The 461,373-nt window shown below is 61.5% G+C and carries 362 protein-coding genes, 1 tRNA gene and 6 pseudogenes (2 of these 369 cut by a window edge); 190 read left to right on the top strand and 179 right to left on the bottom strand.

The window, feature by feature from the left end:
* Together CJ178_RS14780 and CJ178_RS14775 are read left to right on the top strand one after the other, a co-directional pair.
* Positions 1–426 carry the final stretch of an SDR family NAD(P)-dependent oxidoreductase gene (locus CJ178_RS14780; protein WP_095887021.1) on the top strand. Its footprint begins 435 nt before the window's first position, so the window shows 426 of its 861 coding nt (coding positions 436–861); its start codon lies beyond the left edge, outside the window; its stop codon occupies positions 424–426.
* 45 nt (positions 427–471) lie between these two features.
* Entirely contained in the window at positions 472–1,209 is a 738-nt protein-coding gene (locus tag CJ178_RS14775; RefSeq protein WP_033231729.1) for a sulfite exporter TauE/SafE family protein, read from the top strand.
* A gap of 22 nt (positions 1,210–1,231) precedes the next feature.
* On the opposite strand, the gene CJ178_RS14770 is transcribed toward CJ178_RS14775, so the two are convergent.
* The 4 genes from CJ178_RS14770 to CJ178_RS14755 all read right to left on the bottom strand — a co-directional run bounded on the left by CJ178_RS14770 (position 1,232) and on the right by CJ178_RS14755 (position 5,590).
* The gene (locus tag CJ178_RS14770; RefSeq protein WP_033231728.1) at positions 1,232–2,704 is read right to left on the bottom strand and encodes a peptide MFS transporter; all 1,473 of its coding nucleotides are present in this window, start codon (positions 2,702–2,704) and stop codon (positions 1,232–1,234) included.
* 57 nt (positions 2,705–2,761) lie between these two features.
* The gene (locus CJ178_RS14765; RefSeq protein WP_033231727.1) at positions 2,762–3,139 is read right to left on the bottom strand and encodes a DUF3054 domain-containing protein; all 378 of its coding nucleotides are present in this window, start codon (positions 3,137–3,139) and stop codon (positions 2,762–2,764) included.
* A gap of 71 nt (positions 3,140–3,210) precedes the next feature.
* Positions 3,211–3,765 carry a YceI family protein gene (locus CJ178_RS14760; protein ID WP_033231726.1) on the bottom strand — a complete coding sequence of 185 codons (555 nt, stop codon included), beginning with the start codon at positions 3,763–3,765 and terminating at the stop codon, positions 3,211–3,213.
* Positions 3,766–3,793: 28 nt separating this feature from the next.
* Positions 3,794–5,590 (bottom strand): 2-isopropylmalate synthase, encoded by a 1,797-nt coding sequence (locus tag CJ178_RS14755; RefSeq protein ID WP_095887020.1) that lies wholly within the window; start codon positions 5,588–5,590, stop codon positions 3,794–3,796.
* Positions 5,591–5,755: 165 nt separating this feature from the next.
* Here CJ178_RS14755 and CJ178_RS14750 point away from each other — a divergent pair, with 165 nt between their 5' ends.
* Positions 5,756–6,436, top strand: a complete 681-nt coding sequence (locus CJ178_RS14750; RefSeq protein ID WP_080711612.1) for a FadR/GntR family transcriptional regulator — start codon at positions 5,756–5,758, stop codon at positions 6,434–6,436.
* On the opposite strand, the gene CJ178_RS14745 is transcribed toward CJ178_RS14750, so the two are convergent.
* Both CJ178_RS14745 and CJ178_RS14740 read right to left on the bottom strand, forming a co-directional pair.
* Positions 6,433–7,539: a TIGR00374 family protein gene (locus CJ178_RS14745; protein WP_051730285.1), complete on the bottom strand. Its 1,107-nt coding sequence runs from the start codon at positions 7,537–7,539 to the stop codon at positions 6,433–6,435. The genes CJ178_RS14750 and CJ178_RS14745 overlap by 4 nt on opposite strands.
* 9 nt (positions 7,540–7,548) lie before the next feature.
* Positions 7,549–9,027: an adenylate/guanylate cyclase domain-containing protein gene (locus CJ178_RS14740; RefSeq protein WP_033231724.1), complete on the bottom strand. Its 1,479-nt coding sequence runs from the start codon at positions 9,025–9,027 to the stop codon at positions 7,549–7,551.
* A gap of 224 nt (positions 9,028–9,251) precedes the next feature.
* On the opposite strand from CJ178_RS14740, the gene CJ178_RS14735 reads away from it, so the two are divergent.
* The 5 genes from CJ178_RS14735 to CJ178_RS14715 all read left to right on the top strand — a co-directional run bounded on the left by CJ178_RS14735 (position 9,252) and on the right by CJ178_RS14715 (position 15,057).
* Positions 9,252–10,445, top strand: a complete 1,194-nt coding sequence (locus tag CJ178_RS14735) for an AI-2E family transporter (RefSeq protein ID WP_033231723.1) — start codon at positions 9,252–9,254, stop codon at positions 10,443–10,445.
* Positions 10,438–11,643, top strand: coding sequence for a MacS family sensor histidine kinase (gene macS, locus CJ178_RS14730; protein WP_033231722.1), 1,206 nt, complete (start codon positions 10,438–10,440; stop codon positions 11,641–11,643). The genes CJ178_RS14735 and macS overlap by 8 nt, the downstream gene beginning before the upstream one ends.
* Positions 11,644–11,671: 28 nt before the next feature.
* Positions 11,672–12,304 (top strand): response regulator, encoded by a 633-nt coding sequence (locus tag CJ178_RS14725; protein WP_095887991.1) that lies wholly within the window; start codon positions 11,672–11,674, stop codon positions 12,302–12,304.
* 39 nt (positions 12,305–12,343) lie between these two features.
* Positions 12,344–13,075, top strand: a complete 732-nt coding sequence (locus CJ178_RS14720) for a DUF1707 SHOCT-like domain-containing protein (protein ID WP_092803191.1) — start codon at positions 12,344–12,346, stop codon at positions 13,073–13,075.
* Between the two features lie 86 nt (positions 13,076–13,161).
* The gene (locus CJ178_RS14715; RefSeq protein WP_095887019.1) at positions 13,162–15,057 is read left to right on the top strand and encodes a DUF2339 domain-containing protein; all 1,896 of its coding nucleotides are present in this window, start codon (positions 13,162–13,164) and stop codon (positions 15,055–15,057) included.
* On the opposite strand, the gene CJ178_RS14710 is transcribed toward CJ178_RS14715, so the two are convergent.
* From CJ178_RS14710 to trmB, 3 genes are read right to left on the bottom strand one after another with little or no spacing between them, the layout of a single operon-like run.
* Entirely contained in the window at positions 15,032–17,908 is a 2,877-nt protein-coding gene (locus tag CJ178_RS14710; RefSeq protein WP_095887018.1) for an MMPL family transporter, read from the bottom strand. The two genes, CJ178_RS14715 and CJ178_RS14710, sit on opposite strands and share 26 nt — an antisense overlap.
* Before the next feature lie 10 nt (positions 17,909–17,918).
* Complete coding sequence (locus tag CJ178_RS14705) at positions 17,919–18,626, bottom strand: NYN domain-containing protein (RefSeq protein ID WP_033231717.1); 708 nt, start codon at positions 18,624–18,626, stop codon at positions 17,919–17,921.
* Entirely contained in the window at positions 18,623–19,381 is a 759-nt protein-coding gene (gene trmB / locus CJ178_RS14700) for a tRNA (guanosine(46)-N7)-methyltransferase TrmB (protein ID WP_095887017.1), read from the bottom strand. Before trmB ends, CJ178_RS14705 begins: the two co-directional genes overlap by 4 nt.
* 172 nt (positions 19,382–19,553) lie before the next feature.
* On the opposite strand from trmB, the gene CJ178_RS14695 reads away from it, so the two are divergent.
* The 6 genes from CJ178_RS14695 (at position 19,554) to epsC (ending at position 26,237) form a co-directional block, all read left to right on the top strand.
* Positions 19,554–20,498: a hypothetical protein gene (locus CJ178_RS14695; RefSeq protein ID WP_257013169.1), complete on the top strand. Its 945-nt coding sequence runs from the start codon at positions 19,554–19,556 to the stop codon at positions 20,496–20,498.
* 164 nt (positions 20,499–20,662) lie between these two features.
* Positions 20,663–21,850, top strand: coding sequence for a hypothetical protein (locus tag CJ178_RS14690; RefSeq protein WP_095887016.1), 1,188 nt, complete (start codon positions 20,663–20,665; stop codon positions 21,848–21,850).
* A 122-nt stretch (positions 21,851–21,972) separates the two neighbouring features.
* Positions 21,973–22,338, top strand: coding sequence for a DUF6802 family protein (locus CJ178_RS14685; protein ID WP_051730283.1), 366 nt, complete (start codon positions 21,973–21,975; stop codon positions 22,336–22,338).
* A gap of 352 nt (positions 22,339–22,690) precedes the next feature.
* The gene (locus tag CJ178_RS14680) at positions 22,691–24,520 is read left to right on the top strand and encodes a phosphoenolpyruvate carboxykinase (GTP) (protein WP_033231714.1); all 1,830 of its coding nucleotides are present in this window, start codon (positions 22,691–22,693) and stop codon (positions 24,518–24,520) included.
* A 197-nt stretch (positions 24,521–24,717) separates the two neighbouring features.
* Positions 24,718–25,653, top strand: a complete 936-nt coding sequence (gene cysK, locus CJ178_RS14675) for a cysteine synthase A (protein ID WP_045064648.1) — start codon at positions 24,718–24,720, stop codon at positions 25,651–25,653.
* Positions 25,654–25,658: 5 nt separating this feature from the next.
* Positions 25,659–26,237 (top strand): serine O-acetyltransferase EpsC, encoded by a 579-nt coding sequence (epsC, locus tag CJ178_RS14670; protein ID WP_095887015.1) that lies wholly within the window; start codon positions 25,659–25,661, stop codon positions 26,235–26,237.
* A 58-nt stretch (positions 26,238–26,295) separates the two neighbouring features.
* Here the strand turns inward: epsC and CJ178_RS14665 are convergent, their stop codons facing one another.
* From CJ178_RS14665 to CJ178_RS14635, 7 genes are all read right to left on the bottom strand, one after another.
* The gene (locus tag CJ178_RS14665) at positions 26,296–26,604 is read right to left on the bottom strand and encodes a hypothetical protein (RefSeq protein WP_095887014.1); all 309 of its coding nucleotides are present in this window, start codon (positions 26,602–26,604) and stop codon (positions 26,296–26,298) included.
* Positions 26,605–26,620: 16 nt separating this feature from the next.
* Entirely contained in the window at positions 26,621–27,568 is a 948-nt protein-coding gene (locus CJ178_RS14660) for a cation diffusion facilitator family transporter (RefSeq protein WP_095887013.1), read from the bottom strand.
* A 119-nt stretch (positions 27,569–27,687) separates the two neighbouring features.
* Positions 27,688–29,136, bottom strand: a complete 1,449-nt coding sequence (locus CJ178_RS14655; protein WP_095887012.1) for an aldehyde dehydrogenase — start codon at positions 29,134–29,136, stop codon at positions 27,688–27,690.
* Positions 29,136–30,293, bottom strand: coding sequence for a hypothetical protein (locus CJ178_RS14650; RefSeq protein ID WP_033231708.1), 1,158 nt, complete (start codon positions 30,291–30,293; stop codon positions 29,136–29,138). The genes CJ178_RS14655 and CJ178_RS14650 overlap by 1 nt, the downstream gene beginning before the upstream one ends.
* A gap of 2 nt (positions 30,294–30,295) precedes the next feature.
* Positions 30,296–31,459, bottom strand: a complete 1,164-nt coding sequence (locus tag CJ178_RS14645) for a phosphotransferase family protein (RefSeq protein ID WP_045064638.1) — start codon at positions 31,457–31,459, stop codon at positions 30,296–30,298.
* A 133-nt stretch (positions 31,460–31,592) separates the two neighbouring features.
* On the bottom strand, positions 31,593–32,483 hold the full coding sequence (locus tag CJ178_RS14640) for an ROK family protein (RefSeq protein WP_095887011.1): 891 nt from the start codon (positions 32,481–32,483) through the stop codon (positions 31,593–31,595).
* Position 32,484: 1 nt separating this feature from the next.
* The gene (locus CJ178_RS14635) at positions 32,485–33,291 is read right to left on the bottom strand and encodes a class I SAM-dependent methyltransferase (RefSeq protein ID WP_095887989.1); all 807 of its coding nucleotides are present in this window, start codon (positions 33,289–33,291) and stop codon (positions 32,485–32,487) included.
* Positions 33,292–33,444: 153 nt separating this feature from the next.
* On the opposite strand from CJ178_RS14635, the gene CJ178_RS14630 reads away from it, so the two are divergent.
* Positions 33,445–34,665, top strand: coding sequence for a glycosyltransferase family 4 protein (locus tag CJ178_RS14630; RefSeq protein ID WP_033231706.1), 1,221 nt, complete (start codon positions 33,445–33,447; stop codon positions 34,663–34,665).
* Here the strand turns inward: CJ178_RS14630 and CJ178_RS14625 are convergent.
* On the bottom strand, positions 34,606–36,339 hold the full coding sequence (locus tag CJ178_RS14625; protein ID WP_095887010.1) for a hypothetical protein: 1,734 nt from the start codon (positions 36,337–36,339) through the stop codon (positions 34,606–34,608). The two genes, CJ178_RS14630 and CJ178_RS14625, sit on opposite strands and share 60 nt — an antisense overlap.
* A 33-nt stretch (positions 36,340–36,372) precedes the next feature.
* Here CJ178_RS14625 and CJ178_RS14620 point away from each other — a divergent pair, with 33 nt between their 5' ends.
* Entirely contained in the window at positions 36,373–37,569 is a 1,197-nt protein-coding gene (locus tag CJ178_RS14620; RefSeq protein ID WP_095887009.1) for a lipopolysaccharide biosynthesis protein, read from the top strand.
* A gap of 134 nt (positions 37,570–37,703) precedes the next feature.
* On the opposite strand, the gene CJ178_RS14615 is transcribed toward CJ178_RS14620, so the two are convergent.
* Positions 37,704–38,828, bottom strand: coding sequence for a DUF3068 domain-containing protein (locus CJ178_RS14615; RefSeq protein WP_095887008.1), 1,125 nt, complete (start codon positions 38,826–38,828; stop codon positions 37,704–37,706).
* A gap of 216 nt (positions 38,829–39,044) precedes the next feature.
* On the opposite strand from CJ178_RS14615, the pseudogene CJ178_RS14610 reads away from it, so the two are divergent.
* Positions 39,045–40,094, top strand: a pseudogene (locus CJ178_RS14610) (acyltransferase family protein); the annotation flags it as partial.
* A 23-nt stretch (positions 40,095–40,117) separates the two neighbouring features.
* Here the strand turns inward: CJ178_RS14610 and CJ178_RS33650 are convergent.
* The 4 genes from CJ178_RS33650 to CJ178_RS14590 form a co-directional block, all read right to left on the bottom strand.
* Positions 40,118–44,416: an alpha-(1->3)-arabinofuranosyltransferase gene (locus tag CJ178_RS33650; protein ID WP_306453186.1), complete on the bottom strand. Its 4,299-nt coding sequence runs from the start codon at positions 44,414–44,416 to the stop codon at positions 40,118–40,120.
* Positions 44,417–44,462: 46 nt separating this feature from the next.
* Positions 44,463–44,636, bottom strand: a complete 174-nt coding sequence (locus CJ178_RS14600; protein ID WP_072782243.1) for a DUF2613 domain-containing protein — start codon at positions 44,634–44,636, stop codon at positions 44,463–44,465.
* Positions 44,637–44,754: 118 nt separating this feature from the next.
* Positions 44,755–45,843, bottom strand: a complete 1,089-nt coding sequence (locus CJ178_RS14595; RefSeq protein ID WP_095887006.1) for an isochorismate synthase — start codon at positions 45,841–45,843, stop codon at positions 44,755–44,757.
* 34 nt (positions 45,844–45,877) lie between these two features.
* Positions 45,878–46,345 carry a universal stress protein gene (locus tag CJ178_RS14590; protein WP_033231847.1) on the bottom strand — a complete coding sequence of 156 codons (468 nt, stop codon included), beginning with the start codon at positions 46,343–46,345 and terminating at the stop codon, positions 45,878–45,880.
* A 102-nt stretch (positions 46,346–46,447) separates the two neighbouring features.
* On the opposite strand from CJ178_RS14590, the gene CJ178_RS14585 reads away from it, so the two are divergent.
* Both CJ178_RS14585 and CJ178_RS14580 read left to right on the top strand, forming a co-directional pair.
* Positions 46,448–47,629, top strand: a complete 1,182-nt coding sequence (locus CJ178_RS14585; RefSeq protein WP_045066676.1) for a glycoside hydrolase family 3 N-terminal domain-containing protein — start codon at positions 46,448–46,450, stop codon at positions 47,627–47,629.
* 71 nt (positions 47,630–47,700) lie between these two features.
* Complete coding sequence (locus CJ178_RS14580; protein ID WP_033231699.1) at positions 47,701–48,300, top strand: TetR/AcrR family transcriptional regulator; 600 nt, start codon at positions 47,701–47,703, stop codon at positions 48,298–48,300.
* Positions 48,301–48,390: 90 nt separating this feature from the next.
* On the opposite strand, the gene CJ178_RS14575 is transcribed toward CJ178_RS14580, so the two are convergent.
* Both CJ178_RS14575 and CJ178_RS14570 read right to left on the bottom strand, forming a co-directional pair.
* Positions 48,391–49,254, bottom strand: a complete 864-nt coding sequence (locus CJ178_RS14575; protein WP_095887005.1) for a MaoC/PaaZ C-terminal domain-containing protein — start codon at positions 49,252–49,254, stop codon at positions 48,391–48,393.
* The gene (locus CJ178_RS14570; RefSeq protein ID WP_033231697.1) at positions 49,254–50,600 is read right to left on the bottom strand and encodes a 3-oxoacyl-ACP reductase; all 1,347 of its coding nucleotides are present in this window, start codon (positions 50,598–50,600) and stop codon (positions 49,254–49,256) included. Before CJ178_RS14570 ends, CJ178_RS14575 begins: the two co-directional genes overlap by 1 nt.
* 131 nt (positions 50,601–50,731) lie before the next feature.
* On the opposite strand from CJ178_RS14570, the gene CJ178_RS14565 reads away from it, so the two are divergent.
* Positions 50,732–52,075 (top strand): acetyl-CoA C-acetyltransferase, encoded by a 1,344-nt coding sequence (locus CJ178_RS14565; RefSeq protein WP_095887004.1) that lies wholly within the window; start codon positions 50,732–50,734, stop codon positions 52,073–52,075.
* Between the two features lie 284 nt (positions 52,076–52,359).
* Positions 52,360–54,447, top strand: coding sequence for a VanW family protein (locus CJ178_RS14560; RefSeq protein ID WP_257013160.1), 2,088 nt, complete (start codon positions 52,360–52,362; stop codon positions 54,445–54,447).
* Positions 54,448–54,454: 7 nt separating this feature from the next.
* Here CJ178_RS14560 and CJ178_RS14555 read toward each other — a convergent pair whose 3' ends face one another.
* Positions 54,455–55,438 carry an LLM class F420-dependent oxidoreductase gene (locus CJ178_RS14555; RefSeq protein ID WP_033231695.1) on the bottom strand — a complete coding sequence of 328 codons (984 nt, stop codon included), beginning with the start codon at positions 55,436–55,438 and terminating at the stop codon, positions 54,455–54,457.
* 78 nt (positions 55,439–55,516) lie between these two features.
* On the opposite strand from CJ178_RS14555, the gene CJ178_RS14550 reads away from it, so the two are divergent.
* From CJ178_RS14550 to CJ178_RS33265, 3 genes are read left to right on the top strand one after another with little or no spacing between them, the layout of a single operon-like run.
* Positions 55,517–58,090 carry an AMP-binding protein gene (locus CJ178_RS14550; protein WP_143547520.1) on the top strand — a complete coding sequence of 858 codons (2,574 nt, stop codon included), beginning with the start codon at positions 55,517–55,519 and terminating at the stop codon, positions 58,088–58,090.
* A complete protein-coding gene (locus CJ178_RS33270) occupies positions 58,087–59,019 on the top strand; it encodes a glycosyltransferase (protein ID WP_257013159.1) in 933 nt (310 codons plus the stop codon). The genes CJ178_RS14550 and CJ178_RS33270 overlap by 4 nt, the downstream gene beginning before the upstream one ends.
* Positions 59,016–59,909, top strand: coding sequence for a glycosyltransferase (locus tag CJ178_RS33265; RefSeq protein WP_257013157.1), 894 nt, complete (start codon positions 59,016–59,018; stop codon positions 59,907–59,909). The genes CJ178_RS33270 and CJ178_RS33265 overlap by 4 nt, the downstream gene beginning before the upstream one ends.
* 1 nt (position 59,910) lies before the next feature.
* On the opposite strand, the gene CJ178_RS14540 is transcribed toward CJ178_RS33265, so the two are convergent.
* From CJ178_RS14540 to CJ178_RS14530, 3 genes are read right to left on the bottom strand one after another with little or no spacing between them, the layout of a single operon-like run.
* Entirely contained in the window at positions 59,911–60,786 is an 876-nt protein-coding gene (locus CJ178_RS14540) for an ABC transporter permease (protein ID WP_033231844.1), read from the bottom strand.
* Positions 60,783–61,598: an ABC transporter permease gene (locus CJ178_RS14535; protein ID WP_373557455.1), complete on the bottom strand. Its 816-nt coding sequence runs from the start codon at positions 61,596–61,598 to the stop codon at positions 60,783–60,785. Before CJ178_RS14535 ends, CJ178_RS14540 begins: the two co-directional genes overlap by 4 nt.
* Entirely contained in the window at positions 61,591–62,556 is a 966-nt protein-coding gene (locus CJ178_RS14530; RefSeq protein ID WP_045064598.1) for a daunorubicin resistance protein DrrA family ABC transporter ATP-binding protein, read from the bottom strand. The genes CJ178_RS14535 and CJ178_RS14530 overlap by 8 nt, the downstream gene beginning before the upstream one ends.
* Before the next feature lie 258 nt (positions 62,557–62,814).
* Here CJ178_RS14530 and CJ178_RS14525 point away from each other — a divergent pair, with 258 nt between their 5' ends.
* Both CJ178_RS14525 and CJ178_RS14520 read left to right on the top strand, forming a co-directional pair.
* The gene (locus CJ178_RS14525; protein WP_095887001.1) at positions 62,815–80,082 is read left to right on the top strand and encodes a non-ribosomal peptide synthetase; all 17,268 of its coding nucleotides are present in this window, start codon (positions 62,815–62,817) and stop codon (positions 80,080–80,082) included.
* Complete coding sequence (locus CJ178_RS14520) at positions 80,079–80,990, top strand: glycosyltransferase family 2 protein (protein ID WP_095887000.1); 912 nt, start codon at positions 80,079–80,081, stop codon at positions 80,988–80,990. Before CJ178_RS14525 ends, CJ178_RS14520 begins: the two co-directional genes overlap by 4 nt.
* 3 nt (positions 80,991–80,993) lie before the next feature.
* Here the strand turns inward: CJ178_RS14520 and CJ178_RS14515 are convergent, their stop codons facing one another.
* The 9 genes from CJ178_RS14515 to CJ178_RS14475 all read right to left on the bottom strand — a co-directional run bounded on the left by CJ178_RS14515 (position 80,994) and on the right by CJ178_RS14475 (position 91,508).
* The gene (locus CJ178_RS14515; RefSeq protein ID WP_095886999.1) at positions 80,994–81,884 is read right to left on the bottom strand and encodes a glycosyltransferase; all 891 of its coding nucleotides are present in this window, start codon (positions 81,882–81,884) and stop codon (positions 80,994–80,996) included.
* 116 nt (positions 81,885–82,000) lie between these two features.
* Complete coding sequence (locus CJ178_RS14510; protein WP_095886998.1) at positions 82,001–82,489, bottom strand: hypothetical protein; 489 nt, start codon at positions 82,487–82,489, stop codon at positions 82,001–82,003.
* Positions 82,486–82,713 carry a helix-turn-helix transcriptional regulator gene (locus CJ178_RS14505; protein WP_095886997.1) on the bottom strand — a complete coding sequence of 76 codons (228 nt, stop codon included), beginning with the start codon at positions 82,711–82,713 and terminating at the stop codon, positions 82,486–82,488. The genes CJ178_RS14510 and CJ178_RS14505 overlap by 4 nt, the downstream gene beginning before the upstream one ends.
* Before the next feature lie 52 nt (positions 82,714–82,765).
* Positions 82,766–84,778, bottom strand: a complete 2,013-nt coding sequence (locus tag CJ178_RS14500; protein ID WP_095886996.1) for a YhgE/Pip domain-containing protein — start codon at positions 84,776–84,778, stop codon at positions 82,766–82,768.
* 5 nt (positions 84,779–84,783) lie between these two features.
* Positions 84,784–85,515, bottom strand: coding sequence for an ATP-binding cassette domain-containing protein (locus tag CJ178_RS14495; RefSeq protein WP_373557454.1), 732 nt, complete (start codon positions 85,513–85,515; stop codon positions 84,784–84,786).
* A 187-nt stretch (positions 85,516–85,702) separates the two neighbouring features.
* The gene (locus tag CJ178_RS14490) at positions 85,703–87,538 is read right to left on the bottom strand and encodes an acyl-CoA dehydrogenase (RefSeq protein ID WP_045066672.1); all 1,836 of its coding nucleotides are present in this window, start codon (positions 87,536–87,538) and stop codon (positions 85,703–85,705) included.
* A 98-nt stretch (positions 87,539–87,636) separates the two neighbouring features.
* Complete coding sequence (locus CJ178_RS14485; protein WP_033231683.1) at positions 87,637–88,245, bottom strand: class I SAM-dependent methyltransferase; 609 nt, start codon at positions 88,243–88,245, stop codon at positions 87,637–87,639.
* A 21-nt stretch (positions 88,246–88,266) separates the two neighbouring features.
* The gene (locus CJ178_RS14480) at positions 88,267–90,723 is read right to left on the bottom strand and encodes an FtsX-like permease family protein (protein WP_257013154.1); all 2,457 of its coding nucleotides are present in this window, start codon (positions 90,721–90,723) and stop codon (positions 88,267–88,269) included.
* Between the two features lie 2 nt (positions 90,724–90,725).
* Positions 90,726–91,508, bottom strand: coding sequence for an ABC transporter ATP-binding protein (locus CJ178_RS14475; protein ID WP_095886994.1), 783 nt, complete (start codon positions 91,506–91,508; stop codon positions 90,726–90,728).
* Between the two features lie 109 nt (positions 91,509–91,617).
* Between CJ178_RS14475 and CJ178_RS14470 the strand changes: the two genes are divergently transcribed.
* The 3 genes from CJ178_RS14470 (at position 91,618) to CJ178_RS14460 (ending at position 94,663) form a co-directional block, all read left to right on the top strand.
* Positions 91,618–92,844 (top strand): sensor histidine kinase, encoded by a 1,227-nt coding sequence (locus CJ178_RS14470; RefSeq protein ID WP_095887987.1) that lies wholly within the window; start codon positions 91,618–91,620, stop codon positions 92,842–92,844.
* Positions 92,832–93,473, top strand: a complete 642-nt coding sequence (locus tag CJ178_RS14465) for a response regulator transcription factor (RefSeq protein WP_033231679.1) — start codon at positions 92,832–92,834, stop codon at positions 93,471–93,473. The genes CJ178_RS14470 and CJ178_RS14465 overlap by 13 nt, the downstream gene beginning before the upstream one ends.
* A 161-nt stretch (positions 93,474–93,634) precedes the next feature.
* Positions 93,635–94,663: a beta-ketoacyl-ACP synthase III gene (locus CJ178_RS14460; protein WP_033231678.1), complete on the top strand. Its 1,029-nt coding sequence runs from the start codon at positions 93,635–93,637 to the stop codon at positions 94,661–94,663.
* Between the two features lie 66 nt (positions 94,664–94,729).
* Here the strand turns inward: CJ178_RS14460 and CJ178_RS14455 are convergent, their stop codons facing one another.
* The 3 genes from CJ178_RS14455 to CJ178_RS14445 all read right to left on the bottom strand — a co-directional run bounded on the left by CJ178_RS14455 (position 94,730) and on the right by CJ178_RS14445 (position 97,974).
* Positions 94,730–95,884: an alkaline phosphatase family protein gene (locus CJ178_RS14455; RefSeq protein WP_095886993.1), complete on the bottom strand. Its 1,155-nt coding sequence runs from the start codon at positions 95,882–95,884 to the stop codon at positions 94,730–94,732.
* Between the two features lie 129 nt (positions 95,885–96,013).
* Positions 96,014–96,772, bottom strand: coding sequence for a VOC family protein (locus CJ178_RS14450; RefSeq protein WP_095887986.1), 759 nt, complete (start codon positions 96,770–96,772; stop codon positions 96,014–96,016).
* A 47-nt stretch (positions 96,773–96,819) separates the two neighbouring features.
* A complete protein-coding gene (locus tag CJ178_RS14445) occupies positions 96,820–97,974 on the bottom strand; it encodes a M20 family metallopeptidase (RefSeq protein ID WP_033231676.1) in 1,155 nt (384 codons plus the stop codon).
* A gap of 70 nt (positions 97,975–98,044) precedes the next feature.
* Between CJ178_RS14445 and CJ178_RS14440 the strand changes: the two genes are divergently transcribed.
* A complete protein-coding gene (locus CJ178_RS14440) occupies positions 98,045–99,055 on the top strand; it encodes an Lrp/AsnC family transcriptional regulator (protein WP_095886992.1) in 1,011 nt (336 codons plus the stop codon).
* Here CJ178_RS14440 and CJ178_RS14435 read toward each other — a convergent pair.
* Together CJ178_RS14435 and CJ178_RS14425 are read right to left on the bottom strand one after the other, a co-directional pair.
* Entirely contained in the window at positions 99,045–99,989 is a 945-nt protein-coding gene (locus tag CJ178_RS14435) for an alpha/beta fold hydrolase (protein WP_045064577.1), read from the bottom strand. The two genes, CJ178_RS14440 and CJ178_RS14435, sit on opposite strands and share 11 nt — an antisense overlap.
* Positions 99,990–100,354: 365 nt before the next feature.
* Positions 100,355–101,116, bottom strand: coding sequence for an SDR family NAD(P)-dependent oxidoreductase (locus tag CJ178_RS14425; protein WP_045064572.1), 762 nt, complete (start codon positions 101,114–101,116; stop codon positions 100,355–100,357).
* Between the two features lie 205 nt (positions 101,117–101,321).
* Here CJ178_RS14425 and CJ178_RS32800 point away from each other — a divergent pair, with 205 nt between their 5' ends.
* Positions 101,322–101,468 (top strand): hypothetical protein, encoded by a 147-nt coding sequence (locus CJ178_RS32800; protein WP_155276676.1) that lies wholly within the window; start codon positions 101,322–101,324, stop codon positions 101,466–101,468.
* Between the two features lie 96 nt (positions 101,469–101,564).
* Here the strand turns inward: CJ178_RS32800 and CJ178_RS14420 are convergent, their stop codons facing one another.
* Complete coding sequence (locus CJ178_RS14420) at positions 101,565–102,386, bottom strand: glycosyltransferase family 92 protein (protein WP_033231838.1); 822 nt, start codon at positions 102,384–102,386, stop codon at positions 101,565–101,567.
* A gap of 93 nt (positions 102,387–102,479) precedes the next feature.
* Here CJ178_RS14420 and CJ178_RS14415 point away from each other — a divergent pair, with 93 nt between their 5' ends.
* Positions 102,480–103,712 carry a cytochrome P450 gene (locus tag CJ178_RS14415; RefSeq protein WP_033231673.1) on the top strand — a complete coding sequence of 411 codons (1,233 nt, stop codon included), beginning with the start codon at positions 102,480–102,482 and terminating at the stop codon, positions 103,710–103,712.
* Complete coding sequence (locus CJ178_RS14410) at positions 103,709–104,257, top strand: TetR/AcrR family transcriptional regulator (RefSeq protein WP_095886991.1); 549 nt, start codon at positions 103,709–103,711, stop codon at positions 104,255–104,257. The genes CJ178_RS14415 and CJ178_RS14410 overlap by 4 nt, the downstream gene beginning before the upstream one ends.
* Before the next feature lie 10 nt (positions 104,258–104,267).
* Here the strand turns inward: CJ178_RS14410 and CJ178_RS14405 are convergent, their stop codons facing one another.
* From CJ178_RS14405 to CJ178_RS14390, 4 genes are read right to left on the bottom strand one after another with little or no spacing between them, the layout of a single operon-like run.
* Positions 104,268–104,648, bottom strand: coding sequence for an SdpI family protein (locus tag CJ178_RS14405; RefSeq protein ID WP_033231671.1), 381 nt, complete (start codon positions 104,646–104,648; stop codon positions 104,268–104,270).
* Between the two features lie 13 nt (positions 104,649–104,661).
* Positions 104,662–105,282 (bottom strand): L-threonylcarbamoyladenylate synthase, encoded by a 621-nt coding sequence (locus CJ178_RS14400; RefSeq protein WP_033231670.1) that lies wholly within the window; start codon positions 105,280–105,282, stop codon positions 104,662–104,664.
* Positions 105,283–105,296: 14 nt separating this feature from the next.
* Entirely contained in the window at positions 105,297–105,695 is a 399-nt protein-coding gene (locus tag CJ178_RS14395) for a MerR family transcriptional regulator (protein WP_033231837.1), read from the bottom strand.
* A gap of 16 nt (positions 105,696–105,711) precedes the next feature.
* Positions 105,712–107,214, bottom strand: a complete 1,503-nt coding sequence (locus CJ178_RS14390) for a SulP family inorganic anion transporter (protein WP_095886989.1) — start codon at positions 107,212–107,214, stop codon at positions 105,712–105,714.
* A 100-nt stretch (positions 107,215–107,314) separates the two neighbouring features.
* Here CJ178_RS14390 and CJ178_RS14385 point away from each other — a divergent pair, with 100 nt between their 5' ends.
* The gene (locus CJ178_RS14385) at positions 107,315–107,611 is read left to right on the top strand and encodes a hypothetical protein (protein ID WP_051730275.1); all 297 of its coding nucleotides are present in this window, start codon (positions 107,315–107,317) and stop codon (positions 107,609–107,611) included.
* 20 nt (positions 107,612–107,631) lie between these two features.
* Here the strand turns inward: CJ178_RS14385 and CJ178_RS14380 are convergent, their stop codons facing one another.
* Both CJ178_RS14380 and CJ178_RS33260 read right to left on the bottom strand, forming a co-directional pair.
* Complete coding sequence (locus tag CJ178_RS14380; RefSeq protein ID WP_033231668.1) at positions 107,632–108,582, bottom strand: GmrSD restriction endonuclease domain-containing protein; 951 nt, start codon at positions 108,580–108,582, stop codon at positions 107,632–107,634.
* Between the two features lie 228 nt (positions 108,583–108,810).
* Entirely contained in the window at positions 108,811–109,179 is a 369-nt protein-coding gene (locus CJ178_RS33260) for a hypothetical protein (RefSeq protein WP_204368951.1), read from the bottom strand.
* A 636-nt stretch (positions 109,180–109,815) separates the two neighbouring features.
* Between CJ178_RS33260 and CJ178_RS14370 the strand changes: the two genes are divergently transcribed.
* Positions 109,816–110,205 carry a hypothetical protein gene (locus tag CJ178_RS14370; RefSeq protein ID WP_095886986.1) on the top strand — a complete coding sequence of 130 codons (390 nt, stop codon included), beginning with the start codon at positions 109,816–109,818 and terminating at the stop codon, positions 110,203–110,205.
* A 20-nt stretch (positions 110,206–110,225) separates the two neighbouring features.
* Here the strand turns inward: CJ178_RS14370 and CJ178_RS14365 are convergent, their stop codons facing one another.
* A complete protein-coding gene (locus tag CJ178_RS14365) occupies positions 110,226–111,149 on the bottom strand; it encodes a DUF2797 domain-containing protein (protein WP_092803060.1) in 924 nt (307 codons plus the stop codon).
* Between the two features lie 71 nt (positions 111,150–111,220).
* Positions 111,221–111,985 (bottom strand): SDR family NAD(P)-dependent oxidoreductase, encoded by a 765-nt coding sequence (locus CJ178_RS14360; protein ID WP_095886985.1) that lies wholly within the window; start codon positions 111,983–111,985, stop codon positions 111,221–111,223.
* Between the two features lie 115 nt (positions 111,986–112,100).
* Here CJ178_RS14360 and CJ178_RS14355 point away from each other — a divergent pair, with 115 nt between their 5' ends.
* The gene (locus CJ178_RS14355) at positions 112,101–113,228 is read left to right on the top strand and encodes a GIY-YIG nuclease family protein (protein ID WP_095886984.1); all 1,128 of its coding nucleotides are present in this window, start codon (positions 112,101–112,103) and stop codon (positions 113,226–113,228) included.
* A 58-nt stretch (positions 113,229–113,286) separates the two neighbouring features.
* Here the strand turns inward: CJ178_RS14355 and CJ178_RS14350 are convergent, their stop codons facing one another.
* The 4 genes from CJ178_RS14350 to CJ178_RS14335 form a co-directional block, all read right to left on the bottom strand.
* Positions 113,287–114,489: a Dyp-type peroxidase gene (locus tag CJ178_RS14350; protein WP_045064553.1), complete on the bottom strand. Its 1,203-nt coding sequence runs from the start codon at positions 114,487–114,489 to the stop codon at positions 113,287–113,289.
* Complete coding sequence (locus tag CJ178_RS14345) at positions 114,482–114,982, bottom strand: copper chaperone PCu(A)C (RefSeq protein ID WP_033231661.1); 501 nt, start codon at positions 114,980–114,982, stop codon at positions 114,482–114,484. The genes CJ178_RS14350 and CJ178_RS14345 overlap by 8 nt, the downstream gene beginning before the upstream one ends.
* Positions 114,983–115,004: 22 nt before the next feature.
* Entirely contained in the window at positions 115,005–116,435 is a 1,431-nt protein-coding gene (locus CJ178_RS14340) for a PepSY-associated TM helix domain-containing protein (protein WP_033231660.1), read from the bottom strand.
* Positions 116,436–116,551: 116 nt separating this feature from the next.
* A complete protein-coding gene (locus tag CJ178_RS14335; protein ID WP_033231659.1) occupies positions 116,552–117,082 on the bottom strand; it encodes a hypothetical protein in 531 nt (176 codons plus the stop codon).
* A gap of 322 nt (positions 117,083–117,404) precedes the next feature.
* Between CJ178_RS14335 and CJ178_RS14330 the strand changes: the two genes are divergently transcribed.
* The gene (locus tag CJ178_RS14330; RefSeq protein WP_033231658.1) at positions 117,405–118,586 is read left to right on the top strand and encodes a MinD/ParA family ATP-binding protein; all 1,182 of its coding nucleotides are present in this window, start codon (positions 117,405–117,407) and stop codon (positions 118,584–118,586) included.
* 9 nt (positions 118,587–118,595) lie between these two features.
* Here CJ178_RS14330 and CJ178_RS14325 read toward each other — a convergent pair whose 3' ends face one another.
* Entirely contained in the window at positions 118,596–119,630 is a 1,035-nt protein-coding gene (locus CJ178_RS14325; RefSeq protein ID WP_033231657.1) for a baeRF2 domain-containing protein, read from the bottom strand.
* Between the two features lie 147 nt (positions 119,631–119,777).
* Between CJ178_RS14325 and CJ178_RS14320 the strand changes: the two genes are divergently transcribed.
* A complete protein-coding gene (locus tag CJ178_RS14320; RefSeq protein ID WP_052683353.1) occupies positions 119,778–120,119 on the top strand; it encodes a hypothetical protein in 342 nt (113 codons plus the stop codon).
* 174 nt (positions 120,120–120,293) lie between these two features.
* Here CJ178_RS14320 and CJ178_RS14315 read toward each other — a convergent pair whose 3' ends face one another.
* Positions 120,294–120,497 (bottom strand): hypothetical protein, encoded by a 204-nt coding sequence (locus tag CJ178_RS14315; RefSeq protein ID WP_033231655.1) that lies wholly within the window; start codon positions 120,495–120,497, stop codon positions 120,294–120,296.
* Between the two features lie 149 nt (positions 120,498–120,646).
* Here CJ178_RS14315 and CJ178_RS32795 point away from each other — a divergent pair, with 149 nt between their 5' ends.
* Together CJ178_RS32795 and CJ178_RS14305 are read left to right on the top strand one after the other, a co-directional pair.
* Positions 120,647–120,802 carry a DUF6131 family protein gene (locus CJ178_RS32795; protein WP_092803415.1) on the top strand — a complete coding sequence of 52 codons (156 nt, stop codon included), beginning with the start codon at positions 120,647–120,649 and terminating at the stop codon, positions 120,800–120,802.
* Between the two features lie 350 nt (positions 120,803–121,152).
* Positions 121,153–121,935, top strand: a complete 783-nt coding sequence (locus CJ178_RS14305; protein WP_033231653.1) for an SDR family NAD(P)-dependent oxidoreductase — start codon at positions 121,153–121,155, stop codon at positions 121,933–121,935.
* Between the two features lie 7 nt (positions 121,936–121,942).
* Here the strand turns inward: CJ178_RS14305 and CJ178_RS14300 are convergent, their stop codons facing one another.
* Positions 121,943–122,839 carry a class I SAM-dependent methyltransferase gene (locus tag CJ178_RS14300; protein ID WP_033231652.1) on the bottom strand — a complete coding sequence of 299 codons (897 nt, stop codon included), beginning with the start codon at positions 122,837–122,839 and terminating at the stop codon, positions 121,943–121,945.
* Between the two features lie 202 nt (positions 122,840–123,041).
* Here CJ178_RS14300 and CJ178_RS14295 point away from each other — a divergent pair, with 202 nt between their 5' ends.
* Entirely contained in the window at positions 123,042–123,512 is a 471-nt protein-coding gene (locus tag CJ178_RS14295) for a sigma factor-like helix-turn-helix DNA-binding protein (protein ID WP_095886983.1), read from the top strand.
* A gap of 6 nt (positions 123,513–123,518) precedes the next feature.
* Here the strand turns inward: CJ178_RS14295 and CJ178_RS14290 are convergent, their stop codons facing one another.
* Complete coding sequence (locus CJ178_RS14290) at positions 123,519–125,162, bottom strand: (2,3-dihydroxybenzoyl)adenylate synthase (protein WP_095887985.1); 1,644 nt, start codon at positions 125,160–125,162, stop codon at positions 123,519–123,521.
* A gap of 62 nt (positions 125,163–125,224) precedes the next feature.
* Between CJ178_RS14290 and CJ178_RS14285 the strand changes: the two genes are divergently transcribed.
* The 3 genes from CJ178_RS14285 to panD are packed head-to-tail and all read left to right on the top strand — an operon-like array spanning position 125,225 to position 127,099.
* Entirely contained in the window at positions 125,225–125,980 is a 756-nt protein-coding gene (locus CJ178_RS14285; RefSeq protein ID WP_095886982.1) for an SDR family oxidoreductase, read from the top strand.
* A gap of 41 nt (positions 125,981–126,021) precedes the next feature.
* The gene (locus tag CJ178_RS14280; RefSeq protein WP_092803024.1) at positions 126,022–126,687 is read left to right on the top strand and encodes an isochorismatase family protein; all 666 of its coding nucleotides are present in this window, start codon (positions 126,022–126,024) and stop codon (positions 126,685–126,687) included.
* Positions 126,688–126,691: 4 nt separating this feature from the next.
* Positions 126,692–127,099 (top strand): aspartate 1-decarboxylase, encoded by a 408-nt coding sequence (gene panD / locus CJ178_RS14275; protein ID WP_033231649.1) that lies wholly within the window; start codon positions 126,692–126,694, stop codon positions 127,097–127,099.
* A gap of 13 nt (positions 127,100–127,112) precedes the next feature.
* On the opposite strand, the gene CJ178_RS14270 is transcribed toward panD, so the two are convergent.
* On the bottom strand, positions 127,113–127,988 hold the full coding sequence (locus tag CJ178_RS14270) for a siderophore-interacting protein (protein WP_095886981.1): 876 nt from the start codon (positions 127,986–127,988) through the stop codon (positions 127,113–127,115).
* 144 nt (positions 127,989–128,132) lie between these two features.
* Here CJ178_RS14270 and CJ178_RS14265 point away from each other — a divergent pair, with 144 nt between their 5' ends.
* The 8 genes from CJ178_RS14265 to CJ178_RS14230 all read left to right on the top strand — a co-directional run bounded on the left by CJ178_RS14265 (position 128,133) and on the right by CJ178_RS14230 (position 156,486).
* The gene (locus CJ178_RS14265) at positions 128,133–138,797 is read left to right on the top strand and encodes a non-ribosomal peptide synthetase (RefSeq protein ID WP_143547519.1); all 10,665 of its coding nucleotides are present in this window, start codon (positions 128,133–128,135) and stop codon (positions 138,795–138,797) included.
* A gap of 74 nt (positions 138,798–138,871) precedes the next feature.
* Entirely contained in the window at positions 138,872–150,961 is a 12,090-nt protein-coding gene (locus CJ178_RS14260) for a non-ribosomal peptide synthetase (protein WP_095886979.1), read from the top strand.
* Positions 150,958–152,010, top strand: a complete 1,053-nt coding sequence (locus tag CJ178_RS14255) for an ABC transporter substrate-binding protein (protein ID WP_045064530.1) — start codon at positions 150,958–150,960, stop codon at positions 152,008–152,010. Before CJ178_RS14260 ends, CJ178_RS14255 begins: the two co-directional genes overlap by 4 nt.
* 2 nt (positions 152,011–152,012) lie before the next feature.
* Positions 152,013–153,296, top strand: coding sequence for an enterobactin transporter EntS (gene entS / locus CJ178_RS14250; RefSeq protein WP_095886978.1), 1,284 nt, complete (start codon positions 152,013–152,015; stop codon positions 153,294–153,296).
* Positions 153,293–153,523: a phosphopantetheine-binding protein gene (locus CJ178_RS14245; RefSeq protein ID WP_095886977.1), complete on the top strand. Its 231-nt coding sequence runs from the start codon at positions 153,293–153,295 to the stop codon at positions 153,521–153,523. The genes entS and CJ178_RS14245 overlap by 4 nt, the downstream gene beginning before the upstream one ends.
* Positions 153,513–154,535, top strand: coding sequence for an endonuclease/exonuclease/phosphatase family protein (locus CJ178_RS14240; protein WP_245006109.1), 1,023 nt, complete (start codon positions 153,513–153,515; stop codon positions 154,533–154,535). Before CJ178_RS14245 ends, CJ178_RS14240 begins: the two co-directional genes overlap by 11 nt.
* A 71-nt stretch (positions 154,536–154,606) precedes the next feature.
* Positions 154,607–155,581, top strand: a complete 975-nt coding sequence (locus CJ178_RS14235) for a glycosyltransferase family 2 protein (RefSeq protein WP_095887983.1) — start codon at positions 154,607–154,609, stop codon at positions 155,579–155,581.
* Between the two features lie 8 nt (positions 155,582–155,589).
* Positions 155,590–156,486 (top strand): glycosyltransferase family 2 protein, encoded by an 897-nt coding sequence (locus CJ178_RS14230; protein ID WP_095886976.1) that lies wholly within the window; start codon positions 155,590–155,592, stop codon positions 156,484–156,486.
* On the opposite strand, the gene CJ178_RS14225 is transcribed toward CJ178_RS14230, so the two are convergent.
* The 6 genes from CJ178_RS14225 to CJ178_RS14200 all read right to left on the bottom strand — a co-directional run bounded on the left by CJ178_RS14225 (position 156,483) and on the right by CJ178_RS14200 (position 164,463).
* Positions 156,483–157,823 (bottom strand): lipopolysaccharide biosynthesis protein, encoded by a 1,341-nt coding sequence (locus CJ178_RS14225; RefSeq protein ID WP_179300757.1) that lies wholly within the window; start codon positions 157,821–157,823, stop codon positions 156,483–156,485. The two genes, CJ178_RS14230 and CJ178_RS14225, sit on opposite strands and share 4 nt — an antisense overlap.
* Entirely contained in the window at positions 157,820–158,710 is an 891-nt protein-coding gene (locus CJ178_RS14220; RefSeq protein WP_179300756.1) for a beta-1,6-N-acetylglucosaminyltransferase, read from the bottom strand. The genes CJ178_RS14225 and CJ178_RS14220 overlap by 4 nt, the downstream gene beginning before the upstream one ends.
* The gene (locus tag CJ178_RS14215) at positions 158,707–161,235 is read right to left on the bottom strand and encodes a non-ribosomal peptide synthetase (RefSeq protein ID WP_095886975.1); all 2,529 of its coding nucleotides are present in this window, start codon (positions 161,233–161,235) and stop codon (positions 158,707–158,709) included. Before CJ178_RS14215 ends, CJ178_RS14220 begins: the two co-directional genes overlap by 4 nt.
* Positions 161,228–162,370, bottom strand: a complete 1,143-nt coding sequence (locus tag CJ178_RS14210) for an LLM class flavin-dependent oxidoreductase (protein WP_095886974.1) — start codon at positions 162,368–162,370, stop codon at positions 161,228–161,230. Before CJ178_RS14210 ends, CJ178_RS14215 begins: the two co-directional genes overlap by 8 nt.
* 5 nt (positions 162,371–162,375) lie before the next feature.
* Complete coding sequence (locus tag CJ178_RS14205) at positions 162,376–163,560, bottom strand: 3-dehydroquinate synthase II family protein (RefSeq protein WP_033231641.1); 1,185 nt, start codon at positions 163,558–163,560, stop codon at positions 162,376–162,378.
* A 66-nt stretch (positions 163,561–163,626) separates the two neighbouring features.
* Positions 163,627–164,463: a 2-amino-3,7-dideoxy-D-threo-hept-6-ulosonate synthase gene (locus CJ178_RS14200; protein ID WP_257013151.1), complete on the bottom strand. Its 837-nt coding sequence runs from the start codon at positions 164,461–164,463 to the stop codon at positions 163,627–163,629.
* 77 nt (positions 164,464–164,540) lie between these two features.
* Between CJ178_RS14200 and CJ178_RS14195 the strand changes: the two genes are divergently transcribed.
* Positions 164,541–165,383 carry an arylamine N-acetyltransferase family protein gene (locus tag CJ178_RS14195; RefSeq protein ID WP_095886973.1) on the top strand — a complete coding sequence of 281 codons (843 nt, stop codon included), beginning with the start codon at positions 164,541–164,543 and terminating at the stop codon, positions 165,381–165,383.
* 15 nt (positions 165,384–165,398) lie between these two features.
* Here the strand turns inward: CJ178_RS14195 and CJ178_RS14190 are convergent, their stop codons facing one another.
* Entirely contained in the window at positions 165,399–166,586 is a 1,188-nt protein-coding gene (locus CJ178_RS14190; RefSeq protein WP_095886972.1) for a 4-hydroxybenzoate 3-monooxygenase, read from the bottom strand.
* A 309-nt stretch (positions 166,587–166,895) separates the two neighbouring features.
* Here CJ178_RS14190 and CJ178_RS14185 point away from each other — a divergent pair, with 309 nt between their 5' ends.
* A complete protein-coding gene (locus tag CJ178_RS14185) occupies positions 166,896–167,702 on the top strand; it encodes a glycosyltransferase family 2 protein (protein WP_230590013.1) in 807 nt (268 codons plus the stop codon).
* Positions 167,699–169,042 (top strand): lipopolysaccharide biosynthesis protein, encoded by a 1,344-nt coding sequence (locus CJ178_RS14180; protein ID WP_257013150.1) that lies wholly within the window; start codon positions 167,699–167,701, stop codon positions 169,040–169,042. The genes CJ178_RS14185 and CJ178_RS14180 overlap by 4 nt, the downstream gene beginning before the upstream one ends.
* Here CJ178_RS14180 and CJ178_RS14175 read toward each other — a convergent pair.
* From CJ178_RS14175 to CJ178_RS14140, 8 genes are all read right to left on the bottom strand, one after another.
* A complete protein-coding gene (locus tag CJ178_RS14175) occupies positions 169,027–169,932 on the bottom strand; it encodes a glycoside hydrolase family 16 protein (RefSeq protein ID WP_095886971.1) in 906 nt (301 codons plus the stop codon). The two genes, CJ178_RS14180 and CJ178_RS14175, sit on opposite strands and share 16 nt — an antisense overlap.
* Positions 169,929–170,126 carry a hypothetical protein gene (locus CJ178_RS14170; RefSeq protein ID WP_033231638.1) on the bottom strand — a complete coding sequence of 66 codons (198 nt, stop codon included), beginning with the start codon at positions 170,124–170,126 and terminating at the stop codon, positions 169,929–169,931. Before CJ178_RS14170 ends, CJ178_RS14175 begins: the two co-directional genes overlap by 4 nt.
* Positions 170,123–172,408, bottom strand: a complete 2,286-nt coding sequence (locus CJ178_RS14165; protein WP_257013149.1) for a hypothetical protein — start codon at positions 172,406–172,408, stop codon at positions 170,123–170,125. The genes CJ178_RS14170 and CJ178_RS14165 overlap by 4 nt, the downstream gene beginning before the upstream one ends.
* Positions 172,405–174,420 (bottom strand): glycosyltransferase family 2 protein, encoded by a 2,016-nt coding sequence (locus CJ178_RS14160; protein WP_257013148.1) that lies wholly within the window; start codon positions 174,418–174,420, stop codon positions 172,405–172,407. The genes CJ178_RS14165 and CJ178_RS14160 overlap by 4 nt, the downstream gene beginning before the upstream one ends.
* 98 nt (positions 174,421–174,518) lie before the next feature.
* Entirely contained in the window at positions 174,519–175,760 is a 1,242-nt protein-coding gene (locus tag CJ178_RS14155) for a hypothetical protein (protein ID WP_095886970.1), read from the bottom strand.
* A 3-nt stretch (positions 175,761–175,763) separates the two neighbouring features.
* Positions 175,764–176,774 (bottom strand): NAD-dependent epimerase/dehydratase family protein, encoded by a 1,011-nt coding sequence (locus CJ178_RS14150; RefSeq protein WP_095886969.1) that lies wholly within the window; start codon positions 176,772–176,774, stop codon positions 175,764–175,766.
* A gap of 126 nt (positions 176,775–176,900) precedes the next feature.
* On the bottom strand, positions 176,901–177,797 hold the full coding sequence (locus CJ178_RS14145) for a glycoside hydrolase family 16 protein (protein ID WP_080711608.1): 897 nt from the start codon (positions 177,795–177,797) through the stop codon (positions 176,901–176,903).
* A 321-nt stretch (positions 177,798–178,118) separates the two neighbouring features.
* Positions 178,119–179,579 carry an MFS transporter gene (locus tag CJ178_RS14140; protein WP_095886968.1) on the bottom strand — a complete coding sequence of 487 codons (1,461 nt, stop codon included), beginning with the start codon at positions 179,577–179,579 and terminating at the stop codon, positions 178,119–178,121.
* A 160-nt stretch (positions 179,580–179,739) separates the two neighbouring features.
* Between CJ178_RS14140 and CJ178_RS14135 the strand changes: the two genes are divergently transcribed.
* The 3 genes from CJ178_RS14135 (at position 179,740) to CJ178_RS14125 (ending at position 182,904) form a co-directional block, all read left to right on the top strand.
* Positions 179,740–180,414, top strand: coding sequence for a TetR/AcrR family transcriptional regulator (locus tag CJ178_RS14135; protein ID WP_095887978.1), 675 nt, complete (start codon positions 179,740–179,742; stop codon positions 180,412–180,414).
* A 164-nt stretch (positions 180,415–180,578) separates the two neighbouring features.
* Complete coding sequence (locus CJ178_RS14130) at positions 180,579–181,967, top strand: HNH endonuclease signature motif containing protein (RefSeq protein ID WP_095886967.1); 1,389 nt, start codon at positions 180,579–180,581, stop codon at positions 181,965–181,967.
* 163 nt (positions 181,968–182,130) lie between these two features.
* A complete protein-coding gene (locus CJ178_RS14125; protein ID WP_095886966.1) occupies positions 182,131–182,904 on the top strand; it encodes a class I SAM-dependent methyltransferase in 774 nt (257 codons plus the stop codon).
* 4 nt (positions 182,905–182,908) lie between these two features.
* Here CJ178_RS14125 and CJ178_RS14120 read toward each other — a convergent pair whose 3' ends face one another.
* Positions 182,909–183,235 (bottom strand): gas vesicle protein K, encoded by a 327-nt coding sequence (locus CJ178_RS14120; RefSeq protein WP_095886965.1) that lies wholly within the window; start codon positions 183,233–183,235, stop codon positions 182,909–182,911.
* 119 nt (positions 183,236–183,354) lie between these two features.
* Here CJ178_RS14120 and CJ178_RS14115 point away from each other — a divergent pair, with 119 nt between their 5' ends.
* Positions 183,355–184,968 (top strand): amidohydrolase, encoded by a 1,614-nt coding sequence (locus CJ178_RS14115; protein WP_095886964.1) that lies wholly within the window; start codon positions 183,355–183,357, stop codon positions 184,966–184,968.
* 42 nt (positions 184,969–185,010) lie between these two features.
* Here CJ178_RS14115 and CJ178_RS14110 read toward each other — a convergent pair whose 3' ends face one another.
* On the bottom strand, positions 185,011–185,658 hold the full coding sequence (locus CJ178_RS14110) for a TetR/AcrR family transcriptional regulator (RefSeq protein ID WP_095886963.1): 648 nt from the start codon (positions 185,656–185,658) through the stop codon (positions 185,011–185,013).
* Positions 185,659–185,816: 158 nt separating this feature from the next.
* Between CJ178_RS14110 and CJ178_RS14105 the strand changes: the two genes are divergently transcribed.
* The 5 genes from CJ178_RS14105 (at position 185,817) to CJ178_RS14085 (ending at position 190,450) form a co-directional block, all read left to right on the top strand.
* Positions 185,817–187,316 carry an APC family permease gene (locus CJ178_RS14105; RefSeq protein WP_095886962.1) on the top strand — a complete coding sequence of 500 codons (1,500 nt, stop codon included), beginning with the start codon at positions 185,817–185,819 and terminating at the stop codon, positions 187,314–187,316.
* 122 nt (positions 187,317–187,438) lie between these two features.
* Positions 187,439–187,948 (top strand): putative immunity protein, encoded by a 510-nt coding sequence (locus CJ178_RS14100; RefSeq protein WP_033231629.1) that lies wholly within the window; start codon positions 187,439–187,441, stop codon positions 187,946–187,948.
* An 85-nt stretch (positions 187,949–188,033) separates the two neighbouring features.
* A complete protein-coding gene (locus CJ178_RS14095) occupies positions 188,034–189,230 on the top strand; it encodes a DUF6745 domain-containing protein (RefSeq protein ID WP_095886961.1) in 1,197 nt (398 codons plus the stop codon).
* Between the two features lie 56 nt (positions 189,231–189,286).
* Positions 189,287–189,742, top strand: coding sequence for a hypothetical protein (locus CJ178_RS14090; protein ID WP_095886960.1), 456 nt, complete (start codon positions 189,287–189,289; stop codon positions 189,740–189,742).
* Positions 189,743–189,775: 33 nt separating this feature from the next.
* Positions 189,776–190,450, top strand: coding sequence for a dihydrofolate reductase family protein (locus CJ178_RS14085; RefSeq protein ID WP_257013147.1), 675 nt, complete (start codon positions 189,776–189,778; stop codon positions 190,448–190,450).
* 25 nt (positions 190,451–190,475) lie between these two features.
* On the opposite strand, the gene CJ178_RS14080 is transcribed toward CJ178_RS14085, so the two are convergent.
* The 4 genes from CJ178_RS14080 to CJ178_RS14065 all read right to left on the bottom strand — a co-directional run bounded on the left by CJ178_RS14080 (position 190,476) and on the right by CJ178_RS14065 (position 194,067).
* Positions 190,476–191,093 carry a maleylpyruvate isomerase family mycothiol-dependent enzyme gene (locus tag CJ178_RS14080; protein ID WP_033231627.1) on the bottom strand — a complete coding sequence of 206 codons (618 nt, stop codon included), beginning with the start codon at positions 191,091–191,093 and terminating at the stop codon, positions 190,476–190,478.
* A gap of 136 nt (positions 191,094–191,229) precedes the next feature.
* On the bottom strand, positions 191,230–192,600 hold the full coding sequence (locus tag CJ178_RS14075; RefSeq protein WP_095886959.1) for an HNH endonuclease signature motif containing protein: 1,371 nt from the start codon (positions 192,598–192,600) through the stop codon (positions 191,230–191,232).
* 137 nt (positions 192,601–192,737) lie between these two features.
* A complete protein-coding gene (locus CJ178_RS14070; RefSeq protein ID WP_033231625.1) occupies positions 192,738–193,061 on the bottom strand; it encodes a DUF1330 domain-containing protein in 324 nt (107 codons plus the stop codon).
* A gap of 166 nt (positions 193,062–193,227) precedes the next feature.
* Positions 193,228–194,067, bottom strand: coding sequence for a helix-turn-helix domain-containing protein (locus tag CJ178_RS14065; RefSeq protein ID WP_045064449.1), 840 nt, complete (start codon positions 194,065–194,067; stop codon positions 193,228–193,230).
* A 102-nt stretch (positions 194,068–194,169) separates the two neighbouring features.
* Here CJ178_RS14065 and CJ178_RS14060 point away from each other — a divergent pair, with 102 nt between their 5' ends.
* The gene (locus CJ178_RS14060; protein WP_045066654.1) at positions 194,170–194,850 is read left to right on the top strand and encodes an SDR family NAD(P)-dependent oxidoreductase; all 681 of its coding nucleotides are present in this window, start codon (positions 194,170–194,172) and stop codon (positions 194,848–194,850) included.
* 24 nt (positions 194,851–194,874) lie between these two features.
* Here the strand turns inward: CJ178_RS14060 and CJ178_RS14055 are convergent, their stop codons facing one another.
* From CJ178_RS14055 to CJ178_RS14030, 6 genes are all read right to left on the bottom strand, one after another.
* Positions 194,875–195,849 (bottom strand): HAD family hydrolase, encoded by a 975-nt coding sequence (locus CJ178_RS14055; protein WP_045064448.1) that lies wholly within the window; start codon positions 195,847–195,849, stop codon positions 194,875–194,877.
* Positions 195,850–195,891: 42 nt separating this feature from the next.
* Positions 195,892–198,249: an arylsulfatase gene (locus tag CJ178_RS14050; RefSeq protein WP_045064446.1), complete on the bottom strand. Its 2,358-nt coding sequence runs from the start codon at positions 198,247–198,249 to the stop codon at positions 195,892–195,894.
* 370 nt (positions 198,250–198,619) lie between these two features.
* Positions 198,620–199,540: a DUF6226 family protein gene (locus CJ178_RS14045; protein WP_239654615.1), complete on the bottom strand. Its 921-nt coding sequence runs from the start codon at positions 199,538–199,540 to the stop codon at positions 198,620–198,622.
* Between the two features lie 36 nt (positions 199,541–199,576).
* Positions 199,577–200,062, bottom strand: a complete 486-nt coding sequence (locus CJ178_RS14040; RefSeq protein ID WP_033231622.1) for a nuclear transport factor 2 family protein — start codon at positions 200,060–200,062, stop codon at positions 199,577–199,579.
* Positions 200,063–200,417: 355 nt separating this feature from the next.
* Positions 200,418–201,614 (bottom strand): PrsW family intramembrane metalloprotease, encoded by a 1,197-nt coding sequence (locus CJ178_RS14035; protein WP_045064445.1) that lies wholly within the window; start codon positions 201,612–201,614, stop codon positions 200,418–200,420.
* The gene (locus tag CJ178_RS14030) at positions 201,611–202,171 is read right to left on the bottom strand and encodes a hypothetical protein (protein ID WP_239654614.1); all 561 of its coding nucleotides are present in this window, start codon (positions 202,169–202,171) and stop codon (positions 201,611–201,613) included. The genes CJ178_RS14035 and CJ178_RS14030 overlap by 4 nt, the downstream gene beginning before the upstream one ends.
* Positions 202,172–202,525: 354 nt before the next feature.
* Between CJ178_RS14030 and CJ178_RS14025 the strand changes: the two are divergent.
* A pseudogene (locus tag CJ178_RS14025) lies at positions 202,526–203,441 on the top strand (hypothetical protein).
* A 32-nt stretch (positions 203,442–203,473) separates the two neighbouring features.
* Here the strand turns inward: CJ178_RS14025 and CJ178_RS14020 are convergent.
* Positions 203,474–203,932 (bottom strand): hypothetical protein, encoded by a 459-nt coding sequence (locus CJ178_RS14020; protein WP_052683332.1) that lies wholly within the window; start codon positions 203,930–203,932, stop codon positions 203,474–203,476.
* A gap of 167 nt (positions 203,933–204,099) precedes the next feature.
* Between CJ178_RS14020 and CJ178_RS14015 the strand changes: the two genes are divergently transcribed.
* A complete protein-coding gene (locus CJ178_RS14015; protein ID WP_245006101.1) occupies positions 204,100–206,058 on the top strand; it encodes an ABC1 kinase family protein in 1,959 nt (652 codons plus the stop codon).
* Between the two features lie 62 nt (positions 206,059–206,120).
* On the opposite strand, the gene CJ178_RS14010 is transcribed toward CJ178_RS14015, so the two are convergent.
* Positions 206,121–206,375 (bottom strand): hypothetical protein, encoded by a 255-nt coding sequence (locus tag CJ178_RS14010; protein ID WP_106939700.1) that lies wholly within the window; start codon positions 206,373–206,375, stop codon positions 206,121–206,123.
* Positions 206,376–206,638: 263 nt separating this feature from the next.
* Between CJ178_RS14010 and CJ178_RS14005 the strand changes: the two genes are divergently transcribed.
* The 3 genes from CJ178_RS14005 to CJ178_RS13995 all read left to right on the top strand — a co-directional run bounded on the left by CJ178_RS14005 (position 206,639) and on the right by CJ178_RS13995 (position 210,694).
* On the top strand, positions 206,639–208,075 hold the full coding sequence (locus CJ178_RS14005; RefSeq protein ID WP_095886958.1) for an MFS transporter: 1,437 nt from the start codon (positions 206,639–206,641) through the stop codon (positions 208,073–208,075).
* A 143-nt stretch (positions 208,076–208,218) separates the two neighbouring features.
* The gene (locus tag CJ178_RS14000) at positions 208,219–209,916 is read left to right on the top strand and encodes a 3-ketosteroid-delta-1-dehydrogenase (RefSeq protein ID WP_033231617.1); all 1,698 of its coding nucleotides are present in this window, start codon (positions 208,219–208,221) and stop codon (positions 209,914–209,916) included.
* A 325-nt stretch (positions 209,917–210,241) separates the two neighbouring features.
* A complete protein-coding gene (locus tag CJ178_RS13995; protein ID WP_174557321.1) occupies positions 210,242–210,694 on the top strand; it encodes an SPW repeat protein in 453 nt (150 codons plus the stop codon).
* Between the two features lie 677 nt (positions 210,695–211,371).
* Here CJ178_RS13995 and CJ178_RS13985 read toward each other — a convergent pair.
* Positions 211,372–211,578, bottom strand: a complete 207-nt coding sequence (locus CJ178_RS13985) for a hypothetical protein (RefSeq protein WP_033231614.1) — start codon at positions 211,576–211,578, stop codon at positions 211,372–211,374.
* A gap of 364 nt (positions 211,579–211,942) precedes the next feature.
* Here CJ178_RS13985 and CJ178_RS13980 point away from each other — a divergent pair, with 364 nt between their 5' ends.
* The 3 genes from CJ178_RS13980 to CJ178_RS13960 all read left to right on the top strand — a co-directional run bounded on the left by CJ178_RS13980 (position 211,943) and on the right by CJ178_RS13960 (position 215,844).
* Positions 211,943–212,137 (top strand): CsbD family protein, encoded by a 195-nt coding sequence (locus CJ178_RS13980; RefSeq protein WP_033231811.1) that lies wholly within the window; start codon positions 211,943–211,945, stop codon positions 212,135–212,137.
* Positions 212,138–213,065: 928 nt separating this feature from the next.
* Positions 213,066–213,497, top strand: coding sequence for a MerR family transcriptional regulator (locus CJ178_RS13970; protein WP_371851288.1), 432 nt, complete (start codon positions 213,066–213,068; stop codon positions 213,495–213,497).
* A 1,462-nt stretch (positions 213,498–214,959) separates the two neighbouring features.
* Entirely contained in the window at positions 214,960–215,844 is an 885-nt protein-coding gene (locus tag CJ178_RS13960; protein ID WP_257013143.1) for a M23 family metallopeptidase, read from the top strand.
* Positions 215,845–215,968: 124 nt separating this feature from the next.
* On the opposite strand, the gene CJ178_RS13955 is transcribed toward CJ178_RS13960, so the two are convergent.
* Positions 215,969–216,472 carry a hypothetical protein gene (locus tag CJ178_RS13955; protein WP_033231610.1) on the bottom strand — a complete coding sequence of 168 codons (504 nt, stop codon included), beginning with the start codon at positions 216,470–216,472 and terminating at the stop codon, positions 215,969–215,971.
* 96 nt (positions 216,473–216,568) lie between these two features.
* Between CJ178_RS13955 and CJ178_RS13950 the strand changes: the two genes are divergently transcribed.
* A complete protein-coding gene (locus CJ178_RS13950) occupies positions 216,569–217,789 on the top strand; it encodes a DUF6461 domain-containing protein (protein WP_133637937.1) in 1,221 nt (406 codons plus the stop codon).
* Between the two features lie 147 nt (positions 217,790–217,936).
* Here CJ178_RS13950 and CJ178_RS13945 read toward each other — a convergent pair whose 3' ends face one another.
* On the bottom strand, positions 217,937–218,572 hold the full coding sequence (locus CJ178_RS13945; RefSeq protein WP_033231608.1) for a cysteine hydrolase family protein: 636 nt from the start codon (positions 218,570–218,572) through the stop codon (positions 217,937–217,939).
* A 146-nt stretch (positions 218,573–218,718) separates the two neighbouring features.
* Between CJ178_RS13945 and CJ178_RS13940 the strand changes: the two genes are divergently transcribed.
* Positions 218,719–219,717, top strand: coding sequence for a GlxA family transcriptional regulator (locus CJ178_RS13940; RefSeq protein WP_051730261.1), 999 nt, complete (start codon positions 218,719–218,721; stop codon positions 219,715–219,717).
* 507 nt (positions 219,718–220,224) lie between these two features.
* Here the strand turns inward: CJ178_RS13940 and CJ178_RS13935 are convergent.
* From CJ178_RS13935 to CJ178_RS13920, 4 genes are all read right to left on the bottom strand, one after another.
* Positions 220,225–221,121 (bottom strand): SDR family oxidoreductase, encoded by an 897-nt coding sequence (locus tag CJ178_RS13935; RefSeq protein WP_033231606.1) that lies wholly within the window; start codon positions 221,119–221,121, stop codon positions 220,225–220,227.
* Positions 221,122–221,208: 87 nt separating this feature from the next.
* The gene (locus tag CJ178_RS13930; RefSeq protein WP_095886955.1) at positions 221,209–222,699 is read right to left on the bottom strand and encodes an alpha,alpha-trehalose-phosphate synthase (UDP-forming); all 1,491 of its coding nucleotides are present in this window, start codon (positions 222,697–222,699) and stop codon (positions 221,209–221,211) included.
* The gene (locus CJ178_RS13925; RefSeq protein WP_179300755.1) at positions 222,696–223,208 is read right to left on the bottom strand and encodes an STAS domain-containing protein; all 513 of its coding nucleotides are present in this window, start codon (positions 223,206–223,208) and stop codon (positions 222,696–222,698) included. The genes CJ178_RS13930 and CJ178_RS13925 overlap by 4 nt, the downstream gene beginning before the upstream one ends.
* A 68-nt stretch (positions 223,209–223,276) precedes the next feature.
* Positions 223,277–223,768: a hypothetical protein gene (locus CJ178_RS13920; protein ID WP_051730259.1), complete on the bottom strand. Its 492-nt coding sequence runs from the start codon at positions 223,766–223,768 to the stop codon at positions 223,277–223,279.
* Between the two features lie 442 nt (positions 223,769–224,210).
* Here CJ178_RS13920 and CJ178_RS13915 point away from each other — a divergent pair, with 442 nt between their 5' ends.
* Positions 224,211–225,209 (top strand): DoxX family protein, encoded by a 999-nt coding sequence (locus CJ178_RS13915; RefSeq protein ID WP_045064418.1) that lies wholly within the window; start codon positions 224,211–224,213, stop codon positions 225,207–225,209.
* 64 nt (positions 225,210–225,273) lie between these two features.
* Here CJ178_RS13915 and CJ178_RS13910 read toward each other — a convergent pair whose 3' ends face one another.
* The 4 genes from CJ178_RS13910 to CJ178_RS13895 form a co-directional block, all read right to left on the bottom strand.
* Positions 225,274–226,653, bottom strand: coding sequence for a glutamate decarboxylase (locus CJ178_RS13910; protein WP_033231603.1), 1,380 nt, complete (start codon positions 226,651–226,653; stop codon positions 225,274–225,276).
* 84 nt (positions 226,654–226,737) lie between these two features.
* Positions 226,738–228,723 carry a YhgE/Pip domain-containing protein gene (locus CJ178_RS13905; RefSeq protein ID WP_095886953.1) on the bottom strand — a complete coding sequence of 662 codons (1,986 nt, stop codon included), beginning with the start codon at positions 228,721–228,723 and terminating at the stop codon, positions 226,738–226,740.
* Between the two features lie 3 nt (positions 228,724–228,726).
* Positions 228,727–229,464 carry a hypothetical protein gene (locus tag CJ178_RS13900; RefSeq protein WP_230589996.1) on the bottom strand — a complete coding sequence of 246 codons (738 nt, stop codon included), beginning with the start codon at positions 229,462–229,464 and terminating at the stop codon, positions 228,727–228,729.
* A gap of 100 nt (positions 229,465–229,564) precedes the next feature.
* Complete coding sequence (locus CJ178_RS13895; protein ID WP_033231600.1) at positions 229,565–230,845, bottom strand: metal-dependent hydrolase family protein; 1,281 nt, start codon at positions 230,843–230,845, stop codon at positions 229,565–229,567.
* Positions 230,846–231,023: 178 nt separating this feature from the next.
* Here CJ178_RS13895 and CJ178_RS13890 point away from each other — a divergent pair, with 178 nt between their 5' ends.
* Positions 231,024–231,665: a hypothetical protein gene (locus CJ178_RS13890; protein ID WP_033231599.1), complete on the top strand. Its 642-nt coding sequence runs from the start codon at positions 231,024–231,026 to the stop codon at positions 231,663–231,665.
* A gap of 165 nt (positions 231,666–231,830) precedes the next feature.
* On the opposite strand, the gene CJ178_RS13885 is transcribed toward CJ178_RS13890, so the two are convergent.
* Positions 231,831–232,820 (bottom strand): linear amide C-N hydrolase, encoded by a 990-nt coding sequence (locus CJ178_RS13885; RefSeq protein ID WP_033231598.1) that lies wholly within the window; start codon positions 232,818–232,820, stop codon positions 231,831–231,833.
* An 810-nt stretch (positions 232,821–233,630) separates the two neighbouring features.
* Here CJ178_RS13885 and CJ178_RS13880 point away from each other — a divergent pair.
* The 3 genes from CJ178_RS13880 to CJ178_RS13870 all read left to right on the top strand — a co-directional run bounded on the left by CJ178_RS13880 (position 233,631) and on the right by CJ178_RS13870 (position 236,699).
* Positions 233,631–233,864, top strand: coding sequence for a DUF1049 domain-containing protein (locus tag CJ178_RS13880; RefSeq protein WP_257013142.1), 234 nt, complete (start codon positions 233,631–233,633; stop codon positions 233,862–233,864).
* A 125-nt stretch (positions 233,865–233,989) separates the two neighbouring features.
* Positions 233,990–234,979, top strand: a complete 990-nt coding sequence (locus tag CJ178_RS13875) for a linear amide C-N hydrolase (RefSeq protein WP_095886952.1) — start codon at positions 233,990–233,992, stop codon at positions 234,977–234,979.
* Between the two features lie 91 nt (positions 234,980–235,070).
* On the top strand, positions 235,071–236,699 hold the full coding sequence (locus tag CJ178_RS13870; RefSeq protein ID WP_179300754.1) for an MFS transporter: 1,629 nt from the start codon (positions 235,071–235,073) through the stop codon (positions 236,697–236,699).
* A gap of 290 nt (positions 236,700–236,989) precedes the next feature.
* Here CJ178_RS13870 and CJ178_RS13865 read toward each other — a convergent pair whose 3' ends face one another.
* Complete coding sequence (locus CJ178_RS13865) at positions 236,990–238,279, bottom strand: MFS transporter (RefSeq protein ID WP_095886950.1); 1,290 nt, start codon at positions 238,277–238,279, stop codon at positions 236,990–236,992.
* 39 nt (positions 238,280–238,318) lie between these two features.
* On the opposite strand from CJ178_RS13865, the gene CJ178_RS13860 reads away from it, so the two are divergent.
* The gene (locus CJ178_RS13860) at positions 238,319–238,522 is read left to right on the top strand and encodes a hypothetical protein (protein ID WP_045064406.1); all 204 of its coding nucleotides are present in this window, start codon (positions 238,319–238,321) and stop codon (positions 238,520–238,522) included.
* 202 nt (positions 238,523–238,724) lie between these two features.
* On the opposite strand, the gene CJ178_RS13855 is transcribed toward CJ178_RS13860, so the two are convergent.
* From CJ178_RS13855 to CJ178_RS13840, 4 genes are all read right to left on the bottom strand, one after another.
* The gene (locus CJ178_RS13855) at positions 238,725–239,564 is read right to left on the bottom strand and encodes a MaoC/PaaZ C-terminal domain-containing protein (protein ID WP_095886949.1); all 840 of its coding nucleotides are present in this window, start codon (positions 239,562–239,564) and stop codon (positions 238,725–238,727) included.
* Between the two features lie 896 nt (positions 239,565–240,460).
* Entirely contained in the window at positions 240,461–240,919 is a 459-nt protein-coding gene (locus CJ178_RS13850) for an HtaA domain-containing protein (RefSeq protein ID WP_257013370.1), read from the bottom strand.
* Between the two features lie 282 nt (positions 240,920–241,201).
* Entirely contained in the window at positions 241,202–241,834 is a 633-nt protein-coding gene (locus tag CJ178_RS13845; RefSeq protein ID WP_051730258.1) for a TetR/AcrR family transcriptional regulator, read from the bottom strand.
* A gap of 145 nt (positions 241,835–241,979) precedes the next feature.
* Positions 241,980–243,419 carry an MFS transporter gene (locus CJ178_RS13840; protein WP_179300752.1) on the bottom strand — a complete coding sequence of 480 codons (1,440 nt, stop codon included), beginning with the start codon at positions 243,417–243,419 and terminating at the stop codon, positions 241,980–241,982.
* Between the two features lie 375 nt (positions 243,420–243,794).
* Here CJ178_RS13840 and CJ178_RS13835 point away from each other — a divergent pair, with 375 nt between their 5' ends.
* Positions 243,795–244,559, top strand: a complete 765-nt coding sequence (locus CJ178_RS13835; RefSeq protein ID WP_095886946.1) for a pentapeptide repeat-containing protein — start codon at positions 243,795–243,797, stop codon at positions 244,557–244,559.
* 417 nt (positions 244,560–244,976) lie between these two features.
* Here CJ178_RS13835 and CJ178_RS13830 read toward each other — a convergent pair whose 3' ends face one another.
* Complete coding sequence (locus CJ178_RS13830) at positions 244,977–245,603, bottom strand: NAD(P)-dependent oxidoreductase (protein ID WP_179300751.1); 627 nt, start codon at positions 245,601–245,603, stop codon at positions 244,977–244,979.
* Between the two features lie 112 nt (positions 245,604–245,715).
* Between CJ178_RS13830 and CJ178_RS13825 the strand changes: the two genes are divergently transcribed.
* Positions 245,716–246,084 (top strand): winged helix-turn-helix transcriptional regulator, encoded by a 369-nt coding sequence (locus CJ178_RS13825; RefSeq protein WP_033231804.1) that lies wholly within the window; start codon positions 245,716–245,718, stop codon positions 246,082–246,084.
* Between the two features lie 24 nt (positions 246,085–246,108).
* Here CJ178_RS13825 and CJ178_RS13820 read toward each other — a convergent pair whose 3' ends face one another.
* The 3 genes from CJ178_RS13820 to CJ178_RS13810 all read right to left on the bottom strand — a co-directional run bounded on the left by CJ178_RS13820 (position 246,109) and on the right by CJ178_RS13810 (position 251,118).
* The gene (locus CJ178_RS13820) at positions 246,109–247,773 is read right to left on the bottom strand and encodes a hypothetical protein (RefSeq protein ID WP_257013140.1); all 1,665 of its coding nucleotides are present in this window, start codon (positions 247,771–247,773) and stop codon (positions 246,109–246,111) included.
* Between the two features lie 148 nt (positions 247,774–247,921).
* Positions 247,922–248,533, bottom strand: a complete 612-nt coding sequence (locus tag CJ178_RS13815; protein ID WP_095886945.1) for a TetR/AcrR family transcriptional regulator — start codon at positions 248,531–248,533, stop codon at positions 247,922–247,924.
* Positions 248,534–248,676: 143 nt separating this feature from the next.
* Positions 248,677–251,118: a glycoside hydrolase family 3 protein gene (locus tag CJ178_RS13810; protein ID WP_257013138.1), complete on the bottom strand. Its 2,442-nt coding sequence runs from the start codon at positions 251,116–251,118 to the stop codon at positions 248,677–248,679.
* A gap of 211 nt (positions 251,119–251,329) precedes the next feature.
* On the opposite strand from CJ178_RS13810, the gene CJ178_RS13805 reads away from it, so the two are divergent.
* Complete coding sequence (locus CJ178_RS13805; RefSeq protein WP_095886943.1) at positions 251,330–252,328, top strand: poly(ethylene terephthalate) hydrolase family protein; 999 nt, start codon at positions 251,330–251,332, stop codon at positions 252,326–252,328.
* Between the two features lie 25 nt (positions 252,329–252,353).
* On the opposite strand, the gene CJ178_RS13800 is transcribed toward CJ178_RS13805, so the two are convergent.
* From CJ178_RS13800 to CJ178_RS33255, 5 genes and pseudogenes are all read right to left on the bottom strand, one after another.
* Complete coding sequence (locus CJ178_RS13800; protein ID WP_095887972.1) at positions 252,354–252,758, bottom strand: nuclear transport factor 2 family protein; 405 nt, start codon at positions 252,756–252,758, stop codon at positions 252,354–252,356.
* A gap of 35 nt (positions 252,759–252,793) precedes the next feature.
* Positions 252,794–253,534 (bottom strand): ABC transporter permease, encoded by a 741-nt coding sequence (locus CJ178_RS13795; RefSeq protein ID WP_095886942.1) that lies wholly within the window; start codon positions 253,532–253,534, stop codon positions 252,794–252,796.
* On the bottom strand, positions 253,531–254,466 hold the full coding sequence (locus CJ178_RS13790; protein ID WP_095886941.1) for an ABC transporter ATP-binding protein: 936 nt from the start codon (positions 254,464–254,466) through the stop codon (positions 253,531–253,533). The genes CJ178_RS13795 and CJ178_RS13790 overlap by 4 nt, the downstream gene beginning before the upstream one ends.
* Positions 254,463–254,825 carry a GntR family transcriptional regulator gene (locus tag CJ178_RS13785; protein ID WP_095886940.1) on the bottom strand — a complete coding sequence of 121 codons (363 nt, stop codon included), beginning with the start codon at positions 254,823–254,825 and terminating at the stop codon, positions 254,463–254,465. The genes CJ178_RS13790 and CJ178_RS13785 overlap by 4 nt, the downstream gene beginning before the upstream one ends.
* A gap of 97 nt (positions 254,826–254,922) precedes the next feature.
* Positions 254,923–255,767: pseudogene (locus CJ178_RS33255) on the bottom strand (DUF5984 family protein).
* A gap of 395 nt (positions 255,768–256,162) precedes the next feature.
* On the opposite strand from CJ178_RS33255, the gene CJ178_RS13770 reads away from it, so the two are divergent.
* The 4 genes from CJ178_RS13770 (at position 256,163) to CJ178_RS13755 (ending at position 260,164) form a co-directional block, all read left to right on the top strand.
* Entirely contained in the window at positions 256,163–256,963 is an 801-nt protein-coding gene (locus tag CJ178_RS13770; protein ID WP_095886937.1) for a carboxymuconolactone decarboxylase family protein, read from the top strand.
* Positions 256,964–257,017: 54 nt separating this feature from the next.
* Positions 257,018–257,848 (top strand): mycofactocin-coupled SDR family oxidoreductase, encoded by an 831-nt coding sequence (locus tag CJ178_RS13765; RefSeq protein ID WP_095886936.1) that lies wholly within the window; start codon positions 257,018–257,020, stop codon positions 257,846–257,848.
* Positions 257,849–257,873: 25 nt separating this feature from the next.
* Complete coding sequence (locus tag CJ178_RS13760) at positions 257,874–259,352, top strand: aldehyde dehydrogenase family protein (protein WP_095886935.1); 1,479 nt, start codon at positions 257,874–257,876, stop codon at positions 259,350–259,352.
* 155 nt (positions 259,353–259,507) lie between these two features.
* A complete protein-coding gene (locus CJ178_RS13755; protein WP_045066642.1) occupies positions 259,508–260,164 on the top strand; it encodes a TetR/AcrR family transcriptional regulator in 657 nt (218 codons plus the stop codon).
* A gap of 26 nt (positions 260,165–260,190) precedes the next feature.
* On the opposite strand, the gene CJ178_RS13750 is transcribed toward CJ178_RS13755, so the two are convergent.
* The gene (locus CJ178_RS13750; protein WP_045064387.1) at positions 260,191–260,823 is read right to left on the bottom strand and encodes a TetR family transcriptional regulator; all 633 of its coding nucleotides are present in this window, start codon (positions 260,821–260,823) and stop codon (positions 260,191–260,193) included.
* Positions 260,824–260,987: 164 nt separating this feature from the next.
* On the opposite strand from CJ178_RS13750, the gene CJ178_RS13745 reads away from it, so the two are divergent.
* From CJ178_RS13745 to CJ178_RS13700, 10 genes are all read left to right on the top strand, one after another.
* Positions 260,988–261,230, top strand: a complete 243-nt coding sequence (locus tag CJ178_RS13745; protein WP_033231796.1) for a ferredoxin — start codon at positions 260,988–260,990, stop codon at positions 261,228–261,230.
* Positions 261,227–262,513 carry a cytochrome P450 gene (locus CJ178_RS13740; RefSeq protein ID WP_095886934.1) on the top strand — a complete coding sequence of 429 codons (1,287 nt, stop codon included), beginning with the start codon at positions 261,227–261,229 and terminating at the stop codon, positions 262,511–262,513. The genes CJ178_RS13745 and CJ178_RS13740 overlap by 4 nt, the downstream gene beginning before the upstream one ends.
* Before the next feature lie 58 nt (positions 262,514–262,571).
* On the top strand, positions 262,572–263,411 hold the full coding sequence (locus CJ178_RS13735; RefSeq protein ID WP_033231581.1) for a mycofactocin-coupled SDR family oxidoreductase: 840 nt from the start codon (positions 262,572–262,574) through the stop codon (positions 263,409–263,411).
* Positions 263,412–263,789: 378 nt separating this feature from the next.
* On the top strand, positions 263,790–265,181 hold the full coding sequence (locus CJ178_RS13730) for an ABC transporter substrate-binding protein (RefSeq protein WP_033231580.1): 1,392 nt from the start codon (positions 263,790–263,792) through the stop codon (positions 265,179–265,181).
* Positions 265,181–267,304, top strand: a complete 2,124-nt coding sequence (locus tag CJ178_RS13725; RefSeq protein ID WP_033231579.1) for a branched-chain amino acid ABC transporter permease — start codon at positions 265,181–265,183, stop codon at positions 267,302–267,304. Before CJ178_RS13730 ends, CJ178_RS13725 begins: the two co-directional genes overlap by 1 nt.
* Positions 267,282–267,995, top strand: coding sequence for an ABC transporter ATP-binding protein (locus CJ178_RS13720; protein ID WP_033231578.1), 714 nt, complete (start codon positions 267,282–267,284; stop codon positions 267,993–267,995). Before CJ178_RS13725 ends, CJ178_RS13720 begins: the two co-directional genes overlap by 23 nt.
* Positions 267,992–268,699, top strand: coding sequence for an ABC transporter ATP-binding protein (locus tag CJ178_RS13715; RefSeq protein WP_033231577.1), 708 nt, complete (start codon positions 267,992–267,994; stop codon positions 268,697–268,699). The genes CJ178_RS13720 and CJ178_RS13715 overlap by 4 nt, the downstream gene beginning before the upstream one ends.
* Positions 268,696–269,049 carry a hypothetical protein gene (locus tag CJ178_RS13710; protein ID WP_033231576.1) on the top strand — a complete coding sequence of 118 codons (354 nt, stop codon included), beginning with the start codon at positions 268,696–268,698 and terminating at the stop codon, positions 269,047–269,049. The genes CJ178_RS13715 and CJ178_RS13710 overlap by 4 nt, the downstream gene beginning before the upstream one ends.
* 69 nt (positions 269,050–269,118) lie before the next feature.
* Positions 269,119–269,637, top strand: coding sequence for a hypothetical protein (locus CJ178_RS13705; RefSeq protein WP_033231575.1), 519 nt, complete (start codon positions 269,119–269,121; stop codon positions 269,635–269,637).
* 96 nt (positions 269,638–269,733) lie between these two features.
* Positions 269,734–271,188: an aldehyde dehydrogenase family protein gene (locus CJ178_RS13700; RefSeq protein ID WP_095886933.1), complete on the top strand. Its 1,455-nt coding sequence runs from the start codon at positions 269,734–269,736 to the stop codon at positions 271,186–271,188.
* Between the two features lie 86 nt (positions 271,189–271,274).
* Here the strand turns inward: CJ178_RS13700 and CJ178_RS13695 are convergent, their stop codons facing one another.
* Positions 271,275–271,973 (bottom strand): type 1 glutamine amidotransferase domain-containing protein, encoded by a 699-nt coding sequence (locus tag CJ178_RS13695; RefSeq protein WP_033231573.1) that lies wholly within the window; start codon positions 271,971–271,973, stop codon positions 271,275–271,277.
* A 447-nt stretch (positions 271,974–272,420) separates the two neighbouring features.
* Between CJ178_RS13695 and CJ178_RS13690 the strand changes: the two genes are divergently transcribed.
* Complete coding sequence (locus CJ178_RS13690; protein ID WP_133637938.1) at positions 272,421–272,852, top strand: hypothetical protein; 432 nt, start codon at positions 272,421–272,423, stop codon at positions 272,850–272,852.
* 233 nt (positions 272,853–273,085) lie between these two features.
* Here CJ178_RS13690 and CJ178_RS13685 read toward each other — a convergent pair whose 3' ends face one another.
* Positions 273,086–273,472, bottom strand: a complete 387-nt coding sequence (locus CJ178_RS13685; RefSeq protein ID WP_143547517.1) for a hypothetical protein — start codon at positions 273,470–273,472, stop codon at positions 273,086–273,088.
* A gap of 525 nt (positions 273,473–273,997) precedes the next feature.
* Entirely contained in the window at positions 273,998–274,570 is a 573-nt protein-coding gene (locus CJ178_RS13680) for a hypothetical protein (protein WP_095886931.1), read from the bottom strand.
* Positions 274,571–275,610: 1,040 nt separating this feature from the next.
* Between CJ178_RS13680 and CJ178_RS33250 the strand changes: the two genes are divergently transcribed.
* Positions 275,611–275,745: a hypothetical protein gene (locus CJ178_RS33250; protein ID WP_257013136.1), complete on the top strand. Its 135-nt coding sequence runs from the start codon at positions 275,611–275,613 to the stop codon at positions 275,743–275,745.
* Between the two features lie 59 nt (positions 275,746–275,804).
* Here CJ178_RS33250 and CJ178_RS13665 read toward each other — a convergent pair whose 3' ends face one another.
* Both CJ178_RS13665 and CJ178_RS33245 read right to left on the bottom strand, forming a co-directional pair.
* Positions 275,805–276,530 (bottom strand): hypothetical protein, encoded by a 726-nt coding sequence (locus tag CJ178_RS13665; protein WP_045064371.1) that lies wholly within the window; start codon positions 276,528–276,530, stop codon positions 275,805–275,807.
* Between the two features lie 170 nt (positions 276,531–276,700).
* A pseudogene (locus CJ178_RS33245) lies at positions 276,701–276,871 on the bottom strand (CorA family divalent cation transporter); the annotation flags it as partial.
* 18 nt (positions 276,872–276,889) lie between these two features.
* Here CJ178_RS33245 and CJ178_RS32790 point away from each other — a divergent pair.
* From CJ178_RS32790 to CJ178_RS13640, 4 genes and pseudogenes are all read left to right on the top strand, one after another.
* Positions 276,890–277,030, top strand: a complete 141-nt coding sequence (locus CJ178_RS32790) for a hypothetical protein (protein WP_162487717.1) — start codon at positions 276,890–276,892, stop codon at positions 277,028–277,030.
* Positions 277,031–277,359: 329 nt separating this feature from the next.
* Complete coding sequence (locus tag CJ178_RS13655) at positions 277,360–279,015, top strand: ABC-F family ATP-binding cassette domain-containing protein (RefSeq protein WP_095886928.1); 1,656 nt, start codon at positions 277,360–277,362, stop codon at positions 279,013–279,015.
* Positions 279,016–279,449: 434 nt separating this feature from the next.
* Positions 279,450–279,715: pseudogene (locus CJ178_RS33240) on the top strand (CsbD family protein).
* Between the two features lie 91 nt (positions 279,716–279,806).
* Positions 279,807–281,975, top strand: coding sequence for a catalase (locus CJ178_RS13640; RefSeq protein WP_095886926.1), 2,169 nt, complete (start codon positions 279,807–279,809; stop codon positions 281,973–281,975).
* Positions 281,976–282,736: 761 nt separating this feature from the next.
* Here CJ178_RS13640 and CJ178_RS32785 read toward each other — a convergent pair.
* Positions 282,737–282,895, bottom strand: coding sequence for a hypothetical protein (locus CJ178_RS32785; protein ID WP_155276674.1), 159 nt, complete (start codon positions 282,893–282,895; stop codon positions 282,737–282,739).
* Between the two features lie 68 nt (positions 282,896–282,963).
* Between CJ178_RS32785 and CJ178_RS13635 the strand changes: the two genes are divergently transcribed.
* The 12 genes from CJ178_RS13635 to CJ178_RS13580 all read left to right on the top strand — a co-directional run bounded on the left by CJ178_RS13635 (position 282,964) and on the right by CJ178_RS13580 (position 289,600).
* Positions 282,964–283,158, top strand: coding sequence for a CsbD family protein (locus CJ178_RS13635; protein WP_033231564.1), 195 nt, complete (start codon positions 282,964–282,966; stop codon positions 283,156–283,158).
* A 103-nt stretch (positions 283,159–283,261) separates the two neighbouring features.
* Positions 283,262–284,011, top strand: a complete 750-nt coding sequence (locus tag CJ178_RS33235) for a hypothetical protein (RefSeq protein ID WP_233364666.1) — start codon at positions 283,262–283,264, stop codon at positions 284,009–284,011.
* A gap of 297 nt (positions 284,012–284,308) precedes the next feature.
* Entirely contained in the window at positions 284,309–284,944 is a 636-nt protein-coding gene (locus tag CJ178_RS13625) for a hypothetical protein (RefSeq protein WP_095886925.1), read from the top strand.
* Positions 284,944–286,128 (top strand): SRPBCC family protein, encoded by a 1,185-nt coding sequence (locus CJ178_RS13620; RefSeq protein ID WP_373557480.1) that lies wholly within the window; start codon positions 284,944–284,946, stop codon positions 286,126–286,128. The genes CJ178_RS13625 and CJ178_RS13620 overlap by 1 nt, the downstream gene beginning before the upstream one ends.
* Positions 286,125–286,532 (top strand): gas vesicle protein GvpJ, encoded by a 408-nt coding sequence (gvpJ, locus tag CJ178_RS13615; RefSeq protein ID WP_045064366.1) that lies wholly within the window; start codon positions 286,125–286,127, stop codon positions 286,530–286,532. Before CJ178_RS13620 ends, gvpJ (CJ178_RS13615) begins: the two co-directional genes overlap by 4 nt.
* Before the next feature lie 2 nt (positions 286,533–286,534).
* Complete coding sequence (locus CJ178_RS13610; protein ID WP_045064364.1) at positions 286,535–287,338, top strand: GvpL/GvpF family gas vesicle protein; 804 nt, start codon at positions 286,535–286,537, stop codon at positions 287,336–287,338.
* A 3-nt stretch (positions 287,339–287,341) separates the two neighbouring features.
* Complete coding sequence (locus CJ178_RS13605) at positions 287,342–287,593, top strand: gas vesicle protein GvpG (protein ID WP_095886924.1); 252 nt, start codon at positions 287,342–287,344, stop codon at positions 287,591–287,593.
* Between the two features lie 6 nt (positions 287,594–287,599).
* Positions 287,600–287,890 carry a gas vesicle protein GvpO gene (locus CJ178_RS13600; protein WP_045064361.1) on the top strand — a complete coding sequence of 97 codons (291 nt, stop codon included), beginning with the start codon at positions 287,600–287,602 and terminating at the stop codon, positions 287,888–287,890.
* Positions 287,887–288,294, top strand: coding sequence for a gas vesicle protein (gene gvpJ / locus CJ178_RS13595; protein ID WP_095886923.1), 408 nt, complete (start codon positions 287,887–287,889; stop codon positions 288,292–288,294). Before CJ178_RS13600 ends, gvpJ (CJ178_RS13595) begins: the two co-directional genes overlap by 4 nt.
* Positions 288,281–289,069 carry a GvpL/GvpF family gas vesicle protein gene (locus tag CJ178_RS13590; RefSeq protein WP_095886922.1) on the top strand — a complete coding sequence of 263 codons (789 nt, stop codon included), beginning with the start codon at positions 288,281–288,283 and terminating at the stop codon, positions 289,067–289,069. The genes gvpJ (CJ178_RS13595) and CJ178_RS13590 overlap by 14 nt, the downstream gene beginning before the upstream one ends.
* On the top strand, positions 289,066–289,275 hold the full coding sequence (gene gvpJ / locus CJ178_RS13585; RefSeq protein WP_033231554.1) for a gas vesicle protein GvpJ: 210 nt from the start codon (positions 289,066–289,068) through the stop codon (positions 289,273–289,275). Before CJ178_RS13590 ends, gvpJ (CJ178_RS13585) begins: the two co-directional genes overlap by 4 nt.
* Positions 289,268–289,600 (top strand): gas vesicle protein K, encoded by a 333-nt coding sequence (locus tag CJ178_RS13580; RefSeq protein WP_051730249.1) that lies wholly within the window; start codon positions 289,268–289,270, stop codon positions 289,598–289,600. The genes gvpJ (CJ178_RS13585) and CJ178_RS13580 overlap by 8 nt, the downstream gene beginning before the upstream one ends.
* 78 nt (positions 289,601–289,678) lie before the next feature.
* On the opposite strand, the gene CJ178_RS13575 is transcribed toward CJ178_RS13580, so the two are convergent.
* A complete protein-coding gene (locus CJ178_RS13575; RefSeq protein ID WP_033231553.1) occupies positions 289,679–290,404 on the bottom strand; it encodes a TetR/AcrR family transcriptional regulator C-terminal domain-containing protein in 726 nt (241 codons plus the stop codon).
* A gap of 351 nt (positions 290,405–290,755) precedes the next feature.
* On the opposite strand from CJ178_RS13575, the gene CJ178_RS32780 reads away from it, so the two are divergent.
* Together CJ178_RS32780 and CJ178_RS13565 are read left to right on the top strand one after the other, a co-directional pair.
* Positions 290,756–290,911 (top strand): DUF6131 family protein, encoded by a 156-nt coding sequence (locus CJ178_RS32780; protein ID WP_092802765.1) that lies wholly within the window; start codon positions 290,756–290,758, stop codon positions 290,909–290,911.
* Between the two features lie 66 nt (positions 290,912–290,977).
* Positions 290,978–292,231 (top strand): fatty acid desaturase family protein, encoded by a 1,254-nt coding sequence (locus CJ178_RS13565; protein ID WP_033231552.1) that lies wholly within the window; start codon positions 290,978–290,980, stop codon positions 292,229–292,231.
* 164 nt (positions 292,232–292,395) lie between these two features.
* Here CJ178_RS13565 and CJ178_RS32775 read toward each other — a convergent pair whose 3' ends face one another.
* From CJ178_RS32775 to CJ178_RS32485, 4 genes are all read right to left on the bottom strand, one after another.
* Positions 292,396–292,545, bottom strand: a complete 150-nt coding sequence (locus CJ178_RS32775) for a hypothetical protein (protein ID WP_165826239.1) — start codon at positions 292,543–292,545, stop codon at positions 292,396–292,398.
* Between the two features lie 108 nt (positions 292,546–292,653).
* Positions 292,654–294,000, bottom strand: a complete 1,347-nt coding sequence (locus tag CJ178_RS13560) for an APC family permease (protein WP_373557479.1) — start codon at positions 293,998–294,000, stop codon at positions 292,654–292,656.
* 114 nt (positions 294,001–294,114) lie between these two features.
* Positions 294,115–296,262 carry a catalase gene (locus CJ178_RS13555; protein ID WP_218833726.1) on the bottom strand — a complete coding sequence of 716 codons (2,148 nt, stop codon included), beginning with the start codon at positions 296,260–296,262 and terminating at the stop codon, positions 294,115–294,117.
* A gap of 129 nt (positions 296,263–296,391) precedes the next feature.
* A complete protein-coding gene (locus CJ178_RS32485; RefSeq protein ID WP_092802757.1) occupies positions 296,392–296,745 on the bottom strand; it encodes a hypothetical protein in 354 nt (117 codons plus the stop codon).
* A 403-nt stretch (positions 296,746–297,148) separates the two neighbouring features.
* On the opposite strand from CJ178_RS32485, the gene CJ178_RS13540 reads away from it, so the two are divergent.
* Both CJ178_RS13540 and CJ178_RS13535 read left to right on the top strand, forming a co-directional pair.
* The gene (locus tag CJ178_RS13540) at positions 297,149–297,667 is read left to right on the top strand and encodes a flavin reductase family protein (protein ID WP_095887969.1); all 519 of its coding nucleotides are present in this window, start codon (positions 297,149–297,151) and stop codon (positions 297,665–297,667) included.
* A complete protein-coding gene (locus CJ178_RS13535) occupies positions 297,664–298,416 on the top strand; it encodes a pyrimidine reductase family protein (protein WP_095886918.1) in 753 nt (250 codons plus the stop codon). Before CJ178_RS13540 ends, CJ178_RS13535 begins: the two co-directional genes overlap by 4 nt.
* A 169-nt stretch (positions 298,417–298,585) precedes the next feature.
* Here CJ178_RS13535 and CJ178_RS13530 read toward each other — a convergent pair whose 3' ends face one another.
* Positions 298,586–298,993, bottom strand: a complete 408-nt coding sequence (locus CJ178_RS13530; RefSeq protein WP_095886917.1) for a hypothetical protein — start codon at positions 298,991–298,993, stop codon at positions 298,586–298,588.
* Between the two features lie 170 nt (positions 298,994–299,163).
* Positions 299,164–299,373 carry a glycosyltransferase gene (locus CJ178_RS13525; RefSeq protein ID WP_095886916.1) on the bottom strand — a complete coding sequence of 70 codons (210 nt, stop codon included), beginning with the start codon at positions 299,371–299,373 and terminating at the stop codon, positions 299,164–299,166.
* On the opposite strand from CJ178_RS13525, the gene CJ178_RS32770 reads away from it, so the two are divergent.
* Both CJ178_RS32770 and CJ178_RS13520 read left to right on the top strand, forming a co-directional pair.
* Positions 299,324–299,515, top strand: coding sequence for a hypothetical protein (locus CJ178_RS32770; RefSeq protein WP_373557487.1), 192 nt, complete (start codon positions 299,324–299,326; stop codon positions 299,513–299,515). The two genes, CJ178_RS13525 and CJ178_RS32770, sit on opposite strands and share 50 nt — an antisense overlap.
* A gap of 271 nt (positions 299,516–299,786) precedes the next feature.
* Entirely contained in the window at positions 299,787–301,901 is a 2,115-nt protein-coding gene (locus CJ178_RS13520; RefSeq protein ID WP_095886915.1) for an oxidoreductase, read from the top strand.
* Positions 301,902–302,117: 216 nt separating this feature from the next.
* Here CJ178_RS13520 and CJ178_RS13515 read toward each other — a convergent pair whose 3' ends face one another.
* The gene (locus CJ178_RS13515) at positions 302,118–303,734 is read right to left on the bottom strand and encodes an ABC transporter substrate-binding protein (protein WP_095886914.1); all 1,617 of its coding nucleotides are present in this window, start codon (positions 303,732–303,734) and stop codon (positions 302,118–302,120) included.
* An 837-nt stretch (positions 303,735–304,571) separates the two neighbouring features.
* On the opposite strand from CJ178_RS13515, the gene CJ178_RS13510 reads away from it, so the two are divergent.
* The gene (locus CJ178_RS13510) at positions 304,572–305,165 is read left to right on the top strand and encodes a TetR/AcrR family transcriptional regulator (protein WP_257013130.1); all 594 of its coding nucleotides are present in this window, start codon (positions 304,572–304,574) and stop codon (positions 305,163–305,165) included.
* Between the two features lie 265 nt (positions 305,166–305,430).
* Here CJ178_RS13510 and CJ178_RS13505 read toward each other — a convergent pair whose 3' ends face one another.
* Positions 305,431–306,375: an LLM class flavin-dependent oxidoreductase gene (locus CJ178_RS13505; RefSeq protein WP_095886912.1), complete on the bottom strand. Its 945-nt coding sequence runs from the start codon at positions 306,373–306,375 to the stop codon at positions 305,431–305,433.
* Positions 306,372–307,268: an aldo/keto reductase gene (locus tag CJ178_RS13500; RefSeq protein ID WP_095886911.1), complete on the bottom strand. Its 897-nt coding sequence runs from the start codon at positions 307,266–307,268 to the stop codon at positions 306,372–306,374. Before CJ178_RS13500 ends, CJ178_RS13505 begins: the two co-directional genes overlap by 4 nt.
* A 201-nt stretch (positions 307,269–307,469) precedes the next feature.
* Here CJ178_RS13500 and CJ178_RS13495 point away from each other — a divergent pair, with 201 nt between their 5' ends.
* Genes CJ178_RS13495 through CJ178_RS13485 form a run of 3 tightly spaced genes read left to right on the top strand, consistent with a single transcriptional unit; the run spans position 307,470 to position 309,394 of the window.
* On the top strand, positions 307,470–308,294 hold the full coding sequence (locus CJ178_RS13495; RefSeq protein WP_095887968.1) for a TauD/TfdA dioxygenase family protein: 825 nt from the start codon (positions 307,470–307,472) through the stop codon (positions 308,292–308,294).
* A gap of 22 nt (positions 308,295–308,316) precedes the next feature.
* Positions 308,317–308,964: a PaaI family thioesterase gene (locus CJ178_RS13490; RefSeq protein WP_257013129.1), complete on the top strand. Its 648-nt coding sequence runs from the start codon at positions 308,317–308,319 to the stop codon at positions 308,962–308,964.
* Positions 308,965–309,022: 58 nt separating this feature from the next.
* Positions 309,023–309,394, top strand: coding sequence for a nuclear transport factor 2 family protein (locus CJ178_RS13485; protein WP_095886909.1), 372 nt, complete (start codon positions 309,023–309,025; stop codon positions 309,392–309,394).
* Positions 309,395–309,457: 63 nt separating this feature from the next.
* Here CJ178_RS13485 and CJ178_RS13480 read toward each other — a convergent pair whose 3' ends face one another.
* Both CJ178_RS13480 and CJ178_RS13475 read right to left on the bottom strand, forming a co-directional pair.
* Positions 309,458–311,050: an FAD-dependent oxidoreductase gene (locus CJ178_RS13480; protein ID WP_095886908.1), complete on the bottom strand. Its 1,593-nt coding sequence runs from the start codon at positions 311,048–311,050 to the stop codon at positions 309,458–309,460.
* 153 nt (positions 311,051–311,203) lie between these two features.
* Positions 311,204–312,412, bottom strand: coding sequence for an NADH:flavin oxidoreductase (locus tag CJ178_RS13475; protein ID WP_095886907.1), 1,209 nt, complete (start codon positions 312,410–312,412; stop codon positions 311,204–311,206).
* Positions 312,413–312,683: 271 nt separating this feature from the next.
* Between CJ178_RS13475 and CJ178_RS13470 the strand changes: the two genes are divergently transcribed.
* On the top strand, positions 312,684–313,838 hold the full coding sequence (locus CJ178_RS13470; RefSeq protein WP_095886906.1) for a Rieske 2Fe-2S domain-containing protein: 1,155 nt from the start codon (positions 312,684–312,686) through the stop codon (positions 313,836–313,838).
* A gap of 49 nt (positions 313,839–313,887) precedes the next feature.
* Here the strand turns inward: CJ178_RS13470 and CJ178_RS13465 are convergent, their stop codons facing one another.
* Positions 313,888–314,733 (bottom strand): IclR family transcriptional regulator, encoded by an 846-nt coding sequence (locus tag CJ178_RS13465; RefSeq protein ID WP_245006092.1) that lies wholly within the window; start codon positions 314,731–314,733, stop codon positions 313,888–313,890.
* Between the two features lie 371 nt (positions 314,734–315,104).
* Between CJ178_RS13465 and CJ178_RS13460 the strand changes: the two genes are divergently transcribed.
* Together CJ178_RS13460 and CJ178_RS13455 are read left to right on the top strand one after the other, a co-directional pair.
* A complete protein-coding gene (locus tag CJ178_RS13460) occupies positions 315,105–316,685 on the top strand; it encodes an ABC transporter substrate-binding protein (protein WP_257013127.1) in 1,581 nt (526 codons plus the stop codon).
* A gap of 6 nt (positions 316,686–316,691) precedes the next feature.
* A complete protein-coding gene (locus CJ178_RS13455; protein WP_095886904.1) occupies positions 316,692–316,907 on the top strand; it encodes a hypothetical protein in 216 nt (71 codons plus the stop codon).
* Positions 316,908–317,033: 126 nt separating this feature from the next.
* Here CJ178_RS13455 and CJ178_RS13450 read toward each other — a convergent pair whose 3' ends face one another.
* From CJ178_RS13450 to CJ178_RS13435, 4 genes are all read right to left on the bottom strand, one after another.
* On the bottom strand, positions 317,034–318,152 hold the full coding sequence (locus tag CJ178_RS13450) for a DUF1214 domain-containing protein (RefSeq protein WP_095886903.1): 1,119 nt from the start codon (positions 318,150–318,152) through the stop codon (positions 317,034–317,036).
* An 82-nt stretch (positions 318,153–318,234) separates the two neighbouring features.
* Entirely contained in the window at positions 318,235–319,854 is a 1,620-nt protein-coding gene (locus tag CJ178_RS13445) for an ABC transporter substrate-binding protein (RefSeq protein ID WP_095886902.1), read from the bottom strand.
* A gap of 403 nt (positions 319,855–320,257) precedes the next feature.
* Positions 320,258–321,553, bottom strand: a complete 1,296-nt coding sequence (locus tag CJ178_RS13440; RefSeq protein WP_143547516.1) for a DUF1214 domain-containing protein — start codon at positions 321,551–321,553, stop codon at positions 320,258–320,260.
* A 218-nt stretch (positions 321,554–321,771) separates the two neighbouring features.
* Positions 321,772–322,695 carry a TauD/TfdA dioxygenase family protein gene (locus tag CJ178_RS13435; protein WP_095886900.1) on the bottom strand — a complete coding sequence of 308 codons (924 nt, stop codon included), beginning with the start codon at positions 322,693–322,695 and terminating at the stop codon, positions 321,772–321,774.
* A gap of 403 nt (positions 322,696–323,098) precedes the next feature.
* On the opposite strand from CJ178_RS13435, the gene CJ178_RS13430 reads away from it, so the two are divergent.
* Together CJ178_RS13430 and CJ178_RS13425 are read left to right on the top strand one after the other, a co-directional pair.
* Positions 323,099–323,698, top strand: coding sequence for a TetR family transcriptional regulator (locus CJ178_RS13430; RefSeq protein ID WP_179300747.1), 600 nt, complete (start codon positions 323,099–323,101; stop codon positions 323,696–323,698).
* A 404-nt stretch (positions 323,699–324,102) separates the two neighbouring features.
* The gene (locus CJ178_RS13425; protein ID WP_095886898.1) at positions 324,103–325,749 is read left to right on the top strand and encodes an alpha/beta fold hydrolase; all 1,647 of its coding nucleotides are present in this window, start codon (positions 324,103–324,105) and stop codon (positions 325,747–325,749) included.
* Positions 325,750–325,981: 232 nt separating this feature from the next.
* Here CJ178_RS13425 and CJ178_RS13420 read toward each other — a convergent pair.
* Positions 325,982–326,676 (bottom strand): annotated as a pseudogene (locus CJ178_RS13420) (TIGR00266 family protein).
* Between the two features lie 892 nt (positions 326,677–327,568).
* Here CJ178_RS13420 and CJ178_RS13415 point away from each other — a divergent pair.
* Positions 327,569–328,432, top strand: a complete 864-nt coding sequence (locus tag CJ178_RS13415; protein ID WP_095887967.1) for a phytanoyl-CoA dioxygenase family protein — start codon at positions 327,569–327,571, stop codon at positions 328,430–328,432.
* A gap of 218 nt (positions 328,433–328,650) precedes the next feature.
* On the opposite strand, the gene CJ178_RS13410 is transcribed toward CJ178_RS13415, so the two are convergent.
* Positions 328,651–328,938 carry a hypothetical protein gene (locus CJ178_RS13410; protein WP_257013125.1) on the bottom strand — a complete coding sequence of 96 codons (288 nt, stop codon included), beginning with the start codon at positions 328,936–328,938 and terminating at the stop codon, positions 328,651–328,653.
* A 254-nt stretch (positions 328,939–329,192) separates the two neighbouring features.
* On the opposite strand from CJ178_RS13410, the gene CJ178_RS13405 reads away from it, so the two are divergent.
* The 4 genes from CJ178_RS13405 (at position 329,193) to CJ178_RS13390 (ending at position 332,174) form a co-directional block, all read left to right on the top strand.
* Positions 329,193–329,567, top strand: coding sequence for an MmcQ/YjbR family DNA-binding protein (locus CJ178_RS13405; protein WP_230590280.1), 375 nt, complete (start codon positions 329,193–329,195; stop codon positions 329,565–329,567).
* 59 nt (positions 329,568–329,626) lie between these two features.
* Positions 329,627–330,022: an MmcQ/YjbR family DNA-binding protein gene (locus CJ178_RS13400; RefSeq protein WP_218833723.1), complete on the top strand. Its 396-nt coding sequence runs from the start codon at positions 329,627–329,629 to the stop codon at positions 330,020–330,022.
* Positions 330,006–331,334, top strand: a complete 1,329-nt coding sequence (locus CJ178_RS13395; protein ID WP_095886896.1) for a replication-associated recombination protein A — start codon at positions 330,006–330,008, stop codon at positions 331,332–331,334. Before CJ178_RS13400 ends, CJ178_RS13395 begins: the two co-directional genes overlap by 17 nt.
* A 207-nt stretch (positions 331,335–331,541) precedes the next feature.
* The gene (locus CJ178_RS13390) at positions 331,542–332,174 is read left to right on the top strand and encodes a hypothetical protein (RefSeq protein WP_095886895.1); all 633 of its coding nucleotides are present in this window, start codon (positions 331,542–331,544) and stop codon (positions 332,172–332,174) included.
* A 175-nt stretch (positions 332,175–332,349) separates the two neighbouring features.
* Here the strand turns inward: CJ178_RS13390 and CJ178_RS13385 are convergent, their stop codons facing one another.
* Positions 332,350–333,465: a glycosyltransferase gene (locus CJ178_RS13385; RefSeq protein ID WP_095886894.1), complete on the bottom strand. Its 1,116-nt coding sequence runs from the start codon at positions 333,463–333,465 to the stop codon at positions 332,350–332,352.
* A gap of 250 nt (positions 333,466–333,715) precedes the next feature.
* Between CJ178_RS13385 and CJ178_RS13380 the strand changes: the two genes are divergently transcribed.
* Both CJ178_RS13380 and CJ178_RS13375 read left to right on the top strand, forming a co-directional pair.
* Complete coding sequence (locus tag CJ178_RS13380; protein ID WP_095886893.1) at positions 333,716–334,882, top strand: glycosyltransferase family 4 protein; 1,167 nt, start codon at positions 333,716–333,718, stop codon at positions 334,880–334,882.
* A complete protein-coding gene (locus tag CJ178_RS13375; protein WP_143547515.1) occupies positions 334,875–336,491 on the top strand; it encodes a glycosyl hydrolase family 28-related protein in 1,617 nt (538 codons plus the stop codon). The genes CJ178_RS13380 and CJ178_RS13375 overlap by 8 nt, the downstream gene beginning before the upstream one ends.
* Before the next feature lie 26 nt (positions 336,492–336,517).
* Here CJ178_RS13375 and CJ178_RS13370 read toward each other — a convergent pair whose 3' ends face one another.
* The gene (locus tag CJ178_RS13370) at positions 336,518–337,993 is read right to left on the bottom strand and encodes a polysaccharide biosynthesis tyrosine autokinase (RefSeq protein ID WP_095886891.1); all 1,476 of its coding nucleotides are present in this window, start codon (positions 337,991–337,993) and stop codon (positions 336,518–336,520) included.
* Complete coding sequence (locus CJ178_RS13365; protein WP_143547514.1) at positions 337,986–339,125, bottom strand: hypothetical protein; 1,140 nt, start codon at positions 339,123–339,125, stop codon at positions 337,986–337,988. The genes CJ178_RS13370 and CJ178_RS13365 overlap by 8 nt, the downstream gene beginning before the upstream one ends.
* A 584-nt stretch (positions 339,126–339,709) precedes the next feature.
* Between CJ178_RS13365 and CJ178_RS13360 the strand changes: the two genes are divergently transcribed.
* A complete protein-coding gene (locus CJ178_RS13360; protein WP_245006088.1) occupies positions 339,710–340,879 on the top strand; it encodes a hypothetical protein in 1,170 nt (389 codons plus the stop codon).
* Between the two features lie 15 nt (positions 340,880–340,894).
* Here the strand turns inward: CJ178_RS13360 and CJ178_RS13355 are convergent, their stop codons facing one another.
* The 3 genes from CJ178_RS13355 to CJ178_RS13345 all read right to left on the bottom strand — a co-directional run bounded on the left by CJ178_RS13355 (position 340,895) and on the right by CJ178_RS13345 (position 343,723).
* On the bottom strand, positions 340,895–342,391 hold the full coding sequence (locus tag CJ178_RS13355) for a sugar transferase (protein ID WP_257013124.1): 1,497 nt from the start codon (positions 342,389–342,391) through the stop codon (positions 340,895–340,897).
* 155 nt (positions 342,392–342,546) lie between these two features.
* Positions 342,547–343,239 (bottom strand): GAF domain-containing protein, encoded by a 693-nt coding sequence (locus CJ178_RS13350; RefSeq protein ID WP_095886887.1) that lies wholly within the window; start codon positions 343,237–343,239, stop codon positions 342,547–342,549.
* Between the two features lie 410 nt (positions 343,240–343,649).
* Positions 343,650–343,723 (bottom strand) — tRNA-Gly (locus CJ178_RS13345).
* A gap of 210 nt (positions 343,724–343,933) precedes the next feature.
* Here CJ178_RS13345 and dcd point away from each other — a divergent pair.
* From dcd to CJ178_RS13325, 4 genes are read left to right on the top strand one after another with little or no spacing between them, the layout of a single operon-like run.
* Positions 343,934–344,503, top strand: coding sequence for a dCTP deaminase (dcd, locus tag CJ178_RS13340; protein WP_095886886.1), 570 nt, complete (start codon positions 343,934–343,936; stop codon positions 344,501–344,503).
* 15 nt (positions 344,504–344,518) lie between these two features.
* On the top strand, positions 344,519–344,803 hold the full coding sequence (locus tag CJ178_RS13335) for a hypothetical protein (RefSeq protein ID WP_095886885.1): 285 nt from the start codon (positions 344,519–344,521) through the stop codon (positions 344,801–344,803).
* Positions 344,804–344,861: 58 nt separating this feature from the next.
* Positions 344,862–345,044 carry a hypothetical protein gene (locus CJ178_RS13330; RefSeq protein ID WP_033235757.1) on the top strand — a complete coding sequence of 61 codons (183 nt, stop codon included), beginning with the start codon at positions 344,862–344,864 and terminating at the stop codon, positions 345,042–345,044.
* A 6-nt stretch (positions 345,045–345,050) separates the two neighbouring features.
* Positions 345,051–346,574 (top strand): hypothetical protein, encoded by a 1,524-nt coding sequence (locus CJ178_RS13325; RefSeq protein WP_095886884.1) that lies wholly within the window; start codon positions 345,051–345,053, stop codon positions 346,572–346,574.
* Between the two features lie 3 nt (positions 346,575–346,577).
* Here the strand turns inward: CJ178_RS13325 and CJ178_RS13320 are convergent, their stop codons facing one another.
* Positions 346,578–347,330 carry an IclR family transcriptional regulator gene (locus CJ178_RS13320; protein WP_092802675.1) on the bottom strand — a complete coding sequence of 251 codons (753 nt, stop codon included), beginning with the start codon at positions 347,328–347,330 and terminating at the stop codon, positions 346,578–346,580.
* Entirely contained in the window at positions 347,330–348,838 is a 1,509-nt protein-coding gene (locus tag CJ178_RS13315; protein ID WP_095886883.1) for an APC family permease, read from the bottom strand. The genes CJ178_RS13320 and CJ178_RS13315 overlap by 1 nt, the downstream gene beginning before the upstream one ends.
* A gap of 237 nt (positions 348,839–349,075) precedes the next feature.
* Between CJ178_RS13315 and CJ178_RS13310 the strand changes: the two genes are divergently transcribed.
* Genes CJ178_RS13310 through CJ178_RS13295 form a run of 4 tightly spaced genes read left to right on the top strand, consistent with a single transcriptional unit; the run spans position 349,076 to position 352,455 of the window.
* Positions 349,076–350,656, top strand: a complete 1,581-nt coding sequence (locus tag CJ178_RS13310; RefSeq protein ID WP_033235753.1) for a flavin monoamine oxidase family protein — start codon at positions 349,076–349,078, stop codon at positions 350,654–350,656.
* A gap of 34 nt (positions 350,657–350,690) precedes the next feature.
* Positions 350,691–351,362, top strand: a complete 672-nt coding sequence (locus CJ178_RS13305) for a Rid family hydrolase (RefSeq protein ID WP_033235752.1) — start codon at positions 350,691–350,693, stop codon at positions 351,360–351,362.
* Positions 351,362–351,556: a Sec-independent protein translocase subunit TatA gene (gene tatA, locus CJ178_RS13300; protein ID WP_033235751.1), complete on the top strand. Its 195-nt coding sequence runs from the start codon at positions 351,362–351,364 to the stop codon at positions 351,554–351,556. The genes CJ178_RS13305 and tatA overlap by 1 nt, the downstream gene beginning before the upstream one ends.
* 20 nt (positions 351,557–351,576) lie before the next feature.
* Positions 351,577–352,455: a DMT family transporter gene (locus tag CJ178_RS13295; protein WP_095886882.1), complete on the top strand. Its 879-nt coding sequence runs from the start codon at positions 351,577–351,579 to the stop codon at positions 352,453–352,455.
* 11 nt (positions 352,456–352,466) lie between these two features.
* Here the strand turns inward: CJ178_RS13295 and CJ178_RS13290 are convergent, their stop codons facing one another.
* Genes CJ178_RS13290 through CJ178_RS13275 form a run of 4 tightly spaced genes read right to left on the bottom strand, consistent with a single transcriptional unit; the run spans position 352,467 to position 355,466 of the window.
* Positions 352,467–353,084 (bottom strand): class I SAM-dependent methyltransferase, encoded by a 618-nt coding sequence (locus CJ178_RS13290; RefSeq protein ID WP_095886881.1) that lies wholly within the window; start codon positions 353,082–353,084, stop codon positions 352,467–352,469.
* Positions 353,081–353,839, bottom strand: coding sequence for a PIG-L deacetylase family protein (locus CJ178_RS13285; RefSeq protein WP_095886880.1), 759 nt, complete (start codon positions 353,837–353,839; stop codon positions 353,081–353,083). Before CJ178_RS13285 ends, CJ178_RS13290 begins: the two co-directional genes overlap by 4 nt.
* On the bottom strand, positions 353,833–354,771 hold the full coding sequence (locus tag CJ178_RS13280; protein WP_095886879.1) for an acyl-CoA dehydrogenase: 939 nt from the start codon (positions 354,769–354,771) through the stop codon (positions 353,833–353,835). Before CJ178_RS13280 ends, CJ178_RS13285 begins: the two co-directional genes overlap by 7 nt.
* Complete coding sequence (locus CJ178_RS13275; protein WP_095887966.1) at positions 354,768–355,466, bottom strand: glycosyltransferase; 699 nt, start codon at positions 355,464–355,466, stop codon at positions 354,768–354,770. Before CJ178_RS13275 ends, CJ178_RS13280 begins: the two co-directional genes overlap by 4 nt.
* Before the next feature lie 284 nt (positions 355,467–355,750).
* On the opposite strand from CJ178_RS13275, the gene CJ178_RS13270 reads away from it, so the two are divergent.
* Positions 355,751–356,398, top strand: a complete 648-nt coding sequence (locus CJ178_RS13270) for a HemK2/MTQ2 family protein methyltransferase (RefSeq protein WP_095886878.1) — start codon at positions 355,751–355,753, stop codon at positions 356,396–356,398.
* Between the two features lie 90 nt (positions 356,399–356,488).
* Here CJ178_RS13270 and CJ178_RS13265 read toward each other — a convergent pair whose 3' ends face one another.
* The 3 genes from CJ178_RS13265 to CJ178_RS13255 form a co-directional block, all read right to left on the bottom strand.
* Positions 356,489–356,692 carry a cold-shock protein gene (locus CJ178_RS13265; protein ID WP_003943666.1) on the bottom strand — a complete coding sequence of 68 codons (204 nt, stop codon included), beginning with the start codon at positions 356,690–356,692 and terminating at the stop codon, positions 356,489–356,491.
* Positions 356,693–356,981: 289 nt separating this feature from the next.
* Positions 356,982–357,458, bottom strand: a complete 477-nt coding sequence (locus CJ178_RS13260) for an ATP-binding protein (RefSeq protein ID WP_143547513.1) — start codon at positions 357,456–357,458, stop codon at positions 356,982–356,984.
* Positions 357,459–357,617: 159 nt separating this feature from the next.
* Positions 357,618–358,394 carry a GAF and ANTAR domain-containing protein gene (locus CJ178_RS13255; RefSeq protein WP_095886876.1) on the bottom strand — a complete coding sequence of 259 codons (777 nt, stop codon included), beginning with the start codon at positions 358,392–358,394 and terminating at the stop codon, positions 357,618–357,620.
* Between the two features lie 474 nt (positions 358,395–358,868).
* Between CJ178_RS13255 and CJ178_RS33715 the strand changes: the two genes are divergently transcribed.
* From CJ178_RS33715 to manA, 3 genes are all read left to right on the top strand, one after another.
* Positions 358,869–359,087 (top strand): GAF domain-containing protein, encoded by a 219-nt coding sequence (locus tag CJ178_RS33715; protein ID WP_373557453.1) that lies wholly within the window; start codon positions 358,869–358,871, stop codon positions 359,085–359,087.
* Positions 359,088–359,222: 135 nt separating this feature from the next.
* Positions 359,223–359,351 (top strand): hypothetical protein, encoded by a 129-nt coding sequence (locus CJ178_RS33230; RefSeq protein WP_257013123.1) that lies wholly within the window; start codon positions 359,223–359,225, stop codon positions 359,349–359,351.
* Between the two features lie 190 nt (positions 359,352–359,541).
* On the top strand, positions 359,542–360,765 hold the full coding sequence (manA, locus tag CJ178_RS13240) for a mannose-6-phosphate isomerase, class I (RefSeq protein WP_095886873.1): 1,224 nt from the start codon (positions 359,542–359,544) through the stop codon (positions 360,763–360,765).
* A gap of 7 nt (positions 360,766–360,772) precedes the next feature.
* Here manA and CJ178_RS13235 read toward each other — a convergent pair whose 3' ends face one another.
* On the bottom strand, positions 360,773–361,123 hold the full coding sequence (locus CJ178_RS13235) for a helix-turn-helix domain-containing protein (protein WP_239654603.1): 351 nt from the start codon (positions 361,121–361,123) through the stop codon (positions 360,773–360,775).
* Between the two features lie 849 nt (positions 361,124–361,972).
* Here CJ178_RS13235 and CJ178_RS13225 point away from each other — a divergent pair.
* The 8 genes from CJ178_RS13225 (at position 361,973) to CJ178_RS13190 (ending at position 375,055) form a co-directional block, all read left to right on the top strand.
* Positions 361,973–363,043, top strand: a complete 1,071-nt coding sequence (locus tag CJ178_RS13225; protein ID WP_179300746.1) for a glycosyltransferase — start codon at positions 361,973–361,975, stop codon at positions 363,041–363,043.
* Between the two features lie 873 nt (positions 363,044–363,916).
* Positions 363,917–366,115 (top strand): acyltransferase family protein, encoded by a 2,199-nt coding sequence (locus CJ178_RS13220; protein ID WP_095886870.1) that lies wholly within the window; start codon positions 363,917–363,919, stop codon positions 366,113–366,115.
* 251 nt (positions 366,116–366,366) lie between these two features.
* Positions 366,367–366,561 carry a hypothetical protein gene (locus tag CJ178_RS13215; protein ID WP_095886869.1) on the top strand — a complete coding sequence of 65 codons (195 nt, stop codon included), beginning with the start codon at positions 366,367–366,369 and terminating at the stop codon, positions 366,559–366,561.
* Complete coding sequence (locus CJ178_RS13210) at positions 366,558–367,097, top strand: acyltransferase (protein ID WP_143547512.1); 540 nt, start codon at positions 366,558–366,560, stop codon at positions 367,095–367,097. The genes CJ178_RS13215 and CJ178_RS13210 overlap by 4 nt, the downstream gene beginning before the upstream one ends.
* A 1,857-nt stretch (positions 367,098–368,954) precedes the next feature.
* Complete coding sequence (locus tag CJ178_RS13205; protein WP_095886867.1) at positions 368,955–370,919, top strand: hypothetical protein; 1,965 nt, start codon at positions 368,955–368,957, stop codon at positions 370,917–370,919.
* Positions 370,916–372,652, top strand: coding sequence for a phospholipid carrier-dependent glycosyltransferase (locus CJ178_RS13200; RefSeq protein WP_143547511.1), 1,737 nt, complete (start codon positions 370,916–370,918; stop codon positions 372,650–372,652). The genes CJ178_RS13205 and CJ178_RS13200 overlap by 4 nt, the downstream gene beginning before the upstream one ends.
* 83 nt (positions 372,653–372,735) lie before the next feature.
* On the top strand, positions 372,736–373,869 hold the full coding sequence (locus CJ178_RS13195) for a cellulase family glycosylhydrolase (protein WP_051730636.1): 1,134 nt from the start codon (positions 372,736–372,738) through the stop codon (positions 373,867–373,869).
* A 268-nt stretch (positions 373,870–374,137) separates the two neighbouring features.
* Complete coding sequence (locus tag CJ178_RS13190; protein WP_095887964.1) at positions 374,138–375,055, top strand: UTP--glucose-1-phosphate uridylyltransferase; 918 nt, start codon at positions 374,138–374,140, stop codon at positions 375,053–375,055.
* Between the two features lie 65 nt (positions 375,056–375,120).
* Here CJ178_RS13190 and CJ178_RS13185 read toward each other — a convergent pair whose 3' ends face one another.
* Together CJ178_RS13185 and CJ178_RS13180 are read right to left on the bottom strand one after the other, a co-directional pair.
* On the bottom strand, positions 375,121–376,575 hold the full coding sequence (locus tag CJ178_RS13185) for a glycosyltransferase (protein WP_095886866.1): 1,455 nt from the start codon (positions 376,573–376,575) through the stop codon (positions 375,121–375,123).
* Positions 376,569–378,050 carry a hypothetical protein gene (locus tag CJ178_RS13180; RefSeq protein ID WP_095886865.1) on the bottom strand — a complete coding sequence of 494 codons (1,482 nt, stop codon included), beginning with the start codon at positions 378,048–378,050 and terminating at the stop codon, positions 376,569–376,571. Before CJ178_RS13180 ends, CJ178_RS13185 begins: the two co-directional genes overlap by 7 nt.
* 1,225 nt (positions 378,051–379,275) lie before the next feature.
* On the opposite strand from CJ178_RS13180, the gene CJ178_RS13175 reads away from it, so the two are divergent.
* The 7 genes from CJ178_RS13175 to CJ178_RS13145 all read left to right on the top strand — a co-directional run bounded on the left by CJ178_RS13175 (position 379,276) and on the right by CJ178_RS13145 (position 388,437).
* Positions 379,276–380,763, top strand: coding sequence for a sugar transferase (locus tag CJ178_RS13175; RefSeq protein WP_095886864.1), 1,488 nt, complete (start codon positions 379,276–379,278; stop codon positions 380,761–380,763).
* Between the two features lie 193 nt (positions 380,764–380,956).
* A complete protein-coding gene (locus tag CJ178_RS13170; RefSeq protein WP_095886863.1) occupies positions 380,957–382,093 on the top strand; it encodes a glycosyltransferase in 1,137 nt (378 codons plus the stop codon).
* Positions 382,094–382,102: 9 nt separating this feature from the next.
* The gene (locus CJ178_RS13165) at positions 382,103–383,245 is read left to right on the top strand and encodes a glycosyltransferase (protein WP_095886862.1); all 1,143 of its coding nucleotides are present in this window, start codon (positions 382,103–382,105) and stop codon (positions 383,243–383,245) included.
* On the top strand, positions 383,242–384,552 hold the full coding sequence (locus CJ178_RS13160; protein WP_095886861.1) for an oligosaccharide flippase family protein: 1,311 nt from the start codon (positions 383,242–383,244) through the stop codon (positions 384,550–384,552). The genes CJ178_RS13165 and CJ178_RS13160 overlap by 4 nt, the downstream gene beginning before the upstream one ends.
* A 15-nt stretch (positions 384,553–384,567) precedes the next feature.
* Entirely contained in the window at positions 384,568–385,629 is a 1,062-nt protein-coding gene (locus CJ178_RS13155; protein ID WP_095886860.1) for a glycosyltransferase, read from the top strand.
* A gap of 25 nt (positions 385,630–385,654) precedes the next feature.
* A complete protein-coding gene (locus CJ178_RS13150) occupies positions 385,655–386,953 on the top strand; it encodes a hypothetical protein (protein ID WP_095886859.1) in 1,299 nt (432 codons plus the stop codon).
* 158 nt (positions 386,954–387,111) lie between these two features.
* Positions 387,112–388,437 (top strand): UDP-glucose dehydrogenase family protein, encoded by a 1,326-nt coding sequence (locus CJ178_RS13145; protein ID WP_095887963.1) that lies wholly within the window; start codon positions 387,112–387,114, stop codon positions 388,435–388,437.
* A 443-nt stretch (positions 388,438–388,880) separates the two neighbouring features.
* Here the strand turns inward: CJ178_RS13145 and CJ178_RS13140 are convergent, their stop codons facing one another.
* Entirely contained in the window at positions 388,881–390,731 is a 1,851-nt protein-coding gene (locus CJ178_RS13140; protein ID WP_095886858.1) for a DUF4012 domain-containing protein, read from the bottom strand.
* 173 nt (positions 390,732–390,904) lie between these two features.
* Here CJ178_RS13140 and CJ178_RS13135 point away from each other — a divergent pair, with 173 nt between their 5' ends.
* On the top strand, positions 390,905–406,894 hold the full coding sequence (locus CJ178_RS13135; RefSeq protein WP_257013122.1) for a non-ribosomal peptide synthetase: 15,990 nt from the start codon (positions 390,905–390,907) through the stop codon (positions 406,892–406,894).
* Positions 406,895–407,023: 129 nt separating this feature from the next.
* Entirely contained in the window at positions 407,024–408,643 is a 1,620-nt protein-coding gene (locus CJ178_RS13130; RefSeq protein WP_257013121.1) for a polysaccharide biosynthesis tyrosine autokinase, read from the top strand.
* Positions 408,644–409,001: 358 nt separating this feature from the next.
* Here CJ178_RS13130 and CJ178_RS13125 read toward each other — a convergent pair whose 3' ends face one another.
* Positions 409,002–409,526 (bottom strand): arsenate reductase/protein-tyrosine-phosphatase family protein, encoded by a 525-nt coding sequence (locus CJ178_RS13125; RefSeq protein WP_033235836.1) that lies wholly within the window; start codon positions 409,524–409,526, stop codon positions 409,002–409,004.
* Positions 409,527–409,641: 115 nt separating this feature from the next.
* On the opposite strand from CJ178_RS13125, the gene CJ178_RS13120 reads away from it, so the two are divergent.
* Both CJ178_RS13120 and CJ178_RS13115 read left to right on the top strand, forming a co-directional pair.
* Entirely contained in the window at positions 409,642–410,961 is a 1,320-nt protein-coding gene (locus CJ178_RS13120) for a UDP-glucose dehydrogenase family protein (protein WP_095887961.1), read from the top strand.
* A 146-nt stretch (positions 410,962–411,107) separates the two neighbouring features.
* Complete coding sequence (locus CJ178_RS13115) at positions 411,108–412,706, top strand: Hsp70 family protein (RefSeq protein WP_095886857.1); 1,599 nt, start codon at positions 411,108–411,110, stop codon at positions 412,704–412,706.
* A gap of 1 nt (position 412,707) precedes the next feature.
* On the opposite strand, the gene CJ178_RS13110 is transcribed toward CJ178_RS13115, so the two are convergent.
* The gene (locus CJ178_RS13110; RefSeq protein WP_033235722.1) at positions 412,708–413,973 is read right to left on the bottom strand and encodes a YibE/F family protein; all 1,266 of its coding nucleotides are present in this window, start codon (positions 413,971–413,973) and stop codon (positions 412,708–412,710) included.
* Between the two features lie 454 nt (positions 413,974–414,427).
* Positions 414,428–415,681, bottom strand: coding sequence for a pyridoxal phosphate-dependent aminotransferase (locus tag CJ178_RS13105; RefSeq protein ID WP_033235721.1), 1,254 nt, complete (start codon positions 415,679–415,681; stop codon positions 414,428–414,430).
* Positions 415,682–415,784: 103 nt separating this feature from the next.
* On the opposite strand from CJ178_RS13105, the gene CJ178_RS13100 reads away from it, so the two are divergent.
* The gene (locus CJ178_RS13100) at positions 415,785–417,713 is read left to right on the top strand and encodes a dipeptidyl-peptidase 5 (RefSeq protein WP_095886856.1); all 1,929 of its coding nucleotides are present in this window, start codon (positions 415,785–415,787) and stop codon (positions 417,711–417,713) included.
* Here CJ178_RS13100 and CJ178_RS32765 read toward each other — a convergent pair.
* The 8 genes from CJ178_RS32765 to CJ178_RS13065 all read right to left on the bottom strand — a co-directional run bounded on the left by CJ178_RS32765 (position 417,701) and on the right by CJ178_RS13065 (position 431,057).
* Positions 417,701–417,844, bottom strand: a complete 144-nt coding sequence (locus CJ178_RS32765) for a hypothetical protein (protein ID WP_162487720.1) — start codon at positions 417,842–417,844, stop codon at positions 417,701–417,703. The genes CJ178_RS13100 and CJ178_RS32765 overlap by 13 nt on opposite strands.
* Before the next feature lie 206 nt (positions 417,845–418,050).
* Positions 418,051–418,959, bottom strand: coding sequence for a hypothetical protein (locus CJ178_RS13095; RefSeq protein ID WP_095886855.1), 909 nt, complete (start codon positions 418,957–418,959; stop codon positions 418,051–418,053).
* A 250-nt stretch (positions 418,960–419,209) separates the two neighbouring features.
* Positions 419,210–422,476: a (Fe-S)-binding protein gene (locus tag CJ178_RS13090; RefSeq protein ID WP_095887960.1), complete on the bottom strand. Its 3,267-nt coding sequence runs from the start codon at positions 422,474–422,476 to the stop codon at positions 419,210–419,212.
* A gap of 418 nt (positions 422,477–422,894) precedes the next feature.
* Complete coding sequence (locus CJ178_RS13085) at positions 422,895–424,205, bottom strand: S1 family peptidase (protein ID WP_095886854.1); 1,311 nt, start codon at positions 424,203–424,205, stop codon at positions 422,895–422,897.
* Between the two features lie 150 nt (positions 424,206–424,355).
* The gene (locus tag CJ178_RS13080; protein WP_095886853.1) at positions 424,356–425,705 is read right to left on the bottom strand and encodes a protease; all 1,350 of its coding nucleotides are present in this window, start codon (positions 425,703–425,705) and stop codon (positions 424,356–424,358) included.
* A 110-nt stretch (positions 425,706–425,815) separates the two neighbouring features.
* Positions 425,816–426,889, bottom strand: coding sequence for a hypothetical protein (locus tag CJ178_RS32760; RefSeq protein ID WP_095886852.1), 1,074 nt, complete (start codon positions 426,887–426,889; stop codon positions 425,816–425,818).
* 106 nt (positions 426,890–426,995) lie between these two features.
* The gene (locus CJ178_RS13070) at positions 426,996–429,413 is read right to left on the bottom strand and encodes a helix-turn-helix transcriptional regulator (protein WP_095886851.1); all 2,418 of its coding nucleotides are present in this window, start codon (positions 429,411–429,413) and stop codon (positions 426,996–426,998) included.
* Positions 429,414–429,428: 15 nt separating this feature from the next.
* The gene (locus CJ178_RS13065; protein WP_179300745.1) at positions 429,429–431,057 is read right to left on the bottom strand and encodes an Hsp70 family protein; all 1,629 of its coding nucleotides are present in this window, start codon (positions 431,055–431,057) and stop codon (positions 429,429–429,431) included.
* Between the two features lie 307 nt (positions 431,058–431,364).
* Between CJ178_RS13065 and CJ178_RS13060 the strand changes: the two genes are divergently transcribed.
* The 5 genes from CJ178_RS13060 (at position 431,365) to CJ178_RS13040 (ending at position 439,442) form a co-directional block, all read left to right on the top strand.
* Positions 431,365–433,620 carry an IniB N-terminal domain-containing protein gene (locus tag CJ178_RS13060; protein ID WP_095887958.1) on the top strand — a complete coding sequence of 752 codons (2,256 nt, stop codon included), beginning with the start codon at positions 431,365–431,367 and terminating at the stop codon, positions 433,618–433,620.
* Between the two features lie 106 nt (positions 433,621–433,726).
* A complete protein-coding gene (locus CJ178_RS13055; RefSeq protein ID WP_095886850.1) occupies positions 433,727–435,601 on the top strand; it encodes a dynamin family protein in 1,875 nt (624 codons plus the stop codon).
* Positions 435,598–437,070, top strand: a complete 1,473-nt coding sequence (locus CJ178_RS13050) for a dynamin family protein (RefSeq protein WP_095886849.1) — start codon at positions 435,598–435,600, stop codon at positions 437,068–437,070. Before CJ178_RS13055 ends, CJ178_RS13050 begins: the two co-directional genes overlap by 4 nt.
* 104 nt (positions 437,071–437,174) lie before the next feature.
* Entirely contained in the window at positions 437,175–438,758 is a 1,584-nt protein-coding gene (locus tag CJ178_RS13045) for an MFS transporter (protein WP_095886848.1), read from the top strand.
* 24 nt (positions 438,759–438,782) lie between these two features.
* Positions 438,783–439,442, top strand: a complete 660-nt coding sequence (locus CJ178_RS13040; RefSeq protein WP_095886847.1) for an FMN-dependent NADH-azoreductase — start codon at positions 438,783–438,785, stop codon at positions 439,440–439,442.
* Here the strand turns inward: CJ178_RS13040 and CJ178_RS13035 are convergent, their stop codons facing one another.
* Complete coding sequence (locus tag CJ178_RS13035) at positions 439,443–440,453, bottom strand: TIGR03617 family F420-dependent LLM class oxidoreductase (RefSeq protein ID WP_095886846.1); 1,011 nt, start codon at positions 440,451–440,453, stop codon at positions 439,443–439,445. It abuts the gene before it with no gap.
* The gene (locus tag CJ178_RS13030; RefSeq protein WP_233366111.1) at positions 440,450–440,968 is read right to left on the bottom strand and encodes a hypothetical protein; all 519 of its coding nucleotides are present in this window, start codon (positions 440,966–440,968) and stop codon (positions 440,450–440,452) included. The genes CJ178_RS13035 and CJ178_RS13030 overlap by 4 nt, the downstream gene beginning before the upstream one ends.
* Positions 440,969–441,219: 251 nt before the next feature.
* Between CJ178_RS13030 and dnaK the strand changes: the two genes are divergently transcribed.
* The 9 genes from dnaK to CJ178_RS12985 all read left to right on the top strand — a co-directional run bounded on the left by dnaK (position 441,220) and on the right by CJ178_RS12985 (position 451,573).
* Positions 441,220–443,073: a molecular chaperone DnaK gene (gene dnaK / locus CJ178_RS13025; RefSeq protein WP_033235710.1), complete on the top strand. Its 1,854-nt coding sequence runs from the start codon at positions 441,220–441,222 to the stop codon at positions 443,071–443,073.
* Positions 443,070–443,675: a nucleotide exchange factor GrpE gene (grpE, locus tag CJ178_RS13020; RefSeq protein ID WP_045064147.1), complete on the top strand. Its 606-nt coding sequence runs from the start codon at positions 443,070–443,072 to the stop codon at positions 443,673–443,675. The genes dnaK and grpE overlap by 4 nt, the downstream gene beginning before the upstream one ends.
* A gap of 22 nt (positions 443,676–443,697) precedes the next feature.
* On the top strand, positions 443,698–444,873 hold the full coding sequence (gene dnaJ, locus CJ178_RS13015; RefSeq protein ID WP_033235708.1) for a molecular chaperone DnaJ: 1,176 nt from the start codon (positions 443,698–443,700) through the stop codon (positions 444,871–444,873).
* Complete coding sequence (locus CJ178_RS13010; protein WP_033235707.1) at positions 444,873–445,280, top strand: heat shock protein transcriptional repressor HspR; 408 nt, start codon at positions 444,873–444,875, stop codon at positions 445,278–445,280. Before dnaJ ends, CJ178_RS13010 begins: the two co-directional genes overlap by 1 nt.
* A gap of 343 nt (positions 445,281–445,623) precedes the next feature.
* Positions 445,624–446,841, top strand: a complete 1,218-nt coding sequence (locus CJ178_RS13005) for an ABC transporter substrate-binding protein (protein WP_095886844.1) — start codon at positions 445,624–445,626, stop codon at positions 446,839–446,841.
* The gene (locus CJ178_RS13000) at positions 446,838–447,695 is read left to right on the top strand and encodes a branched-chain amino acid ABC transporter permease (protein ID WP_095886843.1); all 858 of its coding nucleotides are present in this window, start codon (positions 446,838–446,840) and stop codon (positions 447,693–447,695) included. Before CJ178_RS13005 ends, CJ178_RS13000 begins: the two co-directional genes overlap by 4 nt.
* A gap of 1 nt (position 447,696) precedes the next feature.
* Positions 447,697–449,547, top strand: a complete 1,851-nt coding sequence (locus CJ178_RS12995; RefSeq protein ID WP_095886842.1) for a branched-chain amino acid ABC transporter ATP-binding protein/permease — start codon at positions 447,697–447,699, stop codon at positions 449,545–449,547.
* Positions 449,547–450,266 carry an ABC transporter ATP-binding protein gene (locus CJ178_RS12990; protein ID WP_095886841.1) on the top strand — a complete coding sequence of 240 codons (720 nt, stop codon included), beginning with the start codon at positions 449,547–449,549 and terminating at the stop codon, positions 450,264–450,266. Before CJ178_RS12995 ends, CJ178_RS12990 begins: the two co-directional genes overlap by 1 nt.
* A gap of 134 nt (positions 450,267–450,400) precedes the next feature.
* Positions 450,401–451,573 carry an NADH:flavin oxidoreductase gene (locus tag CJ178_RS12985; protein ID WP_033235702.1) on the top strand — a complete coding sequence of 391 codons (1,173 nt, stop codon included), beginning with the start codon at positions 450,401–450,403 and terminating at the stop codon, positions 451,571–451,573.
* A 66-nt stretch (positions 451,574–451,639) separates the two neighbouring features.
* Here the strand turns inward: CJ178_RS12985 and CJ178_RS12980 are convergent, their stop codons facing one another.
* Positions 451,640–452,818, bottom strand: coding sequence for a serine hydrolase domain-containing protein (locus CJ178_RS12980; RefSeq protein ID WP_095886840.1), 1,179 nt, complete (start codon positions 452,816–452,818; stop codon positions 451,640–451,642).
* A 191-nt stretch (positions 452,819–453,009) separates the two neighbouring features.
* On the opposite strand from CJ178_RS12980, the gene CJ178_RS12975 reads away from it, so the two are divergent.
* From CJ178_RS12975 to CJ178_RS12960, 4 genes are read left to right on the top strand one after another with little or no spacing between them, the layout of a single operon-like run.
* A complete protein-coding gene (locus tag CJ178_RS12975) occupies positions 453,010–454,635 on the top strand; it encodes a flavin-containing monooxygenase (RefSeq protein ID WP_095886839.1) in 1,626 nt (541 codons plus the stop codon).
* A complete protein-coding gene (locus CJ178_RS12970) occupies positions 454,632–455,423 on the top strand; it encodes a mycofactocin-coupled SDR family oxidoreductase (protein WP_095886838.1) in 792 nt (263 codons plus the stop codon). The genes CJ178_RS12975 and CJ178_RS12970 overlap by 4 nt, the downstream gene beginning before the upstream one ends.
* 4 nt (positions 455,424–455,427) lie before the next feature.
* Positions 455,428–456,252 (top strand): mycofactocin-coupled SDR family oxidoreductase, encoded by an 825-nt coding sequence (locus CJ178_RS12965; RefSeq protein ID WP_179300744.1) that lies wholly within the window; start codon positions 455,428–455,430, stop codon positions 456,250–456,252.
* Between the two features lie 51 nt (positions 456,253–456,303).
* Complete coding sequence (locus tag CJ178_RS12960; protein ID WP_045064128.1) at positions 456,304–456,606, top strand: hypothetical protein; 303 nt, start codon at positions 456,304–456,306, stop codon at positions 456,604–456,606.
* A 1-nt stretch (position 456,607) separates the two neighbouring features.
* Here CJ178_RS12960 and CJ178_RS12955 read toward each other — a convergent pair whose 3' ends face one another.
* From CJ178_RS12955 to CJ178_RS12935, 5 genes are all read right to left on the bottom strand, one after another.
* Complete coding sequence (locus CJ178_RS12955) at positions 456,608–458,050, bottom strand: FAD-dependent oxidoreductase (RefSeq protein WP_095886836.1); 1,443 nt, start codon at positions 458,048–458,050, stop codon at positions 456,608–456,610.
* Between the two features lie 67 nt (positions 458,051–458,117).
* A complete protein-coding gene (locus CJ178_RS12950) occupies positions 458,118–458,363 on the bottom strand; it encodes a hypothetical protein (protein WP_033235695.1) in 246 nt (81 codons plus the stop codon).
* On the bottom strand, positions 458,363–458,749 hold the full coding sequence (locus tag CJ178_RS12945; RefSeq protein ID WP_033235694.1) for a nuclear transport factor 2 family protein: 387 nt from the start codon (positions 458,747–458,749) through the stop codon (positions 458,363–458,365). The genes CJ178_RS12950 and CJ178_RS12945 overlap by 1 nt, the downstream gene beginning before the upstream one ends.
* A gap of 144 nt (positions 458,750–458,893) precedes the next feature.
* Complete coding sequence (locus tag CJ178_RS12940; RefSeq protein ID WP_033235693.1) at positions 458,894–459,394, bottom strand: flavin reductase family protein; 501 nt, start codon at positions 459,392–459,394, stop codon at positions 458,894–458,896.
* A 168-nt stretch (positions 459,395–459,562) separates the two neighbouring features.
* Positions 459,563–461,164 (bottom strand): outer membrane protein assembly factor BamB family protein, encoded by a 1,602-nt coding sequence (locus CJ178_RS12935; RefSeq protein WP_095886835.1) that lies wholly within the window; start codon positions 461,162–461,164, stop codon positions 459,563–459,565.
* A gap of 44 nt (positions 461,165–461,208) precedes the next feature.
* Between CJ178_RS12935 and CJ178_RS12930 the strand changes: the two genes are divergently transcribed.
* A protein-coding gene (locus CJ178_RS12930) for a TetR/AcrR family transcriptional regulator (RefSeq protein ID WP_095886834.1) crosses the window boundary here: on the top strand, positions 461,209–461,373 show its beginning. Its footprint extends 447 nt past the window's final position; the window shows 165 of its 612 coding nt (coding positions 1–165); its start codon is at positions 461,209–461,211; its stop codon lies off the right edge, out of view.

The raw sequence follows: 461,373 nt of genomic DNA, 5'->3' as shown, positions 1-461,373 counted from the left end.
ATCGTCAACGTGACAACCATCGAAGCGCATCGCGCGGCGCCCGGTTTTGCCGTCTACTCTGCGGCAAAGGCTGCCGTCGAGCAGTTTTCGCGGACACTGGCCGTCGAACTTGCCCCGGACCGGATTCGCGTGAACAACGTTGCACCGGACTTCGTCCCGACGCCAAATCTTGCCCGATTCGGCAGTGGGGACCATTCGATGGCAACCCCGGTGGGGGCTCGGGTGGCCATACCGATGGGACGAGTCGGGCATGTCTCCGATGTCTCGAACAGCGTCGTCTTTCTTGCTTCCGGACTCTCCACCTTCATCACCGGGACAACACTTCATCCCGACGGTGGAACATTGGCGTCGTCCGGGTGGTTCAACTGGCCGGACACGGGTTGGGCGAACTACGCACCGACGCGGTTTCTGGAGGGGCACGCGTAGGCGCGTGGCGCGGGTGAGAATCCGCGCCCGGTAGGTTCATGAGCTGTGAACCTGCTCGATTTCCTCTTTCTTGTCGTAGCGGGATTCTTCAGCGGTCTAGTCGGCTTTGTCACCGGACTGGCGTCCATCGTGTCGTACCCGGCGCTGCTCAGTGTCGGGTTGTCGCCTGTCAGCGCCAATATGACCAACACCGTGGCACTGGTGGCCGTCGGAGTCGGCGCATTGGCGAACTCGTCGCGCGAAGTTGCCGACACGGGACCCAAACTTGTTCGCTGGTCTCTGTATTCGGCTGCGGGCGGCATCATCGGTGCGTTGATTCTGTGGCTCGCACCGGAGGGCTCGTTCGAATCGGTTGTGCCGGCGATGGTTGCGTTTGCAGCGCTGGCACTGCTCCTTCAACCGAAGATTCGTGAACTCTCCGGCGGCGGCGACCGTCCGGGAATCTACTCGGCCGCCCTGTTTGCCGTGGCCGTGTACGGCGGGTATTTCGGCGCGGGCGCCGGCGTCATCTTTCTGGCGGCAACTCTCATCCTCACATCCGAAACGGTGTGGCGGGCCACAATTCTGAAGAGCTTCTTCCTCGGCATTGCGAATCTGGTTGCCGCCCTCATCTTCGCTTTTTCCGGGCAAGTGCACTGGGTGGCCGCGCTGGCCATGGCTCTCGGCGCATTGGTGGGTGGCTGGTGCGGGCCACCCGTCGTGAAGAAAATCCCGCCATCGGTACTGCGGGTGGCAGTAGCGATAGCGGGATTCGCTTTGGCGCTGTGGCTGTGGGTCAAATAGCGGGCTGTGGGTCGAATAGCGTTTACTGCACGCCTTGCATCAGCTTCTTGATCCACGGCGATGCGGCAGCAAGCACCACGCCGATTCCGATCGACGAGAATCCGATGATCAGGAAGAACGGCTTGCTGTCGTCGATGTCGAAATGACCGGCAAGGGTTCCGGCCATCGAGGATCCCAACGCGACGGACAGGAAGAACAACGCGACCATCTGCGTGTGGAAACGCTCCGGCGCCAGTTTGGTTGCGAGTGACAATCCGACGGGGGAGAGGAACAGCTCCGCAAACGTGAACAGCAGAAGGACTCCGGCCAGCCCGAGGAGCGGTGCACTGTTCGGACCGCCGCCGGTGATCGGAATGAAGGCGAGGAAAGCCAAGCCCATGATCCCGGTGCCGATCGCGAACTTGATGGGCGACGACGGCTGCCGTGGGCCGAGTTTGGTCCACATCGCCGCGAACACGCCTGCGAAGACGATGATGAACACGGGGTTGATGGACTGAACCCAGCTCGGCGGGAAGTCCCAGCCGAAGAGGTTGCGGTCCAGAAGCTTGTCCGAGATCAGCGGAACCGTCGTGAATTGCTGCTGGAACAGCGACCAGAAGGCAGCGCTGGCAATGAACATCGGGATGAACGCAAACACACGACTGCGTTCGACCTTCGTGATCTGCTTGCTGGTCAGCATCAGAAGGAAATATCCGACCGATGCAATGACAGTCAGACCGACCACAACGTCGGACATGTTGTCCGCGGTGATCAAACCGGTAATCGATGCGATGGCGACCACAACGATCGCAGCAACACCGATTCCGATGTAGAGGGTGCGCTTATCCGCGGGAAGCGGGTTGCCCGGTGCGGCGCCGATTCCGTGAAGGTGCTTGCGCCCCAACGTGTACTGGATAAGGCCGAGCGCCATGCCGACGGCCGCCAGAGCAAATCCGGCATGGAATCCCCAGGCATCCTGCACTGCGCCGGTCAGCAGCGGACCGACCAAACCGCCGATGTTGATGCCCATGTAGAAGATCGAGAAACCGGCGTCGCGGCGCTCGTCCGTCGGCGAATACAGATCGCCGACCAACGACGTCGCATTTGCCTTGAGTCCACCACTGCCGAAGGCCACCATGACAAGACCGATGCCAACGCCCCACAGACCGGGGAACACTGCCAACGCGATGTGGCCGGCCATGACCAGCGAAGCACTGTAGAAGAGTGTCCGCTCCGAACCGAGAAGGCGGTCGGCCACCCACGCGCCGAGGATCGTGGACAGGTACACGGTGCCGCCGTACGCACCGACAATGCTTGTCGCGGCGGCCTGGCTGATACCGAGACCACCGTCGGCGACGGTGTAATACAAGTAATAGATCAGGATGCCTTGCATCCCGTAGAAGGAGAACCTCTCCCACATCTCCACGCCGAACAGATTGGCCAATGCAAACGGTTGGCCGAAGAAGCCCTTGTCTTCCTTCTCGGTCCGTTCGGCAGGCTCCGTAGTGTTACTCATCCGAAAAGTGTCCTACTTCGTAGCGCAATTCGGGTAGTTCCGGACCGCTCGACACGGTTACGACCTGGCACGGATTTTTGCGATGACCGGAACCAGTGCGCGCCACCCGAGTAGGAAAGCGCCGAGGACAAGCGTGGCGACCACGATGAAACTGAACTGCGTACCTTGACCGCTGAGCACTCGCAGGACCATGCCGATGACGACGGTGGAGAGCCATACGACTATGCCGGTGGGGAGTAGGAGAACGGCGTTGAACTTGTCGCGGTACAGCGCGAACGTGGCAGACCATCCGATTACCAGGCCGGTCAGGAACGGCCAGGATGTCTTCGCCAGTCCGGCGAGCGCATTGGCTTCTTCGTGTGTACGGCGCCCTATCGCGCAAAAGATAATGACAAGAACGGCGTCGATCAGCAGGAATGGTGCGTACTTCTTCACCTGGTCACCATACGACTGTGCGCCTTTCCGGTAGTTGGCACTACCGGAAAGGCGCACGTGGCCGAAGGCCCTTATGCCTGCAGACCAGCCTCGATCTCGAGGGTGATGGTGATCTTGTCGCCGACAACTGCTCCGCCGCCTTCGAGGGGCATCTCGATGGAGATGTCGAAGTCCTTGCGGTTGATGACGGTGGTGGCTTCGAATCCGGCAACCGGGCCGTTGCCCATACCGGGGTTGACGCCGTTGAACTCGAGGTTCAGCTCGACCTCGCGGGTGACACCGTGGAGGGTGAAGTCGCCTGCGAGTACGAAGTCGCTGCCCTTGGCGCGCACTGCGGTGGACTTGAAGGTAGCCGTCGGGTACTTCTCGACGTCGAAGAAGTCAGCGGACTTGATGTGGCCGTCACGCTGCTCGTTCTTGGTGTTGATGGAGGCGACCGAGATTTCGGCTTCGACGGCCGGGGTGCCGTCCTCGGCAACCGTGATGGCGCCCGAGAACTCGTCGAACGTGCCGCGAACCTTGGACACCATGAGGTGGCGAACCGAGAAGCCGACGGTCGAGTGGACCGTGTCGATAACCCAGGTTCCGGCGGTCAATGCGGGCAATGTGGTGGTAGCGGCGGTCATCGAAGCTCCTTGATAAGTAGTTGAATGTTCAATTGCTTGTAGGTTCAACTATGAACCCTCGGGAATTCTTCCGCAAGTTCATGTGACTGTCATCACATGTGTGGGATGCAGTCGCGTAGACGGCATGAAGCGCCGACGCCGTGACGGACTGATGAACAGCCACTCCCCAGTGCTGGACTCCGTTGACCAGGGCTTCTGTGATGGTGACTGCCGAAGTTGCACTGGCCGGAGAATCCGAGTGGCCGGGAAGTGAATGCTGAGTGAGTGACAGAACTTCGACGCCGGTGCCGTTCTCGGTCAGGATCCTGGCCAGCGCCTCGACGGGCCCGGACGCGCTGGCCTCGGCGGTAATTTCCTTGCCGTCGCGATCGAGGACGACAAACAGACGATCGCCATCTGAGCTGTGTTCCACCGAATATCGGCGCATTCCTCCGTTGTATCCGTACTCGCGCAGCAGGAGGTTCCACAGCTGGTCGGCGGTTATCTCGAGTCCGGAGCCATCGGTTTCACGTTGAACGCGCGCCGCAAAATCGATTTGCAGGCGTCGAGGGAGTTCGATGCCGTATTCCGATGCCAGTAAGTAGGCGATGCCTCCCTTGCCGGACTGGCTGTTTACCCGGATCACTGCCTGGTAGTCACGACCGACGTCAGCGGGATCGATCGGCAGGTACGGCACTTCCCACGGTGCCTGCGACGGATCGATGCCAAGGATTTCGGCGCGCTCGTAATGATGGGCAAAGCCCTTCTTGATTGCGTCCTGGTGGGTTCCCGAGAACGCGGTGTACACCAGATCGCCGCCGTACGGGTGGCGCTCGTGCACCGGAATTCTGTTGCAGTACTCCACTGTTCGACGAATTTCGTCGATGTCGGTGAAGTCGATTCGCGGGTCGACGCCCTGCGCGTGGAGGTTCAGTCCGAGCGTCACCAGATCGACATTGCCGGTGCGCTCACCGTTACCGAACAGGCAGCCTTCGACCCGCTGAGCGCCGGCGAGTACTGCCAGTTCGGCGCACGCCACTCCGGTGCCCCGATCGTTGTGTGGATGTACGGACAGGATTACCGAATCGCGTCGAGCGAGATTGTGGTGCATGTATTCGATCTGGTCCGCGTAGATGTTAGGAGTGGCGATTTCCACTGTGGCAGGCAGATTGTGGATGACCGGGCGATCGGGGCTCGCATCCCAGAGTTCGCTGAGGCTGTTGCAGATCTGCAGCACGTAGTCCGGTTCCGTCAGGTTGAAGACCTCGGGTGAGAACTCGAACCGCCACCCGTCGTGAGCGTCACCGCCGCGAGCGACATCCTCGGCGGCGCGAAAGATCATGCCGTGCAGTTCGTCTCGTTCCTTCCCCAGGACCACATCGCGCCATGTCGGTGCGGTAGCGGTGTACATGTGAACTACCGCGTTCGGCAGTCCGGCGATGGATTGGTAGGTTCGCTCGATCAAATCTGTTCGGGCTGCGGTGAATACAACGATCGTGACATCGTCGGGAACCAGGTCGAGGTGGACGAGGTCGCGAACGAAGTCGAAGTCCGTCGCACTGGCGGAAGGGTAGCCGACCTCGATTTCCTTGTAGCCGATCGCCACCATCAGTTCGAACATTCGGCGTTTGCGGGCCGGGTCCATCGGTTCGGCGAGGGCCTGGTTGCCGTCGCGCAGATCCACGGGAACCCACAGGGGTGCTTCGGTGGTGCGATTGGCCGGCCAGGTTCGATCGAATGCCGGAATGTCGACTCGATCCCACGCGGCGCGATAACGCGCGGACGGCATGGGGGAGGGTTTCTGGTTGTTCCAGGTGGTGCCCTGCTTGTTCCAGGTGGTGCTCATCGGGGGTTCTCCTGCGGGTCTTGGTGAGAGACCGGCCATGGCGGAACCCCGCGGAGGGGTGCCGGTCTTTTCAGGCCCCGCCGCGGCAGTCGAGAAGGAGTCCTCGGTAAGCCATGAGGGCTACACTAGAACGAAATCACTTATCAGACAACCTGAGGAGTTTCCGTGCCGCCGATGGTCGAACGCCGTCTACTCACCGATCAAGCCGCTGAGCTTCTTCGTGCTCGTATCATCGGTGGCGAATGGGCAGTCGGTGACAAACTTCCAGGTGAAACCACTCTGGCGGCGGAATTGGGTATCGGTCGTTCCACGATCCGCGAAGCCGTTCGCACCCTCGCCGGACTCGGCATGCTGGAATCGCGTCAGGGCGCCGGAGTGTTCTTGCGCAGTACAACTCCACCCGACCAGTGGCCTCGGGTCCTCGAATCAGAAGCCATCCTGCATGTAGTCGAAGTGCGCAACGCCGTCGAGGTGGAGGCAGCTGGATTGGCAGCCAAACGACGCGACGACACCGATATCGCAGAACTCAGGCGTGCGCTCGGCGGTAGGGCCGCGGCCGCGAATTCCGGTGATGCCGCCTTTGTCGACGCCGACATCGCGGTGCACCGCGCGGTGGTCGAGGCGGCGCACAATCCGGTTCTGTCTGAGTTGTTCGAAACGTTTGTCCCACGACTTCGGACTGCGTTGATCGAGCTGATCGGCGTCCTCGATCTCAATCCGCACAGCCAACCCGATGCCGACGAACACCGAATGTTGGTGGACGCCATCGAAGCCGGTGACGCGGAGGCTGCCGTGCGAATCAGCCGTGCCCATCTGGATGACATGGCAGCAGCGTTGCGACGCTAAACGCCCGGTTGTTCGCCGCGTTCGAAGTCGATGGTCATGTCGGCGTCGTCGCGATGCGTCGCTCGGAACGAAATCAGGAAGACGACCCACCCCACGAGCGCCACGAGTACAAGACTCACCATTCGGTAGACGAAGACCGCCGCGAGAGCTTGTGCGCCGGTCGCTCCGGCGATGGTGAGCGCAGTGATCAGTGCTGTGTCCACGTATCCCAAACCACCGGGCATCAGAGGAATACTCCCGACGGCCTTGGCTGCGGTGAATGCGATCAGCAAACCGGCAAACGAGGGGTGCGCACCCACAGCCCAACAGGCAAACCCGAGACAGGCGACGTCGGCAACACGATGGATCGCAGACCAGCCGAAAGCGATGACGGTATCGGTGCGCCCGAGTTCCACGGAATCGAGTTGAGTGAGAATCTCGGACCAGCGTGACACTCCACGGTCTGGATGATTACCGCGAAAACTGTTGTACCGAGCAAGGACCCAGTGTCCTAGGCGTTCGAGGCTACCGGGGTTCTGGGCGATATATCGCAAGCCGACGAATAGAAGCGCCACGCAGATAATCGAGATGGTCAGCGTAACCGGACTGACCTTGGTGCCGAAAGCCAAAGCGCCGGTTGCGCCGAGAAGTGCCAGCGTTGCTGCGGCGATCACACCGCACATAGCCAATTGCCACGACGCGACAATGGGCGTCGCACCCCACTTGCGGGTCTGCTTGTATGTGAACGCGGTGGAGAACACCTGCCCCGCAGGCAATGTGAGCGCCATCGCGGTACTTGCGTAGATCACGGACAGATTTTTCAGGTGGCCGGCCACCACACCGGCAGCATTGAGAAGCCGCTGCTGAACCGACGCGTATCCGCTGAGTGAGACGGCCTGGGCGGCGATGCAGGCCGCAACCCAACCCCAGTGGATTTCCGTCAGTGCCTGCCATGACTCATTGAGCTTTGGCCACAGCAGTGTCCCCTCGACAACCAGCAGAGTGATCAGCGCCAGCCCGAGAACATACTTCAGCCACCAGAATCGCCCACGAACCCGACCGGGCTCGGCGACGGACGGCGGGGGCCGTCTCAGTCGCCACGGGGTCTTTCCAGGCAGTGCCATCGATTCAGACTAACCAATCTGTTCTGGATCTACCTCGGGATATTTCTGTGGCCAGGCTAGATGAGTGAGCCGTCTGCGCCCACGAAGTTGAACCTGCTCGCCCAGTTCCCACTCGGCCTGCTCCTCCTCGTCCGCAAAATACAGCGCACTCGTCGACGCCAGGACTCTGCTGGGACGGAACTTCGCGAGCTCCGTCAAACGCGAGGCCTCGTTGACCGGGTCGCCGATCACGGTGTACTCGAAACGTTCCGCCGCACCGATATTTCCCGCGACCGCCAAACCTGCGCTCACACCGATACCGATGTCGAGGCCGGTGATCGCGTCGAGCTTGAACCGCAACTCGCGCGCAGCAGCCAGCGCAGCCGTCGGTGCGTCGGGTCGATCGAGGGGAGCGCCAAAGATCGCGAGCGCCGCATCGCCCATGAACTTGTTGACAAAGCCGTGGTGACGGTCGATCACGTCCACGACGATGCGGAAGAATTCGTTGAGCAATTCGACGACCTCGCCGGGCGGACGTTCAGCCGCAGCGCCCGTCGACCCGACCATGTCCACGAACAGAACCGCGACAAAGCGTGTTTCACCGCCCAGTTCCGTACCGAACTGCAAAGCGCGTCGAGCGACGTCCTCGCCGACATGTTGGCCGAACAACTGGCGCAGCAGGCGACGCTCGTCCGACTCCTTCATCATGCGGTTGAACCCGACCTGCAGACGCCCGATCTCACTGCCGTCGAACACCTCGACACGAACGTCCGTCGCACCGCGCTGGACCCGCTCGATGGCGCGTCGAAGTTGGCGGATGGGGTCGGAGATCTGGCTGGCCGTCAGCATCGACAGCGCAAATGCCTGCACGATCGCCATGATCGAGATCAACAAGATCGCCCACGCCAACGAGTTGGGTGAGAACTCGAGATCAGTGGTGAGTTGGGTGGCGCACAGCAAGATGATGCCGGCGACGGGCATGAGCGTGCCCAATCCCCACGTCATTGCCAAACGGGTGCCGACGCCTGGAGCCATGGTCCGATCGAACTCGCCCTCGCTCAATGCGAGTGCAGCGACGGGACGCAGGATTCGCTCGCCGAGCATGTACGTGAACCCGAACGTCGTGGTCGCGGCCATGCAGACGGTGACAATCACCGCGATAGCCAACCCGGGCATCTCGTTGATCGTCAGAATGACGAAGATGATGCCGCCGAGGAACCAGAGAACAAGGTGGACGATCGCTTGGCGCAGCGGCGCATGCAGCGCTGCCATCTGCTCACTGCGCGTCGGGGGACCGCCGCGCAATCTCCACCGGATGACCTTACGGAGCATCATGGCTGCCGCCGTCAGACTGACAACACCGGCAAACGCGAGGTAGATGCCGAACACCGCGAAGTTCCGGACATGATCGGCAACGATCGCGTCGGATTCCTCGATGGGGACGCCGTACCGCACAAAGGCAAATACCAGCACCGCGCCGATCAGGTTGGCTGCGAGCATCGAAACCATATAGATGGGCCATCGACTGCGGATCGTCACCGCTATCGCTCTGTATGAAGCCCGCACAGCGTTCAATTTAGCTGGCCAGGGTCGAAGTACTGGTATGCGCGTCCCATTTGCGTCTGCCCACGGTTGTCGGCTCCGGCGGTTAGGCTCCCGAAGGGAACGCAGGATAAGGGGAATGCGGAGGGGATTCGGCCCATGAATGAGTTCGAGAATGAGTTCGAGCGGGAATGAACAAGCCCATCACGTCCGACGCGAAGTCGGTTCATCCCGGCGTGCGGATCGCAGCCGAGTGGTCGTGGCGCCTGATCGTGATCTTTGCCGGCTTGGCGGTCCTCGGATACGTCGTGCTGCGGCTCGAGACGGTGCTGATTCCCGTCGGCTTGGCGCTCCTGGCTTCGGCGCTGCTCATTCCGTTCGTAGACCGGATGCAAACGTGGGGCGTGCCGCGATCAGCTGCCGTTGTAGTGGTGTTGCTCGGTGCCCTCGGCATCGTTGCCGGAATCATGACGTTTGTGGTCGAGCAGTTCATCGACGGTCTTCCAGAGCTCACCGATCAATTTGCTGCCAGCGTCACACAGATCCAGAACTGGTTGACCAGCGGCCCGTTCCATTTCAGTGAGGACCAGATTCGCCAAGCGGGCGATTCCGTAGTCAAATCGGTGCAGTCCAATCGCGAAGAACTGACTAGTGGCGCGCTGACCACCGCGGCGGTTGTCACCGAGATCTTCACCGGCGCGCTGTTGACCTTCTTCACCCTGATCTTCTTCTTGTACGGCGGAGACCAGATCTGGGAGTTCGTCACCCGGATCGTTCCGCGCGATTCGAGGCGTCGTATCCGGATCGCGGGCGCCGCCGGCTTCGGTTCACTCATCGGATACGTACGTGCAACGGTTGCCGTCGCCGCAGCGGACGCCATCGGTATCGGCGCTGGCCTCGCGATTCTGGGAGTCCCGCTGGCGTTGCCCCTGGCATCGCTGGTGTTCATCGGCGCGTTCATCCCGATCGTCGGTGCTTTTCTCACGGGTTTTCTTGCAGTCCTCGTCGCCCTGGTCACCAAGGGATTCCTGACCGCCCTGATCGTGCTCGGCATCATCATCGGCGTCATGCAGCTCGAAGCGCACGTCATGCAGCCCCTGCTGCTCGGCCGCGCAGTCAGGCTTCACCCGCTGGCCGTGGTTCTCGCGATCACCGCGGGCATCGTCCTTGCCGGGATAGTCGGCGGGCTCCTCGCCGTACCGATCGTCGCGGTCCTCAACACGGCTATCCGCTCACTGCTCGCCGACGATCCCGACGCCGTGTACGCCCAACTGCACGTCGAAGATCCGGAGACACCGCTCTATCCGGCGGAACCCGACGAACCACGAACCGAACCGCGCATCGAAAATCCGATCCCACCCGACCAGGCCACCCACGATGACTGACCCGACCCGCCGACGCCGATTGCACTACCGGCCCACCGTCCGCGAAGCATCCGGAATAGACACCGACCCTGACGCACCACTGTGGCGGGCCGCGCAGGCCTTTCGATTGGTCACTCTGGTGTACGCGATCAGCTACCAGTTCGCTTCGGCGTCGGACTACACCAACGCACGTCTGAGTTGGTTCTTCGTCGCGCTCATGGCGGTGTGGTCCGGTGCCTCCGCAGTCATGTTGGCCGCTGAAACGGTCCCACGAAAATATGTCGTACTGGCAGATCAGCTGATCGTCATCGCGCTCATGGCGTCGACGAGGCTTGTGTCAGATCACGAGTGGTACCAAAATCACCAGACCCTACCGACGACGCTGTGGGCCACCAACGCCGTGATCTCGGCGGCGATCCTCGGCGGGCCGTGGCTCGGAATCGCATCAGGCGTTGTCATCTCCTCGGCCAGCGCGATCATTCGGGACCAGATCAATCTTGATCTCTGGCGCGACGCCACAGCCCCCGTCCTCGTATCAGTCGGCTTGGCGCTGGGCCTCGCCACCACCACCGCACGGCGCGCACATCGCCAACTCGAACAAGCCGTGCGCCTCGCCGCAGCCACCGAAGAACGCGAAAGACTCGCCCGTGAAGTCCACGACGGAGTACTCCAAGTTCTCGCGATGGTCCGAAGACGAGGCGCAGCCCTAGGCGGTGAAGCGGCCGAACTCGCAGAACTGGCCGGAGAGCAGGAAGTGGCACTGCGCATGCTCATCTCCGAACAGGGCTCAGGCGCAACCGCCGACACGGGAGGTCAGAGCGTCGACCTGTGCCCACTGCTCACCACTGGGGCGAGTGCGACGGTATCCGTCTCGACACCAGCCGACCCTGTCATCCTCGACCGAGACCGCGCCATCGAACTGGCCGCCATCGTCGACAACGCCCTGTCCAACGCAGCCCTCCACGCCGGCTCAGGCGCCAAGGTGTTCGTACTGCTCGAAGATCTACCGGGCGAGGTCATCGTCAGCATCCGCGACGACGGAGTCGGTATCCCCGACGGCCGGTTGGCCGAAGCCGAAGCCGAAGGCCGCATGGGAGTATCGAAGTCCATTCTCGGACGCGTCGCGCTGCTCGGCGGTACCGCGAGCCTGCACACCGGACCCGGAGAGGGCACAGAATGGGAAATCACGGTGCCGAAGGAAAGTAGTGGAAGTGACTGAGCAACAGGGTGTAGCAGGGGTGTCCGTCATGGTGGTCGACGATCACCCGATGTGGCGAGACGGAGTGTCCCGCGACCTCGAAGCAGCCGGATTCATCGTCGCAGCCACCGCGGACGGAGTCGAGCGCGCCCGAAACCGCGCCGCTGCAGTGGCACCGGACGTTGTTCTCATGGACATGCACCTCCCCGACGGAAATGGCGCAGACGCAACCGCAGCCGTGCTCGAAGTTTCGCCCCACAGCAAGATCCTTGTGCTGTCGGCGTCGTCGGAACGCGACGACGTACTGGACGCGATCAAGGCGGGAGCGTCCGGTTACCTGGTAAAGAGTGCTTCCGTCGACGAACTCCTGGGAGCCGTACGCGCAACCTACGACGGGCAAGCTGTCTTCACCCCTGGCCTTGCCGGACTGGTACTCGGTGAATACCGACGCATGTCCACCGCCCCTGCCGACGACCGTGCACCCGAGGTCCCGAAGCTCACCGAACGGGAGACCGAAGTGCTGCGACTGGTCGCGAAAGGGCTCAGCGCCAAGCAGATTGCGACCAGGCTCTCGCTGAGCCACCGAACCGTCGAAAACCACGTACAAGCCACGCTACGCAAACTTCAATTGGCCAACCGTGTCGAGTTGACGCGTTACGCAATCGAGCAGGGTCTTGATTGATATCCGGGAAAGTCTCGATTAACGCTTATCCTGGAAACCATGGAGGCCAGGAATCTACGCGTATCGGATGCAGAACGAGAGCACGTCGGCGAATTGCTGCAGAAAGCCGTCGGTCAGGGGATGCTCTCACTCGGTGAGTTCACCGAACGTATGGACACCGCGCTGGCAGCAAAGACCAGGGGCGAACTCAACGTCGTACTTGCCGATCTCCCGGGCATCACCCTGATCTCGGACTACGAGCCTCCCGCGTATCCCGCGTCGGCCGGCCAGTCCGGTTATCAGTATCCGGCGCCGGGTTACCAGCAGCCGCCGGTTCATCAGCAGGTTCAGTATCCGCAGCCGCAGCCGCAGCCCTATGCCGGACAGAGTGGGCCTCCGGCGGCCGGTGCCTACGGCGCAGCCAATGCCGCGATCATCCGCGGACGGATGTCGACAGTGACGCGTAACGGCGCGTGGATCGTCCCGCCGGCCGTTGTGATCGACACTCGAATGTCCAGTGTCACCGTAGATTTCACGCGTGCGGTCATGCAAACACAGATCGTGCATGTCTCGATCAACGACTATGCAAGCTCGATCTCGCTGATCGTCCCCGAAGAAGCCACGGTGGACATGAACGATGTCGAAGCCATCGGTGGCAGCGCTTCCAACAAGGTGCGGTCCGGGCCTCAGATGGGCCCGCTTCACGTAGTGGTGCACGGCAAGGTGCGCTTCGGTAGCGTCACTGCAAAGCATCCCTTCGGAACCACCTTTCGCAAGTTCCTTGGGTCCTAGATCGCCGGCGTGCTCACCGAAAGCCCCTATGCCGGTCGAGTAGTACTACTCATTCAATCGAGGATTGACTGAAGCAAGCTCGGTGTATGACCACACCAAGTTCTCCTGCCGTCGATCCGCGACTGGTGACCGCTCTGTCGGACGAGTGCGAAAGCATCGGACGGCAGTTGCGCCACATGGGGCAGAACCTGTCGATTCTGCAGACGCAGCTGACCACGATGCGGCCTGCAGCGCCGGCTGCGGCGCCCGTTCAGATTCCCGCGTACGTTCCACAGCCGGCCCCGCAGCACGTGGCCTCGCAGCACGTTGCCCCACAATCGCAGTACCTGCGCCCGCCAAGTCCGCCGCAGCAACCCAGTGTGCCGTGGCAACCGAGTCCACCGAAGCAGCCCAGTGTGCCGTGGTGGCAACGTGACGGCGTGATCAGCCGACTCCTCGCGATTGCCGGGGTGGCAGTCACCTTGATCGGTGTTGTCATGCTGTTGGTTCTGGCAGCCCAGGCCGGTTTCTTCGGACCGCCTCTTCGAGTGATCGGCGGAGCAGCCCTGTCCGGTGCCCTGATCTTCGCAGGGTTCCGGGTGTACGGACGCCCGGGCGGCCGGGTGGGAGCAATCGCGCTGGCGGCCACCGGATTTGCCGGTCTCTACCTCGATGTGATGGCAGCGTCGGTCCTGTACGGCTGGATCGTCTCGCCGCTGTCGATGGTGATTGCCTTCGGTATCGCTGCTGCCGGAGTCTCGGTGGCGGTCAGGTGGAACTCCGAACCTCTTGCGCTGCTGATCGTGCTCGGCGCGGCATTGGCAGCCCCCGCCTTGGCCGGCGCACTGACGTTGTCGCTCATCGGTTTTCTTGTTGCTCTCCAAGTGGCAGGGTTCTCCGCTCAACTCGGTCGCGACTGGAAATATCTTGGCATGGCCCGGACGGTGCCGGTTGCGATCGTATTGATCGCAGCAATCGTCGGAGTGTCCCTCTTCGATGGAATGCAGGTTGATTCATCGGCATTGACGATCAGTGCGGTTGTTGTCTCCCTGATCGGACTGAGCGCCGCAGTTGCCTTGCAGTGGAAGGGATCCCCGTCGCGTGACGGTGTTGCCGGCGCCTGGTCGAGTGCGACGTTCACTGTCGCAACGCTCCCACTGCTGGGAGTCGAAGTACTCCTCGGTGATCAGATGGCCTCCCTGCTCTACGGCGTCATGGCCCTGGTGCTCCTGGTCGGTGCTGCAGCAGGCGCGGCATTGTCGACTCACCTGCGCATGGGTATCGCCGGTACCGGTGCAGTGGCTCTGCTGCTGTGCTGTGTTGCCGGGTCGCCGCAGTCGTTGACTGCTGCAGTTCTGCTTGCCGTCGCCACCGTCTTCATCGTGATCGCAGGTTCGACCGGATCACGTTTCGTCTGTGCGCTCGGATCCGTTTTTGCCGCAATCGGATTGATCGGATTCCTGGAATCCGCGTCGCCGTCCATGTTGATGACGTCCCGTGCCGCGTCTGCCCATCTCGATGCGCTGACGGCACTCACGAGCCTGACTGCGATCGGAGTGCTCGTGGCATTCGTGTGGGTCATGAGTCGATTGGCATTGGTCTCGGAGAACAACATTGCCGTCGCCTGGGCCATCAGCGGAATGGGTATCCTCTACGCCGCTACCTGCGCACTGGTTGCTTCGGGCATCGAGATATGGGGCGGCACAACAGGGTTTGTGTTCGGCCACAGTGCAGCAACGGTCGTATGGATGCTGGCCGCCACATCCGCACTCGTATTCGGGCTGAACAATCGCGAGCACGCACACACGATGCTGGGAACCGGCCTGACGCTGACCTGCGCAGCGCTGGCAAAACTCTTCCTGTTCGATCTCGCCACCTTGAGCGGACTGGTTCGCGGTGTCGCGTTCCTGGTGGTCGGGCTACTGCTCCTGCTTGTCGGGACGCGCTATGCACGCGCCTTCGGCAAGGCGGACCAGATCAACTCCGCTTCTGCCGCGCGATGAGCTCGCTGACGCTCACGGCATTACCGTCGTCGGGGCGGTGGCGTCCGCTGACTGCGTTGCCGGACGACGGACCGTTGGGCGTGGATTCAGACGCCGCGCCGGTGGTGGCCGCTCCGTTACTGCCTGCGCCGTTGGTTGAAGCACCATTGGTGCCGGCACCGTTTGTTGCTGCACCGTTTGTGGCTGCACCGTTTGTGGCTGCACCGTTGGTCGGTGCCGAAGTGCGGACGGCCGGCAATGGCCTCGATGCAGGTTGCGCCTCACCCGGGGTGCGCAGGTCCGACAACCAGCTTTCGATCGGTCGTTCAGTGGAAGCCGGTGTAGCGGGGGAGGTGCGGCGAGCGGTCGGAGCCGGTGTCGGTGTTGCCGTTTGTTCCGGCTTGGCCGCCTTGTACGTCGGGTTGGGGATTGGTGCTTCGATCAGGTCCTGCGGCGCACCGGCCGGTCGGTCGGTACTGCGGCGGCGGGGTGTCTCGCCGGGCGCGTATGTCTTGGGCGTTGGCGCCTTGACCGACATCTCGCTGAGGGGGATGGGCTCGGTGAGGGGATCGGGTTCGCGCTTGCCCCCGACCGGTGCTGGGGGCGGGAGTACCCGCGACGGCGCCGCAGCTTTTGCCTGCGCTGACTCGGTGATTTTTGCCTGGCCGGGACCGGCGATCGCGCCGACGGGCGTGAGCTGGGGGACATCGACGAGCGCAAGTTCGTTGTCGAGGATCGGCTCGCCCAGTCCGATCTTCTCCTGGATTCGTTTCATCCAGGCCGGGGCCCACCAGCAGTCGTCGCCGAGCAGTTTCATCGTGGCGGGCACGAGGAACATGCGGATGAGCGTGGCGTCGATGACCAGGGCCGCGATCATGCCGTACGAGATGTACTTCATCATCACCAGTTCGGACAGGCCGAACGCGCCGGTCACCACGATGAGGATCAACGCCGCCGCGGTGATGATGCGGCCGGTGTGCGCTGTTCCGATGCGGATGGATTCGGTGGTGCTCGCACCCTGCGCGCGCGCTTCCACCATTCGTGAGAGTAGGAAGACTTCGTAGTCGGTGGAAAGCCCGTAGACGATCGCGATGATCAACACCAGAACTGGCGACATGATCGGGCCGGGTGTGAAGTTGAGCAGTTCGCTGCCGTGGCCGTCGATGAAGATCCACGTCAAGATGCCCAGCGTCGAACCCAGTCCGAGAGCGCTCATCAGAGCTGCCTTGATCGGCAGGACCAACGATCCGAAGGTCAGGAACATGAGCAGTGTGGTCAGCAAAATGACCGTGACGACCATCAGCGGTAGACGGTCGAGTAGAGCGTCGACGCTGTCCTGCTCGATGGCGGGGGTGCCGCCGACAAGGACCGTCGTGCCTTCCGGCCAGTCCGCGGCGCGGAGGTAGTCGATGGTGGGGCGAGCTTCGTTGCGCTCGGTCAGGCCGGCTTTGAGGACGTTGACGCCGTCCTTGGTGGCCACTTCGGGGGTGAACTTCTCGACCAGGCCCGGTGCGTTGTTGGCGGTCTTCGCTATCTGGCCGAGCGCGGTGTTGTCTGCGCCCTGGATGACCAGACGGACAGGTTCGGTGCGGTTACCCGGGAAGAGTTCGTCGAACTCGGCTTGAGCTACGCGCGTGGGGCTGTCGGGCGGCAGGTACGTCTCGTTGATGCCGCCGAACTTGATGCCGGTGAGCGGAATGATCATCAGGAGCAGTGCGGCCACGATCGGAACGGCAACCTTGAGCGGATGCCGCATCACGAACCTGGTGAGGTTGCCCCAGAAGCCGTTTTCGATTTCCTCGTTGGTCTTGGTCTGGCGAAGCCTCTTGAACGTCAACGCATCGATCCGCTTGCCGAGGATTCCGAGGATGGCAGGCAGGATCGTGACGGACGAAATGGCCGCGAGCATGACGGCCGCGATTGCGCCGTACGCAACGGATTTCAGGAAGCCCTGGGGGAACAGCAGAAGGCCGCCGAGGCTGACGGCAACCATGGTCGCCGAGAACATGACAGTGCGGCCGGCGGTCATGACCGTTCTGCGGACCGCCGTCGGCGTCTCGTGCCCTTCGGCGATTTCTTCACGGAAACGACTGACGATGAACAGCCCGTAGTCGATGGCCAGACCCAGCCCGACCAAGGACACCACGGGCGCGACAAACGCGTTGACCTCGGTGAAATTGGTGATCAGACGGATGATGCCGTTGGCACCGATGACGGTCAGGCCGCCCACGATCAGGGGCAGGGCAGCAGCGACGACGCCACCGAACACGAAGAAGAGCAGCACACCGACAGCAGGAATTGCGAGCATTTCCATGCGCTTGATGTCGTTGGCCATCGTGTCGTTCAACGAGTTCGCGACCGGTTGCAGACCGGCCAACTGCACGTTGACACCGTCGATGTAGAACTCGCTCTCGACATCGCGGAAGTTGTTGGACACCGCGGTGTCGTTGTCGCCGGCAATGGCCACGCTGGCAACGGCATGTTGCTTCGTCGGGTCTGCCAAGGCGGCGACGGAAAGTCCGTCACCGACCTTGAAGTACGAACCGTTGATCTTCATGATCTGATCCGGATGGTCCGAGACCAGTCGTTGCAGGCTGTCGATGACCTTCGCTTGGAACTCCGGGTCGTCGACGGTTTTTCCTTCGGGCGCTGTGTACAGCGCCAGAACGTCGCCGGCGGTGCTACGTCCGAACGTGCCGTCGGCGAGCTTTGCAGCCTCGACCGATTGTGACCCCGGATCGTCCCAGCCGCTCTGGCTGAGATGGTCCTGCAGGCTCATGCCGTACGCGGCAAGCCCGAGGAGTCCCGCCACCATGACAGCGATGACGGTGAAGCGGGCACGATAGACGATGCTTCCCCAGCTGGCGAACACTGATCAACTCCTACTCGGCAACACTTTTTCGCCCGATGAGCAGGGCGGAAAGCGGTCGGAACGGCTGCAACCAGGCGCCCTCGTCGGGCAAAGTATCCAGGCTTACCCGCGGCAGAGGCTCGCGGAAGACACCGGGAATGTCCTCGAGATCGACGAAGTCCAGGATGTCGGACGACACAGCCCAGCTGGCGTGCTCGCGGAATCCGAGTACCTGAACCGGAATGCCGGTCGCTGCGATGTCTTCCAACGGTTCGCGGAATGCTTGACCGTCGGCGGACGCGACCATGATTCCGGCCAGTCCCTCGCCGTACCGCAGAGCGATGTGCTCGAGCATGTCTGAATCGACATCGCTGTCCTCATCGACCTTCGGCTTGGCGAACACCGCAAAACCCACGTTACGCAACGCTTCGACCCATGGGCGCACAACGTCGGCGCTGCCCGTGGCGATGTTGGTGAAGACCGTTGCTTCGGGTTCGAGGTTGCCGGACTCACGCGCGGACAGTTCAGCGGTCCGTGACAGCAACCAACGTCCGAGTGCGTCGAATCGTGGCCGGTAGGCAGCGGTAGGTCGGCCGCCGAGGATGGCGCCGAGGCCCATGTCCAGGTTGGGGGCGTCCCACACCAGGAGAACCCGTTTGGGGTGGCGGGAGTCACGACCGAGGTCGAGGGGAGATCCTGACGACTCGAGGTCGTCGGATAACTGTTCGCTGACGCTCATGCTCTGATCTTCCCCCATATAAGCTCGGTAATTGCGCTTCCGACCTTATGGGCCTTGTCTTCGAACTTCGTGACTGGGCGCTCGTGGGTCATCGGTGATTCCCAGTCGAGAGCGCTCAAGAGCGGTTCGGCGTTTCCGGTTTCCTCGATCCACTCCGCGTATTCGGCGTGGTCGGTGGCAACGTGGAGGACTCCGCCTGGCTTGAGGCGATTGGCGATCAACGAGAACGTCGGGGCCTGCAACAGGCGACGCTTGTGATGGCGAGCCTTGGGCCACGGATCCGGGAAGAACACCCGAACACCCGTCAGCGACTCCGGGGCAATCATGTTTTCCAGTACGTCCATCGCGTCACCGCGCAGGACGCGGACGTTCGGGATCTCTTCGCGTTCGACCTGCTGGAGGAGTTGCGCGAGCCCGGGGCGGTAGACCTCGATGGCAATGAGATTGACGTGCGGTTCGGCTTTGGCCATCGCAGCGGTCGCGGTTCCGGTGCCCGATCCGATCTCGATGATCAGTGGGGTATCGCGTCCGAACCAGGCGGTCGCGTCGAGGGGAGTGTCGGACACATCGGCGCCGATAAGGGGCCACTGGCGGTCCCAGGACTTCTGCTGTGCGTCGGTCAGCGCACCCCTGCGCGAACGGAAACTTGTCACGCGCGGATGGAGACGGGAACCCTTGGAGTCTTCCGTCTCGCCCGCGTTCGGGGTTGGCAGTGCGTGCTGATCGGCTTCGTTCACGCGTCCATTGTCACGCATGACTGCCGTATAGCGCAGACGGGTCTGAAGTTCGAGTTGAGACTTTCTGGGAAAATTCCGGAGAACAGCCCGCGAAATCGGACAGCTGAACGTGAGATGACCTGCCGGGAACAGCCGTGTCGTCGTAAACCTGACAGAATCTGCCCATCACGAAGGGGAACGTGGGGTGGGGATGAACACAGGGGAAAATGTGAAGGTGTGGGCTCGAATTGTGCCCGCAGTCTCACTCGACGACGCTTGCGCGCCGCCGATGGACGAGTTGCGACGGCTTGCCTACCGGTTGATGTCGATCGATCAGCACGCCGCGGAGGCGGTGCATTCGATAGTCGGATCGTTGACAGCACCGCTGCAGGTACTGGTTGCCGGTCGTAGCGGAGTCGGCCGGTCCGCGGTGACCACGTTGCTCGAGAGTGATGTCTTCGCGAGCCATCGAGTGGGAGGCGCGCCGGTTATTCCGACGGAGACGAGGGCGTTCGACGTGCCCGGTGCGATAGATCCGGATCTGAGTAGTCACTGCGTTGTGGTCGTCGTGGTCGACGCACTCCGAGACGCAGATCGACGCGCGGTCGGTCGCGCGTCCGATCACTGCCTTGCCGTTCTGAACAAAGCCGACCACATCGGTGACGGGTGGGAGGATGCGCTCACGCGTGCAGCCGAGATTTCCGGTGAGCTCTCCGCCGTCACCGTTCCTCTGGTCGCGTTGACCGGACAAGGTCGAGAGGCGTTCTTCGGTGAGTTGTCGCCGCTACTCGAGATGTGGTGGTGGCGCAGAGTCGACGGAATTCGATCGATACTGGAGCGCGTTGCTGCCGGCGCCGAGGCGGCGGAGGTCGCCGGTGCCCGAGATGAGATCGAACAGTATCTACGGACCGATTCCGGTCTGATCTTTGCCGCGACGGGTGCGCTGGTGCGTCCGGAACTGCGTGGGTTTGTGGCAAGCGCACCGCCTGCGCCGACAACGGTCGAGGAAGTACGCAGATGCGCTCAGTGGTGGGGCGGGCCGACGCAACGTGAACATCGCGCATGGGCCGACGCGATATCGCTGGTCCACCGGGCGTACGTCAGGCGGTGGGTGCTTCTCGGCGGTGAGCGAGAGCGGTCGGAGATGAGCGCGTGAGCGATGTAGCTTCCGTGCTGCCGGCGGCGGTCCATCCTGTGGTTCGGAGATGGAACCCAGCTGGGCTCTCTGGTGATGTCGATGTCGCTTGGGCTGATGAATCATCAAGTAATGCAAGTGTTTTCGTTCTCGGCCTGCCGCGATGTGGTCGCGAAGAGGTCGAAATGCTCCTGAGCGTGGCGGGCCGATACACGAGCGTCGATCATGCAAGCGACGCCATCATCGTGCTGCTGGTGGTCGACGCGGCAAGTGTGATCGGGCGGGAAGAGTTGGAACTGCTCGACGAGTCCGGAGTGGGAGGCTTGCCGTTTGTGGTTGTGATGACCAAGACGGATGTGAACCCGGACTGGGAAGCGGTTCGTGACCGCGATCAGCGCATTCTTGCAGATCACAGTGATGTTTACGGTGGGGCGGCAATCATCGTCCTGTCCGAGCATGGCGGTGTCGCACCGTTGTTCCACGCCGTCGACGCAGTTCGTCGACGCGCCGTATCTCAGCCTGGCGGCGGTGTGATCGCGGAAACCCGACGGATGATCGACCTCGAGGTTCGAAACCTGCGCGAGAGCGATCCCGGCGGCGAACTGCGTGCGGAGCGCAGCGAATTACTCACCGACCGTGACGGTCGACGTAGTGAACGACTAGCTCAGATGAGGACCAGGCTCCAGCGCGCGCGAGCCGAACTTTCGCAGCAGATCGCGGACACCACTCGAACGACAGTGGCGTCGGCGCGCCTGTGGATCGACGAGTCCACCCGAAGCGAACTCGACAGTTTGCCGGCACGTCTGCAACACGAAGTCGAGAGCAACACAGTGGCTTTCGACGCTGCGATCGCCACAGCAGTCGGAATCGGCGAAACGGGTGTAAGCGTCGCACTCCCACATTTTCCCGACCACCCCGCGACACGGCCGCGTGGTAACGAAGAGCGCATCACCGTGTTGGTCGGTGCCTCGGCGGGGCTCGGTTTGGGGCGGATCGCGGTCATTCCGCTGGAGATGGTGCCGGCCCTGGACATCGCGAGCATTCCGGTAACTCTGGTGCTTGGCGCAACTGCGGCGTGGTGGTTGAGCCGCACGAGAGGCGTGGCGGCAGATCGGACGCACGCGCGTGCGTGGCTGGCGGAAACGATGGCCATCGTCAGAGCGCAATGGGAGCAGCGCGTGCTGAACCGGCTCCTTGACGCGGAAGTGGATCTCGGCAGCGCGATCCTGGCTGAGAGCCGAGAGCTGGTTGCGTCGGCGCAAGCGCGAATTGCGGAGATCGATGTCGAGCTCCGAGCACTGGGACAGGCACGTTCCGGACAATTGGCCGCCTGTGAACGTGACCTGGCAATTCTGAACGGTGCCGGGGCCTGAACGAGTTGTCCACAGGCCCGGATTTTTGTCGGTGACTGTCGACGGAAATCTGGTAGTACTGATGCATCTCGGTAGGGGTTGCCGGGAGAAGACACCAGCAAGATCAAGCACAGGGGGAAGTAATGGACGGATTTCTGATCACCGCCGACGTCGTCGACATGGGACGGTTCGACGTGCCGGCAGATCATCTACCGGCAGAGGGCATCGACCCGGCAACGTTCGGACCGGGTACGGGGACTGTCGACGTCGGTGATCTGACGACGACATTCGACGCATTCGATCTCGATGGCGACGGGATCGTCGACAGTCGCGTCGTGTCGCCGGACAACGATGCAGCTGCCATCGTCGTGGTGTCGGATTTCGATCGTGACGGCGCTGCCGACCGCGTGACGATGGTGGAGTCGGACGGAGACTTCGCGGCGTGGGAATGCCACCGAGACACGCACGGTGCGTTGGTGTGGGATCGCATCGATTCTGGCACTGTGTGACACCGAAAATAGGCACTGCGTGACACGCAAAATAGGCACTGAGTGACGTACCTAGAGGACTGTTCGCCTTGCGATCCGGGACCGTTTGCCTCTATTCGAAGCCGGGTACGCGTTGTGGATACACCATCTGAATCGTTTCTGTGACATTTCTGACCGCACCCGATTACCTGCAGGTGAACAGCCAGCGTTAACCTCAGTACATAGGACACCCGGCGTCCGTGAAATCCACGTGAGTGGATGACGCGGCTGGACCCCGTCGAGAGGGGGACACCGGGATCAACTGGTATCGGGGAGCTGCAGTTTGCATCCGGTGTCACGAGAACCCGGTTCCGGCTCACCCCAGGAGAGTTTGATGACCTCAGCGACCATTCCCGGTCTCAACGGAACTGACGGCACGCCCCCCACGCAGCACAAGGAACTGCTTGCATGGGTGCAAGAGGTTGCCGAACTCACCCAGCCCGCTCGCGTCGTCTTTGCGGACGGCTCGGACGAAGAGTGGGACCGGCTGACCGACAAGCTGGTCGAGGCAGGCACGTTCACGCGCCTCAACGACGAGAAGAAGCCGAACTCGTTCCTCGGTAATTCCGATCCTTCCGATGTGGCTCGCGTCGAATCGCGCACCTACATCTGCTCGAAGGAAGAAATCGACGCAGGCCCCACCAACAACTGGATGGACCCGTCGGAGATGCGCACCCTCATGGGTGACCTGTACCGCGGTTCCATGCGTGGACGCACCATGTACGTCGTGCCGTTCTGCATGGGTCCCCTCGACGCCGAGGATCCGAAGCTGGGTGTCGAGCTCACGGACTCCGAGTACGTCGTCGTCTCCATGCGCGTCATGACCCGCATGGGCAGCAAGGTTCTCGACAAGCTCGGCACCGACGGATTCTTCGTCAAGGCGCTGCACTCGTTGGGCGCTCCGCTCGCCGATGGCGAAGCCGATGTCGCGTGGCCGTGCAACGACACCAAGTACATCACTCACTTCCCCGAGGATCGTGAGATCTGGAGCTTCGGTTCCGGCTACGGCGGAAACGCTCTCCTCGGCAAGAAGTGCTACTCGCTGCGTATCGCTTCGGCAATGGCGCACGACGAGGGCTGGCTGGCCGAGCACATGCTCATCCTCAAGCTGATCTCCCCCGAGGACAAGGCCTACTACATCGCGGCGGCATTCCCGTCCGCATGTGGCAAGACCAACCTCGCGATGATCCAGCCGACCATCCCCGGATGGCGTGCCGAGACTCTCGGTGACGACATCGCGTGGATGCGTTTCGGTGACGACGGACAGCTGTACGCCGTCAACCCCGAATTCGGTTTCTTCGGCGTGGCACCGGGCACCAACTGGTCCTCGAACCCCAACGCGATGCGCACCATCGACCAGGGCAACACGGTGTTCACCAACGTTGCACTGACCGACGACGGCGACGTCTGGTGGGAAGGCCTCGAAGGCGACCCGCAGCACCTGATCGACTGGAAGGGCAACGAGTGGACGCCTGAATCCGGTACGCAGGCCGCTCACCCCAACTCGCGTTACTGCACCCCGATGTCGCAGTGCCCGATCATGGCTCCCGAGTGGGACGACCCGAAGGGCGTGCCGATCTCGGCAATCCTGTTCGGTGGACGTCGTAAGACGACGGTTCCGCTGGTCACCGAGGCCCGCGACTGGCAGCACGGCGTCTTCATGGGTGCCACGGTCGGCTCCGAGCAGACCGCAGCAGCCGAAGGCCAGGTCGGTACGGTTCGCCGCGACCCGATGGCAATGCTTCCGTTCCTCGGCTACAACGTGGGCGACTACTTCCAGCACTGGATCGACCTCGGCAAGTCTGCCGACGAGTCCAAGCTGCCCAAGGTCTTCTACGTGAACTGGTTCCGCCGCGGCGACGACGGACGCTTCCTGTGGCCAGGCTTCGGCGAGAACTCTCGCGTCCTGAAGTGGATCGTCGAGCGTATCGAGCACAAGGCTGCCGGTATCGACACCCCGATCGGCGTCGTTCCCACGGGATCGGCACTCGACATCGACGGCTTGGACGTGTCGGACGCCGACATCACCGAGGCCCTCGCCGTGAACATCGACGAGTGGAAGGCCGAGATCCCGCTGATCGAGGAGTGGTTCGACTTCGTCGGCGAGAAGCTGCCCACCGGTATCCGTGACGAGTTCGAAGCTCTGAAGCAGCGCCTGGGCTGAGTCCCTCGCGATTCTGTTCTGCGTAACCCGAATGCCGCATCTGATCGAACAGATGCGGCATTCGGCATTCGAGGAGATTATTTTGGTAGTTCTCGGGTTTTTACCGGCCCGGTTGAGCTATAGGACACACCGAATGATGCAATAACGTCATTAACGAAACGACCCGGTCGACACTGCGGCCACATGGAGGTACGGAAATGACCGGTATTTACAACAACGTCACCGAATTGGTCGGGCGCACCCCGCTGGTGCGACTCAACCGCCTGACCGAGGGTCTGGACGCACAGGTTGTAGTGAAGCTCGAGTTCTACAATCCGGCCAACAGCGTCAAGGACCGGATCGGTGTTGCGATCATCGACGCTGCCGAGAAGTCCGGAGCACTCAAGCCCGGCGGAACCATCGTCGAGGGCACCAGTGGTAACACCGGTATCGCACTTGCCATGGTCGGCGCTGCTCGTGGCTACAAGGTCATCCTGACCATGCCGGAGACGATGTCCACCGAGCGTCGCGTCATGCTGCGTGCGTACGGCGCCGAGATCGTGCTGACCCCGGGCTCCGAGGGCATGGCCGGCGCAGTCGCCAAGGCCAAGGAAATTGTCGAGCAGACTGAAAACGCTGTCTCGGCCAGCCAGTTCGCAAACCCCGCCAACCCGGCCATCCACGAGGTGACGACCGGTGAAGAGGTCTGGGCCGACACTGACGGCGCCGTCGACATCTTCGTTTCCGGTATCGGCACCGGCGGCACCATCACCGGCGTCGGACGCACTCTCAAGAAGTACAAGCCCGAGGTCAAGATCGTCGGCGTTGAGCCCGTCGATTCGCCGATCCTCAACGGTGGCCAGCCCGGCCCCCACAAGATCCAGGGAATCGGTGCGAACTTCGTACCCGAGATCCTCGATCGTGAAATCTACGACGAGATCATCGACGTCTCGTTCCCCGATTCCATCGAGGTCGCTCGCGCTCTCGGAACTCAGGAAGGCATCCTGGGTGGCATCTCGTCCGGCGCCATCGTGTGGGCCGCCCTCGAGTTGGCAAAGCGCCCCGAGAATGCGGGCAAGCTGATCGTGGCGGTTGTTTGCGACTTCGGTGAGCGTTACATCTCCACCCCACTGTTCGAACACATCCGGGACTGAGATACGTGAGTATCCTCGGCGTCATTCGCGAGGACCTACAGGCTGCGCGCGGTCAGGATCCTGCCGCGCGCAGCAATGTGGAGAATGCCCTCGTTTACTCAGGGCTGCATGCCATCTGGTCGCATCGGATCGCACATAAGCTGTGGGCTGTGCCCGCTCTGCGCGGTCCGGCCCGGGTGTTGTCGCAGCTGACACGTTTTGCCACGGGCATCGAGATTCATCCCGGCGCGACCATCGGTCGACGGTTTTTCATCGACCACGGCATGGGCGTCGTAATCGGTGAGACGGCTGAAATCGGCAACGACGTCATGCTTTATCACGGTGTCACGCTCGGCGGCCGTTCACTCGAGCAGGTCAAGCGCCATCCGACGCTCGGCGATCGGGTCACCGTGGGTGCGGGTGCCAAGATCCTGGGACCTGTTCTCATCGGCGAAGGTAGTGCTATCGGCGCCAATGCTGTTGTGACGCGTGATGTTCCGGCCGATTCCATTGCAACGGGTATTCCGGCAGTGGCTCGGCCGCGGACCGCCAAGGAGAAGTTGGTGGATCCGAACAGCTACATCGATCCTGCGATGTACATCTGACTCTGTTCTGACGGTGGCCGCCCCTCGTTTCGACGGTGGGCGGCCATCGGCGTCTGTTTCAGGCTCGCGTCAGGCGCCATCCGCGGCGCCCTATCAGTGCCGCCGTCAGAGCGCCCAAACCTGCTCCGAGGAACGGGAAGCTGGCGAGGATGAACCAATTCCTCGACGCATTCGATTGAGAATCGAAGTAGAGGTTCAGCGACGATTCGTAATCCCGGCTCATCTGCACATTTGTTAGCGGTGCGTACCCTCCCTGGTACACGATCTCCTTGTCCGAACTGGTCATCACGTCGATCAGGACGCCCAACAAGGGAATTCCCCCGACGACAAATCCGAGGACCATCAGGACAACGACCAGAGCGCGCATCAAATGAGCGTATCGCTCAGGCGGTGATCGACGGTTCTTCCGGTGTCGAGAGCGTCAGGATCGCCCGTACGACGCGTGGGCTCTGCTCGAGTGTGCGCTCGAGTTCGCGCAGTGTGTGGGCTACTCGAGATTCGGCGTAGTCCCCGACGACATCGATGCTGGCAACCAGGTACACCTGCCGTGGCCCGAGGTATTCCATGCGCAGGAACGTGATTCGGTTGACGTCGGGTAGCTGTGTCAGTGCTTCGATGCCGGCGGCGCGCAGGGTCGGTGACGCTTCCTCACCGACCAGAAAACGTCGGTTGCGGTCGATCAGGATAATCGCGATGACGCCGAGCAGGATGCCCACGCAGATGGATCCGAGGGCGTCGGGGATCGGTGAACCAGTGATCTGGTGAAGCAGGACGCCCGCGAACGCGATGATCAAACCGATAAGTGCCGCAGCATCTTCGGCGAACACAGCCCGGGTAGTGGGGTCGGACGTGTTGAGGGCTTGTGTCAGAACGTCGCTGTTGACGGCCGAAGCTTCTGCCCGTAATTGTTTGTAGGCCTGGCGGAACGAGATGCCTTCGAGGATGAAGGAGACGCCGAGGACTGCGTAGGCAACTCCGAAATCGGTGGCCGGTTCCGAATGGAACAGTTCCTGGACTCCGTGGGTGATCGACACTCCGGCACCAAGCGCAAAGAGTCCGAGGGCCGCGAACATCGACCAGATGTAGGCTTCGCGGCCGTAGCCGAGGGGTTGATCGCGATCGGGAACGCGTTTGGATCGCCGGTTTGCGATGAGGAGCAGGATCTCGTTGCCGGTGTCGGCCCACGAGTGGGTGGCCTCGGCAACCATCGACGCCGATCCGGTGACGATCGCGGCCGCTGTTTTTGCTCCGGCGATCAGCGCGTTTGCGGCAAAGGCCAGGACAACGGTGGTGGTGCTCTCGTCAGCCGATGCTTCCGTTTCGGTGGTCACGGAGCTAAGGCTAAGCCCGCTCGGACGGTTATGTCTGGGGAGTGAGCACAGCTTCTATGAAGTGAGCACCCCTTCCGTCGTGCTGGAAGGGGTGCTCACTGTGTGCAACGGGTGCTAACTCAGCTCGTGTATCCGGGCGGCATGAGCACGGACTTGGTTTCGCAGAAGGCTTCGAGGCCCTCAGGTCCGTTCTCGCGGCCGATTCCGGAGTTCTTGTAACCGCCGAACGGTGAACCGGCGTCGAAGGCGTACCAGTTGATCGCGTAGGTGCCCGTACGGATCTGCGCCGCGATTTCGAGGCCGTGATCGATGTCGGTGGTCCAGACGGATCCGGCGAGGCCGTAGTCGGAATCGTTGGCGATCTTGACGGCCTCGTCCTCGGAGTCGTACGGAATCACCGAGAGGACGGGTCCGAAGATCTCTTCGCGGGCGATGGTCATGGAGTTGTCGACGTCGGCGAAGATAGTCGGCTCGACGTACCAGCCCTTGTCGAGTCCGGCGGGACGACCGCCGCCGAGGACCAGTCGAGCGCCCTCTTCCTGCCCCTTGGCGATGTAGCCCTCGACGCGCTCGCGCTGCTTTTCGGAGATCAGCGGGCCCAGCTGCGCGGCCGGATCGGACGGATCGCCGACGGTCATGTAACCGGCCGCGGTCTTGAGTCCCTCGATGACCTCGTCGTAACGTGAACGGGGAGCGAGGATTCGGGTCTGCGCGACGCACGCCTGACCGGTGTTCATCAGGCCGGACATGACAAGCATCGGCATTCCGGCAGCGAGATCGGCGTCCTCGAGGATGATGGCGGCGGACTTGCCACCGAGTTCGAGGGAGCAGCGCTTGAGGTTCTGGGCGGCGATGGCGCCGATCTTGCGCCCGACCGCGCTGGAGCCGGTGAAGGTGATCTTGTCGATGTCAGGATGCGAGACGAGGTATTCGCCGGTCTCGGCGCCGCCGGGGAGCACGGAGATGACGCCGGCGGGAACGCCTGCCTCAGCGAAGATCTCCGCGATCACATGGACCGAGAGCGGTGACTCGGGGGCCGGCTTGAGCAGGACGGTGCAGCCGGCGAGCAGCGCGGGGGCCAGCTTGTTGATCGCGAGGAACAGCGGAACATTCCACGCGAGAACGGCAGCGACAACGCCGACGGGCTCGCGGGTGACCTTGGTCTGCCCGAAGGCGCCGGTGCGCTTCTCTTCCCACGCGAACTTGTCGGCGAGTTCGGAGTAGAAACCGAGCGTCGCCATCGACGGGGTCTGCTGCATCATGCCGACCATGGCGGGTGGCTGGCCCATCTCGTTTGAGATGAGCTGGTTGAGATCTGCGCTGCGCTCTTCGAGGAGCTTGGCTGCCTTCGCGAGGATCGCACCGCGCTCGGAAGGGGTCGTCTTGGCCCACGGTCCGTTGTCGAAAGCGTTGCGCGCAGCGGAGACTGCGGCGTCGATGTCTGCCGGAGCGGCGACGGGACAGCTTCCGACGCGCTCCTCCGTTGCCGGTGAGAACACCTCGAGTACCTGGTCGGTGGCGGGGGCTACCCACTCGCCGCCGATGTAGAGCTTGTCGTAGTTCGTCATCACAATCTTTCCTCGGTGTTGTCGGTCTCGCGCTCTGGTGCCATATCGATGAAACTGGTGAAGCCGTAACGCTCGTGGGGTCCGATGGCAGCGACTTCGAAAAGGCCGGTGCCGTCGAAGGTCTGGTCACCCTCGGTGAGATGGAATTTGCTGAGATTGTCCACGGGGGAGAACATGCGCTGCATGGGTTCGAATTCGTGGACCTTGTGCCGTAGGCCTTGGACAACCAGTTCGCCTTGCCACATGCCGTGGCGCCAGTCCTGTTCGAGGCCGTACCCGGTGCCGATGCCGATGTGGTTGGCCAGCAACAGTTCACAGTCGACGGTCAGAACCTCACCGCTGGGCCGGTGGAAGGTGAGGGTAGCTCCGGTGACGTCGCGGGTGGCGGGGCAGAAGATCAGGTCGTGCTCGGGTCGGCCGAGCCATTCCGGATCGCGTCCTTCTTCTGGCCAGATTCGCATCGCTTCCTCGACGATGCGACGGCCTTGCTCGTCTTCCTGCATGATGACCGAGATGGTGAACTCGTCGAACTGCATGACGGAGTAGATCCAGAAGAAGTTCTGGATACCGTCGACGGCGCGTCGGCCGGGTGGCTCGGCTTCACCGACCGGCCGTACGCCCCAGGAGCGGTCACGATTTCCGCGCCAGGTATCGGGGTCGATCGAGATTTTTTCCCCGTCGACGGTGAGGTTGCCGGTCCACGTTCCGGTCTGCAGGAAACGGGACGTGTCGAAGGTGACGCGTTCGAGTTGGCGTCGAAAGTGCTTGGGCTCGAGCGCTGCCGGGATGGTGGCGTCGAAGGTGATGTCGAAGGAGAGATCGTATTCGCTGCTGGGTTCGAGGACGACACGAAGTTTCTGCAGGCCCTCCAGCACTTCGATGCGCAGTGGTCCGACCGTGGTGTCGGTGCGATCGGCGCCCAGGGCTTTCGACATGCGGGCCACGATGTGGTGATCCCCGTGGCGTAGGACGGCAAAACCGTCCATGACACCGAGATTGGGGTACTGGCCCAGACCGACGATGAGGAAGGTGTCGTTGTTGCCGGTGGGGTAGCAGTTGAAGTAGTAGCGGTCGTAGAAGTTTCGGTCCGAGGTGGCGACGTGGCGGACCGGTTCCGCGATCTGGTGAATGGGGTAATCGTCCATCGGCGACAACATGGTCAGTTCAACCTCTCCCAGTAAGTGCCGTCGAGCATCGCGGTGAGCGATGCGCGGTGCATGATCATGTCGTCGGGGTCTGCGGGTTGCTCAGCTTGACCGAAAGCTATGGCACGGGCCTGAATTCGCCACATGATGACGGCCTGGCGCAGCGCTGCGTACGTAACGTAGAACTCCAGATCGTGTGGTGTGTGACCGGTGATGTCGGCGTAAGTTGCCGCGATGTCCGGCAGTCGCAGGAAGTCGGGAAGACCGGGCAGGTTTGCCAACCCGGCAATGTCCTCGAAGAACCTGTGCAGGAAGGCCATCCAGCCCAGGTCCATCTCACGCGGGCCGAGAGTTGCCATTTCCCAGTCGAGTACGGCAACTGGTGCAAAGTCCTGGTACATGACGTTGCCGATGCGTGAGTCGCCCCAACAGAGCACGGCCGGTGAATCGTCGGCGGGATTGTGTGCTTCGACCCAGTCGAGTGCCCGCTCGATGAGTGGCGATCGGACGCCATCCTTGACGACCCACTCGTAGTATGCGCGCTGCTCGGCGATGTGCGCCGAGAATGCCTCTCGCGCAGTCGGTCCCGAACCAGGCAGTTGGAGGAAATCGAAGCGCTCGATCGGATTGTCGATGGCGTGCAATTGCGCCAGGACGTCGACCGAGTTCTGCTGGAGGGTCTTTCGCTGCGCCGGGGACGCTTCGGTGACCCACGATCCGAAGTTGTACGGCATGACGTCGGGAGGTACGTCACCGGAGATGCGCTCCATGACGAAGAACGGCGCACCCAACGCATCCGGGTCGGATTCGGACCAGTACACCGTCGGCACGGGCACCGCGGAGTGCTCGTGCACCTGCGCCATGGTGCGGAACTGGGATTCGAGGTCGTAGGTCGGAAACACCGGCATGGTGGTCTCTGCCGGGGCGACACGGGCGACCAGCGGATGATGATCGCCGTCCCAGGTCGCGTCGAAGAGGATGGTTTCGCTGGACATGCCGTTGGCTGCGGGCAGGGTGACATCGGCGACGGTCACGGTGGATCCGGCCGGCACCTTCCCGGCCATCCAGCGTTCCAGGCGTTCGCGGAGGTCTTCGGTGTCGCGGAGGGAATCACTTGGTCGGGCGACCTGTGCGTGATGCTCGGCTTCTGTCGAGGAAACATCGGGGCTCACGGTCACCTCCTTCCCGCTTGTGTCACGCGCAATGCCCGTAACGGTGTGAGTCAGAACACTAAAACACGTTACAGAAATTGGGAACAGGTGGCACCCGTTTAGTGGGACTCCCTGCGGATTTCTCGGAGAAGAACGCGTGTCAGATGGCGGCGACGAGCGACAGGAGCCCCGCGCCGGTCAGAGTTCCACGCTCACCCAACTCGGCGGAGACGATTCTTAGGTCCTCGATGAACGACAAACGGGCATGTCGGGCAGCCGATTCGCGGAGAGGTTCCCACAAGGTTGAGCCGGACTGGGAAAATCCGCCGCCCACCACCGCAAGATTTACATCCAGGAGTGCTGCAGCCGACGCGATGGCAACACCCAGCGCGGTTCCGGCACGGTGAAGCGCTGCCCGGGCGAGGGCGTCGCCGCGGTGGGCGTCGTCGGCAAGCTCGAGGCCGGTGGTGCCGGTCCACCCCTGACTGCGAGCCCAACGAACTGCTGCCGGACCACTCGCGACCGTCTCGAGGCAGCCGACGCCACCGCACGAGCAGGGTTCGTCGGCTCCAGGGACAACAAGGTGCCCGATGTGGCCGGCATTTCCCGTACGACCAGGTGCGATGCGACCGCCAAGGACAACTCCGCCGCCGACGCCGGTGGAGACGACCAGACTCAACAGGTCCAGGGTTCCGCGTCCGGCGCCGTGGTGATGTTCGGCCAGTGCGGCGGCAGCCCCGTCCATGGCCAGAGCGGTTCGAGCGCCCGGGAAAACCCTGCGTACCGCGTCCTGCAGGGGGAAGCCGCCAGCCCACTCGGAGATGTTGATGGGTGCCACAACACCGCCGACGGTATCGACCGGGCCGGCGCAGGCGATTCCGACGGCGTCAACCGCGCGTCCGTCGGCAACGTTCTGAAGTAATGCCGCGCAGGCTGCCCACGTATCCGTTTTCGGTGTGGGAACCGTGCGGAATTCGGGAACGCACCCGTCCTCGGAAGCCAAACCGGCAGCCATCTTGGTGCCGCCGATGTCGAGGGCGAGGCGAATCACGTCAACGCTTCTCGAGGACCACAACGAGGTTGCTCACGAGGAATTCGCGAAGGCCGGGAACACGAACCATCCACCACGCCCAGGACGGGTGATATCGGGGGATCGCGGCGAGTAGTTCACCTTGGTCTGTTCCGCGGGCCCAGCGCAAACCGTCGGTGGCACCCACTTTGAACAGGGACTCTCCGTACCTGTTCTTCGGTTCGCGGCCGGTTGTGCGGCGGTACCGCTTGGCTGCGTATTCACCACCGAAAGCGTGCCACGGACCGGTCTCGTGCCCTCCGAACGGACCCCACCACAGGGTGTACGAGAGGACCATCAGTCCGCCGGGTTTGGTGACGCGCAGCATTTCCTCCGCCATGAGCCACGGCTCGCTGACGTGTTCCGCCACGTTCGAGGAGAAGCAGATATCGACCGACGAATCCCGAAAGGGCAACGCCAGGCCTGATCCGCGCACCGCGCCGCCGACGGTCAGGCCCGCGGCATGCATTTCCGACGGATCGGGTTCGACCGGGATGTAGCTGGCACCGGCAGCTTGGAACACTTCCGCGAAGTAGCCCGGTCCGCCGCCGACGTCGAGGACGGTGAGGCCGTCGAGCGTGTGACCGGTGTGACCTTCATGCAGGTCGGAGATCAATTCGACGGAATCGCGAGCGAGCGCGCCGTAGAAGATGTCAGGCGCGGTCTGCTCGTGGCGGAAGTCGCTGAGCAAGCCGACGGATCGTTTGAGGGTTGCCCGTCGGCCGAAAATGCGGGTCACTGCGGGCTTGGTCACGAGAATCAACTTTAGCGACTGCGACTTCTGCTCCATGAACACCGTCAATTTCACTGTGAGGAGCGCGGCACTACGGACGCGGAAACAGTTAGGGTGTTCCGCAGGGTTACCGACCGGTCAGGGTGGGCATCCCCCGCAGGACCACTCGCATCCGCGCCGGTCACCGACGAGCTCTAGGGAGTAACGCACGTGCACGAGGTTCTGTTGCTCTGTTGGCGTGACACCGGGCATCCGCAGGGCGGCGGAAGTGAGCGGTACCTCGAACAGGTCGGAACCCAGTTGGCGGCGCGCGGAATCAAGGTGACTCTGCGGACGGCGTCGTACCCGGGTGCGCCCGCCGCCGAGTATCGAGACGGCATCACCATCAGTCGTTCCGGCGGACGTTTCAGCGTGTACCCGCGGGCACTGGCCGCGATTGCGGCCGGACGCCTCGGGTTCGGTTCCCTGAAAGGCCTTCACCCCGACGCCGTGGTCGACACGCAGAACGGGATTCCCTTCTTCTCGAAGATGGTGGCCGGTGCGCCGGTCACGCTGCTCGTGCACCATTGCCACCGCGAACAGTGGCCGGTGGCAGGCACACTCGTCGGACGGATCGGGTGGTGGGTGGAATCGCGCCTGTCGCCGAAGCGTCACAGCGACAACCAGTATTTGACGGTGTCACTACCCTCGGCAGAGGAACTGGTGGATCTGGGGGTCGACCGCGATCGAATTGCCGTGGTGCGCAACGGAGCTGATCGTCTTCCGATGGGCGTCGACGCGGGTGGTTCGATCACCCGGGCGATCCGGCCTACCATGTCGGTGCTCTCGCGGTTGGTGCCGCACAAGCAGATCGAAGACGCGCTCGAAGCGGTTGCGACACTTCGCCCGACGCAGCCCGAACTTCACCTCGACGTCATCGGCGGCGGTTGGTGGGAGCAGAACCTGCGTGATCGCGCTGCCGAACTCGGGATCGGCGACGCGGTGACATTCCACGGGCACGTCGACGAGTCCCGCAAACACGAACTGTTGGCGCAGTCCTGGATTCACCTCATGCCGTCCCGCAAGGAAGGGTGGGGCCTCGCCGTCATCGAGGCCGCGCAACACGGAGTTCCGACTGTTGGTTACCGCAGTTCCAAGGGGTTGACCGATTCCATCGTCGACGGCGTGACGGGTCTTCTGGTAGGCGGCGAAAGTGTCGGCGACGGCGATGTGGCGGAATTGACGCAGGCTGCAGGCACCCTGTTGCAGGATCACGAACTGCGGACGGTGCTCGGTGAGAAAGCTCGGGTGTGGTCGAGCGAATTCTCGTGGGAACAAACGGGAACCGGTGTTTTCGAGGTTTTGTCGGCGACGACGGTCGGACAGCGTGTTTCAGGTCTTGTCACGTCGCGCGAGTCGAATCCGGTTCTGGTTCAGTCCGAGCACGAGTAGAGCCGCAACGCCCGTCATCACCCAGGCGATGTGGGCGAGCGCGACGATGATCCGGGCAGATGCCGAAGCCTGGTGCAGTGCAACATCTCCGGGCACCCGGTACAGCTCGAGATAGTTGTCTGCGAACACTCTCTCGAGGTTGCGCAGCGCCGCGTCGTCGGATCGGCCAGGAGTGTCGAGTTCCACCAGCACCCAGCCGACGCCAAGGGACGCGAGTTCGGTGTTGCTTCCGCCCGTGAGGAGGAGTTCCTCGACCTGGGCGGCGCGTGTTCCCTCGCCGCCGACAGAGCCACCGGCCACGATCAGTTCGCCGGTCTGCAGTACATCGAGCGGGAGAAATCGCGGAGCCGGATCGAGAACCGGAGCGTCACCGGTGTAGGAGAAGGCTCGAAACATTCCGGTGGGAAGCACTGCCACATCACCGGTTTCGCCTCGCAACTGCTCGGCGACAACGGTCCAGGACTGCGGATACTGCACCGGTTTCAGAGCCCCGCCGACGCCCCACGCGAGGTCGGGCAGAGCCATGACCGTCACGACAACAGTGGCGATCGACCACGTAGGGCGCGGAAGAGTGAAGCGTCGCTGTGCCCACATCACGCCCGCTGCCGCGGACAGTGCGTAGAACGGTGCGGCAAGCGCCACCCATTTCTGGGAATCGCGGAGCAGGCCTGCGCCGGAGAAGTATTCGACCGACCAGCGACCAACACCCAGGCCCCACGGTGTTGCGCCGAGTGCCGGGGCCAGGACCGCGACGAGTGCCAGCCCTGCCAGGGCGGTGATCACAGGATTGCGACGCCGTCGCCAGAGCGCGGGAATGCCGCTGAGCACCACGATCAGGAGTAGTAGCGTCCCTGCCGCCGCGAAGAGTGTTGTGCGAGAGTCCGGGACGGCAGCGGAGTTCCAGACACCGCCCAGCCCGGCGAGGCTGCCGAGCGTTCCGAGGCCCGGTTCCGCGCGGGCGGCAAAGGCTGCCACACCGGCGGGATCGGAACCGTCGGCGGCGCCGCTCGACAGAAGTGTTGCCGCGAGCCACGGCGAGGCAGTGATCAGGAAGAGTGCGAAGACGCCGCTGACGCGTCGTAGAACCGACGTTCGCCCGCCTGGGGAGGCTACGGCCACCAACGCGATTGTCAATCCCAGGAGCGCGCCGGTAGGTGTCAGGCCCGCGAATGCCAGCGATGCGGCCAATGCCCACCAGGCACCGGGCTGAGCGCGTCGAACCCCGATGCCCGCGATCACGATCCACGGCAAAGCGCCGTACCCGGCCAACAGGCTCCAATGTCCTTGCAGCAGACGCTCGGCCACGTACGGGTTCCACAGCATGACCGTTGACGCCACCAACTGCGGCCCGAGCCCGGCTGTCGGCAGCAGGGCTCGGACCAAGCGGGCAGCGCCCCACCCCGCCAGCCACAGTGCGGCGAGGAGCAGCGCCTTCACCACCAACCCACCGTCGACAACCGTGCTCAATGCCGCGATCAGCGCATCCTGCGGCACGGCCCGGGCGGCGGCGTCGGTGAGCCCGAGGGCGGAGTCGGTGAGGTACGACCGGGGAGTGCTGACAGCGTCGCGCAGCAGTAGATAACCGGGACCGAGCAGTGGTCCGAGGATCAACAATGTCAACGCCAGGCTGTACACCGCGGCCACGACGCTGTGGTGTTTCGGCCGCACTGTCATGACGGGCACGATACGTGGTGCATCATTGGTCGCATGGCCCGCCAACCTCTTGATCGTTCCGCTGCGGCCGGGGTCAGTATGGTGTTGGCCGGTTCGATGACGGCAAATGTTGCGTCGTATCTGCTGGCCTGGTTGGCAAGTCGCTGGTTGGGTCCGGCGGGCTACGGAGAATTCGCCAGTCTTCTCGCCGCGCAGTTGGTGCTGGCCGTGCCGGCGTTGGCGCTGCAAACAGTGGTCGCCCGAGAGGCTGTGCGCGGCAAGAGCGCTGACACATTGCGATCGCTCGGGTACAGATGCGCAGCGATCGTGGCTGTTCTGGCGGTGGTGCTGACCCCGGCGATGGCGTGGCTACTCGACACCGGAATAGTTGCAGCGTTCTCGGCTCTGGTGACGGCGCCGATGCTGGTGCTGCTGGCGACGGAGCAGGGATTGTTGCAGGGGCACGGCCGGTTTGGCGTGCTCAGCGCAGTCCTGGCCGGTGCGGGTGTGATGAAAGTTCTTCCCGCAGTGGCAGTCCTGGCGCTGGGCGGATCTGCGGCCGCAGCGTTGGTGGCGAGCGCGGCCGGAACGGCGGTTCTGGTCGCGGTTGTCCGGGTGCTTGACCGCACGGCGCCGGTGAGCGAGAACAAAGCAGTGCGGATCGGTGTTGTATCCGTGCTCGCCGCCTCCCAGGTTCAGCTCGCCCTGATTGCGTTGTCGTCGCTGGACCTGCTTGTCGTGCGCGTGGTTCTGAGCGAATACGACGCGGGTGTGTACGCACTGGGCGCCGTCGCGACCAAAGCCGCGTTCTGGCTGCCACAAGCGGTTGGTGTTGTCCTGTACCCGAAGATGGCCAATCCAGCCCAATCGGCGCAGGCCGTTCGCACAGCTTTGGCTGTGTTGGTGGGAATCGGGGCTGTGCTGGTGCTCGGCGCGGCCCTCGCCGGTCCGTTGGTACCGATCCTGGTGGGCGACGCCTACGCTGCCGTGGCACCGATGCTGTGGGCCTTTGCATTGCACGGTGCCGTCCTTGCAGTGCTGCAGTGCGCCCTGCTGTCCGCAATCGCGTCGGAACGCACGAGAGTCGCCGTGCTGGCCTGGATCGGATTGGCCGTCGAGGCCGTCGTGATGCTCCTGTGGGCAACGACGCCGGGGCAGTTGATCGGGACAGCGGTAGTCGTGGCGTCGGTGACGGCGGTGGCGGTCTCTGTTGCTGCAGTGCGCAGCGCAGACCGGGCAAGCGCGAGCTAGCACCCCTGTATCTAGCACCCCTGTATCTAGCAACCACTGCAGCTAGCAACCCCTGTATGAAGCGAGCACCCCTTCCGACTAGCTGGAAGGGGTGCTCGCTTCACAAAACCTGTGCCAGGTTCACTGGCGACGTGTTATTCCTTGCGCAGATCCGGGCGCGGGATCACCTGGGTGTCGTCGTTGGTCCAGTCGTGCTCGCCGGGAGCGGGGGTACCTGCTCCGCTCGGAGTCTGGCCACCGCCGCCGTGTGCAGGCGCCGGGGTTCCGCCCTTGCCTCCGCGCACACCGAGGAAGATGCCGGCGATCAGAGCGATCACGCCGAGGACGCCGGCGACGATCGGAACGGTGCGGCCGACAAGGTTGAGCGTGTCCATGCCGTCCTGCGCCTGTTGGATCTGGTACTCGATGGTCTCTTCGTCGAACGGCAGCGTGACGTTGAGGACGTCGACGTCGACGGAGTTCTTGTTGCGGCCGTAGTACTGGTGCAGCTGCTCCTGGCCCTTGATGACAACACCGGTCTTGGGCTCGACCCACAGGTCACGGACGTTGGTGTACCAGCGTGTCATCGTGACGGGGGTGGTGCCGCCGGGAACGCCCCAGGTGTCGGCAGGCAAGGTGAGCTTGTTCGTGGGGGAGTTGACGACCTTGGACAGGTCGACGGGCTCGATGGTCTGGTTGAAGTGGTAGACCTTCATGCCGTTGATCTCGGTCTCTTCGACGAAGTTGATGTCGTAGTTCGCGCGAGCGTTGAGATCGAAGTAGGGGTAGGTCTGCTGCTCCGTGTTGAACGGGAACTTGTACTGCAGACCCTCGCGGGAAACTTCTTCCGCCGGCTGATCAGCTGACGTCTGGATCGTTCCGACCGGATCGTTGGTCGGCATCGAGCTGACGCGGTCCAGGGTGACGGTGTCGACGGTTGCCGTCAGCAGGCCGCTCTCACCCTGCTTGTCGGTGCGGATGACAGTCTGGCCGGCCTGGACGGTGATGTCGTCGGCGTTGGACGGTTCCTGCGTCGTGACGTAGCGCTGAGCAACGATCGGGACGTTCTTGTCGACCTGAGCTTTGCCGGCAAGTAGCGCGGCAGAGTTGAGGACGCTGCCGTTGCCCGTGGCGATCGTGGTGACCTCGAGGTCGAGCGGCGTCTTCTCCAACTTGCCGACCATGTAGGTGGGAATGAGAACAGCGATGGCCAAGAGGAAGGCGCCGAGACCTACCAGAATGCAAGGAAGTATCCGGCTCGACCCTGAGCGTTCCGCCATGCTGGGACTCCTACCCGTTAGTAGTTTAGACGTGGTGCAACCTGCACAATATGAGTTGCGCTGGCCGTATGGGGTCACAGTAGAACCCATGTGTGGCAGAACACTAACAGTCCAGCGGCCCGGTTTGTCGCATGAGGTGGCGATTTGGCCTCGCATTTTTTTACAGGGCGTCCGGATGGTTTAAGGCGAACGTGCCCCGGTGCACACTTATCCGTGATGATGAGTCCCGTGAATTCTTCCGCAGCCGTCCCGCCGCAGGCCCGTGGCTTCGTTCCGGCCTTGGACGGTATGCGAGGTTTGGCAGCGCTCGGGGTTCTGGTGACCCACGTCGCGTTCCAGACGGGCGAGGCTCAGTCGGGCGCGATCGGTCGGGCTTTCGGGCGGCTCGACCTGGCCGTTGCAGTGTTCTTTGCGCTGTCCGGGTTTCTGTTGTGGCGTCCGCATGCGGCCGCTGCCCGCGGAATCGGTCGGCCACAGGCCACCGTGCGGTACTGGATATCCCGAGCGACGCGCATTCTTCCCGCGTACTGGGTGGCAGTGACGCTGATTCTCCTGTTCCTGCCAGGTGCCGGCGGTGGTTATCAGGTGTGGCTGGCGAACCTCGGCCTGGTGCAGGTCTTTGTTCCGCTCACCCTCACCGAGGGGCTCACTCAGATGTGGAGCCTGTCGGTCGAGGTGATGTTCTATCTGTTGCTGCCGTTGTTCGCGGTTCTCCTGGTACGCCTGCGCGGGAGCAGTGCCCGGTTCCGGATCCCACTTCTCACCGTTGTCTCGCTGATTGCTCTCAGTTGGGCGTTCCTGCCGATTCCCGCGCCGGATTTCATCCACCACGACAATTGGTTGCCGGGATACCTGCCGTGGTTCGGGGTCGGCATGGTGTTGGCCGAACTCGCCGTCGGAGATTCGACGTGGGTTCACCGTCTGGCGCATCGCCGGCTTCTGCTGACCGGTGTGGCGTTGGTGGCGTTTGTTCTCTCGTGCACCGACCTCGCCGGCCCGGAAGGTCTGGTACGCCCAGAGCCTTGGCAGTTCGCCGTCAAGATCGCGCTCGGAGCAATCATCAGCTTTTCGCTGATCGCACCGTTGGTTCTGCGGGACGAGGCGCAGCACCGATTCCTGGCAAGTCCGTTTGCCTTGGCGATCGGTCGCTGGTCGTACGGAATCTTCATCTGGCATCTGGCGGTGCTCAATGCGGTGTTCCCGGTGTTCGGCATCGCGCCGTTCTCCGGCAGCTTCTTCTACGTGCTTGCCTTGACGCTTGTTCTGAGTGTGGCTGTCGCGTCGGCCAGCTACGCCTTGGTGGAGGAACCTGCTCGTTTGGCAGTCAAGCGCTGGGAGAACCGTCGCCACATCGGTGAACCCGCAAATGGCAACGCCGCCAACCCCGTGACCACCAATGCCAGCAACATCACGAACTGAATCAGGAACGAATCGCCCACGTATCCACCGGGTGCTCGCCATGGTCCTGTGGAAAGAAGCGTGATTCCGGCAATTGCTGCCACGCCGGCGGTGCCGACCAGAATTCGGGCTGTGCGATCCGGGCCGACTGCTCGCACGAGCGCAAGCGCGACGAGTGAGCACGCCACGAAGATCCCGGTTCCCACGACGCCGCCGATCACGGTGGCAGCCACAGCCACACCCAGCCACCCCGCTACGACGCTGTGCCACGGGCGCGGCGGCTCGGTGGGCTTCGGTACACGCCGCACCGGAATCAGGGCAGCGAGGAACAGGGGGATCAGCAGCATCAGGCCGCCGAAGATGCCCAGGCGGTACCAGCGGTCGCTGGGGAAATCGAGGGTGATCGTTCCGGACGTGCCTGCGGGCACTATCCAGCCTTGCTGCCAACCGTTCACCACTACCGGAGTCAGCTCGGAACCGTCGGGCGCGGTAGCGATCCAGCCGATGCTGGTGCTTTCGGGGTTCACGATCAACTGATCGGACGTCGACGCGGTGACGGCAAGTTCGCGATGGTTTTCTGTCCATGCTGTCGAGGTGAGAGCGCTCTGGCTCTGTAGTGGGAGCGGACCGGAGCCAACTGTCGTGAGATCCAGGTTGTCGACGGAGAACGCCGCTCCCGGCTCGACCGAGACCTCCGGCTGACCCGCTGGTAACAGTGCCGTTCCGGTGGGGCCGCACACGCTCACCACGATGGGAGCGCCGGTACGGAGCTCATGCGCCGTGGTCTCGATCGACGTCGGGAACTGTTGCCCGGCAATGGTGATCGTGGGACCGATACCGCACGGGACCGTGATCTGACGGTTATCGAGCCTGTTGTCGGTCTGCACACCGGAATCGGCGACGGCTGTGCCGTCCGCACCGATCACGCCGACTTCCGCAAACCCGGTGGGCTGTACCTGAGCGAAGCCGAGCGCGTTCTGATCGAGAACGGGATCCCAATCGGTGATGCTCAGGACGATCGTGTCGGTGACAAAGGGGGACAGGGGCACTCGCGTGTCGCCCTCCGGCAACTCGCGAACCTGAGGCCCGTTCCCGAGGTTGACGGCAACACTGGTGGGCGGTGACGGCAGGATTCCGACGCTGGGGGTGATATCCAGTGCTGTCACCAGTGTCGGTTCCGGAAGAGTCAGCGTGAGAGTCGGTTTCGGGCCACCCGGCTCGGTGGTGCTCTGCGGCGCCGACCACGTTGTCCGAGCGTCGCCGTCGGTGGCGGCAAAGGCTGAACCACGGGTGTCGCCGATGTCGCTCGAGCCTGATGCGGTGATGCGGCCGGGGACGGTGAGAAGTGAGTCCAGCTCGCTGCCCTGTCGGGCCCGAACCGTCAGTTCGGCTGTGACAGAAGTATTTTCCGGGACACTCAGGGTGCGCTGGAATCGACTCGGCTCCTCGGCAATCGCCATGAAGGCGTTGCTGCAGCGCACGCGATCGGCGCTGTCGGCGCAGGAACCTCGGCCCGGGAACTCCTGCGTCAGATTCCAGGACGTCACCGACGCGTCGTTCGGAACCGCAGGCAGCACGGTGTCGAACGTGATGGGTACGAATGTCGGTGCACTGCGGTCGGAGAAGTCCTCCACGGACAGTTCGCTGATACCGAACTGTGTTCCCGCCGAGCCATTTTCGGTGTGCGTCGCTGTTACTCGCACCCAAGGTGTGGTGCCGCCCGGAATCGATACCGCGACGGGTTCGCCCGGCCGGTCGACCTTGACAGCCTTGGTTCCGTTGGGAGTGGATATCTCGAGCCACTTGACCGGAGCGCCGATCGCAGCTGCACTGGTTGTCAGATGCAGTAGACCGCTCGAGATGGGAGTGTCGAAGTCGATCTGCAGCCACTGCCCCAACGCGCGCTCGATTCCGTTGCTGAACCATCCGGTGCCCGGATCGCCGTCAACCGTTGCGGCAGGGCTACTCGACGGCGAGGTCCCGCCAAGCTGGGTGGCGTCGGAGGCGCTACTGGAGACTGTGATCTCGGCGCCGTTCCAACGGCCTTGCACCAGCGGCGTATCGGTGACGGGGTAGTCGGGAACCAGGTTGTACGTGCGTCGCTCGCTGTCCGGTGTCCGCAGAGCCGAACTGTGATTGTCGACCTGTCCGAAATCGGTTTCACGGTCACGCGGTGTGTCGGTGACGGTGAGCGCATCGACCGGTAGTCCGGCCGCCGCGGCGTCGGCGGCAAAAACGACGGGACCGGTGCCGGGAAGTGTTCCACTTTCATGAAGGCGGAGAACGGCTTCCGGTCCGCCCTGAACCACGGGAACCTGATCGAGATCCACCGAGTACGGGCCGCTGAGCGCAGTGCTTCCGTCAGGCGGCGTGACCGCGAAGATCTCGATCGGTGAGTAGTCGGGTCGCAGGTCGCTGTCGGCCACCAGCCCGTCGATGGGCTCCGGGTGGACGTTCTCACCGAACTCGGCGACCTTCGTGATGCCGGGGGAACCGTCGACGGCTTGGTGAACGAGGAGCGGGCGGGCTGAGCGTGAGGTGTCGCCGTCGAGGTCGTTGCGCATCACGAGGTAGTGGATGCCCTGGCCGAGCAGAGTCTGCGCGAGACCGTCGGAGGGGCGACCGTCGGCGATCAGGCGCTGTACCGAATCGAGGGCGCGGATGGCGCCGGGCGGTGTCAGCGGGACGGAGTCTCGCACGGCCCACGGTGTGGTGGCCAGTGCTTGCAGCGGCTCGTCTCGGGTCAGTCCCCACACCTGGCTGCCGAACGGTGCTCCCGGGATGACAAGGGCGCGCTCGGCTTCGGAGCCGGGTGCGGTGTTGTCCTCGAGCCACTGCGCGGCTTCGGTCCAGTACGACGGCACCTCGGGGTACGCGCCGCGCGGTGCGAGTTTGCCGGTCCACGCCAAGGCGGTCGAGAGGGTGAGAGCAACCAGGATCAGGGACGTCAACGCCACCATCGGTTCGCGCTCGGGATGAGCGAAGGCGCGTCGCCACCGCGGGATCGGAACCGAACCGGGCAAGGGAACTTTTGCCAGGAGATGCGCGAGGCCGAGAACCAACGGCAGACGCACGAGTGGTTCGAGTTTGTGGACGTTGCGCAGCGGTGCGCCCGCGGAGTCCAGGAACAGGCGCACTTGATCGGAGATCGGGGAGCTGAGTTCGCCGACGTATCCCGCAGCCAAACCGGTGATGCCGACAAACAAGATGAGCGTCAGGCGTCCGCGGGCGGGCATCGACCGCATGCAGAGTCCGGCGAGTCCGGCGGCGGCAACCAGTCCGGTGGCGACAACGGCCGCTGGTTGGGTTACGAGGACCGCGCCTGCGATGCGTTCGGGTGAGACGAAGGGCGTCCAACTGTCCGTGCCGCGCAGGATCTCCGCGAGTGACGCCCATTGCGTCGTGACGCCGGCCGATTCGATGTAGTCGAGGAACGGTGGGCTGACCTTGCCGAGCAGCAGGAGCGGGACGATCCACCACAGCGTGCCCAGCGCAACAAACAGGGCCCACCACGCGGTGAAGGTCAGCCACGCCCGGTTGGGTTTGTGCGAGAGCCACCAGATGACGGCGACGAGGCAGGCCGCGGCGGTAGCGATGGCATTGATCGAACCCATGAGCGCAACGGCGAGGCCGGACTGGGCGGCCAATTTCCACTGTGCGCGTTTGTGGTAGTCCGGGCTACCGGAAAGGCGCACAGGGTGGAACGCCCAAATCACCGGCAACAGCACCCACGGCGCCAACATCATCGGCAGGGTTTCCGAGGAAATCGAGCCGAGAGTTGTCAGAACGCGCGGAGAGAGCGCAAACGCAACTGCGGCGATGACACGAGAACTGCGGCTACCGACACCCAGCGCCTCGGCGACGCGGACGATGCCCCAGAACCCGGCAATCAGCAGCAGCGCCCACCAGATGCGCTGCGTGATCCACGGCGGGATGTGGGCGAGTTCGCCCAACGCAAAAAACGGCCCGTGCGGGAAAAAGTAACCGTAGGCCTGATTTTGCACCTGGCCAAGCGGGGCCTGACTACTCCACTGATGCGAAGCACGTTCGAGGAAGCCGAACGGATTCTGCGTCAGGTCGTACTTGGTGTCGGCGGTGATCAGCCCTGGCGACTGGAAAAAGGTGAGAAGAAACGCTACAACGGAGGCGCCGAACAGCCACCGCTTCGACAGAGGCTCTGCCGAAGGCACAATGGTGCCTTCGGCGGAAGAACGGGAACTCGCGAGGCCTGCGCTCTCAGCGGCTGCCGTACTCAACCTGGTTCAGGACGGAAGAATCGGCATTTCCGCTGCGGTCGATGTCGGGACGAGTGTTGTCCGCAGCTACAGCCGTGGCACCGAAGATTGCAGCAGCGCCCAGAACGACGCCGACGACAGCGCTGGCCACACCGGGGACAAGGAACTTCGTCATCGTGGATCTCCCAATAGGTCGTGTCGGTCGGCCGGGACTTACCGGTCCGTACGAACTGTTCGCGTCAAGGTATCACTCGCTGCCGAGAATTCGGACGATTGGCCCCGCAGCGGACTGATTAGTTTGTGTCAGAGACACCCAGTGCTGTGAGCAATGTCCGTAATTTGGTGGTTGTCTCGTCCAATTCATCCTGTGGGTCCGAATCTGCGACGATCCCGCCCCCTGCGCTTGCCCAGGCAGTTCGGCCGTCGGCGCTGATTTCGGCGCAGCGGATCGCGACCACCCAGTCGCCGTCGCCGACGTTGTTGCACCACCCCACTGCGCCGCCGTAGAAGCGCCGCGGCTCCTCGGTGTCGCGGATGACGTTCAAAGCCGCGGTAGTGGGTGTTCCGCACAGCGCGGGTGTCGGGTGGAGCGCGATTGCCAACTCGAGGGCAGTGGTGGGGTCACGCAGAATGCCGCGGATCGGGCTGGCCAGGTGCCAGACCTCATGGGTACTGGTCAATTCTGGCGTCGACGGGATCGACAACTCACTGCACAGCGGGCCGAGGACGTCCCGAATCCAGTCGGTGACAAAGGCATGCTCGGCAAGATTCTTCGTCGAACTCAGAAGGCTGTCGCCGGCAACCCGATCCGCCTCGGTTTCAGCTGTCCGACGCGCGGATCCCGCGAGCGGACGGCAGGTCACGACATTTCCGCGTCGGCTCACCAGAACCTCGGGTGTCGCGCCGACCAGAGAGTGGCCGACGAAATCGGTTCCGGCAGCGCTGAGGTCGACGGCAAATGTATTTGCCGCGGGATTGAGCGTAGCCATCCGAGCCGCGAGTGCTGTTGGTGAGATGGGAGATTCGGCGCGAAGTTCGACGGTCCGAGCCGAGACCACCTTGCCGAGGTCGCCGTCACGCAGACGGGTGACCAGTTTTTCTACTCGTCGAAGATGATCTGCCGGTGACGGAATTTCTCGCACTGCATGCGTGTGCGGCAAGTCCACGGAAGTGTCCGAACGCCACGCGCTGCCGGTAACGGTTACTTCGGCCGGTTCGTACAACGCCGTCGCTCCAGACGGGTCGAAGGGGAGAGCGCCGACGATCAGAGTCGCCGAACCTTCCGACAATGCATGCGTCGCCGCGCCCGCGTCGTCGAAACTGCGTCGTACGCCGCGGGTGAGCACGCTGTGATCAGGCCGAGAGAGAACAAAACCGTCCATGGTGACTAGAACACTAGTCGCCTGGGACCGACGCTCACTTGCCAGGAGGGACGATCAACACCGGCCGATGACTGTGACGCAGAACATGATCCGCCACGCTGCTCTGCAACAACGAACGCAAACCGGTTGTGCCGCGAGTGCCGGTGACGATGATGTCGACGTCCAATTCGTCAGCAGTCTCCACGATCGCGGACCAGATGGCCGACCGGCATTCGGCACTACGGCCTTCGACGGTCAAACCGGCGGCCTCGGCCAATGCGACGCCTTCCGCGAGAGTTGCCTTGGCATCGGTGTACGCGATGTCCTCGACATCGTCGTCGGGAATCCACTCGGGCTGCATGACACCGGAGAGCCCGGACATCCGGGCGGCTTGGCGAACCATCGGCTCCCAGGCGGTGACAAGAATCGCGCGATTGGCGGACAGGAAACGTCCTGCGTACTCGACGGCACGTCGGGCGTTCTCGGAACCGTCGTACGCGATGAGCATCAGTCCTTGTGGCATCACGACCTCCTCGTCAGCGGGGAATCGGTTCACGTCCAGGTTACCTTCCTGCCGTGCCGGTGAGGGGAGTGTATGGGTACGGAGTCCGATACCGTCGTAGGAATGCGGATCAAGTTTGTGAAAACGGCAACCACTCTTGCCCTGTGTGGCGGATTGGTGGCGGGATGCTCGGGCGACGGAGGGGACGTGGCAGCGCCATCGACGTCAGCTGCGGCGAGTGTCACGTCCGACATCACGACAACATCGGAGACGTCCACCGCCCTCCCCGCACCTACCGTCTGCGGCAGTGACCTCCTGGCGTCGTTGTCCACCAGGCAGAAACTTGCCCAGCTCCTCAACGTCGGCGTGACCGGTACCGACGACGCATTGGCCATTGTGGCGAGCGAGCAGATCGGTGGCATCTTCGTCGGCAGCTGGACCGATCAGTCGATGCTGACCAATCGTGAAGTACCACAAGTGGCTTCGGCGTCGAAGATTCCGTTGATGGTGACAATCGACGAGGAGGGTGGCCGGGTGTCCCGTGTCGAGGACATTCTCGGACCCGATCCGTCGGCGCGTGAGACTGCCGAGACGATGACAGTGGAACAGACGTACCAGATGGCGCTCGAGCGGGGCCGGGGTCTGAAGGACCTCGGCATCACGGTCAATTACGCACCGGACGTCGATGTCAGCTCGCAGCCTGATAATTCGGTCATCGGTGACCGCTCGTACTCGGACGATCCCGCAACAGTGATCGCCTATGCCGGTGCGTACGCCCAGGGAATGCGCGACGCCGGAATCTTCCCGGTGATCAAACATTTTCCCGGACACGGTAGCGCGTCCGGAGATTCGCACACCGGCGCGGTGACGACGCCACCTCTGGAAGATCTGATGAACTCGGATCTTGTTCCGTTCCGGGAGTTGGTGAACACCGGTGTCGGCGTCATGATCGGTCACCTCGAGGTTCCTGGCCTGACAGAACCGGGTGTCCCGGCAAGTATCAGTCCGGCCGCGGTGTCGCTGCTTCGCGACGGAGTAGGTTACGGCGCAGCGCCGTTCACGGGGCCGATCTTCACCGACGACCTCAGCGGTATGCAGGCGATTACCGACCGCTACGATATTGCCGACGCGGTGCAGGCTGCACTGGTGGCGGGCGTGGACCAGGCTTTGTGGCTCACAACCGATGACGTACCGCGGGTGCTCGATCAGCTCGAAGGTGCCGTTGCGTCCGGTGCTTTGCCCCAGGCCCGCGTGGACCAGGCTGTAGTGACGGTCGCACAGGCGAAGGGTGCTCTCACCTGCTGAGTCGAAGTGCGATTCGACGCCGGATCTTACCGTAGAGTAAGATAGATACTTACCCTGTGGTTGGAGGATACATGGCCGGTGGCACGAAGAGACTGCCACGCGCGGTACGCGAGCAGCAGATGCTCGACGCGGCCGTGGACGTGTTCTCCGACAGAGGTTTTCACGAAACCTCGATGGACGCCATTGCGGCAAAAGCAGAGATTTCCAAGCCGATGCTGTACCTGTACTACGGCTCCAAGGAAGAACTGTTTGCCGCGTGCATTCATCGTGAAGGTCTGCGTTTTGTCGAAGCCTTGGCTCCTGCAGGCGCACCTGATCTGTCGCCTCGTGAGCAATTGCGTGCTGCTCTGGAAGGTTTCCTCGGATTTGTGGGGGCCAACCGAAAGTCGTGGATGGTGCTCTACCGTCAGGCCGTCGGGCAGCAGGCTTTTGCGGGCACCGTGCAGACAAGTCGCGACAGGTTGATCGAACTGACAGCGCATCTGCTCGAGTCCAGCACCAAGGATCCGGATGCGTCTCACGACTTCGGGATCATCGCAATCGCCTTGGTCGGTGCGGGTGAGGCCGTGGCCGATCGCGTGGCCGGTGGAGAAATCGAAGTGGACGAGGCAGCCGATCTCCTCGAGTCCTTGGCGTGGCGCGGATTGTCGGGCAAGAAGAAGTCGGAATAGTCCCCCAGCCACATCGAGCGAACGTACCTTTCAGCGCCTCGGATGCGCCGAAAGGTACGTTCGCTCAAATGGGGCGGGTGAGAACCAGGCTCAGCGCAGCGTCGCTGTGACGTGCGGGTAGCCCTTCTTCGGGTGCAGTAGCGCCAGATCCCAACCGTCGCCGACGCGATCGGCGTACGCGTTCAGTGTTGCAGGCAGCAGAATCGGCTTACCGAATCGCACGCTGTACGTGACCGTGTCGGCCACATCGCCTTCGACGGTTCGCAGCAGTGCTGCGGCGCTCCACATTCCGTGAGCGATGGTTTTCGGGAATCCGAAAGCCTTGGCGCCCAGTGACGAGACGTGGATGGGGTTGCGGTCCCCGGAGACGGATGCGTACTTGCTGATCGTGGTCTGGTCGACGCGGATGGTGCTCATCGGCATCGGCGGAACCTCGTCGGCTTTCGGTTCCGGTCGGGCTTCGCCGGACAGTGAGGTCTTCTGCTGGTTGAGGAACGACGACGTCTGACGCCACACCAGTTCCCGCCCCACCCGGATTTCGGTGATCACGTCGATCAGCAGACCCTTGCGATGCTCGCGCAGGTTCTCGGCGTGCACCGAGAGATCAAGCGGTTCGCTCACGGAGATGGGGCGCAGTGATTCGATGACGTTCTCGGCGTGCACGGAACCGACTGCGGGGAAGGGAAATTCCTTCGACACCATCAGTTTCATCACCGTCGGGAATGCCAAGGTGAATGGGTAGGTGATCGGCAGTGAATCGCCGAATCTCAGACCCGTGACTCGGCAGTACGCGGCCAGATTGTCGGTGTCGACCTTCAATCCGGTGAGGGTGATTCTCTGCTGCGGCACCGAGCGCGAGTCCGACTTGTTCCACGGCATCAACCCGAGCACTGCGCGGGAGTAGATGTCGAGGGTTTTGGGTTGCTCGGTGAGTGCGACGGTCTTGGCTGCCATCATGCTCCCAGGAGGCTCTGGCCGCACACGCGAACAACCTGTCCCGTAACGGCATTGGATGCCGGGCTGGCGAAGTAGGCGACCGTCTCGGCAACGTCGACGGTTTCGCCGCCTTGCAGCAGGGAGCTCATGCGGCGGCCGGCTTCGCGGGTCGCGAAGGGGATGGCTGCGGTCATGGCGGTTTCGATGAAGCCGGGTGCTACCGCGTTGATGGTGATGTTCTTCTGTGCCAGGACCGGAGCTTCGGCGTGGACGAGGCCGATGACGCCGGCCTTGGAGGTTCCGTAGTTGGTCTGGCCGCGGTTGCCGGCGATACCGGCGATGGAGGACACGTCGACGACGCGTCCGCCTTCCTTGAGTGCGCCCTTCGCGACAAGGTGCTCGGTGATCTTCTGCGGTGCAAGAAGATTGACGCCGATGACCATGTTCCAGCGGCCTTCGTCCATGTTGGCGAGGGTTTTGTCGCGGGTGATTCCGGCGTTGTGGACGATGATGTCGGCGCCGCCGTGACGCTCCAGCAGATGCGCCGCGAGGACCTCGGCTGCGTCGTCTGCCGTGACGTCGAGTGCGAGGGAGGTTCCGCCGACCTTGTTGGCGGTGGCCGAAAGTGCTTCTCCCGCAGCGGGGATGTCGGCGCAGATCACGTGCGCGCCGTCGCGGGCGAGGACCTCGGCGATGGTGGCGCCGATGCCGCGGGCCGCGCCGGTGACAACGGCTACCTTGCCGTCGAGCGGCTTGTCCCAGTTGGCCGGCGCAACGGAATCTTCATCTCCGACGACGATGACCTGGCCGTCGACAAATGCGGACTTGGCCGAAAGCAGAAAGCGCAGAGTCGATTCGACGCCCGAAAGGCCGGTGGATGCCTTGGGGGAGACGTAGACGAGCTGCGCGGTGGAGCCGCGCTTGATCTCCTTGCCGACGCTGCGGGTGAAGCCTTCGAGAGCTCGCTGCGCGACATGCTCGTCGACGCTCGACGTCTCTTCGGGCGTCGTGCCCAGTACAACAACGCGAGCGCATGATGCGAGATTGCGGATCACGGGCTGGAAGAACTCGAACAGCTGCTCGAGTTCGGTGACCTGTGTGATGCCGGTGGCGTCGAATACCAGCGCGCCGAAGGTGGTGTCGTGGGCCTGCGCGGCGGGGTAATCGGAGAGCAAGACGCGCAGAGGTTCTACGAGTCGGCCTTTACCGCCGATGAGGACCGGTCCGGCCAACGGCGGTTCCCCGGCTTTGTAGCGGCGCAGGTTCTCGGGCCTTGGCAGGCCTGCCTTCGACGCGATGAACGCGCCGGGGCCGGACGAGAGGAACTGTGAATAGAGGTCGGGAGCTCCCTTGCTGGCTGCCACGGTCCTACCTTCTGTCGTGTTTCGGTGTGCCTTGCGCCGTGTATCCGAATCGGATGTGGCGATAGACAAGTAACTTACTACTGAGTAAGAATAGTCTTCAACAGGTAATCGCACCATCCTTGGAGACGCAAGTGACCAGCAAAGCCCGTTCGAACGCACAATCCGCAGCCAAAACGACGCCGGCCGCAAAGCCTGCAGGTCAGCGCCGCCGCGTTGCCATCGTCGGTGGCAATCGCATTCCTTTCGCCCGTTCGGACAAGGCCTACGCGCAGGCGTCCAATCAGGACATGTTCACCGCCACGCTCGACGGACTGGTGAGCCGTTTCAACCTGCAGGGTGAGCAACTCGGCATGGTCGTCGGCGGCGCGGTCCTCAAGCACAGCCGTGATTTCAATCTCATCCGTGAGTCGGTTCTCGGGAGTGCGTTGAGCCCGTACACACCCGCGTACGACCTTCAGCAGGCCTGTGGCACCGGCCTGCAGTCGATCGTCGCAGTCGGCGACGCCATCTCGGCCGGGCGTATCGACTCAGGCATCGGCGGCGGTACCGACACCACGTCCGACGCTCCGATCGGCGTCAACGATCAGGCTCGTGAGTTCCTGCTGTCCCTCAACCGCGCGAAGTCGACGGGCGACCGCATCAAGCTTCTCGGCAACGTACGCGCCGGCATGCTCGGTCTCGAGATCCCGCGTAACGGCGAGCCGCGCACCGGAAAGTCGATGGGCGACCACGCTGCCATCACCGCCAAGGAATTCGGCGTAAAGCGCGAGGACCAGGACGAACTGGCCGCCGCCAGCCACAAGAACATGGCAGCCGCATACGACCGCGGATTCTTCGACGACCTTGTCACCCCGTTCCTGGGCCTGACCCGCGACGACAACCTCCGTCCCGGTTCGACCGTCGAGAAGCTGTCGACGCTCAAGCCCGTATTCGGCACCAAGCTCGGCGACGCCACCATGACGGCAGGCAACTCCACGCCGCTCACCGACGGCGCGTCGGCTGTGCTCCTCTCGACCGACGAGTGGGCAACCGAGCGCAACCTCCCCGTCCTCGCACATCTCGTCGACTCGGAGACAGCAGCCGTCGATTACGTCCACGGCAAGGACGGCCTGCTGATGGCGCCGACGTACGCGATCCCGCGACTGTTGGCCCGCAACGGACTCACCTTGCAGGACTTCGACTACTACGAAATCCACGAGGCATTTGCCTCTGTTGTTCTCGCGACCCTGCAGGCTTTCGAGTCCGACGAGTACTGCAAGGAACGCCTGGGCCTCGACGGCGCATTGGGCTCGATCGATCGCAGCAAACTCAACGTCAACGGTTCGTCTTTGGCCGCCGGACACCCGTTTGCTGCGACTGGCGGACGCATTGTGGCGACTCTCGCAAAAATGCTTGCGGAGAAGGGTTCAGGGCGCGGTCTTATCTCGATTTGTGCAGCGGGCGGACAGGGCGTCACCGCAATCATCGAGCGGTAGTCCCGTGACTGGCAATTGCTGCGCTCACCTGCGGTAACAGCCGGTCTGGGGTGGTGGAGAAGGAGATCCGGTCGCGAGGGGTGACCGGATCTCCTTTTCTTTTTCGGACAAATTTCTGTGGCCTTGTAACGCTGACGGATAGCTACCGATATTCAAGACAGCCCCGTGCTGCTGCCTGACCCCCGACCTGGCAGCAACGCGGGGCTCTTGTATGTCCAGATACCCTGTTGAGTAGTGCTGGGTACGCGCCGCAGCCCCGGTCGATGCAGCGAGGAGTCAAACGAGTGAGTGACGCAGACGGTTCACCCCCGGAGAAAAACAACGGTGTGGACGGCTCCGACACTCCCGAGCGCTCCGCGTCGGATTCCGACACTCCCGAGCGCTCCGCGTCGGATTCGGAAGGATCAGCGCCCGACCAAACAGCGCCGGATCAACCAGCTTCGGATCAAGCACCTCAGGATCAGTCGGTTCCAGAGGAGCAAGCCCGGGGCGAGTCGGCTCCGGATGAATCGGCCAACGAGATCACGACCGTCATTCCGGTAGTTCCAGCTAACTCCGAGATTCCGACTGGCCCGGCTGTTCCGCCGACTGTTCCAACCGATACAGCGGTTCCGGCCGGCGCAGTGGAGCCGACCCAACAGTTCGAACCGGTTCTTCCGGCAGTAGCGCCCGAGCCTGTGGCAGTTGATCAGTCGACCGCGTCGAAGAAGTGGGTCAAGCCCGCTCTGATTGTCGGCGGCATTTTTGCGGTCGCAGTTCTTGCATACGGAGTGGACGTGTTCACGTCGTCCGGAAACACGCCTCGGGGAACTCAGGTCGCCGGGATCGACATCGGTAACCGCTCGCCGGCCGACGCGGAGACAGTCCTGCGCGCGGAGTTGGCTCCGAAGCTTGTCGAACCCGTCACGGTGAGGGCGGACGATGTGGAATCCACGATCATTCCCGCGTCAGCCGGTATCGATGTGGACTGGTCGGCGACGTTGGCGGGCGTGAATGAGCAACCGCTCAATCCGATCACCCGGATCACCTCGTTCTTCAGCTCGCGTGAGGTGCCGGTGGTGTCGACGGTAGATCAGGCGGCATTGGATGCGTCGATGACGGTTGTCGCGGCCACCAGTGATCGCGCGCCGGTCGAAGGTGCTGTTGTCATTTCCGGTGGTGAAGCGTCTGGTGTGTCGCCGGTGGTGGGCCGCGCCCTCGATCTGCCCGGTGCGGCAGCAACATTCAGTGACGAGTGGTCCTCGGGCGACGTTGTCGACCTGCCTGTGGAAGACACCCCCGTGACGGTGACGCAGGCCGGTGTCGATCGTGCGTTGCAGGACGTTGCTCAGCCCGCTGTGTCCGGTGAGGTTGTAGTCAACGGCCGCGACGGCAAGGAAGCAACCATCGGCGTCGACCAGATCGGTGAGATTCTGACGTTTGCTCCCGACGGTTCGGGCGGATTGGCGCCGCAGTACAACACAGAAGCTGCAGTGAAGATCTTGGCACCGCAATTGGTGTCGACGGAGGTTCAGCCCAAGGACGCGTCGATCACGTTGGCCGGCGGAACACCGACTGTGGTTCCGGGTGTGGTCGGCGACCTGATCAACTGGCCGGAAACCGTGAAGGAACTGCCGGTTCTGCTGACCAGCACGGGTTCTCGGGCAACTCCGGCGGTGTATGCGCCGGTTCCACCGGCACTCACCACCGAGGGAGCCGAGGCGCTCGGCATCAAGGAAGTGATCGGTGAGTTCACCACCGGCGGCTTCGAGTACGCGTCCGGTGTGAACATCGCGTTGGCGGCGTCGGTGCTCGACGGTGCGATAGTCAAACCGGGAGAAACGTTCTCGTTCAACGAGTACACCGGACCTCGGGGCGCTGCCCAGGGGTATGTGGAATCGGGAATCATCAACAACGGTCGACCGGACAAAGCCGTCGGCGGCGGCATCAGCCAGCTGGCGACGACGCTCTACAACGCAACGTACTTCGCGGGGATGGAAGACGTCGCGCACACCGAGCACAGTTATTACATCTCGCGGTACCCGGAGGCCCGTGAGGCCACGATCTTCGACGGGGCGATCGACCTGCAGTTCCGCAACCCGTCGAAGACCGGTGTGATGATCCAGACGATCACGACGTCATCGAATGTGACAGTGAAGATCTGGGGAACGAAGACCGTCGACGTGGAGTCGATCACCGGTCCGCGTACGTCTCCCACATCGCCCAATACAGTGGTCCTCCCCAAGGGCGACGGATGTATCGCGTCCAGTGGCGCGCCCGGCTTCACGGCGAGTGATACCCGCGTGATCACCGATCACGCCACCGGCGCGCAGGTTTCCTCGAATACTCGCACCGTGAAATACGATCCGGTTCCGATCGTGAAGTGCGAGTAGGAAACTACTACTTACCGACCAGCGGGCCGAGTGTCCGCCCGGCCAGGTCGACGATTCCTGGCTCGTTGCCGTTGGTGATGAGGTTGATGACAACTCCGTCGATCCCGTGGTCGAGGATGCGCGTCTGAACCTGTTCGGCGACGTCGTCGGGGTTGCCGACGAAGTGACGCTCGGTGGCCTTGGCGACCACGTCGTCCGGCGCCGTGGTGATGTCGAGCCCGCGCTCGGCAAGGAATGTTCGCTGATGCGCGCGAGCCTTGTCGCCGTCCTCGTCGATCATCATGAACGTGAGGAAGCTGGTTTCGAGTGTGGTGCGGTCGCGTCCTTCTTCATCGCATCGGGCCGCAATGGCGTCCATCTTGCGCGGCAGTTCGGACGGGTCGCAGATGATGTTGAGGTGGTCGGCGAAGCGCGCGGCGAGGGCAAACGTCTTTTTCTCGCCGCCGCCACCGAGCAGAATCGGCAGGTCGTCGCGGACGCGGGGTTCGTTGATGGCTTCCTTGACGTGGTACCAGGTGCCGTCGAAGGTGGGGCGTTTGCCGCGGAGCATCGGTTCGATGATCTGCAGAGCCTCGTCGAGTTTCTGGAACCGTTCGGTGAAGGTGCCGAACTCGTAGCCGAAGGAATCGTGTTCGAGTTCGAACCAACCCGCTCCGATACCGAGGATGGCGCGACCACCACTCACTACATCGAGTGTGGTGACGGTCTTGGCGAGCATCGGCGGGTTTCGGTACGTATTGCCGGTAACGAGGGCGGACAGCTGAATGGTATCGGTGGCTGTCGCCAGCCCGGAGAGCGCTGAATACGCTTCGAGCATGGGCGCATCGGGGTCTCCGATGCCGGGCAGTTGGTAGAAGTGATCCATCACGAACGCGGTGTCGAAGCCGGCGGCTTCGGCTTCACGAGCTTGCGCGATGACGGTGGGGAAGAGGTCCTTGACCGGGCCACCGTAGCTGAAATTGGGCATTTGGTATCCGAGGCGAGTACTCACTCCTGCGACGCTACTCGCTGGGCCGCCGACATGAACTGCGAAAATGCTGTGAAAATTTCAGTAGGTTAGCCTTGCCTGGTGCATGCCGAGACGATGACTGCCAGATGGAACGCCGTCTGTGGCGATACCCCCGAGGCGGTTGCTGTGCGTACCCGTGATCGTGAGTTCACGTTTGCGCAGGCGCACGCGCTCTCGACAGCATGGGCACGCGCGTTGGTCGATTGTGAACCGGACACATCGCGTGCGATAGCGCTCGAGCCCGGCGCCGGCGCGGAATCTGTTGTCGCTGCGCTAGCGGTCATCGCTTCCGGACACCCGCTGATCATGCTCGATCCTCTACTGCCCGAGCAACGACGCACACATATCCTCTCGCTGACCGGCGCACTGCGCGTTGACGTGCCGATGCTGACCGAACTCCCGCAGGCTTCGCACGTCACACTGCCCGAGCCGAATGCGCAGGACACAGCGATTATCGTGTTCACGTCCGGTTCGACGGGGCAGCCGAAGGGCGTTCTGCACAGTCACGAGAATTGGATAAACCAGGCCTTCGAAGCGAAGGAAGCACTCGAGATCGGACCGGGTGATCGCGTCGGAATGCTGTTGCCGATGAGTTTCGGTGCCGGACTGGACGTGATCGTGATGTCGCTACTCAACGGCGCCGGCCTGTACTACTGGGATCCACGCACCGAGTCGACAACCGGGCTGGCCGAGTGGTTGTCCGAGTGCGGCGTCAGCACCGCACATTGCACTCCGTCGTTCCTGAGATCCTGGCTACCGGAGCTCACCTCCGGAGACACTCCGGCGCTTTCCTCGCTACGGGTTCTGACAACGTGCGGCGAGTCGATTCACAGCTCTGACGTGTCAGCTCTGCGGCCACACTTACGACCGGATGCGTTGTACTGCAGCTGGTCCGGATCTTCCGAGACCGGGCACCTCGCGTTCAATCCGTACCCGAGTGATCGAGAGCTTCCAGGCGGTGTGGTCCCGGTCGGCCGTCCTGCGGCCAACAAGGACGTTCTGATTCTCGATGCGGATCAGAACCCCGTCGAGCTCGGGTGTATTGGCGAAATTTACGTTGTATCAAGGTATTTGGCTAACGGATACTACGGCGAAGACCAGTCTGGGGTGTCGAAATTTGCGGTGCAGGCCGACGGTTCGACGCGCTACCGGATGGGAGATCTCGGACGCTTCGACGAACACGGTGATCTGCATCTGTCCGGTCGCAGCGACGACGCGGTGAAGATCCGTGGCTACCTCGTCGAACCTGCCGAAGTGGAAGCGGCGTTGCGCTCCCTCGAATGGGTGTCCGACGCGGTCGTTGTCGCGGACAAGACTGTGCCACAACCGATTCTGATCGTCTATGTGGCAGTCGGCGGATCGGAGTGGACGCCGTCTGCCGCCGAGGTGCGCAGCGCGCTTGGGCAGCGAATCCCGGCGTGGATGGTGCCACGCGATATCGTTATTCTGGCGGCTTTGCCTCGCAACGAACGGGGAAAGGTGGATCGCTCCGGCCTTCCTCCCGTTCCGGTGCGCGGCGAACCGGTCCCATTGCGCGGCCCCACCGAGACGCTCCTCTCGTTCATCTGGCAACCGATTCTCGGTATCGAAGCGGTTGGACGAGACGAGGATTTCACGGCGCTCGGTGGTGATTCGCTTGCTGCGGCAAAGATGCTCGGCGAAGTGGCTGAACAGTTCTACATTCAGATCTCGTCGGCTGAGTTCTCGCAGGCGCCGACCATCGAGGGTTTGGCAAAACTGGTCGATTCCGCAGGCCGTCGCCGTTCGCCGGTTTCGGATTCCTCGTTGGTGCCGCTGCGAACCGACGGCAGCGAGCCGGCTCTCTTCCTCATTGCCGGTGGTGGAGCACCCGCTGCGGTCTTTGCTCATCTCGTGCGGGAAATGCGCAGTGGCGTACCGGTATACGGAATCCAATCTCACGGACTCGAGCACCGCGGTCGCGCGGATCGGACGATTGCTGCCGCTGCCGCCCGAGCCCTGCGTTCGATTCGGACGGTTCAACCACACGGTCCGTATCGGCTGGGGGGATACTCATTCGGTGGATTTGTCGCTCTCGAAATTGCGTCGTTACTCGAGCGCGCGGGCGAGCGCGTCGAAATAGTGGTGCTGCTGGATGCGGTGCTCGACGGCGACGTGGCAGCGAAGGTGGGAGCACTCGGTAGCGCGCGCCTGCCGATCAGCAAGAGAGCGAAGTCCCGCACTGCGGCCGAACTGCCGCAGCGTGAGACACCGCAGGAGTACTTGCCGCAGAACGTGTTTGCTCGACTGTGGAGCAAGGTGTTGATGAATTCGTTGGTCGCGACTGCAGGCTTGTTCCGACTGCGAGCGTCGGCGCAATGGATCGTCTACTACGAGCTGAGCCGGCGCATGCTGGCGAAATACGAGCCGAGTCGGCACGTGGGCCGCGTTCAGGTGATCACCGCATCCGAACCGGGTGACATCGGGGACAGAGACGTGGCCGCCGAGTCGAAGCTATGGGCAGTCCTCGCGCCGGACGACCTGCACATCGAGAGTGTTCCCGGTGATCATCAGTCAATTCTGCGGCAGCCGTTCGTGATTCGCACGGCGGCAGTAGTGGACGCAGCTGTATCCGGCCGGCAAGGCGCGAGCAATCTGGGGAACGAGAGGTCATGACAACAGCGGCTGTGGTCAGTAGTTTCAATCCGGCGGAAGGTTTGCTCGATACGTGCAGGGCTGTGCGTGAGCAAGTCGATGTTGTTGTCGTCGTGGACGACGGGTCCACAAAGGACGTGTCCGGTGTTCTCGGGCAGTGCCGCGCAGCGGGCTACGAAGTGATCGAGTTTGGCACCAATCGTGGGATTGCGCACGCCCTCAATCGTGGCATCGAGCGGGCTTTGGCCGGTGGCGCCGACCACGTGTTGACGCTGGATCAGGACACCGTTCTTTCGGACGGATATCTGCGTCGCATGTCCGAGCATCTCGAGTTGGCTCGGTCTCTCGGTCTGGATCGAACGATACTGGCTACCAGCACGATCAACGGCGAGGTGGCTCCGTTCTGGCATGCGGAACGGGGACTGACGCTGGCCTTCGAGCCCATCCAGTCCGGCATGCTGTTGCCCCGGGAAGTGCTCGAGCACGTCGGACTGTTCGAAGAAGAACTGTTCATCGATTGTGTCGAGACCGAGTTCTATTTACGGGCGCGCGCAAAGGGCGTCCATTCCTTGATCACGCCGGGCACCGACATCGAGCACGGCTTCGGGTCACCGACCGCATGGGTCCCACCGAGACCACTGCGCTTTGTACTCGGTTCGGGACGTGGCGGGTTTACGTTCACGGAGGATGCGCCTTTCCGGCACTACTACATCGCGCGAAACCGCGCGATCATGTACGCGCGGTACTGGCGAACGGAACCGCTGTGGTGCATGGTTTCTGTGGCCAAGGACGTTCTCAGCCGTGGACGGGCAATGCTGTTCGGTACCGAGAGAATGGCCCGTACGTATCTGACTGTGCGCGGATTCTGGGGCGCCGCTCGCGGTGAACGAGGAAAGGTCCCCGGCGCTGTGTTGCGCCGTGCGGCAGTTCTGTCGAGATCTCGCTCGTGAGTGCACCGAAGAAACCCGAGTCGGTGGCCGTGATCATTCCTGTCCGCAACGGACGCGCGATGATCGACGTTCAACTCGATGCGTTGGCGGCACAGGATTACTCGGGTTCCTTCGAGGTGATCGTTGCCGACAACGGCTCCACCGACGGGCTTGCCGAGTATCTCGCCGGCCATCCGAGAACCCACGAGTTGGCGCTGCGTCGGGTGGATGCCTCGGATCGTCCTGGCGCCGCGCACGCTCGCAATGTCGGCGCTCGTAGTACCTCTGCACAGTTTCTGGCTTTCTGCGACGGCGACGATCGCGTGCATTCGAACTGGCTGTCGGAGTTGATCAGGGTGGCGGCCGATCATGACGCGGTAACCGGCACCGCCGAGATCGAGTCCATCAACAGCGAATTGGTGCAGTCCTGGCGGCAGATGCCGGATCGTCACGAGGGTTATTCGTTGTACCGTTTCCTGCCGGTTGGCCTCAGTGGAAGCTTCGGGATCTGGCGAGAAGCCTTCGAAGAGGTCGGCGGCTGGGATGAGACCTTCACCAGAGGCGGCGAAGACAGCGACATGTGTCTGCGGATCCAGTTGGCGGGCATGTCCTTCGGTCATTCCCCCGACGCGCAGATTGCCTATCGGCAGCGCGACACGTTGGCCGGGATCTGGCAGCAATCGGTGATGTGTGGTGAGGGCGATGTTCGGTTGTACGCCGAGTACCGCGGTTACGGGATGCCCAGGCGCAGTCAGCTCGCGCTGGCAGACACCGTTGCCTATCTGATCCTGCGTAACCCGCTACTGCCACAGTTCATCTCGCGGGTACCCACCGGCCGTTGGCTCTTCCATGCCGGGAATCTGTGGGGGCGGATTGTCGGAAGTGTGCGCCACCGCGTGTACTACCTCTGAACTACTTGCGGGACGCTTTGCGGTAACCGATGACGGCAGGACGCAGAAACACCGCGAGGATGCCGACAGACCACGCACAGGTCAGGAACATCGGGCGGGCGATCTCGCCGTTCAGCGCGAGGCCACGGATGGCATCGACTGCGCAGCTGAGTGGTTGGTACTCGACGACGGGCTGGAGCCACGTCGGGTAGGCGTCCACCGGAACGAATCCCGAGTTGAAGAACATCAGCAGATTGGTCGTGATCGCGATCCATTCGGTGATGGTCGACTTGTTCGTCAGCAGCGTAATCGCGGTGACCATGATCGAGAACGAGATACCGAAGAGCACCGCGACGCCCAGCATTCCGAGCAGACCGGGTATCCCGGTCTCGATTCGGAAGCCGATGAACGTTCCGACGACGAAGATCAGCACCGTAGTGACGAGGATCCGCACGACCTCGGCGCACAGACGCCCGAGCAGTGCCGACGACCGATGTACCGGCATCGTCCAGAACTTGTGGAGCATTCCGCCCGCCAGCTCCCGGCGCAGGCCGATTCCGCTGACGGAGGCGCCGGCCATGGCTCCCACCAACGCAACCATCGGGACCATTCCGTACGAGCTGCTCACCCCGGTTCGTTCGGAGATCGATTCGCCCAGTACGAGTCGGAACATCAACACCATGAGCGCGGGATACAACAGCGACTGTGCCAAGGTGACCGGATCGCGTGACCACTTGATCAGGATTCGCTTGCACTGTTGTCCGCTCTGGACCGACAACGCTCGCAGTGAGGTCTCGTGATGTGCTTGATCGCGCGGGCGAAAACCGAAGGGCGTCGCCGCGGTGTTCGACGGCGGTGCCGGTGGGGTGGATGCTTCCGTCGCTGTGGAATCGGTCATGATCGACGTGCCCCTGCCCATAGTGCCAACGGAACGAATACGGCAGCCAACCCCGCTGCCCACAGCAACGCGGGCGCCAGAGTCGGCCAGGTGAGTGTTCCGGTTGCCATGTCACGCATGGCAGCAGAGAAGTGCGAGATCGGCTGGTTGCGAGCGAATGGTCGGGCCCATTCGGGAAAACCGGATTCGGGGACAAACCCGGTGGACAGCATGCCGAGGATCATCTGTGGCAGAACCAACGCCTGCCCGGATGCCTCCGGACTTTTCGAGAGCAATCCGATGGCGTCGGCTCCGAGCGAGAGAACGAGGCTGAACACCAAGGCAAACGCGCAGAAGTACAGGATATTTGCGCTTGGACCGACAAATCGGAAGCCGAGTACGTAGCCGTAGACGATCGAGGCGAACAGCGAGACTGCCGAGCGCACCAGAGCGACGCTCATTCGTGCCGCCAGGGGGGTAAGAGGTCCGACCGGCATGGTCTGCAGTCGCTTACTCATACCTCGAACTGAGTCCATCGCCGAGCGTTGTGCCGCTGAGAGCGCGGTGAACGTCATTGCCTGCAGAACAATGATCGGCATGAGGAACTGGGCGTAGTCGAGACCGCGGTCCTCCATCACGATCCGCAGGGGCAGGTAGAAACCCAGTGCGAACACCAAAGGCGCGACGACAGCCGAGACGAATTCGCCTTCCGCCACCATCGATCGCAGTGATCGCTCGGTCAGGGTGAGCCATTGGGGGAGAAACGCCGGCCGGATGGGGGTGCGGGCGACGAATTCGGTTTCGGGAACTCGCAGTTCGGATCGGTCAACCACGGCTGCTGTTTTCGTGATCGGTGAGCGTCATGAACACATCGTCGAGTGACGGCTTTCGCAATCCGATGTCGGCGAGTCGTATACCGGCGTGGCGAGTGCGAGCGATGACTTCGGCCATGAGGTCGACTCCGGACTCGGCAGGAATGGACAGCGTGCCGGCAGCCGTCGACGGATCGAACTCGTAAGACGGGGGAAGTAGATCTCCCAGCAGTTCGATGATGGCGGGTATCGCGCCCGGATCGACCGGCACGATTTCGCAATAGCGATCACCGATCTCGGCTTTGAGGCTGTCCGAGGTGCCTTCGGCGATGACGCGTCCCTTGTCGATCACGATGATGTTGTCGCTGAGAACGTCGGCTTCTTCGAGATATTGGGTGGTGAGGAGAGTGGTGATCCCAAGATCTTTGAGTGAGCCGATGAGCGACCACAGACCTTGTCGGCTGCGCGGATCGAGGCCTGTGGTGGGCTCGTCGAGAAAGACCACCAAGGGTTCTACGACAAGTCCGCAGGCGATGTCGAGTCGTCGGCGCATGCCACCCGAGTAGCCGTCGACCGTGCGCACGCCGGCTTCGGTCAGTTCGAATCGCTCGAGTAGATCGTCCGCACGTAGCTTTGCGGTGCGGCGACCGAGCCCCATCATCCTGCCGAAGAACATCAGGTTCTCGCGGCCGGTGAGAGTGGGGTCGATGGCTGCGTATTGGCCGGTCATCATGATCAGCCCCCGCACCTGAGCGGCATCTGCCACGACGTCGAAGCCGGCGACAGTGGCACGTCCGGAATCCGGGGTGAGCAGTGTGGACAGGACGTCGACGGTTGTGGTCTTGCCTGCGCCGTTGGGGCCCAATATCCCGAGGATGCTGCCTCGTTCGACTTCGAAGGAGATTCCACGGAGTGCTTCGACGTCGCCGAATGACTTGGTGATGCCCTCGACGACGACGGCTTTGGGCTCTTCGGGCATTTGCTCTCCATGCGCTGTCGGTGGATCGAACCGACCTAGCACTTTGTCGATATCGGGTAAGTCCGGTGGCGTGCCGGCTCGCCGTGAACGAGCGTACAGACCAGGTTTCGCGCGGGATCCATCGAGTTGAGAGGATGTCACCTGATCTGTGCCGATCGCCACCGGGTCGATTCGCGAACGAAGCTATAGGTTAGCCTAAGCTTTTCTGCTTGCGTGTACAGCGTGGTTCGTGGATGTGTGAATTGGGGATGACGAGCGATGTCGGTAGTTGTTGGTGGCGCTCGGGATTTCTCGAATCTGCCGGCCGGGGCGTTCGAGCTGTCCGCAGCGCAGAAGAGTATCTGGTTCGCACAACATGCGGCCGGCTCCGTTCCGATCACGATTGCTCAGTACGTCGCGATCGACGGGGATCTCGACGCCGATCTGCTCACCGAGGCAGCCAGACACACCGCCCGTGAACTCGGAACGGCGATGATTCGTTTTGTCGCGGCTGAGCCGGTGCCGTATCAAGTCGTCGACGACACTCAGCGTGACGAACTGATCAGACTCGACTTGCGTTCCGAATTCGATCCCGAGGCCGCCGCTCAGGAGTGGATGCAGGACGAGTGCAGCACGCCCATCGACATCGTTCGGGATCGATCGATCGAGGTGGCGCTGATTCGTGTCGCCGATCGCAGGCACTTCCTGTACGCCCGCATCCATCACATCGCGCTCGACGGTTTCGGCGCGAAGACACTTGTCGACAGAGTTGCCGAGCGCTACACAGCGGCGGTGGCCGGTCGTGAACCCAGGCCGAGCAAGGCGGTGCCGTTGCCGGAAATCGTCTCCGATGAACAGAAGTACCGACTGTCGAGCAGATTCCAGCTGGACGCGAAGCACTGGGCGGAGCGGCTACGCGACCTACCCGATCCGATCAGTCTGGCCGATCGAACCGGGACGCTCGACACCCACTCGAAGGTGGTCAGCGGAGCATTGCCCGCGGAGACGGCCACCGCGATCGACAGCGCAGCAGTGCGTCTGAGAGCGACGTTTTCATCGATAGCCGTCGCATCCACAGCGCTCTATTTCGCAAAGATGACCGGCAGCTCCGATGTAGTACTGAGCTTGCCGGTCTCGTCGCGAGTGAATGCTCTGTTGCGCAACTCGGGTGGGATGGTCTCCAACGTCGTTCCGATCCGATTGTCGGTCACCGCAACAACAACGGTTGCCGATCTGGTGGCGGATGCGTCGTTGGAGCTGACAGGCGCACTCCGTCATCAGCGGTATCGATTCGAAGATATGAGGCGGGACGCAGCCGATCGCGGGGAGATTCAATCCTCCGGCCGGCGTGGGCTTTTCGGACCGGCCGTCAACATCATGATGTTCGGCAACGAACTCACTTTCGGATCGATGACCGGACGATTGCACATTCTGTCGACCGGGCCGGTCGAGGACCTGTCGATCAACGTTTATCCCAGCGTCGCTGACCAGGAATCGCGCGTGGACTTCGAGGCCAACCCATCGTTGTACAGCCGCGCTGAGCTCGCGAATCACCACAGTCGCTTCCTGCAGTTACTGGATCGATTTGTCAACGCGCCCAGTGATCGGCGCGTCGCCGAGATTTCGCTTGTCGGAGAAGACGATCGGCGTGACCTGGTACCTGCGTACGGTCGACCCGCCCCGGAACCCACTCTGATGCAGAACGTCCTCACGGGCGCCGTCAGCCGTCATCCGGACAGCCCCGCGATAGTTCACGGGGACGAGGTTCTGACCTACCGCGAAGTCGGCGCCCGCGCGAACAAGCTCACCCGGATGTTGCTGGCCCGCGGTGCCGGACCGGGAAGTTTTGTGCCAGTGGTGCTGCCGAGGGGGCCGCGACTGGTTGTCGCAGAACTGGCAGTGCTCCAGTCCGGAAGCGCATTCGTCCCCATCGATCCGGACCTTCCGACGGCCAGGATCGAAGCGACGATCGCCGATTGTGGCGCTGCCGTGGTGATCGCGGCCGGTCGGAACTGGCCGTATCACCCGATCACTGTGGATTTCGACGACGAGCTCGCGCGATCCGAATTCGCTTCCACCTCTGCGGCTCCGATCACCGACGCTGAGCGTCCTCGCATTCGGATCAGCGATGTGGCATACCTGATCTACACCTCCGGTTCGACCGGAAAGCCCAAAGGTGTGGCGATCACCCATTCCGGGATCGCGTCGTTCGCGGCCGAGCAACAGCATCGCTACGGTGTGAAACCGCACTCTCGCACATTGCAATTCGCGTCTCCCGGATTCGACGCATCCATCCTCGAGCTGATTCTCGCATTTGGAGCCGGGGCGGCAATGGTGATTGCACCCCCGTATCTCTACGGCGGTGAACAGCTCACCGATTTCCTGCGTGCCGAGCGAATCACGCACGCGTTCTTGACGCCTTCCGCGCTGGCCTCGGTGGAGCCCGAACAACTCCCGGACCTTGCTGTGGTCATTGTCGGTGGTGAAGCGTGTCCGCCGGAACTGGCAGCAAAATGGGCGCGCGGGCGCGCGATGTTCAACGCGTACGGACCGACCGAGTCGACAATCATGGCGACGGTTGCCGGACCGTTGGATCCTGGTGCACCCGTTGATATCGGTTATCCGATCACCGGTACGTCGGTGGTGGTGCTCGACAAGTTCCTGCAGCCGGTTCCTCGGGGCGTCACCGGCGAGCTGTATGTCAGTGGCAGGGGACTCGCCCGTGGTTACCATCGGAGACTATCCCTGACTGCCGCAACTTTTGTGGCAAACCCACTGGCGGCCAACGGTTCCCGGATCTATCGGACCGGAGACCTGGTGCAGTGGACACCCGAGGGTACGTTGCGTTATCTCGGGCGCGCCGACTTCCAGGTGAAAATCCGTGGTTTTCGCATCGAGTTGGGTGAGATCGACGCGGCGCTTACCAGTCACCGCGACGTGGAGTCGGCAATCACGATCACCTACGAAGGTGGGCCGTCCGGTGATTCCGCGTCGCTGGTCTCGTATCTGCTTCCCGTCTCCGGTCGGGCGATCGACACTGCCGGTGTCCTCGCACACGTGCAACCGCTCCTGGCGTCGCACATGATTCCCTCTGCGCTGATGGTGATCGATCGGATACCGCTCACCTCCGCCGGCAAGCTCGATCGGACGGCTCTGCCGGCACCGGTGTGGAACCGGGCCCCGTATGTCGAACCCGCACCTGGTTTGGAATCACTGGTTGCTGCAACCTATTCCGGGTCAACCGGAGCAGACACCGTCGGAGCGCACGACGAATTTTTTGCGTTGGGTGGAAACTCACTGACAGCTACTCGGGTGGCGAGTGTGCTCGGGCGAGCGCTCGGCACCACAGTGGCTGTGCGATCGATTTTCGAAGCGCCGTCGGTGCGTGCGCTTGCCGACAAGCTCGCCGGTCTCACGCCGGAGGCCGGCCGACCCGCATTACGGCCCATGCCTCGAACCAGCCCGATCGGTGTTTCGCCCGCACAACACCGCATGTGGTTTCTCAATCAATTCGACACCGGCTCAGCTGCATACAACATTCCGGTGGCAGTTCGACTGTCGGGTGAACTCGATCATGTGGCTCTTGCCGGTGCATTCGGCGACGTGGTCGATCGACACGAGGTGCTGCGCACGAGCTATCCGGATTCACCGGACGGACCGATTCAGCGCATCGCTCCGATCAGCGACCAGGCGACGGGGCTACCGTTGCGGGAGGTCTCACGGGAAGATCTGGCCGGCGAACTCGAACGCTTCGCGCGTCGAGGGTTTGACGTTTCTTCCGAGATTCCCTTTCGCGCCGCCTTGTTCAAGGTTGGGCCGAGCGAACATGTACTGATCCTCGTCATCCACCACATCAGTGCCGACGGGTCCTCGACGGCGCCCCTGGCTCGCGATATCGCTCAGGCGTACCTGGCTCGGCTCGAGAACCGAGATCCAGGCTTCGAGCCCTTGCCGGTTCAGTACGCGGATTACACTCTCTGGCATCGAGAATTGATGGGCAGCGAACTCGATCCGCATTCGTTGTCGCGGACGCAGACCGAGTACTGGTCACGGCAACTGGGCGGCCTTCCGGTTCGGTTGGATCTGCCAAGCGACCGTGCTCGCCCAGCGCTTGTGTCGACCAGCGGGCAGGCGTTCTCCGGCTCGATCGACGCCGATCTGTTCGCACGGGTCTCGGCGCTGGCAGTACGCTCCGGTGCAACGGCTTTCATGGTCATGCACGCGGCGTTGGCCGTGCTGCTTGCCAGACTCAGTGCCACGTCCGACATCTCGGTGGGCACTCCCGTTGCAGGACGCGGCGATCCGGCTCTCGACGATCTTGTCGGCATGTTCGTCGGCACGGTGGTCTTACGTACCAAGGTGCATGCGCACGAGACGTTCTCGGCACTCCTCGACCAGGTTCGAGACGTAGACCTCGGGGCGTTCGCGAATGCCGACATACCGTTCGAGCGTTTGGTGGAACTACTCAACCCGGAGCGTTCGGCCGCACATCATCCACTTTTCCAAGTTGGATTCTCCTATCAGAATCTCAATTCCGGATCGTTGGTGCTCGACGGTCTCGACGCCGAGATCATCGATCTGCCGCTGGGCATTTCGAAGTTCGACCTGCACTTGACGTTGTCCGAGAAGACCAGCCCGACTGCGCCGACCGAGGTGCACATGCAGTGGGACTATGCCGACGCACTCTTCGACGAAGAAACTGTCGCCCGGTTCGCTCACAAGTTTGTGCACATCCTGGAATCCGTAGTCGCGCAGTCGGATCGGGTGATCGGCGATATCGATCTGACCACCGATCGATCGACGACCGTGATCGGTGCGCTCAACAACACGCGCCATGCTCTGCCGCCCACGACCCTTGCCGACCTGCTGTCCACTCAGGCAGGCACCACCCCCGAGGCGATTGCTCTTGTCACGGACACGATGTCGATGTCCTACGGCGAGTTCGCTTGCCAGGTCGAAAACCTGGCCAGGACGCTGATCTCGAAGGGGATCGGAACCGAGGATCGTGTTGCCGTCGCCATCGAGCGTTCGCCGGCCATGATGGTGGCACTCTGCGCGGTACTGCAATCGGGTGCCGCGTACGTACCCGTCGACCCGAGTGCTCCCACCGAACGGATTGCGCGGATTCTGTCCTCCGCGTCGCCCGTCTTGATGCTGACCGTAGAAGCGGTCCGTACCCAGTGTGAGGCTGCGGCCCGAGTCAGCCCGGTCGACGTCTTGGTGGTGGATAGCCAAGGCGTGCCCGCCGAGAGGTCTGGTCCGATCACGGACCGAGTCAGGATTCGCCCCCTGCGACCGGACAACACGGCGTACGTGATCTACACGTCGGGATCGACGGGAATGCCGAAGGGCGTCGCGGTTTCGCATTCGGCGGTAGTGAATCAACTGCTCTGGAAGCAGGATCGGTACCCGCTCGGCGGCACAGACACCGTGCTTCAGAAGACGCCGATCACGTTCGACCTGTCGGTGTGGGAACTGTTCTGGCCGTTGATCAGCGGCGCGCGGTTGGCGCTCGCCCGGCCGGACGGACATCGTGATCCGGAGTATGTCGCCACGGCGATGCGTGACTTCGAGGTCACGACAGCACATTTTGTTCCCTCGCTCCTCGACGCGTTTCTCGAATCCGGTGGCGGAGTGGATCAGCCGTCGCTGCGCCGTGTTCTGTGCATCGGTGAAGCGTTGCGTCCGCACACTGTTGTAGAACTTCGACGCAATCTCGACGTCGAGATTCACAACCTCTACGGACCGACCGAGGCAGCGGTGAGCGTCACTGCGTTCGACTGCGACGACGTGCAGGACGTCACCGTCCCGATCGGCACACCGGTGTGGAATACACAGCTGCTGGTGCTGGATTCGCGTCTGAAGCAGGTCCCGCTCGGCGTTCCCGGCGAGTTGTATCTCGGCGGTGCACAGTTGGCGTCGTGGTACGAGGGGCGGGCGGATCTGACCGCCGAACGATTTGTGGCGGGACCGTGGTCCGGAGAAGGACGACGGATGTACCGCACCGGTGACCTGGTTCGCCATCGTAAGAACGGCGTGCTGGAGTACCTGGGCCGTAATGATTCCCAGATCAAACTGCGGGGCCAGCGCATCGAACTGGGGGAGATCGAAGCGGCGCTCGGCCGAGATCGGCGTGTGCGTGCGTGCGCGGTCATCGTCCACGAGTGGCGGTCGGCTCCGGAATCGGCGTCCTTGGTGGCGTACATAGTTCCCGCAGAGGTCGCCACCTTCGACGGATCAGCCGTTCTTGCTGATCTCAAGGGCGTGCTGCCCGGCTACATGGTGCCCACTGTTCTCGAGGTTCTCGACTCGATCCCACTGAATGCGAACGGCAAAATCGATCGGCGGACTTTGCCGGAACCGACTCCGGTGCTTCGTGAATACCGCTCGCCGCAAGGGCACATCGAACAGCAGGTTGCCGACATCATCGAGGAGATCCTCGGGATCGAGAACGTCGGACGAGCCGACAATTTCTTCGAGATCGGTGGAAACTCACTGGTCGCAACGAGGGTGACACACAAGCTGACGGGAGTGTTCTCCCGGGAGGTTCCGATCCGGGCGCTTTTCGAGGCTCCGACCGTTGCCGAGTTGGCCCATTGGATCGAGAGTGCGCCCCGCAGCTCGGCCGCCTTCGGTGTGCCGCCGCTGCCGCCACCGCCGCGTCCGGACATTGTGCCGCTGTCCGTAGCGCAGGAACGTATGTGGTTTCTCGGCCGGCTCGATCCGCAGTCGCCGGTGTACAACCTTCCGGTTGCCCTCGGTCTGGACGGCGATCTCGACCCGTCGGCCTTGGCGACGGCGATGTCGGACATCGTCGATCGTCACGAGGTGCTGCGGACCTACTACCCGGAGTTCGATGGTGTTGCCCGCCAGCATGTTCTCGACGCACCGTCGTGGATTTTGCAGCCGGCAGTCGACGTCGAACCGGAGAACGTGGGCGAGCTGATCGCGAAACTCGCCGGTCGGGGCTTCGATCTGACCCGCGAGGTACCGCTCCGTGGGGTTCTGCTCCGGATCGGTGACCATGCGCACGTTCTGGTGCTTATGGTGCATCATATTGCGGCGGACGGTCTGTCGATGGGCCCCTTGATCCGTGATCTGATGGTCGCGTACTCGGCACGGGCCAACGGCAACGCGCCGGCGTGGTCGCCACTTCCGTTGCAGTATGCAGATTTTGCACTATGGCAGCGGAGTCTTGTATCCGATACCGCGACCGCTACCGGGCGCTTCGACGGGCAACTCGAATACTGGCAGTCGGCGTTGGCCGACCTACCAGCGGTGCTCGATCTGCCAATAGATCGGCCCCGCGGTCAGGTGCGCTCTGCCGAGGGCGACACAGTGCGGTTCCAGGTGAGCGGCGACGTGCACCAACTGTTGCGAGGGTTCGCTCGTTCGCGCCGCACAACTCTGTTTGCCGTAGTCCACTCTGTCGTCGCGGTTCTGTTGGCACGGTTGTCCGGTCAGGGCGACGTCGCGGTCGGTACGCCCGTTGCCGGACGTACCCATGAGTCGGTGGACAACCTCGTCGGAATGTTTGTCGGCACAGTGGTTCTGCGTACTGCCGTCGATCCGGACCTCTCGTTCGACGACCTCGTGGCGCAGGTGAGTCGCTCGGACATCGAGGCGATGAGTAACAGCGATGTTCCGTTCGAACAGGTTGTGGCCGCACTCGATCCACCGCGCTCGGGTTCATTTCACCCGCTTTTCCAGGTGATGCTGGCTTTTCAGGATGCGGTTCCCACAGAGATCGAATTGGCCGGGGTGAGAGCGCGTCCCATCCCGATCGATCTACCGGTGTCGCGTTTCGATCTACATCTGACTGTTGCGACGGATCCGGATCCGGAGCAGGCGCTCGACGTCCTGCTGACCTACGCCGTTGATATTTTCGACCGGGCGACGGCAGTGTCCATTGCGCAGCGATTCGCCGGGTTGCTTGCGACGTTGGTCGGCGATCCCGCCGCCGGGATCGGCTCGGCGGATATTCTCGGGCGCACCGAGCGAGAGTTGATCCTCGACAATTGGGGCAGTGGGCCGAAAACTGTTGTCGGAGTGCCCTGCACGTACTCCGAGTTGCTCGCAAAGCGAACTGCACCGAGCAGCGACGCCGTGGCGTTGAGATCGGCGGATCAGGTACTGACCGAAGACGAATTCCGATCTCGGGTGAACAGCTTGGCCAGGCTGCTGATCGATCGCGGAATTGGTCCGGAAAAGATAGTGGCACTGGAACTTCCGCGCGGAATCGACCTTGTCGTGTCGGTGCACGCCGTGCTGGCCGCTGGTGGAGCCTATCTACCGGTGGATCCCGGCCTGCCTCGCCCGAGGATCGACGCGATGATGTCAGCTGCCGGTGCGACGCTGACGATCACCGAGGCGGTACTGGCTGAATTCGACACTGCGCATTACTCGTCCGATCCGATCGAGGATTGCGACCGCATGCGCCCGCTGCTCGGTGGACATCCGGCATACGTGATCTTCACGTCTGGTTCCACCGGTGAGCCGAAGGGCGTTGTGGTGTCGCATGAGAGTCTGGTCAACCGTCTGACATGGATGAGAGATGATTACTCCCTCGACCGAGAAGACGTGTTCCTGCTCAAGACACCGGTGACGTTCGACGTCTCGGTGTGGGAGCTGTTACTGCCTGCGGTGATCGGGGCAACGCTGGTGATCGCCTCGCCGGACGGCCACCGCGATCCGCGATATCTGGGGGAGTTGATCGACCGGTCACAGGTGACGGTGGTTCACTTCGTTCCTTCCATGCTGGATGCATTTGTCGGCTCTCATGTCGAGTGCGCACCCATGTTCCGGAGCCTGCGCATCGTATTCACCAGTGGCGAGGCACTGTCACTGACGAGTGCTGCCGCGCTTCACCGTTTGGCGCAGGTCGAGATGCACAACCTCTACGGCCCCACCGAGGCCGCTGTGGACGTCACCGCAGTCGAGGTGCCTCGCTCGGTGGCTCTGGACGGGCGGGAGATCTCGATAGGCTCCCCGGTAAGCGGCACCGCTGTTTACGTCCTGGATTCGCGATTGAATCCCGTCCCTGTCGGCGTGCGTGGAGAGTTGTATCTGGCGGGCGTTCAGTTGGCGCGGGGCTATGTCGGGCGGAGCGATCTGTCGGCCGGTCGCTTCCTCGCGAACCCGTTCGCCCCGGGCACACGGATGTACCGAACAGGCGACGTGGTCGCGTGGCGTGCTGACGGGACACTCGAATATCTGGGGCGCAGTGACTTCCAGGTGAAGCTGCGAGGTCAGCGACTGGAGCTGGGGGACATCGAGGCAGCCTTCGTCGGACTGCCGGGTGTTGCCGGTGCGGTGGCAAGGGTGTACGAAAATCCGGCGACCGGTGCCGAAATCGCTGCCTACGTGATGCTTACGGGTGACATCGTTCCCGACACGGCACAGCTCCTGGCGGATGTGCGGCAGACTTTGCCTGCGTACATGGTGCCCAGCTCGGTCACAGTGCTGAGCGAACTCCCACTCGGTTCTACCGGCAAGCTCGATCGCCGAGCCCTGCCGACGCCGGAACGGCCGATCGACCGAGTGGTTCTCGCACCGCGAAACGCGGCCGAAGCCGAGATCGCCGAGGTGTTCCGCGCGGTGCTGGGCCACGACGAGGTGAGCGTCGACCGGGACTTCTTCGATCTCGGCGGAAATTCGCTGGTGGCCAATCGCATAATCGGTGAGGTCAACGCACGGGTGGGCGCTGACCTCCGATTGCGCGATATTTTCGACAATCCGACAGTGGCCGGGCTGGCAGATGCACTCGCGCAGTTGCCTCGCCGCATCGAGGAGTCCGCGCGTCTGGGGGAGCTGGCTCGGCCGGAGCGGTTGCCGCTCTCGCCGGCTCAGCAGAGAATGTGGGTTCTGAACCGACTCGATCCCTCGTCGGCGGCCTACAACATCGCCGGGGCAGTAACGGTGAACAACGACGTGAATGCCGCGGCACTTGTTGCGGCGGTGGGCGATCTGGTGATCCGGCACGAGGTTTTGCGCACGGTGTATGTCGAGAGCGGCGACGGCGTCGCACAGGTCGTCCAGGAAGCGGCTGCACCAGGTACCGACAGTGCGGCAGTCACTTTCGAGGACCTGAGCGATACCGATTCCGAACAGCGCACCGCGCGGATGCGTGAGTTGATCTCGGGCAGCTTCGATATCACTGCTCGTGGGCCATTGCGGGTGCACTGCCTGCGGGTCGGTGCAGACCGCCACACGCTGGTTCTGGTGCTGCACCATATTGCCGGAGACGGCGCATCGATACCGATCCTGTTGCGGGAACTGGTGCAGGCGTACGTTGCTCGAGTTTCGGGCGGCAGCCCGCAGTGGGCTCCGCTGGTGCATCAGTATGCCGATTACGTGTTGTGGAATCGTGCGGCGATCGGTGACCCACGCGATCCGCAGTCGGTTGCGGGGCAGCAACTTGCATATTGGCGAGAAGAACTTGCCGACGCTCCAGCCCTGCTCGAACTTCCGTTGGACAGGCCACGAACCGATCAGCCCACTCAGCGCGGAGCGCGGGTCAGTTGCCCTCTGACGCCGGCTGTCCGCGAAGGCTTGGCAGATCTCGCCCGAGCACAGCAGGTTTCGATGTTCATGGTCGTGCACGCCGGTGTGGTGGCCTTGCTGTCCCAACTGGGCGGGGGGTCGGACATCGTTGTGGGGACACCTGTTTCGGGCCGAAACGACCCGCGTTTGGCCGATACGATCGGCATGTTCGTGGGAACGGTGGCGTTGCGTACGGCAGTTGATCCCGTTGCCTCGTTCGGCGAGCTTCTTGCCGTGGTGCGCGCACAAGATCTCGCGGCGCTGGCAAACGCAGACGTCGCGTTCGAGCACGTCGTGGAGGCCGTCGGAGTGTTGCCGACACGAAGCCACCACCCGGTGTTCCAGAGCACGGTCACGGTCGCCGAATCGGCTGCAGACCTGGTGCAGATTGCGGCCGGCGATCTCGGCGGCGTCGAGGTGGAACCAATCGACACCGGTTCGGTGCGCTTCGACCTCGAGTGGAGCGCAACGTCAACGCTGGGTGTTTCTGGTGAACCTTCCGGGCTGGATCTGGAATTGGCCTATGCCACAGACCTGTTCGACGAGTCGACGGCTCAGAGCCTGGTAGATCGGCTCGCCCGCGTGTTGAACGTGGTTGCGGCCGATGCAACGATTGCCGTGCGTTCGATCGATCTGCGACTTGCCACGGATCAATTTCCGGAGGCCGTGCCGTTCGATGGAACGCGGCTGACGTTGGCCGAGATCCTGGAGGGTGGTGTTTCGCTCGGCACGACGGCACTGATCGATCCTGACCGTGGCGGACAGTTGTCCTACGTCGAGCTGGACCGAGCGTCGAATATTCTGGCGCGCACATTGATTCGACGCGGTTTCGGTCCGGAATCCGTTGTCGCGATTTGTGTACCCCGCTCGTTCGACTACGTGATTGCGGTGTGGGCAGTAGCAAAGTCCGGGGCCGCGTTCCTTCCCGTCGATCCGAATTACCCGGCCGATCGCATCGTGCACATGCTCGAGGATTCAGGTACGACGCTAGTTATAGGGTCTGACGTGGAACGGGTTTTGCCGGCGAATCTTTCTGCTCGGATCGAGGTGTTGGACCTCGGTGATCTGCGGAGCCGGAGTGAGCCGGATGGTGCCCCGATCGTGGACAGCGACCGACGCTCCCCGATCCGTTTGTCCAACGTCGCATATCTGATCTACACGTCAGGCTCGACCGGCACGCCGAAAGCAGTAGCGGTCACTCACGGCGGCCTGTCCGCATTTGTGGAGGCGCAGAAGCACTACGGAGTCGATGCCCGTTCACGCACTATGCAATTCGCGTCGACGAGCTTCGATGCCTCGGTACTCGAGTTGCTCTTGGCGTTCGGTGTGGGTGCGGCGATGGTTGTCGTCCCCGACGACGTGTACGGCGGCACAGAGCTGACGCAGCTCCTTCGCGAACAGCACGTCACTCACGCTTTTGTAACCCCGTCTGCGTTGGAGTCGATGGATGCGCAACACCTACCGGAACTGTCGGTGGTCATCGTCGGCGGTGACCAATGCTCCGAGGCTCTGGTTCGGACGTGGGGCGCCGGGCGACGGATGTACAACGCGTACGGACCTACCGAATCCACGGTGATGGCAACACAATGCGGTCCGATGGATCCGTCAGTGGCGGTGTCGATCGGCGCTCCCGTAGTGGGTACAACGGCCGTGGTGCGTGGGGACGGGCTTGTGCCGGTTCCACCGGGTATCGAGGGTGAGCTGTATCTGTCCGGCGCTGCGTTGGCCAGGGGTTATCACGGAAAACCAGGCCTGACGGCGTCCCGCTTCGTCGCGGACCCGGACGGCGCTCCGGGTTCTCGCACCTATCGAACGGGCGACCGGGTACGTGTGACGGGTTCGAACGCCGCTACTCGAGAGCTCCGGTATTGCGGGCGCGGCGACGATCAGGTGAAGATCCGGGGTTACCGGATCGAATTGGGTGAGGTGGAGTCGGCCGTAGCGACTTATCCGAATGTCGCTGCTGCGGTGGCGATCGCCTACCGTGGTCCGCAAGCATCCGAACCGGTGCTGGTGGCGTATGTGCTCGCTCACCGAGGTGTCGAGATTGAACGTGCAGGATTGCGCGCACACCTCGCGGCACATCTGCCGACGTACATGCGTCCGGCATCGATTACGTTCATCGATTCGCTGCCTGTGACGCCGGCCGGAAAACTGGATCGAAAAGCCCTGCCTGAACCTGTTTTCGAGCAACGTGTGTACGTGGCGCCGCGAACCGATGACGAAATGGCACTGGCCGGCATCTTCGAAACAGTGACCGGCTCGGCAACCGTGGGTATTCACGACGGATTCTTCGAGATCGGCGGCAATTCCTTGCTTGCCACTCGATTGGTAGCCCGTGCAAACGAGGCATTCGACGCAGGGTTGAGTGTGCGTGATCTTTTCGACGCACCCACAGTGGCGGAGTTGGCACCACGAATCACTCGAGGTGCTTCGACGCGTCCACCGCTGCGCGCGCTTGCACGTCCCGAACGCGTCCCGTTGTCGCTTGCGCAGCAGAGGATGTGGTTCCTCAATCGTTTCGATCCGACGTCGGCTACGGAGAACATTCCGATTGTGCTGCGTGTGACGGGTGACCTTGACGTGGTAGCGCTCGGGTCGGCGATCACGGACGTCGTAACACGGCACGAGGTGCTGCGGACGGTGTACCCGGATGCAGTGGCCGGTCCGTATCAGGACGTGCTGCCGCCGTCATCGCTCGACGCGGAGTTGCAAGCCGAGTGGACTCCGGAAACTTCTCTGCACGAGCGTATTCTGACGTCGGCGAGAACACCCTTCGACGTCACCGCGAGGGTTCCGATCCATGTCGACCTGCTCCGGGTGGGTGGCCGAGATGCGGATGCGGTTCCCGTCCATGTACTGGTGCTGGTGGTTCACCACATCAGTGCCGACGGCTATTCGATGGCGCAGCTGGCGGCAGACACGATGACTGCGTACGCGGCTCGCATCAGCGGATTCGCACCTACGTGGGCGCCACTCGCGATCCAGTACGCCGACTTCGCGATCTGGCAGCGAACGGTGCTCGGTGACGAGAAGGAATCGGGTTCGGTTGCTGCGCAACAACTCGGCTACTGGCGCGGGCAACTGAGCGGTGCCCCGGAAGTGCTCGATCTTCCCTGTGATCGTCCTCGGCCTGCACGGCAGTCGTTTGTGGGTGCCAGATATCAGTTCGAGGTGAACGCAGAACTGCACACTTCGCTGCGCGATCTTGCCGCTGCTCGAGGCGTTACGGTATTCATGCTCATGCACACCGCTTTGGCGGTGCTCCTCGGGCGACTTGCCGGCACCGATGACGTCACGATCGGAACTCCCGTCGCCGGCCGCGGCGAGCAGGCTCTTGATCCGGTGGTCGGTATGTTCGTCAATACCCTTGCGCTGCGGACGGTTTTGCCGCCGTCAACGAGTTTTTCCGATGCGGTCGACATGGTGCGAGAAGTGGATCTCGGTGCATTTGCCAACGCGGATATCCCCTTCGAACGGCTGGTGGAGGTACTGGAGCCGACAAGGACACAGGCTCATCATCCCCTGTTCCAGGTCGCACTCTCGTTCCAGAACCTTGGCGATATGACCTTTGCCTTGCCGGGACTGGAGGTGTCCGTCGTCGATCCGGATATCGAACTGGCGGAATTCGATCTCCATCTGACCCTGGTTCCCGGCGCAGACGGCGAATCGGGACCCATGGCGGCGCAAATTGTCTACGCCACCGACCTTTTCGATTCGGGTACCATCGCCGACTTTGCCGATCGCTACCTCCGGATCATCGATTCCGCAATCGATTCTGTGGACCTCCCTTGTGGAGATATCCCGCTGCTGTCGAGTGCGGATCATCGCCGCATCGACGGGATTGCCAGTGGTGGAACCGGGTTGGTGCACGGAGCTGTGACACTTGCTTCCGAGTTTCACGCACAGGTCAGGATCAGCCCGGACGCACCCGCGATCACCTCTGGCGATGAGACGCTGAGTTACGCGCAGATGCAGCAGCGGGTGTGTGCGCTGGCGCGGTATCTCGTCGAGCTCGGGGTTGGGCCGGAAACTCAGGTGGCAGTTGCTGTTCGGCGTTCGATCGACCAGGTGATCGCGATGTACGCGGTGGTCGAGGCGGGCGGTGCCTTCGTGCCGGTGGAACTCACGCAGCCCACAGAGCGAATTGCGCTCGTGTTGGACACGGCTGCACCCAGCGTGGTGGTGACCGCAGGTGGTGCGGACGGAGTGGGCAGTGGAAGTTGGGTGGAGGTCGACCTTCATACACTCGATCTGAGCGGTCATTCCACAGGTGCGATGACCGATATCGAGCGCCGCGCGCCGCTGCGTGGTGATCACCCGGCATACGTGATTTTCACGTCAGGGTCGACGGGTGTACCCAAGGGCGTCGTGGTACCTCATGCCGCGGTGGTCAATCAGTTGCGCGGGATGCAGCAGGAATTCCCGATGGACGCGTCGAGTGCAGTGCTCGTCAAGACGTCGGCAGGCTTCGATCTGTCGATCTGGGAGTACTGGTGGGCGCTGCACGTGGGTGCCAGACTCGTGCTGGCACCGCAGGACTCGCAATTCGAACCCGAGGTGTTGCTGTCGGTCATCGAGAAGGAGTCGATCACCGACGTACATCTTGTTCCTTCGATGTTGCTGATGTTCACGGCAGCGGCCGACACCGGATTTCCCGAATGCGTGCGGAATGTGCTGTGCATCGGTGAGGAATTGCCGGTATCACTTGCAGCGAGGTTCGGCGCTATATCCACTGCGAGCCTGCATAATCTCTACGGTCCCACCGAGGTAGCGGTCAGCGCCACTCGGCATCGTGTGTCCGGCGCCGACACCCGCGCGATACCTATCGGCCTGCCCGAACCGGGTGTGTCTGCGTACGTTCTGGACTCTCGTCTGCACCACGTTCCGGACGGAGTAGCGGGCGAGCTCTACTTGTCGGGAATTCAGTTGGCACGTGGATACCTGGGTCGTTCGGCGCTCACTGCCGAGCGCTTCGTGGCGGATCCGTTCGGTGCCCCGGGCGGTCGGCTCTACCGCACAGGCGACCTTGTCAGTCGTCGCCGCGACGGCTCGCTGACTTATCTGGGCCGGATCGACCTGCAGCTCAAGCTCCGTGGATTCCGCATCGAGTTGGGAGAGATCGAGTCCGCCCTGGCCGGCTATCCCGGTGTGGGAGAAGCAGTGGTGAGCGTCTACTCGCCGAACGGTGCCGACGCGCGACTCGTCGCCTACGTGAGCGCACCGAGTTCGGATCTGTTCGATCTCGAGGAGCTGGACAAACACCTTCGGTCCCGGCTGCCGGGATACATGGTGCCTTCCGTCGTCGAGGTGCTCGAGCAGTTGCCGCACAATGCAAACGGCAAAATCGACCGCGGCCGTCTGCCCGAGCCTCGAATCCCGCAGCGGGAGTTTGTTGCGCCCACGAATGCAACGGAACGATTGGTTGCCGCCACGGTTGCCGACGTGCTCGAACTCGAGAGCGTCAGCATGAATGACAACTTCTTCCAGGTCGGCGGAAACTCTTTGCTGGCAACACGAGTGGTTGCACGGCTGCGAGAGTCCGGTTCGGCAGAGATCGCGGTCCGGTCTGTCTTCGACGCGCAGACCGTCGCCGAACTGGCGGTTCTCGTCGGCGCCGCGGCGAGCAGTGCCGACCGTGGACCCGATTTGGTGAGGCGTCCGGCGGGCGCGGTAGTACCCCTGGCGCCTGCGCAGGAGCGGATCTGGGCGGCAAATCGCGCCCAGCAGGGCAGTGATTGGAATGTGCCGATTGCGTTGCGTCTACGGGGCAAGATCGACCACACGGTGCTGGCTGCTGCCGCTACCGATCTCTTGACCCGCCACGAATCGCTCCGCACGATCTATCCGCCGACGCCGGACGGACCCGTTCAGGTTGTCGTGCCGGTGGCCGACGTCCCCCGGGATCTGCAACCGAAGCAGGTGTCGGAGGCGGAGTTGGCTGCGGTGCTGCACGGGTTCCTCTGGTCCGACTTCGACGTGACCACCGACCTTCCGTTCCGAATGCAAGTGCTGCAGTTGGGAACCGAGGAGTTTGTTCTCGCCATCGTTGTGCACCACATTTCCGCGGACGGGTATTCAATGGGGCCGCTGACGCGTGATGTTCTGATCGCGTATGCCTCACGTAGCGCCGGCCTCGAACCCTCGTGGCAGGAATTGCCGGTTCAATTCGGTGACTACTCGGTCTGGAAGCACAAGATTCTGGGTTCGGCGCTCGATCCGGACAGTGAACTGAATCGACAGGTTCGTCACTGGCAGAACGTTATCGGCCGGGAACCGCGTCCTATGCTTCGACTCGATCATCCGAGGCCGGCGGTGTGGCAGACGGCAGGCGAGACCGTCGAGTTCGACGTCGATTCGCAGTTGCATGCTGATTTGACGGCGTATGCGCACGACCGGGGCGTCAGTCTGTTCATGATTCTCCAAGCCGCGTTTGCCGTTCAACTGAGCGCCATCGCCGAGAATCCCGACGTTCGGGTAGCGACGGCAAACGCCGGTCGTGGCGATCGGCTTCTCGACGACATGGTGGGTAACTTCGCCGAAGACGTACTCATGCGGATACACGTCGACAAGGGGATCGCGTTCGATGATGTTGTCGAGCAGGTTCGTTCGTCGTTGCTCGACGGTTTGGCTCATCCCGACATCTCGGGCCCGCGGTTGATCGAGGCGCTGGGCTTGCCGGAGTCGGAGTCGATGAATGTGCTCTTCCCTGCGACGCTGATTCTTCAACGTGCCGAAGCCGGAATCGACATCGACGCCCATGGCCTGTCGGTTCGATCCGAGCCCTTCGGGAACTGTGTGGCGAAGCATGAATTGGAATACGCGATTACCGAACACTTCTCGGATAACGTGCCGAGTGGGCTGACCGGAGCGTTGGTCTATCCGGTGGCACTACTGCGTCGCAGTAGTGCCGAACAGATAGTGCGGGACTACATCCGGATAGTGGAGTCGGTACTCTCGGCCGAAGGTCGTACTGTCGAGGAATTGGGGAGACAACTCACATGAGTAGCCATGTGGGGAGAAATTCGGCAAGGTCGGCAGGCTCAGCAGAATCCATCTCGGTGGTGATTGCAGCCTTCCACGCGTTGCCTCTCCTCGACGAGCAGTTGCACGCACTGGCGGGTCAGGACTTCGACGGCCGTTTCGAAGTGGTGATCAGCGACAACGCGGGTGAGTCCGCGCTGCGTACGCATGTGGAGGAGCATCCGTTTCGCGATCAACTGGCACTTCGCTGGGTCGATTCCTCGTCGGTGCCGGGAACGTCGTCCGCGCGTAACGTCGGTACGCGGGCGAGCCGGTATCCGTTTGTGGCGTACTGCGATCAGGACGATCGCGTTCATCCGGGGTGGCTCACCGCTATGGCGTCGGCGTCGGCGTCCTTCGATCTTGTTGGTGGCCCGTTGGAAAAACACACCCTGAACGACCCGGTTGTGGCGCGTTGGCGTGCACTACCGGAACCCGACGAACTTCAAGTGCTCGGTCGTTTCCTACCGATCACCTTCGGCTGCAACCTCGGCATCTGGCGCGAGGTATTCGACGATATCGGGGGCTGGGACGAGAGCTATCCGGCAGCCGGAAGCGATGTCGAGTTCTGTTGGCGCGCACAGATAAAGGGCTACAACTTGGGTAACAGCCCCGAAGCGATTGTCGCCTACCGCTTTCGGACGGGTATGCGCGAGTCGTGGCGTCAGGTGGTGAGTTACGCCGAGGAAGAAGCCAGAGTGGCGCGGCAGTACGACGCTCCTGGCCGCGCCTGGTACTGGCCGCTCGTGCATGCCGGTGTCGTCGTGGCATTGCTGCCGGTGTGGCCTTGGGCATGGTCACGTAGTCGTCGGGGCGAATGGGTATGGACCACCGGTAATCTGGTGGGCCGGATCAAAGGCAGTATCAAGTACCGCATCGTCTATCTCTGACTTTCAGAGGTAGTAGACACGGTTTTCGATGCTGCCACGGATGCGTCCGTAGAGATTGGCGAGGTGGAAGAGCCACATTCCCGTGGTGTTTCTCCGGACCTTCCTCGGAATCAAGGGATTTCGGAAGACAATGTAGGCAATCGTGTCAGCCAGCGCAATGGGCGATCGGCGAGGCATTCCGTGGTCGCGGAAACTCGCGTAGAGCTTGGCATCGGCACGTCCGCCCGCCACGTTCTGTCGCCAGTGTTCGAGGTACGAGTCACGCAGGCGGTAAGCGGTCACGGCGTCGGTGGCCTGTCCGAGAGTGAAGCCCCGCAATTGAAGTCGAACGCAGAACTCGAAGTCTTCACCGGAACCGGTGTATTCCTCGTTCCATCCACCAAGTTCGTCGATGAGCGATCGGGGTGCGGCAAAACTGCAGCTCGGCGTGACCGGGAGGTATCCGTGGATGCTCGGTAATGTGCCGCCTGCCGGAAGTGGCCGCCAGGAGGCAACGTCGGCAGAGTTGATCGACGCCGTTTCGAGGGTGCCGCCCACTGCGTCGTAGCGCGTGCATGCTTCCACCATCGCGCTGAGCCACCCGGAGTGGACGCGGTCGTCGGCGTCCGCGAACGCGATCAGCTCGCCCTTGGACTGTGCCACACCGGCATTGCGGGCGTGCGCCGCGCCGGGCTTGTCGCTGCTGTCGATCAGCCGTAGCGCGAGCGTGGTCGCGTGGGGATAGTTCTCCAGGTGCCGCCGAAGACCGTCGGTAGAACCGTTGTCGCTGACGATCACCTCGAAGCGGCCCGCGTAATCTTGCGCGGCCAGTGCATCCAGCTGTTCGTCGATCAGTTCGGTGGCGTTGTACGCGGGTATGACAACCGACACCAAGTCCGGGAGTGGGCTGGGCATCTGACCTCCGAATAGTGGGGACCCGAGCAGGTAGAGCCCGAGCGCGCCTCCACTCTATTCGGTTGCCGCGAACTTCTGGGCCGTCAGAAAAGATGGGCTGTCAGAAAGATGGGCGTTCAGAGAAGCTCGTCCGCCTCGTCGCGTAGGGCGGCGCGCCTCTGGTGGCGTTTTACACCCAGGACGGCAGCCGTGAGTCCGATGAGCGCACCGACTCCACCGCCGGCCCAGGTCGCGATTCCCTCGCCCGGCCGAGCCATCAGTTGTGCGACGACGCCGATCGGTGCGATCACGTAGACGGACCCGGCAACGAGAACTCGGGGGTCGAGACCCTTCATGCTCGCGTAGACATCGACATCATGGACCTGTGCGTAGCGCAGCACCGCCATCGAACAGACAAACCATCCGATGATCAGTCCGAATGAGATCCACGCGCCGGTTCGTCCGGCAACCCACGGAAGAATTGCCGCCGCGATCAAGGCGATCCAGTACGCCAGTTGGAACCCGACCGCTGAGGCTTCGTTCCACACGTCGCGTTGGCGCTCGTCCTTGTAGAAGTCGTCGTCCAGATCGCCGACGAACCGCAGTGCCTTCATCATCGTGCTCATACTGTCTCCTCGGCATGTTCCGGTAGCGGGAAGAGTGTTTCGACGGTGGTTCCCAGCGCTCCTGCCAGCCGTATTGCCAGGTAGACACTGGGTGCGTAGTCACCGCGTTCGATGGAGACGATGCTCTGCCGGCTCACTTGCCCAGCTGTGGCCAGCTGCGCCTGGGTGAGCCCAATGAGGCGTCGGTGCTCACGCACTCGGTTGTCTCCGGCTCTTTCGACCATAGGAAAAGTAAAGGACACTTGTCATTCAATGTCAAGTAGACTTGTCATAGCGCTACACCTCGATCGGCGGATGCAATCTATCCATCGTCCACTGCCGATTACGCCGGGCGGCAAGCGAACTGGCGGTCAGCGATGCGATCAGCACGCCGCTGAGGATTGCGATGGACACCCAGAGCCTCGAGTCGATTCCGCCTACCGTGAGCTGGCGTAAACCGTTGACGGCGTATGTCATCGGGTCGAACGGATGAATGATCTGGAAGGGTTTGGCCGTGGTTTCCACGGGATAGATTCCGCCGGCCGAAACCAGCTGCAACATCAGGAACGCCAGGGTGACAACGCGTCCGACGGACACACCGAATATCGCGTTGAAGGCTTGGATGAGTGCCATGTAGGTGGCCGTGATGAGAATGAGGAATCCGACGGTGCCCGCGATATGGGTGGCATGAAGTCCCACTCCGAAGTGCACCACCACGTACATGACGATTACCTGGCAGACGCCGATCAGCAGTGCCGGCCAGTACGACGCCAACACAACGCGCAGCGCTCCCAGCCCGTTGGCGATCGGGCGGTTCTGTAGTGGCTTGAGCAACATCCACGTGATGATGCCGCCCACGAACAGGGCGAGAGGCAGGAAGAACGGAGCGAAACCGGTGCCGAAGGTGGCGGCTCGGTTCTTGTAGGTTTCCTGCAGTTCGACCGGGCTGGAGAGCGTTTGCGCTGCCGCGGTGCGCTGCTCGTCAGTCCAACTCGGCACCTGCCCGGAGCCTTCGGTGAGCTTGGTGGCAAGTTCGGACGCGCCGGCCTGCAACTTCGGGGTTCCCTCGGCGAGCTGAGCAGCGCCGTCGGAGAGTTCGATACTGCCGTCGGTGAGCTGAACGAGACCACTGCTCAGCGTTTGGGCGCCGGCATTGACCTGTTGGCCTCCGTCGCGTAGCTGGACGAGTCCGCTGCGCAGTTCGCCGCCGCCGCCGACTGCCGCGCTCAGGCCGGCACGGAAGGTGCTCGACGGATCTCCGAGTTGATACGCGAGTTGCTGTGCGCCGCTTTTGAGCTCGGCCAGTTGCCCCATGGTGGATTCGCCGAACCCTTGGGTGCGCAGGATGTCCTGGGCGGGTGCCAACGCGTTGGCGATCTGCTGCGAAACGGGATCGGGATTCAGGCGCAGTGCTGCTACGGCTTGACCCACCAACTGTGTTGCCTGAGCTTGCGTGTCGCCCAGAACATCGAGGGTGTCGACAACCTGCGTGACGCCGCCGCTGAGTTCTGTTGCGCCGTTGCCCAGTTGACCGGCACCCACATCGAGTTGTCCCAATCCGTCGGTGAGCGCCAGGATTCCACCGGTTGCGGTGTCGATTCCCGCCGAGAGTTGTGCGGTACCGCCGGCAAGGGTGGCGGCGCCGTCGCGGGCGGTCACCATGTTGTCCGCCAAAGTCTTCGAGCCACTGGCAAGTTGGGCTGCGCCGTCGTTTGCGGTTGTCATGCCGGCGGAGAGTTGTTGTGCTCCGTCAGCGGCCTGTTTCAGCCCGGCGCCCGCGTCGGTGAGTCCCAGCAGCACGGTCTCGACGGATTGTGCGCCGATCGTGGCGCCCACCTGGTTGAGAATCTGCTGGGCGGCATTTTGGCCGATGATCGTGGCCAGGTAGTTGTTCACGTCGTTGAAGGCGAACTGCAACTGGGCTTTACGTGGGTTGTCGGACGTGGGCGAGGCGACCGCTTCACTGAAATTCTCGGGCAGTGTCAACGAGAAGTAGTACGTGCCGTCCGAAACGCCCTGCGCTGCTTCGGCGGGGGAGACGAGGTGCAGGTCCAGTTCGCCGGAGTCAAGGAGAGCTTGGCTCACCTGGTCGCCCGCGTTGAGTTCTTTCCCTTGAACCATGGCGCCGCGATCGATGTTGACCAGCGCGACCGGAACCTTGTTGACCTCGCCGAACGGATTCCAGAACGCCCACAAGTACATTGCGCCGTACAACAGTGGCATGAGGATGATGGTGACGAGTGCGATTCGGGGCATGACTCCCCGGGAGAACCGCTTCAGCTCGGTTCCGAGTGACATTCCTGCAAGCATCGCGGCTACCTCGCGCCTTCTTGATCGGGATAGGTGACATCGTCGCGCAGAGTGAGCACGTCGACCGGTGACCCTTCGGGCAGCGGATTCACCGTGGAGCAGATGACGGTCTGATATCGCCCCAGGTCGGCGAGTCGCTCCACGAGGTAGGCGCGCTCGTAATCGCGTCGTACCTGCTCGAGGTCGTCGATGACAAGCACCGCGGTCTTCTTGGTGTTTGCGACGGCGATCCGCAGCAAGGTGGCTTCGAGTTCACCGAGATCGCTGACGTATTGACCCAGACGCGGTAGTGGGTGATCGCCGAACACCGGCCCGCAGACGGCGGCGAGTTGCTCGTCACCGGCGCGGCCGATCAATTTGTACCATGGTGCATCCCAACGGATCTGCTCCGTGACGAGGTCGCGAACGGTGACCGACTGTGCCAGTTCGTCGATGTCCTCGAAACCGGCGATGGAGCAGATGTCGAAGATGTCGCGCGGGCGGGTACGTCCGAATACGCTCAGTGACCCGGAACTGGGCTTCAATCGCCCGCTCAGTGCCAGGAGCAGTGAGGTGCGTCCGGATCCGGCCGAGCCTTCGATGACGGTGACGCCGTCGGCCCCGATGTCGAGGTCTACCGGGCCGAATACCGGGCCCCACGGTCCGTCGAGGCGTAATCCCCGCGCTGTTACTGCTGTCTCGCGCGTGTACTCGGGCTGAGATTCGTACGCCTCGTGCGGAGCGGCCACGGCGATCACCTTTTCGGGTTGGAGTCGGCAGTGCTGGTTCAGCCAACCACAGACAACCCGAACTGGTGCCCCGAGTGGGCGGCCGATCGTGAAGGTTTTTGCTCGCTGCGCGAGTAAAAACCTTCACGATCAGCGAACTGAAACGGGTCCGGCCGCCGAGGGAAAACCCCTCAGCGGCCGGACCCGGTTCAGTCGATCAGAATGCAGCTTCGTCGATCTCCATGATGTCGTTCTCCGTGTTGGCGATGATCTCGCGCGACGCGGTGAGCTCCGGCAGTACGTTCTTGGCGAAGAAGGACGCGATGGCGACCTTGCCCTCGTAGAACGCCTTGTCCTTGTCGGAAGCGCCGTTGTCCAGCGCTGCGATAGCGATCTCCGACTGGCGCAGCAGCTGCCAGCCGATGATCAGGTCGCCGACAGCCATCAGGAAGCGCACCGAGCCGAGTCCGACCTTGTACAGCTCGGAAGGCTGCTCCTGAGCGCCCATGAGGAACCCGGTGAGGGTTGCCGCCATGGTCTGGACGTCTTCGAGGGCGGAAGCGAGCAGTGCGCGTTCCGCCTTGAGGCGACCGTTGCCTGCTTCACTGTCGATGAACGTCTTGATCTGTCCGGCAATGTGAGCGAGGGCGACACCGCGGTCACGAGCGATCTTGCGGAAGAAGAAGTCCTGCGCCTGGATGGCGGTGGTTCCTTCGTACAGCGAGTCGATCTTGGAGTCGCGGATGTACTGCTCGATCGGGTAGTCCTGCAGGAATCCCGAGCCGCCGAGGGTCTGGAGGCTGTCGGTCAGGTACTGGTATGCGCGCTCGGAGCCGACGCCCTTGACGATGGGGAGCATGAGGTCGTTGACGCGGAACGCGGTGTCCTTGTCGGCGCCCGAGACATGCTTGGCGACGATCTCGTCCTGGTGCGCCGCGGTGTAGAGGTACACCGCACGCAGGCCTTCGGCGTATGCCTTCTGCATCGCGAGGCTACGACGCACGTCGGGGTGGTGCGTGATGGTGACGCGCGGTGCGGCCTTGTTGGTCATCTGGGTGAGATCGGCACCCTGGACGCGCTGCTTTGCGTAGTCGAGAGCGTTGAGGTAGCCGGTGGAAAGGGTGGAGATAGCCTTGGTGCCCACCATCATTCGAGCGTGCTCGATGACGTCGAACATCTGCGCGATGCCGTTGTGAACCTCGCCGACCAGCCAGCCCTGGGCGGGGACGCCGTGGCCACCGAAGGTGAGCTCACACGTGGTGGATGCCTTGAGGCCCATCTTGTGCTCGACGTTGGTGACGAAGACGCCGTTGCGCTCGCCGAGTTCGTTGGTCTCGAAGTTGAAGTGCGTCTTCGGGACGAAGAACAGGCTCAGACCCTTGGTGCCGGGGCCGGCGCCTTCGGGGCGAGCGAGGACGAGGTGGAAGATGTTCTCGAACAGATCATCCGAGGTTGCGGACGTGATGAAGCGCTTGACGCCTTCGATGTGCCAGGAGCCGTCGTCCTGCTTGATCGCCTTGGTGCGGCCGGCGCCGACGTCGGAGCCTGCGTCGGGCTCGGTGAGGACCATGGTGGCGCCCCATCCGCGTTCGACAGCAGTGGCTGCCCAACTCTTCTGCTCTTCGGTGCCGTTGTTGAACAGCACGTCGGCGAAGGAGGGGCCGGCCTGGTACATGAATGCGGCCGGCTGCGCGCCGAGGAGCATTTCGGCGATCGCCCACACGACCGTGCGGGGGACGGGTACGCCGCCGACCTCTTCGCTCAGGCCCATGCGGAACCACTCGGCGTCCCACATGGTGCGGAAGGACTTCTTGAAGGATTCGGGAAGCTTCGCCTCGTGGGTCTCCGGGTCGAAGACAGGCGGGTTACGGTCGGCGTCGGCGAAGGACTCGGCGAGAGGTCCCTCAGCCAGTCGTGCGACCTCGGCCAGCATGCTGCGGACGGTGTCGGCATCGAGATCGCCCCAAGCGCCTTCGCTCAGTGGCTTTTCCAGTCCGAGTACCTCGAAGAGGTTGAACTCGAGGTCCCTGACGTTGCTCTTGTAATGGCCCATGTCTGCTTCTCCCAGTGAGGTGGTGCGGTCCAGCACTCCTAGTACCGCCCGAAGTTTATTACTCGTCGGTAACTTAATACATGTTACTAGTCGTTCTTTCAACTGCCAACATCGAATTTCCGTCCGATGACAAGTGCGTCGATCGCGATTCCCGTTTCGGTGTGTCTGTGCGGATTTCCGGCGATCTCGAAACTGAGCCGGTTTCCGAATTCTTCCATCAAATCCTCTGGCGTGTAGAGGATTTCGGGATCCTGTGGTCCGCCGACGCCGTAATCGACGTTGCTTCGGTCGTGACCCAAAATCATGAGGATTCCGTCAGGTTTCAGAGAATTTATGGCACGGTTCACAACCAACGTGCGTTGTGGTGCCGGCAGATGGAGGTACAGAACGAGCGCAAGATCGTAATTGTGGCCGTACTCGACCGTGGTGACGTCACCGCAGCGGTAGTCCAGTCGATCGACCACGGAGCGTGGGGATCGGGAGGCGATCGTGCGGGCCTTGTCGATCGCGACGGCCGAGTAGTCGATGCCGGTCACTTCCCAGCCTCGTGTTGCCAGCCACAACGCGTTGCGGCCCTCGCCGCAGGCCAGGTCCAATGCCTTGCCGTGGGGGAGGGCCGTCGCGTATTCCACCAGAAGCTCGTTCGGGGGAGCGCCCCAGACGAGTTCCGATCGTTCGTACTTCTTGTCCCAGTCGGCCGCGTCCATAAGTGACGACGGTAGTGGCACTCAGTTCTTGCGCAGTGCCCCCCGCGTCGGGACGGCGATCGACAGGAATCCCAAGGCGGCAGTGACGGCAACGATCGATCCGTAGACCGCCGGCGAGACGGTGGGTACCGGCGCGCCGGAGACGGCTATCGCGATCCCCACCAGCGGAGGTATGGCGATCAGCGTCCCGACCACAATGGCGATACCGACCACCATGACGGATTCGATCCGCATCATTGCGCGAACCTGACTGGTTCTGGCGCCCACGAGTTGCAGTAGGGCAAACTCTCGCGCGCGTTCCGCCGTGGCCGCGACCAAGGTGTTCACAACAGCGACAGCCAGATAACCCAGCAGAACCAGGACCGCGAGGATGCTCACCCAGGACTGCATTCGACGCTCGTCGGCGCCGGCGGCCCCGAACTGGTCCTGGTTCATTGCCGAGATAGAGGAGAAGGACTGCAGTGACTGCTGCACCTCATTGATGCGTCCAGGTTCGGCGCGCACCAGAACCGTGTCGATCAGCGCATCGGTGGAGTGTGTCCGCAGCGTGTCGACCGGCAGAGTGACGTCGCCGAAACCGAGTCCACGACCGTACTTCGCGACAACCAACGGATGTATCACCGTGCCGTCGCCGAGATGGAGATCGATGCGACCACCGACGCGGGCACCGAGGGCGAAGGCACCGTCGCTGCTCACGGCAACGGTGTCGTCGGTCAGATCGGCTAAATCTCCCTCGATGACATCGAGGTCGAGAGTGGGCGCGGCGTGAGCGGCGTCGATTCCTTGCGCGGAGATCGGGGTGACCGCTGCGCCTGCCTCGTCACCACTCGTCACCGGCAGGACCTGACTGCGGACGACGGGGTTGGCGGCGCTGACTCCCGGAATTGCCCTGACGGAGTCGAGGAGCGCGGGTGCGATGCCGGCCGGAGCGCCGACGATCAGATCTGCGGTCACTCCCTTGATCGACTGATCGGTTGCCTCGGCGGCGACGGTTGACTGGCTGAAGAACTGCACGGAGCCCAGGGCGATGGCCAGAGCGAGCGGCACGATGGCGGAGGAGAGCCGACGCGAATGAGATTCGGCATTTGCGGCAGCCAGAACTCGCGGCGCTCGGGTGCTACGGCGCAGTGGCCCGCCGACGGCCCGGATGATGGCGCGCACGAGCAGAGGACCAAGCAAGGCGACGGAGAAGATCAGCAACAGCGCGCTGCTGCCCGCTCCGGCAGCTGCAGCCTCGCCGGGCAGGAACGCCGGGAGTACGGACATACTCAGACCGAGGACGCCGAGCACGGCTCCGGTGACAATCCGGGGCCTACTCAATTCGGCTGGGCCGCGCTCGGATTCGCGCAGCGCCTCGGTAGGTTCGAGTTTTGCCGGGCGGCGGGCAGCCACCGCCGCTGCGCCCCGCGCGGTCAGAACGCAGATGACAAACGCGCTCAAAGCGGGAATCGGGCTGTATACCAAGGCAAAATCGGGAGGGATGACGCCGGCGCTCGCGAACTGTGCGCCCAGAACTTTCGCGAGCAGGAAGCCGGGGATCAGCCCGAGGGCGGCTGCGGCGGTAGCGACGAGGAGCACCTCGCGTCCGATCATCGTGTGAATCTGGCGCGTGGTTGCGCCGATTGCGCGCAGCAGAGCAAATTCTCGACGGCGTGCGTTGATCGAGAGAGACAGCGTGCTGGACACGACAAACATGGCGACCATCAAAGCGAGACCCGCAAACGACGCGCAGAGCGCGATCAACTGGGTCCGCGCAGCACCGGCGTCGAGGAATTCGATGCCGCCACGCGCGGTGCCGGCCGAGATCTCAGCGTCGGTGCCGGACAGGGCCTCGCGGGCGAGAGCGGCCGCGTTCACGCCTTCGGGTGCGATTACACCGACGGCGGTGACCGAGCCGTGATGCGGCCACAACCGTTCGGCCTCCTGGTCTTCGAGGAAGACGAGTGCCGGACGGTCCGGTGATGCTTCCGAATCCGAATCGGCTGTGCCGACAACGGTGTACTCGTCCACTATCCCGCCGTGCGCCAGCGTGATTCGCTCACCGACGGCAGCGCCGGTGGTGGAGACAACTTCATTGCTGTTCTGCGGTGCGCGTCCTCCGGTCAGCGAATATGGTGCCAATTGCGCTGTACGCCAAGGATGTGCATCGAGTACGACGCCGTCGGCGGTGCTGACGGGGATGGAGATATCGGGAACGACGGTGGCATCGAGTGCATCGAGCTTGTGAACCACATCGCTATCGAGCAGAACCCGCTCGGCAAAGGGCTGATCGGCGTCTTCCTTGACCGCCAATGCCTGCGGCGCACTGACGACGGCATCGGCTCCGGCGTAGAGGTGCGGCGAGACTCCGCCTCGCACTCCCGATTCCAGCAGAACGCCCAACGCGCAGGTGAGGAGGGCGGCGCAGAACACGGATACGAATACGGCGATGAAGCCGGAGCGATGTGCCTTCAGATGGGCAACGGTATGAGCTTTCACGGTCACCAGTCCCCGAGGTGCGTCATGCGCTCGGCGACCTGCGCCGGAGTGGGCCGGTCGATGTGCCCGACCAGTTTTCCGTCGGCCAGAAACAGCACCCGGTCGGCATACGATGCGGCAACGGGATCGTGGGTGACCATGACAACGGTCTGATCGAACTCGGCAGCGGTGTGGCGCAGAAGTTCCAAAACCTGCTTCGCGCTGCGTGAGTCGAGCGCGCCGGTGGGTTCGTCGGCAAAAAGCGCGTCGGGTCGGGTGATGAGTGCCCTGGCGATGGCAACTCGTTGTTGTTGTCCGCCGGACAGTTCGGCGGGTGCGCGATTGCGCAACGCACCGAGTCCGACGGCCTCCAGAACGAAGGTCAGATAGTTTTTGTCGGCGGTGCGTCCGGCGAGGAGTAGGGGGAGTGTGACGTTCTGTTGCACGGTCAGCGCGCCGAGCAGGTTGTACGCCTGGAAGACAAAACCGACATGATCGCGTCGGAAGATGCTGCGGGCCTTCGGCTTCAGTCGTGATATGTCGGTGCCGCCCAGCCAGGTCGATCCGCTGGTCGGGCTGTCGAGACCGGCAGCGCAGTGCAGGAAGGTGCTCTTGCCCGAACCGGACGGGCCCATGACCGCGGTGAACGTGCTGCGGGGCAGGGTGAGGCTGACATTGTCGAGAGCAGTGACGCCGCCGCCCTTGCCGTAGACCTTGCCGTAGACCTTGCTGACTCCCTCGAGACGAACAGCCGCAGTGGTCGCCGTCGGAGCGGGGGGATTGAGGACCGCGTGTCGATTCTTCATGAATTCAACGCTATGGAGATTCGGCGCGTCCCGACATCCTGCAGAGTCCCGAATCAATGGTGTAGCCAGCTGTAGTGGATCTGCGCGGTGAGTGCGGCATGCTGGGACGGTGAAGCAGAGGTTTCGGGCAGTGCGCTACGTGCTTGTCGAGGGTTGCGCCGGCGTGGTGTCCCTGGCTTTGGTGATAGCGGGCATGGTCCTGCTCTCGTTGTCGGTGCTGATCGTGGGGTGGGCGCTGGTTCCGTCGTACGTGCGTGTGTTGCGGTGGTGGGCGGATCTTGCCCGTGCTCGTTCGTCTCGCTACTCGGGTTCTGCTGTTCCCCATCGCTATCCGCCCATGCCGACCAATCCGGGGATCGGGGATCTGCGTCGGTTGCTCACCGAACGGTCGACGCGACGCGACGGCGGCTGGTTGGTTCTCCATGCGATGGGAGCGCCCGTTGCCGGACTTCTCACCGTCGCGTTGCCGCTGGGCGCGCTCAATACCTTTGTGGTTCCGTTCTATTGGCAGGCGATGCCCGCCGACGAGCCGGTGTCCAATCCTTATCCCGTGACGTCGTGGTTGGGAGCGGCCGGCATGCCCGTCGTGGGCGCTCTGTATTTGTTGTTGGCGTGGTGGCTGATTCCGGCGATGGCGCGGTGGCTCGCTCTGTTGGCGTCGTCTATCCTTGCGGATGATGCCCGGGCGGATTTGTCGCGGCGGGTGAGCGAATTGACCGCAAGTCGTGCGGCGGCGTTGGACGCACACTCGGCAGAACTCAAACGTATCGAGCGGGATCTGCACGACGGTGCCCAGAATCGTCTGGTGGCGGTGGTGATGATGCTGGGAATGGCCGAGCGGGCCCTGTCGAACAATCCGGATCAGGCGCTTCCGCAGGTGCATCGGGCACAGGCAGCGGCCACGGAAGCGCTGAGCGAGCTACGGGCGCTTGTCCACGACATCTACCCGCCGATTCTCGACGAACTCGGTCTGGACGGTGCGGTGTCCGCTCTTGCGGGACGTTCAACCGTGCCCTGTGTGCTCGAGATCGAGAACCTACGACGCGCTCCGGCCGCGGTGGAGGCCGCTGCCTACTTCGTGGTGGCCGAGGCGCTGACCAACGTCGCCAAACACAGTGGAGCACACGCCGTCACTGTGCGAGCGGCCACGAAATCCGATCCTGAGACCATGACAATCGATGTTCTCGACAACGGACACGGCGGCGCGAGCGAGCGCCTCGGGGGCGGTCTCGCCGGCATCAGGCGTCGGGTCGAAGCATTCGAGGGAACTGTGGTCCTGGACAGTCCGGCCGGTGGGCCGACAACGATGAGGGTGGAACTGCCGTGCGGATACTGATTGCCGAGGACGATGCTTTGCTGCGTGAGGGACTGGCGCTGCTGTTGCGCGGGGAGGGCTACGAGGTCGTCGCGGTGCCGGACGCGGACCAGTTCCTGTCGGTGTTCGAGGAAACGGCCCCAGACGCCGGCGTCCTGGACGTGCGGATGCCGCCCACGTTCACCAACGAGGGCCTGCGGGCCGCGATAGAGGTTCGCAAGGCACGGCCAGGCTTCCCCGTTCTGGTCCTCTCGGCGTACGTGGAGGACCGCTACGCCGGTGAGCTGCTCGCGGGTGGCGCAGGCGGTGTGGGATACCTCCTGAAGGAACGTGTCGGCAAGGTCGCCGAATTTGTCGACGCTCTCGAGCGGGTGATCGGCGGCGGAACCGTCATGGATCCCGAGGTGGTATCCCAACTGATGAGCCGTCGTCGCGCCGACGATCCCATTCGCGCACTCACTCCGCGGGAATCGGAAGTGCTCGGTTTAATGGCAGAAGGGTTGGGAAATCAGGAAATCGCGCAGAAACTGGTTGTCAGCGACACTGCTGTGAGCAAGCACATAGGAAATATCTTCGCGAAGCTCGGCCTGTCGACTTCCCAAAGCGGACATCGTCGGGTTCTGGCTGTTCTAGCCCATTTGCGGGCTTGACCGAACATCTGGACGGCGGACGCGCCGCAAGCGTAATGTGAGCCAGCCTCATGTTGTTGTCGTAACCTAACGGTGACCTGAGAGGCGTGGGCGTATGTCCGCTACGTAACGTGTGATCTCGGAAACGAGTCAAGCACCTGAAGCAACGAGGAGATCGATCAATGGGTAAGCCGATTGCCAGTGTGGCCGGAGGTCGGCAGTCCGTCCTTCTCGGGCTCGGCGTTCACCGCCCTGAGCGGGTTGTGACCAACGACGAGATCTGCGAGACGATCGATTCCACGGACGAGTGGATTCAGACCCGCACAGGCATCAAGTCGCGCCGCTTTGCCGGCGACGGCGAAGGCGTCGTCGCGATGTCTCTCGGTGCCGCACGGGGCGCCCTGGCTGCCAGTGGCATCGCTCCCGAGCAGATCGGCGCTGTCATCATCGCCACCTCCACCTACGACCTGCAGACGCCGCAGGCCGCATCGGTGATCGCTCACGAACTCGGTATGAACGGTCCGGCCGCATTCGACCTGGCTGCCGGCTGTGCCGGATTCAGCACCGCACTCGGTGTTGCCAACGACCTGATCCGCGGCGGAACTGCCGACTACGCACTTGTCGTCGGCGTCGACCGTATGAGTGACACCACCGAGCCGACCGACCGCAGTGTGCGCTTCATCTTCGGCGACGGCGCCGGCGCCGTCATCGTCGGTGTCAGTGACACCGTGGGAATCGGCCCCGTCGAGTGGGGTTCGGACGGAAGTCAGTCCGACGCCATCAAGCAGGAGCCGAGCTGGCTCGAGTTCATCGAGAAGCCCGAAGGCGCTCGGCCGTGGATCAAGATGGCCGGCACGGCCGTATTCCGTTGGGCTGCTTTCGAAATGGGCAAGGTTGCCACGCGCACGCTCGAGAAGTCGGGTCTGACCATCGATGACATCGACGCGTTTGTGCCGCACCAGGCCAACCAGCGCATCAACGAGGTCATCGCGCGCAGCATGAAGCTGCCCGAGGGATTCCCGGTCTCCAACGACATTGCCGAGACGGGCAACACGTCCGCCGCTTCGGTGCCGCTGGCCATGGAGCAGATGCTCCGCGACGGCCAGGTCAAGCCGGGCGACAAGGCCCTGTTGGTCGGCTTCGGTGCCGGACTGTCCTACGCCGGCCAGGTCGTCATCCTGCCGCCGCTCGGAACTGATCCGAACGCCTGATCTTCCTCACAGACGAGAGCCCGCGAACCGAACAGGTTCGCGGGCTCTCGTTATGTTTGGTTCGGCTCAGCGGGGCGGCGACGACAGTAGTGGGATCAGTAGTTCGTCCGGTGTGAGGGCGCCGTGCTGACCGGGCAGCCCGGCCAGGCCTGATTCCACCGAGCGGCGCACCACAGCAACATCGTCGGTAGCGATGGCGATGACGTCGCCGATTCGCCCGTGAAACGCGGAATGTACTGAGGGGCCGAATAATCCGGCGACAATGCCCTCGGCCCGTGTGCCGATCCACATCCGGTCGCCGAGTTCGGCTCGCCACCGCGCAGCCACGTCGGCTGCCGCACCTTCTCGGGTGTGGATGTGCCGGCAGCGTGGTTCGCCGGCGAGCGCGAGGACGTCTTTGGACAGGACCGGCGAGTTGTCGTAGTCGATCTTGTTCGCGTCGGTGATCTCGACCATTCCGTGGTCGGCGGTCACGATCAGAGTCACGTCCGGACCGAGAGCAGCGGCGAGTTGTTCGACGACACGATCGACCAGTGACAGTTGCTGGAGCCACGGCTCCGATTCAGGTCCGTACACATGCCCGAGGGCGTCGATCTCGCTGATATAGCAATACGTGAACGTGCGCTCCGCGGATTTTGCGACGGCAACCGTGCGAGCCACCAGATCGCCGTACGCCTGAATGCCGGCAAAAGCTGCCCCGCGCATGCCCGCGCGAGTAAGTCCGCTGCCGTCGAACTTGGACGGGACAACCGTCGTCACAGTGATGCCTGCGGCCTGCGCCCGGTCGAACGTCGTGGCTTCCGGTTGAAGAACCTCGGGGACGATCGAATCGGCGTACGACTCTTTTTTCCCGGTGGGATGCCATCCGAGCCAGTTGAACACCGCATCGGCTTCCTCGACGTACGACTGGTAGCCGGTAATGCCGTGCGCGCCCGACGGGAGGCCGGTTCCCAGGGACACGATGCTGGTGGCCGTCGTCGTGGGAAATCCGGCGCGGATGGGGGAGCCCACCCAAGAGTTCAAGTACGGGGCATGCTCGGCATTGCGCGCCAGGAGATTGGCTCCCATACCGTCGACCAGCAAGATCACCGTTCTCTTGCTGGGTGGCAGATTCAGTCGATTGGCCTCGCCGGCAACTCCCAGCGAGGCGAGAATTGACGGCGCAAGGGTCGACAGTGTCGGTTGTGAGTACACATCGAGGAGAGGTGCGGGGGCGGGCATCCCATGAGATTAGGCGGTGAACGCCGAAAACTGCATACCTTCTGGGCATGCGTTCAAATTGGGGGCGAAGCCCCCGTGCGCCTTTTTGGTAGTCGGCGCTACCGGAAAGGCGCACAGGGCCGCAGGCCCTCAGCCCACGATGGTCGAAATACGGAACGCCGCCCCTAGTGGATCTGCGACACCCGCCAGGCGTCCGAACGGGGTGTCCTCAGGGGCCGCGATGACGCTGCCACCGAACTCGACGACCTTCGCGACTGCGGCATCGGTGTCGTCGGCGCCGAAGTACACCTGCCAGAAGGACGGCACCTCCGTCGGCAGGAACGAACTGGCATCCATGACGCCGGCAATCGCGGGGCCGCCCAGCTTGGCCTGTGAATAGCGGAACTCGTCCGTGTCACCCATCGACTCGAACTGCCAGCCGAACACATCCGCGTAGAACGGCAGATCCGCCGTGTAATTCTTCGACATCGTCTCGTGCCATACCGGAGCGCCGGGAACTCCGACCACACCGAATCCCTCATGCTGATCGGGCTGCCAGATTCCGATCACCGCACCGGCCGGATCGCCGACAATCGCCATGCTCCCCTGCTCGCCGACCTGCATGGACGGCATCATGATCGTGCCGCCGGCAGCCTCCGCTTTGGCGGCCGAGGCAGCCGCGTCGGAGGACGAGATATAGGTGGTCCAGATGTTGCCGTACGGATTGCCCTCCTGCTGGGGGCCGAGACCGGCAATGGGCTGCCCGTCCTTGCTGAAGATGGCGTATCCGCCGTACTGCGGATCGTCGTTGCCGTCGACCTGCCAGCCGAACACATTGGTGTAGAAGTTCTTCGCGACCTCGGTGTCCGAACTGGTGAGGTCGATCCAACAGGGAGTTCCGTCGAGCATGAGTTCCTCCTGGGCGTCGTTGTGGTGGTTGACGCTACCGAAAAGGCTCACGGGGCGGCAGGTCCTTCAAGGAGCCGGGCACGCACCTCCGCATCAGTTGCACAGTCGATCGCCGTCCACGCCAGTCCCAGCGCGCCGTCCAGGACGGCTTTGTCGCCGGTCTCGGAGCGGCAGTACGCAGTGAACTCGGGTTGGTGATTGCCGGCGCCGTTGCATTCGATTCCGATGATGGGATGGATGGTGGGGATGCGGTGCGAGACATTGCCCATGTCCGTCGACCCGGCCGCCGGACCGTTGTAATCGAAGAACGTGCGACCGAGAGCCTCGAGGTTCTCCTGGTAGAGGACGCTCAACTGCTGATCCCACCGTGACTCCGCGTATGCGGGCGACGGTGACGTCATCGCGATGTCGCAACCCGTCGCGATGGCACCGGCGGTGAAGCACTGCTCCACCTTGGGCTGGGCTGCCTCGACGCCGCCCAGCGTTTCGGCTCGGACGGCGTACGTTCCGTGGGAACTACCGGGAATGACATTGGGTGCGACTCCGGCGTCGCTGACGTAGCCGTGAACTTGAACGTCCTTCGGAAGATGCTGTCGCAGTAGACCGATGCTCACCTGGGCGACGGTGAACGCGTCGGCCGCGTTGACGGCGCCGACGGCAAACGACGCGTGCGAGGACACTCCGGTGTACTCGACGTCGAGGTGCGAGATGGCAAGCATGTTGGGGGCGCGCAGGTCTCCCGCGCCGGGGTGCACCATCATGGCGCAGTGCAGTGAATCGAAGATGCCTTCCTCGAGCATGACGACCTTTCCGCCGCCGCCCTCTTCGGCGGGAGTTCCGAAGACGGCCACGGTGATTCCCAATTCGTCGGCCAACGGTGCGAGGAGCAATCCCGCGGTCACGGCGGCCGAGGCGATGATGTTGTGCCCGCAGGCATGTCCGATGTCCGGGAGCGCGTCGTACTCGGCAAACAGTCCGATCACGAGTTCGCCGTTGCCGTACGTAGCGGCGAGTGCGGTCGGGAGTCCGGCAACACCGCGCTCGACCGCAAAACCGGCACCCTCGAGCATGTCCGCGACGGCGGCCGACGCGTTGTATTCGGCAAACGCGAGTTCGGGATCTTCATGGATCTGGTGACTCAGTGCCAGTGCGGCATCGGAGATGGTGTCGAGGTGCTTGGCCGCGCGATCTTTTGTCGTCATCGTCTGAGACTGCGTTCGCGCTGGGATCTGCGGACCAAAATGCAGTATTTGTGTACTAATTTATTTCTTCATGCAGGATTCGATAGTTTTGGACGAGATCGATCTGCGAATCGTCCACGCGATGCAGGTACAGCCGCGCGCACCGTGGGCGTTGATCGGCAGCGTTGTCGGGGTTGATCCGGTGACCGCTGCGCGTCGGTGGAGATCTCTGACCGACTCGGGCACTGCCTGGATAGCGGCGTACCCGGCCGCCGACGCGGGATCGGTGTTGGCATTCCTCGACATCCGGTGCAAACCTCGATCACGCAAACGGATCGTCGACGAACTCGTGGCGCACGCGCATGTGATGAGCGTGAACGTTCACTCGGGTGGTTGTGCAGTCATGGCGGAAGCGTTGTTTGTCGGCACCGATGCGCTGGCTCGATACGTACTCGACGATCTGCAACTTCAGGACGGGGTGACCGACGTCGTGGTGCATCCTGTCACCAGGGTATTCACCGAGGGAAGCCGTTGGCGGCTGGGCACTCTCGAACCGTCCGGTGTTCGGACGCTGCGTGAATCAGGGGTGGCACCACCGCCACTCGGCCGCCGACATCCGTTGGACCGGGCAACGGTCGCCGTGATCGACGTTCTCGGACGCAGACCGCGCGTGTCGGTGACCGAACTGGCTCATGAACTCGAGATCAGCACCTCGACGGCTCGTCGACGGCTGGGCCGCGCCCTGTCGCAGCACACCCTGTTGCGTTGTGAATTGGCGAGATTCGCGACGGGGCGGCCGATCCGGGTACTGTTCACGGCTCGGATTCCAGCGCTCGATGCGGAGCGTGCGGCGCGAATCCTGAGGGCCCGGACGGAGATTCGTCTTGTTGCCTCCGTCGCCGGCTCGAACAACCTCTTCTTTGCCGGGTGGTTTCGTGCACTGCCTGACCTCGCGGCACTCGAAGCGGACTTGGCTGCCCGGGCGCCGACGCTCGAAGTGGTGGACCGGCGAGTTGTTCTGGACACGCCAAAACTGATGGGGCACTTGCTCGATCGGGACGGCCGATCCATCGGTGTGGTTCCGGTGAGTGTCAGGTCGTGATCAGGCTCGTGTGCGAGAGCCAGGCCAGGACATGACGGTTGAACTCGTCGGGTAATTCCAGCTGGGGAGTGTGCCCGGTGTCGCCGAGGATGATCGTGGTCCAGTGCGGATGTGCTGCGGCGGCAGATCGTGCCGCCGCTACCGAGACGAGGCGATCGCGCTCGCCGTGCAGCAGGAGGGTGGGAGCACTGATGTCGCGCAATGCTTTTCGATACTTCTGTGGACGGGCCAACACGGTGAGCAGTGATCGTGCGGCTTGTAGGAACTCTGCGTCCTGAGTGGCAAAGCCACGCCGGATCTTCGACAGGGCCGCGCCTGCTGCAACCACCTCGGAGTCGGCGCGGGTGGGGTCCACGAAGCAGAGGTTGGTCATCTGCGTGGCCAACTGCTCGTCCGTCATCGTCCGTCGGCCAAGGCTCATTGCCTGTTCCCCCACATAGGGCAGCGCGTACACGAGGAATTGGGCAGCGATAACGGGGTCGGGGATCCGAATCGGTAGCGGCAGTGCCGGGTCGACCAATACCAGGCCGGCCACCGAATCAGGGCGGGCGGCGGTAGCGAGGGCAGATACCATTCCGCCCATCGAGTTGCCGAACAGAATTACCGGTTTTCCGACAACCGTGTCGATAAACCGGTTCAGGAGTGCGGCATTTGCCTGAATGTGTGTAGTGCGACCGTGAGCCTGGGTGAGGCCGAAGCCAGGCAGATCCACCGCGTAGACACGGGCGTGATTCGCCAGGGTCGGCGCCACCCGGACCCAGTTCAAATGCGAGCCGCCAAGTCCGTGGACCAGGACGATCGGTGTCGAGTCTTCCGGTCCACCGAAGTCTACCCAGTGCATGTCCCCGTCGAGATCGGCGATGTTGCTGATTCCGCCCCACGGGGCACTGAGCGCAGTGTCGACGGCTTCCACGGCGGAACGGGGCAAAGTCATCCCTCCAGAATGCCCTGTATTTGTTGATCGTGTGAGTACCCTGTGCCGTCGATCACGCAGTGTGTTGTAGCGGCGCCGAACGCCACTGGTCTATTGGACTGTGGCAGAAACGGTTTCGCAGTTGTCCGGTTTGCCCGATCTCATTCGGGTGCTTGTCACCGCAGACACACCGTCCGGCATACTGGCAGCCATGTGGTGGATGGTCGGGTTAATCATTCTGACTGTTCTGAGCCTGTCGTCCGCTTTGGTGGCATTTGTATTTCACCGATCAACGGCTGAGGACAGGACATTGCTGGGTGATCGTAGTAAAAGCACAGTCGAACGGCCCTGAATCGGTAATCGATCCAGGGCCGTCCACAGTTCTGTCACCCCCAGCGGGACTGTCCACCGTCGAGCGGGATTGTGGCACCGGTCAGGTAGCCGGCGTCGGGTCCGACGAGGAACGCGACGGCAGTGCCGATGTCGTTTTCGCAGTCACCGATGCGGCGCATCGGAATGCTGGCAACGAAGGCCGCTGCTTCCTCGGGGCGAGCGTCGGCCCACCGCTGCAAGCCGGGCGACGACGCGTGTGGGGCGACAGCAAGGACACGAATCCCGTCCACACCCCACTCGCAGGCTGCTGCTCGCGTGAGTGCACGCACGGACTCCTTGACGGCCGCGTACCCGCCGTAGCCGCTGGCGTCCCACCGAACGGCCACCGAGCTGACCATGTTGATGATCGCGCCGCCGCCACGGGCCTTCATCGACGGGTAGCACGCCTGCATCGTGCGCAGAGTTGCCACGGGCCCGGACTCGAGTCCGGCAGCCAGCTTCTCGGGCGTCAGATCCAGAATGTTGCCCAAGGGGTTCAGGCTCGCGTTGTTGACGAGGATGTCGACGCCGCCGAACAGTTCGACGGTTCGGTCAACAGCAGCGGTGATTGAGTCTCCGTCGCTGACATCGGCCAGCACCGGCTCGGCGCGGCCACCACGGTCGGCGATTTCCTTGCACGTGTCCACGAGCTTCGATTCGGTGCGACCGACAACTGCAATGGACGCACCTTCCTTGGCCAGGGCAAATGCGACTCCCTGCCCAACACCTTGGCCAGCGCCTGTGATGAGCGCCACTTTTCCGTCCAATTTGCCCACTGTTGTTCTCCTGCTCGTCATTTAGCGGTCCCCGAATGGTTGCCTCCTCCGCGCAGTATTTCTCCTGGCTTCTTACTGGTCGGGATGTGATTTGCATCCCACTCAGTGGAACCGCTTTTAAAATCGGTCGTCTTACAGCTAGTGTGAGCGCCGTTACATACCCGGCGTGGGGCACACGCACACATTCCATGATGAGGAGATTGAAATGCCAACCACAGGTAGCATTGACGCCGATACCGCTAAGTTGCTCGGCGACCTGGCTAAGTACGCTTCGCCCATCGCAGGCCTCATCGGCGGCGTCGGCGCGATCCTCGGCCTCGCCGGACTGATCAACGCCGGCACCGGCTCCTGATCTGTTTCTGATCTGAATCTCCGGCCCGCGAACTGGCAACAGGTCGCGGGCCGGAGGTCTATCTACCGTTCCAATATCTGTGTCTTGCAGACACATTCATTGGAAGCGGGCCTGCGGAACTTCCAGACTTTCGGCAGTGTCCGGCCGGGTGTAATTCTCCTTCGGCGTGAGGTCGAGGACTGCCTCGCTGCCGCGGTAGTGACGGAACCAGAAGAGCGAGCGGTCCGGTGTGATGCGGGTGTCTTCCCCCGTGGTTTTCCAGTACCAGTGAATGTCGGCGTCGAGAACTTCCGACAGGCGAACGATGTTCTTGCAGCCGTACTCTTGCAGCCCTTGGCATGTGAGGCTTCGCAGTTCGCGTGGTTCGCCGCGGCTGGTCCAGCGTGATTCGTAGACCAGTGCGTCGAGTTGGATGCGGTGGCAGTCCTGTTCCGATGCAGCGTGCAGTAGGTCGTCCCAGTTCAATCCCGGTGCGTGCTGGAGGTATTCGTCGGCGTCGATGAAGGCGCTCCAGGCGACAGTAGTGCGAAATCTCGTGATGTAGTCGACGTATGCCTCGACCTGGCCGTGCACTATCCGGCCTTCCGCATTCCGGGGTTGCCATTCGACGACCGTGACCGGGAGGCCCTGCAGTTCGCGGCGAAATGCTGCTTGAACGTCACTGTCGGACAGTGTTTCGGTGTACGCGCCGTAGGAGTTTCCGCGCTTGTCGACGCTTCCTCCGTGCCACCGGTTCAGGCTGAATGCGCTGCTGCGCCGCGACGATCCAACGGAGCCGGTGTTGTCGTACAACACGATGTCCCATCCCTGTTCGATGTGGTGCACGCACCAATCGCGGATGAAGGGCAGGTGTTCGCGGGGGAGGAGGACTGCGACAACGGTGCGGGTCTTGCTGCTGGAACTGTGCTCCGTGCTCATGGCAACACGATAATGCGGCGGATGCATCCCATGAGCACCAAGCATTGAACACCAAGCATTGACATAATCGTGATTCTGTCTCATAGTCGAGGCATGACGTCATCTGTGTCACACTTGCCACGGTTTGTTCCGTCGACCGGGGAATCCTGGCGATCGCCCTGGGCGATGTACGACGCCTTGCGTGAGTACGACCCCGTTCATCATGTGGTCCCCGAGGCGCCCGGTGACGACTATTGGGTTCTCACGCGCCACGAGGATGTCTACAACGCAGCGCGGGATTACCAGACGTACTCGTCCGCCAAGGGTCTGACCACCGTCTACGGCGAGCTGGAACAGATAGGTATGCAGGACAATCCGCCTTTTGTGATGCAGGATCCGCCGGCTCAGTCGGAGTTTCGCCGCATGGTCTCCAAGGGATTCACGCCCCGCCAGGTGTCTGCCGTCGAGCCGATGGTTCGGGAGTTTGTGGTCGAGCGCATCGAGGCACTGAAAGCTCGCGGCGGCGGTGACATCGTCGTCGAACTTTTCAAGCCACTGCCGTCGATGGTTGTTGCGCACTACCTGGGGGTTCCGGAATCCGATCGCGACCAGTTCGACGGGTGGACGGAGGCGATCGTTGCGGCCAATTCTGCCGGGGGTGCGCTCGCCGCAGCAACAACGGCGCAGGCCGCGACCGGTGAGTTGATGATGTACTTCGCGTCGTTGGTCGAGCGACGCAAGGTGGAACCGGGCGACGATACGATCTCACACCTTCTGGCGGCAGGACTCGGCGAGGAGGGGGACATCAGTGGTTTGCTGTCGATCCTGGGATTTGCGTTCACCATGGTGGCAGGCGGAAACGACACCACAACAGGGATGTTGGGCGGTTCGGTGGCGATGCTGACCGAGCGAGTCGACCAGCGTCAGCTTCTGATCGACGATCCGGAACTGATCACCGACGCGGTCGAGGAACTGTTGCGACTCACGTCGCCGGTGCAGGGTCTTGCTCGAACCGTCACCCGCGATGTGAGCTTGGGCGGCAAGACTATTCCGGCCGGGCGCAAGGTGCTGTTGATGTACGGAGCAGCTAATCGTGACCCGTCGAAGTACGGCCCCGATGCCGGTGAACTCGATGTGCTGCGCAAACCGCAGAAGATCTTGACGTTCAGTCACGGAGCACATCACTGTCTGGGTGCGTCGGCTGCTCGTATGCAAGCACGAGTTGCGTTGGAAGAGTTGCTGGCTCGCATTCCCGACTTCCACGTCGACATCGACGCGATGACCTACGCACCGGGAAACTACGTCCGCCGTCCGCTGACGGCTCCGCTGTCGGTGAACGCGTCGTGAGCAGCGACTGGCTGGGGGACGGCCGGGCCATTGCTGCTGCCGAGAAGATTCTCGACAGCGCGGCATTGTTGTTTGTCGAGAAGGGCGTAGGCGCGGTGGGAATGGCTGAGATAGCCTCTGCTGCAGGTTGTTCCCGGGCCACTCTGTACCGCTATTTCGAGAATCGGCAGGCCCTGCACGTTGCGTTTGTTCACCGTGAGGCTCGCACACTGGGTGCTGCCATTTCCGCGACTGTTGCGCCGATCGCCGATCCGCAGGAGCGACTCGAAACGGCGATCCTCGCGGCGGTGTCCGCGGTGCGCGGTACCCCGACCCTGGCGGTGTGGTTTTTGCCGGGCGACGCGAGTCTGGCCGGTGAGCTTGCGAATTCGTCCGAGGTCATCAACGGATTGGGTGCCGCGTTTCTCGGCAGCAGTGCCGACGCGGCTCAGGCGAAGTGGACGGTACGAGTCATTCTCTCGCTCCTCATGGTGCCTGGCGTCGACGCGCGTGACGAGCGGGCTCTGGTGAAGGCGTTTGTTGCCGGTGTCCTGATTCACACCTAGGAGAGCGGATTCAGTTGCGGCACTGAATTTCTCGCGCGACCCTGTTGCCGGTCAGTGCGGCAGCCAGGATCGCGACCGTCACCGCGGCAAACACGACTGCGGCCGCCGTCGCAGAAGCAGCAGTCCCGACGCCGATCGTGATGGCGATGCCAAGCTGAACAGCAAAGCCGGCCAGCGCAATCCATGTTGCCCGCCGCAGCCCTGGGCGGGCGGCTTGATGGGCCTGCTGCCAAGCTTCGGGGCTCGACATGGTTGCTTTGGTGCGTATTCCCATCACGGAGTTCGGCTCGTCGCCGGGAAACTTCGCGATCAGCGATGCAACGGCCACCAGGGTTATGGTGCCGATCGACAATCCGAGTACAGCGCCGACCAGATCCTGAGATTGCGACATGAAATCGAAGCGCTTACTCGAAACGTGACGGGTCGCCGCCGCCGACGCGGACAACCTCCGGTGCACCGGACGAGAAGTCGACGACAGTTGTCGGTTCGGTGCCACAATCGCCCGAGTCGATAACGGCGTCGAGCTGGTTGTCGAGTTCTTCCTTGATCAGCCAACCATCCGTCATGGGTTCTTCTGCACCGGGCAATATCAGGGTGCTCGAGAGCAGCGGTTCGCCGAGTTCGTGCAAAAGGGCACGCACTACCGGATGGTTCGGGATTCGCACGCCGACGGTTTTCTTCTTCGGATGTGCAAGGCGCCGCGGCACTTCCTTGGTTGCGGGCAGGATGAACGTGTATTGCCCTGGCGTGGCAGCTTTTACAGCGCGAAACGCGGCGTTGTTCACATGCACGAAGTGGCCGAGCTGTGAGAAGTCCGCGCACACCAAGGTGAAATGGTGATCGGAGCGCAGCGCCCTGATGTCGCGAATCCGATCAACGCCACCGTGGTTGTCCATCCGGCTGCCCAAGGCGTAGCAGGAATCTGTCGGGTACGCGATGAGGGCATCGTCCCGAAGCATTGCGACGATCTGGCTGATCGCACGCGGCTGCGGGTCGTGCGGGTGGACATCGAAGTATCTGGCCATGTGTCCAGCCTAGTTCAGGGACGCAGTTGTGCCGGGAACTCTGCCGAAATCGGTGCTGCGAGCACTGCCGTCAACTCCTCGGCGTAGGCAAGCTGTTTGCGCAGGTGGTTGCAGCTGTCCTCGGCGCGCGTATGGCAGGCCGAGATGAATTCGGTTGCCGTGGTCCGCGATAGGGGATCAGCGGCGTCGTCGGCCAGGATCGACAAGGATTCGAGCAGCTGTTTCATCTCGTCCAGGGTGAATCCGAGTGGCTTCATCCGCCGAATCACGAGCAGGCGTTCGACGTCGGATTCGGTGTAGAGCCGGAAACCCCCGCCGCTGCGCTCGGATGGCGTCACCAACCCGACATCGTCGTAGTGGCGAATGGTTTTGATCGACAATTCGGTGCGCTCGGCAACCTGGCCGATCCTCATGGGCTTGCTTTCCATGTCAGTGACCTGCTCCCATCCGGCCGGACAAGTGGACGTGACGTTCCGCGGATGCCGCGTCCAGGCCGACGATCTCGACGTTCTTGCCACGAGCTGCATATTTTGTGGTGATCGCGTCCAGCGTAGCGACGGTAGACGCATCCCAGATATGGGCGCCGGAGAGATCGATGATCACGTTCTGCGGGTCGCCGGCGTAGTCGAACTGGTAGATCAGGTCATTGCTCGACGCGAAGAACAGTTCGCCGCGCACCGCGTAGACCCGCGTGTTCTCGTCGGGATGCGCAATGTCGACCACCTCGGTCAGATGAGCGACGCGACGGGCAAATATCACCATGGCTGTGATGACTCCGACGATGACGCCGTACGCGAGGTTTTCCGTCGCTACCGTGACGGCGACGGTCACGAGCATGACGACGGTCTCGCCAAGGGGCATGCGCCGCAGAGTTTTAGGATTGATGCTGTGCCAATCGAGGGTGCCGACGGACACCATGATCATCACTGCGACCAGAACAGCCATGGGGATCAAGGCCACCACATCGCCGAGGCCGACCACCAGGATCAGCAGGAACACTCCGGCCAGAAAGGTGGAAATCCGGGTTCGCGCTCCCGAGACCTTGACGTTGATCATCGTCTGTCCGATCATTGCGCAACCGCCCATGCCGCCGAAGATTCCGGTGACGATGTTGGCAACTCCCTGCCCCCAGCCCTCGCGAGTCTTGTTCGAGTGAGTGTCGGTGATGTCGTCGACAAGCTTTGCAGTCATCAATGATTCGAGAAGTCCGACCAATGCCATGGCCAGAGCAAACGGCGCGATGATCGAGAGCGTGTGCATCGTCAGTGGGACGTCGGGGAACATCAAAGTCGGCAAGCTCGACGGAAGTTCGCCCTCGTCACCGACATTGGGCACGTCGAACGAGAAGACGGCGGTTACCGCGGTCAGCACGACGATGGCCACCAGCGGCGCCGGGACAGCGGTGGTCAGTTTGGGGAGGAATATCAGAATCAGCATGGCGCACACAAGAAGTGGATAGACCAGCCACGGCACACCGATCAGGTGGGGAATTTGGGTGATGAAGATCAGGATCGCGAGTGCGTTGACAAATCCCACCATCACACTGCGCGGGATGAACCGCATCAGTTTTGCCACCCCGAGCAGACTCAGCACGATTTGCAGGACTCCGGCCAGCAGAACAGTGGCAATGAGGTAGTCGATGCCGTAGTCCCGCGTCAGGGGCGCTACAACCAGTGCAACTGCGCCTGTGGCTGCCGAGATCATCGCCGGTCGGCCACCGACAATCGCGATGGTGACGGCCATGGTGAACGACGCGAACAGACCCACCCGCGGATCCACACCGGCGATGATCGAGAACGAAATCGCCTCGGGGATAAGTGCCAGGGCAACAACGAGGCCGCCGAGCACTTCGGTTTTGAGGCGCCGGGGCGAGCGCAGCGCAGACCGTACGGTGCCGTCGTCGGCGGTGGTGTCGAGTGTGGTTGCAGCCATCAGGGTTCCGTCCTTACGAGATCGTCAGACCCTACCCTCCCGGGAGGGGAGAGTGTAAATCTGCTCGTCAGGGGCCAGGCTGCCGTGCGAGTATCGAACGATGAGCAAGGGAACCGTCTCGATCTGGAACGGCGAGCAAGGTTGGGGCGTGATCGAATCCGCTGATACCCCTGGCGGCTGCTGGGCCTTCTTCTCCCATATCTGGGCCGATGCGATGCCTGAACTGAAGCCCGGCCATTCGCGGATGATCCGTGGCGGATACAGGGAACTTTTTGTCGGTGAAACCGTCGACTTCACCTGGGAGATCACGCAGCAGGACGGCTACTCCTACCGCGCGATCAGCGTCACGCCGCAGCGGGAGCACCCTCAGTGGACGATCGAGGACACACCTGGCTGAGCGTTACTTCTCGCAGGCGGTCACTTCTCACAGGCCACGCCGTCGCCGTCGCCGTCGAGGTGGGCACCGTAGCCGGGGTCACCGATGCGTACGGGAGCTGCGCCCGCAGCTTTGGCCGCCGCGCAGTTCTTGAACGGCGCGGTCACCGCCGCTGCCGGAGCCGAGGTGACAATCGGCTTGGACGTGACAAGTGGCGGGGATGTGGCGGGCTGCACCGGAGCAGTTCCCGTGCAGTCCTGGAGGATTCCGGCGATGGTGTCGTGTTCGGCCTGGGTCACCCACAATCTGTACGCGGCTTTTACCTCGACCTGCGCAGCGACGTACTGGCAGCGGTATCCCCGGTTGGGCGGCAGCCACGACGAGGCGTCGGAATCGGATTTTTGTTGGTTGGCGGGACCGTCGACGGCTCGCAGGTTGCGTGGGTCGTTGGCGAGGTTGGTGCGCGTCTGCGTGTCGAGTTGTTGAGCGCCCTTCTGCCAGGCGTCGGACAGCGCTACGACGTGGTCGATCTGGACTGCTGACGACGTGTCCTGACCACGGGTGAAGGCAATCGTGGTGTTGGTGTACTGATCCTCGAGCGTGCCGGTCTGCACCGTGCACCGGTTGCCGTCCTTGTACGTGAGGGCAGTCAGGTCGCGGGCCAGGATGTCGTTACGGGTGTCGCAGCCGTTGTGGCCGAACTCGACGTCGACATCGTCGGTCCAGGCCGTGCCGAACAACGCGCGGTCGTATCCGGTTTTGGGGGCGCGTCCCTTGATCGGAATTTGCGCCAACAGTGTGGAAGCGGCGGATACAGCAGCATTGTCGCTCGTGAGCGCCGACGAGCTGGTGGTGACACCGGATCCGATACCTGAACCGAGACTGCCGGTTTCGGCGGCTGACGAGCTGGAGCACCCGCCGAGGATCAGTGCGGCAACAAAGCCGATCGAAACAGCAGCTGCGCTGCGCCTGCTGATTGCCGTGCGTGACATGTGTCGAGAGCTCATTTCTGTTTAGAGACGAACTACAAGTATGTCATTCGCGACATTTCGGTCTGAAGCGGACGAAGTGGACCGAAACAGACCGAGCGAACGCACCTTTCGTCGCCTTGGATGCGCCGAGAGGTACGTTCGCTCTGAAACAGGGAGTCGGGCGGAGCGCCGAAGCAACACAAAGGCCCGGAAGTCGGTATCGACTTCCGGGCCTGTGGAACGAGTTGCTCAGATCTCGATCTTGGGAGTCTGCTCACCCAGCTTGTGGCGAGCCAGTGCCAGGTTCGCGCGCGTGCGTTCGAGGACGAGGTACACGAAGAGTGTGGACATTCCGGGCGTCTCGATCACGCGGATGAGATGGTACTGGGTGGTCAGGGTGATCAGGATGTCTTCGAGGGTGTCGGTAATTCCCAGGTTACTCATCGTGCGGAGCTTTGCGCGCACAACTTCGGAGTTTCCGGCACCGGCGTATTCGAGGCTGAAGGACGGGTTTCCGGCCATGCCGAGAACCATGCCGCTGTCGGCGTCGACGACGGCTGCACCTGTGGCGCCGTCGATACGCATCAGTTCGCCGAGGACCTTGTCGATGTTGCTCATTGCTTCTCCTTTATGGGGTGCGGGGTAGGGCGCAGGCGAGCGCTGCGACTCGAGTTGATGCTTCGGCGGCGAAGTCATCGGTACATTCTTCGGCGGGGATTGAGGGCGGGTGGGATCCAGCGCGCGAGGGGTTTGTCCTGCTTGTGAGTTTTGCGAAATAGGTCCGTAATGCGCAGATAGAGACACATTTATTGTTTCGTCCTCACCGATACGATCGGCGGTCAGCCACTCGCCGGCGGAACCGGAAAGGGGTGGCGGAACCACTGTCGGTGGGTCGAGCGGGGGCGGCTGAAGTTGCGGATAAACCGGGGACGTCAGTGGCCGTTTGTACGGGATAGGTTGGCCCTCCGAATCGGATACGTTCGAGAACCACACGGCATACCCTGGGTCTTCGCGATCGAGGCTCGCCTCACGATCGTCGTCTTCTTCTCGGGATCCGCGCTTACGAAAGAGTCCCACAAGCCTCTACCCCTTTTGAGACGAATCTCTTCTACGGTACATCCCGCTCGAATCGAGTAGGAGACTGCGGAAACCCGCCCCTAGTTACCTTGCAGCTACGTAAGACTATCACGGTGTCGCGATCGGGGCCGGGGCTCTGCGGCTCGGCTGCCCAGTCAGCTCTGGCATTCTGAAGAGATGAAGAAAACGGTTGTCGGGTTCATCGGAGCCTGTTCATTGATAGCGCTGGTGGCCTGCGGTTCCGACGGCGGGACGCCGACCGAAGTGGGGACTCTGACGTCCACTGCGCCGGCGACCGATACAGATGGCGTTACCGCTACCGAGGGCACCGCGGTAGCGGGGCTTCCGCGCACGTACGAGCAAGCCTGCAACGACGTCCTCAAGTTTCTCGACGGATATCAGCAGGCGATCGACGAATCAGGCGACGACATCGGACTGACCCGTGAGTCGCTGGCGAACGACATGCTGACGTCGATCCAGGCTTACCCGGAATGGTCGACTCTGTCCGCCGACGAGCAGGCCGAGGTAACGCGCGGATTCGACGCAGCGGTCGCCGGAAGCTGCTGAAGGCAACCTTCACACGACCGTCAGAACAGTGATTCCTGAATTGCGACGCCCGGAGAGTCGAAGTTGCCCACCGTGACGGTACGTCCGACCAGTGCCGAGATGTCTGCGACAAAGTGAGGGGATTCCGGGTCGGTATCGGTACGGAACAGTGCCACCGGCCCGGTCAGGCCTTCGAGGTATAGAGAGTGCTCACCCGATTCGAAGGAATGGGGATACATCAGCGCCGGGGTGGCGTCGAAAACGATCTGCGAGCAGGCCGGTGGTGTCCAGACCTCGGGCTGTTCGAAAATCTCGATGCCCTCGATCCCGGATCCGATGTAGGACAACTCTTCTCGGTTCGAGACAATGAACTGTTGCAACTCGTTGCGCAACGCAGCGGTGTCGATTCTGTTTGTCAGTGCCTCGAGTTTGCGGGATGTGCGGATCGCCTGGCTCAGGTGAAACTGCCTCGACACGTCAGCTTCGAGAGTTCGAATGTTGTAACCGTCCGTCGAACCGGCGACGTACAGGGCGGCTGCGGCGCCTTGCTCCGCGACGCGCGGGTACTTGCGGAACTGCGACGCCGTCCCCACCTTCATCCGGCCACCGGCGAAGATGTCGATATACAGCCATTGTGGCTGGGTGAGGTAGGTGCGCACATTCGGGTGAATGTGCGCACCGTTCACGTGAGCCTGGTGAACGCTTGTGAATCCTTCGCGATTTCTGCACCGGTCACATTGGCGTCCGCTGGTCACCTTCGCGCCTCGATCGCACGGGAGGTAACCGGGTCCGTCGGCCGTCATGTCGCGCCACCCGAGGCACCGCCGTCCCCGGCGCTCGTCCACAGAAAACCGGAATACCGACGTGTGCGTGAAGAACGTGGTGTCGCCGGTTGTGTCGTCGACGAGGCGGATACGAGGAGCTGCCGGATCCGACCATTCGATACCGCGCACGAGCAAGGTCATGATGGAAGTGCCGGTTCCTTTTTTCGGATGTACGAGGAACCACTGATGTTAGTGCGTCGGATATCAGTGCGTCAGCTGCCGGGCAACCCAGGGTAGTAGGTGCCTGCCGACCAACCGCCGTCTACGGCCAGCTCGGCTCCTGACATGTAACTTGCGTCGTCGCTGGCAGCGAAGGCCGTTACCCGGGCCACCTCGTCGGGGAGCCCGATTCGCCGTAGCGGAACCTGACCGTACGGCTTCTGCAGGTCGTCGCCCGTGCGGCCCATCGGGTTGCCCAGCTGGGTATCGACGCCACCGGGATGCACCGAGCAGACGCGGATGCCCGACGGTCCGAGTTCGAGTGCCTGAGTTTTGGTGAGTCCACGGACCGCCCATTTGCTGGCGGTGTAGGCGCTCAGGCCGTTCACTCCGCGCAAGCCGTCAACGGACGAAATGTTGACGATCACGCCGCGCGCGGCCTTCTTCATCACGGGAACAACAGCCTTCGCGCCCAACATTGCGCCGATGACGTTGACGGAGAACAACTTTTCGACGGCCGCGACGTCGATGTCCTCGACAGCGGCAAAGGCAAGCATGCCCGCATTGTTGATCAGGACGTCCACAGTGCCGAACTGGGAAGTCGTGTCTTCGACGAGGCGCACCCAATCGGATTCGCTGCTGACATCAAGATGGTGGAAGACGCCGCCGATGTCGGCAGCGACCGCGGCGCCCTTCTCGTCGAGCACGTCGCCGATGACAACCGTCGCGCCTTCTGCTGCGAGGAGTCGGGCGGTTGCTTCTCCCATTCCCTGAGAACCGCCGGTGACGATCGCTACCTTGCCTACAAATCTGTTCATGCACCGATTCTGTGGCGGTAGCGCCGGGTCCGTATCGGGCAGTCCCGCTGGCCGGAAATGTCCCGATGACGTGCGACTGACCTCGGGCCTGCTTGTGATCGCCTAGGCTCGTGGCATGGCTATTGTCTGGACAGTTCCGCGTGGTATCAGCCCCACCCTGCTCGTAGCACCGTTGATCAAGGAGTTTCTCGCCGAGGGCGAAGGCACCCTCGACTCGAGGCTGAGCGCGGTCGGCATTGTGTGTGCCTCGCTCGAGAAGCAGGTCGGTCGCACGTTCACGTCGATCAGTTCGGCGTCGGCAGCCATCTTCTCGGGCGCCGCAGCATCGTCGAGTGTGCCCGATGCGCTCAGGCTCGCGGTGATGCGGACGCTGTCCACCGAGGTGCTCGTCCGTAAGCCGGCTCCGCAACCGTTCTCCGAGAAGGTCGGAAAGCGCTTGGGAGAGTATGTGTTCGCGTTGCGTGACCCGCGTAACAACCAGGTGTTCCATGTCGGCCACGGCACCGGAAACCAGGTATTCGCTTCGGTTTTCGAGGCACTCGGTGAACTCGACAACCTCGAAGGAGCCTCCGGGGCAGCGGATACACCCGGAGTGACCGCTGCAAAAATCTCACGCATTCGTGAGATCTACGACGCCGGTTCGGCAGTCGAGCACTACGTTCTCATCCGCAGCGTATCCGGTGCGGATGCAAGCGGCACGGCAGACGCCGTGGTCAGCGGCATCGTGGAGACGCTGCGGATCAGTGAGGCGGGTGAGAACCTGACCAACCTTGCGGGTGAGGTCACTGACAAGGATCTGCGGGCAACCCGCGTCGAGGAAATCGCCCTCCGCTATTCCGCAGATCCGGCACCGGAATTGCCGACACCCAGTGTGGTGCTGCATGTTCCGGGTTCTGCTCGCGCCGGCGCCACCGCAGAAGAGATCTACGAACTCGCCCGCCAGGAATGGGCGGCCGGCGCCGCAGTGCGTGCCGAAGCCGGGATTCCTGTACTCGTCTTCGCGGACAGCATCATTCGTGGCGCTTTCCGCGCGCAGTCGTGGGAGGTGTCCACTCGTAACGCCGACGGCAGCATGCTGTGGCGCTTCACCGGCGACGTCGACGAGGAGCTGGCGGCCAAGTACGTCGGCACCGAAATCACACCGCACAACGTCGGACTCAAGAAGTGGCCGGTCAGCGGTTGGGTTACCCGACTGACCACCGCTCGCCCCGGTGCGGCGATGCCGGGTCCGCGTAAGAAGTAAGGCCCGCGTAAGAAGTAAGACGAGGTTGGGCTCCGGAGTTTTCGGAGCCCAACTTCGTCTATTTCAGTAGTCCACTGCCGAGGTAGTCGTTTTCCTCGCATCCGGGCGGAATGAGATAGACGGCCGAACCGATCGGCGTTGTCCACTCGTTGAGTGCGTCGAAGTCACTCAGTCGCTGCTGAACGGGCAGATACTGCGCCGCGATGTCCCGCTGGAACGCCGCGAAGATCAGCCCGGAGTTGGACGTTTCCTCGCCTTCCGGTGGGTCGTCGTAGTTGTAGGCACGACGGAAGAACTGCTCTCCCTCGTGCATTCGATGCGAGCGTGCGATGTGTGATCCCGGCGGAATGACCGGGATACCGAACCTGTCGGTAGCGGTGAAATCAGCCTCGTCGAACTCGTCGGTGCCGGTCAACGGAGCGCCGTTCGACAACGTGCGACCCATCGTGAGTTCACGCGCCGGTCGATCGAGTTCGTCCCACGTATCCATTTCCATGCGAATTCTCCGAAGCACCAACGACGTTCCGCCGGCTAACCACGGCTGATCGGCGCCGTCGCTCCATACGAGGGAGTCGAAATCCGTGGTTCCCGGCGCCGGGTTGACGGTACCGTCGACCTGGCCCATGAGGTTACGCATAGTTGTTCCCTCGGGCGCGGTTCCCCGTGCGCTGCGAAACCCTTTCTGCGTCCACCGAATTGAGGTCAGTGAGCGGGCGTTCTTGGTCAGTACCCGTACCGCATGCGCGACGGTGACGGGATCGTCGCTGCAGATCTGAAGGAGAAGATCCGTTGCGCCCCAGCGATCTTCGAGTCGGTCGATCGGGTAGCTCGGTAGCGGAGCGCACCACGCTGGTGCCCGATCCTGTAACCCCAGAGCGGTGAACAGTCCGGGCCCGTAGCCGACGGTGATCGTCAGCCTCGACGGATCAACCGCCAGTTCCTTCTCGGTATCGGCCAGAGCGGGCATTCCCGCAGTGAGGCGAGCAGCGTCGGCTGTCCACATCTTCATGATTCCGATGACGGCGGCCCGGTCGACTCCTGGTCGCAGATCGAAGCCGACAAAGGTGGCGTGTGCTTGCGGCGGGGTGCTGACGCCTCCCTGATGAACGCCATGGAACGGAACGACGGCTTTACCCGGAGACGGTTCATCGGCCTGCGCCAGAGTTGCTGCACCCCACGTTGTTCCCGCGACCGCAAGCGCGGCAGCGCCACCTCCGAGGAGGCGCCGCCGGCTCAGTCGCAGGTTGCTGTTCTCAGCCACCGTGATTGGGGTCGTAGTTCTCCTGGTTACCGGAGAAGTCGCGGATCTGGGCTGTGAAGGTGGAACTGGAACCGTCGTCGTAGATCAGGGTGACGTCGGTTTCGGCGCCGGGGAGGAGCGGGCCGGCGAGTTCCATGAACATCAGATGATCGCCGCCTGGCGCAAGGCTGGCGGAACTGTTCGCGGGAACCCGAAAACCACCGTCCTTGGGGCGCATTGTCATTGTCCCGGCGTCTCCGGTCACAACTTCGTGCAGTTCGACGCGAGCGGACGCCGGGCTGGTGGCCGAGACGACCCGTACGTCTTTGTCGCTGGAATTGACCAGTTCGGCAAAGGCCGCGCTCATACCGCCCGGCGCGGCTTTGACCCATTGATCCTCGATCGTGATGGATTGTGCCGCTTCGGTTTCCTTGCCGGACTCCGATGAACAACCGGTCAGCGTCAGGGCCGCTGCCAACGCGGCAGCGGTGAACAGTGTGGTGCGAACAGACATGTGTATCTCCGTAGTTCGAGTATCAGGTGGTTGCGCGGCGTCGGAGTGCCGCGACAGAAAGGTCGATCAGGAGGAATGCGATCAGGCTGAGGCCGAGCAGCGGAACGAACCAGCCGATCAGGGCGGTGCAGGCGATCAGTGCAACAACGCTGATCGGAGCGAGTTTTCGGATGCCACCGCGTGTGGGTGCTCGGCCTACAGCCCACTCGGATCCTCGGATGGGTCGTCGACGCCACCACATGATGTAGCCGCGAATGACGATGCTCGCCAACGCAACGGCGAGTGCGGCGAGCGCGATCTGATTGGCGAGACCGAAGAGAAGTCCCATGTGCAGCTGGATTCCCCAGGCCGAGAGTTTTGCCGCGATAGGCCAATCCGCGAACCACAGCTCGTCGGTGACCTTCTGTGTTGCTCCGTCGATTGCAATGGTGTTGTTGCTCATAACCCAGGGCTGACGCGTCTGGGCGACGGTGAAAGCGGTGTGTGCATCAGCTGGGATCGACACCTCGACGGGGCCGGTGATGCCGTGATACCTGGCGATGCCGAGGACCGCGTCGACCCGTCCGACGTTCGTGTCCGTCAGAGTCCCGGTGGCGATCGGGGCCATGTCGTGACCGTCGTGTCCGCCGGACGGCTGCGCGGGAGCGCCGCCAAGTGTCTTGACCACCGAAGGGGTGGTCCAACTCAGTGCGGTTCTCATGTTGCTGACGTTCTCACCGGCGTATGTCGACCACGTGAGCCCGGTTGCCGAGAGAAACACCAGTGCCACTGCGATCCAGATGCCGACAACTCCGTGCCAGTTCAGGGTTCGGTTACGCCCGGCGGACGTTCGATCCAGGGTGAGCAGACGGGCGTTGCGAGAGGTTCGGTACCGGCGGAACCACAGGTAGACACCGCCGAGGGCAACCACCCACATCCACGACGCGGCCAGCTCGCTGTACAGGCGTCCCGGTTCGCCGAGATGAAGGTTGCGGTGGAGCTGGGAAATCCAGGTTCGGACCGGCAGCGAGCCGCTACTGCCGTACACGGTCAACTCGCCGACCGGTTGAGCGAGCACCGGGTCGACAAATACCGCGAGTCTCTCGGACTCGCCGAGAGACGGATCGGTGAACAGAACTCGGGTGGTTTCGCCGGCGGCAGGAGACGGGCGGATCGCTGAGACCGTCAAGTCCGGGCGGTACTGCTGAGCGGAGCGGATCTGATCGTTCAGTGATGCGAGCTGTCCGGTGCTGTCGGTTTGTAGGTAGTCGCTGTAGACAAATTTCTCGATGGTGGGTGCCACCGCGTAGAGGCCACCGCTCAACGCCGCGATGAGGATGAACGGTCCGATGAGAATTCCGGCGTAGAAATGCAGGCGCAGGATCAGGGGTCTGGCGCCGCCGGCCTTCTTCTTCGGAGGGGAACTGTCGTTGGAAGCGTGCGGCTGCGCGCGCTCCATTTCGGGTGCGGACATGCGTGTACTCGATCCCGCTGTGCGCCTTTCTTAACCGTCGGCGGTTGGTAAAGGCGCACAGCAATGGGGGCGCACGGGATTTCGTGCGCAGAAAGGAAAGGGAAAGGAAAAGTGAGTTACACGAATGCCGGCGGGCCGCGCGTGCCCAGACCGGAGGTGAGAAGTTGCCGGAGAACAACTTTGGCGCGGTAGCGAGTGCGGACGGTGAGGGGTGAGTGCTGCGGCGCCCAGGGCCGCAGCAGGACTGCAACGATTGTTGCCACCGTGGACGCCGCAACGACGTAGCCGCGTTCGGCGCCGCGGATCGCCGCCGCGCAGACTCCGACCGCAGCGATATGAGCCGCGAGCATCGGGAGCGACGGAACAACGCCGTGCTGGTGGTCCGAGGCAATGGTCAGTGTTGTGTGGCCGATCGCCTGCCCGGCAGCAAGCATGAGAGCCAAGGCCGCGGTGGGCGAGCGACGAGTATCGATGGACGCAACGACGGCGCCGACGCTCGCGCAGGCGAGGAGCAACAAGACCACCGCACTTTGCGACGGCGCCATGCCTCCGCCGCCGAGTGCGTGGGCGGCGAGGGATACCGCTCCGGACGTGCCGCCGACAAATCCGCCGCGCAACTGCGCGACATCAGCGAGGCGGGAGGTCATAGGTGCAAAGGATACAGGCACCTACTACCACGGTTAGTAGGTGCGCCGAAGTTGGACATTTGTTCGGTTGAGTGCCCGTTTTCTTTGCCCACACATTGCGGCAGGCGATTTCGGATGCGTTCTGGCGCAATACGTACCGGACAACTGGTATGCCGGTTGATTTGCTGGCGGATCGGGAGTTTCGAGGACCAAAGTCATCGAACTGTGTTGTGTAACAAATCGGCCCGCATTTGCGGTATCACCGACGGGCCGATGCGGCCCCGCAGTGATAGCGTCCCGACATGTGATGTCCGAATTGATTCGACCTTGACCTAGGAAAACGGTGCACAGCGATAACAACGGTTCGAATGGTGGATTCAAACAGAACGGTTCCGGAACAGCCGACACGGATGATCTGCTGAGCGGCTCTGACGATACCTACGCGAATTCGGTTCGAACCGTTACCTTTACGCCGCAGTTCGATCTACCGCAGAGCGACGAGGTTCCGGTCAAACCGCTTCCGAGTCAACGGATGCGGCAAGTGCGACGCGACGAGCCGGCCGATTTCCGAACCTCGACGCCACAAGCGATGACCTCCGTCGACGACCTGGACATCATCAAGCGCGCCAAACGTCCGCCCGAACACGGTTTCGGTGCTCTGCTGTTCAAGCTTTCGGGTGGGCGGATCAACACCGGGCAGTCGGCGGTGGAACTCGAACATCAGGCGCTGGTCCGTCGTGCTAATCGGACGGTGCGCGGCGTGTACAAGATCGCCTTCATCTCGCTCAAGGGTGGGGTTGGGAAGACGACGGCGGCAAAGACCGTCGGCTCCACGTTTGCGTCGATCCGTGGTGATCGGATTGTTGCGATCGACGCCAATCCTGATCTCGGTACCCTCGCCGATCGAGAACATCGCGAGCATCACTTGACGGTTCGTGATCTGTTGGCAGACAGTAATATTCGTACGTACAGTGATGTGCGGTACTACACGTCGCAAGGTGACAGCCGGTTGGAAATCCTTGCCAGCGAAGCGGATCCGGAAACATCGGAGTCGTTCAACGAGCAGGACTACCTCGACACGCTACGCATCCTCGAAGTGCACTACAACATTCTCATCACCGACTGTGGCACCGGCATCATGCATTCGGCGATGTACGGAATCCTCGACGAGGCTGACGCCTTGGTAGTAGTCAGTCCGACGGCTCAGGACGGAGCGCGCAGCGCAGCCGCCACGTTGAGTTGGCTGACCAAACACGGTTACGGCGACCTCGTGAGCCGGTCGGTGGTTGCGATCAACGCAACGCGGCCTGGATCGTCGTCGCTCGATCTGGACCAGCTCGAGGAAGTGTTTTCCCAGCGCGGAGTTCGGGCGGTCTGCACCCTCCCGTACGACGACCATCTCGGGGAGGGCGGGCCCATAGATCTGAAGTTGTTGAACAAACGCACTGCGCGTGCCTATCTCGAGTTGGTCGCCGCTATCGCCGACGGCTTCCCGGATTCGCAGGGGCGCCACGCGTCACGGTGACGGAGTACTTCACGGATGCCTCAATATCGCTCCGTATCCGTCTGCGAGAGTAAGGCGTTCGTCTACCTGAATCAGTTCGGCCCCGGTTCGGATCGCTAGATAGGGGAGTAGTCGATTCGCGGGTGCAAAGTGTGAATTACTGGATACTTCCTTGTCATCGGGATCGGTGAAGAGCAGAGTCTCGACCTTGCCCTGTTCCAGCGCATCGAGCACACGGGCAGTGCCGTCGACCGACAGTTCGGTGTCGCGGCCCTGACCGGCCATGAAGCGCTCGGTTTCGGTGTCCATACGCCTCAACCGCTCGGTATCGATGAGTTCGCGTATCGCCTTGGCTACTTCGGTCGGAGAAGAACCTGCTGCGCGTGATCCGCGTTCGATCTCCACAGTGCGTAGTGACGCCGGAAGATACTGCGCGAATGCTGTGCGCGACTGAACTTCGCCGATGATCAGCACCAATTGCACCTTGTGTTCGCGGGCCAGTTCGGCGGTGCGAGTTGCGGCTTGGGTCAAGTTCTTTCGCACGTTCTCCTGCGCCAGGGATTGAGTGTCGATATAGCGGTCGGGGCCACCCACTCGAGCTTTGTGTACCGGGAACCCGTCTCCGTCCACGGATTCGCCGTAGACATCTCGCCCGCGCGCATCGCGCACACACAGATCCGCGCCGGTGTGATCGACCTTGGCGAGGACAAACGGCTCGGTGTCGTGTCCATGTGCAACGAGCGGAATCAGGTAGGGCAATGAACCAACCGTCACGACGGTCGACGCCGTGGGTTCGAGCATGATGTCGTCGACCAGAACGGCATCGGGCGTGATCACCAGTGCGCGTCCGGCCCGGCCGGAAATTCCGTGATGATTGTCCTTCACACTGTCGAACTGTTCGATCAATGCATCTGGTGCTCCCTGTTTCGACAATTGATTGTGCATCGAACGCCACTCCAACTCGAAGCGCTCACGTGAGTTTTCACGATTGCGGACGTCCTCGAAGTACACCGAGGCAAACGGTCCTTCGCTCGAACCGACCTTCTTCAGTCGCGCAGCATGCATGGCGACTCCTCTCTGTAGTAGTCGTCGAATCTTGTTGCTCGTCTCTCCGCACGCGTACCCGCTCGAGGTTGATTCGACACGAGAGCTGGGTATCCAATGCGATTGGCCGCAGATTCACACGAGAGATTCCAGTGAAGGGAGCAGGTCATGTCGGCCCGGCGCCGTAACGCAGCGATGGATACCGAGAAACGGTGGTCGGATCCGGAGGAGTTCCGCAGGGCGGCGACCTTCACAGGTGTGGTGATCGGGCTCGCGCTTGCGGTTCTGTGTTCGCTGCTGCTGTTCGACCGGTCGTCAGGGCTCGGCACCCTGGCCTTCGCGCCGGCCGCTGTCTTCCTGATCGGTGGGCTGATTGCCTTTGTCCAGACGTATCGGGTGTGGAAACGGGGTGGGGTGTGGCCCATTTGGCAGGGGGCAGGGTGGGGCCTGATGGTGTTGATGCTGATCAGTTCCGGTTTCGGTGCGGGTGCTTATGGCCCGCCGCAATAAACTCCCCATTGGACTCGCACATTTGTTCGATTCTTGCTAGTGTTGCTCCCCGTGGGGATGGTGCAGTGGGAAGCCTGCATCACCCCCACGCCAGAACCCGGTGCCTGGCGCTGACTGCCTTCAGTGTCAGGCACCGCCTTTGGGTTGGCTGGCTTTGGGCGGGTGCGGCACTCGTCAGGAACTAGGTTGCGGCAGAGTGCAATCCGTAACCTTGGGGTTGACGCCGAAGTAGTTCAGGGGCCCCGCCACTACGGTCACGGCGATGGTGCCCACGCCGGCGCAGTTGGATGGAGAGTTGCTGTAGTAGCCTCGCTGGCCGGCCGCGATGGCACCGACAACAAGCCAGATCAACACGATCAAAGTCACGATCCGTCGCATGGAACCGCTCGATTCCTCAGCTGTGTGGCGCGGGGACTATCGAAATACCCGGTCAGGAGGGGTATGAAACGCAAGTGAGCGGGGTATTCGAAGGTAGAGTGCCGTCACTTCGCGTGTATGTGGCGGGCTTGTCGTCGAAAGAGACTGCCATGATTATTCTCGGAATTATCCTGCTGCTGATCGGATTTCTCTTGAATATTCCGATCTTGTGGACGATCGGTGTTGTCCTCTTGGTGATCGGGCTGATCTTGTTCGTGCTGGGCTCGACGGGGCGCGCGGTCGGTGGCCGACGGCACTGGTACTGAGCTGATTTGATCTGATTTGCGCGACCTGATCGATCTTAGCTGGGATATTCGCCAGATCGAGGACAGGCCCCACACCCTGTGGGAGTGCAGGACCTGCCTCCGATTGGTCTTGCCAACATCTCCATGAGCGTCAACGAGTCCCAGCACGCCGGAGCATGCGTCGAAAACAATACGGCGCATCGGACGTGTTTGCCAACGATTTACGGAGAAAATATTTCTGAGTTCATACTTTGGGATTTTGGTCCCTAAAGTGAGGATTGCACCTTACGGGCGCAAGGTTTATCCCCCGATCGCAGTGGAGACTCTACGGCCGAAGCCGGATTTCGACCGGTCGGACGGGAGCCGGTTCGATGGATCTACTGCTCAAAGGGAAGACCGCGATTGTCACCGGTGCCGGCAAGGGCATCGGTCTCGCGATCACCCAGGCATTGGTCGAAGAAGGAGCCCATGTGATCGCGGGTTCACGAACTCGCACGGCAGAAATCGAGAAACTCGAGACCGGCGACGGTGTCACGTTCCTTGCCGTCGACTTGGCGAGTGCGGACGGTCCGCCGGCATTGGCTGCCGCAGCCGCAGAGCGCGGCAGTATCGACATCCTGATCAACAACGTGGGCGCCGTGACGCCGCGGACCGAGGGATTTCTCAGCGTCACGGACGGCGACTGGGATGCGTCGCTGCGCGTGACGTTCATGTCCGCGGTGAGGATGATCCGGGCTGCCCTGCCGTCGATGGCGGTCGGCGGTGGGAGCATCGTGACGGTCAGTTCGGTGAATGCGTTCCTTCCGGACCCAGCGGTGATCGACTACAGCGCGGCAAAAGCCGCTTTGAGTAACCTGTGCAAATCGTTGTCGAAAGAGTTGGCTCCGCAAGGTATTCGGGTGAACACCGTGAGCCCAGGACCTGTGCGGACGGCGTTGTGGCTCGGGTCGGGCGGGGTAGCGTCGACGCTCGCCGGGGTCTCCGGACTCAGCGCCCAAGACATTGTGGACAGTGCAGCCGCAGGCTCGGAGACGGGCAGATTCACGTACCCGGAAGAAGTCGCGGATCTGGTGGTGTTTCTTGCCGGAGGCCGCGCTGCAAACATCACAGGCGCGGATTTTGTCATAGACGGAGGCTTGATCAAGACGCTCTGAGTTCGAGCTACTTCGTGGCCGTCAGATAGCCTGAGCGTTTCGACAAATCGGCAAGTTCCGGTGGAAGTTCCGGGATCGGTTGGCCGTACTCGTTTGCCAGTTCAAGGGTGTCGCGGCACTGAACCGACCAACCGCGGTCGGTCAACCACTGTTTGGGGTCGGCGCGCTGGTCGTCGTAGAACAATGCGGACAAGTCCAAGCCGCCGAATGGGTCTTTCTTGAAGTACTTTGCTCTGATGTCGGCGAATCGTTTGCCGTCCATTCCGGATGGGAAGTAGTTCAAGGCAAGTCGACTTCCTGGCGAGGAGAGTTCGTCGATTCTTTCGAACAGTGCGTCATGTGCGCTGCCGGGAAGATAGGCCAAAAGTCCCTCTGCCGACCATGCCGATGGCTTGGCGCGATCGAATCCTGACGCTTCGAGAGCGGCGGGCCAGTTTTCTCGCAGATCGACAGCCACCGTGTGACGGTCCGCTTTCGGTTCCGCTCTGTGTTCGGTGAGCACCTGATCTTTGAATTCCAGTACCCGCGGCTGATCGACTTCGAAAACCGCAGTGCCGGTGGGCCAGTTCAGTCGATAGGCCCGTGCATCCAATCCTGCTGCCAGGATGACTGATTGGGCGACTCCTGATCTGGCGGCGTCGAGAAAGAACTCGTCGAAGAATTTACTTCTGATGCCCATGCCAATGCCCATGAATCCGGACAGTGGGAGGTCTTCCAGCGATGACGGGTTGTCCAGTAGCGCGGTGAAGTGTGGTTCGCCCGCGGCCGCGACAAACCACGGCGCGTAGGAATCTTCGATCAGGGCGTGGGGGCGACGTGATTCTATGGCGCGAAATGCGGCCACTCCCAGCGCAGTCAGGCCGACACTGCTGACAATGTCCCAGGTATCGCCGTCGCTGCGCACGTTTTTGATCCTACGCTCGTGGTGGTTCCCAATTCGAGTGTCGGTATTTCTGTTGCAGTTCAAGGGGTTCGGTCTGCTTTGAGATTGCCAGGTGATTGGCAGACTCAGTGGAGGCGGCCGTCAGGGTTCGCGCTTTGACTAGGGAGTGTGGTCCGGGCGCAGTAGACGTAGGCCTAGCGCACAACAATCAGCAAGGAAGGCGATGGCGAAGTTGCAACGCCCTGATGCACTCGATGGTCTGGAGGTTGCCGCACGACACGGTGGCGCCGCGTCGAAGGCGAGGCTGTATTGCGCTGTCCGGCCGTTGGCGGTGCGACGTGCTCGCGTCGAACTCGAGCCTCACGCAGCAGAATTAGTAGCCGACGCCGTGTGCCGTTCCGTCGTGAATTCGGTGCCGGGCCGGGCAGCGTCAGATGGTTCGCTCGTGCGTCTGGTGTACTCGACAACTCGTCGATTGATCGACCGAACGGACTCGAAATCCAGGATAGGACTGCCCGCCGATATCGAGGCTCTTCCTGAGCGGCTGCGAGAGGTGTTGATTTTGAGGTTGATCGTTGGCCTCGATGTCGACGACACCGCAGTTGTGCTCGGGCGAACACGCGCTCAGGTTCTGGTGGAACAACATCGGGCGCTGGCGACGCTGAGCGCCGTTGCCGCGGCCGCAGCGAGTTGAGTTGGATCAGCGAGCGGCGAGCATTCGACGCAGATCCTTACGGCTGGTCTTGCCGACGCCGGTCTCCGGGAATTCTTCAAGCACCTGCACCCGGTCGGGGATCTTCCAACTCGCCAGGCCGCGCTCGCGAACAAAGGCTCGTATCTGGGCTGTTTTCGGCGGACTCGACGGGTCGGCGGCAAGGAGGAAGGCACACGTGCGTTCGCCGAGGTATTCGTCGGGAATGGCAACAACGATCGCGTCGCGTACCGCGGGGTGCGCCAGGAGGTGTTCTTCGAGTTCTTCGGCAGATACCTTCTCGCCGCCGCGGTTGATTCGGTCGACTGCGCGCCCGCAGACGGTGATGTTGCCGTTCGCATCAACTCGAACCACGTCGCCGGTGCGGTACCACCCGTCGGCGGTGAAGGAACGGGCATTGGCTGCGGGATTGTCGAAGTAGCCGCGAATTGTGTACGGGCCCTTGGTGAGCAGCTGACCTTCGGTGCCCGCGGGTACGTCGTTGTCGTTGTCGTCGACCACCCGGATCTGGTCGAAGGGGGACATGGGGCGGCCCTGCGTGGTGAGGACTACGTCGAGAGGATCTTCGTCGCGGGTGTAACACACCAGACCCTCGGCCATCCCGAACACTTGCTGGAGTCGTGCGCCCAACGCGGGGCCGATGCGGGCCGCCAACTCGTCGGGGCAGCGAGCGCCGCCGACCAGTACAGCTGTCAGAGTCGAGAGGTCGTGTGAGTGGCCACGTTCGGCTGTTTCGGTCCACAACCGGGCGAGCGGCGGAACGAGTCCCGTCATGGTCACTCCGGCGCGCTCGATCATCGCGAAGGCCGTGGTGGGACTTGGGGACGGGGTCAACGCCACTGTTCCACCGGCGGCGAGAGCTCCCAGGATTCCCGGCGAGCTCATCGGGAAGTTATGGGCTACCGGCAATGTCGCCAGATAGACCGTCGATGTTGTGACACCACAGATTTCATTGCTGCGCAGCACGCTGTAGAGGTAGTCGTCGTGGGTGCGGGGGATCAGTTTGGGGATGCCGGTGCTGCCGCCGGACAGCTGCAGAAACGCCACGGATCCCGGGTCTGCGGCGGCAAATTCGCGCGGTACGGCGCTCACCGCGTCGAAGTTCACGGTGCCGGCCGGGGCGTCCGATCCGGGATCTGGCAGGCACACAACGGTATTCAAGGTCGGTGTCGAAGCAGCGACCTCGAGTGCCAGAGCGCCGTGGTCGAACCCGTCGATGTGGTGCGAGGTGATGACGGCGACGGCGCGTGAGGCGCCGGCCAGTGCAGTCAATTCCGAGGAACGATGCGCGGGGAGGCAGAACACGGGTACTGCGCCGATCCGGAAAAGCGCGAAGACCACGGCGACGAACTCGGCCTGGTTGGGCAGTTGGACCATCACCGGATGCTGTGCGGTGATGCCGAGGTCCGCGAGTCCGGCAGCGAGGGCGTCCACGCGGGCGTCGAGCTCGGCGTACGTCCATGTCTGCTCGGCGTCGACGACTGCGACGGAGTGGGCATGGGCGGCCACGCTCTCGCGCAGAACCTGGTCGAAAGTCTTTCCGGCCCAGATTCCTTCACTGCGGTATCGGGCGGCGTCGTCTGCAGGCCACGGGGTGAAGGAGAGCTGAGGTGGTGACACTTCGGAAAGCATGTCTTCCTTCACTGGTGGTGGCCCGGCGGCGTGAACAATTTCGATAAGGATAGCCTAGGCTCATGGATGTGAAGGGTGTGACTGGGCGATCTGTCGTGATTACCGGTGCCGGCGGCGGTATCGGCGCGGCAACGGCGGCACTGTTCGAAGAGGCCGGAGCCACGGTCGCTCGGTGGGACCTTGCAGCTCCGACGGTACCCGTTGGCGGATTCGCGCTCGCGGTCGACGTGACGGATCGTCAGTCCGTCGAGCAGGCGTTTGCCGCGACAACCGATGCAATCGGAACGGTGTCGGTGCTGGTGCACACTGCGGGCGTGTTGCGGGCGGGTTCTGCGCTGACCGAGGACAACAACGACTGGGATGCGTGCATGGCCGTCAACGCGACGGGAACCATGAACGTCGCCCGCGAAGCGGCTCGCCGCTTTGTCGCTGCCGGTGCTGGCGTGATCACGGCAGTGGGGTCGAACGCGGCATCGACACCGCGCACGAACATGGCTGCCTACGGTGCGTCGAAGGCTGCGGCAACCGCCTACATGCGGAGCCTGGGTCTCGAGATCGCTCCGCACGGAATCCGCTGCAACATTATTTCTCCGGGATCGACGGACACTCCCATGCTTCGCGGAATGTGGGACGGTACAGACCAATCCGCCGGGGTGATTGCCGGTGACGCCGACGCCTATCGCCTCGGGATTCCGCTCGGCCGACTCGCGCAACCGGGTGACATCGCCGCCACGGCGTTGTTCCTCAGCTCGGACGCGGCCAGGCACATCACGATGCACGACCTCCGCGTCGACGGCGGCGCCACGCTCGACATGTGAAGTCCTCATACACAACCGATCGAACCGAATAGGAGCGCCCGATGGCCATTCCCCCCATTGCCGGCTACGTTCTGCCCCGCCGTGACGAGGTATCCGCGGACCGCGTCGACTGGCAACTCGACCCGTCGCGCTGCGCGCTCTTGATCCACGACATGCAGCGTTACTTCATCGATGCCTACAACGCCGGTGAGGAGCCCATCTCCACCGCGACCGCAAACATGGTGGCGATTCGTGACGCGTGTGTTCGGGCCGGGATTCCGGTTGTCTACACGATGCAGCCGGGTGATCAGCATCCGTCCAGGCGAGGCATCCTGGCCGATTTCTGGGGCGAAGGTATGACAACCGGCCGCGATACGGAGGTGATCGACGCGCTCACGCCCGGAGAGTCCGACATCGAGGTGACGAAGTGGCGATACTCGGCATTCCAGCGCACGGATTTGCGTCAGCTCCTCGCCCGTGTCGGCCGCGATCAGTTGATCGTGACCGGCGTGTACGCGCACATGGGCTGCATGCTCAGCGCGGCCGAGGCGTTCATGAGTGACGTCGAGCCGTTCATGGTCTCGGATGCCACAGCAGACTTCTCGCGCGACGAGCACCTGATGGGATTGGAATACGTCGCCAAACGTTGTGGCCGGGTGTTCACCGCGGCCGACGTACTGGGCGCGATCAGCGTGGACGAATCCGTCGCAGAGCTCAGTGGAGTGTAAGATCGTGAACCGCATCATGCTCTCCGGGAAGATTCACCGTGCCACCGTCACTCAGGCGGACCTGCACTACGTCGGATCCGTGACCATCGACCAGGACCTGATGGAAGCTGCCGATCTGCTCGAAGGTGAGCAGGTGCACATCGTCGACATCGACAACGGTGCACGGCTCGAGACCTACGCCATCACCGGCGAACGAGGTTCCGGGGTGATCGGCATCAACGGCGCTGCGGCACATCTGATCTCGCCCGGGCACTTGGTGATCATCATGTCGTACCGCCACGTCGACGACCGTGAGGCGAAGTCGCTGGTACCGCGGGTCGTCCATGTCGATACGAAGAACATGATTGTGGAACTGGGCTCGGACCCGGCGCAGCCGGTGCCCGGAGCCCGGGACCAGCTCGCCTCACGCTGACCCCGGTAGCGGGTCAGGCGTGCTCGCGCCTGCGGTTTTCGAGCGACTCCACAGCTTTGTCGCGCAGCGTCCGAACTCGGGCGAGGGGGCCGTCGCCGACCTGCACCCGCCAGTAGCCCGATGCGTCGAGGAGATCCTTCGTCACGCCGAGTTGTTTTGCCGTCGCGCGCAATTCGCGCACGATGGATGCCTCACCCGCGATCCACATCCAGCCGGCGCCCGTGCTCGGACCGAGAGTGCGGGCAGCATCGGCCAATAGACGGGCGTCCGAGATGCCGTCGCGGCGGTGCACCCACGTGACGCCGGGGAGTTCGCGCTGTTCCTCGGCGGGACCGTCGACGAGCACGGCAACGTACAGCGGCACCGAACCGTCGTGTTCCTCGACGTAACGTGCGATCGCCGGTAGCGCAGTCTCGTCACCGGCAAGCAGCCACCAGTCGGCGCCGACGGGCGGAATGGTCGACACCTTCGGGCCGGCCAGGTGCAGGGTGTCGCCGGGCTGTGCGTTGCGCGCCCAGTTGCCGGCAATTCCGTGGCCGTGCAGCACGAAGTCGAGATCCAGTTCGCCGGCCTCGGCGTCGAAGCGGCGCACCGTGTAGGAGCGGGCAACCGGTGCCGGGCGCTTCGGCCAGTGCAGATGACCGTCATGCTGCTCGGGCAGCACCGGAGCTGCGGATCCCTCTTCAGGGAGGAAGATCTTCACGTAGTCGTCGGCACCCTCGGTGCGGAACTCGGCGACGGAGAATTCACCGGACTGGAAGGTTCCCAGTTGCTCGCCTCCGACCGTGATTCGGCGCATGCGCGGTGTGACCTCGACAGTTCGGAGGACCGTCAGCTCTCGCAGGACGATCGGCAGGTCGAGCCGTCGGGACGGGGTGGTAACCGGCATGAGCGAATTCCTCTCGCGAATGGACCTATCTATACCCAGGGTGTCAGACGGCGCCAACTCGCTCTCCAGTAGGGTAGGTAACCCTAACCCCTGGTGCGTTCGAGAGAGCGATCAGGGCTTGCAGGACTGCGAGGAGATCCAGTGGTGTCGAAGAAGCGTCTGGCGTTGACGGCTGCGCAGGCAGGGATGTGGTTCGCGCAACAACTCGACCCGCAGAACCCCACTTTTGTCACCGGTCAATGCATCGAGATTGTCGGCCCGCTCGACCCGTCCGTCCTCGCGCGCGCTGTGGATCGTGTGGTCGCGGAAACTCCGTCGCTCATGGCGAGGTTCGCCGTGGACTCCGGCGAGGTGTATCAGGAACTCGGCGCCTGGGAGTACCCCGGAACTGATGTTGTCGCACGTGAGAGCTTTGAGGTCGCGCTCACGGAGATGCGTGAACAGCTCCGGATACCCCTCGATCCGAGCGCCGGACCGGGATGTGTGGTGACCGTTCTTACGTTCGGGCCGTCGCACCACGCATTGTTCTTCCGCGTCCACCACACGTTGATCGACGTCTATGGGTACAGCTTGCTCGGCCGCAGGATCGCCGCCGTTCACAATGCCGTGGCGCAGGGCAAGGAACTGCCGACCAGTCGCTTCGACCCACTCGAGGTGATCCTCGACCAGGACGCCGCTCGCGCCGATTCCGACGCTCAGAGCCTCGATCGGGAATTCTGGTCTTCCGAACTGCTCGGAGCCCAGGAATCGGTAAGCCTGTCCCGGATCGGGGGCCCGCCCGCGTCGTCGGTCGCACAGACGCTTCTGTCCCACACCACACTGATCTCCGCAGCATCGGCAGAGCGCATCACTGCCGCCGGACGCGTTGTCGAGGGAAGTTGGGCCGACGTCGTCACGGCTGCAGTGGCGGCGTACCTGGCACGTTCGAATGGCAGCCTCGACGTGACGGTGGGATTCCCGTCGATGAATCGTATGGGCACCGTCGCCGCCAAAGTTCTGACCACCGCCGTCAACGTCCTGCCACTGCGCGTTGCGGTCGACCCGAATTCGAGTCTCATCGACCTCGCTGCGGGTGTCCGCGCTGCGGTCAAGCGCACGACCCCGCATGCCGCGTATCGCTCCGAGGCAATCCATCGGGACCTGCGACTGCCGGCGAGCAGCGCCGGCCCCGTCGGTCCGACGGTCAACATCAAGCCGTTCGGCGACACCCTGCGTTTCGACGGGGCCGGCGCGACAGTCCACTCTCTTGCCCGTGGTCCTGTCCATGACATCGCCTTCATCGTGCGTCGTCTCGACGAGAGCGGCGAGCTCGAAATCCAGATCGACGCCGACGCTGACCGCTACACGGGTGCGGAGCTCGCGCGCCATGCTTCGGCTCTCACCAAATTGCTCGAATCCGTCACCGCCGAGGGGACTGGCGCCGCGATTGCTCAGGTGTCGCTCCTCGAACCGGAAGCCCTGCAGGTCCTCGCCGAATGGGGCGGACGAGCAGCAGCTTTCGATGACTATTGCCCTGACGTCCTGGACCTGTTCGATGCCCAGGTAGACGAGCGCGGTGACGATCTTGCTCTGGTTGCCGGCGCTGAACGGCTGAGCTATGCCGAATTGGCTGCGCGCGTTGACGCTTTGGCAGCCGAACTGTCCTCTCGCGGCGCCGGCCCGGAGTCGCTGGTCGCGCTGGCTCTGCCACGATCCGCGTCGGCCGTGGTTGCGCTCCTCGCGGTGCTGCGCTGCGGCGGTGCGTACATTCCGCTCGACCCGCAGTTCCCCTCGTCGCGACTCGAGTACATGCTTGACGACGCTCGGCCGGCGATCCTGCTGACCACCGCGGGCTTCACCGATCGGATTTCGGTCCCACAAGGTACTGCCGTCGCAACAATCGCCGGTGGCGAGATCAGTTGGTCGGCAGCAGCATCCAGCGCGGCGAGCGGGGCGCGTGTCGCGCCGGCCAACACCGCCTACGTCATCTACACCTCCGGTTCCACGGGAAACCCCAAGGGAGTGATGCTGGACCGCCGCGCCCTGGCACGGTTTGTCCGCTCGGCCACGGATCTCACGAGTATCGACGCGCACACGCGGTTGCTCGCCCTGACTACTCTGTCCTTCGACATTGCGGTCCTCGAACTGTTTGTCCCGCTCACCGCGGGCGGATCGGTGATCCTCGCCGACGAGAATCAGGCCAAGGAACCGGCAGCCATTGCGGCACTGGTGAGTTCGGAGTCCGTCACGGCGGTGCAGGCGACTCCCTCGCAGTGGGGGACGGTGCTCGAACACGGCGTAACCGATCTGGCTGCAGTCGACGTCCTGGTGGGCGGTGAGGCCTTGCCCACCCGGACGGCGCAGCAGTTGAGTGAGCTGGCCCGTTCGGTGCAGAACATGTACGGACCCACCGAGGCCACGGTGTGGTGCACCAGCACCCCGGTTTTGCCGAACATCGACTGGACAGGCTCGATCGGCCGGCCGTACGTGGGCACTGCCGCAGTGGTCCTGGATCGCTACCTGCAACCGGTCAACGTGGGCGCGATCGGCGAACTGTACGTTGCGGGAACACAACTCGCGCGCGGCTACCGCGGTCGACCTGACCTGACGGCAACCCGATTTGTGGCCGACCCGTTCGGACGCGGCCGGATGTACCGAACCGGCGACCTGGTGCGGTGGACCGAATCCGGTCAGCTCGAATACCTCGGCCGAGGCGACGATCAGGTGAAGGTGCGTGGGCACCGTATCGAACTCGGCGAGATCGAGACCGTGGCAGGGGAGTTCGACACAGTCGGTGCCTGCGTCGCGGTCACTCGAAGCGACGGCAGTGGCACCGTTCATCTGGTCGGCTACGTCACGGCCGTGGAGAGCGCTCACGTCGATCTTCCGGCACTGCGGGCATTCATAGCCGATCGTCTACCCGCGTACATGGTGCCGTCGGCGATTGTCGTCCTGGACGAGTTCCCGCTTACCCCCAACCTCAAGATCGACCGGAAGGCATTGCCGGCGCCGGACTTCGGGGATGCGGACACTGGGCGTTCAGCCGAGACGGCTGCGGAGATCGCACTGTCCGGCATGTTTGCCGACCTGCTGGGGCTCACCGTGGTGGGCGTCGATGCAGACTTCTTCACACTCGGCGGCACGTCGCTCTCCGCTACAAGACTCGTAGCCCGTCTCAAATCCGCACTCGGAGTGGACCTGTCGCTGCGTGACGTCTTCGATACGCCGACGGTGGCCGGACTGGCGCTACGGGTGGAATCCGCTGCGCCGGCTCGTCCCGCCATTGTGGCGCACGAGCGGACCGACATTGTGCCGCTGTCGTCGGCGCAGCAGTCGTTGTGGTTCGTTCACCAGACCCAGGGTCCATCCGCTACCTACAACATTCCGTTTGCGCTGCACCTGAACGGCGCAGTGGACGCGACAGCGCTGAAAAATGCGGTTGCGGCAGTTGTCGCCCGGCATCGGGTACTGCGCACGGTTGTCGTCGACATCGACGGTGTGGGGTTCGGTCGGGTACTCGATGCGGAGCCGGAGTTCACCGACAGTGAGGTCTCCGAGGCGGACGTGCAGTCCGCGCTGCTGACCGCGGCCTGTGTGCCGTTCGATCTCGAACACGACATTCCGGTACGGGCTCACCTGGTGCGGTCCGGCACCGACACCGCAGTCCTGCTGTTGGTCATTCACCACATCGCGGGTGACGAGTGGTCGGCCGGACCGATGCTCACCGATCTTGCAGCGGTCTACAACGGGGAGCAGCTGCCGGCCAAGCAGCCTCGAATTCAATACTCGGACTTCGCGATCTGGCAGGGCGAGTGCGCCGCAGATCCTAACCTGAGCGCGTCCACCGACCGGCAACTCGGGTACTGGCGAGACCTTTTCTCCGGTGCCCCCGAAGAATTGCAACTGCCGTACGACCGTGCTCGCCCAGCAGTTCCGACGTGGCGCGGCGGCGAGGTCTGGACTCACACCGGCGCAGGCGTGGTGCACGGACTGCGATCGGTGACCGAGAAGTCGGGCTCCACGATGTTCATGCTGGCGCAAGCGGCGGTCGCAGTTCTGCTGTCGAAACTCGGTGCCGGTGAGGACATCACGCTCGGTGCCCCGATTGCAGGCCGGGTGGACGGCAGCCTCGAAGATACCGTCGGATTTTTTGTCACTACGGTGGCGCAGCGGGTCGATCTGACCGGGCGCCCCTCGCTGGCCGAGGTGCTCTCACGCGTGCGACGCGGCGCCCTGGACGGGTTTGCGCACCAGGACGTCGCGTTCGAGCAGGTCGTCGACGCGGTGGGCGTGACGCGATCTCTCGCCCGGCATCCCCTGTTCCAGACGATGGTTCAGCATCGCACACCGCACTCCGTACCCAGCTTCACCGGGCTGTCGGTCAGCCCGTCGTACGTTTCCACGGGCACCGCGAAGTTCGACCTGACCTTCGAGTTCGTGGAACTTGCCGACGGACTCGACGTGCGGATCGAGTACGCGGAGGATCTTTTCGATCGGGCGACGGCAGAGACCATTGCGGTTCGCTTGCTCACGGTCCTCGAGCATTTTGCCACGGATACGGGCGCCGGCCTGCAGAGCGTGGACGTGCTGTTGCCGGCCGAACGAAATGCACAGTCGGTCGAAGGTCACACAACCCGTCTGTTGCCCGAACTGCTGGACGACGCTGAACATGAGTTCGCCGATCGCGTGGCCTTGATCTGTGGACCGGACGAGTACACGTACCGGGAGCTGGCTGATCGCTCGAACAGGTTGGCGCGGTTACTGATCCAGCGTGGTATCGGCACCGACGTGGTGGTGGGCATCGCCGTCGGGCGGAGCATCGAGTGTGTAGTTGCGCTCCGCGCCGTGATTGCTGCGGGCGCGGCGTACCTGCCGATCGATCCGTCGTATCCGCGTGCGCGCATCGAGTACATGCTCGCCGACGCCGATCCGGCGCTCGTGATCGTCGACGCCGATACCGTGCAGTGGATTCGGCCGGACTCGGAGGATGCGACCGTCGCAGAACTCGAGGTCGCCGCTGCCGGCCTTCGCGGAGACCGGGTCGGCAGAGTCGTGTCGCCTGCCGCTGCGGCGTACGTCGTCTACACCTCCGGCTCCACCGGTCAGCCCAAGGGTGTGATGGGAACTGCAGGCGCACTGGCTAATCGCTTGGTCTGGCAGCGTGATCTCGTGCACGTCGACGGGTGGGCGGATATTCGGTTGGCAAAGAGTTCGATGAGCTTCATCGACGGCTCCACCGAACTGCTGGCGGGGCTCCTGGCCGGTGCCCGGTTGGTTCTCGCAGATGACGCGGAGTCTCGTGATGCCGGCGCACTCGCAGATCTCATCGACCGGCACGGCGTGCGTCAGCTCACCGCGGTGCCGAGCCTGGCTGCGGCGCTGGCACAGTTCCGAGAAGAATCGGCACACCGGGTCTCGAGTTGGTTCCTCAGTGGTGAACCGCTCACTCGCGCAGTGATCGACTTGTTCGACGAGAAGAACACACGGGTGATCAACTCGTACGGATCCTCGGAGGTTGCCGGTGATGTGACCTTCTGGACGGCAACATCTTCCGCCAACCGAGTGCTGATCGGCGCTCCCGTTCCCGGAGTGGGTGCGCGGATACTCGACGCATACCTGCGCCCGGTGCCGGACGGGGTGACGGGTGAACTGTATGTCGAGGGCATCCAGGTTGCCCGCGGTTACCTCGGCCGACCGGAGTTGACCGCAACTCGGTTTGTCGCGGATCCGATGGGCAGCGGTGGACGGTTGTTCCGCACCGGAGATCTGGTGCGTCGCACTCGGTCCGGCGAACTCGACTTCGTTTCTCGCGCCGACGCTCAGATGAGTCTGCACGGATTCCGGATCGAACCCGGCGAGGTGGAGGCGGCGTTGGCTTCCCATCCGTCCGTCGAACGAGCACTGGTTGTGGTGCGCGCGAGCGCGGCTGGGTCGGATCAGCTTGTCGGGTACGCGGTTCGGGCACCAGGCGCCGCCGTGCCAGATGATTCCCAGTTGCGGGCGCATCTTCGGGACCTGCTGCCCGACTATATGATTCCCGCGGTATTCGTCGTTCTCGACGGCCTTCCCGTGCTACCCAACGGCAAGGTAGACCGCGACGCGCTCCCCGCGCCGGTACGCAGCGAGGGACGGCGCGAGGCGGCAACCGAACTGGAGCGGATCTACTGCGAGCTCCTTGCCGAACTCCTCGGCATCACCACCGTCGGCCCCGACGAGGACTTTTTTGCTCTCGGCGGCAACTCGTTGCTCGCCACTCGATTGGCGTCGGCGATCCGCGCCCGCACCGGTCACGACGTGACGATCCGCGAGGTGTTCGACCTCCGTACCCCCGCCGAACTGGCTCGGGCAGCACAGATCGGGAAGGTCAGGCGGCCTGAACTGGTTCGCCGGGATCACGGGGCAATCGTGCCGATGTCTGCCGCGCAGGGACGCCTGTGGTTCCTGTTCCAGCTCGAGGGCCCCAGCTCCACCTACAACATCCCGTACACCATGCATCTGCAGGGTTCAGTGGATCTGGATGCGTTGCGCGGTGCGCTGGCGCACGTTCTGAGCCAACACGAAACACTGCGCACGGTATTCACCGCCGAGTCCGGTGACAGCGAGGCTGGGCACATCGGGTACCAGGTGGTTCGTCCGATCAGCGAGTGCGAACTGCCGTTGGGCGTTCTCGACGTCCTTCCAGCCGAACTGGAGTCGACACTCGCGCGGGAAGCCGCCTACACCTTCGACATCGCGCACGAACTGCCCGTGCGCGCTGTTCTGTTGCGCACCGGCACCGACGACGCGCACCTGATGGTGCTGGTGCATCACATCGCAGCCGACGAATGGTCTGCGCGTCCATTGGTGTCCGATCTGACCCGGGCGTACTCACACCTCGTGTCCGGCGCAGCGGCGATGCCCGAACCACTGCCGGTGCAGTACCGCGACTTCAGCGCGTGGCAACCCGAAGTCCTCGGCGAGGCAAGCGATCCCGAATCCGTGCTGGCCGGTCAGCTCGAGTATTGGACCGGTGTGCTTGCCGGGCAGCCCGAAGAGCTTGCGCTACCCCGTGATCGGGCGCGCCCTGCAGTGTCGACGTACCGGGGATCAGCGGTCGCGTTCGAACTCGAGCCGGAAGTGCGGGCTTCATTGGCGGCGATCGCCGCGGCCGGTGGGGCAACGATGTTCATGCTCACCCACGCCGCAGTTGCAGTCCTGTTGGCCGAACTCGGTGCCGGGGACGACATCGTTGTCGGTTCACCGGTTGCCGGTCGCTCCGATACCGCGCTCGAAAGGGTGGTGGGCTTTTTTGTCAACACCCTGGTGCTGCGCACCGATTTGTCGGGAGACCCGACCTTCGCGCAGTTCCTGGAGCGTGTTCGCGCTACGGACCTCGATGCCTATGCGCATCAGGATGTTCCGTTCGAGCAGTTGGTCGAGGCGATGGCCCCGGCCCGTTCCCTGTCCCGCCAGCCGCTGTTCCAGATCCTGGTGCAGTACCGCGATGCCGTGGATGGGATCGAGATGGCGGGACTCGACGCGAGTCCGGTATTCCTCGAAACCGGGACGGCCAAATTCGACTTGACGTTCGACCTCGCGGAAACTGCCGACGGCGGGATCCGTGGTCGCATCGAGTACGCCACTGATCTCTTCGATCGGGGCACGGTTGACGCATTTGCCGGGCGATTGGTTCAGGTGCTGCGGCAGTGTGCGGCAAACCCGGAACTGCGGTTGTCCCAGCTTGATTCGATGACACGGACAGACCGGGCGGCGATCGAGTCTGCCGAGTCGGGCCGTATTGTGCCGCTTGACAGTTCGCTGACCTTGCCGGGCATGTTCGCTCGCCAGGTCGCGCTCACACCGGGCGCCGTCGCCATGATCGTCGACGAGAGCGGGGAGTCGCTGACCTACACCGAATTGGATCGGCGAACCGAGCGTCTCGCCGCGACACTTCGTGGTGTGGTCCCGGTCGGTGGCGTTGTCGCCGTCGCGGTACGACGCAGTGCCGCACTGGTAGTGACGCTGCTGGCCATCCACCGCGCCGGTGCCGCCTATCTTCCGCTCGACGACAGCTACCCCGTGGATCGACTCGAGTACATGCTCGCGGACGCACGGCCGTCGTTGCTGGTGGTGGGCCCGGGTAGCGAACCGCTGGACTGCCCAGCTCCGATGCTGGAGGTAGACGAGGGCGGCACTGCAACAACACAATCGGACACGGCTACGGCCGTGGACACGGTTGTACATCCCGACAGCGCCGCGTACCTGCTCTACACGTCCGGATCAACCGGGCGGCCGAAGGGTGTTCTGGTCAGCCATCGTGCCGTGGTCAACCGGCTGTCGTGGATGCAAGACGAGTACCACCTCGGCAGCGACGACCGTGTGTTGCAGAAGACGCCGGCCGGGTTCGACGTGTCCGTGTGGGAGTTCTTCTGGCCCTTGATCACCGGAGCAACATTGGTGGTGGCTGCGCCGGACGGGCATCGCGATCCGCGCTACCTGCGCGACGTCGTCAAGCGACGTTCTGTCACCACAGCACACTTCGTGCCGTCGATGCTGGCTGCTTTCCTCGATCACGTGGCTGTGGAAACGGATCCTCGCCCGAAGTTGTCTCGGGTGCTGTGCAGCGGCGAAGCGCTCACGCCTGATCATCGGGATCGGTTCCACGCGTTGGTCGATGCGGAATTGCACAACTTGTACGGACCCACCGAGGCAGCGGTGGACGTGACGGCGTCGCACATCGTTCCCGCTGTCTACACGAACTGGGTGACAATCGGGCGCCCACTGTGGAATACCCGCGTACTTGTTCTGGACGCCCGGTTGCGGCGCGTTGCACCGGGAGTTGCGGGGGAGTTGTACCTCGGCGGTGCGCAGTTGGCGCGTGGCTACCACGACCGGGCGTCATTGACGTCGGAGCGATTTGTTGCCGATCCGTTCGGAGAGTTCGGCGAAAGGCTGTACCGCACCGGCGATCTGGTGCGGTGGCGTGATTACAACGACGATGGCCTCGCCCTCGAATACCTCGGCCGCACGGACGGTCAGGTCAAGTTGCGTGGGCTGCGTGTCGAACTGGGCGAAATCGAGAACGTGCTCACGTCGCATCCGACGCTGGCTCAATGCGCTGTGGTTGCGCGAGGCGGTCAGATCCACGCGTATGTCGTCCCGGTTCCGGAAGCGACGATTGTCCCGGCCGAACTTGCCGCTTTTGCGTCGACGCTGCTGCCGGACTACATGGTTCCGACGGCCATGGTTGTGCTCGACACGCTGCCGCTGACGCCGAACGGGAAGCTGGATCGTCGGGCTCTCCCGGAACCGGTTGCTCCCGACGAGTCGCAGCGGCGAGCGCCGGAGGGCCCCGAAGAGACCGCAATGTGCGAGTTGTTCGCCGAGGCTCTGCGCGTCGACGCAGTGGGTGCCGATGACGATTTCTTCATGCTCGGCGGCGACAGCATCATCTCGATTCAGGTGGTGAATGCTGCCGGGCGGCGCGGAATTACGTTCGGTCCGAAGGAAATATTCCAATGGCGCACACCCGCGGCGCTGGCCAAGGTCGTGGATTTCGGCGCGCCAGGCGACGCTGAGACCGCCCACAGCGGGCCGGTGGACCCGAGCGACGTGACGGGTTCGTTGGCATTGACACCGTTGGTGCACCGCGCCCGCGAATCCGGAGTCTCGCCCGCAGGGCTTGGTACCGCGCTGTCTGTCTCGACTCCCGTAGGAACTAGGGCGAGCGACGTCGAGCAAGCCATGTCGGCACTACTGCAAGCGCACGATGCGTTGCGGTTACGACTGACGCGGGTTGCGTCGGTTTTGTGGTCCCTCGAGACGGACGCTGATGTGGCTGCAGTCGTGCAGCATGTCGATTGCAGCGACCTCGGCGATTCCGATCTTGCCGTGCGTGCCGCGGCGGAGGCCACGGCGCTGATTGCCGAACTCGACCTGGAAAACGGCCGGACCGTGATGGCACGCTGGCTCGATGCCGGTGAATCCCGCAGTGGAACCCTGGTTGTTGCCGTGCATGCGTTGGCGGCAGATCCGGCGTCGGTGGCGAAGCTGCGAGCGGATCTCGAAACGATATGGCGTGAGGGCGGCGGCGTGATGTCGCTTCGTCGTCCCGCCGCGACCGCGCACGGGTTTGCGGAGCGATTCAACGAGTTGGCGCAGGATCCGGCGTTGATGGGTGAACTGACGCACTGGTCGCAGGTTCTGGCACCGGGAGCTGAGTTGCGCCCCGGAGCGCCCGCGATTCTCACGGGTGGCCCGAGGGGGACATATCGGGCGACGCTGGAGGCGCGACTGGAAGGCGATGTGGAAACGGCTGCGCTGGCTGCCCTCATCTACGGGTTGGCGAGGTGGCGAGCCGCGCCGGCCGAGTTGACCGTCGAACTCGAGCGTGACGCTCGCATTGCCGGTTCGGACGAACCGGATCCGTCGGCGACTGTAGGCCCCTTTGCTGTCGGGGTGCCGGTTCGGTTGCCGGCACTGCCCGTCTCGGTCACTCCAGAAGATGCGATGGCGGCCGCGGCGGCCGCTCTGAGCGTCGTACCAGGCGGTATAGGCACGGGCTACGGCAAGTTGCGGTATCTCAACGCGCAAACCGCGCCCGTCTTTGCGATGTGGGGACGGCCGGAAGTGAGTCTCCGGGTGATCCGAGATGTCGAAAGTCCGGGTGTGGGAAATTTCGGCGACGAGCGCCGCGTCGACCCGCGCGTTCTCGATGTGACGGCTTACGTCACCGGCGACGGGCGACTCGTGGAAATCCGGTTCGACTTCGACGCGACTCTCTTCGGTGAAGACGATGCGCTAGCGGTTGCCGCAGCGTTCGGGCAGGTCGAATTGAGTGCCGTTCCATAGTTTGGATAGGCTAACCAGCAGTTGTCCACGCTGGTGAGCCAACAGTGGATCTTGAAGTCTTGGAGAAAAATACAGTGCAGTCGGAATTCCCGGTGACAGCGGCCCAACGCAGCATCTATTTCGGGCACCAGTTGGACTCGGTGGGTCACCTCTACAACACCGGTATCTACACCGAGACACTTGGTGAGGTCGATATCGATCGAGTGGTCGAGGCCTGTCGCTCTGTGCTGGATCAAGCCGAGACACTGCATGTGAACTTCGACGTGGATGCTCGCGGCGCTCTGGTGCAGATTGCGCGCGAGAGCCGCGACTGGGACTTGCCAGTCATCGACTTCCGCGCCGAGGCCGACCCGCGAGAGGCATCACTGCGGTGGATGCGCGAGCGGATGGAATCGCCGGTGGACCTGGCGACCGACCTGCTGTTCACCTTTGCCGTGCACCTCATCGACGGTGACACGATGCGGCTGTACCAGCAGTACCACCACATCATCAACGACGGCTACGGCATCGCGCTGGTTCTGAACAAGATCATGCGTGCATACGTCGAGGGCACCGCACCGGATTTGAGCGCAGAATGGGCGCTGGCAAGGTTCGTCGAGACCGATGTCGAATACACCTCCGGCACCACGATCGACGACGATCGCGACTACTGGATTGCCGAGTTGGGCGATCTTCCGACGTCGCCACGGTTGATCACCGTCGACCATCCGCCGGCGCCCGGCGTCACGAGTGTGACTCTCACGCTCGACCTCGAACGCCGTCAGCGACTCGAGGAGTACGGCAAGGCACACGGACTGCGCTTGTCCTGGTTGGTGATTGCGCTGCTCGGCGGCTATGTCGCGCGAGCGACCGGCACCACCGACGTAGTGCTGAGCCTGCCAACCACGGCCCGCGGAACGCGTGAATTGCGGGCCGTGCCCGGCATGGTGGCCAGCGTGCTTCCGATGCGTATCGACGTCGGAGAGCAGGCCCGACTCGCGGATATCGCAACGAGCGCCGAGCAGAAGATGTGGAAACTGCTCAAGCACGGCCGTTACCGGGGCGAGGCGATCGGCCGCGAGTTGGCTGCCAAGAACCCGGATTGGCGGCCGCCGGGCATCGGCATCAACATCATGCCCAACTCGACCTCCCGTTTCACCATCGGTCGAGAGTCCAACGTGGAGATGCTTGCGTCCGGGCCGGTCGGTGAACTCGAGTTCATCGTGTTGCTGCACAAGTCGGGCCAACCGATCGAGATCGGGCTTCGCAGTCACCCGGACAATGCGCAGCGCTGCAACGAGATTGCCGACAGTCTCGGAGATTTCATCGACTCGTTCCTCGAGGCAGTCGACGAGTCCGTGTGGTCGTACGACGTCGACGGACTGGACGTCGTGGCTGCGGATCGTCCTCACGACGAGGACGGCGCGGGACCACTGACGTTGCTGCCGAGTCTCGCTGCCCGCCGTGACAACGGACAGCCTGTTGCCGGCACCCTGCGTGAGCACCGTATTACCGCTCCTGCGAATCTGACCCGGGAGCAGTTGGTCGACACGGTCGAGGCGATTGTCACTCATCACCACGGGTTGCGAGCGACTCTTACTGCGCCCGTGCCGGTGTTGTGGATGCTTGCCGTAGCCGAACCCGATGCGGTGAAGGCAGATTCACTGGTCGGTGATGATGTTGTTCCGGACCCCGCAACCGGTCGAGGGCTGTGTGTCTCCTGCTCGGCCGAGGGCGACCTGATCCTCACTGCCGCAGCAGGTTTGATCGACGACGTGTCCTGGAAGGTCGTCACGGAGGACTTTGCCACCGCGCTCCGGGCGGTGTCGAGGGGGCGAAAGGTCATGCTGCCGCCGGTGCCCACGTCGCTGAAGGCGCATGCTCGACGGTTTGCCGAGGAAGCGACATCGCCGAGCCGTCTGGCCGAGTTGGTCACCTGGACGTCGGTGCTGGCGCCGGGTGCAAATCTTGTGATGGCAACCGACACCGCGGGTGCACCGGCAGCCCGGACGGAGCTGCTGACGCCCGCTGAATTTGACACTGCAACAACGCGAGTGCCGGGCCTGGTCAAGGGTGAACCGGCAGATGTGTGGGCTGCCGCCACCGCGCTCGCAGTGTCCCGTTGGACGAAGCGCGTCGCCGGTGCCGGTGAACTCACCGTCGACGTGTGGCGCGACGGCCGTCAACCGTGGGGACCCGGCGACGATGTCGACCTGAGCCGTACCGTCGGGCCGCTGGGTTACACGTCTCCGATTCGGTTGGTGTTGACCGACGATGCGCACAGCGCTCTACGGTCGGCCAAGGAACGAGCAAGGGCGGCAGGAGGTTCCGGTTGGCCGCTGCTGCGCTACGCCAACGTTCAGGCCGGACCTGCGTTGGCCGCCTTGCCGAAGCCTCAGGTACTGGTGCGGACGGGCGGTGACCGTATCGGTCGGTACGCGCTCGACATCGCTGTGCATGCCGACCGATCCGGTGGCGCGAGTGTGGAGTTCGTTTCCGACTTCGGTGTCGACGACGCGGAATTGGCAACCCTGGCGGGCTTGTGGCGAGATGCGCTGCGCGAGTTGGTGGCGCTGGTGGAAGGTGGTGCGACGTTCGGGCTCACCCCGTCCGATCTGCGTCACATCGCACTCACCCAGAGCGAGATCGAACTCGTCGAATCCGTCAGCGACGTGGTGATCGAGGACATCTGGCCGCTCTCGCCGTTGCAGCGGGGATTGTTCTTCCAGTCGGTGTTCGATTCCGGCCAGGACATCTACACGGCACAGTTCTCACTGGACTTCGGCCATCGCATCGACGTGGCCAGGATGCGCGGCGCTGCAGCCTCGCTTCTGGACGAGAACCCCACGGTCCGAGCTGGATTCACCAACGACGGTCTGGGAGACCCGGTCCAGTTCATCGGAACCGGACTCGAAGTTCCTTTTGCCGAAGCCGACCTGTCGATGCTCTCGCCCGCCGAGCAGAAGACCGGTGCCGAGGAGTTGGCAGCCGCCGACCGCGCACGTCCGTTCGACCTCACCGCACCACCGTTGTGGCGCATGCTGCTCATCCACCTGGGCGACGGCATCGACCGTCTGGTGATCAACCGTGAGTTCATCCTGTGGGACGGCTGGTCGGGCGCACTGTTTGTCGACCAATTGCTGGCCCGTTACGCCGGTGATGCCGTACCAGCCGCCGGCGCTCAGTTCACCGACTATCTGACGTGGCTCGACTCCCGCGACCCAGGCGTTGCAGCGCAGGCGTGGCGACGGAACTTCGAGGGTTTCGAGAACCCGACGCTGATCGCAGCCGGCGCCAAGGGCGGCGCCCCGGTGGTGCCGACCCGTATCGAGTCCTACGTGGACGCGGAACTGACTGCGGCACTGCGTGAGCAGGCCAGGCGCAGCGGAGTGACATTGAACGCGTTGATGAATGCGGTCATGGGACTACTGCTGTCTGCGGAATCGGGCCGCACCGACGTGGTATTCGGTTCGACGGTGGCGGGCAGGCCGACCGAGATTGCCGGACTCGAGAGTGTGCTCGGCATGTTCCTCAACACGGTGCCCGTGCGAGTGACGCTGGTGCCAGGGGAAACCGTGTCGCAGCTGCTGCGGCGGATGCAGGACGAGTACGTCGAGCGGATGGAATGCGAGTACCTCGGGCTCGGCGAAATTCAGCGTGCCACCGGGCATGCCGAACTGTTCGACACCTTGTTCGTGTTGCAGAACTTCAAGAACGCGACCGAGATGGCGGCGCAGTCGGCGCGGCACGACATCGTTGCCGAGGACAGCCTCGACCATACGCATTACCCGCTGGCCGTGGTGGTCTCGCCCGGTGAGCAACTGCACGTCAAGATCGACTACCGTCACGACATCGTGGATGCCACCCGCGCTCACGCCTTGCACGATCGGTTCATTACGCTGCTGGAAACTGTTGCACACGATGGTGATCGGTTGGTCGCAGCCGTTCCTGCGCTTACCCCGACCGAATTGGGGCGTGCCGCGTTGTCCTGGGACGCGCCGCTACCCGCTGTCGAAGACGTCACGATCGCCGAGATGCTCATCGAGCGGGCCGCAACCATTCCGGACGAGGTTGCACTGGTATTCGGTGACGAGCGGGTCACCTATCAGGAACTCGCCGGCCGAGTCGAAGCACTTGCCCGCCAACTGATCATTCGCGGCGGCGGTCCGGAAGCGGTAGTAGCGCTTGGCCTCCCGCGCACCGTCGACATGGTGGTTGCACTGTTTGCGGTACTCCGCGCGGGTGCGGCGTACCTCCCGCTCGAACTCGACCAGCCGGACGACCGCCTCGCGGCGGTGATCGAAGACGCCGAGCCGGTCCTGTTCGTGACCAATGCAGCTGCGGCGGCGCGATTGGGTCTCCCCGCTGATCGGTCGATTCTGCTTGGTGGAAGCGATGATTGGGATACCAGCCCGCTGACTGCGGCGGAGCTCGGTGCGTTTGCGCCGGGTCGCGTCGGGCGTCTCGATCACCCCGCCTACGTCATCTACACCTCCGGGTCGACCGGCAAGCCCAAGGGCGTTCTCACCCCGTACCGCGGCCTGACCAACATGCAGCGCAACCATCAGGAAAAGATCTTCGAGCCGGTTGTGGCCGCCGAGGGTGGGCGTCGACTTCGGGTGGCGCACACCGTCTCCTTCGCCTTCGACATGTCGTGGGAGGAGCTGCTCTGGCTCGTTGAGGGCCACGAGGTGCACATCTGCGACGAGGACCTGCGCCGCGATGCCAATGCGCTGGTCGACTACTGCGACCGGCAGCAGATCGACGTCGTCAACGTGACACCAACCTACGCAACGGCTCTGCTGGCAGAGGGTCTGCTCGACCGCGAACCGATCGACGGCAACCGCACCGGGCACCGCCCGCCGCTGGTGCTGCTCGGCGGCGAAGCGGTCCCGGACTCGGTCTGGAACCGCTTGCGCGAGAGCGAGGGAACGCTCGGGTACAACCTGTACGGGCCGACCGAGTACACGATCAACACCCTCGGCGCCGGCACTGACGACAGCGTCACACCCACCGTCGGAACTCCGATTCGTGCGACCAGGGGCTACATCCTCGACGCGTGGCTGCGTCCCGTCGTCGACGGAGTTGCCGGCGAGTTGTACATCGCCGGTGTCGGATTGGCGCGCGGCTACCTGGGGCGCACCGATCTCACCGCCGACCGCTTTGTTGCCGATCCGTTCGGCGGCGACCGCATGTACCGGACCGGCGACTTCGTCCGGTTGCGGCGCGACGGAAACCTCGACTACCTCGGTCGCATCGACGACCAGGTCAAGATTCGTGGTTACCGCGTCGAGCTGCACGAGATCGAATCGGCCGTCGAATCACATCCTCTGGCCGCATCCGCAGCGGTTGTTGCGGTGGAAGACCCGTTGGTCCCCGGTATGAAACGTCTTGCCGGATACATGGTTGTGACGGATGATTCGGACCCGGACATCGCCGCCACTGTGCTCGCGTACCTGCGAGCAAAGCTGCCCGACTACATGGTGCCAAGCACTCTGCAGATCATCGACGCAATCCCCATGACGGTGAACGGCAAACTCGACGCCAAGGCGCTCCCGATGCCGGAGATTCGCACCGGGGCGTCGTCGCGGCCGCCGAAGAACGCAACAGAGCAGGCGCTGTGCGACGTCTTCGCAGACCTGCTGGAACTCGATTCGGTCGGTGCCGAGGACGACTTCTTCGAACTTGGTGGGCATTCGATGATCGCGATGCGGGTGGTCTCGCGGGTGCGTGCGGAGTTCGACGTGCAGTTGACGATTCGGGATCTGTTCGAGGCTCGCACGCCGGCGCTGATTGCCGAACTGCTGCCCAGCGCGGCAAGTGCACAACCGTCGATTGGCGTGGGCAACCGGCCCGAGTTCGTGCCGCTGTCTGCAGCGCAGGAACGACTCTGGATGCTCGCGCAGCTCCAGGACGACAGCCTCAGTTACCACTACGCGCACGTGGCCTGGTTGGACGGCGCGCTGGACGAGGCCGCGTTGGCAGCGGCTCTGCAGGACGTGGTGGGGCGTCACGAAAGTTTGCGCACCGTCATCGGAATCGTCGACGGAAATCCGTTCCAGCAGATCGTGGATGTCTCGGATGCGACCCGTCTCGAGATTGTCGGCGCCGATGCGGAGACTGCGCAGGGTTTGGTGATCGAGCGGCTGACGGCCAACTTCGATCTCCGCACCGATGTACCGCTGCGCGTCACGCTGGTGCGGATCACGCCCACCGAATACATCATTGTGTTGGTGCTCCATCACATCGCGACCGACGAATGGTCGGACGCACCGTTGCTCGGTGACCTCACCCGCGCCTACCTGTCCCGGACACAGGGACAGGCTCCGGCATGGGAACCCCTGCCCGTGCAGTACGCGGATTACTCACTGTGGCAACACGATCTACTGTCGGGTGACCTGTCTGATCGCCAGCTCGGATTCTGGCGCGAGAGCCTGGCCGGACTGCCGGACGAGATAGTCCTGCCGACCAACCGACTGCGCCCCGCTCAGCCCACTGGCACTGCAGGCAACGTCCAGATCACCCTGGGCTCTGAAGTCGTGCAGAAACTACGCGGCATTGCCGATGACCACCGCGGCACGATGTTCATGGTCCTGCACGCGGCTACAGCAGCGGTGCTCTCGCGACTGGGCGGTGGCAACGATATTGCGGTTGGTAGCCCGGTATCCGGTCGCTCCGACAGCGCGCTCGACAACCTGGTCGGGTTCTTTGTCAACACCGTTGTGCTGCGCACCGACCTGTCGGGAGATCCGACGTTCGGTGAGCTGGTGGACCGGACGCGCGACGCCGACCTCAGTGCGATGGACCATCAGGACATCCCGTTCCAGCGGGTGGTCGAGGAGTTGGCACCGCCACGCGTCGAAGGCCGTAATCCGCTGTTCCAGGTAATGGTGAGCTATCTCCAACGCGCCGGAGTCCTTCCGGACTTCCTCGGTGTGCCCACTCGTTGGGAGCAATTGACCAACGTGCGTGCGAAGTTCGATCTCAACGTCACCTTTGTCGACGCGCCGGATACCGGTGAAGTGACCGTCATCGCCGAGTACGCCGAAGACCTCTTCGATCGGGAGCGGGTGGCGATGATCCTGGCCGTCCTGTCGCGATTTGTCGATCAGGTTGCGGCCACGCCGTCCTCGCGGGTCGGGGCTGTCGAATTGGTGGACGCCGGTGAGCGGGCGCACCGACTCGCGGTGGGCGTCGGACCCCGCGCCGCCATTGAATCCGTGACCCTCGGTGAACTTCTCTCGCGGCAGGCGGCGTTGTCGCCGACAGCCACGGCTCTGTCGGCCTTCGGCGAGCAGATCGACTACGCCCAGCTCGAGGCACGCTCGAACCGCTTGGCCCGCTTGCTGATCGAAGACGGTGCCGGTCCCGGCGACGTGGTGGCCGTTGCGGTACCGCGTTCGGCAGATCTGATCGTGGCAATCCACGCGGTTGTGAAATCCGGTGCGGCGTACCTGCCGATCGACACGGGGTTGCCGGCGTCGCGGATCGAGTACATGCTCGGTGACGCTCGGCCGGTGCGTGTGCTCGCAACCAGCGCGGTATCCATTCCAGGCGGTGTTGCCCGGACCGATGTCGACGCACCGGTAGTGCAGGCCCGGTTGCAGGCGCTCAGTGGTGACGCGGTGACCGAGCGTCGTAGCACCCTGACCGCGGCTCACCCGGTGTATCTCATCTACACCTCCGGTTCCACCGGAAACCCCAAGGGCGTGTTGGTGTCCCACCAGTCCGTGGTCAACCGGTTGGCCTGGGTGCAAGCGGAATCACCCGTGGTGCCAACGGACCGCGTCGTCCTCAAGACACCGACCACCTTCGACGTGTCTGTCTGGGAGTTGTTCTGGCCCAGTGTGAACGGTGCAACCACCGTGATCGCGGGACCGGATACTCACCGGGATCCGGCGGCGCTGGTGCAGTTACTGCGCGAGAACGACGTGACCATCGCGCACTTCGTTCCGGCCATGCTCGAAGAGGCACTCACCGAGCAGATATCCACAGTGACATCGTTGCGTCGCGTCGTGTGCAGCGGTGAGGCACTGCAGAATCGGACCGTCGCACGATTTGCTGCTGCGCTACCGGGCGTGCGACTCGACAATCTGTACGGGCCGACAGAGGCCGCCGTCGAGGTCACTCTGGCAGCAGACCTTGCTCGTGATTTGGAAGTCGACCCCGCCGGATCCTCCTCGATCGGTGGCCCGGGATCGAACGTGGAACTCTACGTTCTGGATTCGAGCCTGCAGCCGACTCCTGCCGGTGTGGCAGGCGAGCTGTACATCGGCGGAGTGCAGGTGGCGTACGGCTACCTGGGCCGGTCCGCGCTCACCGCGGATCGTTTTGTGGCCGATCCGTATGGCGATGCTGGTTCACGGCTGTACCGGACCGGTGACTTGGTTCGTTGGACCGAGAACGGAACCATCGAATTCCTCGGCCGCTTGGACGATCAGGTCAAGATCCGCGGTTTGCGCATCGAACTCGGTGAGGTCGAGACGATCCTCGAGGGACATCCCGACGTGACTCGGGCGGTCGCCGCGGTGCATCGAAACCCCGAGGGCGAAGCCGTACTGGTCGGCTACGTCATGACGGCGGTCGGCGTCGTGGTTGACGCGACGACGTTGCGTAACGCTCTGAGCGGTACGGTCCCCGATTACCTGCTCCCGGCAATCGTGATCACGGTCGACGAATTTCCGGTCAGCTTCAACGGAAAGCTGGATCGAAAGGCGCTGCCGCGGCCCAGTTTCGAGAGCGCTGTCTCCTCGCGGAAACCGCGGACGGACTTCGAACGCCAGGTGTGCGAGGTGTTCGCGTCAGCGCTCGGGCTGGAAACGGTGGGAATCGACGACGATTTCTTCTCGCTCGGCGGCCACTCGTTGACGGCCATTCGTCTGGTCAATGCATTGCGCAGTGAACTGGGTGTCGAGCTTGCCGTCCGTAGCGTGTTCGAGGCACCAACGGTCGCGCAGTTGGCCGTGCTGGCTGCCGACGCCGGAAGCAGCACTTCGTCGACGCTCGGACGTCGGGAGCGCCCGGAACGTGTGCCGGTCTCGTTTGCCCAGCGGCGGATGTGGATCCTCGACCAGCTGGGCGTCGACGGCGGCGCGTACAACGTGCCGATCTCGTGGCGGGTGCCGGCATCGGTGGATGTTGCCGCGCTGGCGGCGGCAGTCCAGGACGTCGTTCTTCGACACGAAGCGCTCCGCACGGTGTTTCACTCTGCGCACGGCGAGCCGTACCAGGTGGTTGTGCCGGAGAATGCCGTTGACGTGCAGGTGCACCGGCACGCGGTGTCGGCCGACGACGTCACCGAAGAAGTTGCGCACGCCTCGCGGTACAGCTTCGACCTCGAACGTGAGATTCCCGTGCGAGTGTCGGTGTTCGAGTTCGACAACGCGGGGGAGCCACACACCGTCGTTCTCTTGCTGATCCATCACATCGCGACGGACGAATGGTCGACCCGCGCGTTGCTGGGTGACCTGATGTCGGCCTACGCGTTGCGCCAGCTCGGCCAGAGCCCGGACTGGGCGCCGTTACCGATTCAGTACGCCGACTACACACTGTGGCAGCGGGAGATTCTCGGAGATCGCGAAGATCCGGAGAGTCTTGCCGCAGCACAGGAGATCTACTGGCGCAAGAACCTTGCGGGCTTGCCGGAAGAATTGTCACTGCCCTTCGACCGGACGCGGCCTGCCCGGACGAGCTACACCGGCGGCGCTGTGTACCTGGCCTGGGAACCTGAAGTGGTTGCGGGACTGCGAGCGTTGGCCCGAGAGCACAACGTGAGCATGTTCATGCTGGCGCAGGCAGCAGTGGCCGTACTTCTGCACAAGTCCGGTGCGGGCGTGGATATTCCGCTGGGAACCCCGGTTTCCGGACGCGGGGATGCGCAACTCGAGGACCTGGTTGGGTTCTTCCTCAACACGGTGGTGTTGCGTACCGATCTGTCGGGCAATCCGACGCTCGCAGAGCTCCTGAACCGAATCCGCGACAGCGATCTCGGTGCTTTCGAGCATCAGGACTTGCCGTTCGAGCAGGTAGTCGACTCAGTGCTGGGCGGCGGCGAACGGTCTCGATCGATGCATCCGCTGTTCCAGACCATGATCGTCTACCTGACGGAGCCCAACCCGGCCGAAAGCCTGGGCGCGGCAATGACGCCGGAGCCGATCGAGGTAGCGACCGCCAAGTTCGACCTGTCGTTCGACTTTGTCGAGTACGCGGGTACCGACACCGTGGTCGGCATGATCGAGTACAGCTCGGAACTCTTCGACCGCAGCACAGTCCAGCGGTTGGCTGACGGGCTGGTGCAGGTGCTGAAGGAGTTCACGGCGCTGTCCGCCGAACGCAGGTTGTCCGAGATCGAGGCTGTTCCCGCTGCGGATCAGGAACTGATCGAGGCTGCGTGGGGTGTCAATCCGATTGTGGTGCCGACTCTTACGGCGGCGGATCTGTTCGCCACGGCGGTGGCTCGCTACACCGACGAGACCGCATTGCTGGCCGCCGACGTGTCCTGGACCTTCGGAGAACTCGGTGCGCGGGTCAACCGGTTGGCGCGCGTGCTGATCGGGCATGGCGTCGGCCCCGAGACTGTGGTGGCGCTGATGCTGCCGCGCTCGGCGGAGAGCGTCGTAGCGATCCTTGCGGTACTTACTGCCGGTGGCGCGTATGTCGCGTGTGATCCCGACGCTCCGGCAGGGCGGTTGGACGCGATCTTCGAAACCGTCTCGCCAGCAGTGACTCTGACGGTGGGAGCCTTTGTCGACCGGATTCCTGCCTCGCTGGTGCTGGCGATGGACAGCCTGGAGTTCGACGAGCTGTCTTCCGCACCCGTGACCAACGCGGATCGACTCGCACCGCTGCAAGAGGATCATCCGGCGTACATCGTGTTCACCTCCGGATCGACCGGTGTACCGAAAGCCGTTGTCGCGCCGCATCGTGGCCTGGTGACGCTGTTCCACAGCCATCGGGCGGACTTGTACGTGCCGACACAGGGACGCGCGCAGCGTGATCGACTCCGAGTAGGACACGCGTGGTCGTTTGCATTCGACGCGTCGTGGCAGCCTCAGCTGTGGCTGCTCGACGGCCACGCCCTGTGCGTTGTCGACGAGACGACACAGCGGGATCCGCGTCGCATGGCCCTGCAAGCGCGAGAGCAGGAGTGGGACTTCGTCGAAGTGACGCCGTCGCACCTGGCTCAGCTGATCGACAACGGTCTGCTGGACGGGACCCGCGTGCCCGCATCACTGGGCTTCGGCGGCGAGGCCGTCTCGCAGCCGCTGTGGAATCTGTTGCGCGAGAAAGACGGAGTTGAGGCGTACAACCTGTACGGACCGAGTGAGAGCACCGTCGACGCGCTGGTTGCGCGGGTGTCGGACAGCACGTCGCCCGTCGCGGGTCGGCCCGTCGGCAACACGCGTGCTCGTATTCTCGACGAGTGGTTGCGCCCCGTACCGGTCGGAGTCGAAGGCGAGTTGTACCTGTCGGGCGACGGTGTGGTGCGCGGGTACCTCGGCGCACGCGCACGAACCGCGGAAAGGTTTGTGGCAGACCCATTTGCCGCCGACGGAACCCGGATGTATCGCACGGGCGACCGAGCCAAGTGGACGGCGTCGGGGCACATCCAGTATCGCGGTCGCACCGACGACCAGGTGAAGGTTCGTGGCTACCGCATCGAACCCGCGGAGATCGAGGCCGCGCTGCTCGCTACCGAAGGAATCGGTGCCGCACTGGTATTGGTCCGCGATGATATCGGTGCCAGGGCGCTCGTGGCGTACGTGGTGGCGGACGGGATCGAACCCGACAGCGCGGGCTTGCGGCGGTCCTTGAGCGCGGTGTTGCCGGACTACATGATCCCGTCTGCATTTGTGGTTCTCGACGAGATACCGACGTTGCCGAACGGCAAGATCGATCGAGCGGCCCTGCCGCGTCCGGAGATCGCGCCCATCGGGGAGTATCGCGAACCGGTGACTGAGATCGAGAAGATCCTGTGCCGGGTGGTGGCGGACCATGTCGGGCTCGATCAGGTGGGACTCGGCGACGACATTTTTGCGCTCGGCTGTGACAGCATCGGCGTGATGGCTGTGATGAGCAGGCTGCGTGAGGCGGGCTGCGAGGTGGAGGCCGCCCAGGTCTTTGCCGCCGGTTCGTTGGGCGAACTGGCAGAAGTACTAGCCCCAACTACGAAGGAAGCGGTATGAATTCTCGATGGAATCGCAGGATCGGTGCAGCGCTGGCCGCGGCAACCGTTCTGCTCGGTGTTACGGCGTGCGGGTCCGATTCAGGTACCACCGACGCCGACAAGCCCACCTCGGCGAGCGCCGACGCCGGCCAGTACCCGGTGACGGTGTCCGGCAAGTTCGGTGAGGCGACCATCGAGTCCGCCCCGACCCGCGCGATGCCGCTTTCCCCTCAGGACGCAGACATTCTGCTCTCGCTCGGCGTCACGCCGATCGCGATTCCGGTGGATGCACAGAACCGTGCCGCGACCGGCGGCTCCGGAGTGTGGCCGTGGCAGGTAGAGGCATTCGGCGGAAAGACACCCGAAACCCTCGACATGGAAACGGGTGCCGGATCGATCACCGAGCGGCTGGCTGTGCTCGAGCCCGACATCATTGTCTCCACCGGTTTCTGGGGACTCGACCAGGCTGCGTACGACCAGCTGAGCAAGCAGTTCCCGGTGGTCCACTTCGACACCAAGGCCAACGGCGAGCCGTGGCAGGACTCGACTCGTAAAGTTGCTGCCGCACTCGGTATCCCGGCCAAGGCTGAAGAGGTGATCGCGGCTGCCGAAGCGGATCTGGCCAAGGCACGCGCAGATAACCCGACGATCGCGGGCAAGACGTACAACGCGATCATCGGCGACACCGGCGGCCAATTGTCGGTGCTGGCCTCCGACGAACGCGGTATCGGCCAGTTCCTCACCTCGCTCGGATTGGTCCTGAGCCCGTATGCCACGACGCTTCCCGTCGACGCGGACGGTCGGGGCATCCTGTCCTACGAGAATGTCGGAGACATGAACGCGGACGTGCTGTTTGTCGTCTCACCCACCGGAGACCTGGGGTACCTCACCAAGTTCGAGGGCTGGAACGCGTTGCCTGCCGTGCAGGACGGCGCCGTGGTGTCGCTGGCCCGTAACACCGGTCTGCCCAACGCCGTCGGATTCCCGTCGGCGCTCTCGCTCGGCTGGGCTACCGACCAGGTCATGCCGCTCATCTCCGACGCGGTCGCGAAGGGCGCAGCGGGCTAGCGATGAGCGAACGCGGAGTGCTACTCGACCTACGGCCGTTGCGCGAAAGCGCGCCGTTCCGGAGAGTTTTCATTGCACGTACCATCTCGATCTTCGGTATCGGGATGCTGATGGTCGGTGTGCCGATCCAGATGTACGCGCTCACGGAATCGTCCTTCATGGTCGGTCTCGTGGCAGCCGTCGAAGGCGGTGCGTCCATCGGCGGCATGGTGGTCGGCGGAATACTTGCCGACAAATACGACCGGAAGACCCTGATTCTGTTTGCGCGCACAGTATCCGGATTGACGTTTGTCGGGTTGGCTCTCAACGCGATGCTCGAGAATCCGTCGACGGTGGCAATCTTTGTGCTTGCCGTTGTCAACGGGCTGATCGGTTCGATCAGTATCGCAGCGCTCTTTGCCGTCATCCCCAGTCTTATCCCCAAGGACCAATTGGTGGGTGTCGGCGCGCTCAACGTGCTCAGTGCGCGGGCGGGCGCCGTGATTTCCCCCGCACTCGGCGGATTGTTGATCGCGGCAACGTCGGTGGCCTGGAACTACTGGGTTGCGGCCGCCGGAACCGTGATCACGATCGTGCTGCTCTCGGGATTACCGTCCATGATGCCACCGGTCCACGACCACGAGTCCGGGCACGGCGAACCGCCGGTGTCCGTGATGGGCTTCATCTTCGGGCACCGCGTGGTAGGCGGCGTCATGGCGGTCGGTGTGATCGCGATGCTCGGCAGCGGTGTCCTCGTTCTGGTTCCCGGGTTCGTCGACGAACGATTCACGGGTGACTCGCGCGCGGTGGGCATGTTGTACGCGGCCGGCGCCATCGGTGCGGTGCTGGCCACCGTCACCAGCGGTTGGCTTGGCCGCCTTGCACATCCGGGCCGAGTGCTGATGACGGCACTGGTTGCGGCCTTTGCCGTGCAAGCCGTGGTCGGATTGGCCACAGGACTGGTAGTGGCTGTTCTCCTGCTGGTCGTGGTGGGTGCCGTCACCTCCGTTCAGGAAGTGCTCCGGTACTCGATCATCCAGACCCACACGCCGACAGCACTGCTGGGGCGAGTCAACGGATTGTGGGCGGCACAGGAAGTTGCCGGACTCTCGGTCGGTGCATTGATTGCCGGCGCATTCGGAGCAGCCTTCCTGCCGTCGACGGCTGTTGTCGTTTACAGCCTGACCCTCGGCGGCGTCGCTTTACTGTCGACGGTGGTGCTCGGGTCACTACGGCGAGTAACCGGCGGGACCCCAGATCTGCAAACACCAGACCTTGAAACAGAACTCGAAAAGGAACACCGATGACCACTGCATTCACCCGCGATCGCATCATCTCCGATCTTGCCGAGGTCCTCGATCTCCCCGTTGACGAGCTGACCGAAGACGTGAGCCTGATCGACCTTGGCCTGGATTCGGTGCGGTTGATGTCGTTGGTCGAGCGCTGGCGATTCGAGGGAGCGGCAATCGATTTCGTGGATCTGGCATCGGACCCGCAGGTGGGTGCCTGGCTCGAGGTAATGGGTGCCGAATAGCGGCGAGGTCGACCCAGCGTCCACCACGAGTTCCGTGACCGGCGGCCGCCGGATAGTTCGGCGGGCGGTATATCTCGCCGGAGCGGCCGCCGTCGGTGTGGCAGCGCTGGGCGTGATTGTTTTCTATGTCGGGCCTGAGTCCAACACGTTGATCATCGCGTCGTCGTTTGTTCCGCTGATGCTCGGTGTCGGTCTGTTGGGTCTGTTCGTACTGGCAGCAACACGATCCTGGCGGACTCTCGCCGTTGGGGTTGCAGTTGTGTTGGCGGGGGCGTTCACCCAGGCGCCGCTGTTTGTCTCGAACACGCCGGACACGGTTGCCGGAGAGGGAATCCGGGTGATGCAGGCGAATATCCGCCTGGGCGAGGCCGATCCGGATGCGTTGGTGGATCAGGTTCGCTCGCACTCGATCGACGTACTCACCATTCAGGAACTGACGGACTCAGCGGTGCAGCAGCTGGACACGCATGGTCTCGCTGCATTGCTTCCGTACCGGTTCGTCGAGCCGAAGGACGGCGGCGGTGGTACCGGAATCTACAGTCGCTTCCCGCTCACGGAGCAGGAGTCGTTGGGCCGTTTCGCGATGTCCAATCTCGTCGCAACAGCGGATATCGGTGACGGCCGCAGCGTGACGGTGGCCTCGGTGCACCCGATGCCGCCTTATCCGTCCCCTGCCTGGATGTGGGCGTCGGAGATGGGCAAGTTGAACGGATTGCTGCACGAGCAGGCGGCCGACGGCAAGCCGATGATTGTTGGCGGCGACTTCAATTCGACGTACTCGCACAGCCGTTTTCGTGCGATCCTGACGGACGGCTTTACCGATGCCGCGGAACAGACGGGCGCGGGGTTTGTGATGACTTTCCCCGCCGACACGTGGTATCCGGCGTTGATCGGGATCGACCACATCGTGACGAACAGGGCGACAGTGACGCACTTCGAGCGGATCGAGATCGAGGGTTCGGATCACCATGGTCTGGTGGCGACGGTGACACCCCATTTCGACGGAACCTAGGTTATCCTAACTTTCTGTTGGTGTTTTCTATCGAGAGACCTGAGTGATCGGTGAACCGTAACCCTGCCGGTGTGAGTGTGGTTGTGCCGGTGTATCGGTGCTTGCCGTACGTGGAGAATTGCCTTCGTTCGGTGCTCGAGCAGACTCGTCCGATTACGCAGATCGTTCTGGTGGACGATCGCGGTGGGGACGAGTCCATGGCACGCGCGGAGTCCTATCTACGTTCGCGCGGAGTCGATTTCACCTCCGTGGTTCACGAGCGCAACGAGGGATTGGGGTGCGCTCGCAATTCCGGACTGGGTGCTGTGACCGAGGATCTCGTCTGGTTTCTCGACAGCGACGACGAGGCGGCACCCGATTTTGTCGAACGACTCGAGTCGGCATTGATCACTGCATCGGCCGACTTCGCCTGCACCAGAACAACTCGCGTCGACGAATCCGGTACGGCAATCCAGATCGACGAGGCGCCGTTCGACGCGATGGTGGTGTCTGGCAGAGAGTTTGCGCGACGCCTGATTCTCGGGGACGCAAAAGCCTACGCATGCACCAAACTCTTCCGCCGCGAGTTACTGGGGGAGCGCCCATGGGACGAGGGGCAGGGGTACGAGGACATGGCGCCCGTGTTGCGAATGTCGTTGGCTGCCGAGCGAGTTGCCCTGGTTGAGGAGCCGTTGTATCGGTATCTCTACCGTGAGGGCTCGATCAGTACCTCGCTCACCCCGCGTACGCTGGACTTGTTCAAAGTCGAACGCGACATCGACAGTGCACTGGGCGACCATTCTCTGAGCACGACGTGGGGCAATGAGATACGCGCCTTCCGCTACCGCGAGGTGCTGACGTCCGTGGCTCACGTGGCCATGCGCGCCCGCCACGCGTCGCCGACGCGGCCCGCACTCTACGACGAGGCGATTACCCGTGTGCGTCGGTCGATTTCGACGGACGACGTGATTCCGTTGGTACGCACCGGTCACCGCCGCGAGGCTGTGTTCGCGGTGATGGTGAAGTACACCCCAGGCCTGTACTCCGCGATTCTGAGACACCGATGAGGGCACCGATGAGCGCACCGCTGGTCACCGTCCTGATCCCCGCCTACAACGCCGGGCCCTACCTGCGCGAGGCGCTGGATTCGGTTCTTACACAGGATTTCCGTGACTTCGAACTACTCGTGATCGACGACGGGTCCACCGACAACACGGACGAGGTGCTCGCGTCGGTGTCCGATCCGCGACTGCGGGTGGTGCGCCAAGACAACACCGGACTGGTCGGTGCTCTGAACCGAGGTCTCGCGGAAGCGCGGGGGCAGTTCCTGGCGCGGATGGACGCCGACGACAGGATGGGTGTCGGCCGGTTGTCCGCCCAATTGGCAGTGTTGACGGCTGATCCGTCGATAGTGTCGTGCGGTACCGATTACGAACTGTTCGGGGCAATGTCGGGCAGGGTTCGGATGCCGCGTTCGGATGCGGCCTGCCGGCAGAGGTTGTTGCTCGGCAGTTGTCACTGCGGCGCATCGGTCATGATCCGCAAGCCCATCCTGGACCGCAGTGGTCTCGAGTTCCGGACCGAGTTCGCTCACGCGGAGGACTACCGGATGTTCGCGGAACTCTCGGAGTTCGGTCGTCTCGCTAACGTGGCGATGATCGGATACGAGTACCGGATCTACCCCCACCAGGTCAGTGCCGTGCACGGGTCGCAGCAGCGGATTGCGCACCAGCGGATCGCTCGCGAGTACGCGGAGGCGATAGGCGTCCGGCCGCTTTCGGACGAGGCGCTGACTGCGCTGCTGTGGCCGCAGGTACCGGCGGGGCCGTTGCCCGTGGCGGCGGTGCGGGCGTTGGCGGACATCGCGCGCCCGGCTGCCTCTGTGGTGATACGGCGTCCGGGCGTCGAGACTGTCCGGTTCACCGGACGCAAAATAGTCGAGACTCTCGCGAAAGTGCGAGCAGCGCACTAGGTTCTTGCAGAATCCAGCACGTCAGGTTCCGGAATATCGAGGTCCTGAATGTTGAGGTGACGGGGGTCGGATTCCGCGACCACCGGGGTAGCCGAGAAGTCGACGACCGCACGGCGCAGTGGCACCGCGATCACTGCTATGGCGACCAACTGAGCGCTCAGCGTTGCCAGTCCGGCCCCGATCAGGCCCAGCCGGGGAATCAAGACCAGTGCCAGCGACACTGTGGTGACGACGATGACGCACTGGACCGCCAACATGAGCCGGAGTCGTCGCAAGATCTGGGAGAGAAGGAAATAGACCACGACAACAGCTCCGGCTATCGAATCGAGCGCCATCACGAGGACGAGTGTTGTTGCCGCGTGGAAGTAGTCGGGACTGATCACGTACAAAACCAGTGGTCCACCGATCGCCAGCCCCGCAGCAGATACCGCGGTCACCACGGCGAGCATTCGCAACAACCGCCTCAGCAGGGCTTTACGGTCGGCATCGGGCGAGGAGGCTTCGACGATGAACGACGAACCGACTCCGCTACGGAGTAATCCCACTGCCGAGCACATGGTCCAGGCCACGTTGAAATAGGCATTCTGTTCGGTGCCCAACTGCGACACCACGATCAGTGGCAGCACAAGGGGAGTCACCGTGAGTACAAGCGTCATCGTGAAGAAGACGCCTTGGAATGCCCACAGTTCGCGCACCGGTGGCAGATCAGGCGCGATTGTCGTTCGTCCGCGCACACCGGTGCGCAGAATGTGAACCAGCGCAACCGCGGTGACGCCGAACGCCAGCACACCCCACGATCCGGTGAGGGCCAGGGTAGATCCCGTGCCCGCCAGTGCAACGATCGGAACGATCTTGAGTACCGACAGTGCAATGTTCTTGGCCGCAACACTCTTCGCCAGCCGCAGACCCGTCAGGATCGGGTCGGTCAGAGCGTAGATCGCCAGTGTCATCACCAACATCGGGAAGGCGACGCGCTCGGTCGTGTTGGTGAAGAGGCGTTCGTTGGTCGGATTGACCAGCAGGAAACCGCAACCGAGAAGAACGGCCACGGTGGCTGTCAGTGCCAGTCCGCCCAGGACCAGACGCGTCGAGGCGCGTCCGGCGACGGGAAGGAAACGTTGGTATGCACCGCCGAGCGACAGGCAGGACACCGATGCGAGCATGGTTGCCGTGCTGATGACCGCCGACGCGCGACCGACTTCTGCCGTGCTGAAGAAGCGTTCTGCCACTGCCCAATACACGAGGCCGAGTGCACCTGTTGCCACGGACGAGAGCATCAGCGCCGCGGCATTGGACTCGAGTCCAGCGCTCAGGCGACGGGTCGGCAAGCGGCTCATCGGAGAGAATCCGAGTTCACGGCAAAAGCGTCGATCAGCGCCGTCGAGGTCGTGTCGACCTTGCGGGCGAACAGTGCCCGTGACGCACGCAGTGTCGGTTCGTCGTCGATTCCGAATACCCGCGGGCTCAGCGCAGTTCGATCAGACCAGTCGATGTGATGAAGCGCATGTACCGGGTCGGCGATGAATGCGTCGACGTCGGCGCACTGCTCCACGTCCTGAACGATCCGACGCGCGTGCGGCGCGGCTTTGAGGATCGAATGGAAAACTATCTCGTCGGAACACAGTGTGTGCCGATGGAAGTCGAGCCATCGCGGATGTTCCGCGATGAATCCGGTGACCTGATCCACTGCGCCGGCGGTCAGTGCCCACCACGTTGATCCCTGGTACAGCTCGATAGTCGGATCCACCTTCCGCGGAATGCGCCCGGACAGTCGCGCGCGAAGCGGGGACCTGTCGTCCGGAAAGTGTCGACGGTCCACCAGATGGGCGCGCTGCGCACCGGGGCCGGTCAGTCGCCAGTCAACTCGGATGAACTCGGTGGAACTCTGCCAGGCCGCCAGCACTTCCTCGATCGGCGCGATCATCAGATCGGAACCCGATAGCAAGGCGTACCGCTGATACTCGTTGCGGGAGGATCGCGCGTGCTCGATCAATCGAAGAATCACGTGCACGACGCTCAGCCCGCCCCAGTTCACGGAGCGACGGTCGCGCAGATAGGTCACCCCGTCACTTTCCGGCACCACGGCCTCGAACGATGCGAGATCGGCTTTGGCGTCGATGTGGACAAAGACGTCGATAGACGGGTGGCGCAGTGAATCAACGAGTGCGGCAAACACTTCTGGCTGGTGATGCGCGATGATCAGAACTGCGGCCCGGAAGCTCACTTCAGCGCCTCGCGCACGAGTGCGGCCGTGTGCGCGACATACGGCGGCCGGAGCATGCCGACATGATCGCCGGAGACACGCTCCACCGAAACAACGTGGGGTGCAACTCGAGTCCACCACGCGGGGTCATCCGGGTTGTCTTCTGCCATGACAACCGATACTGCGCCGTCCCACGGCTGCAAACGGTGCATGAGCGCGACGCGTCGACCCAGATCGTGGAATAGATCCCACTGCGTCTGCGCCGGGTACTGCCACAGTCCCGCCGTGAGTAACATGGCGCGAGTCTTCCACAGCGTGCGACGATCGGTGGGAGCAGGTTCGGACAAAGGGATCGACTGTTCACCCGAATCCGGCTCACTGCGAGACAGATCGAGAATTCCCGAACCCAGTGGTCCACTCAGGATCGTGTCGAGGCAGATCACCGCGTTGACGGTTTCGCCCTCGGCTTCGAGTAGACGCGCGACATCCATTGCGATCACACCACCGAGTGAGTGACCGACAAAGGTGTACGGGCCGTGCGGTTGTACCTGGCGGATCTCGCGCAGGTAGCGCTTCGCTGCTGAGCGCACCGTCCAATCGGGGAATCCGCGGCCTTCGAGTCCGTGGGCCTGGAGACCGTGCACCGTCCATTGAGGTCCGAGTTCCCTCGCCAGTGGCAGCAACGCCAGCGCGGTGGAACCTGCTCCGGCAAAGGCGAATAACGGGTCCCCGGTGCCGCCGGTCTGCAACGGCACCAGCACACGGGTGCGCAGCGTCGTACCTGTAGCGGCCTGCTCGAGATGTGCGGAAAACTGGTGCAGGGTCGGGAAGTTGGCCAACGTTGCCGACGACAGTTCGGCGCCGAACTTCTGGCCGGCACGGGTGAGCATCTGCTGAGTCTGCAGGGAATCGCCCCCGAGAGAGACGAAGTCGTCGTCCCGGCCGATCTGCTCGATCCCGAGGATCTCGGACCACAGTGCTGCCAGTTCGGACTCGACACCCACGGCGGGGGGAATTACGGCGGGCCTGGGGGAGGGCGCTGGAAGAGCGCCGCGGTCCACCTTGCCGCGTTCGTTGCGCGGTAGCGCCGGAAGCAGCATCAGATTGGCAGGAATCATCCAGTCAGGCAGAGTCTTTCGAAGATCTCGTCGCAAGTCTGCCGCAGACGGCGCGCGTGTAGCGGGATCTACGGCAACGTATCCGACCAGCACGGCGCCTGAGTCTGTTTGCCGAGCCAGCACAACGGCATCTTCGACAGCAGGTAGGCGTCGCAGTGCCGACTCCACTTCCGACGGCTCAACCAGGTAACCGCGCACCTTGACAGCGTCGTCGCTCCGGCCGACCAGATGCAGCAGTCCGTGCTGGTCGAATCGGCCCAGATCGCCCATCCGGAACGATCGTGTGCCGTCTGCTGCCCGGCCGAACTTCGTGATCTCTGCCGCAGCGGTGCCGTCTCGCTCGACAAAATAACCTTCGGAAAGATAGGGCGATTCGACGACGATTTCGCCGACCTCACCCGGCGCCACATCGGCGCCGTCGGGGCCGAGCAACCGCACCACTTTGTTGGCGGCCACTACGCCGACGGGAAGTACCCGGTCGGGAACGTCGCGGCCAGGGGGGAATTCGTTGAACGCGAGATTGCCGGTCTCGGAGGAACCCGACAGATTGCAGTACGACGCAGTCGGACTGATCAAGGTGCGGAGCCTGGTCACGTCGTCGCCGTGCACTGCCTCACCGCACGTGGTGACCAAGCGGAGACCGGTCAGTGTGGCGGTGCCGGCGCACACCTTCATGACTGCGCGCAGCAGTGAGGGGGTGGCGTGCAGCGTGGTCAGCATGTGGCTCGAAATCCACTGCGGGACTTCCTCGATACCTACTTCGCGGGGATCGAGAAAATGCAGTTCGCCACCGTTGAGTAGTGCGCTGAACACGACGTCGAGTCCGCCGCCGAAGCTGATCGGCAACGCCATTCCCAGCCGATCGCCCGAACCGATGCCGAGCGTGGCGTGAAAATCCGCCGCCTGGTTGAGCCACAGTCGGTGGCCCTGGCGGACTGCCTTCGGTGTACCGGTGGAACCGGATGTGAAAAGCAGTACTGCGGAGTCGCTCTCGCTGACAGCGGGCAGTGGCTGTTCGGGATGTCGGGGCAATGCAGCCAACTCGGCCGGGGAAATGCGAGCAGCACCCGAGCGCGTGAGAATGTTGTGGCGCCGATCCTCGGGCAGTTGCGAGTCGAGCAGCACCAGCGGATGTCCCGAGAGAAGCACGGAGACAAGCGCGACGACGCAGTCGAGGCTGCAGGTGGTGTCGAGCGCAACGGGGCGTCGATCGCTACCGAGATGACCCACCAAGGCCCGAGCGTGGGCATCTGCAAGCGAGTGGAGCTCCCGATAGCTCAGACTGCTACCGCGGCAGACCACCGCGATGTTGTCAGGCACTGCGGTTGCAACGGATTCGAACCGTTCCCGCACCGAGGACCACGGCACCGCGAACGGTTCGTGTCCACGAGGAGCGAGGAAAGACTCGAATGTCGAAATATCAGACACCGGCAGTTGCTCCGAACGCAGCTGTCACGCCGAGCCTGGGGAAAAGCAGTTCGGCCGTGATTTCGGCCTCGCGGATGAGTGGCCACCCGGACAGGATCCAGATGTCGATGCCCACCCTTTCGCTCATCTCGAGCATGCGCGCGGCCACGTTGTCGGCACTGCCCACGAGGTAATTGCCGGTGCCCTTACCGGCGACGTCGAATGGTGGTTCGGCGCCGGACCACGTGGTCAGTCCGGCGGCCATGTTCGGGGCAAACTCGAGTTCCGATCGGGTGGGCAGGCGGCCGGCTCGCAGAGCGTCGATCCGGGTCTGCACCTGTGCGTCGTCGGAGGTGAGTTCCGCCAGCGGCGGGAACCCGAAGCTGGTCAGATTGCGGTCTGCGGTGCTGAGCACCGATTCCGGTGAGGTCTGGGACAGCTGCCATTCGAACCGCTCCCAGGCCTCCTCTTCCGTTTCCCGGACGATGACGCTGGCCAATACTCCGAACTTCAGTTCGCGGCCCTTGTCGGATGCTGCTGCCCTGACCTTCGTGAACAGCGTCGACATCGCTTCAGCCGGGCTCATGAACATGAGGTAGGCGTCGAGAACCTCTGCCGCGTGCGAGATTCCGGCAGGGGAGGCCCCGGTACCCCAGACCGGAACCCCGTCAGGCTGACGGGGTCCGGCGATGGCCGGCTTGTATCGCGGGCCGAGCTCGAAGTGCTCACCCGAGAACGCCTGCGCCTCATCGAGATAGAGCCGCTTGAACAGCGGCCAGTACTCCTCGGACACGCCGTAGCGTTCGTCCTTGGAGTGAAATCGTCCGTACCGCGCCAACACCGGATCGGCTCCGTTGACCTGGTTGTAGATCAACCGGCCGCCGGAATACTGATCGAAGACCTGTGCCTCCTCGGCAAGCAGCGCCGGCGGTTTGACTCCGGGATACTCGGGTACGACAAAGCGCAGCCGTTCGGTATCTGCGACAAGCGAAATCGGCTCGCGGGCCGTTGTCAACGCGCCGTAGTAGCCGAGTCGGTCGAGAGTGCGCGCCTGCTCACGCAGAGCGGAAAACGACGGCTCGAACCGGTGCCGCGGATCCCACGGCACCTCTCCGTCGTTAGCTCCGATGTACCAGAGGATCTCGGGAACGGACATCTTTCCTAGCGCTCGTCGCAGAATTCGGTGATCGGCAGGCCGACGTGGCGCGCCTCGGTGGGAACGTAGCCGAGCAGCTTGTCGCCCGGTTCCAGTTCGGTGACGTTGTTGACGCTGCCACCGGGTCCGAGCAGGCGCACGTGCCAATCGTCCTGCGCAATGACGTTGACGTTCTTGCCGTTCGGGGCAACTGCGGTGATCGAGATCAGCGGGCGCTTCTCGATCTTGACGCGGCCGATGCGTACTTCGCGAACACTGCCGTCGGAGCGGACTGCGAGGATCGGCTGGCCGGCCTGAAGTTCGCTCACGTAGCGCGTGCGGTTGTCCGGAGCGAGGACGTAGGAGTGCACCGCGCCGGCGTTCCAGCGGAAGGGACGCGTCGGCATGTACGGCAGCGGGTGGGTCTCGCTGCAGGAGAGGAACATTCCGGTGGAGAACGAACCGATCAGGCAGCCTTCGTCCTTCTCGAGCAACGAGCAGGTGTCGATGCAGGCACGATCGCCCATGCCGATGTGCTCGACCTTCGTGACGACAAGCTCGGAGAGCTCCATCGACTCGATCTGGTGATCGACGATGCGCGCGATGCGGACGACGTCGTCGGCGCTACGAGGCGCGAGAAGGAGTCCGTCGGAGCCGTGCTCGAGGACCAGCTTCACGATTTCGGCGTCTTCGACGTCGGTAACCGTGGTGACCGTGCGTCCGCCGGAGTTCTCGGCTGCGGCGATGACGATCTCGAGGGGGATCTTGGTCGGGTCGGTGAACGTGAGAAGCGTCCACGGCACCTCACGGACAACCTCGCACGCCAGCTGCAGGGTCGGTGCGTCGGAAACGACAACGTGGACGCCGCGGTCAGGGGTGTGGCCGATGTTGGGGGACAACGCGTCCGCGCGGTCGGCGACCACGACGAGGTCAACCCCGTCGTACGGGAAGTCCTCTGCCAGTGGAGCGTCGACGCTCAGGATGCGGCGCACGGTGGGGGGAAGGCCGTCGAAGGTCTCGATCTTGTCCGAGAGGATGCCGTCGATGCGATGGTGCAATGCGGCTTGCACAATTGCCGGCAGCAAGCTCTGCTCGACCGAACGGACGTCGAGCCAGGCGAAGTGGCCTTCGCGGCTGATCGGTGTCCGTCGACTGTCCGTGCCGGCCCCCGTCGCCGGGAGGATCTGGTCGGTGACGATAGTGCTGTCCATAGTTGGACACGTTCCCTTCGTTGGTTGAACAAGCGCGCGTGCGTGCGAGGTGGTGAAGACTGAAGATCAGGCAATCTCGAGTTCGGACCGGGATGCCGATTCCTGTGGGGAGTGCATCATCCGGGCCAGTGCAGAGGCCACCGCGTACGGATTGCGTGCCTCGAATACATTACGGCCGAAGCTCAACCCGGCAACACCTGAGCTCAGTATTTCGGCGCCGAGCGCGAGTGCGTGCGCGTCGACGTCTTCGAGGGGCGGGCCGCCCGCGACGCAGATGGGCAGCGGGCAGGACTCGGCAACCTCACGCATGGATTCGGGGGTGCCGCTGTAGTCGAGCTTGACCAGGTCTGCACCGAGATCGGTAGCGATAGCCGCCAGGTGCTTCAGTTCCGCCGCGTCCGACGGGAGATCACCACGTAGGGGACCGCGCGCATACATCATGGCCAGCAAGGGAACTCCGAGTGTTTCGCATTCGTGGGAGACCTTGCCGAAATCCTGGAGTTGCTCGCGTTCGGTGGACGATCCGATATTGACGTGCACGCTGACCGCGTCGGCGCCGATGCGTAGCGCGTCCTCGACGCCGCCGACAAGAACCTTCGAGTCGAGGTCCATACTTCGGGTCGTTCCCGCTGAGAGATGGACTATCAATCCCATGCGCGCGAAGTGGGCAGGGTCGACGTGTTTGGCGCGGCCGCGATGGAGGACTACGGCATTGGCTCCGGCCTGCGCAAGAGTGTGGACCAACGAGTTTGCGTGGTCGGCACTGCCGAGTGGACCGACGGTGACCGAGTGATCCAGCGGGACGACGAGAGTGCGCCCGGTAGCGTAGTCGCTGATCCGGGAGAGACGGATGGACTTACCGCCCGAGGACTGCGACTTCGCATAGTTGGGTGATGTGAACACCGAGGTTCTCCAATCGGGCATCGAACGTGCGGCTGACGTTCTCGAGTGCCTCCGCAATATTAGGGTAGGCTACACAAATGGATTCCATCGGGGTAGAGGCAGTACTGCGATCTACACCACAAACACCGTCGGTAGCACCGCAAATGCGTCATATGCGCCGCGACGCCGACGTGATGTCGAGTGCGGAAATGCACTCGTATCTCCGCAGGGTCGCATTGCCCGACGATAGCCTGACGAGTCCCGTCGACGCGTCCTTGTTGCGACGCATCGCCGACGCTCAGTTGTCCCGAATCCCGTTCGAGAATCTCGACATTCACCGCAAACGCCCGGTCGAAGTCTCGGTAGCTGCGATCGAGGAGAAGCTGCTCCGGCGTGAGCGAGGTGGAATCTGCTACGAACTCAACGGCCTGCTCGCCCGCGCTCTCCGCACCGTCGGATTCGACGCACAGTTGGTCGGCGCAGCCGTCGTCACTCCGAACGGGCCGGGGCTTCCACTAGGCCACGTCGCAATCGTGGTCGGCTTCGCAGGCGAGACGTGGCTAGTCGACGTCGGGTTCGGCGGCGACGCGATAGTGCACCAGGTCGACGCCGGCGCAGTCGTCGGATGGGACGTGCGCTTTCCTTCCGGCGCGTCGTACCTGACGGACGCGACCACGAGGCCACTCGCAGATTTCGCGGCAATGGCGTGGTGGCACAGCACCTCCCCGCTGGCCCGCTTCACCAGTGGAATCGTGTGCTCCCTGACCGAAGGCAGTGTGCGAAAGACACTCTCCTGCAAACCTGACGAGCAGTACCAGCTAGCCGTTACGGACGGGGCGCTACGCAGTGCCCGCGACCTGGACGGCGACGAAGCACTTGCCGTACTGGCCGCGGAGTTCGGCATCCGGTTGCCCGAACTTCCGCGACCGGCTCGATTCTGAAATGACTGATCCCTGTTATGCCGGGAAGCGCCAGGGACTGGGGAAGGGCAGGCCCAGGTAGACCTCGCCCAGTGCGGACTGCTCGTGCTCCGACTCCACCCACCTGGTCAGGCGAGCCCGTCGCAGCTGCCAATCCAACGGATCTGCGGACAGCGAGTGCAGTGTTTCGGTAAGCATTGCGGAGAAGTGCTGGGCCTTCCAGATACGTGGAAGGCAGGTGCTCGAGTATGCGTCGAGGTGCTCACTGCCGCCGGTCAGGTAAAACGCACCGAGTGCATAGGACAGCGTGACTGCGTCGGACACTGCAAGATTGAGACCCTTTGCGCCGGTGGGGGGAACAATGTGGGCAGCGTCGCCGAGTAGGAAAAGCCTTCCGTGTTGCATGGTTTCGCACACGTACGAGCGCAATGGGGCCAGTGATTTGTCGAAGATCTCGCCGCGCTCGAGTACCGGGAAATCGTCACTGGCGCTGCGGAGTGTCAGCTCGTCCCAGATGCGTTCGTCAGACCAGTCGCCCAGGTCGGTGTCCGCGGGAACCTGCAGGTACTGGCGGGTGATGTTCGGCCCGCGCATGCTGTGCACCGAGATGCCGTTCTCATGCGCGCAGTACATGCCCTCGGGGGTGGTGGGGGTGGTGTGTGCCAGGATGCCCAGCCACGCAACGGGATAGGTCCTCTCGAACTCTCGGACCGAGTCTGCGGGAAGGTGTGCGCGGCTCACCCCGTGAAATCCGTCGCAGCCGGCGACGAAGTCCGCGGTGATCTCGAGCGGTCCCTCTGGTGTCTGGACCTGCAGGCGGGCGCCGTCGGTGGTGGTGTCGATCGAACGTACCGAGGCCTCGAAGAGTAGAGGCTCGCCGCCCCCGACCCGGTCCGTAACGAGGTCGGCAACCAGCTTCTGCTGCGGATAGACGGTGGCGTGGCCGCCGACGAGCCTGGTGAAGTCGAGATGATGTGTGGTTCGGTCGAACCGAACATAGAACCCGTTGTGCACCATGCCTTCGCGAGTGATTCCGTCACCCACGCCGATTTCGTGCATGAGATCGACGGTGGGTTGCTCGAGGATTCCCGCTCGGGTTCGTGTCTCGATGTATGTGCGGTCGTGACGTTCGAGGACGATGGAGGAAATACCCTGTCGGTGAAGCAGAGCGGCGAGAGTCAGTCCGGCGGGTCCGGCACCGATGATCGCAACCTGAGTGTGCACGTGTAAGTTCCTTTGTTTGTCTTCGAGCGTATTCGTTGGTGCAATACCGGATCACCCGCACCTCGGCCACTGGATATTATGTGACTGTCGACACACAAGGCCTCTAGGGCTTTGCTAAGGCTTGCCTATCTTCTACTCTAAGGCATGCAGTTCGACGAACTGCATGACCTCCCGAATCCAGTTCTTGGAGAGGGACATTGTCTGGGTGTGAGCCAGTGGCCAACACATTCTCCAGGCATCGGACTGTCAATATGAGTGGAGACGATCGTCGTGAGTACTTCGATACCGACAGGTGGCCCGGCTGCCGACATCACCGGAGCGACACCGTCCGAACCGGCATCCGGTAAGGGTGGGAACCGTCCGACCGTCTCCGTCATCGTCCCGGCCATGAACGAGGCAAAAAATTTGCCGTTCGTTGCGTCGCGGATGCCTACGGATATCGATCAGATCGTCTTCGTCGACGGACATTCCACTGACGACACCGTAGCTGTGGCCCGTGAATTGTGGCCGGATGCAACATTTGTCGTGCAGACCCGTTCTGGCAAGGGCAACGCCCTGGCCTGTGGATTCGAGGCATCGACCGGCGACATCATCGTCACCATCGACGCCGACGGTTCGACCGACCCCGCTGAGATTCCCTTCTTCGTCGAGGCACTGGTCGGCGGGGCCGACCTCGCCAAGGGAAGCCGATTTGTCGGCCGCGGTGGAAGTTCCGACATCACCGGATTGCGCAACGTCGGTAACAAGGGCCTCAACGGCTTGGTCAACCTCATCTTCCGAACAAAGTTCTCCGATCTCTGCTACGGCTACAACGCCTTCTGGCGCAAGCACATCCCGCTGCTCGAACTGGCGCCGGTCGAGTACCAGCGCGCGCAGTGGGGCGACGGTTTCGAGATCGAAACCGTCATCAACGTCCGTCTTGCGACGAGCGGCCTCAACATCGTCGAGGTCGGCAGCTTCGAGGGTCCCCGGATCCACGGACGCAGCAACCTCAACGCCTACAGCGACGGCATGCGAGTGCTGCGCACCATCGGTCAGGAATGGCAGCACTGGCGCGAGACCAAGACCATCCAGAAGAAGACCGCACAGGCTGACGTCCGCGAACTGACGCTGTGACCGCCCCCTCCGGCGACACCGTCGTATCGCCGGAGGCGGCAATCGCAGGTGACCCCAGCACTGAGGGGCCCAGTACTGGGGGTTCCAGCACGAACGGCCACAGCCTCGAGCGAAACAGTCTGGCGCTCACTGTCTCAGCGCTCTTGACCGGTGTTGTGGGTCTTGTCTACTGGGCGATTCTCGGACGCCTTTACCCGGCGCGTGAGGTAGGTGCTGCCGCGGCGGTGATCACCACGGCAACCATGCTCTCGGCTTTCGGCAACTTCGGTATCGGTGGACTCTTCGAACGTTTTCTTCCGCTTGCCGGGCAGCGCTCCAAGTCGCTTGTCGGGGCGGGGTTTGCCGTCGGTGCGGTGGGCGGTCTTCTCCTGGGAGGCGGATTCCTGCTGCTTGGCCCGACGTCGGAGATGTTCCTCCATCCGTTCGAGTACTGGCTTTTCCCAGTGGTTGTGGTTGTGTTCTCCACGTTTGCCATGCTCGACCACACCGCGGTGGCGTTCCGCGAAGCCGGTTGGGCCGCAGGGAAGAACGTCGCGCACGCGATTGTGAAGCTGGTGCTTGCCGCAGCATTGGCGTTTACCGCTTCACACCTCGCCATCATCTGGACGTGGACGGTCCCGGCGCTGATCGCCGCACTTGTCCTCGGTGTGATGGTTGCCCGCCGGCTGCGCACTCCCGACTATCAGAGCGCGGCGTCGCAGTTGCCTCCTCGCCGGGAGATCGGCAATTACCTGGCTGGTTCCTACGGTATTTACGTGGTCAGTGCCCTTGCACCACTGCTGCTCCCGTTGATCGTCGTATCGCGAATGGGCGCCGACGCCAACGCCTACTTTGCAATCTCCTGGTCCCTGGTTACCGCCGTACTGGTCTTGATGACCATGCTGCTGGGGCCGTATGTTGCCGCATCGGCCAGCAGTGATCCAGCGCGTCTGTACGGTCTGACACTTCGGTTCTTTGCAATACTCGGTGCTGTCGCGTTGAGCGGTGTTCTGCTGTTTGCCGTAATCGCGCCGGTGATGTTGGAGATTGTCGGTAAGCCGTACGCGGAGCAGGGAACTCCGCTGCTCCGCCTGGCTGCGATTGCGCTGGTTCCCGCGACAATAGTGGCCGCGTACACCGCGGTTGCCCGAGTACGTCGCCGCTTACGCCTGGCGGTGGCAGTGCAGATCTGCAATGCGGCACTGATTCTCGGACTCAGTCTGTCATTGATCGACGAGCACGGACTTGTCGCGTTGGGCTGGGCGTACATCGTGGCTGAGTCTGTGTCTGCCGTGATCCTTGTTGTGCCACTTGCCCGTGCTGTTCTTGTTATGCGGAGCGAATCTCAGTCTGTGAACTGAATGGCATCCGGTGACGGATCGTAGTAACCGGATTTCTGCATCTTCTCCAACGCGTCGAAGTCTGCGGCATACACAGTGACCCAGTCCACCTGTACGGCAACGTTGTCCGGGCGCTGCTCCGAGAAGTCGGAGCACGGCGTCATGCCCCAGTCCTCACGACGTTCACACGCTCCGGCCTCGGCTTGCAGGCCGAGCCACATGGGGACGTCCGGAACCATTGTCTCCGAATGTGCTTCGGCCCAGACTTTGCCGTCGAGCAGATAGCGGACGATGCCAGGTCCCCACTCGACCCCGACGGTGTGCCACTCGGAGAAATCTCCCCCCGTGGATACACCCTTTTTGTCGTTGGTGCCTTTGTCGTCGACCCAGTGCAGGAAGGCGGACATCTCGTCGCGCGTGCCGCTGACGCTTTCTGCGAAATCGATCTCCGGTGGCCACTTCTCGTTCTGTGGCCAGAGCAGCATGTGGTAGGAGATGTCGTCGCTGTTGTCGGCGCGCATTCGGATCTCCCAGCGCCCGTACTGCTGGGTGACCGGATAATTCGACACCCCTCCGGTGATCCATCCCGAATCGGTTCGATGCGAATTCAGGTTGAGCAGACCGCCGTCGACCTGAACCATCGACGCATCCCACGTGCTGTTCGGATTGCCGCCTGGCTGGCCGCTGTAGGTACCCCAGTCGGAACCGAGATCACAATCGTCGAAATCATCGCTGAAGATCTGCTTCCAACCCTGCAGGTCACCGCGAGGAAGTGACACGCCACCAGGTGAGGATTCCGGCGCGCACGGGTTTTCGGCCGGCGAATCGGTCGCAATCGTGCACGAGGCACACGATGCGATGAGGGCGAGCGCCGCGATAGTTCCGGCAGCGCGCCGCCGTCGACGGCTCATACAGCCATTGCGATCAGTCGCACGAAAGTCAGAGTCGCAGCGGTGATCACACAGACGGCAAGCGCAAGGCTGATCAGTTGGGCCGCGTGCCCGCGGCCGATGCTGCCGGTGGCAGGAACCTCACGTTCACGCAGGATCACGCCGGCGACCAGGAGAACTCCGGCGGCCAGGAAGAAGAAGATCGCAACACTCATGGGGACTCGAATTCGATAGCGGGTGCGTCGACCCGGCGCAGGATCGTGATGCTCGGCTTTTCGATCATCGGGACGTAGAGGCCGCTGTCGATGATAGCGGCCAGTTCGGCGTCGAGGTACTCCTGTGTCATTCCCTGCTGCAGCAACGCCATTCCGATGCCCTGGCTCGTGACGTACACGTACATGGGGTTACGTGCCAGAGCGCAACCGCTGAGGTCGTTGGCGCAGTCGTAGCTGTCGACGAACATCATTCGCGGCCCGAGCGGGTCCAGCGTCCGTCGCACACCGTTCGTGTGAGACGCGTGGCTCCACGTCATGATCGTCGTAGACGGCGGAACCGCGGCGATAAACTGATCCGATACCGTGACCTGATCGGTTGTCGACGCTTCGAATGCGGTGTTCAGTCCGCGGTTTGTGGTCAAGAGCAATCCCAGCGAGACCAATGCCAAGGTTGCAGCGGCCGCCCGAACCCCGTAGGACGGTCGTGTCTTGCGCGGCCGCGTGTGATTTGCCGACGAGACCGGGTTGAGTGCTTTGCGGATCTGGTTGCCCGCATGCGCGAGGGCGACGGCGGCAAAGGGAGCCAGGACCGGGGAGGCGAGAACGAAGCAACGGATGATCATCTCGCCGCCGTAGCTTTGCAGCAGGACAAGCGAGAACGGCGCTGCGGCAACGGCTCCTGCCACGAGCCAGGTTCGTCGGTGGCGTGAGAGCACCCAACCTGCAAAGGCCACCACCGCGAGTATCCCGGACGCACCCATACGCAGGTACTGCATCTGCTGGTACGTCGGATCTCCGGTGATGCGCTCGCCCACGCCGCGGCCCACGGAATTGCCGACCTGCCCAATCTCGCTGAAGATCGACTGGAGGTGGCCGATCCAGAAGTCGGTGGCGCCGTAGCTGAACCATGCGGCGAACACCAGACCCGCTGCCAGCCACATGGTCCGGTAGCGCGTTGCTCCGAACAGTGAGAATGATGCGAGGACCACGATGACCAGGATCGGGGTGATCTGGTGACTGACGGTGGTGGCGACGATGAGGAGCAGCAATACCGCGCCCACCGCGAGTGTGCGGAGTGAATCGAAACCGGGAACGAACCCGGGGGTGCGCCGAGGCGCCGAGACGATGAATCGGCCGATCCCGGAACCGATTACCGGAAGTGGTGAGCGTCGAAGCTGCCACAACAGCGTCGCGAGGATGGTGGTGTAGAAGATCGTCGCAACAGCCTGCGGAGCGAAGTAATCCTGCTGGTACCAGTTGAAGAGTTGGTAGATCACCACTGCCAGCCAGGCGAGCCGAACGCGGCCGGTGATGGCAATCGCGATGGCGTACAGCGGAAACGCCAGTAGCGCGCCCATGTACAGCGGCGCCCACAGAAGCAGTACGGTCGCATCGGGAACATCGGCGACAGTGATCAGATGTGCCCCGGCGGAGAAGAATCCGGCCCAACTGAATCGTGCGTCGATCGAGTTGGGGAGAGTGCCGCTCTGAGCCAGAATGTTGATGAAACCACGATGTACAAACGCGACCGGTACGGTGGTCTCGCCGGTGGCAACCGGCACGAGCATCGTGGTGTAGAGAATCAGCATGACGGTGTTTGCCGCCATCAACACGTGGTCGATCAGGCGTCGATGCAGGGTGTACACGATTGTGCCGCAGAGCATTAGCAGTCCGAGCACGTAGATCGGCCCGATTTCGGTGATGATGCCGAAGTGGCCGGCAGCCGCGATGTCCAACCTTGCAGCGGCGACCAGGAACAGAATGAGGGCGATCAGCAGTGCACCGAAACCGATTGCCCGGCTCCGGTCGACATAGCGCAGGCGCTGGCGTTCGCCGTTCGGCAGTCGGAAGTCAGACGGCACAGTGCGCGAGGCGCCGGCGCAGAGTGCGAGTGCGAGGAGCACCAAGATGAACTGAGTGCGCAGCGGACTCCACCACGAGGCCACCATCGTCAGTTGACTGGCCAGGATGGTGACGGCCAACGACACCGACACGATCAGGGCAGCCGAGAGCGCGCGGCCTGGAATGCGTAGCGCAACAACGACGGGCAGTCCGGGAACCAGGGTCATACCGGCAAGCGCGATCAGCAGTCGGATCGGCGCGGGCACGAAGTCGGCGATGTCGGTAGCCACGGCGAGGTTGAGCACGAACATGGCAACCGCAACTGCCATGCCGATTCTCAGGCAGATGCGGGGATTCCACCCGTAGTGGGGGAGCGGTGATGCAGGCTTACCCGGCCGGAGATCGATGATGTCTGTGTCGGTGTCTATTTCGGTGCTCATCGGCCGGCACCGACCCGGCGCGCATTCAGGTGGCTACGGACGAAGAGGACCGGTCCTGCAAGGTAACCCAGGGCTTCGAGGATTCGCAGGTGCAGCGGCCAATCGGACGGGAAGTCGATGTTCTTCGTGGACGTCGGCGAGATCAGCATGTGGATACCCCGTGGGATACGCGTGAGGATCGGTCGCGGTGATCCAGACAGGACGAACTTGGTCAACGATGCCGCCATGCCGGTGCCGTAGCCGTAGCTTTGCACCCGAAGTTCCGGCATGTTGTCACGGTGGTAGTGCCGCACAACGGCGTTCGGGTTGTAGGCAATAGCCCAACCGTCGAGGAGTGCGGCGCGGAAAGCGTCGAGGTCCTCACCGCCGTGGGTGGGGGTGCCGGTGCCGAGACGCTCGTCGAATCCGCCGATCGAGTGCAGGGCAGTCGATCGGAACGCCATGTTGTTGCCCGATCCGCACTCGCCCGCTGTGTAGGGGAAGAACGGACCGTGCGGACCGTACTCGCCGAGGGTGTCGTCTGTGCCGAGCGCAGTCTCTTCGCGAGAGTTCATCGCCCAGAGCGTTGCTACCTCACCCTTGTCGAAGACCTTTGCTTCCTCGAACCAGGCTTGTTCCCTGGTGTTGGATTCTGTACCGAGCACCCGGCCGGTCACGACTCCGACTGAACTGGTGTTGTCGGCATGGAAGCTGGTGACAATGCCCGAGATCCACCCGGGATCGGGGACTGCGTCGTCGTCGGTGAAGGCGACGATGCGGCCCTTGGCGCTCTGATGTCCTTTGTTTCGGGCCGCCGAGACACCGGGGATGGGCTGTTCCAGGATCGACAGGCGGGGGTCGTCGATGTCGGCCAGAATCCGCGCGGCCTCACTTCGGTGGGGACGGTTGTCGACTACCAGCAGTTCGATATTGCGGTGGTCCTGCGCCAGCACGGTGTGGACGGTGTTGAGCAACGAATCGCGACCGACAGTGGGAATCACAACGGTGATCAACTCGTCGGCGGCGACGGGTGCTTCGACCGGTTTTTCCACTGGCGCTTGTACTTCCGAGCTGGTGGTGCGACGGCCTTGGCGAATGGCCGCGGCCGCAGTGGCTGATGCGGTGACAAACAATCCGAGGATCATGACAAGAATCCGGGACACCGCGCTGATGCCGTTGCCCGTTACCGCGCCGCGGAGGTAGCGGAGAACCCCGGTGGTCAGAGTACGAATGACAAAACTTCGTTCGGCTGCGAGCCCGGCCTTGCCGCCCACCATGTCGGACAGCACGGCCTTGGAGCGGCCCTCGTGGCGGCAGCGACTGATGAAGTAGCGCAAGGTACTACGGGTGCGGGGAACAAAGTGGTCGACGGCAAACTCCTCGATCCGCACAACCTTGGATCCCGGGAATTGCTGTCGTAGTTCAATTCCCATGAGGGTTTCCTCGCAGCCGGCCGGCACTGTTCCGACGCGGCCCAGGCGGTCGGAGAAACCGCCGATCTTCTGCAATTCGGCACGGCGGACAGCCATGGCGGCGCCGATCGGGTTGCGGATCTCGGCGCCGTCGGCGGCAAGCCCGCGGTAGTCGCAGCCCACGACCCAGCCGAACTCGTCCGGGAACCACGATGGCGGGGCTCCTGCTTCCCACTTGGCGTGTACCGCACCGCCGACAGCGATAACCGAAGCGTCCGCGAAGGCGCTGCGAACGCTGTCCAGGGCTCCAGGTCGGAGCACCGCGTCGTCGTCGACGAACGCGACCAACTCAGTCCGCGCTGCCGCGACACCGGTGTTGCGGGCGCCGGACAGGCCGCGGGTCGCCGCGTTCGGAATCACGGTGATGCCGCTCGGGAAGGCGGAAATCAGATCTGCGCGGAGTGCGTCGTTGTGGTCCACGATCACAATCAGTTCGTCCGAGTCCGGGCGAAGCTGCGTCTGGGCGCTGCGGATGCCGGTGGACAGCTGATCCAGACGGTCGTGGGTGTAGCAGCAGATCACTACTGTGATCCCGGGGACCAGGTGGGTCTGCGCTGTCAAGACGTACTCCGACGGGGTCTAGGCGGGGTGCAACACCACCCCTGGAAGGGCAGCCTTACCTATGTTATCGGACGCCCATGGTATCGGGGCACATCGGGTCAGTTAACAGAAGACAAATAGGAAATCGGATCGGTGGCAGCGCACTCCAGGGCCGACGTCACCAGGGCCTGCGGAAACACGTTTCCGTGGAACGACGCCGTCGTCGCGAGCGCACCTTCCACGATTGCCCACGTGAGCGTTATGCCCTCTGGGCCGACAGGGTCGTTGTGCGCCGAGTAGAACGGTGACGCGTCGGTGAGCCACGGAACCTGACCTTGTCGCGGCACCGGGCCGATGCTCGAAAACAGCAGCTGAGCTCGGGGATCTCGAGGGCGACTGATCGGATATGCGCCGGAATTGTTGATTCGCAAGCCGATTCGGGTCCGCATCATGTTCAGGGCGAGATTCGCAACGGGCCGGCCCGTTGCCACCGCCTCGGACGTGGCCTCGTGGATGCGGCCGGGCGTCGGGTTCGCCCCCAGATCGAATTCGAGTCCGGAGACGAAGTTTCCCAACGGAACTCGACCTGCCGCAAGGTAGCGTCTGGCATCGAGGGTCACAGTTGCAACGGGATTGATGGTGAGCCCGGCGTCGGCCAGCGCGCGGTGCAGCACCGAAGCGGTCAGGGCGTACATCGACACCGACGGAAGATTCCGGTCCCGCCACATGCGCAACGACCGAACGGTGTCGGGATCAGTGGTGACCACGGCAGCAGTGCGGGCGGGCGTCCACGGTTCCACCGGCCCGGACTGTGTGGGACGCGGCGTCCGATCGAGTGACCGACGCAGCGCCCAGCCGCGCCGTGGATCCGAACCGTAGGTGCGTAGCGCGGCAGTGGTGATCCCCGAGCGCGAGGCACGCGACGGTTGCCACACCTGAGGATCGGCGGGGTCGATCATGCCGAGGATGACCTCGTTCATCATGAGCGTCAGAGCGACCTCACCGAGACCGTGGTTGTGGTCGGTGCGGAGATAGTTCCCGGCCACTGTGACGGTTGTGGGGCGGTCCTCTCGCGAGACGTTCGACGCCGTATCGAGCAGGTCCATCGGGGAGGTCGGCGGATCGAGCCGAACTACTTCGGGGGCACACGATTCGGGATCGAATGTCCACCGATTGCCGTGCGCTGACGGTCTGAGTCCGAGGCGTGTGTGTGGCCCTGCTTCGGCCATCGTGCGAAGTCGAGCGGCAATGGTGGCGTCGTCAGGGAGATGTACGGGGCCGATGACGGACGTGATCCGCGTCCGGCTGTGCATCACGTCCAGATGGCTGACGCGAAGAGATGCTTTGGGGGATGGCGGCATTTTTCAGACGAGCGTCGACGGTGCTGTATCGGAAGACGGTGCTGTATCGGACGACGGTGCTGTATCGGACGACGCTGTATCAAGTTTCCGGAAGAAGTCGACGGTGCGGGCGATCCCCTCCGACAGTGACGTCGACGGGGTCCATCCCAATTCCGTGCGTGCCAGTGCGGCGTCGAGCGCGGACCGGCGAACATCCCCGAGTCGCGCCGGCATCCACGTGGGTTCTGCCGCGACGCCGGTGGCGTGCGCAAGCAATGCGTGTAGTTCGCGGTCGGACGTCTCGACTCCGGTTCCGATATTGAAGCGTTGTCCCGAGCCCGCGGTGCCCGATGCTGCGATCAGCGCCGTCACCACGTCCTCGACGAAGACGTAGTCCCGCGTATTTCCACCGTCGCCGAACAGGAAAGTGTTTCCACCGGAAAGCATTTCGCGCGCGAAGATTGCGACGACGCCAGCCTCGCCGTGTGGATCCTGGCGGGGTCCGTACACGTTGGCCGGGGCGATGTGTGAGCAATCCAGACCGTGGAGTTGCCGGAAGCAGTTGAGGTAGTTCTCGGCGCTGATCTTGCTGCATGCGTAGGGCGAGAGCGGGTTGACCGGAGCGTGCTCGGAGACGGGCAGGTGTTCCGGTGATCCGTAGATGGAACCGCCGGACGACATGAACACGATCTTGCGAGCTTGTGCCGCGATCGCCGCAGATCCGATTTTCACAGTGCCGAGGATATTGGCGTCGGCGTCGTTGATCGGGTCGGCGACGCTGTGCCGCACGTCGATTTGCGCTGCGAGATGGAAAACCACTTCGGGAGCGAACGTCTCGAACAGCGGACCGATCTTGTCGTCCCGAATGTCGAGAACTTCGAGGTCGACATCTGCGGTCGCGAGCGCCGCGTCGAGGTTGTCTACCCGGCCGCGGCTCAGGTCGTCTATGACGAGCACTTGGTGACCGTCCTTGCGCAGGCGATCCACAAGCGTCGAGCCGATGAATCCAGCTCCTCCGGTAACCGCGGTGCGCACAGGTTTGCCTTCCCTTACTTTCGATGACTTTTGGGAGTCTAGGCAATCGGGTCCGAAAACGGGAATCTACGCCCATTGGGCTGGTCGAGGCACAGCTTTGTGCCTCGACCAGCTGTCAGGAAATTGTTACGCGCCGTCCCACGCGTGCACTGTCACCCAGTCGACGAGGAAATTGCCGCCGCCAAGAGCCGGGTAGAGGCTGGACTCGAGCTGGAGCTGCCAACGCATCGCGGTATCGGGGATTCCCCGCGTGGACTCGAGCAAGACCTTGTCGTCGAGCATGAATCGAACAACCGACGGGGTCCACTCGATCGTGACAACACGCCAATCCGCGTAGGTAGAGGTGTCGACATCGGAGAGTGCCTGGGAGTTCGCGTCCGCGCCGTCCTCGGCGTAGTGATGGAAACCGTAGATGGGTCCCGTCAGCGGGCCCTCCGGGAAGTTGATCTCGCCTTCTTCCGGCCATCCTTCGGAGTCCGGCCACAGCAGCATCGCCAACCGGTAACCGGTGATCGCCGGATGACTGACCTTGATGCGCGCCGAGTAGCGCCCGTACACCTGGGCCTGGCTGCTGCCGTTGATGACGGGGGACATGTTGGCTCCGGCACGGCGGCCGTCGACGTCGTGGAGGTAGTAGTCGAGTACGCCGTCGTGTGCGCTCACTACTTCGTCTGCGCGGTAAGGGTTCTTGTTGTACGTGTCGAGGTAGCACTCGGGGTACGTCCGCCAGCGTGTGTTCTCGGTTCCGGTGTAGACGATCTTGCCGGGGTTGTTGCACTCGTCGTTTGCGAAGCTACCGATCGGAGCATCGGTCGTGAAGTCGTCGACAAAGATTTCACGCCAACCGGGCAACGCTGCGCGCGGCGCTGCTTGCGTCCCGCTGACGCCACCACCGGACGAGCCGGCCGATCCGGTGAGTTGCGCTTGAGCGGTCGAGGGCAAGAGGATTCCGAGCACAGTCGCGGCGACGAGCGCCGCTGCGGCAGTGCTGCGGCGGCGAGACCGCTGGGTGGGCAAACGCATCTGACTTCTCCAAAGGGTTGAATGAGCGGCACGACGCACGGGTCGAACGACCAGTTTGCCGATCGCAGACCGTGGGTACTTTACTTACTCTTGGTCAGGAATGGGCACCTACCTCGAGCGCCTGCATGTTCTGGGAAATACCGAGACAGCCCCGGCTGCACTCAGAAGACTCTCAGAAACGTTGCGTAGGTTGGGTTTCGGCTCGTTGACGCCTCTGGGATGTTGACGTGACGGATGCTGCGGATATCTCGCAGCGAAAGAATACGAAAGCCGCCGCTACCTCATGGGTAGCGGCGGCTTTCGCACTGTGTCGGTGTCGGTTCAGTGAGCCGCTGCGGGTTCCGCGGGTACGTAGTCGGGAACGTCGCGGGCCGGGTTACGGAACTTCGGCAGGAATGCTGCCAGGAAAAGCGCGATGAGGGCCGATCCCGCGGCCAGGGCCATGATGACGCGGAACGCGTTCTCGGTCGGCAGCGTGGTGTCGCCGAGAGTCATTGTCATCTGAGCCAGGACGACGCCGGCGATTGCGCTGGCAAACGATGTGCCGAGTGCGCGCATCAGGGTGTTCAAGCTGTTGGCCGCACCGGTTTCCGAGGCGGGAACCGCACCCATGATGAGGGCTGGCATCGCGCCGTAAGCCATGCCCGTTCCTGCGCCGATGATGAGGGCGATCATGACGAGTTGCCAGATGGAGTGCAGCGCGAAGATGCCGATGAGATATCCGATCGCAACGACGACTGCACCGATCATGAGTGTGATCTTGGGGCCGTGGGTGTTGGTGATCTTGGAGGAGACCGGCGCGATGAGCATCATGATGATGCCGGATGGGGCCATGACCAGACCGGCGATGAGCATCGACCCGCCGAGTCCGAAGCCGGTGGCTTCCGGCAGTTGGACAACCTGGGGGAACACCATGCTGGAGGCGAACATCGCGAATCCGAAGACGACGGAAGCGAGATTGGTCAGTAGTACTTGGCGACGCGCTGACACGCGCAGGTTGACCAGTGGCTTCGGGTTGCGCAGTTCCCACCAGGCGAAGATGGCGAATGCGATGACGGCGGCAGCGAGCATCGAGACTGTGAGTGCGCTCGCCCATCCCCAGGAATTGCCCTTGGAAATCGCCAGAAGCAGGGTGATGAGTGCGACCGAGAGTGTGAGGGCTCCGACGAAGTCGAATTTGCCGCCGGTGCGGACAGTCGATTCAGGCACGATGACCAGGATCAGACCCGTCACGATGGCGCCGAGGACTGCCGATGCCCAGAACAGAACGTGCCAGTTGGCGTATTCGGCGATCATAGCTGCGATCGGAAGTCCCAGTGCGCCACCGACTCCCATGGCTGCGCTCATCATCGCGACGGCGCCGGCCAGCTTCTTGGGCGGAAGCACGTCACGCATGATGCTGATACCTAGAGGGATGACACCAGCGGCGAGTCCCTGGAGGACGCGCCCAAAGACGAGTGGGACAACGCTCGAACTCATGGCACCCACAATCGAGCCGACCACCAGAAGTGCCAAGCTGATCAGGAGTAGGCGGCGTTTGCCGAACATGTCGCCTAACCGGCCCATCGTCGGGACGGCAACGGCTGAAGCGAGGAGGGTGGCGGTCACTACCCAGGCTGTGTCCGAGGCGGACGCGTTCAGGTATTCCGGAAGGTGCGGAATGATAGGGATGACCAGCGTTTGCATCAGCGAGACCACGATGCCGGCAAACGCCAGAACTGCTACTACCGCAGTAGTTGACGGCGGTGCGGCTTTACTGGGTTCAGAAGTGGATATCGACATTGGAAAGCTCCATCAGAGAAAAGTAAAGAAGTCTTGAATTAAGTCAACTGATTGAATAAAGTTAAAGCAGCTGACTGACTTCGCGCAAGCGCTGCGAGGTCGATGGTGATCAACGTCTCGGCGCGCACATAGTGCCGAGCACCTGACTGTGGCGGTAGATGTGGCAGCAAGAACTGAAGATGCGATCAGCGATTCGGGTACCCCAGCAGGCTCTCTTCGTTCCGTTGCGACTCGGGAGCGGATACTCGAAGTCGCGGAGCGGTTGTTTGCCGAGCACGGGATCTTTGCCGTCTCGAATCGTCAGGTGAGCGAGGCTGCTGGGCAGGGCAACAACGCCGCCGTCGGATATCACTTCGGCACAAAAATCGATCTACTCCGTGCAATCGTGAACAAACATGCCGCGCCGATCGAGCAGAAGCGCAAGGAGTTGCTGGCCGACGTCAAAGGTTCGACAGATCTCCGTGACTGGATCACATGTCTGGTTCGAGCGTCCACTGATCATTACAACGAATTGACCGGACCCGCGTGGTATGCGCGGTTCAGTGTTCAGCTGATGGCCGATCCCACGCTGCGGGCCGTTGTCTACGAAGATGTTTCGTCATCGGAGCTCTTGCAAAAGATGCTCGGCGCGCTCGCCGCTTGTCTGCCCGACATGCCGGACGACGTTCGGCGCGCCCGCGGTGAAATGGCGCGGTATGTGATGCTGCACATGTGTGCCGAACGTGAAAGGCTCCTTGCCGGCGACGAATCGGTAGAGGTCTCGAACTGGGATGACTTCACGACAGATATCGTCGACGCGCTCGTCGGGCTCTGGAGTGCGCCGGTGACGCGCTGAAAGTTGTTGTCCCGGATCCGGTTGATCAATGCCCTTGGCTGAGAATCGCTTTCGCCAGAGGTGGCCGTTGTGATCGTTAGTGTCTACGCGTGAAATGTGCCCGAAATATCCCTTGAATCGAATGTTTGTTCGAGTATGCTTGTGTCAAGGGTGGGGAGGCCTTGATGACGACGGTTTGTGATTCAACTTTGGTGGGGGATGTTGTTGCCGGTTCGGCTGGGGGTGTGCGCGGCAGGTTGTGGCGGTTACGCCCAGCCGAGGTTCGGGACGTTGCAGTCTGTGTATCTGCGGAAATTCTTCGGTTGGAAGCGATTCGGGTTGCCGCAGTGGATGAGTTGGCGCTCAATCCGGACGAGCAGGTGCTCTGCTACCGCGGTGTGGGGCGCTGGTTGGCGGCGAACACGATGCTGCAGAACGCGGCGGGTAACAAGATCGCCGCTCTCGGTGCCGCGCTGCGAGGGTTTCCGGACATTAATGCTCAATTCGAGGCCGGTGACCTCTCGTTCGATCATGCGGCGATAATCGTGGCATTCTGCGAATCACCACCAAAAGGAATGCCCGACAGGGCGTTACCGTCCTGCATGGCAACCCTTCTCGCTGCCGCGTCGGGTGTCGAGGCGACCACCATCAAACTGCGGTATGCGATTGCGGTTCTCGAGCGGATATTCGAATCCGACGACACCCCACCCGGTGAGGACGACGACCTCAATGTCTTGCGGATTTCGCCGACGTTGAACGGTCGGGTCGCGATCAAGGGCGATTTCGACGCGTTGACCGGCGAAATGTTGTTGTCGGCGCTCTCGGGTCTGTCGATGCCGAAACCGGCTGCCGACGGAACCCCGGATCAGCGATCGACAGCCAAACGAACCGCCGACGCCTTCACCGAACTGATCCGTCGGTACCTCGACAATGCCATGACCGGTGTTGACGGTGGTCAGCGTCCGCATGTGAATGTGCATATCACCGCGAAAGACCTTGCCGAGCATCGGGAATGCGCCACCACGCGCAGCGATACCGCATCAGGTAGCGATGCCAATTTCGGCGATGCCGAGTTCTACGGCAGTGCATTCGATGACGACGAGCCTGATTTCGAAGATCTTGACGTCGGATACATGCCCTGGATGGGACCACTCAGCGTTAGCCTCACCCGGGTGCTCGCCTGCGATTGCATGCTCTCGACCGTGTTGATGGACGGCAATGGCGCACCGTTCGATGCGACTCCACATAAGCGTCTCGTCACAGCAGAACAACGAACGGCGCTGATCGCCCGGGACAAAGGTTGCGCCTTCCCGAACTGCGATGCGGTACCCGCCTGGTGCGACGCCCACCACATAAATCCGTGGTCAACCGGAGGCTTGACGGTGATGGACAACCTCGCCCTCCTCTGCCGGAATCATCACCGATTGATCCACAGCACCAGTGGGTTCCGCGGCATCTGGGAAATCAAAATGGGCGATGATCACAAACCATGGTTCATCCCACCAGTTGCGATCGACCCGAAACAACGACCCCGCCGCTCCACCACCCGCCAAGGCCCGGTCCACCGAGACTGAATCCGGCTGCGCCGGAACTAAATACCGCGCCTAAGCTTCGCATCACCAGTCAAGACGATGCGAAGCCCCCACGCATGTGCCAAGAATCCGAGCAAGGGTTTAGGGCTGGATGAGCAGGGCTACCCGTAAAGCTCAGGTTGCCAACGCGTAGGAGGAGCAGGTTGTGACCGCCGACGGACCCCAACCGCCTCGCCAACCGAGTTCAGCCGATTTTGATGCGCTGTATCGCGGCGACTTCGATGCCTTTGCGCGAAATACGGAGTTGCCAGACGCTGCACAGCGCAACGAACTCGACTTCGACCGAGTGCCATGGGATATCGGTGAAGCGCAACCGGTGGTTCGGAAACTCGAAGCTGACGGCCAGTTAGCGAGCGAAGTCCTTGATATTGGTTGTGGTCTAGGTGAAAACGCTCTGTTTCTTGCCGACCGTGGGTACCAGGTGTGTGCACTCGACGCCTCACCTACGGCGATTGGGATCGCACGCGAACGCGCCGGTCTGCGGGGACTCGAGAAGGCAGTGGATTTTGCTGTTGCCGACGCCATGACACTTGATGGGTACGAGAATCGGTTCACCACTGTTCTCGACAGCGCGCTGTACCACTGCTTCCCGGAAGATCAGCGCCAACCGTATGTCGAGGCAGTACTACGAGCCTGCCGACCCCAAGCCCGGCTTCACCTGGTGTGCTTCTCGGACGAGGTTCCAGAGGAATTTCCTGGTCCTTATCGAATCAGTGAGGACAATCTGCGTCGAACGCTGACCGACGCCGGTTGGATCGTCCGGCACCTCGAACGTGCCACTTACACCACGGCGTTCACCCGCGGAGAGTTTGCGCGCCAAGCTAACTCGCCCTTGGCTGCTATCGTCGAAGGGCTGGGCTTCGATTCCCGCGACAGGCTTCTGGCTCCGGCGTGGCTGGCGACAGCAGAACATCCCTGAAAACTTATTTGTCGGCAAGAAATGGTCCGAGGGGGCCGAGATCGATGTTGAGGTCTTCGGGCGTCGGATCAAAATGCTCGCGCAACTCTCCCATCTTCTCCTCGAGCAACATCAGTGTGGTACCGATGCGTTCGACCTGCGCGTCGGACAGGCCGCCGACATCTTCCGGTGACACTGCTTGTGTTGCAAACAAATCCGACCGCACCGCGTCGTAGGGGCAGTCGGGGTGTGGTGTGAATTTGCGGCGCCGGTAGATCACGGCAAGGAAGGCCGTACCGGACGGTTGTCTGAGTGGCGTTGACGCATTGCCTCGCGTTTGACCCACACCCATCTATAGAAGAAATCGCCGTAAAGCACTCAAATCGCAACGTGGAAACTGCTATTGACGTCGATGAATCTGCCGTCTAAATTAATCGAATCAAATTCGATTAATGCATGGAGGTGCGGTAGGTGGAGGCCGAACTACTTTTTGTCGGAGGCACGATACGCACGGGTGATTCGGCCCAGACGGTCAGCGACGCGCTCGCTGTGGTCGGCGGTCGCGTGGTTGGACTGGGGGAGCAGGCTCGTGCATTGAAGTCGACGCGAACCGAAGTCATCGATTTGGAGGGTGGGGCACTACTGCCCTCGTTCGGCGACGGCCATGTTCACCCGTTGATGGGTGGCCTGGAAATGCGTGGTGCCAAGATTCGCGACTGCAACAGCATCGATGAGGTCTTGCAGGAGGTGCGTCGCTGGGCGGATGAGAACCCCGACGCCGAGTGCATCTTCGGTGAGGGCGTGTCGCCTACCCTCGCTCCGGGCGGTCGGTTCGATGCTCGCTGGCTCGACAGCGTGGTCGAGGACAGACCCGTCGTCCTGCGCACGATGGACTATCACACCGCGTGGGTCAACAGCGCTGCACTGCGAAGCGCCGGGTTGACGCGCGATACGCCGGATCCGGTCGGCGGAGAGATCGTGCGAACGTCGGACGGTGAGTTGCTCGGGACCCTACGTGAATGGGGAGCGATCAACCCGGTACTGGCATTATTGCCCGCCGTAACCCTCGATGCGGGAGTTGATTCGCTTGCGGCAGCATCGAAAATGCTTGCCGCAGCAGGTATCACCTGGGTGCAGGACGCGTGGACCGAACCAGGCGATGTCGAGATCTGGCTGGCCACCGCTGAAAGTGGGCGCCTGTCCACCCGGGTAAATCTTGCATTCCGAGCGACACCTGAGAGTTGGCAGGGCGACCTGCCGGCGTTTGTCGAAGCCCGGCAGAAGGTCGCAGAACGGGGTGGCGACGCAGTCAAGGCAGGAACGGTGAAGTTCTTTGCCGACGGTGTCATCGAGGCCGGAACGGCAGCGCTCCTCGCGCCGTACACGGATTGCCCGCATTCCCACGGAATCAGCAATTGGACAACCGATGAACTCGGTCGAGCTGCCGCTGAAGTGGACCGGTTGGGTTTTCAGATTCATATCCATGCCATCGGCGATGCAGGTGTACGCATGGCCCTCGATGCAATCGAATACGTCGATCGATGTAATGGCCCGCGTGATCGACGCGCCACTATCGCGCATCTCCAATTGGTTGATGGCAACGACCTGGACCGATTCACGTCATTGGGAGTGATCGCCAACTTTCAGCCGCTATGGGCCCAGCTCGACCCGCTGATGACGGAGCTGACCATTCCGCGGATCGGCGCCGACCGTGGTGACCGCCAATATCGCATCGGAACCCTCGCTGAGCGCGGCGCGCGGGTGGCATTCGGCAGCGATTGGCCCATCACCGCCTTCGAACCGATCAAGGGAATTGCCACTGCGATTCACCGCCAGACGCCGGCTGGTATCCCGAGTGAAGGATGGCTACCTCGCGAACGCGTCGGCCTCGATTGGGCCCTGGCAACATACTCGGCGGGCGTCGCCTATCAGGGATTCGAAGAGGACATGTGGGGTTGCCTTCGGCCGGGAATGCGAGCCGACATGATCCAGCTTCCCGTCGATCCCGGCCAACTTGGCTCCGCCAAGGAGCTCAGCGACTTGGTTGTCTCCCGAACGTGGTTGGGAGGTAGGCAAGTTCACTGAGCGCTGCTTGTCATGGCGCATGCCTGGATCTGCCACAGCTGCTCACGAGTAGGACGCTGGGCGCGCCGATGTCTCGTGCACTTCCTCGAGGAGACGTCGAAAGCCTGACAGCAGAGCCATCCAACCGAGTTCGAAGGCTTGCTCGGCTCTGGCTGGACCCCGCGGCGCCGCAGCAAGCGCCAGAGTCAGAGCGTCGTCGGGTGTTGTCGAGTCCGCTTCGATCATGACTTCCGGTGCCGCTGCATCCAGTGCGGCGCCGAGGAGAAAGTTCTCGGCAGCGGTGATGACCGCCAAGATGTGGTCGTCCGGGAATCCGGCTTTCCTGAGGCCTTCTGCGGGAGCGTAGTAGACCGATAGCGACGTGGGATCACGCACCGTCTCCGTAGCGAGGAGGCGGATCGAGGTGGGGTGTCTACTGAACGCGGATCGATACGATCGAGCCCATGCAGTAAACGCGTCGTCCCAGGTTAGGCGCTCGAACGCCGACCCGTCGATTTCCCGTACGACGCGGTTTCGAACGAGTTCCACCACGGCCGCGCGACCCTTTGCATGGTGATAGATGGATGACACCTGCACATTCAGGTGTTTTGCAAGATCAGGCATTTTGAAGTCGCCGTCACGATCGACGAGCGCGAGCGCCGCCTCCGCAATTCGGTCGCGGTCCAGACGTGCGATACGCGGTCTTCCCATCGTCCCCCACCTCTCAAATCGAAGTTCATTCGATTATGCCCTTGTGGCGCCGGTCACAACGATCTACCATAATCGAAACTGATTCGATTAATTCTGGCTGCACCTATATCTGCCTGTTCCGGATAGTCGCCCTCTTGCCCCGACTGGAGAAGTTGCTCATGAAGAAAACTGCACCCGAACCCGCTCTGAAGCTGGAAGGAGGCGTCCTCGGCACCGCCGGCATCGTCTTCTTTGTCGTGGCGGCGGCGGCGCCATTACTGGTGATGGCAGGGGTTGCGCCTCTGGCCTTGAACATTGCCGGCATCGGGGCCCCCGGCGGATACATTTTGGCCGGGCTCGCGCTAGGAGTGTTCGCAATCGGCTTCACTGCGATGAGCAAGTACATCCACAATGCGGGCGCCTTCTACGCCTATATCTCAGTCGGGCTCGGCCCTCGGTGGGGCCTGGCCGCAGCGGTGCTTGCGCTGGTGTCCTACAACGCGCTCGAGATCGGAATCTTCGGGGCCCTAGGCTATTTCGCGCAGTCAACCATGGCGGACTTGGTTGGGCTGGATCTGCCGTGGGGAGTGTGGTCGTTACTCGGGGTTGCCTTGGTCTGGTTCCTCGGATCTCGATCGGTACATCTCGGCGCTCGGTTCCTGATCCTGTTGCTGACCGCGGAGACGGGGATTCTGGTGCTGCTCGCAGCCGCCGTTCTTTTTCAAGGCGGTGCCGGGGGAATTGATCTCGACTCCTTTGCGCCGTCTAACGTGTTCAGCCCCGGTCTCGGTGGGGTGCTGACCCTGGCCTTTGCTGCGTTCATCGGATTCGAAGCGACTGCCCTGTACCGGGAAGAAGCAAAAGATCCCGCTCGGACGGTTCCGCGGGCGACCTACATCGCGGTGGCATTCCTGGGTCTCTTCTACGCATTCATGGTGTGGATCATCATCCAGGCGTACGGACCGGATCAGGCTCTCGAGCTAGCGGCTAACGATCCCGCCGGTATGTACTTCAACGCCATCGAGCACTACGTCGGAGGTTGGGCGAGCACCCTCATGGAGCTGTTGATCATCACGAGCATTCTCGCCAGCCTGCTCGCGTTCCACAACGCAATCACCCGCTACGTCTTTGCGCTTTCGCGCGAACGTGTATTGCCCCAGTTCCTGGGCAAACTACACCCGGTCTACAAGTCCCCCTATGTGGCCAGCGCGGTACAGAGTCTCCTGGCGATGGTGGTAATCGTCGTGTTCGTAGTGGTCGGCGCCGACCCCTACCTCGAACTCCTATTGTGGGTGAACTCGCCCGGTATCGTCGGCATCGTCGTGCTTCAGGTCATGGCAGCCGCGGCAGTTATCGCATTCTTCTGGAACGATCGTCGCGGGCATTCGGTCTGGAGGGTGGTTGTAGCTCCCGTATCCGCTCTTCTGATGTTGACCTACGCAACGTATTTGATCGTGGACCAGATGGAGTTGATTACTGCCGCTGGAACCGCAGTGAACGTGGTGCTCGTGGCCGTCACGCCTGTGAGCCTGGCTGTCGGTTGGCTTCTCGGTATCCGGCTTTCACGACGCGACCCGGCGCAACTCTCGAGGCTGGGTACCACTGACGTCGACGCCGAACCGTCGACGGAGTCTGACGGCGTGAGCAATTCTTCCACCTCGCCTGGTCAAGTAACGTAGAGCCGTCCGAGCAATTGTCTCCGAGCAATTGTCTCCGAGTAATTGTCAAGGGCGGCAAAGTCTCTACCGAGTTCCCCAGGAAGCAGTGTTTGGCCGCCGCGAGCAGATGGAGCGTACGAACCATGATCCTCCCGAAGGTCCGGGATCCGCGCTTCGTGACGATCCGTCGTGGTGGGACCCTCACAGATTCCGATCACCACCTCCTCGCTCTCTGGGCGGCATCGTGCGCCGAGCACGTCCTTCACCTTTTCGAGTCGGTTCAGCCGCAGGATCCGCGGCCGCGTGAAGCGATCGAGGGTGCGCGAGCCTGGGTGCGGGGTGAGGTCACGATGATGCAAGCTCGCGCTGCGGGCGGTCATGCAATGGGCGCGGCTCGGGACCTGCGTGGGCCGGCGCGGCATGCTGCGTACGCTGCCGGACAGGCCGGAGCCGTCGCACACGTCGCCGCGCACGAACTTGGTGCTGCCGCCTACGCGATCAAGGCCGCACGTGCTGTTGCGACGGAAGACGAGGAGGCTGCGGGCCGACTCGAGTGCCAGTGGCAGCGCGACCAGCTCCCGGTATCGATTCGTGAGTTGGTACTTGATGACCAGCGGCTACGGAATGACATCTGCTGGTCGGTGTTCGGCTGATGAGGTACCGGCCTTGCGTTCCGCGCTTCCTCGTGTCACCCTCGATAACTATGACTACACGAAAGGCCGACACCGCCACCATCGCGTGAGCGCCGCGCCGATGTACTCGGTGTCGCGACACCGAGCATCATTCACCAGCAACGTTGATGCTGTGCGGAACGAGTGGCTGGAACACGGTCTCTGCGCACGCCCCTCCGACCGCGACACTGCAGAATGGGCTGTCGCGCAACTGTATCGGCGATCAGGATTTCCGGAACCGGAGTTCCTCTGGGTTCCGTCGCCCCCAGCTGGATCAGATCTGATTGTGGCCGAAGGCTTGTCGATGTCGTTGGACAGCAACCGACTTCGCTGCGCTTCCGCCCGCATTGCGAGCATGTTTTCGGACTTACGCGGCCGTATGGATGCGCACATCGAGCGTCGAAGATCAGACTTGCCGAACGAACGCTGGGGGATCGACACTGCACGTACTCAGTCTCCCGAGGATGCGGTTCGGCTGGGAATCAGCCCCGATCGGATCATGAGAGCAGCTGTCTGGGACTCGTTGCACACCACGCTATTCGACGGGGTTGCGGCTGCGATACGGACGATGTCGACTCCCGTCCCGGGAAGCGTGACGTGGTACGGACAGCAGGAAGCTCATCGAATCGCCTACTACGACGCATACCGTCGATGCGGTCTTGCTTCTTTCCGTTCCGACGATGACGAACTACTCGACATTCACACCGCTCTGGCTGGTGCAACCGGATGGTGGTGGGCGTTCGACACCGTGTGCGTCATGTCGGAAAGGCCTACCGTCCTGCGGGTCGAACCCATACCGGGCCGAGTGCACAACGAACGTCGATTGCATGATTCAGACTCTGCAGCAATTGAATTCGGCGACGGACACGGCGTCTATGTTCAGCATGGGACAATTGTTCCCAGCTGGGTAGTTCTCGATCCGACGGTCGAACGTATTGCAGCCGAACGGAATATCGAGATCCGTCGCTGTGCGATCGAGCGCATCGGATGGGACACCTACATCGATACCGCTGGACTCGCACTAGTGGACCAAGCTGATGATCCCGGCAATGCCGGGCACACGCTACAACTCTATGCATCGCCCGACGGCTGGGGACGTGGTGGTCGAATTCTGCTTGCAGTCAACGGCTCTCCTGAACGCGACGGACGTCGTCGTCGTTACGGGCTCTACGTCCCCGGATGGTTCTCGTCAGCCCTGGACGCTGCAGGCTGGACCTACGGCATAGCCGGCGTCGACTACGCCCGACTCGTTCGTCGGACCTGACCCAACCCCTGAACTTCAATTCCGAACATCAAACTATGAACTCCCAGGTGACTCATATGAATTCGACCATGACTTTGTCCGCGCTCACTGCCATCACGGGCCTCGATGTCTTCGACTATCTCGACCGAGAAGTATCCATACCCGTCGTCGACGGCTTGCAGGCACAAGGTGATCTCATCGTGGTCCCGTATTCGCTTGTCTCCGATATCGTCACGCCCGCAGCGTGGACGAGGTCGGTGAACGTACCACTCTCCGGAGTGGAGTTGCTACGCAGTGCGGCGGGCGGGAATCCGCACAGCCTGGTCGCCGACGAAGGTGTGTGCACGTGGTCGTCGCCGGTGAGAGATTCCCGGGGTCTTGCTCTGGGCATCCTCGACGCCCACGGGACTGCTTATCTCATCCACCCAGAGCATGGCGCCACTGGAATCGCGCCAGGCCGCTATGTCATCGGACGGCAGCGAGAGCGGGGCGCCGGACGGGCGATCAACGGGATGCAACTCGTCGCAGATTGACGCCCTGGACCACGTCCGAGCAAGCTGAGGTCAGTGATATTCGAGGATGCCCGTGAACACTCGATGGTGGAGAAGGGAATTGCGGCCATGAAACTGACGACCATCACTAATGTCTCCCTCGACGGCGTTATGCAGGGGCTCGGCGGGGCGGATGAAGACCGCAGAGGCGGATTCGAGCGTGGCGGATGGGCGCTGCCACTGTTCGGCAAAGACATCGAGGGTACGACGTTCGTCAATGACGTCTACCAGCGCGCCGACGCCTTCCTGTTCGGACGGCGAACCTATGAGATCTTCGCCGGGTACTGGGGAGTGATGGAAGATTCGGGTAACCCCATTGCAACGGCATTGAACACGCGGCCCAAGTACGTGGCATCGACCACGCTCACCGAACCGGGTTGGGCGAATACGACCGTACTCTCCGGCGACCTTGTGACGGCCATCCGCGAGCTGAAGGCCAAGCCTGGCGGTGAGTTGCAGGTACACGGCAGCGGCAACCTCGTTCGCCGGCTGTTCGACAACCGGCTCGTCGACGAGATCACCCTGCTCATCTATCCCATGATCATCGGCCAGGGCACGCGGCTATTCCCCGAGTCGGGACCGGATATCGCACTGGACCTGGTCGACTCGCAAGTCACGTCAAAGGGCGTGACAATTCAGGTTTACCGGCCCACCGGGCGACCGGAGTATGCCACCGCTATCGCCGACTGAAGCACGCTTCATTGGTGTTGAAGCGTCAGTTGCCGTCGTGAAACATGCGGGCGCGGAGAACATCAACGCCATCGCCGTCAAGATCGTCGAGCACCGATGCCCTCCCGACCATTGCGAGGGCCAGCGCCTCCGCTCGCCCGTGGACTTCTGGTCCGGTGCCGCGTTCCCAAGGGAGATCGGAAGCAGTGAACCGGAGGCCCTTGGTGAATCGACGCGGCTGTGCAAAGGGATCGGGTCGATCGAGTACGAGTCGTAGACGCTCCGGATCGATCGTTCGAGGTAACCCGAGCGGTCGCCTGATGTCCTGCTGGTGCACAACATGGTCGGAAAGGGTGAGGCGTGGGGCATATCTTGCGAACCAACTCGTGGTCGCGGAAGCTGCGAGACGATCGACGAGGATGTCTGTCGGCACGTCATTCTGCGCGGTGACGTAGCGTTCGTTGACACGGTTAGCGGATAGATTGTGCAGCGCTGCAAGGAAATAGCGAGGCATCGTAACGGAATCCATCGACACATGTATCGCAACGTCGCGCACCGACCAGTGTCCGCAGAGTGACGGCGTTGACCATTGATCAGGGCTCAGGGTCTCGAGTAGTGTGACCAGCTCCCGACGTTCAGCGAGGATGTGAGCCTTTACGTTCATCTCCGCACGGTAGCTCGATCTCTAGGATTATGGCGACGAAGACATGTTTCTGGCGCGGGACATGCGTGTGGGCTTCGCATCGTCTGGCTGGTGATGCGAAGCTCTCACACGGTATGCAGTTCCGGCAGAGCCGGATTCAGTCTCGATGCACTGGGCCTTGGCGGGTGGTGGAGCGGCGGCGTCGTTGTTTTGGGTCAATCGCGGCTGGTGGGATGAACCACGGTTTGTGATCATCGCCCATTTTGATTTCCCAGATGCCGCGGAATCCGCTGGTGCTGTGGATCAACCGGTGGTGGTTACGGCAGAGGAGGGTGAGGTTGTCCATCACCGTCGGACCGCCCACTGACCAGGGTTTTATATGGTGCGCGTCGCACCACGCCGGTACGGCATCACAGTTAGGGAAGGCGCAGCCTTTGTCCCGGGCGATCAGCGCCGTACGTTGTTCCGGTGTGACGAGGCGTTTGTGCGGCGTTGCATCGAGCGGTGCGCCGTTGCCGCCCATCAGGACGGTGGAGAGCATGCAATCGCAGGCGAGCATCCGGGTCAGGCTCACACTGAGCGGCCCCATCCACGGCATGTACCCCACATCAAGATCCTCGACATCAGGCTCATCGTCATCGAAGGCACTGCCGTAGAACTCGCCATCATCCGATGCGGTATTGCTGCGCATGGTCGCGCATTCCCGATGCTCGGCAAGGTCTTTCGCGGTGATGTGCACGTTCACATGCGGACGCTGACCACCATCAACACCGGTCATTGCATTGTCGAGATACCGGCGGATCAGTTCAGTGAAGGCGTCGGCGGTTCGTTTGGCAGCTGATCGCTGATCCGGGGTTCCGTCCGCTGCTGGTTTCGGCATCGACAAACCCGAGAGAGCCGACAACAGCATTTCGCCGGTCAACGCGTCGAAATCACCCTTGATCGCGACCCGCCCGTTGAGCGTCGGCGAAATCCGCAAGACGTTGAGGTCGTCGTCCTCACCAGGCGGGATCTCGTCAGATTCGAATATCCGCTCCAGAACTGCAATCGCGTAGCGGAGTTTGATGGTGGTCGCCTCCACCCCGGATGCGGCAGCCAACAGAGTCTTCATACAGGAAGGCAACGCCCTGTCCGGCATTCCTTTTGGTGGAGATTCACAGAACGCGACGATCATTGCCGCATGATCGAGCGAGAGATCGCCGGCCTCGAATTGGGCAGTAATGTCCGGGAATGCCCGCAGTGCGGCACCGAGGGCGGCGATCTTGTTACCGGCCGCGTTCTGCAGCATCGTGTTCGCCGCCAACCACCGCCCCACGCCGCGGTAGCAGAGCACCTGCTCGTCCGGGTTGAGCGCCAACGCATCTACTGCGGCAACCCGAATCGTCTCCAGTCGAAGAATTTCCGCAGAAACGGAAACAGCAACGTCGCGAACCTCGGCCGGTCGCAATCGCCACAACCTGCCACGCACACCCGTCGCGGAACCGGCTACAACATCCTCCACCGAAACAAAATCGTTCACCGTAGTCATCAAGGCCTCCCCACCCTTGACCCAATTATACTCGAACGTCTATTCGAATCAATAGGCATATCGGGCACATTCGATTTGCATCGAGTGCGGCTCGGGGAACTCGAGTAAGTCTGCAGGGGAATAGGTTTGAGATTCGGTCAGATCAGGATGTCGGTTGCTCGGTGGTTTTGGTTTACGCCTTCGAAAAAGGCCACGGTGCCAGTCGAGTTATTGATTCGAAGCGGAGCGATAGCTTGGTAGGCGTCCGATGTATACCAGTGTTGGGCCGCAGCGGACGTGGGGAATCGGAGGATGATGAGATCGCCTGACCACTGTCCCTCGCGGACGTCAGGCAAGCCTCCGTGGATGATGAAGCGGCCCTCGAACGGTGTGAGGGTGCTGTCGATGCGTTGGAGGTATTCGGTGATGTCGTCTCCCATGGCGACGTTGTTGAGGATGCCAACTACGTAGCTTTCAGTCATGTCTGGTTCCTGCCTCTCGGAGGAGCGCGTGTATAACTAATCGTTTGTCTCTCAGTAACGTTCAGCTGGGTTCGCTCTGGAATCGAGTGTTGCAGGAGCAACGGCGCCGCGTCGATTACCTCAGGGGTAATGTGCTGTCCTACGTATGAGTGTGTCGCCGTGTTCGTCAGTGATGCGTCAGGTCCTGCAATCCGGCGACACGAAGCAGATCAAGCTTGGCTGCGTCGGCGGATCCGGGCGCGACTGTGTAGACGACGATCCGCAGGTCGCCGCTACCGGGCGCGCTGAGAACATCGCAGTCAACGGTGATGTCGCCAACAGTGCGGGTATGCACTGTCTTTCGGCTGGACCGGTGCAGGGCTACGTGTGCTTGCTCCCAATGCGCTGCAAACTCGTCGGATTCGGAAAGGAGGCGGTCGACGAGGTCCCTGAGCGGTGCGTCGTCGGGATAGCGCCCCACTGCGGATCTCAAGTCCGCGACCAGATCCGCTCTGAATTCGTCTTCTCCGACGGCGGTATGAGTGACACGTGTGTTCTCCTCGGTGAAAACCCGCCAGACAAGATTGTGCTGAAACCCGGCCAACAGTGAGGGATCGCCGAGCAGTGCTGCCCAGAGCGGATTCCACAACAGGAGGTCATGCGCGGCGCTGAAGACGCCGACCGGCACGTCGCCGAGACGGTCCACGATCCGCTGGACGCTCGGACCCACGTGGCGCGGCAATGAGGCAGGCGTCGGAGTAGCGACTCCGGCGACTCGATACAGGTGGTCGCGCTCTTCGTCGGTCAGGCGCAATGCCCGCGCGAGCGCGCCGAGCAGTTGCGCCGAGGGATTGGTTGCCCGGCCTTGCTCGAGGCGCACGATGTAGTCGACGCTGACTCCGGCGAGCATCGCGAGCTCTTCCCGGCGAAGCCCTCGGGCACGCCGACCTGTACCTGGTGGCAGACCGACGTGCTCAGGCTGCACACGGTCACGCCAGGCGCGCAGCACACTTGCGAACTCGTCCATGCCCTCATCCTGCTCGCTGTGGGCGCGCAGTGGGTAGTACTGCTGGTCCCACCGTCGATCGGTGCCTGGTGCGCGCACCGAAGTTGAGCGAGCGTTGTGGACATGACTACGACACTTATTTCAGGAGCCAACCGCAGCCTCGGACTGGAGACCGCGCGACGGCTCATCGACGCCGGCCACACCGTCTATGCCGGGATGCGGGACCTGGCTTCAGCTGCCGAGGTGCAGAACCTCGGCGCTCACCCCGTCCAACTCGACGTCACGGATCAGCGCAGCATCGATGCGGCGCTCGCGCAGCTGCCCGAGCTCGACGTTCTGGTAAACAACGCTGGCGTCCTCGGCAGGTCTTTCAGCGTCGACGACCTCGACGTCGACGCCATGCAGGAAGTATTCGACACGAATGTCCTTGGTGTCGTGCGTCTTACGCAGGCCGCGCTTCCGTTGTTGCGACGCTCGTCGAATCCGGTGATCGTCAATGTCGCATCCGGAGTCGGCTTCGCCCGCTCGCTGGCCACCCCCGGTACCGATGAGCACTTTGTGCGGGCCGTGCCGTACGCGAGCTCGAAGGCGGCTGTGATCGCTTTGACTCTCCAATACGCGAAGAACCTGCCGGAATTTCGGATCAATGCCAGCGATCCGGGCTACACCAGTACCGACTTCAACGGCCACCGTGGACACCAGACCATCACCGAAGGCACTGATGCGACGGTGATGTTGGCCCAACTAGGCACCGGTGGACCCACCGGAAAGTTCTTCAACCGCAACGGCGATATCGACTACTGAACTATGCCGTTGAGCGCCCTACGGTCAGCTCGGGAACACGGCACTCCAGTCGTTCTCGATGCTCGCTATGGTCCAACCCCGGGCATCCGCGAGATCGAATGCCTGCTCGGCGCCCTCCCGATATGCGAACTCGCGACGTGAATCATCGTGCTGTACAAGTATTTGCAACGATGGGAGGTCCGCTCGCTCCGAGAACTGCAACATCGGGATATCGCCGTTGCTGTTCCCCGCGGCGAGGAGCGGCCGTCTCCCGATACGGCTCCAGATTCGGACCGGCTTCTCGGGGCCGTCGACCAATACGTCCAATGCGGGTTTATGGACGAGCGTGCCGCCGCGGCCGTCGGCCTTCCATACCAGCGACGCGCTGCTACCGATGACTCGCTGACGGGGCACCCCGTACACGTCCAGGCTGATCGGCCGCATGAAGTCACGCCCACCACCGGAGACGATGTAGTTGTGGAACTCGTTCGTCTCGAGGTACCGGAGCAACTCGATCATCGGCACGTAGCCACACGTCAGATAGGTACGTCCTAGGGTGGGATGGTCTGTCGTGCGCAAGAATTGGTCAGCCAGCTTCTCGAATTCTTCCACGGTGATGTCGGTGTACGCCATCAGCACCCCTTTGGCGAACACCTTCACCCCACTGTTGTCGCCGTGGTAGTGACCGGTGATGACACTGCTGAACCAGCCGTAGTCGCGGGTGACGGCGGCGAGCCACGGTTGGCGGGTGCCCAGAGCGGGATCCACCTCAGTCATGACCACGAGGCGGCGCAGGATGAAGTCGAGCTGAATGGGCATCGGTTTCTCACACCACAGCGTTCCGTCGTTGTCGAACACCGCGATTCGCTCTTCGGCGGGGACGGCCCCCGGACCTCCGGGATCCGTCACCCGCCCGACGAACTCCAGGATTGCTTGCTTACTCGGACCCTCGTGCCAGCTGGGGAGCGGATCACCGATCTGTCCGCCGGTGTCCAGATCGGATCGAACGTGTTCGGGCATAACCTGATTCCTCCTCGATGTTGCCACCACACGATGGTCCTGCTATTCGCGGGAAAGCATGGCCGCGGCTTCGCGTTCGAGGTCGACGTAGGGTTCTCCACTGACGTCTACGACGATCCGGTTCAGGGAGCCGCCGGTGAACGCCCACGGTGCGGTGCCCGGGTAGTCGTCGGTGACGGGTTCCCCGATGGCGCGGCCGGCACTGAGACCTTCGCCTGCGATGCTGAACTTGCCTGGCTGAGTTCGGATTCGGCCCTCGCCGACCTTCCGGTCACCGTAGAACAGGCCGAGGGTGCCGTGGGCCGTGCCGGGCGGATCCTCACCGTCTTTGTCGAAGGTGGCGGCCAGGATCAGGTTCTCGCCGGTCGGCAGATCCTCGCCGGCGACAATCCGCTGCTGTTCGCTGCCGAGGAAGTTGTAGACGTAGTGCAGGCGGTTGTCCTTGACATAGAGGGAGTGGCCGCCGAAGCGGCTGCCGTGCGAGAAGAGCACCCCGGATGCCCCTGGGTTCGGGAGATCGACCAACGCGCCGATCGAGTAGGAGCGATTGCGAATGTTGACGGCAACGGACTCGGGGACCTCGGCGCCACCCGCCCGGTAGATGTAGCGGTTACGCGGAGCCGCAAGCTGCGGGCGAGGGGTGGTGAGGATCTCGACAGCCGAGCGGTCGTCGAGCGGAAATGCCTGGTTGGCGCCGGCTTCGTGGAACCACAGGCCCACCAGCTCGGCGAGCCTCCCGGGCTCCTCGGCGGCGAGGTCGTGCAGCTCGGATCTGTCGATCTGGGTGTGGTAGAGCTCCCAAGTGTCCTCGGGGAACCGGCCCCAGCCACTGATCGCCGGGTGGGTGGTGACGGCCTTCCAGCCGTCGTGCCAGATGCCTCGGGTGCCGAGCATCGAGTAGAACTGAGTGTGTTTGGCTGTCGGGATGGTGGCAGCGTCGAAGCTGTAGCGCATGCTCACGCCCTGCAACGGATGCTGGGTGTAACCCTTCACGGCGTCGGGCAGTTCGAGTCCGAGGCAGTCCAACACGGTCGGAACCAGATCGATGGCGTGGTGGTACTGATCACGGGTTTCCCCTCGGGCGGCAATCCCGGCCGGCCACGAGATGATGCACGGGTCGCAGGTTCCGCCGTTGAACGAGTATCGCTTCCACATCTTGAACGGGGCATTGAAGCCCATCGCCCACCCGTTCGGGTAGTGGTTGTAGGTCTTGGTACTCCCGAGTTCGTCCAGCATGGAGAGGTTTTCAGCAAGATCGTCCGGCACGCCATTAGCGATTTTGTTCTCGTTTACCGAGCCGTTCGGACCCCCCTCGCCACTGGCGCCGTTGTCGGAGACCAGCATGATGATGGTGTTGTCGAGTTGCTCGACCTGTTCGAGGTAGTCCAGTAGTCGGCCGATCTGGTTGTCGCAGTGGGACAAGAAACCCGCATATACCTCTGCCATCCGGGCGAACAGTCGCTTCTCGTCGGCGGAGAGGGTATCCCAGGGGCGTGTGAAATCCAGTGGTGGGAATGGCTGTCCGTCTGGGCCGGTGCGCGAGTCGGGAGTGCCGATCGGATTGAGGGGCGGTAGCTCGGTGTCGGCGGGGACAAGGCCCATTTCCTTCTGCCGGGCCAGGATCTGCTCGCGCATCGCCTCGTAGCCGTCGTCGAACCGGCCCCGATAGCGGTCGGCCCACTCACGCGGTACTTGGTGCGGGGCGTGCGCGCACCCCGGGGCGTAGTAGAGGAAAACCGGCCGTTCGGGAGCGATTGCCTTGACGTCGTCGAAGTACTGAATAGCTTTGTCGGTGATGTCGACGCTGAAGTGGTAGCCCTCCTCCGGTGTGGCCGGTTGCTGGACGGGGTGGTTGTCGTGGATCAGGTCGGGATACCACTGGTTGGTCTCGGCGCCGAGGAAGCCGTAGAAGCGGTCGAAGCCGCGGCCGATCGGCCAATTATGTTTGGTGGAAGCGAGATTCATCTCGTCCTCGGCGCACAGGTGCCACTTGCCTACCATTGCAGTGCTGAAACCCTGCTCGACGAGGACCTCGGCGAGGGTGGCGCACTGCGGTGGAATGTGCCCGTTTGCGCTCGGAAATCCGATGGCCGCTTCACTGATGCAGGCCATCCCGTTGGTTGTGTGATTACGGCCCGTCAGTAGGCAGGACCGAGTCGGCGAGCACAGGGCTGTGGTGTGCCACTGCCCGTAGCGCAGTCCGCGTGCTGCGATCTTGTCGATCTTCGGCGTCTCAATCGGGCCTCCGTAACAGCCGAGCGCGCCGAATCCGACGTCGTCGAGGACGATGTACAGCACGTTCGGTGAGCCTGGCGGTGCTTTAGGCTGCTCGTACGGGCCCCAGTCCGGGACGGAGTCTCGTATGTCGAGGTTGACCACGCCCCTGAATGCCTTGGCCATTGTCTGCTCCTCATGTCGGGTTCCCCCACCTATCCACTACACCACCATCACCCCGACGTGAACAGGGCTTGTAATCTCCCGTTACTTGAACAGCCTGCCCGCCGTGAGTCGCGTGGAGCGAGACGGATCTTCGTCAGCCGCGATTCATGCTGGGCTGCATGAGAATTGGTCAAGCCACTAGGGATGCTGGTTTCGCTTTCTCGGCTGACGATGAAACCTGCGCCGCGCAGGCTTCCCAGGCGCGCGTGAAGTTCGCGATTGGACCATGCTTCTGTGGACTGGCCGAAGTGTTCGATATCCGGGCGCATGCAATAACCCTGATTCGGGCCGGGGCCAGAGCCACGAACTCGAGGTGGGTCATCTTCCGTTTCTATTCGTCTGTGCGCCAGTAGGTTTGCGATGCACCCGCAACGCCAGGCTTGCGTAAGAGTCGACGGAAGCCCTCCCGGGCAGCAGTTCCGAACACCGTTCGCGGGAATGGGGGTTCGGGGTGCGCAGTCCTGATCTGGGACGCCAGCGGGCGTGCCGTCCAGTTCGCGGGCCACGGTGCGGCTGTGAATTCTGTAGGTTCGTCGAGATTCTGGACCGTGCTGCCTCGGGTACCAAAGGATGTGCGAACTGAGGAGTAATTACCGGCAACGTCGACGTGGAGCGAGCCGTCGACGACAGACAGCACCCATGTGTCGATTTCCTCGAGCAGTGTGGCGGACCCGCTGTCACACCCGTCGCAGGCACAGTCGGGAATCGATGCCAAGCACACCGCCGGATCGCCTGCGCTGATCGAGATGTTGAACGGATGGTTGGAGTCCACCGGAGTGTGCGTAGTCAAAATCAGTGGGACGGCGCCGTCGGCGGTAGGTTCGAGAACGGTGTCGGCTCCGCCGGAATCGAAAGGGCGAAGCGCCCACTGCACAGGTGATGCTTCTCGCGCCCAGCCCCGGTCGAGGAGAACCGTTGTCCACGCCTGCACTCTCGCGACCACGATCAGGTACTTCTCCGGGTTGGTGGAACGCTCGTAGTCTGCCTCGGCCCGATCGGGACCATCCTTGTACGGGTTCGGCCACTCAGGAGTGTGTGCGCCGGTGAGGGCGAATTGCTCGTCGACATCGTCGAGTAGTTCGCAGATCTCTCGCGAGAGCACCGAAGTGTTCTCGCCCCAGCCGGTTTCGTGCATGCTGCGGACGCCGTCGTTGCATCGCTCCCACCATGACCTTGCCGGATCTGTAGCCATCGCATGGACATTACCCGTCGACAGGCTTTTCACGCGCCCGCTCAGCGCGGTGCCAGTCATTGTGGCGACGCTATCTTTGACAGCCGAGAATTTTGATCAGTTGCCGGCTCGGGCAAGCAGGTCGCGCGCGGGAGAACTTCCGTCGAGTAGCCGGGTCGTGCGCTGCTTGATCTTCCACTCGCCCTCCGTCTTGACGAGATCGAACCGGTTCGCCGCGACACGCCACACGCGGAAGGAATCCTCGCCTTCGTTGCGCCGTAGCAATTGGGAATGGCCCGTCGCAGTAGCCTTGTCTCCGTCGACGACGATGTTGAGCGGGGCGAGAATATGGCCGCAACCGGTGTTGATGTAGTCCTGGTGGGGTGTGGTGCGGACCATCTCGGCGATCTCGGCGCGACCGTTCAGGGTACGAATATCGATGTCGTACACCGCATCCTCAGTCCACATCGCACCGACCTTGTCCGCCTCTCCGGCGTCGACGGCGGGACCGTATGCCGTCACGAGTTTCTGGATCGCAATCTCGTCTTCGAGTATTTGCACTCGTTCGAGGAGTGAGTGGACCAGCGCGGTGATATCGGTCATCGGGTCTCCTTGGTGTGGTTAGTGTTGCGGCCGACCTCGGGTAGTACATGCACGCGTGTCAGCGAATTCGATGTTGCGGTCCGGACAGTAGCAAGGCAGCGCTCGACTGTGGGGTCGATGTCGGAGACCGGGACGGGGTCGGAGTCGATGGCCTATCTCGACGAGTATTTGTCTTTCTACGTCCCGGTGAATGGACAAGGTATTACCGAGCCGCCGAGTTCGGTGTACGTCGGAGCTATCCACTTGGTAGGGAACATCATTGAGAACATCAGTGGTCCTGCCTGCGGATAGAGCTGGGCGCCTGATCAATGTGATCGATCAGGCGCCCAGATTGTTGCGGCACAACCCGCCGTTCTTACGCGGAGCTAGTCCCCACCGAGGACTGCGAGCCTGCGGCAATTCCGTGTCGGAGGCGAGTGATCTCGTTGCGTGCTTCGACAACTTCGGGACTGTCGAGACCCTTGCTGACAGCGAGGTCCCCACACAGATCCAATGCAGCGCGAACGATATGACGTCGTTGGCGTCGCTCGGCACGGGTCTGTGCAGCTCTGACGTAAGCGCGCTGTTGTCGCCACCCACCGGCAGCAGTAACTTCGTCGTCGGTCAACACTCCGGATTCGATTTCCGGAGCGAGAACATCACGGACGAAATGGGACTCGCGTGGGTGCGCCCAGACAAATGCGATCCACAATGCCGTCAAGGCGAAGATGATGTCGCCGACCATGACGACCAACACGATGGATGAGTTGCCGCCGGCGAGTGCCAGCATCGAGTCCCATACGCCGTGAATCAGAATCGGGGCCACGATCAACGCCAACCCGCGTCTGATTCTGCGAGGTTGTGCCGGGGTGCCGATCAGATAAATGACTCCGGCACAGAACAGTGCGGTGAAGAGAGGATGCGAAACGATGTCGGAGTATGCGCGAAGCGCAATGGAACCGATCAGCCCGTCGGTCTGGTGCGCGCCGAAACCTTGCGTCGCACCGACAACCGAGTACAAGAAGTCCTCGCTGGTTTGAAATCCCAGGCCGATGAACGCGCCGAGTAGCAGTCCGTCGGTTGCGGTGCGGACCAGTCGCGGCGCAAGAGCGAGGAGGACAACAATGCCGATGCCTTTCGCGGTTTCCTCCACGAACGGCGCCGAGAGTCCGGCATGCCAATCCTCCGCCCAAACCTGTCCGAACAGCTTCGAGTAGAGCGAACCGAGTGCGGAGTTACCGGAGATCGCGATGGTGAACGTCGCCGCGGAGGCTCCCCAGACGAAGCCGGTGAGTACCAATCCCACGGGTTGGCGTTCGTACCGGTCGATGTGCCGGAACCACCATGTCCACACCGCAGCACTGATGACGGAGACGACGCCGGCGACAAGGAGTGCTTGCCCGAAGTATCCCGAATAGGGCGCGAACATCTGCCAGGCTTTGACCACGCCGACGCCGCACATCCACAGGTATATCCAGAACACGACGTTGCGCGGCTGGATAAACCGGAACTTCTCGCCCCACGCCGTCGCCTCTAGTGCTTGGGAGCGTGTCTCGAGCAGGTCGGCGCTCACTTGGTATCTCCCTCAGTGGTGCCGAATGACGCGATCATATCGGCGATTTCTTGACTGTGACTTGCAATCTGGTCGGGCGGACCGACCACTTGCACCCGAATTCCCTTGTCACCGACGACAAAAGTCGCCATCGAACCCGCGGCGCGGGGCGTATCGAAGCGAATCTGGACGCCGGTCAAGCCACCATCGGTGGTGACTGGCTGCGGTGGGCTGGAGATGGCGAGTACAGAGCTTCCGTTTGTCGCAAGACTTACGGCGTCGACCTGTGAGAGAAGTTCGTCGGCGGTGCCGGTGAAGTCGTCAGCGTCGACGACGAAACTCACGCTGCCACCGGTCAATTCCACCCTCGGCACGGAACCGGACGCACTGCGTTGGTCGATGAGGAAGCCGCTATTGATATTCCAGCCCGCGGGCACAGTGAACGACACCGACTCGGTCACAGCCAGGCGGTCGCCGGCAACTGTCGGATCTTCCGACGACACAGCGGAATCGATGGCCGGAACGATCACAACCCACAGCAGCCACACGGCCAGAATTGCGACTGCGTGCGGAAACACGCGTGTGTCGAACCCGAGGAAGCGGTGATCGACTGGTGGCCGTCGTCGATGCGTTCTGTGTTCGTGTTTCGACGGGATACTCCCGATAATGCTCAAAATTCCTCGTTCCCATTGTGCCGAATGTGTATTGACTATCCCAGAAATGGGACGAATGGCGGGAACGGAGTGCGTGCCGTCACCTACCGCCCACCGAGAACGGCGGCACAGCGGGCAGTCCGGGTTATGCGATCGCGCATCTTGCGTGAGTCGACGTGCTCCTTGACGACGTGGTCCTTGACACAGCGTCAGTTACGGCGTTTGACTGAGATGCGCGCTCGTGTTGAATCGCCCGACAGTGTTCTGGGAGGTCGCCGCATGTATGGCATAGGTTTGACGAGTTCGGGACATCGATGCGGAGTGCGAGCCCGCCGCAAGGGCGTCTCGGTGCTGGCACTGGTCGGAGCCTGCCTCGTTTCTCTGGCAGTTCCCCAGACTGCCAGCAGCGAACCGGCCGCAGGAACCGTCGACACCGGGTTCGCGATCCCGTTTTCCGGGGCCCCTGGCTACGAGCACCTGGCACCGCCGCAGATGACCAGCCCGGATCAGCTCAACCAGCCACTCGGTCAGCAAGCGGCGGACGAGATTGCCGCCCAGATCGGGCTCGACAGCGAGGATGCGTTGTCGGAGCAGCAGTATCGCGACCTCGTCACGGGCGGTGGGGTCGGCGGCAGTCGCGAGGCCGCCGAGATTATCGACGAATGCGCCCGGATCCTCACCAATACAAACGGGCGTCCCCTCTATTCCACAAACGACGGCAACGTCACGTCGTCGGTTCTGGCCAGCTACGGGCTGTACGTGAATTCCATTGGGCTGCTGGAGAGTCCGGCCAACGCGGACGCGCCGACGAGGCAGGTGAACTCCTTGATCGCTCCAGGCGGATTTGTGGGCACATGGATGAGGAACAACGGCGCAACACAAACCCTGGTTGCGCTCTATCAGTCGGCGTACACAGTGCAAGCGGTCTATGGCTTTGCATCGCAACAGATGTCGGGCACAGCGCAACTGGTGACCAACACCAAGGGAGGTGCGAGTTCAGAGGTCGGTATGTCGATGGCGCCGCCGCTTTGGATAGTGAACTTTGAACTTTGCGCTGCTCTACATATTGAAGCCCTCCCTGGCGGCTGCGATGCCTGCCCAGTGGGCTCCCATTCCTTCGGCGGTTGCCGACGCGATAACGTCGAGCCCTACCGGCCAGGTTCCTTTCAGCGACTATGCGTCCTATTTCGAGTGAACGCCAACTTTTTCCGACGTTCCGAGTCGCCCTCAGGATTCGACAGTTACCTTGACGACGTTGTCGTCGCCGTTGAATCGGACCGCCGGCCAGTATCCGTCCATGAAGTGTGAACCGCACGTATCTGCCAGATCAAGGACGACTTCGTTGTCGGGAAATACCTCCACTGCGTCGAGTGCCAGGTCTCGTAGTGCGTCGTCGAGTTCTTCCGTGGAAGTAGGGTCCTCGCTGAACTCGTAGACGACCGCTTCGGCGGCCTGGCGATGGAGGCGTTGGAGTTGATCGAAGACATGGTGCAAGCGGGGGAGCATGCCGCGTACGGCGTCGGAGTCGACGGAGTGGGCGATGAATCCAACGTCCCGCCCGTCGATGTTGCGGGTCAGACTGAAGTAGTCGTCGTCCAATCGCACGCCGTCGGACAAGATGTGATGCCCGCGGACAAAAGTGCCGAGCGTTTCGTCAACGATTGCGGAGCCGGAGTGTGTCGTCACGAGATCAGCTTAAAGTGCCCGTGTCGCAGTGAGGCCGATCGATTCGGTACCCGAGCCTTCCGGTATTGGCGCGGGTGGAATCGACGCCGCCGGCACCTTAATTCGAACTTGGTGGACTCGGGGTTTTCCCGGATGAAACGCAGGTGGTGAACCTCTACGCTACCGCCATGGACTTGATCGTCTGGATTATCGCGACGCCGATTCTTGCCGCAGCACTCGCGGTCGCCATGCGACGAACGCTGGGGGCGAAAGTCGGGTGGCCGCGAACACTGGTGGTCTCGGTGATAGCGCTCTCGGTGGGTGTTTCGCTGGCGAGCTACGTCGCAACGCTCGACGGAATTGCGAGCCCGGACGGTCAACTACTGGTGAGCGAGGGAATTGCGCTCACCTTCTTCGGAGTCGCCGCGCTCTGGGTTTTCGCGGCGTGCCTGGCCGCGTTGGTCTTCCTTGAAGTTGTCATTCCTACGGGGTCCGTACCCGGTGTGCCAGAAGCACTGCGGCGCAGCCGAAAATCGTGGCGCCGAACAAAGCGGTACGCCCAGATCGTGGGTATCTTCATGCGAGCGGGAGGTGGGTCGGCTCTCCGCGCCGGACCGTCCGCACCTCAGTTCGGGGACGCGCTGGTGGAGATCGTCAACCGATGCGGAGTCACTTTCGTCAAGTTGGGACAGATCCTCGGCACACGAGACGACCTCGTGCCACCCGAGCTCGCTCGCGCTCTCTCGACGCTCCAAAGTTCGGCTCGGCCGGCCGATCCTGACCGCATTGCAGGGCTGCTGGCATCGGAACTCGGCGACGTCCCCGAAGCGGTGTTCGCGTCGTTCGAAGTGGAACCATTCGCCGCTGCCTCTGTCGCACAGGTACATTCCGCGCGCTCCACTGAAGGCGTCGACGTCGTGGTGAAGGTTCAACGCCCCGATGCGAGCGCACAAGTGAGCGTGGATTGCGATATCTTCCTTCGCGTTTCATCCCTCGCGGAGACCCGTTTTCCCTGGGCACGCGATATCGGCGTTCACCGACTCGCCGGCGGGCTCGTCACGTCGCTGCTCGAAGAGCTCGACTACCGTACCGAGGCAGCGAATACCGGCGCGATTGCCTCCACCATGGCGAACCGCCCGGAAATCGTCGTTCCGCACGTCTACCTCGACCTCAGTAGCGGACGGGTGCTCGTGATGGAACGTCTTCACGGCACACCGCTTTCCGACGGTGAGGCCGCGCTCACCGGCCTCGATCGCGACACCCGCAGCAGCATTGCCAACGAACTTCTTGCGTCACTACTCGACGGGATCTTTGTCCACGGGGTGTTCCACGCGGACCTGCACCCCGGAAACATCATGATCCTCGATGACGGCCGGGTCGGGCTCCTCGACTTCGGCGCAGTGGGTGTTCTGGACGGCGAGACACGGATCTTGTTCGCCGTGCTCCTCAACGCCGCCCTCGCAGGTGATCCGGTGGCAACTGTCGACGCGATGTTGATGGCATTCGACGTACCGGCCGATGTGGAACGCGGAGCGCTGCGACACCAGGTGGGCCGCGAGATCACCCTGCTCAGTGTTCAACCCAATGTTTCCATGGCATCGTTCGCGCGAATGTTCACCGTGCTTCGAGATCATCGAATAGGAGTGCCGGGAGACGTTGCCGCCGCATTCCGTTCACTCGCGTCATTGGAGCGCGCCCTCCGGCTCCTGGATCCGCAGATCGACCTCGTCGCTGCTGTTCGAGCCGAAGTACCCCGACTGTTGACCCAGGTCGCCAGCCCGACTGCAGCCGCGCAGGCAATCCTGTCGACGACGGCGGTCACAACCGCGGTGGTCAGGCGTCTTCCTGGTCAGCTCGACCAGATCGCAACCTCCCTCGCGTCGGGAAGTTTCACTCTCCGCACCCGTTCTGTCGCACACCCCGACGACAGACGATGGCTCCGACGGTCGGCGAACAACGCCCTGGGAATGGCGGCTGGAGTTACCGCGCTGATTGTCGCGGCGATCCTGCTGTTCGTACCTGGCGGACCACAACTCACACCTCAGCTGTCGGGCTACGCACTCGTGAGTGCGGTACTGGGCTTCGTAGGAGTCGTTCTGTGCATGCGGACCGTGTTCCGTTTGTTCACACTCGACGGCAGGCGGTGAAACCTCACCTCCCGGGTTAACGTTGCCCAATTTCCCCGCAGGGCGAATGTGTTGCGGTGGAGTCAGTCCGGTGCCTTGTCGTCGGGATCGGTCCGTGTCGTGCGTTTCCGTTCGGCGGCATTGCCGGGCACCGCCGCCGCCTCGCGCTCGGCGGCGATACGTTCTTCGAGACCGTCCACCAATTCGGACAGTTCACGGTCACGTTTGGTGGGCGTGATTACCTCGCCGGATGAATGTTCGTCAGCGGGATTATGCGACTGTGACTCGTTGTCGGGATTGGTCGTCGTCTCGTCATCGAACTGTGCGCTCAACGTCATCGCCTCCTTGATCTCTGCCCGCGACTCTACGACTCCTACGACGCGTGAGCATCGGTGCTGGTCGGTGCTAGCGCGAAGGGATCGGGTAATGCCGCCGACCGAACTCTTCGACACATCCGAGCGGTTGTTCCGCTGCAGAATGGGTACGTTCGCGCACGAGACGTATACACCTTCGAGGCAGTCTCACTGATCGGAATGGAAAAGTTGTATCAAGAGTCACATTGTTACCGTTTTCGAGCGATATCGACCCAAGAGGAGCATGAATGCGGACAACGGTGAGACCAACTAGGCCGCTGGCAGGCTACGCCGAACGTCGATACGAACGGTCCCGACCGGTTTGGCTCATACTGACCGTGCTGATCACGGTCGAGGTGATCAGCGCATTCGAGACTTCGATGATGTATGCGGCGCTGCCGACTTTCGCCGAGATCTTCGACGCCGACGCTTCGGCTGTGGGATGGTCCGTCACCGCGTTCCTGCTGGTCGCGGCATCCTCTGCCGCAGTATGCGGCAGGCTCGGAGATATGTACGGGCGCGAACGCGTGCTGATGGTCGTACTGGCATTCGCCACAGTCGGCTCGATTGTGAGCATGGCGGTCGGAACGCTCGAGGGCATCATTATCGGGCGTGCCATCCAAGGCGTCGCGGGGGCGATTCTGCCGCTGTGCATCGGTTTGGCCCGCGAGCATCTGCCCGTGGAGAAGGTTGCGATGGCTGTTGCGCTGATCGCCGGATCTGCCATTGCCGCCGGTGCGGCATCGCTGGTCGTTGCGGGTGTGATCATCGACCTCGGCGATTGGCGGTACATCTTTGTCGTCACTGCCGCCTACGCCGTCGTCTGCATCATCTTGGTCGAAGTTGTATTGCCGTGGCGCCGTCGGACTTACCATCGACAGCCCGTTGATTTCGCTGGGGCAGTGGCGCTAGCCGTCGCAGTGGCGTCCATCTTGTTGGGGCTCACGCAAGGAAAGTCGTGGGGCTGGGACGATCTTCGGGTACTCAGCCTCCTGGTCGTCGGCGCCGTCATCTTTGCCTGGTGGGTGAGGTGGGAGTTGAACTGCGCATCCCCAATTGTCAACTTGCGCTTGCTTGCTGAACGCAACATCGCTTTGACCATGCTCAGCACGATCGCTCTCGGGCTCGGTCCCATCGGTGTGGTCACCATGCTCATTCCGATCATCATGCAATCTCCGAAAACCTCACCGTTCGGGCTCGGGCTTTCACCCACCACCGCCGGTCTCCTGTCGTTCATCGGCGCGATGGTCGGCATGTTGTTCACACCGCTCGCCGGAAAATTGGCAGCGTCGGTCGGCGCACGCACCGCGTTGCTGATCGGAACCGCATTGTTCCTCGGGGCATGTTCCGGTTTTCTCGTGTTCCACGGTTCAGTGGTCGGAATGACAATGCTGATCGTGGTCGTCTCGATCGCAACGGCCTTTGCATACACGGCGTTGTCGAATCTCCTCGTGGAATTCGTTCCCGAACACAGCACCAGCGAGACCGTCGGTAGTCAGTCGGTTGTGCGAACTGCAGCGATGGCCGTCGGAACGTCGATTACGACAGTTCTACTCGCATCTCTCGTGGTTCCCGGAACGTCGACACCGACGGTTGCCGCGCTCGGTGCTGTCTGCGCGATGCTCGTGGCTATGTGTGTCGTCACGATCATTCTTGCTCTCGGGATCAGGTACGAAAAGCGCTGACATGCAGGTCGTGATTCGGCTGTGACGGCCGCAACGCGCCAACAATCCGCGTAAAAAATCCCGCTGACTGGGCATCCGGACCATCTCGCGCTGCGCCTGCCCTAGCGTTCTACCTCGATAAACCACGTGAAGGGATTTGTTCAATGGCTAAGAATCAGGCACCCCCCGCGACACGGGCCGACGACATCACAGTCGACCTGCTGGTAATCGGGTCCGGTACCGGCATGGCTGCCGCCCTCACCGCAAACGAGCTCGGCTTGTCCACGCTGATCGTGGAGAAGACGCAGTACGTGGGCGGTTCGACGGCGCGGTCCGGTGGGGCGTTCTGGATGCCTGCCAACCCGGTACTTGCAGCTGCCAATGCGGGCGACACCGTTGAGCGCGCGAAGACGTATGTGCGTGCGGTGGTCGGTGATACGGCACCAGCCGAACGTGGCGAGGCATTTGTCGACCATGGTGGCGCCACGATCGACATGCTCTCCCGCACGACGCCCATGAAGTTCTTCTGGGCCAAGGAATACTCCGACTACCACCCCGAACTGCCGGGCGGTAGCGCTGCAGGCCGCACCTGCGAGTGCCAGCCGTTCGACGCTTCGGTGCTGGGAGAGGAACGCGGCCGTCTGCGCCCCGGGTTGATGGAAGCCGGACTGCCGATGCCGGTGACCGGTGCGGACTACAAGTGGATGAACCTGATGGCGAAGAAGCCCACCAAGGCTTTCCCGCGCATCATCCGCCGCTTGTCGCAGGGCGTTTTCGGTAAGTACGTCCTCAAGCGTGAATACATTGCGGGCGGTCAGGCGCTGGCCGCCGGTCTGTTTGCCGGTGTGGTCCAGGCAGGTATTCCGGTGTGGACGGAAACGTCGTTGGTTCGGCTGATCACCGAAGGTGACCGCGTAACCGGTGCAGTAGTCGTGCAAGACGGACGTGAGGTGACTGTGACGGCCCGGCGCGGTGTCGTGCTGGCCGCCGGCGGCTTCGATCACAACATGGAGTGGCGCCACAAGTACCAGTCGGAGAGCCTCGGTGAGCACGAGAGCCTCGGCGCCGAGGGCAACACCGGCGAGGCTATCGAGGTCGCGCAGGAACTGGGCGCAGACATCGGCTTGATGGACCAGTCGTGGTGGTTCCCGGCGGTCGCGAGCATCAAGGGACGACCACCGATGGTGATGCTCGCCGAGCGTGCGCTGCCTGGCTCGTTCATCGTCGACCACACCGGTCGACGCTTCGTCAACGAGGCCACCGACTACATGACGTTCGGTCAGTGTGTGCTCGACCGGGAGAAGGCGGGCGACCCCGCAGAATCCATGTGGATCGTCTTCGACCAGGAGTACCGCAACAGCTACGTGTTCGCCGGCGGCATCTTCCCGCGCCAGCCCCTTCCGCCGTCGTTCTTCGAGGAGGGTATCGCGCATCAGGCGAGCAGCCCGACCGAACTCGCCCGTAAGGCCGGTCTTCCCGAAGATGCGTTCGCTGAGGCGTTCCAGAAGTTCAACGATGCCGCAGCAGCCGGTAGTGACGGCGAATTCGGCCGCGGCGGAAGCGCATACGACCGGTACTACGGTGACCCGACAGTGTCCCCGAACCCGAACCTGAGGCCGCTCGACAAGAACGCCCTCTACGCGGTGAAGATGACATTGAGTGACCTCGGCACGTGCGGCGGCGTGCGCGCCGACGACCATGCTCGAGTCCTGCGCGAGGACGGCAGCTCCATCGACGGGCTGTACGCGATCGGCAACACCGCCGCGAATGCGTTCGGCCACTCCTACCCGGGCGCGGGCGCGACGATCGGCCAGGGACTGGTTTACGGCTACATCGCAGCGCATCACGCAGCGAAGCGGTAGTCCGACCAAGCAATAGCACCACCGAACGGGAGATCAGCGCACGTTTCCGACGCCGGAACGTGCCCTGGTCTCCCGTTCGGCATGCAAGGCTCCGAGCACTGTCATCTTCTCGATTATTTGCTTCGATTGTTGCTTGGCAGACGCCCGATTGGGTACGTATGTGGTGGTCCAGTGCACTCACCGATTTCGGCGGCACCGACAATGCTCGAATTCGCCAGGCAACCCGGTGACGACCGAATCGGAAAGCGTCTGTACCCCTGCCATACATACATACGGGTCGGCAGGGCAATCTTTGCCCTCCGGTCCGGTCGAGGAGATGAATCACATGTCATCATCTACCCACGCACCGATGCACACTCACCCTGACATCATTGCACTGCGCGAGCGCTACGATCAGGCCGCCGAACAACCAACCGCCCAAGTCGTCGAGGGGTTGATGTTGCTGTCCGGACTGTATGCGGCGGCGTCCGCGTGGATCATCGGCTTCACCGCTCAAACCAACCTCAGTGTCACTAACTTGATCTGTGGTGCTGCGATCGGGTTGCTTGCGGTGGCTTTCGGATCCGCTTACGGCCGCACCCACGGCATGACATTCGTTGCACCGTTACTCGGGATTTGGCTGATCGTCTCGCCTTGGATCGTTGCGGGTGTCGATACCAGCACTTCCATGATCTGGTCCAATGTGGTTGTGGGAGCGCTTGTCTGCGTTCTAGGTCTCGCCACAGCTGCACTGGGAATGGGGCGCGGTCTTGCGCGACGCGAACCGAAACCGCAGTGACTACCGACACGGGTATTTCGCCAGGGCGAAAGTCACGAAGTGCGGTGTCGTCGATTGGTTGAACGACGAACACGGGTTCGGGTCTATTTCGCACACCCACCACAGGCTCGGAATGTCCGTATCACTGACGTTGCCGGCTCGGGTAATGGTCGTCACCCGAGCCGGGAGCGCAGGATCGAAGGGAGTACGGGTGTAGGTCGTCCAGGTGTCGGAAGTGATCTCCCTGGGCGTTGAGGCAAGCGGCAGGTCGAAATGCCAAGGGGCCGTTGCTGTTGATCGGGCAAGCACGTCTACCGATGTGGTGGCCGGATGTGATGTTCAGGCAGGCGTCGTGAGTGCCCATCTGACCTTCTCGCCGGCCTTGGCGTCGGGCATCGAGCTGTTCAGTCGGGCATAAGCTGTCCATAGCGATGAACGACCGTACGTTGCACACCTAAGTTCGGATATTGTTGGTGCACAGTCTGATTGGTGGGTAGTTTGGTCTCGCGGTCGCTGGTTATGTGCCGTCGACATCGACGGACGTGGGAGTAGGCATGAATCCAGACCCTTTCTCAATTTTCCGCGCCCCTCTGAACCCGACAACTTCATGCGGTGGTTGCCTGTTGCCGAGATGATTCGGTGATGATCGTCGGGATCGCACAGGATGAACACAATTTGTGGAAATCGTGTGGGCAGGGCTACGGAAGGTGCATCAGCTGCCTCGCAAGAGTGAAGAGTCGGCGACCGAGCCTGATGACGGGGATCCCCAGAGGAATCAGAATCACCGTCACGCACAGTACGGCACCGACAAGCCACACCACGGTCGCAAGGATTCCGAGCACTGTGCCGAGCACAGCCATGACGATCCCTAGCAGCGCGTCGAACAAACCACGGAGCACACGCATGATGACCTCCTGTCTCCAGTCTCCGCTTTTCCGGACCTGGACGCACTGTCGCCGCAGGTTCTTTTGTCAGCCAACTGGATTGGACGCGATCTCGCCGCGAAGTCAACCCAATCGCGTATGTAAGCGCGCACCTTCGAGTGGTCGGGCCGTCGTCATTCGCTCGTGTCGCGAGCTTCTCACCTATGGCCCACCGTTCTCGGTTCATTGCTTCGATCTACGGTGTTGACGCGCAACGGAATGCCGCGTTGACTGGGCATTACTCTCTGGCCGGGAGGCCAACATGATCATCGTCTTCATGTACGTTCCGGCGGAGGCGCCTGGCGAAACCCGTTCGACCGACGATCATCGAGAAGAAGGAACCGCCATGAGCATCGTGAAGAGAATCAGGCACAAGGCAGAAACCGCCGAGGGGGTCATCAAGAAGACCGTCGGCAAGAGCTTGGGAAACGAAAAGATGGAGGCCGAGGGAAGGTCTGAACAGGCCAAAGGCCAGGCAAAACAGACCGGCGACAAGCTCAAACAGGCGGGACGAAAGTTCAGGGACGCCTTCAAACATTGACCCACCCCTCTTTCGAAGTTTGCTACCGGGGTACATCAGTGGTGCGAAGGTGAGGCGACTGGTGCGAGTACCTGTGAGTGGGCGAAAAGTATGAGTGGACAACAGAATACGAGCAGCCGAATCGCTACCAGTGCAACACGAGACGCACCTCCTCGTTCAGCGGTGCGGTCTCGCGACAAACGCGACATGTGCAACGGAGAGATACACATCCGTTGCGGCGCGGACTGAGCGCAAAAACGAAAGTCACTCTCATCGTCCTGCTTGTCCTTGCGCTCATCCTCGGGCCAGTGCTGCTCGTCGTTCTCTTGCTGGCACTCATTGTTACGGGGTTGGTCGCGGCGGTTCGCGCCGCTGGATAAAGGGTGATGTTCGAGATCCATGGGCGGAGGTGATCGCCGATGCCAACACCCCTGCCGCAGAGCGATACCGGACATCAATCCTGTCGTGGGTGCAAGGCCTCGTTCATGTTCTCCACCCCGCGCGCATGCGTCGACAGATCCGCCCGTGCGGTACGCACCGTAGTACCGCGACTTCGCGATCCTGGCCCCGTGAAGTCCTCATCCGACCTCGATACGTCACGGTCGAGACCCTCCTGAGACGCTTCGAACTCCTCCCTGTCCAACTGGGCGCGGAGCAAGGAGTCGGATTTCGGGGTATTTCGCATAGGAGCATTGTTCCAGACGCCACTGGAAAATTTCTGTAGCGACGAGGGTAGACATTTGGTTCAAGTCGTTGTAAGTTTTCTCTTGCAAGGAAGAAAGAACCAAGAAGTGCGGGAGAAATGAACTACCCGCAAGCGGTACCGCAGGGCAGGGTCGCGTCGAGGCCGTTGGTTGTGTTGTCAGTGTGTACGACCTCGGCAGCCCCTTGAGAGCGGCTACCGGACAGCATGTTTGGGTCCGGGAGCTCGAAAGAGTGCAGTTGTGTAATGGAAGTTCAACCCCGACCCCCGGCGGCCTCTACGGCGCCGGGGGTCCCGTCCGTTAACAGAAAGAGGCCACTCATTCCGGCTGAGCTCCCTGACAGTGCGCTGTCCGACAAGTTCGACGACGAGGACTATCCGGCCTACAGCATGGGCCAGGCCGCAGATATCCTCGGTGTCAGGCAAGCTTTCCTACGCAGTCTCGACGCCGCTAAGCTCCTCGCTCCGCAACGGTCCGAGGGAGGGCATCGCCGTTACTCTCGCTACCAACTCCGGATCGCTGCGCGCGCTCACGAGCTTGTCGCCAATGGCACTGCTCTGGACTCGGCGTGCCGCATCATCATCCTCGAAGATCAACTTGCCGAAGCGCGTCGTATCAATGCCGAACTCCAGCAAGCCCGGCACACCGAGAACGACACCGGCACCGCGCCCGAATAACACCGCGCCGGACTGCCGCCGGTCAGCTCGCGGCGATGTCCCAGATCTGGCCGTGCCGTCGTTGCCGGTCGCTCACGTGGATGTGTTCACGCCCACTCTGCTACAGCTTTTGTGTCGACGTCGGGAGCGTTGCGCTGCCGTCGATTCGTCCTTCGTCCCCGTCCTCTGACGTTCATCCACGCATTCCGTCACGTTGGTGCAGGGTTTCAGGAATTGTGGGATGGGTAACAGTGGGGAAGGTGGGTTGAATAATAGGAGTGACATGGATCCAGTTGTTTGGACGGAATCCGACGAACGCGAGTCCTGGTGGCGTGAAGTTCTGGGAATCGACAGATGCGGGCAGGAGTAAGCGATCGCGGGCATGGTCCAGCGTTCGCCGCGTAGCAGACGACATTTAGGGGGAGACCGCTCGTGAACCGTCGCGTCGGCATCCCAGTCGAAAGAGATAAGTGCAGTTGACGGCATTATTCGAGAAAAACCCGATTGTCCGCTCTGGTTCTCACGCAGCAGTGTGACGCGCATCGACGCAGCTGAAAACGGGTACCGAAACAGGTAATTCAACCGGTACGGGTAGGTACCCCCTTGCCTCGCTGAATCAGCAACGAAACCAAACAGCGGGTTTTAATCGGCGTCTTCGCTTGACTTCCGAACTCGGGGCACTCGCCGAGCCTTCCGAGGGTGCAGTCTTTGGAGCAGAACGCGTTGCTCGCCGCGAGTAGCATCTATGTCGCGGCGTCGCTGCCCGGTGTCATCCGAATTGAATTGGCACGCATCAGATTTGGATTCTGTTATGAACGAGCCCAGCTGATGGAGCTTTCGTTATCGGATTGGTATCACGGTGAGCTGGAGCAGTGGTAAAGGCCTCCCGGCATTGCGTATTCCGATCGCACGGATCTGCCTAGAAATCGTGCTCAGTTCGAGGTCGTGAGCGATCGTTGAGTCGCGATATCGACCGGTCGGGTCGAAATCACCAAGTCAGGTATGCGCCTGGGTAATTCAGCCGTCGCACGCAGCTTCTGGAAGCGGCATCGTATGGAGTGCTTCCGTCCGCAACGCAAGGATCTGCATGTTTCACCCCCTGATTCCCGACAACTTGGGTAGACACCCGCCCGCCGTTGAGCAGTCTTCGAAGAGCTATCGGTTTGGTGATGTAGCTTCGAAGCCCCCGACGCAGGATCGGGTCCAATGCCGTTTCGCTCTGGATCCAAGTTCGGTCAGGGCTGTCGCCAGCAGATAGCGAGTGTCTCGGACCGACCGTCCTCCCGCGCGGTTTCACGGCGCAACAGTTGGACGTTCGCTTGATACCCATGCGTCCGTGGTCGTGAGAGTCCTAAGTGCACTTCTCGCCATGGCGTGTCTCCAAAAGTCATCCCAACGGGGTTGGTGCTGAAAGCCACGCGGCTCAGCACGCACTGAGTGCCGCCTGCATGCACCTGCTCCGACCACATCAGTCAAGGAAAATATGAGTAAGCACAACAAACGCAAGACCTCCACCACAATTCGTTTCATCGCCGTAACTGCAGGAGTGGGCTCTCTCGTGGGCGCCGGGGCAGTAGTGAATTCCGGTATGGCCGGTGCACAAAGCTGGTCGGCGAGCTGTAACTGGGAGTGGCCGGTAAATGGCTCGCTCTCGCAGGGCTACCACGGAGGGCACGACGGCGTCGACTTCGCCGTTAACGTCGGCACGGTGCTCCATGCGCCTACGTCGGGCACGATCTCTGTTGCCGGACCGAACGATCCGGGTGGATACGGCACGTACATCCAGTTGGAAGCAGATTCGGGTGAGCAGATCCAGATGGGTCACCTCTCCGAAACGTGGGTCGGTGTCGGACAGCGCGTTGCGGTCGGCGACCAGATCGGCGCAACGGGCAACACCGGTAGCTCCACCGGGCCACACTTGCATCTCCGCATTCACAGTGGCGGGGCCGTCGATCCCATGTCCTTCCTGAGTTCGGTCGGCGCGTGTGAAACTGGCGTGAGCAGTGCACCTGCACCTGCACCCGAACCTGAACTTGCGCCTGCACCCGCACCAGAACCGGAACCGGAACTCGCGGCCGCGCCTGCACCGGAACTCGCGCCTGCACCGGAACTCGCGCCTGCACCGGAACCCGTGCCTGCTGCGGATCCGGCTCCGGTTGTCGAGTCTGAGGTATCCGAACCCGCACCGGTAGAAAGCATTCCGGAGGTAGAGGCTCCCGTATCGGGCGAATCGGTGGTTGTTGCAGCCGGCGATACTTTGTTCGAGATCGGTGCAGAGCGAGGCCTCACCTGGCAGGCGGTCTGGGACATGAACCCACAGATCGTTGATCCTGACCAGATCTTCGTTGGTGACGTAATCAACCTGTAAGTCCATCGCGTCCATCTGGTTCAGCAGCTAGGCGAATTCAGAGTTCCAGTTGATGCGCGTGAGTGCTGCAGCCGGGCCGTACATTACGGCCCGGCTGCTGTCGTGCTCGGCGGCGAAACGCAGTTCAGATATTGCTGAAATCAGAGATCACTTGATCAAATGCACCCGTGCGCCCGGGTGTCACGACTTTTTCGAAAATCGTCAGTACGCACTCGTCGAGAGCGTCCACTACCGCGAGCGATTTTCGGGTGATGGTGTTTCTGCGGGACCAGCGTCCACGTTCCATGCGCGCCAAAGGGATTCCGTCACGCAGCGCCGTTGCCTTTCGGCCTGATGTGTGTGCGAAGAGATACGTCCGGTCTGCGATCGCGACTTCACATCGTTTGTTTCTCCGGCGCATCGCCTTTGGCTTCTGATCGAGGAATGTGCCGATCGTGCCGTCGGGCAAGCGGAGTACGGCAGGATGGCCTTTGCGGAGCGTCAGCGTGTCGCGATCGATCCCGTCGACAGGGGTCGGAAACAACTCGCCACGCAGGATCCCCGCGGGGTCGAATATCGTTATTGTCGAGTCCTCTTCGGCAACTTTGACGAACCACCCGGTTTCTGTGGGCCTGTAATTCCAATTCATGCGGGGGATTATTCCTTCTCCCTTCAGGCCTGCCCCGGGTTGGTGACGTTGCCGAAACCGTACGTCGTTTGACGGGCGTTGTGGCAGCGTGTGACTGTGCCTACTTATCACGACTATTTATGGCTTCAGCCGTACCTGGACAAGCGATTCGCCTTCGGATACTGCGCTGCTGTCATCCCCGGTCGCTCTCCGGCAGAGGTATTGAGTCTTCTTGGTGCCGCGAGTTCGCACTCGGACTCGGACGTGCACTTGGAGGCAGTTGGCGTTGCCGAGGTCGGCGAGGTGGAGCTAGACCTCGCGGATCAGGCCGTCGCAAGCGGACTTGGCAGTCTGCATGTGATCGCGGTTGCAGCGATAGACGGCGATGACACGTTGTTGATCCAGCTCAACGGCGGGTCCTTCGCTGTCACCGAAGCGCTGATGCGGCCGCTGCTACCCGATCGCGAGGTGGTAGCGCACTCTCTCAGCGTCAATGCCGACAGTCAGTTCATCTGGTGGTCGAACTGCGAACGTGTGGCCGCGTTCGAACTGTTTGGATCCGGCCCGGTGATCGGGGACGAGCGAGTCGTGGATCTGATCTGGGAAGTCGGTGGAATCGGAATCGACGACGATGCGCTCAACGAACCGGGCGAGCATGCCATGGAAGGCGCTTTTGCTTTGGCCGAGCGGATCACCGGTGTGGCTGTAACCGCCGAATTGTTTGAGGCAGGACCATTTACGGTCGCAGTTGTACCCGGCGAGGGGAGGACCCTCCAGGTGGATCGTCGCGCTGCCCCGACACAGAACCCACCCTCGCAGTGGCGCGAGGTAGCGCGACACTACAAGGCTGCGGAGCGGATTCCGCTGCACGGAATGATGTTCAAGGAGAGGCCTCCTGGCGGTCGCCCCAGCGCGGAACTCGAATTCTGGTTCAAACCTCGCACCTGTATCCGTCTGGCTGACGACGAAGGAGTGCTCTTTCTGCAGAACCGGCAGAAGCAGACATGGTTCCGCACCGACGGTGTGCTCGAAGTGCGAAGTGGTGGTTACAGTCTCGATATTCACATCACGCAACTTCTCCAGATACACAGGACTTGGCCGGACGCTAGATTCGCCGACCTTCTTCCGCCAGATACGGCCGGCCGGGCAGTAGAGGTCAATGGGCGGCGCGCGTGGGAGTTCGAGATGCCGCCGGACTGGGCAGGTCTTGATTCCACTGTTGCGTTCGACGAGGAAACCGGAATTCCGTTGCGGTGGAAAAATAAAACGTGCACCCACGAGATATCGGAGCTGGAAACCGGGATCGACATGGGCGACGGCTTTTTCACCGGTCCGTGACAGCATATGTTGGCGAGCATGGAGGGCGAGGGACGTATACCGTGTCTGGCGAGCAATCAACAACTGAACCGGTGCCGACCTGGTGTCGGTCGGCACCGGTGCGGAGTCGGAAAACCGATCCGATTGTCGCCCTGTGCTATTGGGATGTCAGCTTGTCACGGACTCGCGCCCTTGGATCGCCGAGACCACAAGATTGCTCTTGGGTAGACTCGTCCCGGAATCTACGGCGTCGGCCCACTCGGTTGTCGTCGTGACCGCTGCGAAGTTCGATTGCAGAAGAACCATGAGTGTCTCGTGCAGTGACTGGGCCGAAACCTGTCCCGCCTCGTTTGCCAAATGGATCGCCCCGGTGGCGTCGGAAAGAATCTCTGCGGAGAACCCGAGAGCCTCGGCCTCCACTGCGGTGCCGAGGTCGCAGTTGTTGGTCATATAGCCGACGATCGTGATGGTGTCGATGTCTTTCGCGCGCAGCCATTCTGCTACATCGGTGCCGGCAAATATGCTCGCGTACTGCTTGTGCACTCGCTTGGTCGCCGGGTCGATATGCCCCTCGAGTTCCGGGTGAAGTGACCATCCGGGTGTCCCTTCGACAAAGACCGGGGCGCCTTCGGGCATCTGGTGCTGAACGACGACGACGGGAACGTCGTTGGCACCGGCAACCTTGACCGCGCTGAGGATGTTGGCCAGCGATTCTTCACGCGGCGGGTACTGGATCTGCAGAGGCCCGTCGAAGTACTCCTGCTGGACGTCGACGACAATAAGGGCACGGCGGGGTGTAGTCACAGTTCATCACTCCTGATGGCAGTTCGGATACAGTTCCGGATCGGCTATCCGGATGATCGTGTTCCATTCTTCGGTAGGTTTGTATGCATCCGTGAGTGGCACGGGTGCATACTTTCGATGATTTTGCGCCACGTCTGGGAGAGCCGATGCGAATCGCCGTGTACGCGTTTGACGATGTCACGATGTTTCACCTTGCGGCACCGATGATGGTGTTCGGTGAGGTGGGTCGCCTCGGACTTGCACACGGCTGGGAAACTCGGCTTTGGTCCGACCGAGCGGGCGCGGTTCGGACCACCGAGGGGTACTCGATCGGCGAGGTAGCGGGACTGCGGACGCTCGACTGGGCCGACATCGTGATCATTCCCTCATGGCCGCTACCACTTTCGCCGATCAGCAAGCTCTTGCGAGCCGAACTTTCCCGAGCGCACTCCCGCGGCAAGCCGATCGTAGGGCTGTGCCTCGGCGCTTTTGCTCTCGCTGACGCAGGACTCCTCGACGGTCGCTCGGCTGTCACACACTGGGACATGATGCCCACGCTTGCCGAACGCCACCCCAGCATCCGCTTGGACGAATCGGTGCTTTACATCGATCATGGCGACGTGATGACGTCCGCCGGGACGGTGTCCTCGGTCGATGCGTGCCTGCATCTTGTGCGGAAACACCTCGGATCCGCAGCGGCCACCCGCGTGGCGCGAAACCTTGTTGTTGCACCGCATCGAGAGGGTGGCCAGGCTCAGTACATCGAGAGACCACTTGCGGAATCTGCCGGCGACACAGCTGTTGCAGACGTGCTGGAATGGGCGCTCGGTCGGCTTGACGAACCGCTTTCCGTCGACCGCCTCGCGGGTCAGGCGCGGATGAGTCGGCGAAACTTCATCCGTCAGTTTCGTCTTGCCACAGGGACTACGCCGGCACGGTGGGTTCAAGAACAACGACTGGGTGAGGCTCGAGTTCTCCTGGAGACGACAGACTGGAGTATCGATGCCATTGCAGGCGCGTGTGGGTTCGGGAGCGCTGTCACCTTCCGGCAGAACTTCGTATCCGCGTTCGCAACCACTCCTTCCTCGTACCGGAAGCAGTTCGCCGACCACTCTGGCAATGGTTGTGTCGACGCAGTCTCAACGTCGGCTAGGCGAAATGAGTAACTGTCGCGGTCAATTACGACAGCTGTCACGGACAGGCTGGAACTGCGCCGGTAAAACAGTTTCAGTTCCTGGTAGGCGCTGTCGGCGCATCGCTCGGATGTGAACTAGACCACTCTGCGTTTACGTTCAGGCACGGTGGGGCGGTTACGGTTTGGTCCGCCGACGAGATGTTCACACCTGAGGTCGGCGGACCACCTGAGTTGCGCACTGGCCTACGTTCCCTGCAGTCCGCTCGCTCGAATGTCTGAACGCTTTCGGCCCATATGCGGGACCAAGGTCTTCAACTCGGGTTGGTTGTGGCACACTTCCAGCTATGTGGTGGATTGTCGGAATTGTCGTAGTTTGGATCGTCCTGGGAGCATTAGTGGGGCTCTGGATAGGTCGGTCGATCAGCCACACCGATCTCGAGGAATCGGCCGCCGAACTGCGCCGTACAGCGAATCACGACAAGCAGCCGAATCGTTGCGGGGACTAGAGGGGGCAGGTGAGTGCGAACGACGGCGGTCGTCAGGTAAGTGGCTTACCGCCGGTAACTCCGATGACTTCACCTGTGGTGTAACTGGATTCGCCGGACGCGAGGAACACGTAGGCCGGTGCGAGTTCGGCAGGCTGGCCGGCTCGCCCGAGCGGTACGTCGTCCCCGAATGTCTCGAACTTCTCCTTGGGCATCGTCGCCGGAATCAACGGGGTCCAGATCGGCCCTGGAGCAACGGCATTGACTCTGATCCCTTTCTTGGCGACGTCGGCGGCCAGTCCTTTCGTGAAGTCGATGATGCCGGCTTTGGTGGTGGCGTAGTCAAGGAGCTCAGGCGAGGGAGCGGCGCCTTGGATGGATGATGTATTGACGATCGTTGATCCTGGCTTCATCACGGCAATCGCATTTTTGCAAAGCCAGAAGAGTGCGTAGAGGTTCGTTTTCATCACGCGATCGAATTGTTCGGTGGTGATGTCGGCGATCCCGCCGAGCTGCACCATCTGAAAGGCCGCATTGTTCACCAGGATATCGAGGCCGCCGAGTTCGCGGACGGCAGTCTCCACAAGTGCAGCGCAGTGCTCTTCGGATCGGAGATCGCCTGGGACTCCCACCGCTTTCCGGCCCGCCCGCTCGACCCAGTGGGCTGTTTCCCGCGCATCTGCTTCTTCCTCGTCGAGATAACTCAGCACCACATCTGCACCTTCACGAGCGAAGGCGATCGCTACTGCTCGCCCGATTCCGGAATCTGATCCCGTAATGATCGCGCGGCGCCCCTCGAGACGTCCGGTACCGCGGTAGGTGTGTTCGCCGTGGTCGGGGGTAGTGACCACCTCAGCCGTGAGGCCGGGGTGCGTTATCTCCGGTTGCCGGTCGCGTATCGGCGCGGGATATTGAGTGGTGGGATCCTGCATTGCGTACTGGTCAGGCATGTTGAACCTCCGCGTGCTTTCCGGTTAATCAGGCTCTGGATCGAGAGCCCTGCCTTTCGTCGATGTCGTCGGATGGTCGTTCGCCCGTCATGCATTGACGGCGAGGTCGTGTTCGGTGTCGGTGAGATCGCGGACGGTGCCGTTGGCCGCAGAATCTGTGAGCGTAGTGAGAAATGAGTGGGCCCACCTGTGGACGTCGTGGGACATGACTTGACGGTGCAGGGCGGACATGCGGCGTCGTCCTGATTCTGCATCTTGGTGGAGCGCCGTCATGATCATATTCTTCACACCGTCGAGATCATGAGGGTTTACCAAGTAGGATTGTCGCAATTCCATTGCAGCGCCGGTGAACTCACTCAAAACGAGTGCACCGCCAAGGTCGCCGCGGCAGGCTACGTACTCCTTGGCAACCAAGTTCATTCCGTCGCGTTTCGGCGTGACAAGCATGACGTCGGCAGCCACGAACAGTGCGATCAGCTCGTCTCGTGAGACCGGTTGATACAGATAGTGCACGATCGGGTGACCGATCTGAGCATGGTCACCGTTGATATGCCCCACGTGTTCCTCGATGACACCGCGGAGATCGATGTAGTGCTGCACGCGTTCGCGACTGGGGGTGGCCAGTTGCACCATGACCGTGTGCTCGGCATCGAGACGTCCTTCGTCGAGTAGTTCTTTGATCGCTTCGAGTCGAAGGTCGATGCCTTTGGTGTAGTCCAGCCGGTCCACGCCGAGAAGGATTTTGTCGGGGTTTCCGAGTTCCCGCCGGAGCTCGATGGCGCGAGCAACAATCGTGTCTTCCTTGGCTGCGGCTTCGAGTTCGTGTGAATCCACGGAGATGGGGAAGGCGCCTATATTGACGATTCGATCGTGGGTCTGGACCTGTCCCAGAACGCTCCCTACTTCCGTTCGGGTGGTCTCCAATTCGAGAAGTCGGTGTGCGAGAAAAAGGAAGTTGTTGGCGCCGCCGGGTAGATGAAAACCGATGAGGTCGGCACCGAGCATGCCTTCGATAATTTCTCGGCGCCACGGCAGCTGCATGAACAGTTCGACTGGTGGAAAGGGGATGTGCAGGAAGAACCCGATCTCGAGATCGGGGCGCAATTCGCGCAGTATCTTCGGTACGAGTTGCAGCTGATAATCCTGTATCCAGACCGTCGCTCCGGGAGCGGCGCATCGTGCAGCTTCCTCGGCAAATCTGCGGTTGACTGCAGAGTACGAACCCCACCAGTTTCGATCGTAGGTAGGCGGTACCAACACGTCGTGATACAGAGGCCAAAGGGTGTCATTCGAGAAACCTTCGTAGTATTCCGCAACCTCCTGCGACGACAACGAGACTGGGTACAGCGCCAAGCCGTCTTCCGTGAAGTGCTCGACGTGTTCGTCCGGCACTCCGGGCCAGCCCACCCACGCACCACTTTTTGCTCGCAAAATCGGTTCCAAAGCCGTCACCAAACCGCCAGGACTTCGTCTCCATGATGTGGTGCCGTCGGGACGGCGTTCCAAATCGACAGGTAGGCGGTTGGCGACCACGACGAAGTCCGCGTGGCCCTCGCCATTTTGGCGAATGTTGTTCATGAGGAAGTTCTTTCCGTTGCGGAAGCGGATACGAAAGCTCCAGCTTCCGATAGGGAGCTGAAGACATCGATCCTGGTATCGAATTCCATCAGTTCGAGTAACCGTATGGTCCTGTGATCGGTTGCGAGCGCCCAGGTGATGCCGAGTCTGTTCACGCGCGCTGCCAGAGCGCTCAGGATGGACAGTTCAGCAGTGCTGCGAAAGTGGCAGTTGGTGCAGTCGATGACAAAGGGGCGTCCTTCATCGCTGATGTCTTGCAGGTGAGCGCCTAACGAAGCCAGGGACGTTGCGTCGATTTCGCCGCGAACGCAGAGGGCGGTGACCCCGTTGATCTCGGACAAACTGGCAAACAACACGTCAGAGGGGTATGCCGGGTCATGTGAATTTCCAAGCGCACCGGCAAGGCTTGTCAGCTCTGGGCGACGCGTAGCATCAGCTCGATCGTCCGAGGCTCGGCTTGCGGTGTCGCGCCCGCCATCGTGTCCGGATGAATTGTCTGTGGTTGTCATGCTGCCCCCGAGGTGAGAGTGTGTCACCGCATTCGTGTGCATTTCACCCCTGCGGTGGCATCGACGCTTCAGTTCTGTTCACTCTTCTCTTGCCATTCTTCGACGGGAACGCCGAGATGGTCGGCTAGACGGTTCATCGTTGCGGCAATCTGCTCCTCCGTGACCCTTGGGAATTGCGCCGCTTGGCGAAACTCCGCGTCCTTGACGCCGGACCAGTCGTATACCTGGGTGAGGCCGGTACTGCCTTCCGATACGACGTCGAGCCGCCACGACCAACGCGTGCCGCGAGGCTTCATGCCTTGGCGGTTCGGAATCCAGCCGATCTCTTCGTTGACTCGGTATACGAATACGGTGTTCTCCATGACGTACTCACCGAGTGCCGGCTGATACATCTGCATCGTGAACGTGTCGCCGACACCGTTCAGCGGCTTCGGATCGATTGCTCCTCTGAGCATGTCGGAGCCATCGATCGTTGCCTGTACCTCGGGGTTCGCCAGCGCGGCGAATATAGACGAGGTGGGTGCGCCGATGACGCGCCGGACGATGAGTTCGTCGGGCATGTGGGACTCGCTTTCATTGATAGACAAAGGTTTTCGTGCTCTATCGCCAGCCAAGGCGTACGGCTCCTTCGTGAAGTGGGTGCCGATTTTTTCGCGGTTGTGTCCTCCAGCTTCCCGCCACCCGCACGCGTCGTCTTTCTGTCTGTCTGTCAACTACCAAAATCTATACCAGCAAGCATAGATAATTGGCAATACTGCGATCGTAAATAACCATCTGAACTGGCCTCGAAACGCCGAACTGAGCGGAAAATGTCCACTGGAACGCCCAGTGATGGCTCGACTGCCCAACTTCTTCGCACAAAATCTGTATTGTGGCGGTTAGATTTACTGTGCGCGACGAACCGAGCGGTCGACGAGGAGAGCCTGGCGAGTACGTAGTCGGATCGAATTCTTTCGTTGATCGCTGTGGTGAATTACGAATCTATATCGGGAGGCTTGAAACATGTTGGTACGCAGAATCGCTCGTCCGTTGCTCTCTACGTTTTTCATCGCAGGAGGAATCGATGCGCTGCGTGATCCTGCCCAGCGAGCAGTTCAAGCGGCGCCATTGATCGACAAATGTGTCGGGACGTTGCCCGAAGCGGTCAAGCAGAAGATCCCTGCTGATCCGGAAACGCTCGTCAAGATCAACTCTGCAATCCAGATCGGGGGTGGTGTGTTGCTGGCCAGCGGCAAAGCGCCCCGCCTTGCGTCGATAGCCCTCGCTGGCAGCCTGGTGCCCACCACGCTCGTCGGTCACGATTTTTGGAACGAGACCGATCCCTCGGTGCGCGCGATGCAGCGTACGCAGTTTCTCAAGAATGTCAGCTTGCTCGGTGGGTTGATAATCGCATCCGTCGACACCGAAGGAAAACCATCTCTGGGGTGGCGCGGACGTCGCGCCGCAAAAAAGGCGCGGGCATCGGTTGTCGCTGCACTTCCGCTGGTCGCGGCACAGGGCCATAACGCTGGTTCTCGTGTCGAACATGCAATGGCTGTGGCATCGGAGCGTGGCTCCGAACTCGGCGACACTGCCAAAGCGCACGGTACGGATTGGATCGAACTGGCCAAGGAACGGGGTTCGGGGATTGCGGAGATCGCAAGCAAACGAGCAGCGGAACTTGGCGAAGCTACAAAGGAGCGTGGGCCGGATCTCTTGGAGGTCGCGCAGAAGCGTGGCTCCGAACTGGCAGAGATGGCGCGCGAGCGAGGCTCCGAACTCGCCGATTCGGCTTTGGAGCGTGGCACCGAACTCGCCGAGACCGCGCGCGAGCGTCGGGCTGAACTGGCAGACTTGACGCGCAAACACAGTGCCGAGATCGCAGAACTTGCACGCGCGAAGAGCAACGACTGGGCCGAGGTTGTATCCGAACAAACCGAGGTGCAGGGAAAGCGCGCACGTAAACGTGCGGAGGCAGCACTCGAAAAGGTTCGCGCCAAGAAGGACGAATTGGCACACTGAATATGTTGAAGAATAGGTCAGGCCACCTTCGGCCGGCCTGACCTATTCAGGGTGCATGTGGCGGTCAGTGTGCGAATGCCTTCCTCGCAGGTCGGTCGGCGGCGCTGTTCCTGAGTTGTTGGACGACTTCGTTGATCGCGGTTACCAGTTTGTATGCGAGGTCTTGACTGAAGCCTTCGCGTAACACGATGCGCAGGACGGCGACATCTTCGGCATCTGCGGGCATCGTGTACGCGGGAACTTGGAAGCCGCGTGCTCGCAGTTCGTGAGAGATGTCGAAGACGGTGAAGCCCGGGTCGTCGACGACTTCGAAGGACAAGACCGGGATGGCGGTGCCGTCGGTGATGATGTGCATGTTGTCTATTTTCGAGATCGCCGCGGACAGCATCAGTGCGGTATCGCGTAGAGATTCCATGATCTGGGTGTAACCAGCTACTCCGAGGCGGATGAAGTTGTAATACTGCCCGACGACCTGATTACCTGATCGGGAGAAGTTCAGGGTGAAGGTCGGCATGTCTCCGCCGAGGTAGTTGACGCGGAACACCAGATCTTCGGGTAGATATTCCTTCGAGCGCCAGACCACGAACCCGATGCCCGGATAGGTCATGCCGTACTTGTGGCCGCTGACGTTGATCGATACAACACGTGGAATCTTGAAGTCCCACTTCAGTTCCGGGTGCAGGAACGGGACCACGAAGCCGCCACTTGCCGCGTCGACATGCAGCGGTACGTCTGGGCCGCCGTTGGCCGCGATGTCGTCGAGTGCTGCGGCGATCTCGGCAACGGGTTCGAGTTCGCCGGTAAACGTGGTGCCGAGAATCGCGACCACGCCGATGGTGTTCTCGTCGACAGCGTCGCGGACCTGTTCGGGGGTGATCACGTAGCGGCCCTTGGCCATTGGCAGGTATTTCGGTTCGACGTCGAAGTAGCGGCAGAATTTTTCCCACACGACCTGGACGTTGCTACCGAGGATGAGATTCGGTTTCGTAGCGTCTTTGCCTTCCTGCTCGCGGCGTTGGCGCCACCGCCACTTGAGGGCGAGTCCACCGAGCATGACGGCCTCGGAGGAGCCGACCGTGGAGACCCCGGTCGCGGAGGCAGGGTCGGATGTCAGTCCTTCTGCGTGGAAGAGGTCGGCAACCATGTTGACGCAACGAGTTTCGATTTCCGCCGTTGCTGGATACTCGTCCTTGTCGATCATGTTCTTGTCGAACGTTTCGGCCATCAGACGATCAGCCTGAGGGTCCATCCACGTGGTGACAAAAGTGGCGAGATTCAGTCGTGAACTACCGTCGAGCATCAACTCGTCGTGGATGAACCGGTATGCCGCTTCGGGATCGGATTCGGCTTTGGGTAGGCGTAGCGCGGGAATCGGATCCGTGCCGAGCCTGCCGGTGTACGCAGGTGCGAGGGTTTCGGTGGGAGCTGCAAAAATATCTGACATCTTTCTCCTCCAATAGTCGAACGAGCGATTGCGGATCAGTCGGACAGTCCAGAATCGAGTCGGAAGTTGTAGCGCCGCAGCGCTCTACACTTCGATCGACGGGTACAGACGTTCCATCGTGTAGCGGCGATTGCGGCGTACCGAGAGTGCGCTGATGCTCATCGATACGAGCAGAATGCCGGAAAGGACGGCGATTGCTGTCCAGAGTCGCGAATCGACGTGTTCGGCGGTGATGAGTTGCCGGAGTCCGTTGACGGTATACGTCATCGGGTCGAACGGATGGATGTATTGAAATGGCGTAGCTGTCGTCGGTACCGGATAGATTCCGCCGGCGGAGACCAACTGCAGCATCAGGAAGGCCAAGGTCACCACTCGGCCGACTGCAACTCCGAAGAGAGCATTGAACATCTGAATCATCGCCAGATAGGTCGCCGAGACCAGCATCAGGAACAGGATCGTTCCTGGAACGTGTTTGACGTCCAGGCCCACTCCGATGTGTACCACTGCGTACATCGTGATCACTTGGAGGATACCGATGAGCAGCGCCGGCCAGTACGAGGCCAGAACTGTTCGATACAGGCCAAGATTGCTGATAGTTGCGCGGGATTGTAACGGGGTCAACAACATCCAGGTGATAATGCAGCCGACGAACAGGGCCAACGACAGGAAGAAGGGTGCGAATCCCGTACCGAACGTTGGCGCCTCGTTCGTGTAGTCCTGCTTGAGTGCGACTGGAGTGGACAGGGTGTCCGCGGTAGCTGTGCGTTGATCGTCAGTCCAACTCGGTACCTGCCCGGCGCCCTTTGCGAGTGCGTCGGCCAGTTCATCCGAGCCCGATTGCAGTTCCACCATTCCCGAAGCGAGCTGATCGGCTCCGCTCGCGAGCGCGATACTGCCATCGGTCAACTGGATCAGTCCGGAGTTCAGAGTCGTGGCTCCGGAACTGAGCTGGTCGGCGCCGTCGCGTAGTTGCCGCACGTCTGAAGCCAGTCCACCGTTTTGCAGGAGTGCGAGTCCGGATTGCAGGGGACTGGTTGGATCCGTCAACTGGTATTCGAGTGCGCGTGCGTCTTCGCTGAGCCGACTGATTTCCGCTTGTAGTGCGGCAGTGTCACTTTGGGGTTGTGCTGCGGTGAATGGGGTGAGTGCTGCAACGGCCTGTTGGGCGAGAGGGTCGCTGCTGGGCCCGAGAAGGTCGACAACTCGCTGCAGCACGGGGGAGATGGTCACTTGCGGCGGCTGGGGGAGGCGATCGCCGAGAGCAGTGAGGGACTGCCTCAGCTGTGCCGCTTGGGCTCCGAGGTCGGGCACGTTGCTGGAGTCGAGGGCGTTGAGCAATGGATCCGCGACACCGTCGATCGCCGTGGCGAGTTGCCCGGCGCCTGCTGCGAGCTGCGCAGACCCATCGCGTGCGGTGACCATGTTCGTGGAGAGCTCATCGGCACCGGAGCTGAGTTGATCCGCTCCGGCCTTGGCTGTGTCGATACCGTTCGCGAGGGTCTTTGCTCCGTCGGCAGCCTGGCCCAGGCCCGAACCGGCGGTCTGCAGACCTGTCAGGACCTGGCCGACGCCTTGGGCGCCGATGGTCGAGTTGACCTGGTTGATGACCTGTTCGGAGGCGTCTTGACCGATGATGGTGGCCAGATAATTATTGGCGTCGTTGAAGGTGAAGGTGAGATCGGCCTTCTCGGGGTTGTCACCGTTGGGTGATTCGACAGCGTCGCTGAAGTTCTCGGGCAAGGTGATCGTGAAATAGTACTTGCCACTGGAGAGCCCGGCTTGGGCTTCTTGATCCGAGACCTCCGCCAAATCAAGTTGTCCGGAGGCGATGAGCGATTTGACGACTTGATCGCCGGCGTCGACTTGTTGTCCTGTCGATGTTCGTCCCGAGTCGTTGTTGACAATCGCCGCGGGGATTTTGTTCACCTCGCCGAAGGGGTTCCAGAAGGCCCACAAGTACATCGCGCCGTACAGCAGCGGCAACAAGATGATGGTGACGATCGCGATTCGTGGCAGGGTGCCGCGGGAATAGCGTTTGACATCGCTGCCCAGAGATATACCTGCGAGCATCAGTCACCTTCCTTCGGTCATAACGCCGATATCGCCGGCTCCGAGCAATCCGTGCATGTTCACCACGGCGTGGACGCCGGTATCAGGCGGGAGTGCGTTGACATCTGCAGTGATCACCGACTGGTGCTCGCCGAGTGCAACAAGCCGTTGCAGCAAGGCGGCTCTCTCGAGGTCGTCGGCGATTTTGTCGATGCGCCCGACAACGAGCAATGGCGGGCGTTTGGTGTTCGCGACGGCGATCCGCAACAACAATTGTTGGATTTCGGGAAGGTCGTCGACGAAGGCATTGAGCGGGGGTAATTCGATGTCACCGAACGTGTCTGCGCACATGTTCGCGACTTCCACCTCGCTCGCGCGGGGAACGATTTTGTACCACGGAGAATTCCATCGCAGTTGTTCGGTCACCATGTCACGTACGGTCACCGACGGTCGGACGTCGTCGAGTTCGTTCAGACATGCGATCGCCGAGATGGCCAAGATTCTTGTCGGATTGTCGTAGCCGAGTACGGCTAATGTCCCCGCGGACAATCGCATTCGTCCGCACAGTGTCATCAGCAAGGCGGTTCGCGCGGCGCCGGCCTGCGCAGCCAGCACCGTCACACCGCCTGCGTCGATATCCATATCGAGTGGACCGAACACGTGGCCCCACGGTCCGTGTAATTCGATGCCCCGAGCGGAGACCAATGTCCCCGCCGCTGCTTCGGCGGGTAATTGCCAACTCTCTGAACTGGTTTCAACCAATTTGAGGCCTCCCGACCTTGGTGCGGCACGGCGGCGCGGAGCTACGCGAGAGGTCCCCGGTGGGTTCGTCTCGTGGAGGATCACGCATCGACGAGAGATGTCACAAAGTGTCTTTCACTACCTGGCCGTTCTTGACGATGACCCTTAGGCTCTTGCCTGGCTCTGCGAGCAGGTTGAGGTCCTCGAGTGGATTTCCGTCGACGAGTAGGACATCTGCCCAGGCGCCCTCGGTGATTACTCCGAGTGGTGCCTGCCTGTAGGGATCCCGCTCGCCGGCGAGCCGGAAGAGTTCGGCATTTCCGGAGGTGAGCATCCGAAGGGCGTCGACATTGCTGTAATGGTCGCCGAGTCGGGCGGCCATCTCGCTCTGCCGGGGCGCGATCTGCGGTTCGAGCAAAAGATCTGTGCCCCAGGCTGTTTTGACGCCGTGTTTGCGGGCCCAGCTGTATACGTCATCGGTACCGGTGCAGATCTCGCGGTCCTTTTCTGCACGGCTAGGGTCGGGGTAGTGATGATCGCCCAAGGCGAAGGGCTGCATCGAAAGCCAAATGTCCTTCTCGGCCATCAGCGCGATCGTCGCCTCGTCGGCGAGATGGCCGTGTTCGATGGACTTCACGCCGGCATCGATCGCGCGGCGAATGCCGGTGACGTTGTAGACATGGGTAGCGACGTAGGTTCCGTAGTCGGTGGCGGCATTCACCGCTGCACGAAGTTCGGGATCGGTGAACTGGACTGTGTAGAGAGGGTCGTACATCGACGCTGCGCCGCCGCCGACCATCATCTTGATTTGTGAGGCACCCTTTTTGAGTTGTTCGCGAACTGCGGCCAATACTCGCTCCGGACCGTCTGCGACGCGCATGAAGCCGATTTCTTCGGCCCGACTTTGCTTTCCGCCCAAAGCGGTGGGGCATTCGTAGACGAATCCGAAGTCGCCGTGCCCGCTGGTCTGCGAAATAGCGGCCTGGGAGGGATAGATTCGAGGTCCCTCGAACAGTCCCCGGTCGATGACCGATTTGATGCTACTGGTGTCGCCGGCCATGTCCCGGACCGTGGTGAACCCGCGGTGGAGCATGTTCTTTGCCTCGGCGAGGCCATTGAGCGCGATATGCGCTTCGCTGCCCATCACCATATCCATGTATGAATTGGCGTTGCCGACCAGATGCACGTGAGCGTCGCTCATACCCGGCATCAAGACTCGATTTCCACCGTCGATGACGGTGGTCTCTCGGCTCGGGTCGTCTCCGATCGGGGATTGCGAGACTCCCGCAATCGTCTCTCCGTCAATCAGCACGTCACCCGAAACTACTGTCGCAGCGACGCCGTCGAAGATACGAACATTGCGGAACAGTAAACGATGTCCAGCTTTTGAAGGGGCTGTCATAACTCGCACGCTAACAGTGAAATTCGGACATTGAGGGCAAATAACGAAAAATCACCCTATTGATTCGGTAACGATCAGACCTGGCGAACCGATCCGGAGATGCCGTCGTAGACGGGGGGTATGCGCAAAATCTCGGATCCTCGAAATATTATGTCGGAGTTGAACTACACTGCGGCGCATGCTGATTCACCCGACATTACGGATGCAGTCCTGGGGCTTCGTGATCGGATCGACTCTCTTCGCGCTCGGTTCGGCACCCTTCCTTTCGTCGCTCTTCGGCGCCGCCCTCGCGAACGTTTTCTTTTTCGCCGGGTCCTGGTTTTTCACCGGCGCCGCGTTTATCCAGTTGATACTCAGTGGATCGGCCACTACTTCCGACTCCGGTAAGCCTGCAATCCGTGCCGTGTGGTTATCGGCAGCAGTGCAGCTTCTCGGCACGATACTGTTCAACATCAGTACCGGTTCAGCTCTGCACGACCTCAACGTGCAAGGAGAAATGCACCTCGTCTGGAATCCCAACGCGGAGGGCTCCATCGCATTCCTCGTTTCGAGCGGTCTTGCTGTGCTTATCCTATGGCGCGCGAAGACGTACTGGGCGCCGCGATCGACGGAATGGCAAAGCGTCTGGCTCAACACATTCGGATCCATTGCTTTCGGCGTATCTGCCGTCGGATCGTTCATACTCCGTGACGGAAATACACTTGATCCCAATATGGCCAATATCGGCACCTTCGTCGGTGCGTTGTTCTTCCTGTTCGCCTCCGCGGTATTCCTGGGAAAAAGCACCCGGCCAGTGTCGGCAATGGCAGAAGCGGTCTGAGTGCACCAGTTTCATCACCGTGAGGAAACAGCGGTGCGTACGTGAGGAATCGTGAGACACGATCGAGCAATGTTTATCGCGCGATATGATCGCGCGAATACCGGCGGTTATGTGCGCTGCCCATATCTTGCAAGCGCATATAACCACCGATGATTCGGGTACCGATCAGGACGGTAGGGCGAGGAATTTCAAAGGTGCGGTCTCATCGAAGCGGCCGGTGACATTTCCGGCCAGCCCACCCTCGAGAGCGGTGTCCCCGATCAGGTCGAGCTTGCCGGCGGGAGCGCCCTCCTCGAAGTTCAATTCACTCAATTCGACCCAGACGACATTGGGTCGAGTTGTCGACTCGAAGACGTACCGCTTGTTGGTGAGGTCGGAGACGGTCTGCCAAATCGTCTGCGACGCGTTCGGCTTGTCGGGATCAGGGATGCGGAACGGTTGCGCGGTGTTACGGATGACGCTGAACATGCCGGCGATTGCCTCGAGTTGGCTCTTGGGTTCGGGAAGGCGTCCGACGTAATACGCTGCGCGCGCGAACCTGTCGGAGGCCACTGTGGTTCCGGGAAGTGGCCTGTCTCCACCGAACCCTTGGACCTGCTTCAATAGTTCGATCTGCTTGTCGTAGGTGGGGGAGTTGGTCATCACGCGGTAGTCACGGCTGTGCCACACGTTGGGCTTTCCGTCGATGTACTCGATGACTACGGAGTCGCCGTTCCCATCGACCAACGCGAGGTGCACCGCGGGTACTTCACCGGTGCTCGGGTCTCCCAGCGGGACGACTTGGACACTGGTGTCCTCGATCCAGGCCACTGCTTCGTCGACGGTTGCGAAGTTGTCGAGGAAGTACTGCATCCAGACCGCCATGCTCAAGGCGGGTTTGCTTTTGTCGTGCTCGCCGTACGTTGATTCGGAGAGCCAGAGGATATGCCCGGCGAGGCCAACTTCGTTCATCCCGTCGACGGTCATCATGTCGTACGCGCCTGCCACGACGCTGCCGTATCGGGCTACCCAGGACAGTTGGCCGCCGACGCCGTCGTCTCGTTTGATCCCCCGAGGCATAACCCACAGGTTCGTGGCGGTATCCCGGTGGTAGTCCATGTTTCGACCGACGAGAACCGCTCCGCCGGGTTCATTCCAGATGACGCGAGTGCACATACTTTCACCTTCCCTGGATCAGATGTGGGACGAATCAACTGCTCAGGCAATGGTTATTGGAATGCCCTCCGATTTTGGCGCACGAGGTCCGCAACTCGGCAGGCGAGCGTACGATTCATCTGCGTTATCGGTGGATAGTCCGTAGTCGCTGTGAACAATCGAGTCCAATGACCAGCAGCGCGAATTACCCCGCCGGTCTTCATGAGGTATCTGCTTTTCACCTCCGTGTACAGGCGCCTCGCTGCCATTTTCGACGTATGTCGCGGATCAACGCGTTCCAAGAATTGCCGTCTGGCAAAGGGTCTGAAAGAAGATGTGTGCAGGCAACTCTCCTTTGTTTTGTATCACGAGTCACGTGTTTGCATGGGCATACGGCACGTTGGCTGGGGGTGAAATCGTGGGTGAATTTCGCGATTTAGTGCGTGATGTCACGCATGATGTGTCAGGCGAACGGCGCGTGCCGCATGTAGCAAGTGGTCGATCGGCCGGCCGGACAAAGGCAGTGACAAGGAGGGTGGTTAGTCTAAGAATTCGCCCTAATCGACCATCGCGCTGCGTCTCACGTGTTAGATTTCGATTGTTCCAATCTTTGTCGTAGCGCCCGCCGAGTCCGGCTCGGATTTCTCGGGCAAGTTTTTTTGTGACTGTGCCGACCAGCCGTCCTCGTAGACACGGATGTCTGAATCAATTCCTCAATGGTCGGCGAACCGTACCCGCGGGCAGTCTCACGCACGCGAAGTTTCCCGCTCGGAAAGCACGCATCCTCGTAGACCGATTACTGACCGACTGCGGCGACGAAAGGTACCTCCCATGAGTTCAGGCGCCCAGATCGACTCCGCCACATCGTTACTCACCCCGCGTAACATCCTCGCTGCGGTGTTGGTGGTTCTGACCCTGATCTTCATCTTCCAGAACCGGAGCGAAACCACGATCGAACTGTTCTGGGTATCCGTGCAGTCACCGCTCTGGCTCACCCTCGTCGTGATCCTCCTACTCGGCTGGATCGCCGGCCTTCTCACCCGTCGTAAAAAGCCGACCAACTGAATTCGCAAACGAGTAGCTGTAGGTGTCCGGGATCGGCTGTCGCGGAAAGGCCTTCATCACTCAGGCGTGTAGCAGAAGAGTATCGGCAAACATTGGTTCTCTCGAAATCTACAGAAGGTGAAACGATGTGTACCAGAGTAATTTGGCCTGATGCCGCAGGGGCAGTTCTCGTCGGCCGCAACATGGATTATCACCGCGACACCGGGACAAATCTGTGGTTGCTTCCCCCGGGGATTGAACGCAACGACGGCGTCGGCGGTTCCCTTAGTTGGACAGCCGAATACGGCAGCGTCGTGGCTGGCGCATTCGACATGATGTCGGTAGACGGTATGAACGAGGCTGGACTGGCGGGCCATATCTTGTGGCTCGCGGAATCGGATTACGGTAGTCGTGACACATCGAAGCCAAGTCTGAGCATGGCGATCTGGCTGCAGTACTTCCTGGATAACTTTGCCACTGTTGCGGATGCCGCCGCCTGGATCGTCGATTCCGACGTCCAGGTTGTACCGCTGGGCGATCCGGCGACTGGCGAGGTGCCCGCCGTTCACCTTGCGTTGGACGACGCGACCGGCGATTCGGCGATCATCGAGTACCTCGACGGCAAGGCGACCGTCTGGCACGACCGTGACTACCGTGTGATGACCAATTCCCCGTCCTTCGACAAGCAAATCGAACTTCTCAAAGAGGTCGACGGGTTCGGTGGCACCAAGCCGCTACCGGGGACCACGCTTGCGTCCGACCGGTTCGCTCGCGCAGCATATTACGTGGGCCGGCTGCCTGAGCCGAAGAGCGAGGTCGAGGCGGTGGCGGGAATGTTCAGCGTCATCCGCAATGCTGCGCAACCCTTCAGGATCCCTGATCCCGACAAACCCTATGCCTCGCAGACGATTTGGCAGACCGTCTCCGATTTGACCAACAAGCGGTACGTCTTCGACTCGACTACGCGACCCAATGTCTTGTGGGTGGACTTCGACAAGCTGGACTTCAGTGTGGGCGCGCAGGCAGGCAAGCTCGACCTGATGGGCGACACGTCCCTCGAAGGCGGACTCGCCGGTAACGTCTCTCGCCGCTTCGAGGAAACGCCGCCTATGCAATTTCTGACTCTGCCGGCCTGATCGACAGCAGCCGGCTCTCCCTGCGTGGGTGGTCAGCTCACCGTCGGTTATGCCATCGCCGCGACATCATCGATCCCCGAGGGGTGTACATATGGATACTGCGGATCAGCTGCCTTCCGTTCCTGTGGCAACCGAGCGTGCGGTCGACGCTCAACTCAGGGCGAGTTGGTTGCCGCTCGTGCTCGTGTGCTGCACCGGTTTGGTCTCGGTATTCAACGCTACGGTGTTGCCAATGGCGATCAGTGGGATCGTCGACGGGCTGGACACCACGATCTCAAACGTGCAGTTGGCCATCGTCGCGTACGGCGTGTTCGTCGCAGCCTTCACGATCACCGGCGGCAAGATCAGCGGGGTGCTGGGTGCTAGAAACACTCAGCTGCTCGGCTTGAGTGTCTACGCCGCGGGAATGCTGTCTTGCGTTCTGGCACAGAATGTCTCGGTTCTTATCGCAGGTGAGGCGATCGCCGGACTCGGTGGTGCTCTTCTTGTGCCCAACGCGCTGGCGATTCTCGGTCAGACATATTCCGGCACGCAGCGCACCGTTGCGGTGTCGGTGCTGGCGGGTACAACCGGAATCGGTGCGGCGCTCGCTTTGTTGGTCGGCGGATTTCTCGTGCAAGCCTGGGGTTGGAGAGCGCCCTTTGTGCTGCTGCTTGTCGTAATCGCGGGAACGAGCGTCGTCGCGTCCCGTCTACGGCTTCCCCGGACTACGTTCCGAGGGACCATCGACAAGACGAGTATCGCGCTTTCGGCCGTGGGCGTGCTGATGTTGGTCGCCGCCATCAATCAGATCGGATCGTGGGGGCTTGTCCTCGCCGCCGAGGGTGCTCCCTTGAGTGTGCTCGGCCTTTCGCCCGTGCTCGCGTTGTTATTGATCGGCGGCCTGGTGCTCCACACGTTTGTCGCGCGCCAACACGAGTTGCTCGACGCTGACAGGACACCCCTGCTTGCCCCTCAGGTGTTCGGGTCGGGGCTCAACCGTGCGTGCCTGAGTGGGCTGGTCGCGGTGAACCTGTTGATGGCCGGCGTGAGCTACCTGCTGCCGCTCTATACGCAGATGGTGCTGGGCAAGAGCCCGCTGGGGACGGCACTGATGCTGATACCGATCTCCCTTGCCGCACTCGCCTCCGCTGCTGCCACACCAGTTCTGATGCGACTGATAGCGTGCCGTTGGCTGTTGACAGCAGCCCACGTGCTGGCTGCCGCGTCGGTGATACTGCTGGCAATGACCATCTCCAACCAATGGTCAGGTGCGTGGACTTTGATCAGTGAGGTCGCCTTGGGCCTCGGTATCGGAGTGGGACTGAGTGCGGGCAGTGCATTGCTCATGGAGACCAGCCCACCGTCTCTCTCCGGAGAGATCGGCAGCGCTCGGGGAATGGCGAACTTTCTCGGCCTGTGCACGGGTACCGCCGTCGCGGGGGCCGTGCTGATGTCCGTGCTTGCGCAGTCCGCCTCGGTCCGTGTCGCCGACGGATCGGATCTACTGTCGGACAGCAGAATTGAAGTGACCACCAGTTCGGTAAGTTTCGTCGAAAACGACGACCTCCGAAGCCGCCTGGCGGGAATGGAGTTGACCTCGGCGCAGCTCGACCGGGCGGTGGAGATCAACGTCGAATCCAGGTTGGTTGCGCTGCGTGCGAGCCTCTGCGTGCTCGGGTTGGCGGCGCTACTCCCGATCGTGACGTTCAGGCACCTGCCATCCCGGCGGGAAGGGTGACGATCGCGACTCTGCGGTCGAGAGATTTCGAGAGCAAGCGTTGACGAAGCGATGCCCGCGACGAACCAGAAGAACAGCTCGGCAACGCAATTGGTCGAAGACCAGTGAATACAATCGTCAGGCTGCGCCGAGTCGAGTTATTCACTGAGACAGCGCACTTCATCGAGGATCGCTTCGACAACCATGAGACCGTCAACCGCAGATCCGACGATTGTCAGGGATGGGTACAACGGCCTCATGGTGGCGTGGGTGCGACTCTCGGTCTAACTTCGACTTGTTGCGGGAGGTGCTCAGTCGCTGCTGTGAGCTGTCTTGGGCGGATTTACGGTCCTGACCTGGGGAGATGGCTCGATTGGGGAAGGTAGTTTCGGTTTTCGGGGTACGAACAGGCAAGCAATGAGGGCGGCCGCCAGGACACCGGCGCTCGACAGGAACGCTACGGGGGCGCCGGCCGTATCCAGGAGAGCACCTGTTGTGTACGGTCCCAGAATCGCTCCAACGTCGAACGCGATCCAAAAGGCGGCCACCGCTAGACCGCTGGCGCCACCACGCACCTCGCCGAGGAGCGATGGTGCCGTGGTGGAAGTCAGCCCGTGAGCCAGTCCGAGTCCGACGAAGGCAGCAACGATCAGCTGTAATGCCTTGAGCTCACCAAATAGAGCGGTCACGACCAGCGCTAGAGCGAGAGCAGTGACGGTGACCGTTCGAAGACTCAGCCGTCCGGTTACAGCGCCCAAGCTGCTTGCGGCAATCTGGGCGACGGCCGCGACTGTCAACAACATGCCAATCACTCCAACACCGAACCCGAGGTCATCAAGCCGGACCGGCATGACCACCGTGCGCACGCCGTACAACACCCACCCCGTCGCAAACTGGAGCAGCATTACCGCTACGAACGTGCGGCTGCGAAACAGTTCTCGGAGGAGGCTCGAGGTCGATACGGGCACAACATCTTCGGGACTAATGCCGTCACTAGTGCGGAGTCCTCGCGCGCTGCGCAGCGCGACCAAAGCAACAAGCGAACCCACGCCGAGAAGCACGCCGTAGATGATCAGCGGCAGGCGTGGGTCGATCGTTGCCACCAAACCGCCGATCGCGGGTCCTGAGATCATTCCCAACGATGTGGCTGTGAAGTAGATGCTCATCGAACGGGCGCGTTGCACCGAAGTCGTGACGACGAGCAACAATCCGGTACCTGCGACGGTGAAGCCGGCGCTGCCTATACCGCTCAACGACCGAAATGCAACAAAGAGTTCAAAGTTCGGCGATAAGCCGGCGACGACACTGCATACACCTTGGATGGCGAGTCCGAATACGAGCACGTTCCGCAGACGGAATTTTTTCAACAAGCCCGTCAGGGAGACGTTTGCGATCAGGCGGCCCGCCGCGAGTCCACTGACGGCAAGACTTACGCTCGCTGCTCCGACGGAGTAAAGGTCAGCCAGTGCCGGCAGTGCCGGCCCTAGCATTCCGTAGCCGAGACCGGACGCGACAGCGATAAACGAGAGGACCCACACGGTTGACGGCACACGAGCGTTCTCGGTGACTTCTGTCGCAGGATCACTTACGGTGCGCGTCATCGGTAGAGCGCTTTCGGCTGGGCTACTGCTCGACTGCCGATGACCACGCGATTATTTTCTCCCGCAACGGAAATCGTCGACCTGACGCCGAAATGTATCTCCCTGCCGAACGGACGCGAACGTGACAATATCTTCATTGGTACTCCTGGCAACATGGCTGGTAAGGCAGGGAAATATGAGATGGCCGACGCGGGTGTGGTCAACCGTGGTGAGCGCAACAAACAGATAGCGTTGCCGGACTGAGTGACAGCGAGCTTCGCTATCTAGTGGAAAGTTTGGTCAGTATCCGCGGTTCTGGTCTCAGTTCCCAAGTCGGAGAGAGCGTGCTGACAGCTGCTGCTCCGATACTTCGCCCTGATCCCGTGCAGATCGCTTCGCTGCTCGCGGGAGATCCCATGATGTTGTTGTCCGCCTGATTGTTTCGGAAATGATGTGTGTCTTACGGTCACACGATGGTGGCGGTGCCCTGGTCGATGACGGGTGTACCTGCTGCATCTGTTGTCTGGAATCGCACGACCGTGCCGTCGATCCACATCGAGACAGTGAGGCTCTCGCCGGGGAGAATGGGTTTCGTGAAACGACCCTGCATCGCGCGGAATCGCTTCGGCTCCGAGTTGGCAGCAGCATGTAACAGCGCACGGCCGGTGAACCCGTACGCGCACATACCGTGCAGGATTGGTCGTGGAAATCCGCCTCGGGACGCGAACGAAGGGTCCGTGTGCAGAGGATTTCGGTCACCAGTCAGTCGGTATAAAAGTGCCTGGTCCGTGCGAGTGCGGTAGGTGACCTGATGATCGGGTTTGCCAGCGGGTTTCTCCCATTCCGAGGCCGGTCCCCGGCTGCCACCCCACCCTCCGGATCCACGGAAGAACATAGCGGATCGAACGACACTCAGCAGACGTCCCGTATCGTCGCGGGCTTCGGATTCGACCTCGACGAGTGTTCCGGAACCCTTGTCGTAGACGCCCGCGATGGCACTGGACGTGGTTACCTCACCCTCGACGGGGAGTGCGTCGTCGATGATGAATCCCTGCTCGGCGTGGAGCATTTTCGACAGGTCCACACCGTCTGGCAACGGAATGAGGCCACCGGAGAGGGCGACATTCGCGAATGTCGGCAACACCTTCTGCGGCTTTGCCTCGCTGTTTTCGGTGGTGAACTCTAGTTCTTCCAACGGGTGGCCCTGCCCGGCACCCACTGCAAGTGCATACAGCAACGCATCCTTGGACGACCAACTGCGTGTGATCGTCTCACTTCGCCGACCCACCCACGACTCGTCGAACATCTAGTACCTCGTCTTATCTCGAGAGGTCAGCGGTATCGGTCCGCGACCTGGCGTGCTGCCTGGGGTGTCGTGCGGCGCCGACAGTAGGGCGCAGCACTCCACAGGTTCAGGGAAGACCCGTTTGCCTAATCGGATCCTGTTCTCTTTATACCTGAGCATATCGAGTGAATATTTTCAACAGGAGCTTCATTTCTTTGCCTGATCGAAAGATTGCGATTCGATCGCACTGGCCGGTGAAGTAGTGAGGGGGACTTGACAATACGTGGAGTGAGGTCCACGCTAGCTAAGCGTAACACGTTCCGATTGTTGGACGATGATCCAGGTTTAGCGGACAGGACTCACCCGATGTGAGCCACGTTCGAGGTCTTTCGTGTGCCGAGACGGTTGGTTTGTGTAGTCAGAAAGGAGCACCCCGTCCGGCCTAGTTCCACAAACAACACCCGACGCGAAGAGGGGCTACGCATTCGGTTCTGGGCCGTGGGTACCGAGTGCGTGTTCTGCCCGCGCAATCTGTCCTCTCTGCGAGGCCGATGACGCGCAGTGGAGCAGTGAAACAGGGAATGCGAAGGAGGACTGCGGATGGGGTCGAATATCGTGCTGTTGCAGACCTGTTCAGCCGCGCCATCTGCTGCGTCGTCATGTGTAGGCGTCCTAGGCTCGAACGCGTCCTCGTAGTGGCAGGGGAACTGGCGCCCGTCGGCGGAACTACGAAGGGATTCACATGCGAGAAGTGGCAAAGCTAGCTCGGCAGTGCCTATGTCGAGAACCGGCTCCGCGTCGCTGCCCGACGGTTGATCGAGCCGGTCGGTACTCACAACGAAATTGGAACGTCCACCAAGAAAATCGTCCAGCGTCGCTTTGGTGTGACTCGTGTCGAGGTTGACGAGGGATCGGCGTCATGCAAGAAAGAGCGCTCGGTGTCTGTCACTGTGGGCCAACCTGATGGTCAACGGCGAAAGCTTTGTTCCTGAAGGATAATTGGAGCCGAAGAGCATAGAGCCGGCGGTGGTCACCCGTACTTCGGTGCGCACACCTGATGCTGAGTTGTCTATGACATCGAGGGTTGCAACAACGACGCGTTCAGATCGTTCATTGGATGCCGCTACGCTCAATTGCCCCTGCACCCCGGTCAAACGAACCTGGGGATCGGCGATGACGATATCCAGAAGTCCGTCGTGTGCCCGGAGATGGATCCGGCCACGGTACTGGGCAATCCGAGTCCCGTCGGGCTCATGATGATCGGTGACGAGAGGCCAGGCCAGTTCGTTGCCCTGTTCGACGATGGCAGAATCATATGAAATCTCGCCAAGTGCTCGAACGTATTGCAGCAATGACTCTTTCACTGACCATCTCAGTGACGTGGAGGTACCGATCTATGGCATTTCCATAGTGATCTCGTTTCTCTACCTACGCGCATCAGGAAGTCGCGATCCGATTGAACGCAACCAAGGATCGGACCCGTCGCTGCCGACCATCGACGGCCAGGTCCGTCGATTATAGACGCTCGATGTATATGTACGTCAACAACTTTCGCCTAAACAGGCGAGTCGGTCGTTCAATGGCTCAGCCTGCCGGTGCACCGCGAGAACAGAAGTTGAGCGCTTGATTCCCGGTTGGTCGACAGGTGATACTCGTGATTACTTGTCGGCAGAATTACTGTGGCAGTTGAGGCCCGCGAGAACGAGGTCGACGACTGATTCGATGTATTTCTCGGCCCCGGATTCGAACTCTTTGAGTTTCGACATCGGGGTCATCAAATAATGGTGCTCGATTGTTCCTGTGACAGCATCGAGTACCAGGGCTGGCGACGTACCCTCTATGATTTCACCGCGTTCGATTGCGCGAAAGATAATTCCACGACCGTTGGCAATAGTTTCACTGCGCAAATCGGCTATTTCGCCCTCGAATAGTTCGGGATAAATCTTTGCATCAATCATGGCTCGCATTCGCACTAAGCCATAATCGCCTAGTAGCCAATCTGCCGTCGCTCGGCCAAGAGTAAGAAGGTCGCCACGAAACGTTCCGGTATCGAAGTCGACCTGGGGACCTTGGTGGGATCGCAACGCGGCTGACATTATCTGTTCTTTCGTTTGCCATCGCCGGTAGAGGGCCGCTTTTCCAACCTTGGCGTGTCGCGCAATGAGATCGAGATTCAGTCTTGCCCACCCCAGATCTCCGTACAATTCCAGCGTAGTGGACAGAAGACGTGCTTCTATGTCTGGATCGATCGGGCGCCCGCGGCCGGATGGTTGCTGGATGGCGCGTGACATTGGCCCATCATGCCACGCGCCATCCGTCAGTTCTGGTCAAGCCCGATGCAGTAGCGACGTACGGCCCGCGCACTTGCTCAAAACTGGTGTTCGAAAGATCTCGTACGCAGTCTCACGATGATTCTCGGACCGGATGATCGATCACTTACTCCGGCGACTCGGGTTGGTAGGCCTTTCCGCCCAGCTTGTTAAGGAATGGGACGAGCGCAAAAATTAGAACGCAAACACCGATGCAGACGGCCCAAATTGTTATGAATGCGCTCTCGCTAGGTATTTTCGACCCACTCATCAGCATGCCGGACATGATCGCGGCGAACGCAGCGCCGGCGATTGCCCCAGCCATCGTTCGAGACGTGTTGTACAGAGCGCCCGCGATCGCGGAGTCTTCCGGACGTGCACGAGAAATGACAAGGGCGGGAAGAAGCGCGACGAATATTCCAGTTCCGAGGCCACCAATGATGCCCATTGAGATGAAAGCGGGCAGATTGTGTCGGAATGCGATTAACCCGCAAAACCAAACTGCAATCAGCAGGGAAGATAACTGTAGTGCCGTTCGAGTTCCGACTCGTCGCGAGAAACTGTCGGCGAACGACGACGAAATCATGAGGGCAAGGGGGGCCGGACTGATAGCAAGCGCGATGCCCATCGAGTCGAGGCCGAATCCGTATCCGACGATGTCGGGCTTGGCCGAGTAATACAGTGCAGCAACAGCAGCGGAACCGTAGAACTGCACACCGAATATACTTGTCAATCCCAACAAGAATCCGACTCCTCCCTTCGTCAGCAGAGATAAATCGACCAACGGGGTGCTGATTTTCTTCTCAGTCGCAACAAAGGCGACAAGCAACACTGCGCCGCCGCCAATTGTCATCAGGGTTGTTGTAGACGTCCATCCCAGCTTGTTTCCATTGCTTATTCCGACGAGGAAGACCGCGAGGCCGACGCCAAGGAGGGCAGCACCGATCCAGTCAATGGACCCTGTTGTACGACTGGAAGTTTCGGGCACGAAATATGCAATGAGAACTAGGCTTGCTAGTGCAAGTACGGCAGGCAGAAGGAGGACGAGAGTCAGATTGGCGTTGGTTCCGAGTATCCCGGCCAATAGGGTGCCTATCGCTCCTCCGGCACCAAGACACCCAACTAATATTCCGATTGCGCGACCTGCACCAGCGCCGGCTCGTTCCCGGAGAATTGCCAACTCGAGAGGGAGAAGCGCGCCCAGCGTTCCTTGGATGATTCTGCCCAACAAGAAGATCCCGAACGAGGGTGCTAATGCTGTCATGACCGTTCCGACAGTCACGGTGCCAAGCACAATCAGCACCATTCGCCGATGGCCGTATTTGTCGCCTAGTTTGGCCAGCAGAGGTACACAGACGACAGTTGATAATAGATAGGAAGCCTGCACCCAGTTGAGTTGTGCTGGGTTGGCAGTGAACTTCTGCCCAATTTGTCCTAGAAGCGGTATGTACCACGTCTGAATGAGTCCGCTGGTGAGTTCGGATGCAGCGAGGAATCCGATGACTGCGAATGCTCCGCGGTGCACGGTGGAAGCCGAAAGCCCCGATTGCGTTTTCTGATCGGTCACTGGCACGCCTCGTTGGAAAATTCATCGTGAGTTGAGTTGTCAGGCATGGGTTCTCGTGTCCTTCTCGTCAAGGGTTACGGGTCGACCGAATAAGAGACGACTATCGTCCGCTGAACTGTATGGAGTGACGAATAACTGTGTCAAGGGTCACATTTCTTTGCTGGAGGATTGCCGCCGTCGGACGAAACCGGTTGCGGCCCAACGTTCACGTCCTACATTGTCAAGTTGCCTGCCGCTTCGAAGGCGGGGGCTGCGGACCGTTGATCTCGAATCCGAACCGGTGGAGTTCTGCGCAGCTGACTGCAATCGCATTTCCAATCGGGTCTTCGGCAGCCACCGCCAGTTTCTGCCGATGTAAGCGATACGATCGGGGCTGTGAAGAGGTCGGAGATCAGCGCTCTGCGCCGCCGTTGGTCAGTAGAGGACGTCGAAAATCTACGGGCGCAGCTGCTCGATCAGTCGCGAATCACCAAGCCGCCTCACACGCTCACCTCCCCGTGGCCCGCGACCGAGAATGGGCTGCTGGATTTGTGTGGTCTGACGGTGGGTCGCTATGGATTGGACATCAGATTCGTCACGCTGGAACGTATCGATCTGAGTTTCGTGCGCGGTGCGCTCACGGCGTTCGAAGCCGAATTATTCGACTGCCGCTTCGATTTCGCCGCATTGACCGGCCAACCACGCTTGAACCGCAGATTCGAACGATGCAGTTTCCGCGGCGCCACCCTCTCTCGTCTGGCGCTCGGGCCGAAGGTTGTCGATTGCGATTTCACTGGAGCGAAAGCCCACAAGCTACGTTCCGTGCCCAATACCGTGTTCGATCGGTGCACGTTCGACGACTCGGACCTCGCAGGTGCGCAGTTCTCCGACACCTCGTTCGTCGATTGCACCTTCGGTGCCGTGCGGTTCTCCGCGTCGACGAGCTTCGTGCGGTGCTCGTTCACGCGTACCATCATCGATTTCGGCATGGCACAGGTCTCGCGAACGACGAGCGACGGCACAGCTGTGCCTGACCAATGGAAAGGTGAAGACGAGGCAAGCGTCGCACTGGAGCGCTATGCCGCACGCTACGCCCGAGCCATTGTCGCGGAGGATGAGGATGGGCCGGCCGTCAAGTCCGAAACTCGAGTGAAGAGCTAGCTGACGTTGACCTCGGCTGCTTCGTCCGCCTGCCCGTCCAGCGGCGACGGTCAGGCGCGTGGTGAACGCGGAGACGCTCGAGGCTCTGCACTCCGCTATCTGCTCTCGAATGTCGTTGTACGTCGACGCGTCAGGGGTTACCAGTCGTACAGCGTCGTTGATGCCCTCGATTCGCTGCGCCTCAACTGTTTCGAGTTCACCTCGGTTGATTCGGCCAAGAAATCGGAAGTCGACGAACAATTGGATCTGTTACAAAGGCCGGCACCGCCGAAAATCGCAAACGGATTGTTCGTCGTGAAGGACGACGTGTCGCTGTTCGACAGCTTCGAGCCTCTGGATCGGCATCTCGATGCGGGCGTAGCCTACGTCCCGGTGGAGTTCGACTCGTTGATCGATCCACGGTTTCCCAATGGGGATTCAGTTTCTGACCACGGCGATCTGTGTTCGGTGGTGCGTCGGATTGTCGATCTCGTCAACCGTCGCGACAGCGAGGTCGGTATAGGTGAATGTCGGATCGGATGAATGCAAGAGTTCCGGGCCGGCGCTGACTAGTAGTGGGCCAGTTTCGGCGTGCTCTGCGATGACCACAGGAGGGGGAGTGATTACCACCCAGTCGAGTTCGCTCGGGCTCTGCTGGAGGAGTTCGAGTTCGAGGGCATGACCGTCGGTGAACGGCTTCGCTTCGTCGGGGAAGTCAGGGGTATCCACCAGTCGTATTCCCGGGGTCGGTTCGAGGGTTGTTCCGATCCCGATCACGAGTAGACGCCTGGTCTGCAGTCCTCCGATCAATGCATGCGTGGATGCGGAAAAGAACTGGTCCGGTGGTACATCCATGCTAGCGCCGGCATTGATCACCGCATCGGCCCCTGCCGTGAGTCGGCGTACGTCAGCGACATCGGTGACGTCGCCCGTGACGCCGTCGATGTCGGGGTGCGCATGTGGGTGGCGCATCACGGCTAGTACGTCGTGGCCCCGGGCGCGGGCCTGTGCCAAGATTCGACGACCCGCGCGGCCGCCAGCTCCGAACAACACAATCCGGCTCATGCTTTCCTCCGTTCACTGCGTCACCGAGATGGCGACGGGGACGCGTTCACGGTAGAACGCGCCCCCTCGGTTACCGCAACGTAAGCGACCCGACATCCGTAGTGTGGATTCCATGACTGGACCTCTGGATTCAGAACTATTCGCCTCGTGCGGGACGGTTCGTCCTCCGGTGCAGGTAGGCGGTAAATGGGATGCTCAGATCATCTTCTGCCTCCTCGGTGGGGCCCGGCGGTTCTCCGAGATACAAGTCCCGATGCGGCACGTTGCGCCGAAAGTCCTCACCGAATCTCTGCGAACTATGGAGCGTGACGGGTTCGTCAGTCGGACAGTGCATTCGGAATCACCGCGTCACGTCACCTACGCTTTGACCACGCTCGGATACACGCTCACGCAGCCGCTGCAGGCTGCTTGTGAGTGGTCTCAAAAACACCTTCCGGAGGTGATCGAGTCGCGTCGTCAGCACGAAGCTGGGCTCGCTTGACGGGTCGCGCGGCGGGGTTTCGTGTCAGCGAATAACTAGGTCATGGTCGGTGGCGCTGAGGGTGATCGCTGCAATGTGGTTGCCGCGCATCCAGTCTCGGACGAACGCGTCCAGTGCGGGGTTCGATTCCCGAGTCGCGTACGCGTCCGCCGGGATTTCGATTGCCCCGACGAGGTGGCGGGGGTTGGCGTCGAGGCCAGGCCCGCGGGGTGTCATTCGGAGTCCGTCGGCGGTGTGCAGGATGACCGGAATGCAGGCGCCGTCCGGTGCGGTGACTGTTGCGGTCCGAGTGGTGGCGACGGGGTCGAAGTGGTCCACGTCCAACCGGTAGCCGGAGGGCTGTGCGTGCTGGCCGATCGCGTCGAGCATACGCGGGTCCACCACGGTGTACGGAAAACCGATGTCGATCAGTGTCTGACCGTCGATGGCGCCGTTGCGCGCAGGCAGCGTTGTGGACAGGTCCCAAGGGGCCGCGGGGGCCAGGGTATCTGCCGAGCGGTCGATCGGTGTGTTCTCGATCGGCGAGCCGAGGAGGTCCGCGCCCGTCGGTGTGAACTCCCACATGCCGCCTACGAGATCCTTGTGCCAGAAGCCGGATTCGGTGCCGTTACGGCCCTCTACGCGCAACTCGCGCCGATTCGGGCCGGGGCCGAGGGAGTGCACACTGATCGCGGATGTGATCTCGCCGGGAATCTTGGGTTGGTGCACCCAGTCCGGCGCCGGCAGTTGGATTGCGGCGGTGCTGCGGTCGAGTGTTTCGACGACGAGGTTGGGCGCGGACGGTTTATCCGACTGGTCTTCCCAGCTGTAGCGGAAGAAGATCGAGTCCGATCCCGACGAGTCGAAATCGAATGTGCGGGTGTACATGTCGCCGTACTTGTTCATCACGAAGGTGGTGGATCCGGCCGCCGACAACGAGTCGGCCTGGAACCGCCCGCCGAGCGGCCCGCCGATCTCGTAGCTGTCGTCGTTGGGGAGCCACGGGTCCGCGTACGTGATGCGGCTGCCGTCCCCGGTCAGCGCAGGGAGCATTGTCATCTTGCCAAATCCGACGAAGTGGATTCGTCCGGCGATGTCGGTGAAGGTTTGGTTGTCCCACGGCGACGACACGCTCAGCGCCCATCCGTTCGGCCGGTCTCCTGGTAGTTGGCGGCCGGGGGCGCTCCACAGGGGTGCGCCCCACGCGGAGGTCCAGTTCCAAGCGAGCGGGTGCTGGGACGCGTTGTCCATCGTGTAGATCCAGCCGTTGTCGTCGACCGCGACGAGTTCGTCGTCGTCCAGCGATATCCCGACCAGTCGGCCGCGCAGGCACTCGGGCATCGGTACGAATCGCCAGGGTTCGGTGGTAGACGCGTCGGCTTCCCGTGGCCGAGTGAGCAGGTCGTGGCCGACAAGCGCGAAGTCCCAGAATCGGTTGAATTGCGTTGTCGGCGTGCGAACCTCGATAGATTCCGGGGCGGTCGAGCCGGTGAACGTCGGCAATTCGGCCAGCCCGATGCGCCCTCCGCCCGATGGAGCGCCCGGCGGCAGCTGGGCGGTCCCGAACGGTACGCAGCTCGCTGGTCCGGCCTCGGCGGGTGCGGCCGCGGCGATGGGAGTGGGCCACAGCAAGCCTGCGGCGAAGAGGACGCCGACACACAGAAGTCGCGTTGGGCGCGGGTGCAACACTCTACGGCTGGTGTCGATCATTGTCCGATTCTCGCATGCATCGACATGTCCACCGCGTTGCTGGTGAGGACGGTCCATCCGTGTCGAATGCGGCGCAGCGTGCTGATTGTGGCTTTGGACGTTGGTAGCGGATGTGTCGCTGCTCCACGGTGACGGTTTGTCCGTCCAGTCAGTCGGTCGGGTGCTCGGAAGGCGTCATCGCGGTCAGTAGTGCGAGGAAGTTTCGGAAAGCGGCAGGCATGTCCACCTCGTCCGGCGCCAAGAGCCACTGGATCTGTATGCCGTCGATGACAGCTATGAGTAGTGGTGCAGCTTGCTCGGGTGTGAGCCCGCCGGCCAATCGGTCCCCGAGCTCCGCGCGCAGCAATTCGGCCATGCCCTCTCGCACGGACGCATAGCGCTCGGTGAAGAACTCACGCGCTGGGTGCTGCCCGGTCGCGCTTTCGGCGGCGAGTGCGGTGAAGGTTTGGACGACTCCGGGCCGGTCGGCATTGAATTCCACGATTTGTTCGAGGTGAGACAGTCGCACATCCGTCGAGTTCGCGAGAAGGGCTGCGGCGTCCCATCGGTCGCGAGCGTCGAGCACTCCGATCAGGAGGTGCTCCTTGCTGGGAAAGTGGTGCAGCAGTCCGGGTTGCGTCAGGCCGACGCGCTCGGCGACGGCAGCGAGAGTGGTGCCGCGGTATCCGCGCTCCGCGATCTCGGCCATTGTCGCGTCGAGAATGGCCTCGCGCCGGGCCTCGGCCTTGACCGCCCGGCCACCCCGTTGTCGCTCAGTCATGCAATGAGCCTATCGACGGAAGCGTTTCTCATCGCGCCTGGGTGAGGATGACGGCCATCAGTCCCGCGTCCTGGCTCTGGGTCGGCGCCAGAGCATTGCCAAGGTGACGGCCCCCGCGATGACGCGAACGGTGTTCAAGGACTTCAATTTCGAGTCTCGATGCGCAGGGTGAGAGGGCAGTCGGCCGACGAGGCACCGACGTGGAGATCATACGAACCGGGTCGGTAGCACCAACTACGGCTCTGCTCGTCCCAGACCTCGAACGCACGACGCGGCAGAGTGATTGTTGCCGTTGCGGTTTCGCCGGCCTCTGCCACCACGCTCGCGAAGCCGGCAAGCGCACGGGCGGGTCTGGACGGGTCGATGTCGGCGGCAGCGAGATACACCTGCACAACCTCGCGTCCCTGCCTAGATCCAGTGTTGTGGATACGAACCGTGACGGTGTCGCCTTGCCATTCGACGCTCTCGTATTCCCACGTGGTGTAGCCGAGACCGTGTCCGAACGCGAACGCGGGTGCGACATCTGTTCGGTCCCAGGCGCGGTAGCCGATGAACAGGCCCTCGGTGTACGTGAGCTTGCCGTCGACGGGTGTGACATCCGTGACCGGGCAATCCGCAAGTGTTGCGGGCCAGGTGGTCGGTAGCCGGCCACCCGGCTCAGTCAGTCCGACCAGAACATCGGCCAGTGCGGCGCCGGCTTCCTGGCCGGGGAACCAGCTCAGCAATACCGCCGAGACATCGTTCCGCCAGGCCATCTCCACCGGCGAACCCGAGTTCACGACAACGACAGTTCGCGGGTTAGCGGCAGCTACGCGGGAGACCAATTCGTCTTGACGCCCCGGCAATTTCAGTGTGCTGCGGTCGAAGCCCTCGGACTCGACCTGGTCAGTTGTCGCGACGACAACGACGGCGACGTCCGCCGACTTCGCGGCATCGACCGCCTCGGCCATCAGCTCTTCCGGGTCTCGTTGCGGCTCCTGGTGTCCCAGACTGAAACTGAGGATGTCGATCGGCGAACCCTCCATTTTCATCGGAGTGTGCTTCAGTACCACTTCGACAGGTTCTCCGGCAGTCAGTTCGACGGAGCCGCGGTCCTTCGGAGCACCGAAGAACAGCTCGAACGGATCGAAGCTTTCCAGGGGTTGGTCACCGTCGAACAGAGTTTCACCGCCGACTGTCAGGGTAAACATGCCGAGTCCCTTGGTGCCGAAGCGATGTGAACCACTCTCGCGCGGAGTGAATGTGCCGAGGACCTCGACAGTGTGCAGCGCTTGGAAGTCGAGGCCTTCCGGGAGGATTCCCATCCACGTGATCATTCCGTTGGGTAGGTCCAGTTCTCGAAGCAGGGTTCCCACAGCGTCGTAGCACCGGGCGCGCAACTCGAATCCTCTTTCGGCCGTGCCTATCTGGTCGGTCAACGTTGTGCCGATGCTGTAGCTGAGCGAGCCCTCGGGCAGTGCTGCCGTCAGTCCGTCGAGTGGGGACACGACGGACTCGGGAAAGACCATTGCGGAGCCGCCACCGAGGACGCGGGCGTCGCGGGCGGCCAGTCCGATCAGTGCGACGGTGGTAGTGCTCGGGTCGATCGGCAGGATCGTCTCACCGCCGATGGGAGCATTGCGGGTCAGTACGAAGGAACGGCTGGCGATCTCGTGGGCCAGAGCGCGGCCGTCGACCGGCGCGGGGAGTTCGGTCACCGCAGGATTGGCGTCCTCGAGGAGGCCCGCGCGCGCCGCGAGCAGTAGGACTCGGCGCACTGCGTCGTCGACTACCGACTCGTCGACCTCGTCATTCCTGACTGCCTCGGCCAGTAGCTCTCCGTAGACGGAGCGGGGGCCGGGCATCGCGATGTCGAGGCCACCCAGAATCGCGCCAAGGGTCGAGCGCGTTCCCATCCAATCCGAGACTACGCAGCCGTCAAATCCCCACTCGCCCCGCAATACTCCGTTCAGAAGTTCGTTGTGCTCGCTCATGGTGGTGCCGTTGACGCTGTTGTACGCGGACATGATTGCCCAGGGTCGGGAGTTCTTCACGATGTCCTCGAAGGGCGCAAGGTAGATCTCGCGCAGCGCATTCGGGGACACAATGTTGTCGACGGACATGCGGTCCGTCTCGGCGTCATTGGCTACAAAATGCTTGACGGTGGCGCCGACGCCACCGGACTGCACCCCGCGGACGTAGCCGGAACCGATTGCGCCGGTGAGCAAAGGGTCCTCGGAGTAGGCCTCGAAGTGTCGGCCGCCAACCGGGGTGCGGTGCATGTTCACGGTCGGAGCGAGCAACAGGTGCACGCCCTTGCGCCTGGCTTCCTGCGCGAGCAGAACTCCCGCACGCGCGATCAGGTCAGGATCCCAGGTCGCGGCCATTGCGGTGGGCGACGGCAGCAGAATTGACGGATCGTCCGGTCCCCAGAAGACGCCTCGCACACCTACCGGTCCGTCGGACATCACCAGCGACCCGAGCCCGATTTGCGGGAGGGCAGGAAGGGTCCACATGTCCTGGCCCTGGAGGAGTCGTGCTTTCGCATCCAGGTCGAGCTTGGTGAGTGCTGATTCGACGGCCTCGTAAGTTGCTTCGTCCCGCAATGTGCACTCCTTCGACATGGTGTGGGTTGGTTGCCCGTCCGATGGAAACTCATCGTGCCATCAAACTTAATAAATGATAGGTGTTGTTACTAAAACGTTATATATTGGCTTGGCCATGCCGAAGGTGCTTCTCCGGCAAGCGAACTCGAAGTCGTAACGATTAGATTACAAAGCCTTAGTTGGATTAGGTCTCGTCGTTAGGGTGCATCACATGAAAAGTCTGATGAGCAAAAGTGTCGTGCTCCTCGCCGCTGCAACTCTGGTTCTGCTGGGATCAGGCGCCACAGCGCAGGCGGGTGGAACCAGAGAGCCTGTCGCAAACGGTAGAACCGTCGATGGCACGTACTCCGAGCGAGGTCCGTGGGAGGTGACCAGTCAGCAAGGTTTCGGTTGCTGCGACTCCTCTGGTAACAAGTTCGACGTCTGGTATCCCACTGACCTGGGTGCGAACGGAGATCGGCACCCGATCATCACTTGGGGCAACGGGACGTGGGCACACCCCTTCCAATACGACTATCTGCTCTCGCACCTGGCATCGTGGGGGTTCGTGGTGATCGCGGCCGACAACACCAATACGGGCACGGGTCAGGAAATGCTGGAGGCAGTGGATTTCCTCCGACATGAGGACAGCGATCCGTCGAGCATTTTCTATCAGAGTTTGGATACCGGCAATGTCGGTGCGATGGGGCACTCTCAGGGGGCGGTCGGTGCCCTCAACGCGGCGATCAGCTCCGGCGGCGAACTGAAAACCGCTGTCCCCATAGAGCTTCCGGGCCAGTACATGTGTGGCCTGCCCAAGGCTGATGCGGCGATGAACGTCTGCACGGATCCGCGGGCGCTGACCACAGGTTCTGTGCTGTACGTGAACGGCTCCAACAGCCCCATTTCGCAGTCGATCCAGCCGTTGCCGTGGGACTTGATCGGAGCGCAGTCCGCGGAGGGCTATTTCGGTGCCACCCCGGACTCTGTTCCGAAGGTGCGCGCGACTCTGAACGGTCCTAACCACAACGACATTCAAGGTCAACCCGGTTGCCCGGCAAACGATCCGGGCTGCGTCGACGGAGTGCAGGGGTTCCTTGGTGTTCTCACTGCGTGGAACATGGACAATTTGCGCGGAGACGCGCATGCGCACAGTGCCTTCATCTCCGGGGCCGGTGAGCTGTTCAGTCTGCCGGCGTGGAGTAACCAAGCTAGCAACATCATCAGCTGACGCCGACGACCTGCACGAGCGAAAGTCAGGGAGTGGCAGCTGCGGTGATATGGCTCAACACGCACAGCCAGCGGCCATTCCGTCGAACGAAGACATCGGTAGTCCACTCGTCGGCGTCGAATTGTCGGCCGTGGTAGTGCGCCGTGTTCTTCAACCGCGCTGTCAGAACCGCGGTGTCACCGTAGGTGCGGACTCTGGCGTCGTTGACCCGGTCGAACGTCGAGTGGGTGAGCTCGCCAGACTGGATAATAGACAGGAATTGTTCTTTGGACGTGAGGCCCGAATCGGACACGATCACCCAGTCGTCCGCCATGAATCTGCCGATTCGTTCGGCATCGTTCGAGACGATCGCCGTGGACCACTGCTCATGGATCGCGAGTATGTCTGCCTGCACGTCATCACCCGTGCCTGTTGTGACGTCCTTGCCCATCATCGCTCCTCGGCTCCTCTAATTGATCGTGGCCGTCACGGCGTTGCGCGCCGCAGTGTCGCCCAGGCGCCGGCGATGCACGCGATGGTCAGGACGAGAGGGAGCACCGCCATCGGCACCACCCGTGGGACATCGACAAACCACGAACCGATCGCCGGCCACCAGCGGGCCCAGGTGATTACGATCGCTGACAGGCCGAGCGCGCCGAAGAGTCCGGTGAGGGAGGCAAGCAGACCGGTGATCCGCCACCGCTGGTAGATCGCCCCCGTCAGCATCGCGATCGAACTGGTCAGCAGCAGCGTTGTGAACAGCGCCAACAGTTGCACGGCCGTGCTGTCGGTGAAATAGCGTGCGATGCCGAACATGCGCATGTGCACACCCCAGCCGTTGGTAGCGGACTCCACCACTGACAGCAGCTGCAGCGCGATTGCGAAGACCGCGGACTGTGCCAGCGCCATCACCGTTGTGGCGGTGAAGAACTCGCGGCGAGTCACGCTCAGTCCGAGTGCGAACGGGAATGTCTGGGCCATCGACTGGAGGTAGAAAGCGAGCACGAAACCGTAGACGGAGAACACGCTGCCGGTGAAGCCCTCGCCCTGCTCGTTCCCGACGATCGCGTAGATGGTGAAGCTGATCAGGAACGAGACCAGCAGAATGCCGACCGGCCAGGCGATCAGCAGCGGCCATGCGACCGTATGCAATTGGAGGACGGAACCGATCCGGGACCGGGTGGGCGCCTTCGGAATCGTCCGGGGCGCGGTCGTTGTGATGCTCATACGGTGGTCTCCCTGCGCTGTGTGGTGGTCGCGATGACAAGTTCCTGCAAAGATGCCGGCTCCAGTTCGACCCCCGCCTCCCGTAAACGGTTCCGCTCGGTATCTGTCACGCCGGCCTGCACCGTGATGCGGGCGTGGGTGCCGAGCGTCTCGCGGTGCAGAACCGTGCCGGACGCGGCAAATGCATCTACAGCTGCGAGGGGACCGGTTGCCACTACTGCGCGGCTGCGCAGTGTGTCCGCGTCCTCGTCGAGCACGATTCGGCCGTGGTCGACGACGATCACGTGCTCGAGCAGATTGGCTACCTCGTCGATCAGGTGAGTCGAAAGCACTACGGTACGTGGATGTTCGGCGTAGTCGGCAAGAAGTCGGTCGTAAAACAGTTGGCGTGCAACGGCATCGAGACCGAGGTACGGCTCGTCGAAGAGCGTCAGCGGCGCTCGGGATGCGAGCCCGATTATTACCCCCAGTGCCGACCGCATACCGCGCGAAAGCTTCTTTACCTTGCGGCCCAGAGGAAGTTGGAAGTCGTCGAGCAGTGCCTCGGCGAACGTGTGGTCCCACTTCGGCAACAGATGGCTCGCGGCGGTGAGTACGTGCTTGACCCGGAGGTCTTCGGGGTACGTCTGACTTTCCTTGACGAAGCACACGTTCGCCAGCACGTCAGAATTTTCGAACGGGGCTCCGCCGAATACCTCGACCTCGCCGCTGGTGTGCAGGTCCTGCCCGGTCAGAATTTGCATGATCGTCGTCTTGCCCGCGCCGTTACGGCCGAGCAGGCCATAGATCTTGTTGTGCTCGATCTCGAACGTGACGTCGGAGAGCGCATCGACGTCCCCGTATCTTCTGTTCACCGAGCGCATCGAGGCGACGAGTTCTGATTCGGTGAAACGCCTGACGTGGGACTCGGTCGTTGTCATGCTTGCGTTCATCGGGCCACCTTCCTGTCGTCGAGCATGGATTTGAGTTCGTCGAGGGGGATCTGGAGTCGTTCGGCTTCTGCGACGAGCGGTTCGATGTACTGACGTGAGAATGCTTCTCGGCGTCTGAACCTGAGCGCGTCGCGCGCACCGAGAGTGACGAACATTCCGATTCCTCGTTTCTTGTAGAGGATCCCCTCGGATACGAGCTGATTGAGGCCCTTGGCTGCCGTCGCCGGGTTGATCCGGTGGAACGCCGCAAGTTCATTGGTCGAGGGCACCTGCCCGTCCTCGGGCAGTGAGCCGTCGATGATCGAGCTTTCGATCTGCTCGGCGATCTGCTGGAACAGTGGTCGTCCGTCGTCGATCACGATGATCCACGCCCGGGGCTCACTGGTTCATTACTCATGTAATGAACCATAGAACTTGTGAGGGGGTGTTGGCAACCCCTGTTGACGTCGTGCCCGTTCAGGTGTGGCCTGAGAATTCTTGCAACATCGGCTCGTTCAGCGACGTGAATGGCGCGAGCCGGAACTCACCTCGAATGCCGAGTAGGAACGACGCGCCTGCCCGTACCGCATCCCAGTCGGTGTTCACTTGGTGCGCCATCGCTTGCGAGAGCCAGGTCCGACGCTCGGCCTGCTCCCGGATCAGACCGGGGATGTCGAGGTCGAATCCCGAGAGAACGTCGGTCGCGGCGATCGTGTCCACCCTCACTTGCATGGCTTCGAGGAGGCGGTAGTCGAAATCCGTTATTGCGGAAACAAATTTGTCGGTGCTGACCGATGCCCGGCCCGATAGCGGCGCGGTGAACGCGACATCGCCGTCGGGGTCGACAGGGAATCGCCAGTCCACGTTGACGGTGTCTACCGGTTCGAGTGTGCGCCACCACTGTAGTTCGGGCCCGAAACGCAGATAACCGTGTCGACGCTCCGATCACTGTATGCATCGATGGCCGCGTCGATCTGCGTATTGTCCAGGAGCTCTGCGTCGTCGATGTCATCGAAATCGATTGACCACCCGGCAGTCACGAAATCCACCAGGTCATTCGGTACTGGTTCGAGGATGTAGGGCAACGCTTGCAGCATGTCTTCCCAGAGGCGGACCACGTAATATTCCGCCCACGGGGGGACGGTTCGCCCGTCCGTGGGGGAGCGCCTGGCCGTTGTCTGCTCGCTATTGCGCAACAAATCGACTCCACCCACATCGAGGCAAAACCAACCCTCGGTGAGCCCGAACCAGTGCAGGTTCCGGTTCTCTCCCCACGGTTCGACCTCGTCCACCGGTACCAGCTCGAACCGGAAACGCACCATGGCTCGATGTAACTCTATCGCCGCATATTCCGTCCACAGGCTTTCGCGCGAGAGCATCTGAGAAGGTGGGTATCTCGGTGGTCGACGTGTAAAAGTCGATGGAAACAAGAAGCGGGGCAATGTACTTCGCGCGCGATCCCTTTCCGAAGGCCAACGTCGTAGTGCGGAACGACCCGTAGTAGTCGCTGCAACCGACGTGACGAACCCAATCGCCCTGAGTTGCGTGCCACGGACTCGGGGTGAGGTGCGCGGAGACTGCGATGAAAAGGCGGCCCTCCGAGTGAGCGGCCGAATTCAGTTCGGCAGTTCGGGTATGGCGCGAGAAAATCCATGCTGGACATAAACAAGTCCCACGACTTAGAGTTCAGTCTAACGACTGAAAGGTGAGTACAGGGATGGAAAATCTAGGTGAGGAAGCTGTATACGCGGTGATGACGACTCGGCCGGCCGAGGTCGGTTCGGCGTTCGACAAGGCAAACCAAGACTTCGTATTCGGCGAGATCTGGTCTCGTCCCGGATTGAGCCGGCGCAACAGGCGTTGGGTCACACTGACCTGCGTTGGGGCCGCTGTTGCGCCTCGCGCCATTGACGATCAGGTCTATGCCGCGCTGAACAGCGGTGACATGACCGTCGACGAGATGCTCGAGTTTGTCTTGCATTTCGCTGTGTACAACGGTTGGCCTAAAGCTTCACATCTCGAAGGCGTCGTTCGCCGCCAGTGGGCCCGGATAGAGAAGGACCGAGGTCTCGAGCGTTCCCCAATTGAACCTGCGAGCAATGACACTCTCGGGCTTAATGATTGGGACGATCGGATCGAACGTGGTGTAAAAGAATTCATGGACGTCAATCTGATCGACGCTCCATCGCCCGATACTCCCTATATTCACGCCGGGATCTTGAACTTCGTCTTTGGACACGTCTGGCAGCGCCCGGGTTTGACGAGGCGGGATCGACGGTTCATCACTGTTGCATCCGTGGCGGTGAACGATGCAGTGACGCCGCTGCAATCACATGTCGGCTCGGCCTTGGAATCGGGCGATATCACCAAGTCGGAGATGGATGAAGTAGTTCTCCAGCTATCCGCATACTCGGGATTTGCCAAAGGTGAAGCCCTACAGACGACTGCCGACGAAGCATGGGATCGACTGAGCCTGGCCCGGACTGCCGTTGGCGGCGTCCGACATGAGAGCGCCTAGTACGTCGCCAGAAATTACATTCGAAAAGTTGATGTCTAAAGGAGAACTTCGAACATGTCAGGATTAGAAGGCCGCGTCGCTTTTATCACCGGAGTCGGGCGGGGACAGGGCCGAGCGCATGCGATACGGCTCGCCCGTGAAGGCGTCGACATCATTGGCGTTGATATCTGCGAGAACGTGGACTCGATGACCTATCCGAATGCCAGCGAAGCTGACCTCGAAGAGACAGTGCGGTTGGTGGAGAAGGAATCTCGGCGCATGGTCGGCCTGAAAGCTGACGTGCGGAACTATCGACAACTCACTGCCGCCTTCGAGGAGGGGTACGAGCAGTTCGGTCGCGTCGACATCGTTATTGCCAATGCAGGCATCATCCGGATGGGGGCAGAATCGGAGGATTTTCTGGCGGACTGGAACGATGTGATCGACACCAATCTGACCGGGGTTTATCACACGGTGCGAGCGGCGCTGCCTGCCATGCGCGAGGCTGCGCGCGGCGGGTCGATCGTCATCACCAGTTCGACTGCCGGTCTCAAAGCTTCCTCGTCGTTGTCAGCCAGCGGCAATGCGTACGCGTCTGCCAAACGTGGCGTTGTGGCTCTGATGCAGGGTTTGGCAGCACATCTCGCCCCGGAATGGATTCGGGTCAACACCATCCATCCCACCGGAGTAGCCAGCGGGATGACCCAGAATGCCGCGATGGACGCCCTCATGGCGCATGCCGCTGCCGGCGGCTCGAACTCGATCTCCGGGATGCAAAACGCTTTACCGCTGCAAATGCTCGAGTGTGAAGACGTCGCCAATGCTGTCGCATATCTCGTTTCCGATGAAGCCAAATTCATCACCGGCATCCAATGGCCACTCGACGCCGGATTCATGATTCGCTGACAGTCATTCGAGACAAGGAAGTTCTATGACTGCAACATATGGTGCTGCAACCGTTTTCGATGAACTTCCCAGCGGACTTCTCATCGGCAGTGACTGGGTTTCGGGCTCCTCGGGTGGATCGTACGAGCACGTGTATCCGGCAAGCGGCCGACGGAACGCAACGATCGAGATCGCCGGCGAAGTCGAAATCGACCGTGCAGTGAAGTCTGCGTGGGAGGCTCATGGTGAGTGGATCGCGTACACGCCTGAGCGTCGTCGCGATCTTTTGTTCGACCTCGCCGACGCGGTGAAAGCTGACGTCGATCGTCTCGCGCGGCTCAACGTGCATGACTTCGGTGTTCCGATAATGATGAGTGCCGGGCACATCGGATTGGCTGAAAAGTTCATCCGGTACTACGCCGGATACGTCGACAAGGCCCACGGATCGAGTACCCCCGTGTCCAACAAGTTCGACGTCAACCTGATCGAACGCGAGCCCTACGGAGTAGTCGGCATCATCGCACCCTGGAATGGGCCGATGGTGGTCGTCGGACTCAACGTTGCTCCTGCCCTCGCCGCCGGAAACGCAGTCGTACTCAAACCTTCCGAACTCTCCCCATTCACATCACTGCGATTCGGCGAACTCTGTCTCGAGGTAGGTCTACCACCCGGACTGGTCAATGTGCTGCCATCCGGACCCGAAGGCGGTGCCGCGCTCGTCCGCCATCGCGGGATCAGCAAGATCCACTTCACAGGCGGAGGCGACACCGCAAAAAAGATCATCGCCGAAGCTGCTGCCAATCTCACCCCGGTGGCCACCGAACTGGGTGGCAAATCCGCCAACATCGTCTTCGCTGACGCCGATCTGGATGCGGCGGCAAAACTGTCGGCGTTTCAAGGTCCACTTGGACAGGCCGGTCAGAGCTGTGCGTGTGGTAGTCGAATCCTTGTGCAGGACTCCGTCTACGACGCGTTCATCGAGAAATTTCTCGCTGTGGTGCAGTCGGTGAAAATCGGAGAACCTTTCGATCCAAGCGTCGTAGTCGGGCCAGTGGTAAGTCAGGTGGCGGCGGATCGCATCCTCGAGACCATTGATCGGGCATCAACCGAGGAGATGGGTGAACTCATCGCCGGTGGCAAACGACTCGGTGGAGACCTGGCAGACGGCTTCTTCATAGAACCCACCGTCTTCACCGACGTCGACAATCACTCACCGTTGGCCCGGATCGAAACATTCGGCCCAGTCGTCTCGATAATGCGATTCACCGACGAAGCACAGGCCGTGGGCATCGCGAACGACACCGTTTTCGGACTCAACGCCTACATTCAAACCAACGACCTCACACGCGCACATCGAGTTGCGCGTCAGCTCGAAGCAGGCTCGGTCTGGGTCAATCGCAACAGCGATATCTCACCCCAAAGTCCTTACGGCGGTTATAAACAGAGTGGTACAGGTAGAGCAGGGGGACTCGAGGGCCTCCACGAGTTTCAGCAAGTGAAGAACATTCGTATCGGAATGTCATGATCGAGAATCGCCGTAGTTTCCCTTCGAGTACCTCTCCACATGCTCGGTGGTTTCGTCCTTCTGTGCCGCGCTTGTCGGGTGTGGGGACGCCACGTGCCGCATCCCGCCTTCAGGCGAGGCGTCGAAGCCTAAGTCTTTGGACTTAGGCTTCGATGATGGTTACATTAGGTGTGCCAAAATACGCCCCTGCAGCCGTAAACCTGTCGGCCAAACAGCAGCTGATTCTCACTGCTGAGCGACTCTATGCTCTGCATGGCTTCGATGGTGTGCCGCTGAGGCACATCGGAACTGCGGCAGGTATGGCCAACAAGTCCGCTGTGCAATACCACTTCGGAGGCAAAGAGGGCTTGATACAAGCCATCCTGGCGTACCGGGTCGAAGAACTGACACGGAGGCGAGCAATTCTCGGCGCGCGCTCTTCTGCAACGGACCTGAGAAGTGTCCTCGAAGCGCATCAGTTGCCTTTGATGGAACTCGCTGAGGACGAAGACTGCTACTACTTGCCGTTTCTCGAGCAACTCATTCGGGTGGTGCATCCTCTTGACGACCTACCTGAGGGGTCTCGAGACTCTGAACGTGTCTACTACGAGCGAGTTGGCGCTCTCCTTGGACACATTCCACAAGCGTTGCGCGAGATCAGAATTCACCAAGCCTCCGGAATGTGCTTGCACACAAGTGCCGACCGCCACCGTCAACGTTTGCTCGGCGCCCCCGTTGCGTCATATGCCGTATATGTCAGTCAACTCCTCGACACGCTCGTAGCCATGCTTACGACTCCACCCTCGACGGAAACGCTTGCAGCACTTGGATAACTCCACGATCGCGACCCGTCTCGCGTTCAGCGAGTCACAGAAGCGGGCGGCCGATCGGTCCCAGCTGTCTCGTTGTGCTGCGAGGCCTGATAGCCAGTGGTCAGCAAGAAGACGGTGCGATCAATTGTCGGCATGATGTCGCTGATCGCGATCTGGTTTTCGCGGCACCGACCTACGAGTCCGTAGACGACGGCCGAAAGTATCGACTGCAGTTCTGTGACGAATTCAGGGTCTACGTCGGACATGACTGATCTGCCGATGCGTATGACGGGGTCGAAGCTGTCCATGCCGAGATCACGGTCGCCGACGACGGTCCGTACTTGAAAGTACGCAAAGAGCATCGTCGGGTGCTTTTCCCAAGGTTCGAATATCGACCCCATCACCCGCATTATGGCCGGGTGCAGGGGCTCATTCGGGCCGCGCGTGTGATTGACGAGCCCGGAGTGATTCTCCATCATCCACCGTTCGATGGCAGCAGCGATCAATTCTTCTCGAGTGGCATACCGTTTGTAGATAGTCGACAGCGACGTGCGGGCACGACGCGCGACTTCGCGGAGTTGCACCGCGTCGTACCCTTCGTCCTCGAGGAAGTCGATGACGGTGTCGAGAAGTGGGTCTCGTGTGAGCTCCGGACCGCCCGCAAGATCTACGTTCTCCATTTTGTGAATTCCCTTGCCTTGTCTGGATAACCAGGTTATCGTAGCGCTTAGTAACTCAGTTACTTACCTCACATCCTACGGTGGCCGCACGGAAAATGTCCGCGCCGTCGGCAATCGGCGAGACCACCGCTGTTCGAGTTCGAATTCACAATGCGGAGCACCCAATGACTGGTTCCCCAAAGCGCGTACATATCGATCGCGGCATGTGCGAGGCGCACGCGCTGTGTGTCGAGATCGCGCCCGAGATCTTCGACCTCGTCGACGATGACGTCGCAAGCTGCAACGAGAATCCTCCGGAAGCGTTGTGGCCCAAAGCGCTGGCCGCGGTCAGTGCTTGCCCGCGCCAGGCCATCAGCATCGTGGACGAATTGCCTGCCACTTCACCCGAAAGGTCAGTGATCCGATGACCGATCTAGCATCAGTCGACTATTTCTCCGACGGAGAGATCGCACAAGATCCCTTCGAATACTTCGACTACCTTCGAGGGCAGAATCCGGTTTTTCGTGAGCCGCACTACGGCGTGGTGGCAGTCACCGGACATCAAGAGGTGATCGAGGGATTCAAGAACACCGACGCGCTGTCGGCCGTAAATGCGATCGGCGGGCCGTTTCCTCCGCTGCCGTTCGAACCCGAGGGTGACGACATCACCGCCCAGATCGAAGCGCACCGTCACCATTTCCCGATCTTCGAGCACATAGTTGTGATGGATCCACCTGAGCACACGCGAGCTCGATCGCTACTGGGACGGCTCCTTACCCCAAAGCGCCTGCAGGAGAACGAACAGTATCTGTGGGACTTGGCTGATTGTCAGCTCGACGAATTCATCGATAACGGGGACTGCGAGTTTCTGGGTGAGTACGCTAAACCTTTTGCTACGCTGGCAATTACGGACTTACTTGGTGTTCCGTCAGAAGATCGGGCGGAGTTTCGCCGGATGCTGGGCGCCGGGAAGCCACCCGGTAACCATGTTGGAGCGCTCAACCATGATCCTGTCGGGATCAACCCGCTGGAATACCTGGAGGAGCGCTTCAGCGGTTACGTGACCGAAAGGCGTCGCGAACCCCGCAACGACATTCTCAGCGGTCTGGCGTCGGCCAAGTATCCGGACGGATCAACACCTGAAATCCTGGAAATCGTCCGGCCTGCAACGTTCCTGTTCGCCGCCGGCCAGGAGACTGTGACGAAGCTACTCAGTTCGGCGTTACGAGTACTTGCCGAACGCCCTGAACTCCAGCAAACTCTGCGTGAGGATCGCAGTCTGATCCGCCCATTCATGGAGGAATCACTTCGTTTCGACAGTCCGACGAAGGTGGACTTCCGCCTCGCCCGCAAGTCCACCAGAATCGGCGATCTCGACATCCCCGCCGGAACTGTCGTCATGCTGGGTCTCGCCGCCGCCAACCGTGATCCGCGAAAGTTCGATAATCCGAATGAGTTTCGGCTCGATCGGAAGAACTCGCACGACCACATCGCGTTCGGTCGTGGGCTGCACACCTGCGCCGGTGCACCGCTCGCTCGAGTGGAGGCCTACGTCACCTTGAACCGTCTGCTCGACCGGATGAGCGACATCACCATCAGCGAACGCGCACATGGCCCGGCCGGCAACCGTCGATACGTATACGAGCCCACCTTCCTGCTGCGCGGGCTCATGGAACTCAACATCGAGTTCAACCCGATCCGAAAGCCGTAATTCGTCGTACAACAGCATCGGGCGATTGCTCGATGTCCCAACCGAGAGAGGCAATTTCATGGCAGGCAGAGTAGAGGGCAAGGTCGCGTTCGTTACCGGCGCGGCACGTGGTCAGGGACGCAGTCATGCGGTGCGACTGGCACAAGAAGGTGCGGACATCATTGCCATCGACATCTGCGGACCGATCAGACCGAACGCCCAGATAGCCCCGTCTGAGCCGGCCGATATGGCCGAAACCGCAGACCTGATCAAAGGACTCAACCGTCGCATCGTGACGGCGGAGGTCGACGTCCGCGATTTCGACGCCCTCAAAGCTGCGGTGGACAGCGGCGTCGAGCAATTGGGCCGGCTCGACATCATCGTCGCCAACGCCGGAATCGGAACCGGTGGCCCTACCCTCGACCAGACCAGTGAACTGGACTGGCAAGAGATGATGGACATCAATCTCTCCGGTGTGTGGAAGTCGGTGAAGGCCGGTATTCCGCACTTGATCGAGGGCGGTCGCGGCGGGTCGATCATTCTGACCAGTTCGATGGGAGGTCTGAAGGGATACGCCCACATGGGTCCGTACATCGCCGCGAAACACGGTGTGGTCGGGCTGATGCGTACGTTCGCAGTCGAACTGGGAGAGCACTTCATCCGGGTCAACTCCATTCATCCCACAAACGTGAATACACCGATGTTCATGAATGAGGGAACGATGAAGATGTTCCGTCCCGACCTCGAGAGCCCCGGACCGGAGGATCTGAAGGCCGCCGCGCAGTTCATGCATGTACTGCCGATCGGCTGGGTGGAGCCCGAGGACGTCAGCAATGCTGTGCTGTTCCTGTCCTCTGACGAATCCCGTTACGTCACAGGGCTTCCTCTCACCATCGATGCCGGTAGCAACCTCAAGTAGCAGTGACATTCCGCTTTACGTTTCGGTACCGGGTTGTGCACTCCACTCCGTGCGGGCCCGGTACCGACAGCGATGACAGAAAGCCACCTGGCACGTCGCGATTAACCGCGGCGTGTGCCGCCAAAGAGCGTCCACACCCACGGGCAACACTGTCGACCCGTATCACCTGAATTCGTCGCAGTATCAATGCTGCTCGGTCGGCCGGAATATATTGCCGCTTCCTGCGCTTCCTTGCCTTCCCGAGGAAGCCGGCTTCATCACCGGATCAATCCTCCCTCTCAGCAGCGGAACTCTCACTTACGCACGTGCCATGTCAAGGAATGCACGGTGATCTGTCGATTCCGTCAGTTGACCGCCTTGACCAAATGTAGGAGACCTGTGAAACCACAACGAACACTCGCTGCCTTCCTCGCCGTGGTGGCGGTAGCGGCAGCCGTCACCGGATGCAGTGGCCGAAGTTCGAGCGAGAGTCCGGCTGAGGGCGCCGACGATGGCGGAACGAGCGCTGCGGCCGCCTCCAGCGACTTCGGCGACCTTCGAGGCGTGTGTCAGCCTGGCGATGTCAAGGGCGCACCGGCCCAAGGCGTGACCGCGGAGGAAATTTCTGTCGGAGTCTTCTCCGACATGGGTTTCAACAAGAACACGGAATTTGCCGACGCGGCAGAGGTTTTCACGTCGTGGTGTAACGATGCCGGCGGCATCAACGGTCGCCGGATTGTGGCCAACATCCGCGATTCGAAGTTGATGGAAGTTCGTCAGAGAATGATCGAAGCCTGTCGTGACGACTTTGCTCTCGTCGGCGGCGGCGCAGCGTTGGATGCTCTCGGTGTCAAGGACCGGCTGACATGTATGTTGCCGAGTTTCCCCGCGCAGGCTGTCCAGTCACGGTCTGCCGGCGCAGACCTGGAGGTGAGTGCGTCACCGACCATGGTTCCCGGATACGACAATTACAACGGTTTTCGGACCTGGATCGCTGACGAGGCCTACCCGGACTCGAAAGCCGCCGTCGGGATCATCAACGGTGATTCGGCGGTTACCAAGGCAATTGGTGCCTTGACCGCAGAAACACTCGCAGCGACCGGTGCAACGCTCATCTACGACGAGCTCTATCCAGCTATGGGTGTCTCGGACTGGACTCCATACGCTCAGGCGATCAAGAGCAAGGGCGTCAAGGGTCTGATCTTCATGGGCGACTTCAATCAGTTGGCCAAGCTCGAAGAGGTCCTCACCAGCATGAACTACAAGCTCGACTGGATCGATGCCAACAACAATGCGTATAACGCCTCGTTCATCGAACTGTTGGGGAAGTCCGCGGACTTCCAGAACAATCTCGTATCTCTCAGCGGGGTAGCGCCATTGGAGAGTGACGAGCCAGCGGTGGCGGAGCTCAAGGCTATGTACCAGAAGTACGCCCCGGACGCGCAGATCACACTTCCGTCGATGCTCGCCATGTCGTCGTGGTTGCTGTTCGCGAAGTCGGCCGCCAGTTGCGGTGCCGATCTCACCCGCTCGTGCCTTTACAACGCAGCTGTCGCCGAAACTGCCTGGACCGGGGGAGGTTTGCATGTCGCTAACGATTTGGCGAATCCTATCCCGCCGCAGCCGTGCTTCAACGTCGAGCGAGCGACATCTGACGGATGGGAGGCAGCTGATTTCAATCCCGACAACGGTCTCTACCGTTGCGATATCCCCGCTCGTAAATTGACGGCTGACTTCGGGACGCCGATGACCCTGGCCGAAGTCGGTAAAAGCATCGGCGATTTCGAATAATGGAACAGTTCATCTCCTTTGGGATCGTCGGGCTGAGCACTGCGGCGATCTATGCGATCATCGGCAGCGGATTGGTGGTTACCTACACGACCACCGGCGTGTTCAACTTCGCACACGGCGCGACGGGCATGATGGCGGCTTTCTCCTATTGGCAACTCAGCGTCGGTTGGGGTTGGCCGGTGTGGCTGTCGGTAGCGACCGTACTTCTGGTTCTGGCACCAGCTTTCGGGCTCCTAGTCGAACTGTTGGTGCGGCCGGTCCAAGCCCTTGGTGAGGCCGAGAAGCTGGTGATGACGATCGCCTTGCTGAGCGGTCTGATTGCGCTCGCGAGATGGATCTGGAGTCCGAACAAGGCACGCACGCTTCCCAAGTTCTTTGCCGAGCAAGACTCTTTTCAGATCGGTGCTGCGACGGTCAGTTGGCACCAGGCAATCACCATGCTGGTAGCGGTCGTCGTCGCGGCGGGGTTGCGAATCCTGATGCTGCGCACTCGAACCGGAACCGAAATGCGAGCGACTGTCGATGACCGTGCCTTGGTGGGTCTCACCGGGGCAGACCCGGTTCGCGCCAACCGGGTTGCCTGGATTCTGGGGACGGTATTGGCGGCAATCGGCGGCATTCTCATCGCTCCGATGGTCGCCCTCGATGCGACCCAACTGTCACTCGTGATTGTCAGTGCTTATGCCGCAGCGATATTCGGACGGTTGAAGAGCTTGCCGATGACTTTTGTCGGCGCGATCGTCGTCGGGTGCATGGAAAGCTACCTCACCGGTTACCTACCGCAGAGTCCCTACCTTCCCGGGCTGCGACTCGCTGCGCCGGCAATTCTGTTGCTGCTCGCGCTGTTGCTGTTTCCGCACGGGCGACTTCGGAGACGCGACCGTCACCTCAGTCAAGTTCCGCTACCGACAGTTCGCGGCACAATCGCCTTCGCAGGAGTTATCGTCGCGTTCGGACTCATTCTGGCCACCGTACTGGGGGAGGGTGATCTGATCACCTACGGACAGATATTCGCATTCGGCGTCATCGCGTTGTCCTTCGTTCCGTTAGTCGGTTACGCCGGTCAGATCTCGCTCGCACAGCTCACGATGGCGGGGGTCGGGGCGATCGTCTGTGCACGCTTGGGCGGAAATGGGCAATGGTGGGCACTTTTGGCGGTGATGGTCATCGCGGGCATTGTCGGTGCGGTGATCGCAGTGCCCGCGCTGCGACTCTCAGGGGTGTACCTGGCGCTCGGGACGGCGGCAATCGCGGCCATCTTCGACCGATGGATCTTCACGTTGCCGTCTTTCGAGGTGTTCGGCACGGAGATCACACTGTTTGATCAGGGTTCAGTGGAATTGGTAGGCCCGCGACTGTTCGGATTCGCGATCGACACCCCGGCAGAACTGACGGTGTTCTCAGCAGTGTGTCTGGCGCTCGTCACACTGGGCGTGGCAATGCTCCGGCGAGGGCGCCTCGGCCGACGATTGATTGCACTGCGCGACAGCGAGGCAGCGTTTGCGACATTGGGAGGCAGCTTGCTGCTGACGAAAATGCTGGTCTTTGCGCTGTCCGCCGGCATTGCCGGTCTCGGTGGGGCGCTGTACGGAATGCAACTGATGTCGATCTCGGCGGAGCAGTTCAGTTTTGTTGCCGGACTGGGTATTTTCCTGATCGCCGTAGTCGGTGGACTCGGTGTGGTCGGAAACGGACTCTTCACCGGAACGATGATTGCCGGTCCTCTCAATGCAATTGTGGCGTTGTGGCCGGCGGCCGCCAACCTCGTGCAGACGCTGCCCGCTGCTGCCGGCTTGGCATACAGTTCCGGCGCTGTCGACGATGGACTCGTACCCAGTCTGCGTCGGCGTTGGGAGCCCGCACTTCGGTACCCCGTCGTGATGGCTGCCTTGCTCGGTTGGATTGGGGCGCTGTGGATTCTGCGACTCGTCGATGTCGTGAACGGGTACGTGCTGATCATCGGGGCGGTGGCCGGAATTCTCGCAGCCCGAAGTTGGGGTGTATCGAGGCAACGGGAGGCTCCGGCGCAGCGGGAGATTCCGGTGGAGTGGTGGGGCCTGGAGCGCCCCTGGACTACGGAAGACGAGGAGGTGCTCGATCGTGCCATCGCAGCTCGAAGTTAAGGACATCACGGTCACATTCGGCGGCCACCATGCACTCACCGACGTTTCACTGACCGCCGAACAAGGCAACATCACCGGCCTCATCGGACCCAACGGTGCCGGAAAGAGCACCCTGTTCGACGTCATATCCGGACTCCGTAAGCCAGCCACGGGAAGTGTGTTCCTGGGTGGCTGCGACGTGACCCGAGCCGGACCGTCTCGGCGCGCCAAACACGGCCTGGCACGGACGTTCCAACGCCTCGAACTCTTCGGTCGCCTCAGCGTCAGAGACAACCTCCTCGTTGCCGCCGAAATTGGGCCGCAACGACGCAACGCGACAGCCGTTGTCGACGACATCATCGATCGACTGGGATTGGCTGCGGTGGCCGCCGTCACCGCCGACTCGCTGTCGACCGGCATGGGACGACTCGTCGAGGTGGCGAGGGCAATGGCAGTGCACCCGTCCGTCATTCTTCTCGACGAACCGGCTGCCGGGCAGGACCCCGAAGAGACACAACGGTTCTCGGTGCTGCTGCGATCACTGGCGGATCAGGGAACAGCGGTTTTGTTGGTCGAACACGACATGGAATTGGTGATGAGCGTGTGCGATCAGGTGTATGTGCTCGATCTCGGGAAGATCATCTCGGTCGGCCCACCCGAGATGATCCGGCGCGATGACGCGGTTCTGGCAGCGTATCTGGGGGAATCATGAGTCCCGTTCTCGAACTACGCGGCGTCCGCGCGGGTTACGACGATATCGCTGTCCTGCACGGCATCGATCTTGCAGTCGAACCAGGGCAAGTAGTGGCTTTGCTCGGTCCGAACGGTGCAGGCAAGACCACCACGCTGCGCATCATCTCCGGTGTCCATACGATCACCTCAGGACAGCTCCTGTTCTGTGACAGAGACATGACCGGAGTATCACCGCGGGAATTGGCGCGCGCGGGTGTATGTCTCATCCCCGAGGGGCGCGGCGTATTCCCCAATCTGTCCGTCCGGGACAATCTGTCGATGATGACCTTCACCGGTCGGTCTCGTGACGAGATCGAAGAGGTCGCATTCACTCGTTTTCCCATCCTCGCGGAACGAGCTTCACAAATTGCCGGAACGCTGTCCGGTGGCGAGCAGCAGATGCTCGCTCTCTCTCGCGGCTTGGCCACCGAACCAGCTGTGCTTCTGCTCGACGAATTGTCCATGGGACTAGCGCCTTTGATCGTCGGCCAACTCTACGAGGAGGTCGCCGAGATAGCGAGGCAAGGTGTCGCCGTGATACTCGTCGAACAGTTCGCGAACGCCGTACTCGAATTCGCTGACCATGCTGCAGTTCTCGTTCGAGGTCGGATCGAAAAGCAGGGCCACCCGGACGACGGACTGCGCACCGAACTTGCCACCCTCTACCTAGGGAGTTCTACATGACCACGACTGAAACACGCGCAGAGCGCTTTTCCCGCGAGCTTGCCGATTTGAAGATTCCCGACCCGTCCGCGGGCCGGTCCAGTCTCTGGCTGCGACTCGGAATCGCGCTGATGGTGCTGGGTCCGGCGTTGGGAGTGGGGGCTTATCTTCTGTCACACAACACATCTGATCCGCTTGTTCAACGCGACGCCATCATTGTCGCTGTGATCGGAATAGTCGTAGGAATCAACGGAGCTGCTATCTTCCTGCGCTATTCACTGACCAATTTCCTGAGATTCTGGATGGCTCGCCAATCTTACGACTTGGCACTTGCAACGAGACTTCCCTCCCTCGACGGAGAACAGTCGTGACCTTCTGACACGCCAGGAGTTCGAAACATGTGGTGGCGGAACCGTTCCGTCCACCGGAAAGGATTCACCATGCGTAAATCTGTAATCGGTCGAGCCCTGATCGTCGGCGCCTTCATCGTCACTACATTCGCGACGGGCTGTAGCAGCTCCGATGACAGTTCGAGCGAGACCACCTCATCAACCAAGGCGACAAGTTCTTCGGCGCCGGCAGCAGCGACAACCAGCGCTGTGGCGTCCGCTGCGGCGACCAAAGAAATCACGGACGCGTACATCACCTTCTTCAATGGAACTACCGCCCCTGCCGCGCGTGCCGCCCTGCTCGAGAACGGCGATGTATTTCTCCCAACGCTCGAAGCGATGGCCGCTGATCCGCAGTCGATGGCAACTACTGCCACCGTAGAAGGCGTCACCGCAGCCGGCGCCGACAACGCCTCTGTCAAATGGACACTCGTGATGGGCGGTACTCCCGTACTTCCCGACCAGTCCGGTGAGGCAGTACAGGAAGCTGGTACCTGGAAGGTCTCCGCAACGACGTACTGCACCTTGATGGCTATCCAGGGGAGTGGGGCCACCGTTCCCGGCTGCTAGTGCCAACAGCCCGAATCTTCACCCAGGCGCGCTATTCGATCACCCAATCGGCCAGCGATATCGACTCAAGTTTCGAACTACCCGAAAGCAGTCAGAATGACACTCCAATCGATCATGGACGAGGTACGCAATCTCCCGGGCACCGGTGAAGTCATTGCGGTCATCGACCCGGCGACCGAAGAACAGATCACCGAGTTCACCGATGGCGGGGCAAAGGCGGTCGAGGAAGCCGTTTCTCGTGCGCGCGAATCCTTCGAGGCCGGTGTGTGGCACGGTCTCCCCGGCAGTGAAAGGGCTAAAATCCTTTGGCGCGCTGCCGATTTGATCGACGAACACGCAACTGAGATCGCCCAGCTCGATTCGATCAACACCGGGATGCCATTCGTTCAGGCGCATTCCATCGTCGGGACCAGTGCCGAATTCTTCCGGTACTACGGCGGCTGGTGCACGAAGGTCAATGGCATCGCCCATGACGTGCACATGACCGGCGGGATCACTGGTGCTCATTCGAATATGCACGGATACACGCTCAAGGAACCCGTGGGTGTCGTCGGGCTGATCTTCCCGTGGAACGGCCCGATCTTCAACGCGTGCGCCAAACTTGCTCCAGCCCTTGCCGCAGGGTGCAGCGTCATCGTCAAGCCTGCCGAAGAAACACCGCTGTCGGCACTGCTACTGGTTAAGTTATTGGCTCAGGCCGGCGTGCCCGATGGTGTCGTCAACCTCGTCAACGGCTACGGCCACACTGCAGGCGCGGCACTGAGCGAGCATCCCGATGTAGACAAAATCGCTTTCACGGGATCCACCGAAGTCGGCAAGAAGATCGTGCAAGTAGCCAGTGGCAACCTCAAGAAGGTCATGCTCGAGCTCGGCGGCAAGTCACCCGTACTGATCTATGACGACGCCGATCTGAACACGGCCATCCTGAGTGCCGCGATGGGTATCTTCGTGCACTCCGGTCAGGGCTGCATCAGCGGCTCACGCATCTTCGTTCAGCGCGGTGTCTACGATCAGGTCGTGGAGGGCATTGCGGCGATTGCCAATTCGCTGAAGCTGGGCGGGCCTAAGGATGAGGGCGTCCACATCGGTCCGCTCATCAGTCAAAAGCAGCTCACTCGAGTCATGGGCTTCGTCGAAGAGGGAAAGCGCGACGGTGTCGAGGTAGTGGCAGGCGGATCCCGGATCGACCGGCCGGGTTATTTCGTGCATCCCACCGTCCTCACCGATGTCAGGCCCGACATGCGGCTCTATCAGCAGGAAATTTTCGGACCCGTCGTTCCGATCATGCCGTTCGACGACGATGACCAAGTGGTTGCCATGGCAAACGACACCACATACGGGCTCGCTGCCACGGCGTGGACCTCGGACGTCGGACGTGCTCACCGCCTCGCGAAGCGACTGGACGCCGGAACTGTCACCCTGAACTGCCAGATGGTCTTCGACCACGCTATGCCGTTCGGCGGATACAAGCAGTCCGGATGGGGCTACGAGCACGGCAGAGAGGGCATCGAGGGATATATGAAGACGAAGTCGGTTTACACCCAGATCTAGATCAATTTGCGTGCGATGGAAAAGCGCTCTCGCACATGACGATTCCCTAAGCGGGGCATGCATGGCTCCCCGCTTAGGGATTTCGCTCAGCTCAAGTCCGCGATGATTCGCTCTGCGAGGGGCTTGGACGACGCGGGATTTTGTCCGGTGTACAACTTTCGGTCCACTACAACGTAAGGGGACCACGCCTCGGCATTCGAGAACTTGCCGCCCTGCTCGCGTAGCTTCGTTTCGAGCAGCCACGGAGCCTTGTCCGCCAAACCTGCCTGGGTCTCCTCCTCGTTGGTGAAGGAGGTGAGGTTGTAGCCGTCGAACAGCCAGCTTCCATCGGATCTGCGTGCGGGAAGCAACGCTGCCGGTGCGTGACAGACTGCTGAGACAACCTTGCCTGCGTCCAAGAATTTCACCAGAAGCTCGCCGAAGGCTGTGGACACTGCGAGATCCTCCATCGGCCCGTGCCCGCCCGGAACAAAGACCACGTCGAAGGTGTCGGCGTCGATATCTTCGAGAATGTGGGGCGAGTTCAGCGCCGGCTGCAGATCGGCAATGTACTTGCGCATACGGTCGGCGCCCTCCTGACCTCCATTGACCTCGGGGGCAAGGCTTCCTTCATCCACAACCGGGACCTTGCCGCCGGGTGTTGCAATCACGATGTCGTACCCGGCATCGACGAACGCCTTATGAGATTCGACCAGCTCCTCGGCCCAGTATCCGGTGGGGTGGGCGGTCCCGTCGTTGAGCGTCCAGTGATCTGCAGAGGTGACGGCAAACAGCAACTTGGTCATTGCACAACCTTTCGTTGGAGACAGGACCCGAAGACAGGCCCAATCGGCAAAACAGCGTCAGTCAATGCAACACACTGGTCCGGAGAGAATTCCGCATCGGCCGTCTTCGGTGAGATGTGTCATGTCTACTCCGCAGTTGCGGAGCAGCTTTGTGCGCAGAGAATCCTTAATGTGTTTCTGCTGCAATATGTTTGATCGGCGAGCGATTCCACGATGTCCGAATGTTACAGTCGGGTCTCAATTTTAACCGGCGGAAAGTGCGTATACCTGCGCAAACCTCGATGTAAACCCTGCTAGGCATCGAAACTTCGGTTCACAGCGGCCGGCATTCGTGATTGCATGGGTCGTGATCCAAGGAACGCAATAGAGGTACACAGCAATAGAGGTACACCGGTGCCTCGACAAATGCGCAAGTGCAAGGAAACGAAGAGAGCGAACGCGATCGAAATGACCACGCCGCAAAAAAGTATCGACCCCGACCTCGAAGTCGATTGGGTATGGGAAGACGGGCAACTACGAGGCGTGGCGGCCGGCGGCGCCGTGAGGCTGACTGCGAATCTCCAACGTGCCCAATGGTCATGGGGTTCGTACACACTCTTTGCCGAGCAATTGGGAGACCAAGTGTGGCTCACATTCGACAAGGTTGTCGATGAAATCGGACGCCTCGGTATCGCGGACACGACTGCTGTCGAGGTATTCGCCCCGTGGATGGGGCAAGCCGCGACACCACTTCGGGCACTCAATTCTCCGTTGACGAAGGAAAAGCTGTCAGCCCTGCCGGCTGAAGCTGAAGTTCCGGATTTTGCCTACGCCGTTGTTGCAGAAGCTGTTCGGATTTTCGAGAATCCCCAAAACCCAAATCTCACTGCAAGGTTCTGAGCGGAAACTCGTGGGTAGTGGCGGCCCACTGCGTCTGACTCAAAGCGGTGCTCGATCGTCTTATGGCGCTCACGGGTGTGAGACCTGTTGCTGTATAACGCTTGCTGAACTCAGTCGCGGAAGTAGACGCGAAATGCATTGCGCACAAGACGGATTCTCCGCGAAGGGGTGAAGCGCCGGAACCTGGTCGTCGTGTTGATTCGTGCGCGTAGACCGACTCGTACGCGTGGTACCTATTCAAAGGATGAAAAGTACTCGCGAAGTGCGTCGTGCGACTCGGCCAGTACCGTCTCGTCGCCGGACGGGTTGGTCCGGAAGGCGTACTGAGCAAGTCGCTCGATAATTTCGACGGCAATGGCGCACTGCAGGTGTGACAAGCGGTTGAAGCGTGGCGCGTGAGTTTCGAACTGCTCGAAGACGAGAACAGCTATCTCGTCGCACCAGATCTGGTCGAGACTACGGATGCTCGCATTCAGATGTTGCCCGACCCACAGTTCGCGAATCAGTGGAATTGTGTACTGCTGTCTGTAGTGACCGACCAGGATGTCGACAATCTCGGTCCACGTCGCTCGCGAACGATTGGTGAACTGACGGGTGATCAGCCCGTACGAGTCGATCATGCATCTCCGTGCGAGTTCGTCCAGAACCCGCTCAGGAGAGTCGAAGAACGCGTACAAAGACCCGCGGCTGACTCCTGATCGTTCCAGCAGGATCGTCGGGGAACTCGGATAAAGCACTAGTGCCCTGTTCGAGGACGATCTCGCTGGCAGTATCGAGTAGGTGTTCGACAGCGAGTCTGGATCGTTCTTGCAACGGTTGCTTGCGTAGAACACTGGGTAGGTTTGGGCGTCCCGTACTCACCGGATCCCTCGAGAGTTCGCCCTATTCACAGGCATGAGTATAGGACGCGGCGCCCTCCCGTCCGGGGTGCCTGTCTACCTCAGGGGCATGTGCGACGGATTGTTTCCGCTTGTCGCCAACGCCCGGGAAACGGGCCGAACCCGCGTCGGGCAAGCCTGATTTTTGCCTTCGCTGCCGACTAGACTGAAGTTCGCTGTCCGAGAATCTGCGGGCTACGGCGACAACCATATGAGGATGGGCTGGAAAGACTTGCGGCCGTGAACAAATACCTCCGGATAGGATCTTTAGTTGCGTTGTCGGTTTAACCAGATGCCACGCAGGAGCATGAGCACGCTTAGGCAAGCGCCCCATCCAAGCGCGGACAGCGCCACGCCTACGCCTGCTTGGCCGGTGGCATCAGTACTGGCTGCAACGCTGAATGCAGTCGTGAATCCTGCTGTCGTACCTACAGCGGCGGCGAAACCACCTGCCGTGGTCCAACGCGAGAAATGTGCAGCGACGAAACATGCCAGAATCACAGTTATTCCGCAGGCGACCACCTGCCAAGTGGGGAACTGGGTCGGTGCCGGCAGGCCGGGCCGACGGAACTCGCCCCGATAGTCGACGGACCAGCTCAGCCAGCCCACACAGGACAGAAGTCCCAGCAAGAACGCGACCAGGCCGGTAGTCCACAGCCCCAGCGGACCCCCGCCGGCTGGCTGCGTAGCTGCGGATCGGTTCGACGATTGCTCGGGTCTAGTTCGCTCTGATCGCCAGATTGACGAGATGATGCCTGCACTGATCATCGTGGGCACTCCGACGAAGATGAGCACCATCCAAAGAAACTGCGGTAGAGCAAATTCGGAATCGACGCTCATTATAGGAGTATGCACCTGGCATGGTTATTGTCGTGGGAACGTGACCCCGATGCGTACGTGAAGTTCTCTTGATGCGTTAGTCGATCTGCATGACAATCGTGCGAGCGCGTCCTGCGACATTCAGCGGGTTCATGCCGACGACGCTACCCAGTGCCCGCCCCGGCCTGTTACTGCCTGGATCTCTCTGTGTTGGGCGGAGTCTGCAGAACTCTAGGCTTTGGTTTGTGGCCGCGCACGAAGGGGCCCGTTGTGTGCAACGGTACCGATCAGTGCGGGAACCACAATGGCTGATACCGCGAGGACTGCACAGAGAAGCGATCCAAGTAGGGGCCGATCGAACCAAAGTTCTTGTGCCAGTATCAATGCACCTAGTATCGAAACACCGGCACCGACGCCTCGAAGAGCGGATACACGCATAGGCGGCCTGATCGGGTATTGCCCCGTGACAATCGGCAGTCGACGCCCGGCATTGATCGTCGACAACCGCACTGCGTACAGCCAGTTCAAACCTGTTGCAACGATCAGTAAGATCACACCAAGCACTATCATCTCTGGACCATACCGAATGGCTCGCTGGGGCAGCCGACTTCACCTGATCTGCGATTGTTCCGACTCTGGGCTGTCCGCCCGTCTTGGTCTATGGAGGCGGGCAATAACATGGTTCGATGCGACATGGCCGGAATGCCAGCGTGTCCACGCTAAAGCGTCGTCCATGACGGAGACCGGTACAACTGACCGATGGGAATATTTCACTCGCAGCGACTCCGCCCGGTACTGCTGGCGCTCATCGCTGTTGTGGTAGTCGTCTTCGGACTTCTATGGTGGACAAAGGCGATCACCTTCACGAAGACCGCGTTCGTAGAGTTCAGTGTTCCTCCTCCGTCTGCGCATGTAGTCGATACGTATCAATCCAGATACATTGCCTACGAGAGCTTCGACTCTTCGGAACTGGTTGGGATGATGAGTAATCGGCTCGCGGCCGCACAGTATCCGACTACTCGAGAGCATTGACCGTGACTCGGGCACCTGATCGCTCTGGAATGACCTTGACAGCTCGCGGGCGAACACCCGATGCCGCAGAATTGCTGTTGATTGACGCTACCGACACACTCAATGGGATTCTCCGCCAACTCGCTGTTCGAGTGCCCACACTCACGGTCGATCCCGACAACTGAATTGAGCAGCGAGACGGTTTTCGAGATCGGGCGGTGTACTCGCGTAGGCACTTCAGGCCTCACTGGAGGTGGCGGAGGAAGAACCGGCCAGCATCGTCCCCCGCGAACTGCGGGACGCCAGTATGCCCACCCATGTTGGCCTGCAGCGTTTTCTCTTGGGATTCGAAGGCGTCGAACAAGTCCAGTGCCAACTGTCGGTCGTTTCCTTCGTCGTCCCACTGCAACAGAACGTGCAGCGGAATCGTGACCTGACGGGCCTCGTCGAACATGACGCGGGGCACGAAACTCCCGGCGAAGAGACCGGCGGCCACGATTCGCGGTTCGACCACCGCCAGCCGGATACCGATAGCGATCACCCCACCCGAGTACCCGACCGGGCCACTGATCTCGGGTAGTGCAAGCAGGGCGTCCAGGGTGGTCTGCCACTCCGGGACCGCCTTCTCGACCAGCGGGAGGACCAGTCGGTCGATGATCTTCTCGTCAACCGGCTCGCCGGCCGTCAGCGCCCGATGTAGATCGGCGCGGGCCTGCTCGGCTTCGGTTGATCGGGGCCGGGCACCGCTCCCGGGGAGCTCGATGGTGGCCGCGGCGAAGCCGTTCGCCACGCAGTGCTGGGCTCGTCCCGCCAGCCGGGGGTACATTTTGCGGAGTCCGCCGGGGTGTCCGAGCAGGATCAGTGGCGCCGGCGAAGAGGTGGGCGTCCACAGGGTGCCGGGGATCTCGCCGAGGGTGAAATCGCGTTCGAGGCTGCCGTTTTCGAGGCGCCGTTCGGTAGTGAAGTGCATGGTCGTGCCTTTCGGGAGTGCTCGTTGAACGGCGCTCCCGGACGACCTATCGCCCGACCGTGACCCTGAGAAGGAGCACCCACGTCGATACGTTCACGGGTACCACCTCCTCGTTCTCTCGCACGGCTTCGAGGAGAGAATAGCAGTGGCCGTCGTCTTCGCCAACAGATTTATCGGTGTTCACCGAGGCCGAGATTTCCACTCGGGGCGACGAGCAGCATCAGACCGAAGGCGAGCGGGTATCCGAACGTCCAGTGCAGCTCTGGCATGGTGTCGAAGTTCATGCAGTAGATGGCGCAGATCAAGGTGGGTGTGAATAGTATTGCGGCCCAAGCATCCAGGATTTCAGGTGGTACCCGTTGCCACTCGGACCCGACCAACCGATCAGAGAGGACGAGGTCAAGCTTTTCGCCGTGCACATTCCACATCTACCCATCGATGCCGAACTCGACTTGCACTCACAGGTATTCACCACGGTCGCAGCCGAGGAGTTCGATTGACACGCAAAGCGATTCGAGGCAGAAACCTCGGTTTGCACTCTGTCCTTGGGACGGTGCTCGTTCGGTCGAGTGGAATAGACGACATCCAGCCGCCGGCGTCCCCTTGTGCCCAAGCCGGAACCGCCTAAATCGTTTGCAAAAGGTTCTTAAAACATTTACCTTTGGGACGTGCATTTGTACTTTCTCTAAGACGGCTGAGTAAGGCCTTCCGCGCTCGTCGAGTCATCCGAGCTTGCGGCGGCCGCTCGTTATCGACCCCTGCGTGGGGTCGCCGTCTTCGGCGTACCTGTTTGCCATTGGCAGCCGGTGGGCCTTCTCTAAGGATCCGAATGCTCACTTCTACGAACCCTCAATCCATGCGCCAACGCGCCCAGCTGATCGCTTCCGACGTATCGGTGATGCGCGGTGCGAACCCGGTCTTGAACCACGTCGACCTCAATGTCACTCCTACATCGCGTATCGCCATTGTGGGAGAGAACGGGCGAGGGAAATCCACCCTCCTCCACGTGCTCGACGGAACCCTCACTCCTGACTCCGGCACGGTGCAACGCATCGGAACACTTGGTGTCGCGGAGCAGGAGATGCCGGCACACGACGATCGAACAGTCGGTCAAGCCGTCGCGGAGGCGATAGCCGAATCGATCGCGGCGCTGGCGTCACTCGACGCCGCCATACTCGCGATATCCGATGGAACCGCCGACGGCGCGCAGCGATACTCGGCCGCATTGGAATATGCCGAAGTGCTGAACGCTTGGGATGCCGAGCGACGGGTGCACATAGCCCTCGAAGCGCTCGACGCAGAAACCGATCCTGACCGGTTGCTTGACACTCTCTCTGTGGGGCAGCGATACCGCGTACGTTTGGCCTGCCTTCTGGGTGCCGATGACGATTTTCTGCTACTCGACGAGCCCACAAACCACCTCGACCGAAGTGGTCTCGAATTCCTGACTGTGCGGCTCCGAGAGCGCCAGGGAGGCGTCGTTGTCGTCACCCACGATCGCGCACTGCTCTCCGATGTTGCGGAGACCATCGTGGACCTCGACCCCTCACCCGATGACCGGATCCGCCTGTACGGCAACGGCTACGCCGGCTACCGCGAGGGCCGCCTCGCCGAACGTACACTCTGGGAACAGAAGTACGACCACCAACAAGCCGAACATGCCCGACTGAAAGACAGTCTCAGCTCAGCGCAGAACCGTCTCCAATCTGGATGGCGACCGGAGAAGGGAACGAACAAGCACGGTCGCGTGACGCGCGCGGGCGGGCTCGTGCAGAGCGTTCATCGCCGCCAGGAGCAGCTCGAAGCGCACGCGGTGACGGTGCCGGAACCACCCCAGCAATTTCGGTTCCCTGAACTAGCAACAACAGCCGGTCAGGTGTTGGTGAGTGCGGATCGGGTCTGCGTAGCGGCGCGCTTGGGCTGCCAGGTTTCCTTTACGCTCTCTCGCCGCGATCGCCTCGTCGTAGCCGGCCCCAACGGTGCCGGGAAGTCGACGCTGTTGAGCGTGGTAGCCGGTGAACTGCAACCGAGTACGGGTTCCGTCCGGAGGTCGCAGGGCACCCGTCTCGGGTACCTCCGTCAGGAAACCGATCTGCCCCTGCACAGGCGGGCGGGTGAGGTCTATGCCGCTCACCTCGACGCGCTCATTGCAGCGGGGACACTCGAGCCGTCCGATGCAATCGGGCTCTCGCACCTCGGCCTCCTGCGCGCGCGTGAATCGAGCAAGCGGATCGGTGAACTGTCGATGGGACAACAACGTCGTCTCGACCTCGCGATGGTACTAGCCGGCAAGCCGCATGTGCTCCTACTCGACGAGCCGACGAACCACCTCTCAGTCGCCCTCGTCGACGAACTCACCGAGGCATTGGCCGCGACCTACGCCGCGGTCGTTCTCTCCACCCACGATCGCCAACTTCTTCGCGACGTCGACGACTGGCCCCCACTGCAATTGACTGAAACGGCCCTGAGCGGGGAATCGGTATGAGCAAACAATTCCGATACCAGCGATCTTCATCGTTGCGGGGCTGATCCCACCGCGTCGCAATGGGAAAGCTGATGTGTACGAATGCCTCTCGATGTTCTGAGATTGCTTCCCGTATGGAGATCCCGAACGTCCTGAACGTTCGCGGTGACACCGCCCAACAACCGACCCCGCCCGCCACCCGCAAAAACCGAACGCGCATCGAAGCGCCGAGGCCGATCAATACTGACCCGATCGAGTCGAATGAGGCATTCTCGCACGTATCTACTTGGCCTCAGGCGATCCTCCATTGTGGCCGTTCGGCGATTAAGGAAAGCACGTCAAGCGTGGCTATCGTCTTGTCGAGTGACGTCAATCGGGCCGCGAAGCCATCGGCGCCGATCCCTTGACTGACACCGATGTTTGTCAGATCTAGCTTCGGGTAGTGCCTTGAGTGTATGAATCGCAACGTATGTCTCCGTACCGAAACTGGAGGATTCACATGCCGGAGGAGGAGCAGTCCCTGCGTAGGCGTCGAAGGCGTCAAGGGCAAGGCGAAGGAAGCTTCTGGTGTGGTCAGCGGTAACGACAGCTTGTCTCGGGAAGGACGAGCCTAGCGGGAGAAGGCCGAGAGCCAGCGGAAGTCGCCGAGAATGAAGCAGCAGCCGAGAAAGCTCGCGCGGAAGCGGGCGCGGACCAAGCACGACAACGGTCCGAGCAATAGTCGAGGCCCACTCGTCACCCTCGGTTCGGGGCGTACCTGAGCCGAAGTGCTCGGTTGCTCGATCCATCCTGTAATCAAGAGGAGTTGTTCAATGCCGTCACCTGAATCCGTCCCAGGCGCACCATCCTCGCAAACGCCGGACCTGCGCGAGCCTGTCAAGCCCCGCCAACCGCTGCCTCCCAAGGACGACCAGAGACAGCCTGAGGTGCGCACTGTTGCGGGCGCAGAAGAGAAGGTGAAGGGTAACGGCCGCGGGCAGCGGGGTGAATATCTCACTACTGCAACGGGGACGCGACTGTACGAGACCGACCACTCACTCACTGCAGGTGAGCGGGGGCCGACCCTCCTTCAAGACCACCACCTTCGCGAGAAGATCACTCACTTCGATCACGAGAGAATTCCTGAGAGGGTTGTGCATGCACGTGGTGCCGCTGCACACGGAACGTTCCTGGCTAATGGGGCAGCCGAAAGTATTTGCAAAGCAGCCATGTTCGCATCGGGCGCAAGGACCCCGGTATTCGTGAGATTCTCGACGGTGCTGGGTTCTCGAGGTTCTGCGGACACCGTGCGAGACACACGCGGCTTTGCCACTAAGTTCTACACCGACGAAGGTGTTTTCGACTTGGTAGGCAACAACATTCCGGTTTTCTTCATTCAAGACGGAATCAAGTTTCCCGACATCATTCATGCTGCGAAACCTCACCCGGATCGTGAGATCCCGCAAGCACAGAGCGCGCACGATACGTTCTGGGATTTCGTTTCCCTTCACACCGAGGCGACCGCTCACACGTTGTGGAATATGTCCGATCGAGGCATCCCCCGCTCGTATCGCATGATGGAGGGCTTCGGCATCCACACGTTCCGACTCGTGAACCCCGACGGTGAAACGAATTTGATCAAGTTCCATTGGAAACCGGCGGCAGGCGTTCACTCGCTGGTGTGGGAGGAAGCTCAGATAGCAGGTGGGGTAGACCCGGACTTCCATCGCCGCGACCTCGCGGATGCCATCGAAGCCGGCGCGTATCCGTCCTGGGATCTCGGGGTTCAGGTGTTTCCGGATACCGAAGACGAAATGTTCGAAGGCATCGATCTGCTGGACCCCACGAAGATCGTTCCGGAGGAGATTGCGCCGGTTCAGATCATCGGAACGATGACACTCGACGCCAACCCCACCAATTTCTTCGCCGAGACCGAACAAGTTGCATTCCATCCGGGCCATTTGGTGCCAGGTATCGACATCACCAATGATTCTCTGCTGCAGGCACGTTTATTCTCGTATCTCGATACTCAGATCACGCGTCTCGGCGGTCCCAACTTCGATCAGATCCCGATCAACCGTCCTCATGTACCCGTCAACGACATGCTTCGCGACGGCTTCCACCAGGACGGGGTCCACACCGGGGTAGCGCCGTACCATCCCAATTCGCTCGATGGGGGTTGCCCGTTCCTGGCCTCGGCAGAGAGCGCCGCCTACATCGAAGTGCCCGAAGAAGTTTCAGGCCGTAAGGTGCGTCAGGCACCGGCGACGTTCGACGATCACTTCTCGCAGGCGCGTCTGTTCTACCGCAGTCTGTCTCCGATCGAGCAGGAGCACGTCGCAGGGGCATATACCTTCGAATTGGGGAAGTGCTTCGAGGAGAACATCAAGATTCGGAATCTGGAGATTTTGGCGAACATCGACCCAGTGCTCGCCAAGACGGTGGCGAGGGGGCTCGGGCTCGAGGTCCCCGAACCTACAGAGCCACTGGAGGATTCGGAGCCGAGCCCAGCGCTCTCGCAAGTGGGCGCGGAATGGCCCGTCGACGGCAGGATTATCGCGCTGGCCGTCGACGAGAACTCCGATCTGGATACCGTCGCCTCTGTGCGCGAGAAGATCGTCGACGCCGGTATGGTGCCGCTTGTCCTCGGACCGCACGGAGGGACGATCGGAGAGGGGAAGAACGCGGTGACCGTGCAGAGGACGTATCTCACAGCGCGTTCGATCGAGTTCGACGCAATCCTGTTGAGCGGTGACGCGTTCAGGATCGACGAAGACAAGCTGGATCCCCGTGTTGACACGCTTCTCAACGAAATGTACAGACATTGCAAGGCGATTGGCGTTTGGGGTGAGAACACGGGTGTGCTCGCTGCTGCCGGTATCGACGAGGCTGCACCAGGCGTCGGAGTTGATGCGGATGCAGAAGCGGCTCTGGCCGCAGTCGCCCAGCTCTTGAAGACGCACCGGGTATGGGAGCGCTTCGAGGTACCACCGACCGCCTGACACGGGACGGTCCGTCGAAGCGGGATGATACTGGTCAGCCTATCCAGGAAAGCAGTCGAACCCATATATACGTTGTGACGCATGGTTTAGCTGCTTCCTGGGTTTACCGGGGCGCCGGGCGGGGGACCTCTCGTTGCGAAGCCACCGAGACGTACGGCGAGCGCAGCCCCTGTCAGGATCGACAATCCGCCCGGTGCAGGGGTCGACAACATCATCGTGAAGATCCTGTCGCAATGTCGAGGTGCATGCCGGCACCTTCCGGAAACGCCGCAGGTATTTCGCGACTAGATTGATATCATATTGTAGTGCAGTAACTTTCGCGTCTCATGCTGGTGTACGCTCCTGAGGCCGGAAACGCCCCACCGGGTGAGTCTGTGAGGCGGGCGAATGCCGCACACAGTGACCACCTACTGCGCGACCTATCTCGACGCGCGTCCGCCGCGGGCGCGTTCCGGATCGCGCGTACGGAAGCTGTGAGCACTCGCGGCGGAGACCTGAGAACCCGAAACCTTTCGTCTGGACCAAGACTTCCGAGGCGATCCTCGCTGGGCTCGCAAAATGTATCGAACGAATTTCACGCGTAGCAAACTTGGGGCGCTTCATACGGAGGGTCCGCGCATTGTTGCGCGCTCCGGACAAATGACGGAATCGCGCTGCTGATCAACGTAATTGAGTGACCTGGTGTCGCGGACGGTTCACCCCGGGGCCATCAGCGAGACCTACGGTGTTGACGCGCTGCAGAATGCGGCGTTGACTAGGCATTACGCCATGGCCGGGAGGCCGTCATGCTCATCGTCTTCGGACTGGTCGTCCTGGTTTTCGCGGCGACCGCTGCAGTCGCGCGCCCGTTGAGCAACTGCAGTCATGCACATCCGATAGCGGGCAACTTCGGAGTCTGCAGTTACGACGTCGATCACCATGGGCGATCCAGGGGAAGACGACTGGGCAAAACCGTTCGGCCGCCGATCGCCGTAGAGAAAGAAACGCCATGAGCATCGTGAAGAAGATCCGACACAAGGCCGAAACTGCCGGGGGCGCTACCAAGAAGACTGTCGGCAAAAGCCTGGGAAATGAAAGGATGGAGGCCGAGGGAAGCGCAGACCAGGCCAAGGGCCAGGCCAAACAAGCCGGCGACAAGCTCAAGGAGGCGGGCCAGAAGGTCAAACACATCTTCAAACACTGACTTGGTCCCGCACCGTCATTAGTTGGGGTAATAAGCAATCAATCCTGGTGCACGTCAGGATCGCGCTGCGAGGTGCCTGTGCACGCGAGAGTAGGCGAGAAGTATGAGTGCACAACAGAATACGAGAGGACGGGCTGCACCGGCCACGACGCGACGTACGGGCGCGACACCCACTACAGGCACGGCACGCAGCAGTAGAGCCGGTGGCAGTGCCACGCGAGGTGTGTCCGCCACGTCGCGTTCGGCGCGGACGTCGAAGGCTTCACCAAGGTTGGGGTGGGGATCTTCGCAAGCCCTGGCGGCGCGGCAGGCGACTGCGGATTCGACCACCGTCGCATCTCGTCGCGGCTTACCACGGCGCGAAGAGCCGACACGACGATCAAAGCGCGCGGAGCCGACACGACGATCAAAGCCGCGGCAATCACAGCAAGGTGCCACGGTTGCCCCCGAAGACGTCTCGACCGGCACTGATCGTGGTCCGGTGTGGCGGTCGGTCGAGGCCGCCCTCGAGTGGTTGAAAACCCACACTCACCTTGCTGATTCGGTGCAGGATCGGGTAGGGGCGGTGACGAGCAAGCTCCAGGAGAGGATGAAGACCTTTGTCGAAGGGGCCACACCCCACGGGCCGGCCGTAACAGCGGGGCTCGCAGGCGTCCGGGCAGTTCTGACGGGGAAGAATCCTGTATTGCCCGCGGTCAAAGGCATGGTGTCAGGACTGAGTGGAAAAACAAAAGTCATGCTCGTCCTCCTGTTTGCCCTTGCGCTCCTGCTCGGGCCGGTGCTGCTCGTCGTCCTCGTGCTGGCGCTCATTGTCGCGGGGGTGATCGCAGCGGTGCGAGCCGCCGCCAAATAGGCCACAACCGTCGAAAGCTGTTGAACAACAACGCGCACGTCAGTCCCATCGACACGGTCGCGGAGGTGATCACGCACGACCCACATACTCGGCGATGGCCGCCTGGTGCAAAACGGGAACCAACACTCGGCCGAATCAAGTGTTCTGCTGATGATTGAGTGCCCTACGGGCAGGGTAGTCGAAATGCGCACCCTTACCGCACACGGTTGTGCGGCCCACCTCCGAGAACCGTCCTGCGACACATTGCCGACGTTTGGCAAGAGGTGCGCTATGACTACTCGGCGAAGGGGTTCGACAATGAAAGCAAAAGGTCAAGTGGCGTTGGCAGTCGGCGCGGGCTACATGCTGGGCCGCACCCGCAGAATGAAGATGGCGTTGATGCTCGCGGCCGCGGGCGCGACTGGCCGCTTCCCCGGCGGACCGCGTGACTTGCTGGAACGCGGCACCAAGATGCTGGCAAAATCGCCGGAGGCCGCCAAGATCGGCGACGTGGTCAAGGAAGAATTAGTCAGCGCAGCGAAGGCCGCAGCAGTCACCGCCGCCAGTCAACGCATCGATTCTCTGAGTAACCGGTTGTTGGCGGGTGGTCACTCCGTATCGGGCACTGTCGATGACGTCTCAGACGCCGTCGGTGACGTCGCAGGGGTCCGGAGGCTCGGCCGCAAGAAAAGCGCTCACTCGCAGGACGACAAGCGCGACGATGAGGAACGCGACGAGGAGGAAGACGACGCACCTGAGGAAGAGGAGTCGACTCCACGCAAGCGGCCGGCGCCGCGCCGCCGCACCTCGAGTACCGGCAGCACCCGATCCAGTGGGACGACGCGGAAGACCAAGTCCGACAAGGGTGAGGGAGAAGAGGCTACCGAAAGCAACCACAGAACACGAGCTAAAGCCGCAACGGACTCCGCGCCAGTCCGACGCTCACGGAGATGATGACGATGACGAACGCCGCGAAGAAACTACAAGAAGCTATACCGGGTGACGGACACAGTTCGTCGAGCGTGTTGCAGGACTCGTTCCAAAAGCTACTCGGTGCGGTGGCTGAACGTGCCTTGTCGTCGGTCTCGGAAACTGTGTCGAACACCTCGGAAAGGCTCAACGACTACGCCGAGGGCGGTGGCGGCGGGTTGCTCGCCGCTGTTACCGGTTCCGAGAAATCGGATGACGGTGAGTCACCCCTCAAGTCTGCCGTGAGCGGTGGTTGGGAGGGCGCCAAGCAGATGGTCAAGGACAGGGCTTCCGACGTCAAGGACGCGGTCACCGGCGGGGGCGACGGTGGAGGCAAGGACGGCGCAAAGAGCGGAGGCAAGGGCAAGAAGCTCAAGTTGACCAACATCATCGAATCGATCGATGTCGGGGTCCCTATTGAACTGGCTTACAACCAATGGACTCAGTTCACCGACTTTCCGTCGTTCATGAAGAAGGTCGAACGAGTGGAGCAGGAATCGGACGAGAAACTCGAGTGGAAGGCCCAGGTCTTCCTGTCGCACCGAACGTGGGAATCGACGATCCTCGAACAGGTTCCCGATGAACGGATCGTGTGGCGTTCGAAGGGTGCCAAAGGTTACGTCGACGGTGCGGTGACGTTCCACGAGGTAACGCCCGATCTCACCCGCATCCTCGTGATCCTCGAATATCAACCGAAGGGTTTCTTCGAGAAGACGGGAAATCTGTGGCGCGCACCTGGACGGCGAGCACGGTTGGAACTCAAGCACTTTCAACGTCACGTCATGACGCAGGCCATTCTCCATCCCGATGATATCGAGGGCTGGCGCGGAGAAATCCGGGACGGCCAGGTCGTGGAGGCCGAGGAGGACGAAACACAACTGGATGAGGGCGAGGAGCCCGACGAAACAGACGAGTACGAGGAGCCCGAGGAAACAGACGAGGACGAGGAACCTGAGGAAGAGCCCGAGGACGAGGAACCTGAGGAAACAGACGAGGACGAGGAAGCTGAGGAAGAGCCCGAGGAGGAGCCACCGCCTCCGCCGGTACGCCGAGGACGCCCCCGCAAAACTGCGCCCGCGAGTGAGGACAAGGCGCCGGCACGTAGAGGCCGCCCACGCAAGACCGCGGCAGCAAAGTCCGCGGGTTCGAAGCAGGGAGCACGACGATGACGTCGATACAACCCGCGGGAGGTGGTGGCGGCGCAGTCGGCGGCGGGCCTAGTTCGAGTAGCCTCGCCGATGTCATCGACACCATCCTCGACAAGGGCCTGGTCATCGACGCCTACGTGCGTGTCTCCCTGGTCGGTATCGAACTGCTGACCATCGATGCACGCGTAGTCGTCGCCAGTGTCGATACCTATCTGCGGTTCGCGGAGGCGGTGAACCGGCTCGAGATCGGCGATGAACCCAAGGGACTGACGGATTTGGTTGGGGATGTCACCGAGAGCGGTGCCAAATCGAAAACCAAGGGCGCGCTCGAAGCAGCTGGCGAGAAGCTCGGCGGAATCCTCGGCGGTGGCGAGGAAGAGCCTGAGCGCGAACGAGTTTCACGCAAGTCGAGCCGAGGTGACTGATGATGTCCACGTCGAATACGTCTACGTCGAACCAAGCTGCCGACACGCGCCAGGAGCCTCGAACCAGCGGGATCTACGTGTACGGCATCGTGCCTGCGGATGTGGAGGCCGGAGAGGACGCAGTCGGCGTGTGTGACGAAGCGGTCAGCATAGTCACACACGGCGACATTGCCGCGCTCGTCAGCGAAATCTCGGTAGACAGACGGCTGGGTAAGCCCGAGGACCTACAAGCCCACGCGAATTTGTTGAACGGAACTGCTCGCGTGGCACCCGTTCTTCCCCTGAGGTTCGGGGCGGTCCTCACCGACACGGACGCGGTGAAGGACGAATTACTCACAGCACACGCCGACGAGTTCGCCGCAGCATTGGCAGAACTCGAAGGACTCGCGCAGTACATCGTGAAGGGGCGCTACGTCGAAAAGGCGATCCTGAGGGAAGTTATCGAAGAGAACGAACAGGCGAGCAGGCTACGGGACACTATCCGTGATCAGCCCGAAGAGGTCACTCGTGACGCGAGGATGGCCCTCGGTGAGATCGTGAGCAACGCCATCGTGGCCAAGCGAGAGGAAGACACTCGCGCGGTGGTCGATGCGCTTACAGCGCTGACCGACTTCCTCAATGTGCGGGAACCCACGCACGAGGAGGAAGCCGCGCAAGTGGCGGTGCTCGTCGAGGTCGCACGACAAGACGAACTCGAGAACATTGTCGGTGAGTTGGCGCAGCAATGGGACGGCCGGGTCGAGATGCGGTTGCTCGGCCCGCTCGCGGCCTACGACTTTGTGGTGACACAGAAACCGGAGGGCTGACCGATGGGTTTGCTCTCCTTCATCGTCACGTTGCCACTCGCCCCGGTGCGCGGGGTGATCTCGCTGGCCGAGTTGATTCAACAACAGGTCGAGGACGAACTGCACAATCCCGCCAGTGCACGCCGCGCTCTCGAGGAGTTGGAGGAAGCGCGGGCTGCGGGCGAGATCACGGCGGAAGAGGAACAACAAGCGCAGCAGGTCATCCTCGACGACATCGCTGCAACTCGACAGACGATCACTCAGGAGGAGGAGTGATGCGCAATGGTGGAAGAGGAGCCACCGCCCCTGCCTGCACATGACGTCGCCGAACTCGCATTGCGCGACATCACGCAGTTGACTGGAAAGAAGCCGTTGGGTGCGACGTCGGTGATGCCGACCGACGAAGGCTGGACTGTGGAAGTGGAGGTGGTCGAGGATCGGCGCGTCCCGTCGTCGACGGACATGCTCGCACTATATGAGGTGGTGTTGGATATGGACGGAGAGTTGCTGTCCTATCGCAGAACCCGCCGCTATGCCCGCGGTGCGGGTGACGGTATGGGCGGACGGTCATGACCGTCGCCGGCGGCGGTTCGAGCAACCTGCCACAGGTCTCAGGTGGCGGCATGGGCGGTGGGCGCCAGTCGACCAACCTTGGGGACATTCTCGAACGGGTGCTCGACAAAGGTCTGGTGATCGCCGGGGACATTCAGGTAAACCTGCTCGACATCGAATTACTGACGATCAAGGTGCGACTCGTGATCGCTTCGCTGGAAACGGCGAAGGAGGTGGGCATCGATTGGTGGGAGCACGATCCCTGGCTTACCGGAAAGAACAACAACGTCGAACTGGAGAACACACGCTTGCGGGAACGGATCGCCGAACTCGAGGCCGACAGGTCAGTGAAGTCCGCACTTACCTCGGACGAGCCGATCGAGGTGGAGACGCGGCGCTGGGACGAAGACGATGACAGGAAATGAAGGCGTGTGGCTCTACGCCATCACGTCCGAGAGTCTCGACGGCGTGTCCCTGAGCGGGGTCCTCGGCGTGGCGGGTGAGGCTGTGCGGGTGGTGCATTCGACCGACCTGGCGGCGGTAGTGGGCTCGGTTGATCTCGACGAATTCGGCGAGGTTCCACTGCGACGGCACCTCGAAGATCTCGACTGGCTGGCAGCAACCGCGCGAGCCCATGAGCGCGTCGTGTCTGCCGTGCTGCGCTGCGGTCCCACGATTCCGCTGCGCTTGGCCACCCTGTACCTAGACGACGACCGAATTCGCAGTTTGCTCGAGGTCGGGCGTGAAAAGTTTTGCGCCGCATTACGTTCCGTGGCCGGGCGAAGCGAATGGGGAGTCAAGGGTTATGGCGATGCACGTGCGCTGGCGCAGACATCACCCGAGAAACAACCCGAGCCCAGTCCGACTGGAAAGGGAACAGCTTATCTGCTTCGACGCCGGGCCGAGTTGACTGCGCAACAGAACGTGGAACGCCGCGCAGCGGCCGAGGCAGACGACTTACATGCTGCGCTACTCCAACGCGCCGTCGACGGTCTCCGGCGGCCTGTCACCGATCCTGTCCTGTCCGGAAAACGCGCCTGGATGATCTTCAACGGTACCTACCTTGTGGACGACGATCGGGTCGACGACTTCACAACCTTCGTTGCGACGCTCGACGCCGAACGTGAGGGCATCACAGTGGAACTGACCGGACCGTGGCCCCCGTACTCATTTTCCGGGATCGACATGGTGACTCGATGAGCGAGATGGTCCCGGCCGACGATACTCGTCGCATCGCTCTCGTAGACCTGCTCGACCGGGTGCTCGGCGGGGGAGTTGTCGTCACCGGCGAGATCACTCTCTCGCTGGCAGACGTCGACATGGTGCGGATCTCGCTACGAACCCTGATCGCGTCGGTTAGCGCGCTCGTTCCTGATCCAACAGAACCGGACATCACCGATGACTGAACCGGGGGACTTCAACTCGGATGCGAACCCAGACCTCGGCCGCCGCGTTCTACCACAGCGGATCGACGCAGACCCCGAATCAGTCGAACGTGGTTTGGTCACCCTGGTTCTCACGCTCGTCGAACTCCTACGTCAACTCATGGAGCGCCAGGCGCTGCGCCGTGTCGAACACGGAGATCTCAGCGACGAACAGATCGAGCGCATCGGCACGACTTTGATGCTGCTCGAGGATCGAATGGCCGAATTGAGGGAGCATTTCGGTCTCACACCCGAAGACCTCAACATCGACCTCGGACCGCTGGGACCGCTGCTGTCCAACGAATAGCCAGTCCAACGACACCTGAGGTCAGGAGTCATAGGACAGGAATTCCGATGCGCGGGCCGCGCATCGAACCACTGTCGATTAATTGGTATCTGTCCGTCCTTCCGGGGAGGTCAGTGTGGAGGTCAGACCGGAGAAGAGGATATCGAGGCCCCGTTCGAGTTCGGCGGCGCCGTCGTAGGACGCAAGAACCGGTGCGAGTGCACGCACCAACGGGAATTCCCCGATCGGTAGCCGATTCAGCCCCAGGCGAAGTAAGTTGTCGGTTTCGTCGGGTCGTTCGACGAGCTCCTGCAGCTCTTGGAGGATATGTCCGAAAAGGAAACCGAACAACGCCCGGTAGACGCGTAACGCGTCGGTAGCGCTGAAACCCGCTCGGCTGAGCAAACTCAGGATGTCTTCGAATGGACGCAGGGTTCCTGGCGGTCGCATTCCCAGAGGTGTTGCAAGGGGCCGGGTGACCAGCAAGGGGACCACGTGAGGATGCGCGAGCGCCAAGCGACGAAAGTGCCGGGCGATCGAGCGAAGCTGGGTCATCCAGTCGTTGTCGTCGGTGTCGACGACAAGCTGTTCGAGGACCTTCTCGGCAACCCCGTCGAGGAGTGCTGCTTTGTTGGGTGCATGTCGGTACAGAGTCATCGGATCCCGTCCGAGTGCCTTTCCGAGGCGTCGCATCGAAAGTCCGTCGATGCCGTCACGATCGAGAATTTCGAGTGCCGACACCAGGATTCGCTCTTTGGTGAGTGCGCTACCGTCTGAGCCGTCGTCGACGGAACGGCTGCTGCCACGTGCAGGGGACTTCGCCATCGCCGTCTCCTTTCGACTACCTAACACTGTAGGCCGGAAGCGTAGATATACAGCGTTGACAGCTGGGGAAACGCGGCGTTCACTGGACATTGAACGTAGTGGCCAGGAGGGCCCCGGTGAGCCTTGAAAGACCACCTGTGGTCTCTTTCGACCGTCGAATTCCTTTTGGCCGTCGAACATCTGGGGCTACGGCTAGGCGCAGCATCACACAATGATCGGACGGCACGTCATCGAATCATCGACAACGCGCTGTGTCGGCACCGACGAAGCGCCCTAGAGGAAGAAGATTCCCGCCGTGCATGTCGTGCAGAGCACCGTACCTTCCTTCAACTCCGAAATCAGGTAATCATCATGATTATTCTCGGTATCATCCTCGCCATCGTCGGCGTGGTGATCAGCGTCCCTGTCCTGTTGTATGTCGGGATCGCACTCGTCGTCATCGGAGCGGTGCTGGAGATTATGGGCTCGATGGGCCACGCAGTGGCCGGTCGGCGCCACTACTACTGACAGCCTCCCCGTATGCGGCTGTGTCACGACAGCAACACCCGCGGGAACCACTGCAGGAACACACTGATGGCCATTTCCGACATCAAGGAATACGCGCACCTCGCCGCAGCAGACGTCGAGTCGCTCAGCGACGAACTGAACGACATCCGCCGAGCAGTCGCCGAATCGCTCGGCGGAGCGGACGCCTCATACATCCGCCGCACCATCGCGTTTCAGCGAGTACTCGATGTCATTGCACGGCTGTTGATCCACGGCACCAGAACCACGCCGGCGTGGGTAATCGGGGCAACGGCTCTCGGGGTGGCCAAGAGCGTCGAGAACATGGAGATCGGGCACAACGTCTCCCACGGTCAATGGGACTGGATGAACGACCCTGAAATTCACTCCGGCACATGGGAGTGGGACATGGTTGGGCTCTCCTCGCAGTGGCGCTATTCCCACAACTATCGCCACCACGTGTTCAGCAACGTCGTGGGGATGGACGATGACCTCGGCTACGGCGTGCTTCGCATCACCCGAGACCAGCCGTGGCGTCCGGGGAATCTCTTTCAGCCGCTGCGGAATCTGTTGCTAGCGGCGACGTTCGAATGGGGTATCGCCCTGCACAGCCTGTATTCCGAACAGGACCACGCCGACACCGACTCCGAAAAATCTGCCGATACACGAGCCTTGGTCGGCAAGATCGCCCGGCAAATGGGCAAGGACTATTTGTTCTTCCCCGCCCTCAGCGGACGTCGGTGGCGACGGACTTTGACGGCGAATCTGGCCGCGAATCTGCTTAGGAACGTATGGGCATATGTGGTGATTTTCTGCGGGCATTTCCCCGACGGCGCCGAGAAGTTCACCGTCGCCGAACTCGAGAACGAGACTCGCGGGGAATGGTACCTGCGACAGATGCTCGGCTCAGCTAACTTCCGTGCCGGGACGGTGATGGCGTTCCTGAGCGGCAACCTCTGCTACCAGATCGAACATCACCTATTTCCAGACCTGCCCAGCAACCGCTACGCGGAAATCTCCACCCAGGTCCGTGCGCTGTGCGAAAAATATGATCTGCCCTACACCACGGGTTCCCTTGCACGGCAGTATCTTCTAACCCTACGCACCATTCACAAACTGTCTCTGCCCGACCGATTTCTCCGTGCGACAGCCGACGACGCCCCTGAGACTGCTTCCGAACTGAAATTCCGCACCATCTTGTCCAAGTCCGAGACGTCGGCCCCACGACTGCGGACCGGGCTTCGAACGGCGCTACGATCGATGCCCAGCAGCCGCCATAGGCAGAGAAACGCACTATTCGAACGGCGCGATTACCACGCCTGATCAACCCACTCCGGGCGCTCAACGAATTCTTCGTCGGAGTTGTACGACAACTCGACGATCAATCATGTACCTCGCATTTTCGCGCGCGACATCGGTTACAGTCGACGGTTCGTTGGGCACCGACTCAGGAACAGTCCTGATCCAAAGCGATTGATCAATCAGGACTATGACTGACGCTTTTTCTTTTCGTCAGTTGAGTTCGGAGCAGACTCCGCGGCTTGCTCGCGCGTAGCCATACCACCGCCCTCGCCCTTGTCTTTGGGGCCGGGATGTCCAGCCTTCGGGGTTTTGTCGCTGCGATCCGTCTTCGCCATTTAAACTCCTCGGTCGGAATATTCGTCGTTCCTGTAGTTGCCAGGACCCGCTACACCAATCTAGCCTCCTCGCGGGAGCGCGGCGGTAGCAGAAAACTCGTCCCATGGTTACGCGTTGGAGCTCGTTGTGTCATTTTTCGTGGCGCGGTGTGAGAGGGCGTAGAGAACTATCCCGACCGCCAGTAGCGCTGCGGCGCGTAGCCAAGTCGCCGCGCTCTGCTGCGTGAGCAACGCGACGCAGGTGAGAAGAGCAAGGATCGGGAAGATGGTCGGCGCTCGGAAGTGGCTGTGCTTCACCACATCACGACGCAAAACGAGTACGGCGATATTTGTGCTGATAAAGACGACCAGCAATAGCAACACCACCGTCTCAGCCAATGCAGACAGCGACACGGTCAGACACAAACCCATGGCGACAACAGTGGTGGCGACAATTGCCAACCACGGGGTGCGTCGCTGCGGAAGTACTTTCGCAAACGATGAGGGAAGCAACCCTTCGGATGCCATTCCATAAGTGAGCCGACTAGCCATGATCATCGTCAGCAGCGCACCGTTGGCGACGGCGACGAGCGCTATCAGGCTGAACAGTCGAGGTGGAAAACCGACGTCGGCCGCCGACACTACTGCCAGCAGCGGACCGGACGACTCGGCCAGTTCATCGGCGGGCAGAACTACCGAAGCCGAGAATCCCACGAGCACGTAGGCGACGCCTGCCGTCACCAAAGCTCCGAACAGGGCACGGGGGTAGACCTTGCTCACGTTCTTCACCTCTTCGGCAACGTTCGCGGACGTTTCGAAGCCGACAAACGAGTAGTACGCAAGCAGCGCAGCAGCCAGCACCCCTAATGCCGGGGAACGGCTGTCGTCGAACTCGACGAGGCGAGTCAAGTTTCCGTCACCGCGCCCCAGCACGACGCACGCGAGGACGACGACCAGCACCAGACCGGTGACCTCGACGACTGTCATGACAACATTTGCGCGCATCGACTCCTTGATGCCTCGCGCGTTGAGAAGGCCCACGAGTAAGAGGAACACGAGTGCAGCCGGAACAGTGGGCACGTCGACGAAGGCTTTGAGATAGTCGCCGGAGAATGCCAGTGCAAGTCCCGCTGCGCTCGTCACTCCCGCTGCCAACATCGAGAAGCCGACGAGAAACGAGACGAGCGGTTTACGGAACGCTCGTTGCGCGAACACCGCGGCACCGCCCGCGCGCGGATACTTCGTCACCAATTCGGCATACGACGTCGCTGTCAGCAACGCCATCGCCAGGGCTACCAGGAGCGGCACCCAGACCGCGCCCCCGACCTCACCGGCGATGACACCGACCAGTGCATAGATTCCGGCGCCCAGAACGTCGCCGAGTATGAAGATGAAAAGAAGTGGCCCAGTTATGGCCCGGGCGAGAATGTTTCGCTGTCCGTTCTTGTCGGACTGTTCAGTCTCGTCCAGGTTCACCGACTGTGAGGCGCGTCGTTTCTGCAAGGGTCATCCTGTCTTCACTGTGGCTGTGCCGCTACTCAGAACTGTGGCTGTGCCGCTACTCAGATTCAGTCACCTCACCGGCGTTGCTCAGAGGCGACTCCAGACTCGATGCGATGCGAGCAGCGTCACTACCTGTTCGAGCGCCGACGGTCCGTCCTCCCCGGTCACGACGCCGTCCGAATCAGCGATGCCAGCGTTGCCGAGGAGTGTTATCCCGTCGTTCCACCCCCCGATGGCCTTGCCGTGCCGGAACATTTCAGACAGGAGGATATTCACTCGTGGGTCTGCAGGTGCCCCGGCGAGCAGGAGAGCGTCGAATTCGATCGATCGTGCGGTATCGAAGGTGCGCGAGACGGGAACAGTGACCGAGTCCGAGACCAATGTGCCGCCGTGCGGGGCGATCACCAGCGGCACTATCCCGCTTTCTGCGAGGCCTGACACTATCGCTTCGACGGCGGGAAGGTCGGAGTTCTCATCGGCGACGATGCCGATCACCCGGCCGGTGACCGGCCACTGCGCGCCGATCTGGGACAGGGCAGAGCTAGGCATCGGTGCGTCGTCGAACGGGACGGACGGCTTCGGGGCCGGGAGGCCAAGGCCGGCGGCGACTCTCGCGCACAGGTCGGGATCGATGTTGGCGATCACACCGAGGGCTCGTTCCTTGATCGTTTGTTCGTAGCACTTTCCTAGTTCGAAGGTGTACGCCTGTGCCACATGGTCTTGTTCGATGACAGTGAGACTGCTGTAAAACAGACGCGCCTGTGAGTAATGGTCGTCAAAAGTGGCTGGCGCGCCGCGACGTTTCGTACCGGCCTCGAGCGCTACCGGTACTTCGACGAACGCCCCGGACTCTGCGCCGGCCATGAAGGGACAGCCACCGTCGAGGGAGTTCGGCTTGTAGGGGGCGACACCGGAATGTACTGCGCTTTGGTGCATTCCGTCCCGGAACATGTCGTTGACCGGTGCGTGTGGGCGGTTGATCGGGATCTGACCGAAGTTGGGTCCACCCAGCCGGCTGATCTGGGTGTCGAGGTAAGAGAACAGGCGGGCCTGTAGTAGCGGGTCGTCGGTGACGTCGATACCGGGCACGAGGTGCCCTGGGTGGAAGGCGATCTGTTCGGTTTCGGCGAAGAAATTGGTCGGGTTCGCGTTGAGCGTCATCACCCCGATCGGTTGAACCGGGGCCAGTTCTTCAGGAACGAATTTGGTGGGATCGAGGAGGTCGATGCCCTCGAACATCTGCTCGGGGGTGTCGGGGAAGATTTGGATGCCCAGTTCCCATTCCGGGTACGCACCCGCTTCGATGGCGTCGGCGAGATCGCGGCGGTGGAAGTCGGGATCGAATCCGTTGATCAGTTGTGCTTCCTCCCATACCACCGAGTGCACGCCCAGGCGTGGCTTCCAGTGGAACTTCACGAGCGAGGTTTCTCCGTCGTCGTTGAGAAGCCGGAAGGTGTGAACGCCGAATCCTTCCATCATTCGATACGACCGGGGGATACCGCGGTCGGACATGTTCCAGAGGGTGTGCGCGGTGGCTTCGGTGTGGAGGGAGACGAAATCCCAGAACGTGTCGTGTGCGCTCTGTGCTTGCGGGATCTCGCGGTCGGGATGTGGTTTCGCGGCATGGATGATGTCGGGGAATTTGATTCCGTCTTGGATGAAGAAGACCGGGATGTTGTTGCCGACCAGGTCGAATGTTCCTTCGGCTGTGTAGAACTTGGTGGCGAAGCCGCGAGTGTCTCGGACTGCGTCTGCCGAGCCGCGTGAGCCGAGCACTGTGGAGAAGCGAACGAATACGGGGGTTTCGACTCCTCTGCGGAGGAAGCCTGCCTTGGTGACCTTTTCAGCGGCACCGAAGGCGCGGAACACTCCGTGGGCGCCGGCGCCGCGGGCGTGAACGACGCGCTCGGGGATCCGCTCGTGATCGAAGTGGGTGATCTTTTCCCGTAAGTGGTGGTCCTGGAGCAGAGTTGGGCCGCGTTCCCCGGCTTTGAGAGAGTGGTCTGTGTCGTAAAGGCGGGCGCCCTGTGCGGTGGTCAGATATTCACCCTGCTGCGAGCGCGCCGACGGTGGTCCTTCGACAGCTGCGGCTGTTGCAGTGCGAAGTTGAGGGGAGCGTTGATCGGCCTTCGGGGGCAACGGAGCGCTGGGCTCGGTTGGTTCTTCCAGAGGCGGTGTTACTGGGCCTGGTACCCCGGGGATCTGGGGGTTCTTTGTGGGCTTCTTCTTGGGCACTGTGCCTCCTCGATTTCTTTTCCGAAAGTTGACTTCGAGTCAGAAGGTGGTGGGAAGTGTGGGCTGAACTTCGATGTGGCGCAAAGGTGTTAGTCATTGGACGGGTAAGTGGTGCCGATCGGGCCAGGCCTATCGCCAATCCGCCATGTGATGCGCGTGCAGTCGTCCATCCTCGGGGGATTCGGTTCGTACATGTGAGTCCGAATCGAAGGCCACTGGCGGGGGACTGTAGTTTGTCGGCGACGGTATTTCCGTGCTGGTGGGCCCCATCTCTGCCTGTGCTCGGCGGGCCAGGGTGCGGTCACCGAGAATGGTCCCCGCTGTACCGTCGATCGATTCGAGCATCTGTTGGTACGTGAGCCGACATGGCGCATCGGTGTCGAATGCGCGTACGACCAGGCGCCCCAGAAGTGTCAGCGGAAACCGAATTACCGTGTATTGCAAGCGCAATACGTCCCATGGCAGGGAAACCCACTTGCCCATTGGTTATCCTCACTCGCCGGCGTAGAACTGGATAAAGAGATTCAGGTGTGGCTGCCCCGGGAGCTCAACGAGGCCCTCGTGAGCTTCGTTGAGTGAGTTCGGCGGCGGGCAGTCGAGCCGCCAGCGCGTGTCGTGCCGCTCTCAGCGGATGTAATGCCGATCATCGTCATTGTCCAGCTCCCGAGGTGTTGGGGTGCCAGGAGAATTTTCCCGACGTCATGCTCTGCGCCTGGCAGCACCTGATCTGATTTTTGTCCATCGGTATGTGCATCTCTTGCTACCTCAAATCTATACCATCTGATATAGATAATCGGCAACAGTGAGAATGGGTTGCTGTGCAATAAGGACATCGCAGTTAGCTGTCCCTCCCGTAGGGGTAGCTAGCGGAGTGAAGGGAGCAACGATGCAGGATTCGAGTGAGAACCTTCAGTCGCCGGACAGTGGTGCCTTCGAGCGGATCGTGGGGGCACTGAATTATCCGATGTTCGTCGTGACCACTCAGGTGGGAGACCAGCGGGCGGGGTGCCTCGTCGGTTTCGCCTCGCAGATCAGTATTTCGCCTCCGCGTTTCCTCATCGGTCTGTCGAACAAGAACCACACCTACCGACTCGCTGCCGCCGCCGAGCATCTGGCCGTACACCTCATCCCCCGCAGAAACGACACGATAGCGAAGCTGTTCGGGGAGTCGACGGGCGACGATATCGACAAGTTCACACGCTGCGAGTGGAGTCATGGGCCTTTCGGGCTTCCAATTCTCGAAGAAGTCGAGGCCTGGTTCGCTGGGCGCATCCTCGAACAAGTGGACACGGGTGACCATGTTGCTTTCCTGCTCGAACCCGAAACCGGTTACTCACCTGAAGAACTCGACGAGTACATCACGTTCGCGGACGTTCGAGCGCTCGAACCCGGACACGACGCATGACAGTGCATCGGTGGCGATCGTTATTTCCCATAGACGCCCAAGGCCGCACCCTTCACGACTTCTACGCCGACGCCCCCGAAGGGGTTCGAGTGAACATGGTTTCGAGCCTCGACGGGGCCGCTGCATTCGACGGTCGAGTACGCCCAATCTCCAACACTGCTGATCATCAGTTGCTGAGGTCCCTGCGCGCCTACTGCGATGTGCTCCTAGTCGGCGCCGGAACGATACGCGCGGAACGGTACGGACCTGTAACGCTCGATGCGGAACTCCGTCGATACCGCCGCGACGCGTGCGGGCAAGTGTCGTTGCCGCCCGTTGCGGTTGTCACGCACAGCGGTGACCTTCCCTGGAAATCGGCGCTGTTCACCGCAGAAGGGCCGCGCCCAATTGTCGTCACCAGTGCACAGGCGGCCGCCACATTCGGTCCCGATGTGCGGTCCCGTGTCGAGATCATGGTGGCTGGGGACGACTATGTTGATCCGGTCGCGATGATCGCGGGCCTACGCGATCGCGGGTTGATGCGTGTGCTCTGCGAAGGAGGCCCAGCCCTTCTGTCTACCCTCGTGGCCCACGATCTGGTTGACGACATGTGCTTTACTCTCTCCCCGAAACTGGCGGGACCCCAACCAGTCTCCGGGCCGATCGCTGCCCCGCCACTCGAGGTTCCCCAGGCGTTGCAGCTCCGGCACGTCTTGCTCGAAGCCGAATACTTGTACATGCGCTACCAGCGCCCTCGCTCTGTGTGTTGATCACTTTGAGGTTCCTCGGGCGGCCTTTTGGCGCGCGTACGCCGGGTGACGGTGCCTGCGGCGTCGTGTCCGAGAGTCTGCGGCAGCGTGTAGGGCAGGATCTGTTTGAACTCACCGTCGGCGACATCGCGAAGTTCGAGTGGACCATGATTTGACGGTCACGCAGGTTTCAGGGAACGAAGAAGGTGCCGAAGCCAGGTGTTCCGATCGCCTGGGGGTCGACGTATGCGACGACCTGACCCGAGCCCGGACGAATGGTGACGGGTTGAGCATCCAGCGTCGGAAACGATGCGGATCCATATGCTCCGGTTCCGAGACTTAGCCAGTGGACGACTGCGGCGTGCGGGTTTCCGTCCCCGGGTGCGCGGCGCACGTGCAACACGGCGGCGCCCGGTTCTTCCCCGACGCTCGCGGCAAGGCGGGGCGTGGGTAGATCGACGAGCGGGATGAAGGGGTCGACCTGGAACGGAACCGTGCTCGGCGCCGCTGCCGCGGTCCCCGACATCAGGAAGCCGGAGATCGCGAGCGTCGCAAGGGCAGTGGCGCCGATGCGTCCGATAGCGTTGAGTGCAGTCATACGGATCGACTCTAGTCATTGACCGGCGACGCGGTGTCGGTTCGCGTTTCAGGCCTTCACCGAGACGGGTCTGCGAATGCCGTACCAACGTGGCGGCCTCGTGTGGGAGGACCACTCTGATCATGTTCTCTCGAAAGGCCTTTTGCGAGAAGCCTTCGGCCAATCGCAAATTACCTTTGCATCGAAATCATTTGGATTGAATGCCTCCATTGCTTCTGCGAGACCGCTGACCACCTTCGCATCGTCGCCAGGGGACACGAGAACACCGGACTTTCCTGGGAAACTGTGTCGAGCGCACCGCCTTCGTCCAAAGCGATCACGGGGGTGCCGGTGGCCATCGCCTCGACCGGGACGATGCCGAAGTCCTCGACGCCGGGCATCAGCAGGGCTCGGGCCCTAGCCTCGAAAGGCGTTTACGCGCTGCTGAATTCGGTCATTGAAGCGCACCTCGAATCCTACGAAGTCGAGGCCGCGGTCAACTCGCTCCGCAACGACACCCCGGCCCTCCTCAAACCAGTCTGACCGCCAGCTTCTCGCTCGCGGCCGGAGACCCCGGCACGCGACAGGGGGAGAGGACATGTCGTTTCCTGAAGTTGGAGGTATTGGGCAGTAGCCGCACTATCGCCAGACGTTACGGCACAGTCCCCAATGCTTTCCGGTGGCGAGTTTGCCGATGTGATTGCGGACTGTCTCGACGGGCACGCCCGGTGACATCTCGACGGGCACGCCCGGTGACATCTCGATGGTCGGGAACTGTGCAATGTGGCGTTGTCAGGAGATTTAGCGTCTACTCGTGATCCGGAACCAGACCTTCCCGCACTTGCTCGCACCCGGGACCATCGGCCCCATCACCGTGCCCAACCGCGTAGTTCTGCCCGCCATGGACATGAACCTCTGCGAAGACGGTGAAATCGAGAAGGGCGACATCGACCATTTCGTGGCGCGCGCGGCCGGTGGAACCGGTTTGATCATCACCGGTGCTTGCGCTGTCGCCTACCCAGCCGGATCCGCAAGCACCAAGGAACCGGGCCTGTCCGAGGACCGGTTCATTCCCGGCCTCACGGCGCTTGCCGACGCCATCCACGCAGCAGGGAGCAAGCTGTGCGTTCAGATGACGCACCACGGCAGGATCGCACGGATCGACACGGTCCAGGACCGCCCGATGCTGGTCCCGTCGACGCCTTCTGCTCCCCGTGACAGGTCTGCTCTGGCCGACAATACTCCCGAAGAGCTGAAGAAGATGGGAGCTGTTACCGCAGGAAAGCAAGACACCTATCACGAGGCCACCCAGGACGACATCGACTGGTTGGTGCGCACTTTCGCCGAAGCTGCCGGGCGAGTGAAGGCCGCAGGCGCTGATGCCGTCGAAATTCACTGCGCCCACGGCTACGTTCTCGGCGGCTTTTTGAGCCGAGCAGATAACAAGCGCACCGACAACTACGGTGGTTCCCTGGAGAACCGGGCGCGTTTGGCTGTCGAGGTCATCCGAGCAGTGAAGGCGGAGGTCGGCGATTCGCTGGCGGTACTGCTCCGCGTCGCGGGACGCGAATTCGGTGAGGACGACGGCCTGACCACCGACGAAGCTGTTGCGGCGTCGAAGCTGTTCGAGGCTGCCGGCGCCGATGCCATCCATGTCACCGGCTGGGCCCGCAATTCCTTCTCGAACTTCACCGATGGCCCGCTGCCGGACAAGGTGGGCGCGTACATCGAACTGGCCGGCGAAGTGAAAAAGGCCGTGTCTATTCCGGTAATCACCGTGGGCCGTGTACTGCCCGAAGTCGGTGAGAAGGCAATCGACGAAGGTAAGGCCGACTTTGCGGCAATGGGTCGCCAGTTGCTTGCCGATCCGCAATTGGTGAACAAACTCAAAGCCGGGACGCCGGAGCGGGTCCGACCCTGCATCAATTGCTATGTGTGCGTTCAGGAAAACTTCTGGGACGGCACTCCGCTGTGTGCGGTGAACCCCGCTCTGGGAAATGAAATGCTGATTCCGTTCGTGCGCACCGCAGCCCCGAAGCACGTGGTTGTTGTCGGCGCGGGCCCAGGCGGACTCGAGACTGCTCGCGTGGCGGCCGAACGTGGACACCGAGTTACGGTGGTGGACAAGGCAGATCGACTCGGCGGCACGCTCTGGTTCTCGAGCCTCACGACGCCGGACAACGGTCGTCTGCTGGACTGGCTCAAGGTGGAAACCTCGCGCCTGGGCGTCGATATCCGGCTGAACACCGAGGCGACAGTCGCTTCGATCAAGGCGCTGGGCGCCGACGTAGTTGTAGTGGCCACCGGCGCTGTTCGTGACCGCCCGTCCGTTCCCGGCGGCGACCTCCCGCACGTGTACACCGGTGATACGTTGCGCGCTTTGATGACCGGGGCCGGCGACACGTCGCAGGTTCCGCCGTTCCTGCGGACGATGGCCAAGCTGGGCAAGCTCTCCGGAATCACCAAGAGCCCCGCCGCGATTCGTGCGGTGACCCGCAAGTTCTTGCCCATGGGCAAGAACGTCGTGGTTATCGGCGGCTCGCTTGTCGGACTCGAACTTGCGGAGTTCCTGGCCGAGCGCGGTCGCAACGTGACGCTGATCGAAGAAGGCCAGCAGTTGGGCGTTCCGATGGCGATGCCGCGCCGCTGGACCGCTGTGCGCCATGCCAAGGAGGTGGGTGTGAAGATTCACCGTAATTCGACGGTGCAGCGAATCACCAAGGAGCACGTCGAGTTCCGTGCCGGTGACAAGACTTTGACAGCTCCGGCCGACATGGTTGTCGTCGCCTCGGGTGTGTCGGCTCCGGCACCACTGGCCGACGCATTGGCAGGTGTGGTGCCTGACGTACGTGTTGTCGGTGACGCTGTCGAGGTCGATTACATCGAGGGTGCCATGCACACGGCGTGGAAAGTCGCAACAACACTTTAGGCGGCGCCGGAGTGGTTGCTGGTGATGTGCATGCATGGCCACCCACTGAAGTCGCGTGATCGCATGCTGGGTTACGCAGGGGTCAGCGAGAGCAGAGAATCGGTACTCAATCCCTCTGCTGCACGGGGCGATCGGCTGCGCCGGAAAGGGATTCGGCTGTGCCGGCCTGATCGATGAACGATCAGGCCGGCAGCAGTCTGCTACAGATGGTCGAGTCTAGTTCTTCCATGCCTCGTCGAAGAGGATCATGCTGTCGATGTTCTCCTGCAGTCCGTGGACGTTCTCGTTCCACACGACCAGGTTCGGGACATTGCCCCAGACGATCCACGGCACGGTCTCATTGGCGCGTTCCTGAATCTGCGCAAGGACTGCCTTCTTGTCCTCGTCGGTGGTCGCGACACCCAACTTGTCCAGGAGGGAATCCATTTCGGCGTCGGAGTAGCCCGTGATGTTGTTCCTGCCGCCGGACTTGGTACTCGTGTAGAGACGCTCGAACGGATCAGCCTCTGGAAGGCTGGCCGCACCCGAGCTCATGTCGAAATCGCGGTCGACGTACAGGCGCTTGATGAGATCGCCTGCGCCGGTGACGTAATCGATCTGCACATCGAATCCGACTGCGTTGAGCATTGCCTGCACTCCGAGAGCCGTTGCCTGCGCGGAAGGTTCTTGAATCGCGACGTAGGTGACCTTGCCGTCGAAGCCGTCGGCCTTGGCCTGATCGAGCAGTTCTTTGGCCTTGGCCGGATCGATTCCGGTCGGTGCGACGTCGTTGTGCCAGCGGGAGGTGTCCTGGAAGATTTCCTGGCCGGGCAGGCCCTTGCCGTTGTTGACGCGGGTGTTGAGCGTTTCCGGGTCGATGGCCAGTGCCATTGCCTGGCGCACACGAAGATCCGAACCGGGGCGACCTTCGGCCATGTTGACGTTTGCGATGTAGCCGAGCGACGGGATGTCGATGAAGCCGGGGTTGCCGTTCTCGATCAGATCGAGGATCGGGGTGAGTGTGCGCATGTACGCCGCGTCGATGCCACCGCTCTTGAGAGCCTCGGCGGTGGGCTGTGCGCCGACGATGCTGATGAGCTTGAGTTGGTCGATGTTCGGTGCGCCGCCGTAGTAGTCGGGGCGAGCGTTGAGCAGTAGTTCCTCGTTGGGGGTGAACTTCTCGAGGGTGAATGCGCCGGCGCCGATCGGGGTGAACTGATCACCCTGCTGCGCCGTGGGGGCGACGATCATGCCGGGTCCGGTGGAGAGCATCGACTGAATGCCGGTCCACGGATCGACGAGGTTGAAGATGACCGTCGACGCGTCGGGGGCGTCCATGGAGGCGACCTTGGCTGCCCAGAGGCTGGACTGCGGTCCCTTGTTGGTGACGTAGCGGTTGATGCTGTCGACAACTGCCTTGGAGTCGAGTGTCGTTCCGTCGCTGAACTTGACGCCGTCACGAAGCTTCAGTGTCCAGGTCTTGCTGTCGCTGCTGGGCTCGAGGGATTGTGCCAACTGCGGCACAAACGTCTGTTCGATGGGGTCGTAGCGCATCAGTACGTCGTAAATCGCGCCGAGTTCACTGCCACCGGCAGATCCGGCGATCTGAACTTTGGCTGGATCGAGCGATGTCACTGCTGCATATCCGCTGAATGTCAGCGTCCCGCCCTTGGTAGGTGTGCCGGGATCCGGCTGTTCGTTGACCATTCCGATCTTCAGCGAGGATCCCGACTCGACGGATTCACCGCCGCCGCTCGACCCGTTGTCGGCGCATGACGCCAGGAACATGCTTGCGGTGATCGCCAGGGCGGCCGCGGTCAATCTGCGACTGCGACGAAGGGGACTGCGAATCATGTGAACGCCTCCAAGTTGAATATGAGTGAAATCTCCAGCGAAGATTCCTCGGTATGCGATGTGCCTGGTGTTGAATGTTGTCCCGCTCGCCGGAAGTGGCGGATATCCCGCGATCCGGATTTGCCTCTGTCTGGCCGGTATTCGTGTTCGTTCGGTCGATGTCTTCGCGCGCCTCTGCCCGGGAGTTGAATTCCGGGGGTTAGCCTCCGACGGTCCAGGCGACGAAAGTTGTCGTCGCTAATATCATTTGGGCGTAGATCTACTGAACGTCCTTCGTATTGGGGGACTGACCATGCGACCTGCGGACGACGCTCGGCTCGGTCGAGATCGGTAATGAACGAGTAGCAAAGTAAATGGTGTCCACCCTGGATGAACTTCCCAGGACTTTTCGGACACTTGCCGTCTCGTTCTGGACTAGCAGAAAGGCGTAGTTGGAGAGGGTAATTCACTCTCTTCATCTGTGGTGATCAACTCGGCAATGTCCTCCGGAATATGATGGGGATGTGGAACGCGTCGTTCCATGGCGAAACAAGTTGTCCTTCCCTCTGATCGTTGCAGGTGTGGCTACGGCACTGACTGGTCGTGGAACTGCCGATGTGGTCAGACGTTCGGCTGAACTGGTGTGGTTGACGTCGTGACGAATGGGCAGGGCTCGGGGCGGTTCGTGGACCCCGGGTGAGGCCCGGTGTCCAGGTGTATTGCTGTGCTCGGCGAGCAGGATGCGTCTCTGGGACGCGGACCATCACCTCAGCACGACCCGACAGCAAGTACGAAATGAGTTAGGTCACTTTTCGGTGCCCGTTGATTTGACAGTAGACAAGCGTCTACTGTCAAGGGGTGGTCGAGCAGAAGTCAGTGGGAAAAGCCTGGGGCAGAGACGAAGTACGGCACGCGGTATTACGAGCGGCCCGAACCAAGTTCGCTGCCAAGGGGATGTCGGTAACGCTTCGGGAGCTGGCTCGAGATGCCGGGGTCAATCTCGGACTCATTCACAAACATCTAGGCAACAAGGACGACATCCTGCGCGCGGTCCTTGCGCGCAATAGTCAACAGTCTGCAAGCGTCGTCGAAAATGTGGAATCACTTTCAGAGGCTATGCGTCGTCTCTTTCTTGTAGGTGTTGCAGATCCCGACTACGTACGAATAGCAACGTGGCTGACTTTGGACGGTCGAACGGATTTACTTCCTACCGACGAAGCCGACGGTGGCACCATCCTCGCTCGGAGCGGTCAGTCGTCCGACTCGGTGGATGTACGCATCATGTTCGGGCTCGCTGCTATTGCCGGCTGGTCCCTGTTCGGAAGTGAAATCCTGAACAACACAGACGTTGCGGGCTCCGACCGTGTCAATATCGAACTGAGGATGGCTGATCTGCTGAGCGCGATCATGGAACTGCCGGAATTCGGGCCTGGTGACGTGCAGAATCCGTAGCGTCGTGGCTCATTTCGTCCGATCCCCGCGACGTTCGTGGTCATCGACGATTCGAATGGCGGCTCATACACCTCGGAAGAGCAGAGGCACAATCTGCGAACTGAATCCTCACGTCCACATGACTTTCCACCGCCCGTGGTCTGGGTGTGGTTGGCGATCCGTGTGGACGAGACGGATGGAAAGTTTTTTGCCAGCAGCGATATGTCGGTTTTTGTGGCTGCGCCGGTGAGCATTGTTGTTGCGGCAGAGGCGAGGTCGATTCCGATCAGAACTTCTCGTCGATACGGGTGAGGACGTGGCGACAGAACTCACCCATTTCATCCGGATCATCGATAAAGCATGACGGTTTGATCGCAATGAGGTCGCAGCCGTGGTCGACCAGTCTCTCTAGCTGGGCGTCGAGGGTCGCGTCGATGTCGGCAACGCTGTGGTTGTCGGTGAACGACGGTACCAGCCAGCCGGTGATCTCGAGTTCCTCGGATGTGCGTCCGACCTGTTTCATTGCCGTGTCGAGTGCCGTGCGATGCTCGATCTCGAGCGGAAAGCCCAAAAATAGGCCGTCTGCATAAGTTGCGATGCGCTGCAAGAGACTTGGGCGAAGTTCGGTACCTCCGAACCACATCTTGATTCCATCGGCCCGTGGTTTCGGCGCGAAGTACGTATCTGAGAACTGGTAGAACTCGCCGTCGTACGCGGCCGGTGTCTCCTCCCACAATGCATTCCAGATCGCCAGGTGCTCGTCCAACTGTCTTCCGCGGGTGCTGAAATCGATCTGCAGGGAGCGATACTCCTCGTCGTGCCAACTGACACTCGGCAGGACGGTGAAGCGGCCGTTGGTCATCATGTCCATCGTGGCCATCTCCTTGGCCAACAGGATCGGGTGGCGAAGCGGTGCGATCAGCGCAGCCGAGATCAGCCGGATGGTTGATGTCGCACCGGCCATCGCAGCTAGCTTGATGAGCGGAGCCGGCCAGGGAGTGGCAGGATCCTGCATCCCCGGCCTCACGAATTGTCTCGGATTCTCCGGCCTGCCGATCGCTCCGGCGCTGGGACCCATGACCACGTGTTCGCTGACAAAAAGACCTTCGATGCCGGCTTCCTCGGCTACGCGGGCGAATTCGATGTGGCGGTGCTCCTCGGAAGGGTCGAGCAGGGTGAACAATTCGCTCATCGCGAGGATTACCTTCGGCTTCCGGCCGTGAAGATTCATCTGGTTCCTTTTTCCGTTTCGGCTCGGCCTAGCGCGCTGAGCATGTCGAACTCGTTGTCGGTGAGGTCGATACGCGCGGACTCCATGTTTTCTTCGAGGTGCCGCACCGAGGACGTGCCGGGGATAGGGAGAATGGCGCCGGAGCGTCGCAGCAACCACGCGAGGGCGAGTTGGCTGGGACTTCGGTCGTACTTACTCGCGAGAGACGCGAGAATTCCGCCCGGCCGTGCCAGCTTCCCGTATGCCAGTGGGAACCACGGGATGAAGGCCATGCCTTCGGCAGTGCAATAGTCCAGGACGTCTTCGGATGCGCGGTCGGCGAGGTTGAAGCGATTCTGTACTGACACGATCTGTGTAATGGCCGACGCGGCCTTGATCTCGTCGACAGACACTTCGGAGAGTCCGACGTGCCGCACCAACCCTTCGTCCTGCATCGATTTCAGTTCGCCGATCTGGTCCTCCAACGGCACCTGCGGATCGATGCGGTGCAGCTGGAGCAGATCGATACGTTCCAAGCCGAGGTGTCGGAGGTTGAGCAGAGTCTGTTGGCGCAGGTATTCCGGCCGTCCGATCGGTGCCCACTTACCCGCGCCCTGGTTCGACGACCCGACTTTCGAACCGATGACCAGCTCGTCCGGGTATGGGTGCAGCGCGGTGCGAATCAGTTCGTCGGTGACGAAGGGGCCGTAGACGTCGGCAGTGTCGAAGAATGTGACGCCGAGTTCGACGGCTCGGCGCAGCACGCGTAGGGCTTCGTCGCGGTCGCGCCCAGCGCCCCACGCACCGGGGCCGGCGAGGTGCATGGTGCCGTATCCCAGCCGGTTGACTTCGACGTCGCCGCCGAGGATGAACGTGCCCGACGCCGCGCCGGGAGTCACTGTCGTGGTGGTCATGGAACCAGACGCTAATCGCCATTTCGCGCGCGGTCACCATTGTCTCGATCAGCGGGAATGCCCTGGCCGCCAAGTGGAAGTCTCGATCAGCAGGACGGTTGTAGGCAACCAGCGAATTCCGCATATGTTCGTCCTCGAACGAACGGAAATAGCTGGACAGCAATGGAATCCGTACGTTTTCCGTGCGACGAAAGGAATGCGATGACTAGTTCGACCTCGTTGACAGTGATCCAGTCGACCGGCGCTATCGGAGCCGAGATCGGTGGAGTCGACCTGACGAAGCCGCTCGATACAGCGACTGTCGAGAGCATCACCAAGGCACTGCACGAGCACCTGGTGCTGTTCTTTCGCGACCAGTCGATCACCGACTCCCAGCATCGCGACTTCGGTGCGAACTTCGGTACCCTGCAGCACTTCCCGTTCGCGCCCGCCGTCTCTGACGAGATTCCCGAGGTGCATCGCCTCGACAACGACGGCGGCGGAAAGGATCGTGCACCAGACAAATCTGCCGACAACTGGCACAGCGACGCCACCTATATGGAGTTTCCGCCGCTGGGAAGCATCCTGCGAGCAATCCGTTTACCGATCGTGGGCGGAGATACGCTATGGGCCAATATGTACGCTGCCTATGAAGGGCTGTCTTCGCGGATGCAGCGGATGCTTGACGGGATGACCGCGGTCAACGATGCCGCAAAGATTTCGCAGGGAAATCGAGAGGCAGTCCACAAGCGCTTCCCTCCACGTGAGCATCCCGTCGTCCGCACACATCCGGACACCGGGCGAAAGCTGTTGTTCGTCAACAGCCTGTTCACCACCAGACTGGTTGGGTTGTCCGAACGGGAGAATGCGCAAGTGTTGTCTCTGTTGACCGATCACGTTCAGCATCCGGAGTTTCAGGTGCGATTCCGTTGGGAGCCGAACTCGATTGCGTTCTGGGACAACCGCTGTACTCAGCACTACGCCGTACCCGATTACACCGAGCCGCGGCTGATGCGCAGAGTGGTCATCGAGGGAACTCGGCCGTAACAGCCTTGCAGGAGAGAGCATTGTGAACAAGCACCACGAGGTCCTGGATCCGTTGGAAGTCGACGTGTCCGCGCCGCGCGCCGGGCACGTGATCGAGGACGCCGCGGACGCCGCCCGACGGATCATGGATTCGCTGCTGCGGACGGGGAGGAACAACCCGCATCTCGAACAGATCCGCGACCAACTTCACGCGATTGCCGACACTCTCGACGAGTACTCGTCCGGCATCGACGCCTGCCTTGTCGAGATGTGGGCGGGCGACGGAACGAACCGCCACGATCCGGTTTCCGGTACCGAGAACCCGATTGCCCCGCCGTTCCTTTTTCGTGGCAGATCCGACGGATCGATTCGCGGTGAGGCCACGCTCGGGCTGCCGTATCAAGGCCCTCCGGGCATGGTTCACGGTGGCGTCGCGGCACTGGTCCTCGATCACGCACTCGGGTGTGCCAACGGATATGCAGGCACGAGTGGGATGACCGGCTGGCTGAAGGTCCGCTATCACCGGACTACACCGTTGTTCGAACCGCTTGTGGTCACTGCCCGTCAGACGTCCGTCGAGGGGCGAAAGATCCATACCGTGGGCGAGATTGCCGCCGCGGACGGCGGCGTCTGCGTTTCGGCGGAGGGTCTGTTCATCGCGGGCCAGCTCGACCGCCCCCGCAGTCTCTGACGCGCAATTGCGTTTTCGTCGCTATACCTGCATCACCACTCGAAAGGGAAGGTTCACAATGGTTTCGTCCGAAGAACTGCGCGACGTCGTGGAGCGCTACATCCATTTGCTGCAGGAGGGCACCGGTGCGGAGATAGCCTCACTCTATGCCGAAGACGGCAGCGCCGAGGATCCTGTGGGCAGCGCGCCGAAGGTCGGCCGGGCTGCACTCGAGGAATTTTACAACCGGGCCACAGCCATGGAGAACGTCACCGAGGCACGCGTGGTGCGGGTCGCGGGGAACGAGGCCGCCGCGCACTTCAGCGTTATCTCGAAGGCCGGCGACAAGACGTACACGTCCGCGCCGATCGATACGTTCACGTTCAACGAGCGCGGTGAGATCATGCGGATGCGCGCCTATTGGGGCCCGGGAGATATCCAAGTCTCCTGAGGCGAGTGATAACCGAAATGGTCCGGAAGAGATTATCTCCCGGACCATTTCGCTATTTCGTACTCAGCGCGCGGCGGCGATGTGTTTGACTGCTCGGTATCCGAACAGCATCGACAAGCCGATCGGAAGGCCCGGTCCGGGATAGGTGTGCCCGGTCATCGACGCAGTGCTGTTGCCGCAAGCGTAGAGCCCGCCAAGTACACCGCCATTTTTCTTCAGTACTCGGCCATCGGTGTCGATGCGAAGACCGCCCTTGGTTCCGAGGTCCGCGATCACCATGCGTGCGGCGTAATAGGGTCCCTGATCCAGCGGCACCAGTGCCGGGTTGGGGCCGGTTCCGGCAGCGAATGCCAAGTCGTACGGATCCTGGCCGCGGTGAAAGTCCGCGTCTACACCGGTCGACGCCGCGTCGTTGAACCTTGTGACCGTGTCGGCCAGAGCCTGCGGCGGCACATCGATCTTTTCGGCCAATTCGACGACCGAATCCGCACGCACCAAGGTGCCCGCAGCGATGCACCTCTCCGGGGCATCGCCCGGTAACGAGATGGCGGGAAGCTTGCCCCCGTTTCGGGAATCGAAGACGAACCATGCGGGCTCGTGGGGTGTCCCGCCGGAGGTGCTGCCGTCTGCGAGGTTGCCGGCCATTCGCCGTCCTGCCTGGTCGTACGGTGAGGCCTCGTTGCAGAATCGCGTCCCCGAACCGTCGATCATGATTCCTCCGGCGATGCACACGAGTACGGCGGGCCGGCCGTCCGAGAGTTCAATGCCGGGATTCCACCATGCGTCACCCATGAGTTCCGTTGCGGCACCGATGCGGATGCCCGCGGTGATGAGATCTCCGGTGTTGGCGCCGGCCGGTGACATGGTCCAGGCCGCGTCACCGGGGGTATTCGTTGCGGTGCGCAGACCTGCATTGGATTCGTAACCGCCGGCGGCGATCACGACGCCGTGGGTGGCACGGACATGGATCGATCGGCCGTGATGTTCAGCCTGCACCCCGATCACGCGGCCGTCCTGTACGACGAGATCCATGACGGGCGTCTCGGTGCGGAAAGTGACGTTACCGGTGCTTCGTCCAGCGAGGAGCAGACTTGCGATCAGAGCGCGGCCTTGAGTGATCGGTGCTTCGGGGTGAGGCTCATTCGCTCGGTCGAACACCAACGCGGGCCGCAGGAACGGGAGGAACTCTCCTACCTTCTCGTATTCGATAGGTGCTGGCCAGATGGACCGCCCTCCGGTCCGTCGGCCGGGCCGATCGAAGTAGTCCGGAAACTTGTTCCACGTGAAGCTGATGTCCGGGTGAGCTGTCAGAAAGTCGACCAGTGTAGGCCCGGTCTCGAGATACGTCTCGTAGTGGGCTTTCGCCGAGTCGTCGAGTAGGTGGGAGAGGTATTCGCGAGCCAGGTCTATGGAATCGCCCGGATCACCTTCCATCTCGATTTGGTTGCCGGGGAACCATATTGCCGCTCCGGCGTACGTGGTGACGCCTCCGAAAAGAGGTGTTTTCTCGAGGACCAGCGTCCTTAAGCCCTCGACACCCGCCGTGTAGGCCGCAGTGAGTGCGCCACCACCTGACCCGACAACGACGACGTCATACTCTTCGTCCCAAACCTGCTCTGTCGCAGTGTTATCGGTGGGATTTTGGCTAGTTGTCACGGTGCAACTCCAATACGTGTGGTGAGACCAGTTCGCTTGTGTCGAATACGGAAGGCAAGACCGCAGTGGGTGGTGTGGTGAACTTCCGCAATCAGATAGTGCCGCCGGAACCAGATGTGAAGCGAAGCATTCCGGTGATCGAGACCGCGAACACTATCGTTTGTGCACAGTGGGATTCGGAACGCGAAGCACGCAGTGCGTCCCGCCGTAGAAAGCCACCATGCATTTGTTGCAGTGATTGCACAACGATTCGGTGGTCGCGTCCTCGATCAGGTGGTTGACCATGTCCGGATCCCGTAACAGTGCGCGTCCGGCAGCCACGAACTGAAAGCCGGAGTTCATAGCTTCGTCCATGATTTTCTTGTTCGTGATACCGCCGAGAAGTACCAAGGGAAGTGTCAGTTGGGACCGGAACTGCTTGGCGTCGTCGAGTAGATAACCGTCCTTGTATGGGTATTCCTTGAGGAAGTGCTTGCCGACAGTCTGGATTCCGAGTTTGGTGGGCTGGGGCATGACCGCCGCGAACTCGCGCAGTGGGGCATCACCTTTGAAAAGGTACATCGGATTGAACAACGATGAACCTGCGGTGAGTTCGAGCGCGTCCACCGAGCCATCGGCCTCTAACCACTTGGCGACCTGAATGGACTCGTCGAGCCAAAATCCACCCGGCACACCGTCGTCCATGTTGAGCTTCGCAAGAATCGCGATTTTGTCGCCGACCGCGTCGCGGACGGCGCGGGCCGTTTCTCGGGCAAAGCGTGCCCGGTTCTCGAGACTCCCGCCGTAATTGTCCTTGCGTTTGTTCACCTTTGGTGACAGGAACGACGAGATCAGGTAGTTGTGGCCGAAATGCATTTCCACGGCGTCGAATCCGGTCTCGACCGCACGTCGGGCCGCGTTAGCGTGGGCCTCGGTGATGCGAGTGATGTCAGCCACGGTCGCGGGCTTGGAAAAGTTCTGAGTCGTCACACGGAAGGCACGTGAGGGGGCGAGCGCGGGATAACCGATGTGCTTCGATGCCGCAACCGGCCCGGCATGGCCTATCTGCGCGGACACCGCGGCGCCCTCGGCGTGGATGGCGTCGGTGAGTCGGCGCATGCCGGGTGCTGTTTCATCTGTCCACTGCAATTGGCCGGCCGCAGTGCGTCCGTCCGGCGCAACTGCGCAGTACGCCACCGTGGTCATCCCGACACCGCCGGCTGCAGGCTGGCGGTGAAACTCGATGAGTTGGTCCGTGACAACGCCTTGCGGGGTCAACCCCTCGAACGTCGCAGCCTTGATGACACGGTTCCGCAGAGTAAGCGGGCCCAGTTTGCCGGGCGACAAGACATCGATTTTTGGTTTTCCGGTGCGGGTGTTCATGACGTGCCTCCAGCATTGGTCGATTCGGTTCCGGCCGGCGCGGTCCCGGGCAGACCGCAAAGACAGGAGGCTAATCGTCGAATTGGGCTCTTCCGGAACAGTCTCGCTCAGCGATATCGGCCGGTCCTTCAGCTGGTCACGGTGGTCTCGATTATCGAGACGAATTCGGGAAGAGTCTCTGCCGCAATTACAGTCCCGATACTGCAGCACGGGGCGGACATCACCGCACCGTTGTTGCGAATCACCCGAACTGCTGAGAGGACAACAGCGCGTGACTTCGACACAGATCGACGAAACCGAGATCCGCATTATCGACGATGGAGCGGCCCCCACACGGTTTGCCCGCGGCTGGCATTGCCTGGGTCTTGCCGATAGTTTCAGGGGTGGAAAGCCGCACCCTGTAGAAGCATTCGGGACCAAGCTGGTCGTTTTCGCAGACAGCGCCGGCACCCTGAAGATCCTGGACTCGTACTGCCGCCATATGGGCGGAGATCTGTCTCAGGGAGCCATCAAGGGTGACACGGTGGCCTGTCCGTTCCACGATTGGCGTTGGGGCGGCGACGGCCGTTGTAAGGACATCCCGTACGCCCGCCGGGTGCCGCCGCTAGCACGGACACGGTCGTGGGTGGCGATGGAACAGGACGATCTATTGTTCGTCTGGAACGATCCCGAAGGCAATCCGCCGCCGCCGGAGGTGGCTGTCCCTGTGATGAGGACTGCGGACGCAGAGTGGACCGAGTGGGTGTGGAAGTCGCTGACGATAGACACCAACTGCCGCGAGATCATCGACAATGTGGTCGACATGGCCCACTTCTTCTATGTTCATCTCTCGTTCCCCGTCTACTTCAAGAACGTATTCGAAAATCATGTTGCCGTACAGTATTTCGAGGGCCGCTCCCGCGAGGATGTGCGACCGAAGGTGGCCGACGGCAGCAAACCGAACCTGGTCGCCAGTCACTCGACAGCGGCCTATTACGGACCGTCGTTCATGATCGACGAACTCGACTACGAGTACGACACGATGACTCTCAACTCGGTGCTCGCCACGTGCCACTATCCGGTGAGTGCGAACAAGTTCGTGCTGATGTACGGGGTGACGGTGAAGAAGACCCCCGAATTGCTCGGTGACGAGGCTGTCGAGTTGGCCAGGAACCACTCGACGTTCATCTCTCAGGGTTTCGAGCAGGACGTCGCGATTTGGAAGAACAAAACCCGGATCAACAATCCATTGCTCTCCGCCGAGGACGGTCCGGTCTACCAGTTGCGTCGGTGGTACGAGCAGTTCTACGTCGACGTCGCCGACATTACGCCGGACATGGTCGCGCGGTTCGAATTCGAGATGGACACCAGTAAGGCTGTCGAGTCCTGGACGAAGGAAGTGCAGGCCAACATTGTTCGGCAGGTGGCCGAGAACCCCGTAGGTTGAACAGCTTCGGATCCGCGGCGGTGGAAAATGTTTCCACCTCCGCGGGTTGTCAGTCGGACGCCTGAGCAGTGGTGGCGTCCGGAAACAGTTTGCGGGAGATGCGGTTGGCCACATCGCGCACTAGCGGCCACGCGCGATGCAATGCGTCTAAGTTCTGGCCGCCACACAGGCAGATTGCAGCGACAGGTCCGTGAGGTCCGCGGACAGCGGCAGCGATACTCGGCAGGGCCTGTCCGGTGAGCCTCTCCGAGCTTGCCCCCGACTCGAAGGACAGGCCCTGCCGCTGACGGATCCGGTTGAGTTCCGCGTGCAAGCTCCTCATGTCCCAGCCTGCGTTTCCACCGACGCGAGCGAATCGGCGTCGAAGGTGACGGTCGACCTGCTCGGCGGGGAGACAGGCCAGCATTGCGCGACCACCGGTCGTGTGATGCGCGGGAACGCGGTGGCCGACTTTGATCTGGAGTTCGCTGGCATAGTGCCCCCCGATTTTGTCGACGAAGACCTCGCTGCCGTTGTCCCATACCGCAAGGTGAACAACCATGCCGGTGCGGAGGTACAGCTGATGCAGGAGATCGGCAGCGGCCGCACGAATTTCATTTTGAAATGCGGCCTTCCGTTCGACATCGTCGACTGTGCGTTTGCCGAGACCGAGGGGTCCGAGGCGGTAGCCGTCGGGACCGTGGTCAATCCATTCGGCCTGGACCATCTGATCGAGGATCCGATGAGTGCTCGATCGGGGCAAGTTGGTGCGACGGGCTACTTCTTCCAAACTCAACAGCGCCGATTGGTCATCGAACACACTGAGGATCAGAGTCATGCGGGCAATCATCGACGGCGGCGTAGGGGGGCCGTCGGCTTTCGACGCAGTTGTGATGCTGCGGGCGCCGCCGGGCATGTTGCCTCCAAATGGATCCGTGGATTCGGTCAGTGATGTGGCCGGTATTAAGTTTTCAGCTTAAGGGAGCCGTCTTTGCGCCGCTGGACCCCTGCAAGCTCCATCGGGTGTGGCCGGCGTCGCCGGACTTCGGAACATCCACGGCTGGAAGATATCTGGGACAGTGGTGGGATTCAGACGAAGTCTCGCTGGCCGGGACAATCTCAGTCGCACCCGGATTCCCGCAGACAATTGCCGCACTGTCGCCAGAGATATTCCCGGTGCTCCGCTCTCACGTCGAGCACCGGTTCCCACGCGCGACACCCGTCGAATCTTGGAGGTTGAGAATGGCTCGTTCGAGGTTTTCGGTGTTTTTCGGTGTAGGCAGGGTGGTGACCGGTTTAGTGGTCGGCAGTTTGCTTCTCACGTCATGCGCCGGCGGCGACGGCAACGCCACCGAGTCGGGTAGTTCGGCCCGGCCGTCGACGGTGCAAAACGGAATTGTCGGGCGACCGATGGCAGCTGGAGACCCAGTGCCGGGAGGCACATTGACCTATGCCGGGTACGCGTTCGTCACAGGATTCGATCCAGCGAAGTCTCAGGCATCGGGCGCGACCGGCGGAACAGAAATGGCTGCGATCTACGACCTTCTGATGAGGTACGACATCGAGTCCGGGGAGTTCGTGCCGCAGCTCGCGCAGTCGCTCGAACCCAGTGACGAATTACGTACGTGGACCCTCACCTTGCGTGAGGGGGTCACGTTCAGCGACGGCACGCCGTTGACGTCGGAGGCGGTAGTGGCCAGCATCGATCGATACAACGCGAACAAGGGCCCGAATGCGCAGGTGTGGACGAGCAGTGTTGCCGGTATGCAGACGCCGGACCCGGGTACGGTCGTATTTTCACTGCAACAGTCCTGGTCCGAGTTTCCCGCGATGCTGGCCGGTGGACACGGCATGATCGTGGCTCCGACAGCCACAGTGGGAGGCAGTCTGGAACCTGTCGGAGCCGGACCGTTCACCGTCAAACGGTTCGTACCGAACGAGGAACTATTGCTCGCGCGGCGCGGCGACTACTGGGACGGAGCACCGAACCTTGAGTTGCTGCGCTTCGTTCCGATTATCGGGGACCAAGCGAAACTTGACGCGTTGCGATCCGGTGATGTCCAGGCTACCTACCTGCGGGGTGCTGAGTTGGTGGACCAAATGCGCTCGACCGAGCAACCGGGCTATATCGACACTTCGAGTTTGGGAAGCGTCGTGCTGATCAACAATCGTCCCGGGCGTCCGGGCTCGGACATTCGGGTCCGGCAGGCTATGGCATATGCCACCAGCACCGAAACGTTCAACCAGCGTGTGCTGGCGGGGAAGGGCCTACCCGGCGCGGAGATTTTCCAACCATGGTCGCAGTGGCACAGTGACGTGAGTCCGGTCGGTGTCGACCCAGAAAAAGCCAAGGAGCTACTCGATGCCGCGAAGAAGGACGGATTCGACGGCAATGTCACATTTGTGGGCCTCAACGACCCCACTGCACAGCAATCGGCATTGACAGTGCAGGCGATGCTGCAGTCGGTCGGCTTCAACGTGACAATCGAATACCAGAACAGTACGGCCGACCTTGTGAAAAAGATGTATGCGCAGCATGATTTCGATCTCGCATACGGGGCGTTCAACCTCTTCGAATCGGCGCCGTTCATCAGGCTCTACAGTTCGATGCAGTCGACGTCGACCAACAACGCGCTCGGATACGCGGACCCTCGGATGGACGCCGCTCTCGCGGCCGTCCAGTCCGCACGAGGTGATGCCGAGAAGCGAGCGGCACTCACCGACGTGCAGACACTGGTGAACGAGACGACCCCGTTTCTCACCCTTGGGGCCTTGTCCAGCTTCATCCCGTGGCAGGCGAACGTGCACGGGGTACAGCCGAGTCTGGACGCGATCCTGCTCTTCGATAAAGCGTGGATCGATTCCTGACCGTGGATGGGTGACCGAATTCCGAAGCCGCGTCACCTCGTCTACAACTACGTGCGCAACGAACGGTTCACTCTGCTGCCGGGGCTGGTGGAGATCGATCCGATCGACCACGACATGACCGAGGACTTGCGAGAGCGGATCGAACGGCGTCATCAGGCGCGTCAGGCTTACGCGTTCGTTCCGCACGAGGCACTGTCACTACCGGCAACGCGCGCCCCTTGAATGACTGCGCCGCCGCTCTGGTCATCATGTCCGATACCGAGTGTCATCGGGAGTTCCATCTCGCGTTTGTGATGCGATGTATCGCCGGGCCAGCCGGCCGCGCCGACCCGGCGGAAACGGACCCTCCTACTCCTGTCCCGAGTCCTTTGTCAGGCAGATGAGTTCAATCGTCGTCACGGGTAATTCGTTGTGGCAGCGCGCGAATCGGAACGCCATTGTGCCTTCGTCGTGCCCGAGCGTCTCTATCCAGGTCGCGCCAGGAATCTTGGGATCATCATGAGCCAGAACTAATTCGATCCGCCCGGTTTCGTCAGGTTCGGTATCGAAACTTGTGGCGAAGACGCGGTTGCCGAAGCGCCATTCGAGGGACTCCATCCAGTAGTTCATCGGGACGAAGCTCCAGTAGGCTCCCGTAGGTGGTGTGAACGAGATACGTAGCGCATACCCCTCCGGCACCGCCCAGTAGCCGTTCATGTATTTGTGTCCGGCCGGGGTAAAGATGTCGCCCGAATCGTGCATGGGGCTGAGGGCGTTGAACTTCTCGGTCTTGGTTGTCCCCACCCACTGTGCCCAAGTTCGGGTGTTGAACCACGCGAACTGCGCGGCGCGCTCGAGTCCGGTGGCCAAGGCATCAGCGGTGAGGGGAGGTGGATTTACGGGCCCGCCGATTCTTCGAATGGACAATGGCCGCGGCCTGTCGACGCGAGGATCACGGAGATATCGCCTAACCGAAAGGACACTGGCGTCTGTATCGAGTTTTACCCCGTTGCGTCCTTCATGCCCGGCGGCAACTGTGAGCGTGAAGTTGCCGTCCGTCGTGGTGTCGATCTCGGCTTCTGTGATCGCATCGATGAGACGTCGCGGTGTTTTGTTGGTGCCACTCAAATCGCCTGAGTAGACGGTGAGTTCGATGAGTTCCGTCTCGGCCATGCTTCCCGTGACGATGTACTGGTACTTCGACGACACGGGGCTCGAGTCGTATAGCTGAGCAGGGCTGTCTCCCGCGAACTTTCGCACTCCGGCTCGGGTTTTCTGCTGGAAGTCCGGGTAGGCGGGGTCGGTATACTCGATGAATTGCTCGATCCCGATCGTCAGATATCGCAGGAACAGTCGGTTGCCCTCGGCGGCGTCGATCGCATTGTCGGGCATCGGCAGTTGTGCGAATCTTTCGGGGAAGTCCCTGATCATGTCGGCGAGGTAGGTGAATGCTTCTGCAGGAACGCTAGCCTGCGCAGGCAGCGTCATGACGCAGTCCGGTATGGTGCGCGCGGCGAGGCGCAATTATCGAACGTCGAAGCCGGCATTGTGCTGTTGGCCTCCAACAGGATCACTCCTTCCACGCTTCGTCGAAGAACATGATTCCGTCGATGCTCTGCTGGAGGCCGTGCACGTTCTTGTTCCACACGTCCAGCGTGGGGACATTGCCCCAAATCTGCCAGGGGACAGTGTCTGTGGCGCGTTGCTGGATCTCGGCGAGGACGGTTTTCTTGTCCTCGTCGGTGGTAGCGACTCCGAGTTCATCGAGTAGGACATCCATTTGGGGATCCGAGTAACCGGTGGCGTTGTTGCGGCCACCTGTCTTGAGATTGGTATACAGGCGTTCAAAAGGATCGGCCTCGGACAGGCTGAGCGCGCCGGTTCCCATGTCGTAGTCGTGATCCACCAAGACGCGCTTAGTGACGTCGCTTGCGCTGGTGACGTATTCGATTTGTACATCGAATCCGACTGCGTTGAGCATTGCCTGCACAGCAAGGGCTGTTGCCTGCGAGGACGGCTCCTGGATGGAGAGGAAGGTGACTTTGCCGTCGTAGCCGTCTGCCTTGGCCTGATCGAGCAGTTCCTTGGCCTTGGCCGGATCCACACCGATTGGGGCGACGTCGTTGTGCCAGCGGGAGGTGTCCTGGAAGATTTCCTGGCCGGGCAGGCCGTTGCCGTTGTTGACGCGGGTGTTGAGCGTTTCGGGGTCGATGGCCAGTGCCATTGCCTGGCGCACACGAAGGTCCGAGCCGGGGCGACCTTCTGCCATGTTGACGTTTGCGATGTAGCCGAGCGACGGGATGTCGATGAATCCCGGGTAGCCGGACTCGATCAGATCGAGGATCGGGGTGAGTGTGCGCATGTATGCCGCGTCGATGCCACCGGTCTTGAGGGCCTCGGCGGTGGGCTGAGCTCCGACGATGCTGATGAGCTTGAGCTTGTCGATATTCGGTGCGCCGCCGTGGTAGTCAGGCCGTGCTGCGAGCAGCAGTTCCTCGTTGGGAGTGAACTTTTCGAGGGTGAATGCGCCGGCGCCGATCGGGGTGAACTGATCACCCTGCTGCGCAGCCGGAGCGACGATCATTCCGGGTCCGGTCGAGAGCATCGACTGAATGCCGGTCCACGGATCGATGAGGTTGAAGATGACCGTCGACGCGTCCGGAGCGTCCATGGAGGCGACCTTGGCTGCCCAGAGGCTGGACTGCGGTCCCTTGTTGTTGACGTAACGGTTGATGCTGTCGACAACTGCCTTGGAATCGAGACCTGTTCCGTCGCTGAACTTGACGCCGTCACGAAGCTTCAGCGTCCAGGTCTTGCTGTCGCTGCTGGGCTCGAGGGACTGTGCCAACTGCGGAACGAATGTCTTCTCGATAGGGTCGTAGCGCATCAGCGAGTCGTAGATCGCTCCGAGTTCACTGCCGCCGACGGCTCCGGCAACCTGAGACTTCGCCGGATCAAGTGTCGTCACCGAGGAGAAGCCGCTGAACGTCAAGGTTCCACCCTTGTTGGGCGTGCCGGGCTCTGTTTGTTCGTTGACCATGCCGATCTCGAGCGCGGAACCTGAATCTGCGGATTCCCCTGCACCGCCGTTTGATTCGCTGTTTGCGCACGAAGCGAGCAACATGCTTGCGGTGATCGCCAGGGTAGCCGCCGTCAATCTGCGCGGACGGCGAAGGGAGCTACGAGTCATTGGGACGCCTCCAAATGGAAGGATGAGTGAAATCTTCAGCGAAGATTCCCTATTGTGTGATGTGCACCATGGTGGCGGTTGAGTTGTCCCGCTGACCGGAACCTGGCGGACAGCCGGGTTCTGTTGCGAGCACGCAAATTTCGGGCTGCATTCGTGTATCGCCTGTGAGACAAGTTCTGTTGCCCGCTGCAGTTGTTGATCATGAGATCTATGTGACGATCAAGGAATGTGTTTGTGGAAGTGATCGGCCAATATGCGCAGTTCCCAAGGCGGGGAACGACAATAGCTCAACGGTCCACTTCGACCGACACATCGATGTCGGACGTGCCGCTCATAGTGAGGAACGTTCCATCGAAATCGATATCGGTCGATCTTGGGCTATTTTCCTTAGCCTGCAAGTGCGTTAGTCGGTGTATCGACGCAAGAAGTTGCTGGCTCTGAAGGTCTGCTGGTGTTCACGTTGCTGCGCGGTGATGAAGGAAGTACCTGCCGGTAGACGCTCTCTGAGTTGATCCAGTTTGACAACCTCGGAGCGCCGGATGGCCAACTCGACGGGGGCGTTGACTGGCAGGGATTGCCAGCGGACTGCAACCATTCCCGAGTTGTGCCCTTCGGGGTCGAGCCAATTGTAGGCGCCGGGATCCTCACGGGAAATGACAAACGAGTACGTACCATTCGGATTAGGCTCTGCCTGAACGGTATTCAAGCTACTTGTTCGATCGATGTACTCGTACGCCACTCCCCACGGGTCGGAGAGTTGAATGCCGAGGGACGCAGCACCCAGTGGATCGACGGTGACAACCAACGCTTCTCCATCGTTCACGTCGAACCATCCCCCCGTCGAGAGTCCGCGACCTGCGGGACGCTGACGCGCCGGGCGCACGTAATTTGTTGCCTCGCTATAGAAATACTTGTTGAAGTAGTCGAGCCAGAACGGCGCCATCTGCGTCAGCAACTCTACCGAACGTGTAGTGAGCTGTTCCAAGCTTCGCGGTTCGCGAGCCGCAGGACCTGAAGTCCGAACCAGATCGAGGCGGACAACATTCTCCGTTGACCAGTCGTCGAGGAGGTCCCGGATAATCAAGAACGAATCTTGCTTTGCAGGGATCCGGATGTGGTTGGTCCGCCCGTTGGCGGGCTGGGCGTCCAGAGTGATGACAAAAGACCCGTCCGCTTCGACCGCGATGTCGTCGCTGTGCAACCCTGCGAGTTGTATGCCGCCCTCGGCGGTGAGGGAGGTGGTCCCAGGGATGGCGTCGCGCAGCTCGAAGTGTTGCTCAGTAGGTCTCGGGTAGTTGATCTTCCCGCGGATCTCATATGTCGAGGACCCTGATACCGCTGTGTGCCGGTAAACGTTGTCCGGGTTCTCGATTCCGAAACCGGACCTGGGGGAACTCAGTCCTTGAAACTCGTGTGGAGCGGTTACGCCCCACATGAGCATCGGAATTTCCGGGTCCGAGCAGATGGCATATTGGGTCGCTGCGGTGGCCAGTGAATGGGCAGCTCTGCCGATCGTCGCTTGTCCGGCCGGTGTCGAGCCCTGGGGGTCGGCCGAGTAGAGCATTTCGACGCTTCTTATCGCTGTGCGGAAGGTGTCTGTTTCCAAAATTCTTCGGGTCAGTTCTTCGCCGTCGCGTTGTACTGTTGTAGCGAGGGCGCCTACATAGTTGACGTCAATTGATGTTTCCATTCGTTCCATCTGGAATTCACCTCTTTCCGGCTGTTGTCTGGCAGCGCATTTGGCTTAAATCTGTTGCAGCTCAAGGACGTCGACCTGTTCCCGACAGGCTCGTGACCGGTGGTTTACAAGTTCGGACGATATCTCGGGGCAAGGTGTACCGTGCATCTCGGCACGGTCCGACCTCGCGCCCGCAATTGAGACATTGTGCGGTGTCCGCCTGAAAGGGTGAATCGTTGTCAGGCGAAGGTTCCTTCAAACAAGGGTTCCGACGCTCCGTCAGGGCGGTAGAAGGGCCGCCCTCCTTCGACCGTGCAGCGGCGCATCAGCCGGTACTGAGGGTAGTGATCCGAAAGCGCGCGGTGATTCGTGCAGCGCTCATCCCAAATCGCGACGTCGCCCGCTCGCCAACGCCACCGAACCGCATAATTCGGATTATTGACGAGATTGCCCAGGTAACCGAGAAGTGCATCGCTCTCCGGCCTGTGCATGCCCACAAGGTGATCGATGAAGGAGCTCAGGAACAAGGCTTGACGCCCAGTCTCTTCGTGGGTACGGACGAACGGAAGAACCGCGCCCTGAAGATTCTGCCGGATCACCTGCTCGGATTCAGCTCCGTACATGGCCACATTTGCCTGAATAAAGTGGTCGGAGGGCTTATGCAATGCGCGCAAGTCCTGGCACACTCGCTTCATTTCGTCAGACAGACTGTCGTAGACGGCGTACAGACTGGCCCAGAGGGTATCGCCTCCCACTGCGGGGATATCGAGCGCGTAGAGGATGGCCAGGTTAGGTGGCTCCGGCCAGTAGGTGAGATCCGTATGGAATCCGTCTGCAAGCGGCGGCTTTTTCGCGTTGTTTTCGACGGAATGTAAGACTGTTTCGTCGCCGTGGAGTTTCGCTACCGGGTTAGCCATCGGAGTGCCCCACCGATTTGCGAGGTCGACGTGATCCACTTCCGACAAGTTTTGATCGCGGAGAAAGATCACGTGATGCTTCAGTAAGGTCTGGTGCAGTTCGTCGAACTCGTCTTCGTTGAGGGCGTTGAGGCTGACCCCTTCTACGAGTGCTCCAATGTTGGCACTTAGTGGTGTGATGCGCATGCGCCGGCTCTCGTGTACATCGGGGGCTTGAGAATCGACGGCAAGATTAGATGAACCCATTTCTTTACCTCTCTTGGGGATCGGCCGAATTCAGGTGCTGAGTTACAGCGTCCGCGTCTGGTGATACATGCGGTTGATCAGAAATTGGATCACTTTGGCGCGCAGTCCTTTTCGTGGCGATGCGCATCGGTACATAGGTCATTGCCGGCGCTCGCTCTGTGGCAAGCCAGGCAGTGACCAAGTCTGTAGTGTCGGCGCCCTTCAGGCACGTTGTGTGGGGTTGTCCTGAAGTTGTGGAGGCCTCGACTACGTGAAAATCATAAGTCAACTACCAAATGTTAGTCAACTACCACTTTTTTATTCACTCTCAAACCGCGCCACTGGTCCACGAAATTGGCTGATGCTGTCTGTGACGCCGCGTGTGTGGCAGGTCCGGGGCAGTCCACCGTACGCTGAGGTCACTATGGGTTTACGAGAACGCAAGAAGCTTGCTACGCGGCATCGCCTTGTTGATGTCGCCTTAGAGCGGTTCGCTGAAAATGGTTACGACGTAACCACGGTCGAGGAAATCGCCAACGACGCCGAGGTGTCGGTAACCACCTTCTTTCGCTACTTTCGGTCGAAGGAGGAAGTCCTTTTCATCGACGCCGAATGGACGGTCCCTGACTTCTGTGCCGCGCTCGAGGCGCGCCCGACGCACGAGCCGGACCTCGAGGCGATCCACCAGGTGTTACGCATGTTTCGTGTGCGCGAGGTGCACGGGGATGAGCGTCAGCGCCGCCTGCGTCAGCACCGCGTGGTTGCTGACACTCCCGTGTTGCGTGGGCGTGCCCACTTGGTCGCTCAACGATGGCAGCGCGAGGTCGCAGCTGTCCTGGCGAAACGACCAGGTACCTTCCCTGGCAACCGGAACGTTCGACTCACTGCCGCAATTGCTTTCACCATCGTGAGCTTTGCCGACGACGAGTGGTGCGCGCACGAGGGAGCTGTCAACTGGCTCACCATCCTCGACGAAGCCTTCGACTCCCATGCGGCACTCACTCCGAGCGGCCTCGACCCTTGATCGTGCACATACTTCGACTCGCGCGGCGGCATACACCATCATCAGCCGCTGTGGCGTGCGGCGATCATCGCACATTGCCGCTGGCGTGGCCGCCGCGTCGCAATGCGCATCGCCCGCGAAACGGGCCGTTGGCCTTTGCGCACCGTCACCGATCCGTGGTTTTCACAGTTGGGCCAGTGCGCCAGCGTTATTGCGCGTTCTGCGCGTCGTTTGGCGAGATGGTTTCGCGGGCAGAGTGATTCGATCGAGCACGTGGCTATGTCGGCGACAGCAGCGTAGGAATCGGTGCCTACACCTTCGAGGGTGACTCCTGAATTCAGTGGTGCGTCTGAAATACTGGCAGCGAAGCGGCGGGGTGGGTGCCACCGCCGTTACGGCACTGACTACGAGGGGGCTGCGAGAGTATGTCGGGGATTGACAGGAATTTGCATTTGATGCGGCGCAAAGAAACTACGTTCTCACGGCGCAGTCGATTCGTGACTCTTGCCGTCGGCGTCACCGCGGTGATCTCCGTCGGAGTCGCACCTATTGCCGCCGCGGAGCCGGTACCGAGTGGAGATCTTCGTTGGGAGTCCTGCCCGGCCGAATACGAGCTTGATCCGGCATCCGATCAGTGTGCTTCGGTCACCGTTCCCCGCAACTACGCAGAACCTGACGCCAGCACGATCGACGTGCTCGTAACCCGTCACCGCGCCGAAGATCCGGGCTCGCGCAAAGGCGTGCTGTTCACCAATCCCGGAGGACCTGGTGGAGACGCGATCGGCTCGAACAGAATGTTCGTCGACGTCCTGCCCGACGCGATTCGCGCACAGTGGGACGTGATCGGAGTTCAACCGCGCGGACTCCCGTACGCCGGCGCGCTTTCGTGCGCAGTGGGCCCTGAGTTGGCGACGGCGGCAGGCTTCGGTTTCGGTGGGGCTGCGGCACGAAATGCATGCGAGGCGGGTGCGCCGGGCGCCACTGCGCACCTGACTACCGAGAACACGGCGAGGGACTGGGAGCAGGTCCGCGTTGCGCTCGGCGAGGATGTCATCGACATTTACGGTCTGTCCTACGGCACAATTCTCGGATCCACGTACGCGACGCTTTTCCCGCAGCACACCGGTCGCATGGTTCTCGATTCCGCGGTCGACCAAAATTGGTTGTGGAACGACGTGTTGTGGCAGCAGAACGACGGCTACAAAGCTCGCTTCTACGACCTCATGGATTGGATCGCCGCCAACAACGACACCTACGGGCTTGGTGAGACTCCGCTCAAGGTCTACCAGCGATGGTCAGACCGGATTGTCGCGGAGGCCGGTGGTAACCCGACGCTTGCGCCGCCGCCTTCGCAAATCGGTGACGTACCGCCCGGCCTCGAAGCACTCGCGAATGCCTACCGCAGCGGGGTCGATCTGACTGGGCCGGCGCGCGTTCAGTTCGAGGCATTCATTCGGGGACTCGCCGATCCGTCGCACACGCAAATGTCGTCGAGTATCTACGTGATGACGCGGCAGGTGCTTCCAGCTCGGAACAGTTGGCCGCTCATGGCCCGGGTAGTCCGCGACGGTGTCGACGCGATTCCCAGTGGTGCTGGGATGAACGACATATCGGAGCTGGAGTTGGAGCGAATTGCTCAGTCCCAGATGATGCAATCACTGATGTTGTGTAACGAGAACAGTGTCGCGGATCGGCCGGATCGTATCCCGGGTTGGCTCTTCTCGACCTTCATCACCGGAGATCTCTTCGAGCTCATCGGGTATGGCTACAGTGCCGGGACCTTCTGCGCCGGTGCGCCGCCCGTAACCGCGTTGCCCGAGCTGAGCAACCGGGGGCTGGCGACGGCGCCGCTCGTTCTGCAGGGGCTGCGCGACCCGCAGACGCCCTATCAGGGTGGGGTGCAGCTAGCCCGCGACATGGGGGCGAACCTGGTCACCGTGGAAGGCGGCGATCACGGCGCCGGCATCCAGGGCGGCAACGCGGTGATCGATCAGGCCGTCACCGAATACCTCGAGACGGGGCGTACCTCCGTCACGCATGCGCCCGAGGCCCCGATCACTGCACCCCTGTAGGTAGGTAGCCGGAAGAAGTGGCGCCTCCGACCGGCACCGAACATGTCCTCAGGTCAGGCCCTCGCTGGAAGGCGAGGGCCTGACCTGTCCAACGAGAAAATGACATGTCGACTGTTCCGGGTTCGTTGGACCTTGGGCCGCAACGCAACATCGCGGAGATCGGTGTCCGGAACGGACACGGGGGCATGTCGCCCCCGGAGACTGCCGTCGACTTGTTTGTTGCGTTCAGGACTCAGCTGTTGTTGCTGTTGCTACTGGTGCTGTTCGATGGCATTCGGGTGCGGAGCCAGTCGACGAGGTCTGTTGCGCTGCGGGTTTGCATCCAAATTCGGCCTGGCCCGGTGAATTCGGTGACGATGCCCTCGCCGCCGAGGATCATCGATTTCCAGCCGCCGGCTTTGCGGATGCGGTACTGGACGGATTCGTCGAATGCGACGACATGGCCGGAGTCGAGTGTCATGGTTTCCCCGTGGTGAGGGTAATCGGGCGGATGGCGCCGTAGCTGGAGAGCAGGATCTCGCCTGTTCCGCTGCATCGCAGCAGGACAAGTCCGGCTCCGCTGAAGAATCCCTTGCTGCCGCCCCATTTGGAGTCGACGTCGACGGTTGGGTCTGATGCAAGCCAGCAGCCGGATTGGACGAGCAGCGGTGTCTCTTCGTTGATGGTGGTTTCGACTATGTCGCCTGGTAGTGCGCCGGCGACGCCGACGACACCTCCTTGGTCGCTGCCGAAATCGTTGACGAAGAAGCTCGACCCACCCAGGGATCGGCGGAGTCCCTTCATGAAGCCGCCTCGGGTCGAGGTGGTGATCGAGATGTCGCCCCGCATCATCGCCATTGCTCCTGCTTCGACACGGACGGATCCGCCGGCGGGGACGCTGATTTCGGCCAGCGCGAATGCGGGCCCGCAACTGATTTCTGTCTTCATGGGTTCCTTTCGATGACATTTTTTTCGTGGTCGATGATGAGCACCATGTTTGGCTGAAATCACTGTCCGGTACTGGTCCTCGAAACGAATTATTGCTTGTGGTGACGATTTGGTTCGGATCCTCGGGGGTTCGCTATCTGATCGTTGTAGTGCCTTCGGAGGGACGCCGGTCGTGCGCTCGGCGCGTGAGGCGCCGTAAATGGGGTGCCGGATGATCGGGCCCGCGGAATGCTCGAGTTCGGTGGGGAGGGGACTGGCGCACGCCAAGTCCAGGGCGATATTCAGGTCCGGAAGCAGAGGTCCCTGCGGGCGCTAATTCCAGGACTATTCCCACATCCTGTGTCTAACAAGGACTTCGGATTCAGTGTCACTCATCAATCTGAGAACGCACTGAGCACCTGAGCTCGTGAGGGTACTGGGCAGGTCATCATTGTGCCCTCGACCGGACGGAGCTGATCGGACTCGACCGAGGCTCTGACAGTTGCTGCGTCAAGCCTGGGTTGGGGTGCTCTACCGCCGGAGGATACCCAGCATTTCCAGGCTTCGGCCACCTCTTGTGATCGACGCCAGATCGGTACCGAGTTCGGTCGTGTTCCGAAAACCCGGAACCGCGCCACATGTTGTGCGCAGGCCGTTGCGCCCCGTCCGACTAGGGCGACATCAGGGCCCGCCACTGCGTTTTCGCAGCAGCCCAGTCCGTGGATCGCGTATTCGTGCAAGGCTGGATAAGAGCTGTTGTTTTCCAACACGTTTGGGTGTGTGTTGCTCGCGGTGTTATAAACGAAAGACCTTTCGACGCACGGTAGATGCAAGTTTTGAAAGTGCGCACGTGTGTGTTGCGCCGCATCTGCTGTCGTCGCGGTTCGAGCAACGAGTAGGAGAATTCACACTGATGGTTGTCACTGTTGATCGTTACGCCACACGGATCTCGACCGTCCCGACCGAGTTGGACCGTGTCGACCCGATTGTGTGGAGCGAGCAGATGCGAGTGAAGCATCGCGATGTCGAGGAGAACGGGTTCACGGTTCGTCGTGGTGTCCTTGATGCGAGCTCAGTGCAACGGTGCCTGAGTGAAGTCCAACGTTTGGGAACCGCACCCGAACTTGTCGGCGACGAGCGGATCGTGCGGGAAAAAACTTCCTCGGCGGTCAGATCGATCTTCGATATCGTGAATTTGAGTCCGGTGGTGCGCGCGGCAGTAGACGAGTCCGGGGCAGCAGCCCTCGCACGCGAGATCCTCGGTTCGGAGGTCTACGTTCATCAGAGCAGGTTGAATTACAAGCCCGGTTTCCGCGGCGGAGCGTTCTACTGGCATGCCGATTTCGAGACGTGGCACGCAGAGGACGGGATGCCGGCTCCCCGGGCGGTGAGCGCGTCAATTGCGTTGACCGATAATCATTTTTTCAATGGGCCTTTGATGGTGATGCCCGGATCTCATCGAACTTTCCTGCAGTGCGCGGGGGCGACGCCGGACCGCTACTTCGAGGAGTCCTTGGTCGAGGAAGTGCCTCGGGTCGGTGTTCCTTCCGAGCAGATGATCACCACGCTCTACGCCCGCCACGGAATAGAGGTGTTGACGGGGGATGCGGGTTCGATGACTGTGTTCGACAGCAACCTTCTACATGCATCGTCAGGAAACATCTCCCCGGTGCCGAGAGCGAACATCTTCGTGGTTTTCAACAGTGTCGAGAATTCGCTCGGGAAGCCGTTCTCGGGAACGGCGCCGCGGCCGGAGTTCCTAGCATTTAGGCCGTGACGCGCTAAGGCGGCGGTAGCCATGCTGGCATCTCACCACCGCGCGGACCGCTACGTGCCACATTTGTCGGCTGGTTTGCGGTCCGCCGTTTGGATTATCTTCGAAGGGAATTGGCCCAATGGAGTGAGCGTGGTTCTTTTGTGCGTCGGGTCTGATGCGGTGCGTGCGAATAGCGTTCCGGCTCAAGGTAGTAAGGCGACTTTGTAGTATTCGCCGTGTCAGGGAACGAAGAAGGTCCCGAATCCCGGTGTTCCGATCGTCTGGGGATCGACGTATGCGATGACCTGACCCGAGCCCGGACGAATGGTGACGGGTTGAGCATCGAGCGTCGGAAATGATGCGGTTCCGAATGTTCCGGTGCCGAGACTCACCCAGTGGACTACCGCGGAGTGCGGGTTTCCGTCCCCGGGCGCGCGGCGCACGTGCAACACAGCGACGCCCGGTTGTTCGCCGACAATCGCGGCGAGGCGGGGAGTGGGCAGCTCGCTCGGTGAAGCGGACGGCAAGGGCCGCGATGGGGGCGGCTTCGCCCGCACGAATCAGGTCGCCCGCTCCGGAACTGATTGATCCGTAGGAGTACATTTCGCGCGCTGGTCGCAGTTCTCGTTCGGTGGCTCGGCTGTTCCCGCAGATTGCGTCGACCAGGATCTCGCGAACCTCTTTCTCGTCTTGGACGTGGGCGATCGCATCGGTGTAAGTGTGTCGGCGCTGGTGCGTACGTTTGTACGTACATTCAGGTGGGAGGGTAATGGTGCAGGGCATGGAACTTCAGGAGCGAGCTGCAGCCCGCACGACGGAACTGCCGGGCGCGGAGCTGACGTATCCGTTCGGTGAGGACTGGAAGGTGTGGAAGGTATGCGGGAAGGTGTTCATGTTGCAGACCGAGGTGACCGGGGAGCCGATCGTGATCGTCAAGGCAGCACCCGCGGACGGGGAAACACTCCGGCAGTCGCACACGGATATCACCGCGGGCTATCACATGAACAAGCAGCACTGGATCACCGTTCACCCGGGAGGTTCTGTCGATGCCGGGCTTGTCGACGATTTGGTCGTCGAGTCGTATCTGTTGGTTGTCGAGAAGTTACCCAAGCGGGAGCGGCCGGTCGACCCCGACACGTTCGGACGACACGGGTGAGTCTGACTGGGCCCCGGTTACAGCGACTCGCCTGCACTACCGCCCAGGGGCTGCCGGGGGTGACGGAGGGATACCCGTTCACCGAGCAGCTGCTGGTTTTCAAAGTCGCCGGACGCGTGTTCCTTGTCGTCACGCAGGATCCAGGCGAGCCGATCATCACTGTGAAGGTCGATCCTGCTCATGGGGCGGCCCTGATCGGTGAACACGACACTATCGAGCGAGGACGTTATTTCGACAAACGTCATTGGGTGTCCGTTGGGGCTGGAGAATCGGTGACTGCCTCGCTGGCCGAGAGACTCGTCCACAACTCCTACGAATTGGTGACCGAGCAGCTTCCAGCCTCCCAGCGAACGTTATTGCGCCCGAGCATCGAAGACCTGAAGCAAACCGGAATCAGATCGGCGGGCGCGGCCGACAGCCAGAGAAAAGAGGACAGCGATGACGAAAGATCCTGACGCGGCGTCGCTGTTCGAGGTCGATGACACCTCACGCCCGCTCGCAGATCGGCTCCGTCCCACGCAACTCGAGGATGTCGTCGGACAGGGGCATGTGCTTGGCCCGGACGCCCCGATCGGGCGAATGATCGAACAGGGAAAACTGTCTTCCACGATTTTGTGGGGGCCGCCCGGATGTGGGAAGACCACAATCGCAAGGCTTCTCGCCGAACGCACAGATCTGATGTTCGAGCCGTTGTCGGCGACGTTCTCCGGGGTTGCGGACCTTCGTAAGGTGTTCACAGCGGCCAGCAAGCGGCGAGAGATCGGGCAGGGCACCCTGCTGTTCGTCGACGAGATTCACCGTTTCAATCGCGCTCAGCAGGATTCGTTTCTTCCGTACGTCGAAGACGGGACGATTGTGTTGGTCGGAGCGACGACCGAAAATCCCAGCTTCGAGCTCAACGGCGCTTTGCTCTCTCGGTGCCAGGTTTTCGTCCTCAAGCGGCTCGACGAGTCGGCGTTGCGCACCCTCGTGGATCGCGCCGAGCAGCTCACCGGCCGCACGCTCCCGGTGGATACGGGGGCTGCGGAGGCCTTGATCGCTATGGCCGACGGTGATGGTCGTTACCTGCTGAACCTCGTCGAACAACTCCTCACCCTGCCACCGGAGAGCGCGCCGCTGGACACCGCCGGCCTGGCGCAGGTGGTGCACAAACGAGCGCCACTGTACGACAAGTCGCAAGAAGGGCACTACAACCTCATCTCCGCCCTCCACAAAGCCATGCGCGGATCAGACCCTGATGCTGCGTTGTATTGGCTGGCGCGCATGCTCGACGGCGGTGAGGACCCGCTCTACATCGCGCGGCGACTCGTGCGGTTCGCCAATGAAGACATCGCGATCGCCGATCCGCACGCAGTGCATCAGACGCTTGCGGCATGGGATGTCTACGAGCGGCTCGGCTCTCCCGAAGGGGAACTCGCCATTGCACAAGCCGTTGTGTACCTTGCGACCGCGCCGAAGTCGATCGCGGTATACCGGGGCCTGAGCCGGGCGATGCGAGCGGCGAAGGGGTCCGGATCCCTCCCGCCGCCCGCACATATCCTCAACGCCCCTACAGGTCTGATGAAGTCCCTCGGATACGGAGCGGGTTACGAGTACGACCCCGAGACCGCAACAGGATTCTCGGGCCAAAACTATTTCCCTGACGGTATGGCGCGTCAACGGTTCTACGAACCCACCGACAACGGTTATGAACACATCATCTCCGACCGGCTCCGCCAGTGGGAACAACTCCGCGAAAACCCGGATGGGAAGGACCGTACTACATAGCGCGACAACAACGTTCGTGGACCGATCTATCGCAGGAGATGTCGAAAGTATCGCCATGGCGAACATCGTTTAACCGCTGTGCGTCCCGGCCAACCCGATTGTTTGAAGCTTTTCTCCCGTCTGCGTTGTCTCGAACCGATCAGCATGTGGGCACATGTCACGTTCCGTCGAAATTTTCGACGATCACCGGGATACATATCAATCGCTGTGCGCGACAACAGCTATGACCCCGTCTCGCTGAGTTACAGCTCTGGCCAGGAACGGTTCAGCGTCAAACATGTCGGAATTTGTGACGCGATTGCGTTCGAGCGCCACAAGTGTGAGTTCCAAGTTCTTCCAGGGATGTCAGATCAAGAGCTCGACAGTCAGCTGACGCAGTCATTCTGGTCGGTTGGGCATATGCTCCGTGGCACTTGTGACGCGGAGGTAGGGGAAGAAATCATGGCTAAGAGGTTTGTGTTCGCCGGTGTTCTGTCTTTTGCGCTGCTTACCGTTGGCTGCAGTGGAGAATCAACGCCGACTGCGGCCGAAGATCCGGTGGGCGCACTGCAGTCTGCTGCTGAAGAGTGGGCTACCAGTTTCTACTCGGGCGATGCGTCGGCCGCTTACGATCTCTTCATACGAGAATGTCAAGAGAAGTTCTCCGAGGAGGAGTTCAAAGCCTTTTCCGACGTCGCTCAGGCGACGCCCCGGACAGTGACCGATGTGACCGCCGAAGTGGTCAGCGGTAAGGGAACTGTCGGCATCTCGTTCGCTGAGGAAACCGACTTCGATACGAACATGCCCTGGGTTTTGGTGGACGGGGACTGGAAAACCTCGGACTGCGCCATGCGGGAATAGTCATTTGCGGGACGCGGATTACCCACGACGCCACCTGAATCTTAATCTGGGATTGCGTTGCCTGATATCGGACGCACACAAAGGATTGGGCGCCGGCCGGCCGGAGTATCGAATTCGTTTTGCCGGCGCCGGAAGCACGTCCGGTTCTACTTGGGCATGTTCGACCGCCTACCGGTCATCTACTCCCAAGAACGCCGTCAACCACTCTGATCATGTTCTCTCCAAAGGCCTTCCGTGAGAAGCCTTCGGCCCATGCGCGAATTACCTTTGCATCGAAATTATTTGGATCGAATGCCTCCATTGCTTCTGCGAGACCGCTGACCACCTTTGTGTCGTCGCCAGGGGACACGAGGACACCGGATTTTCCCGGGATAACCGTGTCGAGCGCACCGCCTTCGCCCAAAGCGATCACGGGGGTGCCGGTTGCCATCGCCTCGACCGGGACGATGCCGAAGTCCTCGACACCGGGCATCAGCAGGGCTCGGGCCCGCCGGTAAAGATCCAGTAGTTGATCGTGGGGGACTCGCCCGACAAAGACGGTGTCGTCGGCTGCCAACTCCTTGCAGACGTCCATCCATCGGCCATCGCCCACAACGACGAGTTTCTTGCCCGCCTGCCGTGCGGCTCTAATTGCAAGGTCTGGCCGTTTGTAAGGCACCAAGCGGCCGGCAAGAAGGAAGAAATCTTCCCGGTCGATCGAGAAATCAGGGGTGAATCCATGGGTGTCCACGGGTGGGTGCACCACCACTGCTTCTCTGCCCCACCAGCGTTGAATCCTGTCGGCAACCTCGGTCGAGTTCGCGACTACCTGGTCGAGCCGACTCACAGCTTTCAGCTCTCCCCGTCGCGCTACTCGCGCCAGTGCTGCGAGCGCGACTGCGCCAGCCGCGCCACCCGACTCCTGCGCGCGAAAGGCGGGATCCCAGGCCCAGCGCGCCGGGCTGTGAACATATGCGATCACGGGCGCATCGGTGGAGAAGGCCGCTTGTGTGGCGAATGCGTGATGGCTCACCACCACCGCATCGACCTCTCCCAGCTTCATGCCGCGAAAAGCGCTGGGCAGCAGCGGCATCAGCGGTGCGTAAGAAGACCTTCCCAGCATCCGGTAGGCACGGTCGACCCATGTCGTGACAGGAGGGGACGAAAGTCCTGCAGGTATGCCTGCAGGCCGGGCAAGAGGCACGTGGACGGCGGCGTGCGGCCAGGTCAAGGACAGTTGCTCGACCACATGTTCGGAACCCGCGATCTCAGTGAATCGCTCGTGCACTATCGCTAATTTGGGTTCGTTCATGTTTGCTTCGAGACTCCCGCAACGTGTGACAGTTATTTGGTGTGTGCCCTTTTATCTGACGATCCGGCTGATCGAGCTTTGTTGATACCCAGCCGAAGTCGCCATTTGCTGCCGTGAATGCACCTGAAACTACCGGTGATCCGACAAGATCAGTTCCTTCGTGCCGAAGGTACCATTTCATCTGCGAAGTCGGACATTTGACAGGGCATCATTATCTCCGTCAAATTGACGGACCTGCAACAATTCACTTATGGATACTCCCCGTGCCGGTCAGGCGAGCCGAGATGGCGAGTCGGTTGATCTGTTGTTCGATGCCCGACATATTCGTCAGAGTGGTATCGGCACCTACATCAGGACCCAAATTCCTGTGCTCGAGCAAGTGCTGAAAGAACGTGGATTCCGGCTGGCCATCCTCGCCGACCGAAATGCAGCACCTGACACCAGCGAAGAAACTCGTGTGATTTTTGCGGATCCCGCCGAGGCCCGAATGTATTCAATGGGTGAACAACGCGTGTGGCGTCGCGCATTGTCGGCAACCCGTCCGCAGGCACTGTGGGTTCCGCACTACCCCTTTCCTTTTGCACTAACGTCTCCTCGTAATCGGGACGTTCGATACTTCTCCACGGTGCATGACACCCTCCATATCGAAGACAAAAAGCTGAGCGACCAGAATCGCGCAAAGAACGCGTACGCGTGGACGATGCTGAAACTCAGCGCACGACGGGCCGCAACGATTTTCACCCCGTCCCAGGCCACCGCCCGTTCAATGGCTGCAATCGCACCCTCATCCGAGGTGCTGGTGACGCCGATCCCAGTAGACGACGTGTGGTTCTCTGAAGCCGACCCGGCGTCGTCGCCAATTCAACGCCCCTACATTTTGTATGTCGGCAATATCAAGCGGCACAAGAACTTGCCGGTACTTCTGGACGCATTTGCGACGATCTCGGATTCCATCCCACACACACTGGTGATAGCTGGTGGCGATGAGTCACTCAGGACACTCGACGACCGAATCAACCAGCTTGTGGCAACCTTGGGTGAACGTGTGCAGTTAACGGGCAGACTTCCGTTCGACAGTCTGCGTGCTCTGGTGGCTCAGGCGGACTTATTGGTGATGCCTTCACTTTTCGAAGGTGCCGGTCTTCCGCCGCTGGAGGCAATGGCGTCCGGTACCGCGGTTCTGGCGTCCGACATCGCGGTGTTGAGGGAAACGTGCGGCGACGGAGCAGAGTATTTTGATCCGCACGATTCCGAAGCCTTGGCCGAACTCGTGAAGAAGTACTGTGACAACGAAGACGCCAGGGCGTCGTTGAGTCATCGCGGAGAGTTGCATGTCAAGCGGCGCCAGTCCGAGATCGTGTCAACAGCTACTGCCGAGAAGATATGTTCCTTCCTGAGTGAGGTACCCATTGGCTAACTGGTCGTCGGCGCTGTCGCGCCGCAAATTTCTCGGAATGTTCCCGGCAGCGTTGGCTCTGCCTGCCGCTCTGCCTGAATCCTTCAACGCCGTTCGCCGCGTCGAGGGCGGCGGTGACGTCATCGATGTTTGCGATTTCGGTGCGGTTGGTGATGGGACACAGGATGACTCGATTGCCATTCGCAATGCCGTCGCCGAACTGAAATCTGGAGACGTCTTACTTTTTCCGTCCGGCCAGTACCGCTTTACTCAGCGTCATCCAGCAGGCGGCGCTGCTATCTCGATAGTGGGGATCTCTGACGTTTCGATCGACTTCGACACCGGTGCCGAACTTCTGATGGACAACCTGGACGACAACGGAGCCGGCACGAGCCACGGCATCGTGCTGCGTGGTCCGCTGGAGCGAGTGTCTCTTCACAACGTGGCAGTGCGGTGGGCAAGCCAGCCGGCGCTGCGGTCGATGGGCGACGGAATCCGAGTTGTGGGATATGCATCGGACACGTCGGCAGTGCCCGATGGTTGGACCGGACCCGGCAGGCCGGTTAGTTGGGTGACGTTGAGCGACTGCAGAGTCGAGTCGAGCCCGCAGGCAGGTGTGATCATGATGGGCGTTTCCGACATCACTGTTGACGGACTTCACGTCGAGAACACCATGGCCGACGGACTCCATTTCAACGCGTGCCGACGTGGAACCGTCGAAAGGTATTCAGCAATGAACACTGGTGACGACGGTTTGGCACTGGTGACTTACTACTCTCCAGAAGCCCAGTTCGACAGCGCTTCCGAGACCTTTTCCTTCCCGGCGTTGACCGAGTGGTCGAACACCGACTTCGATGTCACCGACGTCCAAGTGTCGGGCGGTGCGGCAAACGGAGTGCGTTTGGCGGGGGTCAATCGATCAACGGTAGCTGCAGTAGTGGTCGACGGAGTATCGAACGGAGCAGGTGTCATGGTCGACTCGGCATCGCCGGACTCGGGCGCCGGGTGGCACTATGTGGCGTCGCGCGGTGTGCAGCTGGATGGGATCACCGTTGAGGACTCTCACACAGGGCTGCACGTACTCGCAAGACCGAACGGGTCGCCTGGCGACACTTTCAGCCGGTTCGACCTAGAGGTAACGGGCGTTGCCGTTAACAACTGTCTTTACTGGTCGGTTCTCGTGGAATCTATTGCAACCCCGCCTGTTACCGGGATTTCGCTGATCGATTGCACGGTGATCGACACCGAAATAGGTCCAGGTACCGGAGCTGTCGGGCTGCAGAGGACCCAAGATGTTTCACTGGGAACCGTCTCCATCACGACGGCGAAGTCTGCGGTGGCGTTCTCCGCCGACAACTCGGCACAGTTCACGATCGATCAGCTCAACGTGACCGTGACGGGTCCGCCGCTCGGTTCCGAAGCCGGCGGACCATTCGCCGTGTTCCAGGGCTCATCCGGGACAGTGGTTGCTGCGGATTTGGTTTGGGAGCAAGCCCCTTCGTCGTGGCTACCTATTTTGATCTTCAGTGACAGTTGTGTCGGTGGCACGCCTACGAACCCGGAAGTGAGCGTTGGTACCGTGACAACCACTCCGCCGAAGGGAGAGCCGGTCTTCGTCGCCTGCCGATGACGAATTCGATGCCGCTCGGTTTTCTGTCAGACGTTTGTTTTGACCGGGCGGGACTCGCGTGTGAGCAGCTTTGCCGCTGACAATCGTGCGCCGCGTTTGCGTGCGCTGCGTGCCAGTGGCCTCGGGGAGTCATTGAGTACAACGCCCCAGACTCGTAATTCGGCCAACGACAAACGTTCGATGACAGCACCCAGTTCGGCGTACCTCGTATGGTCAGATCGCGCCACCAGCAGGACACCGTCGGCCCAGCGTCCCAGCACAAGGGCGTCGGATCGGTCAGCCATCGGTGCGGTATCGACGATGACGTAGTTTGCGCGAGCAGCAAGATCTGCGAGTCCGTTGCGCATCCGAGTGCTCCCGAGTAGTTCGGACTTGCCGGGCGCGGTGCGTCCCGCCGGGATGAACGAGAGCTTCGGATGCCAACTCGCAGAGATGTATCGGTCGATGTCGTCACCATTGAGTAGGTAATCGATCAACCCGGCTGGTGATGCGTTCTTTTCATGATCAGAACCATGGCGTCCGGAGCGCACATTCGCTTCGTCTCTTCCTGCGGCATCAACGAATACGACCTCATTGCCGCTCTCAGCGAGAGCGATTGCGAGGTTCAGCGCGACCGCTGTCTTGCCGTCGCCGGTGACTGCACTCGAAACGATGATGGTTCGGCATTCGCCCCGACCGGGTTCGTGGTCGGCGATCACGGTGCGGAGACGGCGGAATGCCTCTGCGGCAGGGCTCTCTCTCGAGAAGTCGACAACACCGGTTTCCAGCGCTTTGTCCGCAGGAATGGCGGCCAGCACCGGCCCGGACAGAAACTTGCCGAGTGCGGCGACATCCTGAACTTTCCGGCTCATCTGACTGCGCAGATATGCGTAGAGCAACCCCACCAAAAGCCCGGCGATCACACCGAGTGCGGTATTGCGCACATACTGCGGTCCGCCCTCAGCGTCGTCGGGCACCGCCGGGCTGATCACCGACAATCGCACTGGGTCCGGAACCACGGTTTCCGACTGATCCGGTGCCGGTTGTGCAGGTGTGCTCCCGTCCAAAACAGCAACGGCACCGGGAAGTGCTTGCGCTAGAGCATTAGCGAGCTCCGCCGAGGTATCGGCGTCCTTCGCGCGCACGGTCACCGTCAGGATCGCGCTTCCGACATTGGCACTGGCCGTGGTCATTTCGCGCACGTCAGAGTTCGACATCTCCAATCCGGTGTTTGCCAGAGCGGTTTCGATGAGGAAGTCGGAGCTCAGCAACTTCGTGTACGCCTCAGTACGCTGACGACTTGTACCGTCGGTGTCGCCGAAGTGAGGCGTCTGGTAGATCACCGCGGAAGATTCGTAGCTCGGCGACTGCACACTGGTCAAGATCGCTCCCAGGAAGCCCCCGAACAGTGCGCACACAAGCAGGATGATCCATCGATTGCGAACTGCGCCAACCGCTGAGCGGAGCCATTCGTTGCCAGCATTGCCCGGCCGGTATGTAGTCCCTGCAAACTTGTCAGTCACTTGACTTCACATTTCCTCTCGAAACCATGTCTTCCAGTTTGGTGGGAGACTGCCCTCGTGCCGCCACGAACACGCAGACGAGCGTCAGGAGGACCAGGAAAACGGTAATTCCTTGCGTAAGCAGCTGAATCCGCCATACCTCGGCAAAACAGTATGCGATAACTCCTGCCGATCCGGCGATCACTGGACCGTATGTCAGGAACCGACCGAAAACGTAACCGGCCAGCGGGAACAGCAGGAGCGTGTATAGCCACCCCCACGCTCCGAAATCCGTATAGATGTCAGCGAATTCAGAGTTAGTTGTGAAATTCGGTGCAAACGAGACCGAAAAATCGTAGGAGTCTGCGCCGAGCGACTCCTTTGCTCTGACCTCATGTGCCGGAACCAGAAAGCTGGGCAGCGCCGCCGACACGGAGGCGACGACACTCCCTGGCTTGTCGAAAGTGCCGCGCATGATCGCATCCGACACGCCCATGGACACCTGAGCCGGCACAGCGAGATAGGCGCCGGACTGATAGAGATTCATCGCGATCGGGTTCGAGACTCCCGCATCGCGGTAGTAGTTGCCGTTCCGGACGTAGTTGAGCGCCGTGAGCATCAGGAACATGATCGCTACAGCGGTGATGATGTGCCAAGGCCGCAGAGATTTACGGTCCGCGCCCACGGATTTGCGGGGCACCGCTGTCTGTAAGACGACGTACACCACGACCGCCATCAGTAGCGAGAGGCGGGACGCGACCATCGAGTTTGCCACCAGGAGAAGAACGGCCCACAGTACGAATCCAGGATGGAGCACCTTTTTCCGCCAGAGGTAAACGCTGATGGGTGCCGCCAGGATGGTCGCGTATCGAAGCGTCGCGATTCCGGCCGAGTCGGGTAGTGCCTCCGTGAAGGCGTTCCCGGTCTGGGTGGTCAAGGCGTCGACAATGGATGTCGCCGCAGTAATCCGGTAGTACGCATACGCCACGCCGATCGTGGACACTGCGAGGATGAGGAAAAAGTAGCGCCGTTCGAAGTTCGTGCTGGTTGTTCGCTCGACGAACTCCCGTGTCGGCGTTGTGCCCAGTCCCAATCTCCAACCGATCGTTGCGAGCACCACAACCATGCCGTACCAAACCGCAAGCAACGTCACGCCGGCAATGGTGAAAGGGGCGGGTTGGAGGAATCCGCGCAAATTCAGCAGTGAGCCGGCCGGACACTTACCGGCCGAACACCAACCGATCAGGGACGCCCATGCAGTGAACGATCCCAGGACGGGTAACAGGATTAGGACGGCCGGCGCGAGCCACCATGTCGCTGTACTGCTTTGGGGCGAGTGATCGGCAGCCGCTTTCGGCGAGAAATCAAAATGCATGTTTGTCTTGGTGCATCATTGCGGAATCATTCTGCGGCAGCGCAGGAATGAAACTTCGATCAGGGGGAAAGGATCTCGAACCATACATCGCTGAGCTCCCTCCATCTTTAAAGTGGCTCGATCTCAGCGAGCACGGCAGCCAATCCGTGGCATACACTACTACAGGTGGAGTGTGCATTACGGGACAGAAGCGCGGATGCGCACTGGCCACTCGGAATTAACTTGATCAAATTGAGTGCCAACGTGATTAACGTTAGGTTGCCGCGTTACGGAGCAGTTATCGCCATCAATTTCGAAGAATCGATGATGTGGACCGCGTCTTCCGAGGCCAGAGAGTGACGCGCATTCGATCAGTGCTAGACGTGAAGCGCGTTGAGCCACTGGTGCAAATCGTCGCGGGTCTGGCACTCAACGCCTTCCCGGCAATTTTCATCGCAGTATTCGCACGCATCGCACCCATCGAACAACAAGGCCGCCTTGCCGTTTCGCTGGCGATCGGAACTTACGTGGCACAGCTGCTGTCAGCATTCGTCGTGGAGTCGCGCCTTGCCACCCCCGAAGCGGATCACAAAGTATCGATGCCCTGGTGGATAGCATTGATGAGCTTGGCATCCGGGACCCTCCTCATTGTGAGTCCGGCGGTTCCGCCAACGGCCATCACACTGATCGGAGTTCTGGGACTGTCGTCGGGCTTGCTGATGGCCCGGACGATCGGCGTGGTGCGGGGTAGATGGAAGCTGGAATCGGTTGCCGCTTCGATCCTTATGGCCGGTTGCCTGAGCGCATTGGTCCTTGCCGTGTACGACAACTCCAACTGTGTCAGGGTTCTTGCAGCGGGCGCTCTCGTGGCCATCCTCATCAGATGTTGGCCTCTGCCTGCTCGCCGAGATCTGGGCTTTCCTCCTGACCTGACCAAGGCTGCGTGGGTCACCGGCGAAACTGCGACAGTCGGTATGGTCCAGCCGGCATTGGCATCTTTCATCCTGGCCGTCCTCGGACCGTCAGCTGCTGTTGGATTCCGGGTTGTATCAACCATTTCGGGGATCCTCGAACCGATTCTCGCCTACGGCCGAGTACGTCAACTCGCCCACGGACACAAAGGCGAGGTAGCCAACGTTGCGATGATCATTGTGGTCGGAACAGTGGCGATCTTCGCTAGTGCCTATCTGGGTGTGTGGAGCCTGATTTTCGGCCCTGCTTGGAACAGTTCACTGTATGTCGCTCTGGCAGTTGCCTGTGCGTGGAAGTTGTGCATGTTGGTGACAACCATCCCCTTTGCGGCTCTGCGCCGGGCGGGGCGCACAAAAATGGTGTTCTGGCTCAGGGCGGCGAACACTGCACTTTACGTGGTGCTCGGACTGACTTTCTTGTTCAGTTTCCATTCCAGCACTGCAGTATTTCTTTCGTTTGTCATCACCGAGGTGCTCATGTTCGTGCCCTATCACGTGGCTGCCGCGAGGTTAGCGCCGGAATACAACTCGGTCTTCCTCAGCGGGAAGCGAGCGAACGGACTCGCGTCCGAGAAGGCATGAAGACTGCCTCGCCCGTCATTCGGCCTTTTTGAAAACTGCGAGCACAGTCAGCATCAAAATCTTGATGTCGAGCCACAGAGACCAGTTCTCGATGTAGTAGTTGTCCCATTCGGCGCGGTCGGCGATGGAAGTCTGTCCGCGCAAGCCGTTGACCTGAGCCCAACCCGTGACGCCCGCCTTGACCCGGTGTCGCTCGCCGTAGCGGCGGATCTGCGCCTCGAAAAGGGTTACGAACTCTGGACGTTCGGGCCGAGGTCCGACCAGACTCATGTCACCCCGGAGGACATTGAGCAGCTGGGGGAGTTCGTCCATCGACGTCGACCGCATAAGTTTTCCGATCCGGGTCCGTCGATCGGTTCCCTCGACGCCGCCCGGTGCGCTACCGGTTTTCGGAACAAACGTCACGTGGTCGGGATCGGGTAGCCGCATCGAACGAAACTTGAGGCAGCCGAAGATCTGGCCGTTGCGCCCCACCCGCTCTTGAGCAAAGAATATCGGTCCCGGCGAACTCCAGCGCACCAAGAGCATGAGAGTGAGGAAGAGGGGGGACAGCACGAGAAGGATGCAGCCGGCGACGATTCTGTCGCTGATGTGTTTGACCCGGAACTGCCAGCCTCGGGGATTGGTGTGAGGCACTGACAACAAGGGCATGCCGCCGATGTGGTCGATGAGGCTCTTCGAGCCGATCACCTCATACATGCGTGGCACCACCCATACCCGAAGTCCGTGGCGGTGGGCGATGCGGACCGCTCCGGTCAGCAGCTCACCGTGAACTCTCGTGAATGCGATGACCAGGCGTTCGGCCTGGGTTTCGGCAATGACGGACTCTAGGCGATCGACAGCGCCCAGGTACGGCACCTGGTCGGCCTCCGTCCCCTGGTCACTGCGTATGGGGGACTCGTCCGACAGCACTCCGACCGGGTTCATGCCGTGTTCAGGAGCCGCGATCATCCGAGCGATCACGTGCTGGGTGAGCTGTCCGGATCCGATGACCAACGTGGGGGACACGAGATGGGAGTTCTGTTGCAGGCGTCGTTGGACCACCACGCGAACCAGACGGCCGAATGGAATCAGGATGCTCGCGCACACCCACAGTTTGGTCACGGCAGCACCGGGGCGATCGGTGATCCCGAACAGGACCAGCGCGCACAGCAGCAGCATTGCTGCGATCGAGCCAGAGGACAGGATCCCGTAGAACTCGTCGAGGAATCGGCGGTTGAGCGAGCGGCGATACAAGGACCGCGCGCCCATGACGATTACGACCAGGGGAACAAAGAGTGCGAAGCACCACATGGGTGGATGAACCAAAACTGATGTGAGCGCCCACCACCATGCGAGTGCCACCGCGATCGTCGCCGACAACACATCGATGGAAACACTGACGATGGTGCTCAGCGGATCGGTCCGAATGAGCTGCCCGAATGTTTTACGAGAATTCGAAGAAGTAGGTGGGGCGCCTCCGGGGGCGGTCGAAGTCTCGACCTCCAACAATTGCGGCAATTCCCACTCCATCCACGACAATCCCGAATTAATCAGACAATTCGTACATTCACCATTAATCGCATTCTATAGGGGGCCTAACGATATTTGCCGTAGCAACTCGCGCTTGGTTTGAATGCGACTCGGCGTCACAGTCAGCAATCGAAAGATACTCGGCAGCGGTATTTTTATTTGTCGAAGATTACGTTTTGGACGACGTCGGCAAGGTCGGTCATGATCTGGACCTCACCACTCGACCAATGATGCGGTTGGCTGTCCCACGCGCACAGCGTCCCTACGGGATGACCTGCGTCGTCGATGATCGGGATGCCGATGTAAGCGCCCACTACGCCGCTTTGGGCGGCCGAATGATCCCTGAGTACCGGGTGGTCGGCGATGTCGTCGATTATGAGTGGGGAACCGCTCACGACTGTGTAGACGCAGAGTGAGTCGGGGAGGGGATGGGTCCGTTGTTCCCCGGTGTCGCCTGAGCGGGAGGCGATCGCGGCGTTGACTTGCTCGACGTCGGTGATCATGTTCAGTGCAGCGTTCGGGATCCCGACCGCGTCGATGGTCAATCCGACGATCTGATCGACTTCGGGATGTGGTCCGGGCGCGAGTAGTCCGGTGTCGTAGACAGCGCGCAACCGAGCACTGTCGTTGAGCGCCGACCACACGTGCGATTGCTCGCCGCTGACAGCGGCACGCAGCCCCTCGAAGACGGCGACAAGCGCGGGATCCGTATACACCTCGTTGATCGCAGCGAACGGGTCGCGAGTGGCCCGTTCGGCAGAATCCGCGATCGTCTCCTCACGTTGATCCGCGCCGTCGTCGCTTGCATTATCGGAACTTGTTGCGTCTGTCGGACTCGGTGGTGTCATATCTCTTTCCTGGTGAATCGGTAGCAACATACTGTATTACCGCGATTGGTCCGCTCGGCGCCGCATCTCCCATATCCATACCTCATGCTGCTGTGTTTATGAATATTGGTGACGTGGACCGAAGTAGACGGACTGGCTCTCGGTACCAGAATGGGAATTTTGACATTGCGTTCTAGGGTCGAAAGTCCTGCCTTACGGCTAACCGTAATGTTTCGCAGACGTGGAGGGAAGATATAGCCTGATTGAGATTCGAAAGCTCTCGATTTCTCACCTGGTGTAAGAGCAAATCGAGTCCGACCCGACTGCGCGGCATTCTGGGCTCGAAACATGGTGGTGTGCAGGCGAATCTGATGCCGGCTAGTGCGGGGCGGCGACGGTTCGAAGAGGAACGATTGGCCCCTGTGCATAGATGGAGCCGATGACGGGAATCGAACCCGCGTATTCAGCTTGGGAAGCTGATGTTCTACCATTGAACTACATCGGCGTCGCAGCCGGTCGGAGGGGTTTTCGCCCCCGATCAACGTGCTTTCCGAAGGTTATCAGACGCCATTTCCGATGTGTGGGAGCCCCGCCCGGCAACTAGTGCTCACGCTCGATTTCTCGCGACACAAGAACCCGAGCTGTTCGTCACAGCATTGTGTGATCTGCCTGGTGATTGGTCTGCGCTGAAGTGGTGAACCGGTAGCCTCTACGTGTGCTGCTCTCCGATCGTGACATCCGTGCCGAAATTTCAGTTGGACGCCTGGGCATCGACCCGTTCGACGATTCGATGGTTCAACCGTCGAGCGTCGATGTGCGCCTGGACGGTTTGTTTCGGGTTTTCAACAACACGCGATACACGCACATCGACCCGGCGCAGCGCCAGGACGAGCTGACGAGCCTGGTGGAGCCCGCGGAGGGTGAGCCTTTTGTGCTGCACCCCGGTGAGTTTGTCCTCGGTTCGACGCTCGAAGTGTGCTCGCTGCCCAACGACCTTGCCGGCCGCTTGGAAGGTAAGTCGAGCTTGGGTCGTCTGGGTCTGCTTACGCACTCGACTGCTGGTTTCATCGATCCGGGATTCAGCGGCCACATCACGTTGGAACTGTCGAACGTTGCGAATCTCCCGATCACGCTGTGGCCGGGAATGAAGATCGGTCAGCTCTGCCTGCTCAAGCTGTCGAGCGCTGCAGAGTTCCCGTACGGAAGTTCCGAGGCTGGTTCCAAGTATCAGGGTCAGCGCGGTCCGACGCCGTCGAAGGCGTACCTGAACTTCAACCGGGGCTGACGGAAGACCGCACGTATGACCGCGTTGTTCTACGGCATGGTTTTCATGAACCTGCTGTTTGTGACGAGCACGGTGTGTTTGGTCAAGCCTTCGCGGATCAGCGCGATTGCCACGGCGTTTGCCGCGCTGATGTGGCTGCTGCTCAACGGCCCGCTCGAAGGGCAAGTGTTGTGGTCGCTGACTCCGGAGAACGGCCTCACCGTGTCGGATCTGTTCTCATTCGTGGCGTTCGGTATTGCGGCACGGGGATGGTTTGTGGCGGGTAATCGCAGGCGTGGGAATCGTTTCGGACGGCGATAGCAGGCAGATAGACGTCAGCTATGGGGAATCTCCCCCAAACCGGGCATAATTGCAGGTTATGTGGTGGATTGTTGTCGGCGGACTCATCCTCTGGGTGGCCTGCGCCGTACCTATCGCCATTATCTGGGGTAAAGCCATCGCCCGACGCGACCGCGCTGATTTCGAAATCCGCGATCAGGACTGGTCTGCCGAGCTGGCCAGGTCGATCGAAACGGAAACCGATCCCGAGACCGAGAAGTGATCGGCCATGGAACTGCCGTCCGACACTCCGGCCGATGTGGTCGAGGCTGCGGCAGCAGGTCCTCGTGTTCCGAAATTTGATTCCACACTCGGCATTCCGGTAGTTCCGGCCGCCGGGCCAGTGGGCCACCGCTTGGTGGTGATCGGAGATTCTCTCTCACAGGGGTTTCAGAGTGGGGCTGTCTTCAATACCGACCTGTCGTATCCGTCGATCATCGCGTGGCAACTCGGCTGGTTCGATAGCTTCCGATTCCCGCGTTACGGCGGCCCGGGTGGGCTACCGCTGAACATCGAATTGTTGCTGCGCACACTGGAAGAGCGCTTTGGAACTTCGACGGACGTGTGGGAGATTCCGCTGGCATTATTCGCGGCACGCGGATTCATGGATCAGGTCGAGGACTACTGGGAGCGTGGCCCGGGTAGCGTCGCGCCGACGTTCTCGGCGATCAATCACAACCTGTCGGTGTATGGGTGGGATGTGCGCGACGCTCTGACGAAAACCGCTGCGAGTTGTGAAGCGGCACTGCATCAACCACACGACGATCTGCTCAGCCAGATTGTCGAGAACAACGGCGAGCGGACGGCATTGCGAGTCCTGCCGCGAGGGTCCGATGCAGAGAAGAAGATGACGGTGTTCGACGCGGCAGCCGAACTGGGCAAGGAGTGCATCGAAACCTTGGTCGTGTTTCTCGGGGCGAACAATGCGCTGCGGACCGTGACCGACTTGCGAGTGCAGTGGAGTGGCAACAAGTTTCGGGACCCGGATGGCAAACGGGATTACACAGTGTGGCAGCCCGATCACTTTGCCCAGGAGTACGCCGAGGTGCTTGCCGCTATCCGAAAGATCAACGCTCAGCACGTCGTCCTGTGCACAGTGCCGCACGTGACAATCGCCCCGATCGCGCGGGGGTTGGGTGGCAAAGTCGAGACAGGGTCACGGTATTTTCCGTACTACGCCCGGCCGTGGGTGCGTGACGCAGACTTCGATCCACGACGCGATCAGCACATCACGGGAGCGCAGGCGTGGAGTGTTGATACGGCGATCGACCTGTACAACACGGGGATCGAGCGGGCGGTAGCGAGCGCACGCCGGGTGGGTAAGGACTGGCACCTCTTCGACGTCGCGGGGCTACTCGAGCGCGTCGCATCGAGGCGGTATGTCGACGACGTCAACGCAAGGCCGTCGTGGTGGACGCCGTACCCACTGCCCAAGGCATTGACTGATCTTGCACCCGTGCCGGATTCACGATTCCTGGCCGCGGACGGTATGGGCGGCCGAGCGTCGGGTGGGTTGTTCTCTCTGGACGGCGTTCATCCGACCACGGTGGCCTATGGGGTTCTGGCCCAAGAGTTGATGAACATCATGGCCGGCGCCGGTGTGCAGTTCGATTCCCCGACGGTCGATTTTGATCGCCTCGTCAGACGAGACACGCTGGTGCGCACTCCGCCGCAGAATCTGGATCAGACGCTCGGACTCATCGGGTGGGCAGACGAACACCTCGGTTTCGTGAAACGAATCTTCGGGCTGTGATGATCAGCTCGCTCGGCACAATGATGGAGAGACCATCCGGCCGGCATAGTCGCGGAGCAAAGCTTCCAGTCCGGTGTCCTCGGTGGACAATCTGCCGGTCGGGCCGATAGCGGCAAGCGAGCCCACAACACCGTTCTGACCGTCGCTGATCGGCACGGCGAGCGCTGAGCGGCCGATGCGAATCTCGTCGACCTCCCGCGCCGGCTCACCGCGTCTGATGCGGGAGAGTTCGAGTTCGAGGTGGTCGGCGTCGGTGATGGTGTGCGCGGTGATCTTCTTGAGCGGTGAAGCTGCCAGTTCGGGCCGCGAAGATAACAACAGTTTTCCGATGGCAGACGCGTGCAGCGCGCTCACGAGGGTGCGCTCACCGCTGAGTTCGTGATCGGGGTCGCGGTCGATCAGCCGGACCTTTCCCTTGTCGTACGACGCGAGATATACGCCGTAGCGCACTTGTTCGCGTAGTTCTTCGAGCAGTACGGAGTTGTCCACGGGGGTGGGTTCGGCAGCAGCTCCAGCCAATTCGCGGGTGCGTCGGCCGAGTGCAAATCCGGAGAGATCCGCGATACGCACCAGATAGCCGTCGGCGACAAGGATGTTGAGCAATCGGTAGGCGGTCGCAGGAGGAATACCGGCCAGCGCCGCAATGTCTTTGGCGGTGGCGCCGGAACCGAGTTGCGCTGCGGATTCGAGCAGTGCCAATGCACGCTGGACTGCTCTCGGTTCATGTCCACCGAGATCTCGCGGGCGACCGACCATCAGCGCGGACCGGCAGCGGATTCGCCTACCAGCACGATATTGCCGGCGGCATCGGTGCCGAAAACTCCGGCGCCGGGAAGTACGTCCTCGGTTTCGGGCTGGTCGAAGGCGCCGATGTGCAGGAGGCTTTGAGGGCTGCGACGACGCAGATAGAACTGCCACAGTGTGCCCGAACTGAGTATCACCAGCACTGCGATCGGTGCGATGTACGTGTGATCAACGATGTTCGCGTACACCAGGTATCCGAGGACAACTGCGCCCGCACCGCTGCCACAGGACGCTGCGGCAAGTACGCGGGGTGTGTCTTCGCCGATGCGCGTGAGGAATACGACGGAACTGATCGCGACCAGCGCGTAGGCGACAATGACGGCTGCCCGCACCGTGAGGCGCAGATCTTCGAAGAACACACCTCGTCCGATCACGGCGAAGGTGCCACCGCCGAACAGTACGGCGGCAACAACAACAACGCTCAACGCGACACTCGGGGTGCGGAAGGCGCTGTGTACGTGCGCAAAAGCGCGGGGGAGGAGTCGCTCCACACCAAATGAGTAGAGCAGGCGCGACGCGGCGTTCGACGACGCCATCGACGACGCCAGCCACGAGCAGCCCATTCCGATGTTGAGTGCGATCACCACGGCTGGGCTGACACCGGTCGAAGTTCCGTGCAGATAGGCGTTGACGAGGGTGTCGCTGCGTCCGGTCCAGGCGGCCCAGCCGGCAAAGATGAAGAGGCCACCGCAGATGATCGGAGTGAAAAGGACTGTGCGCGTCACGGTTACCAGTGGGCGACGGGCTTCGGGGCCGAAGAATGCGGCGCTCTCGAATCCGGCGAGCGCAAAGAGTGCGGCGAGTGCGGTGATCAGTAGTCCGTGGCCGGACGTGGACGGAATGATCTGTGCGTGCTGATCTCCGCCGATCAGCATGAGCGCGACTATGAAGAGCAGGGAACAGCTTTCGGCCACGAGGATTGCGAGTGCTGCAAATCTGACGCTCCGGAGCAGGCACGCAAGGATGAGTGCGGCGAGCACGGTGTACAGGGTGATCAGCTGAAATGTGCCGTGGACGCGTATGCCGGCAAACCCGAGCAGCGTAATGACTGCCAGCCCACCGTGATAGAGAGTCATCACCGCGCTGCCGACGTATTTGACGAGTATGGCTATACCGGTGGTGATTGCGGCCCGGGTGCCGAGTCCGCGAAAGGCAAAACTGTGAAGTCCACCCGATGCTGCCATCCGTCTGGTGAATTGGGAGATGCAGAACGCGATCAAGGTGACCAGCACGGTCGCGATGATGATCGTGATCATCCCGCTCAGAAGGTGTCCGTGTGTCAGCATGGTGACCGGCAGCACGACCATCGAGACAGCCGGTGCCGTGGTTGCCACCGATTGCGCCAGGACTTCGGCGCCCGAGAGTTGGCGACGCCCGAGTGCGCGCAGCGGTGAGCGCGCGGGTGGTTGCTTCTCGCGCGTGGTGAACGATCGCGCGATGGCCTCGGTGAGTGCGGACATGCGCGGGACGCTAATGCACTTCTGTAACGGAGAAGTTTCCTACGTGAGTCCCCTGATCGCACCCGGCTGAGAGAGCGCGTGTCGGCGCGGCGGTTGATTCTCACTCGATTCCCACGGACTGTTTCCTGCGCGACAAGTTCTGGACCCATCGCCGCGCCATTGTTGTTTCCACACCAACAACCCGGGTCGCCGGGCGCACACTTGGGAGCTTGAATGTCGTACACACGTAGATCTTTCATGCGCAGTCTGGGACTCACCGGCGGCGCGGGCCTGGCACTGGGAGCCATGGGGTCCATCGGTTTGGCGCCGGCAGCATCGGCGTCGCCGCGACGTTTTCAGGCACCGGCAGCGGGGGACCTGATCGGACAGGTCAAGGGCAGTCATTCTGTTGTCATCCTGGGCGGTGGCCCGGCTGGCCTGTGCTCGGCGTACGAGCTGCAGAAGGCCGGATACAAGGTCACCGTCCTCGAAGCCCGCACCCGTCCGGGTGGACGAGTGTGGTCGATCCGTAACGGGACGGAGGAGACGGATCTCAACGGCGAGACCCAGACCTGCACGTTCTCCGAGGGTCACTTCTACAACCTGGGTGCCACTCGAATCCCGCAGAATCACAACACCATCGACTACTGCCGCGAGTTGGGCGTCGAGCTGCAGATGTTCGGCAACCAGAATGCCAACACGCTCGTGAACTACACCGGCAGCAAGCCCCTTGCGAATCAGTCGATCACGTACCGCGCAGCCAAGGCTGACACCTACGGCTACATGTCCGAGTTGCTGCAGAAGGCCACCAACCAGGGCGCTCTCGACGAGGTTCTCACGAAGGAAGACAAGGAAGCGCTGTCGTCGTTCCTCAAGGACTTCGGCGATCTGGGCAGTGACGGACGCTACGTGGGGTCGTCGCGCCGCGGGCACTCCGTCGAACCGGGTGCCGGTTTGAATTTCGGCACCGAGATCGAGCCCTTCGGGATGAGCGATGTCATCCAGGGCGGCATCGGACGCGCATTCTCCTTCGAGTTCGGCTACGACCAGGCCATGACCATGATGACCCCCGTCGGCGGGATGGACCGGATCTACTACAAGTTCCAGGACAAGATCGGCATGGAGAACATCGAGTTCGGTGCCGAGGTCAGCGGAATGAAGAACGTTCCCGAGGGAGTCACCGTCGACTACGTCGTGGACGGCAAGGCCAAGTCGATCACCGCCGACTACGCCATCTGCACCATTCCGCCGCACCTGATCAAGCGCCTGAACAACAACCTGCCCTCCGACATCCTCCTCGCTCTGGAGGGAGCAAAGCCGTCGTCGTCCGGCAAGCTCGGCATCGAGTACTCGCGTCGTTGGTGGGAGACCGAAGACCGCATCTACGGCGGCGCATCCAACACCGACCGCGATATCTCGCAGATCATGTTCCCCTACGACCACTACAACTCCGACCGCGGAATTGTTGTCGCGTACTACAGTTCGGGTAAGCGTCAGCAGGCTTTCGAATCCTTGACGCACAAGCAGCGCCTCGCCAAGGCCATCGCCGAAGGCTCGGAGATCCACGGCGAGAAGTACACCCGCGATATCTCGTCCTCCTTCTCGGGCAGCTGGCGTCGTACCAAGTACTCGGAGTCGGCCTGGGCGTCATGGGCCGGAGCGGGAGATTCGCACGGCGGCATGGCAACTCCCGAATACACGAAACTGCTCGAGCCTGTCGACCGCATCTACTTCGCCGGTGATCACCTCTCCAACGCAATTGCTTGGCAGCATGGCGCTTTCACATCGGCGCAGGACGTTGTCACCCACCTGCACCAGCGCGTCGCGCAGGGCGCCTAGCTTTTCAACTACCTTCCACTTCCGAGGAGTCACCATGAAATCTCGCACCACCAAAGTTGTTGCCGCAGCGTTTGCCGCGTCCGTGCTGCTCGGCACCGCGACCGCGTGCTCGTCCGAAACGGCCGAGGCGGAAACCGTTACCAGCTCCTTCGTCTCGAGGTCGGTACTCGAAGCCGGACAGGCCAATCCGATGATCGCGCAGGGTGTCGCCATCGGCGCTGATACAGCGGTTTACAAGACCAGTGGCATCGGACCGTCGGCCGGAAACAAAGCCGCACCCGAAGGATCTCCGGAGTCGTACATCGACTCACAGTTCTCCGGTGGCGTGCTGCCGGCCGGTGTGACAGTCACCGAAGCTCAGGGCATCAACGTGCTCAAGAAGATTCGTGACAATCTCGAAGCTCAGGGACTGACACTCGAAGACGTAGTCACGATGCGCGTCTTCCTCGACAACGCTCCCGGCTCGGACAAGGCCGATTACACCGGCTGGAACCGCGCTTACCGTCAGTTCTTTGCCAACACGAACCTCGACTCCGGTGAGACGGAGTTGGTTCCGATGGGAACTGCGGCACCCATCGCGCCGATCGAACGAAACAGCGCTCGCCCCACTCGCTTCGCGCTTGAAGTTGCCGGACTGCCGGTTGCCGGCTGGCTGGTCGAGGTAGAGGTCGACGCGGTGTACCCCGAGGGTAAGGAACCCGCCTGATGGGCGCGCTCAGCCCGACCCACTGGGCCATCGTCGCGGTAGTGCTGCTGGTGTTGTTCGGTTCCAAGAAGCTGCCGGACGCGGCCCGCGGGCTGGGGCGGTCGATGAGGATTCTCAAGTCCGAGGTCGGTGAACTGCAGGCCGATACCGATCTTGCACTCGATTCCGAGTTGGCGCCGAGCAAGAAGTACTGATCCTGTGCGAGGCTGACGAGGTGTCCCACACCTTCCTCGCAGTGTTGTTTGCCATCGGTGCAGCGGTCTGTATCGCGATCGGCACAGTAGTTCGCCAGCGCACGGCAGCGGTGGTCCCGGATGATTCCATCGGTGCACTCGGACCGATCACGACGCTCGTGCACAGTCCGATCTGGTGGCTGGGCACGATCGTCGGGATGGTGGGTTACGCACTTCAGGCTGCCGCGCTCGGCTTGGGATCGCTGCTGCTGGTGCAGCCGCTTCTGGTGTTGTCCCTGCTGTTTGCGCTCCCGCTCGGCGCAAGATTCAGTGGGCGCACGATCAGCGCGCGGGAGTGGTTGTGGGCGGCGGCGCTCACCACGTCGGTGGCGGTGCTGATCATCGTCGGTGATCCGCGGCCGGGGCAACCGCGAGCGGAAACGCACCATTGGGTCATGATCACGCTGATCGGGCTGCCGTTTGTCGCGCTGTGTCTTTTCGGAGCACATCGGCGCACGGGATCGGCGAGGGCATTGCTCCTCGGAATTGCAGGCGGCTCACTGTTCGGAGTTGCTGCAGTGCTCACCAAAGGTGTTGTGCACCTTGTGACGCTCGGACCTTCAGCCGTTCTTACGTCCTTCGAGTTCTATGCACTTGTCGCGGTTGCAGCGGTCGCGACTTCGGTGCAGCAGTCAGCTTTTCAAGCGGGGGATCTACAAGCGTCGCTGCCGGCGACAACAATCATGGAGCCGGTGATCGCGTCGTTGTTCGGGTTTGTGGTTCTCGGCGAATACCTCGATGCGGATCGTAAGGTGGCCGCGGTTCTTGCACTCGCCGTTGTTGCCATGGTCGCGGCGACCGTTGCTTTGGCCCGCAATGCGGCTGACAGCGCGGTTTCGGTGCCGCAGAAGGTTCGTTGAAAGCTCCGGCGTCAGACGAGGCCCTCTGCCCTGGCCACAGACTGCGGAGGTCGTGAGTCCTTGACGAGTACGTCGATCACGACGTCTTCGTCCTGATACGTCGCCAGCTGCGCGAGGCCGGGAGTCTGCCGCACCACCGCGTGAACGCCGTCACCGGCTTGCGGATATTCGGGCACGATGTGACGCCAATGGGCACACACAAGCGTGCCACCGGGTTCGAGGTGTTCGACGGTACGAACCATCGCCTCGGTGAGTTTCTCGACGCTGAGGTAGTAGCCGATCTCGCTGAGCACGATGAGGTCGAACGTGGCGTCCGGCCAGGCGTCGTCGCCCAGGGCCCATTCCCTGAACTCGACGTTGTACCCGGCGAGTCGTCGACGGGCAGTTTCGAGCGCTGACGGCACGATGTCGGTGGCGATCACTGCGTCGCAACGATCCGCCAACATTTTGGTGAGGACCCCGATAGAACATCCGGGTTCGAAGGCGGAGCGGTATCGGGGCTTGGGCAGCATTGCGGTGGTGAGTGCGTATTTTCTCTTTTCGTACCAGCGTGTTTCGAAGTCCCACGGATCCGACTGGGCTGCGTACATCTTGTCGAAGTAGTCGGGTGGAAGTTGCGGATCACTCATACGAATACGGTCTCATAGGTGCGCAGCAGCCGGGTCAGGGCGTGTGGCGGGAGTATCGGTTGGTCGGCGGGATGATCGGAGAGCGGCAAAATCTGGGTGGTGAACTGTTGCACCGCAGAGGTTTTTGCTTGACGCACATCGGCAGGCAGAGTGATGGTGTGCAGGCGATCCCACGGAACGCTCGGGTGTTCCGGAGTTGCCCAATGCCACGTCCAGACGGGGTACTCGATCAGGCGAGCACCGGTGTCGGCGCACGCCTGCGCTGCTGCAGTTCCCGTTGCCTCGTGGTCGGGATGGCCGTCGCCGCGCCAGGTCGAGGCGCACCAGGTTCCGTCTGGTGCTTCGGCGAGAATCTCGTGGAGTCGCTCGGCTAGCTCGTTGCTGTGCGTACGGATGTCTCCGTCAGGCAACATCAACCGGACCGGGACGGGGGTACCGAGTTCCTCTGCCGCTCGGACAGACTCGACCCGTCGACGCTGTTCGAGCTCGGTTCTCGTGAGGGTGGGAGAACCTGGGTGTGAAGCGCCGCCGTCGGTGACGGAGACGATCTGAACATCGATGCCCGAACGCGTCGCCATCAGCGCTGTTCCGCCGAGGCCCAGAATCTCGTCATCCGGATGAGGGGCCACGATGACCAGACGCGTACATGACGAGAGATCGAGCTCTGGGAACGGTCGCTGCCACTGCTGCCACACGGATTCCGGTGTGCCGCCGTCGTCGACGGGCTTCTGCGCGAACAGTTTCGAGTTCACCACGTCGATGATCCTTGTGCTGTCAGACGGCCGAGCTGAGCGAGATCCTTCTCGGCATGACTTTGCCGAAGGTAGACGGTGAGATCGGCAACGCGGGCAGCATGGTCGCCGTCCAGGCATAGGGGTGCTGCTCCCAGAGCTCGCCCGACTCGATCGAGGGTTTCGGTAGCCGCCCGTTCCACGATCGATCGGGCTGCCAGTGCTCGCTGTTGTGCCTTTCCGTTCTTGTCGAGAGGATCGTCGTCGATTTCGGCTGCGGCGGCATCGAGGGTGTACCGGGCGGCTGTCAACGCGGCATCAACAGCCCCGAAATGGGCCAGGATGTAAGGGTCTTCGGAATGCGCTGCCTTGCTCCTCAGTGCGTCAGCGACACCGCAGGCGGCGCCGTACCAACATGCCGCCACACCGATAGCCCCGTGCCAGAAACCCGGCCGGGTCAGATAATCTCCGATGTTGCCGACGGGAATTGCCGGGACGCCGTCGAAGTCCACTGCACTGGAATCACTTTCGGCCATGCCGACCGCTTTCCACGAACCGGGGACCGGATGCACGCCGGGCAACCCGAGTTCGACGGCAAACAGCGAGGGTGTGCCGTCGATCAGTGCGGTGACCAGAGCGTGCGTGCAGATATTTGCTCCCGAGCACCACAACTTACGTCCGGTGAGCGTCCAGATGCCCACGTGCTCCGAGGCATTCACCACGGGCTGCGGTGGTTCAGCTGCCCACACGCCCCACAGTTGCCCAGGTTCGGGTTCCGGCCCGTCCAGTTCCGCCAGTATCGCAACCGCGTCGGTGTGCGCCTCCGCCATTCGGCCGAGCACGACATTTTCGCGAGCGAGTTCGGCGAGGGCATTCCATCGCGCTGCCGTTGCGCCGCTGCCCGGTAGGGGCAGGTAGAGGTCGGTTTCTTTCAGACGCGTTTGTAGTCGTGTCATCGCGCCACATCCACTGTCTCGGTGCCGAGTTCTCGTATATGCCCGGCAAAACCGCCTGGTGTCCGTCCATCCGTGCGAGCCGAGGTTGTGACTGCAATGTCCTGCGCCCACGCGATCCTGGCACCGTCCTCGCTGAGACGGCGAACCAGATCGACATCCTCACCTTCCTCGAGATGGGAGAATCCTCCTACGCTCCAATACTTGTCGGCTCGGATGCCGAGGTTTGCGCCGTGGATGTGCCCGTGGCGACCTATCGGATGCGCGTGATACCGCTGTTCGTAAAGCTGCTGGACGGACGACGGCTGATCATCCCAGTCGGCGATGCGCACTGTTCCGGCAACAACGTCCGCGCTCTGCGCGTACTCGAGTTGCCGCGCAAGCCATGTCGGGCCGACAACCGAATCCGCGTCGGTGGTGGCAAACCACGTCGACGCGGACGCAGTGCGACTGTCGGTGCCGAACGTCGAGAATCCGGTGGCACGAGATTTTCCGACATTGTGGTGCTGTGCTCGAATGACGTCGATGCCGCTCGGGATCACTTCACCCGATCGGTCGGAGCAGCTGTCCAGGACCGTGACAATCCGAACGGGAACATCGATCCGACGCGTGGCCTCGAGCAGCGCGTCGATGCAGTGCGGGAGGTCGACCGCTTCGTTGTGGGCGGGGACTACTACAAGAACCTGGTCGATGGTCATAGCGACGATCCTTTCCTCACCCATGCGTCACGCCGTGTTTCTTCCGGCGCGGACTTTCAAGGAAACCATATGGCCGCAATTATCCGCGCCCTTCCCGCGATCCGCCCGCGAGGCGAAAGATGTTTGTGTGAAACATGTCTCGATCGAGTTTGGAGCAGTGAGGAAGTGGGTAAGCCGTGTCGCCTGGCGCGTCCTTCGGTGGTGTGAACATGTGCCTCGTCGGGTAGCCGACTTCAGCGACGAATTGAAGACTTCACGCTGACCATCCCACTGAGGAGTCGATCATGATCGTGCGGTTACCAGGCGTGTATCCACCGCAGCACGACACATCCCTGCTGAGCGACGCGCTGCTGTTCGAGCCGTTGACGGCCGGCAGCAGGGTGCTGGATCTGTGCTGCGGAACCGGCGCTCTATCCGTTGCGGCGAGGCGCGCCGGTGCGGGACACGTCGTAGCGGTTGATATCTCCCGGCGCGCACAGGTCAACACATGGCTCAATGCTGTGGTCAATCGAAAACGCGTCGACGCGCGCCGCGGTGACCTGACGGATGCGGTGGGCAGCGAGTTGTTCGATCTGATTATCTCGAATCCGCCGTATGTCCCAGCGTGGGACGACGCGTTGCCGACGGCAGGAATCGCGCGTGCCTGGGATGCGGGAAAAGACGGACGTAGCGTGCTGGACCGGATCGCGGCGAGTGCGCCCGATCATGTGGCTCCGGGCGGGACGCTGCTGTTGCTCCAGTCCGCGCTCTGTGGAGTCGACAAAACCGCGGCGATACTGGAGGAATTCGGGATGCTTGTCGAAGTGTCGGCGCGTGCGTCGGTTCCGTTCGGCCCGGTGATGACTGGGCGCCGGATGATGCTGGAATCGCGCGGGTTGATTACGGCCGATCAGGATACCGAGCAACTGGTGATCATTCGCGCAACAAAATGAGGACCGGGATTACACATGAGAAAAGGCTGGATGCCTGCAGCTTGTGCGGGCTTCCAGCCTTTTCAGTCTGAAGTCAGACGGGGATCGAACTCAGATGGCGCGAACGTTCTGAGCCTGGGGGCCCTTCTGGCCCTGTCCGATCTCGAACTCGACCTTCTGGCCCTCGTCGAGGGACTTGTAGCCGCTGCCCTGGATCTCCGAGTAGTGAACGAACACATCCGGTCCGCCACCTTCCTGCTCGATGAATCCGAAGCCCTTTTCACCGTTGAACCACTTGACACTGCCCTGAGCCATAACCAAATTCTCCTGGATCCATCGAGCCGAGCCCTCCCATCGAGAGTTCGGTCTCACCCTTGATCCTGCCATGCTCTTCTTTTTCTGTCTTCGATAACTTCCACAAAACCTTGACGAGTATCGACAATCAGGACATCGACTCACGAGTGCGGTGCACCTAATAGTGCCTCTGACCTGCTGTGGAGTTGTGTTTGAGGGGCTTGCTCGTCATAGGCGATGTTGCGAATTTTTTTACGCTCGGCGTGTTATCGAAGGCGGGATGCCGGGTGGAGAATCCATCAGATACGTGTTACTCGGGGCGCTGAAGAAGGTTCTTTTGCAGGGTTACCGTCACGGTAGCGGCGTTAGTTGCATCACGCCGGGGAGCGTCGTCGGTCCCTATGTAGGCAACTGCGCCTTGGCGCACAACGTCGAGTTCAGCGTGGTCGGTGAGCGACTCGAGTACAAACCAGCTGAACGAGCTTTTGCCGGCGGGCTGTTCTGCGGTCGAGATTGCCGACACTGCGATACGGAGCGCGTTCTCCGGGGCTGTGAAAGTGCAGGTGATGTCGGTACCTGGTGCTGCCAGCGCGATCAGCATGCTGGCTGCTTCGTCGATGGCCAATTCGAGGTCGGCTACGCCGTCGACGTCGAACCCGTGGTTGTAGGCGATGTTGCAGGTCATTCCACGTAGGGTGCTGAGTTGGTCGGCTGCGGCGCGCACTCGAATACAGGCGAGTGTGGGGATTGTCGATCCCGCGTGCAGATCAGTCGGCAAGGTTGTCACTGGCTATGCTCCTGGGTCGTGTCGTAGGGTCTGAAATCGGGTAAGCGAGGTTATAGTTACTTCGCTCCACAGACAGAGGCATACCCAGGTGTAATTCGTTATAAACCAATGGTTCGGCAAAGTGACGCAAGTCGTACCCTTGGTTTGTTTTGTCCAAATTCACCCTGTGGCTTTGGCACGCTCGACAATCTCCTCGGCAATGACATGCAGCTTCTGCTGCTTTCGTTGCGACTCCTTGACGAGGACGTCGAACGCCCTTTCGGAACCGAACCCGTGTATTGCCATCAGGATTCCTTTGGCCTGTTCGATGGTTGCCCGGGACTTCATCGCTGTGTTGAGACCCGCGATTTCGTGTTTCGCGAACTCGATTTCCTTCGACACGCGCAGTAACCCCTCGATCGAGGTTGTGTACACACGCAGGATCAACGCGTCCACTTCGCTGAATCCGTGGGCGCCAAGGCTGTAGATGTTGAGTGCTCCAGCGTGCCGGTCGTAGATCCAGATGGGGGCTGACAGGAAACTCTGTACTCCCGCTCCGCGAAGATTTGCTGTGAAGGTCGGCCAACGCAGTTCGGAATCCGCGACGGTAGCGCGCACGACCGATCGTGTCCGCGCGGCCTCGAGACACGGGCCTTCCCCGGATACGTACTGTTCGAAGTCGACATCCAGGACGGCTTTGTTGGTGCTCGCTGCGGTCCGGGGGACCCCGGATTCGGAGAGAAGAGTCACCCCGGCCATGTCGGCTCCGGAAATAGTCTCCACAGTGCGTACGCATACCTGCTTCAAGAGGGCATCGGTTGCGTTTCCTGGACCTACGCGTGCGGCGACATCGGACAATGCGGTGACGAGCGCGTCGAGTTTCTCGATGAGCTCGCCGGGATCGATGTCCTCGCCCAGTGCTCTGTCGAGGACGTTGTCTTCAGAGCGCTCCTTCATAGCTACCCCGCTCAACTGGTTACTCAGGCCGGCCCGTCATCGATGGACGCGAGTATCTGACGGACTACACCCAGTATATTGTCCGAATTTGCGGCGGATCGGGTTTCCAATTCACGAAATGCAACCGAAGCGTCACAATCGTTTTGGTTCATAACGACGCCCACCGCACATTCGACGTCGACTCGCGCCCCGATTGCGTCGCGCAGAGCGCCGGCCGCTCTGCCACGCTTGTCATCGCGAGCCGCAGCTTCGAGAGCACTTGAGTGAACCCACCGGTGATTGTCCGGCAAAAGTGGTACTGCAGCCGATTTGGGAGGTGGCAGGTGGCGTGGTCCATCGCCGACTCCGACTCTTGGACGGGGGAGGCGAAAGCGATTGAAAAATCCGCTTGGGGGACTGCGGGCCACGGATTGAATCGGCGTCGAGATCGTCTGCGAATCCGTCGAGGAGGGGTTTGAACCGCACCACAACCTGGTGCACCGCAACCCTGTAGTGCTGAGCGCATTGACGGGGTCGGTGGTCGTGATCGACGACTTCGAGATTGTCGGCCCCAGATGGCATGCGTTTGCGCAAGCCGCGGCGCGCTCCGGACTCGGCGCCTGCCGCGTATTTCCGCTGAGGCTTACCGAGCGGCCTCTCGGTGCACTTTGCTGTGTTCACGACCGATCCGTGGAATTCTCGCCCCCGGGATAACGCGTTTGGCCAGTCGCTGGCTGATCTGGCCTCAATTGCACTGTCGATGTCCGATGTTGACGTACGGTCTGGAGCGGCAACCATTGCGGCACAACATATTCTCGCCTCCCGCACCACAATCGAACAGGCGGTGGAGTGATTGCCGAGCTCGATCAGGTCGACTTCGACTCTGCCATGCAGGCTTTGGCTGCCCGCGCACAAGACCGGGGGATGACAGTTGCTCAGTATTCCGAGCATGTAGTCGAGGATCTCGAACTTCGTTGATCGCAGAATTGGTGATCGATTTCATTGCGGCGTAGGAAATTTCAGCGAGGCGTGCGGGACTTTGGTCCGTGAGTCTGGTGGACGTAGTGCGCGAGTGTGGTTGCTGTTTTCCCTTGTGTTGGCCTTTGTGCGAGTCTGAGCGCGCCGATCCTTCACGCGGGAGGATTCTTGCTATGTGGGGAGGTGTGCGATGGAACTGATCACCGGAGTGATCAAATCCTACGACTGGGGTTCGCGCCGCACCCTCGCAGAATTGGCCGGACGGCCATCTCCGTCGCCCACACCAGAAGCAGAACTGTGGTTCGGTGCGCACGAATCAGCACCCTCGGCAGTGGGGGAACCATCCGGTTCGATCACTCTGATCGACAGGATCCGCGAAGATCCTCAGACGCAATTGGGCGCGCAGTGCGCCGAGGCCTACGACGGAACGTTGCCGTTTCTGCTGAAAATCCTGGCAGCAGAAAAGCCGTTGTCTCTGCAAGCTCATCCCACCAGTGCACAAGCCGAGGCGGGATTTGCTCGCGAAAATGCTGCCGGCATTGATCTCGCGGCCAGTTATCGCAACTATCGCGACAGCCGGCACAAGCCGGAACTTGTTGTCGCACTGGAAAGATTCGAAGCTCTGGCAGGCTTTCGCGACATTAGTTCGACGGTGACGCTGCTGACCGCATTGGACCTTTCGGGTGTGGCCGACGACATCGCATCGCTGGCGGCCAATCCTTGCCCAGCGGAATTGAAGGCGGTGGCGCTTCGTTGGATGCGTAGCTCACGCGAACATCACGATCGGTTGGCGCTCGAGGTGATCGAGCGGGCAACCGCGCTGCTGGACTCGGGAGGACGGGCCGTCGACCGGTTCGAGGCAGAGTTGTCGACCGCAGTCGACCTGGCTCGCCGCTATCCCGGAGACCCGGGGGTACTGATGTCACTCTTGCTCAATCGGGTGTCCTTGGCGCCGGGGGAAGGGCTTTTTCTGCCGGCCGGGAATCTCCACGCGTATCTCAGCGGAAGCGCTGTCGAGATCATGGCTAATTCAGACAACGTTCTCCGTGGTGGACTGACAACCAAGCACATCGATGTGGACGAATTGTCGAGAATCCTCGACTTCACTCCGATCCTGGTAGATGTTCTCGATCCGGAGCCGAGCGACCGTGGAAGCGAATACATCTACCCGGCTCCCGTCCCAGAGTTCGTTCTTCGGAGATGGGAACTCGACGGGAACCGCGAAGCGGCGCTCAGCGGAGTTGGCCCTGCAGTGGTGCTGTGTACAGCGGGGCGGGTGAAGATCCGGGCGGGCGATCACCAGATGCAAATCTCAGGTGGAGAGGCTGTATGGCTGCAGGCGGGGGATTCGGTCACGATGACAGCTACAGATGGTGGGCCTGCGCAAGTATTCGCCGGGGCGACACCCGGTTAGAGGAGTCTCACCAGCCATTACTTGCGTTGTCGGCCGTGCGGCTCAGGATCTTGACTGTGGAGTCTTCGCGTCGGGAAAGCTCCGCCAACAGTTCTTGCGTACTGAGCTCCGACGTCGGTAGTCCGTCGGGTGAGGCCTCTTCGACTGTCAGGTACTCCGCAGCGATCAGGATCTCCCGGATGGGGGCATTGAAGACGCGACTGGCCAAGCGCATCGTCTCCTGAGTGGGCGGGCGCTTCGATCCGAGCCACCGTTTCAACTCGGACGGTCGGATCTGTAGCGCACGCGCAGCATCGGAGATGTCTTGGTCAGGGCGAAGTTCTAGTTGACGCTCGACCCATCGAGAGAAACCGCTCATAACGGACATATTGCCTGAGTGTGGGTCCGTACACCAGTGAGTGTTGTGATTGCTTTGTGTGACATTGTCGGTTGCGCGACAGCTCGGCAACATTTTCGTGCAGATCGCGCATTCGGCTAGTTACAAAGCGCGTGCCCGGAGACCTTTCGCTCGGGCTCCCATGCGGGGTACATAGTGAGTAATTCTGGGGCGGTTGGTCGTGGGGTTTCGAGCCTTTTGTATCGCCCCGACGAGGTGGTCGGAGTGAGACGATTTCTGGGTGACAAAAAGCTCTCGATCTGGACGAAAATTCTTGCGCATCGATCCCCGCATGGATCCCACTGGCCGGTTGGAAACGCTGCTTGTGAGCGGATTGTGCCTCCTTGCCGTAGTGGCGGTTGCATGCGGACTTCTCTACGACCAAAGTCGTTGGGGCTGAGCTCGTGCAGGCGGACTGACCGTCGTTGGGACGAAAGGCCTACGCTTCGCGGACCAAAGAAATGGCATATGAAACTATTCTTCAATGTCGAAACACCAGAGGCAGAAGGTTAAGCGCCGGGTTAGACGTGTAGATCCTGTAGATCAACTGACGACTCGACTGGTCATTGCTCTGTGTATCTTCACCGTGTTTGCAGTTATCTGGGGAATTCTCTACGACAAAGGTCGCATGGCCGGGCCTGTAGGTTTGGGCACCATTTCGCTGGATACCGACCTCATGTGACCGATGCGCCGACCCATGGTTGGTGAGCGACACGGAGCGGGCTAGTGCGGCATGCAGTCTTGTCCGTCTCGATTCTCTAGGGAAGTTGTTCACACGAATTTAGGACGTTTGACACATCTCCGACCGGTCGGTCTGGAAGTATGCACGAAATGTCCGCATCAAGAGAACTGCATATCGTCGAACCTGGAGGCCAGGGTGGCGTCTATCAGCACGTTCTTGGTGCAATTCAGAATCGAGAATTCGCCCACTATGAACGCGTTGTGCTTCACACCGCCCGCGATGCCGAAGTGACGCCGGACCTTCACGGTCTGTCGTACTGCCGTTGCATGCGATACCAAAGGCACGGTTCTCATCCAGTTCGGGCCGCACTGTCACTCGCATGGGTCGGTCTTCTGTTGTTGCCACACTTGACAGTGACTGCTATCGGGCGAAGGAATTCCGACTGGGAAATTCAAGGCCTGTTTGGCAAGTTTGTGTATCCGATAATGATCTTGATCGCGAAAGGTGCCGGGCACCGTGTGACTTGGGCACCGCACAATAGTTTCTCCCGAAATGATAGCGGGATAGGACTGGCGGCCCGCCAGTTTGCAGGACGAATTGCCGATGATCTCGTGGTGTACGTGGAATCCGAGCGGAGCAAGTTTAATTCGAGCAGCATCGAATTAAGGCGGCTCTGGCAGTACATCGCTCCCACAGATGACGCGATGATTGCAGATTGGCGAATCAGACTTGGTGCCGGTAATCCCATTGTGGTCTTTGCAGGTCAACTTCGTGCTGACAAGAATCCACTACTGCTAATCGAAGCCGCCAATCGCATACCCGATTCGCTGACGATTGTGTTCGCGGGCCAGGACAAAGGTGCTGCAGCCGAGATCCAAAGCGACGTGCTTGCTGAACAGCACACGTTGATCTTTCAGGATCGGTATCTCGAACTCAGTGAATTCCAGTCGTTGATCTCGGCCGCCGACGTGATCGTTTGTCCCTACGCAGTAGCCAGCCAGAGCGGTGTCGTCGCAGTCGCAGTCCAGCTTGGAAAGAAAGTCATAGCCTCCAATGTTGGCGGCTTGTCCGAACAAACTCCTTATACATTCGAACTTGAATCAGGATCCCCCGCGACAGCGCTGGCGTCCGCAATCGAGGCCGCATTGCGCCAGCCATTATCGACGGGACCACCTAGGTCTGAAGCGCCGGCAACGCAAGCTGATCCAGTAAAGATGTGATGCGGTTTACTCAGGCCTTTGCACCCACCTCAAATCAGGCGGGCAGTCGGCGAGAGCGCAGTCAGGCCCGCCCTTCGAGACAGTGGCTCCAGCCGAGATCACGTCTGAGCCACCTGTATTCAGCGATAGATTCTGCTGCGTCGCAGCCTCGCCCGAGATCATGATGCGCGTACCCGACCCGTTACTGGTAGCAGCTGCGATAAGCGTCAGCGGCTGAGCGAACCCAGTTGGCTATTCGATACCACCAAACCTGCCGTCGCCTTCGAATGCATTAACATACCGCCCGCGAAGGTTAGAGACTCGGCAATGTATGTTGAGTTCACTTTGACAATGGAGCGAGGTGCTTCAGTTGATTGGGGTTTATCCCTACCGTGGCCGGATATGTCAGCCAGCTGCGCGACCGAAGTACCTTCAAAACTTGCGAACTCGGACAAGCAGTACCCAGACGATCAGGCCGCCTAGATCGCTTCGCGGATTGAACGCTGAGGGCAGTTTGTCTACCGTCTTAGCCACGCCGGGGAGCTGCGGGATCCCCGGGCAAATTTCGCGACCCGTCGTAGGTGGACGTCCGCGTCACGCACTCTTGAGTATCAATGTGCACCGATCCGGCGCTACAGTTATAGATCGTCGTGGTCCCGTTCTCGGGGACTGTCCGGGCATTTCTGCTGCCGTCATACGTGATCCCAGTCGTGGCAAATACCGTGGCATAGGTACATCTCTGCGGACTAAGCACAACGGCTGGGAGCCTTGGCCCCGTGATCATCGGACCAAGGTCCATTGTAATTTTCACGATCGGGCAAATGGCCCATTGGGCAGCTATATTTCATCAGGCTCTCAAACATTTTCGAGAGCCCATTCATGAGGGGTCGATTCGTGGTTACTGCACTACTGCCGAACAAGAAACGTGGCCGCCAACATAAGAGTGGAGCGAAAGCGAATCCGCGTCAGCGACTGGACATCCAGGGCCTGCGCATGGTCGCGGTCATGCTGGTCGTGCTGTCCCACCTGTTCGGTTGGCCACAAGGCGGATTCATCGGCGTCGACGTCTTCTTTGTGATCTCGGGATTCCTGATCACAGGATCGTTAATGCACACAGTAGAGAAGACGGGGCGGATCTCTTTCTCGAGCTTCTACCGTCGACGGGTGCGACGCATTATTCCCGCAGCAACCCTGGTTCTTGTGGTGACTGTTGCGGCTGCGTACTTCATCTATACCGGATCGCGCTTCAAATCGACCGTTCTGGACAGCGTTGCGGCTTTCTTCTTCGTATCGAATTGGCGCTTCGGAATCGAGGGCACTGACTATTTCACCGCATCGGGTCCAGTCTCTCCGCTACAGCACTACTGGTCGTTGAGCGTCGAAGAACAGTTCTACTTCGTGTGGCCCGCAGTCATCTTCGTGATTGCGGTCGTAGCAGCGCGCATGGCCTGGACAGGTAGAGCCTGGATCGCGTTGGCCGGCGGCGTCATGGGGGTCGTGGTAGCAGTTTCGTTTGTCTACTCATTTCTAGACACCGCAAGCGATCCGACCTGGGCGTACTTCTCGACCCTCACCCGAGTTTGGGAGTTGGGAGTCGGTGCGCTTCTTGCTATTACAATTACCTCCTTCGAGCGCATCCCCGACCAACTCCGCCCGTTCATCGCCTGGGCCGGACTGATCATGATCGGGGTAGGTGCGTTTGCAATTACGGAGACTGGAGGGGGCTTCCCGGCCCCTTGGGCGGTAGTCCCAGTACTGGGCGCGGCTCTAATCATTTGTGCGGGAGTGCGCGGCGAACAGAAATACTTGCAAGTGCTGACAAATCGAGCGAGCACTTACATAGGCGACATCTCGTATTCGTTGTACCTGTGGCACTGGCCTGTAATTATCTTGCTTGCGGCTCTAATGGATAGCGGAACCTATTATTATGTGGCTGCCTTGTTCCTGATGTTTGGTTTCTCGATTGCCGCCTATCATTTCTTCGAGAATCCGATTCGCGCGTCGAAGTGGCTAGAGACGGGTGCAGAACAGAAGGAGCGCAGCATCCTTGATGTTTCGCGCTGGCGACTGCCCACGCTGAAGGTGAGTGAACGAAATCAGACCATCGGCATTGGCGCGCTCGCACTGGTCACATTTGGCGTTGCCGCAATCGCATTGGTTCCGGCGACGGCAAGCACCGCCACATCGGTGGCGTATTCATCACAGACTGAGGCGGCTGACGCTGCAGCGCCGAGGGGGCCTGCCCAGGATGCGCTGGCCGCTGAAATTGCGACTGCGGTTGCAGCCGCCTCCTGGCCGGAACTAGCGCCTTCACTGGACGAAGTCGCCTCGAGAACTCGAAGCGGAGCCGCCGGACTTATCGGTGATTGCGCCAGCCTGAAGGCGCCGGGTATCGAGCAGTGCACATTTGGCAATTCCAACGCGCCGCAGACTATCGTCGTCGTCGGCGACTCCACAGCGATGATGTTCTCGGAGTCGTTCCGAAATATCGCGGAGTCAAGCAACGGTCAGTGGAAGGTTCAGCTGCTCGCGATGAGCGGTTGTGCGTTCGCGGATCGCGATTTCACTGCACCGAATGCTGCGATCGAGGAAGCGTGCCCCAAGCATGTGGCCGACGTGGTGACTCACGTCCAAGCGGTCAAGCCTGACGTCGTCGTTGTGTCGAATGACTTTGTCACCCGCAAGGACCTCGCAACTAAAGCTGTAGTTTCCGTGCGGGATTGGGGACAGAGTGAAGAATCCGTGCTGAAGCAGATATCGGACAGTGCTGGAGAGATCGTCCTACTGACACCGCCGCCGATCGGTGGAAATATCCGTGAGTGCTATACCAAACAAAGTTCGCCTAGTAACTGCGTGACCAAGGTCGGCGATGCGTGGGCGTCAACCCTGACTGAAACTGGTGCGGTCGCTCAGCGTAATGGCTGGGTTCATGTCGATACCCTGCCTCTCTACTGCACGCCGAACAGGCTATGCCCGAGCTTTGTCGGTGAAGTGCCTACCAAGGCAGACCATGTTCACATGACTATCGAGTACGCAAACAAGATCGTGCCGGCGCTGCGGGAGCAGTTCGCTGACTCTGGAGTGCCTCTGTAACTGTCCAGTCTGTAGTCAAGGAACAGGAAACCCCGTCGTGAAATGGGGTTCTCCTGTCCTACGTCGCGATTATGTACCGATTTGAAGTCGGTTCGCGGTGACTCCGACGGTGTCAGCCATCATGACCCGTCGATATATGGAATCTGCTCAGAATGCCGTTAGCTGTGAAGTGCAATTCTGGGCGGCTAGTCATAGCGATAGAAGCCTTTCGTCCTGCACCAACTAACTGCCTGGTATGGGATGATGCGCGGGTGACTGATGCCGAACTCGTCCCGCACTTGACAATCCCGCTGTCTGAAGAGTGGCCGCTGGACCATGCTTGGACGATCCTGCGTGATGTAGATGTAGCAATGCAGAATCCAGGCCTCGATACTGAACCATTCAGTGAAGCCATCTTCACGACTGTCGGGGTTGTCGATGATCTGGGCGATAGGTGCTCGGCATGAGCTTGAGCAAGGTTCGCGAAATTGTGTGGCGTGAGGATGGAGACCGGCGTCCGATCATTTGGGGACTGGTCGTTAACGGCATTATCGGATCAGCATTCATTCCAAATCGTGTGCGCACTCAGCTCTACCGCCTTATGGGATTGAAGTTGCATCCCAAGGTGATTGTGCGTTCAGGAGTAATCTTCCGCTCCGACAACGTGATGGTCGGGGCGTCCACTCTGATTGGATATCGAACGATCTTCGACACTCGGCAGCCTCTCGTAATTGGCAAGAATGTGTCGATTGGCCCGAATGTGACCTTTGTTGATACGGATCACGAGATGTCGAATCCCGAGCGACGTGCTGGGGCGAGCACTGTGGGGCCGATTCGCATTGGCGATGGAGCCCGTGTCTCCACGGGTTCCATCATCCTACCTGGCGTAACCATTGGAGAGGGCGCAGCGGTCGGCGCATCGTCGTTGGTGACGAAAGATGTCGAGGCACATTCCTTGTACTACGGGATACCCGCGAAGAAAGCCCGTGACCTACCTCGTTAGTCGGGTATCCAACGAGTCCACTTGAGCGTGAGACGGGCCGAACTCCGCTGATACTGCGGGTGCACCAGGAATCGGTGCGCCGCATCAAATCCCTTCGGCAATATTCGCGCTAACCGCACCAGGAACCGCCGAACCGACAGTGGTATCCGTCGCATCCGCAATTGTGCCGCCCGTAGCAATCACCGCAGTAACCAACAGAGGTGCCTGAGCTTCGACCGATTCGGGCGTGGAAAAGCGCCGGACGTTACGGCCTTCGCGACGTTCCTTCGCGGCCGTGCTGGGAAGGAGCAGCTTGGCTGCAGCTCGTCCTGCGTCGTCGACACCCCGAACGTCGAAGCGGCCGGGGTTCGGGTCATCAGGCAGGGGCAGCGACTGTTCAGGCGACAGACTGTTTATGCCTACAGTTCGAGGGTGCTCGGGTGCGTAATCGCAGTGATCCGGTGGCAGGAATGGGACGGCTTACCCGGACGGACTCGTGGAAGTCTCGGTCTGCTCTCGGTGTTGATCCACGCTTTTCCTCTGCGGATCGCAGGAGTCGCACCTCCACCCGACCAAGGGCGAAGCAGAATTGAAAATGAGGGCATCTCGGAGATGATCGCACGATCATCGGGAACTTTCTTCCTGCATAAAACGGGACCAAATACCGTTGTTTCGGCCGTGCCCATGCCACACTTGGGGGTATGTGGTGGATTGCCGAAATCGTCGCCGGGTGGATCACAGCAGGCGCGTTCCTAGCGGTTTGGCTAGGCCGCGCCATCAACAACGCCGAGTTGGAGGATGGTGCCGCGTCTAGCGGTGAGCGCGTCTAACAGTGAAGTTATTCGTATAGCCGCACAGGCGATGTGCCGCGCAACCCGTCCTAGCGTATTGAACAGTGAGTTCGTCCTTGCTGCGCACTGCATGGTTGGGCAGGCGGGCGAAGGTGGATTGCGTCACTTCACTCGTGATCGTGATGCATGTTGTTGCAGTCGGTACGCCATGGAATGTAGTGAATCCGCTCTGGCTGCAAGGTAACTGAGGACGATACTGAACGCGAGGCGGCGGATCCGAGCGCTGCAAGGCAATGCAACGGTTATCGGCTATCTGGAAACTGATTGAGCCACAAGCCTTTCGCGGATGCGTCGTAAGTCGCTACTTGGACACTTGTACGAGAGTTTGTGTTCGAGAATATCGAATCGCGAACTCGACATATCGTGGGGCGGAATTGTCACTGACTTCGTGGCGGTTGAAGTCTCGAAGATGAGGAGCGCATTGCCTCTCCGAAGTTGTGGCCACTTCGCTTGCCCTTGGACTGCGAGTTAGTCGAATAGCGCAGTGCCCAAACATTTTTAGTGAATTCCGACATCTGGGCGGTCGTGTAACGCGAAGAAGGCTCGCGATTGCGAGACTGGTGCGTTGTGCCGTGCGCTCGAATTGGAACTGACGCATATACGAGGTATAGGCAAGCACTTGATAGTTATCTTGGACTGCAAGTCGCGGTCACGAATTCGGGGCGGAGGTGTGCTCGGGCAGAGGTGACGACTGTAGCGTCTGGTGCCAGTCGGGATTGGCATCGCGGGATTGCGAAAAGATAGCAAGAACGCAATTCCTGTGCAGCGTCAGTGAACTCGCTGTGAATCTACATGCCGTCCAGGTTGCTGGGACGTTTGGCATATCCCTTCGTGCCCTAGCGCCTAGTCGGCGCAGTTAGGTAAATCTCATTGTCCGGGATAATTAGCCACCGTACCAATTGGCGGTTATGGTCTGTTTGTTGAAATTAACCCGATCACGTGATCGTGGGGGCGGGACGGTCGTAACTCTTCTGCCCTTGAAACATTGTTCGTGTTTCGTGTGATCGTTCCCGAGGAGAGTTTGTAGATGGTCCCCAGTTTTAACGGGCTGCGTCGTAATCTGACGATGACGCTTGCGGTTGCCTTCTGCTTGGTCTTTGCGTTCAACACAATTGCCGGGGCACAGGTGGTCGAGAATGCTGCTGAGTCCAATGCCGCGGCGAACGTCGGCGCGATCTCTCTCAAGGAACTTGGCCGGGGAACTGATGTAGTGTTCGCGGCGAATGACGAGCCGCTGACTGTTTCGCTACCGGTACCTGACGGCCTCACTGCAACTGCTCTCATCGGGACCGTCACGGCACCTATCGATTTCAGTCGAGGATGGATCGAAGTAAGCGCTGATGGTCGCCCCGTCTCGCGAGTGGAATTTGATGCTGCTCAAGTTGGTCAGGGACTGCCGATTTCGATACCGCTTGCAGGTCTGAATGTTATCGATCGAAGCATCGCCGTTTCGATGATCGGGCATCTCGTTCCCGTCGACGATCGTTGCTACGACAGAAGCAACTACCAACCACTCGCGCTGCGAAACACGTCGATCGTCTACGACGGCACCGAAGCGCAGCCGTCGACGGTCTCGAACTTCTTTCCGCCGATTCTGCGTAAAGCCACGATCTATCTCGCGAACAATACGTCACAGGCACAACAGACCGCCGCACTGCTTCTGAGTGCGTCGATAGTGAATCGCTATGGCAGTCAACCAGACGCAGTGGTTCTCGCCGAGTTGCCCGCCGGGCAGTCGCTCCCAGACTCCGTCCCAGGTCTGTTCGAGCGGAACATTCTGGTTGGTGCCGAGGGTGAGGGTGGAATCGACCTTGCCGCCGGACCCAGTGGATACCCTGTCCTGCGTTTGACCGGTGACGACAGATCGCTTGTCCCGCAGGTTAATCTGCTCGCGGCAAACTTCAATGGTTTCTGGGCCGCAAGCCAGGCACTGACGGCATCGGCGAAGGCCGTCGCGGAAATCTCTCGCGACGTTGTTCCTGTCGGCGACTTACGGCTCGGATCTTTGACGTCGTCAGGGCTCGAGCACGTCCAGGTTGAGGTGCCGTTCACCCAGTCCCAATTGGGCCGAGCAATGAAGAACGTGACCGTGCGCATGATTGGAACCTATGTTCCGATGCCGAGTACACGAAGCGCTCAGTTGTCGTTCAGCGTGGGGGATCAGCGTCTCGACAGTCGGGCAGTGGATAACAGTGGTCGCTTCGACATCGAATTCACGATCCCCGACGAGTTGGTGACGCGGGAGATGAACGTGACGGCAGCGCTGGATGTGTCCGGCGATTTTCAATGTGGGAGCAGCAACGGATCGACGCTGACGATTGATCCGGAAAGCACGATCAGCTCAAACGTCGCTGAACCGGCAAATCCCGGGGGCTTCCAGTCATTGCCACAGTCGATGCTGCCGATCGTAGAAGTGGGGACCACGCGCGGAGATTTCTCCGATACTGTTCGGGCGCAACGTGTTCTGGTTCAGATGCAGCGGCTGAGCTACTTGCCGTTGCAGCCGCGAGTTCAGTCGTTTGTCGATGCGGCTTCCAGTCCGCTGCCGGCGGTGCTGGTCGCTGCAGACGGAAAGCTCCCGGATGGCGTGGATCTCGACCTGCCGATGGAAACTGCCGATCAAGGCTTGCTGCGGTTGCGCGGTCTTCAGTTCAATGCGCCATACGGCAGCATGCAGGTTGCTGTGGTTCCAAACCACGAAATCGTTGTTGTCACCTCTAACGGTGACGCAGCCGATGTCGACAAAATGCTGAACTGGCTGGAAGGTGATCCGGCACGGTTCGGAAGGCTCGCTGGTGATGTCCTTGTTGCTCCTCGCGACGTCGATCCATTCGACATCAGCGTCAAACTTGCACCGGTAAGTGGGGCGAAAACCAGCGACAACGATAGCGGCATCAGCTCCACCACAATCGGTTTGATCGCAGCAGGCACCGCAGCACTGGTAGTTATTTCTGTGGGTGGCGTGCTGTTCTTCAGGCGCCGTTCACAATGATTGTCGCCGCACCAGCGGAATCACGAACGTTGGACTCTGCCGGCCCCATTGAGGAAGAACGTCAACGACTGCCCTGGGGGGTCTACACCGCGGTGGCCGTGGTGTACATCGTCCTTGGTGTGTGGCTGAACGCGGAGATCAAATTCATCTTCACCGATGCAATGAGTCGGGTTGCTGCAGTATCTGCAATGTTGTGGAGCCGCGATCCGCACTTTGCAGCAATCGGATTCGTCTTCACTCCATTAACCGCAGTTGCACAGATTCCGCTGGGTCTGTTGGGGAACTGGTTTCCGGAGTTGTTGCGCTGGAACATCACTGCATCTGTGACGTCGGCGCTTTTCATGGCCGGAGCGGTCATGCAGATTCGAGGCATCGCACGTGATCGTGGGTGCGCTCGATGGGTGACGATCATCGTCACTGTGTTGTTTGCTCTCAATCCCATGATTCTCATGTACGCGGCCAACGGCATGAGTGAGGCGCTGTATCTCTTCTTCGTCATCTGGGCTGTTCGCCGCCTCATCAGATGGATGCGCAACGACGACGCGCATGAGCTGATCGCAGCCGGTTTGGCGCTCGCACTGGCCTATCTGACCCGGTACGACGCCCTTGCACCTATGTTCGTTGCGGTGGTGCTCGTGTTCGTGGTCAGTTGGTTGAGATTTCCGAAGACTGACACCGACGACAAGTTTCATCGGTCGTGGGCAGCTGCGATTGACGCGACCGTTGTGTTGCTTCCGGGGCTCATCGCATTTCTTGCCTGGTCTGCCTCGAGCTGGTTGATCACAGGGCAAGCGTTTCAACAGTTTTCGTCGGTGTACGGCAACAGTGCGATTATCGAGCAGGCCGGTGGAGCTGCCGATACACCGCTGACCCGGATGATGTTCTCGCTGACGGAGATAGCGGTACTCGGGCCGGCGTTCCCGGTGCTAGCGGCCGCGGCAATTGTCTTGGCGTGGCGGCGGCGCGATCCCGAAGTAATCGTTCCGATCGTGCTGTTGGGCTCAGTGCTCGGCGCACAGACCCTGCTCTACATGATGGGCTCGACGTTTCCGTTTCTGCGCTTCTATCTTGCTGTCGTCCCGCTGTGTTTTGTGTTGGCAGTGTTGATCTCACCACGCGAGCTGCCCGTTGTGTCGCGTAGGCCTGGGCGTGCCGCCAGTCCCGAGTTGGTCCGGGATCAGCCGAAATACTCCGGTCCGTCGATCATGCTCGTTGTTGCGCTGGTACTACTGCTCGGGTCAACTGCGGTCACCTTTGTCGCAATGGGAAGTCCGCGACTGGCGTCCTTGGAACACTCGCTTGCGAGTGTCGTCATCCCAGGCCGCCAGGATGCCGCCGAACAGGCGATTCTGCGGACCTTCGGAGCAGAACGCAGGATAGCCGACTATCTCGATGACCTCGATCTGCCCGATGGATCGGTGCTGACCGATACGGTCTTGGCCTTCGGTGTCATCACTGCGTCTGATAATCCGAAACAGTTTGTGATTACCTCCGACACCGATTTTGTGAAGATATTGAATAATCCGTCGGAGTCCGGAGTTGAGTACATATTGACCGTTCCCAACGAGGAGCGCGGAGTGGCTGACGCCATTAATCGACGGTATCCGACCATGTACGAAACAGGCTCCGGTGGAATTGGTGCGTTGGTCATCGAAGTGGAGAACGATGGGGGAACGGTACCGCCAAACTGGCGGCTGTATCGGCTGACGGGCAATAAGCAAGAGGGAGGCTAAAACTCCGGATTTATGGGACACTTTGGACGCGGGGGGATGCTGCGTTCGAGCGATGGGTAAACATGTCTCCGAGAGTGAATAAAATGAAACCTCCAACGTCTGTGTGGCGTCGAGTGGCCGCAGTTCTTGTCAGTGCCGCTACCGTTCTCACCGTGAGTGGCGTGGCCGCACGCACGGTGGATGCGGCCCCGCAACCGGGAGCCCGCGTCACCGCCACCGTCGATGGATTGAAGCTCGACGGACAAGATTGGTGGCCAACAGGATTCAATGCCTATCAGCTCGCCACAGATTGGGGGGTGAACTGGGGTTGCGGTGCGATGGTCGATCTCGACGACTATTTTGGATCGCTGCCGGCAAAGTCTCTGACGCGTTTCAATCTGTTTCAGGCTTTGGCGATCAACAAGTTCACGGGTGAGCTGGATTTTGGACCTATGGACGCGGTGTTCGCCGCAGCTGAGGATCACAACCAGATGATCCTGCCCGTCCTCTCGCCGCAGGACGGAGCGTGCGAAGACGAAAATTTCAAGGAACGTAGTTGGTACGTAGATGGTTGGAAAGACTTCGACGCCAACGCTGCGAAGTCGCTGATCAGCTTTCAGGACTGGATGCATATAGCAGTTGCCAGGTGGAAAGACTCTCCGTCGCTGGCGGCGTGGGAATTGGTGGGAGAACCTGAACCGAGCCTATGCACCGACACGGCGTGCAATTGGTGGACCAGGACGTGCCCGTCCGACACAGCGCAGATTCTGCGCTCGTTCTACGACGCGGCTGGTGCAGAAGTGCGGGCGCTCGATCCCAAGACCTTGATTACGGCTGGGCTTCTCGGCGGCGGCCAATGTGGCACCGGCGGTGACGATTACCAGTACGTCAGCGAGTCGCCCTACGTCGACGTTGTTCAGTACCACGATTACGGCGCTGATGGTGTTGCTCTTCCCGGTGACCAGTGGAATGGACTGGCGCGTCGCATTACCCAGGCCACTGCGGCAGGAAAACCGCTGTTGGTGGCCGAAATCGGTGAATTGGCCGGTAGCTGTGAGCCTCTCGCAACTCGGGCGACACACATCGGCGACAAGATTGCGGGTCAGAAGACAGCCGGCACCGCCGGGGCGTTGCTGTGGGCCTTTGTGCCGGATCCTCGTCCGACGGAATGCACCATGGATATCGGTTACGACGACCCGCTATATGGAGTTGTCGCGGCTGAAGCCGAATGGGGCTGAGAAGCTCCGAATTCTAATAGTGCCCCTGGGACTAAGGTCCCAGGGGCACTAGTTCTTTCGGCGGCTTTTTGGGGAATTGTGTAGCTTCCTTCATGAAGCGGAGCCGGTGTAATGTATTGCAAAACTGACGTATGTTTCGCAGTAGTTTGCAACGTGCAGCTCAGAATCCGATAGGCACTCATCGAAGAGATCCGCGCGGCATCAGTGGTGTGTGGATGAAACATCAGTGGCGTGTAGATGAATGAGTCTGCATCAGGAAAGGTAAATGATGACTACAGTGCGATCATCCTCGATCAAGACTGCGGTGGTGCCGGCAGCTGGGCTTGGCACTCGTTTCTTGCCGGCCACCAAAACGGTTCCCAAAGAGCTTCTGCCGGTGGTAGATACACCGGGGATTGAATTGGTCGCCAGTGAGGCTGCTGCTGCGGGAGTGGAACGTTTGGTTATCGTCACGGCGCCCGGAAAAGCGGGTGTCATGGCGCATTTCCTGGAAGATGTTGTGCTCGAAAACAGATTGCAGGATGCGGGAAAACATCATCTCCTGGAGCGGGTCCGAAAGGCGCCGGGGTTGATCTCGGTGGAACCTGTTGTTCAGGAGTCTCCTCTCGGTTTGGGGCACGCCGTCGGCCTGGCGGAATCGGTTCTCGGCGCCGACGAGGACGCCATCGCGGTTCTGCTTCCGGACGATCTAGTGCATCCCGGTGGGGTGCTCGAGGCCATGTCGAGGGTCAGGGATGAGCGCGGAGGATCTGTTCTCTGCGCATTCGACGTGCCGCGACATGAAGTCAGTGCATACGGAATTTTTGACGTGGAGCCAGACTCCGACAACCCTGACGTTCTCAAGGTCGTTGGCATGGTGGAGAAGCCGGATACGCACAGTGCGCCCTCAACTTTAGCTGCTGTTGGCCGGTATCTATTGGATCGCAAGATCTTTGACGCCCTGCGCTCCATCAAACCGGGTAAGGGCGGTGAGTTGCAGTTGACCGACGCGATTGCCTTGATGATCAGTGAGGGGCATCCCGTCCACGTCGTGGTGCACCGGGGATCGCGTCACGATCTCGGAAACCCGGGCGGATTCCTACGAGCCTCACTTGACCATGCACTGGGGCGCGAAGAATACGGACCGGAATTGCGAATCTGGCTGGAGGAGCGTCTTCGCCAACCAGACCCGCAACTTACCTACTGAGATAAACAACTCCGCCCGGGACATCGTCCCGGGCGGAGTTGTTTGTGTGCGTGCGGTCGGAAGAATCAGTTGCTCAGACCATGAAACGTCTTCTCCCAGTATGACGGGTTCATAATCAATTGGTAGGTGCCCTTGATCGCGGCGATGCTCATCAGTACCCAATACAGTGGCGCTGTCAGGCACGCAATCAACAGGGCGGCATTCCGCGTCTCGCGACACGCAACAAGATTCATGTACATCACAGCGGCGTTTCCAAAGACGAGCGACGCGAGGGCCGGGAAGTACACGTAACTGGGGAAAATCTGTTGGATTATCGCGGGTTGACCGAGAATCCAGCCCAGGCTCAGAAGCCAGAAGATCGTGTTCAGTGCGGCAACCACCGGCGTTCCCGCCATCAGGATGGTAAATCGCAAGAACCCGACGGTCCCAATCCCGCGCCACAGCTTCACCGGCTGGCGCATGTGAACCAGCCAAGTCTGCAAGTAGCCCTTGTACCAGCGGGATCGCTGACGGATCCAGTTGATTGTGTCGCTGTTCGCCTCTTCGAGTGTTGTCGAGTTGAGGACGGCTGTGCGGTAGCCGCTTTCAGCGATCCGCACACCGAGGTCGGCGTCCTCTGTGACGTTGAACGGGTCCCAGGCGCCAATGTCGTCAAGCACGCTGCGTCGCAAATGATTTGATGTCCCACCCAGGGGAATGGGGGAGTTGCTTCGCATGAGGCCGGGCAAGATGAAGTTGAACCACAGGGCGTAGTCAGCGGTGAACCATGCCGTCAGCAGATTTTGTGTGCCGTTGTGAAAGGCGAGTTTCGCCTGGACACATGCGGTATTTGCCGGCAACTGAGCGAAAGTTGCTACTACTCGGCGCAATTGAAGTGGATCTGGCGAGTCCTCGGCGTCGTAGATCGTGATGATCTCGCCCGTGGAAAAATGAAGTCCGTAGTTACAGGCCTTCGGTTTGGTGCGTGGATCCGCCGCTGGGACTTTCAAGATGCTGACTACTTTGTCGACGCCGGCCAATTCAGCGGCTTCGATGGTGATCATGTCGTCTTCCTCGAGAAGGAGGAGAACTTGGAGTTTTTCCTTCGGGTAGTCGATGGCACGCATAGCTGCGATCAGATCACCGACAACCTCTGGTTCGTTGTAGGCGGGCACCAGGATCGTATAGAGCGGCAGTTCGTCATCGGTAAGGGCAAGTGCCACCTCGTCACTGATCGTCATAATGGCCGATGCGTCCAGGCCCCGCATGAAGAGGATGAGCCGATCAACCATCGTCCAGACATACCCGAGCGTGCACAGCAGAGTGAGGGTGATCAGAGTGGGAGTGAGGAAAAAGATCAGGCACAAGATTGCGACCGCGAGAAGCGCGAACAGGACATTGCGCTGCCAGGGGTAGAACGCCACCGAGGCAGAGGAAATCGGCTTGCGCTCACGCAGACCATTCACTGCGTCATGGAGGGCAGCAGCTTTGAATGCGTCGGAGGCTTTGTCTCCGTGCACCAGGAGATCGGTATTCACCATTGTTGAGCCTCCACGATGTGTCGTCCCAATGCCTCGAGCATCCCGAGGTCTTTGTACTGTGATTCGTTGTCCTCGGTTGAGCTTTTCCCTCGTAAGAGCAGAGCGAGACTATTGCCGCCATTCGAGGCCATCGACGGACTCGGCTCCGGGAAATAGGCGTCCGGTTCGTGGTTGTCGACGGTGATGAGACTGACGCGTTGTGCGGCACCGTCGCCACGGGTCCAGATGAAGTTGAGATTGCTCCAAGTGAGAAGGAGGGCGTCGTCGACGATGGTGTACATCTCGGCCACGACACCGCGCGTCAGTTCGACCTGCACAGTGGGGCTGACCCGCGCGTTCTGCAACTCGTATGTGGCACTGCTCGGGTAAACAGAGAGGGTAGCTGCACGACGGACCTGCAGAACATCCATTTGTACAGTGCGCTGGCGCATGAGAGCGTCCCACGCGGGATTTGGCGTATCGGCGCGAATTGTCTGTCGCGTCAGCGTGGATGTAGACCCGAAGTACCGCTGCGGCCAATCGAACTCTTCAGTGGAGATTTGACTCCACCCCGCCGGTACCACCAATCGAGGATCCGCAGTGGCCGGTGGGCCTTGGGAAATCGGAATATCGTCGGCATTGGGGAGCGGTGTGAGGGCGATCAGTATTGCAACGCCGAACACGAAGAGGATGGTCCAGTCGCTGGTTTTGGTTGACGGCTTGCGGAGCGGACGATCGAAAGGTTTTAGCGACTTGCCGCGGCGTTGATACAGATAGAAGATAGCGCCGACCAGCAGCGCAGTTCCGACTGCGGGAAATAGTTGAACCAGAAATAGCGGAACCGTCGGAAACTGGTTCGACAAGTAGTACACCAAGGCAGTGCCGAGGGCGATGGAGATCAAGAAGGCAACCAAACCTCGTCGCCAGTTTCGACTGACGGCAATGGTGGTGGCCGTGGAGGCGACAACAACCATGATGACGCTGTAGTCGAACCGAGTACCGCCCAATTCGATTGCCAACGTTCGGTAGAAAAGCGGGCTCAAAACCATGGGCGTCAGCCAGATCAACCAGTACCGATTGACGGGGCGAAGTCCGAACATGAGAACTGCTGCGCCCCAGACAAAGACCCAAGCCGCCAACGCATCGATGTGCATCAGCTCGTAGTTGTCCCCGAATCGCGGCATCAGCAGCGCCTGCATACCAAGCGCGACGAGTAAGCCGATGCCGCCAACGATCTTGTCCGTTTCCCGATCATGGATCGGGAGTTCGGGACCCCGCCTGAGGTCTGTACCCACAGCCGCAACAACACACAGCAGGGGCAGTACAAATACAAACCCAATCGCGGTGCCATCGACTGTGCTGCGCCACAGGTTGTTCCACGTTGGCCAGAACGCAAATATTGTGGCTGCTGCGATCATCAACCAACGGACCGTGAGCCGCGGAACAATTCCCGACTCAGCGCGGATAGTGCTGATCTTCAAGGTGTGTAGTCCCATTCGAGCGGTGAGCGAGTTTCCGCCGGTGTGCGTGACTGGTCAACGAACCGGATTGCGGACCTCGTTGGGGGTCTTCGGGTGTATGTCCGAATTTTGACCTTACGCGATTTTGCGCGACGCACGAATCGGACAACATGGGCGTTTTCGCCGGCCGACTGCCTCCCATCAAGTTGGTACGCGCTGAAGTTCGCGCCTCCAAGCTCAAGCGCGGAATGTCTATCTCGGATGTGTACTCACCCTGATTGATTACATGCACCTTTAGGGACGTAAGTCCCTAAAGGTGGTTACTTTCGGTCAGCATTGCTAACGCGTGAGGTGCAATCCCGAACTTTCAATGCTAGGCAACTTTCGGGTTGACGCATCTCGGGGTACTGCAAACTTCGCGTACCAGACAAAGGCGATTTGTCCGATCATTGGCTTGGTGGAACATGATCGCGTCCGTCCGCAATCATGTGAAGTGCGTACTTGAATTCGCCATCATTTCACATCGTGAGATTCCGACAGCAGTGTGAGCAAAATAATATAGACGCTAAATGGACAATCGTCCAGCAGGAATCGTCGGAGTCGTGCGGTTTGGACTTTGCAGTATCGGTTCATTCGCTTCTGGATAGCCGTAGTTATCGCCCGCGAATGGTCAAAAACTGAAACGGGACAAAGGTCGCAAACTTCTCGGGTGATTTGGTCTGTATCCCGTTCGTGCAGTCACGAATACAGTTTGTTCGACGGATAAGGCCTTGATCTGCATGTATCTCCGCTGTTTACGTGACTGGCAACTAGTCGGCACACTGCTGCCACGCAGGCAAGGCGGGAAAGCTCCGGTATTTGCTGAGATGTAGCTAGATGCGGTGGAATTAGGTCGACACAGCAATCGAGTGACCTGACACATAAAACAGGATGCTCGGCGATCTGCCGTTTTGGGCGAAGTGTGTGCTTGAGCTGGATCACCACCGTCGACCTGCGCCGTTGTTAGATTTGATCCAGCTGCGGGGTGGTGGTGGAATAGATTCCGCAAGGTACGTAACGGACAGCCGCAGAATACGATCAATCAGTGTGAAGCCGATGTGCGGGGCGCTTGCTCGAGTCGGGTCTGGTGGTCAGGCGATTTCGGATTGTTTCGAGCACTTTTCAGAAGAGTAGTTGATTCGGAAATTTCCTGACCAGGAAGGAGAGCTGACACGTGACAGCGCTCAACGAAAGCGAAGGGTCTCGGACGAGCCCTCGTGCGGTGGCGCCGGACGTTCAAACGGTGGCGCCTGACGCACAGTCGGAGGTGTCTTCGCGACATCGATGGCAAGCGGCTTACGTTCGACGATTGGCCGTCAGTGACGCGGCAATTATTGTCACAGCGGTCTTTCTTGCTCAGTGGTTCCGTTTCGGTGCGGACTCAGGCGGCGTGAGTACCAGCGGTATAGGAAACTACAGTTACACCGCCGTCTCACTCGTATTGATCGTTGCGTGGATCGCGACGCTAAGCATCTTCCGTACTAGGTCGATCCGAGTGATAGGGAGCGGGCCCGAAGAGTATCGGCGAATCTTTGTCAGCACGGTGCGACTCTTCGGATTGATCGCGATAGGCAGCCTGCTCCTTCAGATTGACATCGCACGCCTCTATCTGGCGTTTGCTTTCCCCGTCGGAATGATCGCATTGATGGCCGACCGCTGGTTCTGGCGACGAATTATTGCCCGTCGACGTGCGCGGGGTGAATTCAGAACCTCGGTGCTTGTTGTGGGAAATCGTCACGCCGTGGTGAATCTGGCGGAGAACTTCGAGCGCGGATCGGCTGACGGATTCAGGGTGGTTGGTGTTTGCACACCGGGCCACAACAGTGACATGAACGATGTGATCACGGTCGGAGGCCGACGTATCCCGGTCTTAGGCGACGAACACGATGTCACCCGTGCCCTTGATGTGGTGGGTGCAGACACCGTCGCCGTCACTGCGACCGAGCACTTGGGCTTGGACGGAATGCGCAAACTTGCCTGGGATCTCGAGGGCAAGAGAGTAGATCTTGTTGTCTCGCCAGGCATTCTGGATGTCTCAGGCCCCAGGCTCTCGATGCGCCCGGTTGCAGGCCTTCCGTTGATCCACGTGGAACGCCCGCGCTATCACAGCGCGCAGAAGTTTGCGAAGACATCGTTCGACATCATCTTTGCCACAATGATTTTGATTCTCATCAGCCCTGTGCTGCTCGCTACAGCGGTGGCTGTGAAGATGACCAGCCCGGGCCCAGTCTTGTACAGGTCGGAGAGAATGGGCTTGGACGGCAAACCGTTTCCAATGTTGAAGTTCCGTTCGATGGTCCAGAATGCAGACAAGCAAGTCGATGCACTGATGAAGAACAACGAGGGTGCCGGCGTTCTGTTCAAGATGCGTGACGACCCTCGGGTCACGTCGGTTGGGCGCTTCATGCGCAAATTCTCGATCGACGAGCTGCCGCAGTTCCTTAATGTGTTGCGACGCGAAATGAGTGTTGTCGGACCACGTCCTCCGCTGAGGCGAGAGGTCGAGGCGTACGACGGTACGGTGAGCCGGCGTCTTCTTGTCAAGCCCGGAATTACGGGACTGTGGCAGGTGAGTGGACGTTCTGACCTCTCGTGGGAAGACACTGTGCGACTGGATCTTTCCTACGTCGACAACTGGTCGATGATGGGGGACGTACTGATCGTTGCGAAGACGCTTAAGGCGGTAGTGGCAAGCGATGGGGCGTACTGACTTGCTGACATTACGTGACATAGAAAGATGACGACGAACACTCGACTCGATGACGATTAGCGATATGAAGATTGTGTCGACCAGAGAGTCTGAACAACAGTGTGCGAAATCAATTTTGATCAGAATGTCACAGATCGTCAGACCAAAGGACTTCAACCCATTTCGTTGCGGTCAGTAGAGATTTGAGGAAAGAATGTCCGGCGCAATCGTCCATGAATGGATCGAATCGACAGGCGGTGCGGAGAAGGTCGTTGAGTCTTTCATTGACCTGTTCCCCGGTACGGATGTTTTTTGTCTATGGGATGACGCACCGGGCAGATTCAAAGGTGTCGACATCAATGAGAGTGTGTTATCTAGAACGCCCCTGAGACGCAGTAAGGCATTAGCTCTTCCGGTTATGCCGCTAACGTGGCGCTATATGCGTGGTGAGCATGACTGGGCGCTCGTCAGCAGCCATCTGTTCGCTCATCATGTCCGATTCACTAACAGCCCGGACATCGAAAAGTACGTTTATGTTCACACACCAGCGAGGTACCTCTGGAACCCCGAACTGGATTCCAGGGGGAATTCGCGAATAATTCGCAGCATCTCGCCGATATTCAGGTCGCTTGATCGACGTCGAGCGAGTGAATCAAACAAGTATGTAGCCAATAGCAATTTTGTTCGAGAGAGAATTGAGTCTTCTTGGGGCGTAGAGGCAAACGTTATACACCCGCCGGTAGATGTCGAGAAGATCCAGTCGGAATCTGACTGGCGCGACCGACTGGGCGCTCAGGATGCACAGACCCTTGAGGACCTACCGGGAGAATTCATTTTAGGGGCGTCTAGGCTCGTTGAATACAAGAGGATGGATGCGGTAATTCGCGCTGGTTCAGTAGCCAAGATTCCAGTCGTTATAGCGGGATCGGGCCCGGATCTGGAACGCCTTAAAGCTATTGCTCAGCAGTCGAATGCGCCAGTGGTGTTTCTGGGTCGTGTAAGTGACGAGCTTTTATATGCGTTATATAACCAATGTACTGTGTACGCTTTTCTTGGGGTCGAAGACTTCGGAATCATGCCGGTCGAAGCAATGGCGGCGGGGGGCCGAGTTGTTGCAAACAGGGTTGGTGGCGCAGGTGAAAGCCTGGTAAATGGCGAATCTGGAGCACTTTGCAATCCAGATGATTTGCAGGAGCTACTAGCCGCAATATCGGCCGCAGCCGGTATCGACAGAGATTCCTGCCGGCGGCGGGCAACCAAATTTAGTGAAAATCGTTTTAAAAAGGAAATCGCATCGTGGGTTGGGCATGATCGAGTTCCTGGACACGATACGCAGATCGAGACGAAGTAGGAAAATAACATGGCTCCCAGGGTAATCGTTCTATCAACTGCTGACTTCCAAAGCCCGGTTTGGACAAACAAGCAGTACCTCGCGGTCGGACTTTGCGAGACGATGGACGTCGTCTACATCGAATCAATGGGGTTACGCTCCCCGAAGTTTAATCGATCGGACATTAGCCGAATCTGGGGGAAAGTATTCAAAAGCGTAAATTCCCAGCAACGTGAAGACATTTCAGATAAGTATGCGCGGCTGGAAGTGGTCTCTCCAAAGGTCTTGCCTTTTCACGGTTCGCGAATTGCGGCCTGGATAAATAAGAAGCTAATTGCCAAGACTATTGTTTCTGAGATAAATCCAAAACCCGACGATGTCCTGTGGACGTTCTCTCCGTTGACCTACGGATTGGAGAACTATTTTGCGAAAGTGGTCTATCACTCTGTTGATCTTCTGCACACGCTGCCAGGTACACCAACAGCGGTACTTCTCTCGGCTGAGGAGAATCTAGCTCGTCAGGCAGACGTCGTTATCGCGAGTAGTGCTGGCGTCTGTTCGCATCTCAACGCAATTGGGGTCCGCGATGTACAGCTATGGGAAAACGTGGCCGACGTGGAAACGTTCAAACATAGTCAGGTTGAATTGCGCGAAAACCGCGCGGTATTCGCAGGAAATTTGACATCTACAAAGGTAGATTTCGAACTTCTTCGTAGGGTTGCTGAGTCTGGAGTGAGTCTGACCCTGGCAGGCCCTGTGAGTATCGATGGAGTCGAGAGCGATCAGGAACTTCAGGAGCTTCTCGGGCACTCCAATGTTAACTATCTGGGCAACCTCTCTCTCCAGGAACTCGCTAGAGAATGTGGTCGTTCAATGGTCGGGCTGATACCTTACTTGAGAAACGATTACACAACGGGGGTATTCCCGCTTAAGATATACGAATACCTGGCCGCCGGAATGCAAGTTGTATGCACGCCGATAACAAGCGTCGTGCACGGAGCGCCAAAGGGAGTATCTCTCGGTGATGGCGACGAGTTTATTCGTTTGACGCATGACGCACTCGCATCCTTCACCAAGGAATCAGCACGAGAGAGGACTGACTTTGCACAGGATCACTCGTGGTCGAACCGAATAGTTCAAGCACGCAACTTAGTCGGTGAATTAACCAGATGAACATAGCCTCCCGCTTCAAGCATATTAAAAAAGATGACCACAATATATCGACTGAAGGAATTCAGTCGAGCGCTCGGTCGGAGAAAATTCGCGGAATTCTAGCGTACGGGCTCGGTCCGATTCTTGGCCTATTGAGCGGTCCGATTCTTGCACATGCGATGGGGCCCGAGGGCCGTGGACAGTTCGCGGCTATTATGCAACCGATTAGTGTAGCGGGGGCCATTGCTAGCATTGGTATTCCTGGAGCTGCGGCCTATTTTATCGCGCGTGATTACGACCCAAAACGGATATTTCTAGTATCACTAAAGTTATCAATAATACCTATAGCAGTCGTTATGTTGGCAATGGCGTGGTATGGAAGATTTGTGAGCGATCGCCAAGAAATCGACTACGGCTTTATTATGTTGTGCTGGTCGGTAATTGCAGTCTCTGCAATCGTACAAATAAAGCGAGGGTACTGGCAAGGGTTGGGTGATTGGAAGAGATTAGATCTCGAAAGGTCATCATTCGCACTGCTTCGATTTTCTGCGGTAGCTATTGTTGCTCTTTTAGGGGCAGCTTCGGCAATATATTTTTCTGCTGCGGCGCTGTTCGCATTTATTTTATCGGCATTAATATTGTTCGTTCCGTTGAAGTTGGTGTTCAAAGCAGGAAAACATATCGGGGTGCAGCCCATAGCGAAATATGCATTATTTGCATCAGCTGGGACGATAGCCACAATTGCTAGTTCTAGACTAGATCAACTGTTAATGCCCGCCACAACTTCAAGTGTGGAACTTGGATACTATGCAATTGCGGTGACTGTAGCCGAGGTTCCTCTAGTGTTGGCGGCCTTGGCGTCGAGGAATTCTCTTCGCCAGGCTGCTCGTGGCGACGGTAATAGGCTGATCGCGAAAGAGTGTCTAATGTTTTTTGTAGCATCCGTTTCGGCATCGTTCTTGGTATTCATGCTGGCAAATCCAATTATCCCAATAGTGTTTGGGGAATCGTTTACTCCAAGTGTGCAAGCGACCCGTATTCTAGCTATTGCAAGTGTAGCGGGTTGGATATCTATCGTAGCTGGTTCAGTTGTGGCCGGACGAGGTTATCCGGGCTTGTCGTCGATTATCGCTCTTTCTGCCTTGGCGGTCACATTGTGCTCATTTGCAATTTTCTGGAATGAAATAACTAGCGTCAAGGCAGCAAATATATCTCTTCTAAGTAGTGTTGTGGCAGCTAGCGTTGGTCTGGTCCTTGTATCAAAGTTGAAGGCTCGATCAGAGCCAACTATAAATCTATCTATGTCTGACGCGCGCGAAACTAGTTGAGTAGAGGAGCAGCAAATGAAGATTGCGATTATTGCAAGTTCGGAGACAGAAGGCGGCGCGGAGCAGTATATCTACCGTCTTTACTCGGAACTGCGGAGGCGGTACGATGTCGAGCCATATTTAATCGGTCAACTACCAGGTTGGACTGCTGATCTGGGACCGGTTGATTCGGCGGGCGCAGGACCCAAACTTACGCGAAGGCAACCATTTTTTGGTCAGGTTGTTAGATCAGTCAAGACTGTCCCGATGATAATACGCGCGGTTAATGAAATTAATCCTGATTTGATTCACGTTCAATATTTGAAAGAGAAGTTCATATTTCCAAGGATTCTGGGACGAAATTACCCTATCGTTTGGACAGAACATGGACCACTTCCAGACAATTTTCCTCCAGGCTCTGAAAGAATTCTTGCATGGCAGGCGCGGAAAGCGAAAATAATCTCTGTAAGTGACGGTGTTAAAGAATCTCTTAAAGAAAAAAATATGTCCGCGCAGACGATTCCGAACGCTTTCCCTGGGCCAGTGTCGTTTCGCGACGGATTTAAGTCCGCTGATCAGAGGCGTGTAGTGCTATTCGCCGGGCGGTTACACGAGAACAAACGTGTCGACTTGCTAGTTAGAGCGGCAGCCTTGCTTCCGGAGATAGACTTCTTGATCGCGGGAGACGGGCCGGCCCGAGTAGCGATTGAACCTTCCGCGCCAGAAAATGTGAAGTTCTTGGGAAAAATTGATGATGTCTCTGCTCTGTATGATGTCGCTGATCTGGTTGTTATACCGTCAGGCAGGAAGGCGCGCGAGGGGTGTCCACTGGTCATGTTAGAGGCGCGGTCAGTTGGAGTTCGCGTATTGATGGCCGAGGATTGCCATTCGACATTGGATGCTGAAAGTCTCGGATGCGGGATTTTCTCCCCTACAGTAGAGTCACTGAGGGTTAGTATTCTTGATTCGCTCGCGCAGCCAAATCGACCGATTTCAAAATCTGCCGAAATTGAGCGATCTACCGACCATTGGGCTGCAACGCACTACGAATTCATGCAAAATTCAGTTTCCGCCCGATTGAGTGTATCGAATCGATGACGGACTTTGACGGAGGCGGCGATTAATGGCGAGCGAGATCCTATTCTTCTCGATTATCGCTTTGATTTCGATAAGAGTAATTGGACTATATCGAAGGGGTCAGCTCGAATATGGAATGGTCTCGGGTTTGGGTGCGTGGATGTACCTTATATGCCTTTGGATTCCAGCAAACCTGCAATCGAGCGGTCAACTAGATAGTAAAATCGAGCGTGCCGGAATAATTGGACTGCCGACGTCGATGGAAATAGAATCATTGACGCTACGATGGTCGCTTGAGGTCGCGTTGATAGCGTGTGCGGAATTGATAGTCGTACTCTTTCTGCGCGTTAAACCTCTGCCGAAAAGTACGATTTCCGATTCAACGTGGAAGTATGTTTCATTCTTTCTCGTTGTTGTGGGAGTCGTTGCGACCATTATATTTCCTGCTGATTTGAATAGTCGTGGCGCCGAGGGGCAAGGTATTTTTGTCCTCTTGCGCACATCGCTGGTTTGTGGACTTTCTATTATCGCTTTCTTTAACGGATTCGGGAAGAAGTCTATAAGATTACTGCTCGTAATCGGTGGCGCTTTTCTGGTTTTTGAGAATGTGCGAAGCCCTTTGCTCGTGATTCTTATATCTCTTCTGGTTGGATTTATTTCCAGGGGTGAGATATATCGGCGAAAGAACTTGTTTTACCTTTCTGTACTTGTAATTGTTGGTATATTTGTGGCTGCATTCATGTCGGAAATGCGGGCTAATCTGACTCGGAGTGAGGGATATAGTACAGTACAGCTGATCGAGGAAATGTCTGCGAATCCTCTTGTAGTGCCATTCCAGTCTGGGATTGACACTCTGGATGGCTATAGATTTTCGAAGGCTATTTCTAATTCAGAACCCGCTCGGCCTCTCGATCTTTTATCCCCTGTTACTAATTTCATCCCTAGAGCGATTTGGCAAGACAAACCCAGGTCTATTTCTGTGGAAGTCAGCACGAAATATCTCGGCTACAAGTCAAGTGGCCAATTTCTGTCACCGGTCGGGTTCTTGACTCTCGCCACCGGATCGTACGCCATGGCGTTGACGTTATTTTTCCTTTTTATGGTCGGGATGGCAATTCTTGTTCTTCGATATCGGAAACAATTCTGGCTGTCGATCATTCTGGTTGTTTTGTTCAGGTTCTTGCTAGGGGGATCCGCTTTTGATGTCTATTACGGTATTCTCTTGACCCTGATTATTTGTTCGGGAATAGCGGTTGTGAAATTCTGTGGGAAGAAAGACATGGTTGCAACCAACCCGAATTTTGATTCGGCCCCTGTTGAATATGTGAGAGGGCGGTCAGGGTGACGAAACAGAGGTGTTACCTTTTGAAGGCCTCCTCAGATGAGTATTCGCTATGAGTTGGGGGGTTTTTCCATCAATGGGCTCCAGTGGTTTCTTATGATTGTAGCGAATTTCATCGGTTTGCGGTCGAATTATTTCTTGAGAAAGTGCGGGTGAGAGTGATGTCGGAGAAAATTTCGGTATTCGGTACGGGGTACCTGGGTGCAACTCATGCCGCGTGTATGGCGGAACTTGGGCATATGGTCTTGGGGGTAGATGTTGATGAAGCGAAACTCTCAAAGCTCAATGCTGGAGAAGTGCCATTTTATGAGCCGGAACTTGAAGAGGTGCTCCAACGTAACATCGCTGCCGGGAGACTTCGCTTTACCTCCTCATACGAGGAGGCGGCTGATTTCGCGGATGTGCATTTCATTGGAGTCGGCACCCCACAGAAAAAGGGTGAGTTCGCAGCTGATATGAAATTTGTTGACGCTGTCATCGAGACGCTTGCTCCGCTGTTGACCCGGCCTGCGGTAATTTTCGGCAAGTCCACCGTTCCTGTCGGCACTGCAGAGCGTTTGGCGTTGAGGGCTCGAGAGTTGGCCCCTGCAGGCGATGACGTCGAGGTCGCGTGGAACCCGGAGTTTCTACGTGAGGGTTTTGCCGTCAAAGACACGTTGCACCCGGACCGTTTGGTGCTTGGTGTCGACCGAAACCGGCCAGGCCGGGCAGAAGAGGTTGCGAGAGATGTGTACGCGCAGCTGCTGGATGAAGAAATTCCTTTCCTCGTTACGGACCTCGCGACGGCGGAATTGGTGAAGGCATCTGCCAACGCTTTTCTCGCGACTAAGATCTCCTTCATCAATGCTATCTCCGAAGTTTGTGAAGCAGCCGGCGCTGACGTGACGGTCTTGGCTGATGCGATTGGCCATGATGCGCGTATCGGGCGCAAGTTTCTTAATGCGGGCATCGGCTTTGGTGGTGGTTGCCTTCCAAAGGACATTCGTGCGTTTATGGCACGCGCTGGAGAACTTGGTGCAGATCAGGCATTGACCTTCCTCCGGGAGGTTGACAATATCAATATGCGTCGTCGCACACGGATGGTCGAACTGGCCCGGGAATCGTGCGGCTCGTTGCTTGGCGCGCGGGTTGCTGTGCTGGGTGCAGCGTTCAAACCGAACTCTGATGATGTGCGTGACTCTCCGGCTTTGAACGTTGCCGGTCAGATTCAGCTTCAAGGCGCCGCGGTTAGTGTGTATGACCCTAAAGCGATGGATAATTCGCGCGCGCTTTTCCCTACATTGAGTTACGCGAATACGGCTCTAGATGCATGCGAGGAAGCAGACGTTGTGCTCGTGCTGACTGAATGGCAAGAGTTCAGCAAGCTTCAGCCGGCGGACCTCGACGCAGTCGTGGCGAAGAAGGTGATAATTGACGGTCGGAACTGCTTGAATCCCAGCCAATGGCGTGCAGCTGGCTGGACCTATAGAGGCTTGGGACGGCCCTAGTCGGCGTCATTGATGGTGTGTCGAACAAGAATCGGACCACCACTGGCTTAGGTAAGGCCGCGCTGAATTTGTTGGTCTCTTCACACGCCTGACTGTCAGCTTCAGTGGGGCGACTTGCATTCACGCGGAGACTGTTGCCGCGAGGAACGGATCTTGGTCGCCCTTCGCAGGGTCTTAACTTCTTGATTCGGCGTCTGTGTGATCGAAATTTGCTGTGCGCTCAATTTGGGCGTGAAATGTCGCTCGGTGACAGCCGGAAATCGCTGGTAGACAGGAGGCGTCGGAAGTTGAAACTGGACAAGTCGCACAGGCAACCGCTGCGGCAGGACATTTGATTGCACGCGCCTTTTGCATTTGGCATTTCAGACGCTGCGGCGTGCGTTTGTCCAAAGTAATGACGGGCCGCCACCCAAATGGGTTGAGCGGCCCGTCGATCTATTGATCTAGCAAGTAGGTACGTCGATGTTCACAGTAGCGTCATCTACCAACGGCTGCACGGGCACTCGCGCTTCACCAGCCGCAGTGGGTTCGCTGAGGTTGAAGACAACATCCACCGTTTGACCCTTCGGAATCTCGGCCAAGGTCATGAAAACAGGGCGACCAAGTTCCAGTCCTGTTGCGGAGAAGGCGATCTTTCCGCCCACCGCAACACTTTCCAACTTCGCTCCCTGAGTTGCGAGCAGCGAAACAGCTGCCATGTTGGTGCCCTGAGGAAGGTTCTTGGGATTCGCCACCATGCCGTCCACATAGTCCGGAAGATCGCCTGCCGGAGCGTTATTGGTGAGACTGACAGTTATCTTCGAACTCCTGGTACCGCCCTCGCAACTGTCAGCGGAGTAGTTGATCGAGCGCGTCAGGTAGTAGTCGAGCTTGTTGCCGGCCTGGTTGTTGATCACCACACCCGCAAAAGGTGCCTCATCCGTGGGCACGGTATGACCCAAAGGTGTTGTGGCAAGTAGTTCCTGCTCTTCGGGATGTGAGCTCCACACGGCGATACGGCCTTCGGAGACACCGCGACCCAAAGCGTCGAGAAGTGCGCTTGCAGAGCTGATATTGCCGGTCATCTTGTCCACCACAAGTGCGGCAATAGTCTGCAGGTACTGCTTGCGCGCGTTGTTGTCATCCGCGAAACGGACGTAGGCCGTTGACTCGGTGAGTTCCACAACGTTGTCGGCTGTAACCTTTTCGCCGTCGGGCATTGTGACCGACCCCACAACTTTCAGTATGTAGCTCAACGCAATTGGATCTATCGCGATAGCTCCGTCGACTACCTCGCCGTTTGACTCCTGCTTCCACAATGACTGCCAAATTTGTGCAGCGTAGGGGAAGTGTGAACTGAGGTTGCTGTTGCGGAAATCGGTGGTGGGACGGCTCATTCCGTAGAGAGCGGCAAAGTCAGGACCTAGGTCTATTGGACTGTTGTCCATGCTCAGCTCGGAGTTGCGCGCCAACGTCTCGACTCGCGCGGCCCCGTCGTCGACACGGACGATTCCGTAGCCGCCCAGCAGTCCGCCTGTACCGCGTGCCTCGGCGTTTGTCTGGAATCCGATGAAGTAATTGCGTGGTCCGTCGGCTCCGAGCATCGTCGGTGCGAGCCGTGCCGCGAGCGCCGTGTTCTCCAGAAGGTTAGTCAGCTCAGTAGTTTGATCCACTAACGAGGTGCGCGCATCGTTAACTGCGCCTATGAAGTTGGCTTCCGGGACGGCCGCCGCTCGGGTCGACAACTCGGCCGCGGAGGCTGCTGTCTGTTCGAGAACGGGTGTGGCTTGCCGCAATGGTTCGAGCGCAATCTGGCCCCCTGACTGAATCAATTCACCAGGAGCAAGCGCGGTTCCAGCATCGACCGCAGGCAAGAGGACGTCGTTGGTCAATCCATGGACCACATCTGTCATTTGTTTGGTGGTCTCGAACGGGCTGCCGACGACTGGGATTGCTGACGCGATGCTCCAGGGGAGGGATTGCGTCTCCGAATATGCCAAACTCGCATATTTGTCGGCATCGGCTGCAGACTGCTCGGCGGCCTCCGTGTCGCCAGCGAGGAGTGCCGTCTTGGTGGACTGCGCGTGATCGCGTGCCGCTTCGAGATTGCTCTTTGTTGTGATGGCGGAGTAGCCCATCCAGGCTCCAAAAGCGACGACAACCAGCACAAATGCACTGGAACCGGCAACGATGTTGCGTCGACGGTTGGACGTCTTGACGCGACTGCGGCGTCGAATCCGAGTAGTAGATGTGGATGTTGAATCTATTGCTTCGGATTCGTCATCGGACCTTGGTCCCGATGTGGTGCTGGACATTGCGAATTACTCCTGACTTTCGGGGTCGTCAGAGGTTACCGCGGTGTGCCAGAATTGACCCTGAAGTGGTGGGAGGGGGCGTCGCACCGTAAACTTCAGCCTGGCCGTTCTTGTTGTGCGCGTAATTAGATGGACCTGATCAGCCGGCGTTTCCAATACATAATTCGGGGCTGATGAAGGTGGAGGTATCGGGTTTGAACTCTTTCCCGCTGTCTCGTGCCCAACAGGCGCTGTGGCTGGCGCAGCAAGTCAATCCTTCAACCCCTTTTGTTGTTGCCCAGTACGTGGAACTTCGGGGACTTATCGACGTGTCCGCTTTGATCGAAGCAACGGACCGTGGGTGCCGCGAGATCGAATCTGCGCTGGTACGGCTGGTCGAGACGGATGCGGCACCACACCAGGTTGTTGACCTTTCAATTCCCGATTCGCTTGGCTATGTTGACCTACGCGGCAGTAAGAATCCGTTCGAAGCAGCACATCAGTGGATGACGCTGAGATATTCACGCCCGATTGATATGTCGGTCGATCGTCTAATTGCCGCCACTTTGTTGCACGTCTCAGAAAATCATTACTTCTGGTATTCGCACGCCCACCACTTGGTACTCGACGGACATGGCGCAATGACGCTTATGAATCGAGTTGCGGAGCATTACACACATTTGGTGGAAAACACTGAGGTGCCGCCCTTACGTGCGCTCGGATTGCATGAGCTGTACCAGTTGGATACGTCGTATCGTTCGTCTTCCCGATTCGAAACAGACCGGCAATATTGGGCTCAGCTGGTTGACGGTATGCCAGAACCCGTGCGGTTGACCGAGCGCCGCGCAGCGCCGTCGATGCCGCAGCGCATGCTCACCCGCACCATGGACGCAGATCTCGCCGCGCGGATCACCACAGTTGCGAAACTGTGGGAAACCAGCGAGGTTCCGATTATCGCCGGTGCCTACGCCGTGTACCTGGCCCGCATGGCCGGAGTTACCGAAGTTACTCTGAGCCTTCCCATTTCAGGACGAACGACGGCCGCGATGCGACGCTCCGGCGGAATGCTCGCCAATATCGTGCCGATGCGCGTGTCGGTTGATCCGGAATTGACAGCGGCCCAACTTGTGAATCAGCTCTCCACACAGTTGACGGGCGCCCTGCGCCATCAGCGATTCCGTTACGAAGACATGGCCGGCCCCGACAGCCGCGGCGGAACCCGTGATTCGGCTGGACCCGCCGTGAACATCATGATGTTCCACAACACTATTCGCCTCGGCGACGTTGTCGGAGAATTTCACGTACTCACGTCCGGCCCTATCGACGATCTGTTCTTCAGCATCTACCCAGCGGTTGCGGGCGCTGATATTCGGTTGGGATTCGAGGCGAACCCCGGTGTTTACAGCGAGCAAGACCTCGAGCTTCACCACCAGCAGTTTGTGCAGGTTCTGACCGAGCTTGTCGATGCGCCCGAGGATCTTCCAGCGGGCAGCCTCGGCGTGCTGACCGCCGACGATTACGCGATGCTGGTGCCCAGCAGGGGATTACCGGCCATCTCGCCGCAGACTCTCGACGCAGTTCTGTCCGAGGGATCCGGCGGCGCCGGAACGCCGGCTGTCCGCGCGGGCGGCGCTACGATCACCTATGGTGAGTTCCGCTCTCGATCAGCCTTCCTGTGTAACAAGCTGATTGATCGTAGCGTTGGTGCCGGTGACGTGGTGGCGATCATCGCATCGCGTTCGGCGGAGTCGGTAGTCGCCTTCCGCGCGGTCATCCGATCAGGCGCCGCGTTCATGTTTGTCGATCCGGACTACCCGGCCGAACGTATCGAATTCATGTTGGCGGACGCGGGCGTGAGCGTCGTAGTTGCGCCGCGATCGTGGTCGGCGCCTACGGGAATCACGCACGTGGACATCAACACCGATCGCTACGACGATGCCGATCAACACGAAACACCGGTACTGCGCGCTGCGGCGATCGATGATGTTGCCTACATCGTCTACACATCAGGCTCCACCGGGCAGCCGAAAGGTGTTCCGGTTACACACCGCGCCGCGACTTCGCTGCTGCGCGCCCACTCCAGGAATCTTGTTGTCGACGCGTCGGCCCGGGTCGCTCACTTTGTTTCACCCGCTTTCGACGTTGCGGTACTGGAACTTCTTCTTGCACACGGAACCGGCGCAACCGCGGTAGTGGTGCCGCCCGGCTTGATCGGCGGTGCTGATCTGGCCGACTACCTACGCGCAGAACGCGTGACGCACTTCCTGTCCACGCCGGCGGTGGCGTCGTCGATGGATCCGAGCGGCTTGCCGGATCTGCGCATGCTCAACGTCGGCGGCGAGTCGCCATCGCCGGATCTGATCGAGCGGTGGTCGCCGTACGTCGGCGTCGTCAACTCGTACGGTCCCACCGAAGCGAGTGTGACCGCGTTCATGAGTGAACCGCTGGACCCGGCGCAGCGGCCGCCGATCGGCCGGCCCATCGACGGCGTCTCCGCCGTTGTGCTGGATGCACGTCTGCAGCCGAGCGCAATTGGAGCAACCGGCGAACTGTATGTGATGGGCCCCGGACTGGCACGCGGATACGTGCGCCGCGCGGGCCTTACCGCAGAGAAGTTTGTTGCTGCGCCGTACGGAGACCCGTCGAGTCGCATGTACCGAACCGGCGACCTCGTGCGGTGGTCGGCAGAGCGCCAGCTCGAATTTGTCGGGCGCGCAGACCATCAGGTCAAGATCCGTGGTGTCCGGGTCGAACTCGGTGAGGTGGAAGCGGCACTGACGTCCGTCTCAGGTGTGGCGTCGGCGCTGGCTGTCGCTCGCGACGGCGAAATCGCTGCGTACGTTGTACTCAAGGCCGATGAGGGGCCTGAGTCCACCGACACGTCGGTTGTCACCGAGACGTCGTTTGTCACCGAGCATCTGGCGAATGTTCTACCCGCTGCGATGATGCCGTCCTCGGTCACCGTGGTCTCTACCTGGCCGACCACCGTAAACGGCAAGATCGACCGTGATGCCCTACCCGCGCCGCATCGCGAAGCGGACGTCGCGCTGCAACCGGTCGATCACCACGAAGCTCTTGTTGCCGCCGTGATGGCAGATGTGCTCGGGGTTGCATCGCTGGGTACGGATGCCGATTTCTTTGCCTCCGGTGGTAACTCGCTTGCCGCGGTGTATGTCGCGAACAGGCTGTCCGAGGCCCTTCGCATTCGCGTAGGTGTCCGCGACGTGTTCGAGGCCTCGACACCGACGGGACTCGCGCAGCACCTTCGCCGAACGGCCGCAGGATCGGCGTTGCCGGAACCTGTTGTGGTCCCCGCCGATGTCGTGGTGGAACCGTCACTGGCGCAACAACGTATCTGGCTGCTCTCGCGTCTCGCCCCGGAATCTTCTGCCTACAATGTCTCTTTCGAGGTGACGCTCGGCGGAGTGCTCGACATCGACGCGCTCGAGCTGGCGTTTGCCGACATCCAACAGCGGCATCGCGTCTTGCGGACGATGTATCCCATCGGAGCTGCAGGCACAGCAGTGCAGGTCCTGGCGGAATCCACGACAAGCCTGCTGCAGGTGGGCGCAGACGAGTACGCCGCCGCGGCCGCAGATGCAGCCAGGCGCGGATTCGACGTCGCTGCCGAACTGCCACTGCGCTTGGTCTTGGCGTCTTTCGGCGAACACGACCACCGCTTGACCGTCGTTGCTCATCACATTGCTGTAGACGGACTCTCGTTCGGTGCGGTGGTAGGTGACCTGGTCCGGGCATATGACGATCGCGTTCGCGGCATACAGCCGAACTGGCCGGTGCAAGCGCTGGATTATCGCGACTATTCGGTGTGGCAGCGAGCAGCGCTCGGTGACCCCGATCAGTCTGGAAGTCTTGCTCATGACCAACTTGCGTTCTGGGAGAACACGCTTCGGTCGCTGCCGACGCACGTGGATCTGCCCACCGACAGGCGACGGGCGATAGGTACGGAGCCGCCCGCTGCCACTATCGCGTTCGACATACCGGCAGATCTTCACTTACAGCTGACGGCGATTGCCCGCGAGCACAACGCCACCACGTTCATGGCCCTGCACGCAGTGCTTGCAGTCCTGCTCCACAAGATCACCGGCGCAGAGGATTTTGCGATCGGGACTCCCACGTCCGGACGCGCGCATCCGGCGTTCGATTCCACGGTTGGCATGTTTGCCGGCACGGTGGCCCTGCGAACGGCGACCAAGCCGGGGGACACCTTTGCCGCCTTCCTCGAACAGGTTCGCGATGTCGATCTTGCCGCAATGTCACACGCAGATGTGCCGTTCGATTGGGTGGTCGATCGGGTTGCACCCAACCGCGGACTGAACCGGAATCCGTTGTTCCGTGTTGTGCTAGCGCTCGACGCGTTTGGTACCGAGGCCGATATGGCACTCGGCTCCGCGACGGCACACGGCGTGGGACGCACCCCCGATCACGCTCGGTTCGACATCGAAATGGCCGTCCGTGAAGAACGCCTTCCCGACGGCTCGCCCGGAGGAATCGCTGGGTCACTCACCTACGCTGCCGATATCTTCGACGCGGAGACCGTGACCGGATGGATGGACCGGCTGCTGCTAGTCTGCGAAGCCGTCACGGCCACGCCGGATATCACGCTTCGTGCTGTCGACATCCTGAGCGCTGGCGAACATGATGCGCTGACGCCGGTTGTGTCGGAGCCTGCCCACTCGGCACACTCCTTGGCAGAACTGTTTCTGGCACAGGTGGTTACACACGGTGATGACGTTGCAGTAGGCGTCGGCGAAGATCGTCTCACGTACTCCGAGCTCGAACATCGGTCTGCAGTGCTTGCCGGCGCATTGATCGAGCGCGGCGTTCGGCTGGGAGACCGGGTGGCCGTTGCGCTGTCGCGCTCGCCGGAGTTCGTGGTTGCGGTGCTGGCCGTAGTTCGGTCCGGCGGTGTGTACGTTCCCCTCGACCTCGACTATCCCGACGCACGCCTCGAATATCTGCTCGGCGACGCCGCACCAACCCACGTGCTCTGCGCCGAATCTGCGGTGACCCGCCTGACGAACTTCGGCCGCGAACTGATCGACGTTGCGGCAGTGGGGGATCCCGACCTGGCCCGACGCCGCGCGGTAGTACCTGCGCAGGACGCGTACCTGATCTACACCTCCGGCTCCACCGGCACCCCCAAAGGTGTTGTGGTGTCACATGCCAACGTCATCGCGTTGCTGGCGGCAACCGAAAAGATTCTCGATGTAGGCGCAGGCGACGTGTGGACGATGTTCCACTCCGGTGCATTCGACTTCTCGGTCTGGGAGATGTGGGGAGCGTTGACAACCGGTGGACGGTTGGTTCCCGTCGACGCCTATGTCGCCCGGTCCACTCCGCAGTTCGCGCAGTTGCTGGTAGACGAAGGAGTCACTGTTCTCAATCAGACTCCGTCGGCGTTCCAGGCGCTTGCCGCGATCACGCAGTCCACCGAACTGCCCGTGCGGCTGTTGATCTTCGGCGGGGAAGCACTGGATGTGGGCTCGGTTCGCGGCTGGCTCGCCAGCCATCGCGAGATTCGCGCCGTGAACATGTTCGGCATCACCGAAACCACGGTGCACGTCACAGCATTCGATCTTTCGGGCGCCGGTGACGACGATTCAGTCATCGGCACGGCGCTTCCCGGACTCCGTACGTATGTATTGGACAGCTCGTTGCGGCCGGTGCCGGAAGGTACCGTCGGCGAACTGTATGTTGCCGGCCCGCAGGTTTCGGCCGGATACTTCGGTAAGCCCGCACTGAGTGCAACCAGATTTGTTCCCGAACCCGCCGTTGCCGGATCGGTGATGTACCGCAGCGGCGACAGGGTTCGGATGTACCGGGGCGCGCTGCGGTACATCGGTCGTGCCGACAGTCAGGTAGAGCTGCGCGGCTATCGCATCGAGCCGGGCGAGATCGAAGCGGCGCTGTTGCGTCGGCCCGAGATCAGCGCGGCCGCAGTAGTTCTGCGTGAGCTGCCCACCGGACCGGCGCTGGTGGCCTACATCGCGCCGGACAGCGGGGATGCGGACGCCGTTGTCACGGATCTGCGCAACCAGTTGCCCGCTCATCTGGTGCCCACGCTGATTGTGCCGCTGCCCGCACTGCCGATCACCGCGCACGGCAAACTCGACCGAGCAGGATTGCCTGAGCCTGCCTCGCGCCCCACCCACGGGCGGCCACCGCGCGACCCGATGGAAGAAACCGTTGCAGCAGTATTCGCCGAACTCCTGCACCTCGAAACCGTGGACGTCGCACGGAGTTTCTTCGACCAGGGCGGAAACTCTCTTATCGCGACCCGTCTGTCTACCCGGTTGAGCGCGGTCTTCGACACCGACATCGATGTGCGTGAAGTATTCGAGCGCCCCACCGTCAGCGAATTGGCCGCAGGCATCAGCGCCAGGATCGGCAGTGGCCGTCGACGCATCGCTCTCGAACCTGCCGGCAGCGATGCAGAATTGATCCTCTCGCCGGCTCAGCACCGCATGTGGATTCTCAACCAGTTCGACACCACCGCAGCCGGATACAACATTCCCGTGATTCTGCGACTCGACGGAAACGTCGACGCCAAGACGCTGCGCAAAGCCGCGGTTGACGTAGTAGAGCGGCACGCGACGCTCCGGACGGTCTACCCGGTGGGAGTCGACGGTGTGCGTCAGGTGGTGCTCGAGGCCGAACTGGTCACTCCCGCACTCGAACCCGTGACAATCGGCTCTGAATCGGTCATGGACCGGGTTGCCGAGTTGGTGGGATCAAGCTTCGATGTGACGGTGGATCCACCGGTTCGCGGCGAACTGTTCCGCCTCGACGAGGGCTCTCATGTTCTGGCATTGGTGATCCACCACATTGCCGCGGACGCGTGGTCGATGGACGCGTTGATTCGAGACACCGTCACCGCATACACCGCCCACGCGAAGGGCGTCGCGCCGTCCTGGCAGCCGTTGCCGGTTCGGTACACCGATTACAGCGTGTGGCAGCGCGATTCGGGAGTTCCCGATCATGTCGCCGAATACTGGCTGGAGAACCTGGCCGGTTTGCCAGATCAGGTGACGTTGCCGCTGGATCATCCACGGCCGCTGACGCCGTCGGGCCTGGGCCGATCCCATCAGGTCGAGCTCGGTGATTCCTTGCGCGGGCTGCTCGACACCCTGGCACGATCACACAACGCCACCACGTTCATGGTGATGCATGCCGCGCTGGCCGCACTCGTCTCGCGGTACAGCGCCAGCGCCGACGTGCCGATCGGGACAGTGGTGGCCGGCCGCTCCGATCCCAAGCTGGACGATCTGGTGGGAATGTTCGCGGGCACGTTGGTTCTGCGAACCACGATCGATCGAACCGCGTCCTTCGCGGAGTTGTTGGGCCACGTTCACCAGCAGGACCTGGCCGCATACACCCACGCGGACATGCCTTTCGAGACGCTCGTCGAACAGCTGAATCCGGCCAGGTCGCCGTCGCACCACCCGCTGTTCCAGATCGCGCTGTCCTTCCAGGCGCCGCGGCCGACCAGCTGGGAACTGCCGGGCCTGACTCTCACCCCGATGGTCGCAGAGTTCGAACACGCCAACTTCGATCTTCAGCTCAATGTGACGGACGCTGCAGATGATCACCCGATGCGTCTGGAATTTGCCTACAACGCAGATCTATTCGACGCAGCCTCGGTCAGCCGCTTCGCGGAACGGTACGTGCGCTTGCTCGAGCAGGTAGCCGCTGATCCGTCAGTGATCCTCGGACGGATCGATCTCCTGGACTCCGGTGAGCGCGCCGCGTTGGTTCCGGCCAGCGGGGTCGACACCAGCGCGACAACCACATTGGCGTCGATGCTCACCCGTGGAGTGCGCACCGCACCGGACGCGCTGGCAGTTACCGGCAACGGCGATACCCTGACCTATCGCGAACTCGATCGCCGCTCCGACGTTGCCGCGGCGGACTTGCGCGCCGACGGTGCGGGGCCCGAACGGGTGATCCCGTGGACGGCGGATCGCACTGTCGATTCCATCGTCCGGTTGTGGGCCATCGCCAAGACCGGTGCGGCGCCCGCCTTGATCGACCCCGCTCAACCGGCGTCGCGCACCCTTGATGCGCTCAGCGCGGTGCTTTCCCCAGATCTTGGTGCTGCAGCGACAGAGACGATCCCCAGCGGCGGCGCCGCCTACGTCGTGTTCACCTCGGGTACCTCGGGCGCGCCCAAAGCCGTCGTGGTCACGCACGAGGGTCTGGGAGCACTCGACGCCGATCTGGCAGCGCGCTACCGCGCAAGCACTGGTTCGCGCGTACTTCACCGCGGCGCACCGGGATTCGATATGACGCTCCTGGAGGTGTTGATCGCCGGCTCGAGCGGCGCAACACTGGTGCTCGCGTCGGATGCCGAGTTTGCCGGTCCCGCGCTCACCGACCTGCTTCGACGCGAACAGATCACACACCTGTGCATCACACCGACGGTGATGGCGACGGTCGAGGACAACGATCTGCCGCACCTCGAGATGGTGATGCTCGGTGGTGAGCGCCTGACCGCCGACATTGTCGAACGATGGTCACCGGGACGACGCGTAGTGAACGGCTACGGTCCGGCCGAGGCAACCATGTACACCGTTGCGACAGAACCGCTTATCGCAAACGGCCGCGACATCCCGATCGGGTATCCCGTAGCCGGCGTCGACGCGTTTGTTCTCGACAACTTCCTCGAGCCGGTTCCACCTGGCGTCGCGGGCGAGCTCTACCTTGCGGGCGCTGCGCTTGCGCGTGGATACGCCGGTCACCCCGAATGGACGGCCGAACGCTTTGTCGCCACCGCAGGCGGCGCCAGGATGTACCGCACCGGCGATCTGGTGATGTGGAAGAACACCGGTAGTGGCCACCGGCTGCACTACCTAGGCCGCAACGACGCGCAGTTGAAAGTCAACGGTGTGCGGATCGAGCCTGCCGAGATCGAAGCGGCCATCGCAGCGATCACGGAAGTCGACTTCTGCGCAACGGTTCTCCGCACCAGCACCGCGGACACTCCGATGCTGGTGACGTATGTGCGCCCGAAACGTGGTGCGCAGCTTGACGGTGACGACCTGCGCCGCAGGCTCGCCGATGCGCTCCCGTCGTACATGGTCCCGGGTGCCGTTGTGGTTTTCCACGGCGATCCGCCCGTGGTGAACGGCAAGCTCGACGTGCGCGCATTGCCGACACCCCGCGTATCCGCCTTGCCCTTCGAGCCCCCGCGCACCGCCACCGAACGCGCTGTGGCCGACGTATTCGCCAGCGTGCTCGGAACCGACCACATCGGCCGTGGCACACACTTCTTCGATCAGGGCGGAAACTCGCTACTCGCTACCCGAGTGACGTCGCAGGTAGGAAACACCCTGGCACGGAACATCTCGCTGAGACTGCTGTTTGCACACCCGACCGTCGCGGAACTTGCTGCGGCGCTGGAACAAGAGCCGGATTCCGATCACGGTGTGGCGGACATTGTTGCCGGTCCGCGTCCGGTAGAAATTCCGCTCTCACGCAATCAGCAACGTATGTGGGTGCTCAACACCCTCGACGCCACCAGCAGCGCGTACAACCTGCCGGTTGCCGTTGACCTACGCGGTGAGCTCGACGGTGCGGCTTTGCAACTCGCCCTCGGTGACGTGCTGAACCGGCACGAGATCCTGCGAACCGTCTACCCGCAGCGGCCACCGGTACAGCAGATTCTGGCCGATGCGGAACTGGCTCTCGAATCCCGTTCTGCCACCGAAGACTCACTGGATGCCGATCTGCATGCCTTTGCATCCCAAGGGTTCGACGTGAGCAATCAGCTCCCCATTCGCGCCGCATTGTTCACACTCGCGCCCGAACATCATGTGCTCGCGGTGAACGTGCACCACATTGCCGCAGACGGTGGCTCTCTGGTGCCGATCGTTCACGACGTGCTTGCTGCCTATTCGTCCCGGCGCGCGGGTTCGGCTCCGCAGTGGCAGCCGCTGCCGGTTCAGTACGCGGATTATGCAGTGTGGGAACAGGCTTCGGAATCCGAATCGGTATCTCACTGGCAGACGGAACTCGCGGACGTCACCTCGGTGGCGCCGCTGACGCCGGATCGCCGTCTCGTGTCTACGCCGTGGACAGCAGATCGTGTGGAGTTCTCCCTGGACGCCCACACCACGTCGGCGATCGCGGACTTGGCCGGCCGGGCCCAGGCAACACCCTTCATGGTCTTTCACGCCGCACTGGCAGCAGTTCTCTCGAGATTTAGCGGCAGCTCGGACGTGGTGATCGCAACCGCGGTGGACGGCCGCCGATCACCGGCCCTCGACAATCTGATCGGAATGTTTGTCGACACTGTCCCGCTGCGGGCACAGATTCATCGCGACACGACGATGCTCCAACTCGTGGAACAGGTTCGTGAGCGCGATCTTGCGGCCTTCGAGCACAGCGATGTGCCCGTGGAAGCTCTGACCTCGATGCTCGGTGGCCGGATGCCGCAGGTTGCGTTGGCACTGCAGAACTTCACCATTCCCGACGTCGACATCGCCGGCCTGGCCGTCAGTGCTACCGAAATCGAGACAGGCGCAGCCAAGTTCGAGATGCAGGTATCGCTGACCGAGCGGCCGGACGGCCACACGGACGGGCTGGTTGTGTACGCGCGGGAGCTCTTCGACGCCGCGACTGCGCAATCGGTGGCCGACCTGTTTGTCGACGTTGTGCAGCGCGCGCTTGCCAACCCCTCCGTGGTGGCGTCGGAAGCATCAACGATCTCCGCACCCAGCTGGGTGGCAACACCCGTTGATTCGTCCCGGACTCTGAGTGAGATCTTCACCCGTACCGCAGTGGCGTTTCCCGACAACGTTGCACTGCGCGACGGCACAGAGATGCTCACGTATCGAGAACTCGACGACGCGTCGAACGAATTGGCACGTGAGCTTGTGGCTGCCGGTGCCGGACCTGGCGCGGTGATCGAGATCAGCGCGGTGCGATCGATCGACTACGTCCTCCGTCTGTGGGCGATAACCAAGACCGGCGCTGCTTTTGCGCCGATCGACCCTGATTTCCCCGACGCCCGTCTGCGTCAGTTGCGGTCGGTGTTGCACTCGGTCAGCCCTGTTCCCGGCACGCAGAATCCGGACGCCGTGGCGTACGTCATCCATACCTCCGGTTCGACCGGTAACCCCAAAGCAGTTGCGGTAACCCACCGCGGGCTCGGCCCGCTCACGGACGAAGCTGTGGCGCGATACCGCGTCACACCGGATTCGGTTGTCCTGCAGGGCTACAACCCGAGCTTCGATGCCGCTCTGCTCGAGATGTTGCTTGCCTTCGGCAGCGGAGCAGCATTGGTTGTAGCGCCACCCGACGTCTACGGTGGCCGGGACCTCGAAAAGTTCGTGGCAGAACACCGCATCACGCACCTACTGTCCACCCCGGGTGTGCTCGACACGATGGACCCGGCCGCACTGCCACTGCTCGACGTGGTTGCCGTGGGCGGCGACGTTCTCTCGCCCGCGACCGCACACGCCTGGAGTGCCGGCGCGCGGATGCTCAACGCCTACGGCCCCACGGAAACCAGCGTCGTGGCAACTCTTGCGGATATCGACTCGGACACCGGAATTGGTGAACCCATCACCGGTACCGGAGCCGAAGTGCTCGACGCCGCTCTGCGCCCCGTCCCGTTTGTCGGGGTGGGGGAGTTGTACGTCAATGGTCCCGGTCTCGCGATGGGTTATCTCGGCGATCCCGCCGCGACGGCTACATCCTTTGTGGCGGCAGCGGGCGGGCGGCGACGCTACCGCACCGGGGACCTGGTACACCGAACAGCCAGCGGCGCATTGGGATTCGTCGGTCGGTCGGACCGCCAGGTCAAGGTGCGCGGTGTGCGTGTGGAGCTGGCCGAGATCGAGACTGCGGCGCGGTTGCTCCCCGGAGTGAGTGCTGTGTCCGTGCTCCTGATTGGCGACGTGATCACCGCATTTGTCGTTGGCGAGGAAACCAGCGAAGACGCGCTCCGACATGAAATGGCGGCGCAGCTACCCGGGTACCTCGTGCCGGGACGCATCGTCATGCTCGATGCGTTGCCGCTCACCCGCAACGGCAAGGTGGATGTGAGCGCACTGCACGCGCACCTCGGCGAATCCAAGCCTTACGCATGGCCGCTCACTGCTACAGAAGAATTGGTGACGGCAGTGATGTCGCACCACGCGGGCAGCACTGTGGGTGTGAGCCACAACTTCTTCGAATCCGGTGGAGATTCACTGTCTGCCACGGTGGTCGCGGGTCGACTGGCCTCGGTGTTCGGGCGCGGCGTATCCGTTGGTGCGGTTTTCGAGAATCCGTCGCCGCGTGCGTTGGCTTGCTGGATCGATGCGGCCGAAGACGTTGTGGTCCGGCCACCGCTCACCAGTCGTGCCGCCGAAAGCCGGGTGCCGTTGGCTCCCGCGCAGCAGCGTATGTGGTTGAGCTCGCAGCTCGGTCCGGCGTCGTCGGCATACAACTTGGTATTCGCGGTCGCCATCGGACCGGACATCGAGGCAGACGCTTTGGCGGAAGCCATATCGGATGTGGTTGCCCGGCACAGTATTTTGCGCACCGTCTTTCCCGCTGATTCCGTCGGGCCACACCAAGTAGTCGCGGATGTCGCGGCAATCGATCTTGATCCCGTGCTTGTCGGCGATCTGTACGATGGCGCAGCGCTCTTTGCGTCCGCGCCATTCCAGTTGGAACACCAACCGCCGATGCGCGTGCAGTTGACCGTTGACGGCTCCGGCGCCCGGGCCTTGGTTGTTGTGGTGCACCATATTGCGCTCGACGGCGGTTCGACGGGCATCGTGCTCACGGATTTTGCCGCCGCACTGTCTGCGAGAGGTGCGGGGCATCAACCGGATTGGCGCCCGCTGCCCGTCGACTACCAGGACTACAGCATCTGGATGCGCGGCGTGCTCGGTGACAAGAACGATCCGACCTCACTCGCTCACCGCCAATTGGACTACTGGACAACAGTTCTTCGCGGTGTCGACGGTGTTTTGCCGCTGCCGACAGACCACCCGCGGCCCGCTGCTCCGACGCAACAAGGTTCCGTCGTGTCCGCCGCGGTTGACGGTGACCTGTACGCGAGGCTGACAGCTCTGGCCCACTCGCAGGGAGTGACTGTCTTCATGCTCCTGCACAGCGTGATCGCGGTGCTGCTCGCGCGTGAAAGCGCAACCGACGACGTGGTTGTCGGCACAGCGGTAAGCCTACGAAACGATCCGGACCTGCAGTCGATGGTCGGAATGATGGTGGGTACCGTCGCGCTGCGGACGAATATCCGTCCAGGCGATCAATTCTCGGACATCCTCGACCAGGTACGACGCGTCGACCTCGGGGCCATGGACAACGCCGACGTGTCCTTCGACGACGTGGTTGCCCGAATCGCGCCGCCACGCACGGCAAACGAACACCCGCTCTTCACCGTGATGCTTGCGTATCAACGTGCACAGGAACTTCCGAGTGTGCCCGGGATCGAACCGCTCCGGCTGGCGGGGGAAGCCCCCGTAACCGCCGATTACGATCTGACCTGGGATCTGACCGATACCGGCGTCGGTCTGCGCCTGCGATTGCTGTATGCCACCGACCTGTTCGAGCAGTCGACAGCAGAACTGTTTGCCGCGAGGTTCGTGCGGATTCTGGGCGAAGTGGTGGCGCATCCGCAGAGTGTGGTGGGGGATATCGATGTACTCGGTGACCGAGCGAACCAGCCGCAGCGCAGTCGCGGTGATATCGCGCCGCTCACCCTGGCCGCACTCATCGGCAATGTGCTCGCTGAAGCTCCCGAGGCCATCGCGCTCGAGGCAGACGGCCGGGTATGGACTTACCAAGAGCTGTTCGACCAATCAACATACTGGGCTCAGGAACTGGTGGATCGGGGAATCGGGCCCGACGACGTTGTTGCCGTTGCAACTGGTCGCGGACATCTGTGGGTAGTTGCACTCTGGGCCGTGACGCGAGCCGGCGCCGCTTGGGTTTCCGTGGACCCGGATCAGCCCCGTGAGCGACTCGAAGCGATGGTTGCCGACAGCGGAGCGACCCTCGGATTGTGCGTGGCAGGCACGCGCTCGCTGTCCTCGTCGCTGACATGGATTCCGATGTCCGATCGCACTGCAACAACGCCGCTGACCGGCGCACGCGCAGCTCACCCGGACAACCTCGCCTACGTCATCTACACCTCGGGATCGACCGGCACGCCCAAAGGCGTTGCGGTATCTCATCGCGGCTTGGCAAATGTGTGTGCCACCCACCTCGAGATGTTCGAGACGGGCACCGCCATGCGCATCCTGCAGCTGGCGTCACCTACCTTCGACGCCTCGGTTCTCGAATTCATGATTGCGCCGGCCGCGCTCGGAACACTGGTTCTGGCACCGGAATATGTCTTCGCGGGAGCCGAACTGACGGAATTCATCGTCTCGCACGCGATCACCCATCTCATCGCAACGCCCACCGTTCTCTCGACACTCGACCCGAACGAGATCCCCTCGTTGACAGTGGAATCGGCGGGAGAGATGTTGAGCGTGGACCTGGCGGCGCAGTGGTCCCCTCGGCATCGGATCTTCAACGGATACGGACCCAGTGAGACCACGATCGCGGCGGCAACGTCGGCGCAGATAACCGGCGGCGACACAGCGATCGGCGGCCCCGTGCACGGAGCGTCGACGCTTGTCCTCGACTCCAGGCTGCATCCCGTTCCCGACGGCGTCACCGGCGAGCTCTACATCGCCGGTCACAACCTTGCCCGCGGATACATCCACGCGCCCGAGCGGACAGCTCTTCGGTTTGTTGCCGACCCGAACCGTCCCGGTGCCCGGATGTACCGCACCGGAGACCTCGTTCGACGACGGCGAAACGACGGTGCCCTCGAATTCGTGAGCCGCAACGACGACCAGGTGAAGATCCGCGGCATCCGCGTCGAACCCGCCGAGGTCGACGCCGGATTGCGTCAGCATCCCGCTGTCACGTTTGCGGTAACCGTTGTGGTGGACGGGGAACTGGCGTCGTACGTCACGCTCGAGGATGCGTCGGCGGATCCGAGCAGTCTGCGAAAGTTTGTTTCGGCAACCCTGCCGAGTCACCTGGTTCCCGCAACCGTCACGGTGATCGACGCGGTTCCGGTGCTACCGTCCGGCAAGGTCGACAAGGTGGCATTGCCGGCGCCGGACCACCGCGTCTCAGGTGTGATCGAGCCACCCGAAACGGAACTGGAAGAGTGCATCGCACAAGCGTTTGCGCACAACACATCCGCGCACACGGTTGGCAGGTTCGACAATTTCTTCGAACTCGGCGGAACCTCCATGGGCGCGGTTGACGTAGCGTCGACGCTTCGCACGCGGCTCGATCGTGACGTGCAGGTTCAATGGATCTTCACCGATCCGACCGTTGCCGAACTTGCCGAACGTATCGAGGCCGGCGGAAAGACCGATCCGATGGACACCATTGTCCTGCTCGGGGGAGATCCACTCGATCAGCGTCCGCCGCTCTTCTGCGTTCACCCCGTGAGCGGATTGGCGTGGTGCTACGCGGGTGTGGCGCAGCACCTGGGCGGACGTCGGGTTTACGGAGTGCAGGCAACGGGGGCGGGCGAGCTGCCCGGAACCCTCAACGCACTTGCCGAACGGTACGTGGACGCGGTGCGGATCGTTCAACCCGAGGGCGCGTACCACCTGCTCGGCTGGTCGCTCGGTGGAACTGTCGCGCAGGAGATGGCGGTGGCGCTCGAGGAGTCCGGCGCGAGCGTCGGATCGGTTGTCATGCTCGATACGTTGCCGCCGGAGCGGATACCGGCCATTCAAGCAGCTCCCACCGCTGGCGAGCTATTTGCCGAACTGGGTCTGACCGAGCTGGAAGCGCCGCGCGTCGATCTGACCTTTGCGCAGGCGGCCGACGAAATTCGCACCAGAGCTCACCTGGAATTTGTGACCGCTGAACTCCTTGAAGCTGCTTCCGAGAGAGTGGAGAAACTTGCCAGAATGGCGAGCGACCACGAGCCGAGGCTCTTCCTCGGGGTTGTGGATTTTGTTGTTGCGCAGAGAGATGTCCATCGTCATCGCGACTTGGTCGAGCGATGGTCGGATCGGGTCGCGATCATTCGCGAACACTCGGTCGATGCCACGCACGCCGAGATGATGGCGCCATCAGTTCTCTCTCAGATCTTTGACCTGGTGCGGTACGGAGAGGATTCTGATGTGACGTAGCAAGCAGTGTCTAAGGATTTGCTGTTCAATTGAATGTCAGGTATGCGGCAAATGTCGCGGGTTCTGACGTGACGCTTGTGATCATCGCTCCAACGCGCAGCTCAGTGCGTGAGCCGAAAGGGATTGAAGATGGAAGTACAGGACTACCTGAAGGTATTGCAGGCGCGCTGGAAGATCATCGCTGTTGTCACCGTTGTCGCGATTCTCGGCGCGTTGGGCGCCTCGCTGATCTCGACCCCGATCTACCAGGCCTCTACCAGGCTGTTCGTGTCCACCACGCTGGGAAGCTCCGTCAACGAGGCATACCAGGGAAACCTGCTGTCACAGCAGCGGGTTACGTCGTACACCAAGCTCCTGACCGGACAAACCCTTGCACAGCGCACTATCGATCGGCTCGGTAGCGATGCAGTCAACGGAATGACGCCGGCCCAACTCGCGGCAAGCGTTGTGGCGACGTCCGCACCCGACACGGTTCTGATCGACGTGGGCGTGAAGGATCCGTCGCCCGAACGTGCACGCGATATCGCGAACGCGCTGTCGGACGAGTTTGTCTTGATGGCAAAGGAATTGGAAACCCCGGAGACGGGTGGAACCCCGGCGGCCCGTGTGGTCGTCGAGCAGGAAGCGGGAACACCCACCACACCGGTCTCGCCGAACACCAAGCGCAACATCGCACTCGGCGCAGCAGTTGGTCTGCTTCTGGGTATCGCGCTTGCCGTCTTGCGTGACCGTCTCGACAACACCGTCAAGGATCGTCGGGTTGTCGAAGAGGTGGCAGGCTCGGCGTTGGTCGGAACCATTCCCTTCGACAAGGAAATGCAGACCAAGCACACCATCGAATTCAACGAAGGCAACTCTGCCAGCGCAGAGGCCTACCGCGAGCTGCGTACCAACCTTCAGTTCCTCGAAGTCGACAACCCGCCACGCGTCATCGTTGTCACGAGTTCGCTTTCCGCAGAAGGTAAGACGACGACGGCCGTCAACATCGCTCTGGTTCTCGCAGAGGCCGGAAAATCGGTCTGCCTCGTGGAAGGCGACCTGCGCAAGCCGCGAGTCTCGAAGTATCTCGGCATGATCGGTACCGTCGGCCTCAGCTCGGTCCTGGCCGGTCAAGCGCAACTCGACGACGTACTGCAGCCGACAACGCACGGCGATCTGGTTGTCCTTGCCTCAGGACCTATTCCGCCGAACCCGAGCGAATTGCTCGGCACCGATCACTCTCGGCAGGTTCTTGCCGAACTTCGTGATCGCTTCGAGTACGTCATCATCGACGCACCGCCGCTGCTTCCGGTCACGGACGCTGCAGTTCTGACCGCAATGTCAGACGGCGCCTTGGTAATTGCGCGCCACGCCAGCACCAAGCGGGACCAGCTTGCCCGGGCCGTCGGCAACCTTCAGAGCGTCGGCGCACGCATCTTGGGCACCGTCATCACGATGACGCCCGCGAACAAGCGGGGCGGTGGATACGAGTACAAGTACTACTACGAAACTGACAAGACGGTGCCTGCGCTCGCTGAGGCTGCACCGTTACCGGGAGCCTCAGCAAGTTCTGCGACTCCTGCCGAGGCCACCGCACCGAAGAAGGCGCCGGCACCCGCGACGGACTCGGCAGAAACGAAAGCTGCTCCCGTCAAGGCTCCCGTGAAGGCGCCCGAGGAAGCCCCACACTCCTCGATACCGTTCGATGATGCGCCAACTCAGGAATTCCAGCTCCGGACGAGTGAAAACGGACATCGCTATCTCGATTGATTCTGTTACCGCCGAATCAGCCTGAGTACATGAACGGGACTTTGGTCCGGAAATAATCACTTTTTCTCCGACCAAATGCCCGGAATGTGATAAAAACAGTTAGTATCACGGCGGTGGCAATCCGCCATTCACCTTAATGATCCGGAGGATCTCATGCTCGGTTCCCTGTATTCTTTCAGCGCAGAAATTGGCGTCCCGTCTGTTGATGACATTCTGGAATTCATCGGCAAGGGCATCGGGTCGATCTTGAACGTGAGTGCGTAGTAGCTAACAAACAGCCCCTGTCCAACTGAGCTGGACAGGGGCTGTTTTCTGCGTTGAGGGCAATGATTGCCGAAGGGGATCGGCAAGCGGAGTCCTATTGAGCGGGAATCGCGATACGTCGTAGCAAAGGCCCCAGAAGAGTGGCGATCTCCAAACCCACAGCGTGGAAAGTTTCCTCATCCGCGCCTATAGGATCGGCAACGTCTTCACTTTCCTGAACGTGATAGCGCGGGCGAGCGTCGGCGAGTTCGGCAACGGTTGTTGCCGCCGATTCTTCCGCTAACCGAGCGGCCTCACGCAATGTGAAAGTTCGCTTGAACTGCGATGGCGCCAACGCCAGAATCTTGTCGCGATGACGCTCCGTCATAGCCAGAATCAAATCGGCTTCAGACGCAATTGCCGTAGTAAGCCGGCGAGCGCGAAAATTGGAGGGATCGCCTCCCAGCCCTTCCAGTACCAGCGCCGCTGTCGGTTCCACCGCATGACCGACAAGGGCGCGTGTACCGGCACTCGACGCCGTGAGATCCGTGATTCCCGCTTCCTCCGCAAATGCTCGAGCAAGGCGTTCCCCTGTTGGCGATCGGCAGATATTTCCGGTGCAGACAAAGAGGATGTGCATGAGGTCAATCATAAAGGGGCAGCGCCACAATGCGGCACCATGATGTCGCGAAATGTTTGCACATCGACTACGCGGTGTTCCCGCCGCGTCCGTCGTTGGGATATATGAACTACTCATGAGACTGACCGTGTTCGGGGCCGGGTACCTGGGGCTGACCCATGCCGTGTGTATGGCGGAACTGGGACATGAGGTTCTGGGCGTCGACATCGACGCCGCGAAGGTCGAGATGCTGTGCGCCGGTCATGTTCCGTTCTTCGAACCTGAACTGGCACAACTGTTGACGCGGAATCTCGAATCCGGGCGGCTGGGCTTCACGACGTCGTACGCGGAGGCCTCGGAGTTCGCGGATCTCCATTTTCTTTGCGTGGGCACTCCGCAGAAGCGCGGCGAGAAGGCCGCGGACATTTCTCACGTCGATGCCGTGATCGACACGCTGGCACCGCTATTGGAGCGTCCGGCCGTCATTGTCGGGAAGTCGACAGTTCCCGTGGGGACAGCCGCACGGCTAGGCGCGCGGGTTCGGGCCGCCGCCCCGGCCGGCGACGGCGTCGAGGTGGCGTGGAATCCCGAATTCCTGCGCGAAGGAAAAGCCGTCGCAGATACGTTGCGTCCGGACCGGCTGGTTGTCGGCGTCGATCGGGATCGCCCCGGCACCGCCGAATCTGCTCTTCGGGACGTCTATGCGTCGATGCTCGACGCGCGCATCCCGTTTCTGGTTACCGACCTTGCGACGTCGGAACTCGTGAAAGGTTCGGCAAACGCCTTTCTGGCCACAAAGATTTCCTTCATCAACGCGATCGCGGAAATCTGCGAGGCAACCGGAGCCGACGTCACCGTGTTAGCTGACGCCCTCGGTCACGACGCGCGGATCGGGCGGAGCTTCCTGAACGCCGGTTTGGGATTCGGCGGCGGTTGCCTGCCGAAGGACATTCGGTCGTTCGCGGCGCGGGCCGGAGAGCTGGGCGTTGATCAAGCCTTGTCGTTCCTCCGTGAGGTGGACAGCATCAACATGCGACGCCGAACCAAGGTCCTCGAGCTGGTGACGCAAGCCTGCGGGGGCAGTTTGCTGGGAATGAACGTGGCTGTCCTAGGGGCGGCCTTTAAGCCTGAATCGGACGATGTGCGCGATTCGCCCGCGCTGAATGTTGCGGGCATGATGCAACTGCACGGCGCGAACGTGACGGTGTACGACCCCAAGGCGATTGAGAATTCGCGCACCATTTTTCCTACGCTCAACTATGCAACGTCGACGTCAGGGGCGTGCAAGCGCGCAGATGTCGTGGTGGTTGCCACCGAATGGTCTGAGTTTGCCGAACTCCAACCGTCACAGTTGGATTCGGTTGTGCACGGGCGGGTGATCGTCGACGGACGCAACTGCCTCGACCCGTCACTCTGGCGATCGGCCGGCTGGATTTATCGCGGGGTAGGGCGGTGAGAGCTAAGGGTGAATAACTGACAAGTTGCCAGCCGTACGGTCGGTTCGACTCTGCACATCTCCACGATGCAATCGAATGGGTAGACTTCCCGCCGGAAGGTGACGGATCTGCTCATGGATCTGTTTGCAGTCGACGAAGGTGGCTCATGAACTTGGTGCTCGGTGTAACAGTGGGGGCGAGCGCTGTGCGCTTGGCACGCCCAGGAGCGCCGGAGCACGGTGGGCCGGTATTTCGATCCAGAGCGATCGTGCGCGGACACGAAACCCCCGAAGACGTGGCAGCCGATTCCATTCGCGTCGCGCTCGCGGAATTCGCCGGCCAAGACAACTCCGTCGCTGTCGTCTACCGCGATCAGAGTCAGGCAGGCGCCCTCACCCAGGCACTCGATCGTGGCCGGATCGACAACTACCGGCTGATACCCGAATCGGCGGCAATTCTGCGGATGCTCGAGGAGCCGGGAACGCTGGGCGCACAGAACACCCTGGTGGTCATCGACCTCGGTGCCACCGGCGCAACCGTCGACGTCCTCGATCGCACCACCGGTGCAACCGTCGTCACCGCCAGATCCAGTCAAGTCAGCGGCGATCAGTTCGACGCACTCGTCTACCTCGACCAAACCGAACGACGTCGCATCGCGACGCCTACCGATCCCGAAGGCATCGCAGAACTCCAAGCCCGGAGCCGACTGGCCAAGGAACAACTCTCGACCCGCAGCGCAGTCTGCCTCCCCGGACCAGGCGGATTACTACTCCTCTCCCGAGAAGTCTTCGACTCCTTGGTCGCGCCCAGCGTCGAGGCTCTGGCCCGAGAGGTCCGTGAGGTGGTTGCCACCTCCGGTCGGCGCCCGGACTCCGTTGTACTGATCGGCGGCGGCGCCCGAGTCCCCATCATTCGCACCGTGCTGGAACGGTGGATCGAAATCCCCGTCATAGCGCCGGAACAGCCAGACCTCCTCGCCACGCAGGGAGCCGCACTGCTCGCGGGCGGCGCGCCCCGCAGAGAACCCGTCGCTGCGCCCGCCGTGACTGTTGCGGCCCCGGCAGTGGCGCCGATCTTTGCGCCGTACCCGATCAACACTCCTGCTGTGGCGCCGGCGCCCGTCCAGGCATTCGCCCACGGTGGCCTTGCAACGATGACCGGGCCAGGGCCTGCGCCGGCGAGTGCCGATCTCCATGCGCCCGCGCATGCGCAGGTGGCGCCCGCACCCGAGTCAGTACCGACCCAGGCTCAACCAGCCGCCGACTACGACAGCGACGAATCAGACGTCAAAGAACCCGTCATGGTCGATGCCCAGGCGTACTCGGCTGTTCACGAGGACGTCAGTGGGGGACAACCCACCTGGCTCGCCGCTACTTCACACGACGAGACAACCACCCCGGAGTCAGGCAGGCAGTTCCGATTCGCCGGACTGGGAGCCGGTGTTGTTGCCGCGATCGTCATCGTCGGTCTGGGAATGGGCTACGGCGGGAAGGTGTTCGGCGATTCGGGCGAAGCCGGCCCGGTAGCAACAGAGGTCACCACAACACAAACGCCGTCGACGACGGTTCCGACCACCACCACAACACCGCCGCCTACCACCACAACAGAGCCGCCTCCGGTGACGGAGGAAGCTCCCGTGTACGAGGCACCCTACGAGGCGCCGTACGTCCCGCCGGCACCTGCGCCGGCGCCGCCGCCCGCGCTGTACATTCCCGGGCTGCCCCCGATCCTGCTTCCCGTTCTGCCGCCCATCCCCGGTTTGTGAGCTAGCGCTTGGAGTGACGCCCACCGTTCGATGCGGTGGCCGTCGAACTTCCCGGCGGACGGGCAAGGAGCACTGCGATTGCCGTCGTGAGCGGAACGGACAGCGCAAGCGCGATGCCGCCGACAGCAGATCGCACAATTTCGATGGCTACGGCGTCGCCGACCAGAACGTCGCCCAGCGGACGGCCACTGACACTGAACAACAGCAGCAACGGCAAAGCGCCGCCCGCATAGGCCAAGACCAAGGTGTAGACGGTACTGGCGATGTGATCGCGACCCACGCGCATCGAGCCGGCAAACACCTGGCGTCGGGTCGCGCCCTTGTCCAACTGCGCCAACTCGAATGCCGACGACGCCTGGGTGATCGTGACGTCGTTGAGCACACCCAGCGAGCCGATGATGAAGCCTGCGAGCAGGAGTCCGGTGATGTCGACGTGCTGAATGTAGGTCTGCACGTTGGTGTTCTGCTCTTCGGAGAGCCCGGTGAGTTGTGTCAGTTCGATCGACAGGTAAGACAGCACCGCAGCAAGAACCATGGCGGCGAGCGTTCCGAGAAGCGCAGAACTGGTTCGGAGCGAGACCCCGTGCGCGAGGTACAGGACGGCATACAAAATGACGGCGCCCGACACCAGAGCAACGGGTATCGCGGGTTTTCCGTCCAACAAGGCGGGGAGCAGAAAGCCGACCACCACGCCGAACGCCACCACAAGCCCGAGAAGTGCCCGCAATCCGCGCCACCGGGCAACAGCGATGATCACCACGGCAAAAGCCACGACGATCAGCGTCAGCGACAATCCGCGTGAATAGTCCTCGAAGGAATACTGCGTCGCCCCGGTCGGATCGGTCTGGCGCAGCAGACGGATATGCTCGCCGACTCGCAAATCAGGTTGGCCGGGACCCGGAATGATCTCCAGCAATGTCTGGGTACCGGCGTTCGGACCCGATTCGATGTCGACGATGCTTCGCTGACACTGATAACTCGTATTCGCCGGGGGTGCCGGTTCGCCGACGAATGGTCTTCCCGCCGAGACACTTCCGCAGGCGCCGATCTCCTGGAGGGTGACCGTGCCGGCCTCCGTGACCACTGACCCGCCGTCGGAGTTCTGAAACGGCAACGGGATGTCGAGGTTGGCCTTGTCCGGCCACAGAGCGATGACGCCGACGAGTACGGCTAGACCGACGACGGTGAGGATGCCGACGACGACGCGGGCAGCAGTGGCTCCGATGTGGAGTGGGCCGTCATGACCATGGCCGTGACCGTGGCTCATCGGAAACTGAGTGTCGGACTGGGGATTTGCACCGGTGCCATGTTAGCGGCAGTTGCTGTGAACGGGTGAGTCGCCGGACTTGGCGGCTGGAGAGGAAGAGTTCGAGCTGGGTGGCGGGGAACAGGGGGGGTTGTCCCCGCCACCAACCTGGTATCCACAGGGGGGGGAGGGATACCAGGTGCTCGCGGCACCGAAGTGCTGAAACCAATGTACCCAATTTCAAACCAATCTGGTGCATTGTCTTGCTACTAATTTACAACGGTTATCGGACCAATTGCGCTGTTTCTGCCGTAGCGGCAGGTCGCGACTAGTCAAACACTCAACCAAACCGATCGGTTTCGGAAATTTGTGACCAAGGTCGCACGAATGCCCCGCACATTTATCTGCGCGGGGCATTCGTGGAACAGCAAACTGGTCAAGTGTCCATGGCCGTGGCCAGTGGGTTTCCAGCTTCCTACTGTTTGTAACTCGTAAGGAAGTTGCCAAACCGCTCGATTGCGACAGCGAGGTCACGGGCCCACGGAAGGGTAACGATTCGCAAATGGTCATGATCGGGCCAATTGAAGCCCGTTCCCTGAACCATCAGGATCTTCTCCTGCAGAAGAAGATCCTGAACCAACTTCTCGTCGTTGTGGATCTCGTGAACATTCGGATCCAAGCGAGGGAACGCGTACAGCGCTCCACGCGGCTTGACACACGAGACACCCGGAATCATGTTCAGGCGTTCCCATGCGACATCGCGCTGCTCGAGCAGACGTCCGCCGGGGAGGATGAGGTCCTCGATGCTCTGATGGCCACCGAGCGCCACCTGGATAGCGTGCTGACCCGGAACATTCGGGCACAAGCGCGTCGACGCCAAGAGGTCGAGACCCTCGAGGAAGCCGCCGGCGTGCTCCTTCGGGCCGGTGATCGCCACCCAACCCGAACGGTAGCCCGCAACGCGATACGCCTTCGAGAGACCGTTGAACGTCAGGCACAGAAGATCGGGAGCCAACGACGCAAGCGAGATGTGCTTGGCGTCGTCGTACAAGATCTTGTCGTAAATCTCGTCAGCGAGCAGAAGAAGCTGATGCTTGCGCGCCAGATCGACCAACTGCTGGAGAATCTCCATCGAGTACACCGCACCCGTAGGGTTGTTCGGGTTGATGACCAGCAAGGCCTTGGTCTTGTCGGTGATCTTGGATTCGATATCCGCGATATCGGGATTCCAGTCGTTGCCTTCGTCGCACAGATAGTGCACCGGAGTTCCGCCGGACAAGCTGGTCATTGCCGTCCACAACGGGTAGTCCGGCGCTGGAATCAGCACCTCGTCCCCGTTGTTGAGCAGGGCTTGCATTGTCATGGTGATCAGCTCGGACACCCCGTTGCCGAGGTAGATGTCATCGACGTCCACCTCGGGGAAGCCGGGAACCAGCTCGTACCGAGTCACGATCGCGCGCCTGGCCGACAGAATGCCCTTGGACTCCGAGTACCCCTGAGCGTAGGGAAGAGCGGCGATCATGTCGCGCATGATCACGTCCGGTGCGTCGAAACCGAACGGTGCGGGGTTTCCGATGTTGAGCTTGAGGATCCGGTGCCCTTCCGCCTCCAACCGGGCGGCATGCGCGTGCACCGGTCCACGGATTTCGTACAGGACGTTCTGGAGCTTCGACGACTGCTCCAGCTCGCGCTGCGGCTGACGATGGCGGACGGGTTCTGGTGTGCTCACGACTTACATGATTCCACCTGTGCGCAAGTGGATTCTTCCGGGCACGACAGAAGGTGCCGTCTGTTCGGTTGGCTTACACGTCGGTTGGCTTATTCTGGGGCGCATGACGCCGACCGACGTGATCGCAGCCCCGTACGGATCGTGGGCATCGCCCATCGACGCAGCAGATCTGGCCAACGGAGGTCATCCGGTAGAAGGTGGCCGCTACGTCGGTGACGAGGTGTGGTGGGCGGAGCTGCGGCCAACCGAAGGCGGGCGCGTCGCGATTCGACGGTTGGGACTCGACGATCAGCCCGTCGACGTACTGCCCGCGCCGTGGAACGCACGCACCCGAGTTCACGAGTACGGCGGCGGCGCGTGGACGGTCACGGACTCCGGGCGGTTGGTTTTCAGTGAGTTCTCCGATCAGCGGGTGTACATCCTCGAAGGTCTCAGGCCGCGAGCATTGACACCCCCGACATCGTCGTCGGTGCGATACGCGGATTTGTCGATCGTCGGAGCCGACGTGTGGGCCGTGCGCGAGTCCCACGCGCCAGGCGGCACGATCACGCGCGACATCTGCGCCATTCCGCTCGACGGATCCGGCGAGATTCGCGCCATCGTCGGCGGTTCGGACTTCCTTGCATACCCGCGGCCCTCCCCGGACGGAAGCAAGATCGCCTGGATTGCATGGAATCACCCGCAGATGCCCTGGGACGGAACCGAACTGCGGGTTGCGGATCTGGTCGACGGAGTGGCGGGTCCGCATCGAGTTCTTCTCGGCGGCACGGAAGAGTCAGTGCTGCAACCGGAATGGATATCGGGCGACGAACTGTACGTGGTCAGCGATCGCAGCGGGTGGTGGAATATCTATCGCGTGGGTACAGACGTGGCCGCGCTGTGCCCGGTTGATGCCGACTTCGGTGACGCGCTGTGGCAGTTCGGCGCCCGCTGGTACGAGGTGCTCGGCAACGGAAAACTGTTGACTGTGCGCACTTTCGGCACGGATACCCTCGCGGTGCTGGACCCGGAAACCGGCGACTTGCGCGACATCGACGTCTCCGGCGTCACCAGCATCGGCCTCATGCAGGTGCGCGATGATCAGCTGCTGATCAAAAGCGGTGGCGCAAAACTGGCTACCGGACTGCGTGAACTGGACCTCGGAACCGGAGCGCTGCGTGATGTTCGCCTGTCCGTCGACGCGCTTCCCGAATCTGCTTATCTCCCGGAAGCTCGAACCGTTGTTGCACACGGGCACGGCCGCGAAGTCCACGCATTTGCCTACCCGCCCCGCAATCCCCGCTACCGCGGCCAAGACGGTGAACTCCCGCCGTACGTCGCCTTTGTGCACGGCGGACCCACCGCGCACATCGCACCCGCTCTGAACCTCGTTTACGCCTACTTCACCAGTCGGGGAATCGGCGTCGTGGACGTCAACTACGGCGGATCCACCGGATACGGCCGCGAGTACCGCAATCGTCTGCGTGGGCAGTGGGGCGTCGTAGATGTCCAGGATGTGATCACCGCGGTCACCGGACTCGCCGAACAGGGGCTTGCCGACCCTGCCCGTCTGGCCATCGAAGGCGGATCTGCGGGCGGCTGGACCGTGCTGGCCGCGTTGACAACCTCCGACGTGTTTGCATGCGGCGCTTCCTATTACGGCGTGGCCGAACTGGACGGTTTTGTCAAGGAAACCCATGACTTCGAATCGCGGTACATCGACGGACTGATCGGGCCGCTGCCGGAATCCGCAGCGCTGTACGCGGAGCGCGCACCGCTCAACAACGTCGACGGTTTGAACTGCCCGGTCCTGCTGCTGCAAGGTCTCGACGATCCGATCGTTCCGCCGTCACAAGCCGAACGCTTTCGAGATGCACTGGTATCGAAGGGCATTCCGCATGCCTACCTGGCCTACGAAGGCGAATCCCACGGCTTCCGTAAGCAGTCCACGATCATCAGTTCCCGCAACGCGGAACTGTCCTTCTACGGCCAGGTGCTCGGGTTCACGCCGCCAGGTGTTCCGCAGTTGAAGCTGTGGACTCACGAGGTGTAGCGGCTGCCTAGGAGGATCGTGACCGCCCAGTTCTTCTCGGGGACAAGATGAGTCACCGACGTACAGCCGTTGGTTGCGGCTCCTGCAGTGCCGGGGAAGAGGGTGAGTGCCACTGTAAGTGTCACTGCCACTGCAAGAGTCCGCGTGGCTGCAGACTAACCGGTCTGAACTCTTGGCGGATGGCCAAGCGGACAATTCGGGTACTTGGTCCTCGGGGATCAGTGGTTGTGGGCAAGCTGACATGGTTTGTGTGCAGTGAACATGGTGTGCGGCACGCTGGTACGGGTGCTCGCTAGGCAGAAACTGTGCTCACTTGCAGGGTTCGCTGGGTGGCCGGCTAGGGGGTGCGGCCGCGGTTGAATGCCGCACGGATACGATCCGAGACCACCTGCGGCGTCGACAAGTCCGCCCATGTCCACCGAACCACCTGCCAACCCGCATCCCGCAGACGGTCTTCGCGGACCTTCTCTGCCCAGAGCACATCCTCAGGGGTGCGGCCGACGGGAACGAAGCGGCCGTACTTGACCCGGCCGTCGAACTCCCCGACAGTGCGATGCTCGCGCCACAGGAAATCGACACGAGCATCACCGATCTGAACTTGCGGTTCGGGCATCGGCAAGTGCTCGGAGACAAAGAGGGCCAAACTCCGTGACTCGCCGACGCTTTCGATCCGGCCGTCCATCGCGTCGATCGCATGAAAGGCATGGCGGTGCGACGGATGACGCGGCACCCCAGCCAGATTTGAGGTGATGTCGGCCAGAGCGAGCGGTGTTCGGTGCAGCGCAGAGTTCCCCGCGACCAGGGCCGGCTCGAACGGTAGTGAACGGGCGAGGTCGACTACCGTGCGCGCAAGCGTTGTCACCCGCAGACCGTCGACGGTCGTGACTTCGTCCGCGGTGAACAACGCAGAGTGCACCTGCCTGTGAGTGGACGTGCTGCCGCCACCTCGACGGTTTCGAGTCAGGTGAACCAGGCGGAGCGGAGTGTTCCATAAATCCAGGCCGTGCAGTACTGCCGCGGAGGTATGACTGACAACTGCGTCGGACGTGGCTGCCTTCGCTATCGCATGGACCTGCAGACGATGGCGCGCATGTGCGTCGAGTTCGGAGAACGGCTGCGTCGACACGTAGGCGCCGCGATGTAGGCGGGTCCAGTCGCCGTGTGAACAGCTGCGACGGATCTCGGAGTCGGTGCCGCCGGTGGCGAGATGCTCGGGTCTGCGGACGATGTGCGGTTGTTCCCCCATGCCGAACAATCCTGGTGCATCGGAGCCCGTATGGGTCGACGGGTTTCTGTGCTGTGGATAGGTCGCGCAGTGTGCATAGTTTGTGTGCAGTGAGCAGTGTTTGTGTGCAGTGAGCAGTGTTTGTGTGCAGTGAGCAAGGGTTCCGGCGAGCTGGAAGGGGTGCTCGCTACCCAGAAACCCTGCTCGCTTACGAGCCTGGCAAACACGAACGCCCCCGCCGTGATGGCGAGGGCGTTCGATGACGTGATTACTACTTGCGGCCGGGAGCCTTTGCGCCTGCCTTGAATCCGAGCCCGCCCGGCTTTGCGGCCGGGGGAGCCTTGGGGGCCTGCGCAGCGGGAGCCTCGGCAGCTGGTGCCTCGGTGGCTGGTGCTTCGGTAGCCGGAGCTTCAGGTGCAGCCGCTTCTACTACCGGTTCGGCAGCGGGAGCCGGAGCTGCAGCAGCGGGCGCTACCTTGCGTGCACCGGGAGCCTTTGCACCCGACTTGAATCCGAGCCCACCAGCCTTGGCAACCGGCGGAGCCTTAGGAGCGGGAGCCTCGGCGGCCGGTGCTTCAGTGGCGGGTGCCTCGGCAACAGGAGCCGCCGGGGTTTCCGCAACGGGAGCCGGAGCTGCGGCAGCGGGAGCTGCCTTCTTTGCACCGGGAGCCTTTGCGCCCGACTTGAATCCGAGCCCGCCGGCCTTGGCAACCGGCGCAGCCTTGGGGGCCTCGGCGGCAGGTGCGGCGGGAGCCTCGGCAGCAGGTGCGGCGGGGGCCTCAGCAGCCTTTGCGCCCGGAGCCTTTGCCCCACCCTTCATCTGCAGACCCTTGCCGGGAGCCTTGGCGCCGGACGCCAGGCCCAGACCCTTCGGCTTGGCGGGTGCGGCCGGAGCAGCGGCTTCGGGTGCAGCAGTTTCAGGAGCGGGTGCTGCTGCAGCCTTTGCGCCCGGTGCCTTGGCAGCGCCCTTCATCTGCAGACCCTTGCCACCGGGAGCCTTGGCTCCGCCGGCCAGGCCGAGGCCCTTGGGCTTTGCGGCGGGTGCAGCTTCGGGTGCTGCGGACTCGGGAGCTTCGGCAGCTGCCGGAGCAGCCTTCTTGGCGCCGGGAGCCTTTGCCCCGCCTGCCATTCCGAGTCCCTTGCCGGGTGCCTTTGCGCCGGGTGCCTTGGCCAGACCCTTCATTGCGAGGCCCTTGCCGGCGGCAGCGGGTGCTGCCGGGGTAGCGGCCGGAGCTGAGGGCTCGGCCGCGGGTGCGGCTTCTTCGACGACGGGTGCCGCGGCAACCGGTGCCTTCTCACGCGGGATCACCTTGATGTTCTCGGTGAGCTGGCTGGGTTCGAGGCGGGTGACGGAGTTCAGCATCAGCTGTGCGACGTCGACAACCTCGACGCCTTCTCCCTTGCCCTGTTCCTGGCGTGCGGTGACGCCGTCGTTGAGCATGACGCGGCAGAAGGGGCAACCCGTTGCGATCTTCTTGGGGTTGGTGGACAGCGCTTCGTCGACGCGGTCGACGTTGATGCGCTTACCGATGTTCTCTTCCATCCACATGCGGGCGCCACCGGCACCACAGCACATGGATCGTTCGCCGTGACGCGGCATTTCGACGAGCTTGGCGCCGGATGCTTCCATGAGTTCACGGGGTGCGTCGTAGACCTTGTTGTGGCGGCCGAGGAAGCACGGGTCGTGGTAGGTGATGTCTTCGCTCACCGACGCGACCGGGATCAGCTTCTTCTGGCGCACCAGACGGTTGAGCAGCTGGGTGTGGTGCACGACCTCGTAGTCGCCGCCCACCTCCGGGTACTCGTTACCGAGGGCGTTGAAGCAGTGCGCACACGTGACGACGATCTTGCGCTTCTTCTGCTCGACACCCTCGAAGACGGAGTTGAGCATTTCGATGTTCTGCAGCGCGAGCTGCTGGAAGAGGAACTCGTTGCCGGCGCGGCGAGCGGAGTCGCCGGTGCAGGTTTCGTCGGCGCCGAGGACCATGAACTTCACACCCGCGGTCGCGAGCAGTTCCGCGACAGCCTTCGTGGTCTTCTTGGCGCGGTCTTCGTAGGCGCCGGCGCAGCCGACCCAGAACAGGTACTCGTAGTCCTCGAACGTGTCGGCGTCCTTGCCGTACACGGGGATCTCGAAGTCCATCTCGTTGATCCAGTTGAGGCGGTCCTTGGAGTTCTGGCCCCAGGGGTTGCCCTTGTTCTCGAGGTTCTTGAACAGGCCGGCGAGCTCGGACGGGAACTCCGATTCGATCAGGACCTGGTAGCGGCGCATGTCGATGATGTGGTCGACGTGTTCGATGTCGACCGGGCACTGTTCGACGCAGGCGCCGCAGTTGGTGCAGCTCCACAGGGTTTCGAGATCGATGACCGGTGCGAGTTCACCCTCGACCGTCTCGCCGACGAGTTTGCGCTCGGCTTCCTGGCGGGCGGCTTCGGGGATTGCGGCGAGGGCGGCTTCGTTGACGTTGCCGTCGGCGTCGACCAATCCGATTTCGTCGCCGCCCATGTCCTTGCGGCCACCGGCCAGCAGGTACGGGGCCTTGGCGTAGCCGTGGTCACGCAGCGACATGATGAGGAGCTTGGGAGAGAGCGGCTTTCCGGTGTTCCAGGCGGGGCACTGGGACTGGCAGCGGCCACACTCGGTGCACGTGGTGAAGTCGAGCCAGCCCTTCCATGAGAAGTCTTCGATCTGGCCGGCGCCGAGGGTGTCGGTGTCGGGATCGACGTTGTCCATCGTCAGGGCTTTACCCGCGCTCATCATGGGCTTTGCCGCGCCGAGAGCAACAGTTCCGTCGTCTTCACGCTTGAAGTAGATGTTGAAGAACGCGGAGAAGCGGTGCCAGGCAACACCCCAGGTGATGTTGCGGCCGACGATGTACAGCCAGATCATGCCGGACATCAGCTTGATGAACGCAAAGATGGCCACCATCGTGGCGCTGGCCGGGAGCAGCTTGGCCAGGTTCATCGTGAAGAAGTCGGTCCACGGATTGGAATGACCGTAAGTCGCGATCTTGCCGGCCTTCACGAAGATCATGCCGAGGCCCTCGATGAGGACAACGGTTTCGACGAAGTAGGCAGCCTTGAAATCCGAGCCGCCGAAGCGGGACAGGCGGATCGGCAGGCGCGGGTGGTTGAGCTGGCGGATGACGATCAGCGTGGTGATGCCGATGACGGTGCCAAGACCCAGAATCTCGTCGACCAGGTGGTAGATGGCCCAGTTGCCGAAGATCGGCCAGTGGAACTCGGGGTTGAACGTCTGGCCGTAAGCCTCGAACCAGACGATGGCGCCGAGCAGGAAGCCGACCATGACAAGCCAGTGAGCCCAGCCGACGGTACGGAACTTCGCCATGCGCGTGTGCGCGATGAACTCGATGACCATCTGCTTGAAGCGGGGGAAGAACGGACGCCAGCGGTCTGGTGCTGATTGGCCGATTTGGACGACCTTCACCATCTTGAGCGCGCCACCGATGAAGGAATACCAACACACGAGGCTCAGCAGCACACCGATGGTGCCCAACGTGATCGTCAGGGCATTCATGTCGCGGCCTTTCATTTCAGGGCGACGCGTCGGCCACCTGGTAAGAGCCCACTGATACTAACCTGCCATATGTTACCCGCCAGTAGCTTGATGTGCCCACTATGTGTACCGGTGAGTAACCATGCTTGGCCTGGCGAGATCAATTATTCCGCAACGACGGGCTTGGCCGCTGCGCAAACATATCTACCGTCACGTTAGGTGGTGTGCATCTCGCCCCTGTTAATCAGGCAGCCCTAACCTGCCGTCCGCGCTGTTTTGGCGGTACCGACCGACCCGTCCGGAGCGAACGTACCTTTCGGCGCATCCAGGGCGATGAAAGGTACGTTCGCACCGGTAGGGGCGGGGGGAAAGGGCGCATTTGCGACAAAAAACTGTGGCCCACCTCGACAGGAGGTGAGCCACAGTAGGTGCGGTGCGATCAGTAGTCGCGGACTTTCAAGCCGGGGTTTTCGGCGAGGATGTCCTTGATGGGCGTTCCGTACTGAATCGGCTGAGGGCTGCCGATGAGTGTCGCCGCCCGGGCGACCTCGCAGAAGGAAGATGTTGCGACCGTCGACGCGCTGGTGATGCCCAGTGCCCGGGTGCCGGTCATGATCGGGCCGCCACTGTCGCCCTGAAGGACGCAGATGTCGGTGGTGAAGAGGTTGGACATCGGCTGCTCCGAGACCACTGCGTTGCGATTGACGCTGGTGACAACGCCGCAGCTGTAGCCGGTGGTCGATCCGGCCTTGCAGACCGGTGCGCCGACAACGGGATCGGCAACCCCGTCGATGTTGACGGATCGGTTGAAGGGAACCCGGACGCTGTTGTTGTCGAACCGGTACTTCGCCTGGTCGTCGATGTTGATGATCGAGTAGTCCCGCGGCCCGAACACGCTCTTGGCGAAGTATCCCACTCGCGGTCCCGGCTGGTTGTTGACGAGCGGGAAGGCTTCAGAGGCGTACTGCGTGCCTGCGGCGATGCGGTTGGGGTCGCAGTGTCCTGCGCTGATGTTGACGGTGCGACCGGAGGCATCGGTTCCGTTGAAACCGAAGGAACATTTGAATCCGTTGAAGCCGGAGATTCCGCCGAACGCGTCGCCGCCGAGCGCGGCGTCGCCGGTCAGGGAACCGGTGGCGGGGAGGAGGTCGACAACGATCGGCGGTACGGAGATCGGGACGGCGGCGTGGCGGACGGTTGTGTTCAGGAAGTCCGGCAGGGCCAGTCCGGCTGCCGGATCTGCGGTCAACTCGACGCCGTTTCCGACAACGTCGATGGCAATTCCCCGAACCAGATCTGCGACGGCAGGTGGCTGCGACTCGAGCCAGGTGTTGAGTGCGGACACCTCGTTCTGCAAAGCCGATTCGCTCTGTGCCACGTCATTGACCTGGAAACCGGCTTTTTCGGCGGCCGAGCGAGCTGCATCGTTGCCCTGCCCGGAGGCCAGTGCAACAACGGCCTGCCCGAGGTCGTCCAGCCAGACTCCGGCAAAACTGTCGGGGAACTGCACCCGCGCGATGTCTGCGAACTCGGCAAGTTTCTGCGCGAGTTCCGAACGCGTCAGGTACTGATCAGGCGTCAATGCCAGATCGTGCTGAAGTGCCTCGGCGAGTTCGACGGGCAGATGTGCGGCCTGGTCGGACACGCCGGGCGTCGACGGTTCGGCACTCGCAACAGCGGCAATCGGTCCGAGGAGCAGCAGCATCGTCGATCCGAACACTGCGGCGCGACGTGCGGTGGAGCTTCGCATGTGGGCCTTTCCGCTTCATTGACCGCGTGCGGCCCCCCTGGGTGCACGCGGATACGGCCCGCCTTTCGGCGAGCCGTATCGCAGTCGCACACGACTATAACGGGTTCTTCCCCACGAATCCCACCCGTTACAACGAGTGAGTTCCGGTGATCAGCCGATTGTGCGGACCTGGATTCCGGATCCGACGCCGCCACTGGAGGCTGCGTCAGCGGCCTGCGTGATGTTGTCTACGGGGATTCCGATGTTCGTGGTCCCGCCGGACATGGCGAGGACAAGATTCGCTTCGGTGCAGTTGGGGGCGCCGGTGCTGTTGGAACCGCTCGTGATTCCCAATGCCAGGGTTCCGGTGACGATAGCTCCGCCGCTGTCGCCCGCAAGGGTGCATGCTGTTCCGGCAAAGCCGCGAACGGTGCGCGATTCGCCGCCGGGCCGGACAAGCTGGATTTCAACCTGATCGGCTGCGACCACGCCACACGTGAACGAGCTGGCCTGACCGGACTTGCACATCGGTGCTCCGATGACGGGGCGTGCGGTGCCCGTGATCTCGAGGGTCGTGCCACCGGCGCCGCGCACAGATGCGCGGTCGAGTCCGGCGTCGACGCCTGCCTGGTTGAGCTTGATGACGGAGTAGTCGAGTTCTTCGCCGGCCTTACCTACCGCGGACTGGGCGAAGTTGCCGACCTGGAGGCTGTCGTCGATGTTCTGCGGGTTGGGCAGATAGACGGGTGCAGCGGTTCCCTCGGCCTTATTGCAGTGTCCCGCACTGATATTGAGCGCATTGTCGTGACTGTCGACGGCATTGAATCCGAACGAGCAGACGGAGATGTCCTCGGTCGGTGTCTCGCGGATCGGACCCGGTGACGTGACATAGATGTCGCCGCCGAGTGCGCGAGCGTCGATCGCGCCGCCGACATCCGGGCTGAGCCGAATTTTGGTGTTCTCGAGCATCGTGGGCAGGTTGAGTGCCTTGCCGACGGGGCTGTTGGCAACGTCGACGACAACCTGGTTGTTCAGTACGTCGATGGAGGTGGAGCTGACTGCCGTCGCGATATCGCCGGGCAGTTTCGCGATCCATCCGTTGACGTCGGCAAGGCTCTGTTCCAGACTGCCTGCGGAGACCGGTGCCACATGCGTGACGAATCCGTCGGCTGCGGCGACGCGTGCTGCATCGGCGCTGGTTACTGCCACAACCGGTTGACCGTCGAGGTTCATCCACGAGCCCGCGTAATCGCCGGGGCGCGAGGACCGGAAGCTTTCCGCGTACGCACCCAACTCCTGGGCCTTGGCGGCGCGATCGAGATATTCCTGTGGGGAAATCTTCAGATCTCGGCTGATCGCCTCGACCAGTTCGGCGGGTAGCTGATCCGCGGAGAGCTGTTCGACTGATGATTCGGATGTGGGTTCTGCCGGCTGCGCCAAAGCTGTAGCTGAGAACGATGTTGCGAGCAGAAGTGCCGAGGCGCCGACCAGAACGGTCCGGATCGCCGACGAGTTACGCATGAAATCCCTTCGAGTCTTTCGGCCGTAACGCCGGAAGGTACCGCCCCACCATAGGGGAAGGCTCCGATGTGAGGTCGGGCGCCTAGGTCGAGGGAAGTCGATATGTGCAGCTAGGGAGTTGTTTCTGGTGCCTGTTCGGGATCGACGGGCTGCGGGTCGACAGGCTGCGGGTCGACCGGTTCGGGATCGACAGGCTGCGGATCGACCGGTTCCGGATCAGTTGTGCCAGGGTCGACGGGATCGGTCTGTTCGCCGCCAACGTCGTAGTCGTCCACGGCGGGGATCTCGGATGCGAGCGGTTCGGCGCTCTCGTCTTCGGTCGGAACGTCGTCAAATTCGTCGACCAGAAGGGCGTCCTGGGTGGGAGCCTGATATCGCGGGGTCGGCGTGCGGTTCTGTGGGACGACGGCCACGGGCGCGGCAGTGGGGAATTGGATCGGAACCTCGCGAAGGGGCGCGGGATCGGTGGGCGGCGCTATTTCGGCATACGCCGGGACGGCGGCGTCACGAATTTCCGGCACCTGCGTTGTGGGGGCGTTACCGATCAACACCGCGAGCGCGCATGCCGCGGCAGTCAAGAGACCGGCGACGGCGGCTGCGAGGTAGACGGGCCGCCGACTCGGTGCGGCATCTGTGCTGAGGATGTCTTCCGTCTCCGGCGCCTGCTCGATGTCGGGGACGGAAGCACTCGCCGCGCGGGGAACAGCCAGAACCGCGGCTCCCCGTGCCGAGCGTTCACCCGTGGTGATGTCGGAATCGAGGTTGTAGGCGCCGAGGGTCGCGGAGTAGGGCGCAAGTTCGATGTAGTCGAGATCCATGCTGTCGAGCGCGGTTCGCAGCGTGTCCACAGATCGAGCCGAGAAGTTGGGAGGGATGGCGGCGACAATGCGCAGCGGCTGATCGGTGAGGCTGTGCACTTCCGCAACGAGGCAGTACAGCGCGGTTGCGACCAGTTCTTCACCGCGCGTCCGCTGGGTGGGAGCCGCTTCGTTGTCGGTAGTGACTCGGTCGAGGAACCGTCGTACGCCCGGTGAATGTGTGTGGGCAGTACCCAGTGCGATAGTGCCGTCCGGCGCGTGGTGCAGCACGGACTCGTGGTCGATGATCACCGGTTCGGCGTCGGGCACGGCGATCACCGCAGTGCAACGTGTGTTGCCGACATCAAGTCCGACTCCCCAGGTCACCGCGTCCCCCTAATATGGCTATCGAATCGCATCGCACAAAAAACATGCACTGGCTGTGGAAACTACCACTCGAAAGCTCGTTTGTGCCAGAAGGGTGAATATTCAGTTAATTCCGGTTCTGGGTCGTGAGGCTGCGCAGGACTACCAGGAGTTCTGAACGGGACTGCGCTCCGACTTTCCGCTTGATGCGCGCGACATGATGTTCGACGGTTTTCGCGGAGATGTAGAGGCGCTCACCGATTTCGCGGTAGGTGAGCCCGAGTACGACAAGTTCGGAGATCTGGTGTTCGCGCTCGGTCAAGGGCGAGTCGGGGAGTGCGTTGGTATCTTCTCTCGAGGAACCAGGCTCAGGTGTGTTGACCCGAAAGGAGCGCGCGAGCTGAAGCAACGTTGTTGCGGACTTGGTGTCGGGTGCCCGAAGCGCGGCCTCTCCCGCAAGGCGCGCAGCGTCCCACGAGTGACCGATTCGATTCAGAGTTCTTGCAGCGGTCTCGATTTCGTCGCCGCTCACCGTTCCTTGAAGGACAAGCAGCCATTGGCGGCCGGCTTCGGCGAGACCCGCGGAATACGAGTGGATCTTGGCTGATTCCGCGAGCGCACGCGCGTGCGGCAGCAGATCAGCCGGGGATTGTCCCAAAATCGCGGCCTGGACGCCGTACCAGTGAAACAGCGACGACCACAGCGGCGGATCGCCGAGCAGCCGTAGCAGATCCTGAGCCTCGTCGATGAGATGGTCGACGTGTTCCGTATCGCCGAGACGAACTGCGGCCAGCCACAATTCGCAGATCGGCAACAGATCGAGCAGATTGACGCTGCATTCGAAGAGGGTTCCCGACGCCCGAGACCACGTGCGACGCACGTCCTCGAGGTCCCCGAATCTCCGGGCGACACCCACTTCCAACGCTAGGAGAAACAATGTGTCGCGCTGGCCGAGGGAATCCGTGAGCGCTGATTCGGGGATGTCGGCGACGGGGTTTTCACTGCCGGCGAGCAGTGCTGCCCACGCGGCGAGAATCTGATGACGGGCCCACAGATGGCTGGATGTGTCGTGCGCTGGGGTTGCTTTCGCCAGAACGTCTCTAGCCCGATCATGTGCTCCGGTGTGCATGAGTGCAGTGGCGACGATGGCAGCAGGGGAGTCGGCCTGAAAGCGCGAAGCCCCAGGAGATCGAGGCAGTGTCAGCGCCCGGGACATCGTGTTGAGCGCAAGCGGAGGCGGTCCCGTCAGCGACTGCATGAGTCCGCGGGCGAGCAGGCCGGTCCCGGTACTGCCTGGCGATGGTGCGCCGCTGGTTCCGGCGAGCATCGCCGTGGCGTCGTCGATGCGGCCGGACGCGACGAGGAGGATCGCCCCGAATGCCGATTCCGCGTCTGCTCGCGCGGGGCCGAGCCACGCGTAGAGTTCTGCGCCGGAGGCGATCTGACCGCACACTGCGGATACCGCTGCTGAGATTCGCACTGCAACAGCTAGATCGGCGTCTTGTGCGCTCTGATCGCCGAGTATCGAATCTGTCAGGCTGACAGCGGTATCGAGGTCGCCGCGCGAGGCCGCGCACTCCGCGTGGTGCAGCATGGTTTCGGCAGAAGGGGATTCGATCACCGCAGCCCGCTGGTACAGATCGGCGGCTGTAGCGGAGGTGGCGCGCTTGGCGTGCTCGTAGAAGTGTTGTGCGATCCCGGGGTGACGTACTCCTGCATCAAAAAGTCGCACAGCGGTGTCGATATCGAGAACGCCCGCTTCGATGCGCCGGCCCAGTATTCGATCCAATGTCGCGCGCTCGGAGCCGACTCCGAGAGGATGCGCCAGTGATTCGACGATCGCGGGGGATTGCGCAGCAAACAGTCCCGTTCCCAGAGCGCGATCGAATGCGTCGCTCGGACCGCCGAGTTCCAGTTCGTCGGGCGCGAGATTGTGCACGATACTCGAGATGTGCAGAATCTCGCGTTGCCGGGTATCGAGCGCACCCACGGTGCGGGCGAAGTACCCCCGAAGTGCATCGTCGACGGTCTGACGCCCCCGAACCGGCGACCGAAGGGCCGCGTCGAGGGCTCCGAAATGTCCACCCGACAAGAACTCGAGATCGCTGGCTTCGTCCGGCGCGAGTGAATGCCCGTACCCGTTCGCGAGTGCCTGAATATCCGAGCAGCGCAAGCGGTCCAGGTGGAGTACCGAACCTGACGCGGAGAAGTCGGCCGCAGTGTCGGCCAGACGCGGATCGACCATGTCCGTCGCCACGACGGCTGAGATGTCGGTGCGTCGCAGCGTTTCGAGGACCTTCGCAAGCTCGGCCGCGTCGAGGTCCAGCGCGTTGTCGATCAAGAGAACGGTATCGGGCCCACGGTCGTCTCCGGTGAAATCGGCTGTCACGACGACGGCTTCGCGGCCGATCAAGCGTCGGTGCACCGCTGCGACAAGCTGTGGCCGAGCACTTGCACCGGAACCGGTGACAAACAATCTCAGCGGTTCGGCGTCCAGGTCGATAGTGCTCAGAAGGTCACGGATATAAGGAGATTCACTGTTCACGACGCAGTGCCTCGACTATCCGACGGGAAAGCGTGGGATGGCTGTTGGCAGTGTCAGTTGGTCCGGGAATTGCGGCGCGACAACAACGGGAAGCTCCGGAACCTCGAACGCCGGGACCTGGGGAATCTGAAATGGCGAACCGGAGTCGACGTTCTGCTGGGCGGTCGTGGGATCGGAGTTCGGCTGCGCGGCAGCAGGTGGGTCTGTGGCTACTGGTGCGGCGGGCGCACCCGTTCCGGCAGCCCCCGTCGTCGCGACGCCCACAGATCGGGTGCCGGGGGCGGGCGACCCGGTGACGGCGACAGCTGCGCCTGTCGACGGCGCGGCGTCGGCCACCGGTTCGGAGCCCGATGGCGCGCTCGGGTTGGACGTTATTGCCGAAGTAGGGGATTCGATACTCGGGTCGGCGGAACTCGAAGCGGGTTTGATCTTGTCCACTGCGGTACCGATTCCGAGTCCACCAGCCGCGAGGATCGCACACGCGCCGACGACAGCTGCGACGATGCCCACTCGGGACGAGCGCCGCGCCGCCGATGTGGCCTCGGGGTCCGAAGTAACAACAATCGGTGTCGAGAATGCCGGAACGGGAATCGGTTTCGGCTGCGAATGTTCGACGGCAGTAGCGGTATTTCCTATTGCGGTTGCGCGAGTTGCAGCTCCGGCCGCCGCGCAGGATCGTGGATCCGGTGCGGCGATCATCGGTACTCGGAGTTCGGACGACAACAGTTCCGCGACCAGTGGGATGGACGAGCTACCGCCCGCGAGAACAACATGACTGACGTCGTTCGACTCGACACCGGCTGATCGCATCGCCTCGTGTACCAAGGCAACCGATCGTGTGATCGCGGGACGGAGTAAGTCTTCGAGTTCGGACCGGACAAGGCGTAGGTTGTGGGAGCCGCCGGGAAGATCAACGTGGACAACCGTTTCGGTATCGAACGACAGAGCTTCCTTGGCCTCGCGAGCGTGGACACGAAGCGCTGTCAAGGCTTCGAGAGTCTCCGGCACGGACGTGTCGATGTGTGTATCGCGGTCGAATTCGGTGAGTAGATGCATGGTGACAAGCTGATCGAACTCGTCGCCGCCGATGTCGTCGGAGTGCAGGGGCTTGCCGACGATCGTGGTATTCCCACCAGTGGTGGTCACGACAGTGACGTCGAGCGATCGGGCACCCAGATCGAAGACCACGGTGAGCCCTTCCGAATCGGGGTGACCGGAAGTGCGCAACCAGTCCACCACGGCGATCGGCTCCGCGACCAGCGTCGTATTTACCGCGATGGCGTCGTGAATCATTCTGGTAGACAGGGCGTTTTCCAATGCCGAAACCGCGTGACGGCTCCACCAGGCGGGATGGGCGATGACAACGTGGCTCGGCTGGTCGTGATCAGCAAGAGCGTCGCGCATCAGCGTCGTAATCGCTACCGCGGTGAGGTCCTCGCCGCGATGTGGGGTCCCGTCGGCGGAGAACAGCGGAACCGGGTCACCCACGCGTTCCACGAAGTCGGTGAAGATGCTGCTCGGATCCAGTTGAACGACACTGTCACTCCGCACGGTACGTCGGGAGCTTGCGGGGGTGTCGTCGAGTTTGTCGACGACGGCCACCAGAGTTGTCGAGCCGATACCGATGCCGAGCCCTGCCTCCATGAAAGTGAACTCCTCGGTAGTGGATGGTCGAACGCCCGTCGCAGTTGTCTGCAATGTCGGGATGAAGGACGGGTTTGTTACTCCCCGGAGGCTCCTCGATGCGAAGTAGGGGAGCGATCCCCTATCGGGGGCAAATCCCCTAACACCGATACCGGGGGATTCTCCCTGCGATCTGGAGCGGGAGTGGGGGCGTTCCCCGTTGGGGTCGGCGCTCGATCGACTTAGCGTTGACGGCAGTCGATTCGCATGCAGCGAAGCACCATCCGCTCGAACCGCGATACTCACCAAGATTTCAGGAGAACCCATCATGGCTACCAATGCCGTACTCGAATTCATTCTCGGTCTGTTGCGTGACGACGAGGCCGCCGCTCAGTACTGCGCAAATCCCGTCGCAGCACTCAATGCAGCCGGCCTGTGCGAGGTGAGTCCTGCCGACATCGTCGCCGTTGCACCTCTTGTTGCCGAGTCCGGGCTTTTTGCCGGAGCGGGCGCTGACCTGTCCGCGATCGTCAACGCCGGAACCCAGGCGGCCGGAGCACTCGGCGGCACCCTGGGCGGCGGACTGGGCGGCGGACTGGGCGCTGGCCTCGGTTTGGGAGGCAGCGTCGGTCTCGGCGCGGGAGCCGGATTGGGTCTCGGCGGCGCGCTTGGTGGTGAGTTCGGTGGTGGCATAGACGTCGCCGGTGATTTTGCCGCGGCACTGAGCGCTGCCCTCGCAATCGGTGGCGACATCAGTGCGCAGCTCGGAGCCGCTTTTGGTGGCGTCATCGAAGCTGGTCTGGGGCTTGGCTCGGCTGTTGATCTGGAGGGCGTTCTCGATATCGGAGCTCAGCTAAGTGCGGCTCTGAGTGGGGCGCTCGGCGTGGGTGGCTCTCTCACCGCTGAGTTGGGTGCGGCGCTGGATGCTGCGATTGCAGCGGCCGGTGGGCTGGACCTGGCGGCCGGGCTTTCCGGAGCGTTGGCGCCGGTGTTCGCGGTCGGTGGGGATATCGGTTCGGGCCTCGGTCTGGCGCTCGGTGGGGTGCTCGACGGCGCCGGGAGCCTCGACGGGCTTCTCGCTCTCGGCGGTGGGTTGGGTGCCGGCCTGTCAGGCGCACTCGAATCGGCGTTGGCGCTCGGTGGTGGCATCGATGTCGCCGGTGATTTTGCCGGTGCTCTGGGCGCGGCGCTCGGATTCGGTGGGGACATCAGCTCGCAGCTCGGAGCTGCTTTTGGCGGAGTCCTCGAAGCTGGTCTCGGTCTCGGTTCCGTGGTTGATCTGGGGGGAGCTGTCGACGTCGGAGCTCAGCTCAGTGCGGCTCTGAGTGGGGCACTCGGAGTGGGTGGCTCTCTGACGACCGAGTTGGGTGCGGCTCTGGACGCTGCGATCGCCGCGGCCGGTGGACTGGACTTGGCGGCCGGACTTTCCGGAGCATTGGCACCGGTGTTCGCGGTCGGTGGGGATATCGGTGCGGACCTCGGTCTGGCGCTCGGCGGAGTGCTCGACGGCGCCGGGAGCCTCGACGGGCTTCTCGCTCTCGGCGGCGGATTGGGCGCAGAGCTGTCGGGCGCACTGGAATCGGCGTTGGCACTGGGCGGCGGAATCGATCTCGGCGGCGATCTGAGCGCTGCCTTGTCCACTGCACTCGCGGCCGGCGGATCGATCGGCACCGACCTCGGAGCGTCTCTCGGCGGCACTCTCGGAGCATTGACGGACGTCAGCGCACTGACCGGGCTGGCCGGCAATCTTGATCTCGGCGCCGTACTCAGCGGGGCGCTGACAAGCGCACTGGGAGTGGGCGGCAGTCTCGACACCGGGGTGGAAGCTGCGTTGGCGGGCGCTCTGGATTCGGCTCTGGCTCTCGGCGGCGGACTCGACCTCGACGCCGTGCTTGGCGGGAGCGCGGATCTCGGAACCGAGCTTTCCACGGTGCTGTCCGGTGCTCTGGGCGGCGGAGGATCGGTCGGAGCAGACCTCGGCGGCGCACTCGGCGGCGTGTTGAACGGATCCACAGGCTCGGCAATCGGCGGCGACGCCGTCGCAGGGCTTGGTGCGTCGTTGGATGCAGCACTGAACGCCGGCGGATTCGATACCGGTTCGATCGGCGCAACCCTGCCCAGCCTCGACCTGGGGGCCGTGAACCTCGGTTCCGTCAGCGCGGATCTGCCTGAACTCGATCTCGGCAGCTTCTCGGCCGAAGGGCTGGATATCGGCGGGGTCAGCGCGGGCCTGAACTCGACGGTTGGCGGCGTGCTTGACGCAGGTGCCGGTCTCGATGCAACAGCCGGTCTCGACGCGGTCACTGACGCGGCGACGCAGATCGGTGGCTCGCTCGAGGGCGCACTTGGCGGTTCAGGTGCACTCGGTGGATCGTTCGATGGTGGTCTTGGTGGTTCATTCGACGGTGGTCTTGGTAGCTCGACCAACCCCTGGTCGTCGATCGACGCCAGTGACGCATTCGGAACCGGATCAAGCGGCTCCCTTGACGCTGATTCCTCGGAGTCGTTGTTCGCGCCGGACTCGGTTGCCGACGTTGTCGAGCAGGTCGATCCGCTGGCAGTACTCGACAACCTGCACCCCTGAGTCAGCGGGTACGGAAACGGACTGATGTAACAATTCCGGCCCTGCGTGCGCTAAGCGTGCAGGGCCGGAATTGCCGAATCGGAAGAACTGCGAGTCGACGGAACACATGGAAACTGCAGCGGATCAGGTCAGCAGTCGTAAGGCACGCGTCGCGTCGGCGGCCGCGTCGTTGCTCGATCGAACGGCGGTACTTGCGAGAGATATCGATCGATCCGATCTGGTCGCACGCGCCGAGAGCGCGCTGGTGCGCGTCACCGATCCCCGGATTCGCATCGTTGTTGTAGGCCCGCTCAATCAGGGCAAGAGCCAGTTCGTGAATTCGCTGCTCGGTTGCGACGTGTGTTCCGTCGGAGACGACGAGACAACGGCCGTTGCGACGGTAGTTCAGTACGGGGAAACCGCTGGCGCAGAGCTGGTTCTGGCCGAACCTGGTAGTGAACCTCGGAGAGTTCCGCTCCCGCTCGACGAGTTGCTCGGCATAACGCCCGCAACACCACGGGCCGACGGACGGGAAGTCCTCCGCATCGACGTTTCCGTTCCGAGCCCGCTGTTGGCCGACGGGCTGGTCTTCATCGACACACCGGGCGTCGGAGGGCACGGAAATCCGCATGCTGCTGGAACTTTGGGACTGATTACGTCGGCAGATGCGGTGCTGGTGCTCTCGGATTCGAGTGCGGAGTTCACCGAGCCTGAAGTCGCGTTCATCCGGCAGGTCCTGAATCTGTGCCCCGTTGTTGCCGGTCTTGTCAGCAAGACGGATCTGTACCCTCACTGGCGTCGGATTGTCGACGCAAATCATGGTCACCTGCAACGCGCCGGCCTCGAGCTTCCGCTGATTCCGATATCTTCCGTCCTGCGATCACATGCGCTGCGCTTGGACGACCGGGAACTCGATGCGGAATCCGGATTTCCCGACCTCTATCAGTTCTTGCGGGACAAGGTTGTTGCGCGCGGCGAGGCAAATACGCGGCGAGCGGTGGTGATGGACGTGCAGTCCATTGCCGCCCACTTGTCGCTGGAAATGGGCAGTGAGCTTGCGGCGCTGCGTGATCCGTCGACGGCGCAAGCAGCAGTGGCCGGATTGCATCGGGCCAGGGAAGTGGCAGAAGAACTGCACAAGAAGACCTCCCGCTGGCAGCAGAGCCTCGGCGACGGAATCGCCGATCTCGCTGCAGATATCGATCACGACCTGCGTGATCGTCTGCGCCGCGTCACCCGAGCGGCCGAGGAAACTGTCGACGAGTGTGACCCGGGCAAGGACTGGGATGCCGTCGGGAGTTGGCTCGAGCAAGAGATCGCCACAGCCATCGGAGATAACTTCGTTTGGGCGCATGATCGTGCGCAGTGGTTGGCGGAGGTAGTGGCCGAACACTTCGCCGAAACCGGTGACGTGGCGCTGCCGCAGATCGACCTTGCCGACACCGACGCTTTCCTCGAACCTGTTGCGGCGCTGTCGGATCTCGAATCCGGCCGTATCGGCATTACGCAGAAAGTTCTGGTGGGCATGCGCGGTTCGTACGGTGGCGTCCTGATGTTCGGGCTGATCACCACGATGATGGGTATGGCGTTGGTGAATCCGATCTCGATCGGTGCCGGAGTTCTGCTTGGCACCAAGGCTTATCGTGAAGACAAGCAGACACAGGTGCTCAAGCGCCGGGCCGATGCAAAGTCGGCGATCAGGCGCTACGCGGACGACGTGAGTTTCCAGGTGGGCAAGGAATCGAAAGACCGGCTCCGCCTGGTGCAGCGGCTCCTGCGTGATCATTTCACCGACATCGCCGAGCAGGCTTTGCGATCGATCAACGAATCGTTGCGGGCGACGCAGGAGGCGGCCAAATTGGAATCGAGCGAGCGGGCAGGACGTATCGCGCAGCTCGAGGAGAATCTGCGTGCGGCAGAGGAATTGACCACGCGTGCCGGATCGTTGGTCGGCGAGCGAGTACCGGCCGGCCGGTCTCGGAAGGCTGAGGTCGGAGCATGAATGTCACCGCCACGGAGTCGGCGCGCACGTTGATCGAGCAGGCGCGAGGATTTTATCTCGACAGCCCGGAACTCTGTGCTCAATTGGACGAGTGCGCGGCGCGGTTGGACGAGCCGCTGCGGGTAGCTCTGGCAGGTTCGCTCAAGGCCGGTAAGTCGACACTTCTCAATTCTCTTGTCGGGCAAGATATTGCACCGACAGATGCAACCGAATGCACACGAGTTGTCACTTGGTATCGAAACGGTACGACGCCGAAGGTAAGCGCTACGGACTCCGGCGGCACCGAGTTCCACATACCGGTGGCACGCAACAGCGGCCGGTTGACGTTCGATCTGGGTGTGCGCACATCTGAGATCGTCGATCGAATCGACGTGGAGTGGCCGTCGTCGGCGCTGGCGCGCATGACGATCATCGATACACCAGGCACGTCGTCGCTGTCCACCGACGTGTCGGCCCGGACGTGGAAAGCCCTCGTTCCCGACGACGGGGTGCCGGGCGCTGATGCCGTCGTGTATTTGCTGCGGGCGCTGAATGCGACTGACCTGCAGTTCTTGACGAAGGTTGCCGAACACGTCGGTGGTGAATCAGGTCCGCTCGGTGTGATCGGAGTGCTCTCGCGCGCGGACGAAGTGGGTGCGGGCCGAATGGACGCGATGGCGTCGGCCGACGATGTGGCGGGACGGTTTGCCGAGGAACTCGGCCGCTCGGGCCTGTGCCAGTCGGTGGTGCCGGTCGCCGGACTGTTAGCACTGGCTGCCCGGACTTTGCGGCAGAGCGAGTTTGCCGCGTTCGCGGCGCTTGCCGAGGTGCCTGCAGCCGATCTGAGCTCGGCGATGCTCTCGGCGGATCGTTTTGTCCGCGAAGACAGTTCGCTGCCGGTCGATGCGGCGATGCGGGCTCAGTTGGTGGAACGGTTCGGGCTGTTCGGGATTCGGCTGGCGGTGACGTCGGTCAAGTTGGGCGTCGGCGATTCTCCAACACTGGCAGCGGAATTGCTCCGCCGCAGTGGACTGGACGAGTTGCGTCGGGTGATCGATGTTCAGTTCGGCCAGCGCGCCGACCAACTCAAATCCCATACAGCGCTGGTAACACTGAGCCGACTGCTCGAACGCAATCCGCGCGAGAACACTGCACCGATCGCAGCGTCGGCGGCGCGACTCCTCGCCGACGTGCACGGTTTTCGCGAACTACGGCTGCTCGGGCGGCTCGGATCGGTTCACACCGATCTCTTGCCGGACGATCTCGCAGCGCTGCAGCGATTGATCGGCGGCCACGGAATCAGAACGCACGAGCGCTTGGGGGCGGCAGAAGGGGAGAGCCTCGATGCTCAGCGCGCCCAGGCCGCGGACGCAGCGCAGCGGTGGCGCACATTGTCGTCGCACCCACTGTTCGATCAGTTCACAGCGAGAGCGTGTCAGGTCGCAGCGCGCAGCGCGGAAGGTGTGCTCGCGGAAATCGTGGCCGAATAGGGATGTCATTAGTCCTGCGCGAGCGAGCCGACGGATCTATGTTGAGTTCGGAATGATCCGGACAAAACGCCTGGTTCGGATTCGGCCTCGTTGGGAGCAGCCCTATGTCGAACGACATCACGTCGAAGTCTCCGGATCGTGCCACGTACGTACTCGGCACACTGATTCTGGTTGCGGCGGTGGCAAACCTCAATCTGTCGGTGGCCAATGTCGCCCTGCCTGACATCGGCAAGGCGTTCGACGCGAGTCAGACGCAACTCAATCTGATAGCCGTCGGGTATTCACTGGGATTGGCAGGCACAGTCCTGTATCTCGGTGCGGTCGGTGACCGGTACGGCCGCAAGATGCTCCTGGTGACGGGGATGGCGTTGTCGATTCCGGCGTCACTCGTCGCGGGGTTTGCAGGCGGCTTCGAAGTATTGTTCGCGGCCCGCATCGTCGGTGGTATCTCGGCGGGCTTGGCGTTCCCGACAACGCTGGCGATCATCACGGCACTGTGGGCGGGGCCGGCGAGGACAAAGGCGATTGCGATGTGGTCTGCGATCGGTGGCGCGATTTCGGCTCTCGGCCCCATCGTGTCCGGGGCGTTGCTCGAGAAGTTCGATTGGGGCTCGGTCTTTTTCGTGACCCTCCCGTTGGCTCTCCTGGCCTTGGTGTGCGCGGTGATTCTGGTTCCCGCTCATGTTAACGAGACCACCGATCCGGTTGATCATCTCGGCGGAATCGTGTCCGTCGTTTTCATCGGGGCGCTGGTGTTGTCCATCAACTTCGCACCGGTCAAGGGCTCCGGAACAATGGCGTTGGTCCTGGGCGCGATCGCACTGGTCGCAGGTATCGGGTTCTTCCTGCAACAACGACGCGCGGTCAATCCACTGTTCGACCTCCACGTAGCCGCTCGTCCCACCTTCTGGGTAGCGGCCGTTGGCGGCTTGGTGGTGTTCGGTTCGCTCATGGGCGCAATGTTCATCGGCCAGCAGTTCCTGCAGAACGTACTGAGTTACTCGACGCTGGCGGCGGGTGCGGCCATCATTCCGGCCGCTCTGGCGATGGTGATCGTTGCGCCGCGGTCGGCGACGATGATCGAAAGGTACGGCGCCCGCGTCACTCTGCTCTCCGGTTACCTGTTTGTGGTTCTCGGATTGTTTGTCGCGCTGTTCATGTGGAACGAAAGCACACAGTACTGGCAGGTCGCGCTCGCCTACGCGCTTGTCGGCATCGGCGTCGGCCTGGCCGGTACTCCCGCATCGCGTTCCCTCACCGGGTCCGTTCCCGTACACCGCGCAGGTATGGCGTCGGGTACCTCGGATCTGCAACGCGACCTGGGTGGCGCCATCATGCAGTCCATTCTCGGTGGAATACTCACGGCCGGGTACGCAAAATCGTTGGGGAATGCGATCTCGTCATCGCCGGAAGCATCCCAGGTAACCCCCGAAACTCAGGCCGCACTCACCAAATCGTTCTCCAGCGCCGAAGTTCTGGCAGAGCGCTACCCGCAATACGCGGATCAGATCATGACCGCCGCCAAAAGCGCCTTCCTGGACGGCGATACCAAGGCCTACATTGCGGCAATCATCATCGTGTGCGTCGGCGGTCTTGTCGTGACGTTCTTCTATCCGCACCGCGAGCGCGAGCGTGTACTGCTGGCGCAGTACGCGGCGGAATCCGATCTCGCAGAGGAGAAGAGTTGAGCGCGCTCTGGTACTGATGGAAGGATGCCACAGCTACTGCACATCGATTCGTCAGCCGACCTTCACACGTCGACGTCACGTGAACTCACCGCGTTGTTCGCTCAGACGTGGGCCGAGATCAGCCCTGAACATCAGGTAGTCGGGTTGGATCTGCACCGGGATCCCCTGCCACACCTCTCGGACGCGGCCCTGCACTACGCACAGCGGCTGCGAGTGGCTGGAGAGCAGCCGGATGCCGACGCAGAAGCACTGCAGGGTCGGGTCATCGAGCAACTCGCTGCTGCGGATGTTGTCGTGATCGGTGCACCGATGTACAACTGGTCGATCCCGTCCACGTTGAAGACGTGGATCGACTACGTGCATGTCCTGGGAACGACTGTGCCTTTTGATACGCCGCCTGTTGGAACTTCTGCTCAGCCCATGGCGGGTAAGCCGGTGGTGATCGTGTCCAGTCGCGGAAACACCTATGCGCCGGGTTCCGGGAACGAAGGCGATGACCATACCGTGCCGCCGCTCGTTCAGGTGTTGGGTGTTTCGATGGGTATGAACGTCAGCGTTGTCACCGCGGAACTGACTTTGGCGCAGCGTATTCCGCCCATGGCACCGCTGATCGAGCAGGGGAAGATCAGCCTGAGCGCTGCCCGTGATTCGTTGGTCGATCTTGCCCGCACGCTGGGGGCGTGATCAGGACGGGGCGAGCGCCGAGATCATCGACGCCACATCTGCCGGATCCGCGTCGTAACCCGGGAAATAGCAACATACTTCGGTGGCATGATTTCCGAATCGTCGCCGGATTTCGGTAGCGCATTCTTCCGGTGTGCCGACGACAGCAAGAGTTGTCAGCATGGGATCGGTTATCAGTGACGCCATTTCGGCGTACCCGCCTCGTTTGGACAGCGCGTTGAGCTGGGGCTGGACGTCGCCCCACCCTTCGATGTCGAGCACGGGCCGGTAGGCGGGGGTCGAGCCGTAGAACGAGAGCAGGCTGCGGACTCCGCGGGCCGCTGCATCCAGTTGCTCGCCGCCACGTCCGACGCCCACGATCACCTGCGGGATGATCGTGAATTCCTCTCGGGTGCGGCCGGATTCGTGGAGGCCGGCGTCGACGGCCGGCAGGGTTCGCTCGAGGAAATGGCGCTCGGAGTGGAACGGCATGACCAGCAGACCGTCGGCCACTGCCGCCGTGGTTCGCGTCATGATCGGCCCGAGTGCGCCCATCAGAATCTGCGGGCGACCGAATGGGTTGGGGCCGGGGTTGAAGGTGGGCGGCATCAGGGTGTGGGTGAAGAACTCGCCGCGGAAGTTCAAGGGAGTTCCGTGTTCCCACGCGTCGAAAATGGCGGTGATCGCGCTGACGGTTTCCCGCATGCGCGCCGCCGGCCGCGACCACGTTGCGCTGTAGCGCTTCTCGATGTGCGGTTTGATCTGCGAACCGAGGCCCAAGCGGAACCGTCCCCGGCTGAGAAGTTGGAGATCGTTCGCGGAATGCGCCAGGTGCATCGGGCTGCGGGGGAGCGCGATGGCGACATTGGTCATGAGGTCCAACTCCACCGACGACGCGGCTTCCACGAGCGGGAAGAAGACATCGTGTGGGCCTTCGAACGTGAAGAGTCCACCGGCACCGGTCTGGGCGAGTTCGCGACTGCGGGCGGCCCCGTTGCCGGGTGCGGAGTCGAGCTGAATGTGAACTTTCATCGGCGCAGGCCGGTGATCGCCGCTACCGCTACAAGTGCGCAGTACAGGAGTGGTCCCCAACCGAGTACGGCGCTCACGTCGTCGGCGCCCGAGACCAATGACCGGAATCCCAGGCCGGCGGCAATCCCGAGTACGCCCACCGCCGCGCCCACGATCCGAGCGGAAGCCTTCCGGGCAGACAACAGTTGCACTGTCAGAAGCGTGAACAGAAGTAGAAGGACAGCAGCGGCGCCACTGCCGATCAGGACGACGGTGACCGCGTCGGAGATGTCGGTTGCCGAGTAATCGGGATTGTCCCGCGCGATCGACGCCTCTAGTGCGCTACGGATCTCGGTCAGGTTCACGATCATGATCGCGGCGATTGCCAGGAGTACAACGACGGACCCCGCCCAGGCTGCCATCGAGACTTTTGGTGTTCGATGAGGCGATTGCTGGTGCAGCGGACGGATCGTGACTGCGGGCCTTGCGGGACTGGGGCGCGTATCGGCGCTGGGAGAATTGTCGGGATCCGTCACGGGCCGATCGTAACCAGTCCGGGTGATCCGGAGCACATTTCGGAAATTTCTCGGAGGCCGGGAACAAATTTACCGGTGTTGTAGTTGACCATTTCGACAAGCTTGAGCGCCCCCGGCTCAACTTCGAGTTGACTCTCAGCCTCGGTTGAGGGCAAACTTGAGCGGAGGACGCTCACCAAGCGAAAAACGCGCGGTCATGGCCGAGATCAAGCACTCGGACAGAGCACCGCAGAACGAAAGGTAGGAACACTATGGCTCGTGCAGTCGGTATCGACCTCGGTACGACCAACTCGGTAGTAGCAGTGCTGGAGGGCGGCGAGCCCGTAGTGGTCGCCAACTCCGAAGGCTCGCGTACCACGCCGTCCGTCGTCGCATTCGCAAAGAACGGCGAGGTCCTCGTCGGCCAGCCTGCGAAGAACCAGGCGGTCACCAACGTCGATCGCACCCTCCGCTCCGTCAAGCGCCACATCGGCACCGACTGGAATGTCGAGATTGACGGCAAGAAGTACACGCCGCAGGAAATCAGCGCTCGCACGCTCATGAAGCTCAAGCGTGACGCAGAGGCTTACCTCGGCGAAGAAATCACGGATGCCGTGATTACCGTCCCCGCATACTTCGAGGACGCACAGCGTCAGGCCACCAAGGAAGCCGGCCAGATCGCCGGCCTCAACGTTCTCCGTATCGTCAACGAGCCCACCGCGGCTGCACTGGCATACGGCCTGGACAAGGGTGACACCGAGCAGACCATTCTGGTCTTCGACCTCGGTGGCGGCACCTTCGACGTCTCCCTGCTGGAAATCGGCGACGGCGTCGTCGAGGTTCGCGCAACCTCCGGTGACAACCACCTCGGTGGCGACGACTGGGACGAGCGCATCGTCTCCTGGCTCGTCGACAAGTTCAAGGCTCAGAACGGCATCGATCTGACCAAGGACAAGATGGCCCTGCAGCGTCTGCGTGAGGCTGCGGAGAAGGCGAAGATCGAGCTCTCCAGCTCGCAGAGCACCTCCATCAACCTCCCGTACATCACGGTCGACGCGGACAAGAACCCCTTGTTCCTCGACGAGCAGCTCACGCGTAGCGAGTTCCAGAAGATCACCTCTGATCTCCTCGACCGCACCCGCGCGCCGTTCCAGGCCGTGATCAAGGACAGTGGCATCTCCGTCAAGGACATCGACCACGTTGTTCTCGTCGGTGGCTCCACCCGTATGCCGGCTGTCTCCGACCTGGTTCGCGAGATGACCGGTGGCCGTGAGCCTAACAAGGGCGTCAACCCGGACGAGGTTGTGGCCGTCGGTGCTGCTCTGCAGGCCGGTGTCCTCAAGGGTGAGGTCAAGGACGTTCTGCTCCTCGACGTCACACCGCTCTCGCTCGGTATCGAGACCAAGGGTGGCGTGATGACCAAGCTCATCGAGCGCAACACCACCATCCCGACCAAGCGCAGTGAAACCTTCACCACGGCTGACGACAACCAGCCTTCGGTGCAGATCCAGGTGTTCCAGGGTGAGCGCGAGATCGCTTCGCACAACAAGCTTCTCGGCTCCTTCGAGCTCACGGATCTGCCGCCCGCACCGCGTGGCGTCCCGCAGATCGAGGTCACCTTCGACATCGATGCCAACGGCATCGTGCACGTGACCGCGAAGGACAAGGGCACCGGCAAGGAAAACACGATCAAGATCCAGGACGGCTCCGGTCTGTCCAAGGAAGAGATCGAGCGCATGGTCAAGGACGCCGAGGCTCACGCCGAGGAAGACAAGGCTCGCCGCGAAGAGGCAGAGGTCCGCAACCAGGCCGAGTCGCTGGTCCATCAGACGGAGAAGTTCGTCAAGGAACAGCGTGACGGCGAGAACGCGGGCAAGGTCTCCGAGGAGATCCTGACCAAGGTCGAGGCAGCGATCAAGGACGTCAACGACGCCCTCGCAGGCACCGACATCTCGGCAGTGAAGACCGCCGTGGAGAAGCTGGGCACCGAGTCGCAGGCTCTTGGCCAGGCAATCTACGAGGCCTCCGCAGCCAGCGAAGCCGGAAACACCGACGGCGCAGGCAATGACGACGACGTCGTCGACGCCGAGGTTGTCGACGAGCCTTCCGACTCGGACAAGAAGTGACCTCGGACAACTCCGAGAACAACCCGGTCGACCCCGAGACCGGTGCACAGGGAGAGGCGGCCGGCGAAGGCCGGCCGCCGCTCGACTCGGAAGACACAGGGGTAGTGCAGGAAGCCGAGGCCATCGTGGAAGAAGCGACGTTGGCTGATCAATTGGCAGAACGCACTGCAGACCTGCAGAGCTTGCAGGCACAGTTCATGAACTACAAGCGCCGCGTCGACCGCGACAAGCAGGTCGACATCGCCAACGCGAAGGCCTCCGTAGTGGGAGTGCTCGTCCCGATCCTCGACGATCTGGATCGTGCACGCGCACACGGAGACCTCGAAGAGGGTCCGCTGCGAGCCCTCGCGGACAAGCTCAACACCACCCTCACGGGTCTCGGTTTGAGCGAGTTCGGCGCCGTGGGAGACGCTTTCGATCCCGAGCTGCACGAAGCTGTGCAGCACGAAGGTGAAGGAGCCGACCCGGTCCTGAGTGTGGTCATGCGTAAGGGCTACAAGTTCGGTGACCGCGTCCTGCGACACGCGATGGTAGGCGTTGCCGATCGAGTGGGCGAGCAGCCGACCGACGGCAGCGCAGGCGCAGAAGAAGAATCAAAGTAACAGCGAGAGGAGGAGACGCCCAGTGAGTCAACGGGAGTGGATCGAGAAGGACTTCTACAAGGAGCTGGGCGTCTCGTCCTCAGCTTCGGCCGACGAGATCAAGAAGGCGTATCGCAAGCTGGCTCGGGATCTGCATCCCGATGCCAACCCTGACGATCCCAAGGCCGAAGAGCGCTTCAAGGCTGTCAGTGAAGCGAACACGATCCTGTCGGATCCGGAGAAGCGCAAGGAATACGACGAAGCCCGAAGGCTCTTTGCCAGTGGCGGATTCGGCCCCCGGGCGCAAGGCGGCGGTGGCGGATTCAACCCCGGCGCCGGCGGCTTCGACATCAACGACCTGTTCGGCGGCGGTGCCGGCGGTCAGGATTCGGGTCTCGGCGACATCTTCGGTGGATTGTTCAACCGCGGCGGCGCCGGTCAGCGAACCTCGTCCGCTAATCGTCCGCGTCGGGGCAAGGATCTCGAAACCGAAACCACGCTCGGGTTCCGCGAAGCGGCGCTCGGTGTCACGGTTCCGCTGAGGATCACCAGCCCGGCGTCGTGCACCACCTGCCACGGCAGCGGCGCAAAGCCGGGCACCAGCCCGCGAGTGTGCCCGCACTGCAACGGAACCGGTGTCATCAACCGCAACCAGGGTGCTTTCGGATTCAGCGAGCCGTGTGACGATTGCCGGGGAACCGGTTCCATCATCGACTCGCCCTGCGAGGACTGCCACGGCAGCGGCGTCACCAACCGCACCCGCACCATCACGGTGCGCGTGCCGTCCGGCGTCAGTGACGGTCAGAAGATTAGGCTCAAGGGCAAGGGCGAAGCGGGACTCCGCGGCGCTCCCGCCGGCGACCTGTTCGTCAACATCCGGGTGCGTCCCGACTCCGTGTTCGGACGCAACGGCGACGACCTCACGGTCACCGTGCCGGTGAGCTACGGCGAACTGGTTCTCGGCACCACACTGTCGGTACCGACGCTGGAAGGCCGTGTCGGCGTCAAGGTTCCACCAGGAACTGTGGACGGGCGTGTTCTGCGGGTTCGCGGACGCGGCATTCCGAAGCGGCCTGAAGGAGCCGGCGATCTGCTGGTCACTGTCAAAGTGTCCGTCCCGCAGAAGCTGGACGACGCGGCGATCGAAGCGCTCGAGACCTATCTCGAAGCAGAGAAGGCGAGCGGATTTGATCCACGGGCCGGGTGGGCCGGTGTGTGATGACCGAGCAGCCGAAGAATCAGAGAGACGTATCGCTTGACCCCGATGCTCAGATCTTCGTAATTTCCGTGGCCGCCGAATTGGCGGGCATGCATGCGCAGACCTTGCGCAACTACGACCGTCTCGGTTTGGTGACCCCGCACCGCACCACCGGTGGCGGGCGCCGTTACTCCCCGAGAGATGTTGCGCTTCTTCGTGAGGTGCAACGCCTTTCGCAGGATGAAGGCGTCAATCTTGCCGGAATCAAGCGGATCATCGAGCTGACAAATCAGGTCGAGGCTCTGCAGCATCGAGTTCGGGAAATGGCTGAAGAGATCGCCAAGGTCCATGCCGGCTACCGCCGGGAACTGGTGCCGATACCGCGCAACAATGCGTTGGTGGTGTGGAAACCGCGTAATCAGCGGTAGCGCGTAGCAGCACGAACTTACGGCCCGGTGGCCTTTCGAATCACAGGATTCGCAAAGGTCACCGGGCCGTTTTGCTGCGTTCTTTTGATGATTTTCATGTACTTCCACCCAGCGGGAATTACCCTGTCGAGACGGCCTGAATGTGCATAGCGTTCGCCTGGATGGCCCGTTTGACGTTAGCCAGATCACATCCTATGCTTCGAACCCAAGCAACCGCTTGCTGGATTATCAAGCGGGTGCTTGGTCGACTGATGCCTAAAACGGGGTGTGTCCATCGGTCGGGCTAATTCCACGTCAGGTATTCGCCTGACGTTCGATACAAATGGGTTCTAGGAGTGCGGACATGAAACGTCGGCCTATTCTTGTGGCGGCAGTTGCTGCGACGGCGGCTCTGACTCTCGCGGGTTGCAGTGGCTCCACCGATTCGGAAGGCGGAGCGGACTCGCCCTACCGGGTTCTGCTGACCGGTGGTATCAGTGCTCAGGGCGTTCTGGCGGCGAACTCACAGACGTCGCTGCTCGCGACCAAGGCCGGCGTTCAGGTCCAGAACGCGGCCGGCGGTATCGATGGTCGTCAGATCGAATTGACGACGGTGGACGATGCAGGCGACGCGACCATCGCGGTGACCAAGCTGCGTGAGGCGATCAACTCGGGCAACAAGCCGGACCTCTACCTGAACTCCGGCCCGTCGTCCATCGCGGCTGCGGTGCTGCCGATCCTCAAGCAGAACAACATCCTGTCGATGAGCATGGCGCCCTCGCCCGATTCCACGGACCCCGCGAAGTTCCCGCTCAACTTCGACCTCGCCCCTGGTGCGACGGATACCGCTCGCGGAATCTCCGAGTACGCAAAGACCAAGGGTTACACCAGTGTCGGAGTTCTGCACGGCAGCACCGCGTACGGTGAGCTCTTCGGCGAGGAGATGACAACCGAACTCGGCAATGTCGGGCTGAAGGCGGCCGGCAACGAAGAGTACGACGCCGCTGCCCTGGACATGACGGCGCAGTTGCAGTCGCTCAAGAACTCCGGGGCCACGGCCATTGCGTTGGACGCGTACGGCGCCCCGCTCGGATACGTACTCCAGAGCCTCGAGCGTCTGGGCTGGGATGTACCACTGATCGGCAACACGTCGGTCTCCGCGACCAACCTCATCGCCAATGATCCGCCTGCCGGCGTCCTGGGTACTCCGCAGGTGAAGAACCTTGTGACGCAGGTGTTCACCAGCACGGTGTTCGATCCGAACAACGAGCTTGTCAACACGATGGTGGACACGATGGCATCGTTGGGTTCCATCCCGTCCACGCTGATCCTCGCGGACAACTACGACGCGTTCCCCCTGGTTGCGGCCGCAGCGGAGAAGGCCGGCAGCTCGACCGACCCGAAGAAGCTTGCCGAAGCACTGGAAACCTCTGAGGTCCAGGAGAATGCCAAGACGGCGTTCCTCTCTCGCTACAATTTCAGTGCCGACAACCACGGTCCGAACCCGAATACCAGTGAGCTGCAGTTCATCAGCCCCACGAAAATCCTCAACGGCCAGTTCGGAAACCCGGCCGCCTCATGACAATTCTGTGGTCCGGGTTGGCGCTCGGCGCGGTCTACGTGCTCGTCGCCATCGGATACAACATCGTTTTCGTTTCCTCCAACACCTTCAACTTCGCTCAGGCTCAGCTGATGATGGTGGGCACGTTTGTCGCCTACACCGGGTTGGTCACTCTGAAACTCCCCGTTCTGGTGGTGGCGGTGATGGCCACCGTGACGGTGATGCTGCTGGCAGCAGTGGAGGAGATCATCGCGATCAGACCGGTCGCCGATCATCAAAATCAATTGGTGACAACACTCGGCGTTGCCACCCTGCTCAACGGTGCAACGCAGTTGATCTGGGGCAGTGAGCCTCTCACGGTTCCGTTCTTCGGCTCCAATGATCCCATCACCTTGCTCGGCGGCCGTACCTACCCGGTGGAAATCGCCCTGCTGGTCGCGGCGATCGCACTGGTCATCGGCTTGAGCTACGTCTCGAAGAAGACGATGACGGGTCTGGCGCTGATCGGAATCTCCGAAGACCGTGAAGCGGCGATGCTGCGCGGAGTCAACGTACGACGGCTGGCACTGGGAGCGTTTGCGTTCTCGGGCGCCTTGGCAGGTGTCCTCGGACTCCTGGTCGGTCCCAAGACGTTTGCGGTCGCGACCTTGGGTGCCGCGCTGGCCCTGAAGGGGTTCGTGGCGTTGGCGATCGGCGGATTCGGTTCTCTGCCAGGCGCTTTGATCGGCGGGCTGACCGTCGGTCTGGTGGAATCGTTCACCGCGCTGTGGGCGGGCAGCCAGTACAGCAATATCGCCGTCTTCACGGTGCTGATCATCATCTTGATGGTCAAACCGGCCGGATTGTTCGGCAATGTCCGAGAACGGGTGGTATGAAATGGTAAGCGCGTGGCGGACTTTCCGTTCCCTTCCGAGTTGGATCCTCCCGCTGGTCCTGGCCGTGGTGATCTTGCTGCTGCCCGTGATGGGGCTCGACCTGTCGACGTCGCGGCAGATTCAGTTGGCGTGCATCCTGGCGCTGGTGGTCAGCGGCTTGAATCTGAGCCTCGGCTTTGCCGGTGAACTGGCACTCGGGCAGGCCGCGATGTACGCGGCCGGCGCCTACACGGCGGGTCTGATGTCGCAAGCCGGTCACACCGACATCCTGGTGCAGCTCGCCGCGTCCGGTGCGGTGGCATTGGGCGTCGGTATCTTGACCGGTGTTCCCGGTCTGCGCCTGGGCAATTGGTCACTCGCCATGACGTCGTTCTTCCTGGTACTGCTCGTGCCCGACGTACTGGCGATCTTCGGCGGCAAGACCGGTGGCCGAAACGGCCTCACCGGAATGGAGCCGCCGACGCTCTTCGGTTCCGAACTCGACACCCAGCAGTACTACATGGTGGTCGTTGTCGTGACCGTTCTCTGGTTCGCGGTGATGCGCAACCTCGTGGTCTCACGCCACGGCATCGCGTTCCGCACGCTCAAGCAGTCGCCGGTGTTGGCGTCCTCGCAGGGTGTGTCGGTGTTCCGGATGAAACTGCTCGGCTATGCGATCGGCGCGTTCCCGGCCGGTCTGGCGGGTGCGTTGTTCGCCAACACCGACCTGTTCATCTCGCCGGAAGCGTTCGGGTTCACCTTTGCCACAGCAGTTCTGGCGGCATCGATCCTGGGCGGCGCGGCAAGTGTGTACGGCGCGGTGGTCGGTGCTGCGATCATGCAGCTCGGCCCCAACCAGTCGACGGCGTTCCAGGAGTACTCGCTGATCTTCTACGGCGGTTTCCTGATCATCGGTGGTGTGTTGCTCTCGGGCGGTTTGACGAAGGTCGGCCGCTCGCTGGTCTCGAAACTCGATCGCAGGGCGGGTCTGGGCGCCGTAGTTCCGAAGGAGGATGGCAGCGCCGCAGTCGAACTGGCGCCGATCAACGGTGCTCGGTTGGTGGTCGACGGGGTATCGAAGGCGTTCGGTGGCAACCAGGCACTCAACGCCGCAACCCTGAGCGCGGAGGCCGGTAAGGTCACCGCGTTGATCGGACCCAACGGTTCGGGTAAGACGACCATGCTCAACATGATCTGCGGGTTCTACACCGCAGATGCCGGCGTGATCACGATCGGTGACACGGTGGTCTCCCAATCCTCACCGCACACGGTGGCGCGTGTCGGTGTCGCTCGAACGTTCCAGACTCCGACGATTCCCGAGAACATCACGGTCCTGGAAGCTGTTGCCTCCGGACGCTATTCGGTGCACCGGGCGTCGATGGCGTCGGCTGTGCTGCGGTTGCCCAGCTTCCGCAAGGTCGCGAAAGCCGACATCGTCGAAGCCGAGCGGGTACTCGAGTTGGTCGGGATGTCGCACCTGCGCAACGAAATTGCGACGTCGCTGCCCCTGGGTATGCGTCGTATGCTCGAAGTTGCCCGCGCCGTCATCGCCGAACCGCGAGTCGTTCTCTTCGACGAGGTGGCATCGGGACTCGACGAGGACGAACTCGAACGTCTGGCAGATCTGATCCGGGTACTGCGCGATGCCGGGGCCACAGTGGTGTTGGTAGAGCACAACTTCCGGCTCGTACTCTCACTCGCGGACGAGATCGTGGTGTTGGCGCAGGGGCAGGTGATCGCCACCGGTGACGCGGCGGCCATCGAACACCACCCACGCGTACTCAGTGAGTACCTCGGAGTGAAATCCGGCGACGAACAAGCGCTTCTCGAAGAAATCGGTGCCGTCGACCATCAGAGCAGTGAGGTGAAGTGATGGAACCGATTCTCAAGGTCCGCAACCTGCAGACCGGGTACGGCGATCTGCGGGTCGTCTGGGATGTCTCGTTCGACGTCTATCCCGGCCAGGTCACGGCTCTGCTCGGCCGCAACGGCGCCGGCAAGACCAGCACGTTGCGTGCTCTGTCGGGGCTGAACAAGGTGGCGTGTGGAACCGTCGAGATGGACGGCGCCGACATCACCGGAGTTCCCGCGCACAAGCGGGTGCGCCAAGGAATGGCGTACGTGCAGGAAGGTAAGCGGGTCTTCCACAAACAGACCGTGGAGCAGAACCTTCTTCTCGGCGGGTACACCCGCAAAGTGAAACGCGGCGAGCTCATGGAATCGGTGGAATCCATGTACGAGATGTTCCCGATCCTGGGGGAGAAGCGTGCGCTTCCCGCCGGTTCCATGTCGGGCGGCCAGCAGCAGATGCTCGCGATCGGCGCAGCGCTGATGGCGCAGCCGAGGTTGCTCCTGCTCGACGAACCTTCGGGCGGTCTCGCTCCCGTGATCGTCGGTGAGGTGATGGACCGCGTCCAGCAACTCAAGGAAACCGGGTTGGCGGTCCTGCTGGTGGAGCAGGCCGTCGAAGCGGCGATGAGCGTCGCCGATCACGTGACAGTCCTCGACATCGGCAAGGTGGTTCTCGACGCCGACGCCAAGGACATCGACGACCTGGCAGTGCTCAAGGACGCGTACTTCGGACGCGTCTGAACAGCAGCGAAAAGGACTTCAGCCCGGCCACCACGGCCGGGCTGAAGTTGTCTCCCGCTCCGTGGCACGGCCCGTAGCCAGCCGTCGAGCATGCGCCTACCGTCGTCGAACAACTCCTGTGAGAGGCAAACTCGATGACTGCTCCTGATGTGCTCGCTCCGGCAAAGCTCGGTCCGGTGACCCTGCGAAACCGCATCATCAAGTCCGCAACGTTTGAAGGCAAAACTCCCGATGCACTGGTCACTGACGACCTGATCGAATTTCATCGGCGCCCGGCAGCAGGCGGCGTTGGAATGTCTACCGTCGCGTACTGCGCAGTTGCGCCCGAGGGACGCACCGAATACGGCCAACTATGGATGCGGCCCGATGCCCTGCCCGGACTGCGACGGCTCACCGACGCGATTCACAGCGAAGGTGCGGCCGCGTCCGCTCAGCTCGGACACGCCGGCCCGGTCGCGAATCAGAAGTCGACCGGACTGCCCGCACTTGCACCGTCGAGCTCATTTAATCCGTTGAGCATGAGAATGATTCGCACCGCAACCACCGCGGACATCACCCGCATTGCTGCCGCACACGGCAGCGCCGCACAACTTGCTGTCGAGGCAGGATTCGACGCAGTCGAAATCCACTTCGGCCACAACTACTTCGCGAGCTCGTTCCTGAGCCCGAAACTGAACCGTCGCAAGGATTCCTACGGTGGATCGCTCGAGAACAGGGCCCGGGTTGTTCTCGAGACCGCACGCAGCGTTCGTGACGCTGTCGGCGACAAGATTGCGATCTTGGCCAAGCTCAACATGGATGACGGTGTGCCAGGCGGATTCTGGGTGGACGAAGCGATTCAGGTGGCGCAGTGGCTGGAGGCGTCCGGCAGTGTCGACGCGTTGGAATTGACGATGGGCAGTTCGCTGCTCAATCCGATGTACCTGTTCAAGGGCGACGCGCCGATCCGTGAGTTCGCTGCCGCGATGCCGCAACCGGTTCGACTGGGTGTGCATCTCGTGGGTAAGAGCATGTTGCATGCGTATCCCTACAAGCCGCTGTTCATGCTGGAAGAGGCTCGGCAGATCCGTGCTGCGGTGAAGTTGCCGTTGGTGCTGCTCGGCGGTGTCACGGACAAGGCGGGGATGGATACCGCGATGGCGGAAGGATTCGAGTTCGTCGCGATGGCCCGCGCCTTGCTCCGTGAACCCGACCTGGTGAATCGGATTGCGGCAGAATCCGATACCCGATCGCTGTGCATCCACTGCAACAAGTGCATGCCGACTATCTTCAGCGGTGCGCGCTGCGTGCTGGTCGAGCGCGCCTGAACGCTCCAGAACGGCCGCGACCCGACATCTTCGTGATGTCGGGCCGCAGCCGTCCGAAGGGTGAATTTACTCGGCTTCCTTGATCCAGTCCGTGGCATACATCGTCATGGGACCGAAGAACTCGTGAACGACGTCGTTGACCGCTTCGAGTCCGCTTTCGCTGTTTGTCATGATCACAACACTGCGACCCGTCTCGGGGTAAGCGATGAAGAAGGCTTTGAACGGGCCGTTGTCGCCCCAGTGCCAAATCGCCTTTCCGAGTTCATTTTCCTGCAGACCGATGCCGAGGCCCCACTTGATGTGGTCGATCGAGTCTTTGTTACTGCCGCCGTGGTCGGCACTGCCGGCGGCGGTGAACATCATGTCCCGAGTGGCAGGTTCGAGTCCCTCGCCCGCGAGCAGTGCGCCGCGCAGGAACTTCGAGTAGTCGCCGGCCGTCGTCTTCAGGGTGTACGCGACGTTTGCCCGGGGAAAATTGCGCAGGGCCTTTGCCGTGCCGTCGGCGGTATGACCGACCGCGGTGACGGCCTCGAAGGCCGGGTTGGTCACTAAGTCGCTGCTTGTCATTCCGAAACGCTGGAAGACGCGCTGCGAGGCAAGTTCCGCAAACGGTGTGCCGGTGAGCGACTCGACGGTCTTCTGCAGGTAATAGAAGCCTTCACCCGAGTATGACCACTGGGTCCCGGGTTCGAAAGTAGTACTGACCGGCGTGGTCTCGAACTCTGCACTCGATGGGCCGGTCGCCCAGTTGGGCAGGCCTGTGGTGTGCGTCAGCGCCATTCTGGCGGTGATCTTGTGGGCTGCAGGATCGGCCGCGATGCGTGGGTATTCAAAATACTCGGACAGTGGCCGATCGAGATCGATGACACCCTCGTCCACCAGTTGGAGGACAACGTACGACGCCACCACTTTGGTCAGCGAGGCGGCCTCGAAGACGGTATCCGACGTGACGGCGTTGCCGGTCTCGACGCTCGAGACACCGTAGTTGAACTCCTGTCGTCCCTTGCCGTCCGTGTACACGACCTGTGCTCCGGGAATGCCATGCGCGGCAAATGCTGCGTTGATTCGCTGCGCTAGCGCGGGATCCGTGCTTCCGCTCAGGGAACCGGTATCGAGAAAGGCAGATCCGGTGGTAGGGAAATTGATCGGCTGAGCCCCGGCGCCGACTGCGGTCGAGATAACGATTGCTATGGAAAATGTTGCGGAAAGTGCAGGTATTAAAACCTTGCGTTGAGCGGACTTCACAAAGACCTTCTTCGAATACAGGGCTGATGGGACTCCCGAATGTTAGGAGGCCCGTTTGCCCGTTTTCCCAGGTGTAACTGCGGGGTCATTAACTCTCAACGCGATTGAAACGAGTCAGGCGTGGTCATGACTGCCCATCCACCGGGAGAAGCCGTTCCGGAACCGATGGAGCAACTCGTACCGTTTTCAGCATGACCGATCCTGATATCTCCACCGCACCACTCGACGTCGTAGTCATCGGCGCCGGCGTCGCAGGCCTGTACGCCATGTACCGACTCCGCAAGCAGGGACTGCGTGTCCACGGCTTCGAAGCCGGCTCCGGAGTTGGTGGAACGTGGTACTTCAACCGCTACCCGGGGGCTCGCTGCGACGTCGAGAGCTTTGATTACTCATTCTCATTCTCCGAAGAGCTGCAACAGGATTGGGACTGGAGTGAGAAGTACGCTGCGCAGCCCGAGATTCTCGAGTACCTGGACCACGTGGCGGATCGGTTCGACCTGCGGAGCGGGTTCACCTTCGACACGCGGGTGAAGAGCGCGCAGTTCGACGAGGAATCGGCGCTCTGGCGAGTGCAGACCACCACCGGGCATGACGTCACCTCACGTTTCGTCGTGTGCGCCACTGGCAGTCTCTCGACGGCGAACATGCCGAACATCGACGGGCGAGATTCCTTCGCGGGGGATGTTTTTCACACCGGGTTCTGGCCGCACGAAGGCGTCGACTTCACTGGAAAGCGAGTGGGTGTCATCGGCACCGGATCGTCGGGAATCCAGTCGGTGCCTCTGATCGCCGAGCAAGCCGATCATCTGTATGTGTTCCAGCGATCGGCGAATTACAGTGTCCCGGCTGGAAACACACCTCTTGACGACGCACGCCGCGCCGAGATCAAGGCAAGCTATGCCGAGCGTCGTGCGCTCAGCAAGCGCAGCGGCGGCGGCTCACCGTTCATCTCGGACTCGCGAAGCGCGCTGGAGGTTCCTGAAGACGAGCGGACCGCAGCGTACGAGGAACGTTGGCGCCTCGGGGGAGTGCTGTTCGGCAAGACATTTGCCGATCAGACCAGCAACCTCGAAGCCAATGACACGGCACGCGAGTTTGCCGAGTCCAAGATCCGTTCCGTTGTGGAAGACCAGTCGATCGCGGATCTCCTGATCCCGAACGACCATCCGATCGGAACCAAGCGCATTGTGACGGACACGAACTACTACCAGACGTACAACCGGGACAACGTCACCTTGGTCGACCTGAAGAAGGCCCCGATCGAAGCGATCGACGCGACCGGGATCAAGACCACCGAATCTCACTACGACCTGGATGCTCTGGTATTTGCCACCGGATTCGACGCGATGACCGGTGCACTCGACCGAATCGACATCCGTGGACGCGGCGGGGAAACGTTGCGTGAGAACTGGCATGCCGGGCCGAGAACGTATCTGGGACTCGGGGTTAACGGATTTCCGAACCTCTTTGTCGTGACCGGACCGGGCAGCCCGAGCGTTCTGTCGAACATGATCCTCGCGGCAGAACAGCACGTCGACTGGATTGCGGACGCAATTGCCCATCTCGACGCGAATAATCTGACCACCATCGAACCCAGCGTCGAAGCAGTCGACGGATGGCTCGAGGAGTGCTCACGACGAGCGTCGGCCACACTGTTTCCTTCGGCCAACTCCTGGTACATGGGTGCAAACATTCCCGGCAAGACACGGATCTTCATGCCCTTCATCGGCGGGTTCGGCGTCTACAGCGACATCTGCGCGGACGTCGCAGCGCAGGGATATCGAGGCTTCGAACTGAACAGCGCGGTCCACGCATGAGGCGGCTCGAGGGCGCGCGGGTACTGGTGACCGGGGCGGCCGGCGGCATGGGGCGTGCGCACTGCATTCGGCTCGCCGAGGAGGGTGCGTCGGTGATCGCGTTGGATATGGCGGCGTCCGGACTCGATGAAACCGCTTCGGCCGTGCGTGATCTCGGCGGCGCGGCGGTCACGGGCATTGCCGACATCCGCAACTACGAGGAACTCGCAGCAGTGGTGGCGGACTGCGTCGCCGAAATCGGCGGACTGGACGTCGTTGTTGCCAACGCAGGCGTCTACGACACGCCTGGACCTACGTGGACCATCGACCCGTCCGTGTGGAACCGTTCGCTCGACGTCAATCTGACCGGAACCTGGCACACCGTGAAAGCGTGTGTTCAGCACTTCGGCAACGGCGGATCTGTTGTTCTTGTCAGTTCGACGGCAGGAATCAAAGGCATTGCCGGAGCGGGTCATTACAGTTCCGCCAAGCACGCCGTCGTCGGACTGGCTCGAACCCTGGCCAACGAATTGGGAGCGCAGAGTATTCGCGTCAACTCAGTGCATCCGGGTTCGGTGCGAACACCGATGATCATCAACGAACGGGTATTTGCGAACCTGTGTCCGGGCATCGAGAATCCCACGGAATCCGACGCCGCGGCCGTCCTGAGTGCTCGAAACTTGTTGCCAGTGCCGTGGGTCGATCCGGTGGACGTGAGCAACGCCGTGCTGTTTCTTGCGTCCGAGGAGTCCCGCTACATGACCGGTTGTCAGTTGGTGGTCGACGCCGGCCTGACCCAGAAGGTGTGAACTGATGAGACTCGAGGGAAAGATCGCGCTGGTCACCGGTGCGGCACGGGGAATCGGACGGGCTCAGGCCGTGCGTTTTGCCGAAGAGGGCGCAGACATCGTCGCGGTCGACGTGTGTGCCTCGGTGGACACGACGCTCACGCCGCCGTCGACCGAAGCCGATCTTGCGGATACCGTCGCGCAGGTAAGGGCTCTGGGGCGGCGCATCGAATCAGCGGTGGTGGACGTTCGGGATCTCGAGGCGCTGCGAAGTGCTGTCGATTCAGCGGTGGGAACACTCGGTGGACTCGACATCGTCTGCGCAACAGCGGGTATCACGTCTTCGGACAGTGCCTTGTCGATGTCGGAAGACATGTGGCAGACGATGCTGGACGTGAACCTGACCGGCGTGTGGCACACCACTGTCGTCGCAGCGCCGCATCTGATCGCGCGGGGTGGGGGATCGATGACGCTCACCAGTTCCATCGCCGGGCTCAGAGGGCTCGTCGGTGTTGCGCACTACACGGCAGCCAAGCACGGCGTCGTGGGCTTGATGCGGTCACTGGCAAAGGAATTGGCGCCGCACAACGTGCGGGTCAATACCGTGCACCCCACCAACGTGGATACACCGATGATTCAGAACCCCGCGGTGAGCAGTAAGTTTCGCCCCGATCTGGAAAATCCGACGCGCGAAGAGTTCGCCGAAGCGGCGATGACGATGAACATGCTCGCGATACCGTGGATCGAGCCGGTAGACGTGGCAAACGCGGCACTGTTCCTCTCCTCCGACGAGGCCCGCTACATCACGTCCGTCGCATTGCCCGTGGACGCGGGTAGCTCGTCCCGTTGAGATCCGTCACGGTGTGTAGCGTCGGTTCCACCTAACCGAAAGGCGCACACCGTGACGGAACGACGCTATCTCGAAGTGACAGTCGGCCCGAACATCATCCTGGTGCTCGACCACCGCACCGTCGAGGTGTTCGACCGGACCGCGGCGAGCACCAGTGAGGTATGCCGCTGGCACGTCGAACACATTGGGGTGAAAGCAAAGCCGACGAAGTCAGGCCTGAAACTGACGATCGGCAATCGGCTTGCCGACGACTCCATTGCCGTCGCCGGAGCGCGTGCTTCTCTGACGGTTCCACCGGACGACGAGGCGGCCGTGATCGCGTTCTTCGACGCGGTCAAAGCCGCCCGCTCCTAGCTCAGGCGTCGGCGCTGACCCGGGTGGCCGCATGGGCACCGGCAACACGACCGAACGCGAGGGCGTCGGCGATGTGGAATCCGCCGTCTTTGGCTGCGCTGTACGTGGAACTGACGGTGCCTGCCGCGTAGAGTCCGGAAATCGGATTACCGGCGGTGTCGAGTACACGCGAGTGGCCGTCGCGGCGAGGGCCACCGTTGCTCCACCCCAGGAGCGGCGGCCCGGATACGGCGTAGAACGGTGCAGTGACAACGGGAGCCAACGTCGCGGGGTCCCGACCGAATGACTCGTCGACACCGGCAGTGCATGCCTCGTTGTAGCGTCGCACACTCGTTTCCACGACGGCGGGGTCCAGGCCCAGCTTGTCGGCGAGTTCGGCGAGTGTGTCCGCCTTGACGATCCACCCCTTGTCGATCTCGGTTTGGTTGTCTGCGCTCCACTCGTAGCCCTCGTCGAGAACTAGACGCCCGACAGCCAGTACGTCGCGGCCGGGGCTCAGTGGCCCGGCCAACCTCATGGTTTCGTCGAACACGATGTTCATCGACCGGACCGGAAAGTGTTGGTAGGAACCTTCTTTGAACACATGGCCGTGGCGCATTTCGGCCGACTCGCAGGTGAATCGGCGTCCCTCCTGGCTGAGGAACACGTAGTTGTGTGCGTTCCACAATGCGAGGTAGTGCCCGGACGGATCGTCTGTGTCGCCGGAGATTCCGGTAATGGTCATCATGTTGTTCATGTGCCACAGGTCGGCACCAACTGCCTGGGCCATGCGATGGCCGTCGCCGGTTGCCGACGGTGATCCCCAGATTTTCGGGTTCTCGAGGCGGAGGTAGTCGCGGACCATGGCCGGGTTGGCCTCGAAGCCGCCGGTCGCCAGGATGACACCCCGACGAGCGTACATCTGCGAAGTTGTTCCACCCGAGACGGTTTCGACTCCGATCACTGCTCCGGACTCGTCCGTCAGCAGTGCGGTCGCCTCGGTGTCGAATAGTGTTGTGATGCCGCGTTCCGCGAGGGCCGAGACGAGGAAGCGGTAGAGCAGTTCGTTGCCCATGGCCCCACCGATGGTGTCCATCCCTGCGTAGCAAGAACTTCCGTCGAGCTCGGCGTACTCCGCCGTGGAATGGAACTCACCGGACATCGACACCGGTGCATCCAGCTCGCGCAGCCAGTCCGAAAGCCCGTGTGTGTTCTCGGCCCACGCGTCGATCACGTCGTCGGCGACGGTGAACGAGCCGTTCAAGGCGCGCAGGAACGTTCGGGCCGCAGCGGGATCCTGGTTGACGAACCATCCACCGCCGGACAATCGGGTGTTACCGCCGGCGTTGTCAGGTCCGCACTTCTCCAGGATCACCACTGATGCGCCGTCAGCGTGTGCTTGCAAAGCTGCAGCCGATCCTGCAGCTCCCGAACCGATGACAATTACGTCGACATTGTTATCCATGTCACAAAGCTATGGCGCCGCAATTGCGTCGTACATGTAGCTTCCCAGTGAGCGAGAGAAGTCCTGTTCAGTACAGGGAACCGGGAACGGGATAGCTGCGCTCGCTCATTTCGACGGCTCCGGCGTCGGCAAGGTCGTTGATGGTCTGACGCAACGACGAGCACGAACGCTGTGCATACGGATTATCCGACGGGCGCGCAAGTTCCGGGCAGACCTGCTCGGAATCCTCGAGCCACTGCACGCTGGTGTGCGCGTTGCTGTACTTCTCGATGAGTACTCGGTTGCCGCAATTGCGGCAGCTGACCTGCCGCATCAGCGTACGGCCATGTCCGACATCGCCCAGAACGCGCGCGTGCTGGTGATCTTGGCGTTCTCGTCGAAGGTCATCACGTCGATGGGGGAGACCTCGTAGATCTTGTCACCCATCGGTGTCACGACGCGGAAATGGAACGCCGCGCTGGAACCGCTGACACGCAGGGTCAGGAGTTCGATCTCCTGCGTGCGACCTTCGAGGGCACCGAAGAATGCGGCAATCGCCTCGCGGCCGACAACGGGTTCGCTGCCCACGGGATCCTCGAGAGTTCCGTTCTCCGCGTACAGGGCTGCGATGTCTGCGCTCGATCCGCGGGAAACCGCGTCGAGGTACGCGGTGACGGTCGCGGTGATCGCAGCGGTGATATCTGGTTCGACAGTAGTCATCGTCGTAATCCGATCAGTTGTGTCCCGGTGAGGTCGGCGGTGGGCGCCGACCTCACCGGACGTTATCGCTTCTGATCGTCCCTATCGTCGATGTCTCCCACGCAGCGGGACGCCCAGTTCAAACGTCGGCGGCTTGTCGGAGGCTTAGGCGTCGAAGCGACCGAAACCGCCACGGTAGAAGAGCAGCGGGCCGTCGTGGCGCAGCACGGTCAGATCCGTGATGCGTGCAACGACGATGGTGTGATCGCCTGCATCGTGCTCGTTTTCGATGGTGGCTTCGATACGGGCCAGGGCGCCGTCGAGGGCAGGCGCGCCGTTGGAGCCTGCTTCCCAGTCGACACCACTGAACTTGTCAGTGCCGCCGCGAGCGAAAGCCGAGCACATGTCCTTCTGATCGTGTGCAAGAACGTTGATGCAGATGGACCCGGCTTCACGTAGTTTCGGCCAACTCGTCGACGTTTTTGCCGGGCAGAACGACAGCAACGGAGGATCGAGAGAAACCGAGACCAAGGACTGGCACGTGAATCCGAGTGGGGATTCACCGTCGTGGGCGGTGATCACCGTGACGCCGGTGCAGAAGTTGCTCATCACGTCGCGCAGTGTGCGCCCGTCCAGCGCCGGCGGTGCGGCATTTTCTACGGACATGTGTCTCTCCTCGATCAAAGCTCTGCAAACAGGGTGTGAGTCCCTACGATGTGGGGCAACGGCGAGGTAATCCAGCGCCAGTCCCACTCAATGGCAGCAAGAACACTTCTGCCCAGGATCCCGCTCCACCCGGTCGACTCAGCACTCCCGGTCAGTAGAAGCGCTGCCCTACGGGTTCGGGATGAACCCGTCGAGTCCGCCGGACGGTGCAATCAGTTCGAGTCCGTCCGGCAGCGTCGGGTTGATCATCGGCGCGAGTGGCGCAACAGCCGTCGACGTCATGACGCCCAAGGTCGAGAAGATTCGTCCGTCCGGAGTGACCGCCAAAATCCCTTCTGTGGTGTCGGTGGCGAAGCCGATGTTGCGCATGCCCTTTCCGGTGGCCGGATCGATGTCGACGATGGCGGACTTCACCGGCACCGAGACGGGGTAGCCCTGGATCGGGACGTCGTAGCCGTAGAAGACTTCGATCAGAATTGAGCCGTTCACAACCGTCGGGTTGCCGTTGCCGCGCACGATGGGCGCGCCGTACACGTCGCTGACCGGGAGCGTTGCGTTTGTCAGCTCGCTGAGATCGGCGTCCCAGAGCTTTGCGCCTGCGGCACTGTATGCGGAGAGGACGCCGGGATTGGTGAGTGCGTAGATAGATCCTTGCGCGTCCACGGCTACCGCGGCGGCAGCAGCGCCGGACGGAGCGTTCCAGAGTTCCTTGCCGGATGCAGCATCGAATGCATAGAGGAGTCCCTCGTCGTCACACGTGTAGACGGTTTTGCCGTCGGGCGAGATAACGGGGCTCGAACCGCTACCTGGGCCCATCTGCGCCGCAAAGGCAATGGAAATCGAGCCGGGGGCACCGTTCTTCGGTGGGGTGATGTCGAGGCCGTAGAGCGCGCCCTTGTCTTGTTCCTTGTCGGTTGCCGCGACGTAGACGCGTCCGGTCACCGAGTCCACTGCGGGAGTGTTTGCGCTCTGGACTATTCCGCCCATGATGATCTGGAAGATGGGATCCTTGATGGCAGGGTCCATCATTCCGCCGGCCCACATGTTCGGTGACATCGGAGTTTTTGTGTGCCGCTTGGCTATTGAGCCGGGAAGCTGGAACACGGGTGCGCGCAACTCTCCGGTGGCCCGGTCGACCACCATCACCTGACCGAACACGGTGGTGCCGAAAACTGCACCGTCCTTGGTGAAAGCGGCTGTGACAAAGGGATTGATCGCCCGCGATCCGTCGGCAAATGGGTTGGGGCTGGGCGCTGCCGGTAGGTCGATGACCCAACGCAGGGCGCCGCCACTGGTGTACGACCACAGTTGATCTGCGTCGCTGACAAAGATGTTGCCGTCCGCGTCGATGATGGGGGAGGAGATGATCGCGGCCGAGTCGACGCCGGTCTTGCCGCTCCACGCCGGCGTTTCCCAGACGATGGTGCCGAACTTGTCGAGCACGTGGAGGTTGGCGCTGCCCTCGGCCTTGCCTGTGGTGATGGCCAGGTTTCCGTTGGGCAGCATGGTGGGAGCGGTGAGAATCGAGGCACCCTGCAGAGCTGTCCACCGGGTGTAACTCTGCGCGGGTTGAACTCCCAGTTGCTGACGACGATTGCCCGAATCGCCGTGCAGGGTAACCCAACCTGTGTCTGCGTAGACAGATGTGTCGGGTTCGAGGCTTCCGTCGATACTTCCGGTGCTGCTTCCGAACCCTGTCGCGAGCACCGTCGTAGCGGCAACGAGTAGGGATCCGAACCTGGCCGGGGTCATCGATTTCAAGGGGCTCATTAATACTCCTTATTAGTAGTAATCGGAAAGGTACACTAAGCGCCATGAGTACGGGAGAGCTCTCGACCAAACAAAAACTTCTCGAAGTCGCGGAAGAACTCTTTGCCACGAAGGGGATTGAGGCGACCCTGGTCGGTGACATTGTTTCGGGTGCGGGCCAACGCAATCCGTCGGCGTTGCGGTATCACTTCGGCTCCCGCGAAGGCATA

The sequence above is a fragment of the Rhodococcus sp. ACPA4 genome (assembly GCF_002300185.1).
Classification (GTDB): Bacteria; Actinomycetota; Actinomycetes; order Mycobacteriales; family Mycobacteriaceae; genus Rhodococcus_F; species Rhodococcus_F globerula.
The sequence above is the reverse complement of the archived record's forward strand: the minus strand, read 5'-3'. Positions and strand labels throughout refer to the sequence as shown.

Bases quoted from the DNA above. Each gene is read 5' to 3' on its own strand.
- CJ178_RS14420 (WP_033231838.1), bottom strand. From the start codon at position 102,386: ATGAGCACGGAGCACAGTTCCAGCAGCAAGACCCGCACCGTTGTCGCA.
- CJ178_RS13825 (WP_033231804.1), top strand. From the start codon at position 245,716: ATGACTGGACCTCTGGATTCAGAACTATTCGCCTCGTGCGGGACGGTT.
- CJ178_RS13970 (WP_371851288.1), top strand. From the start codon at position 213,066: ATGGAAGTTCAACCCCGACCCCCGGCGGCCTCTACGGCGCCGGGGGTC.
- CJ178_RS13135 (WP_257013122.1), top strand. From the start codon at position 390,905: ATGAAGGTGGAGGTATCGGGTTTGAACTCTTTCCCGCTGTCTCGTGCC.
- CJ178_RS14615 (WP_095887008.1), bottom strand. From the start codon at position 38,828: ATGGCGGAACGCTCAGGGTCGAGCCGGATACTTCCTTGCATTCTGGTA.
- gvpJ (WP_045064366.1), top strand. From the start codon at position 286,125: ATGACGTCGATACAACCCGCGGGAGGTGGTGGCGGCGCAGTCGGCGGC.
- CJ178_RS13160 (WP_095886861.1), top strand. From the start codon at position 383,242: ATGAACATAGCCTCCCGCTTCAAGCATATTAAAAAAGATGACCACAAT.
- CJ178_RS14400 (WP_033231670.1), bottom strand. From the start codon at position 105,282: ATGGCCAGATACTTCGATGTCCACCCGCACGACCCGCAGCCGCGTGCG.
- CJ178_RS14580 (WP_033231699.1), top strand. From the start codon at position 47,701: ATGGCCGGTGGCACGAAGAGACTGCCACGCGCGGTACGCGAGCAGCAG.
- CJ178_RS13320 (WP_092802675.1), bottom strand. From the start codon at position 347,330: ATGGTCGGTCGCCCGCGAGATCTCGGTGGACATGAACCGAGAGCAGTC.
- CJ178_RS13035 (WP_095886846.1), bottom strand. From the start codon at position 440,453: ATGAAAGTTCACATTCAGCTCGACTCCGCACCCGGCAACGGGGCCGCC.
- CJ178_RS13305 (WP_033235752.1), top strand. From the start codon at position 350,691: ATGAAATCTCGCACCACCAAAGTTGTTGCCGCAGCGTTTGCCGCGTCC.
- CJ178_RS13195 (WP_051730636.1), top strand. From the start codon at position 372,736: ATGAAACCTCCAACGTCTGTGTGGCGTCGAGTGGCCGCAGTTCTTGTC.
- CJ178_RS13450 (WP_095886903.1), bottom strand. From the start codon at position 318,152: ATGACGCTGCCTGCGCAGGCTAGCGTTCCTGCAGAAGCATTCACCTAC.
- CJ178_RS13980 (WP_033231811.1), top strand. From the start codon at position 211,943: ATGAGCATCGTGAAGAGAATCAGGCACAAGGCAGAAACCGCCGAGGGG.
- CJ178_RS14320 (WP_052683353.1), top strand. From the start codon at position 119,778: ATGTCGGCCCGGCGCCGTAACGCAGCGATGGATACCGAGAAACGGTGG.
- CJ178_RS14395 (WP_033231837.1), bottom strand. From the start codon at position 105,695: ATGAGGATCGGCCAGGTTGCCGAGCGCACCGAATTGTCGATCAAAACC.
- CJ178_RS14760 (WP_033231726.1), bottom strand. From the start codon at position 3,765: ATGACCGCCGCTACCACCACATTGCCCGCATTGACCGCCGGAACCTGG.
- CJ178_RS13140 (WP_095886858.1), bottom strand. From the start codon at position 390,731: ATGTCCAGCACCACATCGGGACCAAGGTCCGATGACGAATCCGAAGCA.
- entS (WP_095886978.1), top strand. From the start codon at position 152,013: ATGAGCGAACGCGGAGTGCTACTCGACCTACGGCCGTTGCGCGAAAGC.
- gvpJ (WP_095886923.1), top strand. From the start codon at position 287,887: ATGACCGTCGCCGGCGGCGGTTCGAGCAACCTGCCACAGGTCTCAGGT.
- CJ178_RS13445 (WP_095886902.1), bottom strand. From the start codon at position 319,854: ATGACTCGTAGCTCCCTTCGCCGTCCGCGCAGATTGACGGCGGCTACC.
- CJ178_RS14450 (WP_095887986.1), bottom strand. From the start codon at position 96,772: ATGCTCGACGGAACTCCCTGTTGGATCGACCTCACCAGTTCGGACACC.
- CJ178_RS13540 (WP_095887969.1), top strand. From the start codon at position 297,149: ATGCAGGATTCGAGTGAGAACCTTCAGTCGCCGGACAGTGGTGCCTTC.
- CJ178_RS14130 (WP_095886967.1), top strand. From the start codon at position 180,579: ATGACGACGGTTTGTGATTCAACTTTGGTGGGGGATGTTGTTGCCGGT.
- CJ178_RS14540 (WP_033231844.1), bottom strand. From the start codon at position 60,786: ATGACCGATTCCACAGCGACGGAAGCATCCACCCCACCGGCACCGCCG.
- CJ178_RS14475 (WP_095886994.1), bottom strand. From the start codon at position 91,508: ATGAAGAATCGACACGCGGTCCTCAATCCCCCCGCTCCGACGGCGACC.
- CJ178_RS13130 (WP_257013121.1), top strand. From the start codon at position 407,024: ATGGAAGTACAGGACTACCTGAAGGTATTGCAGGCGCGCTGGAAGATC.
- CJ178_RS14415 (WP_033231673.1), top strand. From the start codon at position 102,480: ATGACGTCATCTGTGTCACACTTGCCACGGTTTGTTCCGTCGACCGGG.
- CJ178_RS13500 (WP_095886911.1), bottom strand. From the start codon at position 307,268: ATGACCACCACGACAGTGACTCCCGGCGCGGCGTCGGGCACGTTCATC.
- CJ178_RS13750 (WP_045064387.1), bottom strand. From the start codon at position 260,823: ATGGAGAACGTAGATCTTGCGGGCGGTCCGGAGCTCACACGAGACCCA.
- dnaK (WP_033235710.1), top strand. From the start codon at position 441,220: ATGGCTCGTGCAGTCGGTATCGACCTCGGTACGACCAACTCGGTAGTA.
- CJ178_RS14060 (WP_045066654.1), top strand. From the start codon at position 194,170: ATGACTACGACACTTATTTCAGGAGCCAACCGCAGCCTCGGACTGGAG.
- CJ178_RS14745 (WP_051730285.1), bottom strand. From the start codon at position 7,539: ATGGCACTGCCTGGAAAGACCCCGTGGCGACTGAGACGGCCCCCGCCG.
- CJ178_RS13885 (WP_033231598.1), bottom strand. From the start codon at position 232,820: ATGTGCACTCGCGTCATCTGGAATGAACCCGGCGGAGCGGTTCTCGTC.
- CJ178_RS13505 (WP_095886912.1), bottom strand. From the start codon at position 306,375: ATGAATCTTCACGGCCGGAAGCCGAAGGTAATCCTCGCGATGAGCGAA.
- CJ178_RS13395 (WP_095886896.1), top strand. From the start codon at position 330,006: ATGACGAAAGATCCTGACGCGGCGTCGCTGTTCGAGGTCGATGACACC.
- CJ178_RS13635 (WP_033231564.1), top strand. From the start codon at position 282,964: ATGAGCATCGTGAAGAAGATCCGACACAAGGCCGAAACTGCCGGGGGC.
- CJ178_RS14590 (WP_033231847.1), bottom strand. From the start codon at position 46,345: ATGCCACAAGGACTGATGCTCATCGCGTACGACGGTTCCGAGAACGCC.
- CJ178_RS13355 (WP_257013124.1), bottom strand. From the start codon at position 342,391: ATGGAGTGGGAATTGCCGCAATTGTTGGAGGTCGAGACTTCGACCGCC.
- CJ178_RS14355 (WP_095886984.1), top strand. From the start codon at position 112,101: ATGGCTATTGTCTGGACAGTTCCGCGTGGTATCAGCCCCACCCTGCTC.
- CJ178_RS32800 (WP_155276676.1), top strand. From the start codon at position 101,322: ATGCCAACCACAGGTAGCATTGACGCCGATACCGCTAAGTTGCTCGGC.
- CJ178_RS13820 (WP_257013140.1), bottom strand. From the start codon at position 247,773: ATGATCGACACCAGCCGTAGAGTGTTGCACCCGCGCCCAACGCGACTT.
- CJ178_RS14385 (WP_051730275.1), top strand. From the start codon at position 107,315: ATGAGCAAGGGAACCGTCTCGATCTGGAACGGCGAGCAAGGTTGGGGC.
- CJ178_RS12995 (WP_095886842.1), top strand. From the start codon at position 447,697: ATGGTAAGCGCGTGGCGGACTTTCCGTTCCCTTCCGAGTTGGATCCTC.
- CJ178_RS13110 (WP_033235722.1), bottom strand. From the start codon at position 413,973: ATGAGCCACGGTCACGGCCATGGTCATGACGGCCCACTCCACATCGGA.
- gvpJ (WP_033231554.1), top strand. From the start codon at position 289,066: ATGAGCGAGATGGTCCCGGCCGACGATACTCGTCGCATCGCTCTCGTA.
- CJ178_RS14015 (WP_245006101.1), top strand. From the start codon at position 204,100: ATGGACTTGATCGTCTGGATTATCGCGACGCCGATTCTTGCCGCAGCA.
- CJ178_RS14440 (WP_095886992.1), top strand. From the start codon at position 98,045: ATGCAGGATTCGATAGTTTTGGACGAGATCGATCTGCGAATCGTCCAC.
- CJ178_RS13065 (WP_179300745.1), bottom strand. From the start codon at position 431,057: ATGGAGGCAGGGCTCGGCATCGGTATCGGCTCGACAACTCTGGTGGCC.
- CJ178_RS13935 (WP_033231606.1), bottom strand. From the start codon at position 221,121: ATGCCTGACCAGTACGCAATGCAGGATCCCACCACTCAATATCCCGCG.
- CJ178_RS14720 (WP_092803191.1), top strand. From the start codon at position 12,344: ATGGAGGCCAGGAATCTACGCGTATCGGATGCAGAACGAGAGCACGTC.
- CJ178_RS14360 (WP_095886985.1), bottom strand. From the start codon at position 111,985: ATGAACAGATTTGTAGGCAAGGTAGCGATCGTCACCGGCGGTTCTCAG.
- CJ178_RS13955 (WP_033231610.1), bottom strand. From the start codon at position 216,472: ATGAATTGGAATTACAGGCCCACAGAAACCGGGTGGTTCGTCAAAGTT.
- CJ178_RS13600 (WP_045064361.1), top strand. From the start codon at position 287,600: ATGGTGGAAGAGGAGCCACCGCCCCTGCCTGCACATGACGTCGCCGAA.
- CJ178_RS14380 (WP_033231668.1), bottom strand. From the start codon at position 108,582: ATGTCACGCACGGCAATCAGCAGGCGCAGCGCAGCTGCTGTTTCGATC.
- cysK (WP_045064648.1), top strand. From the start codon at position 24,718: ATGACCGGTATTTACAACAACGTCACCGAATTGGTCGGGCGCACCCCG.
- CJ178_RS14205 (WP_033231641.1), bottom strand. From the start codon at position 163,560: ATGGACAGCACTATCGTCACCGACCAGATCCTCCCGGCGACGGGGGCC.
- CJ178_RS13905 (WP_095886953.1), bottom strand. From the start codon at position 228,723: ATGCTCGCAGGTATATCTCTGGGCAGCGATGTCAAACGCTATTCCCGC.
- CJ178_RS13440 (WP_143547516.1), bottom strand. From the start codon at position 321,553: ATGGAACGAATGGAAACATCAATTGACGTCAACTATGTAGGCGCCCTC.
- CJ178_RS13765 (WP_095886936.1), top strand. From the start codon at position 257,018: ATGTCAGGATTAGAAGGCCGCGTCGCTTTTATCACCGGAGTCGGGCGG.
- CJ178_RS14055 (WP_045064448.1), bottom strand. From the start codon at position 195,849: ATGCCCGAACACGTTCGATCCGATCTGGACACCGGCGGACAGATCGGT.
- CJ178_RS13930 (WP_095886955.1), bottom strand. From the start codon at position 222,699: ATGAACAACATTCGCCAAAATGGCGAGGGCCACGCGGACTTCGTCGTG.
- CJ178_RS13380 (WP_095886893.1), top strand. From the start codon at position 333,716: ATGGATACTCCCCGTGCCGGTCAGGCGAGCCGAGATGGCGAGTCGGTT.
- CJ178_RS14435 (WP_045064577.1), bottom strand. From the start codon at position 99,989: ATGACTTTGCCCCGTTCCGCCGTGGAAGCCGTCGACACTGCGCTCAGT.
- CJ178_RS14405 (WP_033231671.1), bottom strand. From the start codon at position 104,648: ATGTCGCAATCTCAGGATCTGGTCGGCGCTGTACTCGGATTGTCGATC.
- CJ178_RS13415 (WP_095887967.1), top strand. From the start codon at position 327,569: ATGGTTGTCACTGTTGATCGTTACGCCACACGGATCTCGACCGTCCCG.
- CJ178_RS13895 (WP_033231600.1), bottom strand. From the start codon at position 230,845: ATGACAGCCCCTTCAAAAGCTGGACATCGTTTACTGTTCCGCAATGTT.
- CJ178_RS14345 (WP_033231661.1), bottom strand. From the start codon at position 114,982: ATGTCTGTTCGCACCACACTGTTCACCGCTGCCGCGTTGGCAGCGGCC.
- CJ178_RS13205 (WP_095886867.1), top strand. From the start codon at position 368,955: ATGGTCCCCAGTTTTAACGGGCTGCGTCGTAATCTGACGATGACGCTT.
- CJ178_RS13080 (WP_095886853.1), bottom strand. From the start codon at position 425,705: ATGCGTAACTCGTCGGCGATCCGGACCGTTCTGGTCGGCGCCTCGGCA.
- CJ178_RS14735 (WP_033231723.1), top strand. From the start codon at position 9,252: ATGAACAAGCCCATCACGTCCGACGCGAAGTCGGTTCATCCCGGCGTG.
- CJ178_RS14305 (WP_033231653.1), top strand. From the start codon at position 121,153: ATGGATCTACTGCTCAAAGGGAAGACCGCGATTGTCACCGGTGCCGGC.
- CJ178_RS14370 (WP_095886986.1), top strand. From the start codon at position 109,816: ATGAAGAAAACGGTTGTCGGGTTCATCGGAGCCTGTTCATTGATAGCG.
- CJ178_RS13335 (WP_095886885.1), top strand. From the start codon at position 344,519: ATGACCGCGTTGTTCTACGGCATGGTTTTCATGAACCTGCTGTTTGTG.
- CJ178_RS14255 (WP_045064530.1), top strand. From the start codon at position 150,958: ATGAATTCTCGATGGAATCGCAGGATCGGTGCAGCGCTGGCCGCGGCA.
- macS (WP_033231722.1), top strand. From the start codon at position 10,438: ATGACTGACCCGACCCGCCGACGCCGATTGCACTACCGGCCCACCGTC.
- CJ178_RS14485 (WP_033231683.1), bottom strand. From the start codon at position 88,245: ATGGACGCGGCCGACTGGGACAAGAAGTACGAACGATCGGAACTCGTC.
- CJ178_RS13920 (WP_051730259.1), bottom strand. From the start codon at position 223,768: ATGCCCGACGAACTCATCGTCCGGCGCGTCATCGGCGCACCCACCTCG.
- CJ178_RS14390 (WP_095886989.1), bottom strand. From the start codon at position 107,214: ATGGCTGCAACCACACTCGACACCACCGCCGACGACGGCACCGTACGG.
- CJ178_RS13625 (WP_095886925.1), top strand. From the start codon at position 284,309: ATGAAAGCAAAAGGTCAAGTGGCGTTGGCAGTCGGCGCGGGCTACATG.
- CJ178_RS14110 (WP_095886963.1), bottom strand. From the start codon at position 185,658: ATGGGAAGACCGCGTATCGCACGTCTGGACCGCGACCGAATTGCGGAG.
- CJ178_RS14530 (WP_045064598.1), bottom strand. From the start codon at position 62,556: ATGCCCGAAGAGCCCAAAGCCGTCGTCGTCGAGGGCATCACCAAGTCA.
- CJ178_RS13050 (WP_095886849.1), top strand. From the start codon at position 435,598: ATGAATGTCACCGCCACGGAGTCGGCGCGCACGTTGATCGAGCAGGCG.
- CJ178_RS14625 (WP_095887010.1), bottom strand. From the start codon at position 36,339: ATGACAGTGCGGCCGAAACACCACAGCGTCGTGGCCGCGGTGTACAGC.
- CJ178_RS14315 (WP_033231655.1), bottom strand. From the start codon at position 120,497: ATGCGACGGATCGTGACTTTGATCGTGTTGATCTGGCTTGTTGTCGGT.
- CJ178_RS12975 (WP_095886839.1), top strand. From the start codon at position 453,010: ATGACCGATCCTGATATCTCCACCGCACCACTCGACGTCGTAGTCATC.
- CJ178_RS12985 (WP_033235702.1), top strand. From the start codon at position 450,401: ATGACTGCTCCTGATGTGCTCGCTCCGGCAAAGCTCGGTCCGGTGACC.
- CJ178_RS33270 (WP_257013159.1), top strand. From the start codon at position 58,087: ATGACAACAGCGGCTGTGGTCAGTAGTTTCAATCCGGCGGAAGGTTTG.
- CJ178_RS13705 (WP_033231575.1), top strand. From the start codon at position 269,119: ATGCGTAAATCTGTAATCGGTCGAGCCCTGATCGTCGGCGCCTTCATC.
- CJ178_RS14090 (WP_095886960.1), top strand. From the start codon at position 189,287: ATGAATTCGACCATGACTTTGTCCGCGCTCACTGCCATCACGGGCCTC.
- CJ178_RS13845 (WP_051730258.1), bottom strand. From the start codon at position 241,834: ATGTCACGCGCCATCCAGCAACCATCCGGCCGCGGGCGCCCGATCGAT.
- CJ178_RS14170 (WP_033231638.1), bottom strand. From the start codon at position 170,126: ATGAGTGTTGCGATCTTCTTCTTCCTGGCCGCCGGAGTTCTCCTGGTC.
- CJ178_RS14365 (WP_092803060.1), bottom strand. From the start codon at position 111,149: ATGACCTTGCTCGTGCGCGGTATCGAATGGTCGGATCCGGCAGCTCCT.
- CJ178_RS13745 (WP_033231796.1), top strand. From the start codon at position 260,988: ATGACTGGTTCCCCAAAGCGCGTACATATCGATCGCGGCATGTGCGAG.
- CJ178_RS14325 (WP_033231657.1), bottom strand. From the start codon at position 119,630: ATGCATGCTGCGCGACTGAAGAAGGTCGGTTCGAGCGAAGGACCGTTT.
- CJ178_RS12945 (WP_033235694.1), bottom strand. From the start codon at position 458,749: ATGACTACTGTCGAACCAGATATCACCGCTGCGATCACCGCGACCGTC.
- CJ178_RS13100 (WP_095886856.1), top strand. From the start codon at position 415,785: ATGACGCCGACCGACGTGATCGCAGCCCCGTACGGATCGTGGGCATCG.
- CJ178_RS14585 (WP_045066676.1), top strand. From the start codon at position 46,448: ATGCGGATCAAGTTTGTGAAAACGGCAACCACTCTTGCCCTGTGTGGC.
- CJ178_RS13430 (WP_179300747.1), top strand. From the start codon at position 323,099: ATGGGTTTACGAGAACGCAAGAAGCTTGCTACGCGGCATCGCCTTGTT.
- CJ178_RS14715 (WP_095887019.1), top strand. From the start codon at position 13,162: ATGACCACACCAAGTTCTCCTGCCGTCGATCCGCGACTGGTGACCGCT.
- CJ178_RS13465 (WP_245006092.1), bottom strand. From the start codon at position 314,733: ATGCCCGGCGGCGCCCGCAGCATCACAACTGCGTCGAAAGCCGACGGC.
- CJ178_RS14690 (WP_095887016.1), top strand. From the start codon at position 20,663: ATGCTCCTGAGCGTGGCGGGCCGATACACGAGCGTCGATCATGCAAGC.
- CJ178_RS13915 (WP_045064418.1), top strand. From the start codon at position 224,211: ATGTTGGTACGCAGAATCGCTCGTCCGTTGCTCTCTACGTTTTTCATC.
- CJ178_RS14270 (WP_095886981.1), bottom strand. From the start codon at position 127,988: ATGCCGGTTACCACCCCGTCCCGACGGCTCGACCTGCCGATCGTCCTG.
- CJ178_RS13800 (WP_095887972.1), bottom strand. From the start codon at position 252,758: ATGGGCAAGGACGTCACAACAGGCACGGGTGATGACGTGCAGGCAGAC.
- CJ178_RS13830 (WP_179300751.1), bottom strand. From the start codon at position 245,603: ATGAGCCGGATTGTGTTGTTCGGAGCTGGCGGCCGCGCGGGTCGTCGA.
- CJ178_RS13270 (WP_095886878.1), top strand. From the start codon at position 355,751: ATGATCGTGCGGTTACCAGGCGTGTATCCACCGCAGCACGACACATCC.
- CJ178_RS13610 (WP_045064364.1), top strand. From the start codon at position 286,535: ATGTCCACGTCGAATACGTCTACGTCGAACCAAGCTGCCGACACGCGC.
- CJ178_RS13620 (WP_373557480.1), top strand. From the start codon at position 284,944: ATGACGATGACGAACGCCGCGAAGAAACTACAAGAAGCTATACCGGGT.
- CJ178_RS13000 (WP_095886843.1), top strand. From the start codon at position 446,838: ATGACAATTCTGTGGTCCGGGTTGGCGCTCGGCGCGGTCTACGTGCTC.
- CJ178_RS13115 (WP_095886857.1), top strand. From the start codon at position 411,108: ATGAACTTGGTGCTCGGTGTAACAGTGGGGGCGAGCGCTGTGCGCTTG.
- CJ178_RS13165 (WP_095886862.1), top strand. From the start codon at position 382,103: ATGGCTCCCAGGGTAATCGTTCTATCAACTGCTGACTTCCAAAGCCCG.
- CJ178_RS13710 (WP_033231576.1), top strand. From the start codon at position 268,696: ATGACCACGACTGAAACACGCGCAGAGCGCTTTTCCCGCGAGCTTGCC.
- CJ178_RS14740 (WP_033231724.1), bottom strand. From the start codon at position 9,027: ATGGTTTCGATGCTCGCAGCCAACCTGATCGGCGCGGTGCTGGTATTT.
- CJ178_RS13325 (WP_095886884.1), top strand. From the start codon at position 345,051: ATGGAACTGCCGTCCGACACTCCGGCCGATGTGGTCGAGGCTGCGGCA.
- CJ178_RS13890 (WP_033231599.1), top strand. From the start codon at position 231,024: ATGCTGATTCACCCGACATTACGGATGCAGTCCTGGGGCTTCGTGATC.
- CJ178_RS14520 (WP_095887000.1), top strand. From the start codon at position 80,079: ATGAGTAGCCATGTGGGGAGAAATTCGGCAAGGTCGGCAGGCTCAGCA.
- CJ178_RS13040 (WP_095886847.1), top strand. From the start codon at position 438,783: ATGCCACAGCTACTGCACATCGATTCGTCAGCCGACCTTCACACGTCG.
- CJ178_RS14120 (WP_095886965.1), bottom strand. From the start codon at position 183,235: ATGGGTGTGGGTCAAACGCGAGGCAATGCGTCAACGCCACTCAGACAA.
- CJ178_RS14210 (WP_095886974.1), bottom strand. From the start codon at position 162,370: ATGTCCGTTCCCGAGATCCTCTGGTACATCGGAGCTAACGACGGAGAG.
- CJ178_RS13210 (WP_143547512.1), top strand. From the start codon at position 366,558: ATGAGCTTGAGCAAGGTTCGCGAAATTGTGTGGCGTGAGGATGGAGAC.
- CJ178_RS13535 (WP_095886918.1), top strand. From the start codon at position 297,664: ATGACAGTGCATCGGTGGCGATCGTTATTTCCCATAGACGCCCAAGGC.
- CJ178_RS13290 (WP_095886881.1), bottom strand. From the start codon at position 353,084: ATGAGTGATCCGCAACTTCCACCCGACTACTTCGACAAGATGTACGCA.
- CJ178_RS13435 (WP_095886900.1), bottom strand. From the start codon at position 322,695: ATGGGTTCATCTAATCTTGCCGTCGATTCTCAAGCCCCCGATGTACAC.
- CJ178_RS32485 (WP_092802757.1), bottom strand. From the start codon at position 296,745: ATGGGCAAGTGGGTTTCCCTGCCATGGGACGTATTGCGCTTGCAATAC.
- CJ178_RS14335 (WP_033231659.1), bottom strand. From the start codon at position 117,082: ATGACCTCCCGCCTCGCTGATGTCGCGCAGTTGCGCGGCGGATTTGTC.
- CJ178_RS13960 (WP_257013143.1), top strand. From the start codon at position 214,960: ATGAGTAAGCACAACAAACGCAAGACCTCCACCACAATTCGTTTCATC.
- CJ178_RS13265 (WP_003943666.1), bottom strand. From the start codon at position 356,692: ATGGCTCAGGGCAGTGTCAAGTGGTTCAACGGTGAAAAGGGCTTCGGA.
- CJ178_RS14650 (WP_033231708.1), bottom strand. From the start codon at position 30,293: ATGTTGTCGCCGATGGACGATTACCCCATTCACCAGATCGCGGAACCG.
- CJ178_RS13880 (WP_257013142.1), top strand. From the start codon at position 233,631: ATGAGTTCAGGCGCCCAGATCGACTCCGCCACATCGTTACTCACCCCG.
- CJ178_RS13725 (WP_033231579.1), top strand. From the start codon at position 265,181: ATGGAACAGTTCATCTCCTTTGGGATCGTCGGGCTGAGCACTGCGGCG.
- CJ178_RS14770 (WP_033231728.1), bottom strand. From the start codon at position 2,704: ATGAGTAACACTACGGAGCCTGCCGAACGGACCGAGAAGGAAGACAAG.
- CJ178_RS14510 (WP_095886998.1), bottom strand. From the start codon at position 82,489: ATGAGCACGATGATGAAGGCACTGCGGTTCGTCGGCGATCTGGACGAC.
- CJ178_RS14050 (WP_045064446.1), bottom strand. From the start codon at position 198,249: ATGGCCAAGGCATTCAGGGGCGTGGTCAACCTCGACATACGAGACTCC.
- CJ178_RS13010 (WP_033235707.1), top strand. From the start codon at position 444,873: ATGACCGAGCAGCCGAAGAATCAGAGAGACGTATCGCTTGACCCCGAT.
- CJ178_RS13815 (WP_095886945.1), bottom strand. From the start codon at position 248,533: ATGACTGAGCGACAACGGGGTGGCCGGGCGGTCAAGGCCGAGGCCCGG.
- CJ178_RS13515 (WP_095886914.1), bottom strand. From the start codon at position 303,734: ATGATTCGCAGTCCCCTTCGTCGCAGTCGCAGATTGACCGCGGCCGCC.
- CJ178_RS13525 (WP_095886916.1), bottom strand. From the start codon at position 299,373: ATGCCCGGCGTCGAGGACTTCGGCATCGTCCCGGTCGAGGCGATGGCC.
- CJ178_RS13425 (WP_095886898.1), top strand. From the start codon at position 324,103: ATGTCGGGGATTGACAGGAATTTGCATTTGATGCGGCGCAAAGAAACT.
- CJ178_RS13655 (WP_095886928.1), top strand. From the start codon at position 277,360: ATGCTCACTTCTACGAACCCTCAATCCATGCGCCAACGCGCCCAGCTG.
- CJ178_RS32795 (WP_092803415.1), top strand. From the start codon at position 120,647: ATGATTATTCTCGGAATTATCCTGCTGCTGATCGGATTTCTCTTGAAT.
- CJ178_RS14575 (WP_095887005.1), bottom strand. From the start codon at position 49,254: ATGGCAGCCAAGACCGTCGCACTCACCGAGCAACCCAAAACCCTCGAC.
- CJ178_RS32780 (WP_092802765.1), top strand. From the start codon at position 290,756: ATGATTATTCTCGGTATCATCCTCGCCATCGTCGGCGTGGTGATCAGC.
- CJ178_RS13085 (WP_095886854.1), bottom strand. From the start codon at position 424,205: ATGCGAAGCTCCACCGCACGTCGCGCCGCAGTGTTCGGATCGACGATG.
- CJ178_RS12950 (WP_033235695.1), bottom strand. From the start codon at position 458,363: ATGCGGCAGGTCAGCTGCCGCAATTGCGGCAACCGAGTACTCATCGAG.
- CJ178_RS33235 (WP_233364666.1), top strand. From the start codon at position 283,262: ATGAGTGCACAACAGAATACGAGAGGACGGGCTGCACCGGCCACGACG.
- CJ178_RS14290 (WP_095887985.1), bottom strand. From the start codon at position 125,162: ATGCTTTCCGAAGTGTCACCACCTCAGCTCTCCTTCACCCCGTGGCCT.
- CJ178_RS14620 (WP_095887009.1), top strand. From the start codon at position 36,373: ATGGCCCGCCAACCTCTTGATCGTTCCGCTGCGGCCGGGGTCAGTATG.
- CJ178_RS32775 (WP_165826239.1), bottom strand. From the start codon at position 292,545: ATGGCGAAGACGGATCGCAGCGACAAAACCCCGAAGGCTGGACATCCC.
- CJ178_RS14145 (WP_080711608.1), bottom strand. From the start codon at position 177,797: ATGCGTTTGCCCACCCAGCGGTCTCGCCGCCGCAGCACTGCCGCAGCG.
- CJ178_RS14195 (WP_095886973.1), top strand. From the start codon at position 164,541: ATGGATTCCATCGGGGTAGAGGCAGTACTGCGATCTACACCACAAACA.
- CJ178_RS13790 (WP_095886941.1), bottom strand. From the start codon at position 254,466: ATGAACGCAAGCATGACAACGACCGAGTCCCACGTCAGGCGTTTCACC.
- CJ178_RS13120 (WP_095887961.1), top strand. From the start codon at position 409,642: ATGAGACTGACCGTGTTCGGGGCCGGGTACCTGGGGCTGACCCATGCC.
- CJ178_RS13700 (WP_095886933.1), top strand. From the start codon at position 269,734: ATGACACTCCAATCGATCATGGACGAGGTACGCAATCTCCCGGGCACC.
- CJ178_RS13145 (WP_095887963.1), top strand. From the start codon at position 387,112: ATGTCGGAGAAAATTTCGGTATTCGGTACGGGGTACCTGGGTGCAACT.
- CJ178_RS14005 (WP_095886958.1), top strand. From the start codon at position 206,639: ATGCGGACAACGGTGAGACCAACTAGGCCGCTGGCAGGCTACGCCGAA.
- CJ178_RS14460 (WP_033231678.1), top strand. From the start codon at position 93,635: ATGGGTAAGCCGATTGCCAGTGTGGCCGGAGGTCGGCAGTCCGTCCTT.
- CJ178_RS14225 (WP_179300757.1), bottom strand. From the start codon at position 157,823: ATGAGCCGCTTGCCGACCCGTCGCCTGAGCGCTGGACTCGAGTCCAAT.
- CJ178_RS14500 (WP_095886996.1), bottom strand. From the start codon at position 84,778: ATGCTTGCAGGAATGTCACTCGGAACCGAGCTGAAGCGGTTCTCCCGG.
- CJ178_RS13735 (WP_033231581.1), top strand. From the start codon at position 262,572: ATGGCAGGCAGAGTAGAGGGCAAGGTCGCGTTCGTTACCGGCGCGGCA.
- CJ178_RS14285 (WP_095886982.1), top strand. From the start codon at position 125,225: ATGGATGTGAAGGGTGTGACTGGGCGATCTGTCGTGATTACCGGTGCC.
- CJ178_RS13255 (WP_095886876.1), bottom strand. From the start codon at position 358,394: ATGAAGGAGCGCTCTGAAGACAACGTCCTCGACAGAGCACTGGGCGAG.
- CJ178_RS13005 (WP_095886844.1), top strand. From the start codon at position 445,624: ATGAAACGTCGGCCTATTCTTGTGGCGGCAGTTGCTGCGACGGCGGCT.
- CJ178_RS32785 (WP_155276674.1), bottom strand. From the start codon at position 282,895: ATGGTGATCGACGTCGTAACTGCAGACTCCGAAGTTGCCCGCTATCGG.
- CJ178_RS14295 (WP_095886983.1), top strand. From the start codon at position 123,042: ATGGCGAAGTTGCAACGCCCTGATGCACTCGATGGTCTGGAGGTTGCC.
- CJ178_RS13280 (WP_095886879.1), bottom strand. From the start codon at position 354,771: ATGACACGACTACAAACGCGTCTGAAAGAAACCGACCTCTACCTGCCC.
- CJ178_RS12970 (WP_095886838.1), top strand. From the start codon at position 454,632: ATGAGGCGGCTCGAGGGCGCGCGGGTACTGGTGACCGGGGCGGCCGGC.
- tatA (WP_033235751.1), top strand. From the start codon at position 351,362: ATGGGCGCGCTCAGCCCGACCCACTGGGCCATCGTCGCGGTAGTGCTG.
- CJ178_RS12955 (WP_095886836.1), bottom strand. From the start codon at position 458,050: ATGGATAACAATGTCGACGTAATTGTCATCGGTTCGGGAGCTGCAGGA.
- CJ178_RS13475 (WP_095886907.1), bottom strand. From the start codon at position 312,412: ATGAACACCCGCACCGGAAAACCAAAAATCGATGTCTTGTCGCCCGGC.
- CJ178_RS14655 (WP_095887012.1), bottom strand. From the start codon at position 29,136: ATGACGAACTACGACAAGCTCTACATCGGCGGCGAGTGGGTAGCCCCC.
- CJ178_RS13485 (WP_095886909.1), top strand. From the start codon at position 309,023: ATGGTTTCGTCCGAAGAACTGCGCGACGTCGTGGAGCGCTACATCCAT.
- CJ178_RS14080 (WP_033231627.1), bottom strand. From the start codon at position 191,093: ATGAACGTAAAGGCTCACATCCTCGCTGAACGTCGGGAGCTGGTCACA.
- CJ178_RS13530 (WP_095886917.1), bottom strand. From the start codon at position 298,993: ATGACTGCACTCAACGCTATCGGACGCATCGGCGCCACTGCCCTTGCG.
- CJ178_RS14705 (WP_033231717.1), bottom strand. From the start codon at position 18,626: ATGAGCGTCAGCGAACAGTTATCCGACGACCTCGAGTCGTCAGGATCT.
- CJ178_RS12940 (WP_033235693.1), bottom strand. From the start codon at position 459,394: ATGTCCGTAGAAAATGCCGCACCGCCGGCGCTGGACGGGCGCACACTG.
- CJ178_RS13495 (WP_095887968.1), top strand. From the start codon at position 307,470: ATGACTAGTTCGACCTCGTTGACAGTGATCCAGTCGACCGGCGCTATC.
- CJ178_RS13870 (WP_179300754.1), top strand. From the start codon at position 235,071: ATGGATACTGCGGATCAGCTGCCTTCCGTTCCTGTGGCAACCGAGCGT.
- CJ178_RS13715 (WP_033231577.1), top strand. From the start codon at position 267,992: ATGAGTCCCGTTCTCGAACTACGCGGCGTCCGCGCGGGTTACGACGAT.
- CJ178_RS13665 (WP_045064371.1), bottom strand. From the start codon at position 276,530: ATGCACTTCACTACCGAACGGCGCCTCGAAAACGGCAGCCTCGAACGC.
- trmB (WP_095887017.1), bottom strand. From the start codon at position 19,381: ATGCGTGACAATGGACGCGTGAACGAAGCCGATCAGCACGCACTGCCA.
- CJ178_RS13310 (WP_033235753.1), top strand. From the start codon at position 349,076: ATGCGCAGTCTGGGACTCACCGGCGGCGCGGGCCTGGCACTGGGAGCC.
- CJ178_RS13575 (WP_033231553.1), bottom strand. From the start codon at position 290,404: ATGGCGAAGTCCCCTGCACGTGGCAGCAGCCGTTCCGTCGACGACGGC.
- CJ178_RS13805 (WP_095886943.1), top strand. From the start codon at position 251,330: ATGAAAAGTCTGATGAGCAAAAGTGTCGTGCTCCTCGCCGCTGCAACT.
- CJ178_RS14105 (WP_095886962.1), top strand. From the start codon at position 185,817: ATGAAGAAAACTGCACCCGAACCCGCTCTGAAGCTGGAAGGAGGCGTC.
- CJ178_RS14490 (WP_045066672.1), bottom strand. From the start codon at position 87,538: ATGGGCCATTACAAGAGCAACGTCAGGGACCTCGAGTTCAACCTCTTC.
- CJ178_RS13680 (WP_095886931.1), bottom strand. From the start codon at position 274,570: ATGAGCGTCGATTCCGAATTTGCTCTACCGCAGTTTCTTTGGATGGTG.
- CJ178_RS14065 (WP_045064449.1), bottom strand. From the start codon at position 194,067: ATGGACGAGTTCGCAAGTGTGCTGCGCGCCTGGCGTGACCGTGTGCAG.
- CJ178_RS14155 (WP_095886970.1), bottom strand. From the start codon at position 175,760: ATGCCGCCATCCCCCAAAGCATCTCTTCGCGTCAGCCATCTGGACGTG.
- CJ178_RS13185 (WP_095886866.1), bottom strand. From the start codon at position 376,575: ATGGTGAATACCGATCTCCTGGTGCACGGAGACAAAGCCTCCGACGCA.
- CJ178_RS13995 (WP_174557321.1), top strand. From the start codon at position 210,242: ATGTCATCATCTACCCACGCACCGATGCACACTCACCCTGACATCATT.
- CJ178_RS14665 (WP_095887014.1), bottom strand. From the start codon at position 26,604: ATGCGCGCTCTGGTCGTTGTCCTGATGGTCCTCGGATTTGTCGTCGGG.
- CJ178_RS13865 (WP_095886950.1), bottom strand. From the start codon at position 238,279: ATGACGCGCACCGTAAGTGATCCTGCGACAGAAGTCACCGAGAACGCT.
- CJ178_RS14340 (WP_033231660.1), bottom strand. From the start codon at position 116,435: ATGTCCGCACCCGAAATGGAGCGCGCGCAGCCGCACGCTTCCAACGAC.
- CJ178_RS14455 (WP_095886993.1), bottom strand. From the start codon at position 95,884: ATGCCCGCCCCCGCACCTCTCCTCGATGTGTACTCACAACCGACACTG.
- CJ178_RS13795 (WP_095886942.1), bottom strand. From the start codon at position 253,534: ATGAGCATCACAACGACCGCGCCCCGGACGATTCCGAAGGCGCCCACC.
- CJ178_RS13190 (WP_095887964.1), top strand. From the start codon at position 374,138: ATGACTACAGTGCGATCATCCTCGATCAAGACTGCGGTGGTGCCGGCA.
- CJ178_RS13315 (WP_095886883.1), bottom strand. From the start codon at position 348,838: ATGTCCGCACTCACCGAGGCCATCGCGCGATCGTTCACCACGCGCGAG.
- CJ178_RS14230 (WP_095886976.1), top strand. From the start codon at position 155,590: ATGAGCGCACCGCTGGTCACCGTCCTGATCCCCGCCTACAACGCCGGG.
- CJ178_RS13125 (WP_033235836.1), bottom strand. From the start codon at position 409,526: ATGCACATCCTCTTTGTCTGCACCGGAAATATCTGCCGATCGCCAACA.
- CJ178_RS13740 (WP_095886934.1), top strand. From the start codon at position 261,227: ATGACCGATCTAGCATCAGTCGACTATTTCTCCGACGGAGAGATCGCA.
- CJ178_RS14725 (WP_095887991.1), top strand. From the start codon at position 11,672: ATGGTGGTCGACGATCACCCGATGTGGCGAGACGGAGTGTCCCGCGAC.
- CJ178_RS14100 (WP_033231629.1), top strand. From the start codon at position 187,439: ATGATCCTCCCGAAGGTCCGGGATCCGCGCTTCGTGACGATCCGTCGT.
- CJ178_RS14045 (WP_239654615.1), bottom strand. From the start codon at position 199,540: ATGACTGGCACCGCGCTGAGCGGGCGCGTGAAAAGCCTGTCGACGGGT.
- CJ178_RS13770 (WP_095886937.1), top strand. From the start codon at position 256,163: ATGGAAAATCTAGGTGAGGAAGCTGTATACGCGGTGATGACGACTCGG.
- CJ178_RS14000 (WP_033231617.1), top strand. From the start codon at position 208,219: ATGGCTAAGAATCAGGCACCCCCCGCGACACGGGCCGACGACATCACA.
- CJ178_RS14515 (WP_095886999.1), bottom strand. From the start codon at position 81,884: ATGCCCAGCCCACTCCCGGACTTGGTGTCGGTTGTCATACCCGCGTAC.
- CJ178_RS13855 (WP_095886949.1), bottom strand. From the start codon at position 239,564: ATGTTCGACGAGTCGTGGGTGGGTCGGCGAAGTGAGACGATCACACGC.
- CJ178_RS14245 (WP_095886977.1), top strand. From the start codon at position 153,293: ATGACCACTGCATTCACCCGCGATCGCATCATCTCCGATCTTGCCGAG.
- CJ178_RS13565 (WP_033231552.1), top strand. From the start codon at position 290,978: ATGGCCATTTCCGACATCAAGGAATACGCGCACCTCGCCGCAGCAGAC.
- CJ178_RS14600 (WP_072782243.1), bottom strand. From the start codon at position 44,636: ATGACGAAGTTCCTTGTCCCCGGTGTGGCCAGCGCTGTCGTCGGCGTC.
- CJ178_RS13580 (WP_051730249.1), top strand. From the start codon at position 289,268: ATGACTGAACCGGGGGACTTCAACTCGGATGCGAACCCAGACCTCGGC.
- CJ178_RS13350 (WP_095886887.1), bottom strand. From the start codon at position 343,239: ATGACACCACCGAGTCCGACAGACGCAACAAGTTCCGATAATGCAAGC.
- CJ178_RS13695 (WP_033231573.1), bottom strand. From the start codon at position 271,973: ATGACCAAGTTGCTGTTTGCCGTCACCTCTGCAGATCACTGGACGCTC.
- manA (WP_095886873.1), top strand. From the start codon at position 359,542: ATGGAACTGATCACCGGAGTGATCAAATCCTACGACTGGGGTTCGCGC.
- CJ178_RS13180 (WP_095886865.1), bottom strand. From the start codon at position 378,050: ATGGGACTACACACCTTGAAGATCAGCACTATCCGCGCTGAGTCGGGA.
- CJ178_RS13640 (WP_095886926.1), top strand. From the start codon at position 279,807: ATGCCGTCACCTGAATCCGTCCCAGGCGCACCATCCTCGCAAACGCCG.
- CJ178_RS13170 (WP_095886863.1), top strand. From the start codon at position 380,957: ATGTCCGGCGCAATCGTCCATGAATGGATCGAATCGACAGGCGGTGCG.
- CJ178_RS13985 (WP_033231614.1), bottom strand. From the start codon at position 211,578: ATGCGTGTGCTCCGTGGTTTGTTCGACGCGCTGCTAGGGATCGTCATG.
- CJ178_RS12965 (WP_179300744.1), top strand. From the start codon at position 455,428: ATGAGACTCGAGGGAAAGATCGCGCTGGTCACCGGTGCGGCACGGGGA.
- CJ178_RS13405 (WP_230590280.1), top strand. From the start codon at position 329,193: ATGGAACTTCAGGAGCGAGCTGCAGCCCGCACGACGGAACTGCCGGGC.
- CJ178_RS14010 (WP_106939700.1), bottom strand. From the start codon at position 206,375: ATGACGTTGAGCGCACAGTTCGATGACGAGACGACGACCAATCCCGAC.
- CJ178_RS33250 (WP_257013136.1), top strand. From the start codon at position 275,611: ATGACCTTGACAGCTCGCGGGCGAACACCCGATGCCGCAGAATTGCTG.
- CJ178_RS13940 (WP_051730261.1), top strand. From the start codon at position 218,719: ATGCGAATCGCCGTGTACGCGTTTGACGATGTCACGATGTTTCACCTT.
- CJ178_RS13155 (WP_095886860.1), top strand. From the start codon at position 384,568: ATGAAGATTGCGATTATTGCAAGTTCGGAGACAGAAGGCGGCGCGGAG.
- CJ178_RS14075 (WP_095886959.1), bottom strand. From the start codon at position 192,600: ATGACTACGGTGAACGATTTTGTTTCGGTGGAGGATGTTGTAGCCGGT.
- CJ178_RS14175 (WP_095886971.1), bottom strand. From the start codon at position 169,932: ATGAGCCGTCGACGGCGGCGCGCTGCCGGAACTATCGCGGCGCTCGCC.
- CJ178_RS14680 (WP_033231714.1), top strand. From the start codon at position 22,691: ATGACCTCAGCGACCATTCCCGGTCTCAACGGAACTGACGGCACGCCC.
- CJ178_RS13055 (WP_095886850.1), top strand. From the start codon at position 433,727: ATGGAAACTGCAGCGGATCAGGTCAGCAGTCGTAAGGCACGCGTCGCG.
- CJ178_RS13910 (WP_033231603.1), bottom strand. From the start codon at position 226,653: ATGTCAGATATTTTTGCAGCTCCCACCGAAACCCTCGCACCTGCGTAC.
- CJ178_RS13605 (WP_095886924.1), top strand. From the start codon at position 287,342: ATGGGTTTGCTCTCCTTCATCGTCACGTTGCCACTCGCCCCGGTGCGC.
- CJ178_RS13755 (WP_045066642.1), top strand. From the start codon at position 259,508: ATGGTTACATTAGGTGTGCCAAAATACGCCCCTGCAGCCGTAAACCTG.
- CJ178_RS13235 (WP_239654603.1), bottom strand. From the start codon at position 361,123: ATGAGCGGTTTCTCTCGATGGGTCGAGCGTCAACTAGAACTTCGCCCT.
- CJ178_RS13760 (WP_095886935.1), top strand. From the start codon at position 257,874: ATGACTGCAACATATGGTGCTGCAACCGTTTTCGATGAACTTCCCAGC.
- CJ178_RS14040 (WP_033231622.1), bottom strand. From the start codon at position 200,062: ATGACCGATATCACCGCGCTGGTCCACTCACTCCTCGAACGAGTGCAA.
- CJ178_RS14165 (WP_257013149.1), bottom strand. From the start codon at position 172,408: ATGAGCACCGAAATAGACACCGACACAGACATCATCGATCTCCGGCCG.
- CJ178_RS13060 (WP_095887958.1), top strand. From the start codon at position 431,365: ATGGCTACCAATGCCGTACTCGAATTCATTCTCGGTCTGTTGCGTGAC.
- CJ178_RS13860 (WP_045064406.1), top strand. From the start codon at position 238,319: ATGACCACGCGATTATTTTCTCCCGCAACGGAAATCGTCGACCTGACG.
- CJ178_RS14525 (WP_095887001.1), top strand. From the start codon at position 62,815: ATGTCGGTAGTTGTTGGTGGCGCTCGGGATTTCTCGAATCTGCCGGCC.
- CJ178_RS13200 (WP_143547511.1), top strand. From the start codon at position 370,916: ATGATTGTCGCCGCACCAGCGGAATCACGAACGTTGGACTCTGCCGGC.
- CJ178_RS12990 (WP_095886841.1), top strand. From the start codon at position 449,547: ATGGAACCGATTCTCAAGGTCCGCAACCTGCAGACCGGGTACGGCGAT.
- CJ178_RS13690 (WP_133637938.1), top strand. From the start codon at position 272,421: ATGACCACGCCGCAAAAAAGTATCGACCCCGACCTCGAAGTCGATTGG.
- CJ178_RS13455 (WP_095886904.1), top strand. From the start codon at position 316,692: ATGGGTGACCGAATTCCGAAGCCGCGTCACCTCGTCTACAACTACGTG.
- CJ178_RS14695 (WP_257013169.1), top strand. From the start codon at position 19,554: ATGAACACAGGGGAAAATGTGAAGGTGTGGGCTCGAATTGTGCCCGCA.
- CJ178_RS13225 (WP_179300746.1), top strand. From the start codon at position 361,973: ATGTCCGCATCAAGAGAACTGCATATCGTCGAACCTGGAGGCCAGGGT.
- CJ178_RS14595 (WP_095887006.1), bottom strand. From the start codon at position 45,843: ATGGACGGTTTTGTTCTCTCTCGGCCTGATCACAGCGTGCTCACCCGC.
- CJ178_RS13150 (WP_095886859.1), top strand. From the start codon at position 385,655: ATGGCGAGCGAGATCCTATTCTTCTCGATTATCGCTTTGATTTCGATA.
- CJ178_RS14070 (WP_033231625.1), bottom strand. From the start codon at position 193,061: ATGACTGAAAGCTACGTAGTTGGCATCCTCAACAACGTCGCCATGGGA.
- CJ178_RS13275 (WP_095887966.1), bottom strand. From the start codon at position 355,466: ATGACCATCGACCAGGTTCTTGTAGTAGTCCCCGCCCACAACGAAGCG.
- CJ178_RS13590 (WP_095886922.1), top strand. From the start codon at position 288,281: ATGACAGGAAATGAAGGCGTGTGGCTCTACGCCATCACGTCCGAGAGT.
- CJ178_RS13045 (WP_095886848.1), top strand. From the start codon at position 437,175: ATGTCGAACGACATCACGTCGAAGTCTCCGGATCGTGCCACGTACGTA.
- CJ178_RS14445 (WP_033231676.1), bottom strand. From the start codon at position 97,974: ATGACGACAAAAGATCGCGCGGCCAAGCACCTCGACACCATCTCCGAT.
- CJ178_RS13095 (WP_095886855.1), bottom strand. From the start codon at position 418,959: ATGGGGGAACAACCGCACATCGTCCGCAGACCCGAGCATCTCGCCACC.
- CJ178_RS14140 (WP_095886968.1), bottom strand. From the start codon at position 179,579: ATGTCGATATCCACTTCTGAACCCAGTAAAGCCGCACCGCCGTCAACT.
- CJ178_RS13385 (WP_095886894.1), bottom strand. From the start codon at position 333,465: ATGAACGAACCCAAATTAGCGATAGTGCACGAGCGATTCACTGAGATC.
- CJ178_RS12935 (WP_095886835.1), bottom strand. From the start codon at position 461,164: ATGAGCCCCTTGAAATCGATGACCCCGGCCAGGTTCGGATCCCTACTC.
- CJ178_RS33260 (WP_204368951.1), bottom strand. From the start codon at position 109,179: ATGAGCAACATCGACAAGGTCCTCGGCGAACTGATGCGTATCGACGGC.
- CJ178_RS14755 (WP_095887020.1), bottom strand. From the start codon at position 5,590: ATGAGCACCACCTGGAACAAGCAGGGCACCACCTGGAACAACCAGAAA.
- CJ178_RS14505 (WP_095886997.1), bottom strand. From the start codon at position 82,713: ATGGTCGAAAGAGCCGGAGACAACCGAGTGCGTGAGCACCGACGCCTC.
- CJ178_RS13090 (WP_095887960.1), bottom strand. From the start codon at position 422,476: ATGAATGCCCTGACGATCACGTTGGGCACCATCGGTGTGCTGCTGAGC.
- CJ178_RS13330 (WP_033235757.1), top strand. From the start codon at position 344,862: ATGTGGTGGATTGTTGTCGGCGGACTCATCCTCTGGGTGGCCTGCGCC.
- CJ178_RS13925 (WP_179300755.1), bottom strand. From the start codon at position 223,208: ATGACAACCACAGACAATTCATCCGGACACGATGGCGGGCGCGACACC.
- CJ178_RS14685 (WP_051730283.1), top strand. From the start codon at position 21,973: ATGGACGGATTTCTGATCACCGCCGACGTCGTCGACATGGGACGGTTC.
- CJ178_RS14635 (WP_095887989.1), bottom strand. From the start codon at position 33,291: ATGGAGCAGAAGTCGCAGTCGCTAAAGTTGATTCTCGTGACCAAGCCC.
- CJ178_RS14280 (WP_092803024.1), top strand. From the start codon at position 126,022: ATGGCCATTCCCCCCATTGCCGGCTACGTTCTGCCCCGCCGTGACGAG.
- CJ178_RS13875 (WP_095886952.1), top strand. From the start codon at position 233,990: ATGTGTACCAGAGTAATTTGGCCTGATGCCGCAGGGGCAGTTCTCGTC.
- CJ178_RS13685 (WP_143547517.1), bottom strand. From the start codon at position 273,472: ATGATCGACTCGTACGGGCTGATCACCCGTCAGTTCACCAATCGTTCG.